The 461,373-nt window shown below is 60.0% G+C and carries 383 protein-coding genes, 5 tRNA genes, 3 rRNA genes, 2 other RNA genes and 7 pseudogenes (2 of these 400 running past the window's edge); 226 read left to right on the top strand and 174 right to left on the bottom strand.

The features are described 5' to 3' along the window. From DOCECA_RS19255 to DOCECA_RS19245, 3 genes are all read left to right on the top strand, one after another. Positions 1–186 carry the 3' portion of a precorrin-2 C(20)-methyltransferase gene (locus DOCECA_RS19255; RefSeq protein WP_445572179.1) on the top strand. It extends 546 nt beyond the left edge of the window, so only the last 186 of its 732 coding nucleotides appear in the window; the start codon falls outside the window, past its left edge; it ends in the stop codon at positions 184–186. Further along, positions 183–1,883 (top strand): precorrin-3B C(17)-methyltransferase, encoded by a 1,701-nt coding sequence (cobJ, locus tag DOCECA_RS19250; RefSeq protein ID WP_445570940.1) that lies wholly within the window; start codon positions 183–185, stop codon positions 1,881–1,883. Before DOCECA_RS19255 ends, cobJ begins: the two co-directional genes overlap by 4 nt. A gap of 337 nt (positions 1,884–2,220) precedes the next feature. Next, a complete protein-coding gene (locus DOCECA_RS19245; protein ID WP_445570939.1) occupies positions 2,221–9,294 on the top strand; it encodes a TcdA/TcdB pore-forming domain-containing protein in 7,074 nt (2,357 codons plus the stop codon). A gap of 100 nt (positions 9,295–9,394) precedes the next feature. Here DOCECA_RS19245 and DOCECA_RS19240 read toward each other — a convergent pair whose 3' ends face one another. Continuing rightward, positions 9,395–10,057 carry a hypothetical protein gene (locus DOCECA_RS19240; RefSeq protein ID WP_445570938.1) on the bottom strand — a complete coding sequence of 221 codons (663 nt, stop codon included), beginning with the start codon at positions 10,055–10,057 and terminating at the stop codon, positions 9,395–9,397. Positions 10,058–10,474: 417 nt separating this feature from the next. Here DOCECA_RS19240 and DOCECA_RS19235 point away from each other — a divergent pair, with 417 nt between their 5' ends. After that, positions 10,475–11,104: a hypothetical protein gene (locus tag DOCECA_RS19235; RefSeq protein ID WP_445570937.1), complete on the top strand. Its 630-nt coding sequence runs from the start codon at positions 10,475–10,477 to the stop codon at positions 11,102–11,104. A gap of 18 nt (positions 11,105–11,122) precedes the next feature. Here the strand turns inward: DOCECA_RS19235 and DOCECA_RS19230 are convergent, their stop codons facing one another. From DOCECA_RS19230 to prmA, 8 genes are all read right to left on the bottom strand, one after another. Next, positions 11,123–11,719, bottom strand: a complete 597-nt coding sequence (locus DOCECA_RS19230) for a MarC family protein (RefSeq protein WP_230148745.1) — start codon at positions 11,717–11,719, stop codon at positions 11,123–11,125. A gap of 62 nt (positions 11,720–11,781) precedes the next feature. After that, positions 11,782–14,556, bottom strand: coding sequence for a response regulator (locus tag DOCECA_RS19225; protein ID WP_434607982.1), 2,775 nt, complete (start codon positions 14,554–14,556; stop codon positions 11,782–11,784). Between the two features lie 99 nt (positions 14,557–14,655). After that, positions 14,656–15,951, bottom strand: a complete 1,296-nt coding sequence (gene purD, locus DOCECA_RS19220; RefSeq protein WP_434560865.1) for a phosphoribosylamine--glycine ligase — start codon at positions 15,949–15,951, stop codon at positions 14,656–14,658. A 156-nt stretch (positions 15,952–16,107) separates the two neighbouring features. Beyond that, entirely contained in the window at positions 16,108–17,715 is a 1,608-nt protein-coding gene (purH, locus tag DOCECA_RS19215; RefSeq protein WP_434675815.1) for a bifunctional phosphoribosylaminoimidazolecarboxamide formyltransferase/IMP cyclohydrolase, read from the bottom strand. 83 nt (positions 17,716–17,798) lie between these two features. After that, a complete protein-coding gene (fis, locus tag DOCECA_RS19210) occupies positions 17,799–18,119 on the bottom strand; it encodes a DNA-binding transcriptional regulator Fis (protein WP_007921650.1) in 321 nt (106 codons plus the stop codon). Then, positions 18,116–19,123 (bottom strand): tRNA dihydrouridine synthase DusB, encoded by a 1,008-nt coding sequence (gene dusB / locus DOCECA_RS19205; protein WP_434560863.1) that lies wholly within the window; start codon positions 19,121–19,123, stop codon positions 18,116–18,118. Before dusB ends, fis begins: the two co-directional genes overlap by 4 nt. A gap of 184 nt (positions 19,124–19,307) precedes the next feature. Then, complete coding sequence (locus tag DOCECA_RS19200) at positions 19,308–20,531, bottom strand: DUF3426 domain-containing protein (RefSeq protein WP_434607976.1); 1,224 nt, start codon at positions 20,529–20,531, stop codon at positions 19,308–19,310. 30 nt (positions 20,532–20,561) lie between these two features. Beyond that, positions 20,562–21,440, bottom strand: a complete 879-nt coding sequence (prmA, locus tag DOCECA_RS19195) for a 50S ribosomal protein L11 methyltransferase (RefSeq protein ID WP_420766273.1) — start codon at positions 21,438–21,440, stop codon at positions 20,562–20,564. Between the two features lie 191 nt (positions 21,441–21,631). On the opposite strand from prmA, the gene DOCECA_RS19190 reads away from it, so the two are divergent. Further along, complete coding sequence (locus DOCECA_RS19190) at positions 21,632–25,609, top strand: dermonecrotic toxin domain-containing protein (protein WP_445570936.1); 3,978 nt, start codon at positions 21,632–21,634, stop codon at positions 25,607–25,609. Positions 25,610–25,688: 79 nt separating this feature from the next. On the opposite strand, the gene accC is transcribed toward DOCECA_RS19190, so the two are convergent. The 5 genes from accC to DOCECA_RS19165 all read right to left on the bottom strand — a co-directional run bounded on the left by accC (position 25,689) and on the right by DOCECA_RS19165 (position 32,045). Further along, positions 25,689–27,044 (bottom strand): acetyl-CoA carboxylase biotin carboxylase subunit, encoded by a 1,356-nt coding sequence (accC, locus tag DOCECA_RS19185; protein WP_420766275.1) that lies wholly within the window; start codon positions 27,042–27,044, stop codon positions 25,689–25,691. A gap of 17 nt (positions 27,045–27,061) precedes the next feature. After that, positions 27,062–27,526: an acetyl-CoA carboxylase biotin carboxyl carrier protein gene (accB, locus tag DOCECA_RS19180; RefSeq protein ID WP_434560857.1), complete on the bottom strand. Its 465-nt coding sequence runs from the start codon at positions 27,524–27,526 to the stop codon at positions 27,062–27,064. 48 nt (positions 27,527–27,574) lie between these two features. Next, a complete protein-coding gene (gene aroQ / locus DOCECA_RS19175; RefSeq protein ID WP_420766277.1) occupies positions 27,575–28,027 on the bottom strand; it encodes a type II 3-dehydroquinate dehydratase in 453 nt (150 codons plus the stop codon). A 349-nt stretch (positions 28,028–28,376) separates the two neighbouring features. Further along, entirely contained in the window at positions 28,377–28,925 is a 549-nt protein-coding gene (locus tag DOCECA_RS19170; RefSeq protein ID WP_420766319.1) for a methyl-accepting chemotaxis protein, read from the bottom strand. 1,449 nt (positions 28,926–30,374) lie between these two features. After that, positions 30,375–32,045, bottom strand: a complete 1,671-nt coding sequence (locus DOCECA_RS19165) for a diguanylate cyclase (RefSeq protein WP_434649062.1) — start codon at positions 32,043–32,045, stop codon at positions 30,375–30,377. A 418-nt stretch (positions 32,046–32,463) separates the two neighbouring features. Here DOCECA_RS19165 and DOCECA_RS19160 point away from each other — a divergent pair, with 418 nt between their 5' ends. From DOCECA_RS19160 to DOCECA_RS19135, 6 genes are all read left to right on the top strand, one after another. Then, positions 32,464–33,531, top strand: a complete 1,068-nt coding sequence (locus tag DOCECA_RS19160; protein ID WP_445570935.1) for a DUF2333 family protein — start codon at positions 32,464–32,466, stop codon at positions 33,529–33,531. 3 nt (positions 33,532–33,534) lie between these two features. Then, positions 33,535–34,092: an NUDIX hydrolase gene (locus DOCECA_RS19155; protein ID WP_434560855.1), complete on the top strand. Its 558-nt coding sequence runs from the start codon at positions 33,535–33,537 to the stop codon at positions 34,090–34,092. A gap of 169 nt (positions 34,093–34,261) precedes the next feature. Then, complete coding sequence (locus DOCECA_RS19150) at positions 34,262–34,633, top strand: translation initiation factor Sui1 (protein WP_420766281.1); 372 nt, start codon at positions 34,262–34,264, stop codon at positions 34,631–34,633. Between the two features lie 209 nt (positions 34,634–34,842). Then, positions 34,843–36,756, top strand: coding sequence for an arginine decarboxylase (speA, locus tag DOCECA_RS19145; RefSeq protein ID WP_039593533.1), 1,914 nt, complete (start codon positions 34,843–34,845; stop codon positions 36,754–36,756). Positions 36,757–37,058: 302 nt separating this feature from the next. After that, a complete protein-coding gene (locus DOCECA_RS19140) occupies positions 37,059–38,369 on the top strand; it encodes a type VI secretion system Vgr family protein (protein ID WP_434649061.1) in 1,311 nt (436 codons plus the stop codon). Continuing rightward, on the top strand, positions 38,366–39,163 hold the full coding sequence (locus DOCECA_RS19135; protein WP_434560851.1) for a DUF4123 domain-containing protein: 798 nt from the start codon (positions 38,366–38,368) through the stop codon (positions 39,161–39,163). Before DOCECA_RS19140 ends, DOCECA_RS19135 begins: the two co-directional genes overlap by 4 nt. A 3-nt stretch (positions 39,164–39,166) precedes the next feature. Here the strand turns inward: DOCECA_RS19135 and DOCECA_RS19130 are convergent, their stop codons facing one another. Together DOCECA_RS19130 and DOCECA_RS19125 are read right to left on the bottom strand one after the other, a co-directional pair. Next, positions 39,167–40,516 carry an MATE family efflux transporter gene (locus DOCECA_RS19130; RefSeq protein WP_420766284.1) on the bottom strand — a complete coding sequence of 450 codons (1,350 nt, stop codon included), beginning with the start codon at positions 40,514–40,516 and terminating at the stop codon, positions 39,167–39,169. A 70-nt stretch (positions 40,517–40,586) separates the two neighbouring features. After that, entirely contained in the window at positions 40,587–40,880 is a 294-nt protein-coding gene (locus DOCECA_RS19125; protein ID WP_420766285.1) for a hypothetical protein, read from the bottom strand. A gap of 164 nt (positions 40,881–41,044) precedes the next feature. Between DOCECA_RS19125 and DOCECA_RS19120 the strand changes: the two genes are divergently transcribed. From DOCECA_RS19120 to DOCECA_RS19105, 4 genes are read left to right on the top strand one after another with little or no spacing between them, the layout of a single operon-like run. Beyond that, positions 41,045–41,350, top strand: a complete 306-nt coding sequence (locus DOCECA_RS19120; protein ID WP_420766286.1) for a MazG-like family protein — start codon at positions 41,045–41,047, stop codon at positions 41,348–41,350. Next, entirely contained in the window at positions 41,347–42,096 is a 750-nt protein-coding gene (locus DOCECA_RS19115; protein WP_434560847.1) for a methyltransferase, read from the top strand. The genes DOCECA_RS19120 and DOCECA_RS19115 overlap by 4 nt, the downstream gene beginning before the upstream one ends. Before the next feature lie 25 nt (positions 42,097–42,121). Further along, positions 42,122–42,730: a DUF4136 domain-containing protein gene (locus tag DOCECA_RS19110; RefSeq protein ID WP_434607954.1), complete on the top strand. Its 609-nt coding sequence runs from the start codon at positions 42,122–42,124 to the stop codon at positions 42,728–42,730. Between the two features lie 22 nt (positions 42,731–42,752). Further along, on the top strand, positions 42,753–43,310 hold the full coding sequence (locus DOCECA_RS19105) for a DUF4136 domain-containing protein (protein WP_434649059.1): 558 nt from the start codon (positions 42,753–42,755) through the stop codon (positions 43,308–43,310). 30 nt (positions 43,311–43,340) lie between these two features. On the opposite strand, the gene DOCECA_RS19100 is transcribed toward DOCECA_RS19105, so the two are convergent. Then, complete coding sequence (locus tag DOCECA_RS19100; RefSeq protein ID WP_434649057.1) at positions 43,341–44,195, bottom strand: MaoC/PaaZ C-terminal domain-containing protein; 855 nt, start codon at positions 44,193–44,195, stop codon at positions 43,341–43,343. A 2-nt stretch (positions 44,196–44,197) separates the two neighbouring features. Then, positions 44,198–45,550: a 3-oxoacyl-ACP reductase gene (locus DOCECA_RS19095; RefSeq protein ID WP_434649055.1), complete on the bottom strand. Its 1,353-nt coding sequence runs from the start codon at positions 45,548–45,550 to the stop codon at positions 44,198–44,200. A 144-nt stretch (positions 45,551–45,694) separates the two neighbouring features. On the opposite strand from DOCECA_RS19095, the gene DOCECA_RS19090 reads away from it, so the two are divergent. Next, complete coding sequence (locus tag DOCECA_RS19090) at positions 45,695–46,972, top strand: acetyl-CoA C-acetyltransferase (RefSeq protein WP_420766292.1); 1,278 nt, start codon at positions 45,695–45,697, stop codon at positions 46,970–46,972. Here DOCECA_RS19090 and DOCECA_RS19085 read toward each other — a convergent pair. Then, positions 46,959–47,987: a bile acid:sodium symporter family protein gene (locus DOCECA_RS19085; RefSeq protein WP_434607947.1), complete on the bottom strand. Its 1,029-nt coding sequence runs from the start codon at positions 47,985–47,987 to the stop codon at positions 46,959–46,961. The genes DOCECA_RS19090 and DOCECA_RS19085 overlap by 14 nt on opposite strands. A gap of 79 nt (positions 47,988–48,066) precedes the next feature. Between DOCECA_RS19085 and DOCECA_RS19080 the strand changes: the two genes are divergently transcribed. Together DOCECA_RS19080 and DOCECA_RS19075 are read left to right on the top strand one after the other, a co-directional pair. Next, the gene (locus DOCECA_RS19080; RefSeq protein ID WP_434607943.1) at positions 48,067–48,858 is read left to right on the top strand and encodes an AraC family transcriptional regulator; all 792 of its coding nucleotides are present in this window, start codon (positions 48,067–48,069) and stop codon (positions 48,856–48,858) included. Positions 48,859–49,067: 209 nt separating this feature from the next. Further along, complete coding sequence (locus DOCECA_RS19075) at positions 49,068–49,961, top strand: PA4780 family RIO1-like protein kinase (protein ID WP_039593547.1); 894 nt, start codon at positions 49,068–49,070, stop codon at positions 49,959–49,961. 59 nt (positions 49,962–50,020) lie between these two features. On the opposite strand, the gene cueR is transcribed toward DOCECA_RS19075, so the two are convergent. The 3 genes from cueR to DOCECA_RS19060 form a co-directional block, all read right to left on the bottom strand. Then, complete coding sequence (gene cueR / locus DOCECA_RS19070; protein WP_445570934.1) at positions 50,021–50,422, bottom strand: Cu(I)-responsive transcriptional regulator; 402 nt, start codon at positions 50,420–50,422, stop codon at positions 50,021–50,023. Beyond that, a complete protein-coding gene (locus DOCECA_RS19065) occupies positions 50,419–52,812 on the bottom strand; it encodes a heavy metal translocating P-type ATPase (RefSeq protein WP_434607937.1) in 2,394 nt (797 codons plus the stop codon). Before DOCECA_RS19065 ends, cueR begins: the two co-directional genes overlap by 4 nt. A gap of 127 nt (positions 52,813–52,939) precedes the next feature. Beyond that, positions 52,940–53,323, bottom strand: a complete 384-nt coding sequence (locus tag DOCECA_RS19060; protein ID WP_434560831.1) for a hypothetical protein — start codon at positions 53,321–53,323, stop codon at positions 52,940–52,942. A 147-nt stretch (positions 53,324–53,470) separates the two neighbouring features. Between DOCECA_RS19060 and DOCECA_RS19055 the strand changes: the two genes are divergently transcribed. Together DOCECA_RS19055 and DOCECA_RS19050 are read left to right on the top strand one after the other, a co-directional pair. Beyond that, the gene (locus DOCECA_RS19055) at positions 53,471–53,668 is read left to right on the top strand and encodes a heavy-metal-associated domain-containing protein (protein ID WP_434649049.1); all 198 of its coding nucleotides are present in this window, start codon (positions 53,471–53,473) and stop codon (positions 53,666–53,668) included. Positions 53,669–53,761: 93 nt separating this feature from the next. Next, entirely contained in the window at positions 53,762–54,964 is a 1,203-nt protein-coding gene (locus tag DOCECA_RS19050; protein WP_420766299.1) for a multidrug effflux MFS transporter, read from the top strand. 1 nt (position 54,965) lies between these two features. On the opposite strand, the gene DOCECA_RS19045 is transcribed toward DOCECA_RS19050, so the two are convergent. Continuing rightward, complete coding sequence (locus tag DOCECA_RS19045) at positions 54,966–55,136, bottom strand: hypothetical protein (RefSeq protein WP_445570933.1); 171 nt, start codon at positions 55,134–55,136, stop codon at positions 54,966–54,968. 153 nt (positions 55,137–55,289) lie between these two features. Then, positions 55,290–56,303: a zinc-binding alcohol dehydrogenase family protein gene (locus DOCECA_RS19040; protein ID WP_445570932.1), complete on the bottom strand. Its 1,014-nt coding sequence runs from the start codon at positions 56,301–56,303 to the stop codon at positions 55,290–55,292. Between the two features lie 357 nt (positions 56,304–56,660). Here DOCECA_RS19040 and DOCECA_RS19035 point away from each other — a divergent pair, with 357 nt between their 5' ends. Both DOCECA_RS19035 and DOCECA_RS19030 read left to right on the top strand, forming a co-directional pair. Then, complete coding sequence (locus DOCECA_RS19035) at positions 56,661–57,395, top strand: ArsR/SmtB family transcription factor (protein ID WP_420766302.1); 735 nt, start codon at positions 56,661–56,663, stop codon at positions 57,393–57,395. Between the two features lie 85 nt (positions 57,396–57,480). Beyond that, entirely contained in the window at positions 57,481–58,863 is a 1,383-nt protein-coding gene (locus DOCECA_RS19030; RefSeq protein WP_434560827.1) for an MFS transporter, read from the top strand. A gap of 116 nt (positions 58,864–58,979) precedes the next feature. Here the strand turns inward: DOCECA_RS19030 and DOCECA_RS19025 are convergent, their stop codons facing one another. Further along, complete coding sequence (locus tag DOCECA_RS19025) at positions 58,980–59,933, bottom strand: adenosine deaminase (protein WP_445570931.1); 954 nt, start codon at positions 59,931–59,933, stop codon at positions 58,980–58,982. Positions 59,934–60,097: 164 nt separating this feature from the next. Between DOCECA_RS19025 and DOCECA_RS19020 the strand changes: the two genes are divergently transcribed. Further along, on the top strand, positions 60,098–61,189 hold the full coding sequence (locus DOCECA_RS19020; protein ID WP_420766305.1) for a calcium:proton antiporter: 1,092 nt from the start codon (positions 60,098–60,100) through the stop codon (positions 61,187–61,189). 59 nt (positions 61,190–61,248) lie between these two features. Here DOCECA_RS19020 and DOCECA_RS19015 read toward each other — a convergent pair whose 3' ends face one another. From DOCECA_RS19015 to DOCECA_RS18995, 5 genes are all read right to left on the bottom strand, one after another. Beyond that, a complete protein-coding gene (locus tag DOCECA_RS19015; RefSeq protein ID WP_434607929.1) occupies positions 61,249–62,607 on the bottom strand; it encodes an 8-oxoguanine deaminase in 1,359 nt (452 codons plus the stop codon). 149 nt (positions 62,608–62,756) lie between these two features. Beyond that, positions 62,757–63,443: an SDR family oxidoreductase gene (locus tag DOCECA_RS19010; protein WP_420766307.1), complete on the bottom strand. Its 687-nt coding sequence runs from the start codon at positions 63,441–63,443 to the stop codon at positions 62,757–62,759. A 422-nt stretch (positions 63,444–63,865) separates the two neighbouring features. Beyond that, a complete protein-coding gene (locus DOCECA_RS19005) occupies positions 63,866–64,459 on the bottom strand; it encodes an IMPACT family protein (RefSeq protein ID WP_420766308.1) in 594 nt (197 codons plus the stop codon). Positions 64,460–64,465: 6 nt separating this feature from the next. Beyond that, complete coding sequence (locus DOCECA_RS19000; RefSeq protein WP_420766309.1) at positions 64,466–65,128, bottom strand: TetR/AcrR family transcriptional regulator; 663 nt, start codon at positions 65,126–65,128, stop codon at positions 64,466–64,468. Between the two features lie 104 nt (positions 65,129–65,232). Beyond that, a complete protein-coding gene (locus DOCECA_RS18995; protein ID WP_434560819.1) occupies positions 65,233–66,153 on the bottom strand; it encodes a LysR family transcriptional regulator in 921 nt (306 codons plus the stop codon). A gap of 122 nt (positions 66,154–66,275) precedes the next feature. Between DOCECA_RS18995 and DOCECA_RS18990 the strand changes: the two genes are divergently transcribed. The 13 genes from DOCECA_RS18990 to DOCECA_RS18930 all read left to right on the top strand — a co-directional run bounded on the left by DOCECA_RS18990 (position 66,276) and on the right by DOCECA_RS18930 (position 86,886). After that, positions 66,276–67,625 (top strand): aspartate aminotransferase family protein, encoded by a 1,350-nt coding sequence (locus DOCECA_RS18990; RefSeq protein ID WP_420766311.1) that lies wholly within the window; start codon positions 66,276–66,278, stop codon positions 67,623–67,625. A 62-nt stretch (positions 67,626–67,687) separates the two neighbouring features. Beyond that, on the top strand, positions 67,688–69,181 hold the full coding sequence (locus tag DOCECA_RS18985; RefSeq protein ID WP_420766312.1) for a CoA-acylating methylmalonate-semialdehyde dehydrogenase: 1,494 nt from the start codon (positions 67,688–67,690) through the stop codon (positions 69,179–69,181). A 636-nt stretch (positions 69,182–69,817) separates the two neighbouring features. Continuing rightward, positions 69,818–71,356 (top strand): 16S ribosomal RNA (locus DOCECA_RS18980). 65 nt (positions 71,357–71,421) lie between these two features. After that, positions 71,422–71,498, top strand: a tRNA-Ile gene (locus tag DOCECA_RS18975). A gap of 27 nt (positions 71,499–71,525) precedes the next feature. Continuing rightward, positions 71,526–71,601, top strand: a tRNA-Ala gene (locus DOCECA_RS18970). A 250-nt stretch (positions 71,602–71,851) separates the two neighbouring features. Further along, a 23S ribosomal RNA gene (locus DOCECA_RS18965) occupies positions 71,852–74,743 on the top strand. Positions 74,744–74,897: 154 nt separating this feature from the next. Next, a 5S ribosomal RNA gene (gene rrf, locus DOCECA_RS18960) occupies positions 74,898–75,013 on the top strand. Together the 16S, 23S and 5S rRNA genes with 2 tRNA genes alongside form the textbook arrangement of a ribosomal RNA operon. A gap of 155 nt (positions 75,014–75,168) precedes the next feature. Then, positions 75,169–78,621 carry an exodeoxyribonuclease V subunit gamma gene (gene recC, locus DOCECA_RS18955; protein WP_445570930.1) on the top strand — a complete coding sequence of 1,151 codons (3,453 nt, stop codon included), beginning with the start codon at positions 75,169–75,171 and terminating at the stop codon, positions 78,619–78,621. Next, entirely contained in the window at positions 78,618–82,307 is a 3,690-nt protein-coding gene (gene recB, locus DOCECA_RS18950) for an exodeoxyribonuclease V subunit beta (RefSeq protein ID WP_445570929.1), read from the top strand. Before recC ends, recB begins: the two co-directional genes overlap by 4 nt. Continuing rightward, complete coding sequence (gene recD / locus DOCECA_RS18945) at positions 82,304–84,391, top strand: exodeoxyribonuclease V subunit alpha (protein ID WP_434649031.1); 2,088 nt, start codon at positions 82,304–82,306, stop codon at positions 84,389–84,391. Before recB ends, recD begins: the two co-directional genes overlap by 4 nt. 146 nt (positions 84,392–84,537) lie before the next feature. After that, entirely contained in the window at positions 84,538–85,113 is a 576-nt protein-coding gene (locus DOCECA_RS18940; protein WP_434560807.1) for a YfiR family protein, read from the top strand. Beyond that, the gene (locus tag DOCECA_RS18935; RefSeq protein ID WP_420765645.1) at positions 85,110–86,378 is read left to right on the top strand and encodes a diguanylate cyclase domain-containing protein; all 1,269 of its coding nucleotides are present in this window, start codon (positions 85,110–85,112) and stop codon (positions 86,376–86,378) included. The genes DOCECA_RS18940 and DOCECA_RS18935 overlap by 4 nt, the downstream gene beginning before the upstream one ends. Positions 86,379–86,382: 4 nt before the next feature. Beyond that, positions 86,383–86,886 (top strand): OmpA family protein, encoded by a 504-nt coding sequence (locus tag DOCECA_RS18930; protein ID WP_445570928.1) that lies wholly within the window; start codon positions 86,383–86,385, stop codon positions 86,884–86,886. Here DOCECA_RS18930 and DOCECA_RS18925 read toward each other — a convergent pair. Beyond that, positions 86,883–87,830, bottom strand: a complete 948-nt coding sequence (locus tag DOCECA_RS18925; RefSeq protein WP_434564152.1) for a LysR family transcriptional regulator — start codon at positions 87,828–87,830, stop codon at positions 86,883–86,885. The genes DOCECA_RS18930 and DOCECA_RS18925 overlap by 4 nt on opposite strands. 140 nt (positions 87,831–87,970) lie before the next feature. Between DOCECA_RS18925 and DOCECA_RS18920 the strand changes: the two genes are divergently transcribed. Together DOCECA_RS18920 and mmsB are read left to right on the top strand one after the other, a co-directional pair. Continuing rightward, entirely contained in the window at positions 87,971–89,497 is a 1,527-nt protein-coding gene (locus DOCECA_RS18920; protein WP_445570927.1) for a CoA-acylating methylmalonate-semialdehyde dehydrogenase, read from the top strand. 10 nt (positions 89,498–89,507) lie between these two features. Then, positions 89,508–90,395 carry a 3-hydroxyisobutyrate dehydrogenase gene (gene mmsB / locus DOCECA_RS18915; RefSeq protein ID WP_445570926.1) on the top strand — a complete coding sequence of 296 codons (888 nt, stop codon included), beginning with the start codon at positions 89,508–89,510 and terminating at the stop codon, positions 90,393–90,395. Between the two features lie 118 nt (positions 90,396–90,513). On the opposite strand, the gene DOCECA_RS18910 is transcribed toward mmsB, so the two are convergent. Then, positions 90,514–90,858, bottom strand: a complete 345-nt coding sequence (locus tag DOCECA_RS18910; protein WP_003177747.1) for a cupin domain-containing protein — start codon at positions 90,856–90,858, stop codon at positions 90,514–90,516. Between the two features lie 98 nt (positions 90,859–90,956). Next, positions 90,957–91,838 carry a LysR family transcriptional regulator gene (locus DOCECA_RS18905; protein ID WP_434649027.1) on the bottom strand — a complete coding sequence of 294 codons (882 nt, stop codon included), beginning with the start codon at positions 91,836–91,838 and terminating at the stop codon, positions 90,957–90,959. A 212-nt stretch (positions 91,839–92,050) separates the two neighbouring features. On the opposite strand from DOCECA_RS18905, the gene DOCECA_RS18900 reads away from it, so the two are divergent. Continuing rightward, complete coding sequence (locus DOCECA_RS18900) at positions 92,051–92,815, top strand: sulfite exporter TauE/SafE family protein (protein ID WP_434560801.1); 765 nt, start codon at positions 92,051–92,053, stop codon at positions 92,813–92,815. Here the strand turns inward: DOCECA_RS18900 and DOCECA_RS18895 are convergent. Beyond that, positions 92,805–93,119 (bottom strand): putative quinol monooxygenase, encoded by a 315-nt coding sequence (locus DOCECA_RS18895; RefSeq protein WP_445570925.1) that lies wholly within the window; start codon positions 93,117–93,119, stop codon positions 92,805–92,807. The two genes, DOCECA_RS18900 and DOCECA_RS18895, sit on opposite strands and share 11 nt — an antisense overlap. Before the next feature lie 198 nt (positions 93,120–93,317). Between DOCECA_RS18895 and DOCECA_RS18890 the strand changes: the two genes are divergently transcribed. Beyond that, entirely contained in the window at positions 93,318–93,908 is a 591-nt protein-coding gene (locus tag DOCECA_RS18890; protein WP_434649025.1) for an NAD(P)H-dependent oxidoreductase, read from the top strand. 42 nt (positions 93,909–93,950) lie between these two features. Next, positions 93,951–94,877 carry a LysR substrate-binding domain-containing protein gene (locus DOCECA_RS18885; RefSeq protein WP_434560799.1) on the top strand — a complete coding sequence of 309 codons (927 nt, stop codon included), beginning with the start codon at positions 93,951–93,953 and terminating at the stop codon, positions 94,875–94,877. Between the two features lie 120 nt (positions 94,878–94,997). On the opposite strand, the gene DOCECA_RS18880 is transcribed toward DOCECA_RS18885, so the two are convergent. Beyond that, the gene (locus DOCECA_RS18880) at positions 94,998–96,443 is read right to left on the bottom strand and encodes a SulP family inorganic anion transporter (RefSeq protein WP_445570924.1); all 1,446 of its coding nucleotides are present in this window, start codon (positions 96,441–96,443) and stop codon (positions 94,998–95,000) included. Positions 96,444–96,716: 273 nt separating this feature from the next. Here DOCECA_RS18880 and DOCECA_RS18875 point away from each other — a divergent pair, with 273 nt between their 5' ends. The 6 genes from DOCECA_RS18875 to DOCECA_RS18850 all read left to right on the top strand — a co-directional run bounded on the left by DOCECA_RS18875 (position 96,717) and on the right by DOCECA_RS18850 (position 101,649). Next, on the top strand, positions 96,717–98,066 hold the full coding sequence (locus DOCECA_RS18875; protein ID WP_420765634.1) for a GntT/GntP/DsdX family permease: 1,350 nt from the start codon (positions 96,717–96,719) through the stop codon (positions 98,064–98,066). 21 nt (positions 98,067–98,087) lie between these two features. Further along, the gene (locus DOCECA_RS18870; RefSeq protein ID WP_434675833.1) at positions 98,088–98,948 is read left to right on the top strand and encodes a MurR/RpiR family transcriptional regulator; all 861 of its coding nucleotides are present in this window, start codon (positions 98,088–98,090) and stop codon (positions 98,946–98,948) included. Between the two features lies 1 nt (position 98,949). Beyond that, entirely contained in the window at positions 98,950–100,416 is a 1,467-nt protein-coding gene (locus DOCECA_RS18865; RefSeq protein ID WP_434649021.1) for an N-acyl-D-amino-acid deacylase family protein, read from the top strand. A 131-nt stretch (positions 100,417–100,547) separates the two neighbouring features. Beyond that, positions 100,548–100,916 (top strand): glyoxalase superfamily protein, encoded by a 369-nt coding sequence (locus tag DOCECA_RS18860; RefSeq protein ID WP_434560793.1) that lies wholly within the window; start codon positions 100,548–100,550, stop codon positions 100,914–100,916. Positions 100,917–100,987: 71 nt separating this feature from the next. Further along, entirely contained in the window at positions 100,988–101,233 is a 246-nt protein-coding gene (locus tag DOCECA_RS18855) for a FitA-like ribbon-helix-helix domain-containing protein (RefSeq protein ID WP_039592371.1), read from the top strand. Beyond that, positions 101,230–101,649 carry a type II toxin-antitoxin system VapC family toxin gene (locus DOCECA_RS18850; protein WP_434560789.1) on the top strand — a complete coding sequence of 140 codons (420 nt, stop codon included), beginning with the start codon at positions 101,230–101,232 and terminating at the stop codon, positions 101,647–101,649. The genes DOCECA_RS18855 and DOCECA_RS18850 overlap by 4 nt, the downstream gene beginning before the upstream one ends. A gap of 53 nt (positions 101,650–101,702) precedes the next feature. On the opposite strand, the gene DOCECA_RS18845 is transcribed toward DOCECA_RS18850, so the two are convergent. From DOCECA_RS18845 to phnD, 14 genes and pseudogenes are all read right to left on the bottom strand, one after another. Then, positions 101,703–102,407 carry a methyl-accepting chemotaxis protein gene (locus DOCECA_RS18845; protein WP_420765661.1) on the bottom strand — a complete coding sequence of 235 codons (705 nt, stop codon included), beginning with the start codon at positions 102,405–102,407 and terminating at the stop codon, positions 101,703–101,705. Positions 102,408–102,608: 201 nt separating this feature from the next. Then, positions 102,609–103,487, bottom strand: a pseudogene (locus DOCECA_RS18840) (methyl-accepting chemotaxis protein); the annotation flags it as partial. A 473-nt stretch (positions 103,488–103,960) separates the two neighbouring features. Next, positions 103,961–104,701, bottom strand: coding sequence for an SDR family oxidoreductase (locus tag DOCECA_RS18835; RefSeq protein ID WP_434649019.1), 741 nt, complete (start codon positions 104,699–104,701; stop codon positions 103,961–103,963). Continuing rightward, positions 104,698–105,855, bottom strand: a complete 1,158-nt coding sequence (locus DOCECA_RS18830) for an alkene reductase (protein WP_445570923.1) — start codon at positions 105,853–105,855, stop codon at positions 104,698–104,700. Before DOCECA_RS18830 ends, DOCECA_RS18835 begins: the two co-directional genes overlap by 4 nt. A gap of 35 nt (positions 105,856–105,890) precedes the next feature. Further along, entirely contained in the window at positions 105,891–107,360 is a 1,470-nt protein-coding gene (locus DOCECA_RS18825) for an NAD-dependent succinate-semialdehyde dehydrogenase (RefSeq protein WP_434560783.1), read from the bottom strand. Between the two features lie 93 nt (positions 107,361–107,453). Continuing rightward, positions 107,454–108,137, bottom strand: a complete 684-nt coding sequence (locus tag DOCECA_RS18820) for a type 1 glutamine amidotransferase domain-containing protein (protein ID WP_420765626.1) — start codon at positions 108,135–108,137, stop codon at positions 107,454–107,456. 317 nt (positions 108,138–108,454) lie between these two features. After that, on the bottom strand, positions 108,455–109,057 hold the full coding sequence (locus DOCECA_RS18815; protein WP_445570922.1) for a TetR/AcrR family transcriptional regulator: 603 nt from the start codon (positions 109,055–109,057) through the stop codon (positions 108,455–108,457). 191 nt (positions 109,058–109,248) lie between these two features. Continuing rightward, the gene (gene phnX, locus DOCECA_RS18810) at positions 109,249–110,076 is read right to left on the bottom strand and encodes a phosphonoacetaldehyde hydrolase (protein WP_434560780.1); all 828 of its coding nucleotides are present in this window, start codon (positions 110,074–110,076) and stop codon (positions 109,249–109,251) included. Between the two features lie 78 nt (positions 110,077–110,154). Next, positions 110,155–111,027: a LysR substrate-binding domain-containing protein gene (locus tag DOCECA_RS18805; RefSeq protein WP_420765623.1), complete on the bottom strand. Its 873-nt coding sequence runs from the start codon at positions 111,025–111,027 to the stop codon at positions 110,155–110,157. 41 nt (positions 111,028–111,068) lie between these two features. Continuing rightward, the gene (locus DOCECA_RS18800; RefSeq protein WP_434560779.1) at positions 111,069–112,364 is read right to left on the bottom strand and encodes an MFS transporter; all 1,296 of its coding nucleotides are present in this window, start codon (positions 112,362–112,364) and stop codon (positions 111,069–111,071) included. A gap of 114 nt (positions 112,365–112,478) precedes the next feature. Continuing rightward, positions 112,479–113,570 (bottom strand): iron-containing alcohol dehydrogenase PsrA, encoded by a 1,092-nt coding sequence (gene psrA / locus DOCECA_RS18795; protein WP_434649015.1) that lies wholly within the window; start codon positions 113,568–113,570, stop codon positions 112,479–112,481. A 204-nt stretch (positions 113,571–113,774) separates the two neighbouring features. Then, complete coding sequence (phnE, locus tag DOCECA_RS18790) at positions 113,775–114,593, bottom strand: phosphonate ABC transporter, permease protein PhnE (RefSeq protein WP_434560777.1); 819 nt, start codon at positions 114,591–114,593, stop codon at positions 113,775–113,777. Between the two features lies 1 nt (position 114,594). Beyond that, positions 114,595–115,392 carry a phosphonate ABC transporter ATP-binding protein gene (phnC, locus tag DOCECA_RS18785; RefSeq protein ID WP_434560775.1) on the bottom strand — a complete coding sequence of 266 codons (798 nt, stop codon included), beginning with the start codon at positions 115,390–115,392 and terminating at the stop codon, positions 114,595–114,597. Then, positions 115,389–116,255 carry a phosphonate ABC transporter substrate-binding protein gene (phnD, locus tag DOCECA_RS18780; RefSeq protein WP_434560773.1) on the bottom strand — a complete coding sequence of 289 codons (867 nt, stop codon included), beginning with the start codon at positions 116,253–116,255 and terminating at the stop codon, positions 115,389–115,391. Before phnD ends, phnC begins: the two co-directional genes overlap by 4 nt. Before the next feature lie 111 nt (positions 116,256–116,366). Between phnD and DOCECA_RS18775 the strand changes: the two genes are divergently transcribed. Next, positions 116,367–117,251, top strand: coding sequence for a LysR substrate-binding domain-containing protein (locus tag DOCECA_RS18775; RefSeq protein ID WP_420765618.1), 885 nt, complete (start codon positions 116,367–116,369; stop codon positions 117,249–117,251). 131 nt (positions 117,252–117,382) lie between these two features. Here the strand turns inward: DOCECA_RS18775 and DOCECA_RS18770 are convergent, their stop codons facing one another. Both DOCECA_RS18770 and DOCECA_RS18765 read right to left on the bottom strand, forming a co-directional pair. After that, positions 117,383–118,264 carry an NmrA family NAD(P)-binding protein gene (locus DOCECA_RS18770; protein ID WP_445570921.1) on the bottom strand — a complete coding sequence of 294 codons (882 nt, stop codon included), beginning with the start codon at positions 118,262–118,264 and terminating at the stop codon, positions 117,383–117,385. 179 nt (positions 118,265–118,443) lie between these two features. Further along, positions 118,444–119,079, bottom strand: coding sequence for a glutathione S-transferase family protein (locus tag DOCECA_RS18765; protein ID WP_434675837.1), 636 nt, complete (start codon positions 119,077–119,079; stop codon positions 118,444–118,446). A 157-nt stretch (positions 119,080–119,236) separates the two neighbouring features. Between DOCECA_RS18765 and DOCECA_RS18760 the strand changes: the two genes are divergently transcribed. Continuing rightward, positions 119,237–119,671, top strand: coding sequence for a MarR family winged helix-turn-helix transcriptional regulator (locus DOCECA_RS18760; protein ID WP_434607886.1), 435 nt, complete (start codon positions 119,237–119,239; stop codon positions 119,669–119,671). A 66-nt stretch (positions 119,672–119,737) separates the two neighbouring features. Beyond that, positions 119,738–120,286, top strand: a complete 549-nt coding sequence (locus DOCECA_RS18755; protein ID WP_434675838.1) for a nuclear transport factor 2 family protein — start codon at positions 119,738–119,740, stop codon at positions 120,284–120,286. A gap of 134 nt (positions 120,287–120,420) precedes the next feature. Here DOCECA_RS18755 and DOCECA_RS18750 read toward each other — a convergent pair whose 3' ends face one another. After that, positions 120,421–120,963 (bottom strand): TetR/AcrR family transcriptional regulator, encoded by a 543-nt coding sequence (locus DOCECA_RS18750; RefSeq protein WP_420765613.1) that lies wholly within the window; start codon positions 120,961–120,963, stop codon positions 120,421–120,423. A gap of 118 nt (positions 120,964–121,081) precedes the next feature. On the opposite strand from DOCECA_RS18750, the gene DOCECA_RS18745 reads away from it, so the two are divergent. From DOCECA_RS18745 to DOCECA_RS18735, 3 genes are all read left to right on the top strand, one after another. Beyond that, complete coding sequence (locus DOCECA_RS18745; RefSeq protein ID WP_445570920.1) at positions 121,082–121,726, top strand: glutathione S-transferase; 645 nt, start codon at positions 121,082–121,084, stop codon at positions 121,724–121,726. Between the two features lie 72 nt (positions 121,727–121,798). Continuing rightward, a complete protein-coding gene (locus DOCECA_RS18740; protein WP_445570919.1) occupies positions 121,799–122,767 on the top strand; it encodes an alpha/beta fold hydrolase in 969 nt (322 codons plus the stop codon). Between the two features lie 110 nt (positions 122,768–122,877). Then, positions 122,878–123,879, top strand: coding sequence for a quinone oxidoreductase family protein (locus tag DOCECA_RS18735; protein WP_434607879.1), 1,002 nt, complete (start codon positions 122,878–122,880; stop codon positions 123,877–123,879). A 613-nt stretch (positions 123,880–124,492) separates the two neighbouring features. Here the strand turns inward: DOCECA_RS18735 and DOCECA_RS18730 are convergent. Both DOCECA_RS18730 and DOCECA_RS18725 read right to left on the bottom strand, forming a co-directional pair. Next, positions 124,493–126,361, bottom strand: a complete 1,869-nt coding sequence (locus DOCECA_RS18730; RefSeq protein WP_445570918.1) for a DNA/RNA helicase domain-containing protein — start codon at positions 126,359–126,361, stop codon at positions 124,493–124,495. Positions 126,362–126,385: 24 nt separating this feature from the next. Further along, positions 126,386–126,769 carry a nucleotide pyrophosphohydrolase gene (locus DOCECA_RS18725; protein ID WP_090281339.1) on the bottom strand — a complete coding sequence of 128 codons (384 nt, stop codon included), beginning with the start codon at positions 126,767–126,769 and terminating at the stop codon, positions 126,386–126,388. Between the two features lie 312 nt (positions 126,770–127,081). Here DOCECA_RS18725 and istA point away from each other — a divergent pair, with 312 nt between their 5' ends. Next, on the top strand, positions 127,082–128,596 hold the full coding sequence (gene istA, locus DOCECA_RS18720) for an IS21 family transposase (RefSeq protein ID WP_445570917.1): 1,515 nt from the start codon (positions 127,082–127,084) through the stop codon (positions 128,594–128,596). Between the two features lie 19 nt (positions 128,597–128,615). Then, the gene (istB, locus tag DOCECA_RS18715) at positions 128,616–129,371 is read left to right on the top strand and encodes an IS21-like element ISPsy14 family helper ATPase IstB (RefSeq protein ID WP_445570916.1); all 756 of its coding nucleotides are present in this window, start codon (positions 128,616–128,618) and stop codon (positions 129,369–129,371) included. 442 nt (positions 129,372–129,813) lie between these two features. On the opposite strand, the gene DOCECA_RS18710 is transcribed toward istB, so the two are convergent. The 11 genes and pseudogenes from DOCECA_RS18710 to DOCECA_RS18660 form a co-directional block, all read right to left on the bottom strand. Continuing rightward, entirely contained in the window at positions 129,814–132,825 is a 3,012-nt protein-coding gene (locus DOCECA_RS18710) for a DEAD/DEAH box helicase (protein WP_445570915.1), read from the bottom strand. A gap of 387 nt (positions 132,826–133,212) precedes the next feature. Next, positions 133,213–133,494, bottom strand: coding sequence for a hypothetical protein (locus DOCECA_RS18705; protein WP_080964338.1), 282 nt, complete (start codon positions 133,492–133,494; stop codon positions 133,213–133,215). After that, entirely contained in the window at positions 133,491–134,471 is a 981-nt protein-coding gene (locus DOCECA_RS18700) for an integrase domain-containing protein (protein WP_047739543.1), read from the bottom strand. Before DOCECA_RS18700 ends, DOCECA_RS18705 begins: the two co-directional genes overlap by 4 nt. Before the next feature lie 952 nt (positions 134,472–135,423). Further along, positions 135,424–136,677, bottom strand: a pseudogene (locus DOCECA_RS18695) (integrase domain-containing protein). A gap of 187 nt (positions 136,678–136,864) precedes the next feature. Continuing rightward, positions 136,865–137,258, bottom strand: a transfer-messenger RNA (tmRNA) gene (gene ssrA, locus DOCECA_RS18690). Between the two features lie 95 nt (positions 137,259–137,353). After that, on the bottom strand, positions 137,354–137,635 hold the full coding sequence (locus DOCECA_RS18685; RefSeq protein ID WP_420765600.1) for a hypothetical protein: 282 nt from the start codon (positions 137,633–137,635) through the stop codon (positions 137,354–137,356). A 128-nt stretch (positions 137,636–137,763) separates the two neighbouring features. Continuing rightward, positions 137,764–140,574 (bottom strand): FAD-binding and (Fe-S)-binding domain-containing protein, encoded by a 2,811-nt coding sequence (locus DOCECA_RS18680; protein WP_445570914.1) that lies wholly within the window; start codon positions 140,572–140,574, stop codon positions 137,764–137,766. Beyond that, the gene (locus DOCECA_RS18675) at positions 140,571–141,242 is read right to left on the bottom strand and encodes a LutC/YkgG family protein (protein ID WP_445570913.1); all 672 of its coding nucleotides are present in this window, start codon (positions 141,240–141,242) and stop codon (positions 140,571–140,573) included. Before DOCECA_RS18675 ends, DOCECA_RS18680 begins: the two co-directional genes overlap by 4 nt. Then, positions 141,239–142,696 carry a LutB/LldF family L-lactate oxidation iron-sulfur protein gene (locus tag DOCECA_RS18670; RefSeq protein WP_445570912.1) on the bottom strand — a complete coding sequence of 486 codons (1,458 nt, stop codon included), beginning with the start codon at positions 142,694–142,696 and terminating at the stop codon, positions 141,239–141,241. Before DOCECA_RS18670 ends, DOCECA_RS18675 begins: the two co-directional genes overlap by 4 nt. After that, positions 142,693–143,517, bottom strand: coding sequence for a (Fe-S)-binding protein (locus tag DOCECA_RS18665; RefSeq protein WP_420765596.1), 825 nt, complete (start codon positions 143,515–143,517; stop codon positions 142,693–142,695). Before DOCECA_RS18665 ends, DOCECA_RS18670 begins: the two co-directional genes overlap by 4 nt. 149 nt (positions 143,518–143,666) lie before the next feature. Beyond that, a pseudogene (locus DOCECA_RS18660) lies at positions 143,667–145,361 on the bottom strand (lactate permease LctP family transporter). Between the two features lie 264 nt (positions 145,362–145,625). Here DOCECA_RS18660 and DOCECA_RS18655 point away from each other — a divergent pair. Beyond that, a complete protein-coding gene (locus tag DOCECA_RS18655) occupies positions 145,626–146,393 on the top strand; it encodes an FCD domain-containing protein (protein WP_420765594.1) in 768 nt (255 codons plus the stop codon). Positions 146,394–146,513: 120 nt separating this feature from the next. Here the strand turns inward: DOCECA_RS18655 and smpB are convergent, their stop codons facing one another. Continuing rightward, positions 146,514–146,996, bottom strand: coding sequence for an SsrA-binding protein SmpB (gene smpB, locus DOCECA_RS18650; protein WP_434560725.1), 483 nt, complete (start codon positions 146,994–146,996; stop codon positions 146,514–146,516). A 118-nt stretch (positions 146,997–147,114) separates the two neighbouring features. Here smpB and DOCECA_RS18645 point away from each other — a divergent pair, with 118 nt between their 5' ends. The 3 genes from DOCECA_RS18645 to DOCECA_RS18635 are packed head-to-tail and all read left to right on the top strand — an operon-like array spanning position 147,115 to position 149,265. Beyond that, a complete protein-coding gene (locus DOCECA_RS18645; protein WP_434627872.1) occupies positions 147,115–148,518 on the top strand; it encodes a sodium-dependent transporter in 1,404 nt (467 codons plus the stop codon). A 7-nt stretch (positions 148,519–148,525) separates the two neighbouring features. Beyond that, positions 148,526–148,969, top strand: a complete 444-nt coding sequence (locus DOCECA_RS18640) for a type II toxin-antitoxin system RatA family toxin (RefSeq protein WP_420765592.1) — start codon at positions 148,526–148,528, stop codon at positions 148,967–148,969. After that, a complete protein-coding gene (locus DOCECA_RS18635; RefSeq protein WP_445570911.1) occupies positions 148,966–149,265 on the top strand; it encodes an RnfH family protein in 300 nt (99 codons plus the stop codon). Before DOCECA_RS18640 ends, DOCECA_RS18635 begins: the two co-directional genes overlap by 4 nt. 62 nt (positions 149,266–149,327) lie before the next feature. Here the strand turns inward: DOCECA_RS18635 and bamE are convergent, their stop codons facing one another. Beyond that, complete coding sequence (gene bamE / locus DOCECA_RS18630; protein WP_445570910.1) at positions 149,328–149,855, bottom strand: outer membrane protein assembly factor BamE domain-containing protein; 528 nt, start codon at positions 149,853–149,855, stop codon at positions 149,328–149,330. Between the two features lie 97 nt (positions 149,856–149,952). Here bamE and fur point away from each other — a divergent pair, with 97 nt between their 5' ends. Beyond that, entirely contained in the window at positions 149,953–150,357 is a 405-nt protein-coding gene (gene fur, locus DOCECA_RS18625) for a ferric iron uptake transcriptional regulator (protein ID WP_420765589.1), read from the top strand. 77 nt (positions 150,358–150,434) lie between these two features. On the opposite strand, the gene recN is transcribed toward fur, so the two are convergent. Further along, a complete protein-coding gene (gene recN / locus DOCECA_RS18620) occupies positions 150,435–152,108 on the bottom strand; it encodes a DNA repair protein RecN (RefSeq protein WP_445570909.1) in 1,674 nt (557 codons plus the stop codon). A 241-nt stretch (positions 152,109–152,349) separates the two neighbouring features. Between recN and grpE the strand changes: the two genes are divergently transcribed. The 8 genes from grpE to DOCECA_RS18580 all read left to right on the top strand — a co-directional run bounded on the left by grpE (position 152,350) and on the right by DOCECA_RS18580 (position 162,796). Next, positions 152,350–152,916, top strand: a complete 567-nt coding sequence (grpE, locus tag DOCECA_RS18615; protein WP_039592327.1) for a nucleotide exchange factor GrpE — start codon at positions 152,350–152,352, stop codon at positions 152,914–152,916. A gap of 101 nt (positions 152,917–153,017) precedes the next feature. Next, on the top strand, positions 153,018–154,934 hold the full coding sequence (gene dnaK / locus DOCECA_RS18610; protein ID WP_420765587.1) for a molecular chaperone DnaK: 1,917 nt from the start codon (positions 153,018–153,020) through the stop codon (positions 154,932–154,934). 290 nt (positions 154,935–155,224) lie between these two features. Then, on the top strand, positions 155,225–156,349 hold the full coding sequence (dnaJ, locus tag DOCECA_RS18605) for a molecular chaperone DnaJ (RefSeq protein ID WP_420765586.1): 1,125 nt from the start codon (positions 155,225–155,227) through the stop codon (positions 156,347–156,349). A 9-nt stretch (positions 156,350–156,358) separates the two neighbouring features. Continuing rightward, on the top strand, positions 156,359–157,165 hold the full coding sequence (gene dapB / locus DOCECA_RS18600) for a 4-hydroxy-tetrahydrodipicolinate reductase (protein ID WP_420765585.1): 807 nt from the start codon (positions 156,359–156,361) through the stop codon (positions 157,163–157,165). Positions 157,166–157,420: 255 nt separating this feature from the next. Further along, the gene (gene carA / locus DOCECA_RS18595; RefSeq protein ID WP_420765584.1) at positions 157,421–158,557 is read left to right on the top strand and encodes a glutamine-hydrolyzing carbamoyl-phosphate synthase small subunit; all 1,137 of its coding nucleotides are present in this window, start codon (positions 157,421–157,423) and stop codon (positions 158,555–158,557) included. Between the two features lie 105 nt (positions 158,558–158,662). After that, complete coding sequence (gene carB, locus DOCECA_RS18590) at positions 158,663–161,884, top strand: carbamoyl-phosphate synthase large subunit (RefSeq protein WP_445570908.1); 3,222 nt, start codon at positions 158,663–158,665, stop codon at positions 161,882–161,884. A 2-nt stretch (positions 161,885–161,886) separates the two neighbouring features. Continuing rightward, a complete protein-coding gene (gene greA, locus DOCECA_RS18585) occupies positions 161,887–162,363 on the top strand; it encodes a transcription elongation factor GreA (protein ID WP_420765659.1) in 477 nt (158 codons plus the stop codon). 28 nt (positions 162,364–162,391) lie between these two features. Continuing rightward, positions 162,392–162,796: an MFS transporter gene (locus DOCECA_RS18580; protein WP_420765582.1), complete on the top strand. Its 405-nt coding sequence runs from the start codon at positions 162,392–162,394 to the stop codon at positions 162,794–162,796. A 10-nt stretch (positions 162,797–162,806) separates the two neighbouring features. Here the strand turns inward: DOCECA_RS18580 and DOCECA_RS18575 are convergent, their stop codons facing one another. Next, positions 162,807–163,115, bottom strand: coding sequence for a YhbY family RNA-binding protein (locus tag DOCECA_RS18575; protein ID WP_181287543.1), 309 nt, complete (start codon positions 163,113–163,115; stop codon positions 162,807–162,809). 107 nt (positions 163,116–163,222) lie between these two features. On the opposite strand from DOCECA_RS18575, the gene rlmE reads away from it, so the two are divergent. The 17 genes from rlmE (at position 163,223) to DOCECA_RS18490 (ending at position 179,199) form a co-directional block, all read left to right on the top strand. Next, positions 163,223–163,873, top strand: a complete 651-nt coding sequence (gene rlmE, locus DOCECA_RS18570) for a 23S rRNA (uridine(2552)-2'-O)-methyltransferase RlmE (RefSeq protein WP_039592319.1) — start codon at positions 163,223–163,225, stop codon at positions 163,871–163,873. 191 nt (positions 163,874–164,064) lie between these two features. Continuing rightward, complete coding sequence (gene ftsH / locus DOCECA_RS18565) at positions 164,065–165,975, top strand: ATP-dependent zinc metalloprotease FtsH (RefSeq protein WP_420765581.1); 1,911 nt, start codon at positions 164,065–164,067, stop codon at positions 165,973–165,975. 8 nt (positions 165,976–165,983) lie between these two features. Further along, positions 165,984–166,835, top strand: coding sequence for a dihydropteroate synthase (folP, locus tag DOCECA_RS18560; protein WP_434607838.1), 852 nt, complete (start codon positions 165,984–165,986; stop codon positions 166,833–166,835). Positions 166,836–166,851: 16 nt separating this feature from the next. After that, positions 166,852–168,189 (top strand): phosphoglucosamine mutase, encoded by a 1,338-nt coding sequence (gene glmM, locus DOCECA_RS18555; protein WP_420765579.1) that lies wholly within the window; start codon positions 166,852–166,854, stop codon positions 168,187–168,189. Positions 168,190–168,255: 66 nt separating this feature from the next. Then, positions 168,256–169,011, top strand: coding sequence for a triose-phosphate isomerase (gene tpiA / locus DOCECA_RS18550; protein WP_420765578.1), 756 nt, complete (start codon positions 168,256–168,258; stop codon positions 169,009–169,011). Positions 169,012–169,015: 4 nt separating this feature from the next. Further along, a complete protein-coding gene (gene secG, locus DOCECA_RS18545; RefSeq protein ID WP_420765658.1) occupies positions 169,016–169,399 on the top strand; it encodes a preprotein translocase subunit SecG in 384 nt (127 codons plus the stop codon). A 21-nt stretch (positions 169,400–169,420) separates the two neighbouring features. Continuing rightward, a tRNA-Leu gene (locus tag DOCECA_RS18540) sits at positions 169,421–169,506 on the top strand. Positions 169,507–169,603: 97 nt separating this feature from the next. Beyond that, positions 169,604–169,680: transfer RNA gene (locus tag DOCECA_RS18535), tRNA-Met, on the top strand. Between the two features lie 136 nt (positions 169,681–169,816). After that, a complete protein-coding gene (rimP, locus tag DOCECA_RS18530) occupies positions 169,817–170,275 on the top strand; it encodes a ribosome maturation factor RimP (protein ID WP_420765577.1) in 459 nt (152 codons plus the stop codon). A gap of 59 nt (positions 170,276–170,334) precedes the next feature. Further along, positions 170,335–171,816, top strand: a complete 1,482-nt coding sequence (nusA, locus tag DOCECA_RS18525) for a transcription termination factor NusA (protein WP_420765576.1) — start codon at positions 170,335–170,337, stop codon at positions 171,814–171,816. Positions 171,817–171,843: 27 nt separating this feature from the next. Then, positions 171,844–174,363, top strand: coding sequence for a translation initiation factor IF-2 (gene infB, locus DOCECA_RS18520; protein ID WP_434560715.1), 2,520 nt, complete (start codon positions 171,844–171,846; stop codon positions 174,361–174,363). A 159-nt stretch (positions 174,364–174,522) separates the two neighbouring features. Beyond that, on the top strand, positions 174,523–174,924 hold the full coding sequence (rbfA, locus tag DOCECA_RS18515) for a 30S ribosome-binding factor RbfA (RefSeq protein WP_181287552.1): 402 nt from the start codon (positions 174,523–174,525) through the stop codon (positions 174,922–174,924). Positions 174,925–174,927: 3 nt separating this feature from the next. Beyond that, the gene (gene truB / locus DOCECA_RS18510; protein ID WP_420765573.1) at positions 174,928–175,845 is read left to right on the top strand and encodes a tRNA pseudouridine(55) synthase TruB; all 918 of its coding nucleotides are present in this window, start codon (positions 174,928–174,930) and stop codon (positions 175,843–175,845) included. A gap of 143 nt (positions 175,846–175,988) precedes the next feature. After that, positions 175,989–176,258 carry a 30S ribosomal protein S15 gene (rpsO, locus tag DOCECA_RS18505; protein WP_011332409.1) on the top strand — a complete coding sequence of 90 codons (270 nt, stop codon included), beginning with the start codon at positions 175,989–175,991 and terminating at the stop codon, positions 176,256–176,258. Positions 176,259–176,452: 194 nt separating this feature from the next. Then, the gene (pnp, locus tag DOCECA_RS18500) at positions 176,453–178,558 is read left to right on the top strand and encodes a polyribonucleotide nucleotidyltransferase (RefSeq protein ID WP_445570907.1); all 2,106 of its coding nucleotides are present in this window, start codon (positions 176,453–176,455) and stop codon (positions 178,556–178,558) included. Between the two features lie 127 nt (positions 178,559–178,685). Further along, positions 178,686–178,758, top strand: a tRNA-Thr gene (locus DOCECA_RS18495). 135 nt (positions 178,759–178,893) lie between these two features. Next, positions 178,894–179,199, top strand: a complete 306-nt coding sequence (locus DOCECA_RS18490; protein ID WP_420765571.1) for a DUF6388 family protein — start codon at positions 178,894–178,896, stop codon at positions 179,197–179,199. Positions 179,200–179,237: 38 nt separating this feature from the next. Here DOCECA_RS18490 and nadC read toward each other — a convergent pair whose 3' ends face one another. Next, positions 179,238–180,086: a carboxylating nicotinate-nucleotide diphosphorylase gene (nadC, locus tag DOCECA_RS18485; protein WP_420765570.1), complete on the bottom strand. Its 849-nt coding sequence runs from the start codon at positions 180,084–180,086 to the stop codon at positions 179,238–179,240. A gap of 233 nt (positions 180,087–180,319) precedes the next feature. On the opposite strand from nadC, the gene DOCECA_RS18480 reads away from it, so the two are divergent. From DOCECA_RS18480 to DOCECA_RS18460, 5 genes and pseudogenes are all read left to right on the top strand, one after another. Then, positions 180,320–182,530: a DUF1631 domain-containing protein gene (locus DOCECA_RS18480; RefSeq protein ID WP_434607829.1), complete on the top strand. Its 2,211-nt coding sequence runs from the start codon at positions 180,320–180,322 to the stop codon at positions 182,528–182,530. Between the two features lie 63 nt (positions 182,531–182,593). Beyond that, entirely contained in the window at positions 182,594–183,154 is a 561-nt protein-coding gene (gene ampD / locus DOCECA_RS18475; protein ID WP_434560713.1) for a 1,6-anhydro-N-acetylmuramyl-L-alanine amidase AmpD, read from the top strand. Further along, positions 183,151–183,987, top strand: coding sequence for a regulatory signaling modulator protein AmpE (ampE, locus tag DOCECA_RS18470; protein ID WP_445570906.1), 837 nt, complete (start codon positions 183,151–183,153; stop codon positions 183,985–183,987). The genes ampD and ampE overlap by 4 nt, the downstream gene beginning before the upstream one ends. A gap of 329 nt (positions 183,988–184,316) precedes the next feature. Further along, a pseudogene (locus DOCECA_RS18465) lies at positions 184,317–185,408 on the top strand (methyl-accepting chemotaxis protein); the annotation flags it as partial. Beyond that, positions 185,385–186,314 carry a methyl-accepting chemotaxis protein gene (locus tag DOCECA_RS18460; protein ID WP_434628602.1) on the top strand — a complete coding sequence of 310 codons (930 nt, stop codon included), beginning with the start codon at positions 185,385–185,387 and terminating at the stop codon, positions 186,312–186,314. The pseudogene DOCECA_RS18465 and the gene DOCECA_RS18460, both read left to right, overlap by 24 nt. Positions 186,315–186,447: 133 nt before the next feature. On the opposite strand, the gene DOCECA_RS18455 is transcribed toward DOCECA_RS18460, so the two are convergent. Next, positions 186,448–187,224, bottom strand: coding sequence for a TatD family hydrolase (locus DOCECA_RS18455; protein WP_434560709.1), 777 nt, complete (start codon positions 187,222–187,224; stop codon positions 186,448–186,450). 16 nt (positions 187,225–187,240) lie between these two features. Further along, complete coding sequence (gene cra / locus DOCECA_RS18450; protein WP_434560707.1) at positions 187,241–188,236, bottom strand: catabolite repressor/activator; 996 nt, start codon at positions 188,234–188,236, stop codon at positions 187,241–187,243. Between the two features lie 286 nt (positions 188,237–188,522). Here cra and ptsP point away from each other — a divergent pair, with 286 nt between their 5' ends. From ptsP to DOCECA_RS18430, 4 genes are all read left to right on the top strand, one after another. Beyond that, positions 188,523–191,387 carry a phosphoenolpyruvate--protein phosphotransferase gene (gene ptsP, locus DOCECA_RS18445; RefSeq protein WP_445570905.1) on the top strand — a complete coding sequence of 955 codons (2,865 nt, stop codon included), beginning with the start codon at positions 188,523–188,525 and terminating at the stop codon, positions 191,385–191,387. After that, complete coding sequence (pfkB, locus tag DOCECA_RS18440; protein ID WP_434560703.1) at positions 191,387–192,328, top strand: 1-phosphofructokinase; 942 nt, start codon at positions 191,387–191,389, stop codon at positions 192,326–192,328. Before ptsP ends, pfkB begins: the two co-directional genes overlap by 1 nt. Before the next feature lie 13 nt (positions 192,329–192,341). Beyond that, positions 192,342–194,087 carry a PTS fructose-like transporter subunit IIB gene (locus DOCECA_RS18435; protein ID WP_445570904.1) on the top strand — a complete coding sequence of 582 codons (1,746 nt, stop codon included), beginning with the start codon at positions 192,342–192,344 and terminating at the stop codon, positions 194,085–194,087. Between the two features lie 190 nt (positions 194,088–194,277). After that, positions 194,278–195,819 carry an alkaline phosphatase D family protein gene (locus tag DOCECA_RS18430; RefSeq protein WP_445570903.1) on the top strand — a complete coding sequence of 514 codons (1,542 nt, stop codon included), beginning with the start codon at positions 194,278–194,280 and terminating at the stop codon, positions 195,817–195,819. A 145-nt stretch (positions 195,820–195,964) separates the two neighbouring features. On the opposite strand, the gene DOCECA_RS18425 is transcribed toward DOCECA_RS18430, so the two are convergent. Both DOCECA_RS18425 and DOCECA_RS18420 read right to left on the bottom strand, forming a co-directional pair. Next, complete coding sequence (locus tag DOCECA_RS18425) at positions 195,965–198,490, bottom strand: PepSY domain-containing protein (RefSeq protein ID WP_445570902.1); 2,526 nt, start codon at positions 198,488–198,490, stop codon at positions 195,965–195,967. Positions 198,491–198,706: 216 nt separating this feature from the next. Further along, positions 198,707–201,025, bottom strand: a complete 2,319-nt coding sequence (locus tag DOCECA_RS18420) for a TonB-dependent receptor (protein ID WP_434560695.1) — start codon at positions 201,023–201,025, stop codon at positions 198,707–198,709. 207 nt (positions 201,026–201,232) lie between these two features. Here DOCECA_RS18420 and DOCECA_RS18415 point away from each other — a divergent pair, with 207 nt between their 5' ends. From DOCECA_RS18415 to DOCECA_RS18400, 4 genes are all read left to right on the top strand, one after another. Further along, positions 201,233–201,913: a Fe2+-dependent dioxygenase gene (locus tag DOCECA_RS18415; RefSeq protein ID WP_445570901.1), complete on the top strand. Its 681-nt coding sequence runs from the start codon at positions 201,233–201,235 to the stop codon at positions 201,911–201,913. 57 nt (positions 201,914–201,970) lie between these two features. Continuing rightward, on the top strand, positions 201,971–202,681 hold the full coding sequence (locus tag DOCECA_RS18410; protein WP_445572178.1) for a tetratricopeptide repeat protein: 711 nt from the start codon (positions 201,971–201,973) through the stop codon (positions 202,679–202,681). A gap of 235 nt (positions 202,682–202,916) precedes the next feature. Further along, positions 202,917–205,154, top strand: coding sequence for an alpha-xenorhabdolysin family binary toxin subunit A (locus DOCECA_RS18405; RefSeq protein ID WP_445570900.1), 2,238 nt, complete (start codon positions 202,917–202,919; stop codon positions 205,152–205,154). Between the two features lie 78 nt (positions 205,155–205,232). Continuing rightward, positions 205,233–206,111 (top strand): hypothetical protein, encoded by an 879-nt coding sequence (locus tag DOCECA_RS18400; RefSeq protein WP_445570899.1) that lies wholly within the window; start codon positions 205,233–205,235, stop codon positions 206,109–206,111. Between the two features lie 44 nt (positions 206,112–206,155). Here DOCECA_RS18400 and DOCECA_RS18395 read toward each other — a convergent pair whose 3' ends face one another. From DOCECA_RS18395 to DOCECA_RS18375, 5 genes and pseudogenes are all read right to left on the bottom strand, one after another. Further along, the gene (locus DOCECA_RS18395; RefSeq protein ID WP_420765555.1) at positions 206,156–207,319 is read right to left on the bottom strand and encodes a type III PLP-dependent enzyme; all 1,164 of its coding nucleotides are present in this window, start codon (positions 207,317–207,319) and stop codon (positions 206,156–206,158) included. Between the two features lie 501 nt (positions 207,320–207,820). Next, positions 207,821–208,978 carry an osmoprotectant ABC transporter ATP-binding protein OsmV gene (locus DOCECA_RS18390; RefSeq protein ID WP_434648964.1) on the bottom strand — a complete coding sequence of 386 codons (1,158 nt, stop codon included), beginning with the start codon at positions 208,976–208,978 and terminating at the stop codon, positions 207,821–207,823. Next, the gene (locus DOCECA_RS18385) at positions 208,975–209,628 is read right to left on the bottom strand and encodes an ABC transporter permease (protein WP_420765553.1); all 654 of its coding nucleotides are present in this window, start codon (positions 209,626–209,628) and stop codon (positions 208,975–208,977) included. The genes DOCECA_RS18390 and DOCECA_RS18385 overlap by 4 nt, the downstream gene beginning before the upstream one ends. Positions 209,629–209,643: 15 nt before the next feature. Continuing rightward, the gene (locus tag DOCECA_RS18380) at positions 209,644–210,546 is read right to left on the bottom strand and encodes a glycine betaine ABC transporter substrate-binding protein (protein WP_434607802.1); all 903 of its coding nucleotides are present in this window, start codon (positions 210,544–210,546) and stop codon (positions 209,644–209,646) included. 24 nt (positions 210,547–210,570) lie between these two features. Further along, positions 210,571–211,286 (bottom strand): annotated as a pseudogene (locus tag DOCECA_RS18375) (ABC transporter permease). A gap of 333 nt (positions 211,287–211,619) precedes the next feature. On the opposite strand from DOCECA_RS18375, the gene DOCECA_RS18370 reads away from it, so the two are divergent. The 3 genes from DOCECA_RS18370 (at position 211,620) to DOCECA_RS18360 (ending at position 215,910) form a co-directional block, all read left to right on the top strand. Beyond that, entirely contained in the window at positions 211,620–213,203 is a 1,584-nt protein-coding gene (locus DOCECA_RS18370; protein ID WP_434560681.1) for a peptide chain release factor 3, read from the top strand. A gap of 425 nt (positions 213,204–213,628) precedes the next feature. Next, on the top strand, positions 213,629–213,877 hold the full coding sequence (locus DOCECA_RS18365) for a hypothetical protein (protein ID WP_445570898.1): 249 nt from the start codon (positions 213,629–213,631) through the stop codon (positions 213,875–213,877). 191 nt (positions 213,878–214,068) lie between these two features. After that, entirely contained in the window at positions 214,069–215,910 is a 1,842-nt protein-coding gene (locus DOCECA_RS18360) for a glycosyltransferase (protein ID WP_445570897.1), read from the top strand. Positions 215,911–216,075: 165 nt separating this feature from the next. On the opposite strand, the gene DOCECA_RS18355 is transcribed toward DOCECA_RS18360, so the two are convergent. Continuing rightward, positions 216,076–216,435: a DUF6124 family protein gene (locus DOCECA_RS18355; RefSeq protein ID WP_434560675.1), complete on the bottom strand. Its 360-nt coding sequence runs from the start codon at positions 216,433–216,435 to the stop codon at positions 216,076–216,078. Between the two features lie 755 nt (positions 216,436–217,190). Here DOCECA_RS18355 and DOCECA_RS18350 point away from each other — a divergent pair. After that, complete coding sequence (locus DOCECA_RS18350) at positions 217,191–217,442, top strand: hypothetical protein (RefSeq protein ID WP_420765549.1); 252 nt, start codon at positions 217,191–217,193, stop codon at positions 217,440–217,442. Positions 217,443–217,650: 208 nt separating this feature from the next. Here the strand turns inward: DOCECA_RS18350 and DOCECA_RS18345 are convergent, their stop codons facing one another. The 9 genes from DOCECA_RS18345 to DOCECA_RS18305 form a co-directional block, all read right to left on the bottom strand. After that, a complete protein-coding gene (locus DOCECA_RS18345) occupies positions 217,651–218,631 on the bottom strand; it encodes a peptide ABC transporter ATP-binding protein (RefSeq protein WP_445570896.1) in 981 nt (326 codons plus the stop codon). Further along, a complete protein-coding gene (locus DOCECA_RS18340) occupies positions 218,631–219,599 on the bottom strand; it encodes an ABC transporter ATP-binding protein (protein WP_420765548.1) in 969 nt (322 codons plus the stop codon). Before DOCECA_RS18340 ends, DOCECA_RS18345 begins: the two co-directional genes overlap by 1 nt. Positions 219,600–219,609: 10 nt before the next feature. Continuing rightward, on the bottom strand, positions 219,610–220,521 hold the full coding sequence (locus DOCECA_RS18335) for an ABC transporter permease subunit (protein ID WP_186706009.1): 912 nt from the start codon (positions 220,519–220,521) through the stop codon (positions 219,610–219,612). A gap of 10 nt (positions 220,522–220,531) precedes the next feature. After that, complete coding sequence (locus DOCECA_RS18330; protein ID WP_063322947.1) at positions 220,532–221,542, bottom strand: ABC transporter permease subunit; 1,011 nt, start codon at positions 221,540–221,542, stop codon at positions 220,532–220,534. Between the two features lie 76 nt (positions 221,543–221,618). Next, positions 221,619–223,214, bottom strand: a complete 1,596-nt coding sequence (locus DOCECA_RS18325) for an ABC transporter substrate-binding protein (protein ID WP_445570895.1) — start codon at positions 223,212–223,214, stop codon at positions 221,619–221,621. A gap of 75 nt (positions 223,215–223,289) precedes the next feature. Then, entirely contained in the window at positions 223,290–224,726 is a 1,437-nt protein-coding gene (locus tag DOCECA_RS18320) for an OprD family porin (protein ID WP_434560673.1), read from the bottom strand. 172 nt (positions 224,727–224,898) lie between these two features. Then, a complete protein-coding gene (locus tag DOCECA_RS18315; protein WP_434560671.1) occupies positions 224,899–226,500 on the bottom strand; it encodes an ABC transporter substrate-binding protein in 1,602 nt (533 codons plus the stop codon). 300 nt (positions 226,501–226,800) lie between these two features. Further along, a complete protein-coding gene (locus DOCECA_RS18310) occupies positions 226,801–228,426 on the bottom strand; it encodes an ABC transporter substrate-binding protein (protein ID WP_420765543.1) in 1,626 nt (541 codons plus the stop codon). A 255-nt stretch (positions 228,427–228,681) separates the two neighbouring features. After that, the gene (locus DOCECA_RS18305; RefSeq protein WP_445570894.1) at positions 228,682–230,283 is read right to left on the bottom strand and encodes an ABC transporter substrate-binding protein; all 1,602 of its coding nucleotides are present in this window, start codon (positions 230,281–230,283) and stop codon (positions 228,682–228,684) included. Between the two features lie 295 nt (positions 230,284–230,578). On the opposite strand from DOCECA_RS18305, the gene DOCECA_RS18300 reads away from it, so the two are divergent. The 7 genes and pseudogenes from DOCECA_RS18300 to DOCECA_RS18270 form a co-directional block, all read left to right on the top strand. Beyond that, the gene (locus tag DOCECA_RS18300; RefSeq protein ID WP_445570893.1) at positions 230,579–233,242 is read left to right on the top strand and encodes a two-partner secretion domain-containing protein; all 2,664 of its coding nucleotides are present in this window, start codon (positions 230,579–230,581) and stop codon (positions 233,240–233,242) included. A gap of 102 nt (positions 233,243–233,344) precedes the next feature. Beyond that, positions 233,345–236,776 (top strand): beta strand repeat-containing protein, encoded by a 3,432-nt coding sequence (locus DOCECA_RS18295; RefSeq protein WP_445570892.1) that lies wholly within the window; start codon positions 233,345–233,347, stop codon positions 236,774–236,776. Positions 236,777–237,096: 320 nt separating this feature from the next. Then, a pseudogene (locus DOCECA_RS18290) lies at positions 237,097–242,514 on the top strand (hemagglutinin repeat-containing protein); the annotation flags it as partial. A gap of 2 nt (positions 242,515–242,516) precedes the next feature. Further along, positions 242,517–242,933 (top strand): hypothetical protein, encoded by a 417-nt coding sequence (locus tag DOCECA_RS18285; RefSeq protein ID WP_445570891.1) that lies wholly within the window; start codon positions 242,517–242,519, stop codon positions 242,931–242,933. Between the two features lie 84 nt (positions 242,934–243,017). Next, on the top strand, positions 243,018–243,632 hold the full coding sequence (locus tag DOCECA_RS18280) for an EndoU domain-containing protein (protein WP_445570890.1): 615 nt from the start codon (positions 243,018–243,020) through the stop codon (positions 243,630–243,632). Positions 243,633–243,649: 17 nt separating this feature from the next. Beyond that, entirely contained in the window at positions 243,650–244,063 is a 414-nt protein-coding gene (locus tag DOCECA_RS18275; RefSeq protein ID WP_445570889.1) for a hypothetical protein, read from the top strand. A gap of 69 nt (positions 244,064–244,132) precedes the next feature. Next, positions 244,133–244,399: pseudogene (locus DOCECA_RS18270) on the top strand (transposase); the annotation flags it as partial. A 94-nt stretch (positions 244,400–244,493) separates the two neighbouring features. Here DOCECA_RS18270 and DOCECA_RS18265 read toward each other — a convergent pair. After that, positions 244,494–245,207 carry an SIMPL domain-containing protein gene (locus DOCECA_RS18265; protein ID WP_445570888.1) on the bottom strand — a complete coding sequence of 238 codons (714 nt, stop codon included), beginning with the start codon at positions 245,205–245,207 and terminating at the stop codon, positions 244,494–244,496. A 240-nt stretch (positions 245,208–245,447) separates the two neighbouring features. Between DOCECA_RS18265 and DOCECA_RS18260 the strand changes: the two genes are divergently transcribed. The 4 genes from DOCECA_RS18260 to DOCECA_RS18245 all read left to right on the top strand — a co-directional run bounded on the left by DOCECA_RS18260 (position 245,448) and on the right by DOCECA_RS18245 (position 250,083). Next, a complete protein-coding gene (locus DOCECA_RS18260; protein WP_420765538.1) occupies positions 245,448–246,710 on the top strand; it encodes an ATP-binding protein in 1,263 nt (420 codons plus the stop codon). Next, positions 246,703–247,263 carry a response regulator transcription factor gene (locus DOCECA_RS18255; protein ID WP_003177957.1) on the top strand — a complete coding sequence of 187 codons (561 nt, stop codon included), beginning with the start codon at positions 246,703–246,705 and terminating at the stop codon, positions 247,261–247,263. Before DOCECA_RS18260 ends, DOCECA_RS18255 begins: the two co-directional genes overlap by 8 nt. 90 nt (positions 247,264–247,353) lie before the next feature. Then, positions 247,354–249,081, top strand: coding sequence for an ABC transporter ATP-binding protein/permease (locus DOCECA_RS18250; RefSeq protein ID WP_420765537.1), 1,728 nt, complete (start codon positions 247,354–247,356; stop codon positions 249,079–249,081). A 255-nt stretch (positions 249,082–249,336) separates the two neighbouring features. Next, on the top strand, positions 249,337–250,083 hold the full coding sequence (locus DOCECA_RS18245; RefSeq protein ID WP_420765536.1) for a FadR/GntR family transcriptional regulator: 747 nt from the start codon (positions 249,337–249,339) through the stop codon (positions 250,081–250,083). 214 nt (positions 250,084–250,297) lie between these two features. Here the strand turns inward: DOCECA_RS18245 and DOCECA_RS18240 are convergent, their stop codons facing one another. Then, the gene (locus DOCECA_RS18240) at positions 250,298–250,639 is read right to left on the bottom strand and encodes a hypothetical protein (protein WP_434648957.1); all 342 of its coding nucleotides are present in this window, start codon (positions 250,637–250,639) and stop codon (positions 250,298–250,300) included. A gap of 367 nt (positions 250,640–251,006) precedes the next feature. Between DOCECA_RS18240 and kdgD the strand changes: the two genes are divergently transcribed. The 4 genes from kdgD (at position 251,007) to garD (ending at position 256,508) form a co-directional block, all read left to right on the top strand. Continuing rightward, positions 251,007–251,918, top strand: coding sequence for a 5-dehydro-4-deoxyglucarate dehydratase (gene kdgD / locus DOCECA_RS18235; protein ID WP_186613371.1), 912 nt, complete (start codon positions 251,007–251,009; stop codon positions 251,916–251,918). A 128-nt stretch (positions 251,919–252,046) separates the two neighbouring features. Then, positions 252,047–253,492, top strand: a complete 1,446-nt coding sequence (locus DOCECA_RS18230; RefSeq protein ID WP_434648955.1) for an aldehyde dehydrogenase family protein — start codon at positions 252,047–252,049, stop codon at positions 253,490–253,492. Positions 253,493–253,577: 85 nt separating this feature from the next. Further along, complete coding sequence (locus DOCECA_RS18225) at positions 253,578–254,942, top strand: MFS transporter (protein WP_434560659.1); 1,365 nt, start codon at positions 253,578–253,580, stop codon at positions 254,940–254,942. A gap of 12 nt (positions 254,943–254,954) precedes the next feature. After that, positions 254,955–256,508, top strand: a complete 1,554-nt coding sequence (garD, locus tag DOCECA_RS18220) for a galactarate dehydratase (RefSeq protein WP_434648953.1) — start codon at positions 254,955–254,957, stop codon at positions 256,506–256,508. A gap of 190 nt (positions 256,509–256,698) precedes the next feature. Here garD and DOCECA_RS18215 read toward each other — a convergent pair whose 3' ends face one another. After that, positions 256,699–257,646: an IS110 family transposase gene (locus DOCECA_RS18215; protein WP_434649985.1), complete on the bottom strand. Its 948-nt coding sequence runs from the start codon at positions 257,644–257,646 to the stop codon at positions 256,699–256,701. Between the two features lie 299 nt (positions 257,647–257,945). Here DOCECA_RS18215 and DOCECA_RS18210 point away from each other — a divergent pair, with 299 nt between their 5' ends. Continuing rightward, a complete protein-coding gene (locus tag DOCECA_RS18210) occupies positions 257,946–258,887 on the top strand; it encodes an AEC family transporter (RefSeq protein ID WP_445570887.1) in 942 nt (313 codons plus the stop codon). A gap of 117 nt (positions 258,888–259,004) precedes the next feature. Here the strand turns inward: DOCECA_RS18210 and DOCECA_RS18205 are convergent, their stop codons facing one another. The 6 genes from DOCECA_RS18205 to gatC form a co-directional block, all read right to left on the bottom strand. Further along, a complete protein-coding gene (locus tag DOCECA_RS18205) occupies positions 259,005–259,385 on the bottom strand; it encodes a carboxymuconolactone decarboxylase family protein (protein WP_445570886.1) in 381 nt (126 codons plus the stop codon). Further along, on the bottom strand, positions 259,382–260,443 hold the full coding sequence (locus DOCECA_RS18200; RefSeq protein ID WP_445572177.1) for a calcium/sodium antiporter: 1,062 nt from the start codon (positions 260,441–260,443) through the stop codon (positions 259,382–259,384). The genes DOCECA_RS18205 and DOCECA_RS18200 overlap by 4 nt, the downstream gene beginning before the upstream one ends. A gap of 49 nt (positions 260,444–260,492) precedes the next feature. Further along, positions 260,493–260,870, bottom strand: coding sequence for a septal ring lytic transglycosylase RlpA family protein (locus DOCECA_RS18195; protein WP_420765529.1), 378 nt, complete (start codon positions 260,868–260,870; stop codon positions 260,493–260,495). 149 nt (positions 260,871–261,019) lie between these two features. Continuing rightward, positions 261,020–262,465: an Asp-tRNA(Asn)/Glu-tRNA(Gln) amidotransferase subunit GatB gene (gene gatB, locus DOCECA_RS18190; RefSeq protein WP_434560651.1), complete on the bottom strand. Its 1,446-nt coding sequence runs from the start codon at positions 262,463–262,465 to the stop codon at positions 261,020–261,022. A gap of 149 nt (positions 262,466–262,614) precedes the next feature. Next, on the bottom strand, positions 262,615–264,066 hold the full coding sequence (gene gatA / locus DOCECA_RS18185; RefSeq protein ID WP_420765528.1) for an Asp-tRNA(Asn)/Glu-tRNA(Gln) amidotransferase subunit GatA: 1,452 nt from the start codon (positions 264,064–264,066) through the stop codon (positions 262,615–262,617). Between the two features lie 16 nt (positions 264,067–264,082). Further along, positions 264,083–264,370 carry an Asp-tRNA(Asn)/Glu-tRNA(Gln) amidotransferase subunit GatC gene (gatC, locus tag DOCECA_RS18180; RefSeq protein ID WP_039592252.1) on the bottom strand — a complete coding sequence of 96 codons (288 nt, stop codon included), beginning with the start codon at positions 264,368–264,370 and terminating at the stop codon, positions 264,083–264,085. A gap of 214 nt (positions 264,371–264,584) precedes the next feature. Between gatC and mreB the strand changes: the two genes are divergently transcribed. The 8 genes from mreB to tldD all read left to right on the top strand — a co-directional run bounded on the left by mreB (position 264,585) and on the right by tldD (position 275,828). After that, complete coding sequence (mreB, locus tag DOCECA_RS18175; protein ID WP_002555108.1) at positions 264,585–265,622, top strand: rod shape-determining protein MreB; 1,038 nt, start codon at positions 264,585–264,587, stop codon at positions 265,620–265,622. A gap of 171 nt (positions 265,623–265,793) precedes the next feature. Then, complete coding sequence (gene mreC / locus DOCECA_RS18170) at positions 265,794–266,882, top strand: rod shape-determining protein MreC (RefSeq protein WP_434560647.1); 1,089 nt, start codon at positions 265,794–265,796, stop codon at positions 266,880–266,882. Then, positions 266,879–267,367: a rod shape-determining protein MreD gene (gene mreD, locus DOCECA_RS18165; RefSeq protein ID WP_249876151.1), complete on the top strand. Its 489-nt coding sequence runs from the start codon at positions 266,879–266,881 to the stop codon at positions 267,365–267,367. Before mreC ends, mreD begins: the two co-directional genes overlap by 4 nt. Before the next feature lie 98 nt (positions 267,368–267,465). Beyond that, the gene (locus tag DOCECA_RS18160; RefSeq protein WP_434607767.1) at positions 267,466–268,062 is read left to right on the top strand and encodes a Maf family protein; all 597 of its coding nucleotides are present in this window, start codon (positions 267,466–267,468) and stop codon (positions 268,060–268,062) included. 56 nt (positions 268,063–268,118) lie between these two features. After that, on the top strand, positions 268,119–269,576 hold the full coding sequence (gene rng, locus DOCECA_RS18155; protein ID WP_420765526.1) for a ribonuclease G: 1,458 nt from the start codon (positions 268,119–268,121) through the stop codon (positions 269,574–269,576). 60 nt (positions 269,577–269,636) lie between these two features. Then, positions 269,637–273,440, top strand: a complete 3,804-nt coding sequence (locus DOCECA_RS18150) for a YhdP family protein (protein ID WP_445570885.1) — start codon at positions 269,637–269,639, stop codon at positions 273,438–273,440. 76 nt (positions 273,441–273,516) lie between these two features. Then, the gene (locus DOCECA_RS18145) at positions 273,517–274,380 is read left to right on the top strand and encodes a carbon-nitrogen hydrolase family protein (RefSeq protein WP_434560641.1); all 864 of its coding nucleotides are present in this window, start codon (positions 273,517–273,519) and stop codon (positions 274,378–274,380) included. Positions 274,381–274,385: 5 nt separating this feature from the next. Continuing rightward, on the top strand, positions 274,386–275,828 hold the full coding sequence (gene tldD, locus DOCECA_RS18140) for a metalloprotease TldD (protein WP_186710681.1): 1,443 nt from the start codon (positions 274,386–274,388) through the stop codon (positions 275,826–275,828). 44 nt (positions 275,829–275,872) lie between these two features. On the opposite strand, the gene yjgA is transcribed toward tldD, so the two are convergent. Beyond that, complete coding sequence (gene yjgA, locus DOCECA_RS18135; protein WP_420765523.1) at positions 275,873–276,397, bottom strand: ribosome biogenesis factor YjgA; 525 nt, start codon at positions 276,395–276,397, stop codon at positions 275,873–275,875. A gap of 153 nt (positions 276,398–276,550) precedes the next feature. On the opposite strand from yjgA, the gene pmbA reads away from it, so the two are divergent. After that, the gene (gene pmbA, locus DOCECA_RS18130) at positions 276,551–277,897 is read left to right on the top strand and encodes a metalloprotease PmbA (RefSeq protein WP_445570884.1); all 1,347 of its coding nucleotides are present in this window, start codon (positions 276,551–276,553) and stop codon (positions 277,895–277,897) included. Positions 277,898–278,115: 218 nt separating this feature from the next. On the opposite strand, the gene DOCECA_RS18125 is transcribed toward pmbA, so the two are convergent. The 10 genes from DOCECA_RS18125 to DOCECA_RS18080 all read right to left on the bottom strand — a co-directional run bounded on the left by DOCECA_RS18125 (position 278,116) and on the right by DOCECA_RS18080 (position 285,157). After that, positions 278,116–278,391, bottom strand: coding sequence for an HPr family phosphocarrier protein (locus DOCECA_RS18125; RefSeq protein WP_420765521.1), 276 nt, complete (start codon positions 278,389–278,391; stop codon positions 278,116–278,118). A gap of 15 nt (positions 278,392–278,406) precedes the next feature. Next, complete coding sequence (gene rapZ, locus DOCECA_RS18120; RefSeq protein WP_420765520.1) at positions 278,407–279,264, bottom strand: RNase adapter RapZ; 858 nt, start codon at positions 279,262–279,264, stop codon at positions 278,407–278,409. 2 nt (positions 279,265–279,266) lie between these two features. After that, the gene (gene ptsN, locus DOCECA_RS18115; protein WP_420765519.1) at positions 279,267–279,731 is read right to left on the bottom strand and encodes a PTS IIA-like nitrogen regulatory protein PtsN; all 465 of its coding nucleotides are present in this window, start codon (positions 279,729–279,731) and stop codon (positions 279,267–279,269) included. A gap of 12 nt (positions 279,732–279,743) precedes the next feature. Then, positions 279,744–280,052 (bottom strand): ribosome hibernation-promoting factor, HPF/YfiA family, encoded by a 309-nt coding sequence (gene hpf / locus DOCECA_RS18110; protein WP_090281780.1) that lies wholly within the window; start codon positions 280,050–280,052, stop codon positions 279,744–279,746. Positions 280,053–280,127: 75 nt separating this feature from the next. Continuing rightward, positions 280,128–281,624 (bottom strand): RNA polymerase factor sigma-54, encoded by a 1,497-nt coding sequence (locus DOCECA_RS18105; RefSeq protein WP_434560635.1) that lies wholly within the window; start codon positions 281,622–281,624, stop codon positions 280,128–280,130. 194 nt (positions 281,625–281,818) lie between these two features. Further along, positions 281,819–282,544 carry an LPS export ABC transporter ATP-binding protein gene (gene lptB, locus DOCECA_RS18100; protein WP_047228667.1) on the bottom strand — a complete coding sequence of 242 codons (726 nt, stop codon included), beginning with the start codon at positions 282,542–282,544 and terminating at the stop codon, positions 281,819–281,821. Next, positions 282,544–283,092, bottom strand: coding sequence for a lipopolysaccharide transport periplasmic protein LptA (lptA, locus tag DOCECA_RS18095; protein ID WP_420765517.1), 549 nt, complete (start codon positions 283,090–283,092; stop codon positions 282,544–282,546). The genes lptB and lptA overlap by 1 nt, the downstream gene beginning before the upstream one ends. After that, positions 283,079–283,651 (bottom strand): LPS export ABC transporter periplasmic protein LptC, encoded by a 573-nt coding sequence (gene lptC / locus DOCECA_RS18090; protein ID WP_420765516.1) that lies wholly within the window; start codon positions 283,649–283,651, stop codon positions 283,079–283,081. Before lptC ends, lptA begins: the two co-directional genes overlap by 14 nt. 7 nt (positions 283,652–283,658) lie before the next feature. Further along, the gene (locus tag DOCECA_RS18085) at positions 283,659–284,183 is read right to left on the bottom strand and encodes a KdsC family phosphatase (protein WP_039592232.1); all 525 of its coding nucleotides are present in this window, start codon (positions 284,181–284,183) and stop codon (positions 283,659–283,661) included. Continuing rightward, on the bottom strand, positions 284,183–285,157 hold the full coding sequence (locus DOCECA_RS18080; protein ID WP_420765515.1) for a KpsF/GutQ family sugar-phosphate isomerase: 975 nt from the start codon (positions 285,155–285,157) through the stop codon (positions 284,183–284,185). The genes DOCECA_RS18085 and DOCECA_RS18080 overlap by 1 nt, the downstream gene beginning before the upstream one ends. Positions 285,158–285,429: 272 nt before the next feature. On the opposite strand from DOCECA_RS18080, the gene DOCECA_RS18075 reads away from it, so the two are divergent. The 10 genes from DOCECA_RS18075 to hisC all read left to right on the top strand — a co-directional run bounded on the left by DOCECA_RS18075 (position 285,430) and on the right by hisC (position 293,389). Then, positions 285,430–286,239: an ATP-binding cassette domain-containing protein gene (locus DOCECA_RS18075; protein ID WP_420765514.1), complete on the top strand. Its 810-nt coding sequence runs from the start codon at positions 285,430–285,432 to the stop codon at positions 286,237–286,239. Beyond that, positions 286,239–287,036 carry a lipid asymmetry maintenance ABC transporter permease subunit MlaE gene (mlaE, locus tag DOCECA_RS18070; protein ID WP_420765513.1) on the top strand — a complete coding sequence of 266 codons (798 nt, stop codon included), beginning with the start codon at positions 286,239–286,241 and terminating at the stop codon, positions 287,034–287,036. Before DOCECA_RS18075 ends, mlaE begins: the two co-directional genes overlap by 1 nt. Continuing rightward, complete coding sequence (mlaD, locus tag DOCECA_RS18065) at positions 287,036–287,503, top strand: outer membrane lipid asymmetry maintenance protein MlaD (RefSeq protein WP_420765512.1); 468 nt, start codon at positions 287,036–287,038, stop codon at positions 287,501–287,503. Before mlaE ends, mlaD begins: the two co-directional genes overlap by 1 nt. 11 nt (positions 287,504–287,514) lie before the next feature. Then, entirely contained in the window at positions 287,515–288,168 is a 654-nt protein-coding gene (locus DOCECA_RS18060; protein ID WP_420765511.1) for an MlaC/ttg2D family ABC transporter substrate-binding protein, read from the top strand. Between the two features lie 8 nt (positions 288,169–288,176). Next, positions 288,177–288,482 carry an STAS domain-containing protein gene (locus tag DOCECA_RS18055; protein ID WP_434702020.1) on the top strand — a complete coding sequence of 102 codons (306 nt, stop codon included), beginning with the start codon at positions 288,177–288,179 and terminating at the stop codon, positions 288,480–288,482. Positions 288,483–288,596: 114 nt separating this feature from the next. After that, a complete protein-coding gene (locus tag DOCECA_RS18050) occupies positions 288,597–288,836 on the top strand; it encodes a BolA family protein (protein ID WP_003221710.1) in 240 nt (79 codons plus the stop codon). Positions 288,837–288,858: 22 nt separating this feature from the next. After that, positions 288,859–290,124: a UDP-N-acetylglucosamine 1-carboxyvinyltransferase gene (murA, locus tag DOCECA_RS18045; protein ID WP_144922830.1), complete on the top strand. Its 1,266-nt coding sequence runs from the start codon at positions 288,859–288,861 to the stop codon at positions 290,122–290,124. Positions 290,125–290,250: 126 nt separating this feature from the next. After that, positions 290,251–290,886: an ATP phosphoribosyltransferase gene (gene hisG, locus DOCECA_RS18040; RefSeq protein ID WP_047699553.1), complete on the top strand. Its 636-nt coding sequence runs from the start codon at positions 290,251–290,253 to the stop codon at positions 290,884–290,886. Positions 290,887–291,009: 123 nt separating this feature from the next. Beyond that, the gene (gene hisD, locus DOCECA_RS18035) at positions 291,010–292,335 is read left to right on the top strand and encodes a histidinol dehydrogenase (RefSeq protein ID WP_434607752.1); all 1,326 of its coding nucleotides are present in this window, start codon (positions 291,010–291,012) and stop codon (positions 292,333–292,335) included. 1 nt (position 292,336) lies between these two features. Next, a complete protein-coding gene (hisC, locus tag DOCECA_RS18030) occupies positions 292,337–293,389 on the top strand; it encodes a histidinol-phosphate transaminase (RefSeq protein WP_420765509.1) in 1,053 nt (350 codons plus the stop codon). A gap of 204 nt (positions 293,390–293,593) precedes the next feature. On the opposite strand, the gene DOCECA_RS18025 is transcribed toward hisC, so the two are convergent. From DOCECA_RS18025 to algW, 3 genes are all read right to left on the bottom strand, one after another. Further along, positions 293,594–294,313 carry a DUF4198 domain-containing protein gene (locus tag DOCECA_RS18025; protein WP_434607748.1) on the bottom strand — a complete coding sequence of 240 codons (720 nt, stop codon included), beginning with the start codon at positions 294,311–294,313 and terminating at the stop codon, positions 293,594–293,596. A gap of 120 nt (positions 294,314–294,433) precedes the next feature. Next, positions 294,434–294,712, bottom strand: coding sequence for a hypothetical protein (locus DOCECA_RS18020; RefSeq protein WP_445572192.1), 279 nt, complete (start codon positions 294,710–294,712; stop codon positions 294,434–294,436). 158 nt (positions 294,713–294,870) lie between these two features. Further along, a complete protein-coding gene (gene algW / locus DOCECA_RS18015; protein ID WP_420765507.1) occupies positions 294,871–296,031 on the bottom strand; it encodes a Do family serine endopeptidase AlgW in 1,161 nt (386 codons plus the stop codon). A 104-nt stretch (positions 296,032–296,135) separates the two neighbouring features. Between algW and DOCECA_RS18010 the strand changes: the two genes are divergently transcribed. From DOCECA_RS18010 to cysN, 3 genes are all read left to right on the top strand, one after another. Beyond that, a complete protein-coding gene (locus DOCECA_RS18010) occupies positions 296,136–296,894 on the top strand; it encodes a Nif3-like dinuclear metal center hexameric protein (protein WP_434560621.1) in 759 nt (252 codons plus the stop codon). Between the two features lie 207 nt (positions 296,895–297,101). Next, entirely contained in the window at positions 297,102–298,019 is a 918-nt protein-coding gene (gene cysD, locus DOCECA_RS18005) for a sulfate adenylyltransferase subunit CysD (protein WP_030139871.1), read from the top strand. A 9-nt stretch (positions 298,020–298,028) separates the two neighbouring features. After that, positions 298,029–299,927, top strand: coding sequence for a sulfate adenylyltransferase subunit CysN (gene cysN / locus DOCECA_RS18000; RefSeq protein WP_420765505.1), 1,899 nt, complete (start codon positions 298,029–298,031; stop codon positions 299,925–299,927). Positions 299,928–300,097: 170 nt separating this feature from the next. Here cysN and DOCECA_RS17995 read toward each other — a convergent pair whose 3' ends face one another. The 3 genes from DOCECA_RS17995 to DOCECA_RS17985 all read right to left on the bottom strand — a co-directional run bounded on the left by DOCECA_RS17995 (position 300,098) and on the right by DOCECA_RS17985 (position 303,534). Next, the gene (locus DOCECA_RS17995) at positions 300,098–301,006 is read right to left on the bottom strand and encodes an acyltransferase (protein ID WP_445570883.1); all 909 of its coding nucleotides are present in this window, start codon (positions 301,004–301,006) and stop codon (positions 300,098–300,100) included. Further along, positions 301,007–303,106, bottom strand: a complete 2,100-nt coding sequence (gene pta / locus DOCECA_RS17990; protein WP_420765503.1) for a phosphate acetyltransferase — start codon at positions 303,104–303,106, stop codon at positions 301,007–301,009. 89 nt (positions 303,107–303,195) lie between these two features. After that, positions 303,196–303,534 carry a DUF3565 domain-containing protein gene (locus DOCECA_RS17985; protein WP_420765502.1) on the bottom strand — a complete coding sequence of 113 codons (339 nt, stop codon included), beginning with the start codon at positions 303,532–303,534 and terminating at the stop codon, positions 303,196–303,198. Here DOCECA_RS17985 and DOCECA_RS17980 point away from each other — a divergent pair. From DOCECA_RS17980 to DOCECA_RS17970, 3 genes are all read left to right on the top strand, one after another. Continuing rightward, positions 303,503–303,988, top strand: coding sequence for an FKBP-type peptidyl-prolyl cis-trans isomerase (locus DOCECA_RS17980; protein ID WP_265066092.1), 486 nt, complete (start codon positions 303,503–303,505; stop codon positions 303,986–303,988). The two genes, DOCECA_RS17985 and DOCECA_RS17980, sit on opposite strands and share 32 nt — an antisense overlap. 122 nt (positions 303,989–304,110) lie before the next feature. Next, entirely contained in the window at positions 304,111–304,593 is a 483-nt protein-coding gene (locus tag DOCECA_RS17975) for a glutathione peroxidase (RefSeq protein WP_445570882.1), read from the top strand. A gap of 189 nt (positions 304,594–304,782) precedes the next feature. Then, positions 304,783–305,886, top strand: coding sequence for an NADH:flavin oxidoreductase (locus DOCECA_RS17970; RefSeq protein ID WP_445570881.1), 1,104 nt, complete (start codon positions 304,783–304,785; stop codon positions 305,884–305,886). A 56-nt stretch (positions 305,887–305,942) separates the two neighbouring features. On the opposite strand, the gene DOCECA_RS17965 is transcribed toward DOCECA_RS17970, so the two are convergent. Next, the gene (locus tag DOCECA_RS17965) at positions 305,943–307,142 is read right to left on the bottom strand and encodes a glycosyltransferase family 4 protein (RefSeq protein ID WP_445570880.1); all 1,200 of its coding nucleotides are present in this window, start codon (positions 307,140–307,142) and stop codon (positions 305,943–305,945) included. Between the two features lie 40 nt (positions 307,143–307,182). Continuing rightward, positions 307,183–307,938, bottom strand: coding sequence for a sulfate transporter CysZ (gene cysZ / locus DOCECA_RS17960; RefSeq protein ID WP_434607736.1), 756 nt, complete (start codon positions 307,936–307,938; stop codon positions 307,183–307,185). A gap of 312 nt (positions 307,939–308,250) precedes the next feature. Between cysZ and trxB the strand changes: the two genes are divergently transcribed. After that, the gene (gene trxB, locus DOCECA_RS17955; RefSeq protein ID WP_420765497.1) at positions 308,251–309,213 is read left to right on the top strand and encodes a thioredoxin-disulfide reductase; all 963 of its coding nucleotides are present in this window, start codon (positions 308,251–308,253) and stop codon (positions 309,211–309,213) included. 195 nt (positions 309,214–309,408) lie between these two features. On the opposite strand, the gene DOCECA_RS17950 is transcribed toward trxB, so the two are convergent. The 6 genes from DOCECA_RS17950 to folM form a co-directional block, all read right to left on the bottom strand. Then, on the bottom strand, positions 309,409–310,659 hold the full coding sequence (locus tag DOCECA_RS17950) for a 2-aminoadipate transaminase (RefSeq protein ID WP_445570879.1): 1,251 nt from the start codon (positions 310,657–310,659) through the stop codon (positions 309,409–309,411). A 180-nt stretch (positions 310,660–310,839) separates the two neighbouring features. Continuing rightward, complete coding sequence (locus DOCECA_RS17945) at positions 310,840–311,178, bottom strand: HopJ type III effector protein (RefSeq protein WP_420765495.1); 339 nt, start codon at positions 311,176–311,178, stop codon at positions 310,840–310,842. After that, positions 311,171–311,467 (bottom strand): DUF1244 domain-containing protein, encoded by a 297-nt coding sequence (locus DOCECA_RS17940; RefSeq protein WP_420765494.1) that lies wholly within the window; start codon positions 311,465–311,467, stop codon positions 311,171–311,173. Before DOCECA_RS17940 ends, DOCECA_RS17945 begins: the two co-directional genes overlap by 8 nt. A gap of 97 nt (positions 311,468–311,564) precedes the next feature. After that, positions 311,565–311,945, bottom strand: coding sequence for a dihydroneopterin triphosphate 2'-epimerase (gene folX, locus DOCECA_RS17935; RefSeq protein WP_420765493.1), 381 nt, complete (start codon positions 311,943–311,945; stop codon positions 311,565–311,567). Continuing rightward, positions 311,946–312,503, bottom strand: coding sequence for a GTP cyclohydrolase I FolE (gene folE, locus DOCECA_RS17930; RefSeq protein ID WP_434560605.1), 558 nt, complete (start codon positions 312,501–312,503; stop codon positions 311,946–311,948). 21 nt (positions 312,504–312,524) lie between these two features. Then, positions 312,525–313,229, bottom strand: a complete 705-nt coding sequence (folM, locus tag DOCECA_RS17925) for a dihydromonapterin reductase (protein ID WP_434648933.1) — start codon at positions 313,227–313,229, stop codon at positions 312,525–312,527. A gap of 345 nt (positions 313,230–313,574) precedes the next feature. Here folM and DOCECA_RS17920 point away from each other — a divergent pair, with 345 nt between their 5' ends. Then, positions 313,575–314,534, top strand: a complete 960-nt coding sequence (locus DOCECA_RS17920) for a MerR family transcriptional regulator (RefSeq protein WP_445570878.1) — start codon at positions 313,575–313,577, stop codon at positions 314,532–314,534. A gap of 7 nt (positions 314,535–314,541) precedes the next feature. Here DOCECA_RS17920 and DOCECA_RS17915 read toward each other — a convergent pair whose 3' ends face one another. After that, entirely contained in the window at positions 314,542–315,147 is a 606-nt protein-coding gene (locus tag DOCECA_RS17915; protein WP_420765489.1) for a hypothetical protein, read from the bottom strand. Positions 315,148–315,196: 49 nt separating this feature from the next. After that, the gene (locus DOCECA_RS17910; protein ID WP_434560601.1) at positions 315,197–315,670 is read right to left on the bottom strand and encodes a PAS domain-containing protein; all 474 of its coding nucleotides are present in this window, start codon (positions 315,668–315,670) and stop codon (positions 315,197–315,199) included. Positions 315,671–315,824: 154 nt separating this feature from the next. On the opposite strand from DOCECA_RS17910, the gene DOCECA_RS17905 reads away from it, so the two are divergent. The 4 genes from DOCECA_RS17905 to DOCECA_RS17890 all read left to right on the top strand — a co-directional run bounded on the left by DOCECA_RS17905 (position 315,825) and on the right by DOCECA_RS17890 (position 319,160). Continuing rightward, positions 315,825–316,283 (top strand): flavodoxin, encoded by a 459-nt coding sequence (locus DOCECA_RS17905; protein ID WP_420765487.1) that lies wholly within the window; start codon positions 315,825–315,827, stop codon positions 316,281–316,283. 132 nt (positions 316,284–316,415) lie between these two features. Next, positions 316,416–317,198 (top strand): class II aldolase/adducin family protein, encoded by a 783-nt coding sequence (locus tag DOCECA_RS17900; RefSeq protein WP_445570877.1) that lies wholly within the window; start codon positions 316,416–316,418, stop codon positions 317,196–317,198. Beyond that, positions 317,198–318,100, top strand: a complete 903-nt coding sequence (locus tag DOCECA_RS17895; RefSeq protein WP_445570876.1) for an alpha/beta fold hydrolase — start codon at positions 317,198–317,200, stop codon at positions 318,098–318,100. Before DOCECA_RS17900 ends, DOCECA_RS17895 begins: the two co-directional genes overlap by 1 nt. Positions 318,101–318,248: 148 nt before the next feature. Further along, complete coding sequence (locus DOCECA_RS17890) at positions 318,249–319,160, top strand: SDR family oxidoreductase (RefSeq protein WP_420765484.1); 912 nt, start codon at positions 318,249–318,251, stop codon at positions 319,158–319,160. 42 nt (positions 319,161–319,202) lie between these two features. On the opposite strand, the gene DOCECA_RS17885 is transcribed toward DOCECA_RS17890, so the two are convergent. Beyond that, on the bottom strand, positions 319,203–319,967 hold the full coding sequence (locus DOCECA_RS17885; RefSeq protein WP_434560595.1) for an N-acetylmuramoyl-L-alanine amidase: 765 nt from the start codon (positions 319,965–319,967) through the stop codon (positions 319,203–319,205). 742 nt (positions 319,968–320,709) lie between these two features. On the opposite strand from DOCECA_RS17885, the gene DOCECA_RS17880 reads away from it, so the two are divergent. The 4 genes from DOCECA_RS17880 (at position 320,710) to DOCECA_RS17865 (ending at position 327,467) form a co-directional block, all read left to right on the top strand. Then, complete coding sequence (locus DOCECA_RS17880) at positions 320,710–322,503, top strand: DUF1302 domain-containing protein (protein ID WP_420765482.1); 1,794 nt, start codon at positions 320,710–320,712, stop codon at positions 322,501–322,503. Positions 322,504–322,525: 22 nt separating this feature from the next. Next, positions 322,526–323,893, top strand: a complete 1,368-nt coding sequence (locus DOCECA_RS17875) for a DUF1329 domain-containing protein (protein ID WP_434607721.1) — start codon at positions 322,526–322,528, stop codon at positions 323,891–323,893. A 145-nt stretch (positions 323,894–324,038) separates the two neighbouring features. Then, positions 324,039–326,591, top strand: coding sequence for a LuxR C-terminal-related transcriptional regulator (locus DOCECA_RS17870; protein ID WP_445570875.1), 2,553 nt, complete (start codon positions 324,039–324,041; stop codon positions 326,589–326,591). Between the two features lie 174 nt (positions 326,592–326,765). Next, positions 326,766–327,467: a hypothetical protein gene (locus DOCECA_RS17865; RefSeq protein WP_445570874.1), complete on the top strand. Its 702-nt coding sequence runs from the start codon at positions 326,766–326,768 to the stop codon at positions 327,465–327,467. On the opposite strand, the gene DOCECA_RS17860 is transcribed toward DOCECA_RS17865, so the two are convergent. Beyond that, the gene (locus DOCECA_RS17860; RefSeq protein WP_434627851.1) at positions 327,432–328,253 is read right to left on the bottom strand and encodes an IclR family transcriptional regulator; all 822 of its coding nucleotides are present in this window, start codon (positions 328,251–328,253) and stop codon (positions 327,432–327,434) included. The genes DOCECA_RS17865 and DOCECA_RS17860 overlap by 36 nt on opposite strands. A gap of 151 nt (positions 328,254–328,404) precedes the next feature. On the opposite strand from DOCECA_RS17860, the gene hmgA reads away from it, so the two are divergent. From hmgA to maiA, 3 genes are read left to right on the top strand one after another with little or no spacing between them, the layout of a single operon-like run. Then, positions 328,405–329,709: a homogentisate 1,2-dioxygenase gene (gene hmgA, locus DOCECA_RS17855; protein ID WP_445570873.1), complete on the top strand. Its 1,305-nt coding sequence runs from the start codon at positions 328,405–328,407 to the stop codon at positions 329,707–329,709. Positions 329,710–329,712: 3 nt separating this feature from the next. Further along, positions 329,713–331,017, top strand: coding sequence for a fumarylacetoacetase (gene fahA, locus DOCECA_RS17850; RefSeq protein WP_445570872.1), 1,305 nt, complete (start codon positions 329,713–329,715; stop codon positions 331,015–331,017). Between the two features lie 9 nt (positions 331,018–331,026). Next, on the top strand, positions 331,027–331,665 hold the full coding sequence (gene maiA, locus DOCECA_RS17845; RefSeq protein WP_445570871.1) for a maleylacetoacetate isomerase: 639 nt from the start codon (positions 331,027–331,029) through the stop codon (positions 331,663–331,665). A 125-nt stretch (positions 331,666–331,790) separates the two neighbouring features. Here the strand turns inward: maiA and DOCECA_RS17840 are convergent, their stop codons facing one another. Beyond that, complete coding sequence (locus tag DOCECA_RS17840) at positions 331,791–332,594, bottom strand: SirB1 family protein (RefSeq protein ID WP_445570870.1); 804 nt, start codon at positions 332,592–332,594, stop codon at positions 331,791–331,793. Between the two features lie 185 nt (positions 332,595–332,779). Here DOCECA_RS17840 and DOCECA_RS17835 point away from each other — a divergent pair, with 185 nt between their 5' ends. Further along, positions 332,780–333,799, top strand: a complete 1,020-nt coding sequence (locus DOCECA_RS17835) for a Glu/Leu/Phe/Val dehydrogenase dimerization domain-containing protein (RefSeq protein ID WP_434560579.1) — start codon at positions 332,780–332,782, stop codon at positions 333,797–333,799. A gap of 76 nt (positions 333,800–333,875) precedes the next feature. Here the strand turns inward: DOCECA_RS17835 and DOCECA_RS17830 are convergent, their stop codons facing one another. Then, the gene (locus tag DOCECA_RS17830) at positions 333,876–334,136 is read right to left on the bottom strand and encodes a YebG family protein (protein ID WP_003205410.1); all 261 of its coding nucleotides are present in this window, start codon (positions 334,134–334,136) and stop codon (positions 333,876–333,878) included. Positions 334,137–334,427: 291 nt separating this feature from the next. Between DOCECA_RS17830 and DOCECA_RS17825 the strand changes: the two genes are divergently transcribed. Continuing rightward, entirely contained in the window at positions 334,428–334,928 is a 501-nt protein-coding gene (locus tag DOCECA_RS17825) for a phosphate-starvation-inducible protein PsiE (RefSeq protein ID WP_434560577.1), read from the top strand. On the opposite strand, the gene DOCECA_RS17820 is transcribed toward DOCECA_RS17825, so the two are convergent. Further along, on the bottom strand, positions 334,925–335,242 hold the full coding sequence (locus tag DOCECA_RS17820) for a DUF3509 domain-containing protein (RefSeq protein ID WP_420765471.1): 318 nt from the start codon (positions 335,240–335,242) through the stop codon (positions 334,925–334,927). The genes DOCECA_RS17825 and DOCECA_RS17820 overlap by 4 nt on opposite strands. A 507-nt stretch (positions 335,243–335,749) precedes the next feature. Between DOCECA_RS17820 and DOCECA_RS17815 the strand changes: the two genes are divergently transcribed. Continuing rightward, positions 335,750–336,160: an HPF/RaiA family ribosome-associated protein gene (locus DOCECA_RS17815; protein WP_039591615.1), complete on the top strand. Its 411-nt coding sequence runs from the start codon at positions 335,750–335,752 to the stop codon at positions 336,158–336,160. 61 nt (positions 336,161–336,221) lie between these two features. Here DOCECA_RS17815 and DOCECA_RS17810 read toward each other — a convergent pair whose 3' ends face one another. After that, positions 336,222–337,097 carry a helix-turn-helix domain-containing protein gene (locus DOCECA_RS17810; protein WP_445570869.1) on the bottom strand — a complete coding sequence of 292 codons (876 nt, stop codon included), beginning with the start codon at positions 337,095–337,097 and terminating at the stop codon, positions 336,222–336,224. A 136-nt stretch (positions 337,098–337,233) separates the two neighbouring features. Here DOCECA_RS17810 and DOCECA_RS17805 point away from each other — a divergent pair, with 136 nt between their 5' ends. Next, positions 337,234–338,136 (top strand): DMT family transporter, encoded by a 903-nt coding sequence (locus DOCECA_RS17805; protein WP_420765469.1) that lies wholly within the window; start codon positions 337,234–337,236, stop codon positions 338,134–338,136. Positions 338,137–338,180: 44 nt separating this feature from the next. Here the strand turns inward: DOCECA_RS17805 and DOCECA_RS17800 are convergent, their stop codons facing one another. The 5 genes from DOCECA_RS17800 to norR all read right to left on the bottom strand — a co-directional run bounded on the left by DOCECA_RS17800 (position 338,181) and on the right by norR (position 343,225). Further along, positions 338,181–339,152 (bottom strand): 2-hydroxyacid dehydrogenase, encoded by a 972-nt coding sequence (locus DOCECA_RS17800; protein ID WP_434607702.1) that lies wholly within the window; start codon positions 339,150–339,152, stop codon positions 338,181–338,183. Between the two features lie 200 nt (positions 339,153–339,352). After that, positions 339,353–340,099: a YkgJ family cysteine cluster protein gene (locus DOCECA_RS17795; RefSeq protein ID WP_445570868.1), complete on the bottom strand. Its 747-nt coding sequence runs from the start codon at positions 340,097–340,099 to the stop codon at positions 339,353–339,355. A 76-nt stretch (positions 340,100–340,175) separates the two neighbouring features. After that, a complete protein-coding gene (locus DOCECA_RS17790) occupies positions 340,176–340,502 on the bottom strand; it encodes a hypothetical protein (protein WP_420765466.1) in 327 nt (108 codons plus the stop codon). A gap of 132 nt (positions 340,503–340,634) precedes the next feature. Next, positions 340,635–341,537 carry a chemotaxis protein CheV gene (locus tag DOCECA_RS17785; protein WP_420765465.1) on the bottom strand — a complete coding sequence of 301 codons (903 nt, stop codon included), beginning with the start codon at positions 341,535–341,537 and terminating at the stop codon, positions 340,635–340,637. A 134-nt stretch (positions 341,538–341,671) separates the two neighbouring features. Then, positions 341,672–343,225 carry a nitric oxide reductase transcriptional regulator NorR gene (gene norR / locus DOCECA_RS17780; RefSeq protein WP_434607694.1) on the bottom strand — a complete coding sequence of 518 codons (1,554 nt, stop codon included), beginning with the start codon at positions 343,223–343,225 and terminating at the stop codon, positions 341,672–341,674. A gap of 150 nt (positions 343,226–343,375) precedes the next feature. On the opposite strand from norR, the gene hmpA reads away from it, so the two are divergent. The 7 genes from hmpA to cyoE all read left to right on the top strand — a co-directional run bounded on the left by hmpA (position 343,376) and on the right by cyoE (position 350,975). Then, positions 343,376–344,557, top strand: a complete 1,182-nt coding sequence (gene hmpA / locus DOCECA_RS17775) for an NO-inducible flavohemoprotein (protein WP_434675878.1) — start codon at positions 343,376–343,378, stop codon at positions 344,555–344,557. Between the two features lie 274 nt (positions 344,558–344,831). After that, the gene (locus DOCECA_RS17770; protein WP_434648906.1) at positions 344,832–345,341 is read left to right on the top strand and encodes a disulfide bond formation protein B; all 510 of its coding nucleotides are present in this window, start codon (positions 344,832–344,834) and stop codon (positions 345,339–345,341) included. A 787-nt stretch (positions 345,342–346,128) separates the two neighbouring features. Next, entirely contained in the window at positions 346,129–347,076 is a 948-nt protein-coding gene (gene cyoA, locus DOCECA_RS17765) for a ubiquinol oxidase subunit II (RefSeq protein ID WP_420765460.1), read from the top strand. Positions 347,077–347,079: 3 nt separating this feature from the next. After that, positions 347,080–349,110 carry a cytochrome o ubiquinol oxidase subunit I gene (cyoB, locus tag DOCECA_RS17760; protein ID WP_420765459.1) on the top strand — a complete coding sequence of 677 codons (2,031 nt, stop codon included), beginning with the start codon at positions 347,080–347,082 and terminating at the stop codon, positions 349,108–349,110. Between the two features lie 3 nt (positions 349,111–349,113). Continuing rightward, positions 349,114–349,740 carry a cytochrome o ubiquinol oxidase subunit III gene (locus tag DOCECA_RS17755; RefSeq protein ID WP_039591598.1) on the top strand — a complete coding sequence of 209 codons (627 nt, stop codon included), beginning with the start codon at positions 349,114–349,116 and terminating at the stop codon, positions 349,738–349,740. After that, positions 349,741–350,076, top strand: coding sequence for a cytochrome o ubiquinol oxidase subunit IV (cyoD, locus tag DOCECA_RS17750; protein ID WP_039591596.1), 336 nt, complete (start codon positions 349,741–349,743; stop codon positions 350,074–350,076). A gap of 11 nt (positions 350,077–350,087) precedes the next feature. Then, on the top strand, positions 350,088–350,975 hold the full coding sequence (gene cyoE, locus DOCECA_RS17745) for a heme o synthase (protein ID WP_434607686.1): 888 nt from the start codon (positions 350,088–350,090) through the stop codon (positions 350,973–350,975). 189 nt (positions 350,976–351,164) lie between these two features. Here the strand turns inward: cyoE and DOCECA_RS17740 are convergent, their stop codons facing one another. From DOCECA_RS17740 to DOCECA_RS17715, 6 genes are all read right to left on the bottom strand, one after another. Further along, on the bottom strand, positions 351,165–351,869 hold the full coding sequence (locus DOCECA_RS17740; protein WP_420765457.1) for a hypothetical protein: 705 nt from the start codon (positions 351,867–351,869) through the stop codon (positions 351,165–351,167). A 121-nt stretch (positions 351,870–351,990) separates the two neighbouring features. Beyond that, the gene (locus DOCECA_RS17735; protein ID WP_420765456.1) at positions 351,991–352,677 is read right to left on the bottom strand and encodes a DUF72 domain-containing protein; all 687 of its coding nucleotides are present in this window, start codon (positions 352,675–352,677) and stop codon (positions 351,991–351,993) included. A 133-nt stretch (positions 352,678–352,810) separates the two neighbouring features. Then, positions 352,811–353,824, bottom strand: coding sequence for a sensor domain-containing diguanylate cyclase (locus DOCECA_RS17730; protein WP_434564149.1), 1,014 nt, complete (start codon positions 353,822–353,824; stop codon positions 352,811–352,813). Positions 353,825–353,965: 141 nt separating this feature from the next. Then, a complete protein-coding gene (locus DOCECA_RS17725) occupies positions 353,966–354,715 on the bottom strand; it encodes a hypothetical protein (protein ID WP_445570867.1) in 750 nt (249 codons plus the stop codon). Further along, positions 354,708–355,325, bottom strand: a complete 618-nt coding sequence (locus tag DOCECA_RS17720) for a hypothetical protein (RefSeq protein WP_420765454.1) — start codon at positions 355,323–355,325, stop codon at positions 354,708–354,710. The genes DOCECA_RS17725 and DOCECA_RS17720 overlap by 8 nt, the downstream gene beginning before the upstream one ends. Positions 355,326–355,410: 85 nt before the next feature. Next, on the bottom strand, positions 355,411–356,319 hold the full coding sequence (locus DOCECA_RS17715; RefSeq protein WP_434560553.1) for a LysR family transcriptional regulator: 909 nt from the start codon (positions 356,317–356,319) through the stop codon (positions 355,411–355,413). A 98-nt stretch (positions 356,320–356,417) separates the two neighbouring features. Between DOCECA_RS17715 and DOCECA_RS17710 the strand changes: the two genes are divergently transcribed. Together DOCECA_RS17710 and DOCECA_RS17705 are read left to right on the top strand one after the other, a co-directional pair. Then, on the top strand, positions 356,418–357,593 hold the full coding sequence (locus DOCECA_RS17710; RefSeq protein ID WP_434560551.1) for an aspartate aminotransferase family protein: 1,176 nt from the start codon (positions 356,418–356,420) through the stop codon (positions 357,591–357,593). Positions 357,594–357,745: 152 nt separating this feature from the next. Beyond that, a complete protein-coding gene (locus DOCECA_RS17705; protein WP_420765451.1) occupies positions 357,746–358,480 on the top strand; it encodes an OmpA family protein in 735 nt (244 codons plus the stop codon). A 129-nt stretch (positions 358,481–358,609) separates the two neighbouring features. Here the strand turns inward: DOCECA_RS17705 and ehuA are convergent, their stop codons facing one another. From ehuA to ehuB, 4 genes are all read right to left on the bottom strand, one after another. Beyond that, positions 358,610–359,479, bottom strand: a complete 870-nt coding sequence (ehuA, locus tag DOCECA_RS17700) for an ectoine/hydroxyectoine ABC transporter ATP-binding protein EhuA (RefSeq protein ID WP_420765450.1) — start codon at positions 359,477–359,479, stop codon at positions 358,610–358,612. Beyond that, a complete protein-coding gene (ehuD, locus tag DOCECA_RS17695) occupies positions 359,479–360,135 on the bottom strand; it encodes an ectoine/hydroxyectoine ABC transporter permease subunit EhuD (protein WP_420765449.1) in 657 nt (218 codons plus the stop codon). Before ehuD ends, ehuA begins: the two co-directional genes overlap by 1 nt. Then, positions 360,132–360,791, bottom strand: coding sequence for an ectoine/hydroxyectoine ABC transporter permease subunit EhuC (gene ehuC / locus DOCECA_RS17690; protein WP_045156852.1), 660 nt, complete (start codon positions 360,789–360,791; stop codon positions 360,132–360,134). Before ehuC ends, ehuD begins: the two co-directional genes overlap by 4 nt. 73 nt (positions 360,792–360,864) lie before the next feature. Further along, positions 360,865–361,722, bottom strand: a complete 858-nt coding sequence (gene ehuB / locus DOCECA_RS17685; RefSeq protein WP_445570866.1) for an ectoine/hydroxyectoine ABC transporter substrate-binding protein EhuB — start codon at positions 361,720–361,722, stop codon at positions 360,865–360,867. Positions 361,723–362,012: 290 nt separating this feature from the next. Here ehuB and ehuR point away from each other — a divergent pair, with 290 nt between their 5' ends. The 8 genes from ehuR to DOCECA_RS17645 all read left to right on the top strand — a co-directional run bounded on the left by ehuR (position 362,013) and on the right by DOCECA_RS17645 (position 371,600). After that, entirely contained in the window at positions 362,013–363,407 is a 1,395-nt protein-coding gene (gene ehuR, locus DOCECA_RS17680) for a MocR-like ectoine utilization transcription factor EhuR (protein ID WP_434607672.1), read from the top strand. 307 nt (positions 363,408–363,714) lie between these two features. After that, positions 363,715–364,686, top strand: a complete 972-nt coding sequence (gene eutB, locus DOCECA_RS17675; RefSeq protein WP_434648894.1) for a hydroxyectoine utilization dehydratase EutB — start codon at positions 363,715–363,717, stop codon at positions 364,684–364,686. Between the two features lie 21 nt (positions 364,687–364,707). Then, on the top strand, positions 364,708–365,700 hold the full coding sequence (eutC, locus tag DOCECA_RS17670) for an ectoine utilization protein EutC (protein WP_445570865.1): 993 nt from the start codon (positions 364,708–364,710) through the stop codon (positions 365,698–365,700). Between the two features lie 39 nt (positions 365,701–365,739). Continuing rightward, a complete protein-coding gene (gene doeA, locus DOCECA_RS17665; RefSeq protein ID WP_434560543.1) occupies positions 365,740–366,930 on the top strand; it encodes an ectoine hydrolase DoeA in 1,191 nt (396 codons plus the stop codon). A gap of 3 nt (positions 366,931–366,933) precedes the next feature. Continuing rightward, positions 366,934–367,935, top strand: coding sequence for a N(2)-acetyl-L-2,4-diaminobutanoate deacetylase DoeB (gene doeB, locus DOCECA_RS17660; protein WP_445570864.1), 1,002 nt, complete (start codon positions 366,934–366,936; stop codon positions 367,933–367,935). Between the two features lie 185 nt (positions 367,936–368,120). Continuing rightward, complete coding sequence (locus DOCECA_RS17655) at positions 368,121–368,600, top strand: Lrp/AsnC family transcriptional regulator (RefSeq protein WP_445570863.1); 480 nt, start codon at positions 368,121–368,123, stop codon at positions 368,598–368,600. Between the two features lie 130 nt (positions 368,601–368,730). After that, entirely contained in the window at positions 368,731–370,218 is a 1,488-nt protein-coding gene (locus DOCECA_RS17650; protein ID WP_445570862.1) for an NAD-dependent succinate-semialdehyde dehydrogenase, read from the top strand. Then, positions 370,215–371,600: an aspartate aminotransferase family protein gene (locus DOCECA_RS17645; RefSeq protein WP_434560537.1), complete on the top strand. Its 1,386-nt coding sequence runs from the start codon at positions 370,215–370,217 to the stop codon at positions 371,598–371,600. Before DOCECA_RS17650 ends, DOCECA_RS17645 begins: the two co-directional genes overlap by 4 nt. Before the next feature lie 243 nt (positions 371,601–371,843). Here the strand turns inward: DOCECA_RS17645 and DOCECA_RS17640 are convergent, their stop codons facing one another. Continuing rightward, on the bottom strand, positions 371,844–372,281 hold the full coding sequence (locus tag DOCECA_RS17640; protein WP_420765439.1) for a YhcB family protein: 438 nt from the start codon (positions 372,279–372,281) through the stop codon (positions 371,844–371,846). Positions 372,282–372,428: 147 nt separating this feature from the next. Between DOCECA_RS17640 and DOCECA_RS17635 the strand changes: the two genes are divergently transcribed. The 3 genes from DOCECA_RS17635 to zapE all read left to right on the top strand — a co-directional run bounded on the left by DOCECA_RS17635 (position 372,429) and on the right by zapE (position 375,634). Further along, complete coding sequence (locus DOCECA_RS17635; protein ID WP_445570861.1) at positions 372,429–373,058, top strand: alpha/beta hydrolase; 630 nt, start codon at positions 372,429–372,431, stop codon at positions 373,056–373,058. Positions 373,059–373,082: 24 nt separating this feature from the next. Further along, positions 373,083–374,438, top strand: coding sequence for a tryptophan--tRNA ligase (locus DOCECA_RS17630; RefSeq protein ID WP_434607659.1), 1,356 nt, complete (start codon positions 373,083–373,085; stop codon positions 374,436–374,438). Between the two features lie 101 nt (positions 374,439–374,539). Further along, positions 374,540–375,634, top strand: coding sequence for a cell division protein ZapE (zapE, locus tag DOCECA_RS17625; protein ID WP_445570860.1), 1,095 nt, complete (start codon positions 374,540–374,542; stop codon positions 375,632–375,634). Positions 375,635–375,815: 181 nt separating this feature from the next. On the opposite strand, the gene DOCECA_RS17620 is transcribed toward zapE, so the two are convergent. Next, positions 375,816–376,712 (bottom strand): GlxA family transcriptional regulator, encoded by an 897-nt coding sequence (locus tag DOCECA_RS17620; RefSeq protein WP_420765651.1) that lies wholly within the window; start codon positions 376,710–376,712, stop codon positions 375,816–375,818. A 243-nt stretch (positions 376,713–376,955) separates the two neighbouring features. On the opposite strand from DOCECA_RS17620, the gene DOCECA_RS17615 reads away from it, so the two are divergent. Then, complete coding sequence (locus DOCECA_RS17615) at positions 376,956–378,092, top strand: acyl-CoA dehydrogenase family protein (protein ID WP_434648883.1); 1,137 nt, start codon at positions 376,956–376,958, stop codon at positions 378,090–378,092. Positions 378,093–378,224: 132 nt separating this feature from the next. On the opposite strand, the gene DOCECA_RS17610 is transcribed toward DOCECA_RS17615, so the two are convergent. Continuing rightward, entirely contained in the window at positions 378,225–379,265 is a 1,041-nt protein-coding gene (locus DOCECA_RS17610; RefSeq protein ID WP_420765434.1) for an NADP(H)-dependent aldo-keto reductase, read from the bottom strand. 245 nt (positions 379,266–379,510) lie between these two features. Between DOCECA_RS17610 and rplM the strand changes: the two genes are divergently transcribed. The 7 genes from rplM to DOCECA_RS17575 all read left to right on the top strand — a co-directional run bounded on the left by rplM (position 379,511) and on the right by DOCECA_RS17575 (position 384,389). Next, positions 379,511–379,939 carry a 50S ribosomal protein L13 gene (gene rplM, locus DOCECA_RS17605; protein WP_003205365.1) on the top strand — a complete coding sequence of 143 codons (429 nt, stop codon included), beginning with the start codon at positions 379,511–379,513 and terminating at the stop codon, positions 379,937–379,939. A 14-nt stretch (positions 379,940–379,953) separates the two neighbouring features. Then, entirely contained in the window at positions 379,954–380,346 is a 393-nt protein-coding gene (rpsI, locus tag DOCECA_RS17600; protein WP_003228056.1) for a 30S ribosomal protein S9, read from the top strand. 256 nt (positions 380,347–380,602) lie between these two features. Then, positions 380,603–381,196 carry a ubiquinol-cytochrome c reductase iron-sulfur subunit gene (gene petA, locus DOCECA_RS17595; protein WP_305496657.1) on the top strand — a complete coding sequence of 198 codons (594 nt, stop codon included), beginning with the start codon at positions 380,603–380,605 and terminating at the stop codon, positions 381,194–381,196. After that, entirely contained in the window at positions 381,196–382,407 is a 1,212-nt protein-coding gene (locus DOCECA_RS17590) for a cytochrome b (RefSeq protein ID WP_305496655.1), read from the top strand. The genes petA and DOCECA_RS17590 overlap by 1 nt, the downstream gene beginning before the upstream one ends. Beyond that, a complete protein-coding gene (locus tag DOCECA_RS17585; RefSeq protein WP_445570859.1) occupies positions 382,407–383,189 on the top strand; it encodes a cytochrome c1 in 783 nt (260 codons plus the stop codon). The genes DOCECA_RS17590 and DOCECA_RS17585 overlap by 1 nt, the downstream gene beginning before the upstream one ends. 152 nt (positions 383,190–383,341) lie before the next feature. Continuing rightward, positions 383,342–383,959 carry a glutathione S-transferase N-terminal domain-containing protein gene (locus DOCECA_RS17580; RefSeq protein ID WP_420765432.1) on the top strand — a complete coding sequence of 206 codons (618 nt, stop codon included), beginning with the start codon at positions 383,342–383,344 and terminating at the stop codon, positions 383,957–383,959. 16 nt (positions 383,960–383,975) lie between these two features. After that, positions 383,976–384,389, top strand: a complete 414-nt coding sequence (locus tag DOCECA_RS17575) for a ClpXP protease specificity-enhancing factor (protein ID WP_434560531.1) — start codon at positions 383,976–383,978, stop codon at positions 384,387–384,389. Positions 384,390–384,576: 187 nt separating this feature from the next. On the opposite strand, the gene DOCECA_RS17570 is transcribed toward DOCECA_RS17575, so the two are convergent. The 4 genes from DOCECA_RS17570 to DOCECA_RS17555 form a co-directional block, all read right to left on the bottom strand. Continuing rightward, positions 384,577–385,155, bottom strand: coding sequence for a BON domain-containing protein (locus DOCECA_RS17570; RefSeq protein ID WP_030139689.1), 579 nt, complete (start codon positions 385,153–385,155; stop codon positions 384,577–384,579). Then, complete coding sequence (locus DOCECA_RS17565) at positions 385,152–385,745, bottom strand: phosphoheptose isomerase (protein ID WP_007928463.1); 594 nt, start codon at positions 385,743–385,745, stop codon at positions 385,152–385,154. The genes DOCECA_RS17570 and DOCECA_RS17565 overlap by 4 nt, the downstream gene beginning before the upstream one ends. Positions 385,746–385,846: 101 nt before the next feature. Beyond that, positions 385,847–386,209 carry a YraN family protein gene (locus DOCECA_RS17560; RefSeq protein WP_420765431.1) on the bottom strand — a complete coding sequence of 121 codons (363 nt, stop codon included), beginning with the start codon at positions 386,207–386,209 and terminating at the stop codon, positions 385,847–385,849. Beyond that, positions 386,209–388,020 (bottom strand): penicillin-binding protein activator, encoded by a 1,812-nt coding sequence (locus tag DOCECA_RS17555; RefSeq protein ID WP_434560529.1) that lies wholly within the window; start codon positions 388,018–388,020, stop codon positions 386,209–386,211. Before DOCECA_RS17555 ends, DOCECA_RS17560 begins: the two co-directional genes overlap by 1 nt. 345 nt (positions 388,021–388,365) lie before the next feature. Between DOCECA_RS17555 and rsmI the strand changes: the two genes are divergently transcribed. From rsmI to DOCECA_RS17420, 27 genes are all read left to right on the top strand, one after another. Next, the gene (rsmI, locus tag DOCECA_RS17550; protein ID WP_420765429.1) at positions 388,366–389,238 is read left to right on the top strand and encodes a 16S rRNA (cytidine(1402)-2'-O)-methyltransferase; all 873 of its coding nucleotides are present in this window, start codon (positions 388,366–388,368) and stop codon (positions 389,236–389,238) included. Positions 389,239–389,312: 74 nt separating this feature from the next. Continuing rightward, positions 389,313–389,666, top strand: an RNA gene (gene rnpB, locus DOCECA_RS17545) — RNase P RNA component class A. 309 nt (positions 389,667–389,975) lie between these two features. Continuing rightward, positions 389,976–390,431, top strand: coding sequence for a division/cell wall cluster transcriptional repressor MraZ (gene mraZ, locus DOCECA_RS17540; RefSeq protein ID WP_003205355.1), 456 nt, complete (start codon positions 389,976–389,978; stop codon positions 390,429–390,431). Next, positions 390,428–391,375: a 16S rRNA (cytosine(1402)-N(4))-methyltransferase RsmH gene (gene rsmH / locus DOCECA_RS17535; protein WP_420765428.1), complete on the top strand. Its 948-nt coding sequence runs from the start codon at positions 390,428–390,430 to the stop codon at positions 391,373–391,375. Before mraZ ends, rsmH begins: the two co-directional genes overlap by 4 nt. Beyond that, positions 391,372–391,665: a cell division protein FtsL gene (gene ftsL / locus DOCECA_RS17530; RefSeq protein WP_003178214.1), complete on the top strand. Its 294-nt coding sequence runs from the start codon at positions 391,372–391,374 to the stop codon at positions 391,663–391,665. The genes rsmH and ftsL overlap by 4 nt, the downstream gene beginning before the upstream one ends. After that, positions 391,665–393,404, top strand: coding sequence for a peptidoglycan D,D-transpeptidase FtsI family protein (locus DOCECA_RS17525; protein WP_420765650.1), 1,740 nt, complete (start codon positions 391,665–391,667; stop codon positions 393,402–393,404). Before ftsL ends, DOCECA_RS17525 begins: the two co-directional genes overlap by 1 nt. Next, on the top strand, positions 393,404–394,867 hold the full coding sequence (locus DOCECA_RS17520) for a UDP-N-acetylmuramoyl-L-alanyl-D-glutamate--2,6-diaminopimelate ligase (protein ID WP_434607651.1): 1,464 nt from the start codon (positions 393,404–393,406) through the stop codon (positions 394,865–394,867). Before DOCECA_RS17525 ends, DOCECA_RS17520 begins: the two co-directional genes overlap by 1 nt. Then, positions 394,860–396,227 carry a UDP-N-acetylmuramoyl-tripeptide--D-alanyl-D-alanine ligase gene (locus tag DOCECA_RS17515; RefSeq protein WP_445570858.1) on the top strand — a complete coding sequence of 456 codons (1,368 nt, stop codon included), beginning with the start codon at positions 394,860–394,862 and terminating at the stop codon, positions 396,225–396,227. Before DOCECA_RS17520 ends, DOCECA_RS17515 begins: the two co-directional genes overlap by 8 nt. After that, on the top strand, positions 396,227–397,309 hold the full coding sequence (mraY, locus tag DOCECA_RS17510) for a phospho-N-acetylmuramoyl-pentapeptide-transferase (RefSeq protein WP_053124966.1): 1,083 nt from the start codon (positions 396,227–396,229) through the stop codon (positions 397,307–397,309). Before DOCECA_RS17515 ends, mraY begins: the two co-directional genes overlap by 1 nt. A gap of 5 nt (positions 397,310–397,314) precedes the next feature. Next, positions 397,315–398,661, top strand: coding sequence for a UDP-N-acetylmuramoyl-L-alanine--D-glutamate ligase (murD, locus tag DOCECA_RS17505; RefSeq protein ID WP_445570857.1), 1,347 nt, complete (start codon positions 397,315–397,317; stop codon positions 398,659–398,661). Continuing rightward, positions 398,658–399,875, top strand: coding sequence for a putative lipid II flippase FtsW (gene ftsW, locus DOCECA_RS17500; protein ID WP_420765424.1), 1,218 nt, complete (start codon positions 398,658–398,660; stop codon positions 399,873–399,875). Before murD ends, ftsW begins: the two co-directional genes overlap by 4 nt. Next, positions 399,865–400,935 carry an undecaprenyldiphospho-muramoylpentapeptide beta-N-acetylglucosaminyltransferase gene (murG, locus tag DOCECA_RS17495; protein ID WP_420765423.1) on the top strand — a complete coding sequence of 357 codons (1,071 nt, stop codon included), beginning with the start codon at positions 399,865–399,867 and terminating at the stop codon, positions 400,933–400,935. The genes ftsW and murG overlap by 11 nt, the downstream gene beginning before the upstream one ends. Continuing rightward, positions 400,928–402,388 carry a UDP-N-acetylmuramate--L-alanine ligase gene (gene murC / locus DOCECA_RS17490; RefSeq protein WP_420765422.1) on the top strand — a complete coding sequence of 487 codons (1,461 nt, stop codon included), beginning with the start codon at positions 400,928–400,930 and terminating at the stop codon, positions 402,386–402,388. Before murG ends, murC begins: the two co-directional genes overlap by 8 nt. Continuing rightward, positions 402,385–403,350, top strand: coding sequence for a D-alanine--D-alanine ligase (locus DOCECA_RS17485; RefSeq protein ID WP_420765421.1), 966 nt, complete (start codon positions 402,385–402,387; stop codon positions 403,348–403,350). Before murC ends, DOCECA_RS17485 begins: the two co-directional genes overlap by 4 nt. A gap of 3 nt (positions 403,351–403,353) precedes the next feature. After that, positions 403,354–404,220 carry a cell division protein FtsQ/DivIB gene (locus DOCECA_RS17480; protein WP_042729561.1) on the top strand — a complete coding sequence of 289 codons (867 nt, stop codon included), beginning with the start codon at positions 403,354–403,356 and terminating at the stop codon, positions 404,218–404,220. Between the two features lie 15 nt (positions 404,221–404,235). Next, entirely contained in the window at positions 404,236–405,495 is a 1,260-nt protein-coding gene (gene ftsA, locus DOCECA_RS17475; protein ID WP_003205342.1) for a cell division protein FtsA, read from the top strand. Between the two features lie 97 nt (positions 405,496–405,592). After that, the gene (ftsZ, locus tag DOCECA_RS17470) at positions 405,593–406,786 is read left to right on the top strand and encodes a cell division protein FtsZ (RefSeq protein WP_420765420.1); all 1,194 of its coding nucleotides are present in this window, start codon (positions 405,593–405,595) and stop codon (positions 406,784–406,786) included. Between the two features lie 112 nt (positions 406,787–406,898). Next, a complete protein-coding gene (lpxC, locus tag DOCECA_RS17465; RefSeq protein ID WP_095106092.1) occupies positions 406,899–407,810 on the top strand; it encodes a UDP-3-O-acyl-N-acetylglucosamine deacetylase in 912 nt (303 codons plus the stop codon). Positions 407,811–408,162: 352 nt separating this feature from the next. After that, positions 408,163–410,553: a type VI secretion system Vgr family protein gene (locus tag DOCECA_RS17460; protein WP_445570856.1), complete on the top strand. Its 2,391-nt coding sequence runs from the start codon at positions 408,163–408,165 to the stop codon at positions 410,551–410,553. A gap of 16 nt (positions 410,554–410,569) precedes the next feature. Next, on the top strand, positions 410,570–411,319 hold the full coding sequence (locus tag DOCECA_RS17455; protein ID WP_445570855.1) for a DUF4123 domain-containing protein: 750 nt from the start codon (positions 410,570–410,572) through the stop codon (positions 411,317–411,319). A 135-nt stretch (positions 411,320–411,454) separates the two neighbouring features. Further along, complete coding sequence (locus DOCECA_RS17450; protein WP_434564145.1) at positions 411,455–411,961, top strand: DUF3304 domain-containing protein; 507 nt, start codon at positions 411,455–411,457, stop codon at positions 411,959–411,961. A gap of 86 nt (positions 411,962–412,047) precedes the next feature. Next, positions 412,048–412,512, top strand: a complete 465-nt coding sequence (locus DOCECA_RS17445) for a DUF3304 domain-containing protein (RefSeq protein ID WP_445572176.1) — start codon at positions 412,048–412,050, stop codon at positions 412,510–412,512. An 86-nt stretch (positions 412,513–412,598) separates the two neighbouring features. Beyond that, complete coding sequence (locus DOCECA_RS17440) at positions 412,599–413,057, top strand: DUF3304 domain-containing protein (RefSeq protein WP_420767941.1); 459 nt, start codon at positions 412,599–412,601, stop codon at positions 413,055–413,057. Beyond that, the gene (locus DOCECA_RS17435; protein ID WP_445570854.1) at positions 413,045–415,423 is read left to right on the top strand and encodes a T6SS phospholipase effector Tle1-like catalytic domain-containing protein; all 2,379 of its coding nucleotides are present in this window, start codon (positions 413,045–413,047) and stop codon (positions 415,421–415,423) included. Before DOCECA_RS17440 ends, DOCECA_RS17435 begins: the two co-directional genes overlap by 13 nt. Beyond that, positions 415,420–415,683 carry a PAAR domain-containing protein gene (locus DOCECA_RS17430; protein WP_445570853.1) on the top strand — a complete coding sequence of 88 codons (264 nt, stop codon included), beginning with the start codon at positions 415,420–415,422 and terminating at the stop codon, positions 415,681–415,683. Before DOCECA_RS17435 ends, DOCECA_RS17430 begins: the two co-directional genes overlap by 4 nt. A gap of 140 nt (positions 415,684–415,823) precedes the next feature. After that, positions 415,824–416,813: a hypothetical protein gene (locus DOCECA_RS17425; protein WP_420767940.1), complete on the top strand. Its 990-nt coding sequence runs from the start codon at positions 415,824–415,826 to the stop codon at positions 416,811–416,813. Continuing rightward, on the top strand, positions 416,800–420,162 hold the full coding sequence (locus tag DOCECA_RS17420) for an ImcF-related family protein (protein WP_445570852.1): 3,363 nt from the start codon (positions 416,800–416,802) through the stop codon (positions 420,160–420,162). Before DOCECA_RS17425 ends, DOCECA_RS17420 begins: the two co-directional genes overlap by 14 nt. Positions 420,163–420,164: 2 nt before the next feature. Here the strand turns inward: DOCECA_RS17420 and DOCECA_RS17415 are convergent, their stop codons facing one another. The 5 genes from DOCECA_RS17415 to DOCECA_RS17395 all read right to left on the bottom strand — a co-directional run bounded on the left by DOCECA_RS17415 (position 420,165) and on the right by DOCECA_RS17395 (position 428,101). Then, on the bottom strand, positions 420,165–421,649 hold the full coding sequence (locus DOCECA_RS17415; protein ID WP_434564144.1) for a GGDEF domain-containing protein: 1,485 nt from the start codon (positions 421,647–421,649) through the stop codon (positions 420,165–420,167). Between the two features lie 146 nt (positions 421,650–421,795). Next, positions 421,796–423,175, bottom strand: a complete 1,380-nt coding sequence (locus DOCECA_RS17410) for a heavy metal sensor histidine kinase (RefSeq protein WP_434648866.1) — start codon at positions 423,173–423,175, stop codon at positions 421,796–421,798. Next, on the bottom strand, positions 423,150–423,824 hold the full coding sequence (locus DOCECA_RS17405) for a heavy metal response regulator transcription factor (protein WP_420765410.1): 675 nt from the start codon (positions 423,822–423,824) through the stop codon (positions 423,150–423,152). Before DOCECA_RS17405 ends, DOCECA_RS17410 begins: the two co-directional genes overlap by 26 nt. Positions 423,825–423,833: 9 nt before the next feature. Continuing rightward, positions 423,834–426,947, bottom strand: coding sequence for a multidrug efflux RND transporter permease subunit (locus tag DOCECA_RS17400; RefSeq protein WP_445570851.1), 3,114 nt, complete (start codon positions 426,945–426,947; stop codon positions 423,834–423,836). Continuing rightward, positions 426,944–428,101 carry an efflux RND transporter periplasmic adaptor subunit gene (locus DOCECA_RS17395; protein ID WP_434560503.1) on the bottom strand — a complete coding sequence of 386 codons (1,158 nt, stop codon included), beginning with the start codon at positions 428,099–428,101 and terminating at the stop codon, positions 426,944–426,946. The genes DOCECA_RS17400 and DOCECA_RS17395 overlap by 4 nt, the downstream gene beginning before the upstream one ends. Positions 428,102–428,331: 230 nt before the next feature. On the opposite strand from DOCECA_RS17395, the gene DOCECA_RS17390 reads away from it, so the two are divergent. Then, entirely contained in the window at positions 428,332–428,586 is a 255-nt protein-coding gene (locus tag DOCECA_RS17390) for a hypothetical protein (protein ID WP_445570850.1), read from the top strand. A gap of 27 nt (positions 428,587–428,613) precedes the next feature. Here DOCECA_RS17390 and DOCECA_RS17385 read toward each other — a convergent pair whose 3' ends face one another. Then, positions 428,614–429,582, bottom strand: coding sequence for a LysR family transcriptional regulator (locus DOCECA_RS17385; protein WP_445570849.1), 969 nt, complete (start codon positions 429,580–429,582; stop codon positions 428,614–428,616). Positions 429,583–429,901: 319 nt separating this feature from the next. Here DOCECA_RS17385 and DOCECA_RS17380 point away from each other — a divergent pair, with 319 nt between their 5' ends. Genes DOCECA_RS17380 through DOCECA_RS17365 form a run of 4 tightly spaced genes read left to right on the top strand, consistent with a single transcriptional unit; the run spans position 429,902 to position 434,729 of the window. Further along, positions 429,902–431,473 carry an efflux transporter outer membrane subunit gene (locus tag DOCECA_RS17380; protein WP_434648860.1) on the top strand — a complete coding sequence of 524 codons (1,572 nt, stop codon included), beginning with the start codon at positions 429,902–429,904 and terminating at the stop codon, positions 431,471–431,473. Positions 431,474–431,499: 26 nt separating this feature from the next. Further along, complete coding sequence (locus DOCECA_RS17375) at positions 431,500–433,665, top strand: FUSC family protein (RefSeq protein ID WP_445572175.1); 2,166 nt, start codon at positions 431,500–431,502, stop codon at positions 433,663–433,665. Further along, the gene (locus DOCECA_RS17370) at positions 433,655–433,855 is read left to right on the top strand and encodes a DUF1656 domain-containing protein (protein WP_003205331.1); all 201 of its coding nucleotides are present in this window, start codon (positions 433,655–433,657) and stop codon (positions 433,853–433,855) included. The genes DOCECA_RS17375 and DOCECA_RS17370 overlap by 11 nt, the downstream gene beginning before the upstream one ends. A 10-nt stretch (positions 433,856–433,865) precedes the next feature. After that, the gene (locus DOCECA_RS17365; protein ID WP_445570848.1) at positions 433,866–434,729 is read left to right on the top strand and encodes an efflux RND transporter periplasmic adaptor subunit; all 864 of its coding nucleotides are present in this window, start codon (positions 433,866–433,868) and stop codon (positions 434,727–434,729) included. 35 nt (positions 434,730–434,764) lie between these two features. Here the strand turns inward: DOCECA_RS17365 and DOCECA_RS17360 are convergent, their stop codons facing one another. Then, positions 434,765–435,589 (bottom strand): SDR family oxidoreductase, encoded by an 825-nt coding sequence (locus DOCECA_RS17360; RefSeq protein WP_434648856.1) that lies wholly within the window; start codon positions 435,587–435,589, stop codon positions 434,765–434,767. A gap of 31 nt (positions 435,590–435,620) precedes the next feature. Further along, entirely contained in the window at positions 435,621–436,085 is a 465-nt protein-coding gene (locus tag DOCECA_RS17355) for a multidrug transporter (protein WP_434560493.1), read from the bottom strand. A gap of 166 nt (positions 436,086–436,251) precedes the next feature. Here DOCECA_RS17355 and DOCECA_RS17350 point away from each other — a divergent pair, with 166 nt between their 5' ends. After that, positions 436,252–439,011, top strand: a complete 2,760-nt coding sequence (locus tag DOCECA_RS17350; RefSeq protein WP_445570847.1) for an RHS repeat domain-containing protein — start codon at positions 436,252–436,254, stop codon at positions 439,009–439,011. 115 nt (positions 439,012–439,126) lie between these two features. On the opposite strand, the gene DOCECA_RS17345 is transcribed toward DOCECA_RS17350, so the two are convergent. The 13 genes from DOCECA_RS17345 to yaaA all read right to left on the bottom strand — a co-directional run bounded on the left by DOCECA_RS17345 (position 439,127) and on the right by yaaA (position 457,318). Continuing rightward, complete coding sequence (locus tag DOCECA_RS17345) at positions 439,127–440,578, bottom strand: mannose-1-phosphate guanylyltransferase/mannose-6-phosphate isomerase (RefSeq protein WP_420765398.1); 1,452 nt, start codon at positions 440,576–440,578, stop codon at positions 439,127–439,129. Between the two features lie 152 nt (positions 440,579–440,730). After that, the gene (locus DOCECA_RS17340; protein ID WP_420765397.1) at positions 440,731–441,396 is read right to left on the bottom strand and encodes an alginate O-acetyltransferase AlgF; all 666 of its coding nucleotides are present in this window, start codon (positions 441,394–441,396) and stop codon (positions 440,731–440,733) included. 14 nt (positions 441,397–441,410) lie between these two features. Further along, on the bottom strand, positions 441,411–442,586 hold the full coding sequence (locus DOCECA_RS17335; protein WP_434560489.1) for an alginate O-acetyltransferase: 1,176 nt from the start codon (positions 442,584–442,586) through the stop codon (positions 441,411–441,413). 11 nt (positions 442,587–442,597) lie between these two features. After that, positions 442,598–444,163, bottom strand: coding sequence for an MBOAT family O-acyltransferase (locus tag DOCECA_RS17330; protein ID WP_420765395.1), 1,566 nt, complete (start codon positions 444,161–444,163; stop codon positions 442,598–442,600). 221 nt (positions 444,164–444,384) lie between these two features. Continuing rightward, entirely contained in the window at positions 444,385–445,509 is a 1,125-nt protein-coding gene (locus DOCECA_RS17325; protein ID WP_420765417.1) for a mannuronate-specific alginate lyase, read from the bottom strand. 23 nt (positions 445,510–445,532) lie between these two features. After that, entirely contained in the window at positions 445,533–446,984 is a 1,452-nt protein-coding gene (locus DOCECA_RS17320; protein WP_445570846.1) for an alginate O-acetyltransferase, read from the bottom strand. Between the two features lie 12 nt (positions 446,985–446,996). After that, complete coding sequence (gene algG, locus DOCECA_RS17315; protein ID WP_434560485.1) at positions 446,997–448,589, bottom strand: mannuronan 5-epimerase AlgG; 1,593 nt, start codon at positions 448,587–448,589, stop codon at positions 446,997–446,999. A gap of 26 nt (positions 448,590–448,615) precedes the next feature. Further along, positions 448,616–450,100, bottom strand: a complete 1,485-nt coding sequence (locus tag DOCECA_RS17310) for an alginate export family protein (protein WP_434564143.1) — start codon at positions 450,098–450,100, stop codon at positions 448,616–448,618. A gap of 5 nt (positions 450,101–450,105) precedes the next feature. Next, positions 450,106–451,611: an alginate biosynthesis TPR repeat lipoprotein AlgK gene (gene algK / locus DOCECA_RS17305; RefSeq protein ID WP_420765392.1), complete on the bottom strand. Its 1,506-nt coding sequence runs from the start codon at positions 451,609–451,611 to the stop codon at positions 450,106–450,108. Between the two features lie 15 nt (positions 451,612–451,626). Next, positions 451,627–452,796, bottom strand: coding sequence for a PilZ domain-containing protein (locus DOCECA_RS17300; RefSeq protein WP_420765391.1), 1,170 nt, complete (start codon positions 452,794–452,796; stop codon positions 451,627–451,629). A 35-nt stretch (positions 452,797–452,831) separates the two neighbouring features. Continuing rightward, entirely contained in the window at positions 452,832–454,313 is a 1,482-nt protein-coding gene (gene alg8 / locus DOCECA_RS17295; protein WP_420765390.1) for a mannuronan synthase, read from the bottom strand. Between the two features lie 100 nt (positions 454,314–454,413). Beyond that, complete coding sequence (locus tag DOCECA_RS17290; RefSeq protein ID WP_434607617.1) at positions 454,414–455,730, bottom strand: nucleotide sugar dehydrogenase; 1,317 nt, start codon at positions 455,728–455,730, stop codon at positions 454,414–454,416. 808 nt (positions 455,731–456,538) lie between these two features. Then, a complete protein-coding gene (yaaA, locus tag DOCECA_RS17285; protein WP_445570845.1) occupies positions 456,539–457,318 on the bottom strand; it encodes a peroxide stress protein YaaA in 780 nt (259 codons plus the stop codon). 190 nt (positions 457,319–457,508) lie between these two features. Between yaaA and DOCECA_RS17280 the strand changes: the two genes are divergently transcribed. The 5 genes from DOCECA_RS17280 to moaE form a co-directional block, all read left to right on the top strand. Next, a complete protein-coding gene (locus DOCECA_RS17280) occupies positions 457,509–458,633 on the top strand; it encodes a polysaccharide deacetylase family protein (RefSeq protein WP_420765415.1) in 1,125 nt (374 codons plus the stop codon). Positions 458,634–458,970: 337 nt separating this feature from the next. Further along, complete coding sequence (locus DOCECA_RS17275) at positions 458,971–460,365, top strand: PhoH family protein (RefSeq protein ID WP_030139644.1); 1,395 nt, start codon at positions 458,971–458,973, stop codon at positions 460,363–460,365. Between the two features lie 246 nt (positions 460,366–460,611). Beyond that, complete coding sequence (moaC, locus tag DOCECA_RS17270; protein WP_434648847.1) at positions 460,612–461,085, top strand: cyclic pyranopterin monophosphate synthase MoaC; 474 nt, start codon at positions 460,612–460,614, stop codon at positions 461,083–461,085. Next, a complete protein-coding gene (locus DOCECA_RS17265) occupies positions 461,082–461,324 on the top strand; it encodes a MoaD/ThiS family protein (protein WP_434607612.1) in 243 nt (80 codons plus the stop codon). Before moaC ends, DOCECA_RS17265 begins: the two co-directional genes overlap by 4 nt. Positions 461,325–461,327: 3 nt before the next feature. Then, positions 461,328–461,373, top strand: partial view of a molybdopterin synthase catalytic subunit MoaE gene (gene moaE, locus DOCECA_RS17260; RefSeq protein ID WP_420765385.1) — the start only. 407 nt of this gene lie beyond the right edge of the window; 46 of the gene's 453 nt are visible here — the first part of the coding sequence; the start codon lies at positions 461,328–461,330; its stop codon lies beyond the right edge, outside the window.

Here is a 461,373-nt window from a genome sequence, read left to right as displayed (position 1 = left end):
AAGCTGGGACGCAACTTCCCCAAGGTTCGACAGGTGTTGCAGGAGCTGGATCTGGATGGGCGGGCGTTGTATGTGGAGCGAGCTACCATGGCCAACCAGAAAATCGTCCCGCTGGATGAAGTCGAGCCGATGTCCTCGCCGTATTTCTCGCTGATCATCGTCCCTGGCGAACGGTGGCAGGGATGACGGCAAAAGCTCCTGCCATTGTCATTCTCGGCACCGGCAGCCTGGCAACGGCCCGGCGAATCCAGCAGCGTTATCCCGAGGCTTTGATCCATGGCCTGGCGGGCCGGGTCGAGGGTAGCGATCGGCCATACGCCGAGTTTGGCGCGACGTTGCGCCAGCTCTATCAGGAGGATTCGCCGATCATCGCGCTATGCGCGGCTGGCATTGTCATCCGCACGCTGGCGCCGCTGTTGCTGGAGAAGGGCGTCGAGCCGCCGGTGCTCGCGGTGGCCGAGGATGGCAGCGCCGTGGTGCCGTTACTGGGCGGCCTGGGTGGCGTGAACGTCATGGCCCGCGAGATTGCCGGGGCGCTCCAAGTCGCGCCGGCCATCACCACCAGCGGCGAATTGCGTTTCGGCACATGCCTGCTTAATCCGCCAGGCGGCTACAGCCTTGGCGACCTGGAGCAAGGCAAGCGCTTCGTGTCCGACCTGTTGGCCGGTGAGCCGGTGCGGATCGAGGGCTCGGCGCCGTGGCTGGACCAGGCGCAGTTGCCACAGAATGCACAGGCGCGGCTGGCGATTCGTGTCGACAGTGCCGCGGGCGTGCCGGCGGCGGATGAGTTGCGCATCTATCCGCGCAACGTCGTGATCGCGGTGAGCGCCGGCGCGTCAGACGATTCCACCGCCATTGTCCAAGCGCTGGCCCAGGCGGGGCTTGCAATGCAGTCACTGGCCTGCCTGTTGGCGGCGGACAGCGACATGGCGCGCCCGCAATTGCAGCAAGCCGCTTCGGCCTTGGGCGTACCGCTGCGATTCGCCGCGCCCGACGGCAGCGTCGCGCAGTGGCTGACCGGTGCCTTGGGGCAGCCGGTATCGATTCAGACCACGGGCAATATCGCCATTGCCGTGGCCGCACAACCCGTCGATCCGCAACGGATCGGCCGCGCGCGCGGACGTCTGGCGGTGATCGGTCTTGGCCCTGGCGCGGCCGAGCTGATGGTGCCGGCCGTGCGCGCCGAACTTGACCGCGCCACCGACGTGCTGGGGTATGAAACCTATGTGCGCATGGCCGGCCCTTTCCGTGCCGACCAGGTGCAGCATTGCACCGACAATCGTGAAGAGATGCAGCGCGCCCGGCACGCCTTTGAACTGGCTGCCCAGGGGCGATCGGTGGTGGTGGTGTCTTCGGGCGACCCTGGCGTATTCGCCATGGCGGCGGCGGTGCTCGAAGCGTTGCATGAATCCAGTGACCCGGGCTGGCATAACGTCGACTTGCAAATCCTGCCGGGCGTGTCGGCCTCCCTGGCCACCGCCGCCCAGGCCGGCGCGCCGCTGGGGCACGATTTCTGCGTGATGTCGCTGTCGGACAACCTCAAGCCCTGGTCAATTATCGAGAAGCGCCTGGCCCTGGCGGCGGAAGCCGACCTGGCCCTGGCGTTCTACAATCCGATTTCCCGTTCTCGCCCATGGCAACTGGGCCGTGCGCTTGAGATCTTGGCAGAACACCGCGCACCGGATACTCCGGTGGTCTTGGGGCGCGACATAGGCCGTCCCGGCCAGACATTGCGTGTTACGACACTGGGGCAGTTGACCCCGGAGCAGGTCGATATGCGCACGATGGTGCTCGTGGGTTCTTCCACGACCTGTGTCTTCCCTCGTGCCGAGGGTGGAAACTGGGTCTACACCCCACGGTGGTACGGCGATAAACCGCTCTGAATAAATCTGGCGGCCCGTTCGGGTCGCTGTCTTTAAGTTACCCTACTTTTTTTGAGTCTCGACCGATTAGTTGAGGCGAGTTAATTCAGGATAGTTGTCAGGTGTTGTTTGACGGTATTCGGCTGCCTCGCGGTGAAGTGTAACTGTTTAATGGTTTTATCTTGAATGATGATTGACGGAGCGATTGGTTGAGGTTCGCCCGGGTGACGGTTATGTTTGTGTCGTCAAATGTGAATTGTTCTATTGTTTATTAAAAGTATGCGCGAGTGCAGGGAAGTGCTCGATTAAAACAATGCCCGCCCCGTCGGGCTGTTATATCAAATGGAATTGCCGTTTTATGAAACGATTCAAGGATTCACCCGTGAGGGATTACGCCACTTTCGACAAGTTGGTGGCGCGCGATGCGCTAGAGCGAATATTGACGCCTTATACAGGTACCGAAGGATACGACGCAGCGCTTAGATACTATGACAGCTGTGTCAAAACGCGAGATACGCCTGAAATGCTAACGCCTTTGGCGTTGCTGAAAAGAACCTTGGAGTCGCTTCAGGGGCAAAGCAGGCGTAGGCGTGCGTCAGAATCGTCTTCGGACCCGGCCAGCGAGGATATGGGCCTGAGGCGTAGTCACCGCAGGGTAGAAAGTTACGAAACGCGCCTGTCCAACCGTATTGAGTTAATGAAACAACCCGTCAGCGAAGTGCCACGAAAACTGCATTTTGTTTGGCTTGGCGGAGGCTTGGGCGACATTCAGCTGGATTACCTTCGCCTGTGGAAACAGGTAATGCCCAAAGATTTCACCGTGAATGTCTGGCATGACCCGGATGGGCTATTGGTACACGAAACTACGCGCATTATCGTTGAGGCGGCGAAGGCTGATACATGGGGTGGCGAAGAGCAGTCGGCGGCGTCTGGCGATGATCTGGCCACTCGCTACGAGATGAGAGTGACGGCGTTGAAGCGCCAGATGTCAATGCACATTGACCGAGCTATCAAACGGGGTAAGCGTGCGGACGAAGCACGCATCGACTTGTTGGTTCGCGGATATGAACGCGATGAAAGTGTTCTGCGCGCACTGAAGAATAAGAACGCTCATGTCATGCACGGTTTGAGCGACGAAGGCATGCAACTGCGCGACGTCCGTGAGCTTCAGGCTTTCCCTCGTCTGAGGGATTTTTATCATCGTGAAATGTCCTTGCGCGGTAACCTCGCGGCAGCCTCGGACATTGTGCGGATGCTGGTTGTGCATGACGAAGGTGGTATCTACAGCGATGTGGACTTCTTGCCGCCCTTTGTCCAAGGCGTGGCGGGCGTTGATATCAACCGTCTGGAGAAGCATCCACGGCTGGGCGCGTTGCAGTTGTTGCTCAACAATAATCCCGATTGGATGCCGGGTCGCCAGGCGCTGGCCGATCGATACAAGGACTACACCGCTGCCATCCCTGAAGAGCATCGCGGGGCGTTGGAACAATTTGCAAAAACTACCCCGTCGTTGAAGCAAGTGTTTGCTCCGTTCACGGATGACCGCGCGCGTGCCGACAGTTTGCGCCTGGCCCAAATCGAAGGGGGGGAATCCAATGCCTTGATTGTCAGCCATCCGGGGTCGGCTGCGGTCAATGCCATTATCGAGCGCTTCGAGATTCATCATCAGGCACTGCTCGCTGTTGAGCGCGAAGCCCGCAAAAATAATATCGATTTCCATGAGGCCAACCGCATCTTGAATCTTGCGGAGCGAGTCCTCAAGGTTGAATTCGATATCGTCGAGGAAAAGGTCAGCACTGAAGATAACCATGCCTTGAGGCTTCGCGTGGCAATAATGGACTATTTCAGTGACGGTTTACGTCCCCAGGCCCAGGGTTCGATATTCCTGACGGGGCCGGGCGCTGTGCGGGCGGGGCTGATGGAGTATGGGAGCAGATTTCTCACGCCACATGGGGCTCAAGCGCTACGCAAATCCATTCGGTTGAAGACGGGTTTCAACAACAATACGGAGGAAGAGCAGGACCATTCATGGAAGGAAAACATCGAAGACATGGACGCCTGGTTCGCAGCCGAAAGAGCTCGCTGGACGGAAGGCCGGATGCAAGCCCGCTACACCGCGAACCTGGCGGAACTGCTCAAGCCATACAGTATCGAGTTCGAGGAAGGCTGGCCGTTGATCGAGGGGCGCCATGTGCTTTCCACCGACGTGCTACAGCCACTCGCCGATGAGTTGGGTGAGCCCTTCATCACCGCGATGAGTCAGGGCCACACCGGTGAGGTGGTATTCGATGAGGTCATTCCCCTGGGGTTCGATGACCGCCAATCCATTCGTGCCCAAAGCAACGGAAAACTCATGCCAGCGCCACCGCGCGAACAGCGGGTGCAACCGTTATCCATTGGGCAACTCTTGAACGAGATGGCTGGCGGGCATCTTGACGTTCTCCAGTTGGGACCGCTGCAACGCGTTCAGGTTGGGGCATTGATCGGTTTGAAGAGGCTGGACAATGCCAGTTTCGACGCGGCTCGCCCGCAGTTGGAAAACCTGCTCAATGATTTCAAGAAACCCGGAACCCTGAACCGTTACACAGCAATCGAGCGCGCGTTATATGCGCATCAGGCCCCGGCGTTCCTGGCAGGGATTGAAAGTGCGGTGAACGGTGCTCCCCGGCATGACGAAACCGCGTTGGGGCTGAGGAGGTCCCTGCTCGAAAAGCCGTTGACGTTACGTCAGTGGGGTCAATACGTAGAGCGCGTCCAGCAGGCGGCGATGCATGAATACCGGAGCCAGATAGTCAGGCGGTTGAACACTGTTCTGTTTGCCGTTGACCCGAACGCTTTCAGGTCCGTACCACAGGACCTACTGTTCCAGGGCCCGGGTGATCGCGTAGCTGGGCGTTGCTACCCATTGTCCCTGGCCATGGCGGCTGCTTTTTCTCAGGGGGCGGATGCCATTCGGACCCTGTGTAATCGATTCGAGCTGGCGATCGCGGCATCTGACGAGGGGGACTCGCCTGATTTCATGAGCAGCCTGGAATCGTTGCGTGAGATGAAAGTGGACAACGTGGGTAATGCCCTCGAACGCGCTGATCTGGGTGAGGTCGTGCATATTCTGCAGAGCAAGACGGCCAGTACATTGATGCTCAATTCAGATAATCACGTCATGCTTGCCGCAAAGACTATCGAAGGCGGACACGAAACCTACCACTTCTACGATCCGAATTTTGGCGTGTTCGATTATCAGGACGCCACGGGTTTTACGAAGGCGCTGGAAGAATTTTTTATCACCCAGGGGATGGCCGCCCAGTACGGCGCATATGGCGAAGAGACTCGTCCTTCGTTTGACTTGATCGAGCTGGATGGCAGCCGGGTGGCAAAGGAGGTATTACCCAATACGGTACGGGTTTCGCAGTTGTTGCAACCCGACGCCTTACGAGGCCAGTCGCAACGCTCTGTCAGGACGCGGATCGCCAGCGCCCGGGGACAATCGCTCCAGGACAATCCGCGACTTGGCAGCTGCTTGCTGGCCTTGGATGGCCATTGGTGGGCGCAACAGATCGCTGACGCGACAACGCGTTTGCAACAGACGAGTGAGTCTGCCTCAAGCCTCGTACCGCTGTTCGACACTCTGGAGGGTGATCCGGACGGGACGTACCGGATAACCATGGTCGATCCGGCCGATCCAGGGCATCCGGTACAGATCAAGACCGATGACCATCGTCTCCTGCGCATAAAAAACCACCTTTCGGAACGTTTCTCGACGTTGGCCAACCAGCCCACCGCCACGGACGATGCCCATGCGGTGGGCGGCGTTCATACGTTGAACGCCGGTTTCGCCATCCAGGCGTTGATGAACGCGCTGAGGGGACGGGAAGGGGCCGACCGTCCCCTCACCCTGGCGGTGCGATTGCATGCCTATGTCAATTACGCGCAAATGGTCCATGGCACTGTGGCCGACGTCGCCGGGCTGGTCGGCCTGGTTCGCAAAGCGTTGGATGAAGAGAAACTGATCGCTAGCACCGTTGCGCCGGTGGTCAAGGCCTCCGTGGGCGCCACTATGAGCGAAGCGACGGGGGGGTTGCTGCAACTGGCGAATGTCGGGTTCGACATCTACCAATTAGCGACCGCGCATAACGATGTTGAACGCGCGCAGTTTGGCACCCAACTGGCTTTCGATTCGGGTGGCCTTGCATTGTCGGCGGGAGCCCTGATGGCTGGCGCCACGACCGGGGCGTTCCTCGGCAGCGCTTCCGTGTTGCTGGCGGGGCTGGGCGTCGGAGTCGCCGCACTAGCCCAAGGGTTTGCCATTATTGCCGAGGAAGCCAAGCAGGTCGGGTTGTTTTTCGATGAGGTGGCAAAAGCCCATTTGAACGCCTATCGGCTCGATGCGGCTCATGGCGCCTGGAAGCCACGCCCGTCGCTGATCATCGACGCCGTGAATCTGGCCGAGGGAACCCTGAACCTGGGCAGTCCCAAGCTGTATCCCTTGAACGATCATTTTGGCGTGCCATCGTTTTCGACCGACCGCGGCCAGCCGATCGATATCCGCGGGGAGCTGGACTTGCCGTCTCGAGTCAGCTTCACGCCGGCCGCCGGCCAAGCCATCGTCTTGCCGTGCATTCCGCAGACCTGTTACCGCTACGAATACAAGGCTCTGCCTTTTGCGAATTGGCGCCATGACACCGGTTTCGACACGGCGCGACGCCTGGAGAAAAGAAAGGCGAACGGCGAATGGCTGTTCCTTTTTTCCTTTTATTCGTTTCCCAGTGACTACATCCTCCATCGTCTTTTCGAGCCGGACTATAGTTCAACCACGATCGATGTAGTGCTGGATGATACCGATCGTTCGCTGGTGATCCCCGAGCTTCCGCCGATCTGGCACAAATTGATCACTTATCGCATCCAGGGCGCCGGCAAGCGGTGTGCGGTGCTGATCAACCCAGGTGTGAAGCTGGCTCTCGGTACAACGCAACCAGGTCATTCGACCTGGATACTGGACGCTCCCTGGGCCGAGGAAAGCGATATCAAGTTTCCATCCACGGAAAGTCTGGCCATTGGTGACGTTGAGGTGACATTCACTGCAACTGGGCGCCATGAGGTTTTGTTGCGGACCGCCCAAGGAAAAGTGTTCCAGGTAGACCGAGGCTCTCGCCAGCTCAATGTTGTCCTGGAAGTGGTGCCGGAGTGCCAGGGTCAGCAGGCACTGCAGGAACATTTCAAGGCCTTGAACCAACAGCACCGGCTGACGGCACCGTACACGCCGGTTCGTCAATACCTGATTCCGTTCGAAGACCCGAAACCCCCGCGACACGTTACGGCTTGGTACGACTCGAAAGAGGACCGTTTCCTCTACATGCGCAATGAAATCATAGGTGACGAACCGACATCGCTTGGGGCGGTGGTAAATGGTTGTGCCTGGTTCTATGACACGAAGGATGTGAGGATCTGGCAAGTCGACGCTAAGACAGGGCTGTTGATCCGACACTATTGGTTGTGGGGTTCAATAAGCGTAAAGGCGGTGATCAAGAGTGTCGAGGCAGACGCACAGGGGATCATCCATATCGTGCAGCAGATTACCCGCAAGGATGGCAGCACCGATGTTCTGGCTTATGTCATCCAGGATGAGAGACTGCTGCTGACTTCGATCACACGAGGTTTGGACCCCAATCTGGAAGCACTTCTGGGGAGCAGCGAAACCCTTCGCGACTGGTCGCAAGTGCTTACGGATGGTTTTGAATATTCGTCGTCGTTCGGAGGGATGCACACCTTCGAAACTGTCACCTGGCAACCGGCTCCCTTTGTATCGATCTGTTGGAAGCTGGACGATGCAGACAGGGATATGGCGTGGGTGCGCTGGAGCGATAACCTGATCATTCGTCCCGTGCCGCCACCCAAGCATTACCGCGGCTGGCGTGACACGATCAAGGACGGGACCGAGCTGACCCTGTTGAGCCTGGCAGACGAAATCGATGCATTCATGATTTTCGACCGCCAATACCAGACGCTGTGTCGTCGCCAGCGCACCCTCGTCGATGGCAAAGCAGTTTGGTCCGATAGATGGCAGCAGAGGGGGAGCGTCGAGGATTTCGTCGCCACGGACAACGGGTACGCGGCCATGAGGACCGACGGCTTGTTCTTCAACCTGACCCGCCAGGGAGACCTTCGGTTTGGGGGCATAAACGAACATTGGTTCAAGGCGCCGCCGCAGAAACAACAGCATTGGTGGCCTGCCCTGGAGTCACTCGCCCGCAAGCAAAACAAAGATCGTTTCGACCTTCTGGGGCTGGTCGCTCCCGACGGCAAGACGAGGTTGTACGCCTGGTACATCGACAACAGGCTGCTGCTGGCTAAACCGGAGCACGCGACCGTCCTTCGTCTTTTGAACGTCACCCCGGATGGCGAGGCGGCCTGGTTGTTCGATATGTCCAATGGCGAGGTCCTTCGCCAGGCCCTGATCGATCATGAACAGGTGGAGCGCGCGTTCGGTCAAGGTTCGCAGTTGCTCCAGGCTGACGTGTTGGCTCCTGCGAAACGTGAGTGGGCGCCCTGGAAGTTCGTCAACCTGACGGTCGACGGACCGGGATTGCGTGGTGTCACCGAGGAGGGCCTGGTGATCATGCTGCGAGATCCTGGACACGCTTTGCTCACCGGAGTCACCCGTGAGTGGGTGGTCACCCAGGGCGGGCGAGAGCAAGAAGCGCTTGAGCGATTGGCGAGGTCCGTCGCCCATAGCGCCCTGTTGACGGTGGAAGTGCCTGATGGCCTGGCGTGGTTCGTCGCCGATACCGGGCGCATGATCCGGGTGCCCAGGGTTACCTTCGCGCAAGGATTCGAGGTGCTTGGAACCCAGCACCAGACCAACGTGTTACTTCGCGAAAACAAGGATGGGAAACTGCTGACATACCCCCGCGAAGGGGATGCGGGACCGCTCAGCTATGTTCAGCGTGAGGGCGAGGTGCTGGTTGTCCAGAGCGCCGAAACGAAGGTTGATGATCTGCCCGCGCTGCTTCCAGACGATGTCACAACCTTGGTCCTGCGCATGGGCGAAGGTGCGGTGACTTACCGACTTCCACCGTCCATCTGGTGGCAAGTCCAGTCGGTCATCCTTGACTGCCGGCCTTCGTTGCCCGACAAGGCAACCGTTCCCGGCACGTTGGTCTGGGACCTCAAGGAGCCTGAGCAACTACAGTTGAGCATTGTCGATGAACACCTGGTGATTTTTGATCCGAACAGCGGACGCAGTGTGATTTGTCGTGAGGTGTTTGCCACCGATGTCAGCTTGCGTGGCAATGTGCGGTTCAGTTTCGACGGGGCTCGTTACTATGCCGTTTCGACATGGGTGACGCAGGTGGGCGCTTTGTCGGGTAGCCAGAGCATCACGCTAAAGGAGTTGCTGGAAACATCGGCGGCGAGGGAAGTCGATTTGGCGGGTTGATCCCTGGCTAAATCGAGCGGTAAGAAGAAGGGCTGCGCATGTGATCCATTAGCAGCCCTTTTTAATGGGCGCTAAACGGATAGCGCCCCCTTGAGTTCCGTTACTGGCCGCTTATGCGGCGATTGCTTCGTAGGGAAAATCGTCTCATGACTTGCTCGTCAAGTTTCTTCCGGATTAATTCCCTTCGTGTGTCCAGCGTGCTTCTGTCAAGTCTCAAGTACGCTTTGCGTTGGATCACTCGGGCAGTGCGGTTTTCCCAGTTCCAGAACAAAAAACTGCTTCTTTTTACATTTACGCTCAGTTCGAGCTTAAACAGAGCGATATGCAGGTTGCCTTGTGAGTCGTACCGGGCCGGGACGATTTGAAATGACTCGCCCTGGAGCGTTTCCGTATCGAACGATAACAGGGCAGGACTGTTGGCCTTGAAGGTGTCCAATGTATCGATCATCGCATTCGCTTGCCGTGAATCACGCATGGCGTCGGCGCTTCGTACCAGGAACTCTGCCACGGAACCGGATAAAGAGTGTTGTGTGCTTTCGATGATAGACCCGTCATAAAGCCCCCAGCCGAGAAAATTCAGTGTGTTGACATATTCGCCAAACCAATCGCGGGGGTTGGCGTGACGGAGATAGCCGAGGTCGGCCGATAGGGTGGCTATATTGGTGCAGTCTGCAATGTCGTCGTGGTCTTGTAGGGAAAGTGCCCCGATATATGAGAACAGATTCGGGCCCGTTACGAGTCCGGTTAATGGTTTGTCGGCCATGACAAAAATTTCCTTCATTAGAGAGGGTGGGTTAGTTGAAGGGCTACTATCGCAGAGTGTTTATAAAGGTAGGAATGATAGTTGTCGTCTAAATATGTTTTTGGCGGTGGTAGGGGTGGTGCGACATATATCGTATTTGCTTTTTGATTGTGAGTTTGGTTGTGCGTGGTTTAGATTGTTTTTTGTCCGCAGGAGCGGTCAGTCATTAAAAAAGGAAAGTAGTATGGAAAAGTTTGATAGTGTCGTTAGCGTTGCGCAAAGTTTGGAGTTGGTGAGTGCTCGCATCAATAGGCGGAAGGCGTTGGTTGATACCGGGCGGCGTACGCGCAGGTCCGTTATGCAGACAGTGCAGGATAATCCCAACAAGGAAATGGATGCCTTGATGCTCGGGATGCACTTTTGGGTTATGGCAATAATATGTCGCTCAATAACATGGCGATCATGGAGAACCTGATCACCATGTCAATCATGGAGGCCAACTATGAGGTGCCTGGCGGCAAGAATACTCATGGCTGGTATGAGGCTTTCATTCGATGCTTGCAGGATCTTGGCTGCTTTGTGGCCGATGACGGCTACTCGCGCTATTCCGAAAATTCGCTACAGGTGGATATGGACAATGTCATCAGCGACATCGTCAAAGGAGTTATCGATGGCGTGAAAGCCAGCCTACCGGCGGCAACGGTACTTGGTGCGGTGGTCAGTACGACAATTGATGGTTTGAAGCAGGACAAGGAGACCATTGACCTATTCAATACCCAAGTCAAGTCCGCCGATGGTGCGCGCCTGTCTGTCCTTCCTTGTGAGCAGTTACCCAACGGTATTCTCATCGCATCCTCCAGTTCGATAAAACAGACCGGCTCCTCAAGTAACGGTGGCGTTCTTTTCGTGAACTGGCGTGCGTCGGCACGGGATATCTTCCGGGGCAAATCGTTCGTGACCTTCAACCCGGAACGTTACGAGGCACTCAGGAACGATATTGAAGGGTATTTGGGCAAGCATCGCAGGGAAGTTCTTAGTAAACGCTTCAGCCGCCGCAAGAGCAGCTAATTCCTTTCTCGGCCAAGGTCACGGCACCAGATAGCCTCTCACCCCGGTAAAAATGATCTGGGCCGCCAGCGCACAGACAAACAACCCCATCAGCCGGCTGACAATCTGCAAGCCCTGGTCGCCGAGGATTCGCTCGATGCGGCTGGACAGGTAGAGCACCACGCCGACGGTGAAGCTGGCCAGGGCGATGCTGATGATCGCCATGAGCTTGTCGTCCCAGTGCGGCTGGCTTACGCCCATCACCAGCAGGGCGCCGATGGTGCCGGGGCCGACGGTCAACGGAATGGTCAGCGGGACGATGGTCACGTCCTGCTGAACATTATCGGTTTGTACCGCCGACTTGCCCTGGGCCATGCCCAAGGCCGAAATGAACAAGACGCTGCCGGCGCCGATACGGAACGCATCCACCGTGATGCCGAACACGCTGAAGATCACCCTGCCAAACAAATACAGCAACACGCTGGAAACCAGCGTTGCGGTCGCGACTTTCCAGGCCAGGCGACGCTGTTCCTTGCGGGAATAGCCGCGTGTCAGGCTGATAAAACACGACAGCACGAAAAAGGGGCTGTAGAGCACCAACATTTTCAGGTAAACGCTGAACAGCACATGGAGCATGGTCAAGGCTCGTGACAGAGGAAGACGACGGGAGTCTATCAGGCGATTTGACGCCTGTCGGCTCAGGACGTATGCGCTGTATTGTTTTGCTGATCGCGCTGTGCCACCCAGTGTTCGATCAGCTCACGCAACTGCGACAGTTCCACCGGCTTGGCCATGTGCCCGTCCATGCCCGCCTGGCGAGCGCGCTCCTTGTGTTCGGCGAGGATATGCGCGGTGAGCGCCACCACTGGCGTGCGGGTGCGCTGGTTTCCGACTTCCCAGGCGCGTAGCTGTTGGGTGGCGGAGAACCCGTCGAGAATGGGCATCTCGCAGTCCATCAGGACCAGGTCGTAGCGTTGCTCTTTCATCGCCTTGAGCGCTTCTTCGCCGTTGCTGGCGGTGTCGGGTTGCAGATTGAGCTTGCCGAGCATGCCGCGAATGACCTTCGTGGAGATGGTGTTGTCTTCCGCCACCAGGATGCGGAAATCGCTGGGGACCTTCACTGGGAGTGGCAGGCCGGCGTTGACCGGGACATTCGGCGCCTGGCCTTTATTACGCTGGTTCAGTTCGTCCGCCAGGGTGGTCTTGAGCGTGTAACCTGCCACGGGTTTGGCGAGGATGCGCTTGACGCCGCTGTTGCGCGCCACGATCTTGCTCGGCGCGTTGCTGATGCCGGTCAGCATGATCAACAGGATATCGTGGTTAAGGCTTGGGTCTTCCTTGATCTTGGCGGCCAGTTGCATGCCGGTCATGCCAGGCATGTTCTGGTCCAGCAGCACCACGTCGAAGTAGTCGCGCAGGTGCGCCTTGGTTCGCAGCAGCGCGAGGGCTTCCTTGCCCGACGGTACGGCGCTGACGTTCAGGCCCCAAGCGCTGCATTGCTGCACGAGCACCTTGCGGCAGGTGTCGTTGTCATCGACCACCAAGACCCGCGCGCCCTGTAGCGGGCCATCGAGGTCGGCGGTCGGATGTTCCAGGCGGTCTGGGTCCAGCGGCAAGGTCAGCCACAAGGTGCTGCCTTGGCTGCTGCCACTCTTGATGCCGAATTCGCCATTCATCAGCATGATCAACTGGCGAGCGATGACCAGCCCCAGGTTGCCGCCCAGGCGCGTGGCCGATAGGACGTTCTTGCTGTGCAGCTCGGCATGCATCAACGTTTCGCGTTCTTCGGCATCCATGGGCGAGCCGCTGTCCTGTACCGCGATTCGCAGGCGCGGTTGACTGCTGCGCTCGTCGAGGGCGACAACGATCAGGACCTCGCCTTCATCGGTTTTCTTCAAGGCATTTTCCAGCAGGCTCAACAGCGCCTGACGCAGCCGCGTCGGATCGCCGCTGATGACCCGAGGCACTTGGGGCTGGATGAAGCTGATCAGCTCGACATTCTGCTGTTCGGCCTTGGCGCGGAAGATGCTCAGGCAGTCCTCGATCAATGCATTGAGATCGAACTGCACGTCATCCAGCTCGATTTGCCCGGATTCGAGACGGGAAATGTCGAGAATCTCGTTGATCAGGGTAAGCAGTTCATTGCCGGCGCTGTGGATCGTCTGCACGTAGTCGCGCTGTTTGACGGAGAGCGGCGTGCCCAGCAACAGCTCGGTCATGCCCAGCACGCCATTCATCGGTGTGCGGATCTCGTGGCTGATCTTGGCCAGGAACTCGGCCTTGGCGTTGATCTCGGCATTGCTCGCCGCCAGGTCGCGGCTCAGGCTGAAACGGTTTTCATTGATCGATCGCTGGCGTTCGCCCAACGCGACGCTCATCAGCAGGCCGCTGACGCAGATAATGACCAGCAAGGTGACGATCAGCCCTTGGGGCGCGACTTCGGTCAGCCCTTGCAGGGCTGGAAGAATGATCAGCGTACCCAGGTTGAACACCACCATGGCGGCGACGAAAAGCCGCGCCGGGCGGTAGCCCTTCTGCCAGTGCCAGGCGCTGACGAACAGCATGCTCAGGCCGGCCAGGGCCACCAGCGCATAAGTCATGATATTGAGGGGCAGCGTGTTGACGAATAACAGCAACAGGCTGCAGAGCATAATGAAGACAATTTCGCCCAGCAGCAGCCGGTCCAATGGATGCGGTCCCAGTGGGGCGAAATAACGATAGGCGAACATCAAGCCGCAGGGCGCGGTCAGCAACAAGGCCAGATAGGCACCCGGCGTCTGGATCGCCGGCCAGTCAGGCAGCCAGGCCCCAGCGAGGTTCAGCAGCAGTACCAGGCTGAGCATCAGCAGCCCTTCGCAGGCGGCCAGCCACAGGCAACTGCGCGACCGGGTATAAGCGTAGCGGGTGAGGTTGTGCAGGATCAGCATGGCGATACAGCCGAACAACAGCCCATAGACCAGCGTCTGGTTCTGGTTGGCCGCCGCCAGGACCGCCGGCTGCAACGTGACATAGGGGCGCAGTTCGTAGCGCGATGCCAGTCTCAGGTAGACGTCCAGCGATTTATCGCTGCGCGGCAAGGGCAGCATGAAATCGCTGCTGGGCACCGTAGGTTCGGTATGCGGCATGGCGTTGCCGGTGACTTGTTGGCTGACCAGAGTGTCGCCATCCAGCACATAAAGATTCAGGCGCGACAGATCGGGCGCGAAGACCCGCAGGATCTGTTCATGCCTGTCGGGGGAAAGCCGGAAGCGCAGCCACAGGGCTCCCCCCGGCTCGGCTGCCTTGAGGTGATCCAGGTCAATGGGGCTGAACTGGTTGGTATAGCGGGCAGAGCGGATGTCGCTCAGCTTCAGGTCGCCCTGTTCGTCGAGCAATACCGCCCAGCCGCTGCCGGGCGCAGCCTGTGCCGGGAACACGCAGAGCAGCGTCAGCAGGGTAACGGTCAAGCTTATGGCAATCCTGAGCCAGCGCACGGCGAAATCCCTTCGTAGGTTGATGCCAGATGATAACTATGCGCGGCGCCCGAGCAGACAGGCAAGAGCTCTGGACCCTTGCCTGTCTGAATGACCGGATTATTCCAGGTTTTCGCCACGCTCGCGTGCAATGGCACGGTAGCCAATGTCCTTGCGGTAGAAACAGCCTTCCCAATCAATCTGCGCGGCAAGCTTGTAGGCTTGCTGCTGAGCGGCATCGACGCTGGCACCCATGGCAGTGGCGCATAACACTCGACCACCAGCCGTCACGACCTGGCCGTCCTTCAATGCCGTACCTGCGTGGAAAACCTTACCTTCCAACTGGGCGGCGGCTTCCAGGCCCTTGATGGCGCTGCCCTTGGCGTAGTCGCCCGGGTAACCACCGGCCGCCAGCACGATGCCAACGCTCGGACGTGGATCCCATTGGGCTTCAACCTTGTCCAGCGCTTGGGCCAGAGCGGCCTCGACCAGCAGCACCAGGCTCGATTGCAGGCGCAGCATGACCGGCTGGGTCTCAGGATCGCCGAAACGGCAGTTGAATTCGATGACTTTTGGGTTACCAGCCTTGTCGATCATCAGGCCAGCATAGAGGAAACCGGTGTAGACGTTGCCTTCCTCGGCCATGCCACGCACGGTTGGCCAGATGACCTGGTCCATCACGCGCTGGTGAACGTCGGCGGTGACCACTGGCGCGGGGGAGTAGGCACCCATGCCGCCGGTGTTCGGGCCGCTGTCGCCATCGCCGACGCGCTTGTGGTCCTGGCTGGTGGCCATGGGCAGGACGTTCTTGCCATCGACCATGACGATGAAGCTGGCTTCCTCGCCGTCGAGGAATTCTTCGATTACCACACGGGAACCGGCGTCACCGAAGGCGTTGCCAGCGAGCATGTCGCGTACGGCTTCTTCGGCCTCGCTCAGGGTCATGGCCACGATCACGCCTTTACCAGCGGCCAGGCCATCGGCCTTGATCACGATCGGTGCGCCTTTTTCGCGCAGGTAAGCCAATGCCGGTTCGATTTCGGTGAAGTTCTGGTAGTCGGCAGTTGGGATCTTGTGGCGCGCCAGGAAATCCTTGGTGAACGCTTTCGAACCTTCCAGCTGCGCGGCGCCGGCAGTCGGGCCGAAGCAGTCCAGGCCACGGGAGCGGAACAGATCGACTACACCGGCAACCAGTGGTACTTCCGGACCGACGATGGTCAGCGAGACATTTTTCTCGGCGAAATCGGCCAGTTGCTCCAGGGCCAGCACGTCGATGGCGACGTTCTCGCACTTGGCTTCGATGGCGGTGCCGGCATTGCCCGGAGCGACAAAGACCTTCTGCACGCGCGGATCCTGAGCCACTTTCCAGGCCAGGGCGTGTTCACGGCCACCGCTGCCAATGATCAAAACATTCATTTCAAAAAACCTCGATGACGCTGATTCTGGATGCAGCGTTAAAGCTGCCTTTCTGTGGGAGCGAGCTTGCTCGCGATGGCGGTGCGTCAGCGGACGCCAATGCTGACTGAACCGGCGCTATCGCGAGCAAGCTCGCTCCCACAGTGGGTCGGTGTATCAGTGACGGAAGTGGCGCATGCCGGTGAACACCATTGCAATCCCTGCCTCGTCGGCGGCAGCAATCACTTCTGCATCACGCATCGAACCACCCGGCTGGATCACCGCGGTGATGCCGACCTTGGCCGCATTGTCGATGCCATCACGGAACGGGAAGAACGCATCGGAGGCCATGACCGCGCCCTGGACCTGCAAACCAGCGTGTTCAGCCTTGATGGCGGCGATGCGAGCCGAGTTCACGCGGCTCATCTGACCGGCGCCGACGCCGATGGTCTGGCGGTTCTTGGCGTAGACGATGGCGTTGGATTTGACGTACTTGGCGACTTTCCAGGCGAAGATCAGGTCGTTGATTTCCTGCTCGCTCGGGGCGCGCTGGGTCACGACCTTCAGGTCTTCACTGCCGATCATGCCGATATCGCGGCTCTGGACCAGCAGGCCGCCGTTGACGCGCTTGTAGTCCCAGGCTGGCGCCCGGTCGGCCGACCATTGGCCGCAGGCCAGCAGGCGCACGTTGGCCTTGGCGGCAACGATAGCGCGGGCTTCTTCGCTGACGGAGGGGGCAATGATCACCTCGACGAACTGGCGCTCGACGATGGCCTTGGCGGTCTCGGCGTCCAGTTCACGGTTGAAGGCGATGATGCCGCCGAAGGCCGACTCGGTGTCGGTGGCGTAGGCCAGCTCGTAGGCCTGGCGGATGCCGCCCTCGGCGTCCGGGCTCACCGCCACGCCGCACGGGTTGGCGTGCTTGACGATTACGCAGGCTGGCTTGACGAAGCTCTTCACGCATTCCAGCGCGGCGTCGGTATCGGCTACGTTGTTGAAGGAAAGTTCCTTGCCTTGCAACTGGGTGGCGGTGGCGATGCCGACTTCGGCAGGCTTGGCTTCCACGTAGAACGCCGCGCTCTGGTGCGGGTTCTCGCCGTAGCGCATTTCCTGGGCCTTGACGAATTGGGTGTTGAAGGTGCGCGGGAATTCGCTGCGGCCTTCGGTGCCCAGGGTTTCGGCCGCCTGGTTCACGGTGCCCATGTAGTTGGCGATCATGCCGTCGTAGGCCGCGGTGTGTTCGAAGGCCTTGAGCATCAGGTCGAAACGCTGGGCGTAGGTCAGGCCACCGGCCTTGAGATTTTCTAGCACGCTGGCGTAGTCGCTGGCGTTGACCACGATCGCCACGTCTTTATGGTTCTTGGCCGCCGAGCGGACCATGGTCGGGCCGCCGATGTCGATGTTCTCGATGGCGGTCGGCAGGTCGCAGCCGGGCTTGTTGATGGTGGCTTCGAACGGGTAGAGGTTGACCGCTACCAGGTCGATCGGCTTGATGCCATGTTCGTTCATGATGGTGTCGTCGATGCCGCGACGGCCCAGTATCCCGCCGTGGATTTTCGGGTGCAGGGTCTTGACGCGACCGTCCATCATTTCCGCGAAACCGGTGTAGTCAGCGACTTCCACCGCGGCGACGCCGTTGTCCTGCAGCAACTTGAAGGTCCCGCCGGTGGAGAGGATCTCGACGCCCAACTGTTGCAGCTCGCGGGCGAATTCAAGGATCCCGGTCTTGTCGGAGACGCTGATCAAGGCGCGGCGGATCGGCAGGCGGGTGGTCTGGTCGGTCATTTCAGGTTCCATCAAAAGCAAGGGAAGTCAGCAAAAAAGGCGACCGTTTTTTACGCGGGCGCCTTTCTGGTTTGATTGAATGCTTAAAGTAGATCGTACTGCTTGAGTTTCTTGCGCAGGGTTCCGCGATTCAAGCCCAGCAGCTCGCTGGCCTTGGTCTGGTTGCCCTTGACGTAGTTCATCACGCTTTCGAGCAGAGGCGCCTCGACTTCGGAGAGCACCAGGTTGTACACATCCGTGACGGCAGCGCCCTCAAGGTGGGCGAAATAATTGTGCAGCGCCTTCTCGACGCTCCCGCGAAGGGTCTGGCCTTCTTCGCTGGGCGTATTGAGGTGCTGTTTCAAATTCACGTTGTCGCTCACGGGTGCTGTTCCACTCACTAAAGTCTCGGTCATCATCGTCATGCGGCCACCCCTTCGTCCCCTGTCAGGCTCTTGTAACGTTCGGCGAAAAACGCCTGAACGTCGGCGCATTGTGCTTGCGTACCATCCAAACGATTGAAACGGGCGCGAAACTCCCTGGCGCCCGGCAGGGTTGCGAGATACCAGCCCACATGCTTGCGAGCGATGCGTACGCCCATGACTTCTCCGTAGAAGGCATGCAGCGCGGCCAGATGCTCTAGCAGAATACGTTCCACCTCGGACAACTGCGGCGCAGCGAGCTTTTCTCCCGTGCGCAGGTAATGTTCGATTTCACGAAAAATCCATGGCCGCCCCTGGGCGGCCCGGCCGATCAACAGGCCGTCGGCACCGGTCGCGTCCAGCACGTACCGGGCCTTCTCGGGCGAGTCGACATCGCCATTGGCGAAGACCGGAATGGACACCGCCTGCTTGATCGCGGCTATGGTGTCGTACTCGGCTTCGCCGGTGTACAGGTCGGCACGGGTGCGGCCATGGACCGCAAGCGCCGTGATACCTGCCTGTTCGGCGATCTTCGCCACCGTCAGGCCGTTCTTGTTCTCCCGGTCCCATCCGGTGCGGATCTTCAGGGTCACCGGCACATCGACCGCGGCGACAACCGCCTGCAGGATCTCGGTGACCAGCGCTTCGTCTTTCAACAGTGCCGAGCCTGCGGCCTTGTTGCAGACCTTCTTCGCCGGGCAGCCCATGTTGATGTCGATAATCTGCGCCCCCAGCTCTACGTTGGCTCGGGCCGCTTCCGCCAACATCTGTGCATCACCACCGGCGATCTGTACCGAGCGCGGCTCGGGATCACCTTCGTGGATCATGCGCAGGCGCGATTTGCGGGTGTTCCACAAACTCATGTCGCTGGTGACCATTTCCGAAACCACGAGTCCTGCGCCCAATCGTTTGCACAACTGACGGAAGGGCTGGTCGGTGACGCCCGCCATAGGGGCCAGGACCAGACCGTTCTGCAATGTATATGGGCCGATGCGTACCGCCGACATAGGAGTTCCCTGAAGTGGGGCCGGATCATGAGACTTCGAAAAAGGGTTGGCATGATACCCGCTCTCGATGACTGGATAAAGGTCGAATTGGATAAAATCTGAACAGCTATTCCGTTATCGCCAGCGGTTTGGTTTGGGTCGGGCGAGTCAGAATGCCGTCGTCAATCGATCGACCCTGCAGCCTTCATTCGGGCGAATGGAAGCTCAGGCTGTAGTTCACCGCCTTCGGTCCCGGATCGAGGATGTCCAGGGCGATATGGATCGGCGTCTGCGGCGGCATTTCCCCCCGGCCTTCGAGATCGCCGCCCAAATACTCACCCGGCTTGAAACGGCGACTGGCGATCAGGTGGCCGTTGAGGTCGGCAAAGCGCAGCTCCAGCAGTGGGAAGGGCTGGGAGAAGGGCGCGCGGTTGTAGATGATCGCATCCACCACCAGGGCTGCGCTGAACTCTGGATGGCTGCGCACCACCAGGTTGCTGCTCTTGATCTTGGCGATGTCGACCTTGGAGGGGACGTCGCAGCCGATGGCCGGGCAGATTTGCAGGAACCACGGGCGGTACTGGTCCTGGCGAGCCAATTCCTCGAAGTGATAGGCGATGTACTGACCGCCCAGGGCGGCGGCGGCGAGCAGCACCAGCAAACCCCAAAGCAAGCGCCGGCCCCAGGGCGAGCGGCGTTTGCGCCAATCCAGTTGCAGCGGGTCGTCGTCCAGGTCCTGGAGGGCTTCGGCGCGTATGCCGGGCTCCTGGCGATCACGTTTCTTGCGCGGTGTCGCCAGCGGCTCCGGCTCGTCGTCCAGGTCGTCCGTGGCGGACAGTCGCTCCAGGTGCTCGTCGGTCTCCTCGTCCGGCGCCAGGCTCAGCGGGGCGACGGGCTCATCGTCCGGTTCCAGCGGCTCGAGGGCCAGGGACAAGGATGGCTCGGTTCGCGGCGGGCGGGCCGGTTCATGGGGCTCGAACGGTTCGAGAGGGGGCTGGATGGCGGTCTCGGCGCGCTCGGCGGTGGATTCGCTGTACAGGCTGTCAGCCCAGGGTTCCTGGTCGCTCGAAGGATGCTCGCGCAGTGCGCTCAGGTTGTCTTCGCGGCGCCGTCCGAAGGTGTCGGGTGCGCGTTTGTCGCGCCGTTCCAGACGAGCCAGTTCCTTGTCCAGGTCATCGAGATCCAGTTCGGCGGCAGTCCATTGTTTCTGGCTGATCGCCCGTGGCGCTTCGACCACGGGTTTTGCCGGGGAAGCTGGAGCAGTAGCGACGTCCTTGGTGGCGCGTTGCTCCAGCAATTGCTTCGCGGCATTGAACACTTGCAGGCACGAGCCGCAACGAACCACCCCGCGTGCGACGCTCAATTGAGCATGGCTGACGCGAAAACTGGTGTGGCAATGCGGGCACTGAGTGACGAAGCTGTCGGTCATGCGGCAATCCGGTCGATACAGGCGGTCATTCTAGCGCCGACGTCCAGTGATGCGCACCCAGCCATCGCGATTGGCGATCGGGTCCAGGTTGAAATCCGCGGCATAAGCGGCAGCGACTTCTTCACCCTGTTCGGCGAGGATGCCCGACAATGCCAGGCGTCCGCCCGGTTTGACCAGGCTCGACAATTGCGGCGCCAGGGACACCAGCGGGCCGGCAAGAATGTTCGCCACCAGCACGTCGGCCTGTACCTTCGGCAGATCCTCGGGCAAGTACAGCGGGAACAGCGCTTCGTCGATGTTGTTGCGCCCGGCGTTGTCGCGGGAGGCTTCCAGGGCCTGGACATCGATATCGGTGCCGACCGCTTCCTTGGCACCCAGCAGCAGGGCGGCGATGGCCAGGATCCCCGAGCCGCAGCCGAAGTCAAGCACATTGCAGCCGTCCAGGTCCTGGCCGTCGAGCCATTCCAGGCACAGCGCGGTGGTGGGATGAGTGCCAGTACCGAAGGCCAGGCCCGGGTCCAGCAGCAGGTTCACCGCGTCCGGTTCGGGCGCTGCATGCCAGCTCGGCACGATCCACAAGCGCTGGCCGAAACGCATGGGTTGGAAATTGTCCATCCAACTACGTTCCCAATCCTGGTCTTCAATCACTTCGCTGTGATGTTCGGGCAACGGGCCGCCGGTCAGCAGCTCCAAATGGGCGAGCACGCTGGCCGCCTCGGTGCCGCCTTCGAACAGCGCCAGCAGGTGGGTGTGGGACCACAGCGGGGTGGTGTTGAGCTCAGGCTCGAAGATCGGCTGGTCTTCGGCGTCCATGAAAGTCACCGATACGGCACCTACTTCAAGAAAGGCGTCTTCGTAGGTTTCGGCTTGTTCCGGGCTGATGGCCAGGCGTACTTGCAGCCAAGGCATGGCGGGCACCTTTGAAAAATCGATAGGGGGCAGCAGGAGGCTGCAAAGGCGCGCAGTGTACGCCAGGTCGCTCCCAAAGTGGATAAGCGAGGCCTGGACTGGCCCGGTTGGTGTTTCGATATATATATGTATGACATTGGCCTGCCGCAGGGCGGATAAGGTGCGCATCCACACAACAGGGAAGGATGTGCATGGACGACATGGCCGAGTGGCAACAAGACAGGGATGGCGCGACGTCGTTATCTGACCGGAAAGAGGCATCTGCCCAGGCGATTCTGGAAAAGCTGACGGGCTGGCAGACTGTTATCGAGGCAAAGATGCAGGCCCAGAATACTTTTCTGGAGGAGCTGGAAGTTTATCTGCTGGTCGGGCTGCGTACCCATTATCGTCATGGCAACATCGATTCAGACTTCATTGGCACGCTGCTCGACGCGGTGTTGCAACGCAAGATCGACCCGTCGCCCGCGGTTTATGACGAGCATCAGGATGCGCCTTATCGCTGGGAAGGGGGGGCTGACCTGGGGTTCTCGGCTGAACGTCGGGATATCCTCGAGCAGGTCCTCGAAGGGACCGCTTCGACCATCCTCAACCATTACGAGGACTATCTTCGGCGCCATTGGAAAATGGCCGGACACGATGCTGCGCTCGAAAGCATCGTCCAGGAAAAACTCAACGAGCATGTGGCGGCAATCGACGCCATCCTTCAACCGCAAAGGTTGGTTGGGTTGGATGTCGAGCAACTGCGCGCAAGGATAGAGGAGCTGCAACAATCCTGGCGCCACATGGGGAAAGCGAATGCGCTGGCGACCCCTCGGGAGCGACGGGCATTGGACGCGATAATGCGTGCGCAATTGCCTGATTGGCTACGGGGGTTGGGTGCAGCCGACCGTAAACGGTTGGAGGCGTTGAGCGAACATGCTGGGCAAACCCAGGCAATGGTCGATGAATTGCTCGACGGCTTGGGCTCCCTGGAAGCGTTCGCTCGGCGCCAGGCCCAAGGCTACATCAGGCGCGAGCTGGACATGGAAGTCGAACCTGACAGGGTTCGCGTGCAGCTGCAGTGGCGAGCGGTCATTGGCCAGCCTGTGCGAACCTATAACCTGAGTGAACTGGTGGCGGCGGGGCCGGTCAGGCCCGATGCGGTGACGGTGCGCCTGGTGGAGAATGGCGGCATGCTGCGCAACGAGCCCCTTGCCTCGGCATTCGTGGGGCAGATGTTGTCGAGCCTGGACGCACCTGCCGGTTACTTTTCTGCATTGTCGAGTCGGTACAACCGCGCGGACCTCAAGGACGCCCTGCTCGATTGGTTCATGGCGCGATTGCGACACAGCGCATTTGTCGCGCGGTGCGCGGGCCTAGTCACGGTGTCCAGCCACGACGAGCTCTACACCTTGCTGAACAGCTCATTTGCTGGACAAGGCGTGGGTGGATTGCAGGTTACCAATGTCGAACTGCCCAATTCGTTCCGATGCGCCGATCTGCTGCTGTTCTACCACGACGATGCACAGGGACAAGTCAGCGCCCCCCTGCTGTATGCCCCTGGTAAGCCCGATGGGCAGGAGTGGATCGCCCTGCCTTCGCTTCGGGCCGTGAGCGCCGAGATCGGTAGCTGGATTGCGAGCGAAACGGGTCGTGAATACCTGGTGCAGCAGATATCCCCGGTTGAACGTGACAGCGCTCGGGAATATTTTGTCGGCGTGAGGCAAAAGCCGACCACATGGGATTTGAGCAGGGACCCCAGAGGGACGCAAAAAGGGCTCAGGCATTGTCTTGAGCAGGCTGTCCTGACAGGGCTGAACCACAATCTGCAGCAGGTGGAATGGCACGACTCGCCTCGCTGGTACTCGGCCTTGCCACTTGAATCGCGGCGAAGCATCAGTGGCTTGAAGCAAGAGTCCCTGGTCCATCAGCAGGTCTTCGATGAGCAGTTGGCGGGTTATGAACTTTTTGTCGACTTTGCCAAGCGTACCGTCACGCAAGCGATTGCTCCGTATATGCGCAGCAAGGGCGTACGAGAACCGGTGGATCCGGAGACGGTTCTTATCGACTACTTCCCGGGGCTGGGAAGTGACAGGAGGGTAACCAGCCTGCTGGAACTCGCGATTTATGGGTACGACGACAACGCTGGGATAGACAACCCAAAACAAGGTGTGCGCTCGTCCGTTGGACAGGATTTGGGCCAGGTCCGCAGCGCCGACCTGGCGCTTTATGTTCGTGGGGCCTACCTGGGCGAAAAATACGCCAAGGAAATCCGTGCCAGGTTTCTCGATGCCAATGACCCGCAATACCAGAAGCGTCGCGATGCCTGTCGCTACATGCTGCTGGCGAAGATGGATCGCGACCTACGTATCGCGTATGGCCGGTCAGTGTTGAGCACCGACGCGTTCAACTGGCTCACGCGGCAAGTCACGTTGCTGAGCGACAGGAGACCGGCTGGCGGCCCCATCTATCCAGCGACGGCGGTCACGCGTGAAGGTGTGTTCAAGTTTACGGTCAACGGTCATGTCGTGTTGGGCGTCTACGTTTTCGCCTACTTCGAACCGAAGGGCTCCTACTGGCTGTACACGCCCGATGCCCCGGACGGCATCCGTTTTCGCAACTACCTGGCCTTCACCGGGCGCACCGCGGCGCAACTGCACGATTATGTCGTGGAGCGGGTGGCATTGATCGCGCGTGGTTCCGTCGAACAATCGTTGCGGGCATTGGGGGCAGGTACCACGCGCGTCGATACCCTGCGTGAATTCAGCCGTGTGGTCGATATCGACGCTGAGTTCGATGCCTGTATCGAGCGGGCTATCGCGGACGTGGAAGATGTCACCACCCGTCGTGCAGAGGCCATCACGCAGCAGATTCAGAAAGGGCTGCTCTTTGCGGCTGCGCCGGTGTGCATGGTCTTCCCGCCGTTTGCCCTGCTGTTGGATATCGTATTTATCGGCCTCAGCTCCAAGCAGGCAATCGAGGCGCATAGGCAGGGCGATACCCAGGAGGCTCTCGAGCATTGGCTGGAGGTTTCCTGGGGCGCGCTGCTGGCGGTGCCAGGGGTGACCGGCATGGCTGCATTGCTGCGCCGTTCGGTGATGAGTCTCAAGCGTGCGGCCAAGCCGTTGTCGTTGTCGGCGCAACGTCTGAAAGGCGCTGCGGTATCCGCTGTGAACAAGGATACCGGGCCGCTGGTCCAGCCCATCCGTTTGAAGCCAAGGCAGGCGGTCGACGCAACGCCTGAAAATCTGCAATGGGTGAGCGAGGAGGGGATTTTCTACGGCACCTACCGCAGTCCGCCCAGCGCATCGCAGCCACGAAGTACCTATTACATACGCAGCCGGGGCCGGTACTTCCAGGTAAAGGAGGACGCTTACTTTGGCGGTCTATGCCTGGTGGATGCCAGTCGTCCCGGCGCGCTATACAACATGCCCATACGCAGGATGACGAATGGCAAGTGGACGCATAACAGCGTTGGCTTGAGAGGGGGTAATGATGGCGTGCGTAACCTGGGGCGAGTCGACGATCTACGGGAGGCGTTCCCGGGGCGCGTCGATCCTGACGTGACAAGAGGCGCGTTGCAGGGCGAGGCCGTAGTAGCACGCTTCAATGAGGCGACGGCTGACGGGTATCTGTTCTCGCTCAACGCCCAGACATGCGTGATCGCTTCGTTATATAACCCCGTTACCCGAGTGGGGGCGGTCATTCATTTCGATCACAATATTGGCAGGCTCATAGAGGAAGGTGTCGAGGCTCTGTTGCGGCGCCTTGGCGGATCCGCAAAGGATATCCGCGTCACGCTTGTAGGTGGGGACTGGTTGACGGGTCTGGACATTGGTGAGCCGGTCAGGACCGTGATGCGGCGCAAAGGCCTTGAGCCAACCTGGGACTTCTGGTCGTATTCTTCCTGCTTCGGTAATACCTATGGTGTATCGCTGAATCTCAAGAGCGGCATCACTTCGGTCTTCAAGATGTCGCAGACCCAAGTCGAGCGTTATTACGTCCCAGTGCTGTCACGGGCCAAGTACAGTACCGATCCGGTATCGATACGTGCGCGTAGATTCATGACGCGCACGCGCAGCGAACCTTTGATGGCAAACGCCAACGGTGCCGTCCGCACCCGCCAGGGCAGGCCGGCGACAACGGCGCAACTTGCGATGAACAGGTTCTCGATGGTGAGCCTGAACTGAGTGGGTCTTCTAGCCCGACGATGGGCAAAAAAAGACCCCGGGCCAAACGGACCGGGGTCTTTTCACATCCCTTGGAGCATCAGTGCTGGTTGCCCAGCTTGTGTTCCAGGTAATGAATGTTGACGCCACCCTCACAGAAACCCTCGTCGCGGACGAGATCGCGGTGCAGCGGGATGTTGGTCTTGATCCCGTCCACCACGATTTCATCCAGCGCATTGCGCATGCGCGCCATGGCTTCTTCACGGGTCGCCCCGTAGGTGATCAGCTTGCCGATCAGCGAGTCGTAGTTCGGCGGAACCGCATAACCGCTGTACAGGTGCGAATCGACGCGAACGCCGTTGCCACCTGGTGCGTGGAAATGCTTGACCGTGCCTGGGCTCGGCATGAAGGTCTTCGGATCTTCAGCGTTGATCCGGCACTCCAGCGAGTGGCCGCGAATAACGACGTCATCTTGAGTGAACGACAGTTTGTTGCCGGCGGCGATGCTGAGCATTTCCTTGACGATGTCGATACCGGTGACCATCTCCGAAACCGGGTGCTCCACCTGAACACGGGTGTTCATTTCGATGAAGTAGAAACGACCGTTTTCGTACAGGAACTCGAAGGTGCCGGCGCCACGGTAGCCGATGTCGATGCAAGCCTTGACGCAGCGAGCCAGGACTTCCTGGCGAGCCTGCTCGTCGATGCCCGGTGCCGGTGCCTCTTCGAGGACCTTTTGGTGACGACGCTGCAGCGAGCAATCGCGGTCGCCCAGATGGATGGCCTGGCCCTGGCCGTCGGACAGAACTTGCACTTCGACGTGGCGTGGGTTGGTCAGGAATTTTTCCAGATAGACCATCGGGTTGCCGAACGCCGCGCCTGCTTCGGAGCGGGTCAGTTTTGCCGAGGAAATCAGGTCTTCTTCCTTGTGAACCACGCGCATGCCGCGACCACCGCCGCCGCCGGCGGCTTTGATGATCACCGGGTAGCCGACTTCGCGGCCGATGCGCAAAGCGGTTTCTTCGTCTTCAGGCAGCGGGCCGTCGGAACCCGGAACGGTGGGTACGCCTGCGGCGATCATGGCGTGCTTGGCGGAAACCTTGTCGCCCATCAGGCGGATGGTCTCGGCTTTCGGGCCGATGAAGGCAAAACCGGAGTTTTCGACCTGTTCGGCGAAGTCGGCGTTTTCCGCCAGGAAGCCGTAGCCAGGGTGAATGGCGGTGGCGCCGGTCACTTCGGCGGCGGCGATAATCGCCGGGATGTGCAGGTAAGAGTGCGCAGCCGACGCGGGACCGATGCAGACGGATTCGTCCGCCAGGCCCAGGTGCATCAGTTCTTTGTCGGCCTTGGAGTAAACGGCGACGGTCTTGATGCCCATCTCTTTGCAGGCACGCAGAATCCGCAGGGCGATCTCACCGCGGTTAGCGATCAGAACTTTTTCCAACTTCGCAGTCATCAAAGGCTCTCCGCGGTTCAAACGATGGTGAACAGCGGTTGGTCGTACTCAACCGGCTGGCCGTCTTCAACGAGGATGGCTTCGATCACACCGCTGGTTTCAGCTTCGATGTGGTTCATCATCTTCATGGCTTCGACGATGCACAGGGTGTCGCCTTTCTTCACGGTCTGGCCAACTTCAACGAAGGAAGGCGAGGTTGGGGAAGACTTGCGATAGAACGTGCCCACCATTGGCGAGCGGGCAACGGTGCCGTTCAGCGCTGGCGCGGCAGGTGCGGCTGGCGCTGCGGCGGCGGCCGGAGCTGCTGCGGGAGCAGGCGCAGCGGCTGGAGCCTGCATCGGTGCAGGTGCGTAGAACTGCTGGGCCGGGGTCTTGCTGTGACGGCTGATGCGTACAGACTCTTCGCCTTCCTTGATCTCGAGCTCGTCGATGCCGGACTCTTCCAGCAACTCGATCAGTTTCTTAACTTTACGGATATCCATGAATCATCAACTCCCAAGGGTCGGTCAGGGGCGTTTAACGCTTGTTGTTCAAGCTGTTGCCTGTTTTTCAAGCTGCTCTAGGGCGGCCTCCAGGGCCAGTCGGTAACCGCTGGCGCCAAGGCCGCAGATCACTCCCACCGCTACATCGGAGAAGTAGGAGTGATGGCGGAAAGGTTCGCGTTTGTGCACGTTGGACAAATGCACTTCGATGAATGGGATGCTCACCGCCAGCAGCGCGTCACGTAATGCGACGCTTGTATGTGTAAAAGCTGCTGGATTGATCAAAATGAAGTCCACGCCTTCGCCACGCGCGGCATGGATGCGGTCGATCAACTCGTATTCGGCATTGCTTTGCAGATAAAGCAAATGATGGCCGGCGTCCCGGGCCCGCTGTTCCAGGTCCTGGTTGATCTGGGCCAGCGTCACGGCGCCATAAACGCCCGGTTCACGGGTGCCAAGCAGGTTCAGGTTGGGTCCGTGCAGGACCAATAGGGTCGCCATCTGCTGTTCCTTGTTATCTGTGAGCAGGTGTCAGAACCCGGAGACTATGCCGCAAAGCCTTTATGACTGTCCAGTTCTCGGCAATAGCCAGCACGTTGACCGATGTTTACGCGAAGTTTGTGACTGAGCTTTATCATCCGGTCATTCGGTTGAACTGACCCACCGCTATCGCGAGCAGGCTCGCTCCCACAGGGGGATGTGCGGTGAGCATCTTCCTTGGGCCATACCCAATAAATGTGGGAGCGAGCCTGCTCGCGATGACGCCGGCACATTCATTACCCATGCAAACTGAGCCACCGCTATTGCGAGCAGGCTCGCTCCCACAATGGGTTTGTAGTGTTTGCTGAGGTCATACCCGAAATGCCTGGACTGCGGTGTGCAACCGCCCGCCGAGCACCAGGAGGTTGTCGCCTTGCTCGCGACCCTGGCCGATGCGCAGCAGGTTATCCCCGCCCAGTTGGTGAATGCGCTCGCTGTGGTCGCGGATTTCGCTGACAGCGCCGCTTTGCTGAGCCGTGACATCGGCGATTCGCACGGCGGTATCGGCGATGGTCTGGATTGCTGCGACGATTTCATCCAAGGCGCCGTCAGCCGCCTGGGCCTGGCTGGCGGTGGCCTCGGCGTGTTCAACCTGGGCGCGCATGCCATCCACTGATTGGCGCGCGGCCAGTTGCAAGCGGGCGATCAGCGCCTGGATTTCCGAGGTGGCGCCAGCGGTGCGTTGGGCCAGGGAACGGACTTCTTCAGCCACCACCGCAAAGCCCCGGCCCATTTCCCCGGCGCGGGCGGCTTCGATGGCGGCGTTGAGGGCAAGCAGGTTGGTCTGGTCGGCAATCGAGCGAATGACCGTCAATACGCCACCAATGGTTGCCGACTCCTCGGCCAGTTGTTCGATCATTTGCGCATTGCCTTGCACTTCGCCCACCAACGCATGGAGGCCGGCGAGACTCAAACCGATGACTTGCTGGCCATGTTCCACGGCGTTACCGGCGCTGCGACTGGCCTGCGCGGCCTGGCTGGCATCGCCAGCCACTTGCTGGATGGTCGCTTCCAGTTCGCCGAGCGAGTCACGGATCAATGCGGTGTCGCCGGCCTGGTCCTCGGCGCCACTGTGCAGTTCGCCGCTCAACTCGGCCAGGGCGCGGCTACTGCCAGCGACCTGTTCGGCGTTCACCCGAATGGTGCCCACCAGGTCCACCAGATAAGCGCGCAGGCGATTGAGGGACGCCTCGATGTCTTGCATTTCACGGTTGCTGGCGCCCATGTGGATGCCCCGGCTGAAGTCGCCTTCGGCCCAGGTGGACAAGGCCGGCGCCAGGTGCGTCAAGGTGCGGGCCAGGCGTCGTTGCAAGGTGTCGATGAGCAGCGCGATCAGCAGGATCAAGCCGATCATCACGCCCTGGATCAAGCGAACCTCCCTCTGAATCTGCCCATGCTGGGCACGTACCGCCGGTTCCAGGGTGTCGATGGCCGTCTGTGCATCAGCGATTTTCAGGTGGGTGGCGCGGCTCAGTTCGGTGCGCTTTTGGATCAGCTCCCGAGTGCGGGTCAATTCCGCAGGGTAGCGGCCGAGCAGGCTGTTGAGCTCACGCTTGAGACCGATGCCGGCGTCCTCGCTGACAGTTTTTTCCTGGGTTTGCAGGCCCATCAGCGCGGCAAAATCATCGCTACCCGATTCGCTGCTGGCGGTTACGCCCAGCAGAGGCAGGCTCTCGAGGCGTTCTGCTTGCACACGGATGCCTGCCAGTTCCCGCTCGACATCGGCGGCCAGTTCGCTGCGACCGCTGCTGACCAATTTGTCACGGGTGAGGGACAACCGACCCAGGTGCTGTGAAGCGGCGAACAATGGAGGCGAGTAGGCCGGGGCGCCACTTGCGTACTGGGCGAGTCGATCGAGACTGGCGCTCAGTTCCCGTTCGGCCTGCAACAGCAGGGCCTGAGGGTCGCCGGCCAGCTTGCCGGCGGCCAGCAGGTCGGTCCTGCTGAAGTTGTCGAGGTTGGACAGGCTTGGGCGCAGGGTCTTGGCCAGGTCCGGTGGGAACTGGTCCAGCTCCTTTTGCAGGCTTTCCAATGCTTGGGTAGCCGCGCTGAGGCGCAGGGCGTCGCCGCTGGCCAGGTAGTCCTCGATGTTGCGCGCCACTTCGCTCTGGAACTGCCGCGACAGGCCGAGGTAGCGTTCCATCAACAGGTAGGGTCGCTCCAAGGCAATCTGCGACCACCAAAGGGTCGCGCCAAGGCCAAGGCATACGGCAACTAAGAGAAGGGTGTTGAGATTGGTCAGCAGCTTCAGGCGCATCAAGGGTCTACCGGGGGCAGAATCGAAGTGCCTGAAGTTATTGCGTTTGCGTTACACGTTTATGACCGAATCAGTGGAATCCGATGAAAAGGTGGCACTTTGCTTTGATTGTGTGGCGCTCTGTACCCGGTTGCGTCCGGCATGCTTGGCGCGGTACAACGCTTCGTCCGCCTGGCTGGCCATCATCAGGCTGTCGGACGCTTCGCTCATTTCCACCACGCCGGCGCTGAAGGTGCACCACAGGTCCTGGGGTTGGGCCGGGTAATGGATTTCGGCGAAGCGTTGGCGGATTTCGTCCAGCACCTGGCAGGCTGCATCAATATCGGTGTCGGGCATGACGATAGCGAACTCTTCGCCGCCATAGCGCCCGATGAAATCGGTCTTGCGCAGGCGCTGCTTGAGAAACAGCGCCAGGCTCTTGATCACTCGGTCCCCCATGGGGTGGCCGTGGCTGTCATTGACCCGCTTGAAATGATCGATGTCCAGCATGGCGAAACTCAAGGGCTTGCCTTCGCGGCGGGCGCGAAAACTGCAATCCTCGAGCAATTGCAGGATATGGGTGTGGTTGTAGAGGCCGGTGAGGCTGTCGCGCACCATTCGCGCCTTGAGATTGCGCGCCCGGGCCGCGCGGTTGCGCACGGTGGTGATCAGGTGCCGGGGTTTGATCGGCTTGGTCAGGAAGTCGTCGCCGCCTTCGCTCATGGCGTCGAGCTGCTTATCCAGGTCGTCTTCGGCGGACAGGTAGATGATCGGCACGCTGACATAACGGTCGTTGTGGCGAATTACCTTGGCCAGTTCCGTGCCGGTGCAAGCGGGCATGTACATATCGAGAATGATCAGGTCGGGCTGGAAGTCCGCCAGTTCGGCCATTGCCTGGATCGGCTCGATCAACGTCCGGGTGATGATGCCGGCGCTGTTCAGCAGCCGTTCGGTGTGCAAGGCCTGGGCGCGGGAGTCATCGATGATCAGCACTTTATAGGGCTCGTACTGGGCGACGCAGGTCAGCACTTCGATTTTTTCCAGCAGGCTCGACGCCTCGAGCGTGCCGGTTAGAAATTCCTGGCCGCCGGCGCGCACCGCCGCCAGGCGGGTGGGCGTATCGGTTTCAAGCAGGCTGAAAAAGAGCAGCGGGATGGCCTGGTCGAGGCCTTCCTGGGCTTGGGCCGCCAACGTCAGGCCCACGCCAGGGCCGCTGAAATCCACGTCCATGACGATCGCCGCGGGCAGGCGCTCGACCATCGCGGAGCGGAACGCGGCGATACTGTTCAACGCATGGGCGCTGAGGCCAAAGAATACCAACTGCTTGGCCAGCCGTTCCGCGCGGTCATGGTCTTGCAGCATCACGTAGATGGGCTTGCGCAGCGGTGGCAGAAAGGTCTGCTCGAGTTGATCGCCGTGGCGCAGGCCGGTGCGGGACAGGCGTTGCATCAAACGGTTGATGTCGCTGATCAACTGGCTGCTCAGGCGGCCGCGATTGGCATCCACCGCTTGCAGCGACTGGCTGATGCCGTGGGCAAGCTGGCAATGCTCGGGCTGTTCGAAACGCTCGGCAAAGCGCAGCAGGCGCAGATTGGCTTCGCTGAGCTCAGACAGGTCGTTACTCGACCACTCGCTGCGTTGCAGGCGCTGCCATATCTCAAGGATCTGGCGAGCCTGATGAATTACCCGCTGGGCAAAGTGGTGCTTGAGGCGCTCACGGCTGGGGTCTTCTGACTCGGTCATATCCTGACTACTAGTTAGGGGGCATGCTGAGGTCGACTGGTGGCTCTATGCTAGCACCTCTTTTCCCTTACATGAGTGTCGTACGTCAATAAACTGCCAAGAGATGCGATTCAGTTTTCGACCGCACGGTCTTCGATTGGCGGCCTGTCATGCACCGGGGGCCGAGAATAGAGGCTTTCGGGGGTTTTTTGGACTGTTTGTCCAGTTGCTTCGTTGGGTGCGCAAGCACGATTCGATTCGCTGATATCGAGTCAGCTCGCTACCAAATCATGACTGGCAGGGTTAAGGGAAACCCTTAGGTGGCTCCTGGTCTGGTGGCGGTAATTGTCCTATAAGCCCAACGACGGATGCCGGCCAAGGCACGTTGATGTAAGGTTGTGGTCGAACCGTGAACTCAAGTGATTGAAGGAACATCGCCATGCTGGACTGGAAAAACCGCGCGGGCAGCGCGCCTGAACGCGCCGCCGAGCCGAAATCGGACACCCGCAGCTACCTGGGCGGGCTGTTTTTCAGCCGGGCACTGGCCACGCTCATTGGTTTGTATCTGCTGGTGACCATTGCGGTGGGTTGGTATTGGAGCCAGGAGCCGGCGCTGTTTCTCGTGCAGCAGAACGCCCAGGCGGCGGCCGAGAAGGACGGCAGGCAAATGGTGGTCGGCTACACCACCGTCGAAACCCTCAAGACCGTGGCCGGAACCTTGCTGACCAAGCAGGGTGGCTACATTTCCAATGACCGCTTCCCGCCGGGCCTGTGGATGGACAACATGCCGAGTTGGGAATACGGCGTGCTGGTGCAGGTGCGCGACCTGAGCCGCGCCTTGCGCAAGGATTTCGCCCGCTCGCAGTCACAGTCCGCCGAAGATGCGGACCTCGCCAAGGCCGAGCCGCGCTTCAACTTCGACAACCGCAGCTGGGTGCTGCCCTCCAGTGAGTCGGAGTACCAAGAAGGCATCAATTCCTTGAGTCGTTACCAGGCGCGCCTCTCCGATCCAGGCCAGAAGAGCGCATTGTTCTATGCCCGCGCCGACAACCTGAACAACTGGCTGGGCGATGTCGGCACTCGCCTGGGGTCGTTGTCCCAGCGGCTGTCCGCCAGCGTCGGCCGGGTCAAGCTCAACACGTCGCTGAAAACCGAAATCCCCGCGCCCGGCCAAGTGCCGCAGGTCGACGAAGAAGTGGTTGAAACCCCATGGCTGCAAATCGACAACGTGTTCTACGAAGCCCGTGGTCAGGCCTGGGCGCTGTCTCATTTGCTGCGCGCCATCGAGGTGGACTTCGCCGACGTGTTGGCCAAGAAGAACGCCACGGTCAGCGTGCGGCAGATCATTCGTGAGCTGGAAGCCTCGCAAGAGCCGGTCTGGAGCCCGATGATCCTCAATGGCAGCGGTTTCGGTGTATTGGCGAACCACTCGCTGGTCATGGCCAACTATATTTCCCGCGCCAATGCGGCGGTCATCGACCTGCGTCAGTTGCTGAACCAAGGCTGATCGATGGACGAAAGCACTCGGGAGGCGGCTCACCGAGCGGCTTCGGATGCCGAGCTCATCGCTTGGGTCGACGAGCATGACAACCTGCTCGGCAGCCTGGTGCGCTCGGATCTGCGCGAGCGCGGCCTGATCGGGCGGGGCACCTACATCATGCTGTTCAATTCGGCCGGGGAGTTGTGTGTCCATCGGCGGACGCTGAGCAAAGCCATCTATCCCGGTTACTGGGATGTCGCGGCCGGCGGCATGGTGCAGGCGCACGAGAGCTACGCCGAGTCGGCGGCCCGCGAGCTTGCCGAAGAGCTCGGTGTCAGCGGCGTGGAGCTGGTCGCCCACGACCATTTCTATTTCGAAGACACCGGCAGCCGCCTGTGGTGCTCGGCGTTCTCGGCCGTGTGGGATGGTCCGTTGGTGCTGCAGCCCGAAGAAGTGCTGGAGGCGCGTTTTCTGCCCGTCGAGCAGGTGCTCGATGAAATCCGCCACAAGCCTTATTGCCCGGACTCCCTGGCGGCTCTTGGGCGCTATTTGCGCGCCTGCGAAGCCGGTGTCGCAAAGAAGCTCTAAATTGGCGCCGATTGGCCCTTAGCAAGTCGCCTTTTTGCCGTTACACTGCGCGACTTTTCAAGCTTGGCCGACATCGTTCGGCCCAGTTGCGCTGCCCCTGCCTGAGTGGGGCTTCGCGGTCGAGGCTTTCGCCCCTTGACCAGTCTTTGTCCTCCGAAGAGGATTGCCGGTGGCCAAAAAAGCCGCATCCTTCGCCGCCCTGGGTGGCCTGGTATTTTCTACCGACGCCGGTCGTCATTGCCCCGATTGCCGCCAACCGGTGGATGCCTGCATCTGCAAACAGACAATCATCCCCGAAGGGGACGGTATCGCTCGCGTGCGCCGCGAAAGCAAAGGTCGCGGCGGCAAGACGGTGACGACCATTACCGGTGTGCCGCTGGCCGAAGACGCCCTCAAAGAACTGGCGACGACGTTGAAAAAACGCTGTGGCACGGGTGGCGCGTTGAAGGACGGCGTCATCGAGATCCAGGGCGATCACGTCGAGCTGCTGTTGGCGGAACTCACCAAACACGGTTTCAAGGCAAAGAAATCCGGCGGCTAGCAGCCTCTGTGAAAACCACCCCGGCTTGATCCGAACCCCGGTTCGGGGTCGCCTACATGGTTTTCACAGAGCCTGTTCTGAACGGGTTCTAAACTCAGCGCTGCGGGCAGGGTCTACCGTGCTTACAGGCAAATCGTCATTTCCATTCTCTACACTGCGCCAGCCTGCGACCGGGTGGGTGCATTTTGACTTCTTTATAGGGGACTTCGATGTCCGTACGACGCACACGCAAAGACGATGGCAGCCAATGGACAGTTGCGGACAGCCGCAGTGTTTACGGGATTCGCCATTGGGGGGCCGGGTATTTCGCGATCAATGAAGCCGGTCGCGTCGAAGTCCGTCCGAACGGCCCCGACAGTTCGCCCATCGATTTGTACGAGCAAGTCGACCAGTTGCGCCAGAGCGGCCTTTCGCTGCCCTTGCTGGTGCGCTTCCCCGACATCCTGCAAGACCGGGTGCGTCAGCTCACCGGCGCGTTCGACAGCAACATCGCGCGCCTGGAATACCAGAGCCAGTACACCGCGCTTTACCCCATCAAGGTGAACCAGCAGGAAGCGGTGATCGAAAACATCATCGCGACACAGAACGTGTCGATCGGCCTGGAAGCCGGCTCCAAGCCCGAGCTGCTGGCGGTGCTGGCCCTGGCGCCGAAGGGCGGGACCATCGTCTGCAACGGCTACAAGGACCGCGAGTTCATCCGCCTGGCGCTGATGGGCCAGAAGCTGGGCCATAACGTTTTCATCGTGATCGAGAAAGAATCCGAAGTCGGCCTGGTGATCGAAGAAGCCGCGTCGCTCAAGGTCAAGCCACAGGTCGGCCTGCGGGTTCGCCTGTCGTCCCTGGCGTCGAGCAAGTGGGCCGACACCGGTGGCGAAAAATCCAAGTTCGGCTTGTCGGCCGCGCAGCTGTTGTCGGTGGTCGAGCGCTTCCGTGGCGCGGGCCTGGACCAGGGCATCCGCCTGCTGCACTTCCACATGGGTTCGCAGATCGCCAACCTGGCGGACTACCAGCATGGCTTCAAGGAAGCGATCCGTTATTACGGCGAGCTGCGCAACCTTGGGCTGCCGGTGGATCACATCGACGTCGGCGGCGGCCTGGGCGTGGACTACGACGGCACGCACTCGCGCAACGCCAGCTCCATCAACTACGACATGGACGATTACGCCGGTGTCGTGGTGGGCATGCTCAAGGAGTTCTGCGATGCCCAGAGCCTGCCGCATCCGCACATCTTTTCCGAAAGCGGTCGTTCGCTGACCGCGCACCACGCCATGTTGGTGGTGCAAGTGACCGACGTCGAGAAACACCACGATGACGTCCCGGTCATCGAGAACAAGGAAAGCCTGCCGGAAACCGTGCAGTGGCTGGTGGACCTGCTGGGCCCGACCGATATCGAGATGGTCACCGAGACTTACTGGCGAGCCACCCATTACATGAGTGACGTGGCAGCCCAATACGCCGATGGCAAGCTGACCCTGGCGGAAAAAGCTTTGGCCGAGCAGTGCTACTTCGCGGTGTGCCGTCGCCTGCACAATTCGCTGAAGGCCCGCCAGCGTTCGCACCGCCAGGTGTTGGACGAGCTCAACGACAAGCTGGCCGACAAGTACATCTGCAACTTCTCTGTCTTCCAGAGCCTGCCGGACACTTGGGCGATCGGCCAGGTATTGCCGATCCTGCCGCTGCATCGCCTCGACGAAGAGCCACTGCGCCGTGCCGTGCTGCAAGACCTGACCTGCGACTCCGATGGCAAGATCAAGCAGTACGTCGACGAGCAGAGCATCGAGACCAGCCTGCCGGTCCACTCGCTCAATCCAGGCGAGGATTATTTGTTGGGTATTTTCCTGGTGGGTGCCTACCAGGAAATCCTGGGTGACATGCACAACCTGTTTGGTGACACCGACTCGGTGAACATCTACCAGAACGCCGATGGCAGCGTGTACCACGCCGGTATCGAAACCCACGACACCATCGAAGACATGTTGCGCTATGTGCACCTGTCGCCGGAGGAGTTGATGACTCACTACCGTGACAAGTGCGCCAGCGCCCGGATCACGGCAGCCGAGCGCACTCAGTTCCTGGATGCGCTGCGACTGGGGCTGACGCGTTCGTCCTACCTTTCTTCCTGACGGCGGCCCCTTGCGGGGCCGCTGTTGCAGGCTAGAGCGATTCATCGTGGCGAGGGTAGCTCGCTCCCGCTGGCGCGCAATGGTCCCGATGGGGCCAGATGCGCCCAGCGGGAGCAAGCTACCCTCGCCACGTTGTATCTGCATTGCAAACCCGTGCGCCGCGTTTATCGGCCTATTGATGCCGTTTAGCTGACGGCGTCCTAATTTCATGTAGTCCCTTTCCTAAATAGTCCTTGAGCCCTCTACTCGTCCTCTGCTGTCGGCGAGAATGCCCGGTCGCCCCTCCTGTAGAGAAAACGCCGATGTCCGATCCAGCCTGCGAGCTACCTTTTCGTCTGGAGATAGCCGGTCTGTCCGAACCTTTCGTCGTCGTAGCCTTAACAGGCAATGAAGCCATCAGCGAACCCTTCGTTTTCGAAGTGGAGCTGTCGGTCAGCGACATGGCCCTGGACATGGCTGGGTTGCTGTACCGCAACGTCTGGCTGAGCTTCGGAACCAAGGATCAAGGCATCCACGGGCGACTTCACGAAATCGTCCACCGCCATGGCGAGAGCTGCCGGGTACGCATCGGGCCGAAGCTGGCGAGCCTTGCGCAGCGTTTCAGTCAACGGGTCTTCAATGCCTGCTCGGTGCCACAGATCATCCGCCAGGTCCTGGGCGGGCATGGTATCAACGGCCGCAGCCTGTGCCTGGATCTGAGCAACGCTTATCCTTCGTTGGATCTGTATACCCAGTACCGCGAATCCGACCTGCATTTCCTACAACGAATGTGCGCCCAGGCGGGTATCCACTTTCATTTCGATCACACCCGGGACGGGAAATGCCTGGTTTTTGCGGATACGGCGGGCAACGTTCCGACGATGGACAAGGCTTTGTACAGTGTTGAAGGGCGGGCCCGCGCAGTGCGTGCGTTCACGGTGAAGGCGGATATCCACGGAGCTTTGGTCGCCCAGGGCCGTAGCGATCTGACGCACTTGCACGCCGGCCAGATCCTGTCGCTGAAGGGCCATCCTCATGGAAAGTGGAACCAGGGCTGGTTATTGACGCAGGTTGAACACCACGGTCATGCGGGCGGTTATGGCAATCTTTTCCAGGCCATTCCCTGGGGGATGCCCTTCTTGGTGGACAGGGCGCCGGACAAGCCTGTCATGGTGAGCAGGCAACGCGGCTGGGTCGTGGAAGTGGATGAGCCGCGAGTGGCCGGGCGAGTGGCGGTGCAGTTCGACTGGGCCTATCAGGGAGAGGGCGCCATCCCCAGCCATTGCTGGCTGCCCTTGGCACCCGAGCTTGCGGCGCGTGGCGTGGGGACGATTGCCGAGGGCACCGAGGTTCTGGTGAGTTTTATCGAGGGCGACCCGGACCGTCCCCTGGTCAGCGCATTCCTGGGTGGCGCCCCCGGCGCGCAGTCAACGCAGGCGCTTCCTCCCACCGCGCCTGCCGGGGAAATTCCCGGGGCTTCGGGAGTCGATTCATCCATGTTGTCCGCAATCAAGGATGGTGAGCCACTGGTCTTGCTGTGCCTTTTGCCAGGCGGGGGGCGTTTCAGCCCTTGTGCGCAGCCGGTGTGTACCTGTCGCATGGTGATGGGACAGGGCGCGGGCGCGGCGCCATGAATGTGGCCACCTTGCCGGGTCCCGCTCCCCAATGGCTGCTGTTAGACGTTCCGGACGCGCCCGAGGCCGCACAGCGCCTGAAGGAACAGTTTGCCGAGGTGCCGCGTTTTGCCCTGTTCGAGGGAACCGAGTTCGACGGAGCGAGATCACACGGCCCGTTGTTGGTGGATCTTAGGCAATCGCCTGCGCTGGCCAGCCTGTGCCATCTGGACGCTCGATCCTGGCCCGGGTTGCTGTTGGTGACCTCGACGCCAGCCGAGTCCTTGCTGGTACATTTGCGGCGCATGCTGACGGTGACGCTGGGCCTGCATTACAAGGCCTTCCTGAGTTATTACAACCCGCACACCGCCAGCTATTTCTTCGATGCCTGCGATCCCCGGGAGCTCAGTTGCTGGCTGGGACCGATCAGCCTGTTGCGCTGGTTCGGTGGCACCTGGTCCGATCGGACGATGGGGTGCCAGGGGTGGCAACAGCTCTCCAATCCCAGGCTTGCGGTGCCTGCGCTGGAAAACGAGCATGGCCTCAGCGACAGGCAACAGGTCAAATTGCAGGAGTGCTTCCTGGAACGTCACGTCTGGCGATGGTCTCGCTCCACTGGCCATGACTATTGGGTGCTCTGGGACTACGTGCAACAGGGGCGCAAGCTGGGGTTCAGCGAGCAGGCCGTTCTCGACGGCTGGTTATGGCTGCGCTTGCAATACCCCGATGCCGAGCCCGTGCCGGGGCTGCCTGGTGGTTCCCAGCGAGAACGTCTCGATCATTTGCGACGCCTCTGGCAAGGCAAACAGGGCTGAACATCATCGAGTTTCGGCATCGACCCAGCCGCCCCGACGGTGCAAGAGCCAGGCGACCGTCCCGAGCGTCAGGCTGCGCACCGTCATGAACAACAGGAAAGTGATCCACAGTCCGTGGTTGCCGAGTCCTTGCAGCGCCCAGGCCAGCGGCAACACCAGCAACAGGGTCAGGAGCATGCCGTTGCGCATTTCCCGGGCGCGGGTGGCGCCGATGAACAGGCCATCGAGCAGATAGCTCCACACGGCAATCAATGGCAGCGTTGCCAGGTAAGGCAGGTAGCGGTAAGCGGTGTCGCGCACGTCGGCAATGTCGGTCTGCATGTCGATGAACAAATGTCCGGCCAGCAGAAACAGCAGTGCGAACCCGACGCTCGCGATCAAGGACCAACCGCAGGCGACTACCAGCGAACGGCGCAGGGCCAGGCGGTCGCGAGCGCCAATGGCGTGGCCGCATAGCGCTTCCACCGCATGGGCCAGGCCATCCAGGGCATGGGCGGTAAGCAGCAGGCCATTGAGCAGCAGCGCATTGGCCGCCACCGTCGCGTCCCCCAGCCGCGCGCCTTGCACGGTGATCAGGAAAAACACCGATTGCAGCACCAGGCTGCGGATGAAAATGTCCCGGTTTACCGCCAGCAGCGGTCGCCAGCTCTGCCACAGGCTCAGGGCGGCCCAGGCGATCCGCCCTGGCCAGGCGCGCAGCGTCCTTCGGGCCAGGGCCAGGCCCACCAGCGCGCCCGCCCACTCGGCGATGACCGAGGCGCGTGCCGAACCCGTCACGCCCCAATCCAGGCCGATCACGAACCACAGGTTCAAGGCGATGTTCACCAGGTTGGTGACCAACAGGATCGTCAACGGTGCGCGGGCGTTCTGGGCGCCAAGGAACCAGCCCACCAGCGCGTAACTGGCCAGCGCCGCCGGCAAGCCGAAAAGCCGGGTGTGGAAGAAATCCCGGGTCAATTGGTCGAGCTCGGCCGAGGGCTGCATGAAGTGCAATGCCACGTCGCTCAACGGAACCCCGACCGCCCCGAGCACCACCGACAGCCCCAACGCCAGCAAGAGTCCTTGCAGCAAGACCTGCCGCAGCGCAGCGCCATCGCCACGCCCGGCTGCCTGGGCGGCGAACCCGGTCGAGCCCATGCGCAAGAACCCCATGGCCCAGGCCAGCACCGTGTACAGACTCGCCCCGACCGCCACCGCGCCCAACTGATGGGCATGGGGCAAGTGGCCGATGACGGTACTGTCCACCAGTGCTACCAGCGGTACGGATATATTCGAGAGAATCATTGGCGCGGCCAGCGCCCATACCCGACGGTGGGTGAGGCGGTCGCGCCAGTCGGCGATCAGGTTGGACATGGTGGCTCCTTGATGGAGCGCGATTGTAGCGTTATCGCAGCGTTCGTTCCTGATGTCGCCCTGTTTGTCTTCAGTGGATGATCCAGCTCAGCAACCACAACCCCAATACCAGCCAGATAATGCCCATGACAATCGAGGCCCGCATAAAGGCGCGGATCGCCGAATACAGCAGCATCAGCCCGAGGATCAGTGCGACGATGCTGATGATCGAGGTGTCCATGCCAAGCGTGCGGGACAGGCCATCGACAAAATTGCCACCGGCATTGGCCAAGGTGTTGAACAGCCCGCTGAGCAGGTCGACGATGAAACGGATCACCGAACCGAGCGCCTGGCCGAGCCATTCGAAGAAACTTTCTACCTGCATGTTTGCATCCTGATGGAGAGGAATCGGAATCGAGCCGTCGGCTCCTGACTGTAGGAGTTGTGGCGGCTGCGATCGTTCGATTATGGAGCAATTCACCGCTTCGTACCGAGACGCTTGCCTTCCCTCGTCATCGCCCCGAAGCTATGCGCATTCAGGAGAACCCGATGAACCTTGTTGAACTGACCGAACGCCTGCATGCCATTCGTGACCGTAACGATTGGCGGCAATTCCACAGCCCGAAGAACCTCGCCATGGCCGCCAGCGTCGAGATGGCCGAGCTGGTCGAGATTTTCCAATGGCTGACCGAGGACCAGTCGCGCCAGCTGCCCGCGGATAAACTGGCCCACGCCGGGCAGGAAGTCGGTGACATTGTGTTGTACCTGTTGCTGCTGTGCAGCGAGTTGGGCTTGGATATGGACGCCGTGGTGCGCGGCAAATTGGCCGACAGCGAGCGGCGGTTCGCCCCATGAGTGACCGTCATTTCGACCAGCTCGCCACGCGTTTCGCGGAAAAAATCTACGGCGGGGCCAAGGGGGCGATCCGCCTGGCGGTGCTCCAGGCCGATTTGCTTGAAGCCTTGCCTGACCGCCCGTTGCGTATTCTGGATGTTGGCGCGGGCCTGGGGCACATGTCACTGTGGCTGGCCGAGCGTGGTCACCAGGTGACCTTGGCTGAACCGGCCGAGCCCATGCTTGAGGGTGCCCGTCAGCGGTTTGCCGAGGCCGGCCAGGACGCAACGTTCATTCAGGCGCCGTGGCAGGACCTGCTCGGCCAGCTCACCGAACCGTACGATCTGGTGCTGTGTCACGCGGTGCTGGAGTGGCTGGCCGAGCCCCACGCGATCCTGCCGGTTCTGCATCAACTGACGGCGTCTGGCGGCTGGTTGTCGTTGGCGTTCTACAACCGCGACGCGCTGGTTTATCGAAACTTGCTCAAAGGGCATTTCCGCAAGTTGCGCAAAAACGACCTGGCCGGTGAAAAACAGAGCCTGACCCCGCAACAACCCCTTGATCCTCGCGAATTGGCGGCGCAACTTGAAGACCTGTGGCAGGTCGAAATTCAAAGTGGCGTGCGGGTTTTTCATGACTACATGCCGGTGCAATTCCAGGGCCGCGTAGAACTCGCGCAATTGCTGGAAATGGAACTGGCCCACCGGCGCCACCCAGCGTTTGCCGGGTTGGGACGCTACCTGCATTGGGTCTGTCGTCCCCTCTGATCCGGAAGAGCAGTCGGAGAGCGAAATGAAAGGTCGTTCAGGATTATTGGTGTTATGCCTCGGGCTGGCAGCCTGCCAGAGCGACAATCCGTATGTCGCGACTTCCAATCCGTTGCCGCCGGCGCCGCCCGAGGCCGCCAAAGTGTTCGATCGCAGCGCCTATCCGGCGCCGCCCCGTGACTATGGCCGCTATCGCAGTTGGGCCTGGCTCAACGGTCGGTTGCCGCCGGGTACTGCCTGGGCGGATTCGGCCCAGGTGGCCGAAGCGGTAAGCGCAGCGTTGGACCAACGCGGGCTGCGTCCGCTGCATGACAATCGCCCGGCGGACCTCTTCGTCAGTGCCGACCTGCGCCTGGAAACCCGGCTGCGGCAGGTCCGGGACGACTATGACGCGGGCTATTACGGCGGCTACAACCGCTACGGGCCGGGTTATGGCATGTACAACACCATTCCCGTGATGCGCACCTATCAGGAGCAGGTCGTGGTGGTTCGGGTCGATCTGTTCGACGCCCGAAATGGCCAGCCCGTGTGGAGCGCCAGCGCCGAGACCAGCCAGCGCGGCAATCAGAGCGAGCGCACCGATGCCATTCGTGACGCGGTGGAAAAGGCCATGTCGGCCTATCCTCCCAGTTGATTCAAACAACGGAGAAAAAACCATGTTTCGCCGTCTTGTCCCGCTTGCCCTTGCCCTGTTGCTCAGCGCCTGCGCTTCCAACCAGGTCAATCATGATTTCGACACCAGCCGCGACTTCGCGGCCTACCGCAGCTGGAGCTGGAAGGAGCCGGCGTTGCAATATCGCCCGGACGATCCGCGCATCAAGAGCGACCTGACCGAACAGCGCATCCGCCAGGCGGTCGCCGATCAACTCGACCAGCGTGGCCTGCGTCCGGCTACGGGCGGCGCGCGGGGCGATGTGCAGGTCCAGGCCTACCTGATCGTCGAGGATCGCCAGCAACAGGTGACGACCAACTATGGCGGCGGTTGGGGCGGCCCATGGAATGGTTATTGGGGCGGACCGATGTACAACGAAACCCGTAACCTCAGCTACAAGGTCGCCACCGTGCAGATCGACCTGCTCGACGGCAAGGATGGCAAGCTTGTCTGGCGTGGCAGCGACGAGCAATTGCTCAGTGATTCACCCAACCCGATGGATCGCAGCGCGAAGGTGCGCGAGACGGTGGGGCGGATCCTGTCCAACTACCCACCGCGTTGATTGGTTGACCTATAGGTTGGGTGGAAATACTCAAGCAACCGGCTGCCAACTTCCCAGCATATGCTCCAGCTCACCAGCCCCCACCAATCGCAATTGCCCGCTAGAACCGGCCGCGCTCGCCAACAATGTCACCTCGCTGGGCAGGCGCACCGGCTTCTTGAACGTTACGTCGATTTCGATATTGGCTTCGGGCAAATGATCATCGAGCGCCGCCAACGTCCTTGCCTTGTTCCACAGACCATGGGCGATGGCAGTGGGGAAGCCGAACAACCGGGCGCTGGCGCCGCTCAGGTGGATCGGGTTGTAGTCGCCTGACACCTTGGCGTATTGCCGGCCAATATCCACGGGTGCGGTCCAGCGTGTCACTTGCGTCAACTCGGGGCTGTCCTCGGATGAGTCCTCGGCCAATGCGCCGTCAAGCTGGACGCCTTTGCAGAGCATCTGGCTTTGTGCCTGCCACAAGGGGCCCAACTGATCTTCGATACGGGTCACCAGATCGAATACCGCCCCCTTGGCATGAGGCTGCAGGTTCTCGACGTTGACGCTCGCCCGCACCTGGCTGACACCGCCCATGGGCCGCAGCACGCGGATGCGGTTGTTCAGGTGGATCAAGCCCAGCAATGGGAACGGGAAATCCCGGGCGGTCAGCAATTGCATCTGTAAGGCGAACGCCAGCACGTGTGGATAGGTCGGCGGCAATAGTCCGCTTTCGCTGAAACCACACACTTTGCGATAGGCCGCCAGGTTCTTTTGGTCGACCTGGATCACTTGGCGCAGCCCGACGTCAGGCAGGACCGTGCCGGTGATCTTGCGGCGAGTCGCGGCCTTGGCGTACAGCCCTGACATCGAAGGGGCGGTGTTTATTTCCTGCCATTGGATCGTCATGGTCACGCCCCCAACAAGCTTTGCCCGCACACGCGCAGCGCCTGCCCGGTTACGGCGCCGGTGCCTGGTTGTGCCAGCCAGGCCACGGCTTCGGCGACGTCCTGGGGCAAGCCGCCCTGGCCCAGCGAACTCATGCGGCGCCCGGCTTCACGCAGGGCGAAGGGAATGTCGGCGGTCATGCGTGTCTCGATAAAGCCCGGTGCCACCGCGTTGATGCTGATTCCCCGCGCCTCCAGGCCAGGCGCCCAGGCTTGGGCGAGGCCGATCAGCCCGGCCTTGCTCGCGGCATAGTTGGTCTGGCCGCGATTGCCGGCGATGCCGCTGATGGAGGCAAGCAACACGATCCGGCCATTGTCCCGCAGGGTGCCGCTGTCGAGCAGGGCCTTGGTCAGCACCTGCGGCGCGTTGAGGTTGACCGCCAGCACCGCGTCCCAGAACTCGGGCGTCATGTTGGCGAGGGTCTTGTCCCGGGTGATGCCGGCGTTGTGCACCACGATGTCGACGCCGTCGGGCAGGTGTTCGATCAACTGCGCGGCGGCATCTTCGGCGCAGATGTCCAGCGTCACGCTGCGCCCACTCAGGCGCGCGGCCAGGGCGTCCAGGTCAGCCTTGGCTTGCGGGACATCGAGCAGGATCACATCGGCGCCGTCACGGGCCAGGGTTTCGGCGATGGACGCGCCGATGCCACGGGCGGCGCCGGTTACCAGCGCCTTGAGCCCGGTGAGCGGTCGCGTCCAATCCTGGACCTGGGTCTGGCAGACCTTGAGGCGGATAACCTGCCCGGAAACGTAGGCACTCTTGGGCGACAGGAAAAACCGCAGGGCCCCCTCCAACTGCGCTTCGGCGCCGTCACCGACATAAAGCAACTGCAGCGTCCCGCCATGGCGCAACTCCTTGGCCAGGGAGCGGCTGAAGCCTTCCAGCGCCCGTTGCGCACTGGCGGCAAACGGGTCATCGAGGCTTTCCGGGGCGCGACCGAGGATGACGACATGGGCGCTGTGGTCGAGGTTTTTCATGAGGGGCTGGAAGAATTCGCGCAACTGCTTGAGCTGCTCGACCTGCACCAGATGGCTGGCGTCGTACACCACCGCCTTGATTTTCGGGCCGTGGCCGGGGATCCATTCGGTCGCCAGCGTCGGTTCGCCACCGTAGATGAAAATCGCGTCGGTCAAGCGCTTGGCGAACGTGGCGACCTGTTCGGTCAGGGGGCCACCGCCCAACAGCAAGGCGCCCTCGATAGGCCGCAGCCGCCCGGCCTGCCAGCGTTCGAGGCGCACCGGGGAGGGCAAGCCCAGAGCGCCAACCAGACGCAGGCCAATGGGCGAGTTGGCGAAGTCTATGTAACGGTCTGACATGGAACACACTCCGGCTGATGAGGTTCCAAGTGTGGACCATGTTTGGCAATTGGTCGTTCGATCGCCCGGATAAAGCCTAAGCTTGTGGCTGGGCACGTTACCGCAGGCCAATTTCACACATTCGCGCATACAGGGGAGTTCTTCATGGCACAGCTACGCCGCGTCGCGATCATCGGTGGTAACCGCATTCCGTTCGCCCGCTCCAACGGGCCCTATGCCACCGCCAGCAACCAGGCGATGCTGACGGCTGCGCTCGAAGGTTTGATCGAGCGCTACAACCTGCACGGTGCTCACATCGGGGAAATGGCCGCGGGGGCGGTGCTCAAGTTTTCCCGGGACATGAACCTGACTCGCGAATGCGTGCTCGGCTCACGGCTGGCACCCAGCACCCCGGCCTATGACGTGCAACAGGCGTGCGGCACGGGGCTAGAAACCGTGCTGCTGGTGGCGAACAAAATCGCCCTGGGCCAGATCGACAGCGCCATCGCCGGCGGCGTGGACACTACCTCCGACGCGCCCATCGGTGTCAATGAGGGGCTGCGCAGGATCCTGCTGCAAGCCAATCGCTCCAAGACCACCGCCGATAAGATCAAGGCTTTTCTGCAACTGCGTCCCCAACACTTGGTTCCCGACCTGCCGCGCATCAACGAACCGCGCACGGGCCTGAGCATGGGCGAGCATTGCGAGTTGATGGCGCAGACCTGGCAGATTCCCCGAGACGAGCAGGACCGTCTGGCCCTGGAAAGTCATCAGAAAATGGCCGCTTCCTATGCCGAAGGCTGGCATAACGATTTGATGACGCCGTTCCTGGGCCTGACCCGCGACAACAACCTGCGCCCGGACCTGACCCTGGACAAGCTCGCGTCCCTCAAGCCGGCCTTTGAAAAAAGCGCCAAGGGCACGCTGACCGCAGGCAATTCCACGCCGCTGACCGATGGTGCCTCCCTGGTATTGTTGGGCAGCGAAGAGTGGGCGAACGCCCGCGGACTGCCAATCCTGGCCTACCTGCGTGACGGTGAAACGGCAGCGGTGGATTTCGTCAACGGCGCTGAAGGCCTGCTGATGGCGCCGGTCTATGCGGTGCCGCGCTTGTTGGCACGCAACGGCCTGACGTTGCAGGATTTCGACTACTACGAAATCCACGAGGCGTTCGCGGCCCAGGTCTTGTGTACATTGAAGGCCTGGGAGGACCCGGATTACTGCAGATCCCGGCTGGGCCTCGACACGCCGCTGGGCGCCCTCGACCGCAGCCGATTGAATGTGAAAGGCAGCTCATTGGCCGCCGGGCATCCATTCGCCGCGACGGGCGGCCGTATCGTCGCCAACCTGGCCAAACTGCTGGACGCGGCCGGGAAGGGCCGGGGCCTGATTTCCATCTGCGCGGCGGCCGGCCAAGGTGTGACGGCGATCATCGAGCGCTGACCATCGCCTCGCGCGTGGGCGCAGCCTGGGCTCGCTGGCGGCTGGCGTAGCGTTCGGCGAGGATCGAACAGACGATCAGTTGCATGGGGTGATAGATCATGATCGGCAGCAGGATCAGCCCCAGGCCGGGATCGGTGCCGAAGATCAACGCCGCCATCGGCACCCCGGCGGCCAGGGATTTTTTGCTCGCGCAGAACACTGCAGCGATTTCATCGGCGTTGCTGAACCGCAGAGCGCGGGCGGTGCGGGTGGTCATCCACAGGATAATGGCCAGCAGTACGGCGCTGCCGAGCACCGCGCTGACAAGCACGCCATTGCCTTGTTGTCGCCAGATCCCGGAAACCATCGAATTGCAGAACGCGGCGTACACCAGCAGCAGGATGACCAATTTGTCGATGATGCTGGTATAGCGCTTGTATCGGGCGAAGAAACCGGCCAGCCAGCGCCGCAGGAATTGCCCAAGCACCAATGGCAGCAGCAACATCAGGCACAGATCGAGAAGGGTCGAGCCCAGGTCGATGCCACCGGCACCGCTGCCGACCACCAGGCTGACCAGCAGTGGCGTCAGGAAAATCCCGAGCACGCTGGACAGGCTGGCGTTGAGAATCGCCGCCGGCACGTTGCCGCCCGCGCTGCCTGTGAGGGCCACCGACGAGGAGATGGTCGAGGGCAGGGCGCACAGGTAAAAGAACCCCAGCATCAATAGCGACGGCACATGGCGGCCCAATGACCAATCACCGATCAGCCAGATCAAGGGAAACACGACGAAGGTAAAACCTTGCACCATCAAATGCAGCCGGACGTTCTTCAAGCCGTGGCGGACCTGCTCCCCGGACAAGTTGATCCCATGGAGGAAAAACACCACGAAGATGCCGATGTTGACCACCCACTCCGCATGCATCGCGCCGCCCGTGGCGCCGAATCCGGGAAAGAAATACGCCAACAAGGTGGCAAGCAACATGCCGCACAGGAACCAGTCGGTCACCAGGCGTTTGAGGTGTCTGAGGATGTGCATAGGGCACCGCAAGTTGTATGAGAAGTCTACTTAGCCTAACGTCGGCCTGAACAGTCGTCTTGCGATATAAGGCCAATCAATGCCGACTAACGGACAGCAGCAGCTTGAACGGCGCATTCCCGATCTGACGGAACTGCCTCGGCCACTTTATGCTCGGGTCGAAAGCCTGGATGCGGGTTCATGGACCCAGGTGCATCGACACGATTGGGTGCAGTTTTCCTATGCCATCAGCGGTGTGCTCGGCGTTCATACCGCCGAGGGCAGTTTCTTCGCGCCGCCGCAACGGGGCATCTGGATCCCGGCCGACCTCGAACATCACGTCGTGACATCCACCCGTGCGGAAATGCGCAGCCTTTATGTGCATCGCCAGGCTTGCCCGTGGGGCGATGGGCGTTGCCGGGTGCTGGAGGTCACGCCCTTGGCGCGAGAGCTGATCAAGGTCTTCTGCCAATTTCCCGCCGCCTACCCGCAAGGCGATACCCAGGAGGCGCGGCTGGTGCAAGTGCTGCTGGACCAGTTGGCGGCATTGCCGGAAGTGGGTTTTTCCCTGCCGCTGCCACGGCATGCCCGCCTGCTGGAGCTGTGCAACGAGTTGATCGAACAGCCCGAATCCTGCGTCACCCTGCAAGCCTGGGCCGAGCGACTGGGCACATCGGAAAAGACCCTGACCCGTTTGTTTCTACGTGAAACCGGCCTCAACTTTCGCGCGTGGCGCCAACGCATGCGGCTGTTGTCCTCCTTGGGATCGCTGGAGAAAGGCGACAGTGTGACCAGCGCGGCGCTGTCTTGCGGGTATGAGTCGACGTCCGCTTTCATCGCGGCATTCAAGGGATTGTTCGGTTTCACCCCGGGCGAACTGTTCACGCATTGAGCCCTTGTCAGTTCTTGTCGCAAATACTTGCTTATCCAATGACCTGCGACGGGCCGGGTCTCGGCTATGATCTTGCGCGGTTGATCTGATCCGGCACAGTGTGTGCATTCAGGGTTCATAGGTCGGAACCCCTCCCCGTGAAGGGAGGATTGCCGTATAACGACCTGTCATTCGCGTGTTTGGTAATAAAGGACCCAGAATAAAAGCTGATGAAGACTCCAAAACGCATTGAACCCCTGATCGAGGACGGTCTGGTCGACGAGGTGCTGCGCCCACTCATGAGTGGCAAAGAAGCAGCTGTTTATGTGGTGCGCTGCGGCAATGAGCTGCGTTGCGCCAAGGTCTACAAGGAGGCGAACAAGCGAAGTTTTCGCCAGGCGGCCGAATACCAGGAAGGTCGCAAGGTCCGTAACAGTCGTCAGGCCCGCGCCATGGCAAAAGGTTCGAAGTTCGGGCGCAAGGAAACTGAAGACGCTTGGCAGAACGCCGAAGTGGCTGCGTTGTTCCGGTTGGCCAACGCCGGTGTGCGAGTGCCCAAGCCGTACGACTTCCTTGAAGGCGTGCTGCTGATGGAACTGGTGGCCGACGAGTATGGCGATGCCGCGCCACGCCTGAACGATGTCGTGCTGGAGCCGGACCAGGCACGCGAATATCACGCCTATCTGATTTCTCAGATCGTACTGATGCTGTGTACCGGCCTGGTGCACGGCGACCTGTCGGAGTTCAACGTGCTGCTCACGCCGACAGGCCCGGTCATCATCGATCTGCCGCAAGCGGTGGACGCCGCTGGCAACAACCACGCCTTCAGCATGTTGGAGCGGGATGTCGGCAACATGGCGTCCTACTTCGGCCGTTTCGCTCCGGAGCTGAAACGCACCCGGTACGCCAAGGAAATGTGGGCGCTTTATGAAGCCGGCACGTTGCACCCGGGCAGTGTGTTGACCGGTGAGTTCGACGAGCCCGAAGAGCTGGCGGATGTTGGCGGGATCATGCGCGAGATCGAGGCCGCGCGCCTGGACGAAGAACGACGCCAGGCTGTGCGCGCCGCCGACGATGCGCCGCCAGGCAAGACCGAGGAGCCGCCTCCGCCTTGGATGCAGTGATCGGTTGTCCCAGAAACCCGGCCCAGGCCGGGTTTTTTATTTGTGTTCGGTATCGGGCATCACTTCTTGCAACACCCCGATTCCAGCTCCTTGAGGATCGGGCAGTCGGGCCGGTGATCGCCCTGGCAGTGCTCCACCAAGTCCTGGAGGGTATCGCGCAGCTCCGCGAGTTCACGGATTTTCTGGTTCAGTTCATCGATGTGTTGCTTGGCCAGGGTCTTCACGTCGGCACTGGCACGTTGGCGGTCCTGCCAAAGCGTCAACAGTTTGCCGACTTCCTCCAGGGAAAACCCCAGGTCTCGGGAGCGCTTGATGAACGCCAGCGTGTGCAAATCATCGGTGCCGTAGATCCGGTAGCCGCTGTCCGTGCGATGGGCCGCCTTGAGCAAGCCGATGGACTCGTAATACCGGATCATCTTCGCGCTAAGGCCACACTGGCGGGCCGCTTGGCCGATGTTCATCGCTTGTCCTCCAGATCTGCGGGTGTCCAGAACTTCAACAGTAATGCATTGCTGACCACGCTGGCGCTCGACAGCGCCATGGCCGCGCCGGCCAGCACCGGGTTGAGCAAGCCGAACGCGGCCAGGGGAATCCCGACCAGGTTATAGACGAAGGCCCAGAACAGGTTCTGGCGGATCTTTGCGTAGGTCTTGCGGCTGATATCCAGCGCCGCCGGCACCAGGCGAGGGTCGCCGCGCATCAGCGTGATGCCGGCGGCGTGCATCGCCACGTCGGTGCCGCCGCCCATGGCGATGCCAATGTCGGCTGCGGCCAGGGCCGGGGCGTCATTGATGCCGTCGCCAACCATCGCCACCACCGAATGGCCCCTCAGTCGCTCGACGATGGCGGATTTGTCGGCCGGCAATACTTCGGCGTGGATGTTGTTGATTCCCAGCGCCTGGGCCACAACCCGAGCGCTGCCTCGGTTATCGCCGGTGAGCAGATGGATGGTGATATGACGCTGGTTCAAGGCCTCCACCGCCGCCAAGGCGCCCGGCTTGAGTGTGTCGCCGAAGGCAAACAGGCCGAGGACGCGAGGTGTCGAGCCTTGATCGATCAGCCAGGACAACGTCCGACCTTCGGTTTCCCAGGCCTGCGCCGCCTCGGCCAGCGAGTCGGGGTCTGGACCGAGCTCTTCCAGCAAACGCCGATTGCCCAGCGCCAGTCGGCGCCCGTCGAGGCTGCCGGCGATGCCGCGCCCGGTAAGCGACTGGCTATCGCTGATGTCCGGTACGTTCAAGCCGCGCTCGGCGCAGGCGTCCAGCACTGCTTTGGCCAGCGGATGCTCGCTGCCCCGTTGCAGGGCGCCGGCCATTGTCAGCAGCGCATTTTCTTCACCTTCGAGCGCCGCCAAGTGATCAATGCGCGGCGCGCCGGATGTCAAGGTTCCGGTTTTGTCGAACACCACTGTGTCCACGTCATGGGCGCGCTCCAGCGCCTCGGCGTCCTTGATCAAGATGCCGTGGCGCGCGGCGACGCCGGTGCCGGCCATGATCGCTGTCGGCGTCGCCAGGCCCAGGGCACAGGGGCAGGCGATCACCAGCACGGCGACGGCGTTGATCAGTGCTGTCTCCAGCGGCGCTCCGTAGAGCCACCAGCCCGCCAATGTCGCAAGGGCCAAAAGCAACACAACCGGCACGAATACCTGGCTGACTCTGTCCACCAGCTTCTGGATGGGGGCCTTGGCCGCCTGGGCGTCTTCCACCAGGCGAATGATGCGCGCCAGGACCGTCTCTGCGCCAAGGGCCTGGGTGCGCACCAGCAAACGACCTTCGCCATTGATCGCGCCACCGGTGACCTTGTCACCGGGTTGCTTGGGCACGGGCAGGCTTTCGCCACTGATCAGTGCCTCGTCGGCATGGCTCTGGCCTTCGATCACTTCGCCGTCCACCGGGAATCGCTCGCCAGGCTTGACCAACACCCAGTCATTCAAGCGCAGCGCGTTGATGGCAACGTCCCGTTCCTCGCCGTCGATCACCTGAACAGCCCGCTCCGGTCGCAGGGCTTCGAGGGCGCGGATGGCGCTGGCGGTTTGTCGTTTGGCACGGCTTTCCAAATATTTGCCGAGCAATACCAGGGCAATCACCACGGCCGAGGCCTCGAAGTACAAGTGCGGCATGCTCCCGGGCTGGGCAATCGCCCATTCGTAGAGACTCAGGCCATAACCGGCGCTGGTGCCCAGGGCGACCAATAGGTCCATATTCCCGGCCCCGGCGCGGACAGCTTTAAAAGCCGCGACGTAGAAACGTGCACCGAAGATGAATTGGACGGGCGTCGCCAACGCGAACTGCAGCCAGGCTGGCAGCATCCAGCTCACGCCGAAGGGCTGCAACATCATCGGCAATACCAAGGGCAGGGACAGCAAAATTGCCAGTATCAGTGCCAGCCGCTCGCGGTTCAGTCGATCGCCCTGGTTTTTTCGCGGTTGTTCCACCTCCCAGACACTGGCGTCATAGCCGGCGCGCTTGACCGCTTCGAGGAGCGTTTGCGGGTCGATCTGGCCCAGCAATTCGAGGTGAGCCCGCTCATTGGCCAAGTTCACGCTGGCGCGATGCACGCCGGCGACTTTGCTCAATGCTCGCTCGACCCGTGCAACGCAAGAGGCGCAGGTCATGCCTTCGATGCTCAATTCCAGGGTCTGCACGGGAACGCCGTAACCTGCTTGTTCGACTGCCTCCATCAAGGCGGGCAGGCTTCCTTCTGGCGCCTGGACCCGCGCCTGTTCCGTCGCCAGGTTGACGCTGACGGCACTGGCACCGGTCACCTTGCGCAACGCTCGCTCGACTCGCCCGGCGCAGCTGGCGCAGGTCATGCCGCAGATCGGCAGATCGAAAATAGTGGGTTCAGGCATGGGGCAGGCTCCCTGTAGTGGACGACCACAGGATCAACCTTGCCATGTTGGCAAGGTCAAGCGCCAATGCAAAAGCTTGCACGTTGCACTGTGGGAGCAAGTTCGCTCCCCCATGTTAGGGGCAACGTCAGTATCCGAGGTCAGCCTGCTTGAGGTACATGCCTTCCCCATTCGCTGCGATTCGGTATTTCAGAATGTCGCCGGCCTTGAGCGTGATGTCCTGCGATCCCGGAGCGAGCATGCCCGGGGCGCAACCCGCGGCCTGGCCAGGCAGCAGTTTCAGGCGCAAGGAAAACCGACCGGGCGGCAGATTGAAGGAGGTGCTTTGCTCTTGGAATAGCCTGGCCGAGAGCTGATCCTCGATGTAGATGCCGATTTCGCAACTGGTCGGCACTTCCAGGCGCTCACGAGAAATGATCAGCACACCATAATCTTCGCCAACAGCCGATGCCTGGGGGGCCACTGCTGAAAGACCGAGCATGCAAAACAGGCTGAACGCTGACCAGCGCATGGCTGAACCTCCGGTATGAAATCCTGATAGGTGCAGCTTGGCCGAGCAGGACGCCGATTGCCAGCCCGGCAGTTTTTGCCAAAACTTGACCTTTCCATGATGGCAAGCTTGAAACTGTGGTCAATTCCAATCCCAAGGAGTCATTTCATGCAAATCTTCAATGTTCGAGGAATGTCTTGCGGTCATTGCGTAAAGGCCGTTACCCAGGCTGTGCAGGCTCAGGATCCAACCGCGCGGGTGCAAGTGGATCTGGGGGCTGGGACCGTCCAGGTCCAAAGCACGTTGCCGCAGAAGACGGTGATCGATGCGATAAGGGAGGAGGGCTACGAAGCCAGTCCCGCCTGAGATTCTTAATCGTTAGCGACCTATCGGAATGTTCAAGAGCGCTCAGCCCGGCTAAACTGTCGGGCTGCCGACTGACGCTGATCTGGACGCCTGATGAACCTCCGTACCATTCTGATTCTTGGCGCCTTGAGCGCTTTCGGTCCCTTGGCGATCGATTTTTATCTGCCGGCGTTCCCGGCGATGGCAATCGCTTTTGGCACCGATGAAAAACATATCCAACTGACCCTGGCGGCTTATTTCCTCGGGCTGTCCCTCGGCCAACTGGCCTACGGGCCGGTGGCGGATCGCTTCGGACGGCGTATCCCGCTGCTGGCGGGGGTCGGCTTGTTCACCGTGGCATCCCTGGCCTGCGCCTACGCGCCAAGCCTCGAATGGCTGATCGGCGCCCGCTTCGTGCAGGCCTTGGGCGGATGCGCGGGAATGGTGATTTCCCGGGCGGTGGTCAGCGACAAATGCGACGCAGTGGGCTCGGCCAAGGTGTTTTCGCAGTTGATGCTGGTAATGGGCCTGGCGCCGATCCTCGCGCCGATGCTTGGCGGCCTGCTGGTGAACGTTTACGGTTGGCAATCCATTTTCATTGGGTTGACGTTGTTCAGTGCGCTTGCGGCGACGGCGGTTGCCTTGTGGTTGCCGGAAAGCCTGCCTGAGCATGTGCCTCGGCAACCGTTGTCCGGGGCATTGCGCCAATACGGTCGCCTTCTCAAGGACTCTGTTTTCCTTGGTCATGCCTTGACAGGCGGCATCGCGATTGCCGGGATGTTTGCCTACATCGCCGGTTCGCCGTTCGTTTTCATCAAGCTCTATGGCGTGCCCGCTGAGCACTTTGGCTGGCTGTTTGGTACCAACGCGGCGGGCTTCATCCTGGTGGCGCAAGTCAATGCCAGGCTGTTGTCCAAACGCGGTCCGGCCTTCCTGCTGGCCCGCGCGGTCTGGGTCTATTGGATTGCCGGGCTGAGTTTGTTGGCCATCAGCGCCTTCCAGCCGGAGCGGTTGTGGCCGTTGTTGATCCCGCTCTTTATTTGCATCGCCAGTCTGGGTTGCATCATCCCCAATGCGTCGGCTTGCGCCATGAACGGGCAGGGTGCCCGGGCGGGGAGCGCCTCGGCCATGTTGGGATGCCTGCAGTTTTCCGTCGCTGCGGGTGCCGCCGCGTTGGTGGCAGCGCTACATGACGGCACGGCGGTGCCGATGGCGATCGTCATCAGCCTTTGTGGATTGTTGGTGGTCGGCGCGGCAATGCTGACCCGTCGTCTGCAAAACGCTTTGGCGCTTGCCCAGGCGAGTCAGCGAAGCTGATTCAACCGGCCGCGCGCTGCTGATGTTCGGGAAAGTGATGGGGCGCTCGAATGCGCGCTTGCAGGGTGTTCGCGAAAGCCTGGGCTTCGGCTTCGGAGCGAAAGGTCACGACATGCTGGTCAAGGCGCACTTGCCATTGAGATTTTGCCCCCTCTTTTATCAGGATCTTCATTGCTGACCTCCTCGTGTAAAAGATTGCGTTGCAAAGGCCTCGAGTGTAGACCCGATTGCGAGCGCAGTTGTGACAACGGTCAATTGTCGGACTGACGGTGCAGGCTTATGTGGCGAGGGAGCAAGCTCCCTCGCCACGGGCGACTGCCCGGCATCAGAATCCTTCAAGCACGATCTTACCCTTGGCCTTCCCACTTTCAAGCAATGCGTGGGCTCGGCGCAGGTTCTCTGCATTGATCACGCCAAAATGTTCGCCCACCGTTGTTTTCAAGGTGCCGGCGTCGATCAATCCCGCCACGCGATTGAGCAGCTTGTGCTGTTCAAGCATGTCGGCTGTCTCGAACAGGGAACGGGTGTACATGAACTCCCAATGCAAGGACAGGCTCTTGCGCTTGAGCTTGGTCACGTCCAGGGATTTCGGGTCGTCGATGAGGGCCAGCTTGCCTTGGGGCGCCAAGGCTTCGACCAATTGATCCAGGTGCTGGTCGGTCTGGGTCAGGCTGGCCACGTGGGTCACTTGAGCCTGGCCTGCCTGCTTGAGGACTTCGCTCAGCGGCTGGCTGTGATCGACCACCAGGTCGGCACCCAGGTCACGCACCCAATCCACTGTCTGCGGTCGGGACGCGGTACCGATGACCTTGAGGCCGGTGAGCTGGCTGGCCAGTTGCGTCAGGATCGAACCCACGCCCCCGGCGGCGCCGACAATCAGCAGGGTCTGGCCCTGGTCATCCTGGCCTTCTTTTATCTGCAGCCGGTCGAACAGTAGTTCCCAGGCGGTGATCGCCGTGAGCGGCAGCGCGGCGGCTTCGGCGAAACCGAGGGTCTTGGGCATGTGGCCGACGATACGCTCATCCACCACATGCATTTCGCTGTTGCCACCGGCCCTGGCGATGGATCCGGCGTAGAACACCTTGTCGCCAGCCTCGAACAGCGTGACTTCGCTGCCCACGGCCTTGACGACTCCAGCCACGTCCCAGCCCAATACCTTGCCGGCACCGCCTTCTGGCTGCACGTTCTGCCGAACCTTGGTATCGACGGGGTTGACCGAGATGGCCTTGACCTCCACCAGCAAGTCTCTCGGGCCGGCAACCGGCTCCGGCAGCTCGACGTCTTGCAGCGCGCGAGGATCGCTGATGGGCAGTGATTGGTAATAGGCGATGGCTTTCATGAAGCGGCTCCGTGAGCAGGGACGATGGCGCCCATGTTTGGCGATTTGGGGGCGGGGTAAAAGCGGCCAAACCAACAGGCTCTTTCAGTGTTTTTTTGATAATGACCATTAGTCGCGGGCAAATAGAGATTTTTCCCTCACGCACAATCGCCTCCAAAGGTTTCTGGAGGACAGGAAACCTTGATCCGCACGCTTATACTAGCGGCCGCCTGTGTCAGCGTTGAAACGGGCACGACGGCAAGCGAAGTCCGCACGGGCATGCCGGTCTTCCAGGCGGTCAGCCGCTTTGGGCGGCACCTTCTTACGGGTCAATATGCCCCAAAGCAGTAGACAGACGATTCAACAGGGAGTGAATACATGGAACATGCACCTTGCATCAGCCAGATTGCCACGCTGCTGGCCGACCCAAAGCGTAGCGCGATGATGTGGGCGTTGATGGATGGTACGGCCCGACAGGCCGATGAATTGGCTTTGCTGGCCGGGCTTTCGCCCTCTTCGGCCAACGCCCACCTGGGGCGGTTATCCACGGGCGGTCTGTTGAAAGTCGAAGTCCGCGGCCGCAAGCGTTTTTTTCGCCTGGCGGCCCCCGAGATCGGTGCCGCCGTCGAGGCGTTGGCGAGTGCAACCCTTGCCAGCACGCCGCGACAGGTTCCAGAAGTTTTCAAACGCGGCCTCATGCCAACCAAGGCACCGACGGCACCGGCTTCGCTGATGCGCGCCAGGCTTTGCGATGATCATCTGGGCGGTACCCTGGCGGCGGATCTGTATCAGCGATTGTTGGATGCCGGATGGCTTGAACAGGTTGAGCAGCGGGTAATCGTCACGCACAAGGGCGCGAACCAGTTGGCCGGGCGTGGCCTGTTCATCCAGGCACTGGCTCATCGCAACGCGCGCATTGCTTGCCCCTGCCCCGATTGGAGTGAGCGGCGCCCGCACTTGGGTGGCGCGCTGGGGGCTGCGTTGCTGCAGTTGTTCATGCAATCGGGTTGGCTGAGCCTTCCAAATGACTCGAGGGCCCTGCAGGTGACCACCCTCGGCCAGCAGGAAATCCATCGGTTCGCCAGGCAGGACACCTTGGAAATGGCGCTCTAGGGCTGTCGGCAGGTCGCTATCAGCAATAGTCGCCTGTGAGGTTCGCGCACACTCGGTCTGGGGTTCTTTCGGATTGGGGAATGCAATGGACACTCACGTTTACAGTGCCGCGGAACGACTGGAGCGATTGCCCATCAGCGGCTATCACCGGGTCATATTCATCATCATCGCCTTGGCGTTTTTCTTCGACTCCATGGACCTGGCCATGATGACGTTCTTGCTGGGGTCGATCAAAACCGAGTTCGGCCTGAGTTCGGCCCAGGCAGGGCTGCTGGCCAGCTCGAGCTTTTTTGGCATGGTGGTGGGCGCCTCGCTGTCGGGCATGTTGGCCGATCGGTTTGGGCGAAAGCCGGTGTTCCAGTGGAGCATCGTACTGTGGGGGGTGGCCAGTTACCTGTGTTCCACCGCCCAGGACATCGAGACATTGACGTTGTTTCGTGTCCTGTTGGGCGTCGGCATGGGCATGGAGTTTCCAATCGCCCAGTCGATGCTTTCGGAGCTTATTCCAGCGAAGCGCCGTGGACGCTACATCGCCTTGATGGACGGCTTCTGGCCGCTGGGCTTTGTGGCGGCGGGCGTGTTGTCGTATTTCCTCCTGCCGGTGATCGGCTGGCGTGACATTTTCCTGGTATTGGCGGTGCCGGCGGTCTTCGTTCTGGTGATTCGTTTTTTCATTCCCGAATCGCCGCGTTGGCTGGAGCAGGCTGGCCGGGGCGATGAAGCGGATGCCGTGCTCAAGCGGATCGAAGACAAAGTCCGCGCCTCGCTGGGCACGCACGATTTGCCCGAGCCCATTCGCCTGCCGAGGCTGGCGACCGTGCCTGGCAACTTTTTCTCGGCCCTGGCGCAGATTTGGTCACCGTTGTATCGCCAACGCACCGTGATGATCTGGAGCGTCTGGTTCTTCGCCCTGCTCGGGTTCTACGGCCTGACGTCCTGGCTCAGCGCCTTGTTGCAGCAATCGGGTTTTGCGGTGACGCAGTCGGTCTACTACACGGTTCTGATTTCCCTGGGCGGGATCCCCGGTTTCCTGATGGCGGCCTGGCTGGTGGAACGTTGGGGGCGCAAGCCGGTGTGCATCATCACGCTGCTGGGCGGCGGGGTCATGGCATTTCTGTATGGCCAGAGCGCGGTGTTTGGCGGCAACGTGGGCCTGCTGATAAGCACCGGACTGTTGATGCAGTTCTTCCTGTTCGGCATGTGGGCGGTGCTTTATACCTATACACCGGAGCTTTACCCCACCTCCGCGAGAGCCACGGGATCGGGCTTTGCCTCGGCGGTCGGACGCATCGGTTCGCTGCTTGGCCCCTTGGTAACAGGGTTGGTATTTCCGATCACCGGGCAAGGCGGTGTGTTTGCCCTGGGCGCGCTGTGCTTTGCGGTGGCGGCGGGTGTGGTCTGGTTGTACGGAATGGAGACGCGGGGCAAAACGCTGGAGGAGTTGAGCGAAGCGAATGTCGCTGACTGAACACAGCCTCCTGTGGGAGCGAGCTTGCTCGCGATAGCGCCGGGTCAGCCAACATCAATGTTGAATGATCGACCGCCATCGCGAGCAAGCTCGCTTCCACAGGCGTTGAGACGGGCTTAAGGTTTTACCAGTCGCGCATCCAGGCTGTTTTGCGCCAAGCGCTTGGCCTGGTCTTGAGTCATGCCCAAATGCGTATGCAGCGCATGGAAGTTTTCGGTGACGTAGCCGCCGAAATACGCCGGGTCATCGGAGTTCACCGTTACCTTCACGCCGCGTTCGAGCATATCGAGGATGTTGTGCTGCGACATGTCGTCGAACACGCAGAGCTTGGTGTTGGACAACGGGCACACCGTCAGCGGGATTTGCTCGTCGATGATTCGCTGCATCAGCCGTTCATCTTCGATTGCCCGAACGCCGTGGTCGATGCGCTGGATCTTCAGCAGGTCCAAGGCTTCCCAGATGTACTCGGGCGGACCTTCCTCGCCAGCGTGGGCGACGGTCAGGAAACCTTCGTTTCGCGCGCGGTCGAACACCCGCTGGAATTTGCTTGGTGGATGGCCCATCTCCGAGCTGTCGAGGCCGACGGCCACGAACGCGTCACGGAACGGCAGCGCCTGGTCGAGGGTCTGCTCGGCCTGTTCTTCGCTCAGGTGGCGCAGGAAACTCAGGATCAGGCCGCTGGTGATGCCCAGTTGCTGTTCGCCGTCCTTGAGGGCGGCGGCGATGCCGTTGAGCACCACTTCGAATGGAATGCCGCGATCGGTGTGGGTCTGGGGATCGAAGAACGGTTCGGTGTGGATCACGTTCTGCGCCTTGCAACGCAGCAGGTAGGCCCAGGTCAGGTCATAGAAATCCTGGGAGGTGCGCAGCACGTCGGCGCCCTGGTAGTACAGGTCGAGAAATTCCTGCAGGTTGTTGAAGGCGTAGGCCTGGCGCAGGGTGTCAACGTCGTTCCATGGCAAGGCGATCTTGTTGCGTTCGGCCAGGGCAAACAGCAACTCGGGCTCCAGCGAGCCTTCCAGGTGCAGGTGCAGTTCAGCCTTGGGCAAGGTGTTCAGCCAGTCGTACATGTCTTTTTCTCATCAGCGAATCGATGGCGGGCATTCTACAGGGGTAGGCGCCGATGTCTGGTAAAACCTGACCGGCTGATCCACTACGCAGGCCGCATCCGCACGAAACGTTCCCGGCCCGTCACAGTCTAGTAGCTCATGACCCGTCCATTGCCAGGCCCACGATGTTCTCGTTGATCAAGCAAGAAAAACTGCTGTTGTTGGCCCTGCTCGCCGCCTTCGTCGCCTACCCGCTTGAACATTGGTTTCTGGGCAGCGGGCAGGCCGTGGCGCTGGCGAGTGGGTTGGTGCTGATCGGTTTTATTGTTTCTGCGTCCATGCGCGTTGCTCATCACGCGGAACTGTTGGCGGAAAAGGTTGGCGATCCCTACGGCACCATGATCCTGACCTTGTCGGCGGTGCTGGTGGAAGTCGTGATCCTGGCGATCATGATGAGTAACGAGGCATCACCCACCCTGGTACGAGACACGATTTATTCTGCGGTCATGCTCGACATCAACGGCATTCTCGGGCTCGCGGCTTTGATGGGGGGGCTCAAGCATGGCGAGCAGGTCTATAACGATGACTCGGCGCGCACCTACAGCGTGATGATTCTCACCGCCATGGGCGTGTCGATGGTGGTGCCGGAGTTCATTCCACAGGAAAACTGGAAACATTATTCGGCGTTCACCATCGGCGCGATGGTCGTGTTGTATACCTTGTTCCTACGGATGCAGGTGGGACCCCACAGCTATTTTTTCAGCTACAGCTACCCGCAAAAGCGCCGCAGGAAAGAGCCCGTGGAAACCGAGCCGAAACCCATCAGCCTGGCATTTTCCATCGGCGCATTGGTGTTTGGCGTAGTGGTAATCGGTGCGCTGGCAGAAGTCATGTCCAAAGCCATCGACCTGGGGCTGGAGGGCTCCGGCGCGCCGCCGGTGGTCACGGCAATCCTGGTGGCGGCCATCTCCGCTGCGCCGGAGATCCTCACGGCCCTGCGCGCAGCCTTGGCCAATCGCATGCAGTCGGTGGTCAACATCGCGCTGGGGGCGTCGTTGTCCACCGTGATCCTGACCGTGCCGGTGATGGAAGCGATGGCGCTCTACACCGGGCAACCTTTTCAGATGGCGATGACGCCGGTGCAGACGGTGATGATTTTCATCACCCTGATCGTCAGCGCCATCAACCTCAACGATGGCGAAACCAACGCCATCGAGGGGATGACCCATTTTGTGTTGTTTGCGACGTTTGTGATGTTGTCGTTGCTGGGCCTTTAGCTTGTCAGAATCCTTGTGGGAGCGAGCAGACTCGCTGCCACATTCGTCCTTTGATTGGGTCACGATGCCGCAATCAACTCCCGCGCGGCCTGGCTGTGATCGGCAATCAACCCTTTCAGGTCGAGGCCTTCGATCTGTCCGTCGATCACACGCCACTCGCCTGCAACCATCACTCGATCCGCCCGATCAGCACCGCACAGCAGCAGTGCCGAGATCGGGTCGTGGCTGCCGGAAAAGCGCAACTCATCAAGTTTGAATAACGCCAGGTCAGCCTGCTTGCCCACCGCCAATTCGCCGATGTCGCTGCGCCCCAGCAATTGCGCCGAACCCCGGGTCGCCCAGCCCAGTACCCGTTCCGGTGTGATTGCTTGTGCGCCGTAGCGCAGGCGCTGGATGTAGAGCGCTTGGCGGGCTTCCAGGATCATGTTCGAGGCATCATTGGAGGCTGAGCCGTCAACCCCCAGGCCCAGCGGGGCGCCGGCGGCAGTGAGTTCAAGCGTCGGACAGATCCCCGAGGCCAGGCGCATGTTCGAGCTGGGGCAATGACAGATACCGGTGCCGGCGGCGCCGAGACGGACGATTTCGTCCGGATTGAAATGAATGCCATGGGCCAGCCAGGTGCGCGGGCCCAGCCAGCCGACGCTGTCCAGGTAATCGACGGTGCGCAGGCCGAAGCGTTGCAGGCAGAAATCTTCTTCGTCGAGGGTCTCGGCCAGGTGCGTGTGCAGGCGTACGTCGAGTTTTTCCGCAAGTTCGGCGCTGGCGCTCATGATCTCGGGCGTGACTGAAAACGGCGAGCACGGCGCCAAGGCAATCTGGATCTGCGCGCCATCGCCTCGTTGGTGATAGCGGGCAATCAATCGCTGGCTGTCGTCGAGAATCACCTGGCCCTGCTGGACGGTCTGTTGCGGCGGCAAGCCACCGTCGGCTTCGCCCAGGCTCATGGAGCCGCGAGTCAGCATTGCGCGCATGCCCAGCTCGCGAACGCTTTGAACCTGCACATCGATCGCATTTTCCAGGCCTTGCGGGAACAGATAATGATGATCGGCCGCCGTCGTGCAGCCTGAGAGCAGCAGTTCAGCCAGCGCCACCTTGCTTGCCAGGGCGAGTTTTTCCGGCGTCAGTCGTGCCCATACGGGATAGAGGGTTTTCAACCAAGGGAATAGCGGCTGGTTGACCACCGGTGCCCAGGCGCGGGTGAGGGTCTGATAGAAGTGGTGATGAGTGTTGATCAGCCCAGGCAGGATTACATGATCGCGGGCGTCAAAGACTAGGTCGCAGGGCTGGCCGGGTTGCTGGCCGAGGCCCAGCAGTTCGACGATCGCACCGTCCTGCAGGACGAGACCGCCACGGGCATCGAGGCCGTTGGCCGTGAAGACGGCGAGGGGATTTTTTAACCAGGTACGGGTCGCAGGCATGATGGCCGGCTCCTCTGAAAGTGGGTTCAGGTTAGCCAGCTCAGTGATGCCCTGTCTGCTGATCCAGGGGCGCCATGGGAGGGCGCGGGTCGGAGTTTACTCAGGTTGTTCGGCACATATCCAGTACCCGGCGACGTAATGGGTGGCGTTTACCAGGGAATCGTCTCGCCCCTGTAATTGACGAAGTGATGCCCGCCCTTGCCGGTGAAGGCATTGACCTGGTCGATCAGCCCACGGGTACTGGTCGGGACGTCTATCTCGGCACCTTCACCGCCCATGTCGGTCTTCACCCAGCCCGGATGCAGGGACAGTACGGTCAGCGACTGCTCGCCCAATTGACTGACGAAACTGTTGGTCATTGAGTTGAGGGCGGCTTTGCTTGCCTTGTACAACGCCAGTTCCGGCGCGTCGGGCATGGTCACGCTGCCCAGTACGGAGCTCATGAAAGCCAGCACGCCGCTACGTTCGCGAATCTGCCCGACGAAGCGCTGGGCCAGATTGATCGGTGCCACTGCGTTGGTGAAGAACAATTGGCCCACCTCCGCCAGCGTTGCGCCGCCAGGGTTCTGATTGGCCGGGCCCTTTACGCCGGCGTTGACGAACAGCAAGTCGAAGATTTCGCCCTTGAGTTGCTGGCTCAAGGCGATGACGGCTTGCTGGTCGTCCATGTCGAGCCTTTCGATTCGCACCGGACCCAGCGCTTTCAAGGCGTCCGCGTGCTGCGGGTTGCGCACGGTAGCAGTGACGTTCCAGCCGTCGCTGAGCAACGTCTTTACCAAACCCAGGCCCAAGCCCCTGGAAGCACCGATGATCAATGCATTTTTCGCCGAATTCATGAAGGCATCCTTGAAAGAAAAGGCCATGGATTTAATGGACAACGTTGCCCGAGCCGTTGTTTCAACTCGTGACGCAACGCGTCGGGTTTGTATCACGTATCGATTGATTAAAAATTGATCAAGCGGCTGCGGTCCATGCCGTTACTGAGGCTGCTGGACCCATGAACGGGTTATCCACAGCTTGTTCCACAGTAATTGTGCGCAAGCTCCAAGGTCGGGAATAAGCCCCGTGCGGCTTTCTTCTAAAGGTGATAAAGCGCCGCAAGTGATTGTTTTGCTGACGGATCTCTGAAGTCTGGATGCCCCTGTACGAAAAATGTACAAATTCCCGAAAGCCGCATGACAGAAGGGTTACAGCGTGGTACGCCCAGGTTATCCACAAGCGGGTGCACAGCGCGTGTGGGCAAATCCGCGTTTTGCCGTCACACGGCGGTCTCACGCTCCAGGCGTATGTGCCCGCGACTCAGGTCGGCCAGCCGTGCCTGCAGCGTTTCAATGTGTTCTTCGCCCACCGCCAATTGAAGCTCTACACCATCGGCGGTGAAATGCTCGGCGTTCACCAAACCCCCGCATTCGGTTGTGCGCAGTTTCACCAGGGCCAGTTCCGCGAACCCGCAAACGCAGCGCAGCCCCACGCGGCTGATCAATTCAATCTTCTCGGCGTTTTGCAGGCATTTGTTTGCACCGCCGCCGTACGCCCGCGCCAACCCACCGGTCCCCAGCTGGATTCCGCCGTACCAGCGGATCACCAGCACCACCACCTGATCGCAGGCTTGGGCCTGGATGGCTGCCAGGATCGGACGTCCGGCGGTACCGCCTGGTTCGCCATCGTCGCTGCTGCGGTACTGGTTGCCGAATTTCCAGGCCCAGCAATTGTGCGTGGCGGCCAGGTCGCTGTGCTGTTCGATAAAGGCCTGGGCCTCGGCAGGGCTGTTGATGGCGGCGGCAAGGGTAATGAAACGGCTTTTGCGGATTTCTTCACGGTACTCACAAAAGCCGGCGAGGGTATAAGGCATGTAGTCCTAGGATCTGTATGAGAGGTCAGGTGTCAGGCCGCAGCCTTTTAGAATGATACGGATCAAGTTGTCGCCAGCGTCGATCATGTCTTGCTTGGTCAGCTTGCTGCGACCGGTCACGCGGCAGATCTGGGTAGCAAAGTCGGCATAATGCTGGGTGCTGCCCCATAGCAGGAAGATGAGATGCACCGGATCGACCGGGTCCATTTTTCCTGCATCGATCCAAGCCTGGAAAACAGCCGCTCGGCCCTTGAACCAGGCCTGATAGTCCTGGTTGAAATATTCGCTCAGGCACTCGCCGCCACTGATCACTTCCATGGCGAAGATCCGCGATGCCTGAGGTTGGCGCCGCGAGAACTCCATCTTGGCGCGGATGTAGCGGGTCAATGCCTGCGCCGGATCGTCTTCGGCCGTCAGGGAATTGAACGTGCTGTCCCATAACTCGATGATGTTGCTCAATACCGCCACGTAGAGCCCGAGCTTATTGGTGAAATAGTAGTGGAGGTTGGCCTTGGGCAATCCAGCCTTCAAGGCAATCGTATTCATGCTGGTGCCCTTGAAACCGTGACGAGCGAACTCATCCTCGGCGGCCCTGAGGATGGTCTCTTCGTTCTGTTGACGAATGCGGCCGGTAGGCTTGCCGCCATGGGCGGGAACTTCAAAAGTCATGGACGTTTCCGGGCTGGGTCTGTGGGTGCGGGCAAATGCGTTCATAGCGCACCGGCGCGGATCAGACAAGTGCTGCGGCTATAAAAGCGGCACGTTGAAGAAATTCAGCGTGTTGCCGCGAGATTTTCGAGGAAGCTTTCCAGCACCAAATGAGGGCGACGTCCCTTGCGCGTGACTGATGCCAGGCTCAGGTCGTAGAAACGCGCGAAGGGTTTGAGCGCGCGTAGGCGACCTTGTTGTACCCAGAGATTGGCGTAGTGATCTGGTAGATAACCGATATAACGACCTGTGAGAATCAGAAACGCCATGCCTTCGCGGTCCGATGCGCTGGCCGTGCAGTTCAGTGCCTGGTAATGGGCCTGGATGTCGGCCGGCAAGCGAAAGGTTGGCGCGATGGCGTCTTGGGTATTGAGGCGAGCGTCTTCGAGTTGCTGGTCGTCCACGTAAAACAGTGGATGACCGACCGCGCAATACAGCAGCGAGCGTTCGCTGTAGAGCGGTTGGTATTCAAGACCTGAAAGGGCGCTGGCCTGGGGGACCACGCCGACGTGAAGGCGACCGTCGAGTACGCCTTGCTCGACTTCGTTGGGTGCGATCATGCGAATCTGGATTTGCACGTCTGGCCCGCGTTCTTTCAACTGGGCCAAGGCGTGGGTGATACGCATATGCGGCAGGGTGACAAGGTTGTCCGTCAGGCCAATGATCAATTCGCCGCGTAAATGTTGATGGAGGCCGTTGACCTCGGTACGGAAACTTTCCAGCGCACTTAATAGTTGCAGCGCCGACTGATAGACCTCGCGGCCTTCTTCAGTCAGGGAAAAGCCCGCGCGGCCACGCTGGCACAAGCGCAGCCCTAGGCGTTGTTCAAGATCATTCATCTGCTGGCTGATAGCCGAGCGGCCGATCCCGAGGACCGTTTCGGCGGCAGAAAAACCACCGCATTCCACCACGCTGCGGAAAATGCGCAGCAAGCGGATATCGAAGTCGCTGACCTGGGCCAGCGGATCGGAACGACGCATGCTCATAGTTTAGTAATCCGCTGACTGAAGGTTAGAAAAGCTGGGTTTCACCGACTTTATCGCCGTGGCAACGTAGTCGCAAGAACGCTCCTGATTTCATACCGTTTATGTCTTGCGAGGTTTTGTCGATGAACATGCCCGAACACGCTGTCGGTTCCCTGGCCAGCCAGCTCAAGCTGGACGCTCATTGGATGCCTTATACGGCCAATCGCAATTTCCAACGCGACCCTCGCCTGATCGTCGCTGCCGAAGGTAGCTGGCTGACCGATGACAAGGGACGCAAGGTCTACGATTCGCTGTCGGGATTGTGGACATGCGGCGCCGGGCACACCCGCAAGGAGATCCAGGAAGCGGTCGCCAAGCAACTGGGCACGCTCGATTACTCGCCGGGATTCCAGTATGGACATCCGTTGTCGTTCCAATTGGCGGAAAAGATCACCAACCTGACCCCGGGCAACCTCAACCATGTGTTCTTCACCGATTCAGGTTCCGAGTGCGCCGATACCGCAGTGAAGATGGTTCGCGCTTATTGGCGCCTCAAGGGGCAGGCCACCAAGACCAAGATGATCGGTCGTGCCCGCGGTTATCACGGTGTGAATATTGCCGGCACCAGCCTGGGCGGGGTCAGCGGCAACCGCAAATTGTTCGGCCAAGCCATGATGGATGTTGATCATTTGCCCCATACCTTGCTGGCCAGTAACGCCTATTCCCGCGGCATGCCCAAGGAGGGCGGGATCGCCTTGGCCGATGAGCTGTTGAAGTTGATCGAGCTGCACGACGCTTCCAATATCGCCGCCGTGTTTGTCGAGCCGATGGCTGGGTCCGCCGGTGTGCTGGTGCCGCCAGAGGGATACCTGAAGCGTCTGCGGGAAATCTGCGACCAGCACAACATTTTGCTGGTGTTTGACGAAGTGATCACCGGGTTCGGTCGTACCGGCGCGATGTTTGGTGCCGACAGCTTTGGCGTGACGCCGGACGTGATGTGCATCGCCAAGCAAGTCACCAACGGTGCAATTCCGATGGGGGCGGTCATTGCCAGCAGCGAAATCTACCAGACGTTCATGAGCCAGCCGACGCCTGAATATGCCGTGGAATTCCCCCATGGCTATACGTACTCGGCGCACCCAGTGGCGTGCGCGGCGGGACTGGCGGCGTTGGACCTGCTGCAAAAAGAGAATCTGGTGCAGGGTGTGGCCGAGGTGGCGCCGCATTTCGAGACCGCATTGCATGGCTTGAAAGGCTCGAAAAACGTTATCGATATTCGCAACTTTGGCTTGGCCGGGGCGATCCAGATCGCCCCCCGTGACGGTGACGCTATCGTGCGTCCTTTCGAGGCGGGAATGGCACTGTGGAAAGCTGGGTTCTATGTGCGCTTTGGCGGCGATACCTTGCAGTTCGGGCCGACGTTCAACAGCAAGCCGCAGGACCTGGATCGCCTGTTCGACGCAGTTGGTGAAGTGCTGAACAAGATCGACTGATTTCTTCTATATAGAGAGACGCTCGTTAATGGGCGTCTGGTGATCAATTTCCTGGAGTCCCCATGAGCCTCATCCCGCATTTGATCAATGGCGAACTGTTGAGCGATAACGCCCGTACAGCCGATGTGTTCAACCCGTCCACCGGCCAGGCAATCCATCAAGTACCGCTGGCGGATCGCGCAACTGTCCAGCAGGCGATCGATGGCGCCAAGGCCGCTTTCCCGGCCTGGCGCAACACGCCGGCGGCGAAGCGCGCCCAAGTAATGTTCCGTTTCAAGCAACTGCTGGAGCAGAACGAGTCGCGCATCGCCCAGTTGATCAGCGAAGAACACGGCAAGACCCTGGAAGACGCGGCGGGGGAACTCAAACGGGGTATCGAAAACGTTGAGTTTGCCTGTGCGGCGCCGGAAATCCTGAAGGGCGAATACAGTCGCAATGTAGGGCCGAATATCGATGCTTGGTCAGATTTCCAGCCTTTAGGTGTCGTGGCGGGTATCACGCCGTTCAATTTCCCGGCAATGGTGCCGTTGTGGATGTACCCGCTGGCTATCGTCTGTGGGAATTGTTTCATTCTCAAGCCGTCGGAGCGCGATCCGAGTTCGACACTGCTGATCGCCCAGCTTTTGCTGGAAGCCGGTTTGCCCAAAGGTGTATTGAGCGTAGTCCATGGCGACAAGGCGGCGGTGGATGCTTTGATCGAGGCGCCGGAGGTAAAAGCGCTGAGTTTTGTCGGGTCGACACCAATCGCTGAATACATCTATGCCGAAGGTACTCGTCGAGGTAAGCGCGTCCAGGCGCTGGGTGGGGCGAAGAACCATGCGGTGCTGATGCCGGATGCAGATCTGGACAACGCAGTCAGCGCCTTGATGGGCGCGGCGTACGGTTCGTGCGGTGAGCGCTGCATGGCGATTTCGGTAGCGGTATGTGTCGGCGATCAAGTAGCGGATGCCCTGGTGGCCAAGTTGGTGCCGCAGGTCAAGGCACTGAAGATCGGTGCGGGGACTTCTTGCGGACTGGACATGGGGCCGCTTGTTACCGGGCAGCACCGCGACAAGGTCAGTGGGTATATAGAGGAGGGCGTGTCGGCGGGGGCATCATTGATTGTCGATGGTCGTGGCTTGAGCGTTGCTGGGCACGAGGAAGGCTTTTTCCTGGGTGGCTGCCTGTTTGACCGCGTGACGCCTGAGATGCGCATCTACAAGGAAGAAATCTTCGGGCCGGTGCTGTGTATCGTCCGGGTCAATAGCTTGGAAGAGGCGATGCAACTGATCAACGATCACGAATATGGCAACGGCACCTGCATCTTTACCCGTGACGGCGAAGCGGCGCGGTTGTTTTGCGATGAGATTGAAGTCGGCATGGTTGGCGTCAATGTTCCATTGCCAGTGCCTGTCGCCTATCACAGCTTCGGTGGCTGGAAGCGTTCACTTTTTGGTGACTTGCATGCCTATGGTCCGGACGGGGTGCGTTTTTATACCCGTCGCAAGGCCATTACCCAACGCTGGCCGCAGCGTGCCAGCCATGAGGCTTCGCAGTTTGCATTTCCCAGTTTGTAACCTGTAAGTGAAGAGGCCGGCGCCCCTGGGCGTCGGCCTCTGTATTTCCGGGGTTTCTGACTGATATGACAGAATTATGAAAATAAAGGGTTGACGGCAAATTCTGGATGTCTATAATTCGCCCCACTTCCGGCGCAGTCGAAACGGAAAACTCCTTGAGTTTCAACGAGTTAGCCAAGTTTCGGTAAGTGCTTCGCTTCAGTTCATCGAAGCACGGAAGGAGTGGGTAGGCCGGTTTGTTGGGCGCTATCGACGGTTCGATCCTCTCGGTCGAAAGCGGTAAAAAAGAGGTGTTGACAGCAGCGAGTAACGCTGTAGAATTCGCCTCCCGCTAACGAGAGATCGAAAGCGCAAGTGGTTGAAGTTGTTAAGGATTTCCAAGCGAAACTTTGAAAACTTCTTAAAATAACCGCTTGACAGATACACGGGGCGCTGTAGAATGCGCGCCTCGGTTGAGACGAAAGGCTCAACCCACCGCTCTTTAACAACTGAATCAAGCAATTCGTGTGGGTGTTTGTGGAGTCAGACTGCTAGTCAACAGATTATCAGCATCACAAGTTACTCCGCGAGAAATCAAAGATGTAACCAACGATTGCTGAGCCAAGTTTAGGGTTTTCTCAAAACCCAAAGATGTTTGAACTGAAGAGTTTGATCATGGCTCAGATTGAACGCTGGCGGCAGGCCTAACACATGCAAGTCGAGCGGCAGCACGGGTACTTGTACCTGGTGGCGAGCGGCGGACGGGTGAGTAATGCCTAGGAATCTGCCTGGTAGTGGGGGATAACGCTCGGAAACGGACGCTAATACCGCATACGTCCTACGGGAGAAAGCAGGGGACCTTCGGGCCTTGCGCTATCAGATGAGCCTAGGTCGGATTAGCTAGTTGGTGAGGTAATGGCTCACCAAGGCGACGATCCGTAACTGGTCTGAGAGGATGATCAGTCACACTGGAACTGAGACACGGTCCAGACTCCTACGGGAGGCAGCAGTGGGGAATATTGGACAATGGGCGAAAGCCTGATCCAGCCATGCCGCGTGTGTGAAGAAGGTCTTCGGATTGTAAAGCACTTTAAGTTGGGAGGAAGGGCATTAACCTAATACGTTAGTGTTTTGACGTTACCGACAGAATAAGCACCGGCTAACTCTGTGCCAGCAGCCGCGGTAATACAGAGGGTGCAAGCGTTAATCGGAATTACTGGGCGTAAAGCGCGCGTAGGTGGTTCGTTAAGTTGGATGTGAAATCCCCGGGCTCAACCTGGGAACTGCATTCAAAACTGTCGAGCTAGAGTATGGTAGAGGGTGGTGGAATTTCCTGTGTAGCGGTGAAATGCGTAGATATAGGAAGGAACACCAGTGGCGAAGGCGACCACCTGGACTGATACTGACACTGAGGTGCGAAAGCGTGGGGAGCAAACAGGATTAGATACCCTGGTAGTCCACGCCGTAAACGATGTCAACTAGCCGTTGGGAGCCTTGAGCTCTTAGTGGCGCAGCTAACGCATTAAGTTGACCGCCTGGGGAGTACGGCCGCAAGGTTAAAACTCAAATGAATTGACGGGGGCCCGCACAAGCGGTGGAGCATGTGGTTTAATTCGAAGCAACGCGAAGAACCTTACCAGGCCTTGACATCCAATGAACTTTCCAGAGATGGATTGGTGCCTTCGGGAGCATTGAGACAGGTGCTGCATGGCTGTCGTCAGCTCGTGTCGTGAGATGTTGGGTTAAGTCCCGTAACGAGCGCAACCCTTGTCCTTAGTTACCAGCACGTTATGGTGGGCACTCTAAGGAGACTGCCGGTGACAAACCGGAGGAAGGTGGGGATGACGTCAAGTCATCATGGCCCTTACGGCCTGGGCTACACACGTGCTACAATGGTCGGTACAGAGGGTTGCCAAGCCGCGAGGTGGAGCTAATCCCACAAAACCGATCGTAGTCCGGATCGCAGTCTGCAACTCGACTGCGTGAAGTCGGAATCGCTAGTAATCGCGAATCAGAATGTCGCGGTGAATACGTTCCCGGGCCTTGTACACACCGCCCGTCACACCATGGGAGTGGGTTGCACCAGAAGTAGCTAGTCTAACCTTCGGGAGGACGGTTACCACGGTGTGATTCATGACTGGGGTGAAGTCGTAACAAGGTAGCCGTAGGGGAACCTGCGGCTGGATCACCTCCTTAATCGACGACAGCAGCGGCTCCATGAGCTCCCACACGAATTGCTTGATTCATTGAAGAAGACGATTGGGTCTGTAGCTCAGTTGGTTAGAGCGCACCCCTGATAAGGGTGAGGTCGGCAGTTCGAATCTGCCCAGACCCACCAATTTCATGGTGTACCCTGTAGCGATACGGGGCCATAGCTCAGCTGGGAGAGCGCCTGCCTTGCACGCAGGAGGTCAGCGGTTCGATCCCGCTTGGCTCCACCATTACAGATTGGTTCCAACGTTTAAAGCTTAGAAATGAGCATTCCATCCGCGGGATGATGAATGTTGATTTCTAGTCTTTTGATTAGATCGTTCTTTAAAAATTTGGGTATGTGATAGAAAGATAGACTGAACGTTACTTTCACTGGTAACGGATCAGGCTAAGGTAAAATTTGTGAGTGGCTCTTAGAGCCAGATCGAATTTTCGGCGAATGTCGTCTTCACAGTATAACCAGATTGCTTGGGGTTATATGGTCAAGTGAAGAAGCGCATACGGTGGATGCCTTGGCAGTCAGAGGCGATGAAAGACGTGGTAGCCTGCGAAAAGCTTCGGGGAGTCGGCAAACAGACTGTGATCCGGAGATGTCTGAATGGGGGAACCCAGCCATCATAAGATGGTTATCTTGTACTGAATACATAGGTGCAAGAAGCGAACCAGGGGAACTGAAACATCTAAGTACCCTGAGGAAAAGAAATCAACCGAGATTCCCTTAGTAGTGGCGAGCGAACGGGGACTAGCCCTTAAGCTTCTTTGATTTTAGCGGAACGCTCTGGAAAGTGCGGCCATAGTGGGTGATAGCCCTGTACGCGAAAGGATCTTAGAAGTGAAATCGAGTAGGACGGAGCACGAGAAACTTTGTCTGAATATGGGGGGACCATCCTCCAAGGCTAAATACTACTGACTGACCGATAGTGAACTAGTACCGTGAGGGAAAGGCGAAAAGAACCCCGGAGAGGGGAGTGAAATAGATCCTGAAACCGTATGCGTACAAGCAGTGGGAGCCCACTTTGTTGGGTGACTGCGTACCTTTTGTATAATGGGTCAGCGACTTATTTTCAGTGGCGAGCTTAACCGAATAGGGGAGGCGTAGCGAAAGCGAGTCTTAATAGGGCGTCTAGTCGCTGGGAATAGACCCGAAACCGGGCGATCTATCCATGGGCAGGTTGAAGGTTAGGTAACACTGACTGGAGGACCGAACCGACTACCGTTGAAAAGTTAGCGGATGACCTGTGGATCGGAGTGAAAGGCTAATCAAGCTCGGAGATAGCTGGTTCTCCTCGAAAGCTATTTAGGTAGCGCCTCATGTATCACTGTAGGGGGTAGAGCACTGTTTCGGCTAGGGGGTCATCCCGACTTACCAAACCGATGCAAACTCCGAATACCTACAAGTGCCGAGCATGGGAGACACACGGCGGGTGCTAACGTCCGTCGTGAAAAGGGAAACAACCCAGACCGTCAGCTAAGGTCCCAAAGTTATGGTTAAGTGGGAAACGATGTGGGAAGGCTTAGACAGCTAGGAGGTTGGCTTAGAAGCAGCCACCCTTTAAAGAAAGCGTAATAGCTCACTAGTCGAGTCGGCCTGCGCGGAAGATGTAACGGGGCTCAAACCATACACCGAAGCTACGGGTATCACGTAAGTGATGCGGTAGAGGAGCGTTCTGTAAGCCTGTGAAGGTGAGTTGAGAAGCTTGCTGGAGGTATCAGAAGTGCGAATGCTGACATGAGTAACGACAATGGGTGTGAAAAACACCCACGCCGAAAGACCAAGGTTTCCTGCGCAACGTTAATCGACGCAGGGTTAGTCGGTCCCTAAGGCGAGGCTGAAAAGCGTAGTCGATGGAAAACAGGTTAATATTCCTGTACTTCTGGTTATTGCGATGGAGGGACGGAGAAGGCTAGGCCAGCTTGGCGTTGGTTGTCCAAGTTTAAGGTGGTAGGCTGAGATCTTAGGTAAATCCGGGATCTCAAGGCCGAGAGCTGATGACGAGTTACCCTTTGGGTGACGAAGTGGTTGATGCCATGCTTCCAAGAAAAGCTTCTAAGCTTCAGGTAACCAGGAACCGTACCCCAAACCGACACAGGTGGTTGGGTAGAGAATACCAAGGCGCTTGAGAGAACTCGGGTGAAGGAACTAGGCAAAATGGCACCGTAACTTCGGGAGAAGGTGCGCCGGTGAGGGTGAAGCACTTGCTGCGTAAGCCCACGCCGGTCGAAGATACCAGGCCGCTGCGACTGTTTATTAAAAACACAGCACTCTGCAAACACGAAAGTGGACGTATAGGGTGTGACGCCTGCCCGGTGCCGGAAGGTTAATTGATGGGGTTAGCTAACGCGAAGCTCTTGATCGAAGCCCCGGTAAACGGCGGCCGTAACTATAACGGTCCTAAGGTAGCGAAATTCCTTGTCGGGTAAGTTCCGACCTGCACGAATGGCGTAACGATGGCGGCGCTGTCTCCACCCGAGACTCAGTGAAATTGAAATCGCTGTGAAGATGCAGTGTATCCGCGGCTAGACGGAAAGACCCCGTGAACCTTTACTATAGCTTTGCACTGGACTTTGAATTTGCTTGTGTAGGATAGGTGGGAGGCTTTGAAGCGTGGACGCCAGTCTGCGTGGAGCCATCCTTGAAATACCACCCTGGCAACTTTGAGGTTCTAACTCAGGTCCGTTATCCGGATCGAGGACAGTGTATGGTGGGTAGTTTGACTGGGGCGGTCTCCTCCTAAAGAGTAACGGAGGAGTACGAAGGTGCGCTCAGACCGGTCGGAAATCGGTCGTAGAGTATAAAGGCAAAAGCGCGCTTGACTGCGAGACAGACACGTCGAGCAGGTACGAAAGTAGGTCTTAGTGATCCGGTGGTTCTGTATGGAAGGGCCATCGCTCAACGGATAAAAGGTACTCCGGGGATAACAGGCTGATACCGCCCAAGAGTTCATATCGACGGCGGTGTTTGGCACCTCGATGTCGGCTCATCACATCCTGGGGCTGAAGCCGGTCCCAAGGGTATGGCTGTTCGCCATTTAAAGTGGTACGCGAGCTGGGTTTAGAACGTCGTGAGACAGTTCGGTCCCTATCTGCCGTGGACGTTTGAGATTTGAGAGGGGCTGCTCCTAGTACGAGAGGACCGGAGTGGACGAACCTCTGGTGTTCCGGTTGTCACGCCAGTGGCATTGCCGGGTAGCTATGTTCGGAAAAGATAACCGCTGAAAGCATCTAAGCGGGAAACTTGCCTCAAGATGAGATCTCACTGGAGCCTTGAGCTCCCTGAAGGGCCGTCGAAGACTACGACGTTGATAGGCAGGGTGTGTAAGCGCTGTGAGGCGTTGAGCTAACCTGTACTAATTGCCCGTGAGGCTTGACCATATAACACCCAAGCAATTTGTAGACTCGAAAGAGGCCAGATTGCGGTGTTGTGAAGACGAAACGAACCGAAAGTTCGAGATACTCACAAGCAACACGCTATCACATACCCATTCGCTGGAACGTGACCGCAAGGCACGCGCTGGCTACCGAATTTCTTGACGACCATAGAGCATTGGAACCACCTGATCCCATCCCGAACTCAGAAGTGAAACGATGCATCGCCGATGGTAGTGTGGGGTTTCCCCATGTGAGAGTAGGTCATCGTCAAGATTAAATTCCGAAACCCCTATCTGCTGATGCAGGTAGGGGTTTTGTTTTGCCCGCAGGAAAGTTCTTACGATAAGCGCGGACAGCTCCCGGCTGCCACAGCCCACCGACAGTGCTAAGGTTCTGCCCTAGCTTTTGCACTTTTCTAGGATGCCTTTATGCCGGACGCGACGTCCCTCAGCCCTGCTTTCATGGTGGTTCATGGGAATCGCCTTGATGAGTTGCGCAGCCTGGTTATCAGCCTGATGCGACGCTATCCGCTAGGCCCGCTTGAAAATGAAATCGCCCTCGTTCAAAGCAACGGCATCGCCCAATGGCTGAAGCTGGCACTGGCTGAAGATCCTGAAGACGATGACAGTGGCGGCTGCGGAATTGCGGCTGCCATCGAGGTGCAGCTGCCCGGCAGTTTCATGTGGCAGCTCTATCGAATGGTGCTTGGCCGTGATGAAATTCCGGCTAAATCCTTACTGGATAAGGCGCCGCTCACATGGAGGCTGATGCGTCTCCTGCCGCAGCTAATTGAACAGCGTCATTTCGAACCGTTGCGACGTTTCCTGTCTGACGACACTGATTTACGTAAGCGCTACCAATTGTCCGAGCGTCTGGCTGATCTTTTCGACCAGTATCAGGTGTACCGAGCCGACTGGCTTGAAGATTGGGCGCAGGGACGGCACCAGACAAGGAGCGTGCGTGGTGAAACAAAGCCGCTCGCGCCGGCAAATTGCTGGCAAGCGGAGCTGTGGCGAGCGCTGCTGTTGGATGTGGGTGAAGAGGGCATGGCTCAAAGCCGTGCCGGCGTTCACCAGCGCTATCTTGAGCGCATCAATCATCTTGAAGCCGCTCCCGAAGGCCTACCGGCTCGCGTAATCGTGTTCGGTATTTCTTCACTGCCAGCCCAAGCGCTTGAGGCCCTGGCCGGTCTTTCACGGTTCAGCCAGGTTTTACTGTGTGTTCACAACCCCTGTCGTTACCATTGGGCGGACATCGTCGCCGACAAGGACCTGCTTCGTCACCAATACAAACGGCAGGCACGAAAAAGCGGCATGCCAAATGTCCTGGATTCGCAGACTTTGCATCAGCATGCACATCCGCTGTTGGCTGCCTGGGGAAAGCAAGGGCGCGACTACATCAACCTTCTCGACAGCTACGATGATCCAAACACCTATCGCTCGGTATTTCGCGAAGGGCGTATCGATCTGTTCAGCGACGGTAATCCCACGACCCTCCTTAGTCAGCTGCAGGACGATATCCTGGAATTGCGCCCCTTGGATGAAACCCGGCAACACTGGCCTTCAGTCGATACGCAACAAGACGAGTCGATCCGTTTCCATGTGGCCCACAGTGCCCAGCGTGAAGTTGAGATCCTTCATGATCAATTGCTTGCGCACTTCAGCAAGGATTCGTCCCTGCGTCCCCGGGATATCATCGTCATGGTCCCGGATATCGACAGTTATGCGCCGCATATCCGCGCCGTGTTTGGCCAGCTTGATCGGGGTGACCCTCGTTTCATCCCCTTCACCCTGACAGATCAGGGCCAGCGTGGCCGTGACCCTTTGCTCATCGCCGTCGAGCATTTGCTCAGGCTCCCGGATAGTCGGTTTCCGGTCAGCGAGATTCTCGATCTGCTGGACGTGCCAGCGTTGCGCGAGCGGTTTGGCATCAATGAGGCCGACTTGCCGATACTGCACCGCTGGATTGAGGGAGCAGGCATTCGCTGGGGGATGAATGCCCGGCATCGCGCCAGTTTGGGTTTGCCCGCAGAGCTTGAGCAGAACAGCTGGCGTTTCGGCCTGCGTCGCATGTTGCTGGGGTATGCGGTTGGCGATTCAGAGGCTTACGAGGGCATCGAGCCCTATGACGAAATCGGTGGCCTCGATGCGGCTTTGATCGGTCCGCTGGTGGCTTTGCTGGATGCGCTGGAAGTCGCTCACCGGGAGCTGAGCCAGCCAACCTCTCCCAAGGAATGGGGGGCGCGTTTGCATAACTTGATGCAATTGTTCTTCCTGGCAAGCAACGAGCACGACGATTATCTGCTGGCCCAACTCGAGGACCTGCGTGAAACCTGGCTGGAAACCTGCGATTCGGTCGGGCTGGAGGATGAGCTTCCTTTGACGGTTGTCAGGGAAGCCTGGCTGACCGGACTGGATCAGGGGAAGTTGTCCCAACGTTTCCTCGCCGGAGCGGTCAACTTTTGTACGTTGATGCCGATGCGAGCGATACCCTTCAAGCTGGTTTGTTTGCTGGGAATGAATGACGGCGACTATCCACGAGCTCAGCCACCGCTGGATTTCGATCTCATGGGCAGCGATTACCGCCCAGGCGATCGTTCCCGGCGCGAGGACGATCGGTACCTACTGTTGGAAGCGCTGCTTTCTGCCCGGGAAAAGCTCTACATCAGTTGGGTCGGTCGCAGTATTCGTGACAACAGCGATCGGCCGGCATCGGTCTTGATCGGCCAGTTGCGTGATCATCTTGCCAGTGGGTGGCGGTTGGCAAATGGTGATGAGGGTCTACTCGAGGCGTTGACTCAGGAGCATCCTTTGCAGCCGTTCAGCGCCCGGTACTTTTATCAGGGTGACGGGCTGTTCAGCTATGCCGGTGAATGGCGTTCGCTTCACGAGGCCCAAGAACACAGCGCGCTGCCTGCAATGTTGGAGCCCTATGCCCAGGAAGAGCCATTGGGGATCGCTCAGTTGCAGGATTTTCTGCGCAATCCTGTTCGTCATTTCTTCAGCCAGCGACTCAAGGTGTTCTTCGAGACTTTCGAAGCCCCCCTGGCCGATGACGAACCTTTCGTTCTCGATGCCCTGCAGCGCTACAGCTTGAGCGACAGCTTGCTCGAGGCCGCCCTTGTTCGCCTCGACCAATCGGACCTGGCGTTGGCGGCGCATGCCAAGCGGTTACAGAACAGTGGCCTGCTGCCCATGGCGGGTTTCGGTGAAAGCCTGCAGCGCGAGTTGATCGAGCCGTTGCCTGACCTGCTCCAGCGCTACCAGCAGCTCCTGTCTTCATGGCCCACTCCACTGACCAGCGCCGTCCCCGTCAGCCTTCGTATACACGATGTCAGCGTAGAAGGATGGCTTAGCGGCCTGCATCAGCGAGGCGATGGCTCGGTCCTCGCCATTACCGCTATCCCCAACAGCATCGGATCTACCAAGACCCGCAAATGGCATCGACTGATACGGGTCTGGGTCAACCATCTTGTAGCCTGCGCCAGTGGGCTTTCGATGACTACGGCGTTGGTCGCCAGTGATGACAGCTTGCTGCTCGCCCCTTTTGACGAAACCGTAGCGCGCCAGGTGCTTGGCGACCTGCTGCAAGCCTGGCGGGCTGGTATGCGCCAACCCTTGCCAATCGCGGTGAAGACCGCGTTCGCCTGGCTCGACCAAAGCGACCCGGAGAAAGCCCTGGCGGCGGCTCGCAAAGCCTACGAAGGTGACGGGCTGACGTTTGAGGGGGAGCGCCGGGAAAGCCCTGCGCTGGCACGGCAATACCCCGACTTCAATGCGCTGGTCGCTGACGAAACATTTCCCGACTGGTGTGATGCGCTTTATCGGCCGCTACTCGAAGCGCCTTGGCGCTCACTGGTGAGCGAGGACGTACATCCATGAGCCGGAAAACTCCCTTGGCCCTGGCCTTCCCGCTACGTGGCAGTCAATTGATCGAGGCCAGTGCCGGTACCGGGAAAACCTTTACCATTTCGGCGTTGTATTTGCGCCTGGTGTTAGGGCATGGCGACCCGCAGACGCGGTTTGAACGCGAGCTGCTTCCTCCGCAGATTCTGGTAGTGACCTTCACCGATGCCGCGACCAAGGAACTGCGGGAGCGTATCCGTACGCGCCTGGCGGAAGCGGCGCGTTTTTTTCGCGATGAGATTCCCGCCCCGGACTCGTTGATTGCCTCGTTGCGTGATGAGTTCGGGGAAGGGCAATGGGCAGCCTGCGCGAACCGGCTCGATATAGCCGCGCAATGGATGGACGAAGCGGCCGTTTCGACTATCCATAGCTGGTGTCAGCGAATGCTTCGCGAGCATGCCTTCGACAGTGGCAGCCTGTTTACGCAAACCCTGGAAACCGATCACAGCGAGTTGCTCGCAGAGGTGCTGCGCGACTACTGGCGGCTGTTCTGCTATTCGATGCAAGGTGAAGCGCTGCACTGGGTGCGGGCTCACTGGGGCGGGCCTGCCGCCCTGCTGCCCCGGGTAAGGGGTTTGTTTTCCAGTTCTCGAGGTGAGGCGCAGGGGATCGAGCCGGCCGAGCTGATCGTCGCATCCCTTCAGGAACGCAGCGCGGCATTGCTCGACCTCAAGGCTCCTTGGCGACAATGGGCCGTGGAGTTGTTGGAAATCTGCCAGCAGGGCGTTGCCAATAAAAGCGTCGACGGACGCAAGATGCAGGCTCGCTATTTCGAACCCTGGTTCCAGAAGATCACGGCCTGGGTCGAGGACGAAAGTCTCGAGCTGCTGGACATTGGCACCGGCTTCACACGGCTGACGCCCGAGGGCATGGCCGAGGCCTGGAAAGGCGATGTGCCCAGTCATCCCGGGCTGGATGCGATGTCGGGCCTCAAGGCCAGCCTGGACGCCCTGCCCACCCCGGACGCGGCGGTGTTGCAGCATGCCGCGCAATGGGTCGGGACACGCTTCGAAGCGGAGAAACGGCGCCGGGCTGAAATGGGTTTCGACGACATGCTGCTGCGCCTGGACGCGGCGTTGCAGGCTGAAGGCGGGGAGCGGCTGGCTAGCCTGATTCGCGAGCAGTTCCCAGTGGCGCTGATCGATGAATTCCAGGACACCGATCCGATCCAGTACCGAATCTTCGAAAGCATCTATTGCATTGAAGACAACAATCCGCAAAGCGGGCTGTTCCTGATCGGTGATCCGAAGCAGGCCATTTATGCGTTTCGCGGCGCCGATATCTATACCTACCTGCGCGCCAGGGAAGCCACCGCTGGCCGGTTGCATACGCTGGGGACAAACTTCCGCTCCAGCCATGCCATGGTCGGCGCGGTGAATCAGGTTTTCCAACATGCCGAGGCGCGTCAGCAGGGGCGAGGGGCTTTCCTGTTCCGCGAGCCATCGGGTGAGAATCCCGTGCCGTTCCTGCCCGTCGAGTCCCAAGGGCGCAAAGAGAGCTTGCGGGTTTCGGGGCAGACTGTCGCTGCCCTGAATGTTTGGCACCTGGTCTCTGACCAGCCAGTTTCCGGAGCGGTGTATCGGCAGCAGATGGCCGCAGCCTGCGCCAGCGAAATCACTGCGCTGCTCAACGGCGGCCAGTCGGGGCGCGATGGCTTTTTCCATGATGGGGAAATGCTTCGTGGTCTTCTGCCGGCCGACATCGCCATTCTCGTGCGCGATGGCAAGGAAGCGCAGGCCGTGCGCGGCGAGTTGTCCGCACGAGGCGTGCGCAGTGTCTATCTATCAGACAAGGACTCGGTATTTGCTTCCCAGGAAGCAAGGGATTTGCTGACCTGGCTCAAGGCATGTGCCGAGCCGGATGTGGAGCGACTGCTGCGCACAGCCCTGGCCAGCACTACGTTGAACCTGCCGCTCACAGAGCTTGAGCGCCTGAACCAGGATGAGTTGGCGTGGGAAAGCCGTGTGATGCAGTTCCGGGGCTATCGGATGGTCTGGCGCGCGCAAGGTGTGCTGCCGATGCTGAGGCGCTTGTTGCACGACTTCAAATTGCCTCAGTCCCTGATGGCACGTGATGACGGCGAGCGGGTGCTGACCAACCTGCTGCACCTTTGTGAGTTGTTGCAGCAGGCCGCCGTCGAGCTGGATGGCGAGCAAGCCATGATTCGTTACCTGGCCGAGCATCTGGCCATGACCGGGCAGGCGGGAGAAGAGCAGATCCTTCGCCTCGAAAGCGACGAGCAGTTGGTCAAGGTAGTGACGATCCATAAGTCCAAGGGACTCGAATACCCCCTGGTGTTCCTCCCGTTCATATGCTCGACGAAGCCGGTGGATGGCAGTCGACTTCCGCTGCATTACCACGATGAGCGCGGCCTGGCGCAGATCAGTCTCGCCCCGACCCCGGAATTGATCGCCAAGGCCGATGACGAGCGTCTGGCAGAGGACCTGCGTCTTTTGTACGTGGCACTTACCCGTGCCCAGCACGCCTGCTGGCTGGGTGTCGCCGATCTCAAGCGCGGCAGTAATAACCGCTCGATTCTACATTTGTCTGCCCTGGGCTATCTGTTGGGTGGTGGTGCGCCGTTGAACGAGTCGGTAGAGCTCAGACGTTGGTTGGAAGACCTGCGGCAAGGCAGCCAGGCGGTGAGCTGCCTGGATATGCCCCAGCCCAGCGACGAGCACTACCGACCCGCACGCAACGACGCGGTATTGCTTGAACCCTTGATTCCGTTGCGCAAAGCCAGCGAGAACTGGTGGATTGCTTCCTACAGTGCGTTGCGTTTCGGCGACAGCCTCAACGTGGGCGGTGACACCGCACCGGAAAATCCCCAAGCCCAGAAACTGTTCGATGATGAGCGACTCGACCCAGACGCCCCGCGGGAAGTTGCGGCTGCGGGCGGTGACATCCACCGTTTTCCCCGTGGCCCCAACCCCGGTACCTTCCTGCATGGGCTCCTGGAGTGGGCTGCCGGCGAAGGATTCCCGACGGCGCCAGCCATCATTGAGGATGCCATTGCCCGACGCTGCAACCGCCGGGGTTGGAATGGCTGGATCAAAACCCTTGGCGACTGGTTGTTGCACCTGATCAAAACGCCTCTGTGTATTGGCGGCGGCCAAGCGCCGGTGGTGCTGGAAGACTTGACCCGGTTCCAAGTGGAAATGGAATTCTGGTTCGCCAGCCACAAGGTCGATGTGCTCAAGCTCGATGATCTGGTTTGCCGATTCACCCATGACGGCGTGGCTCGTGTCGCTGCGGAACCGGTATTGCTCAATGGCATGTTCAAGGGTTTCATAGACCTGACCTTCGAGCACGACGGTCGATATTATGTGGCCGATTACAAGTCCAACTGGCTGGGATTGGACGACGCCGCCTACACCATGCAGGCCATGGAGCAATCGATCCTGGATAACCGCTACGACTTGCAATACGTGCTGTACCTGTTGGCCTTGCACCGCCAGCTCAAGGCGCGCTTGCCCCACTATGACTACGACAAGCATGTTGGCGGCGCGCTGTATATATTCCTTCGTGGCACACGCGCTGCCAGCCAGGGTGTCTACTTCACCAAGCCTGCGCGCGCCTTGATAGAGCAACTGGATCGCCTGTTCCAAGGAATGCCCGAGCCCAAGGCGGAGCCGGCTTGGGTGCAGGGAGAACTGTTATGAGTCGTTCTTTTGCGGACCTGCTTCCCAAGAATTCCGACGACGAGAGCCTGGTGGATTTGGCGCCCTTGAGCGACGTGGACGACCTGTTGCTGTTGCTGACTCGCTGGGTGGAGCGCGGTTGGCTGCGAGCCTTGGACAGGGCATTCGTAGCTTTCCTCCATGAACTGTGCCCAGAAGACGACCCGCTGGTGCTGCTTGCCGCGGCCCTTGCCAGCCATCAATTGGGGCACGGGCATGTCTGCCTGGATCTGTTCGAAACACTCAAGGAGCCGGATTTTGCGTTGTCCTTGCCACCGGAGGGAGACCTGCAGCCCGGCGTGATGCTATTGCCGTCGCAGGTTTTGCAGACACTCGATGGTGCCGACTGGTGCAAAGTACTGGCTTCCAGCCCGCTGGTCGCCCTGGCAGGCGACGAGCGTGAGCAGGCACGACAACGGCCGCTGGTACTCGCCGGAAAACGTCTTTATCTGCGTCGCTACTGGGGCTACGAGCGACGAATCGACGATGCGTTGCGTCAACGGCTGGCCGACCACGGAGCGGTGCCTGATGACTTGGATGAGCGCCTGGCCGGGCTGTTTGGTCCGGCCAGCGCGACGGGGCCGGTCGACTGGCAGAAACTGGCCTGCGCGCTCGCGACCCGAAGCGCGTTCAGTATCGTCACGGGCGGCCCCGGCACCGGCAAGACCACCACGGTCGTGCGTCTGCTCGCCTTGTTGCAGGCACCCGCTGTCGAAGCAGGTAAGCCGCTGCGCATTCGTCTGGCCGCGCCCACCGGCAAGGCGGCGGCACGCCTGACCGAGTCCATCAGCCAACAGGTTCGCACGCTGGACGTCACCGATGCCGTGCGTGAACGCATTCCCTGCGAAGTCACTACGGTCCATCGCCTGCTGGGCAGTCGTCCCGGTACCCGTCATTTTCGTCATCATGCAGGCAATCGCCTGCCACTGGATGTGCTGGTCATCGATGAGGCTTCGATGATTGATCTGGAGATGATGGCCAATCTGTTGGATGCGCTGCCGTCCCATGCGCGTTTGGTATTGCTGGGGGACAAGGACCAGTTGGCTTCGGTCGAAGCCGGCGCGGTGCTTGGCGATTTGTGCCGCGATGCCGAAGAGGGTTGGTATAGCCCACAGACTCTGGCGTGGCTCGAATCCGTCAGCGGCGAAAACCTGATGACCAATGACCTGAAGCAGGACCACGAAGGTACTCACCCCCTCGCCCAGCAAGTGGTCATGCTCAGGCATTCCCGGCGTTTCGGCGAGGGCAGTGGGATTGGCCAGTTGGCCCGCCTGGTCAATGGACAACAGCCGGAGCAGGCGCGGAACCTATTGCGCAAGGGCCAATACCCCGATCTGTCCACGTTGGCGTTGAAAGGCGAACACGATACTGCGCTGGAACGTTTGCTGCTGGATGGCCAAGCCTCCGGGCCGCAGGGATATCGGCATTATCTGAGCGTCTTGCGGCAACGGCGTCCGGCGGCCTCCCGTCCGCTGGAAGACGATTGCTGGAATGATTGGGCTCGGGAGGTCTTGTCGGCGTTTGACGAATTCCAGTTGCTTTGCGCGGTGCGCAGAGGCCCGTGGGGTGTCGAAGGGTTGAACCAACGGATCACTGCCGCGCTGCTCAAGGCGCGGCTGATCGACAATGACCAGCTTTGGTATGAGGGGCGTCCGGTATTGATGACGCGCAATGATTACGGGTTGGGATTGATGAATGGCGATATCGGCATTGCCCTCAGGTTGCCTGAGCGTGACGGACCGGATGCCGGAAAACAGGTGCTGCGGGTTGCATTTCCTCGTAACGACGGCCGAGGTGGCGTGCGTTTTGTGCTGCCCAGCCGATTGAACGATGTGGAAACCGTATACGCCATGACCGTGCATAAATCCCAAGGCTCGGAGTTCACTCACACGGCGTTGATCCTTCCGGATGCACTGAATCCTGTACTGACCAAGGAATTGGTGTACACCGCTATCACCCGGGCCAAACAATGGTTCAGTCTGATAGAGCCACGCGCGGGAATTTTCGAAGAGGCGGTGCAACGCAAGGTCAAGCGCTTGAGCGGCTTGATGTTGGAATGGGAGTAAGGTGACGCAATGATCGGTTTTGGTGTGCCAGTGCGTTGCTTGCGCTAATGCCTGTTTTTTGTCGGAGCTCTTTGTAGGACACTGTCTCGCTGGCTTTTTGACACTGTGCTATCGTTCCGGCTCTTATCTACAACAAGAGATCATTCATGACGGCGGTGGGACGGGAGGCGGTGCGCAGCAAGGATTGCAGGCATTATTTGCTTGCCTTTCTTTTGTGGCTGCTGTCGCCTGCGGTCATTGCCCAGGACCCGCCGGCTGTTACTCGAGCCGACCAGCGAGCCGAGGCGGTCACCCAGGTTGTATTAGGCATTCTCAGTTATGCGCGGTGGCCGGTCGAGCCAACGCAACTGCAACTGTGTATCGTCGGCCCCACCCAATATACCGATGACCTCGTCAAAGGCACCACCCAGGCGACCGGTCGCCCCGTGACCGTGCAGCGTGTGCTGGCTGATTATCCGAGCATCACCGCTGACTGCAACGCCGTCTATATCGGCAATCTGAGCACTGCTGAACGCTCCCGTCTGTTTGCTTCGCTGATTGGCCAACCTGTGTTGAGCATCAGCGAGGGCGGGGATGAATGCACCGTGGGCAGTCTGTTTTGCCTGCGGGTCGGTGATGAGCAAGTGTCGTTCGAGGTCAATCTCGACTCGGTCGCCCGTAGTGGCGTGCGCATCCATCCCAGTGTCCTCCAACTATCACGCCGCAGGCCTGCCGCCCCATGAGTTCGTCAAAACCACGAATTCGTCCCACGTTGGGGTCGGTCATCGGTCGCGGTCATTTGATCGTCGCGCTGGTGGCGATCGCCATGGCCAGTGTTTCCCTTACATTGCTGGGCGTGCTTGCCTTGCGTGTCTACGCCGATCACAACCTGCACCTCATCGCCCGTTCGATCAACTACACCGTGGAAGCGGCAGTGGTGTTCGATGACGAGGCCGCCGCCACCGAAGCGCTGGCCTTGATCGCCACCACCGAAGAGGTGGCCGATGCGCAGGTATTCAATGAGCAGGGCCGCTTGTTAGCGCGCTGGCAGCGGCCGGAGACCGGACTTCTTTCAGAGCTGGAGATGCACATCGCCAAGGCGTTCCTGGAAAAACCCATCAGCCTTCCCATCGTCCACCAAGGGCAAAATATCGGCAGGATCCTGCTGGCGGGGCATGGCGGCAGTCTGTTGCGTTTTCTGCTCAGCGGCCTGGCGGGAATCATCGTGTGTACGGCGGTCAGTGCCTGGGTCGCGCTGTATCTGGCGCGACGTCAGTTGCGGGCGATCACTGGACCGTTGCGCAGCTTGGCTGAGGTCGCCCACGCCGCACGCTGCGAGCGAGCCCTGGACCGAAGGGTTCCGCCGGCCGACATCGCCGAGCTGGATAACCTGGGAAATGACTTCAATGGATTGCTCGCTGAGCTCGAGTCCTGGCAGACCCACCTGCAAAGTGAAAACGAGACCTTGGCTCACCAGGCCAGCCACGACAGCCTGACCGGGTTGCCGAACCGGGCGTTTTTCGAAGGTCGATTGATCCGCGCCTTGCGCAATGCCAGCAAGCTCGACGAGCAAGTGGCCGTCCTGTATCTGGACAGCGATCGCTTCAAAGGCATCAATGACAACTTCGGCCACGCCGCCGGCGACGCGGTGTTGACTGCCGTCGCGACCCGGGTGCGGGCTCAGTTACGAGAAGATGACCTTGTGGCACGCCTGGGCGGCGACGAATTCGCGGTGCTGCTGACGCCGTTGCACAAGATCGAGGATGCCGAGCGAATCGCCGAAAAAATCATCGCCAGCATGGAAATGCCGATCCAGTTGCCAGGTAACGCCTCGGTGTTGACCTCCCTCAGTATCGGCATTGCCGTTTACCCCGAGCATGGGGCAACGCCCGGTGCGCTGCTCAGCGCCGCCGATGCGGCGATGTACCAGGCCAAACGCCTCGCCCGAGGCGGTCAACACACGGCGGGTGCGGAGCACCCGGTCGCGGAACTTCAAACCAGGAGCTGAATGCATGCTTTCGAATGCTCGTTTTTCTCTGCTGCGGTTCGCAGCATTTTTATTGATCACCGTATTTACCCTCGCTGGGTGTCAGACCGCCCCGCAAAAGGGCCTGACCCCAGCGCAAATCGCCGTCCTCAAGGAGCAGGGTTTCAAGTTGACGGAGGAGGGCTGGGCCTTCGGCCTCTCAGGCAAAGTGCTGTTTGGCAGCGATGTGGAAACTCTCAATCCAGCCAGCACCGAAATTGTCGAGCGCATTGGCAAGGCGCTGCTGGGCGCGGGTATCGAGCGAGTTCGCATCGATGGTCACACCGACGCATCAGGCTCCCAAGCCTATAACGAACAACTGTCGATACGTCGGGCCGACAGCGTCGGTAAAGTATTGATCGGCGTGGGCATGCGCGAAGGGAACGTCCAGTCGCGCGGCCTCGGCAGCAGCCAGCCCGTCGCGTCCAATGACACCGCCAGCGGCCGCACCGAAAACCGCCGCGTTGCCATCGTGGTCATCGCCGATTAGTCGGCAAAAACCATCTCCCGGCTGTTGCCCATCAGCAATGGCCGGTTCTGCTCAGTCACATCCCTGATGTAGTCCCACAACAACGTAATCCGCTTGAGCTTCCTCAAGTCCTCCCGGCAGTACATCCAGAACTGCCGCGTAACGGTGATTTCGTCTGGCAGCACCGGCAACAGGCGTGAGTCCTGGGCCGCGAGGAAGCACGGCAGGATTGCCAGCGACCGACCTTGCTGCGCAGCGACGAACTGCGCGATCACGCTGGTGCTGCGCAGATGTGCGTGCGCGCCGGGCAAGACATTGGCCAGGTACAGCAGCTCGGAGCTGAATGCCAGGTCGTCGACATAACTGATGAACGAATGCTTGCCCAGATCCGCCGGATGGTGGATGGGCGGATGGTTGTCCAGGTAGTGCTGGGTTGCGTAGAGCTGCAGCCGGTAATCACACAGCTTGCAGCAGACATACGGGCCATGTTCAGGGCGCTCGAGGGCGATGACAATGTCGGCTTCGCGCTTGGAGAGGCTGATGAAGTGCGGCAGCGGCAGGATGTCCACTGAAATCGCCGGGTACGCATCGACGAAGTGGCTCAATTGCGGCGTGATGAAAAAGCTGCCGAAGCCTTCGGTGCAACCCATGCGCACATGGCCGGACAGCGCGACGCCGGAGCCAGACACCTGTTCGCAAGCCATGTGCAGCGTGCTTTCGATCGATTCGGCGTAGCCCAGCAACCGCTGGCCTTCGGCCGTCAGGACAAAACCGTTGGTCCGGGATTTTTCGAACAGCAGCGTACCCAATGAAGCTTCCAGCGAGCTGATGCGTCGCGACACGGTGGTGTAGTCGACCGCCAGGCGCTTGGCGGCTGTGCTGGCCTTGCGGGTACGGGCCACTTCGAGGAAAAACTTGAGGTCGTCCCAGTTCAGCGAACCGAGGGAGGTGATGTTTTTTTGCATGATGGACCGGTTTTTATGTGCGTTCTTATTAGAAGTTTGCACATCTATACTCCATAAACCGTCTCATCACCAAGCTGCTCGTGCGTCTTGGTCTTAGCTGAACCAGCGCTCTCTATATAAGAACAATCCCGGAGGCCAGCATGAACGTTTCCCTCACGCCCAGCGACACTGCCCTGCATACCGTCAAACTGTTGATCGATGGCGAGTGGGTTGAATCCCGATCCAACGAATGGCACGACATCGTCAACCCGGCTACCCAACAGGTGCTGGCGAAGGTCCCGTTTGCCACGGCCTCGGAAGTCGATGCAGCCATCGCCGCTGCCCAGCGTGCCTTCCAGACCTGGAAACTGACGCCCATCGGTGCGCGGATGCGCATCATGCTCAAGCTCCAGGCCCTGATTCGCGAGCATTCCAAGCGCATCGCCGCGGTGCTGAGCGCCGAACAAGGCAAGACCATCGCGGATGCCGAAGGCGATATTTTCCGTGGCCTTGAAGTGGTCGAGCACGCTTGTTCCATCGGCACCCTGCAGATGGGCGAGTTCGCCGAGAACGTCGCCGGGGGCGTGGACACCTACACACTGCGCCAGCCGATCGGGGTATGCGCGGGAATCACGCCGTTCAACTTTCCGGCGATGATCCCGTTGTGGATGTTCCCGATGGCCATCGCCTGCGGCAATACTTTCGTGCTCAAGCCGTCCGAACAGGATCCGTTGTCGACCATGCTGCTGGTGGAACTGGCCATCGAGGCCGGCGTACCGGCGGGCGTTCTCAATGTGGTGCACGGCGGCAAGGACGTGGTGGATGCGCTTTGTACCCACAAGGACATCAAGGCCGTTTCCTTCGTCGGCTCCACAGCGGTAGGCACCCACGTCTATGACTTGGCGGGCCGCCATGGCAAGCGCGTGCAATCGATGATGGGCGCGAAGAACCATGCGGTGGTGTTGCCCGATGCCAATCGCGAGCAAACCCTCAACGCCCTGGTCGGCGCCGGTTTCGGCGCGGCGGGCCAGCGTTGCATGGCCACCTCCGTCGTGGTGATGGTGGGCGCGGCCAAGCAATGGTTGCCGGAGCTGAAGGCGCTGGCGCAGAAGCTCAAGGTCAACGCAGGCAGCGAGCCGGGCACTGATGTCGGCCCGGTGATTTCCAAGCGAGCCAAGGCGCGGATCCTTGAATTGATCGAAAGCGGCGTGAAGGAAGGCGCGAAGCTGGAGCTCGACGGACGGGAAATCAGCGTGCCGGGTTTCGAGGAAGGTAACTTTGTCGGCCCGACCCTGTTTTCCGGCGTGACCACCGACATGCGCATCTACACCGAAGAAATCTTCGGCCCGGTGCTGGTGGTGCTGGAAGTCGACACCCTGGATCAGGCCATTGCCCTGGTCAACGCCAACCCATTCGGCAACGGCACCGGCCTGTTCACCCAGAGCGGAGCGGCGGCGCGCAAGTTCCTGAGCGAAATCGACGTTGGCCAAGTGGGCATCAACATTCCGATCCCGGTGCCGGTACCGTTCTTCAGCTTCACCGGTTCCCGTGGTTCGAAGCTTGGCGACCTTGGCCCTTACGGCAAACAGGTGGTGCAGTTCTACACTCAGACCAAGACCGTTACCGCGCGTTGGTTCGATGACGACAGCGTCAATGACGGTGTGAACACCACCATCAATCTGCGTTAAGGAGCCGGACATGAACATCGCATTTATCGGCCTGGGTAACATGGGCGCCCCCATGGCGCGCAACCTGCTCAAGGCCGGCCATTCGCTGAACCTGTTCGACCTGAACCAGACGGTGCTGGCCGAACTGGCGGCGTTGGGCGGCACGATCAGCGCCTCGCCCCGCGATGCGGCCCAGGGTGCGGCGCTGGTGATTACCATGCTGCCGGCCGCCGCCCATGTACGCAGTGTCTGGCTGGGTGAGGACGGCGTGCTTGCCGGCATCGCCGCTGGTACGCCGGCCGTTGATTGCAGCACCATCGATCCGCAGACCGCTCGTGACGTGGCGGTCGCCGCTGCGAAGCAAGGAGTGGCGATGGCCGATGCGCCCGTCTCGGGCGGTACTGGCGGCGCGGCGGCGGGCACGTTGACCTTCATGGTTGGCGCTACGGACGAGCTGTTCGCCACCCTGCAACCGGTGCTGGCGCAAATGGGCCGCAACATCGTGCACTGCGGCGAAGTCGGCACCGGGCAGATCGCCAAGATCTGCAACAACCTGCTGCTGGGGATTTCCATGGTGGGTGTCAGCGAGGCCATGGCGCTGGGCGATGCCTTGGGGATCGACACCCAGGTGCTGGCCGACATCATCAACAGCTCGACCGGGCGGTGCTGGAGTTCGGATACCTACAACCCATGGCCGGGCGTGATCGAAACGGCACCAGCGGCGCGCGGTTATACCGGCGGTTTCGGCGCGGACTTGATGCTCAAGGACTTGGGCCTGGCCACCGAAGCCGCGCGCCAAGCCCGTCAGCCGGTGATATTAGGCGCGGTGGCGCAGCAGCTATATCAGGCGATGAGCCAGCGGGGCGAGGGCGGCCAGGATTTCTCGGCGATTGTTAACAGCTATCGCAAGCCGCAGTAAAACTTGAGGCGCTCTGAAGTTTTTGTGGCGAGGGGATAAATCCCCTCGCCACTGGGTAGTGCATTCTGGAAGTTATTTGCCGAGCGACCGCGTCGGGTGGTCTCTCGGCTTTTTTACGTCAGGCAAACACGAAATACTTACGCACGGTCTCGACCACTTCCCAAGTGCCTTTCATGCCCGGCTCGACGACAAAGATGTCACCGGCGCGCAGATGGATCGGCGCCATGCCGTCCGGGGTGATCACGCAATAGCCTTCCTGGAAATGGCAGTACTCCCACTTCACATAGTCCACACGCCATTTGCCGGGCGTGCAAATCCAGGTGCCCATGATCTTGCTGCCGTCTTCGCTGGTGTAAGCATTGAGGTTGACGGTGTGCGGATCGCCTTCGAGTTTTTCCCATTTGCAGGCATCGAGTACGGGCAGCGGATGGGTGTCGCGCAGGACGGTGATGGGGGCGGTCATGTGAGCTCCGAAAAGGGGCAAAAAAGAAGCTGCACCCTAGCGCGGAGCAGGACTGGGCAGATGCCTGTGCTCGACACCGGGCTGTCCAGAAGCGCGCATTATTCGGCCAAATGCTGAGCCAGGGCTTTGGCATAGGGCGGCAAACCTTCGAAGTTACGGGCGCAGAGCAGCAGCGCTCGTCGGGTCCAGGTCTCTTGCAACGGGACGCACCGATACGCGCGCTCGGACGGTCGCCGGTCGATGGCAGCCTTTGGCACGATAGCGATGCCAGCGCCGTGGGCCACCATGCGAATCACCCCATCGAAACTGTCGGCGCGAATGCGGATCTGCATGCGTGAGCCGATGTGCAGGGCCTGTTCTTCCAAGTGGATCGCCAAGGCGCTGGAGGCGTTCAGGCCGATATAGTCGTGATTGAGGGTCTCGCTGAAACGCACGGCTCGGCCGTCAGCCAGCGAATGTCCGGTCGGTAGGATCAATACCAGCGGGTCGTCGCGAAATGGCCAGGCCTGAAGGTCATCGGTGTTCACCGCGTCGGAAACGATACCCAGGTCCGCTGTGCCCTGGCGCAGCGCATGGGTGATCCGGGAGCTGGGCAACTCCTGCAGGTCGATGTCGAGATTGGGATGGGCCTTGAGAAAACCGGCGAGCAATTCGGGCAGGTACTCGGTCATGGCGCTGGTGTTGCAGAGCAGCCGCACCCGGCCTTTCGCGCCTCGGGCGTATTCGGCCAGATCCTGCTGGAGGCGTTCGGCATGTTGCAGCAGGATCCGCGCATGTTCGGCCAGCGCCTTGCCGGCCGGCGTCGGGGTGATGCCGCGTCGCCCGCGTTCAAGCAGGTCGATGCCCAGGGACGCCTCCATGGCACGGATTCGCGCACTGGCCGCAGCCAGGGACAAATGGCTGCGGGCCGCGCCGGCGGTGATGTTGCCAGCGTCGAGGACGTTCAGGTAGAGGCGCAGGTCGGTGAAGTCGAGGTGCATGGCCGGGGATCCTGTCTCAGTGTTGCGGTGCCGGTTTATCGTCATCGCGAGCAAGCTCGCTCCCACAGTTTCGAACGCAATCCCTTAGGGGAGCGAGCTTGCTCGCGATGGCGCCAGTAGCATCGCCAAAATTACCAGCCTCTTGCAGGAAGAGAGGCACCCTCAGTATATGGCACATTTCAAAACCAAGGCCCGGGGCGCACGATAGCCCTATGGACACACTCTTCGCTTTCTACCAGAACCTCGGCCCGGCCCTTTCCCTGCTGGTCATTGGCACCTTCCTGCTGGCCGGTACCGTCAAGGGGGTGATCGGTCTCGGCCTGCCGACCATCGCCATGGGCTTGCTCGGGCTGGCTATGGCCCCGATGCAGGCTGCAGCGCTGTTGATCATTCCGGCGACACTGACCAATGTCTGGCAGTTGACGTTTGGCGGGCATTTGCGCGCGCTCATACGGCGGCTGTGGCCGCTGCTGCTGGCGATTTTCATCGGCACCGGATTCGGTACGTTGTGGATCGGCATGGTGGGCGGGGCATGGGCAATAAAGGGACTGGGCGCCGCGCTGATGGTTTACGCGTTGAGCGGCTTGTTTCTACCGACGTTGCGGGTCGGTGTCGGGCAAGAAGGCTGGCTTGCTCCGCTTTGCGGCTTGCTCACCGGTGTGATCACTTCGGCCACTGGCGTGTTCGTGATTCCAGCGGTGCCTTATCTCCAGGCGTTGGGCTTGAACCGAGATGAGCTGGTCCAGGCCCTGGGCTTGTCATTTACCGTTTCAACATTGGCCTTGGCGGCCGGGCTGTTGTGGCGAGGCGCCTTGGGCGGCGGTGAGTTGAGCGCGTCGCTGCTGGCGCTGATACCGGCGTTGCTGGGGATGTGGCTGGGGCAATGGTTGCGCCAGCGGCTCAGCGCCGTGCTGTTCAAGCGGGTGTTTTTCATCGGCCTCGGTGTGCTCGGCGGCCATCTTTTGATCAGCGGTTAGCCGAAGAGGGGCTGAGCATGCCGACGCGACGAATCTCGAAGTCTCGTTCCAGGTAATCCATACGCTGTTCGAAAAATTGCTTCATATGCGGCAGGTTCGAGTGCACATCCAGATCGGCCTGGGATGCCCAGATTTCATAGAAGATGAATAACGTCGGGTCCTGCTGGTCCCGCAACATGTGGTACTCGATGCAGCCGGGCTCGGCCCGACTCGGTTCGACGTAAGCGCGGAACAAGGCTTCGAAGGCTTCGGCTTTTTCCGGTCGGGTCTTGGCATGCAGGATGAAACCGTGCAATTCACTCATCAGGGCTCGGGCTCCAGGTTTAAAGGACTGTAAGAGTTTAAGGCAACAATCGGGCAGCGATTCGTGCATATGGATCAAAACAGTTTTGCCGTTCGGGTGCTTATTCCACGCGAGTCTCATCGGTACTCTGCCGCCATCTTTTTAATCTTCCAGTGAGCGACGGCCCAGCGGCCACGCCTGGAATCGATGAGGCTTGCAATGAAAAAAGTCCTGTTGCTCAACGGCGGTAAGCAATTCGCCCATTCCGACGGTCGCTACAACGCCACCCTTCACGACACCGCGCTCAGCGTCCTGGACCGCGGCGGCCTTGATGTGAAAACCACCTTCATCGACGGTGGCTACGACATCAAGGAAGAAGTCGCCAAGTTTCTCTGGGCCGACGTAATCATTTATCAGATGCCCGGCTGGTGGATGGGCGCTCCGTGGACCGTGAAGAAATACATCGACGAAGTCTTTACCGAAGGCCACGGTAGCCTCTATGCCAATGACGGCCGGACTCGTTCCGATGCGTCGCAAAAATACGGCAGCGGTGGTTTGGTACAGGGCAAGCAATACATGTTGTCGCTGACCTGGAACGCCCCGCAGCAAGCCTTCGACGACCCGACGGACTTCTTCGAAGCCAAGGGCGTGGACGCGGTGTATTTCCCATTCCACAAGGCCAATCAATTCCTGGGCATGACCGCTCTGCCGACCTTCCTGTGCGTGGACGTGATGAAGCGCCCGAACATCGAAGAAGATGTGGCGCGGTATGAGCGGCATCTGATCGAGGTGTTCGGCCTTTCGCGGTAATCGGGCTACTATCGGGACTTGCCTGAAAGCGAGAGGACACCTGTGAAAGCCAGATCCGACGAGTTGCAGATCTTCGTCTGCGTGATCGAATGCGGGTCGATCTCCGCCGCCGCCGAGCAAGTCGGGCAGACACCCTCGGCGGTCAGTCGCACCTTGTCGCGCCTGGAAGCCAAGCTCGACACCACGTTGATCAACCGCACCACGCGGCGCATGGACCTGACTGAGGAGGGCAAGTACTTCTTCGAGCAGGCCAAGGGCATTCTCGACCAGATGGATGAGCTGGAAGAGCGGTTGTCGTCTCGCCATAAGACCCCCGCCGGGCGCTTGCGGATCAACGCGGCATCGCCGTTCATGCTCCACGCCATCGTCCCCCACATCGAAGAGTTCCGCACGCTGTATCCGGATATCCAGCTGGAGCTCAACAGCAACGACTTGATCATCGATTTGCTCGAACAAAGCACGGACGTCGCCATTCGTATCGGTACGCTCACGGACTCGACGCTCCATGCCCGCTCACTGGGTTGCAGCCCGTTGCACATTCTTGCCAGTCCGGCTTACTTGAAGCGGCGGGGGACGCCCTCAAGCGTTGCCGAACTGGCGGAACATTCGCTTTTGGGGTTTGCCCAGAACGACGGGCTCAACCAGTGGCCACTGCGTCACATCCACGGCGATCGCTGGCCGATCCAGCCGGCCATCAGTGCGTCCAGCGGCGAAACGGTGCGTCACCTGGCGCTGCAAGGGCAGGGCATTGCCTGCCTCTCGGACTTCATGACCCGGGACGACATCCGCGCCGGTCGGCTCAAGGTGTTGCTCGCCGATGCCAACAGCGGTTATCGCCAGCCGATCAATGCGGTGTACTACCGCAACTCCCAACTGGCCCTGCGCATCCAGTGCTTCCTGGACTTCATCCAGGGCAAGCTCGCCGGGTACGCTTCGAGTCCCAAGAGAGCCGACCAGATCGTTAATTAAAGCGTGGAACCTGTGGGAGCGAGCTTGCTCGCGATGGCCCCGGGTCAGTCAGCATTGATATGGCTGGCCCAACGCTGTCGCGAGCAAGCTCGCTCCCACAAATTTTGTGCCGGGGTCCTGTCAATCGTGGTGCACATCCGCGCGCTTGAGCATCTGCTTGCAACGCTCGGACAGATGAAACACCCGCAGGTGCTTGCCGGCCTTGCTGTAGCGCTCGCGCAGGGTCATCAGCGCGGCGATGGCCGAGTAGTCGACGAAGCTCAGGTGACGACAGTCAAGGGTAACGAGATCAGGGTCGTTGGCCGGATCGAACTGGTTGAGAAACGGCGTCGTCGAGGCGAAGAACAAGGTGCCGTGCACGCGATAGAGCTTGCTGCCGTCCGCTTCCAGTTGCGCGTCGGCATACAGCTCCCGGGCTTGTTGCCAGGCGAAGTTGAGCGCCGCGATGATAATCCCGCAGAGCACGGCGACGGCCAGGTCGGTGAATACCGTGATGACAGTCACCGCGATGATCACCAGCACATCGTTCGCCGGTACCTTGTTGACCACTCGCAACGAGGCCCAGGCGAATGTCTGCTGCGACACCACGAACATCACGCCCACCAGCGCCGCCAGCGGAATGCGCTCGATCAGCGGCGACAGGAACAACACGAACAGCAACACCATCACCCCGGCCACGACGCCCGATATCCGCCCGCGGCCGCCCGAGCTGAGGTTGATCATCGTCTGGCCGATCATGGCGCAACCGCCCATGCCACCGAACAACCCGGAGGCCATGTTGGCCGCGCCCAGCGCCACGCATTCACGGTCAGGATAACCGCGGCTCTCGGTGATTTCGTCGGTCAGGTTCAGGGTCAGCAGGGTTTCCAACAAACCGACCATCGCCATGATGACGGCGTAAGGCGCGACGATCAGCAGGGTTTCGAGATTCCAGGGAATGTCCGGCAGGGCGAAAACCGGCAAGCCGCCTGCAATGTGCGCCATGTCGCCCAGCGTCCGGGTAGGCAAGCCAAGCAGATAGACCGCCAGGCCAACGCCGAGGATCGCCACCAGGGCGGGCGGCACGCTGCGGGTCAGGCGCGGCAGCAGGTAGACGATGGCCATCGTCAGCGCCACCAGGCCGACCATCAGGTAGAGCGTGGGGCCACTGAGCCAGGCGCCGTCGCGCTTGAAATGCTCCAGTTGCGCCAAAGCGATGACAATTGCCAGGCCATTGACGAACCCCAGCATCACCGGATGCGGCACCATGCGCACCAGCTTGCCCAGTCGCAGCAGCCCAAACGCCGTCATGATCAACCCGCCCAGCAGCACGGTCGCCAACAGGTATTGCACGCCGTGCTGTACCACCAGCGCGACGATCACCACCGCCATGGACCCCGCCGCGCCCGACACCATCCCGGGCCGACCACCGAACAACGCGGTCAGCGTGCAAATGATGAACGCGCCGTACAGCCCCATCAATGGGTTGAGGTGCGCCACCAGGGCGAAGGCGATGCATTCGGGGAGCAAGGCGAAAGAAGTCGTGAGGCCGGCGAGGGCGTCGGCGCGAAGGCGTGCTGGTTTCATGGTTTACCTGACTGGGCGCCGGTGGACGGTCGGCTGCCGGGGAAGCGGTGTGAAGACAGGTGCGGATGGTACGGAATTGAGTGCAGGGCGGCCAGTCGTCTGTGGGCGATGAAAATCTTGCGCTGAATTTTCATCGTCGCCCTGTCGCGATGTCCATCAGCGACATTTTTTGTCTGTGCGCGAAAATTACTTTCAGTGGGTTTGAAGATTTCCCGTCGAAATGATTTATGACTTTCACAACACATCGACGTGACCCCATTCGAGGAGTAACGCATGGCACCTGCTTTCGGTTATTGGCTATTGGTCTACGCGGCCATTGCCATCATTGCATTGATCGTCCTGATTGCGCGCTACCGGCTCAATCCGTTCATCGTGATTACCCTGGTTTCCATCGGCCTGGCGTTGCTGGCCGGGATGCCGCCCTCGGGTGTGGTGGGGGCGTACGAGGCGGGTGTCGGCAAGACGCTGGGGCACATCGCGTTGGTGGTGGCCTTGGGCACGATGCTTGGCAAGATGATGGCCGAGTCCGGCGGCGCGGAGCGGATGGCGCAGACGTTGATCGAACGATTCGGCGAGCGCAATGCCCATTGGGCAATGGTCTGCATCGCATTCCTGGTCGGTTTGCCGCTGTTTTTCGAAGTCGGTTTTGTGCTGCTGGTGCCTATCGCCTTTACCATCGCCCGACGCGTGGGCGTGTCGATTTTGATGGTGGGGCTGCCAATGGTCGCCGGGCTTTCGGTGGTCCATGCGCTGGTGCCGCCGCACCCGGCCGCGATGCTGGCGGTGCAGGCGTTCCAGGCGTCGGTGGGGCAGACCTTGCTGTACGCGATCCTGGTCGGCATTCCCACTGCGATCATCGCCGGACCTCTGTACGCCAAGTTCATCGTACCGCGCATCCAACTGCCCGCTGAAAACCCGCTGGAGCGCCAATTTCTCGATCGGGAGCCACGGGCCAATCTGCCTGGCTTCGGCATAACGCTGGGGACGATTCTGTTGCCGGTGATCCTGATGCTGATTGGCGGCTGGGCCAACCTGATCTCCACGCCGGGGAGCGGTTTCAATCAGTTCCTGTTGTTTATCGGCAACTCGGTGATCGCCCTGCTGCTGGCGACCATCCTCAGCTTCTGGACCCTCGGCCTCGCCCAAGGCTTCAGCCGCGAGTCGATCCTCAGGTTCACCAACGAATGCCTGGCGCCGACGGCCAGCATCACCTTGCTGGTGGGGGCGGGCGGTGGTTTGAACAGGATTTTGGTGGATGCCGGGGTCACTCAGCAAATCGTCGGCCTGGCCCAGGAGTTTCAATTGTCGCCCCTGGTGATGGGGTGGCTGTTCGCCGCATTGATGCGTGTTGCAACGGGGTCGGCCACGGTGGCGATGACGACGGCGTCGGGCATTGTCGCGCCCGTGGCGATTGGCCTGGGTTATCCCCATCCCGAGTTACTGGTGCTGGCGACCGGAGCTGGGTCGGTTATCTTTTCCCACGTCAATGACGGCGGCTTCTGGCTGATCAAGGAATACTTCAATATGACCGTCACGCAAACGTTCAAGACCTGGACCGTGCTCGAGACATTGATATCCCTGGTCGCGTTCGCCTTGACCCTTGGGCTTGCCCGCGTGCTCTGACCGCCATTGCAAGGAACCGTCATGGACATCCTCTACCAGATCCGCTCCCGTCAGGATTCTTTCAGCGCCGGCGAAGGAAGAATCGCCCGGCTGATGCTCGACGACGTAGGATTTGCCGCCTCCGCCAGCCTGGAAGAGTTGGCCCAGCGCGCGGAAGTCAGCAGCGCCACGCTGTCGCGCTTTGCCCGTACCGTCGGTTGCCGCGATCTGCGAGACCTACGCCTGCAACTGGCCCAGGCCAGTGGCGTCGGCAGCCGCTTCCTCGACCCCGCCGGCGCGCCCGAGCAATCGGCGTTTTATGGACAGATCGTTGGGGACATCGAATCGACGTTGCGTCAGCACTTGGCAGCGTTCGAAGAGCCGCAGTTCGGCGATGCGGTACGGATGATCGGCAAGGCACGAATGGTCCATGCGTTCGGCCTCGGTGGCTGGTCGGCGCTGTGTGGCGAAGAATTACAGGTGCGCCTGGTGCGTTTCGGCTACTCGATCGCCGCCTGCCGCGACCCGGTGATGATGCGCATCACGGCCACTTCGCTGAGCGATCAACACTTGGTGATTGCCTGTTCACTGACTGGTATCACGCCAGAGTTGTTGAGCGCGGTTGAACTGGCCCGCGGCTACGGTGCTCCGATCCTGGCCATCACCCGTGCCGACTCGCCACTGGCCCGCCTGGCCGACGTGGTGCTGCCGCTGCAAGGCGCCGAAACCTCGTTCATCTACAAACCCACGGCGGCGCGCTACGGCATGCTGCTGGCCATCGATGTGCTCGCCACTGAACTGGCGCTGGCTCATCCGCAAGACAATCAAGAGCGCCTGCGGCGGGTCAAGCTTGCCCTGGACGATTACCGTGGCGGCGACGATCGCCTGCCGCTGGGAGACTGACATGCTGTACGACACACTCATCCGCAACGCCTTGGTGATCGATGGTCACGACAAGCCTGGCTATAACGCCGACGTGGCGATTCGCGCGGGTCGCATCGAGCGCATCGGCGATCTGGGCGACACCCGGGCGGTTGACGAAATCGACGCCGCTGGCCGCGTGCTGGCGCCAGGATTCATCGACGTGCACACCCACGACGACACGGTGGTCATCCGCCAACCGCAAATGCTGCCCAAGCTCAGCCAGGGCGTGACCACGGTGATCGTCGGCAACTGCGGCATCAGCGCGTCGCCGGTTCGCCTTCAGGGCGATCCGCCGGACCCGATGAACCTGCTCGGCACCGCCCAGGCGTTTGCCTACCCACGCTTCGCTGATTATCGTTCGGCGGTGGAGGCGGCGACACCAGCGGTCAACGTAGCCGCCTTGGTCGGGCACACGGCGCTGCGCAGCAATCATCTGGACGACTTGTTGCGCACCGCCAGCGCAGGAGAAATCGCCGCCATGCGTCAGCAACTGCGTGAAAGCCTGGAGGACGGTGCGCTGGGCCTGTCCACCGGCCTGGCCTATGCCAACGCGTTCTGCGCATCCACTGACGAGGTCATGCAATTGACCGAAGAGTTGGCGGCGTTCGGCGCGGTCTACACCACCCATCTGCGCAGCGAATTCGAGCCGGTGCTGGAAGCCATGGACGAGGCGTTCCAGATAGGTCGTCATGCCCAGAGCCCGGTCATTATTTCCCACCTCAAATGTGCCGGCGCCGGTAACTGGGGACGTAGTCCACAGGTGCTCGCGGCGTTGGAAAACGCGGCGAAAACCCACCCAGTCGGTTGTGACTGCTATCCCTATGCGGCGAGCTCTTCGACACTGGACCTCAAACAGGTGACCGATGCCCATCGCATCACCATCACCTGGTCGACACCGCATCCGCCCATGGGCGGTCGAGACCTGGCAGACATCGCCGCCGAATGGGACGTGTCGCTTCTGGAAGCGGCGAGTCGCCTACAGCCGGCAGGTGCGGTGTATTACGGCATGGATGAAAGCGATGTAAGACGAATCCTCGCGCACCCTTTGTCCATGGTCGGCTCTGATGGCCTGCCCGAAGACCCCTTTCCGCACCCACGGCTGTGGGGCGCTTTCCCTCGAGTCTTGGGACATTTCAGTCGAGACATCGGGCTTTTTCCGCTGCATACCGCCGTCCACAAGATGACAGGGCTTTCAGCCGCGCGCTTCGGCCTGAAGGAGCGGGGCGAAATACGTGAAGGACATTGGGCGGACCTGGTGTTGTTCAATCCACAGACCATCCGCGACGTCGCGGACTTCAACGAACCGCAACGGGCGGCGGAAGGCATTGACGGCGTGTGGGTCAACGGCATCCTGAGTTATTGCAAAGGGCAAGCGAATGGCAAAAGAGAAGGACGTTTCCTGGCGCGTGAAGGCGACCTGCGCCACGGATTTCACTGCTCCCGATAGCATTCAAAGGCAAGCAGTTGCATTAATTGACGCCACAATAATGGCACTACGACACTAAAGAAGCCCAATCACAGGCCGAAGCATTGGAGTCAACCCATCTAAACTGGGTCTTTTCAGCCAGGGAGCAACCCATGAGCTTCGGTAAAACCACTCCGATCCTGCGGATCTTCGATGAAACCAAGGCGTTGGCGTTCTATGTCGACTTCCTGGGCTTTACCGTCGACTGGCAACACCGCTTCGGTGACGACTTTCCGTTGTACCTGCAAGTCTCCCGTGGTGACTGCGTGCTGCACCTGTCCGAGCACCATGGCGATTGCACGCCGGGCTCGGCGTTGCGAATCGAGACTGATGAACTGGAAGTCTTCCAGCAGCAATTGATCGCCAAGCAATATCGCTACGCCCATCCACAGATCCAGGCCATGCCGTGGGGTAGCCAGGACATGACCGTGATGGATCCGTTTGGGAATCGGTTGGTCTTTACGAACGCGATCAGTGTGTAACGGCGGCTGGACAATTCGACGACTCGTCGACTAATCTTGCAGTCAATGATTTCATTGATTGCGGTGGCGTTATGGCTAGTATCACGATTCGAAATCTAGATGATCAAATAAAAGAGCAACTGCGTATCGCTGCGGCTCACAATGGTCATTCAATGGAGGAAGAGGCTCGTCTTATCCTGGGGCGCGCACTGGCCACGGTTAATTCTGCGGGAGGATTGGGAAGTCGTATTCGAAACAGGTTCCGGGCCCTGGGGGGCGTTGAGCTTGACCTACCGTCCCGTGACGAAAAAGCAAAGGCGGTGGATTTCTCTGAATGATAATCCTCGATACCAATGTGATTTCCGAATTCATGCGCGTTGAGCCGGATACAAAAGTTCTGACTTGGGTCGATTCACAGCCAGCGATGGATCTGGTCATCTGCGCTATCACGGTCGCGGAAATTCTTCATGGTATAGCCAGGCTGCCCTTCGGCAAGCGAAAGCAGAAGCTCGAATCCCATGCGATGGCAATTTTTGAAGAGGATTTTGCAGGCAGGATTTTATCTTTTGATGCCCATGCGGCTGTTGAGTACGCAACGCTTGTTGCGTCGTGTGAGGCCAAGGGTAAGGCGGCGGGTATGGCCGATGCGCAAATTGCGGCTATTTGCCGGTCTCACGGCGCGCCGATTGCCACACGCAACATAAGAGACTTCGAGTTTCCGGGGATTGAGGTGATCAACCCCTGGAACGCTTGAGCTGCATCGGTAGGCAAGACGCCCGTTTCCATTGGAAGCGGGCGTTTGCGTAATCAAACCCTGAAATGACTGACCATCTGCTGCAACTGACCGCCCAACCGCGCCAGTTCAACACTGGACGCTGCGGTCTCTTCGCTGGCGGCGGCGGTTTGTTCGGAGACATCGCGCACGTTGATGATGCTGCGGCTGATCTCTTCGGCCACGGCGCTCTGTTGCTCGGCGGCGGCGGCGATCTGCTGGTTCATCGACTGGATGTTCGACACCGTGCGGGTGATGTTCTCCAGTGACACGCCGGCCTTGCGGGTCAGTGCCACGCTACTGTCGGTGAGGTTGCGGCTGTTGTTCATCACGGCGGCCACTTGCTGGGTGCCGTTCTGCAGGCCGGCCACCAGGCCTTCGATTTCCTCGGTGGATTTCTGCGTGCGTTGGGCCAGGCCACGGACTTCGTCGGCGACGACTGCGAAGCCACGACCGGCTTCACCGGCGCGGGCCGCTTCGATGGCGGCGTTGAGCGCCAGTAAGTTGGTCTGCTCGGCGACGGCCTTGATGACGTCCATCACCGCGCCGATCTTGTCGCTTTCCTGCTGCAGAACGGTCATCGCATCGGTAGAGCGCACCACTTCACTGGCCAGGCGTTCGATCTGAGCGATGGCTTCGTTGACCACCTGGTCGCCATCACGGGCTTCACCGTCGGCGGCGGCCGCGGCTTGGGACGCTTCTTCGGCGTTGCGGGCGACTTCCTGGACCGTGGCGGTCATCTCATGCATGGCGGTCGCGACCTGGTCGGTCTCGACTTTCTGGCTGTTGACCCCGGCGCTGGTCTGCTCGGTGACGGCCGACAGCTCTTCGGCGGCGCTGGCGATCTGCGTCACGCCATCGCGGATGCCGCTGATGAGGTCGCGCAAGGTCACGCCCATGCGGGCGATGCCTTGTTGCAAGACGCCGAGTTCATCGCGACGGGTAACGATAACGTTCTGCGACAGGTCGCCGCCGGCGATGCGCTCTACCACGGCGAGCGTTTCACGCAGCGGGCGAGTGATCTGGCGAGTGATGACCACGGCGGCAATGACGCCCACCAACAAGGCCAGCAAGGTGCTGACCAGTTGCAGCGTGCGGGCTTGGGCGCTTTCGGCGTCGCGACGATCGAGTTGGATCTGGTACAGCTGCTCGCTCAGGGAGACGATGGCCGCGCCTTGGTCAGTCATTTCCTTGCGTGCCTGTACAACATCGGCCGTGGCCAATTTGAAAGCCTGTACGGCGCTGCGGTATTGGACCAGGGTCGACTCAAGCTGGCGCAGCTCACCTTGGCGGGTACTGGCGAAGTATTCATCGAGCGGCTTGAGCGACGCGATGGCGGCATCCAGTTGGGCGAAGGCCTTGCGTTCGGTATCGGCGTTGGGGTTGGCGGTATAGCCGCGCACTTCATAACGAGCCAGCATGAACGCCTGCTTGGTCTGGGTAATGGCCTGGAACTGCTCAAAGCGTTCATCGCTGAGGGCCATTTGCTTGACGTCCGAATCGATTGCTTCGATCAGCTTGTAGGCCGTCTCGGCGTTTGCGCCCATGACCTCACGGGCGGAGTTGCCGGTACGGTAGGCGCTGCGCATTTTGTTCAGCGACACTTGATAGGCGTTGATGGTCGCATTCTGCTCTTTGAGCAGTTTGACGTTTGCAGGGCTTTTGAAACTGTTGAGCAGCGCGTTCTGCTGCGCCAGGAAACCATCAAGGGTGGTCTGTACATTTTGCGCGGCGGTCTCGTCGCCGTTGGTCAGCATGTATTGCAGGCGCGTGACGCGCAGCTTGGTCAGGCCAGCGTTGAGCTGGGTGATGTCGCTCATCCAGTTGCTGCGGTCTATCAAGCCACCCAGGCTGGTCCAACTGGTCAGGGCCAGGAGACAAGTCAGTACCAGCACCAGGCCGAAGCCCAGGCCCAGTTTCATGTTGACGCTAATGTTGCCAAACCAGCTATTCATCAAATTCCTCCAGGAACGTTGCGCTGCTTGATCGTCGGTTGGCTGGAAGATTGTTGTTGTTAAGAGCCAGCAAAAACGTTTAACGGAGCTGTATCGGCGGCTGGTCCTGAATCTGAAAGTTTTTTTGTCGGGATGAGGAATGACAGGCAAAAAAAAGCCCGCGGGAGAGCGGGCTAAAACCTTAGTTTCTTGAATGAGCGAGGGGACTGTAACGGATCACATGAAGACCCGGGGTGAAGAAAAATTCATTCGATGCGGCTACGTATGTCCCGAGTACCGGTGGACGATCCGCACCTGAAGTCCTCTACGGTCAAGTCCCCTTTTGTCTTTCCCTGTTGTCAAAATTCCTGTTGAGTCGGACGGAGCACGATTTCGTTGATGTCCACATCGTTCGGCTGCTCGATCGCGAAAGCGATGGCACGAGCCACCGAGGCAGCCGGGATTGCTTTCTTATAGAAGTCCAGCACGGTGTCTTTGGCTGTGCCGAAGGTGCTGTGCTTGAGGTCGCTGTCCACCGCGCCGGGTGCGATGGACGTCACGCGAACCTTGTCGCCTACTTCCTGGCGCAAGCCTTCGGAAATGGCGCTGACGGCGAACTTCGTTCCCGAGTACACCGTTCCACCGGGTGCAAAGACTTTCACTCCAGCCACGGAGCTCAGGTTGATGATGTGTCCGCTTTCCTGCGCGAGGAAACGTGGCAGCGCCGCTGCGATACCGTAGAGCGTGCCCTTGAGATTGACGTCGATCATGGCGTCCCATTCATCGGTGTTGACCTCCGCCATGGGGCGAATCGGCATCAGTCCGGCGTTGTTGATCAGCACGTCGAGCTTGCCGAAGTCGGTCACGACCGCGGCGACCACGGCCTCGACCTGGCGTTTGTCGGTGACGTCGAGGGTGTAGGCTTTGGCCGCGCCACCCTGGCGAGCGATCCCGGCCACCACTGCCTCCAGTTTGTCAGTCCGCCGTGCGGCCACTGCCACCTTGGCGCCGCGTGCGGCCAGCAGGCGAGCGACTTCGGCGCCGATGCCGGTACTGCCGCCGGTAATCAGGACGACTTTGCCTGCGATTCCTTCGTTCATGCCAATACCTCTTCTTTTACGTCAGATGTGGAGGGGCTGTACCGCGGGTAGTCGGTGAACCCTTGCTCGTTGCCGCCATACAGCCCAGCGGCGTCCAGAGTGTTCAGCGGCCAGCCGTTGGCGATGCGCTCAGGCAAGTCGGGGTTGGCAATGAAGGGACGACCGAACGCAACCAGGTCGGCCAGGCCCGCTTCGACCAGGCGTGCCGCGCGATCCGCAGTGTACAAACCGGCATAGATGATGCGACCGCTGAACGTGCGTCTGACCTCGCGACGAAACGCGTCGGGCAGGTCCGGCGCATTCGGCCAGTCGGCTTCGGCGATCGAGAGGTAGCCTACGCCTGCTTGCTCAAGCACCTTGATGGCCTCGATGTAGGTCTGGTGCGGATCTTCTTCGACAAAGCCGATGTACACCCGGTCTTCGTCGGTGCTGGTGAACAGCGGCGTGAAGCGCACCCCGACGCGTTCGGGCCCGACCACGGCGCTGACGGCTTGCACCACTTCGCGCAAGAAGCGCAGGCGGTTGTGCAGCGAGCCGCCGTATTCATCGGTGCGCTGGTTGGCATGGGTCGAGATGAACTGATTGACCAGATAGCCATTGGCCGAGTGGATTTCAATGCCATCGAAGCCGGCGCTCTGGGCATTGCGTGCGGCCTGGGCATAGAGTTCGACCAGCGTCTTGATCTCGGCGACGCTCAATTCCCGAGGCATGGACGGTTCCACCAGAGTACCGGTGCCAGGGCCGGTTTCGATGAAGGCCTTGGCCTTTTGCGCCTGGATCGGCGACGGCGCGATGGGGGCGGCGTTGTTGGGCTGCAGTGCGTTGTGGGACACCCGGCCAACGTGCCAAAGCTGGGCGAAAATCACCCCGCCCTTGGCATGCACGGCGTCGGTCACGGTGCGCCAGCCATCGATCTGCGCCTGGCTGTAGATGCCTGGCGTCCAGGCATAACCTTTGCCCCGAGGCTCGATCTGGGTGCCTTCGCTGACGATCAGGCCGGCGCTGGCCCGTTGTTGGTAGTAGCGAGCCATCAGGGCCGTGGGAATGTCGCCGGGCTGTCCGCTGCGTTGGCGGGTGAGTGGCGGCATGACGATGCGGTTCTTCAGCGTGATGGAGCCCAACGAGGTGGGCTCGAACAACGAGCGATGTTCCATGATTCGATTCCTTGTCGCGTCAATGTCGGGTTGGCTTACAAACCACCGAGGCTGAGGTATTTGAGGTTGAGGTATTCATCCAGGCCGTGAGTCGAGCCCTCGCGGCCGATACCGCTATCCTTGACCCCGCCGAAGGGCGCTTCGACGGTGGTGATGACCCCGGCGTTGATGCCGATCATGCCGCTCTGCAAGGCGCGGGAGACGCGGAAGGTGCGCGCCAGGTCGCGGGTGAAGAAGTACGCGGCCAGGCCGAACTCGGAGGCGTTGGCGGCGTCGATGCCTTCTTGTTCGGTGCTGAAGCGGAACAGCGCGGCCACGGGGCCGAAGGTCTCTTCCTGGGCGATGAGCATGTCGGCTGTGGCGTCAGCGATCACGGTGGGCTCATAAAACGTCGCGCCGAGCGCATGGCGTTTGCCACCCAGCAATACGCGACCGCCTTTGGCTTGGGCGTCTCGCACGTGCGCATCGACCTTGCTGACGGCGGCCTGGTTGATCAGCGGGCCTTGCTCGACGCCCTCATCGAAGCCGTTGCCGATTTTCAGCTGCCGGACCCGTGCCGTCAGGCGCTTAGCGAACTCGTCATAGATACCGTCCTGGACATAGAAGCGGTTGGTGCATACGCAGGTCTGGCCACTGTTGCGAAATTTTCCGGCGATGGCATTTTCGACGGCCAGGTCGAGGTCGGCGTCGTCGAAAATGATGGTCGGTGCGTTGCCGCCCAACTCCATCGACAATTTCTTCATGCTGTCGGCGGATTGCTTGTACAGCAGCTTGCCGACGCGGGTGGAACCGGTGAAGGTGATCTTGCGCACCAACGGGTTGGCGGACAGTTCGCCGCCCACCGCGGCACCGTCGCCTGTGACGACATTGACCACACCGGCGGGGATGCCTGCTTGCTGCGCCAACACACCATAGAGCAGGCCGGAGAACGGCGTGAATTCGGATGGTTTGATGACGATAGTGCAGCCGGCCGCCAGCGCCGGAGCGACTTTGCGCGAGAGCATGGAGAAGGGGAAGTTCCACGGCGAGATCGCTCCCACCACGCCGACGGGCTCGCGGGTGACCAGGATCTGCCGGTCTTTCCAAGGCGAGGGAATGATCTCGCCATTGATGCGCCGCGCCTCTTCGGCGAACCACTGAATGTAGTCGGCGCCCAGTTTCATTTCGTTGCGCGCTTCGGCCAGCGGCTTGCCTTGTTCGAGCGTCAGCATGCTGGCGAGGATGTCGAGGTTGTCGCGTACCAACTGCGCCATGCGATTGAGCAGGATGGCGCGCTCTGCCGCGGTGGTCAGTGACCAGGATGCGAACGCTGCCTGTGCGGCGTCGATGGCGCGACGTGTTTCAACAGCGCCGCTCCAAGGGATCTGGCCGATCTGGCTCTCGGTGGCTGGGTCGTTTACCGCGAAGTGGCTGGCGTCATCCGCTGCCACCCACAGGCCGTCGATATAGTTGGCTTCTTTCAGCCAGCCAGCGTCTTTGATCTGCTGCAAGTTGAACGCAGTCATGGGTGTCTCCAGGAATGTGAGGGCTTTTGCCGATGGCGTCGGGGGATGTCGTAGAGTGCGGGAGACCTGCGGCGTCTCCCGCCCAAGGCTTGATCAGGCGTTGTTCAGCAGCTCTGTCAGGACCTTCGCGGCTTCGCTGGACGAGCCGGGGTTCTGGCCGGTGATCAGCAGGCCGTCGCGAACCACGTAGGAGGCCCAGTCCGGGCCTTTCGAGTACAGGCCGCCGTTGGCCTTGAGCATGTCCTCGACCAGGAAGGGCACGACGTGGGTCAGGCCGACTGCCTCTTCTTCGGAATTGGTGAAACCGGCAACTTGCTTGCCTTCGACCAAGGGTGTGCCGTCAGCCTTCTTTACATGGCGCAGGACGCCCGGGGCATGGCACACCAAGGCAGCGGGCTTGCCGGCGGCGATGAAGGACTCGATCAACTGGATCGAGACCGGGTCTTCTGCCAGATCCCACAGCGGGCCGTGGCCGCCTGGGTAGAAAACCGCATCGAAATCGGCAGGCGATACGCTGTCCAGGCGCACGGTGTTGGCGAGCAGCGCGGTGGCTACGGCATCGGTTTCGAAGCGGCGGGTCAGGTCAGTCTGGAAGGACGGCTCGTTGCTCTTCGGATCGAGCGGTGGCTGGCCTCCCGCTGGGGACGCCAGGACGATCTCGGCGTTGGCGCCCAGGAAGGTGTAATAAGGCGCCGCCAGCTCTTCGAGCCAAAAACCGGTTTTGCGGCCGGTATCGCCAAGGGTGTCGTGTGAGGTCAGAACCATGAGAATTTTCATTTGTGCTTCCTTTTTTCAGTTGGATCGTGAGGTCACGACAAATCGTTAAATTAGACCGGTCGTCTAGATGGTTGGCGGCGAACGATCATTGGTTGACTGGCTAAGGCTGTAGTTCTTTGTTCCCAGAGGTGAACGTGTTGCTACGGTATTTCAAATTAGACCGGTCGTCTAGTAACTTTTTGAAATTTTTTACGGGTGCTGTTCAGGGGCTGCAAGTGAGCGTGGGAAGAATCGTAGAAACGTCGGGGAAAAAGCGGCGAGGGATGACGCGAGCAGTGCGACGCCGTGACGGGCGCTACACCGCTCATGCCGGTGCATCAGGACAGGTTGAGAAGCTGGCGAGTCGTGGACATCGCCGTCTCGAAGGGTCGGACGCTCTTGGTGATCTTCACCATGACGCTAGCGCCGACCCAAAGTTGATAGAGGCTCTGCGCAACCTCGTGGGGAGTACCGCTGATGGTCAATGAGCCCTCGGCCAAGCCGGACTCGATCCCACTCGCCAGGCGATCGATGATTCCTGACGTACCGCGGTTAAGCACTGCACGCATGGCCTCGGAAAGGTCAGCGACTTCCACGCCCAGCTTCACCGCCAGGCACTTGCCCTGGCAATCATGAAAGGACTGGGTGTCCTGCCAGATGCGGAAATAGTCCAGCAGACGCTGCGCCATCGTCAGGCCCGGCTGGGCGAGGGTCCGGTCGATATCGTCGAGATAAGTCTCGAAATAGTTCTCGAGCAGGGCCTCGCCAAACGCGTCCTTGGAGCCAAAGTAGTGATAGAACGAGCCCTTCGGCACACCGGCAGTCGCCAGGATCTCGTTCAGACCCACCGCGGTATAACCTTTGGCGGCCATGATTCTTTGGCCCACATCAAGGATGCCTTGGCGGACGTCGGATGTTTCGCGGATCTTTAGAGTATTCATGGGGGCGATGCTAATCGTTTCTAGTCGATCGGTCTACTAGTGGGAGATGAATGCCGCTGCTTCGTGGGTTATGAAATGGCAGGCACAAAAAAGACGCCTTTTGGGCGTCTTTTTTGTTGGGCTGCGCCAGGGTCGGCGCGCCTGATAAGGCAAGTGACGATGCCAGCTGCCCGATACCCGGGAACAGGAACTCAGGTGTTTTGAGGCATTTCGCCTCTCGACAGGCGTGCATTGATGTCATCGATCACCGCCGGCAACTCGGCGATGGTGTCGATCAAGTAGTGCGGGCGCGAACCCTCGAACATGCGACCGATGCGGTTGCGCTCCTGATCCAGCTTATCCCCAGGCATGCTCTTGTATTGCTCGTAGGTCATCCCTAGAGCATTGCCCGAGCAGGTCAGTGCGACCGTCCACATGCCGGCGCTGCGACCTTCCAAAATGCCTGGCCAGGTGTCATCGACTTTCACACAGGCCGCGACATCACTGATACCCAGTGCGATGACGTTGGCCAGGGACTGTGCTGGATAAGGGCGGCCATTGGGCACTTCATCGGTGGCCACGACGTGATCAGGCTCATAACCGTTGCGGCGAGCCAACTCCACGACCTTCTCCATCACCACCGCCGGGTAGCCCGAGCAGGTGCCGATCTTCAAACCCTTATCACGCAACACCGTGATGGCCTCCAGCGCGCCCGGAATCAATGCCGAATGAAGGCCGATCTTGTCGATCTGCAGCGGCATGAAGCGCTCATAAATCGCCGTGACGTCCGCATCCGTAGGCGTACGGCCAAATTTTGCGCGGTAGCGCTCGGCAACCGCGGGCATGTCGCACAGGGTTCGGATGTGATCCCACTTGCCCATCCCCATCGGACCGCGTGCCTCTTCAAGGGACACCTCGACCCCGAACTCGCCGAACGCTTCGACAAAGATCTGCGTAGGCGCGAAGGAGCCAAAGTCAACGACGGTACCTGCCCAGTCGAGAATGGCCGCTTGCAGTTGTGTCGGTTGGTTGTAGTTCATGGTGCATCTCCAAATGACGAGTGAAAAAGTCCTGCCCCCCCATTGAATGGTGAGGCTGAGTGATGAAATCGATGGCATTCAGGTCGGTGGCGGTGTGCAGTTTTCGAATAGCTCGACAATCATTGGTCGGTTACGACGAATGCCCAGGCAGCACAGGTGATATTCGATGTGAAACGGATGATCGACAAAGGTGACCGGCCGGGTACCGGGCGTTTCCGCGTATTCCACCGCCGAGACGAAACCGATACCTATGCCCTGAGCGATGGCATGCACGATCGCTTCGCGGCTGTTGAGCTGCATGGCGCAGTCGAGCTCGATGCCGGCTCGATGACAGGCCTCTTCCACCAACTGCCGGGTGCGTGAAGCCTGCTCGCGCAAAACCACCCGCTCGCCGCGAATCTGTTCGATCCGAACCTGTTCCAGTCCTGCCCATGGATGATCCTCGCGGACCACGCCGACAATCGGGTAACGCCGATATAACTGTGTGTGCAGGCGATGATCGAACTCCGAGAGCGCCAGGATCGCCACATCGATGTCGAAGTTGTAAAGCCGATCCAGTGTTTCCCGTTCAGAGGAAAAAGACGTTTCCAACTCCACATCCGGGTACTGCTGCATCAACGCATACGTCAGGCTCATGGCGATGGGCGGCGAAACTGCGCCGAGCCTCAACAAACCTGCCTTTCGTTGGCGGAAGCTCTGCAGCAATTGCACGGCTTCATCCTCCTGACCGAACAGGCCCTGGGTGATCGCATAGAGTTGGCGACCGGCAGCCGTCATCTCGATGGAACGCCCGCGACGATGGAAGAGCTCGACGGAGAACATGTTCTCCAACGCGCTCACCTGCTCGCTGACAGTCGGCTGTCCCACGCTCAGATACTCAGCAGCAAGCGTGAAGCTGCCATTGCGAGCGACTGCGTGAAAGGAGCGAAGCCATTTGTGGTACTGATACATGGCGATTACCGATTTCGTGAGTTCCGCTGGTTAAGCCTAGGTCAGCGCCGTACGAACAATGCGACCATTGCACTGCAGATACAGGCAGAAGCGACGACTACGAATATCAATGACGTGTTGCCCGTGCTGTCCAGCATGCTGCCGATCAATGGCTCAGCCAGGCCGGCGAACAGGTAAGAGGAGAAATTCATGATGCCGGTGGCGGTGCCTGCGCGCTTGGCGCCAACCAGATCGGGGCACAGCGCCCAGAAGCTGGAGGCGGGGCCGTAGACGAAGAAACCGCAGAGGAACAGGGCGATCAAGCCGACGGTGCTATGTGCCGGCAGGCTCCACATCCATAGGCTGGTGGCTGCGCCGAGGAACATGTACAACATGATGGCCAGGTAGCGCTTGGAGCCGAATAACTTGTCGGATACCCAACCGTTGCTGAGCGCACCTACCGCCATGCCAACCGGCAGCGCGACGGTGATCCATTTCGGATCGATCCAGCTGTCGCCGCTTTTCCAGTCGGCACCCAGGAAATGCACCGGCACCCAGACGATCAAGCCATACCGCGCCGCATTCTGAAACCCGAGAGAAACGGCGGCGATGATCAGACGCGTATTCTTCAGGACTGCTTTGTAGCGCTGAGCCGAGGTCTCGACTTCATCCGAGGCTTCTTGTCCCTTGTCATCGGCGTTTGCCACGCCGGTGTCGGTAAGCGGCTCGAACCCCATGTCCTGTGGGCGCTCCCGGGCGATGAAGTAAAACAGGATACCGCCGGCCAGCATGAGCAACACTGGCAGACGGAAAATCCAGCGCCATTCGAGCTCTAACACTTCCAGCACGACCACCGATGTGACATAGGACAGAATCGAGGCACAACCTGCCGCGAACACGTAGAACCCATATACCTTGCCGCGCTCCGACACTCCCCACCAATTGGACAGCAGACGGCTACCTGGCGCCCAGCCAAGCGCCTGAAAGTAGCCATTGACGCCCCACGGTAGGATGAGGCTGACGATGCCGCTGGCGAAGCTGGTCACCCAATTGGCGGCGCAGGAGAGGACAGCCCCCAGCGTCATGATGCGGCGCCCGCCGAACTTGTCCGCCAGGTTTCCATTGATAGCTTGGCCGATGGCGTAAGCCCACAGCATCGCCGCAGAAACCCAGCCCAGGGTCTCCTTGCTCAGGCCGAACTCAGCCTGCATGCCGGGAATTGCGAAGCCGAACGTTTGCCGACCGGTGTAGAAAAACAGGTAGCAGAACATCGCCGCCAGCAGCATTCGCCACTGAGCCAAGCGAAAGGAGGGAGCTGCGGACACAGCGAGACCAGACAGAGCATGCTCACGATTCATCATGTTTTCCTTTTTGTTACGCCTTCAACCAGGTGGTCGAAGAACGGCACTCTTATTCGGTGCAACAGGAAATAGGCGGCCTAATCAGTCGCCCTCGTTTGGGTAAGCGACGTATCAGGCAGCCCGCGAGCCGATGAAATTCTTGCCGCGGGCGCCCTGCATGGCAGAAACGATCATCTCCTGCGCCTCGACCTCCGTCACGCCGTAGTCGGTGAACTCGGTCTTCACGTCCAGGTGATGGAGAAAGCTGCGCAAGCGCTCCTGGGCCTCGGCCAGGTCAGTTCCAAAGACACGCTGTAGCGTCTGGTCCCGAGCGGCGTCGCGGCCCCACGCCAGCCCCAGCACGTGTGGCAGCGTAAAGGAGCAGGCGATGCCGTGCGGCAAGCCATGACGCAGCGTCATCTCGTAGGAAATGGAATGGGCCAGCGCGGTCTTGGTGTTGGAAAATGCCAGGCCCGCTTTCAGGGCTGCCAACGCCATTCGCGAACGAAGCTCGCGGCTGGACAGGTCCTGGCGCAAGCGAGGCAGGCAGTCCAGGATGTCTTCGATGGCAGAGGTCGCAAAAGTGTCGGAGATCGGGTTGGCGTTGACGTTCCAGATCGACTCCAGCGCATGTGACAGGGCATCAAGGCCGGTGGATACCGTCACACCTGCCGGCACAGTGAGCATCAGGTCCGGGTCAATGATTGCCGCTTTGGGCCAGGTACATTCCAGATGCAGCGAGTACTTCTTTTGCTGGCCTGAATCCCAGATCGTTGCCCATGGCGTCACTTCGCTGCCAGTACCGGCTGTTGTAGGTGCTGCAATGAGCGCCTTGCAGCGCGCCGGCGTGAAGGGCTTGCCACTGCCCAGCAAAGTCAGCAGTTCATCGAAACGCCCTGATGCCGTACCGACGATCAGAGCCTTGGCGGTATCGATCGCACTGCCCCCTCCCACCGCCAACACGGTTTCACAACCTCCGGCCTGTGCCCAGAAGCGCTCGTAAGTGGCGCTCAACTGCGAGACATCCGGGTTGGGCTGCACATCTTCCACGATATGAATAAGACGCTCACCCAGCAGCGCCTGGATCTTATCGATCACGCCCAGGCCACGGGCTTCCGGGAAAGTCACCAAGGCGACCGTCTGGCCCTCGGTGAGTGCAGTGATCTGGCTCAAGCTACCGCCGCCAAAATAAGTGGCGACCGGATTATGGAAGTGGGCAGGCATGACGTTCCCCTTGTTATTGGAAGGTGCGGCCATGTTCGCTGGCGCATTACATGAGCTCAAATCGATTGATACGAGTTCTGCATCGGCCAGGCCGATACTGCCAGGCGTTGAATGGGTGTGCGTGACCACTGGGATACTCCGCTGGATCAAGTCGGGTAAAAGGGGCGTGATCGCCGGCTGAAACGCGGCGACGAGCGTGATGGGCTAGTGTCTGCCGCCCTGCTGAATCGAGGCTCGCAAGCGGTTCGAAACCATGTCGGCGGCGATTACCATCACCGTGATCACAATGATGCAGGTGGCAGTCTCCTGGTATTTGAACAGCTTGATGCTGCTCACCAGCTCGAATCCGAGACCACCAGCACCGACCATGCCCAGCACGGTCGCCGAGCGCAGGTTGACCTCGAAGCGATAGAGGATCACGGCGATCCAGGCTGTGATGACCTGCGGTATGACCCCGAACACAATCACCTGCAGCGGTCGCGCGCCCGTGGCTCGAAGTGCTTCCAGAGGGCCCTGATCAATCTCTTCGATGCTCTCGGCGAAAAACTTGCCGAGCATGCCAATGCCATGGACGGCAAGCGCCAGTACGCCGGGAAAGGGTCCCAAGCCCACAGCGGAGACAAAGACCAGCGCGAGGATCAGCTCGTTGATACTGCGAATGACGTTGAGCGCTTGTCGGGTTCCTTGATACAGCCAGCGGTTGCTTTGCAGATTACGTGCAGCGAGAAAGGCCAGCGGCACGGCGAAGAGGATACCCAGGAGCGTGCCCCAGATTGCGATCTGCAAGGTCTCCAGAGCCGGCGCTATCAACTTGGGCAAGATATCCAGGTTGGGTGGCACTGACCGAGACAGGAAGTCGCCGATTTGCGGAAGGCCGGCCGCCAACTCCCCCCAACTGAGCTGAGCGCCATTGGCACTCCAGTGCAAAACGACCATCAATATCAATACCAGCGAGGCTGTTGAAGCCCAGCCGCGAAGGCTGTCCGGCGTTTTAACCATCCAGCGGTAATTTTCAGTGCGCATGTCAACCTCCCAAGCTATTGCTGTAACGCAGCGGCGAGGAGCATTCAATGTCCGTCGCATTGTCATCCGCGCCTGTCGCTGGATAGATACGATTTAGCGTGGGTTGATCGAGACCGCTCGCGTCACCGTCATAAACGAGGCGACCATGGGCAAGGCCGATGATTCGGTCGCCAAACTCTCTTGCGAAATCGACTTGGTGCAGGTTGCACACCACGGTAATGCCGAGCTCGCGACTGGCATCACGCAGGTACTGCATGACCAGCCGCGCCGTCTTTGGATCAAGACTGGCAACGGGCTCGTCAGCGAGAATTACCTTGGGTTGCTGGGCGAGTGCGCGTGCGATCCCGACCCTTTGCATTTGCCCACCCGACAGCGAGTCGGTGCGCGCGTCAGCTTTGTGCAGCAGCTCTACTCGGCGCAGGCATTGTTGCGCTAATTCCACGTCGGCTCGACTGAACAGCTGGAGTACCGAGGCCAGTGTCGACAGCGATCCCAGGCGTCCAGTGAGTACGTTTTTCAACACCGAGAGGCGCGGTACCACGTTGTGATGCTGGAAGATCATCGCCACCTGACGACGCAGGGCGCGCTCGTCACGTGACTGCATCGCGTCGACCCCAGCGATGTGAAGCTCGCCACCATCTGCCTGGGCCAGCCGATTCATGCAACGCAGCAGCGTGGATTTTCCAGCACCTGATTGCCCAAGCACGACGACGAACTCACCGGCTCCGATCTGCAGGTCGATGCCTCTGAGCACGGGGTTGTCCCCGTAGTGCTTGGTGAGTTGATGAACCCTGATCATTTCATTTTGCTCAGGTCGAGATCGAGTACCTTGGCGGTCTCTCGGACCACGTCGTACGCGCCGTCGCGGGTGGGTTGAAAACCGTTGAGCATGCCCTGATCGCCCCAGGGGATATCCTTGACCTCGGCCAGTGCTGCCGCCAGCTTCTGCTTCAGCGCCGGGTCCAGATCCTTGCGCCACACCATCGGTGACTCGGGAATATCCGACGAGCTCCAGACGACGCGCAACTCGTCCGGCTTGACTTCACCCTGCGTCGTGGCGGTCGCCAGAATGCGGTCAGCCACAGCGGCAGCATCCACCTTGCCGTTGGCCACGGCCAGGATGCTCGCATCGTGCGAGCCAGAAAAAATCACGCGGGAAAACAGCTTGTCCGGCTGATAACCAGCCTTCTCGATACCAGCTTTGGGAAAGAGGTGACCGGACGTCGAACTTGGATCGACGAAAGCAAACGTATGCCCCTTCAGGTCGGCCAGCGACTTCAGGCCGCTGTCGGAGCGGGCCACGATCAGGCTGCGATAGGCACTTTTGCCGGTTTTTTTAGTGACTGCCACGGCGAACGCTTCCACGTCGGCCACCTGGCTGGCAAGCACGTAGGAAAATGGCCCAAGGTAAGCAACATCCAGCTTCTTGGAGCGCAACGCCTCGATCACACCGTTGTAGTCGGTGGCCACGAACGGCTTGACGGGCATGCCCAACTTCGCCTGCAACTGGTCGAGCACCTGTTGGCTGCTCTCGATCATCGATTGAGAATCTTCGGATGGAATCAGGCCGATCCTCAGCGCCGTCTCGGCAGATACTTCACTGCTGATCAGCAGCGGTAGGGACACACTGGCAGCGCAAAACAGCTTACGAAGAATTTTCATGGCATATCCGAGTCGTGGTTGGGTATGCCGCTTACCTTATTTTTGTAATGTGACCGTCATGCCATCGATTCAATATTGGTTTACATGAAAAAGTATTGAGGGAGTCTATGGATGTCGAACAGTAAGCTGCGCGCGTTTCTGGCTGTGGCCCGTCAGGGAAGCTTCAGCGCGGGGGCACGATCACTTGGGCTTAGCCAACCGACGGTCACCACGCAGATACAGGCGTTGGAGCGCTTGCATAACCTGGAGTTGTTCCACCGCCGTGGGCGCCGCGCCGAGCTGTCGACGGTTGGCCGTCAACTGCTGCCTATCGCCCAGCAATTGATGGCCCTTGAAGCCGAAGCGCATGGATTATTGCGTGACTCCGGGACAATGGTCAGGGGACAGTTGCGACTGGGGGCGGTTGGCCCGTTTCACGTCATCGAAATGGTCGATGCTTATCGTCGCGAGTTCCCCCAGGTAGAGCTGTCGATCCGGGTGGGCAACTCGGCCTCGGTGTTGGCGGACTTGGAAAACTACGTGACAGACATCGGAGTCCTCGCAGGCCTGCATGAAGATCCGTCGTTCCACTCCACGCTCTATGCCCGGCACCGGGTAATCGTGTTTGCTCATCACCAGCATCCGCTGGCACAGCGCGATGTCGTACGCCTGGAAGAACTACAGGGGCAGCCGATGTTACGCCGCGAGCAAGGCTCGACGACACGCCTGGCATTTGAGCGGGCGCTGGCCGAACGGGACGTGACGCCGCGTATGGTCATGGAGATCGGTAGTCGAGAGGCACTACGGGAAGCAGTCGCCAGGGGCATCGGCCTGGGTGTTGTGTCCGAGGCCGAGTACATCCCAGGTGCAAACCTCAAAGCCATTCGTATCGAAGGGGATCCGGTGCATACAGAGACGTACCTTTACTGCCTCGCCGAACGCCGCAGCCAGGTCATCGAGACGTTCCTGGCCTGTGCAAACCAGGCCCGGCTCAAACGTCCGGACGGAGCTCAGTGACTCGTCACCTGAGGCGGATAGTTGGTGAATGCACATCTGGGGATACTTGCCTTGGGAAATGTGACACCCGGAGGCAGGTTGGCTTCCGGGTGTCTGGCTGCAGCATCGCTTATCGCAATTCGACAAGGGTTTTATCTGCTGAACAGTTCCTTGTGTAAGGTCACGAACGCTTGAACAGCCATCGGTGGCTGTCCCGTGATTTCGCCAATAATGGAATCCTCACCGGCGAACACACCCTGCTGGTAGTCCTTGGCAACTTCCAGCAGATGCTGAATGAGGAAAGGCTGTAAGCCGTCGCTCTGCAACTCCTGGCGGTACTGATCCAGTGTTATCGCCACGTATTTGATGTCACGACCCAATACCCTGCCGACTTCGTCAGCTACGGCCTGTTGGTTCAGTTCCACCGGACCGTACAACGGGTACGTCCTGCCCTTGTGGGGCTGCGGGTCTTCCAAAATGGCAGCGATCAGCCGAGCCTGATCCTCTGCTGCGATCGGCGCGTGACGACCTGAACCAAACGGCAGGCGAATCTCGCTGTGTTCAACAATGTGTTTTCGCCAGTGCGGGTAGATCAGCCATTGTGCAAAGTAAGTGGGCCGCAAGTGGGTCATATCCAGGCCCGACCAGTCAAACACTCGCTCGGCTGTGTAGTGGTTGAGGGCTGCGTGACTCTTGGCCACGCGACGTGCCGAAATTTGAGACATGTTTACAACTGACTCTACCCCGGCTTCTCTAGCAGCGAGAGCGAAGTGGGCAGTCGCTTCAATCAAGCCAGGTGCGATTGGGTAAACGAAATAAGCTCGCTTGATGCCTTCAAGCGCTGCTCGAACTGCGTTCAAGTCCAGCAGGTCTGCGACCACAACATCGGCACCCAGTTGGCGCAATCTGTCCGCTCGTTCATCGTTCGTGCGGACCAGCGCACGTACCGCGTATTTTTTCTCACGCAATATCTCAACGGTTCTCCGGCCGGTAAAACCGCTGGCGCCGGTAATGAGGATAGTGGGGCTTGTCATCGTTTTCTCTCTCTTAGGTTCCAACCGAACACGTCGCTGGGAATTATTATTGCCGTAATATAATTAGATTATGACAATAATCATTGTCAACGAATAATTCAGCTCGGGGAAATCAGCGGTACCTTAGGGGGAGGTGGCGTTGTTGCAGGAGGCGAAAATCAAGACATGGCGCTGAACGATTATTTTCGCAACGACGGCGCAGATTCAAACGCCTGCAAACCCAGCCTCACTGCGGGCCGGGTTTCTATCAACGCCAGCCAGCGTGTCATACGGGGCAGTTTTTCCCAGTCAACTTGGCCGTGCACCGATCTTGCAAACGTAAACGCCGAAATATCGGCCATTGAGAAGAAGTCGCCCGCCATGTACTCACCTTCAAGGAAAGCTTCCGCCATCAGCAGGTGCTCCAGCGCTCTTCGATCCAGTGGCGCAGAGGCGTCTTGTTGCCCTGTCTGGCGCAGGAAAAAAGCGCTGTGGCTAGGAGCGATAACATCCGTAACGAAGAAATAAAACCGGTCATAAACCCTATATCGTTGAGCGCTCGGTCTTTCGGGCGACAGCCGACCAGGCGCCTGCTCGTCAGCGTATTGAATAATTGCGTTCGATTGATTGATGACTAGGGTGGGGGAAACGCTGTGATCGGCAAACGTCGGAACCTTACCTAACGGGTTAAGCGCCAGATATTCCGGGGCACGCTGATCGCCCGAGCGCAGATCAAGGCACCTCGGGGTAAATTCTATGCCCGCTTCAGCAAGGGCGATCGCAGCTCGAATGCTGTTTCCCGTTGACGCGCCGTAGAGTTCTCGTGTTTCGGACATAAATTTCCAGCCTCGTAAATTAGGTTTGCGAATGCCGCGAACACGGGCGATCTGGGGCCGTTGCGACAGTTTTACCGACCTTTATGAGTTTCGTTGGCACCGCGCAAGTCTCGGTGTCTCAATATTTGTACTTGACTGGTGTGTATATGCACATATTATGGGCGTCATGAAAAGCCCCCATGACGCCGACCTTTGTCATTGTCTCGCCGCAAGACGCCATGCGCGTCTGCTCACCCGCCTCTACGACCGGCATCTGGCTGCTGCGAGCCTCACTGTCTCGCAATTTTCCGTTCTTGCACTGATCAATGAACATCCCGGGATCATGATCGCCGAACTGGCGGAGGTGATGGTCATGGAACGAACCACGTTGGTTCGGGCATTGAAGCCGCTGCAGAGCGAAGGTTATGTCGCTAGCCATGCCGAAGGGCCGCGTTCTGCCATCAGACTCTCACTGTCAGCGCAAGGACGAGCGAAGTTCAAGGAGGCTGAACCTCATTGGAAAGCTGCGCAGCTTGAGCGTGAGGATCAAATCGGTGAGGCCGCAGCTGTGCAGATTCGTAACTCGCTTCTTGAGCAAACCGGTGGCAAATGAAATTTTTTTTGCGCGTTAGATGTGCAATTGCACATATAATTTCCTACCTGAAATGAGGAAGTACTCATGAAAGCTTTTCCGAGAATTTCGTCCCAGAGTGGCGTCGATACAGCGGAGCGAATCAGCGCGATCGACTTCGTGAACAGGGTCAATTGGTGGTTTGAGACTTGGGATGTTGAGGCCATGGTCGATGCATTTCTACCGGACGCCGTCGCCTACCACTTCCATGGCACCATTCGTGGGCACGATGAGATCCGACAGTTTTTCGAGAAGGACTACCCATACCTGATCCCAGGGGTCAGCCGACACGCTACCAATCACATCGTTGATGTCGATGAGGATGGAGTAGTGGTGCGATATCAGAATTTGCTTGTGCGCTACGCCACGCCAGCGTTGGCAGCGATGCTGGGAGATGGGCAGGCCATTGATAGTCCCGGTGATTTGCCAGGCATCTGGCTGTACTCGCCCATGATGGATCGCTTGCGTCGAACTGAACACGGCTGGAAAATCTTCGAACGATTCATAGGCGGTTCAACCATCAACACAGAGCTCAACCCACCGACAACTGATCCTGCTGAACTTGCCGCGTATATGCCTCAGCTGAAGCAAGCGTAACAATCATCGTCGAACTGGAGATGATGCCGGCGTCGTTAGTCACTGATCGATTTTCATTGCGGTACCTGCAGCGATTGCTCGCGTCGCTGCAGGTATGGCGCCTCAATCAAGGCGTGTCGACAAAACAGCGAACCTTAAGGCAATAGACCTGCCGAGCGATACGTCTCGATTGTCTTGTCAAAAACGCTAATGTCATCACGCCCCCGAGCGATCAACTGAGCTCCTTCCACCGCCGCATAGATCGCCAGTGCCTGATGTTGTCGTTCCTCGAGGCTCAACTGTGGCCGGCAAACAGACAAGACTTCCGTCAACCAACGCACATTCAGTTCGGTAAAGCCGTCGACCTCTGTCCTCACCTCGGGTGGTAAGTCATCGTATTCGGCAGCCATGATCCCGCACAGGCACATGCGATTGTCATTGACCAGTGCCATGCGAAATACGTCGGTGTAACCCTTCATCCACACATTCAGATCTTCGGAATGGGCGCGTAGACCATCAAGGTACTCAAGACCATCCTCGGTGTAACGTTTGGCCAAAGCCGCACCCAAGTCACCTTTGGTAGGGAAGTGGTAGTGAATGCTCGCGCTCTTGATGCCGACCTCTTTGGCCAGTTCACGAAAGCTCAAGCCGTTGTAGCCTCGGGTCTGCACCATTTTTCGGGCAGCCGCCATGATCATTTCTCGCGTATCCGTCGTCACAACTTTACCTTTCTATCGATAGATAGACGTTGACAGTGAAAATACTCTTGCCGTAGCTTATACCTATCGATAGGTAGATAGATAGTATGGAGCTCGTATGAAGATTTTTGATATTCCTGGTTTTCCTAACCCGCTGCGCATTCGTATCGTTCTGGCCGAAAAAGGCCTGGGCTCGCAAATAGAGTTCATCAAGATCGACCTGCCCGCAGCGGAACACAAGCAACCCGCGTTCCTGGCGATCAACCCTCTGGGGACCGTCCCAGTTCTGCAATTGGATGACGGCACCAACATTTCCGAATGTACCGCAATCACCGAGTATCTGGACAATCTGGACGGCAACCCGATTCTCACCGGCAAGACGCCGAAGGAAAAGGCCATTATCCACATGATGCAAAAGCGCGCGGAGTCCGAGCTGGCGGATCCGGTCGGCTATTACTTCCACCACGCCACGCCGGGGCTCGGTGCCGCACTTCAGCCATACAAGAGTCCTGAATGGGAAGGTCGTATCGAATGGGGTAACCGTCAACGCAACAAAGCGGTGGCTGGGATGGACTACTTCGATCAGGTGTTGCGTAGCCAGCCCTATATCGCTGGCGAGCATTTTTCCATGGCCGACATCACGGTATTTGCCGGGCTTATTTTCGCCGGTTTCGCGAGTATTGCCATTCCCGATCAATGCAGCGCGCTGTTGGCATGGCAGACAAACGTGCAGCAACGTCCAAGTGTAAAAAATCCGGCCTGATCCTGCTCCGTCCCGACCGGCAATCAGTCAGGACGGACCCTAAACCAACTCGTCTTTGTCAGGTATTTCTACATGACCGTTCTCAACACCCGATGGGCGTTGCGCCATACCCTGGCCATCGTCGCGCTGACGGCTACGTGCTCGACACTGACCGTTCAGGCAAGCACCACCCCCGCAGACAAAGCTGCCCAAAGCTACACCCATCAAACCGCTCCTACGCGGTTCATCGATGTCGACGGCGTGCGCCTGGCATATCGTCGCTTCGGCAAACCCAGTGGCGTGCCACTGGTATTTCTCCAGCATTTCGTTGGCAACCTGGACAGCTGGGATCCTAAAGTCATCGACGGTTTTGCCCGTGATCGGGAAATTATCCTCTTCGACAATGCCGGCGTCGCCAGTTCCGGCGGTGAAGTGCCGAACACTATCGAAGGCATGGCCAAATATGCCGCCGGCCTGCTCCAGGCACTGAACGTGAAAAAGGCTGACTTGCTGGGCTTTTCCATGGGCAGTCTGATCGCACAGCAAGTGACGCTTGATCATCCGAACCTCGTACGTCGCCTGATTCTGGTCGGCTCATCACCTCGCGGTGGCGTTGGTATGGAATCGCTGACGCCGGAATTCCAGGGCTATCTGGCAAAAAAACGAGCCGTACCGGATGAACTGCTGCTGGACGTTTTCTTTACCCAGACCGCTGAAAGCCAGGCCGCCGGACATGAGTTCCTTACCCGTCTGCGCTCACGTAAGGTCAATCGCGATGTCGATGTCGATAGCAAGACTGCACCCGCACAAGCAGCCGCCATCGCGGCCTGGGGAGTACCGGCCGACAACGCCGATGATTATCTGAAAGGCATCAAGCAACCGACGTTAATAGTCGCCGGTAGCCATGACATTGTCTTCTATACGGCCAATGACGTGACCTTGCAGCAGACTTTGCCCAACGCCCAACTGGTGATCTACCCGGATTCAAACCATGGCGCGATCTATCAATACCCGGATCTGTTTTTGAGACACGCCACGCTGTTTCTCAATGGGGTGAAATAGCCGAAACAATGCTGTGGCGATTTGCTCGGCAGCACATACCGCGCCTCCGATCAGCCTCCAAGTCAGGCCTGCGTTCACAGATCTGACGTGCTAAGAATCCAGGACCTCAGATGATGAAAGCGATTCAGTTCCGTAGCTTCGGCGGGCCCGAAGTACTCGACTACGTCGACTTGCCAACGCCCACGCCGGGGGCCGGAGAGGTGTTGATAGACACCTCTGCGATCGGGGTGAATTTTCCAGATATTCGTGAGCGGTTGGGCATGTATAACCGGCCCGAAACACGCGTTGGAGGTGTCACGCTGCCGCATGTCGCCGGACTTCAGGTCGTCGGACGCGTTTCGCAAAGAGGGGAGGGCGTTGACCCTGGCATTGTCGGGCGCAAGGTCATGGCCTTGATGCCTAAAGGCGCATACGCACAACAGGCTATTGCTCGTGCTGACATGCTGGTAACGCTGGATGAGTCAGCAAACGACGTCGCCATGGCGGGTTTACCTTGTCAGGGAGTGACTGCGTTTCTAGCTCTACGCACATGCGCGCATTTACAGTCTGGTGAAAGCGTTTTGATTCAGGGCGCCGCCGGGGGGGTTGGCAGTCTGGCTGTGCAGATTGCTAAAGCCATGGGCGCAAAGACGGTTTTCGGTACGGCCAGCACTGAAAGCCGACGCGCATTCGTGCGCGGTCTTGGGGCCGACTATGCCATTAGCTACGACACTCCTCAGTGGCCGGAACGCGTGCTTGAGCTGACCGAGGGGCGTGGAGTTGATGTGATCCTCGAAACCATCGGCAGCGAGGTATTCGATCAGAACTTTGAGTGTCTCGCCATGCTGGGACGTTGTGTGGTGGTGGGCTCCACGCGGGGGCCAGGCAAGGCGTTGCCGCCTCGTCGATTAATGGCCAAAGCGCAAACCTTGGCCGGCATGTACCTGCCGGCATTCTTCCAGCGCCCAACATTGATTCGCGAGGCTTTGCAGTTCCTCGCTGATGGCGTTACAGATGGATTGATCAGACCAGTCATCGGCGCGACGTTACCCTTGAGCGAAACGGGGCTGGCGCACGCGTTATTGGAGCGAAGGGAAGTTCAAGGCGTCATTGTGCTGGACCCGAACCTCTAATATTGGAACGTCGACTCCCCGGAATTTTCCTGCGGGCTGGTGTCGCGAGAACGTCCGGGGCGGCCATGCGATGTCAGCTGATATTTAGTATCGATTCATCACTGTCGCTGGCAACAAATGTTTTATCGGGAGGGCCGGCGTTCCTCATAAACCAACCATTCTGCTACTTCATGGTTTTGCGCCGTCATTGGGGGCACATCCTCTCCGAGCGAGCTGATGAGCGTTTTATGCCCCATAGATGCCCCGTCAACCGTGGGATGTCCTGGGACTAGGTGGGAAAACGCGGGCAATAAAAAAGCCGTAAAGCTTTGATTTATCTAGGCTTTACGGCTTTTTTGGGTCTTCCTGGGAAGACAAAATGGTGGGCCGGGGTAATTTGAAATAAGTCGGTATCTATCTGTTTTTTAAAGTTAATAATCTATTGGCCAACTTGCTTGGAATACCAGCTGGAACGCTGCGTGGTCTGGATTTCGATGGACGGTGCTATTTAAGCTCCGCCCCAAAAACGAATCGGGATCGAGTCTATCAAGCAAATGGTCGCGCTGTTGATTGTTGCCCCTGCGCGTACGATGTCCCCACTCGCAGGTTCAGGGGCTCCTAGCAAACGATACCCTCAATGATTGCTGTGTTGGCTAAGCCGGCCCTCGAAGTACTGCGCAGTCTCTTTGTCGGTGCAGTACAGGTAGCAGCCCTTCATCCCACGTGTCATCAGAGTTCGGTAGGTATTTTTGATGATCAGGTCTGTTTCTTTTTTCGCCAGTGTAGGTTGCTCTTTCATCATTTTTTTCCAGCCGCGAATCGATTTATCGTGCTTGTCGCGCTCGTCTGGGGATGTCACTACCTTACCGTCACGTACGATTAGGTCTGGCCCGATGATCACCCCGATGTAGTCCACTTCCAAACCTTGGCAGGTATGAATACAGCCAACCTGCTCAATGGAGTTTTCAGCGATGATCCATAGGCTGCCATCCTGATCTAGGTTCCATTGGCGTTTGTAGTCACCAATGAAGATATCAGCGGCGGTGGAGTCTTTCTTGCTCAGCCAAGGCCAGCAATAGCCCGCGACCACACGAGCTTTGTTTCCATGGTTTTTCTCGTTGATTGCTTCATGCATCGCCTGAGGTGAGTCGAACACCTTAAACTCGTACTCTTGAGTCTCAAGCGTCGGATTTGCCGTCGTGCGAATGCCTAGCGTGTCATCCAGCCATGCCAGGTAACCGTCAGAACCACTGCAGCGAAACTGCGAAGACAGCACGTGTTCTTCCACCACAGCACCCTTGGCTTTTGCAAAGGCGCGTATCGCCTGCTTGCTGCCGATATCGCTCAAGGTTACACGCTGGTCTTCATCAATGAAGAAAATTGAGCATTTCGCTGAGTCAATCAGCTCTTTGATCTGGTTCTCCCCAAGGTTTCCGTAAAGCCCGCTTTTCTCATTCAGCCGGTGAGCTTCGTCCACGATAAGCGCATCGAATGTGTTGGGCTCAGTGTCGATGAATGCCCCAGAGCCTGAAAAGAAATTCGAGAAATGGCTGCGCTTGATGGTGCCAACCAGTTTGCTTTCGTAGACCTTGCGTGGGGCAGCATTCTTGGAGACGTATTTGCTCATCAGCTTCAATTCGGTGAGTTTCACCAGCAGATTGATAGCGAGAACAGTTTTCCCAGTGCCCGGTCCACCTTCGATGATCATCACCTTGGGTGCTTGGTCCGAGGCCTCGCTTGCCGCCGCCAGCGCCGACTCAAAAATTGCTTTCTGATCGTCAATCAATACGAACTCGGGTTTGCCTTTCATCAACCCCCCGAGCGCTTCGGCTAGCGCCTTGGACGGGCGAATTTTTCCTTCGGACAGCTCGTAAAGAACCTCTTTGTTGTCGCCATGACTTATATGCTTTTTCAGAAAGCTTCTGAGTTTACTGAGCTCTTCCGGGCCTTTCAGAAACAGGGGAGCCTTGCTGATGTGGGGCTCGTAGTGAGCTGAATCTATGATGCCGTCGCTGACGTAGTTATGGAGGTAGGCACACGGGCGGATTTCGATGCTTTTGTCATACACCGCCTCGTTGAAGCCTTCCAACAGCGCTGCATATGACCACACCTGATAGGACGGGTGAATGGTCTCAATGAGGCCGCCACCCAATGCCGTTTTGACGATGGCATCCTTGGTTGTGGCGTTGGCCTTACTCCATTGCTTCAGCTCGATCAGTACGGCCTTTTTTGCCTGGTTTTCGTCGCGACCGGTGAGTAGAAAGTCGATTCGCTTCGACGACTGCGGAATGTGCAATTCAATGGCCAGGCCTGCATCACTCGGCAGGCCCTCATCTCTAAGGACCTTGGCCATATATGTTAGGGACCCTTGCCACGACCTGATTTCCGAGGTGCCAACGTTCTTGCCGGTAGCTTCCTTGTAATGCCTGAGGATCACCTCCTCGATGTCATCGTTATCGTTGTCTTTAAGAAATTGCTGTTTGGTCGCAGCGTAAACGATCACGGGTTGTCCTTAGATACGGGGTGGTCAGAGTCGGTCGTACTTTTTGCTGCTGCTTCTGGCTTTAGCCACGGGGTACTTCTGGCCATTCGAGGCGAGTTTCCGTGTCACCGCCTCGTTGAGGTCAATGCCGAGTACGCTGCTCAGGCGAACCAGGTACATCAGTACGTCCGCCAGTTCGTCCTTGACGGCTTGGCCGATTTCGGGATCTGTTGCGGCAGAGATCGAGTCGGCATCGCTCATCCATTGGAAAATCTCGCACAGCTCGCCGACCTCGCCAGTGAGAGCCAGGATGAGATTTTTGGGAGAGTGGAACTGCTGCCAGTCGCGATCATCTGCGAACCGCTGGAGGGATGCGGCAAGCTTCACTACGTCAACCAGTGGCGCGGATGAGCTGTCTGAGTCACTCACGGGGTTATCTCTTTGGGAATCGGTGGGGAAAATGTGTAGGAAAACTGGCCTTGGATTGTAAGAGTTTTTGCTGTGTTCGCAGATTTTTTTGTGTTTTTTCTCACCTGTTTGCGTATTCCACGCGCATTTGGACACCCATTCCACGAACACTTGGACAGCGATTCCACTCTGACTTGGACACTGATTCCACGAGCACTTGGACAGTGATTTCTCACTGATCCGACCCACGCTCAGGCAGGCGGCAACGCAGGACTATTCACTACCATCGGCCTCTTTTATCGAAGCGAAGAGGTCGTCGTGGAGCGTATATCCATGCGTAAAATCCGAGAGGTACTACGCCTAAAGTTCGACGCCGGCCTGTCTGTGCGCAAGATCGCCGCCAGCTTGCGCATCAGCAGCGGCAGTGCCGGCAATTACCTGCACCGTTTCAACGCTTGCGGGCTGACTTGGCCGACATCATTGTCGGACGCCGAGCTGGAGCGATGCCTGTTTCCGCCAGCACCAACAGTTCTCAGCGATCAAAGGCCGATGCCTGATTGGGCTTGGGCGCATGCCGAGCTGCGCCGCCCCGGCGTGACTCTGGCTTTGCTCTGGCAAGAGTACCGACTCACCCATCCCCAAGGCTTCCAATACAGCTGGTTCTGCGAGCACTACCGCCTCTGGGCGGCCAAGGTCGACGTGGTCATGCGCCAGGAACATCGCGCCGGCGAAAAACTGTTCGTCGATTACGCGGGTCAGACCGTGCCGATCATCGACCGGCGAACCGGAGAGATCCGCCAGGCCCAGATATTCGTCGCCGTCCTCGGCGCCTCCAGCTACACCTTCGCCGAGGCGACCTGGTCGCAGAAACTGCCCGACTGGCTGGGCTCGCACGGCCGCTGTTTTGCTTTTTTCGGCGGCACCGCACAAATCCTGGTGCCCGACAATCTGCGCAGTGGCGTGACCAAGGCGCACCGTTACGAGCCCGATATCAACCCCAGCTACCGCGATCTGGCCGAGCACTACGGCGTCGCCGTATTGCCTGCTCGCTCACGAAAACCCAAGGACAAAGCCAAGGTCGAAGTCGGTGTTCAAGTGGTCGAGCGCTGGATCCTGGCGGTGCTGCGCAATCGGCAGTTCTTTTCGCTGGGTGAACTCAACACTGCCATCGGACTGCTGCTGGATCGCCTCAACCAAAAGCCCTTCAAAAAGCTGCCCGGCTCACGCCGTTCGGCCTTCGAGACCATCGACCAACCGGCGTTGCAACCGCTACCGGAACACCCTTACATCTACGCCGAGTGGAAAAAGGTGCGGGTGCACATCGACTACCACGTCGAGGTCGACGGTCACTTCTACTCGGTGCCATACCAACTGGTGAAGCACCAACTCGAAGTGCGGCTCATGGCCCAGACCGTCGAGTGCTTCCACGCCAACCAGCGTGTGGCCAGCCACCTGCGCTCGCCGCACAAAGGCCGCCACACTACCCACACCGAGCACATGCCCAAAAGTCACCGCGAACACGCCGAGTGGACGCCCCAGCGGCTGATCCGCTGGGCTGAGCAGACGGGCCCGAATACGGCCGGTGTCATCGCCTACATCCTCGAGCGCCGAATCCATCCGCAGCACGGCTTCCGCGCCTGCCTGGGGATCCTGCGCCTGAGCAAACAGCACGGCGAAGCGCGGCTGGAAGCCGCGTGCCAGCGTGCGCTGGCACTGGGCGCATGCAGTTACAAGAGCCTGGAATCGATCCTGCGCCAAGGGCTGGAACGCCTGCCGCTGGCCCAGCAAAACCTGCCGTTACTGCCCGACGAGCACATCAACCTGCGTGGCCCCGGCTACTACCACTGACTGAAAAAGGAGCACGAACATGCTGCCTAACCCGACCCTCGACAAGCTGCAAATCCTACGCCTGCACGGCATGATCAAGGCGCTTGGCGAACAACACGCAACGCCCGACATCAACGATCTCAGCTTCGACGAACGCCTCGGCCTGATGGTCGACCGCGAGCTGACCGAGCGCGAAGACGCCCGCCTGACGACTCGCCTCAAAGCCGCACGACTGCGCCATAACGCCTGCCTGGAAGACATCGATTACCGCAGCCCGCGTGGCCTGGACAAGGCGCTGATCCTGCAACTGGGCAGCGGCCAGTGGCTGCGCGATGGCCTGAACCTGATCATCGGCGGGCCGACGGGCGTAGGCAAAACCTGGCTCGCCTGCGCGCTGGCTCATAAAGCTTGCCGCGACGGTTACAGCGTGCGCTATCTGCGCCTGCCGCGCTTGATGGAAGAACTGGGCCTGGCACACGGCGACGGCCGCTTCGCCAAGCTAATGGCCGGCTACGCCAAGACCGACCTGCTGATCCTGGATGACTGGGGCTTGGCGCCGTTTACCGCTGCTCAGCGGCGCGACATGCTTGAACTGCTGGACGACCGCTACGGCAGCCGCTCGACGCTGGTGACTAGCCAGATGCCGGTGGACAAATGGCACGCACTGATCGGCGATCCGACCTTGGGCGATGCGATCCTCGACCGGCTGGTGCACAACGCTTATCGGATCGAACTGAAGGGCGAATCGATGCGCAGACGCGCAACGAAATTGACGGCGACAGAGACTTCAGACTAACAATGCAAACCTGCGTCGCTGCGCTCCGACTGCCTGTCCAAGTGGATGTGGATCAGGTGTCCAAGTGAACGTGGAACGAGTGTCCAAATGATCGTGGGCTGAGTGTCCAAGTGTCGTGGAATCCGCACACCTGTTGGTTGCCGGCCGGATTGCTTGCCAGTGTTCGCCATCGATGAGTGTGAATCCGCAGAGGGTGACTGCGAATTCACAGCTGGGGTCTGTCGCTTTTTAGTGAACTATTTCTTGGATTGCGGGCTGAATGTGAGTTGCCCAAAATTTCACCAGAGGGCTACAAGTGATGTGAAACATTAGCCAGCATGCGTAGATGACGTACCCCCCGATCACAAGCTGCCCCTGTACTGACTCGGTTATCCAAACGTAGGCAATCCCCCCCCAATACTTTGGGGGGGGTTAATTACTGTTTAACCTTGAAGGAGTGAACCTATGGAGATGTGAAGATCTTGAGATCTACATCAAGTTCATCCGCAGTACTCAACCAGTCCTCAATCAGTTGATACGCCTGAATACTAGTGGCCGGACAAGCTAGTGGGTTTTCCATGCTTTTGATGAAATGTTTAGTGGAGAAGGAGTTGCCAGCGACAATCCAAATCTCCTTCTTACATTTCATCGATACTCTTCGCTTGCAGATAACATCCCAGACTTTGTCAGAAAATGAATCGTCATCCGGGGCAGGATGATTAATAACTCCGTCCACTAACCGATAACGGGTGTCTAGCGGAAACTCTGCATCATCAGAGGGCCAAGATTGCTTCCATGTAAAATAGTTCCCAGGCTTTACGCTCTTACGGCCCGAAACCAACATGTGAATATTTTTTATTGCCTGACTACCCACCTCTGCAATAGCACCAGCTGAAGAGCCTGGATTTAGGGCATCACCGCACTTGACATGAACGAAGCATAACTTATCTGGCGAAGACAAAATAAAATCAGCGGGCTCAACTCCCATGTCGCAGCACAGTACAATATCGCAGCCAGGGATATATGTCGTGAAGGGGCCGAGCGATCCAAGTGGAGTTGCTGGGTCTCCGTAACCCTTCAGTAGGTCGATCAGGTGAAAAATCGAATCCGTATCAAAAAAATCTCGGGTGGTGCGATGATACTTATGATCACGGGTGTGCCCCTTCTCTCTGAGATCGGGAGCTTTCAGTGCATCTAGTGGAAAGAGGGCATTGCCTGCGAAGCTGTCCTCGGCAGAAATTCCACGCTCATAGGGCAAGGCTAATCTGTAAAAAGCCCCTGCCAAATAAGTTACGCCGTCTTCATACAATACTTTCAACTTGTGTCCTGTATTCAGATACTCGACGACCCACTCGATATCAGCTCTGTCTTCGGAAGCCCCAGATAGAGAGACCTCAAAATAACCGTCATTATCCAAATACTCCAGCGAAAGTTCTATCAGATCACCCTGCGCGTCGATAGTTATCCCTTGTTGATAGTCAGCATAAATGAAATCAGGATAGATTACCCCGTTAGCAGTTTGTACCGGGCCCTCAAGATCCGTAAAGTCCAGTAGCACGGACAGGATTTCTGAGGTCGGCTTTTCGGTGATCGGTTGTGCGTAGGACTTTATCAGACGCCCAGCATTACCTCCGGCATTGATACATTCGCCAATCGCGTCGACCCATTGAGAAACATCTTGAAGGGTAAAATTAGATTCTTTTTGATCTACGACCCTTCCTGACCTTGCGCCAATGTAATAGCTGCTGTCTCTTTTGCCATCCAGACCAATGTTATCGACCTTTACCATAGTTAATGCATAACGAGAATTGCTCTGACTGCCGCGTCCGCCATCGAGGTTCTGCCCCTTCAGCGCCACGGACTCCGGGCGGCGTACCGCCTGGCCGATTGCACGCGCGTGGGTTTCTTTGATTTGGTGAATTGCTGTTTTTGCAGCCAACGCAGTCAATTTGTCAATATGAATGGCATCACCGAGCCGATATTGTTCCTGATTGTAATAGCGCCCACCGCCGCTATCGAAGATAGCTACGCCTGAGTCAATTTCCTTTACAACAATGACGTGCAACTTCGGCTCGAAGAAAAGCTTGCCTGTAAAGAATTTTGAGCTATTGAACTCAACATAGATCATGACCCGTAAATCAAGAACCTCGTCATAGGCCTTGACTAGTGAGCCAGAACCATGCAACTCCCAATACAGGCGATCCATCAGTAAAGGCAGAGAAAAATCATTTTCTTTCTGAACAAAGCACACCGACACATAAGGAATCTTGAGATCATCTTCCGGGTCTATGGTGTTGAGATTTACCCTCTCTTTGAATTTTCCGTCAAAATAGCTGTACCTCGGGAAACTTTCGAGAAAAGATTCAATCAGATAACTTGTGCTCAGGGAGCTAACAAATTCTGATGCGCCGCCATTGGCAAGGTAGTCATCGAATTGTTTGTATCCTTCCCACATGCCCTCATTCGCGCCCCGGCTTAAGTCGACCACTAGTGGTTGAACATCCCCATAGCGGCGTACGATCCGACCTACGGCCTGGACCAGTTCGCGCCCACTCCCCAACTCATAGGTGAGGATCAGCAGCTTAGCCTCAGGAATATCAACTCCTTCATCAAGCTTGTGCTGGTGAATGATCACCCGCAGCCCTTCGACTTTAAGCGCTCGGCCAACTCGCTTGAACTTATTTTGCGCCTCGTCGATTTCCAATCGCTCATGCACGCTTGCCGTGGTGAATGATTGAGAAAGGAGGTCATGATATTTTTGTATCTCCTCAAGGCTCTTGCACTTCACGATACACTTCACGTTCTTGTTCGTATCGAGATAGTCTATGATACCTGCAAGTAACTCCGCTTCCCCTTCGATCTGCTTGTACTGGGGCTCCATAATGACCCCATCCTCGATGGCCTCTTTAAACGTAAAAACATAAAAATGATCGGTGCTTAAATTTAGTTCAAATAAGTCATTGCGATAAGGTGTTGCAGTGACCACCACTTTCATTGCTGAGGACTGACGTATTATTTCACGCCAAACTGGAGATGGCTCAGAGTGTCCTTCGTCTACAATGATCAGATCAAAGTCGTCTTGGACGTTTTTTAGTTCATCCTCACCCAACCTCGTCAGTTTCTGGAAGCTGGTGATGTAGACTCCATCACCCTGATCAAAATCAGAGTCACGAAAGGTTTTTTTAAGCTCAAGCTCTTGGTCGCCAATCGTACTCCGGAAAAACTTTCTTGAGATCTCTCGGAAAAGCTGATCTTTCACAGCTTTTCGATGGCATATCACAAGAACTTTCAGCGCATCTGATAGATGCGATATGAGAGAGATAACACCTGTTTTCCCGGCGCCCGTGGGTAAGTTGATCAGGAAGCCCCTCTCAGTGTCGTTTTCTTCGGCATATCTGACAAAGCTGCGAACAGCTTCCAGCTGACATTTTCTTAACTTTTCTTCAGCAGAATCCAAGTATTCCAGGATAGTCACAGCAGTCTTCCATGCAATTGAAAGTGGTCGTCTCGGCTATTAACGCCGCGATGCCAGTAGAGAGTGTCAAAAGGCCACAATGCCACATCCCTCCGGGCCGGTGGCAGTTTTTTTGATACCCTTCATGCAGCAGAGTAGAGTCCCCTCCGTGCTATGCCGCAGGCCCGTGATCGACCATCGCCTCTGTTTTCGGCTAAAAACATTATTTGAAGCCTCTCCGACCAGCTTTCTTTCAGCGCCGCAGCCAGAGGTGGCGCCAATGCCCACAGAATCGGTATTCGCACTGGCCAGGTAACGTATGCTATTGCGTACGTTAGGTGCGTAAACGGCCACCTAGGTATATGAAAATAGACGTTATGCTTATCCGAAGCATGTCCGACTCGGCAATCAGCGAGACCATTGGCCAACCCATGGTTTTTCTAATCGACGAGAAAGCAGTCGTATGGTCAGCAGGTAGTAGTACCGCGTCGCCTCGCTGTGTCGATCTAGGCGATGTTCAAGAAACCAAACCACATGCTTTCTCTGCCAAGCCCAAGGTGTTTCTCGCTGCCAGCGATCTGCAATTTCAGCTTGGATAAGCGTTGCTTGCCGTAAATGGCGCTGCTGCGTCGCGTGCGATCCGGTCAGCACTCCAGCCAAGAACAGCTCCATATCGAATGGCTTGCTCATGTCCGTCCTCCAATGTAGGTAGCGACCACATCGATCCGACCGTGCCCCAGCTCATAGCTGATTTGACTCCGAGCCACACGATCAAGGTGCCTATTTACCTGGCAGCATCGGCCGCCGTTGATAGGCGCGAAGTGTTGGGTGATTTGCTCGTAGCGATCACATGCGTACGCCGCCCGCAGCTCATGAAAACCTTTGAGATTGCCTGCATGTAGGATGTCCCGCGCTGGGCGGACGATTTCCTGCAGAACGTTCAGGTAGCTTTCGTTTGGCGCAATCAGGTTGCGGCTACCTGCAGGCAATACCTGCCGTGCAAACTCAAGTGCATCTCGAACATCGACATCCACCGCAATCCAACGGGGCGCCGAGGCGCCGGCGCGGCCTCCTTTGGTGCCATCCTGAATGTTTATCCTTCCTAGGTCAGTAGCCTCACGGCTTAGCCGTGGCAGGTCACCCAAGATGGCTTCACGCAAGCGCATGCCGGTGGCTCGCGCCAATAGAACGATCGCAGCGGCCCGCAGTTGATGTTGGCTGCAAAGCGCATCGACGATCTGTTTCACCTGTTCGCGATTCTGGCCTTGCGGCACTGATTGTCGAACCCCGTTGCGCTGCATACCTAACGCCTTGCTCGGACTTGGCAGCTTCACGTACTGATCACCGCGAAGCGCGGCCATGGTCCTGTTAACGCTGGATAGCCGGTTTTGTGCAGTGCTGATGGCGAGCTCACCGCGCGCTACAACGTCGCGCAGATACGCCGCATAGTCGGCCAACACCTTCCGATTAATCTGCCGCGCATCATTAATGCCGGGCCCCTGTTCGGAGCGGCACCACTTCACGAATGCCTGCCACCGATCACAGTGCGCCTTGACCGTGCCGTAATGGCCTCCGCCGAACATGCCTTTCAGCGCCTGCGGTCCTGCGTAGCTCAACTGCCTGCCGTAGCCGAAATTGCGGCCATTCCGCCTACCTATCAATGCCATGTCGATCACCTCTTCACCTGGTCTCAGACTTTCGCCCCACGTCATCCCGCCAAGAATGCTGAGTGTTATCAGGGATCAAGGCCCCTGCGGCCTGTGGGGATGTCCTCTAACGCGGGACTGGCGGCTCCTTACGTCCGGGAGCAAGGGCATCTCATGATCTGGCCTCCTGAGCACCGTTACCGGTGGGCGGGTAGAGGCAGCACTGGCTGACGAGACCAGCGCCTGAAGATCCTGAGCCGGGGGAACGCAGCGATGTGATGACCGGGGCATGTCTGACTGTCAGTCAGGTGCAGTCCATTCCTTGGTCTGCGGCACCATCATCTGCAGCGCTGTTGCTGGTGACATCAGCGTTTGTCACGCCGATTGTCACGAGGATGGTTGCGGCAAAGCCCCGTTCTATATGGGCTGCGGCAGTGGTAGGAGCGCCCGTCTCTTTCCAGGAGAAAGAGACGGGCGCAGGTTGGCGCAAAATTCGGCCAAGCGGATAGGTTGCTGCAGGGCAGCGAAGTAGGAAGTGTCGTCTGGCGCACGAGGGCCATGATCTGAAGTAGGCATCCATCACCGGGGAGGTGACCGGGCGAGCTGCCGGACGCGAATCGCCTTTTGGGGGGAACCACCGCGAGAGCGGCGTGACCTTTAAGGTTCGGGCCACCTGGGGTGCTGTCAACGACAGCGCTTGCACGGCCAGTTCTACGCCTGTGGATAAACCCAGTCAAGGGCCGAAATTCAGCGCTCTTGGGGGCGTGAAAAGCGGTTATCCACCGGTGGAATTCCGTGGTAAATCCTGGACAACGTCGTGGCTTTTAGCTCTTCAAAGTAAGGTCCATCCCAACAGGGCGGCTTTGCAGCCCTGTTGGGATGGACCCGCGCTTAGAGGCGGATAAGCGAGGCTGCTTGCCCCGAATCTTGAACGTTCAGTTGTTGTTGCTGGAGTTCTTGCGCCTGTACCGCGCTAGCGAATCGGCACCACGTTCTTGTCTCTGACTTGGCCGTACGCTGAGGCGAGCAGGCTGCCGGTGGCGGCTTTCTGGATGTACTCACTCCACCAAGCCATCATCGGGCGCCGGCGCTCGATGTAGTCGGCTCGGTTGTAGGCGCTGCGCACCTCATCCTTGTCGACATGCGCCAAGGCACCTCAATGAGTTCCGGGTCCCACCCATGTTCATTCAAGATGGTGCTGGCCATAGAGCGCATGCCGAGGCTGACCAAGCCGTCCTGGAAGCCTATGCGTTTCAACGCCATGTTGGCTGTTTGGCTATTGGCGTGGGTACGCGGATTTCTGTCTGCCGGGAAGACGTATTCGCGATGGCCGCTGTGAGTCTTCAGTGACTCCAACAGTGCGACAGCGTGATCACTCAACGGGATGCTGTGAGGGCGGCGCTTCTTCATCCGCTCCGGTGGGATAGTCCAGACACGCCTTTCAAAGTCGATGTCCGCCCAGCGAGTAGTTGCCGCCTCGGCGGGGCGGGTCATCGTGTGCAACTGCCATTCGATCAGGCAGCGGGTCGTGCGTTTGATGCTGGCGTTCGCGATCTCCAGCATGAGCTCGGGGAGCTCCTCAGGTGGGAGCGCAGCCATGTTCTTTTTCTTGGGTTTCTTGAATACTGCCCTGATGCCGCTAAGAGGGTTGGCGAAGATCAGGCCTGAATTCACGCCGTAGGTCATGATCTCGTTTAGCCGCTGGCTAAGACGCTTGACCGTCTCCAGGCTACCTTTCGCTTCGATTGGACGAAGCTATGCGATCATCGTCGGCGCGGTGATTTTCGTAGATGGTGTCGTTCTCAAGTCAGGGAATAAGTGCAGTGTGAGCGACCGCCAGATGTCCTCGGCGTAGGCCGGGGTGACCGAGTCTTTCTTGAGCTCGAACCAGGCGGTGGCCACGTTCTCGAAGGTGTGTTCCGTTTCCGCGCGCTTGGCTTCATTCAACGTATTGCGCTGCACCTTCGGATCGAAACCCTGGGCAAGCAGTTCGCGCGCTTCGACTGCCATCTTTCGTGCGTTGGCGTGACAGTTCGGGGTAGGTCCCGAAACCGATGTTGATGCGCTTCTTGGTCACCGGTTCGCGGTAGTTGAAATTCCACAGCAACGAGCCGTTACTGCGTACCCGGAGCTGCAAACCGTCACCGTCAGTGAGGACATAATCCTTGGACGCGGGTTTGACTCCCTTGAGTTGTCGATCGGAGAGGCGGAGGTTTTGAGCAGGCATGAGATTCTCCTCAGGCACTGATTCGGTATTCCAAAGATTAGCACCGGATGAGGTGGAATACCGCCTGGAATACCCGAACGGTTGGAACTCAAAAACTCTCAAAAGACCGCAAAAGCGCTGGAGGCCGCGTATTTGCTAGATCGCAGGCACAAAAAAAGACGTCCGTGGACGTCTTTAGATGATGAAGTGGTGGAGCCGGGGGGATTTGAACCCCCGTCCGCCAGTACTCCGCTGTCGGTACTACATGCTTAGCCGTGTCTATTGAGTTAACCCGCAGCGACCCGACGGGCAGGGTGCTTTGGGCGAGTTGTGTAAGTTTTAGCCGCTTCGTCCACAACGTACTGCACGGCGATTCCGTTCTATATGACAATCACTTTGGGTTTACGGACATCCCCTGGTGATTGCTGGACCCGAAGGTACCAGAAGGGAAGGGCTAAGGCTGCTTACGCAGCGAGAGCGTATTCCCCGTAGGTTTCGTCATTGGCAACTATAGGAAGTTGCAACAGTGGATTTACGAGTTCTGTTACCAACTCGGCATGCACCTAAAGTTTCGCAACCGGCGTCGAATCCTAAACGGCCCCGAACCTGGCACTCCGTGAATCTCTGGAGCGACAGGCCTGCGTAGTGTACGCCAATCGAGCGAGCAGGCCAACCCGAAGGTTGGCCTGCTCATCGATCACTTGTTGGTGCCGTCAGAGGTTTTTCTGATTTCCAGGATGGTCCGATCGGTTTCGGCGACACAATCGTCAACTTTCCCTTCAGCCTTGAGCGCCTTTGCCTTCGCCACGCTGGTTTCCACACGGCCCTGTAAGTCGGGTGAAGACTGATACTGCGTCTTGGCGTTCTCGATGGTTTGGATATTGGTGTCACACTGGCTGTCCGGCTTACTTGCTGCGAACGAACCGGTTGCCAACATTGAGGCGGTAACGAACAGACCTAACAGTGCAGAACGCTTCATATCTATCTCCTTGAACTGAGGATCCAGACTTGGCTGGCCGTCAGGACGGATGACCGAATGGAGGGAAAGCCCCGATCTTCGGGGCTTGTTCTGTGGACTACCGTCTCGCTCAAGGGTTCTATTTTTCTTCACGTCACCTTGGCACGGGTCACTCGATCAACCAGGTAGACCAGGCCGTGGTAGTCGATTGCGCCATGCTGCGTAAGACCGATCTCACAGGTCCGGCTGGTGGAAATTCCCTCGCTGCAATGTTGTACCGCGTCCTTCAAGGTGCGTAATGAGTGGGCGTTCAGTTCCGGCGTGGTGAAACCTTTGTCACCGGCAAAACCGCAGCAATGGATGCCGTCAGGTATGACCACGTTTTTGCTGCACCTGCGCGCCAGGTCGATCAACGCCTGGCTTTCACCGAGGTGTTGGGTGCTACACGTGACATGCACTGCGATTGGCGCCTCCTGTGGCATGAAGTCGAGGCGATCCATCAAGTGCGTGCGGATGAAGCGCACCGGGTCATAGAGATCCAGGCGTACGTCACTCAAGTCCTGGACCAGGCGCAGGGTGCAGGGGCTGGTGTCGCAGTAGATCGGGTCGAGCCCGCCCCGGCTGGCCTGCAGCAACGCGCCGATCAGTTCCTGGCGTTTCTGCTCGGCTTGGTCGGCGTAACCTTTGGACGCAAAGGGCTGGCCGCAGCAAAGGCTGTCCACATTGTCCGGGACGACAACTTGATAACCGGCCTTTTCCAACAGGCCACGAGTCTTGTCATGCAGCGACATTTGTTCCTTGTCTCCTGCCGCAGGCCCCATGACTCGCGACACGCAGGCCGCCAGATAAACCACTCTGGGTCGTTCATCCGACACGGCGGGACTGAATCGAATGGCCCTTTCCGGCTGCGGCATGGCGTGGGTCCACTGTGGGACCTGGCCTTTGGACAAGCGTGTCAGTCCTGCGGACAAACGCGCCAGCCTCGGCGCCCCCAAGAGCATCCGCGCACCATTGGCAACATGCAGGGTAAAGCGCGCCCCTTGCAGTGCGGTTGTGAAATTACTCGCAAGCCAGTCGGCGGTTTTCGTACGCGTCGCGTCGCGTCCGCGGAGCTTTTTAACCAGTTCGCCGGTATTGATGCCTACAGGGCAGCGTTGGGCGCACAGCCCGGTGGCGGCGCAGGTGTCGATGCCCTGGTATTGATAGGCCGCTTCGAGCTGCGAAGTGTCCATGCCATCGCGTTTTTTCGCCTGTATGTCCCGCCAGATCACGATGCGCTGGCGCGGGCTCAGGGTCAGGTCCTTGGACGGACACACCGGCTCGCAGAAGCCGCATTCGATGCACTTGTCCACAATCTCATCGGCGGCTGGCAAGGGCTTGAGGTGCTTGAGATGAATCTGTGGGTCTTCGCTGAGCACCACATCCGGGTTGAGAATGCCGTTGGGGTCGAGCAGGCGTTTGAGTTGCCACATCAGTTGATAGGCGTCGCTGCCCCATTCCAGCTCGACGAACGGCGCCATGTTGCGGCCGGTGCCGTGCTCGGCTTTCAGTGAGCCGCCAAACTCCACCGCCACCAGGTGCGCCACGTCATCCATGAACGCCTGGTACCGTGCGACTTCTTCGGTATTGTTGAAGCCCTGGGTGAAGACGAAGTGCAGATTGCCCTCCAGCGCGTGGCCGAAATGAATCGCTTCGTCGTAGTGATGTTTGTCGAACAGCGCGATCAGGCGATTCACGCCGATTGCCAGTTGTTCGACCGGGAAGGTCACGTCTTCGATGATCACAGTGGTCCCGGTCTTGCGAACCGCGCCCACGGCGGGGAAGGTGTCCTTGCGGATCGTCCAGAGGCGAGCGTTTTCCCGTGGGTCTTCGGTGAAGTCGACCTGCTTTTCCACCGGGAAGCCGGCCAATGAGGCCATGATCCGTGCCAGCTGTTCTTGCAGCAATGATGACGAAGCCGCGCGGGATTCGATCAGCAGGGCGCAGGCATTGTTCGACAAATGCTGTACGAAATCCGGCATGCCGGGTTTGTCCTGTACCGAGCGCAGGCTGCGGCGGTCCAGCAGCTCGACGGCGGAAACCGGCTGGCTTTTCAAAACGGTGACGGCGTTGCAGCAGGTTTCCACGTTCGGAAATACGATCAGCGCTGACGCTTTGTTCGGGTGATCGATGACGGTGTTGTAGGTCACCGCGCTGATGAAGCCGAGGGTGCCTTCGGAGCCCACCAGCAGGTGGCTCAAGATATCCACAGGCTCGTCGAAATCCACCAAGGCGTTGAGCGACAGGCCGGTGGTATTTTTCAGACGGTATTTGTGGCGAATTCGGGCGGCCAGTTCCGTGTTGGCGCGGGTCTCGCGGCCGAGGGTCGCCAGTCGTTCCAACAGTTCACCGTGGCTCGTCCGGAAGGCCGCCACGCTGGCGGCGTCTTCGGTGTCCAGGCGCGTGCCGTCGGCCAGGACCAGGCGGATGCCGGCCAGGGTGTGATAGGTATTCTGTGCGGTGCCGCAGCACATGCCGCTGGCGTTGTTGGCGACGATGCCGCCAATCTTGCAGGCATTGATCGACGCTGGGTCCGGGCCGATCTTGCGCCCGAACGGGGCGAGCCAGGCGTTGGCCTGGGCGCCGATCACGCCGGGTTGCAAACGAATCTGCGTGCCCTGCTGGCGAATCTCGCGACCGTTCCAGTTATCCCCCAACACAATCAGCACCGAGTCGCTGATGGCCTGGCCGGACAGGCTGGTACCGGCCGCGCGGAAGGTGACGGGAACGCGATCACGCTGGGCCAGTTTCAGCAGGGCAATCACCTCGTCTTCGGATTCGACGCGTACCACCAGTTTCGGAATCAGCCGATAGAAACTGGCGTCGGTGCCGAAGGCCAAGGTCGACAGCGGGTCGTCGAAACGTCGCTGCTGCGGGATCAGCTGTAGGACATCGCGCAGGAAAGGGGCTGGAAGTGTCATTGGTCCTCCAGAATCAGCACCACCAGATCCTTCGGGCCATGGGCGCCATAGGCCAGGACTTGCTCGATGTCGGCGGTTTTCGACGGACCCGATACCAGCAGGGCGTTGGTGGGCATGCCCTGGGCCCACTCGAATTCCTGTTGCACTTCATAGAAGTTGTCGCGGATCTCGCTGGCCTTGAGCAAGGCGAAATGCACCGGTGGGACGAGGCTCATCAGTCGCGGTTCTTCCCGCGTCGGCCACAAAATCAGGCTGCCGGTCGCGGCGATGGCGCCCAGGGTGCCGGTCAGGCTGGCGGGGGTGTCGTTGAACAGTTCGGCTTTCCATTCTTCCACAGGCCGATCGTAGGACTTGAGAGCAGGCAGGTCCGGATTGTTCGCCCAGAACCGTGCGATTTTTTGCCCGTGAGGCGTCGTCGGGGCGATCAGCAGGCTCGGCAGTTGGCGGTCCCGCAGCAGTTGCGCCAGCAACGCCGGCCAGTTGTCACCAGAGGTCAGGTGGATCTCGGTGTGTACCGCCTCCATCAGCTTGCGCAATTGCGGGATGCGTTCTTCGGGTGCGTAGCGGTAGGTCTGCGTCACCAATTCGACGTCATAGTTGTCGGCAACCGGAGTTGTGCCTGTGAGGCTTTTACGCAGTTTGGCGAGGATATTTTCCTTGGCGCTCATCGGCGGTCTCCCTGCGGGTTCAGGTGGTCGCGGGCCAGGTCATGCAGCGAGCGGGCGGCGGGTTTCGGGGCGCTGTGGTTCTGGGTCCAAGGCCCGACGTTCCGCGGTGTCAGGGCGCGCAGGCGCGTGGCGAAGAACGCGAACAACCGGTACAGCCGTGGCGAGCTGTTGAGCCGGGCCCAGGCATTCCAGATGAACCGTTCCTTGGCCGAGTATTTGCTGCCCTGGCCGCGCATCACCGGGTTAGGGCTATCCGGTGCCTTGACGTTTTCCTCTCGCAGCCGCCGCAACAGGGCCGGGATCGGAATCTTCACCGGACACACTTCGCCACAGGCGCCGCACAACGAGGAGGCGCTTGGGTGATCCGGCACCTTCGCCAATCCGATCATGTGCGGCGTGATGATTTTTCCGATAGGCCCCGGGTAGACCTCACCGTAGGCATGCCCGCCAATTCGGGTGTAGACCGGGCAATGATTCATACAGGCGCCGCAGCGGATGCAGTTCAGGGTCTGGCGCAGTTCGCTGTCGGCAAACGCCTGGCTGCGACCGTTATCCAGCAGGACCAGGTGGACTTCCTGAGGCCCGTCCAACTCATCGGCCTTGCGTGGCCCGGAGATCATGTTGACGTAGGTGGTGATCGGCTGGCCCAGGGCCGAGCGGGTCAGCAGCGAAAGCAGCGGAACGACGTCCCGCAGGTTTTCCACGACTTTTTCGATGCCGGTCACGGCAATGTGCACCGGCGGCACCGTAGTGGACATCCGCCCGTTGCCTTCGTTTTCCACCAGCAGCAGCGTGCCGGTTTCGGCGACGGCAAAGTTGACGCCCGAAACGCCGATGTCGGCTTCGAAAAATTTCTGCCGCAAGACCTTGCGACCGATCTGAATGAGTTGGTCAACGTCCTTGGTGTATTCCACGCCAAGTTTGTCGTGGAACAAGGACGCGACCTGACCGGCATTCTTGTGGATCGCCGGCATAATGATGTGGGAAGGCTTCTCGTGGTCGAGCTGGACGATGTATTCCCCCATGTCGGATTCGAGACACTCAATGTCCCGAGCCTCGAGGAAATGGTTCATCTCCATCTCTTCGCTGACCATCGATTTGCCCTTGATCACTTGCCGCGCCTCGTGAGCGCGGATGATCGAAAGAACGATGCCGTTGGCTTCGTCCACCGTTTCCGCCCAGTGCACTTTCACACCGTTGCGGGTCAGGTTGCTTTCAAGTTGCTCGAGCAGGTCGGGCAGCTTGGATAACGCGCGGGCCCGGACAGCGTTGCCGAGCACTCGCAAATGTTCTCTTTCGTGGGCATCGCTGAAAGACGTTGCCCGTTTTGTCATCAGTGAATCCATCGCGCTGCGAAAGTTGTTTCGCAGTTGCGTGTCGTCCAGAGCCTTGTGGGCGCGGGCGCGAAAATCTTCCTGCACCTCAACGGTCGGAATCAGCGTCGGCGTGCTCATGCGGCACCTCCGGTTCGCTGCCAGAGGAAGCTTGCCAAGTGTTGGCCGCGCAACGCTTCCTGCTGTTTTTCCAAGGCGCCGTTGATGTTCATCAAGCACCCGCAGTCGGCGCTGACGACCTGGTGCGCGCCGGATTCCTTCAGCGCTCGGGTCTTGTCGGCCACCATCGCGCCGGAAATATCCGGCATGCGAACGCTGAACGTCCCACCAAAACCACAGCATTCACTCTCATGGCTGTGGTCGACTCGCTCCACATTGCGCAGCTGGGCCAACAACGCACGGCCGTGCAGGTGGGTGTTCATTTCCCGTCGTGCCGAGCAGGACGTATGCAGCGCGACCTTCACTGGCGTGCCACTGTCGTTCAATTGCACCTTGCAAACGAACAGCAGGAACTCCGCCAGTTCATAGGTCCTGGCGGCCAGCGCCTGGACCTGCTTGAGCATTTGCGGCTCGTCCTTGAACAGGTCGGCATAATGCTCGCGGAGCATGCCGGCACATGAGCCCGACGGCACGACCACCGGGTAATCCTCGGCGAATAACGCCAATTGCGCCCGCGCCACTGTCCGCGCCTGTTCGGTGTAACCCGACGTGTAGGCCGGTTGCCCACAACAGGTCTGGCCCTGTGGGTAGTCCACCCGGATTCCTTCGCGCTCGAGGAGATGAATCGCATCCATCCCGGCTTCGGGGTAGAACAGGTCGACCACGCATGTCCCGAAGAGGTAGACCCGAGCAGGTTTCTCGCTGGGGTATTGCCGGGGCTCGGGCAATGGCGGGGCGACACGGGTCGCGTTCGGCACGGCGTTATAAAAAAGCTCGCTCATCAGGCGTGTCTCCGGGTGGTCCCGGTTATCCGTCTGCTGAGGCTGCTGAATATAGAGGGGAAATCTTTCAGCAGCCTTGCAGACCCGGTTGTGAATAGCGGACGACGATTACGGTTCGGCGTCGGTTTTTTCAGTGCTTCGTGTAGTACTCAGTGAACCAGCATGCCGGTGAACCAGTAGGCTTGGGCCAGCGTGATCAGGCCAACGATCGTTGCAAAGAATAGGCTGTGTTTCAGGGTGAAACGGAACAGATCGGATTCTTTGCCAACCAGCCCGGTCGCTGCGCACGCCACGGCGATCGATTGTGGCGAAATCATCTTGCCGGTCACGCCGCCGCTGGTATTGGCCGCCACCAGCAAGGTGTCGTTGACGCCGATCTGGTGCGCGGTGGTCGCTTGCAGCGAACCGAACAGCGCGTTGGACGAGGTATCGGAGCCGGTCAGGAACACGCCCAGCCAACCGAGGAACGGCGAGAAGAACGGGAACGCTGCGCCAGTGCCAGCCAATACCAGGGCCATGGTCGACGACATCCCCGAGAAATTGGTGACGAAGGCGAAGGCCAGCACCATGCCGATGGACAGGATTGGCCAGCGCAACTCAAAAAGCGTCTATTTAAAAGTGGTAAGACCAGTTCTGAAATCGATTTTCAACACCAGCATCGAGATCAACGCGGAAAAGAAAATCGCTGTGCCGGTCGCCGAAATCGGATCGAGCTTGAACACCGCCGGGATGGCGGTCGGGTTGACCACGATTGGCGCGGACTTGATCACCAACTGGTCCAGGTGCGGGATCGCGAAGTTGAACACCCAACCGTACATCGAGCCGCCAGGGGCGAACATTGCCTTGAATGGCTTCAGCGTCCAGATCGTCACCAGCACGGTGAGGATCAGAAAAGGCGACCACGCCTTGATGATTTCTCCCAGGCTGTAGGGCGACACCACGGTGCTGCGAGGCTGGCCGAAACCACCGGCGCTGGCGGTGATGGCTGCGCTGGACGTTGCGCCGGCGATCTGGGCGCCTGCGGTGCGCTTGGGCTGCCAGATTTTCAGGAACAACGTCAGCGAGACCAGGCTGGCCAGGGCCGAGGTGATGTCTGGCAGTTCCGGGCCGATGAAGTTCGAGGTGAGGTACTGAGTGATGGCGAAACTCAAGCCCGCCACCAGTGCCGCCGGCCAGGTTTCTCGCACGCCGCGCAGGCCATCCATCATGAATACCAGCCAGAACGGCACGAACAGCGACAGCAATGGCAGCTGTCGGCCGGTCATGGCGCCGATCTTGAACGCATCGATGCCGGTGACTTGGCCTGCCACGATTATCGGGATGCCCAGCGCGCCGAATGCCACGGGGGCGGTATTGGCGATCAGGCACAGGCCCGCGGCATAGAGCGGGTTGAAGCCCAGGCCCACCAGCAATGCGGCGGTAATCGCGACGGGCGCGCCGAAGCCGGCGGCACCTTCCAGAAAGGCGCCAAAACAGAAGCCGATCAGCAGCACCTGAAGGCGCTGGTCGTCGGTGATCGACAGCACCGAGCTGCGGATCACTTCGAACTGGCCGCTCTTGACGGTCAGCTTGTAGAGAAATACCGCGGCAACGATGATCCAGGCGATAGGCCACAACCCATACGCAAAACCATAACCCGCCGCCGCGAACGCCATGTCCGCCGGCATCTGGAATGCAAAAATCGCGACCGCGATCGCCAGCGCCAGGGTGATGCTGCCGGCCACGTGCCCCTTGAGGCGAAACACCGCCAGGGCGAGGAAGAAAAATACGATGGGAATGACGGCCGCGAGTGCGGACAGGCCTAGGCTGCCGAGCGGACTGTAAAGCTGTTGCCAGGTTTGCATATTGGGTGAGCCCCTAATTGTTTTTGGTCAGGCACTGGTCAGCGGCTTTGGATAATTGGTAATACCAATTTACAAGCGCTGTCGGCTAGGGTAAAAGCCTTGGTTGTCATGTGTCAATTTGTCGCCCGGAAACTTTCGTCGCATAACACGCAGTCGATGGCATCCGCCCCGTCGGCATCCGTGGTTTTTGATAGGTGTGGAAGGGGCTCGGATGGGCCAGAATAGAGAGCCCGGCGAGCTGTCGGGTCCGTGGAGAGTCGAGTTATGGGGTTTGATCAGATTCGTCAGCGCCGTTTGTCTGACGATATTGTCGAGCGGCTTGAAGGCATGATCCTTGAGGGCACGTTGAAATCCGGCGAGCGGTTGCCGGCCGAGCGGACCCTGGCCGAGCAGTTCGGCGTGTCACGTCCTTCGTTGCGTGAAGCGATCCAGAAACTGACGGCCAAGGGCTTGCTGATCAGTCGCCAGGGCGGCGGCAACTATGTTGTGGAGTCGCTGGGCTCGACGTTCAGTGATCCGCTGCTGCACCTCTTGGAAAGCAACCCCGAAGCGCAGCGCGACTTGCTTGAGTTCCGGCATACCCTGGAAGCGTCCTGCGCTTATTACGCAGCACTTCGGGCCACGGAGGTCGATCGGGAGCGGCTGACGACAGCCTTTGAAGCGTTGCAGGATTGTTATTCGCGCCACGAGGACGTGAGCCGGGCAGAGGAGGGCGCGGCAGATGCGCGTTTTCACCTGGCGATCGCCGAGGCCAGCCATAACGCTGTCTTACTGCATACGATCCGAGGATTGTTCGACCTGCTCAAGCGCAATGTGGTGACCAATATCGGCGGCATGTACAAGCAGCGCAGCGAGACGCGCGACATGCTGATCAGCCAGCATCGGGAGCTTTATCAAGCCATCATGGACGGGCACGCCGAGTTGGCGCGGGAAGTCTCCAGCCGACACATCTTGTACGTGCAGGAAGTCTTGGAAGAGGTGCGTCAGGAAGTGCAACGGGTGGCGCGAGCGGAGCGGCGCAAGGGCATCTGATCGAGGCTGCGGACCTTGTGGGAGCGAGCTTGCTCGCGATGGCGGTCGATTTGACACATCTACAGTCGATGTGACGACGCTATCGCAATCAAGCACGCACCCACGGTCGCTCCGGGCTGGCTACTCTTCCTTGCCCTTGTTGCGCACCGCACGTTGCAATTCGCGACCGGCATCGCGCTCGCGTTCGGTATCACGCTTGTCGTATTCCTTCTTGCCCTTGCCCAGCGCGATCTCGCACTTGATCAAGTGCTTGCTCCAGTACAGCGATGTACAGACGCAGGCATAACCCTTCTGCTGCACGGAAGCGAAGAGCTTCTCCAGCTCGCGCTTGTTGAGCAGCAGCTTGCGCGAGCGCACAGGGTCGGCGATGACGTGGGTGCTGGCGGTGGTCAGCGGCGTGATATGACTGCCCAGCAGCCACGCTTCGCCGTCCTTGAGCAAGACATAACTGTCGACCAGTTGCGCCTTGCCGGCACGCAAGCTCTTTACTTCCCAACCGGCCAGGACCATGCCAGCCTCGAAACGTTGTTCGATGAAGTAATCGTGTCGCGCCTTTTTGTTTTGCGCGATGGTCCCTGTGGGGTGTTTCTTCTGTTTAGCCATAGGGGCGGCATTATAGGCAGTTGCGTGCGTGTCGGCTACGGTGAACCTGTGTGCTTGAGCAGGTTGCATGAATCCCGGACAATGCGGCCTCTTTTTTGAACGCTTGGGCGTGATCACGATGTCGACAGACAAGGTTTCTGTCCACGGCAGTTGGGCTAGCCGCTGGGTCTTCATATTCGCCGCGACCGGTTCGGCCGTCGGGCTGGGTAGTATCTGGAAGTTTCCGTACATGGTCGGTGTCTATGGCGGCGGCGCCTTCGTGCTGATGTTCCTGGCGTGCATCGCGCTGATCGGTGCGCCGGTGATGTTAGCTGAGACGCTGATCGGTCGTCGCGCCCGGCAAAGTCCGGCCAATGCCCTGAAAGTGCTGGCGGTGGAGGCGGGGCATTCGTCGAAGTGGTCCTGGGGCGCATTCGCAGGGATGATCACGGCGCTGCTGATCCTGTCTTTCTATAGCGTGGTCGGTGGCTGGTCGCTGGACTACATCATCGACATGGGGCGCGGCGACTTCCAGAACGCAACGCCCGATCAGGTTGGCGCTTACTTTGGGAGCGTGATCGCCGATCCCTGGAGGCTGACGCTCTGGCACACGCTGTTCATGGTGCTTTCCGCCGTCGTGATTGCCCGTGGTGTCGTCGCGGGGCTTGAGCGCAGCCTGCGAATCATGATGCCGCTGCTGTTCGTGATGATCCTGGTGCTGCTGGGCTACAGCATGACCACGGGGCACTTCATGGAGGGCGTGCATTTCATGTTCGATTTCCAGCCGGAAAAAGTCATGGATGGACTGTTACCGGCCATGGGGCACGCTTTTTTCTCTCTGAGCGTGGGGGTCGGTTCGATCATGATCTACGGCGCCTACATGCCCAAGAGCGCCTCCCTCACCAAGACAGTCGTCGGCGTTGCGCTGCTGGACACCTTTGTGTCGTTGTTGGCTGGGGTGGCATTGTTTCCGATTGTCTTCGCTGCCGGCCTGAACCCTAGCGAGGGGCCGGGGCTGATGTTCGTCAGCCTGCCATTTGCCTTCGGCAGCATGGCGTTCGGCCAAGTGATGGGCGTGGTGTTTTTTGTCCTGGTGGCGATTGCCGCCTGGAGTTCGGCCATTTCCTTGCTCGAGCCGATGGTGGCTTATCTGGTTGAGCGGACTCGCCTCAGTCGTGCCTGGGTGACTTTCTGGCTGGCTTTCACTTGCTGGTTCGTGGGGCTGGGTACGGTTTTTTCCTTCAATATATGGAAGCAGGCAAAGTTTTTCGTGAACGAAGGCGACCTGTTCCATCTCTATCAGTGGGGAGCAACCGGAGGGCTGGATTTCTTCGGTGTGATTGATTTCTTCACGTCGCGGATCATGTTGCCCTTGGGCGGTTTGTGTTTCGTGGTGTTTGCAGGGTGGATCATGGGGCGTGAAGCCGTGCGCGATGAGCTGTCGCTACGCAGTCCTGTATTGTTCGCCTTGAGTCTGTTCTTGATGCGCTATGTGGCGCCCATTGGCATTCTTGTAGTGTTTGCCACCCAGCTGTGGAAGTGACGCTTACATGACGACACATATTCAACGCTCGGCCCTTCTGCCCTATCCGGCCCAGGCGCTGTACGACTTGGTCAACGACGTGGCGAGTTACCCGCAATTCCTGCCCTGGTGCTCGTCCGCCGAGGTGCTCGAAAGCTCCGAAACCCATATGCGCGCGAGCCTCAATGTCGCCAAGGGCGGGTTGAGCCAGCACTTTGTCACTCGTAACACCTTGGTGCCGGGCCAGTCCATCGAGATGAACCTTGAGGAAGGGCCTTTCAATCAGCTCCATGGCGTCTGGGTGTTCAAGGCGCTGGGTGAGAAAGCCTGCAAGATCAGCCTGGACCTGTCGTTCGATTACGCCGGGCCGCTGGTGCGGGCGACGTTAGGCCCGTTGTTCAATCAGGCGGCCAACACCCTGGTCGACGCTTTTTGCCAGCGTGCCAAGCAGAATGCCGAGCTCAAGCGTTGATTGAGATAGAAGTGGTGTATGCCGGTGTCGATCGTCAGGTATTGCGACGATTCGCCGTCCAGGAAGGGACATCTCTTCGTGCTGCCCTGATGGCGTCGGGTATCGCTGCGGATTTTCCGGAGCTGGATTTGACGACGAGTCCGATCGGGATTTTTGGTCGGGTGGTTGCTGATCCGGACCGGCAGCTGGTGCAGCCAGCCGACCGGCTTGAGATTTACCGGCCATTGTTGGCTGATCCCAAGGAAATTCGTCGCCTGCGGGCGGCCAAGGCAGCCCAGGCTCGTCGAACTGAGTAAAAAACTGGCTTGTATTGCAGGCAATAAAAAACCCGGCATGCCGGGTTTTTTATTGTCGCGATTTATTGCGGCGAGGTGTCCAGAGGTTCTGGCGTCGGGACAGGTACGGTCTCGACGTTGTCCACGTCCTTCTGGATCTGATCCAGCAGCGAACCTGGCTTGGCCGGTTTCTCCGGTTTCGGCTGTTCGGTGTTCTGGGCCGGGTCGGTGACCGTGGTGCCGCTATCCTTGCCCATGATGGCCTCGTCGCGGCTCACGCCGGGCATGAAATCTCCCGACAAGCTGACGAGTTGATCATTGGCATTGAAAATAACGCTGATGCGTTCCTGCTGCCGCTCGCCGCCGCCTGGCTGCAAGCTGTACAGGTAATCCCAGCGATCGGCATGAAACGTGTCGGTCAACAGAGGGTTGCCCATGATAAACCGTACTTGCCGGCGGGTCATTCCCGGGCGTAACTGGTCTATCATGTCCTGCGTGACGACATTGCCCTGCTGGATGTCGATTTTGTAAACCCCGGGGAATGAACAACCGGCGAGTGCGAGCAGTCCCACGAAGGTGAAACTGGTTAGCAAGAGCTTGGTGTTTTGCATCGGTGGGCGACTTCCACTATCTTGGCTGGGACAACGTAAACACCGATCATACCCGCATTAAGAGAAGCTGCGAAGCAGCATCGCGAGAAAGCTGACCATGGTTGAAAATAGCGAACTACGCAAAGCCGGCCTCAAAGTGACCCTGCCAAGGGTCAAGATTCTGCAAATGCTCGACTCTGCCGAGCAGCGCCACATGAGTGCCGAAGACGTCTATAAGGCGCTCATGGAAGCTGGCGAGGATGTCGGTCTGGCCACGGTCTACCGTGTCCTGACTCAATTCGAAGCTGCCGGGCTGGTCGCTCGTCATAACTTCGATGGCGGTCATGCTGTCTTTGAATTGGCTGACGGGGAGCACCATGACCATATGGTGGATGTTGAGACCCGTGAAGTCATTGAATTCATCAGTCCTGAAATCGAGCAACTGCAAAAGGCTATTGCTGAGGAGTATGGCTTCGAGCTGATCGATCACCATCTCGTCCTGCATGTGCGCAAGCGCAAATAAGCTTGTGACGTGGGCTCAGGCCCTCAGAACAAAAGAAGGCGACCCTCGGGTCGCCTTCTTTCTTTCAACGGCCTCTGTCAGGTTTTTGCCGCAACCACCATTTTTTTAGCGTGGGCCAAGGATTCCTTGGTCAGGTCTATTCCTCCGAGCATCCGAGCGACTTCTTCCACGCGTTCATTTTTGTTGAGTTTGGACACTGCGGTACGAGTGGCGTCTTCGTCGCGCACCTTGTGGACAAATAGATGTTGGTGTCCCTGGGCGGCAACCTGGGGCAGGTGAGTGACCGTCAGGACCTGTCCACGCTCGCCCAACCTGCGCAGCAACTGGCCGACAATTTCCGCCGTAGGGCCGCCAATGCCGACATCCACCTCGTCGAACACCAGCGTTGGCACCCGTGATGTCTGTGCCGTGATGACCTGGATTGCCAGGCTGATACGCGACAGCTCGCCGCCGGAAGCCACTTTTGCCAATGCCTTAAGGGGTTGCCCGGGGTTGGCGCTGACCAGCAGTTCCACTTGCTCCAGCCCGTTAGGCTGAAGATCATCACCGCCGTTAGGGTGCAGTTCGATGGTGAATCGGCCCCCTGGCATGCCCAGGCGCTGGATCTCCTGTTCTACCGCGCTCGCCAAGCCCGTCGCGGCTTGTCGGCGCAATTCGCTGAGCTCCTTGGCCTTTTCCTGGTAATGGCGCGCAAAGGACGCCAGTTCATCCCCGAGCCGCTCGATGGATTCATCATTGGCGTTCAGGCTTTCCAGTTCCTCCAGCAGCCGTTGCTGCAATTCGACGACATCGGTTGGCTGGACGCGATGCTTGCGGGCCAGCGTATAGATAGTGTCCAGGCGCTCTTCCAGAAACTGGAGGCGTGCCGGGTCGGCGTCGAAATGATCAAGGAAGCGGTTCAACTCCCCGACGGCTTCTTCGACCTGGATCTGGGCGCTGGTCAGCAGGTTACTCGCTTCGCCCAGGGCTCCCACGGCATTGCTGACGCTGGAAAGTCGGTTGATGCTTGCGGTCAGCGCACTGAGCACATTGCCGGAATCACTTTCGCTGCATTGCTCGACCACTTGCCGACAGACACCGAGGAGTGCCTCGGCATTGGTCAGGTTCTTGTGCTCCTGCTCAAGTTCCTCCAGCTCGTTTTCGCCCAGGGCCAGGTTTTCCAGCTCTTCAAGCTGGTAGCTCAACAGTTGGTGGCGGGCCCGTTGTTCATCGCCTGAGTTGGAAAGTCGATCCAGTTCCTGCCGGGTCTGTCGCCAGCGTTGGGCGGCCAATTGAACCTGGCGGGCCAGGTCGGTGGCACCCGCGTACTCGTCGAGCAAGCGACGATGGGTGTCGGTCTTGAGCAGCGATTGGTGTTCATGCTGGCTGTGAATATCGATCAGCAGTTCGCCGAGTGCCTTGAGGTCGCCGAGGGGGCAAGGGGTGCCGTTGATATAGCCTCGGGAGCGGCCCTCGGCGGTGATGACCCGGCGCAGGATGCACAGCCCATCGGTGTCCAGGTCGCGCTCGGCCAGCCAGGCGCTGGCTTCGGGGATGTCGACGAGGTCGAATGTCGCCAGGATGTCGGCCTTTTCCGCACCGGGACGTACCACGCCGCTATCAGCGCGGTCGCCAAGTGTCAGTCCCAGGGCGTCGAGCATGATCGATTTGCCGGCACCGGTTTCACCGGTAATCACGCTCATGCCTCGATCGAGTTCGAGGTCGAGATGTTCGACGATGGCGTAGTTGTGTACGGACAGGTGCACCAGCATAAGGCCGCTCCCAGGCATTAGGTCTGGTTATTTATACAGTGTTTTGTTTCGCGCTGACAATGCCTGCGCTTAGCTCGATTTGCTTGGACCAACAGATTCCTTAGTGCTGCGAGGAATGATTATGCTGCTGCCTTTTGTAGGGTTAATTCGTCAGATGGCCCTTGAAGCTGGAAAACCCGGCCCCATATACCGGGGCAGAAGCGCGAGTCGAGCTCGCGGACGAAATTGAAAGGAGAAATCTATGGCTGACGAACAGACGCAGGACACCCAAAATCTAGACGCCAATCAGGCTCCCCAGGATTCGGGTGAAGACCTGGCGGCACGTGTACAAGTGCTCGAAGAGCAACTGGCCGGTGCGCAGGATCAGGCGTTGCGTGTAGCAGCCGATCTGCAGAACGTCCGCCGTCGTGCCGAGCAGGATGTGGAAAAGGCTCATAAATTCGCCTTGGAACGTTTTGCTGGCGACCTGCTGCCGATCATCGACAGCCTGGAGCGGGGTCTGGAGCTGTCCAACCCGGACGACGAGAACATCCGTCCAATGCGTGAAGGCATCGAGCTGACCCTGAAGATGTTCCAGGACACGCTCAAGCGTTACCAGCTTGAAGCGATCGATCCTCACGGTGAACCCTTCAACGCCGAGCACCATCAGGCCATGGCGATGCAGGAAAGTGCAGACGTCGAGCCAAACAGCGTGCTGAAAGTGTTCCAGAAGGGCTATCTGCTCAACGGTCGCCTGCTGCGCCCGGCCATGGTTGTGGTCAGCAAGGCGCCAGCGCCGGTTTCGCCTTCTATTGATGAGCAGGCTTGAAATCGGGCGAAACGGCCCCATTAAGAAGTCAAGCGTTTAAGTGCTACCGCAGTTAACCACCAATGCTGCGGCAACAAAATCCAAGTTCCGGGAGAGTCAAGATGGGCAAAATTATCGGTATCGACCTGGGGACCACCAACTCGTGCGTCTCCGTGCTGGAAAACGGCAAGGCCAAGGTTATTGAAAACGCTGAAGGCGCGCGCACCACGCCGTCGATCATCGCGTACGCCAACGATGGCGAAATCCTGGTGGGTCAGTCCGCCAAGCGCCAGGCTGTGACCAATCCGCATAACACCCTGTACGCGGTGAAGCGTCTGATCGGTCGCAAGTTCGACGAAGAAGTCGTTCAGAAAGACATCAAGATGGTGCCTTACAAGATCGCCAAGGCTGACAACGGCGACGCCTGGGTTGAAGTGAACGGCCAGAAAATGGCGCCGCCACAGATCTCGGCTGAAATCCTGAAGAAAATGAAGAAAACCGCCGAAGATTACCTCGGCGAGGCAGTGACCGAGGCTGTTATCACTGTCCCTGCTTACTTCAACGACAGCCAGCGTCAGGCGACCAAAGACGCCGGCCGCATCGCGGGCCTGGACGTAAAACGCATCATCAACGAACCAACCGCGGCCGCTCTGGCCTACGGCATGGACAAGGCCAAGGGCGATCACACCGTGATCGTTTACGACCTGGGTGGCGGTACCTTCGACGTTTCCGTGATCGAGATCGCTGAAGTCGACGGCGAGCACCAGTTCGAAGTGCTGGCGACCAACGGCGACACGTTCCTCGGTGGTGAAGACTTCGACATCCGCCTGATCGACTACCTCGTCGATGAGTTCAAGAAAGAAAGCGGCATGAACCTCAAGGGTGACCCGCTGGCCATGCAGCGCCTCAAAGAAGCCGCTGAAAAAGCCAAGATCGAACTGTCCTCGAGCCAGTCGACCGACGTGAACCTGCCGTACATCACCGCAGACGCCACCGGTCCGAAGCACCTGAACGTGAAGATTTCCCGCGCCAAGCTCGAAGCGCTGGTTGAAGACCTGGTTCAGCGCACCATCGAGCCTTGCCGCATTGCGATGAAAGACGCCGGTATCGACGTGGGTTCGATCAACGACGTGATCCTGGTCGGCGGCCAGACCCGTATGCCGCTGGTGCAGAAGCTGGTAACCGATTTCTTCGGTAAAGAAGCTCGTAAGGATGTGAACCCTGACGAAGCCGTTGCCATGGGTGCCGCCATCCAGGGCGCCGTTCTGGCCGGTGACGTGAAGGACGTTCTGCTGCTCGACGTCAGCCCGCTGACCCTGGGTATCGAAACCATGGGCGGCGTGATGACTGCGCTGATCGAGAAAAACACCACGATTCCTACCAAGAAATCCCAGGTGTTCTCGACTGCCGATGACAACCAGAGCGCCGTGACCATCCACGTGCTGCAAGGCGAGCGCAAGCAAGCCGCCCAGAACAAGTCGTTGGGCAAGTTCGACCTGGCCGAGATTCCACCGGCTCCACGTGGCGTGCCACAGATCGAAGTGACCTTCGACATCGACGCCAACGGCATCCTGCACGTCGGCGCGAAAGACAAGGCCACCGGCAAGACCCAGTCGATCGTGATCAAGGCCAACTCCGGCCTGTCCGAAGAAGAAATTCAGCAGATGGTTCGCGACGCTGAAGTGAACGCCGAGGAAGACCGCAAGTTCGAAGAGCTGGCAAGCGCGCGTAACCAGGGCGATGCCTTGGTGCACTCGACTCGCAAGATGATCGCCGACGCCGGTGACAAAGTGACCGCCGAAGAAAAAACGGCGATCGAAGCGGCTGTAGTTGCCCTTGAAGCTGCCGTCAAAGGCGACGACAAGGCGGCCATCGAAGCGAAGATCGAAGAGTTGTCGAAAGTCTCCGCGCCAGTGGCTCAGAAGATGTATGCCGAGCAGGCCCAGCCCGCTGAAGGCGCAGCGCCGCAAGGCGAGTCGGCCGAGAAAACCGACGATGTCGTCGACGCTGAGTTCGAAGAAGTGAAAGACAACAAGTAATCGCTTGTTGGTCGGCCGGTTGACTGCTTTTGTGCGGTGGCTGGTAGGATGTCGCCGCGCGGGAGCTTGCTCCCGCGTTGGCGTGTCTGGAGGCAGCGAATTTTTGCAGCATGCGACAAAGCTCGGGTGCTGACGGTGGGTTCGGGAATGCTCCTGCTTTCCGGGCGATATGCACCGAGACCAGGATCGTTGAATCGACGTGAGTTGGGTTCGGGCCTGTATGGAGGCCCAACGAGTTTGGCGAGGTTCAGGAGAGGTTTGCCGAACGTCCTATAAGAGTGCAAAGACTAATGGCAAAACGTGATTTTTACGAAGTATTGGGTGTTGAGCGGGGGGCCAGCGAAGCAGAGCTGAAGAAGGCCTATCGTCGCCTGGCGATGAAACACCACCCGGACCGTAATCCCGGCGACAAGGCTTCGGAAGAGATGTTCAAGGAGGCCAACGAGGCCTATGAAGTCCTGTCCGATTCCAGCAAACGCGCGGCTTACGACCAGTACGGCCATGCCGGCGTCGACCCTAGCATGGGTGGCGGCGGTGCCGGTTTCGGCGGACAGAACTTCTCCGATATTTTCGGCGATGTGTTCAGTGATTTCTTCGGTGGCGGCCGTGGCGGTGCCCGTGGTGGCGCCCAGCGAGGCAGTGACCTGCGCTACACGCTGGAGCTGAGCCTCGAGGAGGCGGTGCGGGGGACCACGGTCAATATCCGTGTTCCGACGCTGGTCAATTGCAAACCATGCGACGGCTCGGGTGCCAAGAAGGGTTCCTCGCCAGTCACTTGCCCTACCTGTGGCGGTATCGGCCAGGTTCGCATGCAGCAAGGCTTCTTCTCGGTCCAGCAGACCTGTCCGCGCTGCCATGGCCAAGGCAAGATCATTTCCGATCCGTGCGATGCCTGCCATGGCGAAGGGCGTGTCGAAGAGTACAAGACGCTGTCGGTGAAAGTGCCGGCCGGTGTCGACACGGGCGACCGTATCCGCCTGTCCGGCGAAGGCGAGGCAGGTGCCCAGGGTGGTCCGACTGGCGACTTGTATGTGGTCATCAACGTGCGCGAACACGCGATCTTCCAGCGTGACGGCAAGCACTTGTTCTGCGAAGTGCCTATCAGCTTCGTCGATGCGGCGCTGGGTGGCGAGCTGGAAATCCCGACCCTCGATGGTCGCGTCAAGCTGAAGATCCCTGAGGGGACGCAAACAGGCAAGCAATTCCGGATTCGCGGCAAGGGCGTGGCGCCGGTGCGTGGCGGTGGTGCGGGTGACCTGATGTGCCGCGTTGCGGTAGAGACACCGGTCAACCTGAGCCGGCGTCAGCGAGAACTGTTGGAAGAGTTCCGCAGCTCGTTGGCGGATGACAATAGCCACTCCCCTAAAACCACTGGCTGGTTCGAAGGCGTGAAGCGCTTCTTCGGCGACCTGTAAGGAGTGGGCATGCGACGTATTGCTGTGATGGGCGCCGCGGGGCGCATGGGCAAGGCGCTGGTCGAAGCGGTGCAGCAACGCTCGCCGCTTTCGGGCCTGACCGCTGCCATCGTGAGGCCCGACAGTACGCTGGTAGGCGCCGATGCTGGCGAGTTGGCCTCGCTTGGGCGTATCGGCGTGCCAATGTCCGGTGGGCTGGAAAAGGTGCTCGACGAGTTTGACGTCCTGATCGATTTCACGCTTCCGGAAGTGATGCTCAAGAACCTTGCCATCTGCCGCAAGGCTGGCAAGGCCATGGTGATCGGCACGACCGGCCTGGATGCCGCGCAAAAGCAATTGCTGGCCGACGCAGGCAAGGACATCCCGATTGTATTTGCGGCGAACTTCAGCGTCGGCGTGAACCTGTCGCTGAAGTTGCTGGACTTGACTGCTCGAGTGTTGGGCGACGATGCGGATATCGAAATCATCGAGGCACATCACCGGCACAAGATCGATGCGCCTTCGGGCACCGCGTTGCGCATGGGTGAAGTGATTGCCGATGCGCTGGGTCGCGATTTGCAGGAAGTGGCCGTGTACGGGCGCCAGGGGCATACCGGTGCTCGGGACAGAGACACCATCGGTTTCGCGACCGTGCGTGGCGGCGATGTGGTGGGTGATCACACCGTGCTGTTCGCGACTGAGGGCGAGCGTTTGGAAATTACCCACAAGGCATCGAGCCGGATGACCTTCGCCAAGGGCGCTGTGCGTGCCGCGCTTTGGTTGGATGGTCGTGAGCCTGGTTTGTACGACATGCAGGATGTTCTCGACCTGCGTTGATGTCTCTGAAGACGGGGTTCAGGTTATACTGAGCCCCGTTTTACGCCGCTTCGCGACGACCTGTCGCATTCCCCTGCCTTTCAGGCTCATTAGCGGTGGACCAAAAAAGCCTTTTTCTGTAAGCTACAGCTTTAGTGTGTCCACTAAAAGCGCGCAGAATAATTCAGTGAACAAGCGGGGTGACGTGTCCATACGTCACTCCGCTTTTTTACAACCTGCGATCGCCCTTTCAGGCTTTATTTACGGGAGGTCTTCTTGACTAAGCCAGCCATACTCGCCCTTGCTGATGGCAGCATTTTTCGCGGCGAAGCCATTGGAGCCGACGGTCAGACCGTTGGTGAGGTGGTGTTCAACACCGCAATGACCGGCTATCAGGAAATTCTTACCGATCCTTCCTACGCCCAACAAATCGTTACCTTGACCTATCCGCACATCGGCAACACTGGCACCACGCCGGAAGACGCTGAGTCCGATCGTGTCTGGTCCGCTGGCCTGGTCATCCGCGACTTGCCGCTGGTAGCGAGCAACTGGCGTAACACGATGTCCCTCTCCGACTACCTGAAAGCCAACAATGTCGTGGCGATTGCTGGTATCGATACCCGCCGCCTGACCCGCATCCTTCGGGAAAAAGGCGCGCAGAACGGCTGCATCATGGCCGGCGACAACATTTCCGAAGAGGCGGCCATCGCCGCCGCCCAGGGGTTTCCAGGCCTCAAGGGCATGGACCTGGCGAAGGTCGTCAGCACCCAGAAGCAGTATGAGTGGCGCTCCTCGGTCTGGGATCTGAAAACCGACAGCCACGCGACGATCGAAGCCTCCGAGCTGCCGTACCACGTGGTCGCGTACGACTACGGCGTCAAGTTGAACATCCTGCGCATGCTGGTCGCACGTGGCTGCCGCGTGACGGTAGTGCCAGCACAAACCCCGGCGGCTGACGTCCTGGCGCTCAAGCCTGATGGCGTGTTCCTGTCCAACGGCCCGGGTGACCCGGAGCCTTGCGACTACGCCATCCAGGCGATCAAGGATGTGCTGGAAACCGAGATACCGGTATTCGGCATCTGCCTCGGTCACCAATTGCTTGCCCTGGCCTCGGGTGCCAAGACCGTCAAAATGGGTCATGGCCATCATGGTGCAAACCACCCGGTCCAGGACCTGGACACCGGCGTCGTCATGATCACCAGCCAGAACCACGGTTTTGCCGTCGACGAAGCGACCCTGCCGGCCAACGTGCGCGCGATTCACAAGTCGCTGTTCGATGGCACGCTGCAAGGTATCGAGCGTACCGACAAGAGCGCGTTCAGCTTCCAGGGCCACCCAGAAGCGAGCCCGGGCCCGAACGACGTGGCGCCGCTGTTCGATCGCTTCATCAACGAGATGGCCAAGCGACGCTGACCGCGTGAAGCCCGAGGGCGGCCCCGAAAACGGCGGCCCCCTCGGGCGCTTCAAAGATTGTTCGACGGCCTAGCCGACTGACCTGCGGATTTGAGTGACAAACCCATGCCAAAACGTACAGACATAAAAAGCATCCTGATTCTCGGCGCTGGCCCGATCGTGATCGGCCAGGCCTGCGAATTCGACTACTCCGGCGCCCAGGCCTGCAAAGCCCTGCGCGAAGAGGGCTATCGCGTCATCCTGGTGAACTCCAACCCGGCCACCATCATGACCGACCCGGCCATGGCCGACGCCACCTACATCGAACCGATCAAGTGGCAAACCGTTGCCAAGATCATCGAGAAGGAGCGCCCGGACGCTCTGCTGCCTACCATGGGCGGCCAGACCGCGCTGAACTGCGCCCTTGAGCTGGAGCGCGAAGGCGTCCTGGAGAAATTCGGTGTGGAAATGATCGGCGCCAACGCCGACACCATCGACAAGGCCGAGGACCGTTCGCGTTTCGACAAGGCGATGAAATCCATCGGCCTGGACTGTCCGCGCTCGGGTATCGCCCACAGCATGGAAGAAGCCAACGCGGTCCTGGAGCGCCTTGGTTTCCCGTGCATCATCCGTCCGTCCTTCACCATGGGCGGCACCGGTGGTGGCATCGCCTACAACCGTGAAGAATTCGAAGAAATCTGCGCCCGTGGTCTTGATTTGTCGCCGACCAAGGAATTGCTGATCGACGAATCCCTGATCGGTTGGAAAGAATACGAAATGGAAGTTGTCCGCGACAAAAAGGACAACTGCATCATCGTCTGCTCCATCGAGAACTTCGACCCGATGGGTGTGCACACCGGTGATTCGATCACCGTTGCGCCGGCCCAGACCCTGACGGACAAGGAATACCAGATCCTGCGTAACGCCTCCCTGGCGGTATTGCGCGAGATCGGCGTGGAAACCGGCGGCTCCAACGTCCAGTTCGGCATCTGCCCGAACACCGGTCGCATGGTGGTCATCGAGATGAACCCGCGGGTGTCCCGTTCCTCGGCGTTGGCCTCCAAGGCCACCGGTTTCCCGATCGCCAAGGTCGCCGCCAAGCTAGCCGTGGGCTACACCCTGGACGAGCTGTCGAACGACATCACCGGCGGCAAGACACCGGCGTCCTTCGAGCCGTCCATCGACTACGTCGTGACCAAGCTGCCACGCTTCGCCTTCGAGAAGTTCGCCAAGGCTGACGCTCGCCTGACCACCCAGATGAAGTCGGTCGGTGAAGTCATGGCCATCGGCCGGACCTTCCAGGAATCCCTGCAGAAAGCCCTTCGCGGCCTGGAAGTGGGTGTTTGCGGCCTCGATCCGAAGCTGGACCTGAGCAACCCGGAAAACATGAGCGAGCTCAAGCGCGAGCTAACCGTGCCGGGCGCCGAGCGTATCTGGTACGTGGCCGATGCCTTCCGCGCCGGCATGACCGTCGAACAGATTTTCGGCATGAACATGATCGATCCTTGGTTCCTGGTGCAGATCGAAGATCTGATCAAGGAAGAAGAGAAGGTCAAGACCCTGGGCATGTCCAGCATTGACCGCGACACGATGCTGCGCCTCAAGCGCAAAGGCTTCTCCGACCAGCGCCTCGCCAAGTTGCTGGGCGTGACCGACAAGAGCCTTCGCGCCCATCGTCACAAGCTGGAGGTTTTCCCGGTCTACAAGCGCGTCGACACCTGCGCCGCTGAGTTCGCCACCGATACCGCCTACCTGTACTCCACGTACGAAGAAGAGTGCGAAGCCGCGCCGTCGAGTCGTGACAAGATCATGATCCTGGGTGGCGGCCCCAACCGGATCGGCCAGGGCATCGAATTCGACTACTGCTGTGTACACGCGGCACTGGCCCTGCGCGACGACGGTTACGAGACCATCATGGTCAACTGCAACCCGGAAACCGTATCCACTGATTACGACACGTCCGATCGTCTGTACTTCGAGCCTGTCACCCTGGAAGACGTGCTGGAAATCGTCCGCGTCGAGAAGCCAAAGGGCGTGATCGTCCAGTACGGCGGCCAGACCCCGCTGAAACTGGCTCGTGCCCTTGAGGCCGCTGGCGTGCCGATCATCGGTACCAGCCCGGATGCCATCGACCGCGCGGAAGACCGCGAGCGCTTCCAGCAGATGGTCGAGCGCCTGAACCTGCGCCAGCCGCCAAACGCCACTGTGCGCAGCGAAGACGAAGCCATTCGCGCCGCCGCGAAGATCGGCTACCCGTTGGTTGTTCGTCCGTCCTATGTACTGGGCGGTCGCGCGATGGAAATCGTCTACCAGGAAGACGAACTCAAGCGTTACCTGCGCGAAGCGGTCCAGGTGTCCAACGACAGCCCGGTATTGCTTGATCACTTCCTCAACTGCGCCATCGAGATGGACGTGGATGCGGTCAGCGACGGCAAGGATGTGGTGATCGGCGCGATCATGCAGCACATCGAACAGGCCGGTGTTCACTCCGGTGACTCCGCTTGCTCGTTGCCGCCTTACTCGCTGCCGGCGCACATCCAGGACGAGATGCGCGAACAGGTCAAGAAAATGGCCTTGGAGCTGGGCGTCATCGGCCTGATGAACGTGCAACTGGCCCTGCAGGGCGAAGACATTTATGTCATCGAAGTCAACCCGCGCGCTTCCCGGACCGTGCCGTTCGTTTCCAAGTGCATCGGTGTTTCCCTGGCAATGATCGCTGCACGGGTCATGGCTGGCAAAACCCTGCAAGAGCTGGGCTTTACCAAGGAAATCATCCCGAACTTCTACAGTGTGAAAGAAGCGGTGTTCCCGTTCGCCAAGTTCCCGGGTGTTGACCCGATCCTCGGCCCGGAAATGAAATCCACCGGTGAAGTCATGGGCGTGGGCGATACTTTCGGTGAGGCTTTCGCCAAGGCCCAGATGGGCGCCAGCGAAGTGTTGCCGACGGGTGGCACGGCGTTCATCAGTGTGCGTGATGACGACAAGCCACTGGTTGCAGGCGTGGCCCGTGATCTGATCAACTTGGGCTTCGAAGTGGTCGCCACTGCCGGTACTGCCAAGCTGATCGAAGCAGCAGGCCTGAAAGTGCGCCGCGTGAACAAGGTGACCGAGGGCCGTCCGCACGTGGTCGACATGATCAAGAATGACGAAGTCACGCTGATCATCAACACCACCGAAGGTCGCCAGTCGATCGCTGATTCCTATTCCATTCGTCGCAATGCGCTGCAGCATAAGATCTACTGCACCACGACCATTGCTGCCGGCGAAGCGATCTGCGAAGCGCTCAAGTTCGGCCCTGAGAAGACCGTACGTCGCTTGCAGGATCTACATGCAGGATTGAAGGCATGAGCATAACCAAGTACCCCATGACCGTTCAGGGCGCTCGCGCCCTGGAAGAAGAGCACGCTCACCTGACCAAGGTCGAGCGTCCTCGCTTGAGCCAGGCCATCGGTGAGGCCCGTGAGCTGGGCGACCTGAAGGAAAACGCCGAATACCACGCTGCCCGTGAAGAGCAGGGCATGGTCGAGGCGCGTATCCGTGACATCGAAGGCCGTATGCAGAACGCGGTGATTATCGATGTCACCACGATCCCGCACACTGGCAAAGTGATTTTCGGCACCACCGTGGAAATCGCCAACGTCGAGACTGATGAAAGCGTCACTTACCAGATCGTTGGTGAGGACGAGGCGGACATCAAGCTCGGCAAGATTTCAGTCGGTTCCCCTATCGCCCGTGCCTTGATTGCCAAGGAAGAGGGTGACGTGGTTGCCGTGAAGACGCCAGGCGGTGTCATCGAGTATGAGATTGTCGAAGTCCGTCATATCTGAACGAAGGCGCCCGCTGCGAGCGGGCGCCATGATCTGGCAGCTCGCCCAGATGTTGTGGGTGGGCGGCGTCTGGTTGCTGCACATCGGTCTGCTGCCGGTACTGGGCAAAATTGGCCTGGCGCCGCTGCTTATCGATGAAATCGCGAGCATGCTGACGGCGCTGCTGGTGGGATTTTCCGCAGCGTGCGTGCTGTTTCAGGCGCTGGTGTTGGTTCAGGCTGAGGGTTTTGTCAGTCTATGGCGCGACATTCGTGGGCAATTGCTGCTCATGTCGTTGTACGCATGCGGAATGTTCCTGGCGGTGCGTCTCGGTTGGCCAAGTGCAACGCAGTGGCAGGTATTCAGTTACCTGATACTGGGCTTTTCCGGATTGGTGCTAGTGTTGCAACCGGTTCCCGGCTGGAGCGGCAGGGTGTGCGAAGCACACCCTTGACCCTTTGGTATCACTTGAAGCGGTGAACGTTCGACAATTGCTTGTTGACGCTGAAGTTCTTGCGGTAAATCAGCGCCATCTTGCCGATGACCTGCACGAGGTCTGCCTTTCCGACTTTACACAGTTCGGCAACGGCAGCCAGGCGGGCTTCGCGGTCGAGGATGTTGAGCTTGATCTTGATCAGCTCGTGATCGCCCAAGGCGCGTTCCAGTTCGGCGAGCACACCCTCAGTCAAACCGTTGTCAGCCACAGTCAAAACCGGTTTCAGATGGTGGCCAATGGATTTGTATTGTTTCTTCTGCTCTTGAGTGAGCGGCATAATCTGACCCCTGCGTCTGATCTTGTAAAAAGCGGCGGCCAGTTTACCCGAGCGAGTCCGGGACCGCCCAGTTAATCACGACGCGATTTATTTTTTAGAGGTGGCCCGTGGCCCGTTCCAAGACTAGCCAGAACTGGCTCAAAGAACATTTCAACGACCCGTACGTCAAAATGGCGCAAAAAGACGGCTATCGTTCGCGCGCCAGCTATAAATTGCTGGAGATCCAGGAAAAAGATCGCCTGATTCGTCCTGGCATGACCGTGATCGATCTCGGCGCAGCGCCGGGAGGCTGGTCGCAAGTAACCAGTCGTCTGATTGGCGGCCAGGGGCGGCTGATCGCGTCCGATATCCTGGAAATGGACGGTATCCCCGATGTCACCTTCATCCAGGGCGACTTCACGGAAGACGCGGTGTTGGCGAAAATCCTGGAGGCCGTCGGAAATACCGAAGTCGACCTTGTGATTTCCGATATGGCCCCCAATATGAGTGGATTAGCGGCTGTCGACATGCCTCGTGCGATGTTTTTGAGCGAGCTGGCCCTGGATCTGGCTGGGCGGGTTCTGCGTCCGGGTGGTGATTTCCTGATCAAGGTTTTCCAGGGTGAGGGCTTCGATGAGTACCATAAGGGTATCCGCAAGCTGTTCGACAAAGTGCAGATGCGCAAGCCGTTGTCGTCCCGTGACCGTTCTCGCGAGCAGTACCTGCTGGCGCGTGGGTTCCGCGGGATTGAAGGCGCTGCCAGTGATGAGCGTCTTTAATCAGGGGCGATAGTTTTTTTGTCTCGCCTTGAAAATGGCAGGTAACGAAAATTACGCGAGTCAAAGTTTCACAAAGGGTTACAGACGGCGCCTGCCAAGTCGCAGGTAATGTAGTAAGTTAGGCCGGTGAATATCATGCGAAGCGCGCGCCAGTAGCGGAGCTTGCTTCAGAGGGTAGTTAATTGAACGATATGGCAAAGAATCTGATCCTGTGGTTGATCATCGCTGCTGTCCTTGTGACCGTGATGAACAACTTCTCCAGCCCTAACGAGCCGCAGACCCTCAACTATTCCGACTTCCTCCAGCAGGTCAAGGAAGGCAAGGTCGAGCGCGTAGCCGTTGATGGCTATGTGATTACCGGCAAGCGCGCCGATGGCGACACTTTCAAGACCATTCGTCCGGCTATCCAGGACAACGGCCTGATCGGCGACCTGGTGGACAATCATGTCGTGATCGAAGGCAAGCAGCCCGAGCAGCAAAGCATCTGGACCCAGCTTCTGGTCGCCAGCTTCCCTATCCTTGTGATCATTGCGGTGTTCATGTTCTTCATGCGCCAGATGCAGGGTGGAGCCGGAGGCAAGGGCGGGCCGATGAGCTTCGGCAAGAGCAAGGCTCGGCTGTTGTCCGAAGATCAGGTCAAGACCACCCTTGCCGACGTCGCGGGTTGCGATGAGGCGAAGGAAGAAGTGGGTGAGCTGGTCGAGTTCCTGCGCGATCCGGGCAAGTTCCAACGCCTGGGTGGCCGCATCCCACGTGGTGTGCTGATGGTTGGCCCGCCGGGTACAGGTAAAACGCTGTTGGCCAAGGCGATTGCCGGCGAAGCGAAAGTGCCGTTCTTCACGATTTCCGGCTCCGACTTTGTCGAAATGTTCGTCGGCGTGGGCGCCAGCCGTGTTCGTGACATGTTCGAGCAAGCCAAGAAACACGCGCCGTGCATCATCTTCATCGACGAAATCGACGCGGTCGGTCGTCACCGTGGTGCTGGTATGGGTGGTGGTCACGACGAACGTGAGCAAACCCTGAACCAGTTGCTGGTGGAGATGGACGGTTTTGAAATGAACGACGGCATCATCGTGATTGCCGCCACCAACCGTCCTGACGTGCTTGACCCCGCGCTGTTGCGTCCAGGTCGTTTCGACCGCCAAGTCGTGGTGGGGCTGCCAGACATCCGCGGTCGCGAGCAGATCCTGAAGGTCCACATGCGCAAGGTGCCAATGGGTGACGATGTCGCTCCAGCGGTCATCGCCCGCGGTACGCCGGGTTTCTCCGGTGCGGATCTGGCGAACCTGGTAAACGAAGCGTCGTTGTTCGCGGCCCGTTCCGGCAAGCGCGTCGTTGAAATGAAAGAGTTCGAATTGGCCAAGGACAAGATCATGATGGGCGCCGAGCGCAAATCGATGGTCATGTCGGAAAAGGAAAAGCAGAACACGGCTTACCACGAGGCGGGTCACGCTATCGTCGGTCGAGTGGTGCCTGAGCATGATCCGGTTTACAAGGTTTCGATCATCCCGCGCGGTCGCGCGCTGGGTGTGACGATGTTCCTACCGGAAGAAGACCGCTACAGTCTCTCCAAGCGTGCCTTGATCAGCCAGATCTGTTCGCTGTACGGCGGTCGTATCGCTGAAGAGATGACGTTGGGTTTCGATGGCGTGACGACTGGTGCGTCAAACGACATCATGCGTGCCAGCCAGATTGCGCGAAACATGGTGACCAAGTGGGGCTTGTCCGAGAAGCTCGGGCCGCTGATGTATGCCGAGGAAGAAGGCGAAGTGTTCCTTGGCCGCGGTGGCGGTGGTCAACATGCAAGCTTCTCCGGTGAGACTGCCAAGCTGATTGACACTGAAGTTCGCAGCATCATCGACCACTGCTACGGCACGGCGAAGCAGATCCTCACGGACAATCGCGACAAGCTGGATGCGATGGCTGATGCCTTGATGAAATATGAAACCATCGATGCCGAGCAGATCGACGACATCATGGCAGGCCGCACGCCACGTGAGCCTCGGGATTGGTCCGGTGGCACGGGTGCCTCAGGTACGCCTCCGGCGGTGCAGGGCGAGCGCCCGGAAACACCCATCGGCGGCCCGGCTGCCGACGTTTAAGGCTTGAAATGACTTCTGTTCAGTCCTCGACCCGGTTGCCTTGCGGCAACCGGGTTCTTGATTTGGCCCGTGTGCATGTCATGGGCATCCTCAATGTCACTCCAGATTCCTTTTCCGATGGTGGGCGCTTCAGTCAGCTCGACGCTGCGTTGCGACATGCGCAAGCCATGGTCTGCGCTGGCGCGACGTTGATCGATGTTGGCGGAGAGTCCACTCGTCCCGGTGCGCGGGCGGTTTCGCCTACGGAAGAGCTGGAGCGAGTGGCGCCGATTGTCGAGCGCATCCATCGCGAGCTCGATGTCGTCATCTCAGTCGATACGTCCACGCCGGCAGTCATGCGGGAGGCGGCGCGCTTGGGGGCGGGGCTTATCAATGATGTTCGCTCCTTGCGTCGAGATGGCGCTCTGGATGCGGCCGCCGCTACGGGCCTGCCGGTTTGCCTGATGCATATGCTGGGCGAGCCTGGAACCATGCAGGACGACCCGCATTATGACGACGTGACCAAGGAGGTGGGCGAGTTCCTGGCGGAGCGCATGAACCAGTGCGCTGCCGTGGGCATTCCCGCCGAGCGCATTATCCTTGACCCTGGATTCGGTTTTGCGAAGACAGTGGCCCACAATCTAAGCCTGTTCAAACATATGGAAGCCTTGCATGCCCTTGGGCGACCCTTGTTGGTTGGGGTTTCGCGAAAGAGCATGATAGGCAACGCCCTGGGGCGTCCGGTAGGAGAGCGCCTCTATGGAGGTCTCGCCCTGGCGGCCCTGGCCATTACGAAAGGCGCGCGTATATTACGGGTGCATGATGTGATCGAAACAATGGATGTCGTGCGGATGATCGCCGCGGTGGATTCAGCCGAATAAGAATGATGGAGCACTTATGAGCAAAAAATACTTTGGCACCGACGGTATCCGTGGTCGGGTCGGCGAATACCCCATTACCCCCGATTTCATGCTCAAGCTTGGCTGGGCTGCCGGCATGGCGTTCCGAAAGATGGGGGCCTGCAAGGTCCTGGTCGGAAAGGACACGCGCATATCCGGCTACATGTTCGAATCGGCCCTTGAGGCCGGCCTGACCTCCGCAGGTGCCGATGTCATGCTGCTCGGACCGATGCCCACACCTGCCATTGCCTACCTGACGCGTACATTCCAGGCGCAGGCTGGCATTGTGATCAGTGCGTCGCATAACCCTCATGACGACAACGGCATCAAGTTCTTCTCCGGCAAGGGCACCAAGCTGCCGGACGAAATCGAACTGATGATTGAAGAGTTGCTGGACGCGCCCATGACGGTCGTCGAGTCGAGCAAGATCGGCAAGGTATCCCGGATCAACGACGCATCGGGTCGCTACATCGAATTCTGCAAAGGCAGTGTTCCAACCGGTACCAGTTTTTCGGGGCTGAAGATCGTTGTCGATTGTGCCCATGGAGCAACCTACAAAGTTGCACCGAGCGTTTTTCGAGAGCTGGGCGCCGAGGTGGTGGTGCTTTCTGCCCAGCCTAACGGGCTGAACATCAACCATAACTGCGGTTCGACCCACACCGAGGCATTGCAGGCGGCTGTACTGGCTGAGCATGCGGATCTCGGTATCGCCTTTGACGGTGATGGCGACCGAGTGCTGATGGTCGATCACACCGGTACGGTTGTCGACGGTGATGAGCTGCTGTTCATTATTGCTCGTGACTTGCACGGTCGGGGCAAGCTGCAAGGTGGGGTTGTCGGGACATTGATGAGCAACCTCGGACTTGAGCTGGCCCTGGCTGACCTGGATATCCCCTTCGTGCGCGCCAATGTGGGCGACCGCTACGTGATTTCCGAGCTGCTGGAGCGCAGTTGGGTGATTGGTGGTGAGAACTCGGGGCACATCGTTTGCTTCGACCATACCACCACCGGTGATGCGATCATTGCCGCGTTGCAGGTGCTGATGGCGCTCAAGGCGCGCAACGAAGGGCTCGCCCAGTCGCGCCAGGCGTTGCGCAAGTGTCCGCAGGTATTGATCAACGTACGTTTCGGTGGCGGTGTGAATCCACTCGAACACACGATGGTCAAGCAAGCCAGCGAGCGAGTGACCCAGGCGATGGCTGGGCGCGGAAGGGTATTGTTGCGCAAGTCAGGGACAGAGCCTTTGGTGCGTGTAATGGTCGAAGGCGAGGATGAAGCACAGGTCCGTGGTTATGCCGAAGAGTTGGCAAAACTCGTTACTGAAGTTTCTGCCTGAATTCGGCTTGCCAGTCATGAAACGGTTGGGTAACATCTGCGCCCACTTTGACCGACGAGGTACAGCATGCGTCGCCCTATGGTAGCTGGTAACTGGAAGATGCACGGTACCCGCGCCAGCGTCGCTGAGCTGATCAAAGGCCTTCGTAGTCTGGCCTTGCCAAGCGGTGTTGATGTCGCGGTATTCCCGCCTTGCCTGTATATCAACCAAGTGGTTGATGGCTTGAAAGGCAAGTCGATTTCGATCGGTGCGCAGAACTCTGCGGTGGAATCCATGCAAGGCGCGTTGACCGGTGAGATTGCACCGAGCCAGCTCGTTGATGCAGGTTGTTCGCTGGTTCTGGTAGGGCACTCCGAGCGCCGCATGATCATGGGCGAGCAGGATAAAGCCCTGATCCGCAAGTTTGCTGCGGCCCAGGCCTGTGGCCTTGTTCCGGTGCTGTGCGTAGGGGAGACCCTGGAACAGCGTGAATCCGGGCAGACGCTTGAAGTGGTAGGGCGCCAACTGGGTAGCATTATCGAGGACCTGGGTGTCGGAGCCTTTGCCAAGGCGGTCATCGCTTACGAGCCTGTCTGGGCCATTGGTACCGGACTGACGGCTTCGCCGCAGCAGGCGCAGGATGTGCACGCCGCCATCCGAGCGCAGCTGGCGGCAGAAAATTCTGAAGTGGCACGAGGTGTGCGGCTTCTATACGGCGGCAGCGTGAAGGCGGCCAATGCGGTCGAACTGTTCGGCATGCCGGATATCGATGGGGGGCTCATTGGTGGAGCGTCCCTGAATGCAGATGAGTTCGGTGCGATCTGTCGCGCCGCGGGAAACTGAAAAAATGCTGGAAACAGTCGTAGTCGTTTTTCATCTGCTGGGCGCGCTGGGTGTTGTCGCTCTCGTATTGCTGCAGCAGGGTAAAGGTGCGGATGCTGGTGCGTCTTTTGGTGCAGGTGCTTCAAATACTGTATTCGGAAGCCAAGGTTCCTCTACCTTTCTTAGTAAGTTTACTGCTATACTCGCCGCCGGTTTCTTCATAACCAGCTTAGGGTTAGGTTACTTTGCTAAAGAGAAGGCTCATGAGCTGACTCAGGTAGGTTTGCCAAACCCAGCGGTGTTGGAAGCGCCAAAGCAACAACCGGTTTCTGATGATGTCCCGGTGCTTCAAGAGCAAAAGTCGGCCAACTCGGCGACTGACGTGCCTCCAGCTCAAGAGCAGAAGTAGGAAAGTTTCAAACGCTGTATTGCCGAGGTGGTGGAATTGGTAGACACGCAACCTTGAGGTGGTTGTGCCCATAGGGTGTAGGGGTTCGAGTCCCCTTCTCGGTACCAATTATCAGGAGAGCCCGCTATTGCGGGCTTTCTTGTAGGTGGAAGGGTTACATTGACCCTATAAGGGATCGGTCGTATACTTCCGCCCCAGCTTTGTCGCGGGATGGAGCAGCCTGGTAGCTCGTCGGGCTCATAACCCGAAGGTCGTCGGTTCAAATCCGGCTCCCGCAACCAGTTTCAGGGCCCCTTCCAAGGGGCTTTTTGTTAGCTGGACACTTTACAACGCCGCTGTTCAACGGCGTTTCAAGGATGGGCGTTTCGCCCATTTTTTATTTTGCACAGCATGCACTACATGCACGAGGGGGTTCAGGTGTCGAGCAAGCTAGAAGAGTTGCAGGCCTTGTTGGCCCCGGTGGTCGTGGCCCTAGGCTATGAATGCTGGGGTATTGAGTTTTCGGCTCAAGGTCGCCACTCAATGTTGCGCGTTTATATTGATAAAGAAGGCGGTGTGCTGGTGGACGATTGCGCCATTGTCAGCCGTCAGATCAGCGGTGTGCTGGATGTTGAAGATCCAATCACATCCGAATACACCCTTGAAGTTTCCTCGCCTGGCATGGAGCGCCCTCTGTTCACCCTTGAGCAGTTCGCTTTGTTTGCCGGTGAACAAGTGAAAATCAGGCTGCGCTCGCCTTTCGAAGGTCGACGCAACTTCCAAGGCCTTCTACGCGGTGTAGAAGAGCAGGACGTCGTGGTTCAAGTAGACGAACACGAATTCCTGTTGCCGATCGATATGATCGACAAGGCCAACATTATTCCCAGTTTTGACTGATACGTGCCAGATACTGCGGATCCCGCGGATCCAATGGCTTGCGAAAGGCGAGGCGTACGATGAGCAAAGAAGTACTGCTGGTTGTTGAGTCGGTATCCAATGAAAAGGGCGTACCGGCTAACGTTATTTTTGAAGCGCTGGAGCTGGCCCTGGCCACTGCTACCAAGAAGCGGTTCGAAGACGAAGTTGATCTGCGTGTGGAAATCAATCGCCACACCGGTGCCTACGAGACTTTCCGTCGCTGGACGGTAGTCGAGGAAGAGGACCTGGACGATCCGGCTATCGAAACCTGGCCGAGCAAGGTCGCGGAAACGCACCCGGGCGCCAAGGTCGGCGATGTCGTCGAAGAAAAAATCGAATCCATCGAGTTCGGTCGCATCGCTGCACAGACTGCCAAGCAGGTCATTGTGCAGAAAGTTCGCGAAGCCGAGCGCGCACAAGTTGTTGACGCTTATCGCGAGCGCCTGGGAGAAATCATCTCCGGCACCGTGAAAAAAGTGACACGCGACAACGTGATCGTCGACTTGGGCAACAACGCCGAAGCGTTGCTGGCCCGTGAAGACATCATTTCTCGCGAAACCTTCCGGGTCGGCGTGCGTTTGCGCGCGCTGCTCAAGGAAATCCGCACCGAGAACCGGGGCCCGCAGCTGATCCTGTCGCGTACCGCGCCGGAAATGCTGATCGAGCTGTTCCGCATCGAAGTGCCGGAAATTGCTGAAGGTCTGATCGAAGTCATGGCCGCGTCCCGTGATCCGGGTTCGCGCGCCAAGATCGCGGTCCGCTCCAAGGACAAGCGCATCGACCCGCAAGGTGCCTGCATCGGCATGCGTGGTTCGCGTGTCCAGGCCGTATCCGGCGAGTTGGGCGGCGAGCGTGTGGACATCGTCCTCTGGGACGACAACCCGGCTCAGTTCGTGATCAATGCCATGTCGCCTGCTGAAGTGGCGGCAATTATCGTCGACGAAGATGCCCACGCCATGGACATCGCCGTTGGCGCAGACAATCTCGCTCAGGCCATCGGTCGCGGTGGTCAGAACGTGCGTCTGGCCAGCCAATTGACTGGCTGGACCCTGAACGTGATGACCGAATCGGACATCCAGGCTAAGCAGCAAGCTGAAACCGGCGACATCCTGCGCAACTTCATCGAAGAGCTTGAAGTCGATGAAGAGCTGGCGCAGGTGCTGGTGGATGAGGGCTTTACCAGCCTGGAAGAGATTGCCTACGTACCGGTGGAAGAAATGCTCAACATCGACGGCTTTGACGAGGAAATCGTCAACGAGCTTCGCGCTCGGGCCAAGGATCGTTTGTTGACCAAAGCCATCGCTACTGAGGAAAAGCTGGCAGACGCCCATCCGGCCGAAGACCTGCTCTCGCTTGAGGGCATGGACAAGGATTTGGCGATGGAACTGGCGGTGCGCGGCGTAATTACCCGCGAAGACCTGGCCGAGCAGTCTATTGACGACCTGCTCGACATCGACGGCATTGACGATGATCGTGCCGGCAAGTTGATCATGGCCGCCCGAGCCCACTGGTTCGAGTAATTAGGCGCGGCCTGAGGAGAGAAGTGCATGACGCAAGTCACGGTGAAACAACTGGCCGATGAGGTCAAAACACCGGTAGAGCGCCTGTTGCAGCAGATGCGTGAGGCAGGTCTGCCGCACACCGCCGCCGAGGAACATGTGACCGACAGTGAGAAGCAGTCCCTGCTGACTCACTTGAAGAGCAGTCACAAGGCGAAAGTGGAAGAACCGCGCAAGATCACACTGCAGCGTAAAACCACCAGCACCCTGCGTGTTGCCGGTAGCAAAAGCATCAGCGTTGAAGTACGCAAGAAGAAAGTCTTCGTACAGCGCAGCCCGGAAGAAATCGAAGCCGAGCGCAAACGCGAACTGGAAGAACGTCGTGCAGTGGAAAATGCTGCTCGCCAGAAGGCTGAAGAAGAAGCCAAGCGTCGCGCTGAAGAAGAAGCGCGTCGCCAGCCTGCTGCTGCGCAACCCGCTCCAGTCGAAGCTGTCGAGGCTGCGGCCCCGGTAGCCGAGCCTGTGCGTGAAGCCGCACCGGTCGCGGCACCAGCGCCGGCTCCGGCCGACACTCGCAAGCGCGATGAGCAGCGTCGTCCCGACAAGCCACGTGCCGACGACAACCGTCGTGGCGGTAACGATGGCGAGCGCAAGAATGCTCCTCATCGTGCTTCGGTCAAGGAAAAGGCGCCGGCTCCACGCGTTGCGCCTCGTACTACCGACGAAGAAAGCGATGGCTTCCGTCGCGGCGGTCGCGGCAAGGCCAAGCTGAAGAAACGCAACGCCCACGGTTTCCAGAGCCCTACCGGCCCTGTCGTGCGCGAAGTGAAGATCGGCGAGACCATCACTGTGGGCGACCTGGCCCAGCAGATGTCGGTCAAGGCTGCTGAAATCATCAAGTTCATGTTCAAGCTGGGTACCCCGGCCACCATCAACCAGGTACTGGATCAGGAAACTGCCCAGCTGGTCGCCGAAGAACTGGGCCACAAAGTGACCCTGGTCAGCGACACCGCCCTGGAAGATTCCCTGGCCGAGTCGCTGAAGTTCGAAGGTGAAGCGGTCGCCCGTGCGCCGGTCGTGACCGTCATGGGTCACGTTGACCATGGTAAGACGTCGCTGCTCGACTACATTCGTCGCGCCAAGGTTGCGGCGGGCGAGGCTGGCGGTATTACCCAGCACATCGGCGCCTACCACGTTGAAACCGACCGCGGCATGGTGACGTTCCTCGACACCCCGGGTCACGCCGCGTTTACCGCGATGCGTGCCCGTGGTGCCAAGGCCACCGACATCGTTATCCTGGTGGTCGCGGCGGACGACGGCGTCATGCCGCAAACCATCGAAGCTGTTCAGCATGCCCAGGCAGCTGGCGTGCCGCTGGTGGTTGCAGTGAACAAGATCGACAAGCCGGGCGCTGATCTCGATCGCATCCGCAGCGAACTGTCGGTTCACGGCGTGACCTCTGAAGAGTGGGGTGGCGACACTCCATTCGTCCCGGTTTCCGCGAAGATGGGTACTGGCGTCGACGAACTGCTCGAAGCCGTCCTGTTGCAGGCCGAGGTTCTGGAATTGACCGCTACGCCTTCGGCTCCAGGCCGTGGCGTGGTGGTTGAATCGCGCCTCGACAAGGGCCGCGGCCCGGTGGCGACCGTACTCGTCCAGGACGGTACCCTGCGCCAAGGCGACATGGTGCTGGTCGGTTCGAACTATGGCCGCGTGCGCGCCATGCTCGACGAGAACGGCAAGCCAATCAAGGAAGCCGGTCCGGCTATCCCGGTCGAGATCCTCGGCCTGGACGGTACTCCGGACGCTGGCGACGAAATGAGCGTTGTGGCTGACGAGAAGAAAGCCCGTGAAGTCGCGCTGTTCCGTCAAGGCAAGTTCCGCGAAGTCAAGCTGGCCCGTGCTCACGCCGGCAAGCTGGAGAACATCTTCGAGAACATGGGCCAGGAAGAGAAGAAGACGCTCAACATCGTCCTCAAATCCGACGTCCGTGGCTCGCTGGAAGCTTTGCAGGGCGCTCTGAACGGCCTGGGTAACGACGAAGTGCAAGTGCGCGTGGTCGGTGGCGGTGTCGGTGGTATCACCGAATCCGACGCCAACCTGGCACTCGCCTCCAACGCTGTACTGTTTGGCTTCAACGTGCGTGCCGATGCCGGTGCTCGCAAGATCGTCGAGCAGGAAGGCCTGGACATGCGTTACTACAACGTGATCTACGACATCATCGAAGACGTCAAGAAAGCGTTGACCGGTATGTTGGGCAGCGACGTGCGGGAGAACATCCTGGGCGTGGCCGAAGTTCGCGATGTGTTCCGTTCGCCGAAGTTCGGTGCGATCGCCGGTTGCATGGTGATCGAAGGTGTCGTTCACCGTAACCGTCCTATCCGTGTATTGCGTGAAGACATCGTTATCTTCGAAGGCGAGCTGGAATCCCTGCGCCGCTTCAAGGATGACGCTTCCGAAGTGCGTGCCGGCATGGAGTGCGGTATTGGCGTCAAGAGCTACAACGACGTCAAGGTTGGCGACAAGATCGAAGTCTTCGAGAAGGTCCAGGTTGCTCGCAGCCTCTGACTCGCGCACTTCAAGAGCCGCATCGGGCAGCCGCATGAACATGCGCTGCCGTGCAGGCGGACTCTAAACGCAACGCCCGGTCTGGCTTTTGCCAGGCCGGGCGTTTGCCGCTTTCAGACCTCGCGGGTTTCACCGTGGGGCAGTAACAGGTAACAAGACATGGCAAAAGAATACAGCCGTACCCAACGAATCGGCGATCAGATGCAGCGCGAGCTGGCCCAACTGATCCGTCGCGAAGTCAAGGACCCGCGCGTTGGCCTGGTCACCATTACCGCAGTGGAAGTCAGCCGTGACGTCGGTCATGCCAAGATTTTCATCACCGTGATGGGCCAGGACAGCGCCGAAGAAATCGCCCAGAGCATCAAGGTGCTCAACTCGGCCGCCGGCTTCCTGCGCATGCAGTTGGCCCGGGAGATGAAGCTGCGCAGCGTTCCGCAGTTGCACTTCCACTACGACGAAAGCGTCGTGCGAGGCGCGCATCTGTCAGCGCTGATCGAGCGCGCCGTGGCTGAAGACAGCCAGCACCCGGCTGCGGCTGAACCCGAAGACACCAAGGAGTAACCGGTGGCTCAGGTCAAACGTATCCGTCGTAACGTCAGCGGTATCATCCTGCTCGACAAACCGTTGGGATTCACCTCCAACGCAGCCCTGCAGAAGGTTCGCTGGTTGCTCAACGCCGAGAAGGCTGGCCACACCGGTAGTCTCGATCCGCTGGCTACTGGCGTGCTGCCCCTGTGTTTCGGCGAGGCGACCAAGTTCTCCCAGTACCTGCTCGATTCCGACAAGGGTTATGAAACCCTGGCGCAGTTAGGCAAGACCACCACCACGGCGGACGCCGAAGGTGAGGTTTTGCTGGAACGCCCGGTGACCGTTGGTCAGACGGATATCGAGGCGGTCTTGCCGAAGTTTCGCGGGCAAATCAGTCAGATACCGCCAATGTACTCTGCCCTCAAGCGCGATGGACAGCCGTTGTACAAACTGGCCCGTGCAGGTGAAGTAGTGGAGCGTGAACCGCGTTCTGTTACTATTGCGCGCTTGGAATTGCTGGCCTTTGACGGTAATACTGCACGGCTAGCCGTGGATTGCAGCAAAGGCACCTATATCCGTACCCTGGTGGAGGATATCGGCGAGCAACTCGGCTGTGGCGCGTACGTGGCAGAATTGCGGCGGACCCAGGCCGGGCCTTTCACGTTAGCCCAGACGGTCACGTTGGAAGAGCTCGAAGCCGTGCATGCCGAAGGCGGGAATGAAGCGGTCGACCGCTTCCTGATGCCGTCGGACAGCGGTTTGCTCGACTGGCCGCTGCTGCAGTTCTCTGAACACAGTGCGTTCTACTGGCTCAACGGCCAGCCGGTACGTGCCCCGGATGCGCCGAAGTTCGGCATGGTTCGGGTACAGGATCACAATGGTCGCTTCATCGGTATCGGTGAAGTGAGCGAAGACGGGCGCATTGCGCCACGTCGATTGATTCGGTCGGAATGACCGGAACCAGCCTGCGTAACAACAGGCTGGCGAGTGTGGCTGTTAACAGGCACGGTCACTACTCATTTATAGATACAGGGATTTGTCCCTGGCCTGTTGAAGCTGTTTCATTGAAACAGTTTCCTGACTAAAAGGATTGCCTCATGGCTCTCGACGTTCAAGAAAAAGCTCAAATCGTAGCTGACTACCAGCAAGCTGTTGGTGACACTGGTTCGCCAGAAGTGCAAGTTGCACTGCTGACCGCCAACATCAACAAACTGCAAGGTCACTTCAAGGCCAACGGTAAAGATCACCACTCCCGTCGTGGTCTGATCCGCATGGTAAACCAGCGCCGTAAACTGCTGGACTACCTGAAAGGCAAGGACGTGAGCCGTTACAGCGCTCTGATCGCTCGCCTGGGTCTGCGTCGCTAATAAGCGATTGCGCTAGAGGTTGGTGGTCTGTCGTACGTCAGGGGTTTCCCGTTGGCGCATGGCAGGCTCCCAGCCTCAAGTTTTATCTGGATGCACGTTTTACCCTGGACAGTTGCCGGGCCGATTCCCGTCATTGCCCAAGAATTTCGCAAGAAGACAAGTTCCCCCAAGAGCCACAAAGAAGGTAGGACACCGTGAACCCGGTAATCAAAAAATTCCAGTTCGGTCAGTCGACCGTTACCCTCGAGACCGGCCGTATCGCCCGTCAGGCCTCCGGCGCAGTGCTGGTCACCGTTGACGACGACGTCAGCGTATTGGTGACCGTTGTCGGCGCCAAGCAAGCCGATCCAGGCAAGGGCTTCTTCCCTCTGTCTGTCCATTACCAGGAAAAGACTTACGCAGCCGGTAAGATCCCTGGCGGTTTCTTCAAGCGCGAAGGCCGTCCTTCCGAGAAAGAAACCCTGACTTCCCGACTGATCGACCGTCCGATCCGTCCGCTTTTCCCAGAAGGCTTCATGAACGAAGTGCAGGTCGTCTGCACCGTCGTGTCCACCAGCAAGAAGACCGATCCGGACATCGCTGCGATGATCGGTACCTCGGCTGCCCTGGCCATCTCCGGCATTCCTTTCGATGGCCCGATCGGCGCTGCCCGCGTCGCCTTCCACGAAAGCACCGGCTACCTGCTGAACCCGACCTACGAGCAGTTGAAGGCATCGAGCCTGGACATGGTCGTGGCCGGTACTTCCGAAGCCGTGCTGATGGTTGAATCCGAAGCCAAAGAGCTGACTGAAGACCAGATGCTGGGCGCCGTGCTGTTCGCCCACGACGAGTTCCAAGTGGTGATCAACGCCATCAAGGAACTGGCCGCCGAAGCCGCCAAGCCAACCTGGACCTGGGCGCCACAGCCAGAAGCCACCGAGCTGCTGGGCGCGATCCGTGCCGAGTTCGGCGACGCGATTTCCCAGGCCTACACCATCACCATCAAGGCCGACCGTTATGCGCGTCTGGGCGAGCTGCGTGACCAGGTCGTCGCCAAGTTCTCCGGCGAAGAAGGCCAGCCATCGGCCAGCGACGTGAAGGCTGCGTTCGGTGAAATCGAATACCGCACCGTTCGCGAAAACATCGTCAACGGCAAGCCGCGTATCGATGGTCGCGACACCCGCACCGTACGTCCGCTGAACATCGAAGTCGGCGTTCTGCCGAAGACCCACGGTTCGGCACTGTTCACCCGTGGCGAGACCCAGGCACTGGTCGTTGCAACACTGGGCACCGCCCGTGACGCGCAACTGCTGGACACCCTGGAAGGCGAAAAGAAAGACCCGTTCATGCTGCACTACAACTTCCCTCCGTTCTCGGTGGGCGAGTGTGGTCGCATGGGTGGCGCCGGTCGTCGCGAAATCGGCCACGGCCGTCTGGCCCGTCGTTCGGTCCAGGCCATGCTACCAGCCGCTGACGTGTTCCCGTACACCATCCGCGTGGTATCGGAAATCACCGAATCCAACGGCTCGAGCTCGATGGCTTCGGTCTGCGGCGCTTCCCTGGCCCTGATGGACGCTGGTGTGCCGATGAAGGCTCCGGTTGCCGGCATCGCCATGGGTCTGGTTAAAGAAGGCGAGAAGTTCGCTGTCCTGACCGACATCCTGGGTGACGAAGACCACCTGGGCGACATGGACTTCAAAGTGGCCGGTACCGCCAAAGGCGTCACCGCACTGCAGATGGACATCAAGATCAAAGGCATCACCGAAGAGATCATGGAAATCGCCCTGGGCCAAGCCCTGGAAGCGCGCCTGAACATCCTCGGCCAGATGAACCAGATCATCGGTCAGTCCCGCACCGAGCTGTCGGAAAACGCTCCGACCATGATCGCGATGAAAATCGACACCGACAAAATCCGTGATGTCATCGGTAAAGGCGGCGCGACCATCCGTGCGATCTGTGAAGAAACCAAGGCCTCGATCGACATCGAAGACGACGGTTCGATCAAGATCTTCGGCGAAACCAAGGAAGCGGCAGAAGCAGCACGCCAGCGCGTCCTGGGCATCACCGCCGAAGCCGAGATCGGCAAGATCTACGTCGGCAAGGTTGAGCGCATCGTCGACTTCGGCGCATTCGTCAACATCCTGCCGGGCAAGGACGGCCTGGTTCACATCTCCATGCTGAGCGATGCTCGTGTCGAGAAAGTGACCGACATCCTGAAAGAAGGCCAGGAAGTGGAAGTGCTGGTACTGGACGTGGACAACCGCGGCCGTATCAAGCTGTCCATCAAGGACGTCGCGGCAGCCAAGGCATCGGGCGTTTAAACACTCCCTCGCTTAGCCGCTGAACAAGCAAACGCCCCGACTGGTTCGGGGCGTTTTGCTGTGCGCGCAAAAATCATTTTTGCCGCGGGTTGCCTGCCCTCTGGCTCAATGCTAGGTTTAGCCCCACGCCCGTGTAGCTCAGTCGGTAGAGCAGCGCACTCGTAACGCGAAGGTCGCAGGTTCGATTCCTGTCTCGGGCAAAGTCACACTTGTTTTCAGATGATCCCCCGAATGGTTCTGAAGGCCAGGTAAACCGGGCTTCCAACGGCTTCCTGCGTCAGAGAGATCCTTGATGATCCAGATCCATCTTCCATTCCCAGATCAGCGAGAACGCCATGACCGTTAAAGAATTGAGTCAAGAAGCCAGACACCAAGAAGCCCTGGAAAAGTACTTGAACGAAACGCCGCAGCTGCGGGATGAGATCAAGGACCTACCCGCCGATGATCAGAAAGACCAGATCCAATGGGCGTTCGAAGACGAGGCCGAAGCCCAGGGGCTGCAGCCTTGGGAGTTGACGCTCAAATACACCAGCACGCCTGAAGAGTTCGAGGCGCAGCGCCTTGCCTTGCACAAGGAGGCTGCCGAGGTGTTGGGTGTGGAATGGGATGAATATTGCGAGATGAACAATCTGGTGGTCTGAAGAAAACGCCAGCCTTTTGAGGCTGGCGTTTTTTGTTGTCAGAGGCTCAAGCGCATCGACAAATCCACGGCCTTCACATCCTTGGTCATCGCACCGATAGAGATGTAATCCACTCCGGTCTCGGCAATCGGGCGCAACGTGCTCTCGTTGATGCCGCCGCTGGCTTCCAGCTTGGCCTTGCCGCCGTTCAGACGTACCGCTTCGCGCATGTCGTCCAGGCTCAGTTCGTCGAGCATGATGATGTCGGCACCTGCCGCCAGCGCTTCTTTCAATTCCGCCAGGCTTTCGACTTCGACTTCCACCGGTTTACCCGGTGCGATCTGCTGGGCGGCGCTGATGGCCTGGGCAATCCCGCCGCAAGCGGCAATGTGGTTTTCCTTGATCAGGAACGCGTCGTACAGGCCGATGCGGTGGTTGTGACAGCCACCGCAGGTCACGGCGTACTTCTGGGCCAGACGTAGCCCAGGCAACGTTTTGCGAGTGTCCAGCAGCTTGACCTGGGTATCGGCGACGAAGTCGGCCAGGTAGCGAGCCCGGGTGGCAACGCCCGATAGCAACTGCAGGAAATTCAGCGCGCTGCGTTCGCCCGTCAGCAGTGAGCGGGCCGGGCCTTCGAGGTGGAACAGGGCTTGGTCAGGGCTCACGCGGTCGCCGTCATGTACTTGCCAATGCACCGCGACACGTGGGTCCAACTGCCGGAACACCGCATCCACCCAGGCCGTGCCGCTGATGATCGCTGCTTCACGGGTGATGATGGTGGCCTTGGCCAGGCGTTCGGCGGGGATCAGTTGCGCGGTGATGTCGCCGCTGCCGATGTCTTCCAACAGCGCGCGGCGCACATTGGCTTCGATTTCGGCGGTCAGGTCGGCGAGATGTAGATTCGGCATAACAGGCTCCACGAACAAAGTGGCCGGATTATATCCGCTTGGCACCTGTTGGCTTGCATTTGGTCGCGTCCACGCAACATTTACCCGAAATGCCGGTCATTTATTGCGATCTCTTTGAGCCTGTTCACAGAGTCCTCTGGTATGGCGGGCTCTTTTTACCGGATAATCCGCCTTTCGTTTGACGTCATGAGTTTGACGTCGCGAGCCGAAGAATGCCGTTTCAGGAGTCCAGGATGCATAACGACGGGAATGTAGTGCCTTTGCATAAAGTGCCTACCGACCAGGCGAATCGTTCGCCGCTCGCCCGGCTGCCGGTCATTCTGCTCCAGGTTCGCGACAAGGCCGCGCAGCAGTTGCGCGTGGGTCTGCAGGGCTTGTTCGATAACGCCGATGACACGTTGTTCGAAATGGCCGACCGGGCGCGCAATGATCTCGAGCAGAACCTCTACTTCGAAGCCATGCGCGACTTGCGTTTGAAACGCAAAAGCATCGAGCGTGAATTCATTGAACAGTTTTTCGAGGCTTTTGTCAGTCTCGCCCAGTACGACCTTACCCAGGCGACCCTGGCACCCGTGGTGGGCGCCATACCGGCCCAGCCAAACCATGACGAGCTGGAGCGCCGCCTGGCGGTGGAAACCATGGTCGCCCGAGTGATCAGCCGCGACGGCGTGTCGCTCGACCAACTCACGGCGCGGCTCAGTGTGTTGCTGGACCGGCCATTGACGAACCAGTTGAACCCGTTAAGCCCAGGTTTATTGTGCGGGCATTTCCTTCAGGCTGGACGCAACCTGGGCGTGGGGATCAAGGTCAAGCTGATCCTGCTCAAGCTGTTCGAGCGTTATGTGCTCAGCGAATGCGACCAGTTCTATGCGCAGGCCAATCAATTGCTCGCCGCGACGGGCGTGTTGCCGGACCTCAAGATCTCACCGTCGCGACGGGCATCGGATCGTGTCGAGGAAGTCGCCCAACCCAACGTCGATGGCGCCGCCAGGCCAAGGGCCGATGACGTCGACGACAGCGTCCAGGAGGTCTTCGCCGCGTTGCAGAAATTGCTGGTGCAGGTACGCGGCAGCGTCGCGCCAACCTTGGAAGCCAGCGCCCCAGCCCAGCCGATTTCGAAACGGGACCTGCTGCGATTGTTGTCTCATTTGCAGCAGTACGTTCCCTCGCTCACGGTGCAGGACGAGTTCGACCTGCGCAGCCAGCTCGAACAGTTGCTGACGCGTGTCAGCGTCAAGAGTGGCAAGTCCCGGGTCGTCGACGGCGCCGACGAAGACGTGATCAACCTGATCGCGATGATGTTCGAGTTCATTCTCGACGACCAGAACCTGCCGGACTCCCTCAAGGCGCTGATCGGTCGACTGCAGATTCCGATGCTCAAGGTCGCGGTACAGGACAAGAGTTTCTTCAGCCGAGGCAATCATCCGGCCCGCCGGCTGCTCAACGAAATTGCTGCCGCTGCGATGGGCTGGGGCGATTGCGATGATCATCAGCGCGACAGTCTTTACCTGCGCATCGAGCAAGTCGTGCAGCGTTTGTTGAACGACTTCGTTGACGACCCGGCGATATTTTCCGAAGTGCTGGCGGACTTCCTGGCGTTCACCAGCGACGAACGTCGTCGCAGCGAACTGCTGGAGCAACGCATTCGCGACGCTGAAGAAGGGCGGGCCAAGGCCGAACTGGCCCGACAGCGGGTCGAAGGGGCGCTGAACCACATCATGCTGGGCAAGGTCTTGCCCCAGGCTGTGGTGGATTTCGTCCAGCAGGCCTGGAGCCAGGTGTTGTTGCTGACCGGCTTCAAACATGGCGAGCAATCAGCTGAATGGCAGGCCGACGTGCTGACCCTCGAGCAGTTGGTGTGGAGCGTCCAGCATCACGAAGAACCCGACGCCGGCCTGCGCTTGCTGGCGATGGTGCCGGAGCTGCTCAAGGCCCTGCGCGACGGCTTGAGCCGTTCGGCGTTCGATCCGTTCGCCACCAGCGAATTCTTCAGCGAACTGGAAGTGCTGCATGTCCAGGCTCTCCAACGGCTGGGCCAGGCAACGGAGCAGGCACAGCCGGCGGATTCGCCGGTGCTGGTCGAGGTGGTGGAACCCATCGTCCTGCGGGCTGCGCCGGTAACCGCGACGGACGAACCGACCGTACGCTTGCCTGCCGATGACGTGGGCCTGCTCCAGGTCGATCAACTGCGCCTGGGAAGTTGGGTCGAGTTCCAGGAAGACGAAGACAACAACCTTCGTTGCAAACTCGCGGCGATTATCCAGGCCACTGGCAAGTATGTCTTCGTCAACCGTACCGGCCTCAAGGTCCTTGAGCACAGCCGCACCAGCCTGGCCTTGGAGTTCCGCCGTGGGGCGGCGCGGTTGCTGGACGATACCCTGTTGTTCGACAGGGCGCTGGAATCCGTGCTGGGCAACCTGCGCCAGCTCAATCGCGGCAAGTGATCGCGCAGCCGGGCCCGATCGCGGCATACTGACGGCCTTCACCGTCTCATCGAAGGAACCTGTATGCAGCTGGACTCCGCGAGCGGTTGGTGCGATGGCGTGCGTCATTGCCCTTCGCCCAACTTCAATGCGCGCCCCGAGGGCGAGATCTCCCTGCTGGTCATCCACAACATCAGCTTGCCACCGGCACAGTTCGCCACGGGCAAAGTGCAGGAATTTTTCCAGAATCGCCTGGATGTCACGGAACATCCCTATTTTGCGGGTATCGCGGACCTGCGCGTGTCCGCGCATTTTCTGATCGAACGTGACGGCACCGTGACCCAGTTTGTCTCTTGTCTTGATCGTGCCTGGCACGCTGGTGTTTCGTGTTTCGAAGGGCGGGAGACGTGTAACGATTTTTCCATAGGCATCGAGCTTGAAGGCACCGATGACCTGCCGTTCACCGACGGGCAATATGTCGCCTTGGTGGACTTGACCCGGCAGCTGCAAAAAGCGTTTTCGGCGATCACGGTGCAGCGCATCTGCGGGCACAGCGACATCGCGCCGGGTCGCAAGACCGATCCGGGGCCGGCATTCGACTGGGCGCGTTACCGCGCGGCCCTGACAGAAGGGGAAGGACAATGAGTTTTCTGGTGTTGCTGCTGGCGGTCTGGATCGAGAAGTTCTCGGCCTTGCGCCAGCGGGTCCAGCGTGACGGCGGCTGGCTGGGCGAGCTGAACAAGCTTGAAGCGAGTCCGCGCTGGGGCAACCGGCCTTGGCTGGTGCTGGTGGTGATGGTTCTGCTGCCGGTTTCGCTGCTGGCGTTGCTACTCTGGGTGTTGGAGCCGGTGGCCTATGGTTTGCTGGCGCTGCCGATTCACCTGTTGGTGGTGATATACAGCCTGGGGCGCGGCGATCTGTTGGCTGATCTCGGGCCTTTTCGCGATGCCTGGCGACGTGAAGACCTGCAAGCGGCCACCCATGTGGCCAAGCGTGACCTGAACATCGATGCCGATGACGGTGAGCAGTTGCTCGAACGGGTCCAGGGGCATTTGCTATGGCAGGCTTACCAGAGTTTTTTCGCGGTGATCTTCTGGTACTTCCTGCTGGGACCCGTGGCCGCCCTGAGTTATCGATTGTTGGCGTTGGCCGCCGAGCACAGCCAGAACCCGGGTGTGGCCGAGCGTGCAGCGCAACTGCGCCACGCCTTCGACTGGGTACCGGTGCGATTGCTGGCGGCGAGCTTCGCCCTGGTGGGCAACTTCGTCGCGGTCAGTCGGGTCATGCTGCATGAACTGTTGAACTGGAACATCAGCGCCGCCGACCTCATCGACAAAGTCGGCTTGGTCGCCGGCGAGATTCCCATGCCGGTCGCCGGGCCGGACGGCATCAACAGCCTGGATCGACTTTGGGAATTGCTGCTGCGCGCTGCGTTGCTCTGGTATGCCGGGTTCGCGTTGTGGACGGTGTTGGCCTGATCGAACCCAGCAAGTTCGTAACGCTAAGTTGTCGTGGCGAGGGAGCTTGCTCCCGGTCGGCTGCGCAGCAGTCGTAAACCAGGATAAAAACGATCCCCTCTGCGCAAACCCCACGGGGCCTACCGCACAGGCCAGCGGGAGCGAGCTCCCTCGCCACTGGATCGTGTGCCCTCGTTAACCTTAAGTTACAAATCTCCCTGCCGAATTAGGCTATACAGGAACAGCGTCCGAATAGTGGCTTTGTGCTGTCTGCGTGCGCAGCTCATAACAATAAAAACTACCGGGAGACTTCCCTTGTGAAGAGTTTGCTCTGGCCCGCCGTCGCCCTGATGAATCGCCTTAGCTTCGGCATGAAGTTCAGCCTGATCAGTGTCCTGTTCCTGCTGCCGATGCTGGTGACCAATTTCTTTCTGGTGCGTGATTCCTACCGCGAGTTCCAGGGCACGCAAGTGGAGCTGCAAAGCCTGGATTTGCTGGGCAGCAGCCTGGCGCTGCGGCGTGACCTGGAGACGCTGAACGACCTGGTGCAGATCAATGCCAGCCTGGGCCAGTCTGGCAAGGCCGGCGACGTGGACGCGAAGATCGCCGCGCTCGAGCACAAGGTGCTCGCCCGGTTGCAAGGCATGACGGCCATGGCGATGGAGCCCGAGCACGTCAGTGCCTTCGATACCAAGCGCGACGAAATGATCGCCGCTTTCAAGGCCCAACAAGCCGAAAGCTCGCTGCAGAGCAAAAGCGCGTTGATCGGCAATCTGCTCAACAATGCACAAATATTCGGCCAGATCATCGCCAGTCAGGCCGGCCTGAGCCGTGACAACCAGGCCGACATCCGCCAGCTCAGCGAGCTGATCGTCGGCCTGACGCCCAGGGTCACTCAGATTTTGGGCGAGGGCCGTGCCTTGGGCGCTTCTTCGTTGGGGTTGGGTTTCCTCAATTCCGCGTCGAGTACCCGGTTCGATGAGTTGCTGGTGCAAATCGAGAAGCTCCAGGGCGAATATGAGCTGAAACTGCAGGACGCGCTGGGCTCGAGCAAGGCCGTCGGACAAGCACTCGCCGATCAGGCCGGTGGCAGCAAGAGCACCCTCAAGCAAGCGGCCGAGCTGATTGAAAACCAGGTCGTCATGGCGGACACCCTCGATGCGCCATGGCCGGCATTCTTCGATCAGGTCAGCGGCCTGATGGAGCAGACCTATCGGTTGAACGAGGCGACGTTGGGCTTTCTCGGTGTGCAATTGCAGCACCGCCTGGAGCAGAACCGCAGCCACATGGTGCTACAGGCGGTGGCGCTCGCAGCGGTGTTCCTGTTGATTTTCTATCTGTACGCCGGTTTCTACGCCTCGACACGCACGACGCTCAAGCACCTGGGGGCGATGATGGACAAAGTCGCGGCGGGGGATATGACAGTCAGTTTCGTCGCCCGCAGCAAGGATGAGCTGGGAGAGTTGGGCGAGGTGTTCAATGGCACCGTGGCGAAGATCCATGACTTGATCGAACAGGTCGGCCACACCGTCGCCGAGGTCGAGCGCCAGGCCGGGCAGGTGGAAACGGTATCGGCCCAGAGCAACCAGGCCGTGGCCGGCCAGCGCAGCCAGATCGAACTGGTCGCCACGGCGATGAACCAGATGTCCGCCACAGCCCAGGAAGTCGCCCGCAGCGCTGCGGCGGCGGTCAGCAGCGCCCATAGCGTGAATGATGAAACCCTCAGTGGACGAGGCTTGGTGGAATCCCAGCAGGGCAGCATCGCCCGGCTCGCCAGCGAAATCGACCAGTCGGTGCAGGTGATCAATCAACTGGCGACCGACAGCCAGGCCATCAGCCGCGTCCTCGATGTGATCAAGAGCATTGCCGAGCAAACCAACCTGCTGGCCCTCAACGCCGCTATCGAAGCCGCCCGGGCTGGCGAGCAAGGGCGCGGATTCGCGGTGGTGGCCGACGAGGTGCGAACCCTGGCCAAGCGGACCCAGCAGTCGACCGAAGAAATCGAAGCGATGATCAGCCGCCTGCACGGCGGCGTCGGCGCCGCCGTCAAGGCGATGGGCACCAGCCATGAAATGGCCAGCGGCACGGTTGGCCAGTCGGAGAAGGTCCAGCAGGCGCTGGAAAACATTCTTGGCGCCGTTGGCATGATCGTCGACCAGAACCAGCAGATCGCCGCTGCGGTGGAGCAGCAGACCGCCGTCGCCCATGACATCGACCAGAACATCGTCGAGATCAACCGCGCCGGCGAACGCACCGCCGAAGGGGCTCACCAGACCGAAGACGCCAGCCGCGAACTGTCCTCCCAGGTGGTGCGGCTCAAGCAACTGATCAATGCGTTTCGGGTGTGATCTCCTGCCTCACCACAGGCCCAATGTGGGAGCGAGCCTGTGTGGGAGCGAGCTTGCTCGCGATGGCGGAGTGTCAGCCAATGAAAGGTTGCCTGGATCACCGCTATCGCGAGCAAGCTCGCTCCCACAAGGATCACCATTGGAATAGCTGCCGGGCGTTTGCCGTGCTGGCCTCGGCCAGTTGTTCAGGCGTCACCGCCATGATGCCCGCCAACGCCTCGCAAATCGCTGGCAAATGCGCCGGGCTGTTGCGTTGCCCGGGAAACATCGACGGCGCCATGTCCGGTGAGTCCGTCTCCAGCACCACCGCATCCAGCGGCAGTTTCGGCAGCACCCGGTGCATGCGCAGGGCCTGGGGCCACGTGGCCGCGCCGCCGAGGCCGAGCTTGAAACCGAGCTTGATGTATTCGCGAGCCTCTTCGAAGCTGCCGGCAAAGGCATGGATGATGCCCGCACGGGCCGGGCAGATGCGTTTGAGCGTCGCGATCACGGCGGCGTGGCTGCGACGTACATGGATCAGCGCCGGCAGTTCGAAATCCCGGGCCAGTTCCAGCTGCGCCTCGAACAGCGTTTGCTGGCGATCGCGGTCCAGGGTCTGGACGTAATAGTCCAGGCCGATTTCCCCCACCGCGCACAACTGCCGATGCCCGGCCAGGCGCTCCAGCCATTCGCGTAACTGCGCCAGGTCTTCGCCGCGATGCTCGTCGAGAAACACCGGGTGCAGGCCCAGCGCGGCATGCAGGTGCGGGTCGCTTTGGACCAGGTCCCAGACGCGCTGCCAGTTGTCCCGATATACGCCCAGCACCACTATTTCCCGGACACCCAAGGCGCGGCTTTCGGCCAGCAGCGCCGGGCGATCCGCGTCGAAATCCGGGAAGTCCAGATGAGTGTGCGTGTCGATCAACTGCATATCCGCACCCTGAACCTCAGCCCTGGTGAATGCGCTGCTTGAACGTGCGCGCAATCGCCTGGACACCGGGTTGATAGACATCGTTTTCGATGGCCGCCAGCGCCAGTTCCAAGGCTTTGTCGGCGATCAGTTGATGCTGCTGGGACATGGCGTTGACCGGCAGCGGCAGGAAATCCAACAGTTGCGTGTCGCCAAAGGTGCCCAGGCGCAGGGGACGCGCCTTGAGCGGAAAATCATGCAGGGCATCGAACACCCCTTGCAGCAGCACATAAGAGGAGGTGATCAGCGCATCGGGGAGATGGCCCAGGCGCGCGAGCATGTCGTCCATCAACTGACGACCGCATTCACGGCTGAACGACTCGCCGTGCTCGATCAGCACCTGGCCTTCGAACCCGGCCAGCGCCTCGCGGAAACCGGCGGTCCGCTCCTGGCTGATGCTCAGTTCGGGGCGGGCGCTGATCAGCGCGATCTGCCGTGGATTCGTTTCCAGCAGGCTTCGTGTCAGTTGCAGGCTGGCCTGGCGGTCGTCGCTGATTACCGAGCAGAACTGCGCCGGTTCCATCACCCGGTCGATGGCGATGATCGGGATGCCCTTGGCCTGCAATTGGCGGTAGCTATCGTCTTCGGCGGGCAGGCAACTGGCAACGATCAGCGCATCGCAGCGTCGGGCGCGGAACAGTTGCAGCAACTGGCGCTCGCTGTCAGGCGCATCATCGGAGCTGGCGATCAGCAACTGGTAACCTCGGGCGCGGGCACCTTGTTCCAGCAGCTTGGCGATACGCGCGTAACTGGGGTTCTCCAGGTCGGGCAGGATGAACCCCAACGTGCGGGTATGCCGGCTGCGCAGTCCGGCGGCCTGTGGGTTGGGCGTGAAGCCATGCTCTTGGACCACCGCCCGCACCCGTTCGACGGTCGCGTTGCTGATGCGTTGTTGTTCGGCCTTGCCGTTGATGACGTAGCTGGCGGTGGTCACGGACACACCGGCGAGCTGGGCGATATCACTGAGTTTCAACCCGGTTTTCCTTGTTTTTTCGAGTTTGCCCCGACAATGAAGGCTCATCCTACCCGATTCGGATCGATGGTCACCCCCGGACGCTTTCGACAAGTTGCACTTCAAGGATGGGAGATTATCGAGTAACGTGCCAATCTTTCTAGATTAAACGTTTCAGCAGGCGTATTTTCAGGGCTTCAGGGTTTTCGGTCGCACTGCCGCGATACCGCCGCAAGCCGTTTGCAACGCTAAGCTGATTCATTCAAAACAATACCTGGCGCCAACCGGACGCCAAAAAGGAGAAAGCATGCTCGAGCTCACTCTAGAGCAGATATCCATGGCCCAGGTGGCTGTGGATAAAGACGCCGCGCTGCAACTGCTCGCTGACAAACTGGTGGCCGATGGCCTGGTAGCCGAGGGTTATCTTGCCGGATTGCAGGCCCGCGAGGCCCAGGGCTCGACCTTTCTTGGCCAAGGTATTGCCATCCCCCACGGTACTCCGCAGACCCGCGACCTGGTGTATTCCACCGGCGTGCGCTTGCTTCAATTTCCCGAAGGCGTGGACTGGGGCGACGGCCAGATCGTTTACCTGGCGATCGGCATCGCCGCCAAGTCCGACGAACACCTGCGCCTGCTGCAACTGCTGACCCGCGCCCACGGCGAGACCGATCTGGGCCAGGCATTGCGTCGCGCCGGCAGCGCCGAAGCCTTGCTGAAACTGCTGCAAGGCGCGCCGCAGGAGCTGGCGCTGGATGCGCAGATGATCGGCCTAGGCGTGTCGGCCGATGATTTCGAAGAACTGGTGTGGCGCGGCGCCCGTTTGTTACGCCAGGCCGATTGCGTGAGCAACGGCTTCGCCGGCGTGCTGCAGCAGGTCGAAGCGTTGCCTCTCGGCGATGGGCTCTGGTGGCTGCACAGCGAACAGACCGTCAAGCGCCCGGGCCTGGCCTTCGTCACGCCCGACAAACCCATTCGTTATCTGGGCCAACCACTGAGCGGGTTGTTCTGCCTGGCCAGCCTCGGCGAGGCCCACCAGGCGTTGCTGGAAAGGCTTTGCGCATTGCTGATCGAAGGTCGCGGCCACGAATTGGGCCGCGCTACCAGCAGCCGCAAGGTCCTGGAAGTGCTGGGGGGCGAACTGCCCGCCGACTGGCCCAGCGCGCGCATCGGCCTGGCGAATGCCCACGGCCTGCACGCGCGCCCAGCGAAAATCCTTGCCCAGCTGGCGAAAAGTTTCGAAGGCGAGATCCGCGTGCGCATCGTCGACGGCCAGGACAGCGCCGTATCGGTGAAGAGTCTGAGCAAACTGCTGAGTCTGGGCGCCCGTCGCGGTCAGGTCCTGGAGTTCATTGCCGAACCCAGCATTGCCGCCGACGCGTTGCCGGCGTTGCTCGCAGCCGTCGAAGAAGGTCTCGGCGAAGAGGTCGAACCGCTGCCGCCACCGAGCGCGCCGCGAGAAACCACCATTGCCGAAGTTGCCACCGTGCTGCTCGCGCCGGAATCCGGCAGCCTGATCCAGGCCGTCGCCGCCGCGCCGGGCATTGCCATCGGTCCGGCGCATATCCAAGTGCAGCAAGACATCGATTATCCACTGCGTGGCGAGTCCCCGGCGATCGAGCGCGAGCGTCTACAAAACGCCCTAGGCCAGGTACGTCGGGACATCGAGGGCTTGATCGAGCGCGCCAAGGCCAAGGCCATCCGCGAGATTTTCATCACCCACCAGGAAATGCTCGACGACCCGGAACTGACCGACGAAGTCGACACCCGCCTGAAGCTGGGCGAGAGCGCGCAAGCGGCGTGGATGGGCGTGATCGAAGCCGCCGCGAAGGAACAGGAAGCCCTGCAGGATGCCTTGCTTGCCGAGCGCGCCGCCGATCTGCGGGATGTTGGCCGTCGGGTGCTGGCGCAGTTGTGCGGCATCGAGACCCCGGCTGAACCGGATCAACCCTACATCCTGGTGATGGACGAAGTCGGCCCCTCCGACGTCGCGCGCCTGGACCCGGCCCGCGTGGCGGGGATCCTCACCGCACGCGGCGGCGCCACCGCCCACAGTGCCATTGTCGCCCGCGCCCTGGGCATTCCGGCCTTGGTGGGCGCAGGCGCGGCGGTGTTGCTGTTGGCGCCGGGCACGTCCTTGCTGCTGGATGGGCAGCGTGGTCGGCTGCATGTCGACCCGGACGCCGCGACCCTGCAACGGGCCGCTGAAGAGCGCGACACCCGTGAGCAGCGCCTGAAAGTCGCCGCCGAACAGCGCCACCAACCGGCGCTGACCCGCGACGGTCATGCCGTTGAAGTATTCGCCAACATCGGCGAAAGCGCCGGCGTCACCAGCGCGGTGGAGCAGGGCGCCGAAGGCATCGGCCTGTTGCGCACCGAGCTTATCTTCATGGCCCACACCGAGGCCCCGGACGAAGCGACCCAGGAAGCCGAATACCGCAAGGTGCTCGATGGCCTGGCCGGTCGGCCGCTGGTGGTGCGCACCCTCGACGTCGGCGGCGATAAGCCGTTGCCTTATTGGCCGATCGCGAAGGAAGAAAACCCCTTCCTCGGCGTGCGCGGCATCCGCCTGACCTTGCAGCGCCCCCACGTCATGGAAGCGCAACTGCGCGCCCTGTTGCGCTCGGCGGACAACCGTCCGCTGCGGATCATGTTCCCCATGGTCGGCAGCATCGACGAGTGGCGCCAGGCACGGGACATGACCGAGCGTCTGCGTCGCGAGATCCCCGTGGCGGATTTGCAATTGGGCATCATGATCGAAGTGCCGTCCGCCGCGCTGCTGGCGCCGGTACTCGCCAAGGAAGTCGATTTCTTCAGCGTCGGCACCAACGACCTGACGCAATACACCCTGGCGATCGACCGTGGTCACCCGACCCTGTCGGCCCAGGCCGATGGCTTGCACCCGGCGGTATTGCAACTGATCGACATCACCGTGCGCGCCGCCCATGCCCATGGCAAATGGGTCGGTGTGTGCGGCGAGCTGGCGGCCGATCCGCTGGCGGTGCCGGTGTTGGTGGGCCTGGGCGTGGACGAGTTGAGTGTCTCGGCCCGCAGCATCGCGGAGGTCAAGGCACGAGTCCGCGAATTGAGCCTGGCACAAGTACAAACCCTGGCCCAAGCGGCATTGGCCGTGGGCAGCGCCGATGACGTGCGCGCATTAGTGGAGGCGCTGTAATGGCGAAGATTCTTACCCTGACCCTTAACCCGGCGCTCGACCTCACGGTGGAGTTGGCGCGCCTGGAACCGGGCCAGGTCAACCGCAGCGACGCCATGCACGCCCACGCCGCCGGCAAGGGCGTGAACGTGGCGCAGGTGCTGGCGGACCTCGGCCACACCCTGACCGTCAGTGGTTTCCTGGGTGAAGACAACGCCCAAGTGTTCGAGACGCTGTTTATCCAGCGTGGCTTCGTCGACGCTTTTATTCGCGTCCCCGGCGAAACCCGCAGCAACATCAAGCTGGCCGAACAGGACGGACGCATCACTGACCTCAACGGTCCTGGCCCGATGGTCGATGAAGCCGCGCAACAAGCGTTGCTGGAACGTCTCGAGCAGATAGCCCCAGGCCACGATGCCGTAGTGGTTGCCGGCAGCATGCCCCGAGGCGTCAGTGCGCAATGGTTGCAGGCGCTGATCATGCGGCTCAAACAGCTCGGCCTGAATGTCGCCCTCGACACCAGCGGCGAAGCGTTGCGCGTCGCCCTGGCGGCGGGGCCATGGCTGATCAAGCCCAATACCGAGGAGCTGGCCGATGCGCTGGGTTGCGACGTGGTGACCGAGGTCGCCCAGGCACAAGCGGCTCAGCGGTTGCATGCCCAAGGCGTGGAACATGTGGTGATTTCCCACGGCGCCGACGGTGTGAATTGGTTCAGCGTTGGTTCGGCCCTGCATGCCTCGCCGCCCAAGGTCACTGTCGCCAGCACCGTGGGCGCCGGCGATTCGCTGCTGGCCGGCATGCTGCATGGATTGCTCGCTGCCCACGCACCGGAGCAGACCCTGCGCACCGCCACGGCCATCGCCGCCATGGCGGTCACCCAGATCGGGTTCGGCATCCACGACACCGCCTTGCTGGCGTCGCTTGAACAGGGCGTGCGCGTGCGCCCCCTGACAGAACAATAAGAGGGTTCGCAAGATGAAATTAGCCATTGTGACGGCTTGCCCGAACGGCATGGTCACCAGCGTGTTGTGCGCCCGCCTGCTGGATGCGGCGGCCCAGCGCCAAGGTTGGAGCACCAGTGTCGAAGTCCATGACGCGGCCCACCCGGAACGCCAGTTGTCGGCGGCGACCCTCGAAGCGGCCGAATGGGTATTGCTGGTTGCCAGCGGCCCGGTGGACCTGTCGCGATTCGTTGGCAAGCGGGTGTTTCGCAGCACCCCGGCCCTCGCCCTGCAGGACGTTGACGCGGTGCTACGTCGCGGCGCCGAAGAGGCCCAAGTGCTGGGCGAGGCCGAGGTGCTCGCCGAAGAACCTGCGCCATCGACCGAACGCGCCCCGCGCCTGGTGGCCATCACCGCGTGCCCGACCGGCGTCGCCCATACCTTCATGGCCGCTGAAGCCTTGCAACAGGCAGCGGCACGCTTGGGTTATGACCTGAAGATCGAAACCCAGGGCTCGGTGGGCGCCCGCAACCCGCTCAGCCCCGAGGCGATTGCCGAGGCCGATGTGGTGTTGCTGGCGACTGATATCGAGGTCGCCACCGAGCGTTTCGCCGGTAAGAAAATCTATCGCTGCGGCACCGGCATTGCGTTGAAACAAGCCGAAGCCACGCTGAAAAAAGCCTTGGCCGAAGGCGTCCAGGAAAGCGCAGCGAGTGGTGCTTCCACGGGCCCGGCGAAGGCGGAAAAAAGCGGCGTCTATAAACACTTGCTGACGGGTGTTTCGTTCATGCTGCCGATGGTGGTAGCGGGTGGCTTGATGATCGCTTTGTCGTTCGTGTTCGGCATCGAGGCCTTCAAGGAACCTGGCACTCTCGCAGCAGCGCTGATGCAGATTGGCGGCGACACCGCATTCAAATTGATGGTGCCGCTGCTGGCGGGCTACATCGCCTATTCGATTGCTGACCGACCTGGCCTGGCGCCAGGGATGATCGGCGGGATGCTGGCCAGCACCCTGGGCGCTGGATTCATCGGCGGGATCATCGCCGGTTTCCTCGCCGGGTATGCGGCCAAGGCGATCAACCGTTACGCGCGCCTGCCCCAGAGCCTTGAAGCGCTCAAGCCGATCCTGATCATTCCGTTGCTGGCGAGCCTGTTCACCGGCCTGGTGATGATCTACATCGTCGGCAAACCGGTGGCGGGCATGCTTGAGGGGCTGACCCATTTCCTCGACAGCATGGGCACCACCAACGCGCTTTTGCTGGGCGTGCTGCTGGGGGCGATGATGTGCGTGGACCTCGGTGGGCCGATCAACAAAGCCGCCTACGCGTTTTCCATGGGACTGCTGGCTTCGCAAAGTTATGCACCCATGGCCGCGACCATGGCCGCCGGCATGGTGCCGCCGATTGGGCTGGGCATCGCCACGTTCATAGCCCGCCGCAAGTTCGCCAAGACCGAGCGTGAGGCCGGTAAGGCAGCGCTGGTGCTGGGGCTGTGCTTCATCTCCGAAGGCGCGATCCCGTTCGCGGCCAAGGATCCACTGCGGGTGATCCCGGCCAGCATTGCCGGCGGCGCGCTGACCGGTGCGCTGTCGATGTACTTCGGCTGCAAACTCATGGCGCCTCACGGCGGGCTGTTCGTGATGCTGATCCCCAACGCCATCAACCACGCGCTTTTGTACCTGCTGGCGATCGTGGCGGGGAGTTTGGTGACGGCAGTGGCGTATGCGCTGCTCAAGCGACCGGAAGTGGTGGAAATGGCGTTGGAGCCGGCGAAGGCCTGAGTCCACTCCGGTTTCCCCTGTGGGAGCGAGCTTGCTCGCGATAGCGGTGTATCAGTCAACAAATAGGTGGCCTGACACTCCGCAATCGCGAGCAAGCTCGCTCCCACAGTGGTTGTGGGGTGATGATGAAATCCCTGTCACACCCACTTCACACAGCCATGCTTAAGTTTTCCCATTTGGGGAGAACACCATGAGCGAATTCGACCTGGGCCGCCGCCGTGTGATGCAAGTCGTTGGCGCGGGCTTGTTGCTGCCCGGGCTGGCCCCGGCCGTGATCGCTTCGGTCAAGGACCGGCCCGTGTTGACCGAAGGTGTGCAGTCGGGCGACTTGCAAGGTGATCGCGCGATGATCTGGAGCCGCAGCGACCGCCCGGCGAGGATGGTGGTGGAGTGGGACACCCGCAGTCAGTTCCCGAACCCCCGGCGCTTCGTCTCGGCGCTGGCCGATAGCCGCAGCGATTTCACCGCTCGGGTCGAACTCACCGGCTTGCCACTCGACCAGGCGATTTTCTACCGCGTGCATTTCCAAGAAGCCCAGAGCGGTGTGGCCAGCGAGCCGTGGCTCGGCCACCTGCGCAGCGTGCCGCAGTTCAAGCGCAACATCCGTTTTGTCTGGAGCGGCGACACCGTCGGCCAGGGCTTTGGTATCAATCCGGACATCGGCGGCATGCGCATCTATGATGCCATGCGCCTGCGCCTGCCGGATTTCTTCATCCACAGCGGCGACACCATCTACGCCGACGGCCCGGTGCCGGCGCAGATCACCACAGAGGGCGGGCGCATCTGGCGCAACCTGACCACCGAAGCCAAGAGCAAGGTCGCCGAGACCCTGGATGAATATCGCGGTAACTACCGCTACAACCTGATGGATGAAAACGTCCGCCGTTTCAACGCCGAAGTGCCGCAGATCTGGCAGTGGGACGATCACGAAGTGGTCAACAACTGGTCGCCGGGCAAGCAATTGGACGAGCGCTACCAGACCAAGGATATCCACAGCCTGGTCGGTCGTGCGCGACAGGCCTGGTTGGAATACGCGCCGATGCGCCTGCAGAAGGCCGATGGGGGAGGGCGCATCTACCGCAAGCTCGGTTACGGGCCGATGCTGGATGTGTTTGTGCTGGACATGCGCAGCTATCGACAAGCCAATGACGCGAACCTCGGTGCGGCCAAACCGTTCCTCGGGCGGGAGCAGTTGGACTGGCTCAAGCGCGAATTGAAGCAATCCGGCGCCCAGTGGAAAGTCATCGCTGCTGACATGCCCATCGGCCTGGGCGTGCCGGATGGCGAGGCCAGCCCCGGCGTTGCGCGTTGGGAAGCGGTCGCCAACGGTGACCCGGGCGAGGCCCAGGGGCGCGAAGTGGAGATCGCCGAATTGCTCGGTTATCTGCGCAAGCATCAGGTGCGCAACTACGTCTGGCTCACCGCCGACGTCCACTATTGCGCCGCCCACCACTACCACCCCGAACACGCCGCGTTCCAGGATTTCGAACCCTTCTGGGAGTTCGTCGCCGGCCCATTGAACGCCGGCAGCTTCGGGCCCAACGCCCTGGACAAGACCTTCGGCGCTGAAGTGGTGTTCCAGAAAGCCCCTCCGGCCCAGAACACCTCGCCGTTTGCCGGCTATCAGTTCTTTGGCGAGGTGAACATCGACGGGCAGAGCGGGGAGATGAGCGTGGTGCTGCGGGACCTGGAAGGCGTGGCGGTGTTCGAGAAGAAGTTGCAGCCGGTGTGAATCAGAGGCCACTACAGACCCCATGTGGGAGCGAGCTCGCTCGCGATGGCGGAGTGTCGATCAAGAAAGTGTTGACTGACCATCCGCTATCGCGAGCAAGCTCGCTCCCACTGGGGATTCGATTCAATTCTGGATAAGCGTTCCGTCAGTACACATCCCGCCGATACCGCCCTTGCTCGATCAGCTTCTCCACTTCCTCACGCCCCAGCACCAGGTTGAGCACGTGATCCACCCCTGACGCCATGCCCTGCAGGCTGCCGCAGACATAGATCACCGCGCCGTCGGCCAGCCATTGCTTGAGCAATGCCGCCGATTCCAGCAGGCGATCCTGGACGTAGATTTTCTTGTCCTGGTCTCGGGAGAAGGCCAGGTCCAGGCGCTCCAGATCGCCGGAGGTGACCCATTCCTGAAGCTCATCGCGACAATGGAAATCGTGTTCGCGGTTGCGTTCGCCAAACAGCAGCCAGTTGCGTTGCATGCCCTCGGCAACACGGGCCTTGAGCAAACTGCGCAGGCCGGCCAGGCCGGTTCCGTTGCCCAGCAGGATCATCGGTACGCCTTGGGGTGGCAGATGAAAGCTGCTGTTGCGTCTTATCCGCAAGCTGATTGGGCTGCCCAGCGGCGCATGTTCGGTCAGCCAGCCGGAGCCGACGCCCAGGCTGCCATCGGCGCGGCGCTCCTGGCGCACGATCAGTTCCAGCACGCCATCGGCGGGGATCGATGCGATGGAGTATTCGCGCATGCCCAGCGGTGCCAACGCCTCCACCAGTGCCTGGGCGTGCAGGCCGACCAGATGGGCGCGGTTTTCCGGCAGCTGGCGTGTCGCCAGGGCTTGTTCGAGTGTCTGCTGCAAGCCGTCGACGTGCACCCGAGCAATACCGGCGATGCCCAGCCCATCGAGGAAATGTTCAATGGCCCATGGATCATTGCGCGGCAGGATTTCCACCAGGTCACCGGCCAGCCAACTGCTCGGCCCCGGTGCGGTGAGGCCCAGCAGGTATACGCCAGACCCGCAGCTGTCGGGGTTGAGCAGGGTGCGTTGGTTCAACGTCCAATGCTCGAAACTCGGCGCCTGCCAGGCGTCCGCCGGGGCCTGGCCGGTGAGTTCCGCCAGCTGTTGTTGCCAGTGGCGCAAGGCGTAAGGATCGCCGCTGTCCACTTCCACCGGCGCGAACAGTGTCTTGCCGCCGTGTTCCGCCAGCCAGGCATGCAGGCGGCGGGCGAAGCCGCAGAAGTTTTCATATTGGCGGTCGCCCAGGCCCAGCACCGAATACTGCAAGCGCTCCAGGCTCAGCGGCTGGCCCAACACCTTGCGCTCGAAACCCCGGACACTGTCGGGGCCTTCGCCATCGCCAAAGGTACTGACCACGAACAAGGCGCGAGTGGAGCTGTTCAAATCCTGCTCGCTGACGCCGGCCAATGGCCGGACCTTCACCGGCAGGCCGGCGGCCTGGAGCTGGCCGGCGGTCTGCCAGGCCAGTTGCTCGGCGAAACCGCTCTGGCTGGCGAAACCGATCAGCCACGCCGGGGCGTCACCAGGGGTTTGGGTCAGCGCCTGGCGGGCCTTTTGGACCTGGCGCTTCTTGCGTCGACGATCGAGATACAACAGCCAGCCAGTGATGAAAAACAGCGGCATGGCCAGCGCGGCGACGGTCACCAGGATCCGGCCGACCAGGCCGAAGTAGCTGCCGACATGGAGGGCGTAGATGCTGGTCAGCAATTGCGCCTTGAAGCTTTTGTCGCTGTAGCGGCTGTGACGGCTGACGACGCCGGTGGCCGGGTCGAGGATAAGCTGGTTCAGCGCCCGGTCATGGGGGGAGTTTTTCAGCAGGTAGAACACGGTCGCCGGTTGTCCCGCTACCGGCGGCATGCGCACGTTATAGGCGGACAGGTCGGGGCCGGCGGCGCTGTAGATGCTGCTCCACATGGCGCGGTAGTCGGCGATCGGCGCCGGGCCACCGGGTGCGGGGCCGCGCTTGCGCACGCGCTCATCCTTGGGCGAATCGGAAAGCAGGCGGGTTACGCCTTTGTTGTACCACTCGTAGGACCAGGTCAGCCCGGTCAAGGCGGCCAGCAGGTAGAACACCAGGCACCAGGTGCCCGCGACGGAGTGCAGGTCCCAATTGAAACTGCGGCCTTTTTTCGCCCAATCGAGGGTCAGCCAGGCGCGCCAGTTTTTCCATTGGCTCGGCCAGCGCAGGTAAAGCCCGGACAGGCAGAAAAACACCAGGATCAGCGTGCACGCGCCGGTGATCTGCCGGCCTACGTCGTCCAGGGTGAGGACGCGGTGCAGACGGAGCATCAGACCAAAGAAGTCCTGCCCCACCACATCCCCCATGAATTGCGCGTTGTAGGGATTGAAGTAGCGCATCGGGCCACGCTTTTCCCCGGGCGAGGCGGTGAAAACCGCCCGTGCGGCGTTGCCGCTGTCGGTCTCTACCCAGAGCATGCTGACGGTCTTGCCGGACGCGGCTTCGATCTGTTCCACCAGTTCGGCAGGCGGCAATACGCCGGCCGGTTGCTTTTCAACCGTCAGCACCTGTGGGTTCAGCGCGCGCAGGATCTCGTCCTGAAACGACACCATCGCACCGGTAATGCCCATCAATGCCAGGACCAGCCCGGCGCTGATGCCAAAGAACCAGTGCAACTGGAACAGGGTTTTCTTCAACACGTCGCCCGCCTTGTTCGTTCAATACTGTTTGTCACGGCGTGCATTATGCCGTGTGTTATCGAGAACCATTCATAAACACACCTGAAAGCCCCGATCATTTGCATGAGCGGGGCTTTTTGCCCGGTGCCGGTCCGTGATGGCCGGGGGCTCAGTCCCGTGGGAGCGAGCTAGCCCCCACAAGTACATTGCCTGACCATCGGCATCGGGTTTTCGCCTTTAGAAGTGGAAGTTGGTACTCAACAACGCGGTACGCCCGGCCGCCTGGTTGGCGAAGTGGGTCGAGAAAGCCTTGTCGTAGTAAGTCTCGTCCGTCAGGTTCTGCACGTTGAGTTGCAGGTCCAGGTTTTTGCTGACCTTGTAGCTGGCCATGGCGTCGTAACGCACGTAGGAATCGACCATCGTAGTGTTCGCCACGCTGCCAAATACATCGTCCACATAGAAGGCACCGCCACCGATGGTCAGCTTTGGCGTGAGGGCATAGGTGGTCCAGACGCTGGCGCTGTTCTTCGGTGTGTTGGGCAATTGATTGCCATCGGTAACACTCAACGGCCCGCCATCGACCTGTTCGCTGTCCAGGTAGCTATAGCCGGCGAATACTTGCCACTTTTCCGTGAGCTTGCCGCTGGCTGACAGTTCGAGGCCGTCGACGCGGGTCTTGCCGGCGTTTTCATAGGTGGTGGTGTCGACCTGGACCCGGGCGTTTTCCTTCTCGGTGCGGAAGATCGCGGCCGTCAGTGACAGGCGACTGTCGAGCAAGTCCCACTTGGTGCCGATTTCGTAGTTCTTGGTGGTTTCCGGCTCCATGTCGCTGGCGAGCAGGTTGCCGCTGCGGTCCGGCGTGCCACCCAGCGGGTTGCCTTCCTGACCTTCACCGACCGTGTTGCCCGGCGGCGTGGCCGAGGTGGCGTAGGACGCATAGATGCTGCCGTTGTCCGCCGGTTTCCAGACCAGGCCGAACTGGCCGGTAACGAACTCGCTGGTGTCATCACCCTTGGAAGTGGTGGTGCCGGCGGCATTGTAGGTTTTGTATTTCGTGTCGAAGTGGTCGTAACGCAAGCCCATGTTCACCAGCCATTGCGGTGACAGCTCCAAAGTGTCGAACACGTAAAGCGCACGGGTGACGCTGGTGGTGTCGGTGCCGGCGTAGTTGCGGGAAATCGCGCCGTTCCAGGGATCGTTCGGGTTTGGATTGGACAGCGACGTGCAGTTGTTCCCGCTTGGCGAGCCGACTGTCGCCGGGGTGCAGTTGGTGTTCGCGGCGGCGGTGCCCGGCACGGTGTCGGTGTTGACGTTGTACGAGGATTTCTCGCCGGTTTCGCGGCTCAGTTCGACGCCTGTGGAGAAGCTGTTCTTGAATCCTGCGACGTAAAAATCGCCAAACAGATCGGTCTGGTTGGTGGTGGTGTCGACATTGCTGACGCGGGTGTTGGCCCGGCGCCAGACCGTACCATTGTTGACGTTGCCCTTGCTGTCGTCGGGCTGGGTCAGGATGTAGTCCTGCATGCTGGAGCCGTGGCGCAGGGTGTTCTTGACCGTCAGTGCATCGCTCAGGTCGTGCTCGATGGCGATGGTCGCCGTGTCGACGCGAGTCTTGCGGAAGTCGCGGTCGGTGAGGCCGTAGAAGTTACTGCTGTCGCCGCCGGCGTAGGGCTTGTCGGGGTTGGCCTTGGTGCGATCGGCCGTACGACCCGAGGCGGGCACGGTGTAGGGAATGCCCGAATCCGGCAGGTCGTTGCTTTCCAGGTGGTAGTAATCGAGGTTGACCCGGGTATCGGTGCCCAGGCCGAACGCCAGCGATGGCGCGACGCCCCAGCGGTCGTAGTTGACCTTGTCACGACCGGCGACGTTGCTTTCATGGCTCATCAGGTTGAGACGGCCGGCGGCGCTGTCGCTGAACTGGTAATTGCCGTCCAGTGTGTAGCGCTGGGTCTGGTCCGAACCCCAGGTGAAACCGCCGTCGAAGGAGTCGCCCAGATGCGCTTTCTTGCTCACCAGGTTGATGGTGCCGCCGGCGGCGCCACGGCCACCGATGGCGGAGTTGGGGCCCTTGCTGACCTCGATGGACTCGACCGCGAAGATCTCCCGGCTCTGGGAACCGGTGTCACGCACGTTATCCAGGTAAGTGTCGCCCTGGGCATCGAAGCCACGGATGAAGGGGCGGTCGCCCTGGGGGTTGCCGCCTTCACCCGCGCCGAAAGTAATGCCGGGCACGGTGCGCAGCGCGTCTTGCATGTTGAGCGCGCCGGTGTCCTTGAGCACTTGCTGGGGGATGACCGTCACCGAGCGTGGCGTGTCGACCAGCGGCGCGGTGTATTTCGAGGACGAGGCTTTCTCGACCTGATAGGACGTCGTGTCCTGGGCTTCGCCGGTGATACTGGTGGCATCCAGGGAAATGGCATTGCGCGGGGCTTTTTCTTCGGTATTTTCTGCCGCCTGGGCCATCTGCGCCACGGAGGTAGCACTGAGCGCGACGCCGATGGCGGAAGCCAGTAAACGAGGTGAATGGGCCGGTGATTGTAGTTGTTGACGCGACATGAACAGTGCCTTCCCCAAGGTTTGAGGCCGCGGAATATAGGGGAAACAGGTATTTGTATCAATTGCGAAATATTGCTATTTGAGAGGAATTTACATTCTTTACAATTTGCCCTTACGGTTTCCGTCGAGTGGTGCGTTGTGCGGGGTTGTGCACAGCCAATAAGAATCACTACCATTGGCGCCCCTCTATCGACAGGTCCGAATGCCATGTTGTTGCACATCCCCGGTGTGTTTAGCGCCGAAGAAGCGCAGCGTATTCGTGAAGCGCTGGAGCAGGCCGAATGGGAGGACGGCAAGGTCACCGCCGGTTATCAATCGGCCAAGGCCAAGCACAACCTGCAACTGCCCGAGGGCCATCCCCTGGCCAAGGAGATCGGCGCGGCCATGCTTGAACGGCTGTGGAAAAACCCGTTGTTCATGTCGGCGGCCCTGCCGCACAAGGTGTTCCCGCCATTGGTGAACTGCTACAGCGCTGGCGGCAGCTTCGATTTCCACATCGACAATGCCGTGCGCCAGCCCAAGGGCAGTGCCGAGCGGGTGCGCACCGACCTGTCGGCGACGCTATTTTTCAGCGACCCGCAGGACTACGACGGCGGTGAGCTGGAAATCCAGGACACCTACGGCACCCAGCGGGTCAAGCTGCCGGCCGGCGACATGGTGTTGTATCCGGGGACCAGCCTGCACAAGGTCAACGCCGTCACCCGGGGCACGCGCTACGCCTCGTTTTTCTGGACACAAAGCCTGGTGCGCGAAGACAGCCAGCGGGCGCTGCTGTTCGAGATGGACGGCGCGATCCAGCAATTGACCCGGGACGTACCCGACCACCCTTCGTTGATCCGCCTGACCGGCACCTATCACAACCTGTTGCGCCGCTGGGTCGAGGTGTAAGTGGCGGATTTTCGTCTGCGCCGAGAAGAGGTGCTCGACGGCGAAAGCCTCAAAGCCATGCTCAAGGACAGCCCGGCGCGCGCGGCCCAGGCGATTCTCATCGCTGCTGGCGCTGGCGTGCTGGAGGCCCAGGCGCTGCTTGGGCAAATTCTGTTGGATGGGCAGGGCATCGAACAGGACAAACCCCTGGCCCTGCGCTGGTTCGACATCGCCGCCCAACGCGGGCACTTGATGGCGCGCAACATGCTGGGCCGTTGCCATGAGCATGGTTGGGGCTGTGTTGCCGATCCTGCAGTCGCTGCCGCCCATTATCGACAGGCCGCCGAGGCAGGGCTGGATTGGGCGATGTACAACTACGCCAACCTGTTGGCGACCGGGCGTGGGGTTACTGAAGATCAGCCGCATGCGTTGGCCCTGTACCGCCGCGCCGCCGAATTGGGCCACGCCAAGTCAATGAACCTGCTGGGGCGTTATCTGGAGGACGGGCGCTGTTGCCCGGCGGATCCAGTTGCGGCGGCCGAGTGGTATCGGCGTTCGGCCGAAGCTGGAGATTTCCGAGGCCAGTTCAGCCATGCGGCGGTGCTGGCGCAAGAAGGTCGCATCGACGAGTCACTGACTTGGCTGCGCGAGGCGCTGGCGGGTGGGAATGTGAGTTTCCTTCGCGTGAGCAGTGAGGCGTTGCGGGATGCTCTGCATCCGGAAGTTCGTGCCATGGCTTGTGCTTATCGGCAGCGGCTTTTTCAAGTGACGGACACCAACAATTCGTAATTGAGCCTGCCGCTAACCCTATGTCTTTCTAAATAGTGTTGTCCATAAACATATTTCGAGTTTTATAACTTCAGGATTTGTCGGGCCGACAGTTTTGCGCTTCGGCGCGCTCGGCTGTCTTGTTTGTTAATACTTGAGGTGTTGTGGCGTGTCGCAGATATATCCTAGAGTCTTTTTGCGCGCTTTTATAAGTGTGCGCAATAACACTGGATAGTCTAATGACAGGAAGTTAAAGATGGAAATCGAGTTGGATGACAGGATAGTCAAGGCGGCCGCGGAGGCGCCTGAGGTGTTTGTGAAAGCGTCTTTCGGTGAGGGCGGAGGAAATAACAGGCAACCGGGAATACAGCTAACCAAGGAACAGATCATTAGCCTGAAAAAATATGAAGTGCTGGGTTTATCGCTTCCTGTTCGTTTACAAGATGTGGAAGTGTATTTGAATTATGGCGCGGGTGACGTGGGCGGACTGGGGCTCAAGGCGGTTGACTTTCAGAGGACATTCGCCATCACGTATGATCATGCCAAACGTTGGTCACCTTTACGTGAGCGTATCATGCAGACGGGAAATCAACTGAGCAACTTCTCGGAAACATTCACCAAATACGGCAAGCGAATAGTTGCAGTCTATGAGTATCTTGACGCTTCGGAGTATTTGAAGAAGCATAAAATCAAAACAGTCGAAGAGTATTTCGAGCTCATGCGCACGCTGCCCGATCTCCCGGACCTGACGGTAGAAAAGGGGGACATTGAGGAGATACAAGATTTTCTTAAGAATATGTTGCTCGAAGTCCAAAAAAATCATAAGAATGCCGAAGAAGTGAGGTTCCAGCTTGATAAGTTTGGCATCGATATGCGCGAGACCGTGCTGCCGGCGGTCAAGTTGCGATTGAAAGCTGTCAGCGACAATACCTATAAGCAGGATATTGAAGTCATTCAGAAAGTAATTGATCAGCGTGCCGCTAGTATTGACGAGCTTAATCAGCAGTATGCCAATATGGTTAAAGAGGCGATTGGCGCCGCCGCGACCTTGAATATTGGCGGATTGATAATGGGTATCTATCAGGGCGTCAAGGCTGAAGAGTTGCGCAAAGAACGAAATCGGTTAAAGAACGAACAGGATGGCGATATTCAGAAGCTGTCGAGTAAAAGTCAGACGCTAGCTTCATTGAATCGTGTGCGAGGGGATCTTCAAAACCTAAGTGCTGTAACGATTGAGGCGGAGGCGGCGACGCGCAACCTCATGTTGGTGTGGAACTCGTTAAGCAACTTTATAGAATCGTCATCGGAACATGTCGAAAAAATAGAAAACGCCGTCAGGCTGAGAATGTTCATTACCCAGATCGAGTTGGTGGTTTCGCCTTGGGAGAATGAGATTCAACACCGTTCCGATGCGCTGCTGGCGATTTTTGATGAGGCCGAGAAGGAATATCAGGCCGGTAACTTAATTAAACCAAGGATGGCGAGAATGTCCTATATGTCGAATGAATCGTATTACCCACAACTGAATGTCAGTGCATTGTTAGGCTCTAACGAGGGCATGCAGAGCTCTAGGACGCAGGCGCAGTTACTTTTAGAGTTTCACAATTATTTGCCCGATGTGGTAGCAACAATGACGGGTTTGGCATCCGTAGCAAATGTCGAGACGGCAGAACTTTGCAAGCGCGCGCAGACGACAATTTTCAATCTGGAGCAAACGGCAAAAAAACTTGAAACCTATAAAGCTAAAATGGACCGATTTGATGAGGAAGATAAGGAGGATTTTCGCTCGGAGATTGAATTTGAAGTTGATAAGTTAAATAAATTGATCAGTCTAGAGGCCAAGGAATTGGGTGGAATCCAGCTGAGCCTGAGCACTCACTATGACAGGTCGGCATCGAAAGAATGGGTGCTTGTACTGGAACAAGATCGAGCCTATGCAGAGGAGCAAAAAGCTAATGCGCAAGCCAAGCGTATCGAGCTAGATGAGCAGGCCAAGTCAGTTTCCGAAGCGATAGAGACGATCAGGAAAAATGGCGTCGAAAAAATTGGCCAGGAGGCGCAGCTGACAGTGGAAAACTTGGCGGCGATGGGAATGGCGCCACCTCAGGTACAAGTCGCACTGCTGGCGATGGACACACTGAAAAAACTGGTCGCTGGTATTGGCGAAACGATTTCCTATCTGAGTATGGTTGCTGGTTACAACACGCTCAAGGAAAGAGTCCGTCAGCTGCGTATCGATATCGACGTGCAGGACAAGGACATCGCCGTCATACGAGGGAAAATAGAGTTGGTCAAAAGCCTGGATAGCTTGGATGGTTTTCGCTTGGACTATGTCAAGGAGTTCGCAAACATCGCTGGCGCCTATGAGAGGTTCGCAAAGGTTTTTGCTCGTGAAGAATCGCCGTCTATTGAAGAAGATATCCAGAAGGTTCTCTCCACTGTTCCCGGCGTCATTCAATATCTGCGCCCCCTTTCCGGCCAAAGGCTGATTTGAGGTGGTTTCGGCGTGAGCCAAGAATGTTAGTTGATAGAACGTTGGCGGCCCGAGAGGCCGCCATCATCAAGGCATATCATGAACTCATTACAAAGTAGTTTTACCGAGACTCAGCGCAGGACTCTAGATCGCCGCATATATTTTCTCGATACGCTGCGCTCGGTCTTTGACAAGATTCCGGTCGTCTTGGAGCGACGTCGCATAGCTGGCCATCAGCCTGCTACGTTGGCTATGGATACACGTTTGAACAATGCGTACTTCCATGCGAAGTATCTTTCGGCATTGGAGCAAGACGTTAATGCAATCAGGGTGTCCTGCGGCGCCCATACGGAGGAACTGAGATCTTTCACCCAGGAGGCGCTGGATATCACGGCGCAGACCTCAAGGCGGCAGCTGCTCGCCGAGCTGGATTTTCGACAGTTCAGTTTTTCCCGTTCCGAGCGCTGGACGATAAGGCCACCGAAGAACATCGGGGACCTGGTCCATGAGTTTTACGCTCGCTTCATTACCGTCAGGAGCTCAATCAGACAGCTGGCGTTCAAGTTCACCGAGCTGAACAATGAGTCGTTTGGTGTGAACGCGGTATTTACCAGCGCCATGGATCAACGGTCCTGCCATTGTCATGCTCAACCGACGCTAGCGCAGGCGTTGTTCCAAGAGGTCGATACCACACCGCCCTGGGACATTGTTTATTCCTCCCCGGATGCCTCGGTCAGGGCTGCGGAGTACAAGGCTGATATCGCATCCTTGTCCGGTGCTTTCGTCAATTTGAATTCACACATGAGCTTGCTGGCCCAAGCGCTGTTCCAGCGGATGCACAGCGTAGTGGAGGAACTCGACCGAGCGATTCCCTCGCGTACCTTGGGAGAGCTGAATTTGAAATTGGATACGGCGATAACGACGCTCGACCATTGCTTGACTGAGTTGAAGGATTTTGAAACCTGGCTGCGAAAATAAAAAAAGGTCCATGATTGCATGGACCTTCTCTTTAGCCGTCGGGGTTACACGTAAAACGACTTCAACGGCGGAAACCCATTGAACTCCACCGCGCTGTAGCTGGTGGTATAGGCCCCGGTCGACAACCAATAGAGGCGATCACCGATTGCCAGGTTCAACGGCAAGCCGTACTTGTAGTTCTCATACATGATGTCGGCGCTGTCGCAGGTCGGGCCGGCGATCACTACTTCTTCCATCTCGCCTTTTTTCTCGGTCCAGATCGGGAACTTGATGGCTTCGTCCATGGTTTCGATCAGGCCGGAGAACTTGCCCACGTCCGTGTACACCCAGCGCTCGACGGCGGTACGGGACTTGCGCGCCACCAGCACCACTTCGCTGACCAGGATACCGGCGTTTGCAATCAACGAACGGCCCGGCTCCAGGATGATTTCCGGCAGGTCGTCACCGAAGTCTTCCTTGAGGAAACGGATGATTTCCTCGGCGTAGGTTTCCAGGCTGTTGGTACGAGTGATGTAGTTGGCCGGGAAGCCGCCGCCCATATTGATCAGCTTCAAGACGATGCCGTCTTCTTCCTTCAGGCGCTCGAAGATCACCTTGACCTTGGCGATAGCCGCGTCCCAGACGCTGATGTCGCGCTGTTGCGAGCCAACGTGGAACGAGATGCCGTACGGCACCAGGCCCAGGTCGCGGGCGAGGATCAGCAGGTCCATGGCCATGTCGGTCTGGCAGCCGAACTTGCGCGACAATGGCCAGTCAGCGGTGGTCGAGCCTTCAGTGAGGATCCGCACATACACCTTGGAGCCCGGCGCGGCCTTGGCGATGTTGCGCAGGTCGGCTTCGGAGTCAGTGGCGTACAGGCGCACGCCCTTGTCATAGAAGTAGCGGATGTCTCGGGATTTCTTGATGGTGTTGCCGTAGCTGATCTGCTCCGGGCCGACGCCACGGCTCAGGACCTTGTCCAGCTCGTAGATCGAAGCGATGTCGAAGTTCGAGCCTTTTTCCTTGAGCAGGTCGATGATTTCCACCGCCGGGTTGGCCTTGACGGCATAGTAGACCTTGGCGAATTCGAAACCGGCGCGCAGGTCGTCATAGGCCTGGGCGATCATCGCGGTGTCGATCACCACGAACGGGGTTTCCTGCTTGTCGGCGAACGCCTTCATTTTCTGAAAGGTTTCGCGCGCGAAATAATCTTCGACCTGGATCGACATACTTGGGACTCCTACTGGCAAACATCAGAATCAATGGGTTTGAGGGCAAGCTGCCCCCGCGAACGTCCTCCGTATCCCCACTTTGGTTCGCCTACTTCCCAAGGCATGTCGCCGAAAGCAAAAAGGCCATGGGACGCTTGATTCCCTTGGCCTTGCTGTCTCGTCGTCAGTACTTGAGCCGGATGGATCGTTTCCAGCATGGACGTTCGGCGCGAACTTTAGGGCGTGAGGGACCTGAGATCAACTAAAAATGTCGCGTTTTTGCACGCATCCGTCGTGCGGTGGTCGACAGCTCATGATGTAACCGACCTGCGTGACAGATTGACGTTCCCCTCGATCGGTTTTCGAGCTTGCTCAATATGGCTTTTGCCTTTGTGGCGAGGGAGCTTGCTCCCGCTGGGGCGCGTAGCGGCCCCAAAAAAGCGATGAGCGCTTCGCACTGGAGCGCCAGCCCGGTCAAGCGGGAGCAAGCTCCCTCGCCACAAAAGCGGTCGTGGTTGGTCAGACTGAGGCAGCCTCCGCCGGCGAAACAATACTGGTCTTGCCGCCACGGGACTTGCCGGAGCTCAGGTACTCGGCAATCGATTCCTGCGTCACTTCGCCGAGGAACACCCGCTCGGCGTCCATCACCGGCAGCCACGAGCGATTGAACTCGTACATGCGTGACAACAGGATCCGCAGATGTTCGTCGTAGGCGGCGGTGGCATTGAATTCCCGCAGGTATTGGCCGCAGGTTCCGGTCTGACGGTACAGGTCGCGGCGTCTTACATACCCCAGGGCCTTATTCTCGGCACAGGTGACCACCACGTAGCGCCGGTCATGTTCGTCCATCAGTTCCAACGCCTCGGTCACCGGGGTTTGGGGGCTGACCGAGGGGGCGTTGTCCGCCGCGTCTTCGGCCTTGACCAATAGCAGGCGCTTGAGCGTGCTGTCCTGACCGACGAAATTGCTGACGAACTCATCGGCGGGATGTGCCAGCAGCGTGTCCGGGTGATCGCACTGGATCAATTTACCGGCGCGGAAGATCGCGATCTTATCCCCCAGCTTGATGGCCTCGTCGATGTCGTGGCTGACCATGATCACGGTCTTGTTCAGCGCCCGCTGCATCTCGAAGAACTCGTTCTGGATCATCTCGCGGTTGATCGGGTCGACCGCGCCGAAGGGCTCGTCCATCAGCAACAGCGGCGCATCGGCCGCCAGGGCGCGGATGACACCGATCCGTTGTTGCTGGCCGCCGGACAATTCGCGCGGGTATCGGTGCAGGTATTGCTTGGGTTCAAGCTTGATCATGCTCATCAATTCGCGGGCGCGGTCGTGGCATTTCTGCTTGTCCCAGCCCAGCAGGCGTGGGACGACGGTGATGTTTTCCTCGATGGTCATGTTCGGGAACAGACCGATCTGCTGGATCACGTAGCCAATATTGCGGCGCAGGGTCACCTCGTCCAGGCCGGTGGTGTCTTCACCATTGATCAAGACCTTGCCCGAGGTCGGCGGGATCAGCCGGTTGATCATTTTCAGCGTGGTGCTCTTGCCACAGCCCGACGGCCCGAGGAACACGCAGATCTCGCCTTCATTGACGGTCAGGTTCACCGAGTCCACGGCTTTCACATCCTTGCCGTTGCTCTTGAAGGTTTTGCTGAGGTTTTGTAATTCGATCATTTCAGTAATCCTTTCGGAGTCAACGAGCGTTGCAGCCATTGCAAAAGCAGGTCGGCGAAGATGGCCAGGAGGCTGACCAGCAAGGCGCCGACGATCAGCATCGACATATCGCTGCGGCTGATGGAAGCGAGGATGAGCACCCCCAGGCCACCGGCGCCGATGGTGGCGGCGATGGTCATGACGCCGATGTTCATGACCACGGCGGTGCGCACGCCGGCCAGGATCACCGGCACGGCGATGGGAAGTTCGACCATGCGCAGGCGCTGGCCGAAGGTCATGCCGATGCCGCGGGCGGCTTCGCGAATACCGGGTTCGACCCCGGTCAGGGCCAGGTAGGTGTTGCGCATGATCGGCAACAGTGAGTAAAGAAACACCGCGGTGATCGCCGGCATCGGCCCCAGGCCTTGGCCGAACTTGGAATAGAACGGCAGCAGCAGCCCGAACAGGGCAATCGACGGAATCGTCAGCAGCACCGTGGCGCTGGCCTGCAACGGGCCGGCGAGCGCCGGGAAGCGGGTCATGAAAATGCCCAGCGGCACGCCGATCACGATTGCCAGGGTCACGGCGATGCCCACCAGGGTGATGTGCTGCCAGGTCAGGTGCAGCACCAGCGGCCAGTCCAGATGGGAAAAGGCGTCAAGAAAATCCATGGCTTTTCCTCCAGGTCATTGGGTTGAGAGCAGCGAATGCTGACGCAGGAAATCGGCGGCAACGGCGGAAGGGCTTTCATGATCCACGTCCACGCGGGCATTGAGCTGGCGCATGGTTTCGTCGTCGAACAGTTCGGCCAGGGGCTTGAGTTGCGCGGCCAGTTGAGGGTGCGCGTCAAGGAATGCCTGGCGTACCACCGGCGCGGCGGTGTAGTCGGGGAAGTAATGCTTGTCGTCTTCCAGCAGCTTCAGTTTGAAGGCATTCAGGCGCCCGTCGGTGGTGTACACCAAACCGGCGAAAACCTGGCTGTTGCGCAGCGCCGTGTAGACCAGGCCCGCGTCCATCTGGCGGATGTTCCTGCGGGTCAGGTTCATACCGTACTGCTTGACCATGCCGGCCAGGCCGTCGGAACGGTTGGCGAACTCGGTGTCCAGGGCAACCAGATGGTTCTCGTCGGCCTCGGCCTGCAACACCGCGTTCAACTGGCTGATGGAATTGATCTGCGGGTACTTCTTCGCGACTTTTTCAGGAAGGGCCAAGGCGTAGGTGTTGCTGAATTTCGACGGAGCAAGCCAGACCAGGCCTTTTTTCGCGTCGAGTTCTTTCACTCGAGCGTAGGATTGGGCGCTGTCGAGTTTTTCGGTGACATGGTTGTAGGCCACCAACGACACGCCGGTGTACTCCCAAAGCAAATCCAATTGCCCGGATTCCTGGGCGCTACGGGCCAGGTTGCTTCCCAGGCCGCCGGTGACTTGCGCGTCGTAACCTTTGTCACGCAGGTATTGCGCGGTGATTTCCGCCAGCAATGTCTGCTCGGTGAATACCCGGGCGCCGAGGCGGATCAGCGGTTTTTCAGCGGCTTGGGCAAACCCTGCGAACAGCAGCAGGCACCCCAGAATCAAGCTCATCTTCTTCATAACGTTTCCTTTATCCAGCCAGGCTCAGGACGGTCGTAGACCGCGTTCCAGCCAGAGGCGGCTGGCCAGTGTCACCAGCCCGTCGAGCAGCAAAGCGAGCAGGGCGGTGCAGGCTGCGCCGAGCAGCAATTGCGGCTGGTTGTTCAAGGCGATGCCGGGGAAGATCAGGCTGCCAAGGCTGTTGGCGCCGATCAGGAACGCCAGGGGCGCGGTGCCGACGTTGATCGCCAGGGCCACGCGCACCCCGCCGACTATGATTGGCACGGCGTTGGGCAATTCGACTTTCCACAACACCTGGCGCGCAGTCATGCCGATGCCGATAGCGGCTTCCTTGAGGGAACCCTGAACGTTTTTCAGGCCTTCATAGGTGTTGCGCACGATGGGCAATAGTGAGGCGAGGAAGAGGGCGAAGATGGCGGGCCCGTTGCCGATGCCCAGGACGCCTAGGGCGATGGCCAATACGGCCAGGGGGGCACGGTGTTGCCGATGTTGAACACTTGCATGAAGCGTTCGGCACGCCCGACCATGCCGGGGCGGCTGAGGAGTATGCCGGCTGGGATGCCGACTATCAGGGCCGCAAACATGGATGCCAATACAAGCATCAGGTGCGCTTGCAGGTAAAACAGCAGATCGTCGCGGTAGCGTTGGATCGTATCGATGCCAATCCAGTGGACCAACAGGGCCAGGAGTGCGACGACGAACGCAGCCCCTGTCAGCCCTTTGCCATAGCGGATAGCCACAGGCGGACTCCTTTTTCTTTTAGTCGGCGCACGCTTTGCTCGGGCGGCAAACCATCATGGGATGCCGGGAAAACGTTCGCGAGAAGCAGCTCTTTTCGAGGCGGGTCAAAGGACCGTCGAAGCGAGCCATGGGCGCAGCCTCGTCAGGCTAACTTGCTGATTTTGCAGGCCCCGACGGTTGCTCATATCAGGGTTGTGGACGGCTCCACGCGGCAAAAGGTTCCCATGCTGGGCAGCATTTGGCCACCCTCGATGTGCTCAACGGTTCGGTTCCTGGCCCAAGTTGAGCTATAATCGCCGCCCTTTTTTGAATCACCTGCCAGGCGATTTCCCATGACCAAACAGGCCGCCGAAGTCGCGAAACGCCGCACTTTCGCCATTATTTCCCACCCCGATGCCGGTAAGACCACCATCACCGAAAAGCTCTTGCTGATGGGCAAGGCGATTGCGGTGGCCGGCACGGTGAAATCCCGCAAGTCCGACCGCCATGCCACCTCTGACTGGATGGAGATGGAAAAGCAGCGGGGTATCTCCATTACCACGTCGGTCATGCAGTTCCCGTATCGCGATCACATGATCAACCTGCTCGACACCCCGGGCCACGAAGACTTCTCGGAAGACACCTACCGCACCCTGACCGCGGTGGACTCGGCCTTGATGGTTCTCGACGGCGGTAAGGGCGTCGAGCCACGGACCATCGCGCTGATGGACGTTTGCCGTCTGCGTGACACGCCGATCGTGAGCTTCATCAACAAACTCGACCGCGACATCCGCGACCCGATCGAATTGCTCGACGAGATCGAAGCCGTCCTCAAGATCAAGGCCGCGCCGATCACCTGGCCGATCGGTTGCTATCGCGACTTCAAGGGCGTGTACCACCTGGCCGACGACTACATCATCGTCTACACCCCAGGCCACGGCCATGAACGCACCGAAACCAAGATCATCCAGAAGCTCGACTCCGACGAAGCCCGCGCGCACCTGGGCGATGAGTACGAGCGTTTCGTCGAGCAACTGGAGCTGGTGCAGGGCGCCTGCCATGAGTTCAACCAACAGGAATTCATCGATGGGCAACTGACCCCGGTGTTCTTCGGGACCGCCCTGGGCAACTTCGGCGTCGACCATGTGCTCGACGCCGTGGTCGACTGGGCCCCGCGCCCGCTGCCGCGCGTTGCCAACGAGCGCACCGTGGAGCCGGTGGAAGAGAAGTTCGCAGGCTTCGTGTTCAAGATCCAGGCGAACATGGACCCCAAGCACCGCGACCGCATTGCCTTCATGCGTATCTGCTCCGGCAAATACGAAAAAGGCATGAAGATGCGCCACGTGCGCACCGGCAAGGACGTGCGTATCGGCGATGCCTTGACCTTCTTCTCCTCGGAACGCGAGCAACTGGAAGAAGCCTTCGCCGGTGACATCATCGGCCTGCACAACCACGGCACCATCCAGATCGGCGACACCTTCACCGAAGGCGAAGCCCTGGGCTTCACCGGTATCCCCCACTTCGCCCCGGAACTGTTCCGCCGCGTGCGCCTGAAGGACCCGCTCAAGTCCAAGCAGTTGCGCCAAGGTTTGCAGCAATTGGCCGAAGAAGGCGCCACCCAGGTGTTCTTCCCGGAGCGCAGCAACGACATCATCCTCGGCGCCGTCGGCGTGCTGCAGTTCGACGTCGTCGCCAGCCGCCTGAAAGAGGAATACAAGGTTGAGTGCTCCTACGAGCCGATCACCGTTTACTCCGCCCGTTGGGTCGAATGTGGCGATAAGAAAAAGCTTGAGGAATTCTCCAACAAGGCCGTGGAAAACCTTGCGCTGGATGGTGGTGGGCATTTGACCTACCTGGCGCCTACCCGGGTGAACCTGGCGCTGATGGAAGAGCGCTGGCCGGATGTGAAATTCCGCGCGACGCGGGAGCATCACTAAGCAGTAAGCGTTTAAAGCCAAAAGCTGTGGGAGCGAGCCTGCTCGCGAAAGCGATAGGTCAGCTTGCCTAGATGTTGGTTGTGCCGGCCTCTTCGCGGGCAAGCCCGCTCCCACAATGGTCTTGTGTCAGATCCTCGATCTCCCGGTCATCCATAGCCCCTGTGGGAGCGAGCCTGCTCGCGAAAGCGGTGGGTCAGGCTGCCTGGATGCTGGATGTGCCGACCTCTTCGCGAGCAGGCTCGCTCCCACACTGGGTTTTGGGTGTTAGTTGGTTTTGAAATAAGGCTTATTCGAAACCATTCTGTCGTGCGGGGGCATTTCTGGCGGTTCGGTGGCGTCTTATCTGGTGAACCGGGCAGTTCAGAACTAGATTTTCTTGAGCGCCGTCGGGCCCCGGCTTTATCCGGAAAAAGAAGGAATTGGTCATGAATAAGCTGCTACGCATGATGTTTTTGCTGAAGGTGTTGGTGATGCTGTCTCTCGGTTCAACGGTTGCCTGGGCTGAGTGCGATGAGCATGAAAAACATGCATCAAGCGGATCGGTGGCGCAGGGTGAGTTGATGCTTGCCGCGACCGATGCGGACGCAGGCGATCCGGACGATGGCGAGGATGATGATGGTTCGCCAATCCATACGCCGGATGATGAGGATCCGGAAGGCGATAGCCAGACGTAGATTTTTGACCTGAAGAAAACCCCTCCAGCCCCAACTGAGACTTAGTTGGGGCTGGAGGGGTTTTTTGTTTACTACTTGCTAATAACTTAGGCTGTCTACTGTCATCTTTGACAGTAGACAGCCCTATCCCGACGCGCATAGATTCGGCTCGACAAACGCTTCACATGTAATGTCAATACAGGGAGACGATCGTGGAGTCGTTATATTTTGCTGCCACACTTAACGTCTTAAGTGCGCTTATTCTTTGGGCCAGATATTCCTATGCCAAGCCGTCGGCATATTTTTGGAGTGGTCTCTGGATAACGAGTTTCATATCGAGTCTCATCTCAGTCGCCGTCGTTACAGGAGAGATGGAGGGGGCATTGTTTTCTTTGCTAGGCGGAGTAGCTTTAGGGTTTTTAGTTCGTTTTTATATTCCGATTATCAGTCTGTTTGGTGTCGGGCTGCTGGTGGCTAGGTTTACTGTGCCTGTGGCTATCCTGATTTTTGTAAATCAAAAAATTCAGCAAGTGGAGTTGGGGATTGTACTTTGGGGTTGTATCTATGTTATTCAGCTTATTTGTCTGCTCATCGCGGTATTTTATATGCTTTGCAGAGTGCTTGAAGACTTGCCGAGATTTACCATCAATTTTCCGAAGCGTGATGCTGCGCTGCAAAAAATAAGTATGGCCGATGGGCGGTGGAATCCGTTGATTTCCATACATGTTCCTTGTTATGCGGAACCTCCGGCTTTGGTTATTGCCACCCTAAGTGCAGTGGCGAACCTTGAGTATAATAATTTTGAGGTGTTGGTTGTTGACAATAACACAAAAGATCCTGAGCTTTGGAAGCCGGTTGAAAAATTCTGTACAAAACTAGGGCAACGATTTTGTTTTTTTCATGTCGATCCTCTCGCTGGTGCAAAGGCGGGCGCCATAAATTTTGCGCTACGTCACTCGAACGTCGACGCAGAAATTGTTTTGATTATCGATGCGGATTATATAGTGGACCCTGCGTTCATAAGGCGATATATCGCACTTTTTGAAGATGAAAAAACGGGGTTCGTGCAGACCAGTCATGACTATCGGGAGTGGCGGGGTAATCCGTTTTTATCTGGCGTTTATCATCACTATTTAATTGGCCATAAAACAGTACATCCTGCCTTGAACGAATACGGTGCCGGTTATTTGGTGGGTACGGTGTGTATGGTTAGGCGTCATTTGATTGAAGAACTCGGCGGGTGGGCAGAATGCGCGCTTACCGAGGATCTGGAGCTGGCCATGAGAATTATGGCTAAGGGATATACAGGGCATGTATTCAGCGACACATGGGGCAAAGGGCTTATACCAGAAACTCTGGACGGGATAAAAAAACAACAGTTTCGTTGGTGGGCGGGAGCCACCCAGGAGTTCAGGGTGAATTGGCGTCGATACCTTGGGCTGACTAACGAAAAAATGACGGTGGCTCAAAGAAGCTTGAGATTGTATACGACCTTTAAAGATTGTATCGGTGCGTGCGCATTTTTGGTGGATATATCATTTTTTCTCGTTTGCGTCTTTCTGGTGTCGAGTTCGCAGGTATTGCAAATACCCCATGGTTTCTTGGGTTTGATTGGGGCGGCAGTGGTTGTAAAATTTCTTGAAATATGGATCGGCGTCAGAGAACTGGGGAGCAACGAAGTGCGTGATTATTTCATGACATTGATGCTCAAAGGTGCCCTGAGATGGGTGGGTGTGAAGGCGTTCATTTTACCTTTATTTAAACTCCAGATTTCGTGGGTTAGAACGAATAAGTTCAAACAATCCGGAAATTTTCTGCGAGGGGTTAAGTCGTCTTCGGTCGAAATTTTGATAGGGCTCATTTATCTCCTGTGTGCTCTGTTTCTCGTGCCTTTTGCACATTTCGTAGAGTTTGACCTCGTGGCGTTGGTGTCCATCTGGTTTTTTATTCAAGGCGGATCGTTCTTCTGTACGCTAGTCATGGCAATCGTTAGTGAGAGCGCATTGGATCAGGAGCGACTGGAATTAGCCAAGGTGACTGATAGCGAGGTGTGAGGATCTAGCGCTTGGCGCTAAGTTGACGCGCGGCTTGTGGGGGCGAGCTTGCTCGCGATGGCGGCGTTTTTCAAGGTAGTGGTTCAGCTTGCATGGACGGGCTGCCGGCCTTGTAGTCGAGGCGCCTACAAATGCCGGCCAGCCCTTTTGATGTGCGGCGAGTTGCTAGCGTGGATCGGCGATATCCAGCGCCCGATTCGCCAGTAGCTCACTCACCTCTGTCACTTGCAGGATCCCCATCGCAACATGCCGGCGAGAACCCTCAAGATCGAACGCCAAGTCGCTGATCATGGCGTTGGCGGAGGCCAGGTTTTCGCTGAGGTTGGCGAGCAGGCTTTCAGTATCGATGCTCTCGACGACAGTGAAGAGCTGCGCTGCTGACGGGGCTTTCTTGGCTTTGGCCTGTTCCGGCTTCAAATAATAATCGAGCGCCCGCTCAGTGGCTTCGTGGAATTTTTCCGGGTCGAGGCTTGAATAGGACGAGGTGGGGTCTGATTCTGGTGGGTTGGGTGTGGCTTTGAACATGATGACGCTCCTATGGGGAATGGGAGCCGCCAAGACCTGTCGCTAAACAGGATGGTGGCGACTGCACGCAGGTTAGCGAACCGGACATAGGCACCCGGTAGACCCGAAGGTCTCCTACATACAGCCGCCATAACATAGTTGCGAGTTTGGACGCCGCAATGATGCATGGTTGCTTATGTGCCTAAGGTTCGGGTCGCTAAACCCGACCGCTGATTTTCAGCGACCCGGTAACCATAAGGTCCCGCCCCAAGGCGCACAAGCGGGCGGATTCTGGCTTAGTTGTAGGCAAAGGCGCAAGGCAACGTAGCCTCGGGACTAGGGCTCCGTGTTACTGGGTATTTGTCTGTAAGGCTCGATGCCTGCCGTTAAAGGGGCCAGGGTCTTAACACCAATCTCGGGCCAACCTGTGGTAGCAAAGCTTGCTCGCGATAGCGGTGGTCAGCCGGCATCTTTTCAGGGTGTGCCGGCGTCATCGCGAGCAGGCTCGCTCCCACATTGGTTTTGTGCCCGCCCTTGATCTCCAAGCCACCCACACTGTTTTTGTGCCACTTCTCCATTCTTGATCACCCAAACCCAGGCAATGGGAAACGGCGATCAGCACCTTTTGTAATAAGGTTTATTCAAAACTTGTCTTTACGATGGCGGCATTTCTAGCTGTTTCGGGGCGTCCTATCTTGTGTGCTACTTTGTTCAAAATTAGCTTCCCTTAAGCGCCATCGGGCTCTGCTGTATCCGGATAAAGAAGGAATTGGGCTATGAATAAGCTGCTGCGCATGATGTTTTTGCTGAAAGTTTTGGTGGTGCTTTCCCTCGGCTCAACGGCTGCGTGGGCCGAGTGCGATGAGCATGAGAAACACGCCTCGAGCGGTTCGGTGGTGCAAGGCGAGATGATGCTGGCCGCGACCGATGCGGACGCAGGCGATCCGGACGATGGCGAGGATGATGATGGTTCGCCAATCGATACACCGGATAGCGATGAAGATGCAGAGGGCGATAGCCAGACGTAGATATCCGACATAAAAAACCTCCAGCCCTGGTCGGACTGGAGGTTTTTTTATTGCCCGTGGCGAGGGAGCTTGCTCCCGCTGGGGCGCGTAGCGGCCCTTTTTGGGACTGCTGCGCAGTCCAGCGGGAGCAAGCTCCCTCGCCACAAGTGCTTTTCTGCCTTAAGTGCTTTGCTGCCTTTTAGCCTTTTAGCCTTTTAGCCTTTTAGTCTCACGCCGCACCGTCGAGGAACCGCTCGGCGTAGTGACACGCCACCAACCGGTTATCCAACGGCCGCAACGCCGGTTCTTCGGTCTTGCAGCGCTCGGTCGCGTACGGGCAGCGCTTGTGGAAGGCGCAGCCGGACGGCGGGTTCAACGGGTTGGGCAGTTCGCCGACGATCTTGATCTTCGGCTTGTTCGGGTCCGGGTGGATGGTCGGGGTGGCCGACAGCAGCGCCTGGGTGTATGGGTGCAGCGGGCGGCTGTAGATCGACTCGTTGGGGCCCATTTCCACTGGGCGGCCGAGGTACATCACCATCACGTCGTCAGCGACGTGCTGGACCACCGCCAGGTTGTGGGAAATGAACACGTAGGCGGTGTTGAATTCCTGTTGCAGGTCCATGAACAGGTTCAGTACCTGGGCCTGGATCGATACGTCCAGCGCCGAGGTCGGTTCGTCCGCCACCAGCACCTTGGGTTGCAGCATCATGGCGCGGGCCAGGGCGATGCGCTGGCGCTGGCCGCCGGAGAACATGTGCGGGTAGCGCTGGTAATGCTCGGGACGCAAGCCCACCTGCTTCATCATCGCCTGGACTTTCGCACGCCGCTCGGTGGCCGACAGGTTGGTGTTGATCAGCAACGGCTCGGCCAGTTGATCACCGATTTTCTGCCGCGGGTTGAGGGACGCATACGGGCTCTGGAACACCATCTGCACGTCTTTACGCAGTTGCTTGCGTTCGGCCTTGTTGGCGCCAGCCACTTCCTGACCGGCGATTTTCAAGGAGCCCGCGGACGGCTCTTCGATCAGCGTCAGAGCCCGGGCGAGGGTGGATTTGCCGCAACCGGATTCGCCCACCACGGCCAGGGTCTTGCCGGCCTCCAGTTCGAACGACACCCCGTTGAGGGCGCGCACAGTCGCATGGCCCTTGAACATGCCACGGGACACTTCGTAATGACGGGTCAGGTCACGGGCGGTAAGTACGACGGCCATCACGCCACCTCCTGGTTCAACGGGTAGAAGCAGCGGGCGAGGCTGTTGGTTTTCGGATCGAGAGCAGGGCGCTCCTGGCGACAGTTGTCGCGCACATACGGGCAGCGCGGCGACAGCAGGCAGCCTTGCGGACGGTCATAGCGACCGGGAACGATACCCGGCAAGGTCGCCAGGCGCTCGGCGCCCATGCTGTGTTCCGGAATCGCCGCCAGCAGCGCTTCGCTGTATGGGTGGGCGGGAATGTCGAACAACTGAGGCACCTTGCCCACTTCCACGGCCTGGCCGGCGTACATCACGCACACGCGCTGGGCGGTTTCAGCCACGACGGCGAGGTCGTGGGTGATCAGCACCAGGCCCATGTTCTGCTCTTTTTGCAGGGCCAGCAGCAGGTCCATGATCTGCGCCTGGATGGTCACGTCCAGGGCGGTGGTCGGTTCATCGGCAATCAACAACTTCGGCTCGCCGGCAATCGCCATGGCAATTGCCACGCGCTGGCTCATGCCGCCGGACAGTTGGTGCGGGTACGCGTCCATGCGGCTCGCGGCGCCGGGAATTTCGACTTTTTCCAGCAGTTCGATGGCGCGCTTGCGGGCGGCTTTGCCGGACATCTTCAGGTGCAGGCGCAGCACTTCTTCGATCTGGAAACCGACGGTGTAGCTGGGATTGAGCGCGGTCATCGGGTCCTGGAACACCATCGCCAGGTCCTTGCCGACGATCTGCCGACGCTGGCGGTTGCTCAGCTTGAGCATGTTCTTGCCGTCGAAGTTCAGCGCGTCGGCGGTGACGATGCCTGGGTGCTCGATCAGGCCCATCAGCGCCATCATGGTCACGGATTTACCCGAACCCGATTCGCCGACGATCGCCAGGACTTCGCCTTTGTCCACGCTCAGGTCCAGGCCGTCGACCACCGGCACGGCGGTGGCGTCGCCGAAGCGGACGTTGAGATTCTTGATTTCTAGCAGTGACATGGGAATCTCCTCAGGCGGCATTTTTGAGTTTAGGGTCCAGCGCATCGCGCAGCCCGTCGCCCATCAGGTTGATTGCCAGCACGCTGAGCAAAATGGTCAAGCCAGGCAGGCTCACGACCCACCAGGCGCGTTCGATGTAGTCGCGGGCCGAAGCCAGCATGGTGCCCCATTCAGGGGTTGGCGGCTGCACGCCGAGGCCGAGGAAGCCCAGGGCGGCGGCGTCGAGGATCGCCGAGGAAAAGCTCAGCGTCGCCTGGACGATCAGCGGTGCCATGCAGTTGGGCAGCACGGTGATGAACATCAGGCGCGGCAGGCCGGCACCGGCCAGGCGGGCGGCGGTCACGTAGTCGCGGTTCAGTTCGCCCATCACGGCGGCGCGGGTCAGGCGCACGTAGGATGGCAGCGAGACGATGGCGATGGCGATCACGGTGTTGATCAGGCCTGGGCCGAGGATGGCGACGATCGCCACGGCCAGCAGCAAGGACGGCAGGGCGAGCATGATGTCCATCAGACGCATGATGGTCGGGCCGAGGATGCGCGGGAAGAACCCGGCGAACAGCCCCAGCAGGATGCCCGGGATCAACGACATCACCACCGACGACAAGCCGATCAGCAGCGACAGGCGCGAGCCCTGGATCAGGCGCGACAGCAGGTCGCGGCCCAGTTCGTCGGTGCCCAGCAGGAATTGCATCTGCCCACCTTCCAGCCAGGCCGGTGGCGTCAGCAGGAAGTCACGGTATTGCTCGCTCGGGTCATGAGGCGCGACCCACGGAGCGAAGATCGCGCAGAACACGATCAGGATCATGAACATCAGCCCGGCGACGGCGCCCTTGTTGCGGGAAAACGCTTGCCAGAATTCTTTGTAAGGGGACGGGTACAGCAGGCTTTGATCGACTGCTACCGCGGTAGTTGGAGTACTCATGGTCTTGATCTCAGCGCTGGTGACGGATACGTGGGTTGGCAAAGCCGTAGAGGATGTCCACGACGAAGTTGACCAGAATCACCAGGCAGGCGATTAACAGGATGCCGTTCTGCACCACCGGATAGTCCCGGGCGCCGATGGCTTCGATCAACCACTTGCCGATGCCCGGCCAGGAGAAGATCGTTTCGGTCAGGACCGCACCGGCCAGCAGCGTGCCCACTTGCAGGCCGACCACGGTCAGCACCGGGATCAGCGCGTTGCGCAGGCCATGCACGAACACCACGCGCGACGGCGACAGGCCCTTGGCCTTGGCGGTGCGGATGTAGTCTTCGCGCAGCACTTCGAGCATCGAAGAGCGGGTCATGCGGGCGATCACCGCCAGCGGAATGGTGCCCAGCACGATCGCCGGCAGGATCAGGTGATGCAGCGCATCGAGGAACGCGCCCGGCTCGTCGGCCAGCAGCGTGTCGATCAGCATGAAGCCGGTTTTCGGCTCGATGTCGTAGAGCAGGTCGATCCGCCCCGACACCGGCGTCCAGCCCAGGGACACCGAGAAGAACATGATCAGGATCAGGCCCCACCAGAAGATCGGCATCGAGTATCCCGCGAGGGAGACGCCCATCACCCCATGGTCGAACAGGGATCCTCGCTTGAGTGCCGCGATCACCCCAGCCAGCAGGCCCAGGATACCGGCGAACAACAGGGCGGCCATGGACAGTTCCAGGGTCGCGGGGAACAGGGAGCTGAACTCGGTCCATACGCTTTCACGGGTACGCAGCGATTCGCCGAGATCGCCCTGGGCCAGTTTGCCGATGTAGTCCAGGTATTGGGCATACAGCGGTTTGTTGAGGCCAAGGCGTTCCATTGCCTGTGCATGCATTTCGGGATCGACCCGACGTTCGCCCATCATCACTTCCACGGGGTCGCCGGGGATCATGCGAATCAACGCGAAGGTCAGCAAGGTGATGCCGAAGAACGTGGGGATCAATAATCCCAGTCGGCGGGCAATAAAACTAAACATCTTCAGGTGTACCTCATCAGCCGGTTAGGCGTGCCCTTCGAGGCATGGGGTCAAGCGTCGAAGGGCGTTTTCTTATCTACTTCACCTGGGTGGTGGCGAAGTTGTTGGTGGTGAGCGGGCTAATCACGTAGCCCTCTACGTTCTTGCGCATTGCCGTGAACATGCGGGTGTGGGCCATGCTGATCCATGGCTGGTCCTGGTTGAAGATCACCTGGGCCTGTTCATAGAGCCTGGCGCGCTCCTCGGGGTTCACTGTGGCGCGTGCCTGGTCGAGCAGCGCCTGGAATTTCTCGTTGCACCAGCGCGCGTAGTTTTCGCCGTTCTTGGCGGCTTCGCAACTGAGCATAGGCGTCAGGAAGTTATCCGGGTCGCCGTTGTCGCCCGCCCATCCGGCGGACACCATGTCGTGCTCGCCGTTTTTCGCGCGCTTGAGCATTTCGCCCCACTCCATCACGCGGATGTCGACCTTGATCCCGACTTTCGCCAGGTCGGCCTGCATCATTTGCGCGCCGAGCATCGGGTTGGGGTTGGTCGGGCCGCCGCCGTTGCGGGTGAACAAGGTAAACACGGTGCCTTCCGGCACGCCGGCTTCCTTGAGCAACTGGCGGGCCTTGTCGAGGTCGCGGGTCGGGTTCTTCAGTTCGTGATTGAAGCCCAGCAGTGTCGGCGGGTACGGGTTAACCGCCACGGTGGCGTTGCCCTTGCCGAACAGGGCGTTGACGTAGGCTTCCTTGTCGAAGGCCAGGTCGATGGCCTTGCGTACACGCACGTCGCTCATGTACTTCTTGCTGGTGTTCAGCGCGGTGTAGGAAACGGTCATCGCGTCCAGCTCGGTGACCTTCAGGTTCGGGTCTTTCTTGATGCTGGGGATGTCATCGGGTTTTGGGTACAGCGCGATCTGACATTCGTTGGTCTTGAGTTTCTGCATGCGCACGTTGTTGTCGGTGGCGATGGCCAATACCAGCGCATCGGCCGGTGGCTTGCCACGGAAGTAGTCCGGGTTGGCCTTGAAGCGAACCTGGGCATCCTTGCTGTAGCGCTGGAACACGAATGGGCCGGTGCCGATCGGCTTGCTGTTGAGGTCGCCGGCCTTGTTGGCCTTGAGCAACTGGTCGGCGTATTCAGCCGGGTAGATCGAAGAGAACGCCATGGCGATGTCGGCCAGGAACGGCGCTTCGCGACGGGTCAAGGTGAACTTGACCGTGCGCTCGTCGACTTTCTCGACGTTTTTAAGCAGTTCCTTGAAGCCCATGCTTTCAAAGTACGGGAAGCCCACGCTCGACAGTTTATGCCACGGATGATTCGGGTCCAGCTGGCGCTGAAAGCTCCAGACCACGTCGTCGGCGTTCATGTCGCGGGTCGGCTTGAAGTAATCGGTGGTGTGGAACTTGACGCCCTTGCGCAGGTGGAAGGTGTACGTCAGGCCATCGTCGCTGATGTCCCAGGACTCGGCCAAGGCCGGAATCACTTCGGTGGTGCCGGGCTTGAAATCAGCCAGGCGATTGAAAATGGTTTCCGCCACGGCATCGGCGGTGACTGCAGTCGTGTACTGGACCATGTCGAAGCCTTCCGGACTGGCTTCTGTGCAAACCACAAGGGGTTTGGCCGTGGCGCCAACGGCGACACTCAGCAGCGCGGCGGCGATGGCGGCGCGTAGGGGGTTCATGTTCATCGTCAATCCTCTGCAATCGGGTAATTGGCAAAAGACCGGGCGGGCGACCTTGTGAGTCGACCGCCCGGTGGCAGTTTAGAGAATGTTGAACGGGATGGTGGTGACCAGACGGAATTCGTTGATGCTGCCGTCGGCCTGGTTCTCGCTGGCGCGGTGAGCGGTGTAGGTCGCACGAATCGCGGTGGCCTTCAACGGACCGCTCTGCACGGCGTAGGAAGCACCGATGCCGTACTCGTAGTGATGTTCACCGTCCATGGCCTGGACGCCGTCGTAACCCTTGCCAACTACGCCTTTGTTACCGGTGTAGTGAGTGCCATCGATACCCCAGCCGCGGGCTTGGTAGACGTTGAACTTCAGGCCCGGCACGCCGTACTCGGCCATGTTCAGGCCATAGGCGATCTGGAAGGATTTCTCGTTCGGGCCGTTGAAGTCCGACAGCAGGGAGTTGGCCAGGTAGATGCCGTTGGTTTCGTGCAGGTAGTCGAAGTACTCGTCGCCATTGATTTCCTGGTACGAGAAGGTCACGGTATGAGCCTGGTGAGTCAGGCCGAACGACAGCGAGTAAGTATCGTTGTCGATATCGCCCAGCAGGGCAGAACCCGAATCGACGGTCTTATAGTAGTTCAGGCCAGTGGTCAGGCTCAGTACCGAGCTGTCGCCAAGCACGTGGCTGGCGCCGAAGTAGTACTGGTTCCACAGGTCTTCGGCCTGGGTGCCCCACAGGCTGGTGGTCAGGCTGGCGAGCGGCTGGTAAGTGATACCAGCGGTATTTACATGGTCGGCTTCAGCCGAGGAGTTACCGTATTCGGAGCGGAACTTGCGCTGGCTCTGTTCGGTACGAGGCGAGTTGCGATCGAAGGTGCCGATATCGAAAGACAGGTTCTCCAGCTCTTCGCTGTGCAGGCTCACACCTTCGAAGCTCGAAGGCAGGGCACGGTTGCCGATCACATCGACCATCGGGCTGCTGAAATTCTGGCGACCTGCAGTCAGGGTAGTGTTCGAGACACGGGCCTTGACGTTGGCCAGGCCCAGCTTGCTCCACTGGTCGACAGCATCGCCGCCACTCTCAGTCAGGGTACGGTTGTTTCCGCGGCCGCCTCGTCCTGGCTCTGGAGCGCCACCATTGGCCGATGCCAGATTCTTGCGGTCGCGCTCCAGCGCGATAGCGTTGTAGGCAGCCACTTCGGTACTGAAGCCAACAGTGCCCTCGGTGAAGCCCGAGTTGTACTTGATGATGGTGCCTTGCATCCAGTTGATGCGGCGATCAGTTGGAGCCAGGGCGCCGTTCTTCTGATACGAGAATTTTGCGCCACGCTTGAGTTGTTCGTTGGAGTACCAGTTACGGGTACTGCCCTCAAGCTTTTGCCCTTCAATAAAGCCCTTGGCTTCGGATTGAGCGCTGCTGGTCTTGACCGTCACCGGCGTAACCGCCTGGCTCTGGGACTCTGCATAGGCCGTCGCGGTGATGCTGCTGATGGCCAAGGCCAGTATCGCGGTGCTGCTCAGTTTCATCGGTAACGCTCCTTTTTCTTTCTTTTTTATGCCGTTCTTTTTTGGTGATACGGCTATTTGGTTTACAGCTCATTTGCAGCGTGCAAACGTTTGCCTGGCGCCGGATCGGCGAATTACGGCAAAACGTCTGCGTGAGGGCTTCCAGGGAAGCCCTCGCTGTGCGGCGATACGGTTATGGGTTCAGGCTGACGCCCGAGAAGACGTTGCGACCGAAGGGGCTGACTTTGAACCCTTCGACTTTGGCGCTCAGCGGCTGGTTGACCGTCGAGTGGGCAACAGGGGTGATCGGCACTTGCTGCTTGAGCAACTGCTGGGCCTGTTTGTAGAGCACGGTGCGCTTTTCGCGGTCGGTGACGATCTTGGCCTGCTTGATCAGCTTGTCGTAATCCTGGTCACACCACATGGAGTAGTTGTTGCCACCAATGGCGTCACAGCTGTATAGCGTGCCCAGCCAGTTGTCCGGGTCACCGTTGTCGCCGGTCCAGCCGATCAGGCTGATGTCGTGCTCGCCGTTCTTGGTGCGCTTGATGTACTCGCCCCATTCATAGCTGACGATCTTCACTTTCAGGCCGATTTTCGCCCAGTCGGCCTGGAGCATCTCGGCCATCAGCTTGGCGTTGGGGTTGTACGGGCGTTGCACGGGCATGGCCCAGAGGGTGATTTCGGTGCCTTCCTTGACTCCGGCGGCCTTGAGCAGCTCTTTGGCTTTTTCCGGGTTGTAAGGCGTGTCCTTGATGGTCTCGTCGTAGGACCATTGGGTCGGTGGCATGGCGTTCTGCGCCAGTTGCCCCGCGCCCTGGTACACCGCGTTGAGAATCCCTTGCTTGTTCACCGCCATGTCCAGCGCACGGCGCACTTCGACCTGGTCGAAGGGTTTGTGGCGAGTGTTATAAGCGATGTAGCCGAGGTTGAAGCCGGGCTTCTCGATCAACTGCAGCTTGGGATCGTTCTTCAAGGCGGGCACGTCGGCCGGGCGCGGATGCAGGGTGACCTGGCATTCGTTGGCCTTGAGTTTCTGCACCCGCACCGACGCATCGGTGTTGATGGAGAAGATCAGGTTTTTCAGCTTCACCCGCTCCGGTGCCCAGTACTTGTCGTTGGCGACGTAGCGAATGTTGGAGTCTTTCTGGTAGCTCTTGAACTCGAACGGCCCGGTGCCGATCGGCTTTTGGTTGATATCGCTCGGCTTGCCGCCCTTGAGCAACTGGTCGGCATATTCAGCCGACAGGATCGAGGCGAAGCTCATAGCGATGTTCTGGATGAACGCGGCGTCGACGCTGTTCAGCGTCATGACTACCGTCAGCGGCCCGGTCTTTTCTACCTTGGCGATGTTCTTGTTCAGGCTCATGCCGTTGAAGTACGGGAACTCAGTGGGGTAGGCCTTGCGGAACGGATGCTGCGGGTCAAGCATGCGGTTGAAGGTGAACAGCACGTCGTCGGCGTTGAAATCCCGGGTCGGCTTGAAGTAATCGGTGGTATGAAACTTCACCCCTTCGCGCAGGTGGAAGGTGTACTTCAAGCCGTCTTCGGAAATGTCCCAGCTTGTTGCCAGGCCCGGGACGACATTGGTCGCGCCTTTTTCAAACTCGGCCAGGCGGTTGTACAGCGGCTCGGCGGCGTCGTTATCAGTGGCGGTGGTGTATTGCGCGGTGTCGAAACCGGCGGGGCTGCCTTCGGAACAGAACACCAGGCTGCCGCCGGCGGCCTGGGCTGCGGATGTGGCGGCCAGCAGGCCGGTGCCCAGCAATGCGGATAAAACCAAGGTATGGCGCATGACGCTCCCTCTCTCGTTCGGGGTGTTTGTCAGCGAACCGGCGTCCTTCTTCGGGGACAGGTCCGGGGCGCTGGGCTCATTCCATTGCGTAAAACAGCGATGCCACAGCATTAGCAAACCGGTAGCCCGACGGTATGAGTCGTGGGCGAGGCGGTAAATGCGTAACGCCTGAAAGACATGTGGGAAAAGGCGATGCCCTCTCGGCTACCGCTGTGTGCGGTGCTTCCAAAGGCAGGCGGTTTCCTTGGGTCTTGGCGGATAGCACAACGGCGACGTTGAAAGCGCCGCCGTTGCCTATCGTTATTTGCTGACGCTGACGCCGTAGAAGGAGTTCAAGCCAAATGGGCTGATCTTGAAGTCCTGCACGTTGGCGCGCATGGGTTGATACACCGTCGAGTGAGCGATAGGTGTCATCGGCACAGCATCCTTGAGGACGTGTTGTGCCTGTTTGTAGAGGTCGGTGCGCTTGGCCTGGTCGGTGGTGCGCTTGGCTTCTTTCACGAGGCCGTCGAACTTCTTGTCACACCATTTGGAAAAGTTGTTGCCTTGCAGCGAGTCGCAGCCGAACAGCACGTTGAGCCAGTTGTCCGGGTCACCGTTGTCACCGCTCCAGCCAATGATCATGGCCTGGTTCTCGCCACCTTTGGAACGCTTGATGTACTCGCCCCATTCGTAGCTGGTGATCTTGACCTTCAGGCCGATCTTGGACCAGTCATTCTGCAGCATTTCCGCCATCAGTTTGGCGTTCGGGTTGTACGGACGCTGAACCGGCATGGCCCACAGAACGATCTCTGTGCCTTCCTTGACGCCGGCTTCCTTGAGCAGCGCCTTGGCTTTCTCTGGGTCGTATTTGGCATCTTTGATGGTGGTGTCGTAGGACCACTGGGTCGGTGGCATGGCGTTGACCGCCAGCTGGCCCGCTCCTTGGTACACAGAGTCGATGATCTGTTGCTTGTTCACGGCCATGTCCAAGGCTTGACGAACTCGCAGGTCAGCCAGTGGGTTGGGCTTGTCGTCGCCTTTGACTTTGTCCATCACGTTGTAAGCTACATAACCCAGGTTGAAACCCGCCTGGTCAGGCATCTTCAGCGCTTTGTCGTCCTTCAGGGCCTGGAGGTCGGCCGGGCGTGGGAAGAGAGTGATCTGGCACTCGTTCTTCTTCAACTTCTGGATACGCACCGACGGGTCGGTGGTGATGGCGAAGATCAGGTTGTCGATCTTCACGTCTTCAGGCTTCCAGTATTCCTTGTTGCCGGTGTAGCGGATGTTGGAATCTTTCTGGTAGCTCTTGAACACGAACGGGCCGGTGCCGACCGGCTTTTGGTTGATGTCCGGGGCCTTGCCTTCCTTGAGCAGTTGGGCGCCATATTCGGCGGACTGGATCGAGGCGAAGCTCATGGCCATGTTCTGGATGAACGCGGCGTCGACATCTTTGAGGGTGAACTTGACGGTGTGGTCGTCGACTTTATCGATCTTGGTGATGTTGGTGTCCATCCCCATGTCGGTGAAGTACGGGAATTCGGTTGGGTACGCCTTACGGAACGGGTCGTCCTTGTTGATCATGCGATTGAACGTGAACAGCACGTCGTCGGCATTGAATTCACGGGTCGGCTTGAAATACGGGGTGGTGTGGAACTTGACGCCTTCACGCAGGTGGAACGTATAGGTGAGGCCGTCTTCGGAGATGTCCCACTTGGTGGCCAGGCCAGGAATCACGGCGGTGCCGCCGCGCTCAAACTGGGTCAGGCGGTTGAACATGGTTTCTGCAGAGGCATCGAAGTCGGTTCCGGTGGTGTACTGACCGGGGTCGAAACCGGCCGGGCTGCCTTCGGAGCAGAACACCAGGTTAGTCGCGGCGGAAGCGAAAGGAGCGCTGGCTAACAAGCCTGCACCGACTAAAAACGGAATGACCGCGTGTTTAAGCATGTTGGCCTCATGATTTGTTGTCATTTTTGGATTTGAGGGCGACCTCGTGAGTCGTCCTGCGGATACTTATGCAGGCCCCATACCCAATGCAAGATCTAGAGCGGTTTCAACTCTGAAACAGTGGCACGAACGTACCTTAATGTCGCATCTTTGTAACTTTTGACGCATTTGATCGTTTGCGCAGGTTTTTTTGGGGCAAAAGGCGCCCGCTGGCGGTGCGGCGCAGGGCTGCTGCGCACCGCCATGGGGCGGGTTTTACTTGTTCAAACCCACGCCGTAGAAAGGTGTCAGGCCAAACGGGCTGAGTTTGAAATCCACCACTTCCTTGCGTATCGGCTGGAACACCGTTGAGTTGGCAATGGGTGTGATGGGCACCTGCTGCTTGAGGATTTTCTGCGCCTGCTGGTACAGCTCGATCCGTTTTTGCCGGTCGGTCGCGACCTTGGCCTGCTGGATCAACCGGTCATAGGCCGGGTCGCACCACTTGGCGTAGTTGCTGCCCTTGACCGCCGCGCAGCTATAAAGCACGCCGAGCCAGTTGTCCGGATCACCGTTGTCGCCGGTCCAGCCATAGATCATTGCGTCATGCTCGCCGTTCTTGGCGCGCTTGATGTATTCGCCCCATTCGTAGCTGACGATGTTCGCCTTGATACCAATCTTGGCCCAATCCTGCTGGATCATTTGCGCCGACATCCGCGCGTTGGGGTTGGAGGCGCGCTGCACCGTCATCGCCCATAAATCAATGGTTGTACCGGGCGCAACCCCGGCTTCCTTGAGGAGCGCCTTGGCCTTGGTCACGTCATGGGGCGCGTCCTGGATCGCAGGGTCGAACGACCATTGGGCCGGTGGCAAGGCGTTTTGCGCCAGTTGCCCAGCGCTCTGGTACACCGCTTTGATGATCGCTGGCTTGTCGATGGCCATGTCCAGCGCCTGACGGACCTTGAGCTGGTCCAGCGGCGGGTGCGTCACGTTGTAGGCCAGGAAGCCCAGGTTGAAGCCGGGCTGCTTGAGCACCTGCAGGTTCGGGTCTTGCTCCATCACTTCGATATCGGCCGGGCGCGGATAACCGCTGACCTGGCATTCGCCACGCTTGAGCTTTTGCAGGCGTACGGCGGCGTCCGGGGTGATGGAAAAAATCAGGTTGTCGAGCTTCACGTCCTCGGGTTTCCAGTACGCGGTGTTGGCGACGTAGCGGATCTGCGAGTCCTTCTGGTAACGCTTGAACACGAACGGCCCGGTGCCGACGGGTTTCTGGTTGAGGTCGCCGGCCTTGCCTTCTTTTAACAATTGCGCGGCGTATTCGGCCGATTGCACCGAGGCAAAACTCATCGCCAAATTTTGCACGAACGCGGCGTCGACGTTATTGAGGTTGAAGCGGACGGTGTGCTCGTCGACCTTCTCGACGCTCTTGATCGTGGTGTTCAGGCCCATGTCGGTGAAATACGGCGACTCGGTGGGGTAGGCCTGGCGGAACGGGTGCTGAGGGTCGAGCAGGCGCTGGAAAGTGAACAGCACGTCGTCGGCGTTGAAGTCGCGGCTCGGGGTGAAGAACTCGGTGGTATGAAATTTCACACCCTCGCGCAGGTGGAAGGTGTAGGCCAGGCCATCGGCGGATACGTCCCAGCTTGACGCCAACCCGGGCTCGACCTCGGTGCCGCCGCGCTTGAACTGGGTGAGGCGGTTGAACACGGTTTCGGCCGAGGCATCGAAGTCGGTGCCGCTGGTGTATTGGCTGGGGTCGAACCCGGCGGGGCTGGCTTCGGAGCAGTAGACCAGGGTGGTGGCGGCTTGGGCCATTGGGGCGCTGCCGATCAGGGCCAGGGCGAGCAGGAGGGGTTTGAAGGTGGTTCTGTCCATGAAATCCCTTAGGGCGTGGCGAAGGTTTTCTGAAGACTAGCGGTTGGGATGGGGGCGTAGGAAATATCCAAAAGTAAGGGCGACCCCTGAGTTTGGGCATAGCGCATTTTTTCGCCAATATTTAATTGACGCCGGAATAATGGCTATCTAGTATCGCGCCACTATTTTGATATTGCTTTCTGGGCAGAGGAGGACAAGCGTCTTCCTTGCCTTGGGGACGAGGTCGTCTCTGGCTTTTCTGCCGATGACCTCGGCACGGATGACCTCCTTAATTGCGCCGCAACGAGACCCGATCATGGACGACCGCCAATACGCCTTCCTGGCCCGCCAACCTTCCGCTGCCATGAAAAACCGCGAGCGGTTCCTCGGCATGCCCAAGCGCGGCCTGGCGTTCCTCTTGGCCAACGTCATGTTCTGGCAGCCGCTGTGGGCCCAGGCCGACGGTATCGTGGTCAGCGCGCCCGGCACCGGCTTGGACCGGGCGGGCAACGGCGTGCCCATCGTCAACATCGCCAAGCCCAATGGCAGCGGCCTGTCACACAATAAATTCAAGGATTACAACGTTGGCGGCAACGGCGTGATCCTCAACAACGCCACGTCCCGCACCCAATCCACGCAGATGGGCGGAATCATCCTCGGCAACCCGAACCTCCAGGGTTCAGCCGCCAAGACGATCCTCAACGAAGTCAACGGCGGCAATCCCAGCCAACTGCGCGGCTACACCGAAGTGGCGGGGCAATCGGCCCACGTCATCGTTGCCAACCCCTACGGCATCACCTGCAACGGCTGCGGCTTCATCAACAGCCCAAAAGTGACCTTAAGCACCGGCAAACCGGTGGTGGAAAACGGTCGGTTGGATCGCTACCAGGTGGACCAGGGCAGCGTCGCCATCGAAGGCGCGGGGCTCAACGCGAACAACGTCGACCATTTCGAAATCATCACTCGCAGCGCCAAGATCAATGCCGAAATCCAGGCCAAGAACCTGACGATCGTGGCCGGTCGCAACGACGTCAACGCCGATACCTTGAATGCCACGGCCCGTGCCGACGATGGCAGCGCCAAGCCGGAACTGGCGATCGACTCCTCGGCCCTCGGCGGGATGTATGCCGGGGCCATCAAGCTGGTCGGCACCGAGGCCGGGGTTGGGGTGAAGCTGGACGGCAAGTTGATTGCCAGTGGCGGGGATATCCAGCTCGATGCCAATGGGCATTTGAGCATGGTCGATACCTCGGCCACGGGGGCGGTTAACGTCAAGGCTACGAGTCTTGATGCGAAGGGACCGGTTTACGCCGGTACGACGTTGAATGCGCAGGCTCAAGGGGATTTGGTCAACCGGCAAACGTTGGCGGCGCGCGATGGGATTGTTTTGAATGCCGGTGGGCAGTTGAGCAACAACGGCATTATTGAAGCCGGGGTGAATGGGGATAACACGCGGAATGCTTCGGGGGATGTGAGCGTCACGGCGCAGGCGCTCAATAACAGCGGCGAGAGCATCGTTGCCAGTCGTAATTTCACGGCCAGCGTTGCGCAAATGCTGAGCAACCAGGGCGGCACCTTGAGCGCCGGGCAAACCGCCACGGTCAAAGCCGGGACGTTGGATAACCAGACCAAGGGCCGCGTGCTGAGCAATGGCGCGTTGAGCGTCAACGCCGACAAGCTGCTGAACACGCAAGGTATCGTCAGCAGCAATGGCAACCTGACGGCTGATGTCGGGCAATTGTCCAACAACGCTGGCGAACTCAGCGGCCTTAGCAACCTCACGTTGCGCGTCGCCTCGCTGGATAACGTCGCGGGCTTGGTGGCGGCGGGTCAGTCCTTGGACATCAGCGCCAGCGGTCAGATAAACAACCAGGGCGGCCTGATCAACGCGTCGGGTGCGATGTTGTTGAACAACCTCAAAGACGTGAACAACCAGAACGGCGAAATTTCCAGCCAGCAAGCGTTCACACTGGCGGCACAGAATCTGGACAACAGCGGCGGCAAGTTGCTGAGCAACCAAGGCCTGGTGCTCAGCATTGCCCAAGTTTTGAATAACGTCCGGGGGGCGATCTCGGCGGCCTCGGTGAACAGTCGCAGCAACAGCCTGGACAACAGCGATGGCCTGATCAGCAGCCGTGGCCGACTCGACCTGACTGCCGACGCCTTGCTCGACAACCAGCGTGGCTCGCTGATCGCCGACGGCGCGCTGCTATTGGCTGCCGATCGCCTGGACAACCGTATCGGGGAAATCGTCGGCAAGACCGGGCTCAATGCCACCGTCAACACTGTGGATAACCGTCAAGGTACGCTTATCAGCACCGATGCCCTGAAGCTCACTGCGACCAGCCTCGACAATCGCCAGGCCGGCTTGATCGGCTCGACCAACGCGCTGGATCTCGATGTCGACGACCTCGACAACCGTGGCGGCGAGCTGTCGAGCAGCGCAGACGTCACGCTGGTTAGCCAGAACCTCGACAACAGCGATGGCGGCCAGGTGTTCGCCGGGCAAACGCTGAAGCTGACGGTCGATAAACTGCTCAACCGCACCAAAGGCCTGCTCAGTGCCAAGGCTGGACTTGATCTGGACGGCGGCTCCCTCGACAGCAGTGGCGGCTACCTGATCAGCCAGCAGAACCAGCGCATCAACCTGAGCCGCGACCTGCTCAACAACCAAGGCCAGCTCAGCAGCGAAGGTTCGCTGGATGTCACCGCCGCCAACCTGACCAACACCGGTGGCAGCCTGTCCAGCGCCAAGGACCTGACCGTGCATAGTCTGGGGGGGCTCGACAACCAGGGCGGCGAACTGGTCACCGACGGCGCTCTGCTGCTCACCAGCGCCGCGCTGGACAATCGCCAGCAGGGCCGCATCAGCGCCAAAGGCGCGGTGGACGTCACCACCGGTGCTTTCGATAACAGCCAGAATGGCCGCCTCAACAGCGCCAGCACGTTGAACCTCGTCGCGGGCCAAGTCACCAACTAGGGCGGCGCAAGCATCGGCAGCCAAGGCGCGCTGACGGCGTCGGTTACCGGTCTGGACCAGCAGGGCGGCACGCTGTTCAGCAATACCACGTTAAGCCTGGACATGAACAACGGCCAGCTCAACAACCAGGGCGGTTTGATCAACGCCCCGGGCTCGCTGTTGCTGAAAAACCTCAACGGCGTGAACAACCTGGGTGGCGAGATCTCCAGCGCCGAAGCCTTCACCCTGGCAGCACAAAACCTCACCAACGACAACGGCAAACTGCTGAGTAGCCAAGGCCTGACCCTGCGCATCGCCCAGGCGCTAAACAACGTCAAAGGCATGATCGGCGCGGCCACCGTCGATACCCAGACGCAAAGCCTGGTCAACAACGGCGGCACAATCACCAGCCGCGGCAACCTCGTCCTGACCGTCGATCAACAACTCGATAACCAGGCCCAAGGCCTGATCAGCGCCGCGCAACTGCTCACCCTCAACAGCGGCAACCTGAACAACCAGGGCGGCAGCGTGTTGGCCGGCGGCGCGTTGGTCCTCAACGCCATGGCCCTGAACAACAGCACCAACGGCCTGATCAACGCCCAAGGCGACCTCACCTTCGACGCCGATTCCCTGGACTCCAGCGATGGTGGTGAAGTATCGGCCAAGGGCGACATCAACCTGACCCTGGCATCGCTCACGCAAGAGGGCGGCCGCCTGCTTGGCGAAAAAGCCGTCACCCTAAACCTGGGCAACGGCGACCTGAACAATCGCAACGGCCTGATCACCGCCAAAGGTCCGCTGACCTTCAACGCCTTGCGCGACTTGAACAACCAGGGCGGCGAAATCTCCAGCAGCCAGAGCTTTGACCTCAAAGGCCGCACGCTGGACAACAGCGGCGGCAAGTTGATCAGCAGCCAGAACCTGGGCCTAGACGGCCAGGCGTTGATCAACCAGAACGGTTTGATTTCCGGCTGGCAGGGGCTGCTGTTCAACGGCACGAGCCTGGACAACCGCAACAACGGCACGCTGTCCAGCCGCAACGGCAACGTGAACCTCAACCTGCTGGGCAACCTGCTCAACGGCAACGGCGGTGCGCTGGTCAGTCAGGGCAGCCTCGGTGTGACAGCCGCTTCGGTGGATAACACCAAAGGCATTCTCAGCAGCAGCGGCGCGCAAAGTCTCATCCTCAGCGGCACGCTCGATAACGGCCAGGGCGGCCTGATCGACAGCGGCGTGGGCCTGACCATCAAGGCCACCTCCGTGGCGAACGTCAGCGGCGCGGTCAACGCGCAGCAAATGCTGACCCTCGATACCAACGATGTAAACAATCGCCAGGGCACGCTGGTGGGTAACGCCGAGGTCAGGCTGAACCTCAATGGCGCACTCGACAACAGCGGCGCCAAACTTGCCAGCGCCGGCCCGCTGACCATAAAAGGCGCGACGGCGATCAACAACCAGGGCGGTCAGATCGCCAGCCAGGATCAAATGACCCTGACCACCGGCTCTCTGGATAACAGCAACACCGGGACCATCGCGGCAAAAAATGCCCTGGCGATCACCGCCACCGGCGCCGTGCAGAACCATAGCAACGGCCTGATCTACAGCCAGACGGCGGGTATCAAACTCGATGCCGCGAGCCTCGCCAATAGCCAAGGTCAGATGCAGAGCCAGACCGGCCTGGATCTCGCACTGAGTGGTGAGCTCGATAACCAGGGCGGCAAGCTCATCGCCCAGACCGGCGACGTTAGCCTGACCGCCGCCAACATCGACAACCGCGGCGGCACCCTTGCTGCCCTTAAGGGCGCCCTTGAAGCGCGCACCGTGGGCGTGCTGCGCAACGGCTTTGATGCGAATAACCAGGGCGGCGTGATCCAGGCGCAGCGCCTGGATATACGCGCCTTGGCCGGGCTGAACAACAACGGCGGGCGGATCGCGGGTCAGGCTGGTGATGTCATCATCAATACGGCTGATTTGAACAACCGCAACGGCGGCATTTACGCCACCGGGCTGGTCAACGTCAGCGGCGCCAACCTGGACAACAGCGCCGGCCAGATCGCCGGCAACCGCATCGAGCTTGGGCTAAGCGGCGTTTTGGCCAACACTGACGGCATCCTGGAAAGCGACAGCACGTTGGCGGTGCGTGCGGCGAGTGTGGATAACCAGGGCGGCAGACTGCGTGCGCTGGGTAATAGCGGAAAAACCGATTTCCAGATTGGTGGCCTCTTCGACAATCGCAGCGGCAGAATCGAAACGGCAAACAGCGAGCTAACTCTTAACTCCAGTGGATTCAAAAACCTGGATGGCCGCTTATTGCACACTGGCAGTGGCACATTCGATATTTCCACCGCGAACCTTACCGATGCGGGCGGCAGCCTTGTCACACGCGGAGCCTTGACCCTTGCGGCGGACAGCTGGACCAACAGCAGCGTAATCCAGGCGGGACGGCTAACCGTCAACGTCAACAACCTGACCCAGACCGGTAGCGGACAGTTACTGGCGTCCACCAACCTTGTGGGCAACGGTGGCAACTGGAGCAACGACGGGCTGATCGCCAGCGACGGCACGGCCAACCTTCTATTGGGCGGCACTTACAGCGGTAACGGTCAATACAGCAGTCTGGGCAATCTGGGATTGACCGCCGCTTCGATGAGCCTCGGCACTGCTGGCAGCGTTGCCAGTGGCGGCACCTCGACCATCAACATCAGCGGCCAGCTCAACAATTCCGGCCGGATGACTTCGGCTTCCGGGGTGACGGTCAACGCGGGCTCAATCAACAACTTCGGGACCTTAGGCAGCAGTGGCGACCTTCGCCTGGCCGCGTCCAGCCTGCTGAATCAGAACGGCCTGATCTTCAGCGGTGGCGACATGGCGCTGCGCGTCAATGACTTCACCAACCGTTTTGCCGATGTTTATGGACTGGGCAATGTCAGCATTGGTCGTGATGACAACAATGGCTGGAGCGCTTCGATTGCCAATATTTCGGCCTCGATTGAAAGCGGCGGAGACTTGACTCTGGCTGCCGACCATATTGAGAACCGTAAGGATGTGTTCGAGGCTACCGGTGGGTTGGTGTCGGGGGCGATTGGGGTTCAGTGTTATTCGTGTTCGTCGTTTGCAGTATTTCAACCTCACTTTGCGGGATATCTGGTTTGGGAGGAAAACTACCAATCCCAGATCGTTAAGGATTCTGCATCAGCCAATCTGACTGCGGGGCGAAACTTTATCGGTAATGGTGGGGAATTGCTGAACAACGCCTCCACCATTAGTGCAGGAAACGACCTGACTCTGAATTTGCAAAACTTCACGAACCAAGGGGCGGGGGCTGGTACTTACAGTGTAAGACGTTCACTTGCAGCGCCGGATGATGAAATGAAATACCTCCCTCTCTGGAGACAGATCATGGATTACAACGCTGCCAATGATCCCTCCTATGATTCGGGAGCAGCGGGCTATCGGGACGGAACTTTTGTCAGTCCGAACTTGCACGTATGGAATAGCCAAGGCGTTGAATCTCTCTTGCGAATAGGGGGCGTCGCGGTGGCGGTGAGGCAATGACTTACCTCAACTTTGGTGGGATATGGGTTGAATACCAAGGCGGAAATTATGGGTTCACGCCACCCCGTTACAACAGTGGCGTGCGGACCGAGGCCCCTGCTTTTGTCAAAAATGCCGCATTCTTCGAAAACACCATCACCTACGACGGCCCGTCGGATTACGCCAACGCAGTCGTACAAGCCGGCGGCGCAGTCCGCATCAATGCTAGCCAGAACCTGGCCAACAGCGTGGTTCGAGAAGGCGTCACGTTAAGCAGCGGAGCTTCAAAAGTAGGCTCGACGCAACTCCGCGGCCAAATGACACCGGCAATCGTAGAGATTCACGGGCAACTACCGCCCAATCTTGCACAGCAGCAACTCAATCCGTTGACCCTGCCCGGCTTCAGCCTGCCTACGGGGCAAAACGGTCTATTTCGCTTAAGTGGACAAAGTGGAGCCACGCAACAGGCGACCCAGGCCAACGCCGGGCCGCAGAGTTGGACACTGGGCGGCGCCTCGATCAGTACCGGCCAGCGTCAACAAGGCTTGGGTGATCTGTTCAGCAACGGTGCAAGCCCACTACCATTGCCCGCCCAAAACGATCCCCTTGCCGCCACCCCAGTGCAGGCTGGCGATGGTTCTTCGGGGAGCGCGTCGGTGGCCGGTCAAACGGTCGCAAGGGTGCAGGGATTGCCAGACACCTCGTTCAAATCCAACCCACAGAAATACCTGATCGAAACCAACCCAGTGCTCACCGACCTCAAGCAGTTCATGAGTTCGGATTACCTGTTGGAAAACCTTGGCTACGACCCGGATCAAAGCGCCAAGCGCCTGGGCGATGGTTTATACGAACAACGGTTGATTCAAGAGGCCGTCGTCGCCCGAACCGGCCAGCGCTTCATTGACGGCCAGACCTCCAATGAGGACATGTTCAAGTACCTGATGAACAACGCCATCGCCAGCAAGCAAGAGCTGGACCTGGCCGTGGGCGTAAGCCTGACCTCGGAACAAGTCGCGGCGCTGACGCACGACATTGTCTGGCTTGAAGAGCATGTGGTGAACGGTGAGAAAGTCTTGGTGCCGGTGTTGTACATGGCCCAGGCCAACAACCGCCTGGCACCGAACGGGGCGTTGATTCAGGGGGCTGATGTCCAATTGATTGCTGGACAGGACCTGAAGAACGCGGGGACGTTGCGAGCGACCAATAGCCTCAGTGCCAAGGCAACTAACGACATTGTCAACAGTGGACTGGTCGAAGCGGATGGGCGATTGGATCTGTTGGCTGACAAGAATATTGTCAACAAGGCCGGCGGTGTCATTGCAGGACGTGATGTGAACCTGACAACGCTTAAAGGCGATGTGATTAATCAGAGAGATGTGACGGGTATCGATATCAGATTCGACAATAATCTGATCCATCGCGATTATCTCGATAGCGCTGCACGGATTGAAGCGGCCAACGATCTCAAGATCGACGCGGGGCGCAACGTCAATAATATTGGTGGGGTATTGCGAAGCGAGGGAGACCTGAAGCTCATCGCAGGCCAGGATGTGAATATCACCTCGGTCCAGGATCGTCGCACGGATTCCCGTGGCAGCAACTTCCTCAATCAGACCATTACCCAACATGCAGCGGAAGTGACCTCCGGGCGGGACCTGTCGATCAGCGCCGACCGTGATGTCGCGGTTGTCGCGAGTCGATTGGATGCCAAGCGTGATCTCATCGTTGATTCCGGCAATGACATTGTTATCACCTCGGCCGCCAACCAGAGCGATTACGTCTCGCGCAGCAAAAGACGGGCGAATGAAACTCACAGTGTCACACAGCAATCATCGGTATTAAACGCAGGCCGCGACATTGCGCTGAATGCGGGCAACGATCTGGGCATCATCGCTAGCCGGATCAAGGCCACGGATGATGTCAGCCTTGATGCGGTACAGGACATCACTGTTGCGTCGGCCAAGGATGAAAGTTCTTCCTATTACTACCGGAAGAAAAAAGGCTCGTTCGGTCGAAGCAAGACGACCCAAAAAGAAAGTTATGAAAGCGAAAACGTCGCTTCGGTCATCGAGGCGGGTCATGACCTGACCGTCAACGCGTCCAAAGATGACGACGGAGCCGTCAGCCTCGACGGAGGACGCAATGTCGCGATCATCGGCAGTCAATTGAATGCCGGCAATGATCTGGTGGTCGGTGCAACTCAAGACGTAGCCGTTCTGTCCGCCACGGAGCAAGCTGGCAGTTACACCAAGAAGACCAAGACGGGTCGGTTTGGCATGTCGAAAAGCGGCAGCAGTCAACTACAGACTTCTGTCACACAGATTGGAAGCGAGTTAAACGGCGGCCACGACGCGGTCGTCATTGCTGGGCGTGACGTGCGCCTGAACGCGAGTGAAATCAACGCGAACCACGACGCCGAGTTGCATGCCGGTCTGGTGGACAAGGAAGGTGATATTACCCTCTCGTCTGCGGATGACCAGGCTTACAGCCGCGCCGAGAAATACAAGAAGAAAGTGGGCATGTCGCTCAAAGACACCATAGGTGCGTTCGCGGGCACGCCAGGATTGGGAGCAGATATCACTGTCGCCGCTTCACAAAAAGGCGGCCGAGAGGTTGTCAGCTCCACAAGTATTGGTAGCCAGGTGAATGCGGGGCACGATGCAATTCTTGATGCGGCCCGTGACATTAACGTTATCGGCAGTGGTATCGGCGCGGATAACAATGCTTCGCTAAAGGCAGGCCGCGATGTCAACGTGGTCGCCTCGATCGATCAGCAGCGTAGCAATACCTGGAAGACGGACAAAAGCGTAGGTCTGAAGCAGACCATAGATAGTAATGCGTTCTCGACATTTGTTGGCAGTGAAACCATCCAACATGGCGTTAATAGCAAGGGGTATACCGCAGCAGGTAGCTCCATCAATGCGGGAATAAACCTTAATGTGGATGCTGGGCGCGATATAAACCAGCAGGGCTCTGATCTGACGGCCGAGAACAATATTCGCTTCAAAGCGGGTCGCGATATCAACGTTGATGCCAAGGAGGAGGCCAGCCAAGTCACTATCATTGACAGCATCAAACGCAACGGTCTTACGGTGACGACCGCCTACAACATTGGCAACACGATTGACGGACTCAAGGGCACCGGCAATGGGGAGGATGGGGTCAGCAAAGGATCGAGTGTACTCAAAGCGGTGGATACCCTTGATCAATTCTTCAGTGGGCCAAAGTTTGATGGGCATCTTGGTGCCTCCAGTGTCAGTTCCAACCACACTCAAAGCTCGGTGACGCAACGGCCGTCGACGCTTTTGGCGGGCGGCGATATTGCGCTGGACGCAGGAAATGACGTCAATGTCAGCGGAAGCCAGTTCAATGCCGGTCGCGACATCAACGTCAATGGCAAGAACATTACGTTGGATGTCGCCCACGGCTCAGACAGCAGCGACGGGCATTCCACCCAGAGTAAAGGTGGCGTCAAGGGCGGCACCACAGGTGGCTTCAAGCTTGGAGTAGGTGTCAGCAACGCAGGCACTAAGGATAAATCATTCCAAGGTTCCTCTTCGCCCACGCAGCTAACTGCCGGCGGCAATATAAATCTCGACGCGAAGAATGACCTGACCCTGATTGGAACCCAGGCGACCGCGGAGCGAGACATCTCCCTCAAAGCCGGTAACGATCTGAACATTCTTTCGGCGCAAAACGCTTATAGCAGTTCTCATGATCGACGCAGCTGGGGGGCAGAGGGCGGCATTATCGCTGGTCAAGATGGCTTCGGGGTTTATGGCTCAGTAAACGTTGGGATCGGTGATCTGAATCGCGAAGGCGTAAGGCAGCAAGAGGCTTATCTGTACGCTGGCAACAAATTGGGCTTCGAGAGTGGACGTGATACCAACATTGCCGGCGCTACTTTGCGCGGTGATGAGGTCGTAGGTGACGTTGGTCGCGACCTCACTGTGACTTCGGTGCCCAACACCGGCAAGGTCGAGGGCAAGGAGTTCGACGCCAGCCTCACCGTTGCGGTCAGTTTCGGTGCAACAGTGAGTGGCTCGTTGGGTTATGGCCAGACCAATGGCAAGACCAATTGGGTTGAAAACCAGACGGTTATTAACGGTAAGAATAAAGTCGACATTCGTACCGAAAACCACACCCAACTCGATGGTTCGGTGATCACCGCCGATAACGGTAACCTGAAGCTGGATACCAACACCCTCGGGCACCGCAATATCACGGGCAAGGACAATGAGCACGGTTACTACCTCAGTGTCAGCGGCAGTTACGGCGGCGGCAATGGTTCTCAGGCAGACAAGCCGAACAAAGGCATGGAAGGCAAGAGCAAAAACAGCTGGGCAATCGAGGGTTACAATTACAAAAAAGATCGGGAGCAGGTTCTCAATGCCACGGTGGGGGCGGGCCAGGTTGTCGTGCGTAACGACAAGACCGCAGCTCAAGACTCTACGGCCGGTCTTAATCGTGATGTGAACCAAGCCTACGTCGTGACCAAGGATAAGGAGCATCGGACTGATCTGTACGTGAGTAGCTCTTCAGTCGATGCGGTCAGCCATCCGATCGAGACGGTGACGAAGTGGGGCGACAATGTTGTCAATTTCAAGGCGAACATGGTCAAAGAGGCCGAGGCCGGCGTCGATTTCCTTACAAATCTGGATCGAGCAATAAGTGCCCAATTGGTCGGGACTGGCGATGTTCCTCAAGCGCTTATTGATAAGTTGGGCAGCGAGCGGGCGCTTGCCGTTACTAAGAACTTCGTTCGACAGGGGCTTGATCCAGAGCAGATCAAAATATTGCCTGCCGCCGTGCTGGATGGATTGGCTGAGTTTGCAAAGCAGGCAGCTGATTACGAAAAATTGGTTGAGAGCTGCACGGCAAACAATACCTGCCCGGGCATGACGACATCGGGTGGGCCTGATAGGCCGGGCTCTATCGAGCTACCGCCTACTCAGGTTCCGGCGGAGCTCGTTACTAACGGGCAGCTTGCTCTGAATCAAGTGTTGGATGTGATTGACCTCGCCCAAGGCATGCCCACGGAGACATTTGAAGCCACCGTTATCGGCATTCAGGCGCTGATGGGGCCCATGAAGTTCCTTTTGAGCATGACCGCCAATGGTTTGCTCAACGCCGCCTATGGCCCTGAAATCGATGAACTGAAAGATCTGGCCGCGATCAAGGTGGCGTCGAAACTGATCGGAGAATCTGAGGAAGAGCTGACCAAGAGGCACCAGGAAGCCAAAGGTGAACATGACAAGGGTAATGATGAATATCAGTACGACGGTGATGGGTACGTCGTTGCGACTCGGTTTTTGATCGATGCGGTGCTGGGAGAGTTTAAGTCTCTTGGTATTAAGGCTAGCGGGAGAGCCATCCAGATCCTGGATAAGCAAAATCCACATGACGTTCTAGGCGGCCCGCATAGAGATACGACGAAGCCGAAAAATGACGGTTTTGACTCCCACCATTGTCCGGCCAAAGGATGCTATGTCGGAGCACCTATCAGCTCAAAAGATGGTCCGGCAATCAAGATGTCCCCGGCCGATCACGCAAGGACAGCGAGTCATGGCAATTCCGATGCAGCTGTGGCATATAGGGCTAAGCAGGAAGAGCTATTAAGTCAAGGGAAATTGATGGAGGCTATCGACATGGATGTAAAGGATATACGGAGCAAGTTTGGTGATAAGTATGACGCGGCGATAGGCCAGATGTTGGATTATGCGTCTAAGTTGAATCCAGATGATTTTAGGAAAAAGTAGTGATGAGCTTCGAACTGTTGGGTTTTGGTGATTTAGGTCCGGTGCATGTCGGTATGACTCGCGATCAATCACGGGCGATATTGGGAGGTGATTTTGACGAGTTCTTCAAAACGACAGACTCTACAGTTCCGACTGACGCCTACGATGATCTAGGAGTGCATGTTTATTTTGATGAGGGTTTCACCGTCATCGGCTTGGAGTTCTTGAAATGGAGCGACCTTAGCTGGCGCGGACAGCGTTTGTCCGGTGCGGATGTACTTGAAGTTCAGCAGCATTTGGTTGCGCAAGGCGAGGTCCTGAACTTTAATAGTTCAGGATTTGATGTGGACGGATTGGGTCTTAGGATTTATGCGCCTGATATCGGGGAGGAGGACGCTGTGATAGAGGCGGTTTATGTCAGCTTTGTAAAAAATAAATAAGTTCGCTTAAAGGGTGGGGCGCATTTTTAAATGCTTTAAAATTGATAAAGAAAAAAGTGAGAGTATATATTTTCTGCGCCTGTGATGATGCGGAGCGATCAGGCCCCGGTTGAAAATCGTATGGGTGCAAAAGCTGATCGAAAAATAAATTTGTCCCCTTTTTTCGCATTTCAGACTGTTAGCTCGGGCGGCTCTATTATCGTCCCGGCATTACCAAGTAGCACTGGGGGTAGCACGATTGAAAATGGCGGTAATTCGAGCACTACGTCCCCCGTGGTGGATCCGGGCGTCGCTTCGCCAGGAGTCATGTATAGCAGTCCGGTAGACTATGATCACATTATCGGCGCGGACTATAAGGCGAACGGTACGCCCACTGGAGCGCACACCTTGCTGAAGGGCGACGTGAGAATTGTGCCGGGAACGGAATCGCCTCCCGACCCGAATGGCGTTTATCAGGCACGCGTAGAGGTCCCGGTTCAAAATGATCCTGATCAGTGGATCCTAAAACCCGGAAGTTCGCATACAATGTTTCCTTCCGCGTGGGACGAGACGCGGCTAAAATCCGAAGTTGATGCCGCTTGGAATAGCCCGACAAAAACAGTTGTTGGTACACAGTGGAGTTCAAGAACACCTTCTGGGGTAAAGGTTAAAGGATACACCTATCCAAGGGTGACGGTTTATCCGGAGTATGAGCCTTAATGTATTTGGGAGATGCAATGGAACTTAAGTTTTATTATGTTGATGGTGGCGTTCACCCGGTTGCTGGGCAGGTTTACGACGCTGTAGCTGAGGTGTCTCCTGGCCAAGAGGATGCGCAACGCTATGAACTTTATGTTTGCAGTGTCTTAAGTGCAATCGCTCAGGTTCCAAGTAACTGTGTTCAATTGCTGGAGGCTGTCACATCAATCGAAGACGGTGTTCAAGTATCAATCATTGAAGGTGGAAATGATGTCCTGTTGAATATGGATGCTTCAGGTGTGCAAGTTGATATCTTGGTCAACGACGACTGGATCGGCCAGCCTGAGGGCAGGTTTACCTTGCAGGAATGGCGCAAGATTTTAGAGAAGTGGAAGTATTTTTTAGAACTGCCCAAAGGTTCTGATGAGGTCGTTATAGTGAAATTGCCGTAGGCGGAGGGCGAGCAGAATGAGTTTCGAGCGGGTGAGTTTTGGTGATTTTGGTTCGGGCATACCCCCCGGGATCGAGTCATTCCCTTTTTCGTTTTCCCGCCCGCGATCCGAAAAGTGATCTACACCACCAACGCAATTGAGAGCATAAACGCTCAGCTACGAAAGATCATCAAGACTCGCGGCCACTTCCCAACCGACGATGCGGCCACCAAACTGATCTGGCTTGGGCTGCGCAATATCACTGCAAACTGGGGCTCTGCGGCCCATGACTGGAAAAGTGCGATGAATCAATTTGCGATTCTGTACGGAGATCGATTTATCAGGCCGACCTGGTAAAAGCACGGCCTGCCTAACGGCAGGCCGTAACCGGCCCGCACACAAAAAATCTGACTGGTTCAGTCAGTGAGACTGGCTGAACCAACCGCCAACGTTACTGCATCAACACCTCAACAACCCCATCCGCGGTCATCGTCACTTTGCTGGTGCCCGCTTCCACTTCCGGCGTCACCGACTCCGCATCCATGGACGCGGCTTTCATCATCTGCGGACGCATGTACGGTTGTGGATAACCGTTGGTGTTGAAGTTCAGGTTGACGATCTTGTAGCCCTTGCCACCCAACGCTTCGGTGGCGAGTTGGGCGCGGGCCTTGAAGGCGTTGACGGCGTCCTTGAGCAGGGCGTCTTCGCTGGTCTGGCGGGTGGCGGTGGCGATGGCGAAGTCCATGCCGGCCATTTTCATGTCGGTGAGCAATTCGCCGGTGAGTTTGGACAGGGCGGCGAAGTCGGCGCTTTCCAGGCGTAGCTCGGCGCGTTCGCGCCAACCGGTGATTTTCCCGCCTTTGTTGTCGTAGATCGGGTAGCTGTTGCGGCTGCCCTGGCTCAGGTTGATGCCCTTGACCTGTTTGGCCTGGCCGATGGCTTTGTTTAGAGTGGTGCTGACGGCCGCGGCGAGCTTGGCCGGGTCGGTGTTCTGCTCCTCGGTGTAGAGGGTGACGATCATCAGGTCGCGGGCCACTTCCTGGCTGGCTTCGGCGCGCAGGGAGATCTGGTTGTAATGAAGTTCATCGGCGGCCAGGGCCGGCAGGCTGGCGACGGTGCCGAGGCTGAGGGCGAGCAGGGCGGCGGGGCGACTGAACGTGTGCATGAAAGCTCCTTGAGGATGATGCGCAGGCGTAGGCTCCGGGCCTGCGTGAACGATAAGACTCTAGCGTTTATGGTGCGGTTCGCACAGTTACAACTATACAGATTGCAGCAAAGTGGCTCCCTCGCCACAGGGGGTATAGGTAGCTTCACGGCTGTGGCGCTTTGCCGCATATCTGCCTTTGCCCATCGTGCCTTGGTTATACTCCGTGCGATCCGCCTGGAGCGCTCATCAGGAGAGCTCATGCTCGCCCCTTTGCAAATGACTTCCGCTTCCCGCCAGAACCTTTGGCGCCTGACATTCATCCGCATTCTGGTCCTCGCGGCCCAGGCCGGCTCCGTGGGGCTTGCCTATTGGTTCGACCTGCTGCCGCTGCCCTGGCTGCAATTGGCGATTACCCTGGTCTTTTCCAGCGTGCTCTGCGCGCTGACGGCGATTCGCCTGCGCACGTCCTGGCCGGTGACCGAGCTTGAATACGCCGTGCAACTGGCCTGCGACCTGTTTATCCACAGTGCGCTGCTGTACTTCTCAGGCGGCTCGACCAACCCCTTCGTCTCCTATTACCTGGTGCCGCTGACCATCGCCGCCGTGACACTGCCGTGGCGTTTTTCGCTGATCCTGTCCGGCATCGCCCTGGCGCTGTACACCTTGTTGCTGGCGCGCTTCTATCCGCTGGAAACCTTCCCCATCGCCCGGGAAAACCTGCAGATCTACGGCATGTGGCTGAGCTTCGCCCTGGCGGCTGCGGTCATCACCTTTTTTGCCGCGCGCATGGCCGAAGAATTGCGTCGCCAGGAAGAGTTGCGGGCGATCCGTCGTGAAGAAGGCCTGCGGGACGAGCAACTGCTGGCCGTGGCGACCCAGGCCGCCGGCGCTGCCCATGAACTGGGCACGCCGCTGGCGACCATGAGCGTGCTGCTCAAGGAAATGCGCCAGGACCATAAAGACCCGGCGTTGCAAGAAGACCTCAGTGTGCTGCAAGACCAGGTCAAGCTCTGCAAGGAAACCCTGCAATACCTGGTGCGCGCCGCCGAGGCCAACCGCCGGCTGGACATCGACATGCAGGCGGTCACCTTCTGGCTCGACGATGCCCTGAACCGTTGGCACCTGATGCGCCCCGAAGCCAGTTATCGCTTCCAGTGCCTGGGCAAGGGCACGGTGCCGCGCATGGCGCCGCCGCCGGACTTGACCCAGGCCTTGCTGAACCTGCTGAACAATGCCGCCGACGCCTGCCCGGAAAACTTGGAAGTGGTGCTGGACTGGGACGCCTATGAACTGACGATCTGTATTCGCGATCACGGCGCCGGTGTGCCGCTGGCGATTGCCGAGCAGATCGGCAAACCGTTTTTCACCACCAAGGGCAAGGGTTTCGGCCTGGGCCTGTTTTTGAGCAAGGCCAGCGTGACACGCGCCGGCGGCTCGGTGAAACTCTACCCCCATGAGGAAGGCGGTACGCTCACCGAGCTGCGCCTGCCCCATGCCGACCGAGGAGACGAATATGAGTGACGAGATCCAAGTCGACGGCGAAGAACTGCCGCACCTGCTGCTGGTGGATGACGACGCCACCTTTACCCGCGTCATGGCCCGGGCCATGTCCCGTCGCGGTTTTCGGGTCAGCACCGCCGGTTCCGCCGAAGAGGGCCTGACCATCGCCCAGGCCGACCTGCCGGACTATGCCGCCCTCGACCTGAAAATGGACGGCGACTCCGGCCTGGTGCTGCTGCCCAAGCTGCTGGAGCTGGACCCGGAGATGCGCGTGGTGATCCTCACCGGTTATTCGAGCATTGCCACCGCGGTCGAGGCCATCAAGCGCGGCGCGTGCAACTACCTGTGCAAACCGGCGGATGCCGACGATGTGCTGGCGGCGCTGCTGTCCGAGCACGCCGACCTCGATACCCTGGTGCCGGAAAACCCCATGTCGGTGGATCGCCTGCAATGGGAACACATCCAGCGGGTGCTGACCGAGCACGAAGGCAATATTTCCGCCACGGCTCGTGCCTTGGGCATGCACCGGCGGACCTTGCAGCGCAAATTGCAGAAGCGTCCGGTGCGTCGCTGAACCTGCGCTGAACGAATGCTGTCCCTCTCGCGACAGATCGGGCCGTTGCTCTATCATCGGCCCGAGTTATTCCTTTATTGAGCCTTAACCATGAATCAGAACGCTGAATATTCCGCGGTCAATGACGCGGTGCGCGGCCATTTTTTGCGCCGTGTCTGGCAGATGACCACGCCATACTGGCGCAGTGAGGAGAAGGGCAAGGCCTGGACGCTATTGATCGCCGTGATCGCGCTGTCGTTGTTCAGCGTGGCGATTTCGGTGTGGGTCAACAGTTGGTACAGGGATTTCTACAACGCCCTGCAAGAAAAGGACACCGTGGCATTCTGGCGGTTGATCCTGTACTTCTGCGGCATCGCGGCGGTAGCGATCCTGGGCGCGGTGTACCGCTTGTACCTGACGCAAATGCTCACCATCCGCTGGCGGGCCTGGCTCACCGAGCAGCATTTCGCCCGCTGGCTCAACAACAAGAACTACTACCGGCTGGAGCAGGGTGGCTACACGGACAACCCCGACCAGCGGATCTCCGAAGACCTCAACAGTTTTACCAGCAACACGCTGGAGCTGGGCCTGGGGCTGCTTCGCACGGTGGTCAGCCTGGTGTCGTTCTCGATTATATTGTGGGGCGTGTCTGGCAGCATCGAGGTGTTCGGCTACACCATCCCTGGCTATATGTTCTGGTGCGCGTTGGTCTATGCGGCGGTGGGCAGTTGGCTGACGCACCTGATCGGCCGTCGCCTGATCGGTCTGAACAACAACCAGCAGCGCTTCGAAGCCGACCTGCGTTTCTCCATGGTGCGGGTGCGCGAGAACGCCGAGAGCATCGCGCTCTATGGCGGCGAGCCTAATGAGAATCGTCGCTTGAGTGGTCGTTTCGGCCTGGTCTGGCACAACTTCTGGGACATCATGCGGGTGTCCAAGCGCCTGACATTCTTTACGTCCGGCTACGGCCAGATCGCAATCATTTTCCCATTCATCGTCGCCGCGCCGCGTTATTTCGCGGGCAAGATCCAACTGGGCGAGCTCATGCAGATCAACTCGGCGTTCGGTAATGTGCAGGAGAATTTCAGTTGGTTCATTACCGCCTACGCCAACCTCGCCGCGTGGCGCGCCACCTGTGACCGTCTGCTGAGTTTCCGCCAGGCGATGAGCGACAACGAAGAGCGCGTGCCGGCCATTGATGTACAGAGCCAGGGCAACGAGCTGAAGGTCCACGATCTCGGGCTGGACCTGAACGATGGTCGGCATCTGCTGACCCATGGCGAACTGAGCGTGGAGCCGGGCGAGCGGGTGATGCTCAGTGGTCGCTCCGGCAGCGGCAAGTCAACGTTGCTGCGGGCGATGGGGCATCTGTGGCCTGCGGGGCATGGCAGCATTCTCCTGCCCTCGGCGCGTTATCTGTTCCTGCCGCAAAAGCCCTACTTGCCGATTGGCAGCCTGCGGGAAGTGCTGAGTTACCCACAGGCCGGCGATGTCTACCCCAACGAACGTTATGCACAGGTGCTCGAAACCTGTCGCCTGCCGCACCTGGTGGCGCGGTTGGATGAAAGCAACCACTGGCAGCGCATGCTCTCGCCCGGCGAGCAACAACGCCTGGCCTTCGCCCGTGCATTGCTTTACGCACCGCTGTGGTTGTACATGGACGAAGCCACGTCGGCGATGGATGAAGAAGACGAGGCGACGCTGTATCAAGCCTTGATCGACCAGTTGCCCGGCCTGAGTATCGTCAGTGTCGGCCACCGAAGCAGCTTGAAACGTTTCCATCCGCGACACGTGCGTATCGAAAATGGCCAACTGGTGGAGCAGGCCGTGACCGCTTGATTGTCATTGTCGAACGCTGTTGTGGCGAGGGGATTTATCCCCGCTGGGCGCGAAGCGCCCCTTTCAAATCAACGGTCTCGATATTGAGTCTGCCAATAGACCAAGGGGCTGCTACGCAGCCCAGCGGGGATAAATCCCCTCGCCACAGCGATGCATGGCAGTAACCTTTGAAAAGGCCCACCAGTGAGCACGGTGATCGTACAACTACGTTGCGCTATGATGCATACTTAGCCGCCTGTCAGATAGAGACACACCATGGAAAACCCGATCAACGTCCCACGCCTTCCCCGCAAGCGCCGCAGCCTGGCGCAGGAGCTGGTGACGGTGCTGACCGAGCAGATTCGCGACGGCCTGCTCAAGCGTGGCGATAAGTTGCCCACCGAGTCGGCGATCATGGAGGCCCATGGCGTCAGCCGCACGGTGGTGCGCGAGGCAATTTCCCGTTTGCAGGCGGCCGGCCAGGTTGAAACCCGCCATGGCATCGGCACCTTCGTGCTGGACACGCCCAGCCCGAGCGGCTTTCGCATCGACCCGGCGACGGTGGTCACGCTGCGCGATGTGCTGGCGATCCTGGAGTTGCGCATCAGCCTGGAAGTGGAGTCCGCCGGGCTCGCGGCGCAGCGCCGCAGCGATGAGCAACTGTCGGCGATGCGGGCGGCGCTCGATGCCTTGAACGAAAGCGCGGCCCACGCCAGCGACGCGGTGGCCTCGGACTTCGCCTTCCATCTGGAAATCGCCCTGTCCACCGGCAACCGTTACTTCACCGACATCATGACCCACTTGGGCACCAGCATCATCCCGCGCACCCGGCTGAACTCGGCGCGCCTGGCCCATGACGACCAACAGCACTACATGGATCGACTGAGTCGCGAGCACGAGGAAATCTACGAGGCCATCGCTCGCCAGGATTCCGATGCGGCCCGTGCGGCCATGCGTTTGCACCTGACCAACAGCCGCGAGCGGCTGCGCCAGGCCCATGAAGAGGCGCAGGCGCAGGGCTGAAAGTCGCTCACTGCTCGGGCGCCGAGGATGCTGTTGTGGCGAGGGAGCTTGCTCCCGCTGGGCTGCGAAGCGGCCCCCTCAGCTCTTTGAGCGATCCGTCCTTCTACAGGTTGGCGACTGCTTCGCAGTCGAACGGAGCAAGCTCCCTCGCCATAGGGTAGTGGTGTCCAGCTTTACGACTTTGCACCGTTCGATAAAGAGTGAATGCGCAGTCCTACGCCTTGATCCGCAACATTAGCGGGTCGGATTTGTCATCCCCGCCGCTCTCATAGGTCACTTCGTAACGAAGCTCAACCGATTCGCCTTTGAAAGCTTCCAAGTCGGCGTGAGTTAGAGCCACTTTCACATTCATGCGTGGCGTACCTTCCTCGCCATCGGTCAAGGGTGTAAACGCGCCTACGGAACGCGTAAGAGTCAGAGTCAGCATGGCGTTCGAGTACTTGTGGAATTCTGCATCCGGAATGTTCACGGTTAACGTCTTTGTCTTTGACAGGTTGATCGTCACTGCGTCTTGGTCTGGAAATTCCTCGAGCGTGGGCTTTGCATACGTCCTCATGATGTCACTCCTGTGAGGCGGCCCTGATCGTCACGTACGGGCGACTCACTTACAGTTTATGAAAAGGATCATGGCCGAGCTTTGCACGGCCATGCCTGGGTTATGCCCCCATGCCGCAACGGCGCCTACTGGCAGAGTTGACAGTGGCGACAAGCGGTTCCGGTTCTCAGTCCACAAGTTTCATCCGTCTCCCATCACACCCAAAGCCCCGTTCTACAAGGCTTCCCGCCAAACACCCGTTGCCCGCTTCGCGACAAAAGACGAAATACAGTTGACGCCCACATTTTAAGTTGTACGATGACCTACAACTTCACATGAAGCTGAACCATTTCCACAACACAACATTTGCGTCCAGGGTGTTCGAATAATGAATCCACAAGAACTGAAGTCCATCCTCTCGTCGGGCCTGCTGTCGTTCCCGGTTACCGATTTCACTGCCAATGGCGATTTCAATCGCGACAGCTACATCAAGCGCCTCGAGTGGCTGGCCCCGTATGGCGCCTCTGCATTGTTCGCGGCGGGCGGCACCGGTGAATTCTTCTCCCTGGCCGCCAGTGAGTATTCGCAAGTCATCAAGACTGCCGTCGATACCTGCGCCACCAGCGTGCCAATCCTCGCCGGCGTCGGCGGTGCCACCCGCCAGGCTATCGAATACGCTCAGGAAGCTGAGCGCCTGGGCGCCAAGGGTCTGTTGCTGCTGCCGCACTACCTGACCGAAGCCAGCCAGGACGGCGTTGCCGCCCACGTTGAAGCCGTGTGCAAATCGGTGAAGATCGGCGTGGTGGTGTACAACCGCAACGTCTGCCGCCTGAACGCGACCCAGCTGGAACAACTGGCCGAGCGCTGCCCGAACCTGATCGGCTACAAGGACGGCCTGGGCGACATCGAACTGATGGTGTCGATCCGTCGTCGCCTCGGCGACCGTTTCAGCTACCTGGGCGGCCTGCCGACCGCTGAAGTCTACGCCGCGGCCTACAAGGCCCTGGGCGTGCCGGTCTACTCCTCGGCGGTGTTCAACTTCATCCCGAAAACCGCGATGGACTTCTACCACGCCATTGCCCGCGAAGATCACGAGACTGTCGGCAAGATCATCGACGACTTCTTCCTGCCATACCTGGACATCCGCAACCGCAAGGCGGGTTACGCGGTGAGCATCGTCAAGGCCGGCGCGAAGATCGTTGGTTATGACGCGGGCCCAGTGCGCACGCCGCTGACCGACCTGCTGCCAGAAGAGTACGAAGCCCTGGCCGCGCTGATCGACAAGCAAGGCAAGCAGTAACAGACCCGACAAGGCCGCTGAGCAATCAGCGGCTTTTTGCGTAAGGCTTGATCGTTTCCACGTGCGCGTGGAAACGCAGCCAGGGACGCCCTGCGTTCCTAGACAGCTTTTGTGAGAGGAGAAGCTCCGTGGCAGATGCAAAGCGTTTCGATAACTACATCAACGGTGAGTGGGTGGCCGGTGCTGACTATTGCACCAACATCAACCCGTCTGACTTGTCCGACGTCATCGGTGAATACGCCAAGGCTGACGCAGCGCAAGTCAACGCCGCCATCGAAGCCGCCCGTGCCGCGTTCCCGGCCTGGTCGACCTCGGGCATCCAGGCCCGTCACGATGCGCTGGACAAAGTCGGCAGCGAAATTCTCGCCCGTCGCGAAGAGCTTGGCCAACTGCTGGCCCGGGAAGAGGGTAAGACCCTGCCCGAAGCCATCGGCGAAGTAACCCGCGCCGGCAACATTTTCAAATTCTTCGCCGGTGAATGCCTGCGCCTGTCGGGCGACTACGTGCCGTCGGTGCGCCCGGGCGTCAACGTCGAAGTGACCCGCGAAGCCCTCGGCGTGGTTGGTCTGATCACTCCGTGGAACTTCCCGATCGCCATCCCTGCGTGGAAAATTGCCCCGGCCCTGGCCTACGGCAACTGCGTGGTGATCAAGCCCGCCGAGCTGGTGCCGGGCTGCGCCTGGGCCCTGGCCGAGATCATTTCCCGTGCCGGTTTCCCGGCCGGTGCGTTCAACCTGGTGATGGGCAGCGGCCGTGTGGTCGGTGACATTCTGGTCAACAGCCCGAAAGTCGATGGCATCAGCTTCACCGGTTCCGTGGGCGTCGGCCGGCAGATCGCGGTCAACTGCGTGGCGCGCCAAGCCAAGGTCCAGCTGGAAATGGGCGGCAAGAACCCGCAGATCATCCTCGACGACGCCGACCTCAAGCAGGCGGTCGAATTGGCGGTGCAGAGCGCGTTCTACTCCACCGGCCAGCGTTGCACGGCATCGAGCCGACTGATCGTCACTGCCGGTATCCACGACAAGTTCGTTGCCGCCATGGCCGAGCGCATGCAATCGATCAAGGTCGGTCACGCGCTGAAGGCTGGCACCGACATCGGCCCGGTCGTTTCCGAAGCCCAGCTCAACCAGGACTTGAAGTACATCGACATCGGCCAGAACGAAGGTGCGCGGCTGGTCAGCGGTGGTGGTGTAGTGACTTGCGACACCGAAGGTTACTTCCTGGCGCCGACCCTGTTCGCCGACAGCGAGGCTTCGATGCGCATCAGCCGCGAAGAGATCTTCGGCCCGGTGGCCAACGTCGTGCGCGTGGCTGACTACGAGGCGGCGCTGGCGATGGCCAACGACACCGAGTTCGGCTTGTCGGCCGGTATCGCCACCACGTCGTTGAAGTATGCCAACCACTTCAAGCGCCACTCCCAAGCAGGCATGGTGATGGTCAACCTGCCAACCGCCGGCGTGGATTACCATGTTCCGTTCGGTGGGCGCAAAGGTTCGTCCTACGGTTCGCGCGAGCAAGGTCGCTACGCGCAAGAGTTCTACACCGTGGTGAAGACCTCCTACATCGGCTCGTAATACGCAGGACCGGCCGGCGCCGGGCTCTGGCGCCGACCGTACAATTTGATTTCCCGCATAAAAATAAATAGTGGAAGTAGATTACATGCAAGAGACCAAGCCGACGCACGTCCGCTATTTGATCCTGCTCATGCTGTTTTTGGTGACGACGATCAACTATGCCGACCGCGCCACCATCGCCATCGCTGGTTCCAGCCTGCAAAAAGACCTCGGCATCGACGCCGTCACCCTCGGTTACATCTTCTCCGCTTTCGGCTGGGCCTACGTGGCCGGGCAGATTCCTGGCGGCTGGCTGCTCGACCGTTTCGGGTCGAAGAAAATCTATGCACTGAGCATTTTCACTTGGTCGCTGTTCACCGTGCTGCAGGGCTACGTCGGTGAGTTCGGCATGTCCACGGCGGTGGTTGCGCTGTTCATGCTGCGCTTTCTGGTCGGGCTGGCCGAAGCGCCTTCTTTCCCCGGCAACGCCCGTATCGTCGCGGCCTGGTTTCCCACCGCCGAACGTGGCACCGCCTCGGCGATCTTCAACTCGGCGCAGTATTTCGCCACCGTATTGTTCGCGCCGCTGATGGGCTGGATCGTCTACCGCTTCGGCTGGCAGCACGTGTTCATCGTCATGGGCGTGATCGGCATCGTGTTCTCGCTCGTCTGGCTGAAGGTCATCTACAGCCCGCGCCAACACCCGATGATCAACGAGGCCGAGTTCAACCACATCGCTTCCAATGGCGCGATGGTCGACATGGACCAGGACAAGGGCAAGGAAAAGAAAGCCGACGGTCCGAAGTGGGATTACATCCGCCAGTTGCTGACCAACCGCATGATGCTCGGTGTGTACCTGGGCCAGTACTGCATCAACGGCATCACCTATTTCTTCCTGACCTGGTTCCCGGTGTACCTGGTGCAGGAGCGCGGCATGACCATACTCAAGGCCGGTTTCATCGCGTCCTTGCCGGCCATTTGCGGTTTCATTGGTGGCGTCCTCGGCGGGGTGATTTCCGACTACCTGCTGCGCAAGGGCCATTCGCTGACCTTCGCCCGCAAGGCGCCAATCATCGCCGGGCTGCTGGTGTCCAGCAGCATCGTGGCGTGCAACTACGTCGATATCGAATGGATGGTGGTGGGCTTCATGGCCCTGGCATTCTTCGGCAAAGGCGTGGGCGCATTGGGTTGGGCCGTGGTGTCCGACACGTCGCCAAAACAGATCGCCGGCTTGAGCGGTGGCCTGTTCAACACCTTCGGCAACCTGGCGTCGATCACCACGCCAATCGTCATCGGCTACATCATCAGCGCCACCGGTTCGTTCAAGTGGGCCCTGGTGTTCGTCGGTTGCAATGCGTTGGTGGCGGTGTTCAGCTATCTGGTCATCGTGGGCCCGATCAAGCGTGTGGTGCTCAAGGAGCCCACGGCCAGGGAAGCCGACCTATCCAGCCTGTCTGAAGCCAAATCCTGAGGAATGGCGTCCATGAATCTGATTGAACATGCCGATTCGCCCCGTTACATCCGCCTGCACGAGCGGGACAACGTGGTGATTGTTGTCAACGACCAGGGCGTACCCGCCGGGACCGAGTTCCCGGACGGCCTGGTCACCGTGGACTTCGTGCCACAGAGCCACAAGGTCACCCTGGTGGACATTCCCGAGGGTGGCGAGGTGATTCGCTACGGCCAGGTCATTGGCTACGCGCTGCAACCGATCCCTCGTGGCAGCTGGGTCAAGGAAGACCAATTGCGCATGCCCACCGCGCCACCCTTGGACAGCCTGCCGCTGTCCACCGATGTGCCGGCGGCGGATGCGCCACTGGAAGGCTACACCTTCGAGGGCTACCGCAACGCCGACGGCACCGTCGGCACGCGCAACATCCTGGGCATCACCACCACGGTGCAGTGCGTCACCGGGGTGCTTGACCATGCGGTCAAGCGCATCAAGGAAGAGCTGCTGCACAAGTACCCGAACGTCGATGACGTGGTGGCGCTGACCCACAGTTATGGCTGCGGCGTGGCGATCACCGCCACCGACGCCTACATCCCGATCCGCACCGTGCGCAACCTGGCGCGCAACCCGAACCTGGGTGGCGAGGCGCTGGTGATCAGCCTGGGCTGTGAGAAATTGCAAGCCGGGCAGGTGATGCACGAAGGCGATAGCTCGGTGGACCTCAGCGAGCCATGGTTGTATCGCTTGCAGGATTCCAGCCACGGCTTTACCGAGATGATCGAGCAGATCATGGAGTTGGCCGAGACGCGCCTGAAGAAACTCGACCAGCGTCGCCGCGAAACCGTGCCCGCCTCGGAGCTGATCCTGGGCATGCAGTGCGGCGGCAGCGATGCGTTCTCCGGCATCACCGCCAACCCGGCCCTGGGCTACGCCTCGGACCTGTTGCTGCGGGCCGGTGCGACGGTGATGTTCTCTGAAGTCACCGAAGTGCGCGATGCGATCTACCTGCTGACCTCCCGGGCGCAAACCCAGGAAGTCGCCCAGGAACTGGTGCGCGAAATGGACTGGTACGACCGTTACCTGGCCAAGGGCGAGGCCGATCGCAGCGCCAACACCACGCCGGGCAACAAGAAGGGTGGGTTGTCGAACATCGTCGAGAAGTCCTTGGGCTCGATCGTCAAATCCGGCAGCAGCGCAATCAGCGGCGTGCTTGGCCCGGGTGAGCGCTTCAAGCAAAAGGGCCTGATCTTCTGCGCCACGCCGGCCAGCGACTTTGTCTGCGGCACGCTGCAACTGGCGGCGGGGATGAACCTGCACGTGTTCACTACCGGTCGGGGCACCCCGTACGGCTTGGCCATGGCGCCGGTGGTGAAGGTCTCGACCCGTACCGAACTGGCCCAGCGCTGGCCGGACCTGATCGACATCGACGCCGGCCGCATCGCCACCGGGCGCGCGACCATCGAAGAGTTGGGCTGGGAGCTGTTCCACTACTACCTGGACGTGGCCAGCGGCAAGAAACAGACCTGGGCCGAGCAGCACAAGTTGTTCAACGACATTACCTTGTTCAACCCGGCGCCGATTACCTGATGATTGCGTGATCGATGGAGATCCAGTGTGGGAGCGAGCTTGCTCGCGATGGGGCGGTACATTCAGCATTGATGCAAGCTGACCCAACGCTATCGCGAGCAAGCTCGCTCCCACAGGGGATGTGGGGTGAATATGGATTTTGTGTTCAGCGCAGAATAAATGTGGGAGATTCTATGGTGCATGGCTAGCCTTAGATGCCTTTTGGTAGGTATTCGCTCTGGTTCTTCAACAGAGCGAATACCACTCGGGCAAGCTTGCGGGCCAGTGCCACTAATGCTTCGGTTGTGCTTAGCCCTCGAGCCCGCAGAGCCCCATAAAAACCCTTCCACGCCGCTGTGCGGCTCGCCGACATCGCGGCGTTGTGCATCAATCGGCGCGCCTCCGGGTCACCTCGCTTAGACAGGCAGCGGCGTCCCTTCTTTTTTCCCGAGTCCGATATGCGCAGGTCCAGCCCTAGAAAAGCGATGAAGGCATCGGCATTTCTGAAATCTCCACGCTGAAACGACGTAAGTAAACGCGCACCGCTCAACAGCCCGATTCCTTCGACTTTCATGCAGCGCTTGAGCTGACTGCCCAGACCGGCTGCATCCAATTGCGTCTGGATTGTTTTCTCAAGCAAGATTTCCAGTCGCTGCATGGCCTTTATCTGGTTCTCAAAGGCCGTTTTGAGCAACGGTTCGTTCGACCAACTTTGCTTGAGGCTGACACGCGCCTGAACCAAGGCTGCCCGGCGCCGGAAAAGGCTTATAAGCCGGCAATACAGGGGCGATGGCGGGGTCCACGGGTGCAACTGGTGGCCTTCGTTGTTCAAGTAGCGAGCCAACAACCGAGCATCCAGCGCATCGGTTTTGGCGCGAACTTTCACACCTTTGCGGTAATGGCTGAGTTCGTAGCCGCCGATCATGTAGATCACACAGCCCTGCGCATAAGCCAGGTCGGCGAAGTCCTGGTGATAGATATTGGTGGCCTCGATGGCGACATCCACTGGCGCAGGCAATTCCTTGAGCCACTTCTGGATCGCAGCTTTGGTGTTGGGGATCGCTTCCAGTCGATCTGTTTCTGCGTGATAAATCACCAACTCATCTTTGGCGACATCAACCCCCACGATCGGCTTTGCGACAGAAACCGGCATTGCCATTGAAAATCCTCCGCGCTAAGGTTTGAACACTTGAAGGGTTCACCCAGAGGCGCAGGCTTGTTCCTATCGTCGGTCTAGGCCAGATGCATTCTTTATCGGCGCTTGGGTGAAAGGAGGAGGGGTGAAATCTCCCACGGTCTGTACTGCGCGAACAGTCAGAATCGAGCCTTGTCCCTCCTCCTCCCTTCAAGTCCTACCATACAAGCGAGCCTGCTCGCGAAAGCGCTTCACCAGACGCCAACGTCGTGAGTGGCTTATCATTAGCCACCTAACGACACCTCCTTCTCAAGGTCCTCGGCATGCTGGCAATTTTCCTCGAAACCCTGAACGTCACCGCGCCGGTGTTCGCCATGCTGTTTCTGGGGACGCTGCTCAAGCGCATCGGCTGGATCAACGACAACTTCATCCACATCGCCTCGTCGCTGGTGTTCAACGTCACCATGCCGGCGCTGTTGTTCCTTGGCATTCTGCACGCTGATTTGCACGCGGCTTTGCAGCCAGACCTGCTGATCTATTTCTCGATTGCCACCCTGGTGAGTTTCGCCATGGCCTGGGGCTGGGCGATCTGGCGTTGCCCGCGGGAGGATCGCGGGATCTACACCCAGGGCGCGTTTCGTGGCAACAACGGCGTGATCGGCCTGGCATTGGCCGCGAGCATGTATGGCGACTATGGGATTTCCCTGGGGGCGATTCTGGCGGCGCTGGTGATCCTGTTCTACAACACCCTGTCGACCATCGTGCTGGCGGTCTACAGCCCGGTGATCAAGTCCGACCCCTGGAGCATCTGCAAGAGCGTGATCAGCAACCCGCTGATCATCAGCGTGCTTGCCGCCGCGCCGTTCGCCTATTGGCGGATCGGCCTGCCGAACTGGTTCGAGACGTCGGCCAAGTATCTGTCCCAAATGACCTTGCCCCTGGCGCTGATCTGCATCGGCGGCACGCTGTCCCTGGCGGCCTTGCGCAAGAGCGGCAAGATGGCCCTGAGTTCGAGCCTGGTGAAGATGGTCGGCTTGCCGTTGGTGACTACTCTGGGCGCATGGTTGTGGGGTTTTCGCGGGGCGGAACTGGGGATCCTGTTCCTGTACTTCGGCAGCCCCACCGCCGCCGCCAGCTACGTCATGGCCCGCGCCGCGAATGGCAACCACGAGCTGGCGGCGGCGATCATCGTCATCACCACCTTGATGGCGGCGATTACCACCAACCTGGGGATCTTTGTGTTGCAGTGGGGTGCGTGGATCTAACCCTCGATTTTGCGCTGTTCTTGAGGGCCAATCGCGAGCAAGCTCGCTCCCACATTGGCTTGTGGTTGTGCCGCGATCCCTGTGGGAGCGAGCTTGCTCGCGATAGCGATCCCAGGGTCACTCAGGCTTGCGATAACTATCGATCACTTCCTGCGCCGCCCGAAACGCATCGATCGCCGCTGGCACGCCCGCGTACACCGCGCAATGCAGCAACGCTTCGCGAATTTCTTCTACCGTGCAGCCATTGTTCAGCGCGCCACGCACGTGGCCCTGGAGTTCCTGCGGGCACTTGAGGGCGGTGAGGGCGGCGAGGGTGATCAGGCTGCGGGTCTTCAGCGGCAGGCCTTCGCGGCTCCAGACGCTGCCCCAGGCATGTTCGTTCACGAAATCCTGCAGCGGCTGGGTGAATTCGGTGGCGTTGCCCAGGGCGCGGTCGACGAACGCATCGCCCATCACTTTGCGACGCATATCGAGGCCGGTCTTTGGATTGTCAGTCATGGCAAATCCCTCTTGTGGTGTTGGCGGCGCCAGGCGCGCAAGGAAGTGAACAGCAGAAACGCGAGCAGGGCCGGCAGCACGTAGAACAACATCAATCGCTCTAGCTGGCCGGCCAATGGCATGCCGGTGGTGAACGACACCACATGCAGCCCGTACGCCGTGTACAAGCCCAGGAACAGCAGCCCTTCGGCACGGGTGACGCGATAGCCGGAATAGAACACCGGCAGGCACAGCACCGCGACGCCAAGCATCACCGGCAGGTCGAAGGCCAGGGCATTGGGCGAGACCGAGAGCGGAGAAGGCGCGGCGAGGGCGGTCACGCCCAATACACCCAGAAGGTTGAACAGGTTGCTGCCGATTACGTTGCCTACCGCGATGTCCCGTTGACCCCGAAGGGCGGCGATCAACGAAGTGGCGAGCTCCGGCAGCGAGGTGCTCACGGCAACGATGGTCAGGCCGATGATGCGCTCGGACAACCCCAGGTCGGTCGCCACTTCCACCGCCGCGCCCAATAACAGGTGCCCGGCGAAGACCAGCATCGCCAGGCCCGAAACGATCATCACCAGGCTCTTGGGCCACGAACCATGGGCAACTGCGCCTCCCAGCGGATGTGGTCGCGCGGAGTGCCGGGACTGGCGCAGCAACAGGCCCAGGTACACCGCCAGGGCTACCAGCAGCAGGACGCCGTCGAGTCGGGTCAGTTCTTCGTTCCAGGCCAGCACGAACACCAGCAGGCTGGCGCCGATCATCAGCGGGATATCCAAGCGCACCAATTGACGCGAGACGCGCAGCGGAATGATCAGCGCCGACAGCCCGAGGGTGACGAGGATGTTGAAGGTACTGCTGCCGATCACACTCCCCACGGCGATGTCAGCGTTCTGTGCCAGGGTCGCTTGCAGGCTGACAGCCATTTGCGGTGCGCTGCTGCCGAATGCGACGACGGTCAGGCCGATAATCAGCGGCCGCACCTGCAAGCGTGCCGCCAGCCCCACGGCGGCACGCACCAGCAACTCGGCGCCGGCGATCAGCAACAGCAGGGCGCCACACAGTTCGATCAGGCTGAGCAGCGGTAAAGCATTGATCAGGGAAATGGCCGGGCTCCGTCTATCAGTCGTCGAGGGCTTGCACACGCACACGCGCGGTACCGCTGCGCAGCATGCCCAATTGTTCGGCCGCGGCGCGGGACACATCGATCAGGCGCCCACGGGTATACGGGCCACGATCGTTGATACGGACCACAACGCTGTCGTTGTTTTTCAGGTTGGTGACTTTCACCCGGGTGCCGAATGGCAACTGGCGATGCGCGGCGGTCAGGCCGTGCTGGTCGAAGCGCTCGCCGCTGGCGGTACGCTTGCCATGGTGCCTGGAGCCGTAATAGGAGGCGACGCCGGTCTGGTCGTAGCCGTGTGGATCGACCGTCCCGCTCTGGCTGGCGCAACCGGCCAGCAGGGACAGCAGGGCGCAGGCGCCGAGGAGACGCTTCATCTGAGAGGTTCCAAATACAAATGTGGGAGCGAGCTTGCTCGCGATGGGGCCATCACATTCAACATCTAGGTTGACTGTCATACCGCTATCGCGAGCAAGCCCGCTCCCACAGGGGGTTGAGCCAGATTCAAAGACTGGCTCCATGGCAATCAGCCCTCGAGCTTGCTTTTCAGCAGTTCGTTGACTTGCTGCGGGTTGGCCTTGCCCTTGGAAGCTTTCATGGCCTGGCCGACGAAGAAGCCGAACATCTTGCCGCGCTTGGCTTCGTCCGCCGCACGGTATTGCTCGACCTGCTCGGCGTTGGCCGCGAGCACTTCATCGAGCACGGCGCTGATCGCACCGGTGTCGGTGACCTGCTTCAAGCCGCGCTTGTCGATGATCTCGTCGGCGCTGCCCTCACCATTGGCCATGGCTTCGAACACCATTTTGGCGATCTTGCCGGAAATGGTGTTGTCCTTGATCCGCAACAGCATGCCGCCCAGTTGCTCGGCCGAAACCGGCGACTCGTCGATTTCCAGGCCCTGCTTGTTCAACAGGCTGCCCAACTCGACCATCACCCAGTTGGCCGCCAGCTTGGCGTCGCCGCCGATGCTCACGACTTTCTCGAAGTAGTCGGCCTGTTCGCGGCTGGTGGCCAGGACGTTGGCGTCATAGCTCGACAGCCCGAACTGCGCCTGGAAGCGCTCGCGTTTCTGTGGCGGCAGTTCCGGCAGGGTGGCGCGTACTTCATCGAGGAACGAATGCTCGATGACCACCGGCAGCAGGTCCGGGTCGGGGAAGTAACGGTAGTCGTTGGCTTCTTCCTTGCTGCGCATCGGACGGGTCTCGTCCTTGTTCGGGTCGTACAGGCGGGTCTGCTGGATGACCTTGCCGCCGTCCTCGATCAGTTCGATCTGGCGTTGGATCTCGCTGTTGATCGCCTTTTCGATGAAGCGGAACGAGTTGACGTTCTTGATCTCGCAGCGGGTGCCGAACTCGGCCTGGCCCTTGGGACGGATCGACACGTTGCAGTCGCAACGCAGTGAGCCCTCGGCCATATTGCCGTCGCAGATGCCCAGGTAGCGCACCAGGGCATGGATCGCCTTGACGTAGGCCACGGCTTCCTTGGCGCTGCGCATGTCCGGCTCTGAGACGATTTCCAGCAGCGGCGTGCCGGCGCGGTTCAGGTCGATGCCGGTAGCACCGTTGAATTCTTCGTGCAGGCTCTTGCCGGCGTCTTCTTCCAGGTGCGCGCGGGTGATGCCGACGCGCTTGACCGTGCCGTCTTCCAGGGCGATGTCCAGGTGGCCCTTGCCGACGATCGGCAGTTCCATCTGGCTGATCTGGTAGCCCTTGGGCAGGTCCGGGTAGAAGTAGTTCTTGCGGGCGAACACGTTGTGCTGGCCGATCTCGGCGTCAATCGCCAGGCCGAACATCACCGCCATGCGCACCGCTTCGGCGTTGAGCACCGGCAGTACGCCGGGCATGCCCAGGTCAACCAGGCTGGCCTGGGTGTTGGGCTCGGAACCGAAGGTGGTCGAGCTACCGGAAAAGATTTTCGACCGGGTGGTGAGCTGGGTATGAATCTCCAGCCCGATCACGACTTCCCATTGCATGTGTTTCTCCTCAGAAGTCTTATCAGGGGATTTTGAAACGTCGCGAGCGAAGGTAAGGCAAGGCGAAAACTGGCGAGAAAGCGGAGTTGACTTTAGTCAATGAGCATTTCGAGCCAGTTTTCAACGCAGCATTACCGAGCGCAGCAGTTTCAAAACCCCTGAGGGGTGCGGGTGTGCCAGTCAGTGTTTAACTGGTACTGGTGCGCCACGTTGAGCAGGCGGCCTTCCTGGAAATACGGCGCGAGCAACTGCACGCCCACCGGCAGGCCATCGACGAAGCCGGCCGGCATGGACAGGCCCGGCAAGCCGGCGAGGTTGGCGGTGATGGTGTAGACGTCTTCCAGGTACTCGGCGACCGGGTCGCTGTTCTTGGCGCCGAGCTTCCAGGCCGGGTTCGGCGTGGTTGGGCCGAGGATGATATCGACCTCGTTGAAGGCGGCCATGAAGTCGTTCTTTACCAGGCGGCGGATTTTCTGCGCCTTTAGGTAGTAGGCATCGTAGTAGCCGGCGGACAGCGCGTAGGCGCCAACCATGATCCGGCGCTGCACTTCGGCGCCGAAGCCTTCGCCACGGGAGCGCTTGTACAGGTCGACCAGGTTTTGCGGGTTCTCGCAGCGATAGCCGAAGCGCACGCCGTCGAAACGCGAGAGGTTAGAGGAGGCTTCCGCCGGGGCGATCACGTAATACGCCGGAATGGCGTGCTGCATGTTCGGCAGGCTGATTTGCTTGATGACCGCGCCGAGCTTTTCCAGCTCCTTGATGCTGTTTTGAATCAGATCGGCGATGCGCGGGTCGAGGCCGGCGCCGAAATATTCCTTCGGCACGCCAATGCGCAGGCCTTGCAGCGAACCGTTGAGGCTGGCGCTGTAGTCCGGCACCGGTTCATCGATGCTGGTGGAATCGTTCGGGTCGAAGCCGGCCATGCCTTGGAGCAGGATCGCGCAGTCTTCGGCGGTGCGGGCCAGCGGGCCACCCTGGTCGAGGCTGGAGGCGTAGGCAATCATGCCCCAGCGCGAGACGCGGCCGTAGGTCGGTTTCAGGCCGGTGAGGTTGGTGAACGCAGCTGGCTGGCGAATCGAGCCACCGGTGTCGGTGGCGGTGGCGGCCGGCAACAGGCGCGCGGCCACGGCGGCGGCGGAACCACCGGACGAGCCGCCCGGTACGTGTTCAAGGTTCCACGGGTTTTTCACCGCGCCGTAATGGCTCGACTCGTTGGCCGAGCCCATGGCGAACTCGTCCATGTTGGTCTTGCCCAGGGTCACGGTGCCGGCGGCGGCCAGCTTGGCGACCACGGTGGCGTCGTACGGGGCCTTGAAATTGTCGAGCATCTTCGAGCCGCAGCTGGTGCGGATGCCCTGTGTGCAAAACAGGTCCTTGTGGGCAATCGGCGCGCCAAGCAGGGCGCCGTTCTCACCCTTGGCGCGACGGGCGTCGGCGGCCTTGGCCTGGCTCAGGGCCAGTTCTTCGGTGAGGCTGATGAAGCTGTTGAGCTGCGGATCGAGCTGGGCGATGCGCGCCAGCAGGGCCTTGGTCAGCTCTTCGGAGGAAAACTTTTTGTCGGCGAGTCCGCGGGCGATCTCGGCCAGGGTCATCTGATGCATGAGAGGCTCTTTCCCTTTAGTCGATGACTTTCGGAACCAGGTACAGGCCGTTTTCGACCGCTGGCGCGATGGACTGGTAGGCCTCGCGGTTATTGGACTCGGTGACGACGTCGGCGCGCAGGCGCTGGCTGGCTTCCAGTGGGTGGGCCAGCGGCTCGATACCGTCGGTATCGACCGCCTGCATTTCGTCGACCAGCCCGAGGATGCTGTTCAGGGCAGAAGTGATGTGTGGAAGATCGGCTTCATTGAGGCCCAGGCAGGCCAGATGAGCGATTTTTTCCACGTCGGAGCGTTCAAGCGCCATGGGATTCTCCAGTGGAAAACAAAACGGACGCAGTCTGTCCGTGTGTTAGATTGTCGGAACACTACCGCATTTCTACGGCGCTACGGCCGCGATTGTAGGGTTTGGTGCACAGAAAAGCGGCCAATTTAACATATTGGCGCCTTGCCCAAAATCCCTGTCGTTGTTAGAGTTTGCCGCACTTTTTTACCCACGCGTTGCCTAGGGTCCCTTTCCCATGTTCAAGAAACTGCGTGGCATGTTTTCCAGCGATCTCTCCATCGACCTGGGCACTGCCAACACCCTTATTTACGTGCGCGAGCGCGGTATCGTCCTGAATGAACCCTCGGTCGTGGCCATCCGCACCCACGGTAACCAGAAAAGTGTCGTGGCTGTCGGTACGGAAGCCAAGCGCATGCTGGGCCGTACACCGGGCAACATTGCAGCCATTCGCCCCATGAAGGACGGCGTGATCGCCGACTTCAGCGTCTGCGAAAAGATGCTGCAGTACTTCATCAACAAGGTTCACGAAAACAGTTTTCTGCAGCCCAGCCCTCGTGTGCTGATCTGCGTGCCCTGCAAGTCCACCCAGGTGGAGCGTCGCGCCATCCGTGAATCGGCCCTGGGTGCCGGTGCTCGCGAAGTATTCCTGATTGAAGAGCCAATGGCCGCAGCCATCGGTGCCGGCCTGCCGGTGGAAGAAGCCCGTGGTTCGATGGTCGTCGATATCGGTGGTGGTACCACTGAAATCGCCTTGATCTCCCTCAACGGTGTGGTCTACGCCGAATCCGTGCGTGTGGGCGGCGACCGTTTCGACGAAGCGATCATCACCTACGTACGTCGCAACTACGGCAGCCTGATCGGCGAATCCACCGCCGAGCGCATCAAGCAGGAAATCGGCACGGCCTACCCGGGCGGTGAAGTGCGCGAAGTCGATGTTCGCGGTCGCAACCTGGCCGAAGGCGTTCCACGCGCGTTCACGCTCAACTCCAACGAAGTGCTCGAAGCGCTGCAAGAGTCGCTGGCAACCATCGTCCAGGCCGTCAAGAGCGCCCTGGAGCAATCGCCGCCGGAGCTGGCCTCGGACATCGCCGAGCGCGGCCTGGTGCTGACCGGTGGTGGCGCGCTGTTGCGTGACCTCGACAAACTGCTGGCCCAGGAAACCGGCCTGCCGGTGATCGTTGCCGAAGACCCGCTGACGTGCGTTGCCCGCGGTGGTGGCCGTGCGCTGGAAATGATGGACAAGCACACCATGGACCTGCTCTCCAGCGAATAAATCTGGCGCAGTGGTCTATGTTGTTTGCGCTCGGGCGGCACTTTGCAGTGCTGCCCGTTGGCGTTTATCTTCTGTCATTCGTATCCAGGCCGGTTCGATACCGTATGAATAAAGACAACGTTTGCCTGGGAGGAGCGGCTTATTAAACCGCTTTTTGCCAAAGGCCCCTCATTGGGTGTACGCCTGCTGGTGTTGACCGTGCTGTCGGTTGCGCTGATGGTGGTGGATGCCCGCTTCACGCTGCTCAAGCCAGTGCGCAGCCAGATGTCGCTGGTGTTGATGGAGTCCTACTGGATCACCGATCTGCCGCAACGGTTGTGGCAGGGTGTGGCCAGCCAGTTTGGCAGCCGGACCGAACTGGTCGCCGAGAACGAAAAACTAAAGACTGAAAACCTGCTGCTGCAGGGACGCATGCAGAAGCTGGCGGCCCTCACCGAACAGAACGTGCGGCTGCGCGAGTTGCTCAACTCCTCGGCGCTGGTCAATGAGAAAGTCGAAGTGGCCGAGCTGATCGGCATGGACCCGAACCCGTTCACCCACCGCATCATCATCAACAAGGGCGAGCGCGACGGCGTGGTCCTCGGCCAGCCGGTGCTCGATGCCCGTGGCCTGATGGGGCAGGTGGTGGAATTAATGCCTTATACGTCTCGTGTGCTGTTGCTGACCGATACCACCCACAGTATCCCGGTGCAGGTCAATCGCAACGGCTTGCGGGCAATCGCAAGCGGCACCGGCAACCCCGAGCGCCTCGAACTTCGCCATGTGGCCGATACCGCCGACATCAAGGAAGGCGACCTGCTGGTCAGTTCCGGCCTCGGCCAGCGGTTTCCGGCTGGTTATCCCGTGGCGACGGTCAAGGAAGTCATTCATGACTCTGGCCAGCCGTTCGCGATCGTGCGGGCGGTGCCAACGGCTGCGTTGAACCGCAGCCGCTACCTGCTGCTGGTATTCAGCGACAACCGCACGCCTGAAGAGCGCGCCAACGATGCCGCCGTGGCCCAGGAGGCCCAGGACCAGCAGAGCGGCGAATCGCCTGCTCCGGCCACACCTGCGCCCGCGCCCGCACCTGTACCAGCCACTGTGCCCAAGCCCCAGGCTGCGACGGCCCCGGCAACAACAGCTCCGGCCGCACACGCCGCGGCTCCCGCCCGACCGGCCGCAGCCCAGCAGCCGGCGGTCCAACCCGCCCGGCCCGCGACCAAGCCACCGGCCCCAGCGCCTGCCGCTACGCCCGCCACCAGGGGAGCACGTGAAGAATGAGCAGTACTCGATCCGGTAATGGCTGGATGGTCTGGTTGACCTTTGCCATCGGCCTGTTGCTCAGCGTTTCCCCGCTGCCGCAGTTCATGGAAATCCTGCGCCCGCTGTGGCTGGCCTTGCTGCTGGCCTTCTGGGCCCTGGCCTTGCCGCACAAGGTCGGCATGGTCACGGCCTGGTGCCTGGGGCTGGCCGAAGACGTGCTCTATGGCACGTTGCTGGGTCAGAACGCGCTGATCCTGACCTTGATCACATTCCTGGTGCTGTCGTTGCAACAACGCCTGCGCATGTTCCCGATGTGGCAACAGTGCTTGGTGATCCTGGTGATCTTCGGGTTGGCGCAACTGGTGCAATTATGGCTCAGCGCCTTGACCGGTAATCGCCAGCCGACCCTGGCGCTGGTCTTGCCGGCCCTGGTCAGCGCATTGCTCTGGCCGTGGATAAGTTTCGGTTTGCGCGGCTTGCGGCTGCGTTTCAAAATCAACTGATTCGGTCAGGATATCTACACTTTTTTGATGACTTACATCCCTGTGGCGAGGGAGCTCCCTCGCCACAAAAGCCGGTCGCCTATAAGGGAGATGTCTTGATGAAACCGCTTTACCTCGCCTCAGGGTCGCCGCGCCGGCGTGAATTGCTCACGCAGATCGGGGTGCCATTTACCGCCATCGGTGCGGACATCGACGAAACTCCCCACGATCACGAAACCCCATCGGCCTATGTAGAGCGCTTGGCGCGTGGCAAGGCCGATGCTGGACGACGTGCCCTATCAAATGACATCGATGGCTGCGTGCTCGGCGCGGACACCGCCGTGGTGCTGGATGGACAAATTCTCGGCAAGCCTCAGGATCAGGCCGACGCCGTGTCGATGCTCCTGGGCCTGTCCGGGCGCGATCATGAGGTACTGACCGCCATTGCCGTGCTGGATGCCGAACGCTGCGAATCCCGGGTGGTTCGCAGCCGCGTGCGCTTTCGCCTGATCACGGAACAGGAAGCGCTCGCCTATTGGGCCAGCGGCGAACCGCGAGACAAGGCCGGCAGCTATGGTATCCAAGGGCTGGGCGCGGTGTTCGTCGCCGGGCTTGAAGGCAGTTATTCGGCCGTGGTCGGCCTGCCGCTCTGCGAAACCGCAGAATTGCTCGGCCATTTCGGCATACCCTGTTGGCAAACCTTGAGCGCGCGTTGAGCGCCGTCTGACTAGATGCGGCCATAATCGTGAATATGCCTGAACGAGACCCTGCCATGAGTGAAGAGATTCTGATCAACATCACGCCGATGGAGTCGCGCGTGGCGGTGGTTGAAAACGGTGTCCTGCAAGAAGTTCACGTCGAGCGCACGCAAAAGCGTGGCATCGTCGGCAATATTTACAAGGGCAAGGTGGTGCGGGTTTTGCCGGGCATGCAGGCAGCCTTCGTCGACATCGGCCTGGACCGCGCGGCGTTCATCCACGCCTCGGAAATTTCCATGCGCGAAGGGCCGGCGGTAGAAAGCATCAGTGCGCTGGTCCATGAGGGCCAGAGCCTGGTGGTGCAGGTCACCAAGGACCCCATCGGCTCCAAGGGCGCGCGCCTGACCACCCAGCTGTCGATTCCGTCGCGCTACCTGGTGTACATGCCGCGCACCGCCCACGTCGGCATATCCCTGAAGATCGAAGACGAAGCCGAGCGTGAGCGCCTCAAAAAAGTGGTCAGTGACTGCGTGGAAAAAGAAGGCATCAAGGAAGCCGGCGGCTTCATCCTGCGTACGGCCGCCGAAGGCGCCGGGGCCGATGAGATCCTCATGGATATCCGCTACCTGCGCAGGCTCTGGGACCAGATCGCCGCGCAGATCAAGACCATCGCCACTCCCAGCGTGATCTACGAAGATCTGGGACTGGCGTTGCGAACCCTGCGTGACCTGGTCAGCCCGAAGATCGAGAAGATCCGCATCGATTCCCGGGAAACCTTCCAGAAAACCACCCAGTTCGTCGCCGAGCTGATGCCGGAAATCGCCGACCGCCTGGAGCACTACCCTGGCGAGCGGCCGATTTTCGACCTGTACGGCGTCGAAGATGAGATCCAGCGCGCCCTTGAACGCAAGGTGCCGCTCAAGTCCGGCGGTTATCTGGTGGTCGATCCGGCCGAGGCGATGAGCACCATCGACGTCAACACCGGTGCCTTTGTCGGCCATCGTAATCTCGAGGAAACCATCTTCAAGACCAATCTTGAAGCGGCCACGGCCATTGCCCGGCAATTGCGCCTGCGCAACCTCGGCGGGATCATCATCATCGATTTCATCGACATGGAAGACGAAGAGCACCAGCGCCAGGTGCTGCGCACCCTGGAAAAACAGCTGGAGCGCGATCACGCCAAGACCAACATCATCGGCATCACCGAACTGGGCCTGGTGCAGATGACCCGCAAGCGCACCCGCGAAAGTCTTGAACAAGTGCTGTGCGAACCATGCAGCAGTTGCCAGGGCCGGGGCAAGCTCAAGACCCCGGAAACCGTGTGTTACGAAATCTTCCGGGAAATCCTCCGGGAAGCGCGCGCCTACCAGGCCACTGGCTATAGAGTGTTGGCGAACCAGAAAGTGGTGGACCGGTTGCTCGATGAAGAGTCGGGCAACGTCGCGGAGCTGGAAACCTTTATCGGCCGCACGATCCGTTTCCAGGTGGAGACCATGTATTCGCAGGAACAATACGACGTGGTGTTGCTCTGACGTGGCATGCGCAGTGGCGAGGCCGCGGCGAGAATGCCTTTGCCAAGGGGGGCTGCTGACATGGAGCGTCTGACACGCCTGTTGGGCACATTGACACGCTGGGGGCTTGGCCTGTGTGCGCTGCTGCTGGTCGTGCTGGCCTTGTACGTGAGCCTCGGCCGGGAGTTGGTCCCGCTGGTGGCTGAATACCGTAGCGAGGTCGAGGCCCGTGCCGGCGAAGCGCTCGGCATGCCGGTGCACGTCGGTAGCCTCGAAGGCGGCTGGAACGCCCTGGCCCCCATCTTCGCCGCGCGCGATGTAGTGGTCGGCGACGGCCCCAATGCCCTGCACCTGGATCATGTGCGCGCCGTGCCCGCGGTGTGGGACAGCCTGGTGGCCCGCCAGGTGCGCATCGCCCATCTGGAAATCAGCGGCCTGAAGATCAGCCTCAAGGAAGGCGCCGACGGGAAATGGGCCCTGGAAGGCCTGCCAGTACGGGACGACCAGCCACTCGATCCGCAGCAACTGTTGAACCGCATGCAAATGGTCTCGAAGCTGTCGGTGCTCGACAGCCAAGTGACGTTGCAGCCACTGGACCATCCGCCCCTGAGCCTCACCTACGTTGGCTTGAGCCTGCGCACCGGTGCCTCCCGCCAGCGCCTGGACGCTCGGCTGACCCTGCCCGACGGCCAGCCCGTGGCGATCAACCTGCGTACCCGCATCCGCGCCAGCGATTGGAAAAATGGCGTGGCCGATGCCTACCTGAGCCTGCCGCAAAGCGATTGGTCCCAATGGCTGCCTAAACGCCTGACCCGGCAATGGAATTTTTCCGAAATCAAGGCGGGGGGCGAGTTCTGGCTCAGCTGGGGCGCGGGCACGGTGCAAAGCGCGGCCGTGCGCTTGAACGCGCCGCAGCTCCAGGGCGCCTATGCCGACCGCAAGCCCGTGCAGATCCATAACCTGGCCCTCAACGGCTATTTCCAGCGCAGCAGCCAAGGATTTATCGCAACCTTCGACACTCTGGCGATGAGCCTGGGTGACACCCGCTGGGAGTCGCGCCTGCAGCTGCAGCAGACCGACGCCTCCGACAAGGCCGAGGAACGCTGGCACGTGCAGGCCGATCGTCTCGACTTGACGCCGCTCACGCCGCTACTCAATGCCCTGGCGCCATTGCCGGAAGGCGTCGCCACCGCCATCGACCGACTCAAGGTGACCGGTGGCTTGCGCAACGTCTTGCTCGACTACCGGCCACACAATACCGGTGATCAAAAAGTCAGCTTCGCCACCAACCTCGACACGGTGGGTTTCAACGCCTATCACGGGGCCCCGGCGGCACGTAATGTTTCGGGCAGCCTGAGCGGCGACCTCGGCGGCGGCGAACTGCGCATGGACAGCAAGGATTTCTCCCTGCACCTGGACCCGATCTTCGCCAAGCCCTGGCAGTACTTGCAGGCCAACGCACGGCTGACCTGGAAGTTGGACAAGCAAGGGTTCACCTTGATCGCGCCTTACCTGAAGGTGCTGGGTGAGGAGGGCCGGATTGCCGGGGATTTCCTGATTCGCCTGCATTTCGATCACAGCCAGGAAGATTACATGGACCTGCGGGTCGGCCTGGTGGACGGTGATGGGCGCTACACCGGCAAGTACCTGCCGGCCGTTCTCAGTCCTGCGCTGGACGAGTGGCTGCGCACCGCAATTGTCAAAGGCGCGGTGGATGAGGGCTTCTTTCAGTATCAAGGCTCGCTGAACAAAGGCGCCGAGGATGCGGCTCGCAGCATCAGCCTGTTTTTCAAGGTGCATGACGCTGAGCTGGCGTTCCAGCCCGGCTGGCCTTCGGTCAGTAAGGTCAGCGGCGATGTGTTTGTCGAGGACAGCGGCGTACGCATCTTCGCCAGCCAGGGGCAACTGCTGGGTACCCAGGTAAAAGACGTTTCGGTGAACATTCCCCACGTGCCGACCGGGCAAAACTCTCATTTGCTGCTCGACGGTGGGTTTGCCGGAGGGCTCGGCGACGGGTTGAAGATCCTCCAGACCGCGCCCATCGGCACGGCCGAAACATTCGCCGGCTGGGAAGGCGAGGGCGACCTGCGCGGCAGCGTAAAGCTCGATATCCCGCTCGTGAAAGGCGAGCAACCGAAGATCCTCGTGGATTTCTCAACGGACAAGGCTCGGCTCAAACTCAGCGAGCCGGCCTTGGAATTGACTCAACTCAAGGGGGATTTCCGCTTCGACAGCAGCAAGGGGCTGAGCGGCAAGAACATTGCGGCCCGGGCATTCGACCGACCCGTGACCGCGCAGATATTCGCCGAGGGCCGCACCGGCGCGCTCAATACGCGTGTCACGGCGTCCGGACGGCTTGAGGTGAAGAAACTCACCGACTGGCTGAGCGTGACCCAGCCGTTGCCCGTCTCCGGCGTGATTCCTTACCAGTTGCAAGTGATCCTCGACGGCGCCGACAGCCAGCTGTCGATCAATTCCAATCTCAAGGGCGTCGCGGTGGATCTGCCGGCGCCCTTCGGCATGGCGGCTGATGCCGGGCGCGACACCGTGTTCCGTATGACATTGCAGGGGCCGGAGCGGCGTTACTGGGCCAATTATGGCGACCTGGCCAGCTTCACTTATGCCGCCCCGAGCGGAAAAACGGCCGATGGCCGTGGCGAATTGCTCCTGGGCGGGGGCGACGCAGTGCTGCCGGGAGCCAAGGGGCTGCGCCTGCGAGGCACGCTATCGGAGCTGGACGTGGGTCCCTGGCAGGATTTGTTGGGCAAATACGCCGGCCAGGACCCGGGCGGCAGCGCCCGGCAAGTGCTCAGCGGTGTCGACCTGAAAGTAGGCAAACTCACGGCGATGGGCACGACGCTGGACCAGGCATCGGTGCAACTGGACCGCAAGCCGGACGCCTGGGCCATGCGGCTCGACAGCCAGCAGGCCAAGGGCAGCGTCAACGTGCCGGACGCAAAGGCCGCCCCCATCGGTATCAAGCTGGACTACGTGCGCCTGCCCGCTGCCGACCCGACGGTGCAGGCCGACGAAAACGCCCCGGATCCGCTGGCTTCGGTTGATCCGAGCAAGATACCGGCCCTGGATATCGCCATCGACCAGTTGTTCCAAGGGCCTGATCTGATCGGCGCCTGGTCGTTGAAGGTGCGTCCAACCGGTAAAGGTATTGCGTTGAACGATCTGGACATGGGCCTCAAGGGCATGGTCCTCAATGGCAATGGCGCTTGGGAAGGTGCGCCGGGCTCGACCAGCAGTTGGTACAAGGGGCGGATCAAGGGCAAGAACCTGGCCGATGTGCTGAAAGGCTGGGGATTCGCCCCCAGCGTGACCAGCCAGGAGTTTCGCCTGGACGTTGACGGCCGTTGGCCTGGTTCGCCCGCCTGGGTGGCCACCAAGCGCTTCTCCGGAAGTCTCGATGCGTCGCTTACCAAGGGGCAGTTCGTCGAGGTCGAAGGCAGCGCCCAGGCGTTGCGGGTATTCGGCCTGTTGAACTTCAACTCCATCGGCCGCCGCCTGCGCCTGGATTTCTCCGACCTGTTTGGCAAGGGGCTGAGCTATGACCGGGTCAAGGGCTTGCTGGTGGCGAGCAATGGCGTCTATGTAACGCGTGAGCCCATCGCCTTGACGGGACCTTCGAGCAATCTGGAACTGAACGGAACGCTGGACATGGTCACTGACCGGGTCGACGCCAAGCTGCTGGTGACGTTGCCGGTGACCAACAACCTGCCCATCGCCGCGCTGATTGTCGGCGCCCCGGCGGTGGGTGGGGCATTGTTTTTGATCGACAAACTGATCGGTGACCGCGTAGCGCGTTTTGCCAGCGTAAGATACGACGTCAAGGGGCCGTGGAAAGAGCCGAAGATCAGCTTCGACAAGCCGTTCTGACGAGTAACGCTAGCCCTTGTGGGAGCGAGCAAGCTCGCTCCCACAAGAGGATGATGCACAAAATGAGGGAGGCAGCATGCCAGTCGCCGTGATTCAAATGGTCAGCCAAAGCGATGTCCTCGCCAACCTGGCCCGCGCCCGTGTGCTGTTGGAACAGGCAGCGGCTGGCGGTGCGAGGCTGGCGGTGCTGCCGGAAAACTTCGCCGCCATGGGGCGGCGGGACGTTGCCGACATCGGTCGCGCCGAAGCCTTTGGTCAGGGACCGATCCTGCCTTGGTTGAAACAGGTCGCTCGCGACCTCAGGTTATGGATTGTCGCCGGCACGCTGCCATTACCGCCGGAGGACGAGCCCGAAGCCAGGGCTCATGCCTGTTCGTTGCTGGTGGACGACCAGGGCCAGATCGTGGCGCGTTACGACAAGCTGCACCTGTTTGACGTGGACGTGGCGGACAATCGTGGGCGCTACCGCGAATCCGATGACTATGCTTATGGTCGCAACGTGGTGGTCGCCGATACTCCCGTGGGCCGGGTGGGCCTGACGGTCTGTTACGACTTGCGTTTCCCGGAGCTCTACAGCGAGTTGCGAGCGGCCGGGGCTGAGTTGATCACCGCGCCTTCGGCCTTTACAGCCGTAACCGGCGCCGCCCATTGGGACGTATTGATTCGCGCCCGAGCCATTGAGACCCAGTGCTACCTGCTGGCGGCAGCCCAAGGCGGGACGCATCCGGGGCCAAGGGAAACCTTCGGCCACGCTGCAATTATCGACCCATGGGGGCGGGTGCTGGCGCAACAGGATCAAGGCGAGGCGGTGCTGCTGGCCGAGCGCGACAGCAGCGAACAGGCGTCCATCCGGGCGCGCATGCCGGTGGCGAGCCATCGGCGCTTTTTCTCGCAGGGCGCCCGACAGCGACCTGCCCAAGACGACGAATTCAAGGCGTAAAACATATGAGCGGGTTGTTGTCCTCAGTCAGTGAACACCTTTTAGCCCCCGGTGGCGTGACCCTCGAAAGCCTGCAAGGCGTGCTGGGTGACCTGGCCGGCCCGGGCATCGATGCCGCCGACCTGTATTTCCAGGGGCAGATTTCCGAGTCCTGGTCGTTGGAAGACGGCATCGTCAAGGAAGGCAGTTTCAACCTTGACCAGGGCGTCGGCGTACGGGCCCAGTCCGGTGAAAAGACCGGTTTTGCCTACAGCAACGCCATCACCCTCGAAGCCCTCGGCGCCGCGGCCCGTGCCGCTCGTTCGATCTCGCGCGCCGGGCAAAACGGCACGGTCCAGGCGTTCAGCAGCCAGGACGTGGCGCAGCTGTATGCGCCGGATAATCCATTGGAGGTCATGAGTCGCGCCGAGAAAGTCGAGCTGCTCAAACGCATCGACGTTGCCACTCGCGCCCTCGATCCACGGATCCAGCAGGTGTCGGTGAGCATGGCGGGCGTCTGGGAGCGAATCCTGGTGGCATCCACCGATGGTGGCCTGGCGGCGGACGTCCGGCCCCTGGTGCGGTTCAATGTCAGCGTGATCGTCGAGCAGAACGGCCGGCGTGAGCGCGGCGGTCATGGCGGCGGCGGGCGCACCGACTATCGTTATTTCCTCAGCGAAGACCGCGCCATGGGCTACGCCCGCGAAGCCCTGCGCCAGGCGCTGGTCAATCTGGAAGCGATTCCGGCCCCGGCCGGCACGTTGCCGGTGGTGCTGGGCTCCGGCTGGTCCGGCGTGCTGCTGCATGAAGCGGTCGGCCACGGCCTGGAAGGCGATTTCAACCGCAAGGGCAGCTCTGCCTACAGTGGTCGCATGGGTGAAATGGTCGCCTCGAAACTCTGCACGATCGTCGACGACGGTACATTGGCCGGGCGTCGGGGCTCCCTGAGCGTTGATGACGAAGGCACCCCGACCGAGTGCACCACCTTGATCGAAAACGGCGTGCTCAAGGGCTACATGCAGGACAAGCTCAATGCTCGCCTGATGGGCGTCGCTCGCACCGGCAACGGTCGTCGCGAATCCTACGCGCACCTTCCGATGCCGCGCATGACCAATACCTACATGCTGGGCGGCCAGAGCGATCCGGCGGAAATCATCGCCTCGGTGAAAAAAGGCATCTATTGCGCCAACCTCGGCGGCGGCCAGGTGGACATCACCAGCGGCAAGTTCGTGTTTTCCACCAGCGAGGCCTACCTCATTGAAGACGGCAAGATCACCGCGCCGGTCAAGGGCGCGACCCTGATCGGCAACGGGCCGGAGGCGATGAGCAAAGTGTCGATGGTCGGTAATGACCTGTCGCTGGACAGTGGCGTGGGCACGTGTGGCAAAGACGGCCAGTCGGTGCCGGTGGGTGTCGGCCAGCCGACCTTGAAGATCGATGCGATCACCGTGGGTGGCACGGGCGCATGACGGAGCCTTGGGTGGAGTGCAAGGCCTCCACCCAAGGACGAGACTCAGCGCAGGCCGCGTTGAGTCTCGTCCAGCTCACGGATGTATTTGAAGATTTTACGGCTCGAGGCCGGCGGCTTGTTGTGCGCCAGTTCGTGCTGGGCCTGACGGATCAGGGAGCGCAATTGCTGGCGATCGGCCTCCGGGTAGTCGATGACGAATTTTTCCAAGGTGCCGTCATCGCCAGCGATCAAGCGATCACGCCAGCGTTCCAGGTTGTGGAAGCGCTCGTTGTACTGCCGGGTGGAGGCATCGAGCTGGTCGAGCAAAACCAGGATCGCGTCAGTGTCCTGGTCGCGCATCAGTTTGCCGATGAACTGCAGGTGCCGTTTACGCGCGATATTCGCGGTGTGCTTGGGCGCATCGGCCAGGGCCCGGCGCAAGGCGTCGGTCAATGGCAGTTTGGCCAGCAAGTCAGGCTTGAGTGTTGTGAGGCGCTCGCCGAGGTCAACCAGAGCATGCAGCTCGCGTTTGACCTGGGATTTGCTTTTTTCACCCTCGTAGAGGGAGTCGTCGTAAGAATCAACCATGGTGGCAGTCCGCAAAGAAACGCCGCCATGATAACCAGTCGGGGGCCGCTTGTCCGGCCCGGTCGCTAGAAGGCCAAGGGTTTGTACGAAAAACAGCGCAGGCAGTTTGCGTGCAAACCCGATACCGAAAGCAGAATTTGAGTGGAGAACACCATGAGTGCAGTTCAGAGCGTCGGTCCGCAGGCATTGCCGGCACTGCAGGAGCAAGTCGAGCAGATTCTCGCCGAGGCCAAGCGACAAGGTGCCAGCGCCTGTGAGGTGGCGGTATCGCTGGAGCAGGGATTGTCGACTTCGGTGCGCCAGCGCGAAGTGGAAACCGTTGAGTTCAATCGGGATCAGGGTTTCGGCATTACCTTGTACGTAGGCCAGCGCAAGGGATCGGCCAGCACTTCGGCCAGCGGGCCCGACGCCATTCGCGAAACGGTGGCCGCGGCGCTGGCGATCGCCAAGCACACGTCCGAGGATGACGCCTCGGGGTTGGCCGATGCCGCCCTTATGTGCAAGGAACTGAAGGATTTCGATCTGTTCCACGCCTGGGACATCACGCCCGAGCAAGCCATCGAACAGGCGCTGCGCTGTGAGGCGGCGGCATTCGATGCCGACCGCCGGATCAAGAATGCCGACGGTACGACGCTCAATACGCACCAGGGTTGCCGGGTTTATGGCAACAGCCATGGCTTTATCGGCGGTTACGCTTCGACCCGTCACAGCCTCAGTTGTGTGATGATCGCCGAGGCGGACGGGCAGATGCAGCGCGACTACTGGTATGACGTCAGTCGCCAGGGCACGTTGCTGGCGGACCCGGTGAGCATCGGCCAGAAAGCCGCACAACGGGTAGCCAGCCGCTTGGGCGCGCGGCCGGTGCCGACCTGTGAGGTGCCGGTGTTGTTTTCTGCCGAGCTGGCCGGTGGTCTGTTTGGCAGCTTCCTGTCGGCGGTGTCTGGCGGCAACTTGTACCGCAAGTCGTCGTTCCTGGAAGGCGCGCTGGGGCAGAAGCTGTTCCCGGAGTGGATGACCATTGACGAGCGTCCGCACCTGATGCAGGCCATGGGCAGCTCGGCATTCGACGGCGATGGCCTGGCCACTTACGCCAAGCCGTTCGTGGAAAACGGCGAGCTGGTGTCCTACATCCTTGGTACCTATTCGGGCCGCAAACTCGGCATGCCGAGCACCGCCAACGCTGGCGGTGTGCATAACCTTTTCGTTACCCATGGCGAAGAAGACCAGGCGGCATTGCTTCGGCGCATGGGCCGGGGGCTGTTGGTAACGGAGTTGATGGGCCATGGGCTGAACATGGTGACCGGGGATTATTCCCGTGGCGCGGCGGGTTTCTGGGTCGAGAATGGCGAGATCCAGTTCCCGGTTCAGGAAGTCACCATCGCCGGAAACATGCGTGACATGTTCAAGCAGATCGTGGCGGTGGGGAATGATTTGGAGCTGCGCAGCAACATCCGCACGGGCTCGGTGTTGATCGAGCGGATGACCGTGGCGGGTAGCTGATACTCAAGGCCACAAAAAAAGGCGCGTCATTCATGTGGATGACGCGCCTTTTTTGTGTCGATTAGAGCTCATGGCAAGTCCGTTTTTGTGGCGAGGGAGCTTGTTCCGCTGAGCCGCGAAGCGGCCCCAACATCTTGCGGCCGCTGCGCACTGGAGCGCCAGCCCGGCCGAGCGGGAGCAAGCTCCCTCGCGACGAAATGGCCTTGGGTCCGGAGGAGTTATTCCCCCTCGTCGAAATAGTTGTTGATCAGCGCCACCAAGGCATCCATCGCCTCCTGGGCCTGTTCGCCCTCGGTGCTCAAGTGGATCTTGGTGCCCTTGCCAGCGGCGAGCATCATCATCGCCATGATGCTTTTACCATCGACGGTACTCTCAGGCGTGCGCCCGACCCGGATCGTGGTCTCAGGAAACTGACCCGCCACACCTACGAATTTCGCCGACGCTCGGGCATGCAAACCCAGCTTGTTGATGATTTCAATTTCACGAGCAGGCATCGCGGTGTGAATCCTTTAGCTGAGGTCGCGGTGGCGAACCTGGACGTTCTTCAGGGATTGTTGCAGGAGCTGACCCAGGCGTTCGGTCAGGTAGACGGAGCGGTGATGGCCACCCGTACAGCCAATGGCGATCGTGACGTAGGCGCGGTTGCTAGCGGCAAAGCGGGGCAGCCATTTGAGCAGGTAGCTGGAAATGTCCTGGTACATCTCTTCGACATCCGGCTGGGCGGCCAAGTAGTCGATTACCGGTTGGTCCAGCCCGGACTGCTCGCGCAGTTCCGGTTTCCAATAAGGGTTGGGTAAACAGCGGACATCGAACACCAGGTCGGCATCTACCGGCATTCCGCGTTTGAAACCGAACGATTCGACGAGAAAGGCCGTACCCGGTTCTGGCTGGTTCAGCAGGCGCAACTTGAGGGTGTCGCGCAGTTGATACAGGTTCAGGTTCGTGGTGTTGAGCTTGAGGTCCGCCAGGTCCGCGATGGGCCCGAGCAGTTGGCTTTCGTCATGGATCGCTTCGGCCAGGGAGCGGCTCGCATTGCTCAGTGGATGGCGCCGGCGAGTTTCGGAGAAACGCTTGAGCAAGGTTTCTTCGTCGGCATCCAGGTAGAGCACATCGCATTGGATATGGCGGCTGCGCACTTCCTCGAGCAGTTCGGGGAAGCGCGACAAGTGGCTGGGCAGGTTACGGGCATCGACCGACACGGCGACCAGCGGTTGCGCCAGTTCGGTGTGGATCAGGGCGCGCTCGGCCAACTCCGGAAGCAGGCCTGCCGGCAAGTTGTCGATGCAGTAGTAGCCGCTGTCCTCAAGCACATTGAGGGCGGTACTTTTACCGGAGCCGGAGCGGCCACTGACGATGATCATGCGCATGTTTAATGACCGTTCTGCTCGTCCAGGACAACCTGATACAAAGCGTCGTTACTCGTTGCGCTGCGCAGTCTTTCGCGCACTTCCTTGCGGTCCAGCATGCTGGCGATCTGGCGCAGCAGCTCAAGGTGCGCATCGGTCGCCGCTTCCGGAACCAGCAATACGAACAGCAGGTCGACCGGGGCGCCGTCGATGGCGTCGAAATCTATGGGCGCTTCAAGGTGCAGTAGCGCGCTGATCGGCGACGTACAGCCTTTGAGGCGGCAATGTGGAATGGCGATGCCGTTGCCAAAACCGGTGGAGCCTAGTTTTTCACGGGCGATAAGGGCCTCGAAGACGTCCTGCATTTCCAGATCCGGCACTTCGCGGTGGATCAGGTTGGCAATTTGTTCGAGGGCTTTCTTCTTACTGCCACCCGGCGCGTTCACCTGGGAACGGCCGGGGGTCAGGATGGTTTCTAGTCGGATCATGGATTGGGGGGGTTAACGACCGGTTGCGCCCTGGAGGAGGCTCTGGGTCTTTTCCTTATGCTTTTTGAGTTGGCGATCCAGCTTGTCGGTCAGCAGGTCAATCGCGGCATACATGTCATCATGCTCCGCATTGGCAACCACTTCTCCGCCGGGAATATGCAGTGTGGCTTCGATCTTCTGCTTCAGCTTTTCGACGTTCAGAATGACTTGCACGTTGGTGATCTTGTCGAAATGCCTCTCCAATCGGTCGAGTTTTTCGCCGATGTAGGTGCGCAGGGGTTCGGTCACTTCCAGTTGGTGTCCACTGATGTTGACTTGCATACAGCTTCTCCTTCGTTGCCAGTGCATAAAGCGGCAGGCTGGGTGCCTGCCACTGGAACGCTGTGGCGTGGCCTGTTACATCAACCGCTTGCGTTCGCTCGAAGGTGCGATCCCCAGGGATTCGCGGTATTTGGCGACGGTACGGCGGGCCACCTGAATGCCTTGTGCCTCCAGTAAACCAGCGATCTTGCTGTCACTCAACGGCTTTTTCTGATTTTCCGCAGCGACCAGTTTTTTGATGATCGCGCGGATGGCCGTGGACGAGCATTCGCCGCCTTCGGAGGTGCTGACGTGGCTGGAGAAAAAGTATTTCAATTCATAGATGCCCCGAGGGGTATGCATGAATTTCTGGGTGGTCACCCGTGAAATCGTCGATTCGTGCATGCCCACCGCCTCGGCAATGTCATGCAGGACCAACGGCTTCATCGCTTCGTCGCCATATTCCAGGAAGCCGCGCTGATGCTCGACGATCTGGGTGGCGACTTTCATCAGGGTTTCGTTGCGGCTCTGCAGGCTCTTGATGAACCAGCGCGCTTCCTGCAACTGGTTGCGCATGAAGGTGTTGTCGGCGCTGGTATCGGCGCGTTTGACGAAACCTGCGTACTGGGCGTTGACGCGCAGCTTGGGCATCGACTCCTGGTTGAGCTCCACCAGCCAGCGATCGTTGTGCTTGCGCACGATTACGTCGGGGACGACGTATTCGGGCTCGGTGGATTCGATCTGTGAGCCAGGACGCGGGTTGAGGCTTTGCACCAGCTCGATGACCTGGCGCAGTTCATCTTCCTTGAGCTTCATGCGACGCATCAGTTGGCTGTAGTCGCGTCCGCCCAAAAGGTCGATGTAATCGGTCACCAGGCGCTTGGCTTCGGCCAGCCACGGGGTTTTGGCGGGCAATTGGCGCAGCTGCAGCAACAGGCATTCGCCCAGGTTGCGAGCACCGATGCCGGCGGGTTCGAACTGCTGGATGCGATGCAAGACGGCTTCGATCTCGTCCAGCTCGATGTCGAGCTCGGGGTCGAAGGCTTCGAGGATTTCTTCCAGCGTCTCGTCCAGGTAACCCTGGTTGTTGATGCAATCGATCAGGGTCACGGCGATCAGGCGATCGGTATCGGACATCGGCGCCAGGTTCAGTTGCCAGAGCAGATGACTCTGCAAGCTCTCGCCGGCGGACGTGCGGGTAGTGAAATCCCATTCGTCGTCATCGCCGCTCGGCAGGCTGCTGGCGCTGGTCTGATAGACGTCTTCCCAAGCCGTGTCCACGGGCAGGTCGTTGGGAATGCGCTCGTTCCATTCGCCATCCTCAAGGTTGTCCACCGTGGGGGCGGCTTCCTGTTGGTAGGTTGGTTCCTGGATTTCCGGGGTGGTTTTCTGCTCGACATTGTCGGCCAGTGGATCGGTGTTGTCGAAGTCGTCGCCCTCTTCCTGGCGTTCGAGCATCGGATTGGATTCCAGGGCCTCTTGGATTTCCTGTTGCAGGTCCAGGGTCGACAATTGGAGCAGGCGGATGGCCTGTTGCAGCTGCGGTGTCATCGTCAGCTGCTGGCCCATTCTCAAGACTAGCGATGGTTTCATGGCAGGGGCTTAACACCTTATTTGCCGGCGCACATGCGCCATCCACTACAGGGCGCCGGAGCGCCAAACTTAAGCAAATTATATGCCTGAAACTGAAGTGTTTGCCTAGGGGGCGTCTTCAATTAATTGAGAGTGCCCACGGGTCGTCATCGGACATTCGGCGCCACCCAGGCCTTCGCCTGAGGCTTCGTGGCTTAAAGGCGGAACTCGTGGCCCAGATACACTTCCTTGACCAGCTCGTTGGCCAGGATGGTGGCCGAGTCGCCCTCGGCGATCAACTGGCCGTCGTTGACGATATAGGCGGTCTCGCAGATGTCCAGTGTCTCGCGCACGTTGTGGTCGGTGATCAGCACGCCGATCCCCTTGGCCTTGAGATGATGGATGATCTGCTTGATGTCGCCCACCGAAATCGGGTCTACGCCGGCGAAGGGTTCGTCGAGCAGAATGAATTTCGGCGCGGTAGCCAGGGCGCGGGCAATTTCCACGCGACGACGTTCGCCGCCGGACAGGCTCATGCCCAGGTTGTCGCGAATGTGGCTGATATGGAATTCCTGCAGCAGGCTCTCCAATTCCTGGCGGCGGCCGGCCTTGTCGAGCTCCTTGCGGGTCTCGAGGATGGCCATGATGTTGTCGGCCACCGACAGTTTGCGGAAGATCGACGCTTCTTGCGGCAGATAACCGATACCGGCCTTCGCCCGGCCGTGCATCGGCTGGTGGCTGACATCCAGGTCGTCGATCAGTACGCGGCCCTGGTCGGCCTGAACCAGCCCGACGATCATGTAGAAACAGGTTGTCTTGCCCGCGCCGTTGGGGCCGAGCAAGCCAACGATCTGGCCGCTGTCGATGGACAGGCTGACATCGCGCACAACCTGGCGGCTCTTGTAGCTCTTGGCCAGGTGCTGGGCTTTCAGAGTTGCCATTACTGCGCCTTCTGCTCGTCGGTTTTCTTTTTCGGCTGGATCACCATGTCGATCCGCGGACGCTGTTCGGTCACCTTGCTGCCAGTGGCACGGCCGGCGCTGGCCAGCTTCTTGACCGTGTCGTAGACGATCTTCTCGCCTTGGGTCACGTTGTTGTCCTTGTCGACGACCTTGGCGCGGTCGATCAATACAACGCGGTCCTGGGCGGCGTGATACTGGATGGTGACCCCGTAACCCTGCACAGGCTTGGTGTCGCCTGCGGTCTGCAACTGTTCGAAGTACGCCAGGTTGCCCACGGATGTCACTACGTCGATGTCGCCGGACTGGGTGCGGGTGATGGTGACGGTATTGCCGGTCACCTTCATCGAGCCCTGGGTAATGATCACGTCACCCTTATAGGTGGCGACACCGTTCTTGTCGTCCAGTTGCGCGTCGTCGGCCTGGATGCGGATAGGCTGGTCGCGGTCGTTGGGAAGGGCCCAGGCGCTCGCGCTTCCCAGTGCAGCGCCCAGACTGAGCAAAATAGGGAGGGTTTTAGCGAGCTTCATACTGTCCTCTTACTTTCGATAGCAGGTGTATCCTGCTTTCCTTCAAATACGCCTTCATTCCCACGCCGGTCGACACGCCGCCAGCGCCGTCGATTCTAACGGGTTGCTCGGTCTGCGCATATTCTCGCTGCGGGAAGACCGTCATGCGACTGCTGGTGATGATGGTCGTACGGTTCTTTTCATCGGTCCGTGCGATGCGCACCGAGTCGATCAGTTCGACTTCGGTGCCGCCGGGATTGACCTCGGCCCGTTCGCTCTGCACGTGCCATGGAAATTCGGTACCCCGGAACATGTTCAGGTCCGGTTTGGTCACCAGCGTGACGTCGCTGGCCTTTACATGATCGACCTTGTCGGCCGTCATCTCGTACTGCACCTTTCCGTCCGGCAGGTATTGCAGGGTATGCGTATTGGTCGCATACCAGTCGATGTCATTTTCCTCGACCTTGGCCGCGGGTTGGTCAAGGAAGCGTTCCGGGCTGATGTTCCAATAGCCCACCGCAGCGAAAATCGCGGCGATGCAGCTGAACACCAGAATGGTGCGAATCTTCTTGCTTAGCATAAATGGCTCACAAGTATGCGGCGTTGGCCGCTTCGAGGTGGCCCTGGGCACGCAGGATCAGTTCACAGAATTCACGGGCTGCACCTTCGCCGCCCCTTGCCGTGGTGACGCCATGGGCGTGCTCGCGCACGAACGCCGCTGCGTTGGCCACTGCCATGCCCAGGCCGACCCGACGGATGACCGGCAGGTCCGGCAGATCGTCGCCCAGGTAGGCGACCTGTTCATAGCTTAGATTGAGTTGGCCAAGGAGCTCGTCCAGAACCACCAGTTTGTCTTCGCGGCCCTGGTAAAGGTGGGGGATGCCCAGGTTCTTCGCCCGCCGTTCGACCACCGGGGTCTTGCGGCCGCTGATAATGGCCGTTTGCACGCCCGAGGCCATCAGCATCTTGATGCCTTGGCCGTCGAGTGTGTTGAAGGTCTTGAATTCGCTGCCGTCTTCGAGGAAATAAAGGCGGCCGTCGGTGAGTACACCGTCGACGTCGAATACGGCGAGCTTGATGGTCTTGCCCCGTTGCAGCAGGTCGGTCGTCATTACATTACTCCAGCACGCAGCAAGTCGGACAGGTTGAAGGCGCCGATCGGGCGGTCTTCGTCATCCACTACCACCAGTGCGTTTATCCTGTGGTCTTCCATGATTTTAAGGGCTTCGGCGGCCAGCATGTCGGCGCGTGCGGTCTTGCCGTGCAGCGTCATGACTTCGTCGATGGTTGCGTTGCGAATGTCGATCGCGCGGTCGAGGGTGCGGCGCAGGTCGCCGTCTGTGAAAATCCCGGCGAGCTTGCCGTCGGCTTCGAGGATCACGGTCATGCCCAGGCCCTTGCGGGTCATTTCCATCAGCGCATCTTTGAGCAGCGTGCCGCGTTGCACCTGCGGCAGCTCTTCTCCGGCGTGCATCACGTTTTCGACTTTCAGCAGCAGGCGACGGCCCAGCGCGCCACCGGGATGGGAAAAGGCGAAATCCTCCGCCGTGAAGCCACGGGCTTCCAGCAGGGCCACGGCCAGGGCATCGCCCATGACCAGTGCCGCGGTGGTGGAGGAGGTCGGGGCCAGGTTCAGCGGGCAGGCTTCGTGCTCGACATGGACATTGAGGTTCACCTCGGCGGCCTTGGCCAACGGGGAGTCCGGGTTGCCGGTGATGCTGATCATCTGGATGCCCAGGCGCTTGATCAGCGGCAGCAACGTGAGGATTTCATTGGTCGAGCCGGAGTTGGACAGGGCCAGGATGACGTCGTCCCGGGTAATCATGCCCATGTCGCCGTGGCTGGCTTCGGCCGGGTGGACAAAAAATGCCGTCGTGCCCGTGCTCGCCAGCGTGGCGGCGATCTTGTTGCCGATGTGGCCGGACTTACCCATGCCGACCACGACCACGCGGCCCTTGCTGGCCAGAATCATCTCGCAGGCACGTACGAAATCAGCGTCGATGTGGGCCAGTAAGCCTTGTACGGCTTCGAGCTCGAGGCGGATGGTACGTTGTGCCGATTGAATCAGGTCGCTGGATTGGCTCATGTCAGATCGTATAGCCCGATGAAAAGGCGGCGATTATAGCGGTAATGAACGATTCCCTCACGTTAGTTCGTCACGCTTTGTTCGAACGGTTGCAAGGCTGGACATAAAATGTGGTGTTTTACCTTAAGCCAGGCTTAACGGGCGGGGGGTTGGCCTTGGGCGCCTGACGCTTGCAGTGATATAGTTCGCCGCCGGTTCGTGTGCCCGGCGGTACCGGCATTTGTCGGTTGGCCTGGGCATTCGGATATGAGGCTGCATCGCAAGGAGTTTAGATGAGTGCCGACAACGCCTACGCGGTCGAGCTGAAGGGACTGTCCTTCAAGCGAGGGACGCGCAGCATTTTCAATGACATCGATATTCGCATCCCGCGCGGCAAGGTGACCGGCATCATGGGGCCTTCCGGGTGCGGAAAGACCACGCTGCTGCGGCTGATGGGGGCACAACTGCGCCCTAGCGCCGGCGAAGTCTGGGTCAATGGCCAGAACCTTCCAAAGTTGTCGCGCAGCGATTTGTTCGATGCGCGCAAGCATATGGGGGTGCTGTTCCAGAGCGGCGCGCTGTTTACCGACCTCGATGTGTTCGAGAACGTGGCGTTTCCCCTGCGGGTCCATACCGAACTGCCGGACGAAATGATCCGCGACATCGTTTTACTCAAGCTGCAGGCCGTCGGGCTGCGCGGGGCCCTGGATTTGATGCCGGATGAACTGTCCGGTGGCATGAAGCGTCGCGTGGCGTTGGCGCGGGCCATCGCCCTCGATCCAAAAATCCTCATGTACGATGAGCCCTTTGTTGGCCAGGACCCCATTGCCATGGGCGTGCTCGTGCGGTTGATCCGCCTGCTCAATGACGCCCTGGGCATCACCAGCATCGTGGTGTCCCACGACCTGGCCGAAACCGCGAGCATCGCCGACTACATCTATGTCGTTGGCGATGGCCAGGTGCTGGGGCAGGGTACGCCCAAGGAATTGAAGGATTCGGACAACCCACGCATTCGCCAATTCATGAAAGGTGACCCGGACGGTCCGGTGGCGTTTCATTTTCCGGCCACGGATTACCGTACCGATCTGCTGGGGAAGCGCTGATGCGCAAGAAATCATTAATAGAAAGAATTCGCCTGTTCGGCCGTTCCGGCATCGACGTGCTGGCCGTGCTGGGGCGTTCCACGCTGTTCCTGATGCACGCACTGCTCGGACGCAATTCGACCGGAGGCGGTTTTGGCCTGCTGGTCAAGCAATTGCATTCGGTGGGGGTGATGTCCCTGGTGATCATCGTCGTCTCGGGCATCTTCATTGGCATGGTACTGGCGCTCCAGGGCTTCAGCATCCTGTCCAGCTATGGATCGGAGCAAGCGGTCGGGCAAATGGTCGCGCTGACCTTGTTGCGCGAGCTCGGGCCCGTGGTGACGGCGCTGCTGTTCGCTGGGCGTGCCGGGTCGGCGTTGACCGCTGAAATCGGCAACATGAAGTCCACCGAGCAGTTGTCCAGCCTGGAAATGATTGGTGTCGATCCGCTCAAGTACATCATTGCCCCGCGCCTGTGGGCCGGCTTCATCTCGCTGCCGGTGCTGGCGATGATCTTCAGTGTCGTGGGGATCTGGGGAGGCTCATGGGTGGCCGTCGATTGGCTGGGGGTCTATGAAGGTTCCTACTGGTCCAACATGCAGAACAGCGTCGACTTTCTCGACGATGTGCTCAACGGTGTGATCAAGAGTGCCGTATTCGCTTTCGTGGTCACCTGGATCGCCGTGTTCCAAGGTTATGACTGTGAGCCCACGTCAGAGGGGATCAGCCGTGCCACAACCAAGACCGTGGTCTATGCCTCGTTGGCCGTCCTGGGCCTTGACTTTATTCTGACCGCCTTGATGTTTGGAGATTTCTGATGCAAAACCGCACCCTGGAAATCGGTGTCGGCCTTTTCTTGCTGGCTGGCATCCTGGCTTTGCTGCTGCTGGCCCTGCGAGTCAGTGGACTGGCGCCGACCGCGAGCACCGATACTTATAAACTTTACGCTTATTTTGACAATATCGCCGGTTTGACGGTCAGAGCCAAGGTAACCATGGCCGGTGTCACCATCGGCAAGGTCACGGCAATCGATCTGGACCGCGACAGTTTCACCGGTCGGGTAACGCTGCAACTGGAAAAGCGGGTGGATAACCTGCCGACTGACTCCACTGCATCGATTCTCACGGCTGGGCTGTTGGGCGAGAAATACATCGGTATCAGCGTGGGTGGGGAAGATGCCTTGCTCAAGGACGGTGGGACCATCCACGATACACAGTCGTCCCTGGTGCTCGAGGACCTGATCGGTAAATTCCTGCTCAATACCGTGAACAAAGACGCCAAATGAGGAGCTATTGAATGATCTCTATCCTGCGACGCAGCCTGCTGGTCTTGCTGGCGGCCCTGCCGCTGATGGGCAATGCCGTGGCGGCGCCTTCGGCGCACGACATCATCAAGACCACCACGGATCAACTTCTGGCGGATCTCTCTGCCAATAAGGAAAAGTACAAGCAGGACCCGGGTGCGTTCTATGAATCCCTGAACCGTATCGTCGGGCCGGTCGTGGATGCCGATGGCATTTCCAAGAGCATCATGACCGTCAAATACTCGCGCAAGGCTACGCCCGAGCAGATGACCCGCTTTCAGGAAAACTTCAAGCGCAGCCTGTTCCAGTTCTATGGCAACGCCTTGCTCGAGTACAACAACCAGGGCATCACGGTCGATCCGGCCAAGGATGAGTCAGGTGATCGCACCAGCGTCGGCATGACGGTCAAGGGCAATAACGGCGCCGTATATCCGGTGTCCTACACGCTCGAGAAAATCAGCGGCGAGTGGAAAGTACGCAACGTGATCATCAACGGCATCAACATCGGCAAGTTGTTCCGCGATCAATTCGCCGATGCGATGCAGCGCAACGGCAACGACCTGAACAAGACCATCGACGGTTGGGCGGGTGAAGTCGCCAAGGCGAAGGAAGTTGCCGAAGATGCCCAAGAGAAGCAGCAACAATGAATGCGTCGGTGAGTGAGTCGGCCATTCGCCTGGGCGAGTCTGGCGAGTTGCTGCTCAGTGGCGTGCTGGATTACCGCACCGGCCCGGGTTTGCGCAAGCAGGGCCAGGCGTTGATCCAATCCGCCAAGGCCGCCGAGTTGGTCATTGACTGCTCGGCGGTGGAGAAGTCCAGCAGCGTCGGTCTGTCCCTCCTGCTGTGCTTCATGCGCGACGCCAAGGCCGCCGGCAAGACGTGGAGCATCCGTGGGATGCCTGAGGACATGCGCGAAATAGCCCAGGTCAGCGAATTGACCGAGCTGTTGGAGCACCCCTGATTCACAACTTCGTAAAAGCCCCCCGTCAGAGTCCTGCTTCGCGGGGTTCGCAGGCGCGGGGCTTTTTTGTATGATGTGCGACCCGTGCGCACAGGGCGCCGATTGAGGTTGAGCATGCAGGCTGTAGAAGTGAAGAGCTTCCTTGAAGGAAAGCTGCCTGGTACGCAGGTGGAAGTTGAAGGCGAAGGCTGCAATTTCCAGCTGAACGTGATCAGCGATGAACTGGCGGCGTTGAGCCCGGTGAAGCGTCAGCAGAGCATCTATGCCCATTTGAACCCATGGATCGCCGATGGCAGTATCCACGCGGTCACTATGAAATTTTTCAGCCGCGCGGCCTGGGCCGAGCGCACCTGAGCCCAAGGGCGTCGAGATTCTTATGGATAAATTGATTATTACCGGCGGCGTTCGCCTCGATGGCGAAATCCGTATTTCCGGAGCAAAGAACTCCGCGCTGCCGATCCTGGCCGCGACGCTGCTGTGCGATGGCCCTGTGACCGTGGCCAACCTGCCGCACCTGCACGACATCACCACGATGATCGAGCTGTTCGGCCGCATGGGCATCGAACCTGTGATCGACGAGAAACTCGCCGTCGAAATCGACCCACGTACCATCAAGACCCTGGTCGCGCCGTACGAACTGGTCAAGACCATGCGTGCCTCGATCCTGGTGCTCGGCCCGATGGTCGCCCGTTTCGGTGAAGCCGAAGTGGCGCTCCCTGGCGGTTGCGCCATCGGTTCGCGTCCAGTGGACCTGCACATCCGTGGCCTGGAGGCCATGGGCGCGGTGATCGATGTCGAGGGCGGCTACATCAAGGCCAAGGCCCCTGAAGGGGGCCTGCGTGGCGCGCATTTCTTCTTCGATACCGTCAGCGTGACCGGGACCGAGAACATCATGATGGCCGCCGCATTGGCCAAGGGCCGCAGCGTGCTGCAAAACGCCGCTCGCGAGCCCGAGGTGGTGGACCTGGCGAACTTCCTGATCGCCATGGGCGCCAAGATCAGCGGCGCTGGCACCGACACCATCACCATCGATGGCGTCGAGCGCCTGCACTCGGCCACTTACAAAGTGATGCCGGACCGTATTGAAACGGGCACCTACCTGGTTGCCGCCGCCGTCACCGGTGGCCGCGTCAAGGTCAAGGACACCGATCCGACCATCCTTGAAGCTGTGCTGGAAAAACTCAAGGAAGCTGGCGCCGAAGTCACCTGCGGCGAAGACTGGATCGAAGTGAACATGCACGGCAAGCGGCCGAAAGCCGTCAACGTGCGGACCGCTCCCTACCCAGCGTTCCCGACCGACATGCAGGCGCAGTTCATCTCCCTCAACGCCATTGCCGAAGGCACGGGCGCGGTGATCGAGACGATCTTCGAAAACCGCTTCATGCACGTCTATGAGCTGCACCGCATGGGCGCCAAGATCCAGGTCGAAGGCAACACCGCCATCGTCACCGGCGCCGAGAAACTCAAGGGCGCGCCGGTCATGGCAACCGACCTGCGGGCCTCGGCCAGCCTGGTGATCTCGGCCCTGATCGCCGAGGGCGATACCTTGATCGACCGCATCTACCACATCGACCGCGGCTACGAGTGCATCGAAGAGAAACTGCAGATGCTCGGCGCCAAGATCCGCCGCGTGCCGGGCTAGTTCCGGCTGCATGGCACAAGGATGTGCCAGGATTTCGTTTCAAATCGAGGGTGGTTGCGCCCTCGATGTATGTCCGGCGCCGCTTGCGACCGGGCATGAGTACCTTGATTAGGACTGACGTTTCCCATGTTGACCATCGCACTGTCCAAGGGCCGCATCCTTGACGACACCCTGCCGCTTCTGGCTGAAGCGGGCATTGTGCCGACCGAGAATCCGGACAAGAGCCGCAAGCTGATCATCCCCACGACCCAGGCCGACGTGCGCTTGTTGATCGTGCGCGCCACCGATGTGCCGACGTACGTGGAGCATGGCGCCGCCGACCTGGGCGTTGCCGGCAAGGACGTACTGATGGAATACGGCGGCCAGGGTTTGTACGAGCCGCTGGACCTGCGCATCGCTCGCTGCAAGCTGATGACCGCTGGCAAGGTCGGCGCGCCCGAGCCCAAAGGGCGCCTGCGGGTCGCGACCAAGTTCGTCAACGTTGCCAAGCGCTACTACGCCGAACAAGGCCGCCAGGTCGACATCATCAAGCTCTACGGCTCGATGGAGCTGGCGCCGTTGATCGGCCTGGCGGACAAGATCATCGACGTGGTCGACACGGGCAACACCCTGCGCGCCAACGGCCTGGAACCCCAGGATTTCATCGCCGACATCACCTCCCGGCTGATCGTCAACAAGGCTTCGATGAAAATGCAGCACGCCCGTATCCAGGCTTTGATCGATACCCTGCGCAAGGCAGTGGAATCGCGACACCGCGGCTGATTCACCTGCGCGACCTTGAGTCGCGCCCGTCTATCCGCGTCATAGCCAATTTTCTCAGGTGCCCCCGCGAATGGACTGGTAGCTTAGGGCGCCTGAGCATTTGCCATTAATGAGGCCCTCGCTATGACCGCTCCCACCTCGATTCGCCGACTCAATGCTGCCGACCCGGATTTCGCACATCATCTGGATCATCTGCTGAGCTGGGAGAGTGTGTCCGACGACTCGGTCAACCAGCGGGTGCTGGACATCATCAAGGCCGTGCGCGAGCGTGGCGACGATGCCTTGGTGGAATTCACACAGAAGTTCGACGGCCTGCACGTGGCGTCGATGGCCGACCTGATCCTGCCGCGCGAGCGTCTGGAACTGGCCTTGACCCGAATCACCGTGGCCCAGCGCGAAGCCTTGGAAAAAGCCGCGTCCCGGGTACGCAGTTATCACGAGCGGCAGAAACAGGATTCGTGGAGTTACACCGAGGCCGACGGCACGGTGCTGGGCCAGAAGGTTACGCCGCTGGACCGCGCCGGCTTGTACGTGCCGGGTGGCAAAGCGTCCTATCCGTCCTCGGTGCTGATGAACGCGATCCCGGCCAAGGTCGCCGGCGTGACTGAAGTGGTCATGGTTGTCCCGACCCCGCGCGGCGAAATCAACGAACTGGTGCTGGCTGCCGCCTGCATTGCCGGCGTGGACCGGGTGTTCACCATCGGCGGTGCCCAGGCCGTGGCCGCGTTGGCCTATGGCACGCAAAGCGTGCCGCGGGTCGACAAGGTAGTCGGTCCGGGCAACATCTATGTCGCCACTGCCAAGCGCCACGTGTTTGGTCAGGTCGGCATCGACATGATTGCTGGCCCTTCGGAAATCCTCGTGGTGTGCGACGGTCAGACCGATCCGGACTGGATCGCCATGGACCTGTTTTCCCAGGCCGAGCATGACGAAGATGCCCAGGCCATCCTGGTCAGCCCGGACGCCGAATTTCTCGACAAAGTGGCCGCCAGCATCGACAAGTTGCTGCCGACCATGGACCGCGCCGAGATCATCAACACCTCCATCAATGGCCGTGGTGCCCTGATCAAGGTCGATGACATGGAACAGGCCATCGAAGTCGCCAACCGCATCGCGCCGGAGCACTTGGAACTGTCGGTTGCCGATCCCCAGGCTTGGCTGCCGAAGATCCGCCATGCCGGCGCGATCTTCATGGGCCGTCACACCTCCGAGGCGCTGGGCGACTATTGCGCCGGACCGAACCATGTACTGCCGACCTCCGGCACCGCGCGCTTCTCGTCGCCGCTGGGGGTTTATGACTTCCAGAAACGCTCCTCGATCATTTTCTGCTCGGAGCAGGGCGCGTCCGAACTGGGCAAGACCGCGTCGGTGCTGGCCCGTGGCGAATCGCTGAGCGCCCACGCCCGCAGCGCCGAATACCGCATCAAAGACGAACGGAAGGGGAACTGAAATGAGTAGATTCTGGAGCCCGTTCGTCAAGGACCTGGTGCCGTATGTGCCAGGCGAACAGCCGAAGCTGACCCGCCTGGTCAAGCTCAACACCAACGAGAATCCCTATGGCCCATCGCCCAAGGCCCTCGCGGCGATGCAGACCGAACTCAATGACAACCTGCGCCTGTATCCGGACCCCAATAGCGATTTGCTGAAAAGCGCCGTCGCCCGGTATTACGGTGTGCAAACCAACCAAGTGTTCCTGGGCAACGGTTCGGATGAGGTGCTGGCGCACATCTTCCACGGTCTGCTTCAGCACAACCAACCGGTGTTGTTCCCGGACATCAGCTACAGCTTCTACCCGGTCTATTGCGGGCTGTACGGCATCGAGTTCGACGCGGTGCCGCTGGATGAACAGTTCCGGATCGACCCGACGGATTACGCCAAGCCGAACGGCGGGATCATCTTCCCCAACCCGAACGCGCCGACCGGCTGCCTGCTGGCGCTTGACGCGGTCGAGCAGATCCTCAAGGGCAGCCCGGATTCGGTGGTGGTCGTCGACGAGGCTTACATCGACTTTGGTGGCGAAACGGCCATCAGCCTGGTGGATCGGTATCCGAACCTGCTGGTCACGCAGACGCTGTCCAAGTCTCGCTCGTTGGCGGGATTGCGAGTGGGCCTGGCGGTGGGGCATCCGGATCTGATCGAAGCGTTGGAGCGGATCAAGAACAGCTTCAACTCCTATCCGTTGGATCGTCTGGCAAATGTCGGTGGCGCGGCGGCGTTCGACGATCGCGAGTATTTCGACCGAACCTGCCGGTTGGTGATCGAGCACCGCGAGTGGGTGGTGGCCAAACTGGAGGCCAGGGGCTTTGAAGTGCTGCCATCTGCGGCCAACTTCATTTTCGCTCGTCACCCCCGGTACGACGCAGCGGGGTTGGCGGCGAAACTGCGTGAGCAGGGCGTGATCGTGCGGCACTTCAAGCAGGAGCGCATCGCGCAGTTCCTGCGGATCAGCATCGGTACGCCGGAGCAGAACCAGGCGCTGATCGACGGCCTAGGCGAGCTCTAAAGCGCTGCATGGATCCTGTGGGAGCGGGCTTGCTCGCGAAGGCTGTGTGTCAGTTAACGCCTGGATGACTGACCCAACGCCATCGCGAGCAAGCTCGCTCCCACATTGATTTCAGGGCGTCCTAACGATCAGCGACACTGAAATCCTTTGTGGGAGCGAGCTTGCTCGCGATAGTGGCCAGATCAGCTCCCACAATTTCAGCGCTTACTCGTGATGCGGCTCGCCAAGGAACGTCAGCGACGTAAACACCCCGCGCGTCGCGACATCCTTATTGTCCTTGAGCGGGATTTCCATCTGCGCGGCAATGACATTCAACCCTTCATTACGTACCGGTACCTTGGCCCGTCCCTCGGCGTCGGTTTGCGTGGTGACAGTACCTGGCGCGCTGCGATAGTCGCCCACCAGTTTCACGCCAGCGGCAGGTTTGCCATCGATCAGCACTCGCACCGGCAAAGGCTGGCCGGGGCCGACGGTCAGTGGGTCGACTTCCGGTACGATGACGAACTTGATCTGATCCAGTTTCGGCAGCTTCGCTCCCGGCTCATAGATCGCCAGGCTGTACTTGAAGGTCTGGGTCGATTCGATCGCCCCGGGTACCTTGCTGCGGCCTTCGTTGATCCACTTCTTGTCGGCGGTCTGTGACCACATGCCGTTGTCCAGGGCGACGGCCAGCACGGCCGGCGGCTTGAGGGGTTGCAGGCGAGCGTGGTCCGGCAGACGCTCCACGGTGACGGGGATCATGTTGCCGCCCAGGTCGTAGGCCCAGGCGCCACTGATTTTCTTCGCCTTGAAGGCGTTGTCCTCGGCGCCGTGACCGTAGATCACTTCGATGTTGCCGCGTCGCTGTTCTGTCCACAGGCCATGGGCCGAAGCCTGGGTGGCCAGGAGCAGGGCGAGCAGGGTGAAGGTCTTGGGGTATTTCATGCTGACTTCCTTATAGATTGGGGGTGAGGCTGACAGTGAAGTTGCGTGGATCACCGGGCGTGACCCAGTAATTGCTGTAGGAGCGTTCGTAGTATTTTTCGTCGAAAATGTTGTTCAGGTTCAGGCCCCGAGGTCGACCATCCCCCGTACTTCAAGTTGAGTAATGCTGTCGTGCCAATTGTTGTCTCGCTCAGGGTAACGCCGGTTCACCGTGTGGCCGTCGGCATTCAACGGGCGCGCTTCGGAAGCGAATCCCCAGAGTTCACCCTGCTTGTAATGGCTGGCCAGATGCACATTGATGGCGTCCAGTTCCAGGGGCTGGATTTCTTCGGCAAAAGCCGGATCGCCGAGCAACCCCAGGGTGAGGCTGGCAATGGAAATCCGTTTCAGAGATGACATGTTATGTTGTTCCAATTTTTAGCATTGAAACAATATAACACTACTAATGAGAATTTATGCTATCTGTAATTTCAGGTGTGGTTGTGGTCGCTGGATATCGAGAAGATGTGGCGAGGGGATAAATCCCCTCGCCAAGTAATCTCGCCAAAGTGGCGTGCTTACTGTTCTTCTTTAAGCACCACCGGCGCGGGTGGCGGGCGCAGGCCAATCTCAGCCGTGAGCTTGAGTTCCTTGCCGTTGCGCATGACCTGAATCGTGACCTTGTCGGTGGGTTTGATCCGCGCCACCTGGTTCATCGAGCGCCGGCCATCGCCGGCCGGTTCGCCGTCGATGCTCAGGATGACATCACCCAATTGCAGGCCTGCCTTCTGCGCCGGACCGTCGCGGAAGATGCCCGCCACCACGATGCCGGGTCGCCCGGACAAGCCGAACGACTCCGCCAGTTCCTGGGTCAGCGGTTGGACCTCGATGCCCAGCCAGCCACGAATCACCTGGCCGTGTTCGATGATGGACTTCATTACCTCCATGGCCAGCTTCACCGGAATGGCAAAACCGATGCCCTGGCTGCCACCGGATTTGGAAAAGATCGCCGTGTTGATCCCGGTGAGATTGCCGTTGGCATCCACCAGGGCGCCACCGGAGTTGCCAGGGTTGATGGCAGCGTCGGTCTGGATGAAGTCTTCGTAGTTGTTCAGGCCCAGTTGGTTTCGGCCGGTGGCGCTGATGATGCCCATGGTCACGGTCTGGCCAACGCCGAACGGGTTGCCGATTGCCAGGGTCACGTCGCCGATGCGGATGCTGTCGGAACGGCCGATGGTGATCGCGGGGAGGTTCTTCAGATCGATCTTCAGTACCGCGAGGTCGGTTTCCGGATCGCTGCCGATCACCCGGGCCAGGGTTTCACGGCCGTCCTTGAGTGCTACCACGATCTGGTCGGCACCGCTGGTGACGTGGTTGTTGGTCAGGATATAACCTTCCGGGCTCATGATCACACCCGAGCCCAGGCTCGACTCCATGCGCTTCTGCTTGGGCGAGTTGTCGCCGAAAAAACGCCGGAATTGCGGGTCTTCAAACAGCGGGTGGTTGGGCTTGTTGATGACTTTGGTGGTGTACAGGTTCACGACCGCCGGCGCCGCCAGGGTGACCGCGTCGGCATAGGACACCGGCCCCTGCTGCGGCGCCTTGGCTTGGGGCGCTTGTTGCAGGTTGACGTCGAGGCTTGGCAGCCCGACCCATTCCGGGTAGCGCTGGATAATCAATAAAGCGACAAGCACGCCGGCCAACAGCGGCCAGCCGGAAAAACGCAGCGCCTTGAACATTAAGCACGTCCTACAAAGGTTGCAGGCGGGATGGGACCGCCCATAATGTCGCGCATTATACGAGGCCGCGCGCGCCTCTGGACGGGATATTTAGGAGTCTTTTCATGGCCGTCGCCCTGAACACCCTGGTAGAAGAAGCGGACCGTTACCTGGCAAGCAGCCGGATCGCCGATTATTGCCCCAACGGCTTGCAGGTCGAAGGCGCCCCGCAGGTGATGCGTATCGTCAGCGGCGTGACGGCCAGCCAGGCGTTGCTCGATGCTGCCGTGGAGGCCGAGGCCGACCTGGTCCTGGTGCATCACGGCTATTTCTGGAAGGGCGAGAATCCCTGCATCACCGGGATGAAGCAGCGGCGCCTGAGAACCTTGCTCAAGCACGATATCAGCCTGCTGGCCTATCACTTGCCCCTGGACTTGCATGCCGAAGTCGGCAACAACGTACAACTTGCCCGACAACTGGACATCACCGTCGAAGGGCCGCTGGATCCGGATAATCCAAAGATCGTCGGCCTCGTGGGTTCTCTGTCCGAACCGATGACGCCTCGGGATTTCGCCCGCAAGGTCCAGGAAGTCATGGGCCGCGAGCCGTTGCTGATAGAAGGGGAACAGATGATCCGCCGAGTCGGCTGGTGTACCGGTGGCGGCCAGGGATACATCGACCAGGCGGTACTGGCCGGCGTCGATCTGTACCTCAGTGGCGAGGCGTCCGAGCAGACCTTCCACAGCGCGCGGGAAAACGGCATCAGCTTCATCGCCGCCGGGCATCATGCGACCGAGCGCTACGGCGTCCAGGCGCTGGGCGACTACCTGGCGCGGCGTTTTGCGCTGGAACACATCTTCATCGACTGCCCGAATCCGATCTGACTGCCTATAAACGCTGTGGGCGCTTATCCCTGTGGGAGCGAGCTTGCTCGCCCCTACAGAAAAGCAAATGCGAGGCCCGAACCACCGGGCATATCCATATGCTGTTTCGATCTAGTTGGCGCCCTGATTAGAAGAGGTCGCTGTGCTAGGATTCCCCGCTCGAACACGGCCCGCTGGCCGTTCATAAGAAAGCTTTCGTGAGTAGCCATGGTCGACAAACTGACGCATCTGAAACAGCTGGAGGCGGAAAGCATCCACATCATCCGCGAGGTGGCCGCCGAGTTCGATAACCCGGTGATGCTGTACTCCATCGGTAAAGACTCCGCCGTGATGCTGCACCTGGCACGCAAGGCGTTCTTCCCCGGCAAGCTGCCGTTTCCGGTGATGCACGTCGACACCCGGTGGAAATTCCAGGAAATGTACAAGTTCCGCGACCGCATGGTCGAAGAGCTCGGCTTGGACCTGATCACCCATATCAACCCGGACGGCGTGGCGCAGAACATCAACCCGTTTACCCACGGCAGCGCCAAGCACACCGACATCATGAAGACCGAGGGCCTGAAACAGGCGCTCGACAAGCATGGTTTCGACGCAGCCTTCGGTGGCGCCCGTCGTGATGAAGAGAAGTCCCGCGCCAAGGAGCGCGTCTACTCGTTCCGCGACAGCAAGCACCGCTGGGACCCGAAGAACCAGCGCCCGGAGCTGTGGAACGTCTACAACGGCAAGGTCAACAAAGGCGAGTCGATCCGCGTCTTCCCATTGTCGAACTGGACCGAGCTGGACATCTGGCAGTACATCTACCTCGAAGGCATCCCGATCGTGCCGCTGTACTTCGCCGCCGAGCGTGAAGTGATCGAGAAGAACGGCACGCTGATCATGATCGATGACGAGCGCATCCTCGAGCACCTGTCCGACGAAGACAAAGCCCGAATCGTCAAGAAGAAAGTACGTTTCCGTACCCTTGGCTGCTACCCGTTGACGGGCGCGGTGGAGTCCGAGGCCGAGAGCCTGACGGACATCATCCAGGAAATGCTCCTGACGCGAACTTCCGAGCGCCAGGGCCGGGTCATCGACCACGATGGCGCAGGCTCGATGGAAGATAAAAAACGTCAGGGTTATTTCTAAGGGGTTGTCATGTCGCACGCATCTGATTTGATCAGCGAGGACATCCTCGCCTACCTGGGCCAGCACGAGCGTAAAGAGCTGCTGCGCTTTTTGACCTGCGGTAACGTCGATGACGGCAAGAGCACCCTGATCGGGCGCCTGCTGCACGACTCCAAGATGATCTATGAAGATCACCTGGAAGCCATTACCCGTGATTCGAAGAAAGTCGGCACCACCGGTGACGATATCGACCTGGCGTTGCTGGTCGATGGTCTGCAGGCCGAGCGCGAGCAAGGCATCACCATTGATGTCGCCTACCGCTATTTCTCCACCGCCAAGCGCAAATTCATCATCGCCGACACCCCCGGCCATGAGCAGTACACCCGCAACATGGCCACCGGTGCTTCCACCTGTGACCTGGCGATCATCCTGGTGGATGCCCGCTACGGCGTGCAGACCCAGACCCGTCGCCACAGCTTCATCGCCTCGTTGCTAGGCATCAAGCACATCGTCGTGGCCATCAACAAGATGGACCTCAAGGACTTCGACCAGGGCGTGTTCGAGTCGATCAAGGCCGACTACCTCAAGTTCGCCGAAGGCTTGAAGATGAAGCCCACCAGCATGCACTTCGTGCCGATGTCGGCCCTCAAGGGCGACAACGTGGTGAACAAGTCCGAGCGCTCGCCGTGGTACACCGGCCAGTCGCTGATGGAAATCCTCGAGACCGTGGAAGTGGCGGGCGATCGCAACTTCACCGACCTGCGTTTCCCGGTGCAGTACGTCAACCGTCCGAACCTGAACTTCCGCGGTTTCGCCGGCACCCTCGCCAGCGGCATCGTGCACAAGGGCGACGAAGTGGTGGTGCTGCCTTCCGGCAAGAGCAGCCGCGTGAAATCCATCGTCACCTTCGAAGGCGAGCTGGAGCACGCCGGCCCGGGTCAGGCTGTCACGCTGACCATGGAAGACGAGATTGATATCTCCCGTGGCGACCTGCTGGTGCATGCCGACAATGTCCCGCCGGTCACCGACAGCTTCGAAGCGATGCTGGTGTGGATGGCCGAGGAGCCGATGCTGCCGGGCAAGAAATATGACATCAAGCGCGCCACGAGCTACGTGCCCGGTTCGATTGCCAGCATCGTCAACAAAGTCGATGTGAACACCCTCGAGGAAGGTCCGGCCAGCGCGTTGCAACTCAACGAAATCGGCAAGGTGAAGATCGCCCTGGATGCGCCGATCGCCTTGGACGGTTACGAGAGCAACCGCACCACTGGCGCGTTCATCGTCATCGACCGTCTGACCAACGGCACCGTGGGCGCGGGCATGATCGTGGCCCAGCCGCTGGCCCACGGCAGCAGCACGCACCACGGCAAACTGGCCCATGTGTCGGTGGAAGAACGTACCCAGCGCTTCGGCCAGCAGCCGGCCACGGTGCTGTTCAGCGGCCTGTCGGGCGCGGGCAAGAGCACGTTGGCCTATGCGGTGGAGCGCAAGCTGTTCGACATGGGCCGTGCGGTGTTTGTACTCGATGGCCAGAACCTGCGCCACGACCTGAACAAGGGGCTGCCGCAAGACCGTGCCGGACGTACCGAGAACTGGCGTCGCGCGGCTCACGTCGCCCGTCAGTTCAACGAAGCCGGCCTGCTGACCCTGGCTGCGTTCGTCGCGCCGAGTGCCGAAGGCCGTGAACAGGCCAAGGACTTGATCGGCCGCGAGCGCCTGGTGACCGTCTACGTCCAGGCCTCGCCAACGGTATGTGCCCAGCGTGATCCACAAGGGCTGTACGCGGCTGCCGGCGATAACATTCCGGGCGAGTCGTTCCCATACGACGTGCCGCTGGATGCCGACCTGGTGATCGACACCCAGTCGCTGACGTTGGAAGAAAGCGTCAAGCAAGTGCTGGATCTGCTGCGCAAGCGTGGCGCGATCTAAGGGAAACAGCTGCAAGCGGCAAGTAAAAGCCCGCCGATGAGTGATCATCGGCGGGCTTTTTTGTTGTCTGGAGGGACGCCATCGCGAGCAAGCTCGCTCCCACAGGTATTTGCCTCAGCAGTGACCATTGTGGGAGCGAGCTTGCTCGCGATGAGGCCGGTGCAGCCAGCTCAAGACTTGTCGGGATATTCCCGATGCATCTGCTCAAGCAATGCATCCTTGTCCTGCCACAGCTGGTTGATCCAACCCTGGAACTCCAGGCGATATTCCCCGTCCTGGTCGTAGCTTTTGCCAATGAACTGCGGCGGTATCTTCAGCTCCTGGAAGTGCACCACCACCTCGCCAACGTTGCCGCAGAGCAAATCCCAATACCCCGGGCGGCCGCCCGGATAATGAATCGTCACGTTGATGATCGACTCCAATTGTTCGCCCATCGCATCGAGCACAAACGCGATGCCGCCGGCCTTGGGCTTGAGTAGGTAGCGAAACGGTGATTGCTGCTGGGCATGCTTGCTTTCGGTGAAGCGCGTGCCCTCAACGAAATTGAAAATACCCACCGGGTTGTTGCGGAATTTCGCACAGGTCCTGCGGGTGGTTTCCAGGTCCTTGCCTTTCTTTTCCGGATGTTTTTCCAGGTAAGCCTTTGAGTAACGCTTCATGAACGGGAAGCCCAGTGCCCACCAGGCCAGGCCAATCACCGGCACCCAGATCAGCTCTTGCTTGAGGAAAAACTTCAACGGTCGGATGCGTCGGTTCAGCACGTACTGCAACACCATGATGTCGACCCAGCTTTGATGATTGCTGGTGACCAGATATGAGTGTTGGTAGTCCAGGCCTTCTAGCCCGCTGATATGCCAGCGGGTACGGCGCAACAGGTTCATCCAGGCCTTGTTGTTGCTGATCCAGGCTTCGTGGATATGGCTCATCAGCCAGTCGGTAATACGCTGGGCAGCGGGGAAGGGCAGCAACAGTTTGAAGATCGCCACGATGAACAGCGGCGTGCAGCAGGCGATGGTGTTCAACGCCAACAGCAGCGAGGCGATCACGCCCCGTACAGGGGGAGGCAGGAAATCCAGCATTTAAATATCCAGAGGTCGGTTGGCGGCTTGAATCGCGGTCAAGGCGATGGTGTAGACGATGTCATCGACCTGGGCGCCACGCGGCAAGTCATTCACGGGCTTGCGCAGACCTTGCAGCATTGGCCCGAGGCTGACGCAATCGGCGCTGCGCTGCACGGCCTTGTGGGTGGTATTGCCGGTATTGAGGTCCGGGAAAATGAACACGGTGGCCCGACCTGCGACCTGGCTGTTGGGCGCCAGTTGCCGTGCCACGGCTTCGTTGGCGGCGGCATCGTATTGCAGCGGGCCGTCGATCAACAGCCCCTGTTGCGCCTCATGGGCCAGCAGCGTTGCTTCGCGGACCTTTTCCACTTCTTCGCCGCTGGCCGACTCACCGCTGGAATAGCTGAGCATCGCGACCCGTGGCGTGATGCCGAACGCCGCGGCGGAGTCGGCGCTTTGCAAGGCGATCTCGGCCAGTTCCGCAGCGCTTGGGTGCGGGTTCATCACGCAATCGCCGTACACCAGCACTTCCTCGGGAAACAGCATGAAGAATACCGACGACACGAGCGAACAGCCCGGCGCGGTCTTGATCAATTGCAACGCCGGGCGGATGGTATTGGCGGTGGAGTGGATGACGCCGGAGACGAGCCCGTCCACTTCATCCAGCGCCAGCATCATGGTGCCGATGACCACGGTGTCTTCCAGTTGCTGCTCGGCCATGGGAGCGTTCAGGCTTTTGCTCTTGCGCAGCCGCACCATGGGCTCGACGTAACGCTCGCGAATCACATCCGGGTCGAGAATCTCTAGCCCCGGCGGCAGTTCGATACCCTGGGCGCGGGCCACGGCCTCGACGTCGGCCGGTTTTGCCAGCAACACGCAGCGGGCGATGCCCCGCGCCTGGCAAATGGCGGCGGCTTGCACTGTCAGCGGTTCGCTGCCTTCCGGCAATACGATGCGTTTGTTGGCAGCCTGGGCGCGCTGGATCAGTTGATAGCGGAACACCGCCGGTGACAGGCGCATCTCCCGTGGCGTGCCGCAGCGCTGGTGCAGCCATCGGGCGTCCAGGTGGCTGGCGACAAAATCGGTGATTATTTCCGCGCGTTCGCGGTCATCGATGGGGATTTCCTTGTTCAAGCCGTTGAGCAGATTGGCGGTGTCGTACGAGCCGGTGCTCACCGACAGCACTGGCAACCCGGCCTGCAACGCACCGCGGCAAAGGTCCATGATGCGTGGGTCGGGCAGGGTGTCGCTGGTCAGCAGCAGGCCGGCCAGCGGTACGCCATTGATCGCCGCCAGGCTCACGGCGAGGATGATGTCGTCGCGATCGCCAGGGGTCACCACCAGTACGCCGGGCTTGAGCAGTTCCACGGTGTTGCGCATGGTGCGGGCGCAAATGATGATGTTGCTCATGCGCCGCGTTTCGTAGTCGCCGGCATTGAGCACCTGCGCGCCCATCAGGTCGGCCACGTCGCGGGTACGCGGGGCGTTGAGCTCGGGGCGAAACGGGATGCAGCCGAGCAGGCGGAAGTCGCCGCTGCGCAGCAACGGCGAATGTTCCTTCAGGCGCGCGGTGAACGCCTCCATGCTTTCGTCGGTGCGAACCTTGTTCAAGATCACGCCGAGGACTTTCGGGTCCTTGGGGCCGCCAAACAGTTGTGCCTGCAACTCGACGCGACCGGAAAGCTCCGTCAGCACTTCGTTTTCCGGCGCCGACACCAGGATCACTTCGGCGTCCAGGCTCTTGGCCAGGTGCAGGTTGACCCGGGCGGCGTAGCTGGCGCTGCGGGTCGGGACCATGCCCTCGACGACCAGTACGTCCTTGCCGACGGCGGCCTGCTGATAGAGGGTGATGATTTCTTCCAGCAGCTCATCGAGCTGGCCATCGCCGAGCATGCGCTCCACATGAGCCAGGCCCAGCGGTTGCGGCGGTTTGAGGCCGTGGGTGCGGGCCACCAGTTCGGTGGAGCGTTCCGGGCCGGTATCGCCAGGATGAGGCTGGGCAATGGGTTTGAAAAAGCCGACTTTGAGCCCGGCCCGTTCCAGGGTACGCACCAGCCCGAGGCTGATGGAGGTCAGGCCCACGCCAAAATCGGTGGGTGCGATAAAAAAAGTTTGCATGCGGATTCTCTAAGGGTGCATGGCCAGTGCCCTGTATTTGCGAAACAGGGCACCAGGGCGCGACCTATGACTGGTCATCTACCCACAATTCAGTCGCCAAGGTTATCGCTAACCGGGCCTTGAGCGCACCAGCCGCAAGCAAAGGGCTGGCCGATTTTTTCAATACGTTGCGCCGGGTCCAGTACCCAGGCCCGGGATTGCCACGGTGGCTGGTGGCGCAGGTGCTGGGTGTGGCCGCAAGACAGCTCGACGACCCAGTGTCCGTCCTCATCCTGGCGGAAACCCGTGACCGTTGGTCTGTTCGAGCTAGCCCGTTTGTCCGGGTTCCGTTCGCTTTCGGGCAAATCCTTGTTTAGACTTGTCCGTTCTTCATTCTTATGCAAAAGGTCTCGCCCCATGCTGATCGCCGCCAATAAGGCTGTCTCCATCGACTATACCCTGACCAACGACGCTGGTGAGGTCATCGACAGCTCTGCCGGCGGCGCTCCGCTGGTCTACCTGCATGGTGCAGGCAACATCATCCAGGGCCTGGAAAAAGCCCTCGAAGGCAAAACCACCGGCGACGAGCTGAACGTGACCGTCGAGCCGGAAGACGCCTACGGCGAGTACTCCGCCGAACTGGTCAGCACCCTGAGCCGCAGCATGTTCGAAGGTGTGGATGAGCTGGAAGTCGGCATGCAGTTCCACGCTTCGGCGCCGGATGGCCAGATGCAGATCGTCACCATTCGCGACCTGGACGGCGATGACGTCACCGTTGACGGCAACCACCCGTTGGCCGGCCAGCGCTTGAACTTCCAAGTCAAGATCGTCGATATCCGTGACGCCAGCCAGGAAGAAGTTGCTCATGGCCACGTCCATGGCGAAGGCGGCCATCACCACTGATTCCTGCGCTACGTTCAAGGAAACAGTGAACTGGAAAGGCGCCATACGGCGCCTTTTTAGTCGCTTGCTGTTAGCATCACCCATGGCTGTATCGAAAAGATCTGCAAACCTGGAGTTTCGTCATGAGTGCTTTCCACGACCTTAAACTGACAACCCTGGATGGTCAGGAGCTTCCTCTGGCACCGTTCAAAGGGCAAGTCGTGCTGGTGGTCAACGTTGCCTCCAAATGTGGCCTGACGCCTCAATACGCGGCGCTGGAAAATCTCTACCAGCAGTACAAGGACAAGGGCTTCAGTGTGCTGGGCCTGCCCTGCAACCAGTTCGCCGGACAGGAGCCTGGAACCGATCAGCAAATCCAGGAATTCTGCAGCCTCAACTATGGCGTGACGTTCCCGCTGTCCAGCAAGCTGGAAGTGAACGGTCAAGAACGTCATCAGCTCTATCGTCTGCTGGCGGGCGAGGGCGCCGAGTTCCCTGGAGACATTACCTGGAACTTCGAAAAATTCCTGCTCGGCAAGGACGGTCGGGTGCTGGCGCGTTTCTCGCCGCGCACGCCGCCCGATGATCCTGCGGTGATCCAGGCGATCGAAAAAGCCCTGAGCTAAACCGTCAGGCGAACCTTTGTGGCGAGAGGATACATTCCCTCGCCACGTATTGCGGGCCTCAAAACAAAAGCGTTCTCTCGGCTCCCTTCTGATCCTTAATCACTCCAATCAATAGTGCTACCCAGCTCTGCTTCAGCTTCATATTATCGTCGTCATATATGAACCGTGACCGATCCCGTGGAGTGCCCCATGCCTGTACAAGCCCTGTTCAAACCCTTTCAGCTCGGCACGTTCCAGCTGCCGACCCGGGTCGTGATGGCGCCGATGACCCGTTCCTTTTCGCCGGGCGGCGTACCGAACAGCAAGGTGATCGAGTACTACCGTCGTCGCGCGGCGGCCGGGGTTGGCCTGATCATCACCGAGGGCACGACGGTCGGTCACAAGGCGTCCAATGGCTACCCGAACGTACCGCATTTCTACGGTGACGCCGCGCTGGCGGGTTGGAAGAAAGTAGTCGATGCGGTGCACGCCGAAGGCGGCAAGATCGTTCCGCAACTGTGGCACGTAGGCAATGTCCGACGCCTCGGTACCGAGCCGGACGGCGCCGTACCAGGCTATGGCCCGACTGAAAAGCTCAAGGATGGCCAGGTCGTGGTTCACGGCATGAGCCAGGCAGACATCGACGAAGTCATCGCCGCCTTCGCCCAAGCGGCAAAAGATGCCAAGGGTATCGGCATGGACGGCGTCGAGATCCACGGCGCCCACGGCTATCTGGTGGATCAGTTTTTCTGGGAAGGTAGCAACCAGCGCACGGACGGTTACGGCGGCGACCTGGCCAACCGTTCGCGCTTCGCCATCGAGCTGATCCGCGCCGTGCGCGCTGCGGTGGGCGAAGGTTTTCCGATCATTTTCCGATTTTCTCAATGGAAGCAGCAGGACTACACAGCGCGCCTGGTGCAGACGCCTGAGGCGCTGGAAGCGTTCCTCAAGCCGTTGGCCGATGCCGGCGTGGATATTTTCCATTGCTCCACGCGTCGGTTCTGGGAGCCTGAGTTCGACGGTTCGGACCTGAACCTGGCCGGCTGGACCCGCAAGCTCACCGGCAAGCCAACGATTACCGTCGGCAGCGTCGGCCTGGACGGCGAGTTCCTGCAGTTCATGGTCAATACCGACAAGGTTGCCCAACCGGCCAGCCTGGAAAACCTGCTGGAGCGCCTGAACAAGGAAGAGTTCGACCTGGTGGCGGTGGGCCGTGCTCTGCTGGTGGATCCCGACTGGGCGCAGAAAGTGCGTGACGGGCGTGAGCAGGACATCCTGCCGTTCAGTCGCGAGGCGTTGATGACCTTGATGTAAGCGGCGTCTGCCTTCGCGAGCAGGCTCGCGATGGCTGCCTCGGCATCATCGGATAATCAACGCACAGTCGGCGCAGCAGGCAGCACCTGCTCGCCGACACAAGCGCTTCGCAATAACGCCTCGAACTGCTCGATCACCGCCCCCCAGCCCTGGCGGCTGGCATGCTGGCGCGCGTTGAGCCTCACGCAACGCAAGGCCTCTGGCTCTTCCAGCAGCCAACGGGCCGCGTCGCAAAATGCTTCTTCATCCCCAGGCATCGCCAATACGCCGTTATAGCCATGACGGATGTGCTGCGCCGCCGCGGCCTGGTCGTAGGCCACCACGCCGAGCCCGGATGCCAGTGCTTCCAGCACAACGTTGCCGAAGGTTTCGGTCAGGCTCGGAAAGACAAACACATCCCCGGACGCGTAATGGGCGGCCAGCGCTTCGCCACGTTGCGCCCCGCAGAATATCGCCTCGGGCAGTTGTTGCTCGAGAGCGAGCCGCTGTGGGCCGTCTCCAACGATCACCAGTTTGATTTGCCGTGTCGCAAAAGCACTGCGCAGGGTGTCGAAACTGCGTTTGAGCAGCGCCAGGTTTTTCTCCGGCGCCAGGCGTCCCACATGAAGCACCGCGATAGCGTCATCATCCAGGCCCCAGCTTTTGCGCAAGGCGGCTGAGCGTTTGGCCGGATGAAACAAATGGCTATCCACGCCACGGGACAACAATGCCACGCGTTCGAAATGCCGGCGTTCCAGTTCCAGGCGCTGGCTGACGCTGGGCACCAGCGTCAGGCTCGAGCGGTTATGGAACCAGCGCAAGTAATGCGTGAGCCCACGGCTCAGCAGGCCGAGGCCGTATTGCTGGGTGTATTGCTGGAAGTTGGTATGGAAGCCACTGACCACCGAAATACCCAGGCGCCGCGCGGCACGCAACGCAGACAAGCCCAGCGGCCCTTCGGTGGCGATATACAACACGTCCGGGCGATGACGCTTCCAGCGCCGCAACAGCTTGTGCATCGAAGCCTGTCCCCACTGCAAACCCGGATACCCCGGCAATGGCCAGCCCCGGCACAGCAGCAATTGGTCATCACTGGTCAGACCCTGGTCTCCCGCCTGGCGAGGGCGAATCAGTTCTACCCGATGCCCGCGGGCGCGCAAACCGTCATGAAGACGACCCAGGGTATTGGCTACGCCATTGATTTCCGGCGCAAAGGTTTCGGTGACGAGCGTAACGTGCAGGAGTGTGGTCATGGCCCCAGTGTCGACCGGGGCCATTTCGCCAGTGTGACGTCAGGATGACGGATTTGTGACCGGGTCAGCCCTGTCGCGCCAGCGCCGTCTCGGCGCCTTGCTCCCGCACCCAGAACAACGTCGCCCCGGCCACCGCCGCCGGCATCATCAGAATGTTCACGAAGGGAATCAGCAGCACCAGGTACACGCTGCCGCCAAAACCCAGGCTCTGCCAGCGCTTTTCCCGCAGCCAGGCGAGCATTTCGTTCCAGCCCAGCTTGTGGTTGTCCGCCGGGTAGTCGATGTACTGGATCGCCATCATCCAGATCCCGAACAGCAACCACAGTGGCGCGGCCACCAGATTGACCACCGGGATGAACGACAGCACGAACAGCCCCAGGGCCCGGGGCAGAAAATAACCGAGCTTGCGCGCCTCTCGAGCCAGGGTGCGCGGGACCATGGCGACCAACTCGCCCCAACTGAACGCTGGGAAATCATCCGTGCCGCGTACTACCACTTCGACCTTCTCGGCGAGAAAACCGTTGAAAGGCGCCGCGATGATGTTGGCAAGCATCGTGAAAGTGAAAAATACCATCAGCACCACAAGGACGACGAACAGAGGCCACAGGACATAGCTCAGGAAACTCAGCCAATCCGGCAGCGACGGCATCAGCGTGTCGACCCACAAGCTGAACTGGTGGCCGGCGAGGTAGATCAGCCCGACGAACAACACCAGGTTGACAGCCAGCGGCAGCAGAACAAAGAGGCGCAGGCTGGGGCTCAGGACCAATTTGAGCCCTTCGCGCAAATATTGCGGGCCGGACAGGACGGGGGCGGGCATAGGTGGCTCCAAGGGTAGTGGACGCGCCCGACCTTACCGACTTTGCCTTGTGCGGGAAAGTCGCGACACGGCGTGTAACAAAGGTTTAGCGCAGGTTTGTCGCTATCGGCGGCGTCGCGGCGGATAGAGCTCACCTATGAGCTGGATTGTTAAACCGTATTTCCTTAATCTTCGGTCCCTCGATACGCTGCACCCATTCTTTTTACAGGACTGTCGAACCCAAGCCTTCCCCAAGTGCATCAACAGTCTTTTTTTATTCCCGCCGCTCAGCCGGCGTTCCGGGCCGCAGGGTCCGGTCAACAGGAGCAGGTCATGTCTGAAGTCCGTCATTCGCGTGTGATTATTCTCGGTTCCGGCCCTGCCGGTTACAGCGCCGCGGTTTATGCGGCACGTGCCAACCTCAAGCCGTTGTTGATCACCGGCATGCAAGCCGGCGGTCAATTGACCACCACTACCGAAGTCGACAACTGGCCAGGCGACGTCCACGGCCTGACCGGCCCGGCCTTGATGGAGCGCATGAAAGAACACGCCGAGCGCTTCGAGACCGAGATCGTCTTCGACCACATCAATGCCGTGGATTTCGCCGCCAAGCCATACACCTTGACCGGCGACAGCGCGACCTACACTTGCGATGCCCTGATCATCGCCACCGGCGCCAGCGCTCGTTACCTGGGCCTGCCGTCGGAAGAAACGTTCATGGGCAAAGGCGTTTCGGCCTGCGCTACCTGCGACGGTTTCTTCTACCGCAACAAACCCGTGGCGGTGGTCGGCGGCGGCAACACCGCGGTCGAGGAAGCGCTGTACTTGGCCAACATCGCCAGCACGGTCACCCTGGTTCACCGTCGCGAAACATTCCGCGCCGAGAAGATTTTGATCGACAAGCTCAACGCCCGCGTCGCCGAAGGCAAGATCATCCTCAAGCTCAACGCGACCCTGGACGAAGTGTTGGGTGACAACATGGGCGTGACCGGCGCGCGCTTGAAGAACAACGATGGCAGCTTCGAAGAAATCAAGGTTGACGGCGTATTCATCGCCATCGGCCACACGCCGAATACTTCGTTGTTCGAAGGCCAGCTGGAGCTCAAGGACGGCTACCTGGTCGTCAAGGGTGGCCGCGACGGCAACGCTACCGCCACCAGCGTCGAAGGTATCTTCGCCGCCGGCGACGTGGCCGACCACGTCTACCGCCAGGCCATCACCTCGGCTGGCGCTGGTTGCATGGCGGCTCTGGACACCGAACGTTACCTGGACGGCCTGCAGAACGTTTCGTTCTGATTCATCAGGCATTAAAAAAACCGGCTTCGGCCGGTTTTTTTGTGCTTGGTGTTTAACGCAACTTCATGGGCGGTTTCTGTGGGAGCGAGCTTGCTCGCGATGGCGTCAGACCAGTCAATGTCGGTGCTGGCTGATATACCGCGATCGCGAGCAGGCTCGCTCCCACAAGGTTATGTGTGGTCAGGAAAACCTAGATCAGGCCAGTTCCGCCAGGCACGCCTCCAGGATGTCCAAGCCCTCTTCCAGCATCGCCGCTTCGGTCGTCAACGGCGCCAGCAGCCGGATGATGTGCCGCGATTTACCACTGGGCATCAGCAGCAGGCCCGACTCACGTGCCAGGGCCAGCAGTTGTGTCAGTTGTGCCGGGGCCGGGGTGCCATCGGCGTGGGCCAGTTCGATCCCGCGCATGGCGCCGACGCCGGTCAGGCGGCCCAGGTACGGCGACAGCCCACGGCGGCGCCACGACTCGTAGCGGCTGACGATCGCTTCTTCCTGTTGTGCGCCCCACGCGTGGAGATTGGCGTCAGTCATTTCATCCAGCGTTGCCAGCGCGGCGGCGCAGGCGATGGGGTTGCCGGAATAGGTGCCACCGAGCCCACCCTTTGGCAGGTTATCCATCAGCGACTTGCGCCCTACCACCGCCCCCAGAGGGACACCGCCAGCGATGCTTTTGCCCAGCAGGATCAGGTCCGGGTCGATCCCCAGTCGCGAGAACGCGAAGCGCTGGCCGGTGCGGCCGAAACCGGACTGGATCTCATCGACGATCAGCACGATGCCCTTGTCGTCGCAGAACTGCCGCAACGCCTGGGCGAACGCCACGTCCATCGCCAGGAAACCGGCTTCGCCCTGCACCGGCTCGACGATGAAACAGGCCACGTCGTTTACATCGATCTCGACGCTGAACAGCCTGTCCATGGCTTTCAGCGCTTCGGCGCACGTCACGCCATTGTCGTGGCTGGGGTAGGGCAGGTGATAGACCGGTCCGGGCAGTACGCCGACTTTCTGTTTGTACGGCGCGACCTTGCCGTTGAGATTGAGGGTGGCGAGGGTTCGCCCATGGAAGCCGCCGTCGAAAGCAATCACGGCAGTGCGTCCCGTGGCGCCGCGCACGATCTTCAAGGCATTTTCAGCCGCTTCGGCGCCGCTGTTGGTCAGCATGCCGCTCACCGGATAACCGACCGGGATGAATGCGGCCAGGCGCTCCATCAATTGGAGGTAAGGCGCGTGGGGCGCGGCATTGAAGGCGTAGTGCGTCAGGCGGGTGGCTTGCTCGCGGATCGCCTCGACGATGCGAGGATGACAATGGCCCAGATTCAACACGCCAATGCCACCCACGAAATCAATATAGCGCTTGGCGTCGCAATCCCAGACCTCGGCATTTTTCCCGTGGCTGAGACTGACGGGGTGAACGAAGGAAATCGATTGGCTGATGCTGTCGCGGCTCATGGATGACGGCTCGGAAGAAGAAAGGATTTGCCTTATCTAAGCCGCGAGAAGCAGTGCCCGGCAAACGAAATAAAGTCGCCGGGTCAATCATAAAAGTCGGGATGTGGTGAGGTGCCATTTAACTTGAGACGTATTCCCCGTAGCGAGGGAACAAGCTCCCTCGCTACGGCAGCGGGTGAATCAGCGGCGTTGCAATGGCTGGGCTTCGAACTTCACGCCCGCCAACCCATGGGCTATCAACGCGCGGATATTGCCGTGGTCGCTTCCTTCGGGCGTGTTCAGTACCGAACGGTAATGCTCGCCGAATGCCAGGAGCGCCTCTTTGTCGCTCAAGCCCTCAAGCAGTGCCAGGCCCAACGTCTTGCAGGAGCCTTCGTTCTGCCCGGCCGCGTTCTTCACGCCACCGTTGTCGAAGGCCTGGGGCTGGTAGTCGTAGCCTTCGGCAATGAACGCCAGGGTGTCGGCAAAGACATGCTCACCGCTCTCGAGGCTGGCGCGGAAAGTGTTCAGGTCAAGCATCGGGGTTTCCTTTGGCAAACGCCGCTTGCTGCTCGGCATTGGCTTCTTTCTGGTATTGGGCTTTCCATTCGGCATAGGGCATGCCGTAGACTACTTCGCGCGCATCATCGAGGCTGACCTCGACCTGACGCTCATCGGCGGCGGCCTTGTACCACTTGGACAGGCAGTTGCGGCAGAAACCGGCGAGGTTCATCAGGTCGATGTTCTGCACATCCTTGCGGCTGTCGAGGTGGGCAACCAGCCGGCGGAAAGCGGCGGCTTCAAGTTCGAGGCGTTGTTGGTCGTTCATGAGGGTCTCTGCGAGACAGCTTCAAGCGGCGAGCTTCAAGCTGCTAGTTGGTTTGCGGCGTTCAGGCTTGAAGGTTACAGCTTGAGACTGTTGGCGGCTACGGAGTAGCCCTGCTTGCTGCGAGCGTGATCGATACGGACTCGGCGAAGCGCAACGCGTGTGGCTTGTCGACTTCGACCTCGGCGTACAGCACCGACTCGTTCGCCATGACCAGGTCCAGCAACTCCTGGGTGAGGCGTTCGAGCAGGGCGAAGCGATTGCCTTCCACATGGGCAATGACTGCCTTGGTAATGGTGCGGTAGTTCAGGGCGTGGTCGATGTCGTTGTCGCGCACGGCCTCTTGAGCCGCGTAGAGGATGGTCAGGTTGATCAGCACATCCTGCTTGTTGAGGATTTCATCCTCATTGATGCCGATGAACGTACGCAGGCGCAGGTCCTTGACCTTGATACGCGCCATGGCGGGTTGAAGTTGAGGCATTTATTGGCTCCGTCGAATCAATTGCAGAAACTCCTGACGCGTGGTGCTGGATTCGCGAAAGGCACCGAGCATCACCGAGGTGTTCATGGTCGAGTTCTGTTTTTCCACACCGCGCATCATCATGCACATGTGTTGGGCTTCGATCACCACCGCAACGCCCGCAGCCTGGGTGACCTCCTGCACGGCGTCGGCAATTTGCCGGGTGAGATTCTCCTGGATTTGCAGGCGGCGGGCGAACATGTCCACCAGCCGGGCGACCTTCGACAGCCCCAGGACCTTGCCCGTTGGAATATAAGCCACATGGGCCTTGCCGATGAAGGGCAGCAGGTGATGTTCGCACAGTGAATAAAGCTCGATGTCGGCGACGATCACCATTTCATCGCTGTCGGAAGCAAACAGAGCGCCGTTGACGATCTGCTCGACGCTTTGCTCGTAGCCATGACACAGGTACTGCATGGCCTTGGCCGCGCGCACCGGAGTATCCAGCAGGCCTTCGCGCTCCGGGTCTTCGCCCAGGCCGATCAGGATCTCACGGTAATGCTGGGGCGAAAGCGCCATGGATACTTCCTCGAACCGTGACTATTTGATGTGCCGCCCGCCATTTACCGTCAGGGTCGTGCCGGTGACATATGAGTTATCCAGCAGATAACGCAAGCTCTGGTACATGACTTCGCTGCCGGGCTCGATACCCAGCGCGGACTTGGCCAGGGCCTTGGCACGATAGGTTGGGTCGTCGCCGGGATTGAACAGTAGCAGGGCCGGGGCGATACCGTTGACTTTGATGGCCGGTGCATACTTCGCCGCAAATGACAGCGTCAGACTTTCCAGGCCGGCCTTGGTGGCGCAATAGGCGATGTGCTTGCTGCTGCCTTTGCGTGTCACGTCATCGCTGATGTGCACGATATCCGCTGGGACCGAACGACGCAGAAGCTCGGCGCAATGCAGGTTGATCAGGTAAGGCGCGAGCATATGGACGCCAAACATGGCGTTGAACGCGGTGGTTTCGCTATCCGGCGTTTCTGCCAGCCAGGCCGAGGCGTTGTGCACGACGGCTCGCAACTGGTCGGTGTGCTGCTTGAGCAGATCGATGAACGCCAGGATTCCCGGTTCGCTGGCAAGGTCGGCAAACAGCACCGTGGCCCCCAGGTCCCGCAGCGTCTGCACGCCCGGGCGTTCGGTGCGGTAAGTGGCTATGACCGGCTGCCCGTCCTCCAATAAACGTCGGGCGCAGTGCAGGCCGACGCGTTGGGCTGCGCCGGTGATCAGGATCGGGGCGGTGGACATGGGACGGTTCGGCTCGGTTCGCGGCACAAGCAAAAACTATAACAGCGACGGCCGGCGCCTCCTATGCGTAAAGACGAGTACAGCGCTGGGGCGCTGTCAGGGGTTAACGATTTCGAGACCGGTTCCCTTGACCGGGGACCCAGACATTTTGTTTCGCTTTGTAACGAGCGCTATGGGAAAAACGCCCCGTGGGCGTTGGGCTGCGCCTGGCAGCAGGGTGCGCGAGCATTGTTGCTTTCGAGCAATAAACAACGAATCCGCAGGGCGGGCGTGTTTATCCTTGTCAGCCCATGGCGGGAAAGGGGTAAACTGGGATCCAATTTTCCAGCTGGGAAATCCAGGCAAATGAGCGCGATAGTCGAGGAAAACCACCCTTCTCAGGCATCTGTCGCTTCGACCCGCGAGGATTTGCTTCCGATTCGGGAAGTCGCCCGGTTGACGGGGGTCAACCCGGTGACCTTGCGTGCATGGGAGCGTCGCTACGGCCTGATCCAGCCCACACGCACCGAAAGCGGGCATCGCTTGTATTCTTTGATCGATATCGAAAAGGTGCGGAGCATTCTCGCCTGGATCGAGCGCGGGGTCGCCGTGAGCAAGGTGGGTAAGATCCTTGCGAAAACCGAATCGGTACGGCCAGTCTCCAAGTTTATTTCACCCGATCTGGTTCGTGCCGATTACAGCGATTGGCAGCAGCAGGTGTCGGATGCGGTCGGCAATTTTGACGACATCGAACTGGATCGTGTCTACGGAAAGATTTTCTCGAGTTACGCCGAGCCCGTGGTATTCCAGGACATTCTGATGCCGCTCTGGCGAGACCTGCTGCATCGCCAGCATGAGTTCGGGCATACCAGCGAATGGCTGTTCTTCGACGGTTTCTTGCGTTCGCGGGTCATGCACCGTCTCCTGCTCAAGCGTGAGGCAACCTCGCGGCGAGTGCTGGTCAGTGCCGTTGCTGGTCAATGCCGGGAGTTGGAGTTGCTGGTAACAGCGCTGTTCGTTTCCAAGGCAGAGGTGGGCGTGCGGGTCATGACCGTCGGGCAGCCCTTTGATGAACTGACGCTGGTTTGCCAGAAGATCCGGCCGTTGGCGTTGGTGCTGGTCTCCAATCATGCACCGGCCGCCGAATTGCCCAGGCGGCTGACCAAATTGGCGATGGGCCTGGATTGTCCCCTGTTGCTGGCCGGCGAAGCCTCCGACCTGGCACAGGAAAGCCTGGCGGGATCGCCGATCGCTTGTCTGGGAAATGAGGGTTCGGTGATGGGGCAGCGCTTGCATCAGTTCCTGGCGGGTAACCTGGATACGTGAACCGCGTTTAGAAGTGCATCGCCGGATGGGTCAGGCGGTGCTGTTGCAGGATGTATTGGCGCAGGCGCTCGGTTTCGTCCTGGTCATGCTGGGCCAGGTGATAGGCATACATGCCTTGCTCTGTTTCCCGTTCGAAAGTCCCGCGAAGAGAAATCCTTTCATAGCCAGACGGGCTGAACCACAGGGCGAATTGCTTGGGCGGCTTGGTGCGATTGCGTATTTCCAGCAATACGCCTTTGCAAGAGACCTCGTGCACCCATAAGGGCCCTGGCTGGCCCTTGGCGTTCTCCAGGGCGACCGGCTCATCAAGCGTCAGGCGCCACGGGCGCACCTTCGGCCCCTCTTCATAGATGCTCGGCACACCCAGGCGAAGGTGCATCGCGTGGAATTCATCTTCGACGAGTTGTAACGGAAAGGTCATCTGTTGATTTTCGAAATTGGCCTGCAGCGTGACCTGTTCATTCGCCGCCAGGCGTGTCAGCAGATCACGGATCTGCGACCCACCGTTTACCAGCAAGCTCGACGTGACATCCCGCTCGTTCAACTGCGGGTTGTGCTGCATGGTCCGGATGAAATCCAGCTCATCCTGGGTGAGAAGGGCGTCGCGCTGCATAAGGTGCTCGAAAAAAATTACTTTCACCGGTGATTGTAGTGACTGACCGCTAATTCGCGGTTTTGTTTTCGCCATTCGTCGCATGGAGGCGCGCGACGGTTTCCCGGGCTTCAGCCAACTCCGCTTCCAGTTGGGTAATGCGCTGTTGAGCCTTCACTTGGGCCGTTACGTCTTTTTGCACACCGACGAAATAGGTGTGGCCGTCAGCCTCGTTTTTCACCGTGGACAGCGACAACTCGTTCCAGAAAGGTGTGCCGTCCTTGCGGTAGTTGCGCAGGATTTGCCGGCAGGAGCCGCCTTGCTTCAACGTCGTGCGAATGAATTCGAGGGAAGGCTGGTCGCGATCACCCGACTGCAAAAAACGGCAGTCCTGGTAGAGGATTTCGTCACTGCTATAGCCAGTCAGCCGCTCGAATGCAGGGTTCACGTAGATCAGTATGTTGTCTTCGCCTTCCTTCTCGGCGATGACGATCCCGTCGTTCGAAGCGTTGATCACCAATTGCATCAGATGAGCGTTGATCATGAAACCTTCCCTGTTGAGCAGCCGAATAAATGCTTTATAAAAAAGAACGTCCAGCGATGTCTATTTGCCATTATCTGGTGTTGAGAGTCAATCGCAGCTTTCACCCGCAGCCTGTTACTATTCCGGTCTTCTATTCAGCTTCAGGATCAGATTGATGAAAGTCGCGATTCTTTCCGGCTCCGTATACGGCACGGCCGAAGAAGTTGCCCGCCACGCCGAAACAATGTTGCGTGATGCCGATTTCGAAACCTTCCTTAATCCGCGGGCAACCTTGGCGGATATCCTGTCCTTCGGACCACAAGCGTTGCTGGCCGTAACGTCGACAACGGGCATGGGTGAGCTGCCGGACAACCTCATGCCGCTGTACTCAATGATTCGCGACCAGTTGCCCGCATCGTTCCGCGGCTTGCCTGGCGCTGTCATCGGCCTGGGTGATGCCAGTTATGGCGACACGTTCTGCGGCGGCGGCGAGCAGATGTGTGAATTGTTCGCCGAGCTGGGCGTGCAGCAAGTACTGCCTATGTTGCGCTTGGATGCCAGTGAAAGCGTTACGCCTGAGTCGGATGCCGAACCCTGGCTGAAGGAGTTGATCGGCAAATTGAAGCCGGCCTGATGTGACCCGCTCGGCCAGTAAGCTGGCTGCCAATGCAACTACCGCCCTCGCTGGAGCTGACTAGACTGGTTTTCTTGTTCACGAAGAAGTGGACGTTTTCTTATAACAAGAAGCCAGAGAGAGGTCATAGCCGTGAGCGTAGCGTCCCTTCAATCGGCAGCCGGCATCAAGGATCAGGTCAGTGCAGCCGAATGGCAAACCCGAGTCGATCTGGCGGCCTGTTATCGGCTGATCGCGCTGCATGGCTGGGACGACCTGATCTTCACCCATATCTCTGCGAAGGTGCCTGGCACGGAAGAGTTTCTGATCAATCCGTACGGCTTGATGTTCCAGGAAATCACCGCCTCGAACCTGGTCAAGATCGATCAGGCTGGCAACAAGCTGATGGACAGCTCCTACGAGATCAACCCCGCGGGCTATACCATCCACAGCGCGATTCACGAGGTGCGGCACGACGTGGCGTGTGTGCTGCACACCCACACCGCCGCCGGCGTCGCGGTGTCGGCGCAGAAGCAAGGAGTGCTCCCGATCAGCCAGCAGTCGTTGTTCGTATTGTCGAGCCTGGCGTACCACCCTTATGAAGGGGTGGCTTTGAATCCTGAGGAAAAAGTCCGCCTGCAAGCTGACCTCGGTGAGAACAACTTCCTGATGTTGCATAACCATGGCCTGCTGACCTGCGGCGGGACGATTGCCGATACGTTCCTGATGATGTTCATTTTCCAGCGAGCCTGCGAAATCCAGGTCCTTGCCCAGACCGGCGGCGCCGAGCTGATTGCCATCGAGCCGCAGGTGTTGGCCGGTGCCCGTGCGATGGTGGCCGGCGTGACCAAGAGCGCCCAGGGCATGGGAGGCGCGTTGGCCTGGCCGGCGCTCCTGCGCAAACTCGACCTGCAAGATCCGAGTTATAAGAGCTGATGCCCATGGTCCAGATCCCCTTGCGTATCTGGCGCCAGCGCGGCCAGACATTCATGTTTCGTGGCCACGCTATCCGTTACTGGACTGCGGGGCACGGCGAGCCATTGCTGCTAATCCACGGGTTCCCTACCGCAAGCTGGGATTGGCACTACCTTTGGCAGCCGCTGGCACAACGTTATCGGGTGATTGCCTGCGACATGCTCGGTTTTGGTGACTCCGCCAAGCCAGTGGACCATGTCTACAGCCTGCTCGAACAGGCCGACCTGCAACAGGCATTGCTGGCCCACCTGAATGTGACGCAAGCGATCCATATACTGGCCCATGACTACGGCGACAGTGTGGCGCAGGAGCTCATCGCCCGGCATGGCGAGGCACGCGCCAATGTCGCCAGTTGCACCTTTCTCAATGGCGGTTTATTCCCGGAAACCCATCGTCCGGTGCTGATGCAAAAACTGTTGCTCAGCCCTCTGGGTTGGCTGATCGGCCGGGCGTTTTCCAGGGATGGCCTGGTCAAGAGTTTCCGACGGATCTTCGGCCCTTGGACTGCTCCCACCGAGAGTGAACTGGATGATTACTGGAGCCTGGTCGAAACCCATCGCGGGCCACGGATCATGCATAAACTCATTGCCTATATCCCGGAGCGGCGCGTGCAGCGTGATCGCTGGGTCAAGGCGATGCAGCGCGGCGAGGTGCCCATGCGGGTGATCGATGGGACGTTCGATCCCATTTCCGGCGCGCATATGGTGGCGCGCTACCAAGCCCTGGTTCCCAATCCCGACACAGTGTTGTTGCCCGATATTGGTCACTACCCCCACACCGAGGCGCCTGTACAGGTGCTCAAGCATTACCTCGCGTTTCGTGAAGCCATCGCTGCGCCTTCCCGGCAACTGGCGTGTTCCTGACGCTTGCTTTCAGGGCGACGTAGCGCAACCGGGGCATCATCCCTGCACCTTATCGGCTGCTATTCACTTTCTCCCTTGTTGATTGTGACTGGTCGGCTTGTACAGGAGACTCGTGGCAATGTCCTATCGGCCTGTTGGAGTTCTGCCCATGAATGATTCTGTGCGCTTCGAAGATAAAGTGGTGATCGTCACCGGAGCCGGTGGCGGCCTGGGTCGCGCCCATGCGCTGTTGTTCGCCAGGCATGGCGCAAAAGTGCTGGTCAACGATCTTGGCGGTTCGGCGCAGGGGGAGGGAGCCAACGCTTCGGCGGCGGATCGGGTGGTCAGTGAAATTCGCGAAGCCGGCGGCGTTGCCGAAGCCAATCACGATTCGGTTACCGATGGCGACAAGCTAGTACAGAATGCCCTCGACGTGTTCGGCAGGGTTGATGTTGTCGTCAACAACGCCGGTATCCTGCGAGACAAGACTTTTCACAAAATGGACGATGCCGATTGGGACCTGGTGTATCGCGTTCATGTCGAAGGCGCTTACAAAGTTACTCGTGCGGCCTGGCCGCATTTGCGCGAGCAGAATTATGGCCGGGTAATCTTCACGGCTTCCACGTCCGGCATCTACGGCAACTTTGGCCAGTCCAATTACGGCATGGCCAAGCTTGGTCTCTATGGCCTGACTCGCACCCTGGCCATCGAAGGTCGCAAGAACAATATCCTGGTCAATGCCATCGCTCCCACCGGCGGCACCCGCATGACCGAAGGCCTGATCCCGCCGCAAGTGTTCGAGCAACTCAAGCCTGAACTGGTCAGCCCACTGGTGGTGTACCTGGCCAGTGAAGCCTGTCAGGAAACCTCCGGATTGTTCGAAGTGGGCGGCGGCTGGATGGGCAAGGTGCGCTGGGAGCGCAGCCTCGGCGCGGGGTTCGACCCGCGCGAAGGTTTCTCGCCGCAAGACGTCGCCGCCCACTGGCAGCAGATCTGCGACTTCCAGGATGCTGTTCACCCGAATGACAACCTCGAAGCCTTGAAAGAGATGATGGCTAACCTGCAGCGTTACGCCGTTTAAACCCATCGCCCGGACCGGTTGCCGTCAGCAGCGGTGACCGGTTCAGGGGAAGTATTTCTTCACCAGGGCAGCCAGGTTCGCGGCGGTCTCGATGTCCATCACACCGTCATACTTGGCCGGGCGGAAGTGCAGTTGGAAGGCGCGTACGAGTCGTTGAAAGCCTACGGTTGTGGTGGCCGCCGACGTGTCATAGCCATACCTCCTGAATAATCCCAGCAATTGTTCGCGAAGCGGGATTCCCTGGGTTTGGTATGCCTGCATGTAAGTTTTCTGGGTGCAATCGTCAAACCAAGCCCCAATTCCCTTGAGATACAGCGCGCGCCAAGGAAACATCGGGCCCGGGTCGCTTTTTCGCCCCGCAGCGATGTCCGAATGCGCCACCACGTTGACCGGGCTGATGTCCGGATATCGCTTGAGAATGTCGGATGCCAAATACTCGATGGCCTCGATTTGCTGGGCCTTATAGGGCGGAAAGGTAAATTGGCCTTGGTTGTCGGTGGCCAGGTTGACAATTTCAACGCCAATCGAAGTGTCATTCAAATTGCTGCGGTTGCCCCAACTGCTCACACCGGCATGCCAGGCCCGCTGGTTTTCGTCTACAAGGTTGAAGATCTGTGGCTCTTTAAAGCCAGCCTTCAAGTAAGTGGGGTCGGCAAAGTCGGGGATAAGGTAATGAGCACTGACCGAAGGACCGGTCAGTGCGGTGATGGAAGAGGCGAAGTTGCCGGCTGTGTAATGGAAGACCAGAAAGCGAATGCGGCTATTAAAACCTTTTCTAGAGCGATAACTTGTATTATTTATCTGCATATCAATAATCCACTGATGAAAATCGAAGCGAAGTGCTGCGATTGACTTCAGCGTAACAGTGAAATTTTTATGTGCGCGTAGTTGGGTTCTCGGTTTGTTGTAGGAACTGGCGCTAGGTGGTTGAGGATTTTTTAATGGCAGTGAGGGTTAGATAGATAGGAAGAGTTTGAATGGCCGAAATAGCTATTCCTGGCGTCCCGTCGCGAAAATAGATAATGGTTAATTAAATAAACTCGGCAGCTGAGGGATTACCTAGGTGTTGTAGGAATCGAGAAGTTTTTATCGAGAAAAATAACCTACAAATAAAAAAGGCCGCTGCAAAAGCAGCGGCCTAAGCATGACGTTGGAAAGGAGCTACAAATCAACGTCAGTTGTACACGGGGACGATGGATTGATGCGCAATCCATCCGAATGACGGTGCGTCAGGCGCGGGGGACGCCAGGCGACTTGTGCTTGCGGGCCCGTTGTCCTGCAAGCCCGGCCAGCATAGTAGGCGCAGGCTGTAGGAAACAGTCCGGTTACGGACATGCACTGTTGCAGTGCGCGCAACAGTTGCGAGCACCATGTTGGTCATGCGCGGCATTGATGACCCATCATCCAGTCCGTTCATGCTTGCCGCATAAGCCGTTCCAGCACGGGCAGTAATCCTTTTGGGGTACAGCGCGAATACCCCCTTGGTGCGCTTATCGCCCAATGCCGGCGGCAGTAGGGTGAAGGCTCTGTCACTCACCGGGGAAGACGCATGACAACAATAACAATGCGCGCCATCTTCAAGCCGCAGGCGCTGGCCGTCGCGGTGGCCTTGGGTTGCTGTGCCCAGGCGCAGGCCGTTTCTTTCAACATTGGCGAGATCGAGGGGCAGTTCGACTCCTCTCTGTCCGTCGGCGCGAGCTGGGGCATGCGCGATGCCGACAAGGATCTGGTCGGTACGGTCAACGGGGGGAGGGGGCAATCCTCCACCGGTGACGATGGGCGACTTAACTTCAAGAAAGGCGAGACCTTCTCGAAAATCTTCAAGGGCTTGCACGACCTGGAACTCAAGTACGGCGACACCGGTGTGTTCGTGCGCGGCAAGTACTGGTACGACTTCGAACTCAAGGACGAAAACCGGGAGTTCAAGGACATCAGCGACAGCAATCGCAAAGAAGGCGCCAAGTCATCGGGCGCGCAGATTCTCGATGCCTTTGTCTATCACAACTATTCCATCGCCGATTTGCCCGGCACCGTGCGCGCCGGCAGGCAGGTGGTCAGTTGGGGTGAAAGTACCTTCATCGGTAACTCCATCAACAGCATCAACCCGGTGGACGTGTCTGCGTTCCGTCGTCCGGGCGCGGAGATCAAGGAAGGCTTGATCCCGGTGAACATGCTGTTTGCTTCCCAGGGCTTGACGGACAAGCTCACTGTCGAAGGTTTCTACCAGATAGAGTGGGACCAGACGGTCGTCGATAACTGCGGTACGTTCTTCGGCAACGATGTGGTGGCGGATGGATGCACCACTGGTTACACCGTAGGCAGCCCGGCGATTGCGCCGTTCGTACCGCTGACCGAGGCATTTGGCCAGGGCATCCAGGTGACCAGCGAAGGGGTTGTGATTCCCCGCGGCGGTGACCGCGATGCGCGGGATTCCGGCCAGTGGGGGACGGCGTTGCGCTGGCTCGGCGATGACACCGAGTACGGCCTGTATTTCATGAATTACCACAGTCGTACGCCTACCGTGGGCACCACTACGGCCGGACTGTCCACGTTGTCCGCGCTGCCCGGCATGATTGCGATAGCCGAGGGGATTGCTCCGGGCAGCGGCGCGGGACTGGCACAAAGCGTAATGCTGGGTCGCGGTGGGTATTATCTTGAATACCCTGAAGACATCCGCCTGTACGGCGCGAGCTTCTCCACCACGCTGCCGACAGGCACTGCGTGGACCGGCGAGATCAGCTATCGCCCCAATGCACCGGTGCAGGTCAACACCAATGACCTGACGCTCGCCTTGGTGAACCCGATCGCCGGTGGCGCCGCGTCCCCCATCGCCACCTCGCCGGGCGCCGACAACACCGGCTACCGCCGCAAGGAAGTCACCCAGCTCCAGAGCACCCTGACCCACTTCTTCGACCAGGTATTGGGCGCCGATCGCCTGACCGTGGTAGGCGAGGCGGCGGTCGTGCATGTCGGTGGTCTCGAGTCGAAAGACGAGCTGCGTTACGGCCGCGACTCGGTCTATGGCCAGTACGGCTTCAACGGTGACACCGATGGATTCGTCACGTCGACGTCCTGGGGCTACCGCGCTCGGGCGATTCTCGACTACTCCAACGTCATCGGCGGGGTCAACTTCAAGCCCAACGTGTCCTGGTCCCACGATGTGGCCGGCTATGGGCCCAACGGCCTGTTCAACGAAGGCGCCAAGGCCGTCAGCGTCGGCGTCGATGCCGATTACCGCAATACCTACACCGCCAGTCTGAGCTACACCGACTTCTTCGGCGGCGATTACAACGTTCTCGAAGACCGCGACTTCCTCGCGCTGAGCTTCGGCGTGAACTTCTGATCTGGCTGACAAGGAAAACCCAATGCGCAAGACGATCCTGCAATGCGGTGCCCTGGCCCTGAGCCTGCTGGCCGTGAACGTGATGGCGGCGGTCTCGCCGGAGGAAGCGAACAAGCTGGGCACCAGCCTTACGCCTCTGGGCGCGGAAAAGGCCGGCAACGCTGACGGCTCGATCCCGGCCTGGACCGGCGGCATTCCGAAAAACGCTGGCGCCGTGGACAGCAAAGGCTTCCTGGCCGATCCGTTCGGCAATGAAAAACCACTGTTCACCATCACCGCCGCGACCGTGGACAAATACAAGGACAAGCTGTCCGACGGCCAGGTCGCGATGTTCAAGCGCTACCCGGAAACCTACAAGATCCCGGTCTACCCGACACATCGCAGTGTCGGCCTGCCGCCGGAGATCTATGAGGCGGCCAAGCGCAGCGCGCTCAATGTGAACGCCATCAACGACGGCAACGGCCTGGCCAACTTCACCGGCAACCGGTATTACGCGTTTCCGATCCCGAAAAACGGCGTGGAAGTGCTGTGGAACCACATCACCCGGTACCACGGCGGTAACCTGCGGCGCGTCATCACCCAGGCCACGCCACAGACCAATGGCAGCTTCACGCCGATCCGCTTCGAAGAAGAGATCGCCGTGCCGTTCCTGATCAAGGACGCCGACCCGGAAAAAGCCAGCAACGTGTTGACCTACTTCAAGCAGGAGGTCACGGCGCCGGCGCGCCTGGCCGGTAACGTGCTGCTGGTACACGAGACGCTCGACCAGGTGAAGGAACCGCGCCTGGCGTGGATCTACAACGCCGGCCAGCGCCGGGTGCGACGTGCCCCGCAGGTGGCCTATGACGGCCCGGGGACGGCCGCCGACGGCTTGCGTACCTCCGACAACTTCGACCTGTTCTCCGGCGCGCCGGACCGCTACGACTGGAAGCTGATCGGCAAGAAGGAAATGTACATCCCGTACAACAGCTACAAGCTCGATTCGCCAAGCCTCAAGTACGATGACGTGATCAAGGCCGGCCACATCAACCAGGACCTGACCCGCTACGAATTGCACCGGGTGTGGGAAGTGGTCGGGACGGTCAAGCCCAGCGAGCGGCATATCTACGCCAAGCGTCACATGTACATCGACGAGGACAGCTGGCAAGCGGCGCTGGTGGACCATTACGACGGTCGCGGCCAGTTGTGGCGCGTGGCAGAGGGGCATGCCCAGTTCTACTACGACCATCAGAACCCGGGCTACACCCTCGAGGCGCTCTACGACATCATCGCCGGCCGCTACATCGCGCTGGGCATGAAGAACGAAGAGAAACACGCCTACGTATATGGGTTCGAGGCTCGGGCGGCTGACTATACCCCGGCGGCGTTGCGTTCGAGTGGGGTCCGGTAAGCCTACTGGCGGGACAGCGAAAGGAAGACCGGCAACCGAGTTGCCGGTCTTTTTTTTATGGCCGCCAATCAGCGCGCTGAATACTTCTCCTAAGGTGGTCGACACCGGTCTAGGGTGAAGGAACAACAATAAAAGGGACCTCGCAATGACCGCCATGACCCCGTGTCCGGACCGTCCAGGGCTGCTGCCTCGCCTGTCTTCGACACACGTGCCGCGCAGGTCGTTGAGCGAGCCCCTGTTGGCTTCCGAGGCGCGGGTAAAACTGCTTTGCGCACCGGCGGGAAGTGGCAAGAGCGCATTGTTCGCCGAGTGTTTCCTGCAAGCGCCCGCGGGGTGCCGCTTGCATTGGCTACCCTTGGCGGGCGCGGTGATGGACGCCGCGCAACTGTGCGAATGCCTGGCGCAAGCCCTCGGGCTGCCGGTGACGGATGAGGCGAGCCTGTTGGCTCATCTGGCGCGTTTACAAATCCCGACGTGGCTGTTCCTGGACGATTATTGCCGCACGCCCAATCCTGAGCTGGACCTGTTGCTTGACCGTTTGTTGAGCACCAGCAGCCCGGCATTGCACCTGTGGTTGAATGGACGCCGTCGTCCCCATTGCAACTGGCCACGCTTGTTGCTCGATGACGAATTGTATGAAGTCGACGCCCCGGCCCTTGCGTTTTCTTGCGACGATGTCCAGCAACTGCTGGTGCATCTGCCCGGCCCGCTGGCAGCGCGCACGGCCCGGGAAGTGATACAGCGTAGCGGCGGCTGGTGTGCCGGCGTGCGCATCACTTTGCTCGAACGCTGTGAATGGGCACGCCGGCACGCAACGCCGGGGCGGCCCGGCACTTTGCTGGATTACCTTGAATACGAACTGTTCGGTACGTTGACCCCGGAGTTGGCCCAGGCCTGGCGCGTGCTGGCGCACCTGCCGCGCTTCAACGGGCAGCTTTGCGCCCATCTTTTCGGCGATACGGTGGGCGCCGAATGCCTTCCGTTGCTGCTGGACCTGGGATGCTTTATCGAACCCTGGGAGCAGTCATCGGACTGGCTGCGGATTTTCCCGCCCCTGGCGCGATTGGTGCGTGAGGAGCCCTGGCCACAAGGCCGCTCCTGGCATCGACGAGCCTGCCAGTGGTTTGCGGCCGAGCAGGACTGGCCGATGGCATTCGAACAGGCCATGCAAGCCGGGGAATTCGAGACCGCCGTCAGTCTCCTGCAACACTTGCATTTCGAACATGTCCTGCAAGGCAGCAATGCCCAATTGCTGCTAGCCCTGCATGACCAGCAGGGCGAAGCGCTGTCGCTCGGAACCGCGCAATCGGTCGGGGTGATCACGACCGCCTTGCTCTTCGCCGGACGCTTCGACCAGGCTGAAGGCTGTATCGAACAGCTGACCAGGTTCCTGCCCCAACCCCTGGCTTGTCAGCAGCGAGAGCTGATTGCCCGCTGGCAGGTCTTGCGTGGTTGGTTGTTGCACTTGCGCGGAGACGGCGAACAGGCGCGCGAACATTTTTTCCAGGCCCAGGCCGGCCTGGACCCGGAGGCTTGGGCCCTCAAGGTGCTGTGCCTGATTGGCCAGACACAACAGGCGCTGCTTCAAGGTGAATTGGCGCTGGCGCAGGCGATCAATCGCCAAGCGCTATGTGTCGCGCGCGCCGGGGGCTCGCTGGTGTTCGAAGGGCTATTGGAGTTGGACCACGCGCAAATCCTGGAGCAGCGCGGCGCGCCTCACCGGGCCGACCATTTGTTGGGCGCTGTTCAGGCGTTGCTCGATAAACCAGGGCAGGATTTCTCTGCGTTGCTGGGACGTATCGCCTTGCGGCGGGGACGCCTGGCGTTGCGCATGGGGCTTGAGGAGCAGGCTGGCGAGCATTTTCAGGCAGGGCTCGAAGCCGGCTTGCGCAGCCAGGACAAGCAAGTGCTCTATGGCTTTCTCGGCAAGGCAAGCCTGGCCGCCAACCAGGGCGACTATGGCGAAGCCTTCATGCAGCTTCGCGACGCCGAACGGATCATGCAACAGCGGCACATTCCCGAGACGGTATACCGTGGCGTACTGCTGCAAGTCAGCTGTCAATTCTGGCTGCAGCAGGGGCGCCCGGAACTGGCCCATGAAGTCTTGACCCGAGTGTTGCGGCATTTTCGCGGACCGCAGGCCAAGCACGCGCCGCCAGCGACCCTGGAGTTGATTCCGCGCCTCGAATACTTGCTGGTGCTGACCGAAGTCTATCTGCACCGGGCGCAGGAACCACAGGCCCGGCTCCGGGAAATGATCGCCCAGGCGCAACGTTGCGAAATGCATGGGTTGGAGACCGAACTGGTACTGGTATTGGCGGAAGTCGTCTGGCTGTCGGCCGATCGCTCCCAGGCGCGTGCTCTCATGCAAGAAGGGCTTGAGCGGGTTGCCTGCTGGCGGGCGCAACAAGCCTTGCGCGAGCTGTGCCTGCGTCAACCGGATCTGGTGCGCGCCGCCCAATCCGGTGAACAACTCGAACCGCCACCCACGGTGCCCGAGGAAACCGTGCTCAGCCACCGTGAGTTGGAAGTGCTCGAGTTGATTGCACAGGGTTATTCTAACCAACAGATCGCCGAACAACTGTTCATCTCATTGCACACAGTAAAAACCCATTCGCGTCGCATCCACAGCAAGTTGGGCGTGCAACGACGTACACAAGCTGTCGCCAAAGCCAAGGTCTTGGGCGTGATGAGTTGAATAAAGAACTTACGCCCGCTTACATATCATCGGGGAAAGGTCGAAGCGTGTTGGTGTATAAGTTCCGGGCTGAAGTTGGTTCGACTGAAGTTCAGCTGCCCCGGCACCGTAACGAGTGCCGTCAATTCAAGAATCGAACGGGAAGTTTGATTCGATACAGAACAAGGAAGTTTTATGTACGCTCCATTGTTTGCTTCACATTCGCAAAGGCTCGTCGCCCTCAAGAAAACGCGAGTGGACTTCGCTGTGCTGGTGTTATTGGGAGAGGCCCTGGAAGGGCTGGAAGTCAATCCCCACAACAATTATTTGAACACTCTGACTGATGTTTCTGGCGCCGAGGTGGTTTCTTCCGTCACCATGTTTGATGAAGCGCTGGCTTGCGTTGAAAAACAACTTGCCCCTCACTACACCCAAGGTGTTAGTGAAGTCTTCAGCAAGCGTTATTCTTTCGCCGCTGAGGATCGGATCAAGGGATTGGACGTGATCGGCTTTGAGAGGATCGTCATCGATATCGTCTCCAGCCTGACTGACGGTCCCTCGATGGATCTATCCCGGCCTGGCCTGAAGTCACTCGCCGTTGCGGACTTTGAGTCGATCCTGAAGGACCACCTGCCAGGCATCGACCTGAATGAAACCTATGTCACCGGTTTTGCGCCCGACGGTCTGGGCGGCCGGGTGATAACCTCATCGCAGAAGTTGGCGGACTATCTCTTGGCTCACTTCGATGATGACAATATTCCCTTTCATGCCAAGGGCGACCATCAGGCCGTGTACACGGTGGCCTTCAGCGGGGAAGCCAGGCATGCTCATCCGCAGCTGACCACTGGCCACCTCAACGACCTACTGATCCGGATCGTGCCGCACTTGCTGGGCTGATCCCGGGGCGCCCTCGTAGCCCATGCGCCAGCTCACGGCCCGGGTCGCCGCCAACAGGCGCTGCGCCGCCGGGCCGTTCTCATCGGCGTGGAACAGCGATGTCGGGCCGACAATCGTGATCACCGCCGCGACGTCGCCCATGGCGTTGAACACGGGTGCGGACAACGCATCCACTCCGGGCATCAGCAAACCATGCACATGATGCAGGCCACGATTGCGGATGTGTTCGCACAGCGTTGCATAGGCCTGCTCGTCGGCCAGGGCATGGCCGTCGGTGGCGCGTACTTCCTGGTCGCGCAACTCGATGGTCTCGCGCTCCGGCAGATAGGCACTGAAAACCAGCCCGGTGGATGAGCTGAGCAAAGGGAGTACCGAGCCCAGTTGCGTCACCACGGTCACGGCCCGCACGGCGGGCTCGATTCGCACCACCGTTGCACCGTGGTTACCCCATACCGCCAGGAAACAGGTTTCGTTCAAGTCATCGCGCAACTCGGCCAAGGGCAGGGCTGCCACCTGCAATACATCCATGCCATTCAACGCCGCCAAGCCCACGCGCAAGGCCTCGCGACCCAGGCCGTAGTGATTGGTGGCTGTGTTCTGTTCGGCAAATCCGCTGGCGATCAACGCCTGAAGATAACGATGGACCTTGCTGGCGGGCATTTGCACGTGTTCGGCCAGGCGCGACAGCGACGTGGACGGCGACAGCTCGGCCAAGGCCTTGAGGATATCGGTGCCGACCTCAGCGGAGCGGACTTTCTGTTTACCGTTGCCGGGCGGGTTTTCCATGGAGGTTCGGGTCCGTAGGGCGAATGGGCGTCTTTATAGCTTGACGGTCGTCGCCGAGCAAATTACGTTGTGCGTAATTTGATTACGATAAAAACAACCCGGTACGCCTCAAGTTTTTCATTGAGTGACGGGCCGCATCTCAGGAGGCTCCATGAACCTCGATTCCACGCCGTCGGACGTGCTTTATCAGTCTGGCTTCGGTAACGAATTTTCCAGCGAAGCGCTGCCTGGCGCCTTGCCGGTTGGCCAGAACTCGCCGCAAAAAGCGCCGTACGGGCTGTATGCCGAACTGTTTTCCGGTACCGCCTTCACCATGGCCCGCAGCGAAGCGCGGCGAACCTGGATGTACCGCATCCGGCCATCGGCCAACCATCCGGCCTTTACCAGGTTGGAACATCAGCTGGCCGGCGGCCCGCTGGGCGAGGTCACGCCGAATCGCCTGCGGTGGAGCCCCCTCGAAATTCCCGGCGAACCGACCGATTTCATCGACGGCCTGGTGCGCATGGCCGCCAACGCTGGCGCGGACAAACCGGCTGGCATCAGTATTTATCACTACCGGGCCAACCGTTCCATGGAGCGGGTTTTCTTCAATGCCGACGGCGAATGGCTGGTCGTGCCGCAATCAGGGCGGTTGCGGATTGCCACCGAGTTGGGCGTGCTGGAACTGGCGCCCTTGGAAATCGCCGTGTTGCCCCGTGGCTTGAAATTCCGCATCGAATTGCTCGACGCCCAGGCTCGCGGTTATATCGCCGAAAACCATGGTGCGCCGTTGCGCCTGCCGGACCTGGGGCCCATCGGCAGCAATGGCCTGGCTAACCCGAGGGATTTCCTGTCGCCGGTCGCTCAATACGAAAATCTCGCCCAACCCACTACGTTGATCCAGAAATTTCTCGGGGAGCTGTGGACCTGCGAACTGGACCATTCGCCGTTTGACGTGGTGGCCTGGCATGGCAACAACGTTCCATATAAATATGACCTGCGCCGTTTCAACACTATCGGTACGGTCAGCTTCGACCATCCGGACCCGTCGATTTTTACCGTGCTGACGTCGCCCACCAGCGTCCATGGCTTGGCAAATCTCGATTTCGTGATTTTCCCGCCGCGCTGGATGGTGGCCGAGAATACCTTCCGTCCACCTTGGTTCCACCGCAACCTCATGAATGAATTCATGGGGCTGATCCAGGGCGCCTACGATGCCAAGGCTGAAGGTTTCCTGCCGGGAGGCGCGTCGCTGCACAGCTGCATGAGCGCCCATGGTCCCGACGGCGAAACTTGCACCAAGGCCATCAATGCCGAACTCAAACCGGCAAAAATCGACAACACCATGGCGTTCATGTTCGAGACCAGCCAAGTGCTGCGCCCGAGCCGTTTCGCCTTGGACTGCCCACAATTGCAAACGGACTACGATGCCTGCTGGGCCTCGTTGCCGGTCACCTTTGACCCGACCCGGAGATAATCCATGACTCAAGTTTCATCCACCCGTAGCTGGGTCGACTCCGCCAACGGCCATGCCGACTTTCCCTTGCAGAACTTGCCGCTGGGTATTTTCAGTCCGGCTGGCGAATCCCCGCGCAGCGGCGTTGCCATCGGCGATCGGATTTTCGACTTGCAGGCGGCTCTGCAAGCGGGCCTGTTCGACGGCGCTGCGGGCGAAGCCATCCGGGCGATGGAAGACGGCCAGTTGAATGCGTTCTTCGACCTCGGCCGTGGCGCCCGCGTTGCCTTGCGTGAACAGTTGCTGGAGTTGCTGCGCGAGGGCAGCCCTCGGCGGGACGAGATCGTGGCCCTGGGTGAAAAGCTGCTGCCACTGGCAGCGAACTGCCAGATGCACCTGCCGGCGAAAATCAACGACTACACGGATTTCTACGTCGGCATTGAGCACGCGCAAAATGTCGGCAAGCTATTCCGGCCGGACAATCCGCTGCTGCCTAACTACAAATACGTTCCCATCGGTTACCACGGACGTGCCTCGACGGTCCGGCCGTCGGGCACCGATGTACGCCGCCCGAAGGGCCAGACCTTGCCGGCTGGGCAGGCCGAGCCAACGTTCGGCCCCTGCGCGCGGTTGGACTACGAGCTGGAACTGGGGATCTGGATCGGCAAAGGCAACGCCCTTGGCGAGCCGATCGCCATCGGCGACGCGGCCGAGCACATTGCCGGTTTCTGCCTGCTCAACGATTGGTCGGCCCGGGATATCCAGGCCTGGGAATACCAACCGCTGGGGCCGTTCCTGTCGAAGAGTTTCCTGACCAGTATCTCGCCATGGGTCGTGACCGCCGAAGCCCTCGAACCGTTCCGCCGTCCGCAGCCAACGCGTCCCGAGGGCGATCCGCAACCGTTGCCGTACTTGCTGGACAAACGTGACCAGGCCGAAGGGGCGTTCGACATCGAGTTGGAAGTGCTGCTGCTGACCGAAGCCATGCGTGAGCAGAACCTGCCGGCTCATCGACTGACCCTGAGCAATACCCAATACATGTACTGGACGGTGGCGCAAATGGTTGCGCACCACAGCGTCAACGGCTGCCAGTTGCAAGCGGGCGATCTGTTTGGCTCGGGTACGCTGTCGGGACCGCAAAGCGGTCAGTTTGGCAGCCTGCTGGAAATCACCGAGGGCGGGAAGAAGCCGATCGAACTGGCATCTGGCGAAGTCCGCAAGTTCCTGGAGGATGGCGATGAAATCATCCTGCGCGCCCGTTGCAGCCGCGAGGGCGTCGCGTCCATCGGCTTCGGCGAGTGCCGCGGCAAGATCCTGTCGGCACGGTGAGGCATGGGAATGGAACTCTATACGTATTACCGTTCCACTTCGTCCTACCGGGTGCGTATTGCCTTGGCGCTCAAGGGCCTGGATTACCAGGCCCTGCCCGTCAACCTGATCGCCACGCCGGGGGGCGAGCATCGCCAGCCGGCGTACCTGGCAATCAATCCACAGGGACGGGTACCGGCGCTGCGCACCGATGAGGGGGCGCTGCTGGTGCAATCGCCGGCCATCATCGAATACCTGGAGGAACGTTATCCACAGGTGCCGCTGTTCAGCGGCGACCTTGCGACCCGCGCCCATGAACGTGGGGTCGCGGCGCTGATCGGTTGCGATATCCATCCCCTGCACAACGTCAGCGTGCTCAACAAGCTGCGCAAATGGGGACACGATGAAACGCAGGTGACTGAGTGGATCGCGGACTGGATCAGCCAGGGGCTGACGGCGGTGGAGCAATTGATTGGTGACAACGGCTACTGTTTCGGCGAATTGCCTGGCGTGGCGGATGTGTACCTGATCCCGCAGCTGTACGCCGCCGAGCGGTTCAATGTTTCATTGCAAGCCTACCCGCGAATCCGCCGTGTCGCGGCGTTGGCGGCTGGGCATGAGGCCTTTAAGCGGGCGCATCCGGCGAACCAGCCCGATACCCCTGCCTGATTTGGCATAAGGCGGCCTATCGCCGTTGCGAGCAAGCTCGCTCCCACATAGGGCACGCCAGACCCAAGCCCTTCGTGGGAGCTGGCGATGGCGATACAACAATCATCAAGATTCAAAAAGCCCGTTCAATGCACAATCGAATTGGGCGGCAGATGCCCCAGTCGCTCGGTCAAGCGCAGCCGTTGAATTGGATCTTCACTGAGCATCAAGGCATGCTCAAGGTCAAAACGTTCGGCGTTGGGGCAGTCGAGCCGTTGATAGAGGCTGGCGCGCGCCAGGTAGTCGGCGGCGTTGGCGTTGCCCATTTCCAAGACGCGTTCGGCGTCGATCAGTGCCGCAATGTAATCATCATTGGCCAGATGCAATTGCCGCAGGTTGCGCGACAACCGTTGCAGCATTTGCACCGGCTCGGCATTGATCAGATGTTCAGCCTTGAGCTGCAGGTTCGGGCCATATTGGCGTTGCAGTAATTCCCGGCAATCGTTGGGGTACAACCGACGGCCACCGCATGGGTCGAGCAGATGATCGGCGCCGGGCACCCGCAACAGGAAATGGCCGGGAAAGTTGACGCCCGCCAGCGGGATTTCCAAGCCGCGAGCCAGTTCCAAGGCTATCAGGCCCAGGGCTAGCGGCTGGCCGTGCTTGCGCGCCAGGACCTTGTCCAGCAACGCCGCGCGAGGGCGTAGCGGGGCGGAGTCGTCCTGTGCGAAACCCAGGTCATTGAGGCGTCGAAGCAACGGTTGGCCCAGTTCGCTGGCCGGCAGCATGGGCAGGCCATGGCTGACGTGCCGTTGCAGCTCCTGAAACACCTGCAGCAACGCCGGTACGTCCACTTCTCGATCGTGTTCGGCGGCAATCCATAGCGCGGCTTCGAACAACGCCGGTGGGGAACGGTGCAGACAGTCAAAAAAGGCTTGGCGCGGCTTCATCACAGTCTCCGGACTGTGCCTCGTTTTAGCTCTGCCGTGGCTTTTCGTCCAGTCTCGCAAATACGCAGTAACAGGTTATGCCTAAAAAGCTGCGCGACACTTGGGCTTATTCCGGCGTGCTCCAGCAAATTTCGACCGCGCGCCTATACTGGCGAAACAGACAAAAGTGATTCGGGAGCCTGTCGATGTTTGCTCTCATGCAAAGCTCCCGCCTTGAATCGCTGCACTTGAGCGTAGACCCGGCAACCGGGTTGAAGGCGGTGATTGCCATTCATTGCAGCCGTCCGGGGCCTGCCCTGGGTGGCTGTCGTTATCTTTCCTACCCCGACGACGAAAGTGCCGTGGCGGATGCGGTGCGCCTGGCCCAAGGCATGAGCTATAAAGCCGCCTTGGCTGGTTTGCCCGTGGGTGGGGGAGTGGCGGTCATCATGCGTCCGGCGCATGTCGACAGCCGGGCCGCACTGTTCGAAGCCTTCGGGCGCTGCATCGAGCAGTTGGACGGACGCTACATCACCGCCATCGACAGCGGCACGTCCGTGGCCGACATGGATTGTATTGCCCAGCAGACCCGTCATGTCACTAGCACCACCGCCGCGGGAGACCCGGCGCCCCACGCGGCGATGGGCGTTTTCGCCGGCATCCGTGCCACGGCCATGGCCCGCCTGGGCAGCGATAACCTGGAGAGCCTGCGGGTTGCCATCCAGGGCCTGGGCAATGTCGGTTATGCCCTGGCCGAACAACTGCACGCAGCGGGCGCGGAATTGCTGGTCAGCGACATCGATCCCGGCAAGGTCCAATTGGCAATGGAACAATTGGGCGCCCATCCCATTGCCAACGATGCCTTGCTCAGTACCCCTTGCGACATCCTGGCGCCGTGCGGTCTCGGCGGCGTGTTGAACAGCCACAGCGTGGCGCAACTGCGCTGCTCGGCGGTGGCGGGCTCGGCTCATAATCAATTGAGCAATCTGCAAGTCGCTGATCAGCTGGAAAGGCGCGGGATCCTTTATGCCCCGGACTACGTCATCAACTCAGGCGGCCTGATCTACGTCGCCCTGAAGCACCGCGGTGAAGAATTGCCAACCATCACCGCGCACCTGTCGAAGATCGGTGCGCGGCTCACGGAAGTCTACGCCCACGCCCAGGCGGAAAAACGCTCGCCGGCCCGAGTGGCCGACGAATTGGCGGAGCGTTTGTTGTACCGATAAAAAAAGATCGCAGCCTTCGACAGCGTGTGCATGGAATATCTAATGCACGCGCTGCCGAAGGCTGCGATCTGTTGGTTCATTCGTCCGACGGATTGAGCAATTCGGACAGGGCGTCCGGCTGGCTCTTGAATGCCTTGGCGAATACATCGCGATTCTTCGCCATGTAGATTCCTGCTTCCTCCACCTGTTGCTCGCTCAGCGATGGAACGGCTTTTTGCAACACCTCGGCCAGCAATTCGGCGAGCTCCAGCATTTTGTCATGACGGTCAGCTTCGGCTTTATCCATGAACAAGCGCTCCAGATCTCGGCTGCTGCGGTATACCACTTCGACGGCCATTCACCACCTCACATGCCTTCACATTGGTTTGTCTGTGTGACTACTGTATTTATATACAGGGCAAAGAATAAGCGAATCCTTTCCCTTTGGGTAGTGGCTTTTTAATGTAGACCGGTTTCCAGACTTGTCGCGCACGCCATGTTGGTGCTCGGCGTGGCCGATTCAGGTCGGCACGTGTCGAATACCAGCCCATCGCCATCTCATCTCTGACAATGGCCTTTTTTCTGCATGCAGAAAACCGTCACGTCCATCCCGCATCATCCGGTCGAGTCGACCTAAGGAAACTACATCGTGAAAATCAACTGGGCCGAGAACCTGCGCCAGAACGTGCATCAACTGGCCGAATCCCTGGGCAACCTGTTCGTCGAGACGTTCCATTACCTGGCGTTGTTCGCCATCGGTGCGGTGACCGCCTGGGCGGCGGTGATGGAGTTTATGCAGATGATCGAGGTGGGGCACATCAAGATCGACGATATCTTGCTGTTGTTCATCTATCTGGAACTGGGGGCAATGGTCGGGATTTACTTCAAGACCAACCACATGCCGGTGCGTTTCCTGATCTACGTGGCGATTACCGCGCTGACGCGGCTGTTGATTTCCAACGTCTCCCACCACAGCCCGCCGGACCTGGGAATCATCTACCTGTGCGGCGGCATTTTGTTGCTGGCGTTTGCGATTCTGGTGGTGCGCTACGCCTCGTCGCAGTTTCCGTCGGTAAAGATCGAACATCCGCACCGCAAGATCGGTGCGGGTTCCAGCGAGCATTCGGAGGTTGAGAAAGGCGAGATCTAAACGCCGACAGCGGAGGGTGCCGGGCCTTGTGATTGCGGTGGTGGCACCTTGATGTTGTCGCCGCCGGTCATGGCCTCGAGAATCGCTACGGCGCTATGGCCCTGTTCGATGGCAATGCCGAACTGGATGCTTTGCACCAGGCGTCGAAGCCGTTCCGGATCGTTGCGTTGCTGGGCGCTGATCATGCGCTTGGCGACGATGCGCCCGCCCTTGGACAGGGTCAGCATGATGCTGCCATCCAGGCCCTGGATGCTCAAGTTGATTTGGTATTGCGGCGCGAAGGCGTCCGTAATGATCTGAAAAGGATTGTCCATGATGCGTCACCGCCTGATTGAACGTGCAGTTGTTGACCGGCCTTGATCGGGATTAGTTCGCAACACCGGACCGTCGGCCATTCCATGTTCGTGTTCATCCAGCAATCGAGGGGCCGGGCAGGCGATGGATCGGTAGATCCCTGCCTGCGGCAGCTCCGCCATGAAGTTTGCAAGGCGCATGCCGGAATAACTTCGGACCAATGAGCCGGGGGGCGGGCTGGCGAATGCTCTGCGATGCAGGTCTGGGCGTAGCCCTTTTCAGGGCAACGAGGGGCGGATGTTCCCTTGCGGTGCAGGCTAAAGAGAGGATTGTCGGGAGGGATGCGTGGCGAGGCAACTCCCGACATTAACAGCGCTTCTGGCGATTGTCCGGCTTTATTTGCAAATGAATATTTATCTTTTTTTGGGGCTTGAATTGTTCCGCTGCCAGCCCGACTCTGTATTCAAGGGGCCGTTGCGCTAACGTCGATGGGCCCCTGGCGAGCTAGCCGAAATAAGGGATGAACTATGCAAATCCAAGTCAACAGCGATAACCATATTCAAAGCAGCATCCGACTGGAGGAGTGGGTACGTACTACCATTGAAAGCACGCTCGAACGTTACGAAGAAGACCTGACACGGGTCGAGGTTCATTTGGGGGATGAGAACGGCGACAAGCCTGGTCCCCACGATTTGCGATGCCAGCTTGAAGCCCGGCCAAAAGGCCATCAGCCAATTTCGGTGACACACAAGGCTGAATCGCTGGAACTTGCCATCGAAGGTGCTGCCACCAAGCTGGAACATAAGCTGGAGCATCTGTTCGGAAAATTACGCGGCAAGCGTGGCGCCAGCAATGGCCAGACAGAATCGATTGCCCTGGCCGATGCAATGCTGGAGGAAGAATTCCTGGAAAACGAACGAGCCGCGCTCAACGGCTGATCCTTCCGTCTATCGAGACGTCTGACTGAAAACGGGCCTGCAATCGCAGGCCCGTTTACGTTCAGCGCAAAAATGCCTGCCGATATTCTCCGGGCGTCGCGCCCAGGGACTGGCGAAAGCGATTGGCGAAATGACTCGCGCTGGCGAATCCGCAGGCCAGCGCCACGTCGCCCAACGGCTGTGGGGTGGTGCGCAGCAGGTATCGCGCCCGTGAAAGGCGCCGCGCCAGCAGATACTGATGGGGCGGGAGCCAGAAGCTCTCGCGAAACATCCTGGCGAAATGGTATTCGGACAAGGCACACAGGGCTGCCAGTTGCCCAAGGCTGACGGCCTCGCCCAGATGACTGTCGATGTAGTCCACTAGCAGACGCCGTTGATGAGGCGCCAACCCTCCCTTCAAGCGCAGCCCCTGGCGCGGGCTCACCTGACTGAGCAGCAGATGACCGAGCAGGTCGTGGGCCAGGCTGGTGCAGAGCAGGCGTTCGGCGGGCTCTTCCCAGTTCAGTCTGATCAACTGATGAAAGCGCCGCGCTTGCTGTGGGTCGTCAAGGAAGGTCGCCTCGTGCAACTGCACCTGCCGGGGTTCGCGGTCGAGCAAAGTGACGCAACCGACGGCAAATTGTTCGGAACTGAAATACAGATGGGCAAGACGGATATCGCCATTGATGACCCACGCCGACTCATGGCCGGCCGGCAAGACGCAGAGCTTGCCCGGCGCCCCGGTGGTATCGGGCCGCTCGCGACGAAACGTACCGGTGCCACCGGCGATGTAGCATGACAGCGTATGGTGAGTCGGCGCCTCGTAATCCCGGGCGTCGTGATGATTGCTCCACAAGGCAGCCGCCATGCCGTCACCGAGCTCGGCGCTGTGCTCGAGGCGAGCATTGGGCGAGCTGTTGAGGGCTTGGAAGACTTGTAGGGTTTGCAGCGTGGCCATGATCGGTTCTCCAACGCTTGCATCCTACTCTGTCGAAAGCCCGGTGCCAGCCCGTCACCGGTAAAAACCGCAAGTTTGCGCAAGCGCGGGGCAGGTGTCGGCATGACACTGGAGGCCAATGCCAGGAGTTACCGTCATGAACCTTTCGTTGTATCTGCTCACCGTGCTCATATGGGGCACTACCTGGATCGCCCTGAAGTTGCAGCTAGGCGTCGTTGCCATCCCTGTGTCGATTGTCTACCGCTTCGGTCTTGCAGCGCTGATCCTGTTTGTAATGCTGTTGCTCAGCCGGCGCCTGCAAGTGATGAACCGGCGCGGCCACCTGATTTGCGTTGCGCAGGGGCTGTGCCTGTTCTGCGTCAACTTCATGTGTTTCCTCACCGCGAGCCAGTGGATTCCCAGTGGGCTGATCGCCGTGGTGTTCTCCACCGCAACCCTCTGGAACGCTCTGAATGCCCGGGTGTTCTTCGGCCAGCGGATCGCCCGTAATGTCTTGCTGGGCGGAGCCTTGGGATTGTTGGGATTGGGGCTGCTGTTCTGGCCGGAACTGGCTGGCCACAGCGCAAGCCCGCAGACGTTGCTAGGGTTGGGGTTGGCGCTGCTGGGCACCTTGTGTTTCTCGGCGGGCAACATGCTTTCGAGCCTGCAACAGAAGGCCGGCCTCAAGCCGTTGACCACCAATGCATGGGGCATGGCGTATGGGGCGACGATGCTGGCGGTATGGTGCCTGTTCAACGGCATACCATTCGACATGGAATGGAACGTGCGATATGTCGGCTCGCTGCTGTACCTGGTGATCCCGGGCTCGGTCATCGGTTTTACCGCCTACCTGACCTTGGTCGGCCGCATGGGGCCAGAGCGAGCAGCGTATTGCACGGTCCTGTTCCCGGTGGTGGCGCTGAACGTCTCGGCATTCGCCGAAGGCTATCAATGGACGGCGCCAGCGCTGGTTGGGCTGCTGTTCGTGATGCTGGGCAATGTGCTGGTGTTTCGCAAAGTGCGCCCGGTCGCTATGAAGGTTGCCTTGGGTGCCCGCTGAGCGGGCAAGGATGCAGGCCCGCTGGGGCGGGCCTGGGAGTGTGTTTATTTCCAGCTTTGCGGGTTGACCAGGTTCGCCGGTCGATCGCCCATCAAGGCGCTGCGCAAGTTTTCCACAGCGAGATTGGCCATGGCCTCACGGGTTTCGTGAGTAGCCGAGCCGATATGGGGCAAAGTCACCGCATTCTTCAACTGGAACAGCGGCGAAGCGGCCAGTGGCTCTTTTTCATAGACATCCAGCCCGGCGCCGCGAATGCGGTTGTTCTGCAAGGCTTCGATCAACGCCGGCTCGTCCACCACGGGGCCCCGGGAGATGTTGACCAGGATAGCGCTCGGTTTCATCAGGGCCAGCTCGCGTTGGCCTATCAGGTGACGGGTCTTCTCGCTCAAGGGCACCACGAGGCAGACGAAGTCCGCTTCGGCCAGCAACTGGTCCAGGGAGCGGAATTGTGCGCCCAGCTGATTTTCCAGATCAACCTTGCGGCTGTTCCCGCTGTACAGGATTGGCATGTTGAAGCCCAGTCGACCACGCCGGGCGATGGCCGCGCCAATGTTGCCCATGCCGACGATGCCCAGAGTCTTGCCGTGCACGTCGCTGCCGAACAGCTGCGGCCCGACTGACGCCTGCCACTGTCCGGCCTTGGTCCAGGCGTCCAGTTCAGCGACGCGGCGGGCGCTGCTCATCAGCAGGGCGAAGGCCAGGTCGGCCGTGCTTTCAGTGAGCACGTCGGGGGTATTGGTGAGCATGATCCCGCGTTCGTTGAAATACGCCAGGTCATAATTGTCGTAACCCACCGACACGCTGGAAACCACTTCCAGTTTCGTCGCGTTCTGCAGTTGCTCGCGGCCAAGCTTGCGACCGACACCGATCAGTCCATGGACGTGGGGCAGGGCTTCGTTGAACTGCGCGTTGATGTCGCCGTTCGCTGGGTTGGGCACGATCACGTCGAAGTCCTGTCGCAGGCGCTCGATCATGGGAGGCGTGATACGGCTGAAGGCAAGTACGGTTTTTTTCATCGTGCAAGGCTCTCTGCATGGGATACCAAGCACGCTAACATTCTTGGCGCGGGTTAGGCGAGAGGCGGGGAGTAATCGCAGCAGCGCAAGTCCTTTATGGGGGCGAGCTTGCTCGCGATAGCGGTGCATCAGGCACCGGGAGCTTGGCAAAGATATCGCCATCGCGAGCAAGCTCGCTCCCACTGGTAGTCTCTACGAAATCAGGCGGCCCGCAGGGAAATGAAGGCGTAATTGGCCGGTGCCTCGGTGACCACGCTTGCGCCACTGGCCGTGACCTGGCTGGCGATATCATCTCCCGACAAGTGGAACTGCCACTCGGCTTGCTGCTCCAGTGGCTGCAAACGGGCCTGGTCGATAGCCGCGGCAAAGGCCGCCATGTCCGGCAGATACGCGGTAAACCCGTCGCCTTTCAGCGCAGTGGTGTGGATGCCCAGGGACGCGCATATGCGCGCCTTGGTGCCGATTTCGTCACGATCGGCCTGGCGTGAACGAGCGATCAGCCCGGCCAGTTCCGGGTCAACCAGCTCCCCACCGATGATTAACTTCGGGCCCGTTTCCCACGACTCCGGCGGGCAATCCTTGGCGGCGGGATTGAGCGGGATATGCGGGTTGATTTCCATGGGATAGATACGACACACCAGGGGGCGGCGTTCGTAGATACGGCAAAGATTGTCGGCGTCCAGGTTATGGCAGGGGCCGGCGTTATAAGCGGCGAAGGTGATCGCCACCAGGGCTTCGCTCGTGCCACTGCGCACGACGGTGGAACGGCGTTCGGCATGTTCGCGTTGAGCCACCGGCAAGCCGAGGCCATTGGGCAGGAAGGCCTCGGCCAGGACGATCACCTGGCCGCCATCATTGGCCCACATCCGCGCCTCGTCGAGGGTCAGGGGGACGTGGTGACCGGTGCAGCATTTACCGCACCCTACACAGGAAAACGTTGTGTTCATTGACTGACCGAATGGGAAAGGCTGGAAGGCGTCGGAAAAACGCCGGCTGAGCCCTGCGTAGCAAATTATGCGCCAGTCACCGGGCAGGACCGGCCGGACGGATCGAGTCCCATTCGGTCACGACCGCGGTCTTGGTTTTCTTGCGGTAAAGGCACAGCTCGGTGCCGGTGGCGCCGTTCATGTGTTTTTGAGGGTACTGGCCTTGCAGCAACAGCGCGGTGTAGCCGACCCGGTCGTCGAATTGAGCGGCGGTGCCGACCGGTTCGGCGTTCTTCAATCCACTGGCCTTGACGCAGCTGGCGAGCACTTTTTTGTCGTAGGCGGCCCAGGCATCGGAGCTCGATGCATGAACCTGCGAAGACACCGCGGCCAGGGCGAGAAGAATCAGGGTAGGGGCTTTCATCAGGAAAATCCTTGTACTGGGATGCCAAAACAAGAGTATGCCTGAGGTTGCAGGAGAGGGCTGTTATCGAGGCTGATCGCGGTCTCGTTGTGCCTAAAAGCGACAACGAACCTGCGATCGGCTTCGGTGAAATCAACGACCTTGTTCGGCAACGGCCTTGGCCGCCGTGATCAGGCATTTGGTCAGTTCGGGCGAAGAGAACTTGGTGAGTACGCCGTTGGCGCCGGCCAGCCGGGCTTTTTCGCTGTTCATCGCGCTGTCGAGCGACGTGTGCAGCAGCACGTAGATATGCGCGAAATCGGGCGTTTCGCGCAGGGTCCGGGTGAGGGCGTAGCCATCCATCTCCGACATCTCGATGTCCGAAACGATCAGGTTGATCTCCTGCGCGGTGCCTTGCAGTTCCAGCAGGCAGTCAATAGCTTCCTTGGCGCTGCGTGCGGTGTGGCATTGCAGGCCCAGGTTGCGCAGGGTATGCACCGATTGTTGCAACGCGACCTGGCTGTCGTCGACCACCAGAATTCGAGCATCGCCGAGCACTTCGGCGTCTTCCATGCTCAGCTCGGTCGGCGCTGTCTCGATTTGCGCCGGGGCGATGCCGTGGATGACTTTTTCGATATCCAACACCTGCACCAAGGTGCCATCCACCGAGGTCACGCCGGTAATGAACGCCCGTACGCCGCCAGAGCCGTAGGGCGGTGGCTTGATGTCTGTCGTCAGGCAATGGACGATCTTGCTCACCGCCTGTACGTGCAGCCCTTGTTTGGAGCGGCTGACGTCCGTCACGATCAGGCAGCCGCCGTCCGGGTCTTCGAGCGGCCGCTCGCCAATGGCACGGCTCAGGTCGATCACCGACAACGATGCCCCGCGCAGCGTGGCGATGCCTTTGACGTGCGGATGCGACTCCGGCAGCTTGGTCAGGGGCGGACAGGGAATGATTTCACTGACCTTGAGCAGGTTGATCGCCATCAGCTTGCCGCTGCGCAAGGTAAAGAGCAGAAGCGAAAGAGAATCTGCGCGGGCTTTGTTGGAGGACATAAAAACCTTCTGTTGAAAAGGTGGGGCGAGCGCGAACATCGCCAAGACAGCTTTTGATAACGGGTTATCGACGTGTTGAGGGCAGGCTTTAGGGCGAAAGCCATAGATGGCCGATTACCAGGGCGGGCGTGTCGCTACTTCAAGCCCAGCCGCTTCGCCATTCGTCCCAGATTGGCCCGGTCCAGGCCCAGCTCACGGGCCGCGCTGGCCCAGTTATGCTGATGGCGTTCCAGGCAGGCGTTGATCATCTGCCGCTGGTAGTTCTCCGTAGCCTGGCGTAAATCCCCTGTCACCGGCACCGTGCAAGTGGATGCCGGGCGGGCGGTAGGAAGGTCTTCCGGCGCGGCATGGGGCAAGTCAAGGTCATTGGCGCTCAAGCTGAGGATTCTCGGTCGTACCGGATGGTTGCCTAATGCTTTCAACGCGCTGCGACCGATCAGGTGTTCCAGCTCGCGCACGTTGCCAGGCCAATCGTAGGCCAGGAGTGCGGCTTGGGCATCGCTGGTCAAGCGCAGGCTGCCCAGGCCCATGCGTGAACGGTTCTGCTCGAGGAAAAAACCGGCAAGAAGCAGCACGTCGCGTCCGCGGTCGCGCAGCGCGGGCACCTGTAGCGGGTACACACTCAGTCGATGATAGAAATCGGCCCGGTAACGGCCGTTGCGCACTTCTTCGGCGAGGTCGCGATTGGTGGCCGCGATCAGACGCACGTCGACGCGGTGTTCCTTGTCCGAGCCCAGGCGCTGCAACTGCCCACTTTGCAGGACGCGCAATAATTTTGCCTGGACAGTCAAGGACAGCTCGCCCACCTCATCGAGGAACAACGTGCCGCCATCGGCCAGTTCGAACTTGCCCCGACGGTCGTTGGTGGCACCGGTGAAAGCACCGCGTACATGGCCAAACAGCTCGCTCTCCACCAAGGTATCCGGAAGGGCGGCGCAATTGAGGCTGATCATCGGCTGGTCGGCACGGTTGGAGGCGGCGTGAATGGCTTGGGCGACCAATTCCTTGCCGACCCCGGTTTCGCCGGTGATCAGCACCGTCAGGTCGCTGCCACCCACGAGCTTGATTTCCTCCACCAGGCGTTTGTGGGCCTTGCTTTGGCCGACCATGTCGCGATGCTGCTGGCCGCTCGCCTGACGATAGACCTCGGCGCGGTGATGCTCGTCTTCAGCCTTCAAGGCCAGCCGCTCGATACGTTCGGCAGCGCTGACCGTGGCCGCGGCGAGGCTGGCGAAGGCTTGCAAGGCGCTCAGGTCGATAGGCTCAAAGCGTTCCGGGTCCAGCGAGTCCAGCGTCAGCAAGCCCCACGGCTGCTCATCGACGAACAGCGGGCAACCCATGCAGTCATGCACTTCCAGATGCTCGTCCAAGCCTTCGACCAGCCCATCGTAAGGGTCGGGCAGGTCGCTGTCGGTTGCAAAGCGAGTGGGTAGCGGATTGCCGAGCAATGCCTCGAAGCGGGGGTGTTCGCTGATGCGGAACCGGCGCCCCAGCGTATCGGTACTCAAGCCATCCACCGCCAGCGGCACGAGGCAATCCCCATCCAGGCGCAACAGCGCGGCGGCATCGCACGGCAGCAGGGCGCGCAGGGCGCCGAGCAAGCGGCGGTAGCGCTCGCCCTCCGGCAGCTCGCGGGAGAGGTCTGCCACCAGTGGCAGCAGTGACGTTAGCAGGGAGGTCGCGGTCATAATGACTCCATCTGGTCGTAATGACTATAAACGCTGCCGTGTCTTTATGACTATGTTGTTTTCAACTTACTGAAAAACAAGCATAAATTTTCTGGCATGGAATGTGATAAGCAAGATATCAGTTATCTATGTCACGTGAGGGGTTTACCCATGCTGAGTCAAGAACAGCGCGCCATCATTCGTTCCACCGTTCCGTTGCTCGAGAGCGGCGGGGAAGCGCTCATCACTCATTTCTACCGCATGATGTTGTCCGAATATCCACAAGTGCGCCCACTGTTCAATCAGGCTCACCAAGCCAGCGGCGACCAGCCTCGGGCGCTGGCCAATGGCGTGCTGATGTACGCCCGGCATATCGATCAGCTCGACCAACTGGGCGACCTGGTGGCGAAAATCGTCAATAAGCATGTCGCCTTGCAGATTCAACCCGAGCATTACCCGATTGTCGGCGCCTGCCTGCTGCGGGCGATTGCCGAGGTGCTGGGCGAAGAAATCGCCACGCCTGAAGTGATTTCGGCATGGGGCGCCGCCTATAACCAATTGGCCGATATCCTGATCGGTTCCGAAGCTGGCCTGTATGACCAGAAGGCCGCGGCACCGGGTGGCTGGCGCGGTGAGCGGGCGTTTATCCTGGTCGACAAGGTACAGGAGAGCGCGGAAATCACTTCGTTCTACTTCGAGCCGGCAGACAAGGGGCCCATCCTGCAAGCGGAGCCAGGCCAGTACATCGGCATGAAGCTGCTCCTGGATGGCGAGGAAGTACGCCGCAACTATTCCTTGTCGGCGCTTGCTGACAATGGTCGGTACCGCATCAGCGTCAAGCGCGAGGCGGGTGGCCGGGTGTCCAACTACCTGCACGACCATTTCCCGATCGGCAGCGGCATCCAGCTGTTTCCGCCGTCCGGAGACTTCTACCTCACCGACAGCGACAAGCCTTTGGTGCTGATCAGCGGGGGCGTTGGCATCACTCCGACCCTGGCGATGTTGCAGGCGGCATTGCAAACCGAACGCCCGGTGCATTTCATCCACTGCGCGCGCAACGGCCGTGTACATGCCTTCCGCGACTGGATCGACGACCTGGCCGGGCGGCATCCGCAACTCAAGCGCTTCTATTGCTACGACGAGCATGACGGCACGAGCCCTGCGGCTGACAAGGTGGGGCTGTTGAGCCAGGATCAACTGGCGCAATGGCTGCCGGAACAGCGTGACCTGGACGTCTATTTCCTTGGACCGAAAGGTTTCATGGCGGCGATCAAGCGCCATCTCAAGGCCTTGGGCGTGCCGGCGGAGCAAAGCCGCTACGAGTTCTTCGGGCCGGCGGCGGCTTTGGAATAGCCTTTATCGCGAGCAAGCTCGCTCCCACAGGGAATTGTGGCGCGCACAAAACTGTGTCGCTGCGATGAACATTGTGGGAGCGAGCCTGCTCGCGATAGCGGTAGCTCTGCCGACGCGCCATTGGAATTAATCCGCGCTTAACCCCCTTCCTGTTTATTCCCTCGATGCTGCCGGCTGCCGCTCGTTCACTATCTGCGTGTAGACTTCGGCCATCCGACAACGCGCCGAGCACAGTCATGCGGCGCGTCGATCCATGCAGATGAAGGGAAACGCAATGAGTGAACAAATAATGCGCCTGGGCCGTGAGCGGCGCTACCTGGTGTTGCTGGGGGTGATCTGCCTCGCACTGATCGGCGGCGCGCTGTATATGCAGGTCGTGCTGGGTGAGGCGCCATGCCCACTGTGCATCCTGCAACGCTATGCGTTGTTGCTGATCGCCCTCTTTGCCTTCATCGGTGCGGCCATGCGCACCCGCCGCAGCCTGACGATTTTCGAAGGGTTGGTCGTGCTGTGTGCGTTGGCCGGCGCGGGCGTGGCGGGGCATCACGTCTACACGCAGTTCTTTCCGGCGGTCAGTTGTGGCGTCGACGTCTTGCAGCCGATTGTCGATGACCTGCCACTGGCGAAGATCTTCCCGCTGGGTTTTCAGGTTGATGGTTTCTGCTCCACGCCGTATCCCCCTGTCCTGGGATTGTCGCTGGCGCAGTGGGCGTTGGTGGCATTCGTGTTGACCGCCGTGCTGGTGCCCTTGTTGGTGTCCCGTAATCGCAAAGCCCTACGCTAGAGTCGATCTGCACAGACGCCCCGGTTTTTTCACCAAGACCCGGGGCGTTTTTTATTTCGGCGCCGTTTGGGACCCGCCTTGATCCGAAGCAGGAATGCCCTGCGACGATGTGCGACACGTTGTCACACATCGTGCCTCTGCGTTCCTTTCAAGCGGTGAATTGACGCTGCAACCTGTAATAAAAAAACGGCCTGATATCCTCCCCGACCGCAATATTGTCATCTTCCATGCAGGCATTTTTAACAGCGAAGCGCCGTGACGCCTAGGCCCCGTAAAACGGGCGCTGACGGGTCATGCAAGCCCGGCGAAAACGTACGCAGCTGTCTAAATCGGGCGTAGTAGCCTTACGTTTTTTGGGGTTCTTGTTGAGAATGTATTTCGATAACATGCTGGCCCGTTGCAATATCGGCGATAGATTGTTGCCGGATCGGATAAAAATTATTTCGGGTTAAGACATGGTCTCCAACGCCGCAGCTCACTACAATCGCCCGCACCGATTTTCCGACCCGGCTCAGGCTTGAGCACGAGAGTGGTCGAAGGGCGCCAGCGCCCCATGCGACCCCAGGTGTCGGTGCCTCCAACTACCCGCACCAAATGGAATTGGGCTTGAGAACTAGGCCTTTGACCAACGAATAAGAACTCACTGCTGGCCCGGGATGTGTCGAACAGCCGCTGACGTTCGACGGGCAGCCCTTATTCAATCCAAGAAAATGCCAACCCTTGGCAGGGTGAAGTGTTGGCGATCAAAACCCAACTGCATTGCGCAAGCTGCTTTAGAGGTCGTGAGATGAGTAAAAACAGGTACCCCCGATTACTAGGCTTGTTGCCGCTGCTCGGCACGTTGCTGCTGGGAGGCTGCAACATGACCCTGCTCGATCCCAAGGGCCAGGTCGGCCTGGATGAACGAAACCTGATCATCACCGCCACGCTGCTGATGTTGCTGGTCGTTGTGCCGGTTATCGTCATGACGTTCTTGTTCGCCTGGAAATACCGCGCGTCCAACACCAGTGCCACCTACACCCCGAAATGGTCCCACTCGACCAAGATCGAAGTCGCGGTGTGGACCATTCCGGTATTGATCATCATTGCCCTGGGTTACATCACCTACAAGTCGACCCACGCACTGGACCCGTACCGTCCGCTGGATTCCGACGTCAAGCCAATCACCATTGAAGTGGTCTCGATGGACTGGAAGTGGCTGTTCATCTATCCGGAACAAGGTATCGCCACGGTCAACAAGATCGTGTTCCCGGCCCACACGCCGATCAACTTCAAGGTCACCTCCGACACCGTGATGAACTCGTTCTTCATCCCGGGCCTGGGCGGCCAGATCTACGCGATGGCGGGCATGCAGACCAAGCTGCACCTGATCGCCAACCAGAACACCGAACTTGAAGGTATCTCCGCCAACTACAGCGGCGCGGGTTTCACCGGCATGAAGTTCAAGGCGACCGCCACCACCCAGGAAGAATTCGACGCCTGGGTAAACGAAGTGAAGAAGGCACCTAAACAGCTTGAAAAAGCTGAATACGAAGCCCTTTCCAAGCCGAGCCAGAACAACCCAGTCGAACTCTACTCGTCGGTCACGCCGAACCTGTTCCAGACCATCATCGATAAGTATGAAGGGATGAATCCGGGCAAGCCGATGCATCACGAGAAGAAAGAGAAGGAAGTGGCCCACAACATGGAAGGGATGGACATGAGCTCGCATTCAGCTGCCGGGGCAGAGGAGTAAACGATGTTTGGTAAATTAAGTTGGGAAGCGATCCCGTTCCACGAGCCGATTGTCATGGTGACCCTCGCCATCATCGGGCTCGGTGGCCTGGCGCTGTTTGCGGGTATTACTTATTTCAAGAAGTGGACGTACCTGTGGACTGAATGGTTGACCTCGGTCGACCACAAGAAGATCGGCGTGATGTACATCATCGTCGCCATGGTCATGTTGCTGCGCGGTTTTGCCGACGCGATCATGATGCGTACCCAGTTGGCCATGGCCACCGAGGGCTCGCCCGGCTACCTGCCGCCTGAACACTATGACCAGATCTTCACCGCCCACGGTGTGATCATGATCATTTTCATGGCGATGCCATTCTTCACCGGCCTGATGAACCTCGCAGTGCCGCTGCAGATCGGCGCCCGTGACGTTGCCTATCCGTTCCTGAACTCCTTGAGCTTCTGGCTGCTGGTTTCCGGCGTCGTGCTGATCAACGTTTCCCTGGGTGTCGGCGAATTCGCCAAGACCGGTTGGGTTGCCTATCCGCCGTTGTCGGGGCTGCAATACAGTCCGGGCGTGGGGGTGGACTACTACATCTGGGCGCTACAGCTATCCGGGTTGGGGACAACGCTGACAGGGGTCAACTTCCTGGCCACCGTGCTGAAGATGCGTACCCCTGGCATGAAGCTGATGGACATGCCGATCTTCACCTGGACCTGCACCTGGGCCAACGTGCTGATCGTCGCTTCGTTCCCGATCCTCACCGCTACACTGGCTCTGCTGACGCTTGACCGCTACATGGATTTCCACATTTTCACCAATGAACTGGGTGGAAATCCGATGATGTACGTCAACCTGTTCTGGGCTTGGGGTCACCCTGAGGTGTACATCCTGATCCTGCCGGCGTTCGGTATCTTCTCCGAAGTCATCTCGACCTTCTCCGGCAAGAAACTGTTTGGCCACCACTCGATGATCTACGCTTCGGGCGCGATCTCGGTACTGGGCTTCATGGTCTGGCTGCACCACTTCTTCACCATGGGTTCGGGTGCAAGCGTCAACGCCTTCTTCGGCCTGGCGACCATGCTGATCTCGATCCCGACGGGTGTGAAGCTGTTCAACTGGCTGTTCACCATCTACCAGGGCCGCCTGCGTTTCACCAGCCATGTGCTGTGGACTCTGGGCTTCATGGTGACCTTCGCCATCGGCGGTATGACCGGCGTACTGCTGGCCATTCCGGGTGCTGACTTTGTGCTGCACAACAGCCTGTTCGTGATCGCGCACTTCCATAACGTGATCATCGGCGGCGCCGTGTTCGGCTACATCGCGGGCTTTGCGTTCTATTTCCCGAAAGCGTTCGGCTTCAAGCTGCACGAAGGCTGGGGCAAGGCAGCGTTCTGGTTCTGGATCTCGGGCTTCTTCGTCGCGTTCATGCCGCTCTATGCATTGGGCTTCATGGGCATGACCCGTCGCCTGAACGCCACTACCAACCCTGAGTGGGTGCCGTACCTGTACGTCGCCATGTTCGGCGCGGTGATGATTGCCGTGGGTATCGCCTGCCAGCTGATCCAGTTGTACGTCAGCGTGCGTGACCGCAAGAAGCCGGAAAACATGTGCGAACACGGTGACCCGTGGAATGCCCATACCCTGGAATGGTCGACTTCTTCGCCACCGCCGTTCTACAACTTTGCCGTGCTGCCGAAAGCGGACGTCATCGACCCGTTCACCGAAGCCAAGGAAAACGGCACCGCGTACCAGGCTCCGGCCAAGTACTCGCCGATCCACATGCCCAACAACACCGCCACCGGTGTGGTCATGGGCGGGCTGTTGACCGTGTTCGGTTTCGCGATGATCTGGCACATCTGGTGGCTGGCCATCGCCAGCCTGGTCGGCACCGTGGTGTATTTCGCCATCCATGCCGCCCGTGACGATCAGGGCTACATGGTGCCGGTGGATGTCATCGAACGCATCGAAGCCGAGCAGCACAAGCGTCTGGTCGCGGCCGGGAAAGTCCCTGCCACCGCCACCCGTGTTGAAACCTCGTTGGAACAGGCTTAAACCATGTCGAACTTAGTGACCAATGTTGGACACGCCCATGGTCATGACCATGGGCACGATGACCATCACCACGACTCGGGCGAGATGACCGTATTCGGTTTCTGGCTCTACCTGATGACCGACTGCATTCTGTTTGCGTCGATCTTCGCGGTGTACGCGGTGCTGGTTAACAACGTCGCCGGTGGCCCGTCGGGCCACGACATCTTCGAACTGCCTTATGTACTGGGCGAAACCGCGCTGCTGCTGTTCAGTTCGATCACCTACGGCTTCGCCATGCTGGCGTTGTACAAGGGCAAGAAAACCCAGGTCCTGGGCTGGTTGGCGATGACCTTCCTGCTGGGCGCCGGCTTTATCGCCATGGAGATCAATGAGTTCCATATCCTGATCGCCGAAGGCTACGGCCCGAGCCGCAGCGGTTTCCTGTCCGGGTTCTTCACCCTGGTCGGCACCCACGGTCTGCACGTGACCAGCGGTCTGATCTGGATGGCGATCATGATGTACCAAGTCCAGAAAAACGGCCTGACCGCCACCAACAAGACGCGCCTGAGCTGCCTGAGCCTGTTCTGGCACTTCCTGGACGTGGTGTGGATCTGCGTATTCACCGTTGTTTATCTGATGGGGACCCTGTAAATGGCTAACGCTCATTCCCATGATGGCCACGACGCCGGCCACGGCAGCGTCAAGTCCTACGCCATCGGTTTCATCCTGTCGGTGATCCTGACCGTCATTCCGTTCGGCCTGGTGATGTACCCATCGCTGCCCAAGAGCCTGACGCTTTGGATCATTCTGATCTTCGCCGTGGTCCAAGTATTGGTCCACCTGGTGTACTTCCTGCACCTGGACCGTTCGGCCGCCCAGCGTAACAACGTGATTGCGTTTGTCTTCGCTGCGCTGGTGATCGTACTGCTGGTCGGCTTGTCGCTGTGGATCATGTTCAGCATCCACACCAACATGATGGCGCACTGAGGAAAGTCCGGATGTCACTGAAGCACTTTATCCAAATCACCAAGCCGGGGATCATTTTCGGTAACGTGCTTTCTGTGGCGGGCGGGTTTTTCCTGGCCTCGAAGGGGCATGTCGATCTGGCCATCTTCCTGGCGGCGATGATCGGCACTTCCCTGGTGGTGGCGTCCGGTTGCGTGTTCAACAACTGCATCGACCGTGATATCGACATCAAGATGGAACGCACCAAGAACCGGGCGCTGGTCCAAGGCCTGATTCCGGTGCAACTGGCTCTGGCGTTTGCCACGGTGCTGGGTGTGGCCGGCGTGGCGCTGCTGTACTGGGTCGCCAACCCGCTGGCGGCGTTGTTCGCGGTGATCGGCTTTGTCATCTACGTCGGCCTCTACAGCCTGTACCTCAAGCGCAAGTCGGTTCACGGCACGCTGGTGGGCAGTCTGTCGGGGGCGATGCCGCCGGTGATCGGTTATGTCGCGGTCAGCAACAGCTTCGACATGGCGGCGGTGACGCTGCTGGTGATGTTCAGCCTGTGGCAGATGCCGCATTCCTATGCCATCGCGATCTTCCGCTTCAATGATTACCTGGCGGCCTCGATCCCGGTATTGCCGGTCAAGCGCGGTATCCAGGTAGCCAAGAAACACATCCTGCTCTACATCCTGGCCTTCCTCGTGGCGACCTTGATGCTGACCTTCAGCGGCTACGCCGGCATGAGCTACCTCGCCGTCGCCGCTGCCATGGGCATGTACTGGCTGTACATGGCCTGGACCGGCTACAAGGCGGTGGATGACACGGTCTGGGCACGCAAGCTGTTCGTGTTCTCGATCTTCACCATCACTGCCCTGAGCGTGATGATGTCCCTGGATTTCAAGGTGCCGAGTGAGTTGTTGCTGACTTACGCGCCTTAAGCGACAGAGGCAGTAAAAAAGCCCCGCCTTCGAGAGAAGTGCGGGGCTTTTTCTTGGGTGTTACTTGGGACTTCTGTGGGAGCGAGCCTGCTCGCGAATGCGCCCGTTCAGCCACATCACCTCAAATGATCCACCGCATTCGCGAGCAGGCTCGCTCCCACAAGGGACTCGACTCGACGCGGGCTTATTTTATTGCTGGGCGATGCTGTAGCCGTCGAACGCTTTCTGCTGTTGCAGGGCAGTGACGATGCTTTTACGTGTAACTGGTTGTTCGGTGCCGTCATTGTCCAGGAAGGTCTCGCTTTCCAGTTCGGCTTCGTCGCCTTCACCAACAAAGTTGAAACCCAGGAACTCGAAGGCCTCGCGGTCGACGTTCGGCTTGGAGCGCGGGGTGCGCAGGGGCAGGGTGACGCTGATGCCGTCCTTGCTGATGACGAACACCTCGGCTTCCTTCTTGGGCCGCGAGGCCTTGCCTTTGCTACCGCTTGGGTTGCTGATCGCCTGGTGGGTCTGGTTCAGCACTTTCAAGGCCAGGCCGTAGACCAGTTCCTGGAAATCCGCATCATCCTTGTAGCTGGAGAGAATGCGGCTGATGGGGAAGCGGCTGCTCAGGTCTTCCAAAGCAGCAAAATCCGCAGCTTCGGCGTCCTTGAGTTGCTTGAGCTGGCCCATCAGTTCGTAGGCCTTGTCGTCATCGAACGCGTCGTGAGCCTGGCGGATGGCGGTGCGCAGTTCGCGGATCTGGTCGCTTTCGCGGTTCGACTGGAACGCATCCAGGACCATCTCGCTGATGGTCTTGGCCTGGGGCAGATGCTGTGAAAGATTGATGGAGTTTTCGTATTCCGCTTTGGACGACAGGGTGATTACGGATTCAGCGGTATTGGAATCGGACATTGAAATTTCACTACTTCTGTTAGCGGGATATGGCGAGAAAGGGGTTGAGCTTTTTTCCGGCCGCCTAATCTATTGGACGCGGGCGGTGTTGTCACGGTCGGACCGGTCGCCGGTACGCATTTCATCCGCGCAACAGCGCCATCAACCGCAACGCGTCCGGGGTCGCTGCGCCGCTGGCCGTGTTATCGAATATGCACCAGGTCGGTGTGTCCGGGGCGGCTTTCAAGGCTTGGGCGATTTGCTTGAGCCGGACATCATCGTAAGGGGTGTAATAAATCTTCGGCGAGCCGTGCATACGGTAATAACGAATGCCGGGCCACCCCGCCGGTTGGTCGCCCCCCGGCAGCGGCGAGGGATCGGCGGCCACGCGACCGATTCGCTGGGTCTGCAGCATCGCCATGGCGGGTGGTGCGAGCCAGCTCGGGTGTCGAGGTTCAAGCACCGCATCGCCTTGGTAACGATCACGCAAAACCTTGAAGAAGGTCTCGGCCTGGGCGTCGTCAAAGGCCAGCGAAGGTGGCAGTTGAATCAGCAGGCAGCCGAGTTTTTCCCCCAGTTGCGAGCACTGCCCGAGGAATTCTTCCACAAGCCCCTCGCAATCAACCAAGCGTCGTTCGTGAGTGATCTGCTTTGGCATTTTCACCGAGAAGCGAAATTCTGCGGCCACGCTGTCCGCCCATTTTGCATACGTGGCGGGGCGGTGCGGGCGATAGAACGAACTGTTGATCTCCACGGCTGGAAAGCGTGCGCTGTAGCGCTGCAGATGGGTGCCTTCATCGGGAAAGGACGGCCATTGCGCCCTGGGCAATGACCAGCCCGCGCAGCCCAGGAAAAGGATTGAAGAGCGTGAGAGTCGAGTTGCCAATGTGGGAGGCCTGATTGCGGGGACAAAGCTATGACCGCAACAAACGCCTCATGGATTCATCCTTCGCAAGCAGAGGTCAGTCGCATATCACGTTCTTGCCGGCCATCTTCGAGCGATACAGCGCCTGGTCCGCCCGATCCATCAATACCTCTTGGGTTTCGTCTTCGATCCGCTGCACCACACCAAAACTCATGGTGATCTGGAAATCCCCTACCGGGAGCAGGTCGGACAGGCCGCGGCGTATGGTTTCGGCCATCAAGACCGCATCGGCCAATGATGTATTTGGCAAAATCATGATGAATTCATCGCCACCCCAACGCACCAACAGGTCGCTGTCGCGCTCACAACGCTTGACCGCCTGCACCACTTGCACCAGCGCCGCATCACCGAATGCATGGCCGTATCGATCGTTGATGTCCTTGAAATCGTCGATGTCCATGGCGATCAGCGACAACGGTTCGCGAAAGCGCTGGGCGCGTTCGCAAGCCTGAGGCAGCGTCTGCTCCAGGCGATACCGATTAGCGACCAGGGTCAATGCGTCGGTTTCGGCGAGCCTGCGGTTTTCGTCGAGTTGGATCTGCAATTGATGGTTGACCCGCGACAACTCACGCGTGCGCTCTTCGATGACCGCTTCCAGGGATTTGTTGCGCCGTTCAAGTTGCTCGAACAGACGCTTCTTGTCGTCGATGCTGCGATGGGCGCCGATCATTCGGGCCACGCTGCCGTCGGGGTTGCGAGCGATGACGTAGCCGCGGTCTTCGATCCAGATATACGAGCCGTCATGCGTGCGACAGCGGTATTCGGCTTGGTATTTTGCCGAGCGTTGTTGAAGGTAGTCATCGAACAGTGACATCACCTGGGGGTAATCCTGCGGATGGATCACGCTCTCCCAAGTCAACACGGTGTTGCTCAGCGAATGAGGCGAGTAGCCGAGCATGGTGTACCAACCGGGGTTGCGATAAACGAACCCGGTATTGGCGTTCCAGTCCCAGATGCCATCGCTGACCAGTTCCATGATGGTGTGCAGCACGCTTTCGTCCAGATCGGACAAATCGAACCGCAGCAAATCGATCTTCGAGGCGTCGTCCATCATTGTTCCCTCAATCAGCCCTGATATCAAAATGCTCTCCGAGGGTGAAGAGTAGCCGATGGGCTTAGGGGTCACTAGGGGTGACATGGTGCATCTGAAGTAGCGCCTTAAGGCTACAAATCAAGAAGTAGCCTTTTCAGGCTACTGGTCGGCGATCAACTTTAATGCATTCATGACGAGCAGCCCTGTTCCTATGCTCAAGGTAAAGCTGAGTAGGGTGCCTAATAATACGTATTCGCTGATGGACCGTACTTTGGCATTCTGGATTTCATTGAAGCGAAGGATGCTTTTTGCGGTGAGAAGAAAACCGACGGCCTCCCATTGCTCCAGCAAGACAAATGTCAATATGAGTAATCGCTCCAGATAGCCGATCAATGTCCCTGCGTTGGTCAAGGAGCCTACAGTGTCGATTTCTTTAATCCATGGACTGAGTACTGTGCCAATCAATGCTGAAGCGGGTCGTAGCATCGCGAGATAGGCGAGGCCAACCGTAAGATTTGTCGTGGTCATTAGTTTTGCCAGAGCGCCTTGAACACTCGCAGCACTGCTGTCAGAGAGCAGGCAGATCGTGGCCAGGCTGGCAACTAGAACAGTTTGTCGGGCAAGCAGAGCCCATAGCGGTGATTTGGTAGGGTCATGAATAAAGATGAGGGTAATCAGTTTGGCGGCTGCCATCAACAATCCGGCTTTAGTGGCTAAAGCACCGGTTTGCCCCGCCAGTATCAGCAGCAGGGAAAAAACTGCGAAATAGATACCTAGCATGATCAGGTTGCAGGCGATTTGTCGGGTACGGCTGGCGGAGGTTTTTGATGTGAAATAACCGGATATCCAGAAGTCCAGAAGCACATGCGCGAATAACAGGATTACGAGCAATCTTGACGATTCAATCACTGCCCAGCTCCTTGATCCACCGGCTGGTGCTTGCCAGGTATTTGTCCAGTAAACGCGCTTGGGCGCGCTGCAGAGCTTTGTTGATGGTGACCCGGGACTTGCCTAGGCTGTGGGCGATGGTTTGTTGGTTGGTTTCCTCTATCAGGTGCAGCGCATAGGTCTGGGCTTCGACCACTGTCCATTCCTCCAGTACGGCTGCAACGAACTCTGTTACCAATCCTGCGCGCTCTTGGAATTCCTGGTGATTGCAGAACACGGCCAGCGTATTTTTTTTCATGCTATCGAGCCCTTGGCCGGAAAGGACGAAAGCTTCACCATAGGTTTGCGATTTGCGTGCCGAGCCAATGCCCACGGCGATGCGCGCATCCCAACGCTCGCCTTCGGGGCTGGCCTCGATCAAGGCGGCTCGCAAGGCGATGGCACAGTGGAAAGCTTGTTCGGGCTGGCTCATCAAAAGTTGAAAACCGTCACCTCTAAAAATGTCCGCTTTCGCTTGGTAGCGTTTTTCCTGCTGTCCCAACACCTTTTCCAGGCGTGCGATGTACGCAAGGGTATTCCCTGCGCTCTGCGAGTGAATCAGGTCACCGGTCAATACCGCTTCTGGCTTCATTGATTGAATGTGCTCAGTCGTTAGAATCTAAAAAGTAGCCTTTAAAAGCTACTTCTACAATAGTAGCCTTAAAAGGCAAATTTCTCTATCCGACGGGCCTCGCCCAGTACTCCAGGGCAAACTCGACAAAACTGCGCAGCTTCGGCAAACGGTAGCGATCCTGGGCGTACATCAGGCTCATCGGGCGATGAGGCAGTTGATAGTCCTGGAGCAGCGCCACCAGATGCCCTTCCTGCAGATCCTTTGCCACCAGCGCGTCGGGCAGCATTACCACGCCCATGCCGGCGAGCGCGGCACGGTGCAGGCCCGAAGAGCTATTGATCAGCATCGGGCCGGTCACCGGGATTTTGATTTCGCCTTCCGGGCCGTTGATTGGCCAGTGTTCCTGGGCGAAGCGCCATTCATCGCCGGCGGAATAGGCAAACGACAGGCAATCATGGTGTCGCAAATCGTCGGGCTTGCGCGGTGTGCCTCGCCGAGCAAGGTAAACGGGAGACGCGCAGATGGTCAGGGTGTAGTCCACCAAGGGGCGGGCGATCAGCTTCGGATCGGGGAGCCCCAGTCGGATGGCGACATCGAAGCCATGGTCGAGCAGGTCGAGGCGCTGGTTGGTCAGTACCACATCGAGCTTGACCTGTGGGTAGCGCTGGCTGAACTCGGCCAGTGCTGGCGCCAGACGCTCCGTGCCGAAGGTCAGCGGCGCGGTGATGCGCAAGGTGCCGGTGGGGTCGCCTTGGGTCTGTTCCGCCAGGCGCTCTGAGTCGGCGACCAGCCCGAGCACCTCCAGGCAACGTTGGTAATAGGCTGAGCCGAATTCCGTCAAGCGTTGACGACGAGTCGTACGATTGATCAGGCGCACGCCGAGGCGTTGTTCCAGCGCACGAAGATGATTGCCTACCATGGTGGTGGACATTTCGCACGCCAGGGCTGCCGCTGTCAGGCTGCCCGTCTCCACGACTTTTACGTAAACAGTCATTGCCTGGAACAAGTCCATTATCAAGCTCGGCTTATAAATGATTGAAGTGAAGCAGCGTTTATCCATCGAGGGTGGCTAACCATACTGGAAAAAACCACCCGATGGAGCTAGATGTCATGACCGCCGCTTGCCTGATGAGCACTTACCAACCTCTGGCATTGAGTTTCACCCATGGCCTGGGGACCCGCCTGTGGGACCAGGACGGCCGCGAGTACCTCGATGCGGTGGCGGGTGTGGCGGTGACCAACGTCGGGCACTCCCATCCCCGGCTGGTGGCGGCCATCAGTGAGCAGGCCGGCCTGTTGCTGCACACCTCCAACCTGTACAGCATCGACTGGCAACAACGGTTGGCCGGCAAACTCACGCAGTTGTCGGGAATGGACCGGGCATTTTTCAACAACTCCGGAGCCGAGGCCAACGAAACCGCACTGAAACTGGCGCGTCTGCACGGCTGGCACAAAGGCGTCGAGCAGCCGCTGGTGGTGGTCATGGACAACGCCTTCCATGGGCGCACGCTGGGCACGATGTCCGCCAGCGACGGCCCATCGGTGCGGCTGGGATTCAATCGGTTGCCGGGGGATTTCATCAAGGTGCCGTTTGGCGATCTCGCGGCGTTGGAAAAAATCCAGCAGACCCATGGCGAGCGTATCGTCGCGATTCTGGTGGAGCCGATCCAAGGGGAAAGTGGCGTGCAAGTCGCGCCGCCGGGTTACCTGCGGGCGCTGCGGGACCTGTGCAGCCGGCGCGCCTGGTTGCTGATGCTCGACGAGATCCAGACCGGCATCGGCCGCACCGGCCAATGGTTTGCGTTCCAGCACGAAGGCATCGTGCCGGACGTCATGACTCTTGCCAAAGGCTTGGGCAATGGCGTCCCCATCGGTGCCTGCCTGGCCCGGGGCAAAGCCGCCGAGCTGTTCACGCCCGGCAGTCATGGGAGTACGTTTGGCGGCAATCCCCTGGCCTGCCGTGTGGGTTGCACGGTGCTTGACATCATTGAGGAGCAAGGCCTGGTGGTGAACGCCGGGCGTCAGGGCGCACAGTTGCTCAGCCGGCTGCGGGCTGAGTTGGCGGATAACCCGAACGTGTTGGAGGTCCGAGGCCAAGGGTTGATGATTGGCATCGAACTCAAGCAACCGGTCCGTGACCTGACCCTTCGTGCTGCCCGGGACCATGGCCTGCTGATCAACGTCACCCGGGGCAAGACCATCCGCCTGTTGCCGCCGCTGACGATTGACGGGCGGGAAGTGGAGATGATCGCCAGGGGTGTGAGCCGCAGCCTTGCGCAGGAGTGAATGCTCAAGGTCTGGCGACGGCGGGTGTTGTTCAGTCAGGGCGAAACGCAGCGCAACGGGACGGAATTTTTAACGATTGCCGCGTTCCAACGCCCGCCAGAGTCGATTGCCTACACTTTGGCAACCAGACTGAAAATCCCAGGAGCATCTTCATGTTCACCTCGCGTCGCTTGATCGTTGTCGCTACCGCCGTGGCCCTGTTGTCCGGCTGTGCGTCGCCCAACCCCTATGACAATCAGGGCCAGGCCTCTACCGACTCGTCGGGCATGAGCAAAACCGCCAAGTACGGTGGCCTCGGTGCGCTGGCCGGGGCACTGGCCGGTGCGGCCATCGGTCACGATAACCGGGGCAAGGGTGCGTTGATCGGCGCTGCGGTGGTTGGCGCCTCGGCGGCCGGCTACGGCTACTACGCCGACCAGCAGGAAAAGAAGCTGCGTGCGAGCATGGCCAATACCGGCGTTGAGGTGCAGCGCCAGGGCGACCAGATCAAGCTGATCATGCCGGGCAACATCACCTTCGCCACCGACTCGGCGAACATCGCCTCCAGTTTCTACCAGCCGCTGAACAACCTGGCCAACTCCCTCAAGGAATTCAACCAGAACCAGATCGAAATCGTCGGCTACACCGACAGTACTGGCAGCCGTCAGCACAACATGGACCTGTCCCAGCGCCGCGCCCAGAGCGTGGCGACCTACCTGACGTCCCAGGGCGTGAGCGGTGCCAACCTCTCGGCCCGTGGCGCCGGCCCGGACAACCCGGTGGCGAGCAACAGCGACGTCAACGGCCGTGCGCAGAACCGTCGCGTCGAGGTCAACCTCAAGGCTATTCCGGGGCAGCAGTACCAGGCGCCGGAGCAGCAGGGGCAGACTTACCAGCAGTATCCTTGATCGCTGGGCTGTAAACGAAAGGGGGACCCCGAAAATGGGGTCCCTCTTTTTTTGCGACTGGCGTTTGGGCTTTTGTGGCGAGGGAGCAAGCTCCCTCGCCACGGAGGTGTTCACTTGAGTAATTAGGGGTCAATTCGCCTCTTTCACCGCACTCAAGAACGCACACGTACGCTCCTGCTGCGGGTTTTCGAAAATCTGTGCCGGGGTGCCCTGTTCGTGAATCTGGCCCTTGTAGAAGAAGCACACCCGGTCTGCGAACTCCCGGGCAAAGCCCATCTGGTGAGTCACCATCAGCATCGTCAGGTTGTGTTCGGCGCCGAGTTTGCGGATAACGTTCAAGACTTCGCCGCACAGCTCCGGATCCAGCGCAGAGGTCACTTCGTCAAACAGCATCACCTTGGGCCGCATCGCCAGCGCCCGGGCAATCGCTACCCGCTGTTGCTGGCCGCCAGACAGCTGCGACGGGTAATGGTCTAGCTTGTTGCCCAGGCCCACCAGCTCCAGCAGGTCGGCGGCACGCTCGCGGGCTTCTTTCGGGTTCATGCCCAGCACTTGCACGGGCGCCTCGATGACGTTCTGCAGCGCGGTCATGTGGGGAAACAGGTTGAAGCTCTGGAATACCATGCCGATCTTGCCGCGCACCCGGCGGATGTGTCGGTCGTTCGCGGGCACCAGCACGCCGTTGCGGTTGGGCATGTGAGTCAGCGAATCATCCTCGATGCGGATCTGGCCCTGGTCGATACCCTCCAGGGTCATCAACACCCGCAACAGCGTCGATTTGCCGGAACCACTGGGGCCGATGATCGCGACTTTTTCACCGGGCGCGACATCCAGGTTCAAATGGTCGAGCACTGTGAAGCTGCCGTAGCTTTTGGTCACGTCCTGGAAACTCACAATTGGCCGGGACGGTGTCGGGACGTTCATGGCCGGGGCCTCCTGCTGCGATGCCAGCGTGCTGCGCCGGGACAGATCGGTGGGCGTGGACAGAGGTAAAGTCATTAGCGTAGCTCCATGCGCGTTTCAAGGCGCCGTACCAGATAAGCCAAGGCGAGGCTCAGGGCGAGGAAGAACAGGCCGACCAGGGTGATCGGTTCCAGGTAGCGGAAGTGCTCGGAGCCGATATTCTTGGCCTGCTGCATGATTTCCACCACGGTGATCGCCGACAGCACCGGCGTGTCCTTGAGCATTGCCACCAGGTAGTTGCCCAGCGGCGGCACGATGGGGCGCAATGCCTGGGGCAGGATGATGTTGCGGTACGCGTCGTATGGCGCGATGTTCAATGCTGTCACCGCTTCCCACTGCGCCCGAGGCACCGCGTCGAGGCCGCTGCGATAGACCTCGGCAATGTAGCAGGCGTAGTGCAGGCCGATGCCCACGATGCCAACCTGCATGGCCGTCAGGCTCAGGCCGTAGTTGGGCAGCACGTAGTAGAGGAAGTACACCTGGATCAGCAACGGCGTGCTGCGGATGAATTCGATCACCGCCGTGGCCGGCCACGACAGCCAGAATCGGCGGCTGCGCCGGCCAATCGCAAGGAACAGCCCCAGCACGATTGCAATCACAAAGCCGATCAAGGTGATGCCCACGGTGTTGAGGGAGGCGCGCAGCAGGTCCGGGAGGATTTGCGCGGCGTAAGACCAGTCGAACAGTGTCATGACAGACCTCCACGCATCCGGCCCCGGCTCAGCCGCCGCTCGATGTTGCGCATGCCGAAGTTGATGGCCTGGGCGAGGATGAAATACATCACCAGCGCCAGGCTGAAGATCTCCAGGGTCTGGAACGTTGCCTGATCCAACTGGCGCGCCCGGAAACTCAGGTCCGACAAGGTGATCAGCGATACCAGCGACGTGTTCTTCAGCAACTCGATCAACAAATTGGTGCCGGGTGGAATGGCCGCCAGCAACGCCTGGGGCAGGATGATTCGCTTGAAGCGCGTGAAACCGCTGAAGTTCAGCGCCGTGCAGGCCTCGTATTGGCCCTTGGCGACTGAGCTGATGGCGCCGCGCATCACCTCGGCCCCGTACGCGCCAATGTGCAGGCCCAGGCCGACAATCGCCACGGCGTAGGGGCTCAGCTCGATGTTGAACGGCGGCAGCGGCAGCACGAAGAACAGCCAGAACAATTGCACCAGCAGCGACGTGCCTCGGAACACTTCGATGTAGGTGATGGAAAACCAGCGCAACGCGCGCCACGGCGACAGCCGTCCGAGGGCTGCGAGTACCGCCGCGACAATCGCCAGCAGCGAGCCGAAGAAAGTCACCTGGAGTGTGACCCAGGCCCCTTGAATCAATAACGGAAGTAATTCGCCCATGGTTCAACCCGATGTCCGATGAAGCAGGGAACGGGCATCACGCACCGCGCGTCATGCCCGTTTCGGCGTGCCATTAGGGCTGAGCGCAGAGCTCGGCCGCGGTCTTGCTGGTGACGTTGGATTTGTCGAAACCGAACGGCGCGACGGCCTTGAGGTGTTCTTCCGACCCGAGCCATTTTTTCAGCTCGGCGTTGACCGCGTCGCGCAGGTCCTTGTCTTCGGGACGGAAGCCCAGGGCGCCATAGCCGATGTGTGACGGGTCGTCCTTGAATTCAGTCATCGCCTCGACCTTGTCACCGCCCTTGGCGGCCAGGCCTTTCATGGTCAGTTGGGTGCCGACAGCGGCGTCGGCGCGACCGGCGCGTACGGCTTGCAATTGCGCGGTGGTGTCGGGCACCTGGAGAATCTGTTCATCCTTGACCCCGGAATCACGAGCGTACGCCAGGTTCACCGTGCCGGCCATGATTGCCAGCTTCACATCCGGTTGCTTGGCGATGTCTTCATAACTGTGAAGTTTTTTCGGGTTGCCCTTGGCCACCAGCAAGGCATCGGGCAGCTGGTATTGCGGATCGGTGAACAACACTTGCTTGCAGCGTGCCGGGGTGATGTACATGCCGGCGGCAATCACATCGAAGCGACCCGCGCGCAGCCCAGGGATCAGCGAGCCCCATTCGGTGAGCACGCCGTTGACCTGCTTGATGCCCATTTTGGCGAAGATGATCTTGGCAATCTCCGGCGATTCACCCGTGACGGTGCCGTCGGTTTCGGTGAAGGCAAACGGGGTTTCGTTGGCGTAGCCGATGCGGATGCTGCTGTCGCTTTTGATGGTGTCCAGCGTGGCGGCCTGGACGCTGCCGGCCAGGCCCAGTGCGGCACAGGTCAACAACATCCGACGCAAGGGTGCGCAGGTGCCGGGAAGAAAATTGCTCATCGATAAAATCTCCTGTTTCTTGTGGATCCGTCAGCGGACGGTTCTGTGTTAGGAGGCAGTGTGACAAGAGCAAAGCGTACGGCGGCGGATCCGGGCGAGGCCTGGAATCGGTAGCGGCGCCGGTACAGGTCGATCCGGCTTTTTGTCGGGGTAATGAACCCGCCTGGACGATGACCTTGGACCGAGCATACAAAAGCCCCGGCGCGGATTGTATTGCACTAGGACAATTGCTTTGGCGCGATGGCCGCGCAATGCTGTGTGCACCCGTTCTCACGCCGGTCGCAGCCGTTATGGATAAATGGAAGTCAGCCCTGGACCTCGCCCGCAGCGGTGAATCCAAATACAAGATCCTGGTGCAGGCGATCGCCGATGACATCGAACAGGGCGCCTTGGCCAACGACCAGCGCCTGCCGCCGCAACGGCAGGTAGCCGACGCCATGGGCATCAGCGTGCAGACCGTCACCAATGCCTACAAAGAATTGGAGCGCCAAGGGCTGGTACGTTGCGAAGTAGGGCGCGGCAGTTTCGTCTCGCGGCGCATGAGCGACCGGGTCGCCACTTACATACTCGACAGCCCCGAGCGGGCGCTGGTGGATTTTTCCATCACGCGCATTCTCCACACCCGCGAGCACGACCAGTTATGGCGCGACACCTGCGCCGAGCTGAGCACTGAAGAAGACCAGCCCTGGATCCATGCGTTTCGTCCGATAGCCGGTTTTGAATCCCATCGCGAAGCGGCGGTGCAATGGATCGGGCGCCAAGGCCTGAAGGTCGATCGCAACGATGTGCTGATCACCAATGGCGCCGCCCATGGCATTTTTCTCGCCCTGGCATCCCTCGCCGGGCCCGACGATGTGGTGCTCTGCGAAGGGCTGACCGACCACGGCGTGATCGGCAACTCCCAGGTGCTGGGCTTTACCCTCAAGGGTCTGGACACTGACCGCCATGGCATCGATCCCGAACACTTCGAGGACATGTGCAGCAACGAGCGCATCACCGCCCTGGTGTGCACGCCAAACTTGAACAACCCCACCACCAGCCTGATGCCCGACGCCCGCCGCCGGGAAATCGCCGAGATCGCCCGACGGTTTGGCGTGCATATCATCGAAGACGATGTGTACGGTCCGCTGCTGGACGAACGCCGCGCGCCGCCCATCAGCCACTACCTGCCGGAGCTGTCGTTCTATTGCACGAGCATGACCAAGTCCGTGCTCACGGGGTTGCGGATCGGTTATCTGGTGGTGCCCAAGCGCCTGGCGCTGCGCACCGAAAGCATTCTGCGCGTCAACAGTTGGATGGCCACGCCGATGGTCTCGGAAATCGCCGCCCGCTGGATCCGCGACGGCCGCGCCGATTCGCTGCTGCATCTTCAACGGCGCCTGTTGGCCGGACGCCAGGCGATGGTCACCGAATACATGGGTGAGCATGTATTGGCCCAGCATCCTCATGCCTTGAATGCCTGGATCGGCATCCCGCCGCACTGGGAAGTGGACAGCCTGGTGCGGGCGTTGCGCCACAAGCACATCGCCGTCACGTCCCCCGATCCGTTCACCGTACGCGGCACCCCCAGGCCGCGCGCGGTGCGGGTGTGCGTCGGTGCCGAATGCAGCGATGAAGAAATGCGCCATGCGTTGATCGGCATGCGGGAGATCTTCAACCAGTATCCGCAGATTCATGATTTCTGATGGGCAAGCGGTGGGCTTACTCCAAAGTTGCAGGTGCTTTTGTGGCGAGGGAGCTTGCTCCCGCTCGGCTGCGAAGCAGTCGTAAAAACAGTTAAACGTCTGCAGGTGCGTCTGGTTGAAAGGAGTTGGGTCTGCTGCGCAGACCAGCGGGAGCAAGCTCCCTCGCCACAGGGAGCGAGGTGTTCTTTGAGGATTGTGGTCATCTCTTTTGGTCGATAGTGAATGCAAACTAAATTGCCCTAGTACATTCATCACCACAATCCGGCCCTCTTAGACTGCGCCCAACACATCTGCTCGGGACGCGGTCATGACAGGGTTGCAGCTTCAGGACATTTACCTCGCTCGCCAGCGCATCGAGTCGCAGGTCAGGCGCACGCCCATGGAGCATTCCCCTAGCCTGTCGCGACTAATGGGCGTGCCCGTATACCTCAAGCTGGAATCCCTGCAGATCACCGGCAGCTTCAAGCTGCGTGGCGCGAGCAATGCGGTGGCGCAGCTCAGCGTCGAGCAGAAGGCGCGCGGCGTGGTCACGGCGTCGACTGGCAATCACGGCCGGGCGCTGGCGCACGCCGCGTCGCAACAAGGCGTGCGGGCGATTGTCTGCCTGTCTCACCTAGTGCCATCCAACAAGGTGCAGGCGATTCGCGATTTGGGCGCCGAGGTGTGCATCGTCGGCCAGTCCCAGGACGATGCCCAGCGCGAAGCCGAGCGCATCGCGAACGAGCAGGGCGCGACCTTTCTGCCGCCCTTCGATCACCCGGCGATCATCGCCGGCCAGGGCACCCTCGGCCTGGAAATCCTGGAACAGCAACCGGACGTGGCCCAGGTCCTCGTTCCATTGTCCGGCGGCGGTCTGTTCGCCGGCGTTGCCCTGGCCCTCAAAAGCGCCAATCCAGCGACCCAGGTCCACGGCATCAGCATGGCCCGAGGCGCGGCGATGCACGCCAGCCTTGCCGCTGGGCAGCCCGTGGATGTCGAAGAACTGTCGACCCTGGCCGATTCCCTCGGCGGCGGTATCGGGCTGGACAACCGCTACACCTTCGCCATGACCCGGCAGTTGATCGATGACCTGCACCTGCTCTCGGAAGCGTCCATCGCCCATGCCATCCGCCACGCCTATCACCATGAACGCCTGGTGCTCGAAGGCGCCGCGGTGGTGGGCATCGCGGCGCTGCTCGACGGCCTGGTCGAGCCGCGTGGACCCATTGTCCTGGTGGTCAGCGGGCGCAACGTCGACACCGAACAACATGCCCGCGTCATCGCTGGCGCCAACGCCTGATCCCCTTTAACGGAGCCTGCCATGAGTGAAGTCACCCTATTGAGCGAAGCTGACCTGCGCAGCTGCGTGGCCCTCGACCTGGCCAGCGTCGACGCCGTCGAGCAGGCTTTTGTGCTGCTGGCCACCGCCGCCGTGGCGATGCCGCCGATCCTGCGGCTGGACATTCCCGAGCACAACGGCGAGGTGGATGTGAAGACCGCTTACCTGCCAGGCCTTGAACGCTTCGCCATCAAGGTCAGCCCGGGCTTTTTCGACAACCCCAAGCTCGGCCTGCCCAGCCTGAACGGCATGATGATGTTGCTTTCGGCGCGCACCGGCCTGCTGGAAGCGCTGCTGTTGGACAACGGTTACCTCACCGCCGTCCGTACGGCGGCGGCTGGGGCGGTGGCGGCGCGTTGTCTGTCCCGCGAGGACAGCCGCAGCGTGGCGTTGATCGGTGTGGGTGAACAGGCGGCGTTGCAGCTTCAGGCGTTGCGGCTGGTGAGGCCCATCGACGAGGTGCGGATCTGGGCGCGTGATGCACAAAAAGCCCAGGCGTTCGGCCTTGCGCTGGCGCGTGACACCGGGCTTGCCGTCACGCCGTGCGACGCCATTGACGCCGCCCTGGAAGGCGTGGACATCGCCATCACCTGCACCCCCAGTCGCGAGCCGTTGATCGAAGCCCGTCATTTGCATCCCGGCCTGCACATCACAGCGATGGGCTCGGACGCCGAACACAAAAACGAAATCTCCCCGCAAGCCTTGGCGGCCGTCGATTGCTATGTCGCCGATCGCCTGAGCCAGACCCGCGTGCTCGGCGAGCTGCACCACGCCTTGGCCGCCGGCACCGTTCGCGATGAGCTGGCGTTGACGGAGCTGGGACAAGTGCTGGCGGGGCAACGGCTGGGGCGCTCCGATGCCGCGCAAGTGACGCTGTGCGATCTCACCGGCACCGGCGCCCAGGACACCGCCATCGCCAACCTGGCGTTCGAGCGGGCGCGGGTGGCGGGCAAGGGCTTTGCGTTCGGTCGCTAGATCATTTTGTTCATGAGTCATTCAACAGAGGGCAGGTGGATGTCAGAGATAGTCGTCAATCTTCCGTTCCAGCGGGAGGAATACGCCCAGCGCCTGGCAAAGGTTCGCGCGGCCATGCAGGCCCAAGGTCTGGAGCTGTTGCTGGTCACCGATCCGTCGAACATGGCCTGGCTCACCGGCTATGACGGTTGGTCGTTCTATGTGCATCAGTGCGTGCTGCTGGCGCTGGACGGCGAGCCCGTGTGGTTCGGTCGCGGCCAGGATGCCAACGGTGCCAGGCGCACGGTGTTCATGCAGGCCGACAACATCGTCGGCTACCCGGACATCTACGTGCAGTCCCGCGAGCGCCACCCCATGGACTATCTGTCCCGCGAGGTGATCATCGCCCGTGGCTGGGGCGCCCTGAACATCGGCGTGGAGATGGACAACTACTACTTCAGCGCCGCCGCCTACCTGTCCCTGCAAAAACATCTGCCCGACGCGACGCTGGTGGATGCGGCGGGGTTGGTGAACTGGCAGCGCGCCGTCAAGTCGCCTCAGGAAATCGCCTACATGCGCATCGCCGCGCGCATCGTCGAGAACATGCATGGGCGGATCCTGGAACGGATCGAGCCGGGCATGCGCAAGAACGAACTGGTGGCCGAGATCTACAGCAGCGGCATCCTCGGTGCCGACGGCCATGGCGGCGACTACCCGGCCATCGTGCCGCTGCTGCCCACCGGCGCCGACGCCAGCGCGCCGCACCTGACCTGGGACGATTCGCCGTTCGAAAAGGGCGCCGGCACCTTCTTTGAAATCGCCGGTTGCTACAAGCGTTACCACTGCCCGCTGTCGCGCACCATTTACCTGGGCAAGCCGCCGCAACATTTCCTCGACGGTGAAAAAGCCGTGGTCGAGGGCATCGCCGCCGGCCTGGACGCAGCCAAGCCGGGCAATACCACGGGCGACATCGCCGTGGCGTTTTTCAAGGTGCTGGAGAAGTTTGGCATCCACAAGGACAGCCGTTGCGGCTACCCCATCGGCATCAGTTATCCGCCGGATTGGGGCGAGCGCACCATGAGCCTGCGTCCCGGCGACAACAGCGTGTTGCAACCGGGCATGACGTTTCACTTCATGCCCGGGCTGTGGATGGATGATTGGGGCCTGGAGATCACCGAGAGCATCCTGATCACCGAGACTGGCGTCGAGACGCTGTGCAATGTGCCTCGTCAATTGTTCGTGAAGGATTGACCCATGACTGAATTGCCGATCAACCCCATTAGCGCCACGGTGGATTTCACCCGCGAAGGCGTGCAACACGGCTTCCTCAAGCTGCCGTATTCCCGGGACGATTCGGCCTGGGGCACGGTGATGATTCCCATCACCGTGATCCAGCGCGGCAGCGGCCCGACCGCGCTGCTCAGTGGTGGCAACCACGGCGATGAATACGAAGGCCCGGTGGCCCTGAGCAAACTGGCCCAGCAATTGACCGCCGATGAAATCAGCGGACGCGTGATCATCGTGCCGTTCATGAACACCCCGGCGTTCCATGCCGGGCGCCGGACTTCGCCCATCGACAAGGGCAACCTCAACCGCAGCTTTCCCGGTAGGCCAGACGGCACCGTCACGGAAAAAATCGCCGACTACTTCAACCGCACCTTGCTGCCCCTGGCCGACATTGTCCTGGACATTCATTCCGGTGGCCGGACCCTGGATTTCCTGCCATTCGCCGCCTGCCACGTCTTGCCGGACAAACAGCAACAGGCCCGCTGCGAGGCCGGGATGCTGGCCTTCAACGCGCCGTATTGCATGCGCATGCTGGAGCTGGACGCAGGGTCGATGTACGACACCGCCGCCGAGTCTCAGGGCAAGGTGTTCGTCACCACCGAGCTGGGCGGCGGCGGTTCGTCCACCGCCCGCAGCGTGGCGATTGCCGAGCGTGGGGTGCGCAACGTGCTGATCCACGCCGGCATCCTGCGGGGCTCTATCGAGTTACAGCCGTCGTTGGTGCTCGACATGCCGGACGCCAGTTGTTTCATCGCCAGCGAGCACAACGGTTTGCTGGAGATGTGCCGCGACCTCGGTGAAAACGTGAGCAGAGGCGAGGTGGTGGCGCGCATCCATGACACCACCCGCAGCGGCGTCGCCCCGGTCGAGTACCGCGCCGCCCGCAGCGGCCTGCTCGCGGCCCGGCATTTTCCCGGGCTGGTGCAGTGTGGCGATACGTTGGTGGTGATTGCGGATGTATTGGCGTAATGCACCTCAACTGACACACACACTGTGGCGAGGGAGCTTGCTCCCGCTCGGCTGCGAAGCAGTCGTCGCTTTTTGATCTGAGCGATTACGAAGCTGCTATTGGGGCCGCTGCGCGGCCCAGCGGGAGCAAGCTCCCTCGCCACAGGGACGGTGTGAAATTTGAATTGTCTGGAGAGCCCTGCCCCATGCACAAGCTCGATCGCTACGACTTGAAGATCCTGCAAATCCTCGCCGACGACGGACGGATCACCAAGTCGAGCCTGGCCGAAGCCATCAACCTGTCGGTGACGCCGGCCTGGGAGCGGGTGCGCAAGTTGGAAGCGGCGGGCCTGATCGTTGGCTATCGGGCGCAGATCGATTGGGGCGCGGTGTTCAAGCGTCAACAAGTGTTGGTGGAAATTTCCCTGGCCCGGCACACCGCTCAGGACATGCGTCGTTTCGAACAGCGCATGGTCGCCGCGCCCGAAGTTGCGTTCTGTTATGCCACCGGCGGCGGGGTGGATTACCTGGCAATGATCCAGGCGCGCGACGTCGATGCCTATCAACGTTTCGTCGACCAATTGCTGCTCGAAGACCTTGGCATCGAACGCTACTTCACCTACATCGTCACCAAGACCATCAAGACCGCCGGTGCGTTGCCGGCGGAGCTGGCATCGTCCTCCTGAGCACCGCAGAAACTACTTTACGCCCTGTTCTTTCCAGAAAAAAACCAAGGTCTGACGCTGCTCAAACACCCGAAAACCCAAGCGTCGCTGCCCTAGCATGGGTTCACGCACACGCTCTGGAGTGAACGCCATGCCTTACCAACATCCGCTGTTGTTCAAAGCGCTTTGCTACGTCGACGGCCATTGGGTCCACAGCGACAGCGGCCACAGCGTCGCCGTCCACAACCCGGCCAACCGCACGGTCGTCGGCCATGTGCCGATGCTCGACCCGCCGCAGATCGTCGCGGCGGTGGACGCGGCGCATCGCGCATTCCCAGCGTGGCGCGAACAGGGCCTGGATAGCCGTGGCGCGTTGCTGCGGCGCTGGGCGCAGTTGATCACCGAGCACCGCGAGGATCTGGCGCGCATCCTGAGTCTGGAGCAGGGCAAGCCGTTGGCCGAGTCCCGTGGCGAAATCGCCTATGCCGCCAGCTTTATCCCTTGGTTCGCCGAAGAAGCCCGACGCCTCTACGGCCAGAACATCCCCAGCCATATCCACAACGCGCACCTGGGCACGATCAAGGAACCGGTGGGCGTCTGCGCGCTGCTCACGCCGTGGAACTTCCCCTCGGCAATGATCACCCGCAAGGCCGCCGCCGCGCTGGCTGCCGGTTGCACCGTGGTGATCAAACCGGCCCACGAAACCCCGTATTCAGCCCTGGCCCTGGCCCAACTGGCCGAAGAGGCCGGCTTTCCCGCCGGAGTTTTCAACGTGGTGTTGGGCGAGCCGCAAATGGTCATGGAGACCTTGGTCAAGGACCGCCGCGTACGCTCGGTGAGTTTTACCGGCTCGACCCGGGTCGGCAAACTGGTGCTGCAAGCGGCGGCCCATGATGTGAAGAAAGTCGCGTTGGAGCTGGGCGGCAACGCGCCGTTCATTGTCTGCGCCGATGCCGACCTGACGCTGGCGGTGAAAGTTGCCGTCGAGGCGAAATTCCAGACGTCGGGCCAGGATTGTTGCGCGGCCAACCGGATCATGGTGCAGCGCCCGGTCTACCAGGCATTTCTCACTCGCTTCGCCGCAGCGGTGCGCGCCTTGCGGGTCGGGCCGGCCATGGTCGATCAGCAGGAACAGGAAGTGGACGTCGGTCCGCTGATGCATCAGGCCGCGTTCGATGCGACCTCCGATCGTGTGGCCGACGCCCTGGCGTTGGGCGCTCAACGCCTGGTGGGTGGCGAGGCCCATGCCTTGGGCGGGTTGTTCTACCAACCCACCGTGCTGGCCGATGTCACGCCGCAGATGCGCATCTACCGTGAAGAAAACTTCGCGCCGATCGCCGGGGTGCTGCCGTTCGACACCTTGGACGAAGCCATCGAAATGGCCAACGACACCGAGTACGGACTGGCCGCCTATATTTGCTCCAACCGCCTGGATGTCATTTACCCACTGATCCGCCGTCTCGACCACGCCATGGTTGCGGTCAACGGCGTCAAGTTCACCGGCCACCCGATCCCCTTCGGTGGCATGAAAGCCTCGGGCCTCGGTCGCGAGGGTGGCAGCGAGGGCTTCGAGCCCTTTGTCGAAACCAAATACTTTTGCCTGCACCATCAAGGCCAGTTCCCAGGAGAGTCCGCATGAGCCAAGAACTCAACACGCTGTTCGAACAAGACCGTGCGCATTTCATGCACCCGTCAACCCACGCCCATGACCATGCCAGCGGCGCGCTCAAGGGGCGGATCATCAAGAGCGCGTCGGGCATCCGCATTCGCGATCATGAAGGCCGCGAGTTCATCGATGCCTTTGCCGGCCTCTACTGCGTGAATATCGGCTACGGGCGTACCGAAGTGGCCGATGCCATCTACAAGCAGGCCAAGGAACTGGCCTATTACCACACCTATGTCGGCCATTCGAGCGAGGCGATCATCGAGCTGTCCAGCCGCATCATGGACTGGGCGCCGGAGGGGATGAAGAAGGTTTATTACGGCTTGTCCGGCTCCGATGCCAATGAAACCCAGATCAAACTGGTGCGTTACTACAACAACGTGCTGGGCCGGCCCCAAAAGAAGAAAATCATTTCCCGCGACCGTGGCTACCATGGCTCGGGCATCATGACCGGCAGCCTGACCGGGTTGCCCGCCTTTCACCAACATTTCGACCTGCCGGCGGAGGGGATCAAGCACACAGTTTGCCCGCATTGGTATCGCAAGGCACCGGCGGGGATGGACGAAGCGACGTTCGTGCGTTATTGCGCCGATGAACTGGAAAAAATGATCCTCGCCGAAGGCCCGGACACCGTGGCGGCACTCATCGGCGAACCGCTGATGGGCACTGGCGGCATCATTGTCCCGCCCGCCGGTTACTGGGAGGCGATCCAGGCCGTACTGAAAAAATACGACGTGCTGTTGATTGCCGACGAGGTGGTTTGCGCGTTCGGTCGCCTGGGTTCGAAGATGGGCAGCCAGCGCTACGGCATGAAGCCGGACCTGATCACCACCGCCAAAGGGCTGACCAGTGCTTATGCACCGTTGTCGGCGGTGATCATCGGCGATAAGGTCTGGAGCGTGATTGAAAAAGCCTCCCAGGCCGAAGGCGCCATGGGCCATGGCTGGACGTACTCCGGGCATCCGATCTGCGCGGCGGCGGCGTTGGCCAACCTCGACATCCTCGAGCGGGAAAACCTCACGGCCAACGCCGAGAATGTTGGCGGCTACTTGAACCGTCGGTTGCGTGAAACGCTGGAAGGTCATCCGCTGGTGGGGGAGGTTCGCGGCGACGGCATGCTGGCCGCAGTGGAGTTCATGGCCGACCGCGAACAGCGCACGGCGTTCGACCCGGCCCTCAAGGTTGGCCCGAAGGTCTCGGCGGCCTGCCTGGAGCGCGGCATGATCGCCCGCGCCATGCCCCACGGCGACATCCTGGGTTTCGCCCCGCCATTGATCCTGACTCGCGAGGATGCGGACCTGATCGTCGACATCACCAAAGCGGCTATCGACCAGGTGGCGGAAGAAGTGTTGCCTTAACTGAGATGCCTCAGGGCACCAATCCCCGTGGCGAGGGAGCTTGCTCCCGCTGGGCTGCGAAGCGGCCCTATAGCAGCGAACTCGATTTTCCTGGCACACCGAGTTGCCTGGTTTGGGGCCGCTTCGCGACCCAGCGGGAGCAAGCTCCCTCGCCACAGGGGAATCAAATGGCAGTGAGGAGATAGAACCCAAAAAAAGCCCGCCCGATCTGGGATCGGGCGGGCTTTTTGGTGTCGCTTGGGCTTACTTCTTCAAACCGTAATGCTCATCGAGCATCCCGGGCGAATTCGGGGCCTTTGGGGCGTAGTCCCGTGGCGGTTCCTGGATCCCTTTCGGTGGGGTCAGGCGTTCCCGTGGGCTCTGCGTCGCATCGGCTTGCAGGGCGGCGAGCAGGCGCTGGCGGGTCTGTTCGTCAAGGGCCAGGCGGTTGGCGCCCTCGGACAGATGATCCTGGACTTCCTGGTAGCTCTGGGTGAGTTTTTTCACCAGGGAGGCGGTGCTGTTGAAGTGAGTGACCACTTCATTCTGATAACTGTCGAAACGTTCCTGGATGTCGTCCAGCTGACGTTGGGTGCTGTTGGGCACCGCGTTGGGCAGCAGGCGGGCAATCAGGAAACCAATGGCGACACCGGCAACCAGGGCAAGAGTCGGCAACAGCCAAACTAAGAGCGAGTGTTCCACGAGTCCTTCCTCTATAAACGGCTTTGCTTTACGTTAACGGCTCGGACCTGCGCTGTATACCGCGAAGAACATCGCAATCATGCCAGGCACAGACTTTTAGCTAGACGAGTCGACCCTATTCGGGGTCACGGAGTTCTTTCCTTGCTTATGCGCGAAACCCCTGTAGTCATCGATGGCCCGGTGGGCCAACTGGAAGCCTTGTACCTGGACAGCGAGGCTCCCCGCGGCCTGGCGCTGATCTGCCACCCGAACCCGGTACAGGGTGGGACCATGCTCAACAAAGTGGTGTCGACCCTGCAACGCACCGCTCGGGATGCCGGCCTGGTTACGTTGCGTTTCAATTATCGTGGCGTCGGCGCCAGTGCCGGCAGTCATGACATGGGTACCGGCGAAGTGGATGACGCCCAGGCCGCAGCCGCCTGGCTGCTGGAAAAACACCCCGGCCTGCCGCTGACCCTGTTCGGTTTCTCTTTCGGCGGCTTCGTTGCCGCGACCCTCGGCGGGCGCCTGGAAGCCCAGGGTCAACCCCTCAAGCACCTGTTCATGGTTGCCCCGGCGGTGATGCGCCTGGACGAGCAATCGCCTTTGCCGAAGGGGGGAGAGTTGACCGTGATCCAGCCGGAAACCGACGAAGTGGTGGATCCGCAACTGGTTTACACCTGGTCCGAGGCGCTCGAACGCCCCCATGAGCTGCTGAAAGTGGCAGAATGCGGACACTTTTTCCATGGCAAGCTGACCGATCTCAAGGATCTGCTCTTGCCGCGCCTCTCGAATTGACAGCAGTCTGACAAGCGATAATCCATGACGACGCGTACCCGTATCCTGACTGGCATCACCACTACTGGCACCCCGCACCTGGGCAACTATGCCGGCGCCATCCGTCCGGCGATCCTCGCCAGCCGCGACAGCAATGCCGATTCGTTCTATTTCCTGGCTGACTATCACGCCCTGATCAAGTGCGATGACCCGATGCGCATCCAGCGCTCGCGCCTGGAAATCGCCGCCACCTGGCTGGCCGGTGGCCTGGATGTGGACCGCGTGACGTTTTATCGCCAGTCTGACATTCCCGAAATTCCGGAGCTGACCTGGCTGCTGACCTGCGTCGCCGCCAAGGGCCTGCTTAACCGTGCCCACGCCTATAAGGCGTCGGTGGACAAGAACGTCGAGGCCGGCGAAGACCCGGACGCCGGCATCACCATGGGGCTGTACAGCTACCCGGTGTTGATGGCGGCTGACATCCTGATGTTCAACGCTCACAAGGTGCCGGTCGGTCGCGACCAGATCCAGCACGTGGAAATGGCCCGCGACATCGGCCAGCGCTTCAACCACCTGTTCGGCAAGGGCAGGGAGTTCTTCACCATGCCCGAGGCACTGATCGAGGAAAGCGTCGCCACGTTGCCGGGGCTCGATGGCCGCAAGATGTCCAAGAGCTATGACAACACCATCCCGTTGTTCAGCAGCGCCAAGGACATGAAGGATGCGATCTCGCGGATCGTCACTGACTCCCGCGCGCCAGGCGAAGCCAAGGATCCGGACAACTCGCATTTGTTCACCTTGTTCCAAGCGTTCGCCACTGCCGAACAGTCCGCCGAGTTTCGTAGCGAACTGCTGCAGGGCCTGGGTTGGGGCGAAGCCAAGAATCGTCTGTTCCAGTTGCTCGACAGCGAGCTGGGCGAAGCGCGCGAGCGTTATCACCAGTTCATCGAGCGCCCATCGGACCTCGAAGACATCCTGCAACTGGGCGCGAGCAAGGCCCGGGCCGTGGCGACACCGTTCCTCAACGAGCTGCGGGAGGCCGTCGGCCTGCGTTCCTTCGTCAGCCAGGTCCAAGTGGCGACCCAGACCAAAAAGAAAGCAGCCAAGGCAGCGCGCTTCGTCAGCTTCCGCGACGAGGACGGGAGTTTCCGCTTCCGCCTGCTTTCCGCCGATGGCGAGCAACTCTTGCTCTCCAACAACTTTGCCGACGGCAAGACAGCGGGGCAGGTGACCAAGCAGTTGCAGTCCGGCCAACCCTTGGACGTACGCAGTGACGACTTGGGTTTCGGTGTCTGGCTCGACGGTGCATGCGTGGCCCAGAGCCCGGCGTTCGCCGACAGCGCCGCTCGGGATGCGGCCATCGACGCGTTGCGCGTGGCACTGACGCCTGCCCAGGACTAAGCGAAGACGTCACCCGACCATCGGCCCGAATAAGGGCCGATTGCCATTCTTCTGGGCCATCGCTACAGTGACGGCCCGTTTTTGTTGCCTTGCTAACGAATATGACGCCCCTAGAACGATATCAAGCTGATCTGAAACGCCCGGAATTCTTTCACGACGCAGCCCAGGAAACGGCCGTGCGGCACTTGCAGCGCCTGTACGACGATCTGGTCGCCGCGTCGAACAACAAGCCGGGCTTGTTGGGCAAACTGTTCGGCAAGAAAGACCAGGCGCCGGTCAAGGGCCTGTATTTCTGGGGCGGCGTCGGCCGTGGCAAGACTTACCTGGTGGACACCTTCTTCGAAGCGCTGCCATTCAAGGAAAAGACGCGGACGCACTTCCACCGCTTCATGAAGCGCGTGCACGAAGAAATGAAAACCCTGGGCGGCGAAAAGAACCCGCTGACCATCATCGCCAAGCGCTTCGCCGCCGAAACCCGGGTGATCTGCTTCGATGAATTCTTCGTCTCCGACATCACCGATGCCATGATCCTGGGCACGCTGATGGAAGAGCTGTTCAAGAACGGCGTGACCCTGGTCGCCACCTCGAACATCGTGCCCGATGGCCTCTACAAGGACGGCCTGCAACGGGCGCGTTTCCTGCCGGCCATCAAGCTGATCAAAGAACACACCGAAGTCGTCAACGTCGACAGCGGCGTGGACTATCGCCTGCGTCACCTCGAGCAAGCGGAGCTGTTCCATTTCCCGCTGGATGCCGCCGCCGAAGAGAGCCTGCGCAAGAGCTTCCGCGCCCTCACGCCGGAATGCACCCAGGCGGTCGAGAACGATGTGCTGATCATCGAGAATCGCGAAATCCGCGCCATCCGCACCTGTGACGACGTGGCCTGGTTCGACTTCCGCGAATTGTGCGACGGCCCTCGCAGCCAGAACGATTACATCGAGCTGGGCAAGATCTTCCACGCTGTGTTGCTCAGCGGCGTCGAGCAGATGAGCGTCACCACTGATGACATCGCTCGGCGTTTCATCAACATGGTTGACGAGTTCTACGACCGCAACGTGAAGCTGATCATCTCGGCCGAAGTCGAACTCAAGGACCTGTACACGGGCGGGCGCCTGACGTTCGAGTTCCAGCGGACCCTGAGTCGCTTGCTGGAGATGCAGTCCCACGAATTCCTGTCGCGGGCGCATAAGCCTTAAGAGATCGGAAAATCAAAAAAGGCCTGCGATTGCAGGCCTTTTTATTTGCTGATTCCCCACTTAACCCCTGTGGGAGCGAGCTTGCTCGCGATGGCGATGTGTGAGTCAACATCCATGCTGCTGATCCACCGCCATCGCGAGCAAGCTCGCTCCCACAATGGATTTTTGCCCGGTACTTGGGCTACGCCGCCTGCTGGAACTGTTGCCGATACTGGTTCGGCGACAGGTCGGTGTGTTGCCGGAACAGTCGCGCAAAAAAGCTCGCGTCGTCGTAACCCACTTCATAACTGATGGTCTTGATGCTCTTTCGACTGCCGGACAGCAGGCCCTTGGCGGTTTCGATCCGCAACCGTTGCAGGTAATGCAGGGGCTTGTCGCCCGTGGCGGTCTGGAAGCGACGCATGAAATTGCGGATGCTCATGCCGTGCTCGCGGGCGACGTCCTCGAAGCGGAACTTGTCGGCGAAGTGCTCTTCGAGCCACTGCTGGATCTGCAGGATGATCACATCCTGATGCAGCTTCTGCCCGCCGAAGCCGATCCGTCCTGGTGAATAGCTTCGTTGCACTTCATAGAGAATGTCCCGCGCCACGGCTTGGGCGACGTTGGCGCCGCAGAAGCGCTCAATCAAATAGATATACAGATCACATGCCGACGTGGTGCCACCTGCGCAGAACAAGTTGTCCGCGTCGGTCAAATGCTTGTCCTGGTTCAAGTGGACCTGGGGGAAACGTTCCTTGAAGGCATTGAAAAAGCGCCAATAAGTGGTGGCCTCCTTACCGTCGAGAAGCCCAGCCTCGGCCAGCCAGAAGACCCCGGTGGCTTCGCCGCAGAGCACCGCGCCGCGCGCGTGTTGTTCGCGCAGCCACGGCAGGACTTGTGGGTAACGTTGGCTGAGGGTTGCGAAATCATCCCAGAAGGCCGGCAGGATGATGACGTCGGTGTTTTCCAGGCCGCCGTCCACCGGCATGATCACATCGCTGAAGCTGTTCACCGGTTGGCCATCGGGGCTGACCAGGCGGGTTTCAAACGCCGGCGTCAGGCCGTGGCCCAATTGTTTGCCATAGCGCAGGCTGGCCAGGTGGAAAAAATCCTTGGCTTGCATGAGGGTGGAAGCGAAAACCCGGTCGATGGCCAGGATGCTGACGCGCCGCAAGGGCGTGGAGACGTGCATGGACATAATTCATCTTTATTTTTATAGGGGATAGTGGTCATCAAACGGCTGGATCGTCTTATTTTTTGGCGCAAGTGTCCAGTGTCCCGTTGTGCACCGCAGGCTTAGGCTCTGTCGGATAAGCCATCCAACAATAACCAAAGGTGCGCCATGATCCCCAGAACCCTGTTCAGTCCCGAGCACGAATTGTTTCGCGACAGCGTACGAACTTTCCTAGAAAAAGAAGCCGTGCCGTACCACAGCCAGTGGGAAAAACAGGGGCATATCGATCGTGAACTCTGGAACAAGGCAGGGGAGGCGGGGATGTTGTGCTCGCACCTTCCGGAGGCCTACGGTGGGCTGGAAGCGGATTTTCTCTACAGCGCGGTGGTGATCGAGGAAATCGGTCGCCTGGGGCTGACCGGGATCGGTTTCTCGTTGCACTCCGATATCGTTGCGCCGTACATCCTTCATTACGGCAGCGAGGCGTTGAAGCATAAATATCTGCCGAAACTGGTATCCGGCGAAATGGTGACCGCCATTGCCATGACCGAGCCGGGCGCGGGCTCCGACTTGCAAGGGGTGAAGACCACCGCGGTGTTGGACGGCGATGAATACGTCATCAACGGCTCCAAGACATTCATCACCAACGGCTTCCTTGCGGACCTGGTCATCGTTGTCGCCAAGACCGACCCGAAGGCTGGCGCCAAGGGCACCAGCCTGTTCCTGGTGGAAGCGGGGACGCCCGGCTTCGAGAAAGGCAAGCGCCTGGAAAAAGTCGGAATGAAAGCCCAGGACACGTCCGAATTATTCTTCCAGGACGTGCGGGTGCCGAAGGAGAACCTGTTGGGGCAGGCGGGTATGGGGTTCGCCTACCTGATGCAGGAACTGCCGCAGGAGCGCCTGACCGTCGCCATTGGTGGCCTCGCCTCGGCCGAAGCGGCGCTGCAATGGACACTGGACTACACCCGCGACCGCAAGGCATTCGGCAAGTCCATTGCCGAGTTTCAGAACACCCGCTTCAAACTCGCCGAAATGGCCACCGAAATCCAGATTGGCCGGGTCTTTGTCGACCGTTGCCTGGAGCTTCACCTGCAAGGCAAGCTCGACGTGCCGACGGCGGCGATGGCCAAGTACTGGGGCACCGATCTGCAATGCAAAGTGCTGGACGAATGCGTACAGCTGCATGGCGGTTACGGTTTCATGTGGGAATACCCGGTTGCCCGGGCATGGGCGGATGCGCGAGTGCAGCGGATCTATGCCGGGACCAATGAAATCATGAAGGAGATCATTGCGCGGTCGCTTTGATAAGAGGGTGGCTTTAAGTCCGCTATCGCGAGCAGGCTCGCTCCCACAGGTGTTTGTGTCGCTCGCGATCTAGCGGTCGAACATAAAGCCAGTGTGGGAGCGAGCCTGCTCGCGATTGGGCCTATGAGTCAATCAAGGCGCCGGGTTCGGCTGATCCTTGTGAATCGCCTCGATCCCCGCCAGCACTTCATCCGACAGCTTCAAGTCGAAGCTGGCGATGTTGCTGTCCAGTTGCTCCAGCGTGGTGGCGCCGATGATGTTGCTGGTGACGAATGGCTGTTGGGTGACGAACGCCAGCGCCATCTGCGCTGGGTCCAGGCCGTGCTCACGGGCCAGGGCCACATAGCGGCTGCACGCGGCTTCCGACTGCGGATTGAAGTAGCGCATGAAGCGGCTGTACAGCGTCAGGCGGCCTTTGGCGGGGCGCGCGCCGTTTTCATATTTCCCCGACAGGAAGCCGAACGCCAGCGGTGAATAAGCAAGCAAGCCGCACTGTTCGCGGATGGCAACCTCGGCCAGGCCGATTTCAAAGCTGCGGTTGAGCAGGTTGTACGGGTTCTGGATCGACACGGCGCGCGGCCAGCCACGGGCCTCGGCCAAAGCGAGGAATTTCATGGTGCCCCACGGCGTCTCGTTGGACAGGCCGATGTGGCGGATCTTGCCGGCCCGGACCTGCTCGTCGAGGGCTTCGAGGGTTTCCTCCAGGGGCGTGAAGTCTTCGTCGGCCTTGTGGGTGTAGCCCAGTTGGCCAAAGAAATTGGTGCTGCGTTCCGGCCAGTGGAGTTGGTAAAGGTCGATCCAGTCGGTCTGCAGGCGCTTGAGGCTGGCGTCCAGTGCTTCGACGATGTGGCGGCGGTTGTGCTTGAGGTTCTTGTCGCGAATGTAGTCGATGGTGTTGCCTGGGCCGGCGATCTTGCTCGCCAGGATCCAGTCGGCGCGGTCGCCACGGCTCTTGAAGTAGTTGCCGATGTAGCGCTCGGTAGTCGCGTAGGTGTCGGCCTTGGGCGGCACGGGGTACATTTCGGCAGTGTCGATGAAATTGATGCCGGCACCCTTGGCGCGTTCAATTTGGGCGAATGCCTCGGCCTCGCTGTTCTGCTCACCCCAGGTCATGGTGCCGAGGCACAGGGCGCTGACATTCAGATCGGTACGGCCTAGCTTGCGATAGTCCATCGGGGACTCCTTGGGCAAAACAATCATAAAAGCAGGTTGAAATATTTTTCGCAATCTGCATAATTGCGCACCTCTTTCTGCAGTGGAAGTGATGCGCCGCCGCCGAAGAATCTTGCCGTTGAACGGACGCGCCGACCCGAGCCCCCGAAAGCGTCTGTATCCGGCTGCCTTTGACTTGTCAAAGTACGCACTATTCAGTAAGATCCGCCGTCTAATTTACAGGGCGGCCCCTGAGGCTATAAAGAATGAAAACTTTTACTGCTAAACCGGAAACAGTAAAGCGCGACTGGTTTGTCGTCGACGCTGCTGGTCAGACCCTGGGTCGTCTGGCCACCGAAATCGCGAGCCGTCTGCGTGGCAAGCACAAGCCTGAGTACACCCCTCACGTTGACACCGGCGACTACATCGTCGTAATCAACGCCGAGCAAGTACGTGTTACTGGCGCTAAAACCACTGACAAAATGTACTACTCCCACTCCGGTTTTCCTGGCGGCATCAAGTCGATCAACTTTGAAAAGCTGATCGCCAAAGCCCCTGAGCGCGTGATCGAGACCGCGGTTAAAGGCATGCTGCCTAAGAACCCGCTGGGTCGCGACATGTATCGTAAGCTGAAGGTTTATGCGGGCGCTGCTCACCCTCATACTGCTCAGCAGCCCCAAGAACTGAAGTTTTAACGGAATAGTTCATTATGTCGGCGACTCAAAATTACGGCACTGGCCGTCGCAAGACTGCAACCGCACGCGTTTTCCTGCGTCCGGGCACTGGTAACATCTCCATCAACAACCGCTCCCTGGATAACTTCTTCGGCCGCGAAACTGCCCGCATGGTAGTTCGTCAGCCGCTGGAACTGACCGAGACCGTCGAAAAATTCGACATCTACGTCACCGTTATCGGTGGTGGTGTAAGTGGCCAGGCTGGCGCAATCCGCCACGGCATCACTCGCGCCCTGATGGATTACGACGAAACTCTGCGCAGCGCCCTGCGTAAAGCTGGCTTCGTAACTCGCGATGCTCGCGAAGTTGAACGTAAGAAAGTCGGTCTGCGTAAAGCGCGTAAGCGTCCGCAGTACTCGAAGCGTTAATTTCGCTTCCGCGTTCAAAAGGCGCCCAGTTCCTCACGGAGCTGGGCGTTTTTTTATGTGCGAAATAAATGCTCTGTGACAACTTGCCACATTCGTAGAGCCCCTATACTACAAGGCTTGGCGGTTTAGCCGCTTGGTAATTACCTTGTCAGAATTGGGGGTTTTCATTACCATTCGGCAAAATTTTTATAAGTTCAGATTTTTACTTAGTAGACGCCTGATTTAACAGGCCACAAAGCTGATGGGAGAGGACTGAATGAGCAATGACGGCGTGAATGCAGGCCGGCGTCGCTTCCTGGTAGCAGCCACATCCGTGGTGGGTGCTGCAGGAGCGGTGGGGGCTGCGGTCCCGTTCGTGGGGTCATGGTTTCCCAGCGCCAAGGCGAAAGCCGCAGGTGCACCGGTGAAAGTGAATGTCAGCAAGATCGAGCCAGGCCAGCAGATGATTGCTGAATGGCGCGGTCAGCCGGTGTTCATCGTCCGCCGTACAGAGGAAATCCTGGGGAATCTGAAAAAGATCGAGGGCCAGCTCTCCGATCCCTCCTCCAAGAACTCGGTCCAACCGGAATACGTCAACCCTGAAACGCGCTCGATCAAGCCGGAAGTCCTGCTGCTGATCGGGATCTGCACGCACCTGGGTTGCTCGCCAACGTTCCGTCCCGAAGTGGCCCCTGCCGACCTGGGTAAAGACTGGGTCGGTGGTTATTTCTGCCCATGCCACGGCTCCCACTATGACCTGGCCGGTCGCGTCTACAAATCGCAGCCCGCACCCCTGAACCTGCCAGTTCCCCCGCATTCCTATGAGTCGGACGACATCATTGTCGTTGGCGTCGATACGGAGAAAGCGTGATGAGCAAATTAATGGACTGGTTTGATGCGCGCTTTCCCGCGACCAAAATGTGGGAAGACCATCTCAGCAAGTATTACGCTCCGAAGAACTTCAACTTCTTCTACTTCTTTGGCTCCTTGGCGTTGCTCGTCCTGGTCAACCAGATCGTCACCGGCGTCTGGCTGACGATGAGCTACACCCCCTCGGCAGAAGAGGCGTTCGCCTCCGTTGAATACATCATGCGCGACGTCGAGTACGGCTCGATCCTGCGCCTGCTGCACTCCACCGGCGCTTCGGCGTTCTTTATCGTCGTCTACCTGCATATGTTCCGTGGCCTGCTTTACGGTTCATACCAGAAGCCGCGCGAACTGGTGTGGGTCTTCGGCATGCTGATCTACCTGGCGCTGATGGCTGAAGCCTTCATGGGCTACCTGCTGCCGTGGGGCCAGATGTCCTACTGGGGTGCCCAGGTGATCATCTCGCTGTTCGGTGCGATCCCGGTCATCGGCGATGACCTGACCCAGTGGATCCGCGGTGACTACCTGATCTCGGGCATCACCTTGAACCGCTTCTTCGCTTTGCATGTGGTTGCCCTGCCGATCGTGATCCTCGGCCTGGTAGTGCTGCACATCCTGGCGCTGCACGAAGTGGGCTCGAACAACCCGGACGGCGTGGACATCAAGAAGCACAAGGACGAAAACGGCGTACCGCTGGATGGCATCGCCTTCCACCCGTACTACACCGTGAAAGACATCGTCGGCGTGGTGGTCTTCCTGTTCATCTTCTGCTCCATCGTGTTCTTCTTCCCGGAAATGGGCGGTTACTTCCTCGAGAAGCCGAACTTCGAACAGGCCAACGCCTTCAAGACCCCCGAGCACATTGCTCCGGTCTGGTACTTCACGCCGTTCTACGCAATTTTGCGGGCTGTTCCTGACAAGCTGCTGGGCGTCATCGCCATGGGCGCCGCCATTGCCGTGCTGTTCGTCCTGCCGTGGCTGGACCGCAGCCCCGTCAAGTCGATGCGTTACAAAGGCTGGCTGAGCAAGATCTGGCTCTGGGTGTTCTGCATTTCGTTCGTGATCCTGGGCGTGCTGGGCGTACTGGCGCCGACACCGGGCCGGACGCTGTTGTCGCAGGTCTGCACATTCCTGTACTTCGCCTACTTCATTCTGATGCCTTTCTACACCAGGCTCGAGAAGACCAAACCGGTTCCGGAAAGGGTGACTGGCTGATGAAAAAACTATTTGCTGTACTGATTCTTGCTGCCATGCCAGCACTGTCCTTTGCGGCTGAACACGGTGGTCCGGAACTGGAAAAAGTCGACATCGACGTTTCCGACAAGGCGGCCATGCAGGACGGCGCTCGTACGTTCGCCAACTATTGCATGGGCTGCCACAGCGCCAAATTCCAGCGTTACGAGCGCGTGGCCGATGACTTGGGCATCCCCCACGAGCTGATGCTCGAAAAGCTTGTGTTCACTGGCGCCAAGCTGGGCGATCACATGAATATCGGCATGCAGCCTGCGGACGCCAAGTCATGGTTTGGCGCCGCGCCGCCGGACTTGACCCTGGTGGCCCGCGTGCGGGGTACCGATTGGCTCTACGGCTACCTGCGCTCGTTCTACGAAGATCCTGCGCGCCCATTGGGTTGGAACAACAAGGTCTTCCCGAACGTCGGGATGCCGAACGTACTGGTCGGCTTGCAAGGTCGCCAAGTGGTAGGCTGCAAGCAGGTCCAGATCGTCGAGGACGGCAAGAAGCAATATGATCCGCTGACCGGCACGGCTTTGACTCATGAGGCCTGCGACCAGCTGACCACCGTGCCAAACTCTGGCACTCTGACGCCTGAGCAGTTTGATGAGAAGGTCAAGAACCTGGTGACCTTCCTGGCCTACTCGGCCAACCCGGTGAAGCTGGAGCATCAGCGCATCGGTACGTATGTATTGCTGTACCTGGCGTTCTTCTTCGTATTCGCTTATCTGCTCAAGCGTGAATACTGGAAAGACGTGCATTGATAAAGCTGTAAGCCGTTGCTGTTAATCGTGCGCGCCCAAGGGCGTCTCTGAAGGTGTAACGAGCCTGGTCGGCCAGGTGGTTACGGGAGACGTCCTCTGGGCGCGCTCGTTTTTCCGTTTTTCGATAATTTCAACAAGCGAGGAGGATCGCCATGGGCGTGACCAATCGGTTGGCCTGTTACTCCGACCCCGCCGACCACTATTCCCACCGGGTACGCATCGTACTGGCCGAGAAGGGTGTCAGCGCCGAGATCATTTACGTTGAAGCGGGCCGTCAGCCGCCGAAGCTGATCGAGGTAAACCCTTACGGCAGCCTGCCAACGCTGGTCGATCGTGACCTGGCCTTGTGGGAGTCGACCGTGGTGATGGAGTACCTGGATGAGCGTTATCCGCATCCGCCTTTACTGCCGGTATACCCCGTCGCGCGTGCCAACAGTCGCTTGCTCATCCATCGCATCCAGCGTGACTGGTGCGGGTTGGTGGATCTGATCCTGGATCAGCGAACCAAGGAACCGGCACGGGTCGTGGCGCGTAAAGAACTGCGCGAAAGCCTGACGGGCGTGTCGCCGCTGTTTGTCGACAAGCCGTTTTTCCTCAGTGAGGAACAAAGTCTGGTGGATTGCTGCCTATTGCCCATACTCTGGCGTTTGCCGATCCTGGGTATCGAACTGCCGCGGCCCGCCAAGCCGCTGCTTGATTATATGGAGCGCCAATTTGCGCGTGAGGCTTTCCAGGCGAGTCTGTCTGCTGCCGAACGTGACATGCGCTAAGGCTTAGGGAGCCGCTATGAACTCCAGTCGACCTTATTTGGTCCGCGCGCTCTATGAGTGGATTGTGGACAACGATTGCACCCCGCACATGCTGGTCAATGCCGAGTATCCCTCGGTCCAGGTGCCGCAGGGTTTTGCCAATGACGGGCAGATTGTATTGAACGTATCGCCGGCCGCTGTGCGTCATCTGCACATGGATAATGATGCGGTCAGCTTCGAAGGGCGTTTTGGCGGCGTGCCGCACACGCTGTACGTGCCGATTGCCTCGATACTGGGGATTTATGCCCGGGAAAATGGCCAGGGCATGGTATTCGAGCTGGAAGTGCCGCTGGAGGGCGAAGAAGAATTCGAGGCGGACGATGATATGCCGCCACCGGATGACGAACCGCCGCGGCCTAGCGGGCGGCCGAGCTTGAAGGTGGTGAAATAACTGGCGGAAGCTGTCTGCCGGTTGTTTGAACGAATGCCTGTATCGCTGGATACGGGCATTTTTTTTGGTTTTGGTGCCTATCCGTTTTTGCGTTGAGGTCATCCACGCTGAAGATTGTCCTCGAACGATGCACAAAAAAACGGCGCTTTCCCTCCAAGGAAAAGCGCCGCTCTTGTAACTTACTTGTTCAGTCGATGTACTCGAACAACTTAACGATCTTCTGCACCCCAGACACACCCTGTACAAGGTTGGTCGCCTGCGCAGCCTCCTGCTTGGTCAGCAGCCCCAGCAGATAGACAATCCCGTTCTCGGTCACGACCTTGATACGCGACCCTGGAATGCTGGCGTCGGTCAGCATCTGCGTCTTGATCTTGGTCGTCAGCCAGGCATCGTTCTGGCGCGCCAGCAGGGAAGAGGGCTGCAAGACCTGCAATTCGTTATGCACGGTCTTGACCCGCTGCACGGCGCTGGCCTCCTGCTCGGCCTTGGCCTTGAGGTCGGCCCGTGGCGTCTGGCCGGCCAGCAGCACGACGCCGTTGAAGCTGGTGACGACGATGTGCGAATTGTTGTCCAGGTCCGGGTCGGCCTTGGCGATGTTCACGCCGACTTTGGTTTCGATCAGGGAGTCATCGATCTTGCTGCCGAAGGTGCGGGTGCCGCGGTCATCTTCGATCGGCTTTTCCCGGCTGGCGTTAACCACCGATGTGCAGCCGCTGATGCCGAGGCACAGGGTCAGGGCCAGAAGGCCTAGGCGATTAGGGGTCATTCTTCACTCCCGAACAGTTGGCTGTCGATCAAGTCGCAAAGGCAATGGATCGCCAGCAGGTGGACTTCCTGAATACGTGCGGTGACATTGGCCGGTACGCGAATCTCGACGTCTTCGGGCAAGAGCAAGGATGCCATGCCGCCGCCGTCGCGACCGGTCAATGCTACGACAATCATTTCGCGATCATGTGCGGCCTGGATCGCTTGAATAATATTGGCCGAGTTGCCGCTGGTGGAGATCGCCAGAAGCACATCGCCGGGTTGGCCGAGGGCGCGGATCTGCTTGGAGAACACTTCGTTGTAGCTGTAATCGTTGGCGATCGAGGTGATCGTCGAGCTGTCGGTCGTTAATGCGATGGCCGGCAGGCTCGGGCGTTCGCGTTCGAAGCGGTTGAGCAGCTCCGATGAGAAGTGCTGGGCATCGCCGGCCGAACCGCCGTTGCCACACGAGAGCATCTTGCCTTCGTTGAGCAAGGCGTTGACCATCACTTGGCTGGCTTGCTCGATGTGCGGTGCAAGTACGTCCATCGCCTGTTGCTTGGTGTCGATACTGGCCTGAAAAAGCTGGCGGATTCGCGATTGCATGTCCATCTGTGTGACCTTAAGTAGCGCGACTTATCGGCACAAGCATGTGCGGCGCGCAAAGCAAAGAGCAAAAAAGTTGAATGAAGGTGTCCGGCCAGGCTGGGCGTTCAACTGTCGAAGGCGTTCTGCAGCCAGTTCAACTGGTCGGCGTTGCTGTCGATGGCGACCACGTCGAAGCGGCAGGGGTAATCGGCCCAGCGAGACTCGCGTTGCAGAAAGTACTGCGCGGCGAAAATCAGTTTCTGGCGCTTGCGCTCGTCGATGCTCTCGATCGCGCCGCCCCATTGGGTATTTTTTCTGTAGCGGACTTCGACGAATACTACTGTATCGCCGTCAAGCATGACCAGATCCAGCTCGCCGCGTTTACACAACCAGTTCTGTGCCAGCAGGCGCAGACCTTGTTGTTGCAGATGCGCGAGGGCTTGGCCCTCGGCATCCTTTCCGCTTTGCAAGTGTGATCGGTCAAGCATCAGCGCTGGGTGTCCGGCAGGCGCTGCACCTGGCCATTGATGAACTGGGCCCACGGCAATTGACGTTGCACGCGTTGGGTTGGCGAGATCGCCAGGCTGCCTGACAGGCCTTCGATGCGGCTGTCCGGAAGTGCCTTGAGCTGGCCCAGGCGTGGAGCGAGGCGATAGGCGTCGGCACCCATCGCATACAGTCGGCCCAGGCTGCCACCGGCCTGTGGCCATTGTGCAGTGACCTGTTGACGCAGTGGGTCGTTAGCGTCGAGCAGCCATGGCGTTTCACAGAAACGCACGCCATTCATGTCGTTGTACTGGTTCTGGTCGCCGCTGACGCTGAACACCGAAGACGTCGCATAGACCGGCACGTCGCCGGCGTACTGGAAGTTCAGGGTCGGCTTGATCTGCTGGGCCTGCTGCGGAGTGGATGCCAGGAAAATGAACTCGATGTCCTGGCGACGCGAAGGCTGGGCCGCTACTGCGGTGCCCACCGTGCTTTGCAGGCTCTTGGCGCGACCTTCGCTCTGGCGCAACTGGAACATGTCGGCGATCTGCTGGGCCAGTTGCACAGGCTGGTCGACACGCTCGATCGCAACGATGGTGCCGCCATTGGCCTGCCAGTCCTGGCTGAAGGCTTTCAATACACGATCGCCCCATTCGCCTTTCGGTACCATGGCGGCGGCGCGATGCAGGCCGTCGGCGCGAGCACGACGGGATACTTCGCGGGCTTCATCTTCCGGGGCCAAGCCGAACTGGAAGAGTTGGGGTGGGCCCTGTTCGCCCTCGCTGTAGTTCAATGCCAGGGTGGTAATCGGCAATTGCGGGCGAAGGCTGATCTGCTTGACCAGTGGTTTTTCCAGCGGGCCGACCACCAGTTGTACCCCGTCGGCCTGGGCCTTGCGGTAGAACTCGTCCATGGAAGTCAGGCTGGCGCTGTCATAGACCTGAATGCTTGGCGGCTTCTGTCCAGCCTGTTGGGCCTGGTAGTGCGCAGCCATGAACCCTTCGCGCAGGGCTTTGGCAACCGAGGCCAGCGGGCCGTTCTGCGGCAGCAGCAAGGCGATCTTGCTCAGCGGCTGGCTTGCCAGCTCCTTGAGCTTGACCAGTGGCGTCGGCAGTTGAAGCGCGGCTGGGTGTTTCGGGTTTTGTTCGCGCCAGCTGTCGATGGCGGCCTGTTGTTGCTCCAGGGTGCCGGCGGTTTTCACCGCCTTGGCCAGGCTCAACCAGCCACCGAGGTCGTCGGTGGTGGTCGGTTGCAGTTGATCGGTAGGCAGCGAAGCGATCAGCGACCAGATCGCCTCGTGGTTTTTCGCCGCGGCTTCGCCTTCCAGCAACGGCGCGATAAAGATCCGCTCCTTGGCGGCCGCCAGGGTCTGGCCATCGGCTTCTAGGGCGCGAGCACGCACGGTGCCGGTGCGCACTTGCTGTTCCACCGGCATTTCGCCCAGGTGCTGCAGGCTTGGATGGCCCAGGGACGTCAGCGCTGCCTTGGGCTGGTTGCGGGTCATCGCCAGTTCGGCTGACAGCGTGCTGGCGAAAATCTGCTGGCCGGGCTTGAGTTGCTCCAGCGGCACTTGTTGCAGGATCTGTGCGGACTGGCCGGCATTGCCCTGGCGGTAGGCCAGGTCCGCGGCGCTCAGGCGCAGCAGGGCGGCTTTTTCCGGGTTTTTGCTTTGGGTGGCCTGTTCGAGCAATTGCTCGATACTGGCATCCGGGGTCCGTGGGAGTTCGCCAAGGCTGGACGAAGGCGAACTGGCGCAAGCCGCCAGGAGGGCAGCGAGGCAGAGGGCGGAGAGCAGCCGCAGGCAAGCGATCATGTAAGTGTTCCTGATACGAGATCAAATTAGCGTCGAATTGTACCCAAGCAGCGGCTGGGGCGCGATGTTAGTGGTGTGAATCGATCAATTTAGGTATTTCAAAGAGTGCGGCGCAGCATAAATCCGAGGGTGTCGATTCCCCGTGGCGAGGGAGCTTGCTCCCGCTGGGCCGCGCAGTGGCCCCAAAACCATTCAACACGGTACATCAGAATGTGGCTGTCAGATTTTTACGGCTGCTGCGCAGCCGAGCGGGAGCAAGCTCCCTCGCCACAAGTGCTAATGTGACCGGCCGAGAATGGCGGCACACGCTACAATGGCGGTTTTTACCCTCATGAGGTGTCCGTTTTGACTGCTCCAGGTGCTTCGAATTCCGCTGCTGGCTCGCTTTTCGTGGTGGCGACGCCTATTGGCAACCTGGACGATATCAGCGCCCGTGCGCTGAAGATCCTGAAGGACGTCGCCCTTATCGCCGCTGAAGATACCCGTCACTCCCAGCGCTTGCTGCAGCATTTCGGCATTTCCACGCCGCTGGCGGCGTGTCATGAACATAACGAGCGGGACGAGGGCAGTCGTTTTATCACCCGGCTGCTGGCGGGCGATAACGTGGCGCTGATTTCCGATGCCGGCACGCCGCTGATTTCCGATCCGGGTTATCACCTGGTGCGCCAGGCTCGTGCTGCTGGCATCAATGTGGTGCCTGTACCCGGGGCGTGTGCGTTGATCGCGGCGCTGTCGGCGGCCGGCTTGCCGTCGGATCGATTTATCTTCGAGGGTTTTCTGCCAGCCAAGGCGGTGGGACGACGAGCGCGCCTGGAAGCTATAAAGGAAGAGCCGCGCACATTGATCTTTTATGAAGCGCCGCACCGTATCCTTGAATGCCTCCAGGATATGGAGCTGGTGTTTGGTCCCGAGCGCCAGGCGTTGCTGGCGCGGGAGCTGACGAAAACCTTCGAGACGCTCAAGGGGCTGCCCTTGGCGCAATTGCGAGGTTTCGTCGAAAGCGACAGCAACCAACAGCGCGGTGAATGCGTTGTACTGGTGGCCGGTTGGACGCCGCCGGAAAGCGAAGACGCCGTAAGTGGCGAAGCGATGCGCGTCCTGGACTTGCTGCTGGAGGAAATGCCACTGAAACGTGCGGCGGCCCTCGCCGCGCAGATCACCGGCGAACGCAAGAATGTGCTGTATCAGGTCGCGCTGCAAAAGCAGAAGGACCAATGAAACCGCCATGCCCGGCTGGCTGCGGGCTTTTAGCGCTTGTTCTTGAGGCGCTGTACCGTTAACCTTCGCGGCGGAGAGTCGATCGGACAGTCGCTGCCCTCTATGAAAATTAGGGGGGGGAGGAAAGTCCGGGCTCCATAGGGCGAAGTGCCAGGTAATGCCTGGGAGGCGTGAGCCTACGGAAAGTGCCACAGAAAATAACCGCCTAAGCGTTTCGGCGCCGGTAAGGGTGAAAAGGTGCGGTAAGAGCGCACCGCACGGCTGGCAACAGTTCGTGGCTAGGTAAACCCCACTTGGAGCAAGACCAAATAGGGTCCCAAGGCGTGGCCCGCGCTGGGACCGGGTAGGTTGCTAAAGATGTCCAGTGATGGCCATCGTAGACGAATGACTGTTCAAGACAGAACCCGGCTTACAGATCGACTCTCCACCTTTTTCCCTCCCTGCCGGAATCGCTGGCAGACGCAGTTCCTAATACCAAAAAAATCTTACTCTTAACAAATCACTTTAACTTGTGCGCGCAGTCCCCTGTACTGCCTCAGGTTGGAGCGAAATTTCCTACGTCAGTTTCTTGTTGCCCCTCCTGAAACGCTCCTAAATCTCCGATCTATAAGGCTTTTCCTTCATTCCGCGCCTTGACGGTGCGGTGGGCGCATTCCTATAGTGTGCGCAAGTGGCGGAAAGTGGCATGAAGTGGGTTTTTTTGAAGGTAAAACGCCAAAAAGTGGAGAAACGCTGACGTGTTTCGCGGAGCTAACGCAATCAGTCTCGATGCAAAAGGCCGGCTCGCCATGCCCAGCCGGTATCGTGACGAGCTCGTTTCGCGAAGTTCGGGGCAGTTGATCGTCACGATCGACGCCGTTGACCCATGTTTGTGCGTCTACCCGCTGGATGAGTGGGAAATCATCGAAACCAAACTGCGCGCACTGCCTTCGCTACGTGAAGAAAACCGTCGTTTGCAGCGCTTGTTGATCGGTAATGCCGTTGATCTTGAGCTCGACGGCAGTGGTCGTTTCCTGGTCCCGCCGCGCCTGCGCGAATACGCCAAGCTGGACAAGCGCGCGATGCTGGTGGGCCAGCTGAACAAGTTCCAACTGTGGGACGAAGATGCCTGGAATGCGGTTTCTGCCGCCGACCTTGCTGCTATTCAACAACCGGGCGCCATGCCTGATGAACTGCGTGATTTGATCCTGTGACTATTGATAGCGGCTTTAACCACATCACCGTACTGCTTGACGAAGCCGTCGAGGCTCTCGCCGTACGTCCTGATGGGTGCTATCTGGATGGCACGTTCGGGCGTGGCGGGCACAGCCGATTGATCCTCAGCCAGTTGGGGCCTGATGGCCGGTTGCTGGGGTTCGACAAGGATCCTCAAGCGATTGCCACCGGGCAAGCGCTGGCGGCCGAAGACGGCCGCTTTGTCGTTGTGCAGCGCAGCTTTGCCGAGTTGGGTTCGGAAGTTGCCCAGCGTGGTTTGGCTGGCAAGATCAGCGGCGTGCTGCTGGACCTCGGCGTGTCCTCGCCGCAACTGGACGACCCGGAACGTGGCTTCAGTTTCCTCAATGACGGCCCGCTGGACATGCGCATGGATCCGTCCCGCGGCATCAGTGCCGCTGAGTTCGTCAACACCGCGCCCGTCGAAGAAATCGCCCGTGTCTTCAAGGAATACGGCGAGGAACGCTTTTCCGGCCGCATGGCGCGAGCCGTGGTCGAGCGTCGCGAGACCAAGCCATTCGAGCGCACCGGTGACCTGGCCGAAGTGCTGAAGGTTGCCAACCCTGCGTGGGAGAAGGGCAAGAATCCAGCGACTCGCGCCTTCCAGGGCCTGCGTATCCATGTCAATAATGAGTTGGGTGATCTTGAGGCTGGCCTCGAGGCCGCCCTTGAGGCGCTGGAGATCGGTGGCCGGTTGGTGGTGATCAGCTTCCACTCCCTGGAAGACCGCATCGTCAAGCTGTTCATGCGCAAACTCACCAAAGGCGAAGCCGACAACCTGCCGCGCAACCTCCCGGTGCGTTTCGAGGCTTTCGTACCGAAAATCAAGATCCATGGCAAAGCGCAGTTCGCCTCCGAGGCCGAACTCAAGGCCAACCCGCGTGCCCGTAGTGCTGTCATGCGTGTCGCGGAGAAGCTGCGGTGAGCAAGCTCTTCGCCAAGCCCCTGCCGGGCGGCAGCTTTTTCATGCTGCTGCTGTTCATCGGCGTGCTCGTCTCGGCCATCGCCGTGTCTTACAGCGCGCACTGGAACCGCCAGTTGCTCAACACCCTTTATAACGAACTGAGCGTGCGCGACAAGGCGCAGGCTGAGTGGGGCCGGCTGATCCTGGAGCAGAGCACCTGGACCGCCCATAGTCGTATTGAGGTATTGGCCACCGAACAACTGAAGATGCGCATCCCCGGCGCCGCCGAAGTGCAGATGGTGGCGCCATGATGAAGCTCGAAGGGGCACTGTTCCCGTGGCGGTTCCGTCTGGTCCTGGGCTTGCTCGGGATCATGGTCGCAGCGATCGCGTGGCGCATCATCGACCTGCAAGTCGTCGACCGCGACTTCCTCAAGGAGCAGGGCGATGCCCGCAGCGTGCGTCATATTCCGATCCCGGCCCACCGTGGCCTGATCACTGACCGCAACGGTGAACCCCTGGCCGTGAGCACCCCGGTGACCACTCTGTGGGCCAACGCCAAGGAAATGCAGCAGGCCAAGGAAAAGTGGCCGGCGTTGGCCGCCGCCCTCGGCCAGGATCCCAAGGCTTTGGCCGAGCGCCTTGAAGCCCAGGCCAATAAAGAATTCATCTACCTGGTGCGCGGGTTGACGCCCGAGCAAGGCCAGAGTGTGCTCGATTTGAAAGTACCTGGTGTCTATGGCATCGAAGAGTTCCGGCGTTTCTACCCGGCCGGAGAAGTCACCGCCCACATGGTCGGGTTTACCGACATCGATGACCGGGGCCGAGAAGGTGTCGAACTGGCCTATGACGAATGGCTGGCCGGGGTTGCCGGCAAGCGCCAGGTCATCAAGGATCGGCGCGGCAGGCTGATCAAGGATGTCCAAGTCACTAAAAACGCCAAGGCCGGTAAGCCCTTGGCGTTGTCCATTGACCTGCGCCTGCAATACCTGGCCAACCGCGAGCTGCGCAATGCCATCGTCGAGAACGGCGCCAAGGCCGGCAGCCTGGTGATCATGGACGTCAAGACCGGCGAGATCCTCGCCATGGTCAACCAGCCGACCTACAACCCGAACAACCGCCGTAACCTGCAACCGGCGATGATGCGTAACCGCGCAATGATCGACGTCTTCGAGCCGGGTTCGACCATGAAGGCCGTGTCCATGGCCGCCGCCCTGGAAACCGGGCGCTGGAAACCGGGTGACACCGTCGAGGTGTATCCGGGGACGTTGCAGATCGGCAAATACACCATTCGCGACGTGTCCAAGACTGAAGGCCCTGTGCTCGACCTGACCGGCATCCTGATCAATTCCAGTAACGTGGGCATGAGCAAGATCGCCTTCGATATCGGTGGCGAGGCGATCTATCGCCTGGCCCAGAAAATCGGCCTCGGCCAGGACACCGGCCTGGGCTTCCCGGGCGAGCGCGTCGGCAACCTGCCCAACTACCGTGAATGGCGCAAGGCCGAAACCGCCACGTTGTCCTATGGCTATGGTGTTTCGGTGACGGCGATCCAGCTTGTCCACGCCTTCTCGGCGCTGGCCAACAATGGGCGGATCGCACCGCTGACCCTGGTCAAGACCGACAAGGCGCCGCAAACCACCCAAGTGATTCCGGAAGACGTCGCCAAGACGATGCAAGGCATGCTGCAACAGGTGATCGAGGCGCCGCGTGGTGTCTATCGTGCCCAAGTGCCCGCCTACCATGTTGCCGGCAAGTCGGGTACGGCGCGCAAGACGTCCGTGGGTACCAAGGGCTATGCCGAGAATTCCTACCGTTCGCTGTTCGCCGGCTTCGGTCCGATGAGCGACCCGCGCTACGCCATCGTGGTGGTTATCGACGAACCGAGCAAGGCAGGCTACTTCGGTGGCCTGGTCTCTGCGCCGGTGTTCAGCAAAGTGATGTCCGGCACCCTGCGCCTGATGAACATTACTCCGGATAATCTGCCGCCGACCCAGCAGGCGAGTACCGCCCCGGTCGTTCCCTTGAAAGCCGACGGAGGGCGTGGCTGATGTCCCTGAGCCTGAACAAGATTTTTGCCCATGCCGGTCATGACCTGCTGATTCGTGAGCTGGCGCTGGACAGTCGCGACGTGCGCGCCGGGGACCTGTTCCTGGCGGTGCCGGGCGCCCGTGTTGATGGCCGCGACCATATCGCTGATGCCTTGAAACGCGGTGCGGCTGCCGTGGCCTATGAAGTGAACGGCGCGACCGTGCTGCCGATCACCGATGTCCCGCTGATTCCGGTCAAGGGCCTGGTGGCGCAGTTGTCGGATATCGCCGGGCGTTTTTATGGCGAGCCGAGCCGTCACCTGAACCTGATCGGCGTGACCGGTACCAACGGCAAGACCAGCGTGACGCAACTGGTGGCACAGGCGCTCGACTTGCTCGGGCAGCATTGTGGCATCGTGGGGACGCTGGGCAATGGTTTCCACGGGGCGCTGAAAAGCGGGCTGCACACCACGCCAAACCCGATCGCCGTGCAGGCGACCCTGGCCGACCTGAAGAAGGCTGGCGCCAAGGCCGTCGCGATGGAGGTTTCCTCCCATGGCCTCGATCAAGGTCGCGTCACCGCGTTGGCCTTCGACGTTGCCGTGCTCACCAACCTGTCCCGCGATCACCTGGACTACCACGGCACGATGCAGGCCTACGGCGAGGCCAAGGCCAAGCTGTTTGCCTGGAACAACCTGAAATGCCGGGTTATCAATGTCGATGACGAATTCGGCCGCCAGCTGGCCGCCGAGAGTCGCGAGTCGCGGTTGATCACCTACAGCCTCGAAGATGCCGGTGCCTACCTTTATGTACGCCAGGCACAGTTCGACGACGAAGGCGTTCGTGCCACGTTGGTCACGCCCCAGGGCGAACACCATCTGCGCAGCACGTTGCTGGGCCGCTTCAACCTGAGCAATGTATTGGCCGCCATCGGGGCCTTGCTCGGGCTGGACTACGCGCTGGATGAAATTCTCAAGGTATTGCCAAAACTCGAGGGCCCGGCCGGGCGCATGCAGCGCTTGGGCGGAGGCACCCAGCCACTGGTGGTGGTCGATTACGCCCATACGCCAGACGCGCTGGAGAAAGTCCTCACGGCGCTGCGTCCTCACGCCAAGGGTCGGCTGCTGTGCCTGTTCGGCTGTGGCGGCGACCGTGACCGTGGCAAACGTCCGCTGATGGCGCAAGTCGTGGAGCGGCTGGCCGATGGAGTACTCGTCACTGACGATAACCCGCGCAGCGAAGACCCCTCGCGGATCTTCGACGATATTCGCGCCGGTTTCTCGGGGCAGGATAACGTCACTTTCGTGGCCGGACGCGGCCAGGCCATTGCGCAATTGATTGCCAGTGCTTCGGCGGATGACGTCATCGTCCTGGCCGGCAAGGGCCACGAGGACTATCAGGAAATCAACGGCGAACGCCATGCGTTCTCCGACTTGGTGGAAGCCGATCACGCCCTGACCGCATGGGAGGTGGCCCATGCTTAAGGCCTTGAAACTCAGCGAGCTGACCAACGCCCTGAATGCGCGCCTGATCGCGGCGGACGCCACGTTCAACGGCGTCAGCATCGACAGCCGGGCGATTGCGCCGGGCCAATTGTTTGTCGCCCTGGCCGGGCCGCGTTTCGACGGCCACGATTATCTGAACGAAGTGGCTGGCAAAGGCGCGGTCGCGGCGTTGGTCGAGCGCGAAGTCACCAACAGCACGCTGCCGCAACTGCTGGTCAGCGACACCCGCCAGGCCCTGGGCCAGCTCGGCGCGTTGAATCGCGCGGCGTTCACCAACCCGGTCGCAGCCATCACCGGCTCCAGCGGCAAGACCACGGTCAAGGAAATGCTCGCCAGCATCCTGCGCACGCGCGGCCCGGTATTGGCGACCCGTGGCAACCTGAACAACGACCTCGGTGTACCGCTGACGCTGCTTGAGCTGGCGCCGGAGCACAGCGCCGCCGTCATTGAACTCGGTGCTTCGCGGCTCGGCGAGATTGCCTACACCGTCGGCATGACCAAGCCCCACGTGGCGGTGCTCAACAACGCCGGGACCGCCCACGTGGGTGAGTTCGGCGGCCCGGAAAAGATCGTCGAGGCCAAGGGCGAGATCATCGAGGGGTTGGCTGCCGATGGCGTCGCCGTGCTGAATCTCGACGACAAGGCCTTCGAAATCTGGAAAACCCGGGCGGGCGAGCGCAAGGTGCTGACCTTTGCCTTGAGCAACCTTGCCGCGAACTTCTACGCCAGCGACCTGGACCGCGATGCTCGCGGATGCCCGGCCTTCAACCTCCACAGCCCCGACGGGGCCGAGCGCGTGCAGTTGAACCTGCTCGGCACCCATAACGTTGCCAACGCCCTGGCCGCCGCCGCCGCCGCCCATGCCCTGGGTGTTTCGTTGCCAGGCATCGCCGCGGGATTGAACGCGGTGCAACCGGTCAAGGGACGCACCGTCGCCCAACTGGCGAGCAACGGCATGCGCGTCATCGATGACACCTACAACGCTAACCCGACGTCGATGTGCGCGGCCGTGGACATCCTTGCCGGTTTCTCCGGCCGCACCGTGCTGGTGCTCGGCGATATCGGCGAATTGGGTGAGTGGGCGCAGCAAGGCCACCATGATGTCGGCGCGTATGCCCGCGGCAAGGTCGATGCGTTGTACGCCGTTGGCCCGATGATGGCCCATGCGGTATCGGCGTTTGGCGAGCATGCACAGCATTTCACCACCCAGGCCGAGTTGATCCAGGCCCTGGATGCCGAGCAAGACCCGAACACCACCTTATTGATCAAGGGCTCACGCAGTGCGGCGATGGAAAACATCGTTGCGGCTTTGTGCGGCACCCGTATGGAGAAACATTAATGCTGCTGCTGCTAGCGGAGTACCTGCAACAGTTCCACAAAGGCTTCGCGGTCTTCCAGTACCTGACCCTGCGCGGGATCCTGGGTGTGCTGACCGCGCTGTCGTTGTCGCTGTTCCTGGGCCCGTGGATGATCCGCACCTTGCAGAACCTGCAGATCGGCCAGTCGGTCCGCAACGACGGTCCGCAATCGCACCTGTCCAAGTCCGGTACCCCGACCATGGGCGGCGCGTTGATTCTCTCGTCCATCGGCATCAGCACCTTGCTCTGGGCTGACCTTGCGAACCGCTATGTCTGGGTCGTGTTGCTGGTGACCCTGTTCTTCGGCGCCATCGGCTGGGTAGACGACTACCGCAAGGTCATCGAGAAGAATTCCCGTGGGCTGCCCAGCCGATGGAAATATTTCTGGCAGTCGGTGTTCGGCCTCGGCGCGGCGATCTTCCTTTATATGACTGCCGCTTCGCCGGTGGAAACCACCCTGATCCTGCCAATGCTCAAGGACTACAGCATTCCGCTGGGCGCTGGCTTCATCGTGCTGACCTACCTGGTCATCGTTGGATCGAGCAACGCGGTCAACCTCACCGATGGCCTCGACGGCCTGGCGATCATGCCGACGGTCATGGTTGGCGGCGCGCTGGGGATCTTCTGCTACCTGTCGGGCAACGTGAAATTCGCCGAATACCTGCTGATCCCTTATGTACCGGGCGCGGGCGAGCTGATCGTGTTCTGCGGCGCGCTGATCGGTGCCGGCCTCGGTTTCCTTTGGTTCAACACCTACCCGGCGCAAGTCTTCATGGGTGACGTCGGCGCGTTGGCGCTGGGCGCGGCCCTGGGCACCATTGCCGTCATCGTTCGCCAGGAAATCGTCCTGTTCATCATGGGCGGTGTGTTCGTGATGGAGACCCTGTCAGTCGTCATTCAGGTTGCTTCCTTTAAATTGACCGGCCGCCGCGTATTCCGCATGGCGCCGATCCACCACCACTTTGAACTCAAGGGCTGGCCCGAGCCGCGCGTGATCGTCCGTTTCTGGATCATCACCGTGATTCTGGTGCTGATCGGCCTTGCCACCCTGAAGCTGAGGTAGAACGAGTGTCCCTGATCGCTTCTGACCACTTCCGCATCGTTGTCGGCCTCGGCAAGAGCGGCATGTCCCTGGTTCGCTTCCTGGCGAACCGGGGCGTGTCGTTTGCCGTGGCCGATACGCGGGAAAATCCGCCTGAGCTGGCCACGCTGCGCCGTGACTATCCGCAGGTGGACGTGCGTTGTGGCGAGCTGGACGTCGAGTTCCTGTGCCGCGCCGATGAGCTCTACGTGAGCCCCGGCCTGGCCCTGGCGACTCCGGCGCTGCAGGCTGCGGCTGCCCGAGGCGTGAAACTGTCCGGCGACATCGAGCTGTTCGCCCGCAACGCGAAGGCGCCGATTGTCGCCATCACCGGCTCCAACGCGAAAAGCACCGTGACCACTCTGGTCGGTGAAATGGCCGCGGCGGCCGGCAAGCGCGTCGCCGTGGGCGGCAACCTGGGGACCCCGGCCCTGGACCTGCTCGGCGATGACATCGAGCTGTATGTCATGGAACTGTCGAGCTTCCAGCTTGAGACCACCGACCATCTCGGCGCCGAAGTGGCGACGGTGCTCAACATCAGCGAAGACCACATGGACCGCTACAGCGGCCTGCCGGCGTATCACCTGGCCAAGCACCGGGTTTTCCGTGGCGCCCGCCAGGTCGTGTTCAACCGCCAGGACGCGTTGACCCGTCCGCTGATGGGTGAAGGGCTGCCTTGCTGGACCTTCGGCTTGGGGGTTCCGGATTTCAAAGGCTTCGGCTTGCGTGAAGAGAACGGCGAAAAATACCTCGCTTTCCAATTCCAGAACCTGATGCCAGTGCGTGAGTTGAAAATCCGCGGCGCCCACAACCAGGCCAATGCCCTTGCGGCGTTGGCCCTGGGCCACGCGGTCGGTCTGCCGTTCGACGCCATGCTCTCGGCCTTGCGCCAGTTCGCAGGGCTGGAACACCGCTGCCAATGGGTGCGCGATCTGGATGGCGTGGCCTGGTACAACGATTCCAAGGCCACCAATGTCGGTGCCGCGCTGGCGGCCATCGAAGGCCTGGGCGCGGACATCGACGGCAAGCTCGTGCTGGTCGCCGGCGGTGACGGCAAGGGCGCCGACTTCAAGGACCTGCGCGGCCCCGTGGCCGCCAATTGCCGTGCCGTGGTGCTGATGGGCCGCGACCGCGAACTGATCGCCCAGGCGTTGGGCGATGCGGTGCCGCTGGTTCGTGTCGCTTCGCTGGATGAGGCGGTGCAGCAATGCCGCGCCCTCGCGCAAGCGGGCGATGCCGTCCTGTTGTCGCCGGCCTGCGCCAGTTTCGACATGTTCAAGAACTACGAAGAGCGCGGGCGCCTGTTCGCCCAGGCCGTGGAGGACTTGGCATGAGCTTGCTGAACATCATCAAGCCGTACCCGTCGCCGCTGATCACCGGCCGTGGCATCGACCTCGATTTCCCGATGCTCGCCGGTTGCCTGGCATTGCTCGGCCTGGGCCTGGTGATGATCACCTCTGCGTCGTCGGAAGTGGCTGCCGTTCAGTCGGGCAACACGCTTTACCACATGATCCGCCATCTGATTTACCTGGTGATCGGCCTGGGTGCCTGCATCGTGACCATGATGGTGCCGATCGCCACTTGGCAACGCCTGGGCTGGATGATGCTGTTGGGGGCCTTCGGCCTGCTGGTCATGGTGTTGGTGCCGGGCATCGGCCGCGAGGTCAACGGCTCGATGCGCTGGATCGGCTTCAGTTTTTTCAACGTCCAGCCTTCGGAAATCGCCAAGGTCTTCGTGGTGATTTTCCTTGCCGGTTACCTGGTGCGTCGCCAGAAGGAAGTGCGCGAAAGCTGGATGGGCTTCTTCAAGCCATTCATCGTGTTGCTGCCCATGGCGGGCCTGTTGCTGATGGAGCCGGACTTCGGCGCCACGGTAGTGATGATGGGCGCGGCTGCGGCGATGCTGTTTCTCGGTGGGGTCGGGCTGTTCCGCTTCATCCTGATGGTTGCGCTGGCCGTGGCGGCGGTGACCGTGCTGGTGCAGGCACAACCGTATCGAATGGCGCGCCTGATCACGTTTACCGATCCGTGGGCCGACCAGTTCGGTTCCGGCTATCAATTGACCCAGGCCTTGATCGCCTTCGGCCGTGGCGAGTGGCTGGGCGTGGGCTTGGGCAACAGTGTGCAGAAGCAGTTCTATCTGCCGGAAGCGCATACCGACTTCGTGTTTTCGGTACTGGCCGAAGAACTCGGCGTCGTGGGCTCCTTGTGCACCGTTGCCCTGTTCGTGTTCGTCTGCGTGCGCGGCATGTACATCGGCTTGTGGGCCGAGAAGGCCAAGCAGTTCTTCGCCGCGTATGTGGCGTATGGCCTGTCGTTCCTGTGGATCGGCCAGTTCCTGATCAACATCGGCGTGAACGTCGGCCTGTTGCCGACCAAGGGCCTGACGCTGCCGTTCCTCAGTTATGGCGGCAGCTCCCTGGTGATCTGCTGTGCCTGTCTTGGCCTGTTGCTGCGCATCGAATGGGAGAGCCGAACCCACTTGGGCAGCGAAGAGATGGAATTCCAGGAGAGCGACTTCGCCGAGGAGCCGACTCATGGGCGCTAACGTGCTGATCATGGCGGGCGGTACCGGCGGGCATGTGTTCCCGGCGCTGGCCTGTGCCCGGGAGTTCCAGGCGCGCGGCTACACCGTGCATTGGCTGGGTACGCCACGGGGCATCGAGAATGAGTTGGTGCCCGCCGCCGGCCTGGAGCTGCACCGGATCAATGCCAGCGGCCTGCGGGGCAAAGGCAAGCTGTCGCTGCTCAAGGCGCCGCTGATGCTGCTCAAGTCGGTCTGGCAGGCGCGGGCGATCATTCGTCGGCTGCGGCCGGTGTGCGTGGTCGGTTTCGGTGGCTATGTGACCGGTCCCGGCGGTGTTGCGGCAAAACTGGCCGGTGTGCCGGTGATCGTCCACGAGCAGAACGCCGTGGCCGGTACCGCCAATCGGTTATTGGTGCCGTTGGCCGCCCGGGTGTGTGAAGCCTTCCCGGACACCTTTACCCTGTCGGGCAGCCGTCGCACCACGGGTAATCCCGTGCGTACGGAGCTGTTCCTCGCTGCACCGCGCCCGGCCCTGGCCGGACGCAAGGCGCGTTTGCTGGTCCTGGGCGGAAGCCTGGGGGCCGAACCGTTGAACAAGCTGCTACCCGAAGCCCTGTCGCAGGTTGCCCCCGAACTGCGGCCGGAAGTGTTTCACCAGGCCGGCAAAAACCACGATGAAGTGACTGCCGAACGCTATCGCGCCGCTGGCGTCGAGGCGCAAGTGCAGCCCTTCATCAAAGACATGGCCCAGGCCTATGGCTGGGCCGACCTGGTGGTCTGTCGCGCAGGCGCGCTGACCATCAGTGAACTGGCTGCCGCCGGTCTGCCCTCGATGCTGGTGCCTTTGCCCCATGCCATCGACGATCACCAGACTCGCAACGCCGATTATTTGGCCCGTGAAGGCGCTGCCTTCCTGATGCCGCAAAGAACGACTGGCGCCGCGGATCTTGCCGCGCGCCTGACAGAGGTCTTGATGCAGCCGCAAACACTCGAAGACATGGCTCGCGCCGCGCGCCGCCTGGCCAAACCCGATGCCACGGCCCAAGTGGTCGACACCTGCCTGGAGGTGGCCCATGGTTGAGAATCGCAAAGCCATGCCACAACCGGAAATGCGCCGCATCCGTCGCATCCACTTCGTCGGTATCGGCGGCGTGGGCATGTGCGGGATCGCCGAGGTGTTGCTGAACCTGGGTTACCAGGTCTCGGGTTCCGACCTGAAGGCTTCCCCGGTCACCGAACGCCTGGAATCGTTCGGTGCGCAGATCTTTATCGGCCACCGTGCCGAGAACGCCGCCAATGCCGACGTGCTGGTGGTGTCCAGCGCCGTGAACACCTCCAACCCGGAGGTTGCCACCGCCCTGGAACGTCGTATTCCCGTGGTGCCACGGGCCGAGATGCTGGCCGAGCTGATGCGTTATCGCCACGGCATCGCCGTCGCCGGCACCCACGGCAAGACCACCACCACCAGCCTGATCGCCTCGGTGTTCGCCGCCGGTGGCCTGGACCCGACCTTTGTGATCGGTGGTCGCCTGAATGCCGCGGGCACCAATGCCCAGCTGGGCACCAGCCGCTACCTGATCGCCGAAGCCGACGAGAGCGATGCGAGTTTCCTGCACCTGCAACCGCTGGTGGCCGTGGTGACCAACATCGACGCCGACCACATGGCGACCTACGACGGCGACTTCAACAAGCTGAAGAAAACCTTCGTCGAGTTCCTCCACAACCTGCCGTTCTATGGTTTGGCCGTGGTGTGCCTGGACGACCCGGTGGTTCGTGAAATCCTGCCACTGATCAAGCGCCCAACCGTGACCTACGGCTTTGGGGAAGAAGCCGATGTGCGCGCCATCAATGTGCGCCAGAAGGGCATGCAGACCTTCTTCACCGTGTTGCGTCCCGACCGCGAGCCGTTGGACGTCTCGGTGAACATGCCCGGCAACCACAACGTGCTCAATGCCTTGGCCACCATCTGCATAGCCACCGACGAAGGCGTCAGCGACGAAGCCATCGTCCAGGGCTTGTCGGGCTTCCAGGGCGTGGGCCGACGTTTTCAGGTCTACGGCGAGCTGCCGGTGGACGGCGGTAACGTGATGCTGGTGGACGATTACGGCCACCACCCGACCGAAGTCGCGGCGGTGATCAAGGCCGTGCGCGGTGGCTGGCCGGAGCGGCGTCTGGTGATGGTCTATCAACCGCACCGGTACAGCCGCACCCGCGACCTGTACGACGATTTTGTCCAGGTCCTGGCCGATGCCAACGTGCTGCTGTTGATGGAAGTCTATCCGGCGGGCGAAGAGCCGATCCCCGGCGCCGACAGCCGCCAGCTGTGCCACAGCATCCGCCAGCGTGGCCAGTTGGACCCGATCTACATCGACCGTGGCGTCGACCTCGCGCCGCTGGTCAAGCCATTGCTGCGCGCTGGGGACATCCTGCTGTGCCAGGGCGCGGGTGACATCGGTGGCCTGGCCCCGAAATTGTTGAATAGTCCGTTATTCGCCGGAGCCATCGTGGCCTCCAGCGAGGGGAAACTGAAATGACTGCTGCATACGCCAACCTGGCCTCGACCCTTGACCCGAAAGCCTTCGGCCGCGTCGCCGTGCTGTTCGGCGGCAAGAGTGCCGAGCGCGAGGTGTCCCTCAAGTCCGGTAATGCCGTGTTGCAAGCCTTGCAGAGCGCTGGCGTCGACGCCTTCGGCATCGACGTGGGCGACGATTTCCTGCAGCGCCTGCTGAGCGAAAAAATCGACCGTGCGTTCATCATTCTCCACGGTCGCGGCGGCGAAGACGGCAGCATGCAAGGGCTGCTCGAATGCCTGGGCATTCCCTACACCGGCAGCGGCATCCTCGCGTCGGCCCTGGCGATGGACAAGCTGCGCACCAAGCAGGTCTGGCACAGCCTCGGCATTCCGACGCCGCGTCACGCCGTGCTCGCCAGCGAGGCCGATTGTATTTCGGCGGCCACGGAACTGGGCTTTCCTTTGATCGTCAAACCGGCCCATGAAGGTTCCAGTATTGGCATGGCGAAAGTGAATTCGCTGCCTGAGTTGACCGCAGCCTGGAAGGACGCCAGTTCCTACGATTCGCAAGTGTTGGTCGAGCAATGGATCACCGGTCCGGAGTTCACCATCGCCACCCTGCGTGATCAGGTGTTGCCCCCGATTGCCCTGGGCACGCCCCACACGTTCTACGACTACGACGCCAAATACATCGCCAATGACACCCAGTACCGCATTCCCTGCGGGCTGGATGCCGCCAAGGAAAAAGAACTGATGGACCTCACGGCCAAGGCCTGTGAGGCGCTGGGCATCGCCGGTTGGGGCCGGGCGGACGTGATGCAGGACGCCGATGGGCAGTTCTGGTTCCTGGAAGTCAACACCGCCCCCGGCATGACCGATCACAGCCTGGTGCCGATGGCGGCGCGTGCCGCCGGCCTGGATTTCCAGCAACTGGTGCTGGCGATCCTGGCTGCCAGTGTCGGCCATCAAGAGCCAAGAGGTTAAGCCATGCAAGGCGCATCGCTTCGTCATCAGCCATCCGCACCCGGTCGCAAGCCGGTGCCGCGGGGTGCCAGCCGAATGGTGGCCAAAGAGCCGATGTCGGCGCGCTTGCCGAAAGCCAATTTTGGTTTTCTCAAGAGCCTGTTCTGGCCGGTGCTGCTGGTGGCGTTGGGGTTCGGCACGTATGAAGGCGCGCAACGGTTGCTGCCTTATGCCGACCGGCCGATTGCCCGGATCAATGTCCAGGGCGACCTGAGCTACATCAGCCAGCAGGCGGTGCAGCAGCGGATTGCCCCGTTCGTCGCGTCGAGCTTCTTCACCATCGACCTGGCGGGGATGCGCACGGAACTGGAGCAGATGCCCTGGATCGCCCACGCCGAAGTCCGGCGAGTGTGGCCGGACCAGGTGTCGATCCGCCTGGAAGAGCAATTGCCGGTGGCCCGTTGGGGCGACGAGTCTCTGTTGAACAACCAGGGCCAGGCGTTTACGCCACGGGAACTGGCCAATTATGAACATTTGCCCCAACTGTTCGGTCCACAGCGGGCCCAGCAACAAGTGATGCAGCAATACCAGGTGTTGAGCCAGATGTTGCGGCCATTGGGCTTCTCCATCGCGCGCCTGGAATTGCGTGAACGCGGCAGCTGGTTCCTGACCACTGGCGCGGGCAGCTCGGGACCGGGCATCGAGCTGCTGCTCGGGCGCGGCAACCTGGTGGAAAAGATGCGCCGCTTCATCGCCATCTATGACAAGACGCTCAAAGAACAGATTACGAACATTGCGCGCATCGATCTGCGCTACGCCAACGGCCTCGCTGTTGGCTGGCGGGAACCTGTAGCGCCGACGACGGCCGAACCCGCCGTCGCGAAGAATTAAGAAGAGGCAGGACCCATGGCAAACGTGCAAAGCGGGAAAATGATCGTCGGTCTGGATATCGGCACTTCCAAGGTGGTTGCGCTGGTAGGCGAGGTCGCGGACGACGGCACGCTGGTCATCGTCGGAATCGGTACACACCCGTCCCGCGGCTTGAAAAAAGGCGTGGTGGTGAACATCGAGTCCACCGTGCAATCGATCCAGCGCGCCATCGAAGAAGCGCAGCTGATGGCCGGTTGCCGGATCCACTCGGCGTTCGTCGGCGTGGCGGGCAATCACATCCGCAGCCTGAACTCCCACGGCATCGTGGCGATTCGTGATCGCGAAGTCAGCTCCGCCGACCTCGAGCGCGTACTCGACGCGGCCCAGGCCGTAGCGATTCCGGCCGACCAGCGCGTGCTGCACACCCTGCCGCAGGACTACGTGATCGATAACCAGGAAGGCGTGCGCGAGCCCCTGGGCATGTCGGGCGTGCGCCTGGAAGCCAAGGTCCACGTGGTGACCTGTGCGGTGAACGCCGCGCAGAACATCGAGAAATGCGTGCGCCGCTGCGGCCTGGAAATCGACGACATCATCCTCGAGCAGCTGGCCTCGGCGTACTCGGTGCTGACCGACGACGAGAAAGAGCTGGGCGTATGCCTGGTGGACATCGGCGGCGGCACCACCGACATCGCGATCTTCACCGAAGGCGCGATTCGCCACACGGCCGTGATCCCGATTGCAGGCGATCAGGTGACCAACGACATCGCGATGGCGCTGCGCACCCCGACCCAGTACGCCGAGGAAATCAAGATCCGCTACGCCTGCGCCCTGGCGAAACTGGCCGGTGCCGGTGAAACCATCAAGGTGCCGAGCGTCGGCGACCGTCCGCCGCGCGAACTGTCGCGCCAGGCCCTGGCCGAAGTGGTCGAGCCGCGTTACGACGAGTTGTTCACGCTGATCCAGGCCGAACTGCGTCGCAGTGGCTACGAAGACCTGATCCCGGCCGGCATCGTGCTGACCGGCGGTACGTCGAAGATGGAAGGCGCGGTCGAGCTGGCCGAAGAGATTTTCCACATGCCGGTGCGCCTGGGCGTGCCGCATGGCGTCAAGGGGCTGGACGACGTGGTCCGCAACCCGATCTATTCCACCGGCGTGGGCCTGTTGATGTACGGCCTGCAGAAGCAATCCGACGGGATCTCGTTCTCAGGGATTGGCAGCCGCGATAGCTACAGCAGCGACGAGCCCAAGGCTCCGCTGTTCGAGCGGCTCCAGGCCTGGGTGAAAGGCAATTTCTAAAGATTCAAGCTTCAGGCGCCGGGTTTCAGGCTCGGCGTTGCAAGACGGCAACAAAACGCAGTAGGCGAAAAAACTAGAGAATGAAAGGAGAGGGAACATGTTCGAACTCGTAGACAACATCCCCGCTAGCCCGGTTATCAAAGTAATCGGTGTCGGCGGTGGCGGCGGCAACGCTGTCAACCACATGGTCAAGAGCAACATCGAAGGCGTCGAATTCATCTGCGCCAACACCGATGCTCAAGCGCTGAAAAACATCGGCGCGCGGACCATCCTTCAACTGGGCACCGGCGTGACCAAGGGCCTGGGTGCCGGCGCGAATCCCGAGGTTGGCCGTCAGGCTGCCCTGGAAGACCGCGAGCGCATCGCTGAAGTCCTGGCCGGCACCAACATGGTGTTCATCACCACGGGCATGGGCGGTGGTACCGGTACCGGTGCAGCGCCGATCATTGCCGAAGTGGCCAAGGAAATGGGCATCCTCACCGTTGCGGTGGTGACCCGTCCGTTCCCGTTCGAAGGCCGCAAGCGCATGCAGATCGCCGATGAAGGCATCCGCGCGCTGAGCGAAAGCGTCGACTCGTTGATCACCATCCCCAACGAGAAGCTGCTGACCATCCTGGGTAAAGACGCAAGCCTGCTGTCGGCTTTCGCCAAGGCTGACGATGTACTGGCCGGTGCCGTTCGCGGTATCTCCGACATCATCAAGCGTCCAGGCATGATCAACGTCGACTTTGCCGACGTGCGCACCGTGATGTCCGAAATGGGCATGGCAATGATGGGCACTGGCTGCGCCAGCGGTCCGAACCGTGCTCGCGAAGCCACCGAAGCGGCCATCCGCAACCCGCTGTTGGAAGATGTAAACCTGCAGGGCGCCCGCGGCATCTTGGTGAACATCACCGCCGGTCCGGACTTGTCTTTGGGCGAGTACTCCGACGTGGGTAGCATCATCGAAGCATTCGCTTCCGACCACGCGATGGTCAAAGTCGGCACCGTGATCGATCCGGACATGCGTGACGAGCTGCACGTGACCGTGGTTGCCACTGGCCTGGGCGCGAAAATCGAGAAGCCGATGAAGGTGATCGACAACACCGTGCAGACTGCCATGGCTTCGCAGCCACAGCAGCCAGCTGCCGCTCGTCAGGAAACGCCTGCGGTGAACTACCGTGACCTGGACCGTCCGACCGTCATGCGCAACCAGGCCCAGGCCGGTGCTGCGACTGCCGCGAAGATGAATCCGCAAGATGATCTGGATTACCTGGACATCCCGGCTTTCCTGCGTCGTCAGGCCGATTGATGGAATGTATCAGGGGTATACGGGTGATTGGTGTTCAGCAAAGGTCTGGTCTGCTATCATCGCCAGCCTTTGTTGATACCAGTTCGCAATTTGCGCTGAAGCGGCCCATGCCATGATTAAACAACGCACCCTGAAGAATATTATCCGTGCCACAGGTGTCGGCCTGCACTCCGGCGAGAAGGTCTACCTGACCCTCAAGCCCGCGCCTGTCGACACCGGCATCGTGTTTTGTCGTGCCGACCTCGACCCTGTGGTGCAGATTCCTGCTCGCGCGGAAAACGTCGGTGAAACCACTATGTCGACCACACTGGTCAACGGTGACGTCAAAGTGGACACGGTGGAGCATTTGCTCTCGGCCATGGCTGGCCTGGGCATCGATAACGCCTACGTCGAGCTCTCCGCGTCCGAAGTCCCGATCATGGATGGCAGTGCCGGACCCTTCGTATTCCTGATTCAATCGGCTGGCCTGGAAGAGCAGGACGCGGCCAAGAAATTCATCCGCATCCTGCGGGAAGTGACAGTGGAAGACGGCGACAAGCGCGCCACTTTCGTCCCTTTCGAAGGGTTCAAGGTGAGCTTCGAGATCGATTTCGATCACCCGGTTTTCCGTGACCGCACCCAGAGTGCAAGCGTGGATTTTTCCAGCACTTCGTTCGTAAAAGAAGTCAGCCGCGCCCGTACCTTCGGTTTCATGAGTGACATCGAGTACCTGCGCAAGCACAACCTCGCACTCGGCGGCAGCGTTGAAAATGCGATCGTGGTCGACTCCGATGGCGTGTTGAACGAAGACGGCCTTCGTTATGAAGACGAATTCGTCAAGCACAAGATCCTCGATGCAATCGGCGACCTCTACCTGCTGGGCAATAGCCTGATTGGTGAGTTCAAGGGCTTCAAGTCCGGCCACGCACTGAACAACCAGCTGCTGCGCAAGTTGATTGAGCAGAAAGATGCTTGGGAAGTCGTGACGTTCGAAGACGCCAGCACCGCACCCATCTCTTACATGCGTCCTGTCGCGGCTGTGTAAGCAAAAAACCTCTCTAGTTTTTTAAGGGCTGCCTTCGGGTGGCCCTTTTTTATGGCGGCAATGAACCCCGTGTGGGTCATTTCCTAAGGGATTGCGATATTCCCCTATAGGACGCTTCCCAAACGTCGCCGAACCCGCTGTTACTCGATGGAACAACCCTCTGAAGTAAGTCACGCTGAATGCCCTTGAAAACCAATCCCGCGCAAGACGCGGGCACCAAGGGAAGTCATGCCAGCAGACCGATCTGAACAGCACCAACTCGATTTCAATCAAAGCGACGCCGACACGGTTTTTGCCCCGTCACGTTCCCTCCTGGAACAAGCGGCGGCAAACGCCTGGGGGGATCGGCAACATGCTTGATCAACGGCCCACCTTCTTCGACCACAGCCGCCACACCCTGAGCGTCTGCGACCTCACAGCCCATCTCGACGTCCTGGCCTTCACCGGCGAGGAGCACCTGAGCCGGCCCTACCACTACCGCATCGAATTCACCTGCACCGAGCGCGACCTGGTGGCCACCGACCTGCTCAACCGGGATGCTTACTTCAGTCTTTACCCGCTGCCGCCACCGCCGACGCCCAGGGGCTTCGCGCCGCCGGAGATCAAGCCGCTGCGCACGTTCAATGGCGCGATCACAGCGTTCAAGCGCCTGTCCGGCTCCAACGACGAAGCCCGCTACGAAATCACGTTGCAACCGCGTTTCGCGCTGCTGGCGCGGGGCAAGCAGTTTCGGATCTACCAGCACCAGTCGGTGCCGCAGATCGTCGAACACATCCTGCGCACGCGCCATGATTTCCGGGGCCAGCATTTCTATTTCAATGTGGTGCGCGACTACCCCCGGCGTGAACAGGTCATGCAATACGACGAAAGCGATCTGGCCTTCATCGAGCGCCTGCTGGCTGATGTCGGCATCTGGTACCGCGTCGTCAGCGATGACCGCCTGAGCATCGACGTGGTGGAGTTTCACGACGATCAGCGGCACTACCAGCGCGGCGTCAAGTTGCCGTGTCGCCCGCCGTCCGGCTTGTGCGCCAACGAGCAGGACGCGGTCTGGCACCTGCAAACCGCCCACCAGGTGGTGGAAAAAAACATCAACTTTCGCGCCTACCACCATCGCGAGGCCTACGCGTTCCTCGACGGCGAGGTCGACCATACCCGCCGCGCCAAGGGCACCTACGGCGAGGCCTATCACTACGGCGAACCCTACACGGTGCTGGGCGAGCGCTACGCCCTGGACGAGGACCTGCAAAGCGAAAGTGGTTTTTTCTACGCGCGCCTGCGCCATGAACTCTACCTCAACGACCAGACCCGCCTCAGCGGCACCACCAGCAGCGCCACCCTGGCCCCGGCCCAGATGCTCGAAATCACTGGCGGCGCGCCCCAGGCCTTCGAGTTCGGCGCGGTGATCGTCAGCCTGCGCACCGAAGCGGCCCGGGACCGCAGCTTCATCGCCACCTTCCAAGCGATTCCTTACTCGGAAACCGTGTGCTTTCGCCCACCGCTGCCGCCCAAGCCGCGCATCAGCGGCACCATTCCCGCCCGCGTCAGTCACCCGGAAGTCAACCCGCCGTACGCTGACCTCGACTTCGAGGGCCGCTACAAGGTGCGCTTCCTGTTCGACCGCGACACCTGGCAAGCCGGCCGCGAAAGCGCCTGGCTGCGCCTAGCCCGACCCTACGGCGGCGACACCCACGGCCTGCATTTCCCGCTGCAGGCCGGCACCGAAGTGGCGGTGGCCTTCGAGCACGGCGACCCCGACCGCCCCTACATCGCCCACGCCCTGCACGACGACCGGCACCCGGACCCCGTCACCGCCCGCAACGAGCGCCGCAACGTGCTGCGCACTCCGACCAACAACAAACTACGCATGGACGACACCCGCGGGCAGGAGCACATCAAGCTCAGCACCGAGCACAGCGGCAAGAGCCAGTTGAACCTGGGGCATCTGGTGGATGCCGAGCAGACGAAGCGGGGGGAAGGGTTTGAGTTGCGCACCGATGGACATGGCGCCCTTCGTGCGGGCAAGGGGGTGTTTATCAGTGCTGATGAGCAAACCCAGGCCAAGGGCGACGTCCTCACCATGGACCCGGCCACCGCCCAGGTCGAAGGTGCCAGACAGCAGATGGCCCAATGGCAGGACATCGCCCAGGCCCACCACAGCCGCAAACCCGACCTGCGCGGCTTGGAACAACTCCAGGCCGACGCAAAAGACCTTTCGGCTGCCGCCATCCTGCTCAGCGCCCCCCAGGGCATCGGTGCCGTCACCCCGGCCAGCCTGCTGCTCAAGAGCGGCGACGCGCTGTACCTGCAAAGCCACAACGAAATCAACCTCGCCGCCGCCAAACGGCTATCGGCCCACGCCAACCAGGGCATCTCGCTGCTGGCCCAACAGGAAGGCCTGCGCCTGGTCTCCGGCAAAGGACCCCTGGACATCGAATCCCACGGCGATGGGATGGGCATGAAAGCCCAGCAGGACATCACCGTGCAGTCGGTGCAGGGGCATGTGCAGGTGACGGCGAAGAATGGCCTCACCCTGGCGTGTGGGGGTGGGTTCATTCGGATTACCCCGACCGGCGCAATCGATATCCATAGCCCCGGCAAGCTGAACCTCAAGGGGCAGCACGTCTGGGAACTGCCTGCCGGGCAATCTTTTGCGCTGGCGGATTTGCCGCAATCGGTGTGCAAGGAATGCCTGGAGATGGCCCGCGAAAACGCCGTGGGAATTCTTCCGCGTGAAAGCTGAAATAAGGAATACATACATGGCAGCGCCAAGCGAATGGCAACAGCAGATAGAACACGTCTGCGTGACTGCGGACATACAGCGAGTGGACCTTTTGCTGGACCAGTCCGACTGGGACAGCTGCGCTATCCCGGCCCTGAAACAAATAACGCCAGAGATAGCATGGCATTCGTTGTTTACCGGCACACCGGAGGAAAACCTGCTGGAGCAAGCGCCGCTGTTGATGCGGCTGGATCTGGTGCATTGGCAACATCGAGCCTGGCTGGAAGAACTCATGACTCACTGTGCAGCCGATGCCCGGCTGTTGGTCGCGATCTCCCCGTTGCCCTTCGACGCGCTCAGCCTGGCCCTGCAAACCTTGTCCCAAATGAACTGGGGTGGGCAGCCAGGCTTGTTGCGGTACTACGACCCGCGAATCTTCCCTCTGTTGATCTCCTCCATCTTGAGCGACCAACAGCGCCTCCAGTTCCTGCTCCCTGTCAGTTACTGGAGCTGGCTGGATCGGGACGGCCAGCCGCAATGGCGACGGGGCGCCAGCCAGACACGGGGGCGCATCGACATACCGCCCACCGTCGAACTGAGTGATGAGCAATGCGACCTGATCGGATGCATCTCCGATGCGCAGCAGCTTTTTGATAGCGGCCAATTTGATCAGCTTGAGGAAAGTCAGGAGCAGCGTTTCGCGTTGTTATATCGGCTGGTCGTAAAGGCGAACAAAGAGAATTACTTCAACGATCTCAGCGAGTATGTGCGCAACTGCGCTTTTTAGCTCCAGGGAGGACCGGCAATGGTCGCGGTGGCTATTGCTGCATAACGGATCGCATGCAAAAAAAAGATTCCGGACGAAGCGGTTTTTTGCGTGATTTAGGAAGTTGATAAAAAGGACTTTTCCATGAAGCAGTTGATGTTCCGCAAATCGATAGTGCGAGGTTCTTGTGCCTTGCTGGGGTTGATGTTGCATGGGTGTTCTTCACCTGACAACAAGATGGCGGGAGGGAACTTGGCTGCCGTCAATCACACCTTGGGCGCGATTAATTGGTTTTCCGTCAACGGTTACAGGGCTCATGGAGGAGGAGGCAGTTCATGCTGCATTGTTATGCCGATCAAATGGCGCCCGGGCTTGATGGCTTATATTGAATGGGAGGTGGATCCTAATCGACACGCAAAATTACCTTCGGTCACCTCAATTGAGTTTCGCGAAGCATATGCCAAGCATTCGGCTAACTACCAGCGACATAGCGCTACGGTAGAAATCCCGGAATGGCCAGGAACGGAATCCTGTGATTTGAAAGTGCATTTTCTGACTTGCAATCAAATCAAGGTTACTACCGCGTGTGCGGTGTACGGCCAGCCGAACTATCCCATCAAAGAAAAAAAACAGATGAAGGAGCCTGCCGTATGCCCGAAATAGAAACTAATTCGAAGGCATACAGAGTGCTGCCGTTGTCGGTGCTCAGAAGGTGGGCGTCGCAGGGGCTCTATGCCTCGCTTGGATTGATGCTGCATGGGTGTTCTTCACCGGACAACGAGATGGCGGGAGGGAATATAGAAGCCGTTAACCATACGTTGAATGCGATCAATTGGTTGTCGGTTAACGGATATAGGGCGGACGGGGGAGGAGGCAGTTCGTGTTGCATCATTATGCCGACCAAATGGCGTCCAGGGTTGAAGGCTTATATCGAGTGGGAAGTAGATCCTAATCGTTTTGCAAGAATTAAGCGAAAGACCGCTGGTTTCGGTTTCGATGAAGAAGCTTGGGCTGCCCATGAGGCAAAATTTCAGCGCCATAGCGCCATGGTGGAGATGCCGGAATGGCCAGGAACGGAGTCTTGCGATCTGAAAGTCCATTTCCTGACTTGCAATCAAATCAAGGTCACTACCGCGTGTGCGGTGTACGGTCAGCCGAACTATCCCATCAAAGAAAAAAAACAGATGAAGGAGCCTGCCGTATGCCCGAAATAGAAACTAATTCGAAGGCATACAGAGTGCTGCCGTTGTCGGTGCTCAGAAGGTGGGCGTCGCAGGGGCTCTATGCCTCGCTGGGATTGATGCTACATGGGTGTTCTTCAGCGGACAACGAGATGGCGGGAGGGAATATAGAAGCCGTTAACCATACGTTGAATGCGATCAATTGGTTATCGGTTAACGGATATAGGGCGGACGGGGGAGGAGGCAGTTCGTGTTGCATCATTATGCCGACCAAATGGCGTCCAGGGTTGAAGGCTTATATTGAATGGGAGGTGGATCCTAATCGACACGCAAAATTACCTTCGGTCACCTCAATTGAGTTTCGCGAAGCATATGCCAAGCATTCGGCTAACTACCGGCGGCATAGCGCTACGGTAGAAATTCCGGAATGGCTGGGGACGGAGTCCTGTGATCTGAAAGTGCATTTCCTGACTTGTAATCGACTCAAGGTTACTACCGCGTGTGCGGTATACGGTCAACCCAATTATCCTATTAAAGAACTGTTGGAAATAAAGGAGCCCTCCACATGCCCGAAGTAAAAGTCAATAACTCGAAGGCTAAGGCTTGGGCGCCGCCGATTTTTCCCGTCGGGGGACGTCTGCCCGTAGAGATGCGAAAGGTGACAGAGAACTACAATAAACAAACTGCAGAGAAAAATGCTTTTCGTCGAACGACCAATGCCCGAGGGCAAAAGCGGCACTCCGCGTGCTGCTACAGCTTGCATATCAGTTTGTTTTTTGACGGGACCAACAATAACGAGGACAACGATACGAAGAAGGAGCATCCCAGTAATATTGCGAAGCTGTTCCATGCGTCGCTCAGAGGTACGCCGGCAAAAGAACGTGGCTATTTTTCCTACTACATGCCCGGAGTCGGAACCCCTTTTCCGGAGATTGGCGAACTGGATTACAGCGAGGAGGGGTTGAAGTTCGCCAAAGGTGGCGAAAACCGTATCAATTGGGCCCTGGTTTCTTTGGCTGATGCCTTGCATGCAGCCCTGATCAAAACGCCATTGTCCCAAGATCGTCGAGCAAAAGCCGTCGAGTCCATGGACACGTACATAGCTCCTATGATGAGCATCTTCGGCGCTGGTCGGCGGCGCCAAGTCATGCAGGGCCTGCTGGAACCCCTGAAAACCCATGTCCGTCAAGCCAGGCCTGAAGTTCTGGGCGTCAAGCTCTTCGTCTATGGTTTTTCCCGCGGCGCGGCGCAAGCGCGCACTTTCGTGAGCTGGCTGAGCCAGCTGTTCGACACGCCGGATGGGGCCGAGAAACCGGAACAGACTTTACTGGGCCTGCCGGTGAGCATCGAGTTCCTCGGCCTGCTGGATACCGTGGCGTCGGTGGGTATCGCCCATGTCACGCCGTTTTTTGCCGGGCACATGGACTGGGCCGATGACACCCAGCTCCTGCCGGACGCGAAGACATTTCCCGATTTCGTCAAATGCTGCCGGCACTTTGTGGCGGCCTTCGAACAACGTGCCTGTTTCCCACTGGACTCGGTTCGTAACGAGGATGGCAATTACCCATCCAATACCTATGAAGTGGTGTACCCCGGCGTGCACTCCGATGTGGGCGGTGGGTACCCGAAAAACGACCAGGGCAAGGCGCGTGGCGGTACGGATGAGCTAGTGTCGCAGATCGTTTTGCACGATCTGTACGCAGCAGCATTTGCCGCCGGAGCTCCGTTACAGGTGCCGGAAGCGGCATTGCCGAAGAACCTTGAGACACAAAAATCATGGCGTGAGATGGGGCCACAAACATTGGGAGAGTTTGTGGTCAATCAGCAAGTCATCGAACGCTTCAACGCCTGGCACCACCAGACCCTGCAAACGACCTCGCCCGAGGACCAGGGCAGCATTTCCACTGACGGCTACCACCCCTTGCTGCTCACGACCACCGTCGAAGACACCCTGGCCGAGCAACTGGGCTGGATCACCGGCTGGCGCATCGGCCGCTATGCCAATGACCGCGAGCAGGTTGAAGATCACTATCGATACGACGACAGCTACAAGCATCAACCTTTCTTCACCGAGGCCCAGGAAGCCACGGCCTACGATACGGACCAACAGCGTAGCGAGTATGAAGACAAGAAACGGACCGTGCTGAAGAACCGCCAGAAAGAACCCGTGGCGGCGATGAATCATCCCGGCCCGCCGATCTACGAACCGCAGATCGACCAGACCCAACTGAGCCAGGCCGCCACTGAGTTCAAGCACGACTATCTGGATATCGAACGCAAACAAACCAGCAAGTACGGTACGGTCCTGGACGTGGTCATGCGCGACACGATCTATTTGCTCAACGAGAACGATGAGGTGCGCGACCACGCCAGCATCAAGGCGGCGGGCGAGCTGCGTTACGAGCAACTGTTCGATGACAGGTTCGGCAGGCCCAGCCGGGACCCTGGCCTGGCGCTGCTGGTGGCGTTGTTCGATGACCACATCCACGATTCACGGGCCTGGTTCATGCACGACAAGTTGGCATCCCGTGAGCTATGGGCCGGCTACTTCTTTTATCGCATGACCTATTTCGGCAATGAGAACAGTCGTGATCTGTCTCCGGTGGTGGTGGCCGGGCGGATGCTGGGGGTGGCGGTGCTGGCGGGCGCCACGGTGTATGGCATCAAGCGCAGCGGCACGCTGGGCGGGGTGGGTGGCGTGGCGGCCGGTATGGGCGCGGCGACCATTGGTTATCAGGTGATCGACCAGGTCAGCGGGGCGGTAGTGCCGTTTCTGCCGGGGGCGGAAAAGATTTTGCAGCCGACGCGCCATATCGGTGAAGTGGTTATCGAGCAGAAGAAACAGATCGCCCAGGACGACTATCTGCAGCGCCTCGATCGGACCGACGAGATGCTGCGGCTCGCCGGCGTGCTGGTGGAGTTTGATGGGGAGGTGGCGCCATGATGCCCGTGATCCGCTTAGGTGACTCTCTACACCCCTTCGGCGGCAAAGTGCTCGAAGGTCGTTTCCTGGCGATCGGCCGGCCGCTGTCCTGCATGGGGGACAAGGTCCGCTGCGAAAAGCACGGCGAGAATCGCATCGCCCAAGGCGCGGGAGGGTTCAGCTTCAACGGGCAGTTGTTGGCCTTGGACGGGTACCGCTGCGATTGCGGTTGTACGTTGGTCAGCTCCTTGGCGCTGTCGTTTATATCGGTGAAGCCATGAATCGCCCGCCGCGTTACCCGCCGTTCGCCCAGCCAAGGGAACCGCGCTGGGGCCGCTGGTGGCTGGCGTTGCCGCTACTGTGGATTGTCCAGCTGGCAATCCTGGTGCCGTTCTGGCCCGAAGATCAGCCACGCCTGGCATTGTGGTTGTGGAGCGCTGTGTTGCCCTTGAGCTGGGCGCTGGCGTTGTCGTTGCGGGTGTTGCCATGGCAGATCGGCTTGTTCAGGCGCGACGTATTTCGCCGCACCCAGGACGACGACACACAGCGCTGGTGGCGCTGGCGAAGCCTGGGGTTGCCGGTGGAAGAGGTGCTGGTGTTGGGGCCGGCCGGTGATGATCAAATCCACTATCGGGGCCTGATGAACGACACGCCGCTGCCGACGCCCATGGCGCGATCCAAGGCTGCGGTGCCGTCATTGAATTGCCCGGTGATACTCAGCCAGTCCGCCGAGCGTGCTCCGGCGCTGGCGCAACACCTGGCTCGGTTGGTTTTTGAGCAAACCGGAATATTGGAGCGGTGGCCGAGGTTGCGGGCGATTGTCTGGGCGGGCGACGAAATCGAACTGGCTGCCTTCGAGAAGGTGCTGGGCAGCCACGGCACCGAGCTGCCAAAGGTGTGCTTGCCGTTGCAAGACCTGGCGGACCTGGACGAGCTGATCGACATATTCAATCAAGAATGCCGTCACGCCGAGGACTGGCTGCTGTGCGCCGGGGTGGTTTCGGTGCAGGGCGCCGAAGCAGCAACGCCACCTGGCGAAGGTGGTTTTTTGTGGGTGGTGAGTCGTCAAGGGCGGCAGCTGTTGCATCGTGGTGAATACCTGTCGGGCGAGACTGACGACCCCCCCGCTGAGCTCAGCGCACAGATGCAGCGTTATGCCGGGCTGCAAGCCCCGCCGACCTGTCTGGCCATGGACCAGGCCAGTCAGCAAGCCTTCATGGCCGGCGGCTGGTCGGCGATCGAGCATCAATTGGAAGCGCACTGGGGTGAATTGGCGCATCTGGCGCCGTTTATCGGCATGTCGTTGGCGTTGTTGCATGCAAAGGAGGCCGGACAGCCCTGTGGCTGGCTGAGCCAGGATGCGGACAAACGATTGGCAATTGGAGTGGCAAAACCTCATGGCAAGGGATAACGGCGAGCCCAAGGGCTCATTGATAGGGTTGGGGTCAGGCTACCTGCTGGTCATGACATTCATGGTGCTGCTCGGTTGCCTGCTGTATCGCTTGGCGGGCCATCACCTGGAATTGCCGCCAGTCGCGTTCCAGCAATTGATGTTGTGGGGGCTGGGGACATGGGTTGCGCTCTTTTGGTTCTGCCCGATGATTTTATTGGCCTGGGATCGTTTGACGGTACGCCAGGCGCAGCGGACCACGCCGGGAGGCATTGGCAGCGTCGCTGCGTCCCGATTGAATCCACAGCCGGATTTGAAAGACGACGAAGAGAAGCTGGCCAGGCTACGCGAAAACCTCCGCTTCCAATACGGCCCCCTCTGGCGCCACAAGGTCCGTCTGCTGCTCATCGTCGGCGAGCCCACCCAGATCGCCGCCATCGCCCCGGAGCTGGCGAAAAAGAAATGGCTCGAAGGCGAACGCACCGTGCTGCTATGGGGCGGCAGCGTCCAGGAAGAATTGCAAACCCCGCTGTTGAACCCATGGCTCACCCTACGCCGTTGGCGGGCGCTGGACGGGGTGGTCTGGGCGCTGGACAAACCGCAAAGCACCGATGCGGTGGCGCTGGCCAAGGGCATGCGGCAGTTGCAGGGGCTGGCTCGGCGGCTAGGCCGACGGTTGCCGTTGCACTTGTGGCAGGTGTGCGAGAGCGGCTGGTCCCAGGACGGGCGCGAGAGCCAGCCGGTGGGTTGTCTGTTGCCGGCCAAGGTGACGCCGTCTCTGTTGGAGGCGTGCCTGGAGGATCTGGTCGAGCCGTTGCGTTGCCAGGGCTTTGCCCAGATGAAGATCAAGAAGCGGATGCACCACGATTTCCTGCTGCGCCTGTCCCGGGATTTGCAGGCCGAGGGCATTGCCCGTTGGCGGCAGGCGCTGGCGCCGTCGTTGAGTGGGTTCAACCCGGGGGTGATGCTGCGAGGGTTGTGGTTCAGCCTGCCACTGCGCGTGACGCAAAGCGCTGACGGCGAGCATTTCTGGTGGCCGGACCCGGCGTGGCACGGCGTGCAGCGCGACAAGGCCGTCGGCGCGCGGTTGGGGTGGGGCGCGCCGCGAGTCGTCTATGGACTGTTCATGGGCCTGGCGCTGGTGTGGGGCGCGGGGATGGCGCTGTCCTTTGTGAGCAATCGGGCGCAGATCGTCGAGGCGCAGGCCTTGTCGACGGCGTTGCAACAGTCATCCACCCAAGAGGAGCAACTGTTGGCGCTCGAAGCGCTCGTCCACGTGCTGGCTCGCCTGGATCACCGTGTCGTGTCCGGTGCGCCGTGGTACCAGCGCTTTGGCTTGAACCGCAATGAAACTTTGCTCGAACTGTTGTGGCCCCGGTATGTCGAGGCCAATAACCGCCTGGTGCGAGACCCGGCGGCGGCGAGGTTGCGCGGGCAACTGGAGGCGCTGGTCAAGCTGGCGCCGGGCAGCCCCGAGCGCGTTGAGCGCACGCGTATGGCCTACGATCAGCTCAAGACTTACCTGATGATGGCGCGCCCGGACAAAGCCGTGGCGCCCCTGTTGGTCAAGACCCTGGGCCACGCCGAACCCACGCGTGACGGAATTTCGCCAGGGCTCTGGCAGATCCTCGCACCGAACCTGTGGCAGTTCTACGCCGAGCAACTGGCCGCGCACCCGGACTGGCGCATCGAGGCCGACCCGCGGTTGGTGGCGCAGGTGCGCCAGGTGCTGCTCGACCAATTGGGCCAACGCAACGCCGAGGCCAGCCTGTATCAACGGGTGCTGGACGACGCCACCCCGCACTATCCAGCCCTGGGCCTGCAACAGATGGTGGGCGACACCGAAGCCGCCGGGTTGTTTTCCAGCAAGGCCAGCGTGCCGGGAGTGTTCACGCGCCAGGCCTGGGAGGGCCAGGTGCGCCAGGCCATCGATGACATCACCCAGGCGCGCCGCGAAGAAATCGATTGGGTGCTCAGTGATCGCCCCGGTGACATCGATGTGCGCTTGACGCCCGGCGAGCTCAAGGCGCGCCTGACCGAACGCTATTTCAAGGACTACGCGGGCGCCTGGCTGGTGTTTCTCAACAGCCTGCGGGGCAATCAACCCAAAAGCCTGGAACAGGTCATCGACCAGTTGACGCTGATGAGCGACGTGCGCCAATCGCCGTTGCTCGCGTTGATCAATACCCTGGCCTATCAAGGGCAAGCGGGCACCCGCGCCCCGGCCCTGGGCGACTCGCTGATGAGGTCCGCGCACAAGCTCATCGGCCCGGACAAGGCCCCGCCCATAGACCCGCTGGCCGACCTGCCGAGCGGCCCGCTGGATCCGACGTTCGGCCCGTTGTTGGCCTTGCTGGGCAAGGGTGGCGCTGACCATTTGAGCCTCCAGGCCTACCTCACCCAAGTGACCCGCGTGCGCCTGAAACTGCAACAGATCAACACAGACAGCGACCCCATGGAAATGACCCAGGCCCTGGCGCAGACGGTGTTCCAGGGCCGGGGCATCGACCTCACCGATACCCAGTCCTATGGCCGTCTGATGGCCGCCAGCCTCGGTGCGCAATGGGCCGGCGTGGGCGAAACGCTGTTCGTGCAACCGCTGGAACAGGCCTGGCAGCGAGTGCTGCAACCGTCGGCGGCGGGCCTCAACAGCCAATGGCGGCGTTCGATCGTCGAGCATTGGAACGCGGCCTTTACCGGGCGTTATCCCTTCGCCGCGACGGCCAGCGACGCTTCGTTGCCGATGCTGGGGCAAATGATCCGCGCCGACACGGGGCGCATCGAACGTTTTCTCCACAGCCAGTTGAGCGGCGTGTTGCGCAAGGAAGGCAACCGCTGGGTGGCCGATCCCCGCCACGGTCGCGGTTTGCGCGTCAATCCCCAATTCCTGGAGGCGGTCAATCAACTGAGCGATCTGGCCGACGTGCTCTACACCGACGGCGGCCTGGGCTTGAGTTTTGAACTGAGCGGCAAAGGCGTGCGCGATGTGGTGCAAACCACCTTCATCCTCAACGGAGAGAAACACCACTACTTCAACCAGAAGGAGCGCTGGCAGCGCTTCGGCTGGCCGGGACGCAGCGACTACCCCGGCGTCAGCCTGACGTGGACCAGCGTCCACACCGGCGAACGGTTGTTCGCCGACTACGCCGGCGCCTGGGGGCTGATCCGCTTGCTGGAACAGGCCACGTTCACCGCGCTGGACGATGGCGACAGCCGCTACCGCATGGTGCTCAAGGCGCCCGATGGTCTGGGCCTGACGTGGCACCTGCGCACCGAACTGGATGCCGGGCCGATGGCGCTTTTGAAGTTGCGAGGGTTTACGTTGCCGGGGCGGATATTTTTGGCTGAGGGCGGGCCAGCGGAAGGATAGATCTACATCGCGCAGACGACCCGATTGCGTCCGCTGGCCTTGGCCTGGTAAAGCGCCTTGTCGGCGGCGAACAGCAATTCTTCCAACTCGCTGTAAGGCCCCTGGACCCAGGTGGCGATGCCGATACTGACAGTCATGGGCATCTCGCCAGGCATCTGTTCCACGGCCTCGCGAATGTTCTGCGCCGTCGTGAATGCCCCGGCCGTCGTGGTTTCCGGCAGTACCACCGAGAATTCCTCGCCACCGTAACGCGCCGCCAGGTCGGCGGGGCGACGGACATGCTCGCCAATCAACTGAGCCAGGCTTCGCAACGCCTCGTCACCGCGTTGATGGCCGAGGCGATCGTTGAATGTCTTGAAGTGATCCGCGTCGATCATCAGGACTGACAACGGCTGGCCGGAGCGTTGGGCGCGCAGCCATTCCAGTTGCAGCATGTGGTCCAGGGTTCGACGATTGGCCAGGCCGGTCAGCGGATCGACAGACGCCAACTGGGCCAACTCCCATTCGGCGTTGCGGCGGCGTTTCAATTCCCGGCGCAGCAGCCAGGTGAGCCAGAGCAGGCTGATGCACAGCGCGCCAGTGGCGCCACTGACCAGAAGCGCCGTGCGTTGCCACGAGGCGAAGACTTCTTGGGAAGAGAGCGCGACCACCACGATCAGCGGCAAGTCACCCACCTGGGAAAAGGTATACAGACGCTGGGTCTGGTCAACGCTGGATAGGCCTGTGAAGCTGCCGTCGCCTTCGCGCAGGATGCGTACGAAGTTTGGCCGTTTGCTGAAATCCTTGCCGATGACGTCTTCGGCCAACTGCGGTTCTTGTGCCAGCAGGATACCGTCGCGGCTGACCAGGTTGACCGTCCCGCCGTGACCGATGTTCAGGCTCTTGAACAGTTGGTTGAAGTAATTCAAGCGCATCGCGGCTTCGGCCACGCCCATGAACTCGCCACGTTCGTCGTTCAAGCGATAACTGAAGCTGATGCGCCAGTCGTGGGGTTCGCTACGGGCGCGGAAGGGCCGGCTGATCATCATGCCCGGGCGTGGATCCTGGAGATGAGACTGGAAATACTCCCGGTCGGCGTAATTACCTTTGCGTGGCTGGATCGAGGCGGAATCGGCGATCACATCACCACGCTTGTCGAGCAGCAATATGTCGCCTTTATAAGGCGCGGCGGTGGCGCGGTCGAAGAGGGCGAGATGACGAATCGTGGGTGATACTTCATTCAGGTCGTCGCGCTTTGCGGCAGCGACAAGACCTTGCAATGACAAGTCATAGAGTTCGACATTGCGCAGCACGTCGGCGTCGATCAGTTGCACGATGTTGCTCGCCGCACGGATCGCGGCCTGCTGGGCGCTGGCGTGTTCACGGATCAGCAGGAACGTCACGATACTCAGGATGGCAATCACAGCCAGCGAGCTGGCCAAGACGAGTACCCGTTCCGAACGTATTGGAAGTGGGATATTGGCGGGTGTTGCAGTGCTCGCGCTCATGATTCCGATCTGCATTGTCATATGGCTGGGATCCTTCCCATAGGCTGCTCATCCACAGCTGCGGATGACTGGCATCAAACAATGCTGGCCTTTTGCAAGATTGTGCTTGTGACACCGGAATTGAGCAATCCACATCGTGGCTTATTTCAAGCCGGCAAACGGATCCCGAAGGTGTTTGCGCCCCGCTCGCTGTGTACGAAAACGTCGCCGCCATGCATCAGCGCAATGGCCTTGACGATGGCCAGGCCCAAACCATGGTTGGCGCCGCTGTTGCTGCGGGAGGCGTCGACGCGATAGAAGCGCTCGAACAGGCGCGGCAAGTGCTCTCCATCGATGGGCGCGCCGGGGTTGGTGACGGCGAGGGTGATCTGATCGCCGATGGCTTCGATGCGCACGGCGATCACCTGGCCGGGCGCGGTGTGCTGGACGGCGTTGCTGAGCAGGTTGATCAAGGCCCTTCGCAGGTGGGCGATTTCGATGGTGGCCTGGGCGTCGCCACTGACGTGAACCTCGACCTGGGCGTCTTCCAGGATGAAGTCCAGGTAGTCGAGGGTGGTTGCCACTTCGTCGGCCAGGGAGGTCGTGATCAGCTTGGTGGCCTTGCTGCCCTGGTCAGCACTGGCCAGGAACAGCATGTCGTTGATGATGGAGCGCAAGCGTTCCAGCTCTTCGAGGTTCGATTGCAGCACTTCGAAGTAATGCTCCGCCGAGCGCCCCCGGGTCAGCGCCACTTGCGTCTGGCCGATCAGGTTGGTCAACGGCGAACGCAGTTCATGGGCAACGTCGGCGTTGAATGATTCCAGCCGGGAGTAAGCCTGCTCGACCCGGTCGAGAGTGGCGTTGAACGAGCTGACGAACTGGCCGAGCTCCGGTGGCAATGGAGACAATCGCAGCCGCCCGCAAAGGCGCGGTGGCGCCAGGCGTTGGGCTTCGTCCGATAACTTGATGAGCGGCTTGAGCCCGATGCGCGCCACCCAATAACCCAGCAACGAGGCCAGCAGCACACCGATACAGGCCAGGCTCACCAGGGCCACCAGCAGGTGGTGTTGGGTCTGGTAGAACGTCTCGGTATCGATGCCGATCATGAATCGCAGGGGAGGGCGCTGGTCCTTGGCGGGGAACTGACTCACCAGGACTTTCATTGGATAGTGCCGGTCGGGCAACATCAGGTCATGCTTGCCCAAGGGGCCCTGGGCGACGGCGCGAATCCGAGGATCGGGGTTGCCATATTCAAAGCGCGGGTCGCCGCTGACGATCCAGAAATGGATGCGCTTGTCTTCCTCCCCCAGTAACCGCAGCTTGTTGTTGATCTTCACCCAATGCTCGGGCGTGCCATAACGACCCACGGTGGATTCAAGCACGCTGTAGCGGGCGTCGAGCTCCGCTTCCGGCAGCAGGCCCAGGCCTTTGTCGACCTGCTGGTACAGTGCACCGCCAATCAACAGGAACACCAGCGCCGCCACCAGCGTGAAGAGCCCGCTCAGGCGCAGCGCGATGCTGTTACTCACCTCGATTCTCCAGCACATACCCCATCCCACGGATGGTGTGCAGAAGCTTGTGCTCGAAAGGACCGTCCAGCTTGGCCCGCAGGCGCTTGATCGCAACTTCCACGACGTTGGCGTCGCTGTCGAAGTTGATGTCCCAGACCATCTCGGCAATGGCGGTCTTCGAAAGGATTTCGCCCTGGCGACGGGCGAGGACGCTGAGCAGCGAAAACTCCTTGGCGGTGAGGTCCAGGCGCTGCCCGGCCCGGGTAGCCTTGCGGCTGATCAGGTCGATCCACAAATCGGCGATGCTCACCTGCACCGGCTCGTGGGCGCTGCTGCGGCGGGTCAGCGCTTGCAGGCGCGCCACCAGTTCGAGGAAGGAAAACGGTTTGCCCAAGTAATCGTCGGCCCCGTCGCGCAGGCCCTTGATACGGTCCTCGACCCGTTCGCGGGCGGTGAGCATGATGACCGGTGTCTGCTTGCGGGCGCGCAACGCACGCAGCACGCCAAAACCGTCCAGGCCAGGCAGCATGACGTCGAGCACGATCACTGCGTAATCGCTTTCCAGGGCCAGGTGCAGCCCTTCGACGCCATCGCGCGCCACGTCCACGATGTAGCCTTGTTCGGTCAGGCCGCGGTGCAGGTAGTCGGCGGTTTTTTCTTCGTCTTCGATGATCAGAACGCGCATGGCCCGGCCTCAGTCTGTATTCGCCAGCGCCGCCGTCGGCGCAGGGCCGTTTCGAGGGGCGGGTCGATGTAACAGTCGTTCAAGCCACAAGTATATGACCGGTGTGGTGAACAACGTCAGCGCCTGGCTCACCAGCAAGCCACCGACCACGGCAATGCCCAACGGCTGGCGCAGCTCTGCGCCGGCGCCATAGCCGAGCATCAGCGGCAGCGCACCGAGCAGCGCGGCGAGGGTGGTCATGATGATGGGGCGGAACCGTGTCATACAGGCCTGGAAGATCGCATCCTGGGGCGTCATCCCGCCGTTTCGCTGGGCGTCGATGGCGAAGTCGATCATCAGGATCCCGTTCTTCTTGACGATCCCGATCAGCAGCACCAGCCCAATCAACGCCATGATCGAGAAATCCTGACCCAGCAGCCACAGCATGATCAGCGCGCCAAGGCCGGCCGAGGGCAGCGTGGAGATAATGGTCAACGGATGCACGAAACTCTCGTAGAGCACGCCGAGGATGATATAGACGGCCACCAGGGCGGCGAGGATCAGCCATGGCTGGCTTTTCAGCGAACTCTGGAAGGCTTGGGCCGCACCCTGGAAATTGCCGGTGATGGCCGCAGGCATGCCGATTTCGTTCTTGGCCTGGTCGAGCAGCCGCACCGCATCCCCCAATGCCACGCCTGATGCCAGGTTGAACGACAGGTTGGCGGCCGGGAACATGCCATCGTGGGCAATCGACAACGGGCCGTTGGTGGGAGCGTCGAAGCGGGCGAGGGCGGAGAGCGGCACCATCTCCCCGGTCAGGGGCGAGCGCAGGTAGAAATACGCCAGGCTTTCGGCCTTGCCACGCTGTTGTGTGTCGAGTTCGAGAATCACGTTGTACTGGTTGGTCTCGGTCTGGAACTCGTTGATCTGCCGCTGGCCGAACGCGTCATACAGCGCCTGGTCGACATCCGTGGCGGTGAGGCCGAAGCGCGCCGCTGCACTGCGGTCGATGTTGATGTGGGTGATGCTGCCGCCCAGTTGCAGGTCATTGGAGATGTCGCGGAACGCCGGAATGCTGCGTAGCTTGTCGGTGAGTTTCTGCGTCCAGGCGTTGAGGGTCGGCCCGTCGTTGCTCTTGAGCACGTACTGATACTGGGCGCGACTGGGGCCGGAACTGAGGTTGATGTCCTGCCCGGCCCGCAGGTACAGCACCACGCCGGGAATCTTCAGCAACTTGGGTCGGATACGATCGATGAAGCCGCTGGCTGATACATCGCGCTCGCCCCGAGGCTTCAGGGCGATCCAGAAACGGCCGTTGGCGATGGTCTGGTTGTTGCCCGAGACACCGACGGAGTGAGAGAAGGTCTGCACCGCCGGGTCGGCGGCAACGATCTCGGCCAGGGCCTTGTGCTTGGCCACCATGTCCGGGAATGAGATGTCGGCGGCGGCTTCGCTGGTGCCGAGCACCAGGCCCGTGTCCTGTACCGGAAAGAAGCCCTTGGGGATGAACACGTAGCCCACCACCGCCAGCGCCAGGGTCAGGCCGAACACACCGATCATCAGCTTCTGGTGAGCCAGGGCCCGGCGCAGGCCTCGTTCATACCAGCCCAGCAGGCGTTCGCCGAAGCCCGGTTGGGCGTGAGCGGGGTGCTTTGGCGCGCGCATGAACAAGGCGGCCAGGGTCGGCGCCAGGGTCAAGGACACCACCACCGAAATCAGGATGGTCGAGGTAGCCGTCAAGGCAAACTCTTTGAACAGGCGCCCGACCACGCCGCCCATGAACAAGAGCGGAATGAATGCCGCCACCAGCGAGAAGCTGATGGACACCACGGTGAAGCCGATTTCCCCGGCGCCCTTGATGGCCGCCTCGCGCATGCCCTCGCCGGCTTCCAGGTGCCGGTGGATGTTCTCCACCACCACGATGGCATCGTCCACCACGAATCCCACCGAGATGACAATCGCCACCAGGGTCAGGTTGTTCAGGCTGAAGCCCATCACGTACATCAGGGCGAAACTGGCGATCAACGACACCCCGAGCACCGCCGAGACGATCAGGGTCGCCGAGAGCTGGCGCAGGAACAGCGCCATCACCGCCACCACCAGCAGCACCGCGATCAGCAGGGTGATTTCCACTTCATGCAACGAGGCGCGGATGGTCTGGGTGCGATCGATCATGACCTTGACCTGCACTGCGGCGGGGAGCATGGCCTCCAGGGTGGGTAGCGCCGCCTGGATGCGGTCGACGGTCTCGACGATGTTCGCCCCCGGTTGGCGGAAGATGACCAGGTTGACCCCGGGCTGATCCTCGGACCAGGCCTGGACGTAGGCATTTTCCGAACCGTTGACGACTTTGGCGATGTCGTTGAGATGAACCGGCGCCCCGTCCCGGTAGGCCACGATCAGCTCACCGTATTCCTCGGGCTTGAACAACTGATCGTTCGTGGACAGCGTAGAGATGCTCGACTCGCCGTACAGCGCACCCTTGGCCAGGTTGAGGCTGGCCTGCTGGAGGGATAGGCGAACGTCGGCCAAGGTCAGGCCGATGGCCGCGAGTCGGTCGGCCGAGGCCTGGACCCGGATCGCCGGGCGCTGCTGGCCGGTGATGTAGATTTGCCCGACGCCATCGATCTGGCTGATCTGGCGGGCGAGCAGGGTCTCGACGTAGTCACTCAGTTCGGTGCCGGGCATCAGGTTGGAGCTGATGCTGTAAATCAGCACCGGGCTGTCCGCCGGGTTGACCTTGCGCCAGGTCGGCAGGTTCGGCATGTCGTTGGGCAGCTTGCCAGCGGCGGTGTTGATGGCGGCCTGGACTTCCTGGGCGGCGGTGTCGATGCTCTTGTCGAGACTGAATTGCAGGGTCAGGTTGGTCGAGCCCAACGCGCTGCTGGAGGTCATTTGGGTAATGCCGGGGATGGCGCTGAATTGCACCTCCAGCGGGGTCGCCACCGACGAAGCCATGGTCTCGGGGCTGGCACCGGGCAGTTGCGCATTGACCTGGATGGTCGGGAATTCCGCTTCGGGCAAGGGCGCGACAGGCAAGCGAGGAAAGGCGATGAGCCCCAGCAGCACCAGGGCGAACGTCAACAGCACCGTGGCGATGGGATGGTCGATGCACCACGCCGATACCGAACCACGCCCCTTCATGGTTGCGCCTGCCCGGTCTTCGCCACGGCGGGCGGGTCCCCGATCACCTGGACGCTGGCGCCTGGCTTGAGCCGTGACTGGCCGTCGCTCACCAGTTGGTCACCCGCGTTCACGCCGTTGATGATGTGCATGTCGCTGTCCTGGTAAACCATTTCAACCGGCACGCTCTCCACCTTGTCGCCGTTGACCCGGTAGACGAAAGGTTGCTCCAGCCCACGCTGGACGACGGTCGGCGGCACCACCAGCGCACCCTTGTCGACGGCGGTCTGGATTTTCAGCGTGACCAACTGCCCCGGCCACAACCGTTGTGCGGCGTTATTGAATTCGGCCTTGGCCCGCAGGGTTCCGGTGCTGGTATTGACCTGGTTGTCGATGAGGCTGAGTCGTCCTTCGCCGAGCAATTGCCCGGTGGCCCCGTCGGCGCCGATGTAGGCCTTGACCAGTGCCTGGTCCGGGGCAGCGATCAGTCGCTGCAGCGTCGGGAGCATCTGTTGCGGGAGGGAAAACTCCACGGCGATCGGGTCGATCTGGGTCACGGTGAACAACCCTTCGGTGTCGCTGGTGCGCAGGAAATTGCCTTCATCCACATTGCGAATGCCGACACGGCCAGTCACCGGCGAGCGGATTTGGGTGTAGGACAGTTGCACCTGCGCCGAGTCGATGGCCGCCTGGTTACCCTGGGCGGTGGCCTTGAGTTGGTTGACCAGCGCCTGTTGCTGGTCGTAGGTCTGCCTGGATACGCCATCATCGACACTCAGCACTTTGTAGCGCTTGAGGTTGACCTGGGCCACCGCCAGTTGTGCCTGGCTTTCGCCGAGTTGGGCGCGGGCCTGGTCGAGGCTGGCGCGGATGGAGCGGTCGTCGATGGTTGCCAGCAGATCGCCTTTCTTGACCAATTGTCCTTCCTTGACCAGCAGCTTGGTAAGGATGCCGTCGACCTGCGGACGGATCACCACGCTGTGCAGCGACAACACCGTGCCGATCCCACTGGCAAAGCGCGGCACGTCCTTTTCCACCACGCTCACGACCTTTACCGGTACGGCGCTGGCAGCACTAGGTTTGGTGGCGGCGGGTTTCATCGAGAACCACAGGACCAGTGCGCCCAAGGCGACCAACAGCGCGACGAGCAGGACGGTTTTTTTCTGAATGTGCATGGATGCGAAGAGCCGGTTCGGGACGGTGGGATTTCTATCTGTCTTATATAGCGTTGCGAGGCGGTCAGGAAGGTGACGGCTAGCTGTCAGGGCTGTCAGTTTCGTCCCGGTTTTCCGTCGGACGGAGCGCCGCCATGGAATCTGTTTCGTGGCACCGCGATTCCGGGCGGGTATACTGCTGCGTTTCGCGGCTCACCTAGCGAGCCCGGCATACCCGCCCGGAGCCTTACATGACTTCCCCGACACCATCGTCCGCGGACGAACGCTTGCAAGGCGAACCGTCTGCCCAGACGGACAGCGATGTTTCCAGCGCTGGAGAAAAACCGGCGATCCCGGCGTTCAAGTTTCCCTTCAAGCCCGGCGAACTGGCGGCCGCCAAGGGGGCCGGGCAACAGCCTTGGTACAAGAATGGCGCAAAGAACGGCCATACCAAGACCCCCGGCGCCGCGCCTCCCGGTACGCGTCGCTCGATGGGCAAACGCTGATATTGTCCCCCGGCGCCGGTCGCGGATTCAGTTCGCGACCCGTGGCCCCGTCAGGCTTCCACTCAATTCATAAGCCGTCAATTCGGCCTGGTGCGCCGCCAGAATCTCCGGCAACGATCCCCTCAGGTACTCGACCCACGTCTTGATCTTCGCATCCAGGTACTGGCGCGATGGGTAGATGGCGTAGAGGTTCAGTTCCTGGGAACGGTAGTTGGGCATGACCCGCACCAGCGTGCCGTTGCGCAGACCCTCGATGGCGGCGTACACCGGCAGTACACCCACGCCCATGCCGCTGGTGATGGCGGTTTTCATGGCATCGGCGGAATTCACCAGGAACGGTGAATTGTTGACGGTGACCATTTCCTGGCCTTCCGGGCCGTCGAACACCCATTTCTCCAGCGGAATGACCGGACTGACCAGGCGCAGGCAGGCATGGTTGAGCAGGTCGGCGGGTTTCTGCGGGCAGCCGCTGGCCTTCACGTAGGCGGGCGACGCGCAGACGATGCTGTAGGTGATTCCCAGGCGCTGGGAGACGAAGCCTGAATCGGGCAGTTCGCTGGCGAGCACGATCGAGACGTCGTAACCCTCGTCGAGGATGTCCGGCACGCGGTTGGCCAGGGTCAGGTCGAAGGTGACATCCGGATGGGTCTTGCGATACCGGGCGATGGCGTCGATCACGAAATGCTGGCCGATGCCGGTCATGGTGTGCACTTTCAATTGCCCGGCCGGACGCGCATGGGCGTCGCTGGCCTCCGCTTCCGCTTCTTCGATGTACGCCAGGATCTGCTCGCAACGCAGCAAGTAGCGCTTGCCGGCCTCGGTCAGGGCGATGCGTCGGGTGGTGCGATTGAGCAGGCGGGTTTGCAGATGGGCTTCCAGGTTGGAAACCGCACGCGAGACATTGGCCGTGGTGGTGTCGAGCTGCGCGGCGGCGGCGGTGAAGCTGCCGGCTTCGGCAACACAGCTGAACGCACGCATGTTTTGCAAGGTGTCCATGGAGGGCTCTCTTGGGAGGTGTCAAATTGTGACATGAAGTTACAGCGTGACGGGACCCGACTTATTGATTATCGCGTTTACGGTAACAAAGATTCACAGAAAGGTCGGCTTATCGCTATCGGGGGCGGTCCCTAGAATTGCTGCCAATGCAGAGCGATCTGGTGTCAAGGACCTGTGGGAGCGAGCTTGCTCGCGATGGCGTCTGGGCATTCACTTCAGTGTTGTATGCGAGGACCCCATCGCGAGCAAGCTCGCTCCCACAGGCCTTGCAGTCATCCGCAGACCGTCGTCAGCCCCTTCTTTTAGGAATATTGCGCCCGTGCCGCGTTGCATCAGCAGAGAGCTGAAGACTCTCAGTGTTTGGGTTTTGACGTTAACCATCAGTGGTTGCATCGGCACGGGAGCAATTGCGCCGCAAGGCAAGGCGTTGTCGCCCGACCAATTGGCGACCGACGAGGCGATTCGCGAGGCTGCCCACGACGCTCATTGGCCCAACCGCCAGTGGTGGAAAGCCTATGGCGACCCGCAACTCGACCGTTGGATCGATTTGGCCGTGCCAGACAACCCGAGCCTGGCCATGGCCGCCGCGCGGGTCCGCCAGGCCAGGGCCATGGCCGGAATCGCCGAGGCCGCCGAGTCACTGCAGATCAATGGCGAGTCCACACTCAAGCGCCACAACTGGCCCACCGACCAGTTCTACGGCCCTGGCGAACTGGCCGATACCACTACTTGGGACAATAACGCCGCCCTGGGGTTGAGCTACGCCCTGGACTTGTGGGGTCGCGAGCGCAATGCCAGCGAGCGGGCCGTCGACCTGGCCCATGTCAGCGTCGCCGAGGCACGCCAGGCGCAGTTGGAATTGCAGAACAACATCGTGCGCGCCTATATCCAGTTATCGCTGCACTATGCCCAGCGCGACATCGTCGCTGCGACCCTAGGTCAGCAAGAGCAGATCCTCGAACTCGCACAGAAACGCCTGGATGGTGGCATCGGCACGCACTTCGAAGTCAGCCAAGCCCAAGGGCCATTGCCCGAAACCCATCGTCAACTCGACGCCCTCGACGAAGCCATCGCCTTGAGCCGCAATCAACTGGCCGCGCTGGCGGGAAAGGGACCGGGAGACGGTGCGCGCTTGCACCGTCCGACCCTGGCCTTGGGTGCTGCCTTGAAGCTGCCGTCCACGTTGCCCGCCGAACTGCTCGGCCAACGCCCGGATGTGGTTGCCGGACGCTGGCAAGTGGCAGCCCAGGCACGGGGTATCGATGTGGCCCGGGCCGGCTTTTACCCCAACGTCGATCTGGTAGGCAGCCTGGGCTACATGGCCACCGGCGGCGGGGCGCTGGAGTTCCTGACCGGCAAGAAACTCACCTACAACGTCGGCCCGGCGATCTCGTTGCCGATCTTCGACGGCGGTCGCCTGCGTTCGCAATTGGGCGAGGCGACCGCCGGCTACGATATTGCCGTGGCGCACTACAACCAGACGTTGGTTAACGCACTCAAGAGCATTTCCGACCAGTTGATCCGCCGCGAGTCGATGGACAAACAACAGGCTTTCGCCGCCGAGTCCGTTGCCGCGGCACAGCGCACCTATGACATTGCGCTGGTCGCGTTCCAGCGTGGGCTCACCGATTACCTCAACGTGCTCAATGCCCAAAGCCTGTTGTTCAAGCGACAACAGGTGCAACAACGGGTGGAGGCGGCGCGCCTGAGTGCCCATGCCGATCTGGTCACCGCGTTGGGCGGCGGGCTGGAGGCTGGCAGTGACATGCCTGTTGCAAGCAATGGCCCATGGCGAGGGAGCTTGCTCCCGCTGGGCTGCGAAGCGGCCCCGGTTTCCGCCCATGGATGTTGCACACCCAAGCGCGAGCAAGCTCCCTCGCCAAGATGCTGAGTGCTCCTTCCGTGACGTATTTACTCATGCTGTATCGCCTCGAATGGCGCCGTGGTTTCTTCGACTGGGCCCGCAGCGACGGCGTGACCTGGGTCTACATCTTCAAGGTCTTGCTGGCCGCGTTCCTCACGTTGTGGCTGGCGATGCGCCTGGAGCTGCCGCAGCCGCGCACGGCGATGATCACGGTGTTCATCGTCATGCAACCGCAGAGCGGGCAGGTGTTCGCCAAAAGTTTCTATCGCTTGCTCGGCACGTTGGCCGGCTCGGCGGTGATGGTTGCGTTGATCGCCTTGTTCGCCCAGGACACCGAGCTGTTCCTCGGGTGCCTGGCGATCTGGGTGGGCATCTGTTCGGCGGGGGCGGCGCGTTATCGCAACTTTCGCGCCTATGGTTTCGTGCTGGCCGGCTACACCGCGGCGATGATCGGCCTGCCGGCCCTGGCCCATCCCGAGGGTGCCTTCATGGCGGCGGTCTGGCGGGTGTTGGAAATTTCCCTGGGGATCCTCTGTTCCACCGCGGTCAGCGCCGCGATCCTGCCGCAAACCGCCAGTGCCGCCATGCGCAACGCGCTTTACCAGCGCTTTGGTGTGTTCGCCCTGTTCGTCACCGACGGCTTGCGCGGGCGCAGCCAACCCGAGGCATTCGAGGCGCGTAACGTCGGTTTCATCGCCGAAGCGGTGGGCCTGGAGGGCCTGCGCAGCGTGACGGTGTTCGAAGACCCGCACATGCGCCGGCGCAACGGCCGGCTCAGTCGCTTGAACAGCGAATTCATGGGCATCACTACCCGATTCAACGCCTTGCACCAATTGCTCGAAAGATTGCGCACTGGCACGGCGGACTCGGTGGCGAGCGCCATCGAGCCTGGATTGCAAACCCTCGCCGAACTGCTCGACGGTTTCAGCGCACGGCCCTTGATTGATGCTGATGCGGCGCGCTTGGCGGCCGCGTTGGCAGACTACAAGGCCGACTTGCCGGCCCAGGTCCGTCGATTGCGCGCGCAGTTTTTGGAGACGGATCCCAGTGACGCGCAGCAGTTGGATTTTCATACCGCCTACGAGCTGTTATATCGGTTTGTCGAAGACCTGCACGGCTACGCCCAGACCCACGCATCCCTGGCCGACCACCGCCACGAACGCGAACGCTGGGACGAGCCCTTCGTGTCGCAGACCAACGGGTTGGCGGCAGCCGCTTCCGGTTTTCGCGCTGCGTTCATCCTCTTGGTGCTGGGCAGCTATTGGGTCGCCACCGCCTGGCCGAGCGGCGCGACCATGACGATGATTGCCGCTGCCACCGTCGGGCTGTCCGCCGCCACGCCGAACCCCAAGCGCATGGCGTTCCAGATGGCCTGCGGCACGTTGTTAGGGGCGCTGATCGGCTTCGTCGAAATGTTTTTCGTCTTTCCATTGATCGACGGTTTCCCCTTGCTCTGCGTGATGCTGACGCCGGTGATTGTCGTGGGCTCATTCCTCAGTTCCCGCCCGCAATACGCCGGAGTCGGGCTGGGGTTGCTGATCTTTTTCTGCACCGGCTCGGTGCCGGACAACCTGACGGTCTACAACCCGTACACCTTCATCAACGATTACATTGCGATGATCCTCGGCATGCTCGTATGTGCCGCCGCCGGCGCGATTATCCTGCCGCCCAACAGCCGCTGGCTGTGGCGTCGGCTTGAACAGGACCTGCGCGAACAGGTGGTGTTCGCCATCAGCGGCAAGCTCAAGGGCTTGGCCTCGGGTTTCGAGAGCCGCAGCCGGGACTTGCTGCACCAAGCCTACGGACTGGCGGCGGGGCAACCCCGAGTGCAAAGGGATTTGCTGCGCTGGATGTTCGTAGTGCTGGAAATCGGCCACGCCATCATCGAGTTGCGCAAGGAGCAGGCGACGCTACCGGTGCATCCGGCCTACGCCGAGAGCCAGCCATGGCGCCAGGCGATTCGGGGGATGGGGCGTGCGCTGGTGCGGCTGTTCCGCCAGCCCGGCCAGAACAATCTGGAGCGTGCGCTGGTGGCGGTGGACCACGCCATCAGCCGCGTGCAGGCCACCGACGAACCTTTCGCCCCGCATTTCGACACCTCGGCCCTGCGCCGGGTGAAAAGCTACCTGCACTTCATCCGTACCTCTTTGCTAGACCCGCAATCGCCATTGGCCGGCCATGCCATGCCGCTTTCCCAGGAACCTGAACATGCCCCGTGAAATCGCCTTCCACGGCGTCTACATGCCCACCATGACCTTGATGTTCTTTATCGCCGCCGGCCTGGCCTGGGCGTTGGATCGGTTCCTGTCGGGGTTGGACCTGTACCGTTTTTTCTGGCACCCGGCGCTGCTGCGCCTGAGCCTGTTTACTTGTCTGTTCGGCGCGCTGGCGCTGACGGTCTACCGTTGAGATCGATGCGATGAAAAAATTTTTCAGCCTGCTGGCGACGTTGTTGATCGTGGCCCTGGCGCTGTGGATCGGCCGGACATTGTGGGTGCATTACATGAACACGCCCTGGACCCGCGACGGCCGGGTACGGGCCGACATCATCAATGTCGCTGCCGATGTCAGCGGGGAGGTGGTCGAGGTGCCGGTGCGCGACAATCAGTTGGTGAAAAAAGGCGACCTGTTGATGCGCATCGACCCCGAGCACTACCGCATCGCGGTGAAGCAGGCGCGCTCCCTGGTGGCGTCACGCAAGGCCACCTGGGAGATGCGCAAGGTCAATGCCCATCGGCGCGCCGATCTGGACAGCCTGGTGATCTCAAGGGAGAACCGTGACGACGCCAGCAACATCGCCGATTCAGCCCAGGCTGACTACCAGCACGCCCAGGCGCAGCTGGAGGCGGCCGAGCTGAACCTGGCCCGCACCGAGGTTCGGGCGGCGGTGGACGGATACGTCACCAACCTCAACGTGCACCGTGGCGACTACGCGCGCATCGGCGAGGCAAAAATGGCCGTGGTGGAAATGAATTCGTTCTGGGTCTATGGCTTTTTCGAAGAGACCAAGCTGCCCAAGGTGCGGGTCGGGGATTCCGCGCAATTGCAGTTGATGAGTGGCGAGGTGCTCAAGGGCCACGTGGAAAGTATTTCCCGGGGGATCTACGACCGTGACAATCCCCAGAGCCGTGAATTGATCGCCGACGTGAACCCCACGTTCAACTGGGTACGCCTGGCCCAACGGGTGCCGGTGCGCATTCATCTGGACGAAGTGCCGGATGACGTGCTGCTGGCGGCGGGGATGACCTGCACCGTGGTGGTGGAGCCATACAGTCACCGCTAATTCCCTCGCCACAACGGCAAATAAGACCGGAACGATTACAGTAGCCGACCCAAACCGAACCGCTTCATCAAGCCTTTCTCCAGCAACCCCTTGGGCAGCAGGCCGGCCATCAGCGGCAATGCACGACTGCCATTGCCCAGGCGCAGCAGGCGGGGTGGCTTGGGCTGTTGGATAGCCTTGAGCAGCGCGGCGGCGAATTCGCTGGCCGGGGTCGGGTTGTCCTGGGATGCCTTGGCGCGGGCACGAATGCCGTCGCGCAGCGGCCACCAGGGCGATTGCTCACTGATCAACTGTTCGGCCTCGTGCCCGGCGTTCTTGGCGAAGCTGGATGCGATGGCGCCGGGCTGGACTTCCATCACGCGGATGCCGAACGGCGCCAGTTCCATGCGCAACGCATCGCTCAGGGCGTGTACCGCTGCCTTGGAGGCGCAGTAGGCGCCGGCGAATGGAGTGACCAGCACACCGGACACGCTGCCGATATTGACCACCAACCCCTTGGCCTGGCGCAGCACGGGGAACAATGCGCGGGTCACGCCGACGATGGCGAACACGTTGGTTTCGAACTGGCGCTGCATGGCCGGCACGCCGCCGTCCAGCAGCGGGCCCATGGCGCCATAGCCGGCATTGTTCACCAGCACGTCGAGGCCGCCGTGTTGCTGGTTGATCCGCTCGCTCAACTGCTCCAATGCCTGGCCGTCGTTGACGTCCAGTTGCACCGCTGTGAAGCCGGCAGCGCTTAGCTGCGCCACGTCTTCGGTCTTGCGCGCGCTGGCCCAGACCTGGTAACCGCCGGCCTTGAACGCGTCGGCGAGGGCGCGGCCGATGCCGCTGGAACATCCGGTGATCAACGCAACGGGCATGGCGCTTTCCTTGGGTAACGTTGTGATGGAATCAGTTGGAAAAACTACCCTGCAACCGCTCGGCACGAAACTCCAAGGTTTGCGGGCGATAGCCGGGGCGCAACGGCGGCAACGGCAGGCAGTCTTGCCAGTCGGCGCCTGGTTGCAGTTCGCCAGGGCCGCGATAGCGGGGTGAGCTGTAGACGTTTTCGGCCAGGTTGATGGTGTCGCCGGGCGCGTAGGCCGCTATACGCCAGTGCAGCTCGGTCAACGGCACGTCGTTGCCATTTTTCAGGCTCAACGACAGCGGACGATCAGCAGGGCAGCGCTCAGGCGCATAGGCAATGCGCACATCCAGGCGATCCAGTTGCCGGGTTTCGCGGTTTTCCTGCCAAAGCACCCACGCCGCGACCAGCCCCAGCCCGACGAACGCCGCCAGGGAAACCGGCAAGGCCTTGGCCGGGTAGCGCAATAGCAGGATGAGCCAGGTGATGACCAGCGCGACGCCGATAAGCATGTTGAAGCCTCCGTTCCTATCGCCACATCCTACCGAAGGGCGCGGGCGATGGATATTCATCTGCCCTGCACCGTCCGTCGTCACTGTCATACATGACAGTAGGCAGCCTTGCGCGACCGTTGGTTAGATGTGCCGGGTTACCTGGCACTTTACGGAGCTGCTGCTGATGGGCATGGATTATCGAACGCCGACGTTAATCGCTGTCGACCCGCGAAGCTTGCCGGTTCGCTCGGTGGGCTACTGCCGCAGCCAGGAGATTGCTCCCGCGCAGCGGCGCATCAACCGCAGCCTCTTTGACGTGGCTGGGCACGCGGTGAAACAGTGGGATCCGCGTTTATGGATCTTGCAGGAAAACGACGAATCGACGCCCGCCAATCTCTCAATGCTTTATTCACTGTCCGGCACGACGCTGCGGGCAGACAGCGTTGATGCCGGTCGGCAGACCGATCTGCCGGGTTTCGCCGGTGAAGTTCTGCTGGGTTGGGACAGCCGAGGGACGCAGCGCGACCTGCTCCATGACGAACTGCTTCGCCCCGTGGCGGTGTTCGAACAAGGCAGCGGGCAGCCGCGCCGGTGTACCGAACGCCTGACGTATGGCTATCCGGGCCAGGGCGATCAAGCCCACAACCAGTATGGGCAATTGATCCGCCACGACGACACGGCGGGCACCTTGTCACTGGCATCCTTTGCCTTGACCGGGCATAACCTCCTGCAGGAGCGCCGCTTCATCCTCGATGCGGCTCTGCCCGATTGGCCGGAAGCCGAGGGCGATCGCGAGCACCTGCTGGAGCCTGGAGACGGCGCCGTTTCGACGTGGCGCGTTGGGCCGTTGGGTGATGTGCTGGAGCGGGTCGACGCCAGGGGCAATCGACAACGGCAAGGCCTTACGCTCGATGGCCGGCTGTCCGGCAGTCAATTGCTATTGGAGGGGCAAGACGATTGGCAGGCGTTGGTGAGCGACATTCGCTACGACGCCCAAGGACAAATCGAGCAGGAAACAGCCGGCAACGGCGTGCTGACTTCACTCACGTATGACCCAGAGGACGGACGCTTGTCCGAACGCCAAGCCATGCGTGCCGACCATGTGCTGCAACATTTGCGCTACGACTACGACCCGATGGGCAATGTGCTGAGCATCGAAGACCAAATCCTGCCGATCCGCTACTTCGCCAACCAACGCATCGATCCGATCAGCCACTTCACGTACGACAGTCTTTATCAACTGATCGAAGCCACGGGGTGGGAGGCGGGAACGGTCAACCAAGGCCCCAACTCGCTAGGACGCAGCGACCCGGCGGCGGTCAGCAATTACCGACAGGCCTACCGCTACGACGAGGCCGGCAACCTGTTGGAGCTGACTCACGTCGGCGCCCAAAGCCATGGCCGGGAAATCAAAGCGGCTCGCCACAGCAATCGCTGCCTGCCTTACCGCAACGGCGTGCCGCCCACCGAGGATGAAATCGCCGCCGCGTTCGATGCACAGGGCAATTGCCTGGAGCTGGACGCCGGTCGGTTCCTGGCCTGGGATCTGCGCAACCAGTTGAGGTCGGTCACGCCCATCGAGCGCGACTCGGGGCTCAACGACAGCGAAGCGTATGTCTACGACGGCGGCGGACAACGGGCGCGCAAACTTCGCACCTTGCAGACCGGCACCCGCACGCTGGCTGCCGAGGTGCGATATCTGCCGGGGCTGGAGTTGCGTGCCGAGAGCGGCACGGGCGAGGCATTGCAAGTGATCGTCGCCCAGGGCGGGCTCAGCGAGGTTCGGGTGTTGCATTGGGAAAGCACGCCGCCCACCGGGAAGAATGATTGCTACCGATACAGCGTCGCCGATCATCTGGGTTCGGTGAGCCTGGAGCTGGCCGAGGACGGGCGGATCATCAGCCAGGAGCATTTTTATCCGTTTGGCGAAACCGCGTATCTGGTTGGGGAAAATGCAATCGAGGTGGGTTACAAGACGGTGCGTTATTCGGGCAAGGAACGGGATGCAACGGGGCTTTATTACTATGGCTTTCGTTATTACATCCCATGGTTGCAGCGCTGGCTGAATCCGGACCCGGCTGGCGCGGTCGATGGTTTGAATATGTATCGTATGGTCAAAAACACTCCCGTGACTTTCGTTGACGGTGACGGGCTCATGCCTGAGAAGCAGAACAGAGGAGATGTCAGTAAAATAAGAAGTCTGTTTGAACCTGCCCGCACGACTCGAGACGCTCCAACGACCCTTGCCAAGGGAGGGACCGAGAACCGCGCATTTACGGCGAAACAAAATCCGCCTCCCTTTACGCTGGGGCTAGTGTCTGAGCGGTCGGTGAGACCGCCACTAGAAAGCACCAGTTCGGCAGAGATGTATGAGGCTGCGCAAACTCCCTCGATTGAGGGAGGAAAGATGCTGGTCGGCCCGCATACCCTAACACTTACCCCGTCCGGCAAAGTTTTGGCAATGAGAGGCGATGACCGTTCTCCTGAACAAATATTGAAAGCCGGCGGCTTTTATCCCAGAGATAACCGAGGCCTGGAAATCAAGAAGGATTTTCGGAACGCAGTGGTGAGCAAAGGTTTCAATACGCTCGCCAGTGAACATGTAAGAAGTCCGGTCCCAGGTTATGTGTCTTTGGGAATGGACGAGGATTCTGGCGGGTATGGCGACACCAGAAATTATCTGTATCGAATGGAAATTCCTGGGCTAAAAGAGCGCGAGATCAACAATCGGACCTTAGGTCTTCAACAACCGTTTGAGTTCAAACCGAAAGGACGGCTGAGTGCTCGCCTTCTGATGAGCGATGACTCGCTTGAGAACGCCGACTTTGTTGCGATGATTCCGCCTGTAACAGTAGAACTCACTTTCATCACGCCAATTCCGGCCGCTTATATAGTTTCTTACCGGAAAAGAGGCACTAAAGAATGGATTCCCTTCCCTGGATGATATTGGGGTTCGTCTTGATTGACAGGAACATAAAAAAGCCCCCACCCAGCCCGCTGCGGATAGGGGACGCAGTGGGCTGGATGAGGGCTTCTTGTCTGGCTGATCGTTGCTGATCTTATTGGGCGATAGTCTTCACCGACACGCCGCGCTCCAGTGGGGTGGAACGACCGTAGATATCTTCGAAGCGCTCGATGTCGTCTTCGCCCAGGTAGCTACCGGACTGCACTTCGATGATTTCCAGCGGGATCTTGCCCGGGTTGCGCAGGCGGTGAACCGACGCGATCGGGATGTAGGTCGACTGGTTTTCGGTCAGCAGGAACACGTTCTCGTCGCAGGTCACTTCAGCGGTGCCGCTGACCACGATCCAGTGTTCGGCGCGATGGTGGTGCATCTGCAGCGACAGGCACGCGCCCGGCTTGACCGAGATGTGCTTGACCTGGAAGCGACCGCCCATGTCCACCGAGTCATAGGAACCCCACGGACGATAGACCTCGCAGTGGTTCTGGGTTTCGGTGCGGCCCTGGGCATTGAGGGTGTTGACCAGCTGCTTGACGCCTTGGACCTTGTCCTTGTGGGCGATCATCATGGCGTCCTTGGTCTCGACCACGACGATGTTGTCCAGCCCGATCACCGACACCAGCTTGCCGTTCCCGTGGATCATGCAGTTGCGGCTGTCCTGGACCACGACGTCGCCCTTGGTGACGTTGCCGTTGGTGTCTTTGGCATTGACTTCCCACAGCGATGCCCAGCAACCGACGTCGCTCCAGCCCGCCGACAGCGGCACCACGCAGGCGCGCTGGGTTTTTTCCATCACCGCGTAGTCGATGGAGTTGTCCGGGCAGCAGGCGAAGGTGGCGTCGTCGAAGGTGATGGTGTCGGCGGTCTGCTCGCTGCGCTCAAGGGTCAGCAGGCAGGTGTCGTAGATGTCCGGATCGTGTTTTTTCAGCTCTTCGAGGAAGCGACTGGCGCGGAACAGGAACATGCCGCTGTTCCAGAAGTAACCGCCGGCTTGGACGAACTCGGTAGCGCGCTTGACGTCGGGTTTTTCGACGAAGTGGGACACGCGGCTCACGCCTTCAGGCAGCAAGGCGTCGTTGGTCGACTTGATGTAGCCGTAGCCGGTTTCCGGCTTGGTGGCCGGGACGCCGAACAGCACCATTTCGCCACGCTCGGCCGCCACGGTGGCCAGGGCCAATGCGCGTTGCAGGGCTTTCTGATCCTCGATGACGTGGTCCGCCGGCAGTACCAGCATCAGTTCGTCGCGGCCTTCGTTGACCAGCATCATCGCGGTCAGGGCCACGGCCGGCGCGGTGTTGCGACCGAACGGTTCCATCAGGATGCGCTGGGCTTCCAGATTCTGGGCGGACAGCTGCTCGTTGACGATGAAACGGTGCTCTTTGTTGCAGACCACGATCGGCGTGTCCATGCCTTCGAACACCAGGCGTTCGAGGGTCTGTTGGAACAGGGTGTGTTCGCCGGTCAGGGCCAGGAACTGTTTAGGGAATTGCTTGCGCGAAAGCGGCCAAAGACGTGAGCCACTACCACCTGACAAGATCACCGGAATCATGTTTGTTACTCCTTTGAAGCAAAAATGGTTTTAGAGCTACTGCGTTCTGTCGTTTCACTCTCTTGTTTTTGTTCCGTATCCGAATGACACCTGTGTCCTGTGGGAGCGAGCTTGCTCGTTCCCACAGGTGAAGCGTCAGTCAGAAAAACTCATCAGCGGGTGGACACCGGGCGCTTGACCCAGACAGGCGACAGGCTGCTGCCAGAACCAGTCACGTACAGTACGGCCGCTTCGCCGCGCTCAAGGGCTACTGGCTTCACATCGCCGACTTTCTTGTCGCCTTCGTACAGAGCCAGGGACACTTTCACCGGGTTGATTTCACGTTCGCCACGGCCCTTGGCCGCTACCTCCTTAACCACGTCGGTCTTGCCGTCGGCGGTCTTGAGGGTCAGCTTCTTGTCGCTGAGGTTCTGTACGCGGACCAGGGATTTCTGCTTGTTCTTGAACGGTGGTTCTTCGATCAGTTGTGGCTGGCCGCTGGCGTTGTTGACCAGGGTGTAATAGTGATCGGAGGCCAGTTTAACCGGTACGGTCTGGCTGCCTACCTTGGCGCTGTAGTCGCCGCCAGGCATGAAGCTGAAGTCACTGCTGGCCAAGGGGGCGACGTCGCTGATGTTGGTGCTGCCGACGGTGGCGCTGACTTCGGCGTTGCTGGCGTTGTAGACCCGCACGAAGCTCGAGCCTTTCGGCGCGACAGGGCCATACAGGGCCGAGTCACCGGCGAAGGCTGAGAAGGAAAGGGCGCTCATGCTGGCGACCAGGGCAACGGCCTTGAAGGAGCGAGCAGCGAGACGACGAGGAGTAGTGTTGAAAGTCATGATGGACCTCTCTTTCAGTTTTGCGCCCGGTCGGGCGTCTCGGATTGTGTGTTAGCAGCTACGTTCTGTTGGCGGGTGCCGGCTTGCTTGAGTTCGGCGACCCATTGCGGATCGGCGTCGCCGATCTCGTTGTTCACGGGCAGATAACGTTCAGGAAACTCCCAGATCAGCACCTGTGGCGGGCTGTTCTTGAAGGCGTCGCTCTTGAGGTAGCTGAGCATCGGCAGAATCGGGCCATGGCCGTCTTCGGCGTAGTTGACGACGTCGCTGTGCAGCGCTTGCTTGAGAGCACCGACGAAGTTCCAGTTGGGGTTGGCGCTGTAGCTGGTGCCGATCAGGGCCACGGGCACCTGGGCATCGGCGAACAACGCGTCATCGCTGGCCGGCTGGTCGTCGGCTTCGCGGGTGTTGCGCTTGACTAGCGGCTCCTGGGCCGGCATCAGGTTTTCGAACAGGGGATCGAGCGGCAGGAACTGACGCAGGTCGCCCTTGTGGATGATCTTCTCCGCAGGCTCGGTGACAAAACGCTGTGGTTCGCCATTCAGTGGTGTGCGTTCGGCAATGGCTTTGGCCAGATGTTCCGCGGCAATTTGCGCGCCTTCCGGCGTCCAGTGAGTGTCGGTGCGCAGGAACACTTGCTGGCCGCTCTGCTTGGCCTGTTGCAGCGGGCCGAGCAGATCAGGAGCGAGGATCTTGTCCGTCGCCACGCGGGCGTGGAAGTCCTGGTACAGGTTGGCGTGGATGCTCGACGGCTTCACTTCACCCAGGTGCTCGGGATACAGCCGCGCCTTGGCGGGCACGATCGCCATGACCAGGGTGATGCCTTGTTCCTTGAGCTTCTGGCGCACGCCTTCGATCAGCGCGTAGTTGCCTTGCAGGTTCTGCTCTTCGTTGACGATCGGGTTGAACTCTTCGTCGCTGAACAGCCACTGGTCGCGGCCCAGGACCACGCCCTTGCGGCCTTCGTTGAACAGTTTGTAGTCCAGCGCGGCCCAGATGTTGGTGCCCAGGCGCTTGATCGGGAATTCATCGTCGTAGTGCGTTTCCACGGCCTTGGCCCAGCGACCGTTGAGCACGGTCGCATCGGGGTTGGTGCTGAAGCCTAGGAAGCTGCGCATCGACCAGATACCCAGCGCCGTCAGGATCAACATAAACAGCGCGACGTAGAAGATGCGTAATGAGCGGGTCATGTCCGGATCCCTCAGAACTGGAAGTAAAGGAACGGCGAGAAGCTTTGCGCCGACAGTTTGAGAATCGAGGCGATGAACAACAGCAGTACCAGGGCGCGCATCACATAGCGTGACCAGTCCACGGTCCAGTAGGCCGGTTGCACCTGGGCTTCGACGCCCACGGTGTAGCCGGGTTCATGGATGGTCGACGGGTTGTCGCCCGGTACGGCTTTGATCAGCCCCGGTTGCGCGGTGGCCGGGCCATTGGCTTCGGCGCTCACCTCAGGCTTGGCCTTGACCGGCGGACGGTTGGTGTAGAAGTCCCGCAGGCCGAAGAAGGCGAGGGTGATGTAGGCCACCGCCAGCGTGGCGATCTGCAAACCGGTGAGGTTGGCGCGGGTCAGTTCCGACAGCGACCAGTCGTTGAAGCTGAACATCGCGCCGTACATGCGGCCGGCGACGTGCAGGTTCTCGGCGCGGAAGATCACCCAGCCCATCACCACCAGCAGGAACGTCAGTGCCCAGCGGATCGGGTTGATGCTGCGCGGGTTGGTGTCGATGCCCACGGCTTTTTCGATCGCCAGCCAGATCCCGTGCCACGCGCCCCAGATCACGTAGGTGATGTTCGCGCCGTGCCACAGACCACCGAGCAGCATGGTCAGGAACAGGTTGCGATAGGTCATCAGCGTGCCTTTGCGGTTACCGCCCAGGGTGATGTAGAGGTAATCGCGCAGCCAGGTCGAAAGGCTGATGTGCCAGCGACGCCAGAACTCGGTGATCGATTGGCTGATGTAGGGCTGCTTGAAGTTTTCCATGAAGCGGAAACCCATCATCAGGCCCAGGCCGATGGCCATGTCGCTGTAGCCGGAGAAGTCGAAGTACAGCTGCGCCGTGTACGCCAGGGCGCCAAGCCAGGCATCGCCCGTGGTCGGGTTCTGCAGAGCGAAGCAGTGGTCCGCCACCACCGCCAGGGTATCGGCGATGAAGACTTTCTTGATGAAGCCCTGCATGAAGCGCGTGCAGCCTTCGGAGAATTTGTCCAGCGTATGGGTGCGGTTGTTGAACTGATCGGCCAGGTCACGGAAACGCAGCACGGGGCCTGCGATCAAGTGCGGGAAGATCGCCACGAATGCCGCGAAGTCGATCAGGTTGCGCGTGGCCGGCGTATCACCGCGATACACGTCGATGATGTAGCTGATGGACTCGAAAATGTAGAACGAGATGCCGATCGGCAGCAGCACGTGGGTCAGGATGAACGGGTTGAGCCCGAAGCTGGTGATGATCGCGTTGAGGCTGTCCACGCCGAAGTTGGCGTACTTGAAGTAGCCCAGGATGGCCAAGTCCACGCCCACGCCGAGCAGCAGCCAGCGCTGGGCCGGCTTGGTGCGCACGCCGGCGGCACCGACTTTCAGGCCGATCCAGTAATTCCACAGGGTGACACCGGCGAAAAGGGCCAGGAAGTCCACGCGCCACCAGGCATAGAACACATAGCTGGCGATGAGCAGCAGCAGGTTGCGATAGCGTTGCCCGCTCAGGTAGTACAAGCCGAGAAAGATCGGCAGGAACAGGAACAGGAACACATTGGATGAAAATACCATCCCGATCTCTCCTTGTTGAATCAACAGTCAAGGGCCAGAGCCCCCCCAAACCCCCCCATGAAAACCGGGGGGTTATTGCATTTGAAACAGACCACTTTCCCTTGTGGGAGCGAGCTTGCTCGCGATAGCAGTGGTTCAGCTTGCATCGCAGTCGCATGTGCCGCCGTCATCGCGAGCAAGCTCGCTCCCACAGGATTCCCTTTCAGGCAGGGAGACCGGTGTCAGCTTCCTTTCTCGCCTTTCTCCCGCGAAGGGTCATACACCCGGGTCAGGTCCCCGCCGAGGCGGAAGGTCTTGAACGGTTGCATTTCGTGCTTGCGTTCCAGCACGTCCTCGGAGCAGGTGTAGAGGCTGCAGAACGGTTCGAGCCAGGCGAATTTCGAATCGATCTTCAGATCCTTCATGTCCTGTTCTTCGCCGTTTTTCTCTTCGAAGATGTCCGGGTCTTTCACCCCGGCGAGCACTCGTTCACCCAGTCGCTTGAGGGCACCGTTGTTTTCCTGGCGCAGGTCCACGCCGTTGACCTGGGCGAAGCTGGCGATCATCGCCAGCGGTGGCAGGGCGTAGTTGTGGTAGGACAGGGCGCGTTGCTTGCGCTTGAGTTCGTTGGGCAGATAGCCCTCGGCATCAACCTGGTTGGCGCCGACCTTGTATTCCTTGACGGCCCAGTCGAACAGGTCGCGACGGTTGGTCGCCACGGACGTGGCCATGACCGACCAGGCGGCCCAGTACGAATGGTTGTTGATTTTCTCCAGCGGCAGGTTGTCCCAATCGCTGACCACCTGGTCGGCCATCTTGCTGAACCAGGCTTCGATCAGTTGCGCCTGTTCTTGATGGTTCGCCAGCGGGCGCGACTCGGAGAACTTCAGGCGCACATAGGCCGAAGCCATGCTGCCCAAGGCCCATTTGCGCATGGACTTGCCGGTGTGGTTGAAGTCCTTGGACATCAGCGCATCGGCCTTGGCCCAGGCGGTCAGCCAGTTCAGCGTGCATTCAAGCTGCTCGGGACGACCGTCGCGCATGAACTGCATGACTTGTTTGCTCACGCCGCGCTCGATCCTGGTGATGTCGGCGGTGCTGTCGCGGAAGGCTTTTTCCGATTGCAGGTTCAGCGTTGCGCGAGCTTTGTCGGAGCCCTCGTATTTGCTGCGAAACTGCAGCGAGCCCGTGTATGGCGTCGGCACTGCCTCGCAGCCCTTGCCGCCGTCGCCTTCCTTGACCTTTTCAATCGGTGCGAAGTAGCCCTGTGGCGGGCGCAGTGGCGCCGCGGCCTGCGTGGCCCCGGCGAACATCGCCAGGGTCAGCAGGGACGGAGCCAACAGCGTTTTCAACGTTCGGGTGCGCATGGTTCTGGTCATGAGACGAGACCTCATTGTCCGATTTGAGCCGTTTGTTGCTCGGCTTGCGGAGATGCATTGCGTTTGCAGACTTTCGCTTCGATTTGCAGTGGTTCTTTACCGGCTTCGGGTCCCTGGACTTCGACAGCCAGCAGGTTCTGCGAGGCCCAGTCTTCGTCGGTGCGCAATTGGAAGGCGAAACGTCCGTCGGTTTCGGAGGTGTTCGGTTTTTCGATCTTGATGTCCTCGTGGCGCCCATTCATGTACCAGAGGGTGGCTTGCAAGGTTTTCACCGAGGTGTCGGCGAAGCGGATGTCGATCTGGTGACTGCCGTTACGCAGGTCCATATTCTTGCTGTTGACCATCAATTCGTTCTTGCCCGGCTTGAGCTTGGCTTTGCTGCTCATCAATGCCGGCTTGCCTTCGCAACCGTTGTTGTCCAGCAGCGCCATCATCTGGCGGTAGATGGTTTCCTGGTCCAGGCGATACAGCGGCGAGAATTCCCAGATGAGGATCTTCGGTGGGTTCTTCTGGAACTCTTCGCTGCCCAGGTACTGGATCATCGCACCCTCGAAACCGCCGCCCGGGAAGGCTACGTTGAGGATGTCGGCGCCGATGGCTTCTTGCAGGAACCCGGCGAAGTTGTAGTTCTTGCCGCTGTGACTGGTGCCCACCAGCGTGATTTGCGGGTCGCCCGCATCGCCGAACAGGTCGCCATCGCCCGCCTCGCCCTTGGGCTCGGTGGTGAACTGGTCCATGTACTGGATCGCATAGCTGGTGCCACACAGTTGCCCGGCCATGTTGTGCAGGGTGCCGGTCTTGCCCATGCGGCCGGACTTCTTGGTCTCGAATTCACGCTTGGGAATGTCGGCGAATGCCGGGATCTGCTTGACCTTCTCGGCCACGATCTTCGCCGTGCGCTGGGCGCCGTACGGGGTCCAGTGCTGGTCGCCACGGAAGTAGAAATCATGGGCCGGCAGGGTTTCGGGCAGGTTTTCGTTGGTCAGCGGCGACAGGTCCGGCACCACGTAACCCATCTGGGCGAAACGGCCGAGCATGGTTTTGTAGTTGGTCAGCGCCTTCTCGTAGTCGAAGGCGGCCTTTTCCTGCGGGTTGAGCTTGTTGCGGTTCACCAGGCCCCGGGTCGGCTGGTAGACAAGCACCAGTTCGACGCCTTTTTTCTTGAACGCATCGTGCAACTGCTGCATGCGTTTGTAGCCGGCCGGCGTGGTGTTGAACTCCGTGCGCAGGTCTTCCTGGGTACGGAACAGCCAATCGCCCTGGGCCTGGACCAGCGTGGTGAAGTTCTGCTGGTAGCGCGTGGTGTAGTTCTTCGCGTCATGGGCGGCCGGGCACAGGTTGCAGCAAGGTTCGGCGGTAAAGGTCGGTGCTTTGACTTCATCGGCGCGCGCGCCGCTTGCGGCGGCGAGAATGCCGGCGGTCAGGGCGGACAGGCCCAGGAGTTTGATCATCTGTGGGTTCATAAAGGTCATTCCTCAGTCCCGCATTTCGGTCTGGCGTTCGACAGGGTCGATCAGCACGGCTTTTTGCTGGCGCACCAGCAGGTCGAGGATTTCGTCCTGGCGTTCGCCCAGGATCCCCGTGAAGCTGATGCCGCTGGATTTGGTCGGCGCAAGCATGGACACGCGGTACAGCTCGACGCTCAACGGCGAGTCGATGGACAGCGGGCCGCTGCCGTTGCCGGCCAGTTCGCCGCCGACCACGATAAGCGACACCTCGGTGTCGAACGGGTCGAGCTTGATGTCCCGGTCGGTGTCGGACAGGTCTTTGATGTGGCCATACAGACCCGTCAGGCCGTTGGCCATGGACAGGTTTTCGTACAGTCGGATGTTTACGCTGTTACGAATCCGGATGCCGTGGCGCTGGTTGCTGATCACCTTGTTGCCCCACAACAGGTTGTCACCACTCTCATAAAGCGTGATGCCGTCGGTGTGGTTCTTGTAGATCTCGTTGTAGGCGATCACGTTGTTCACACTGTTGCGGTCGATCACCACGCCCGAGAGCTTGTTGTCGTAGCTGCGGTTGTTGAAGATGAAGCTGTCATTGACCTCACGGGAAATAATGATCCCGTGCTTCTTCTTGGTTCCGTAAACGGTGTTGTCGGCAATGATCAGCCGATGGGAACGGTCGTGGGGGTCGATGCCGTAGACGATGTTGTCTTTGTAGGTGTTGCCCTTGATCACAAAGTCTTCCGTTTCGTAGCAGTAGAAGCCGTACCACATGTCCGAGAACTCGGAACCGATGATCCAGCCGGTCGGTTCCGGGCGCTTGAGGACCTTGGCCATGTTCGGCGTGTACTGGGAAATACTCACGCCGTACGACTTACTGTTGGCGTAGCCGAAGCTGGCCATCTTGGTATTGACGATGTAGGTCTCGGTACCACCCCAGGACAGCAGGAACGGACGGAACTCGTTGGGCGAACGGAACGTGGCGGGGCCGTTGTCCTTTTCGCGCCAGCCGGTGACCTTGGTGTCGCGGATGAACATGTGTCCATCGTTGACCAGGAACGAGCCTCCCTCCTGGGACAGGCGCAGTTCCTGGGTCTGCTTGTCGATTTCCAGGATGCCTTTTTCGCCCACGACAATCGGGATCCGCGCCAGGAACACCCCTGGCGACGTTTCCTTGAGGTACTGCTTGGGCACTTTCTTGACCAGGTCCTTGAGGTTCATGTAACCGTCGTCGATGAAGATGGCCTGCGGGATGCCGTGCTGACGCACCACCCACTCGGCCATCTTGTTGTCGCCGCCGATGAAGTCCTTCAAGGCGTTTTCCTGCATCATCCGGCGCACGCTGACTTTGCCGGGCTTGCTGCGCACGATCTTCGCCGCGACCGCTTCGGCGGTATAACCCTTGAGGTCGGGCAGGGTTGGCGCGGCCAGTTCCAGCGGCGCGGTCGGCGCGCTGCTGACGGTGTAGGTCTTGGCTCGTTGCAGCTCCTTGACCACGTTGCCCGGCTTGACCGCCGGTTCAACGTTGGCGAACGCCGATGAGCCGGCCAGCAGCATCGCTGCGGCCAACAGGCTGATCGAACCCTTCATCGCCTGGCTGTTCCTGAGGTAGCGGTTCATATCGGGCACTCCCATGGCCGTTCGCATCAGAAGCGCCAGATCACGTCGACAAAGGCACGATGCATGTACGAATCGACCTCTTTGCCGTAGGCGTCGCCTGGCTTGAACACGCCGCCACGCAAGCGCACCAGCGCCGACGGCTCATCTATGGATTGACTCAGCGCAGCCGGCAACAGGCCTTGCTTGAAGTACTTGGTGACCACCAGATCGACTTCCTGGCCCAGGTCCTTCTCGCCGTCGCGCAGCGGCAGGGTCGAGGTGGACAAGATGGCGCCGGTCACGTCGTCAGTGTTGTTTTGCACGGCATTGATGCCGTTGCTGCCCACCGCCTTGTTGCCGTCCACGCGCCAGAACTTGTGGTACACGAGGCTGGCGTCGTATTCGTCGCGCAGTTGCCAGGAGCCGAACAGGCTGGCGCTCTGGGTGTTGGCCATTTCGCCACGGAAGGCCTCGCCGAAACGGTGGACGCGCGAGCGGGTGCCGGTGAAGTTCGAGCGGTTACTCTGCAGGCCGTTCTGCTCGTAGTCCTCGCTGGCGCGGGCGTAGGCCGCACCGACTTGCCATTGCGGATCCAGACGCAGGCGGATACCCAGGTCGGTGGCCCAGCCGTCAACGTCGTCGCTGCGCTTGAGCTGCGCGGGGCGGGTGCCGTCGGCGTCGAGCGGGTTGACGGTGTCGCGGTCGCCGGTCATGCCGGTGATGCTTGCCCAGTAATTGACGGTGTTGGTGTTGCGCCAGTTGTAGGCATCGCTGTTGGCTTCCAGGCCGAGCCAGGTCAGGTCACCGTTCTGGGTCTTGTCCAGGGTGTCGGTGGCTTCGCCCGGGGTCGGGTAGTCCAGGCTGCCGTTGTCATGGGTGTGGTGCGCGCGGATCCCGGCCCATTGGCCTGGCATCCATTGGTACGCCACGTCACCGTAGACGTGCAGGCGATCCTCGTCCTGGGGCGACAGTTCCTTGAGGTCGGTGCGGTATTCGCTGAAACGCTCGGCCACGCCCAGGTTGGCGCGCAGCAGGGTGGTGTCGAAGGTCCAGTTCAGGGCTTCGATGTTGGTGTCGCGCCATTGCCCGTCGTCGTTGCGCAGGCGCTGGCGACCGAACTTCAACAGTTCGCCCGGATAAGGCGTGAGGCCGCTGTAGCCAATCCAGAATTCGCGCATTGCCAGGTAGCTTTTTTTGGCTTCGCGATCACCGCTGTCGGTTTGCTGGGTCGCGTCATCCGACTGCTGCAGCGTGTCGGTCTCAATGATGTCGGTGGATGTCACGGCCTGGGCCATGGCGTAGCCGCTCCAGTTACCGCTTTCGCCATAGATCCAAGGGCGCAGGTCCAGGCCGATACCGTTGACGTCGCCACCGCTCTGGGTGCCGAGGTCGCGGTCATCTTCGGACTGGCCGGTGATCTTCACTTCCAGGCCGAAATTCTTGCTTTCGGTCAGCGCCGCCAGGGTCGGGCAGGACCACAGCAGGGCAAACGACAGGCCAATACCAGCCTGTACAAAAGGGTTGAGCTTCAAAAGCTTCATAGAGGTTCCTCGCCGTCATCTTCTTTTAGGGCTTGCAGTTCCAGCGTATCGGGGCTCATGGCGCCGCGAATGGCCTGCTCTTGTTGTAGCAGGCGTTGCGCTTGTGCAAGTTGTTCCGGCGGTAATTGTGCTTCGAGGGTCTGGGCAAGCTCGGTGGCCTGCGGGGTGTTTTGTGCCTTGGCCAACTGGCTGAACACGTAAGCGTTGACCGGGTTGGGCTTGGTGCCCTTGCCTTGGGAGAACAGCTGGGCAATGGCGTAGTCGGCGCTGTTCTGGCCGTTGCGGGCGGCCTTGAGCAGGTGATCCAGAGCCTTTTGCGAGTACACCTGGCCCAGATAACCACGGCGATAGATCTGGCCGAGGTAATAATCGGCCGCCACTTCACGGCCCACGGCTTTCTGGAAGTGCGCCTCGGCGACCTTGGCGTCGGCGGGCACCCACTTGCCTTCGTAATACAGCTTGCCCAGCAACAGCTCGGCGCGCGGCTGGTCGGCGGCGCGGCCGTTTTCCAGGTACTGCATCATCTTGTCGACGTCACCCAACTCGGGGAAATCGTAAAGCAGCTGCGCCAGGCTGACCCAGGAAGCGGGGTAGCCGGGGGCGATGCCTTCGAGCAACGACTGGGCGGTTTTCTCGTCGGTCTTGCCCAGGCTCTGATCGGCCAGGACGCGGGCGACGCTGTCTACACGCTGGGCCGAGACCACACCGCGGGCGTGACCGGCTTGCATCTGCTTGATCAGCTCGGCCTGTTGTTCCGGCTGGCCGCGTTTCTGGTAGACCGTGGCCAATTCGACGTAGCAGATGTCGGTGGTCGCCAGGGCGGCCTTGCAGACCTTTTCCACTTCGTCCAGGTGCTGGTCGTACGTGCCCTGGGTGCGGTAGAGCAGGATCTGCGCCAGGCCGGCTTCCGGGTAGCCGGCGCTGCGCCATTGGCTGATCTGCTGCTGGGCGTTGACGTTCGGGAAGCTGTGGGGGTATTGCAGGTACAGCATCGCCAGCGGGATCAAGGTATTGCCTTCACCGTTGGCGAAGGCTTTTTTCAATAGGCCTTCGGCTTCGTGTCTTTCAGCCTCGGTGGATCCGGGCTTGGCCACCAGCAGGCGACCCAGGCGAGCCTGGGCGCGCGGCGAGATATCGGCGGCGGCGCGGTAGGTCGCCTCGGCTTTTCTCATCTGCTCGGGGTCGCGGCTGTCCACCTGGATATCGGCCAGGCCCACCTGTGCCTCGCTGTAGCCCAGGTCTGCCAGTTGCTGATAGTTCTGCTGCGCCAACGCCGTGTCGCCGCGCTTGAGGGCTTCGTTGGCCAAGCGCTGGTCGGGCAGGCCGGCGCAACCGGCCAGGCTGACGGCCAGTGCCAAGGCACACAACGCATAGCCTGTGTGGGAGCGAGCCTGCTCGCGATGCAGGCTGCTCGGAGTCTCAGACAGACCGCGTCGATCCCATCGCGAGCAAGCTCGCTCCCACAGGGAACGCGGCGCATTGTTGTTTTGTGGAGTGATCACGGGCATATCCTCGACTTAAAGACCAACGGCCATGGCTTTGTCGATCAGCCAGTTCAGGCTTGGGCCACGATCGCTGACGACTTCTACCGGACGGCCGGCCAGCGCGCTGTCGAGGGCTTCGTCGGGCTGGATCAGCACGCGGATATCGGAAGACAGGTCGGCGCTTTTCAGGCTGGTGCTGCTGACGATCTTGCCGGTACGGGTGGTGTCTTCGCCGGCCACCTGGAAGCTGACCGGTGTACCTGGGCGCACGTCGCCGAACTGGCGATAGGAGAAACGCGCTTCAACGTTGGCTTCGGCGCCACGTGGAACCAGTTGGAAGATCACGTCGCCCTTGCTGGCGTACTGGCCGTTGGAAACCAGTTGCTGGGCCACGATGCAGTCGCATGGCGAGGTGAGGGTGCCGGTCATTTGCTTGCCGAACAGCTCTTCAACCTTGGCCGGCTGCAGCTGGTTGTCGTCCAGGTGACCCTTGAGTACGTCCAGCATGCTGGTGCTGAAAGTCGCCAGCGGAGCGCCTTTGGCGGCCAGGCCGTCGGCCTTGACCAGGCTCTGCACGGTGCCGTCGCGCGGCATGGTGATGGCCATGCCCGGTACGTTGACGATGCCGGCCTGGGCGTGGCTGACGAAGTACATGCCGTATACCGACTTGAAGATGAAACCGAACGCCGCCAGGCCGACAATGAAGATGCCCAGGCTGAAGGTCACGGCGCGCAGGCGGCCGAAGGCGCTCATGCCACCGTTGTCATCTTTCTGTTTGCGGGCCTTGGTGAAGTTGTCGCGTTGCAACGTCGCCAGCACGTCGCCGACGCCCACGATGTCGCCGGCCAGGTGCGAGGTGATGATATGGCGCAGTGTCGAGATGTCACGCGGCTCCAGGTTCTGGAACTGGCAACCGGTGCGGCCGGTCTGGCGGTCGTGGGAACGGATTTGCAGCTCCACGTCCATGGCCAGGCCAAGGTTGTCGATCACGAACTGCAGGCGGGCCTTGTACGTCTCGCCAACCTTGAGCGGCATCTGGCCGGCGTTGAAGCACAGCCCACCGGCCGACAGGTCCAGGACCTTGACTTCCATGGGCGTACGGTCTGGGCCGAAGAAGCGCAACTTGGCCGGGATTTTGACCCGGGCGTGTTGGCGTTGGGCTTCGGATTCATGCACTACGTTGACATTCACGGCGGTGTTCATAGGGGCGATTTCCTAGTTAATTCAGGCAAGTTCGGTCAGACCATCGTCAGCAGCACGGCGACAAAGATGCTGCCGGCGGAGAAGGTCATGGTCCGAGACGACCAGGTGTTGAACCAACGTTGAAAGCTGGCGAGATCACGGGTCAGGTGGGTGGGCTGGCGGGTCCAGGACTGTTGATCGAGGCGGAAGAACACATAGATCTTCACCATCGCGCCGACGATCTGGTTGTAATAGAGAATCGCCGGGTAGGCCGGGCCGATCCGGTGTCCGGAGCACGACAGCAACAGGGTCAGTAGCAGCCGCGTGATGCCGATCCACAGCAGGTACACCAGGATGAACGCGGTGCCGTACTTGATGCTGGCGATGATCGCCACGGTCAAGCCCAGCAGCGAAGTCCACATCGAGACGCGCTGGTCGAACAGCACCACCGACGTGAACAGGCCCAGACGCCGCAGACCCAGGCCCAGGGCCCGGGAGTTCTGCCGCAGGTTGTTGCCGTACCAACGGAACATCAACTTGCGACTCGCCTTGATGAAGCTTTTTTCCGGCGGATGCTCAACCGTGTTGATGGCCGCGTCTGGCACGTAGAACGTGTCGTAGCCCAGGCGCATCAGGCTGAACCAACTCGATTTGTCATCGCCGGTGAGGAACTTGAAGCGGCCCAGGCGCCAGTGTTGCAGCGAGTCGCTTTCCACGTCGGCGATGAAGTCCGGGTTGGTGACCACGGTCGCGCGGAATACGGACATGCGTCCGGTCATGGTCAACACGCGCTTGGACAGGGCCATGGAGCACATGTTGATGTGACGCTGGGCGAAACGCAGCTTGTGCCACTCGCTCATGATGTAGCCGCCGCGTACTTCGCAATATTCGTTGGTGGTCAGGCCGCCGACATTGCCGAACAGTTGGAACCACGGCACGGTCTTGCGCACCACGCCCTCGGCGAGGACGGTGTCGCCATCGATCACCGCGACCACCGCGCGATCGTCTGGCAGGTGGCGGGAGATGGCGCGAAAGCCGTAGGCCAGGCCGTCACGCTTGCCGGTGCCAGGGATGCGCACGAAGTCCAGCTTGACGTGCTCGGGCGGGTTCATGCGGGCCCAGAGGCTCTTGACCAGCAACTCGTCGGACATTTCCACGATGGAGCAGACCACGGTGGTGGGCAGCCCGCACTCGATGGCTTCGCGAATTACCGAGCCATAGACCTGGGCGGTGGTCAGCGCATCGATGCGAAAGCTGGTCACCATCAGGTACACATGGGACGGGTCCGCCGCCTTGCCCAACTTGCGAACCTTGCGGCGCAGGTGTGGGTAGACGATGTACAGGAAGATCATGCCGCGCACGAAATGCGTTGCTCCCATGGAGTAACGCCAAATGCCCACGGCGCCGATCAGGAAGATGAAGTCCTTGGATTCGGCGTCGAACGTGGACGTGGGCAACGCCGTGGCGATGCCCATCAGTAAACTCAAGTAAAACAGCCAACCGGCGGCCTGAAGCAGGCCGTGCTTTAGCCTGTGCATAATCTGCATCCGTCTCTATCTCGGGCGGGCCCTGGGGGCGGCCCGATGGGTTAAGGCAGGCGAAAGGCCGGCCGGGGCGAGCCCCGGCCGGCTAACAGACTTACCAGCAGATGCCTTCGGTCCGGCCATTCGCAGAGGTGGCCTTGGACATGAACCCAACCAGGTCGATGACCTGCTTGCCTTCCGGTACGTTCTCGGTCAGCGCGCGGAACTTCTCGTCGCGGTTGCCGAGGATGATGATGTCGGAGCTGTCGATCACCGCGTCGAAGTCGGAGTTGAGCAAGGACGAGACGTGAGGGATCTTCGACTCGATGTAATCCTTGTTCGCACCGTGGACACGGGCGTATTCGACGTTGCTGTCGTAGATGCGCAGGTCGTAGCCCTTGCCGATCAGCATTTCCGCCAGCTCTACCAGCGGGCTCTCACGCAGGTCATCGGTGCCGGCCTTGAAGCTCAGGCCCAGCAGGGCGACTTTGCGCTTGTCATGGCTGGATACGATGTTGAATGCGTTCTGAACCTGGGATTCGTTGCTGCGCATCAGCGAGTTCAGCAGCGGTGCTTCCACGTCCAGGGAGCCTGCACGGTAGGTCAGGGCGCGCACGTCCTTGGGCAGGCACGAGCCGCCGAAGGCGAAGCCTGGGCGCATGTAGTACTGGGACAGGTTCAGGGCCTTGTCCTGGCAGACCACGTCCATTACTTCACGGCCATCGACGCCGACAGCCTTGGCGATGTTGCCGATCTCGTTGGCGAAGGTGACCTTGGTGGCGTGCCACACGTTGCAGGTGTACTTGATCATCTCGGCGACGGCGATGTCCTTGCGGATGATCGGCGCATCGAGTTCTTCGTACAGCGATTGCAGGACGTCGCCCGAGGCTTTGTCGAACTCGCCGATGACGGTCATTGGCGGCTGGTCGTAATCCTTGATCGCGGTGCTTTCGCGCAGGAACTCAGGGTTTACCGCAACGCCGAAATCAACGCCGGCTTTCTTGCCGGAGCAATCTTCGAGGATCGGGATAACGACGTTGGCCACGGTGCCTGGCAGTACGGTACTGCGGACCACGATGGTATGGCGGGTGGTCTTCTCGCGCAGTACAAAACCGATTTCACGGCACACTGCTTCGATGTAGTTCAGTTCCAGGTCGCCATTCTTCTTACTTGGCGTGCCGACGCAAATCATCGACAGATCGGTATCACGAATTGCTTCGGCGAAGTTGGTAGTACCACGCAACCGACCTGTTTGAATGCCTTGCGCCAACAGCTCGCCAAGACCCGGTTCAACGATCGGGGATTTACCCGCGTTGATCATGTCGATTTTGTCTTTGGCGACATCTACGCCAACTACGTCATGGCCCCGTGCAGACAGGCAACCGGCACATACTGCACCGACGTAACCCAAACCAAATATGCTAATGCGCATCGCATTTACCTCTGTTTTCACGCCATTAAATGGCCGGAGTTAATAGTGTTCAGCGGTCATCGTGCACTCGGAAGTGTGGAATGCAGGCGCCACAGTGCCGTGTGCAGGCATACAAAGTTCCGAGTGTCTAAATAATTGCACTCAAGTTGTGCGCAAAGCGGCCTAGTTGTTATGACCTGCCCTGTTATGCAGCCAGTCCTCGTTGGCGGGACGTCGGTGCAAAAGATCCTTCACTTCAGACTCCTGGCAAAAAGCCCACAAAATCAGAAGCTTGTGTGCTCGGGGGAGCACGTTAATAGGGGCGCAGCCTTGGCCTTGTAGGGGATACTAATGGTGCATTATCTCCCGTCCTTCAGGGTGGATCCAATTAGACGACCGTTTCGCTAAGTTGTCGTTACAACTCTGTTACTCCGGACGACGTGCCACGTAAGTTATCTCGTACATCCTCGGCGAGAATCGTTACGGGTGGTATGAGCCGTGCGTTTTGACATAGTTCCGATCCGCTCATCGCCATTTTCGAAATTTTTCGAAATATCTGCCTAGATGGCACTGCCCTCATAGTGATAGCACTCGCGTTTTTAGCCTTTAGTTTCGGGGAGTTGAGGGGGGTAGATAGTTTTGTGCCACTACTGATGAAAAATTTCCGTGCCACTACGGAAAAATCTGACATTTGTCGAGTGAAAGAAAAGTTAGCGCGGTGTGTGTTTGTTTTATTGGCGCCAAGAAAGTGGCAAGTAGGGAGGGGAATCGGGATGACATCTAGCGAAGTGATCGAGGCCCCTTATCGGGGCCTGAAAGAGGTATTGCGTTATTGCGGGGCGTGGTCGCGCAAGAAGACCAGTTTTTCCGGGGTGGATTGTTCGGGGTTGTAGCGATAACCCTGCACATCAAACTCCCTTAGTGCAGTGGGATTATTAATGCGTTGTTCGATGACAAATCGGCTCATCAGGCCCCGGGCTTTTTTCGCGTAGAAGCTGATGATCTTGTACTGGCCGTTCTTGAGTTCCTTGAATTCGGTATCGATCACCCGTGCCTTCAGGGCACTGCGTTTAACCGCCGAGAAGTATTCATTGGAGGCGAGGTTCAACAACACGTCGTCACCCTGTTCGGCCAAGGCTTCGTTCAACCATTCGCTGATGCGGGTGCCCCAGAAGGCGTAAAGATCCTTGCCCCGGGCATTGGCCAGTTTCGTGCCCATCTCCAGGCGATAAGGTTGCATCAGGTCCAGGGGACGCAGCAGGCCATATAAACCGGACAGCATGCGCAGGTGCTGTTGGGCGAAATCGAAATCGGCGTCACCGAGGCTTTGCGCATCGAGGCCGGTATAGACGTCGCCTTTGAAGGCCAGCAATGCCTGTTTGGCGTTGGCGGGGGTGAACGCCGGGTTCCAACTGCCGAATCGTGCTGCGTTGAGGCCGCCGATCTTGTCGGAAACGTGCATCAGTTCGCTGATCTGGGCCGGCGAAAGTTCGCGTAGTTGCTCGACCAGCTCCTGGGAGTGGTCAAGGTATTGCGGCAGGGTGAAGCGCTCGATGGCCGGCGGTGTTTCGAAATCGAGGGTCTTGGCGGGGGAAATCACCATCAGCATGCAGACGTCTCCTTTGAGGGTGCGGCGATTCTAGGGGGTTGTCCGGGTGGACTCCAGCTATTGGGGTGATAGGGGATGGATGGTGGTGGTGCCTTTGTGGCGAGCAAGCAAGCTCCCTCGCCACAAAGGCAGGTTCTCCAAGAAGGATCAGCTATCATGCCGCGCGGGTTTCGTTATGGAGACATCCCCTTTGCGTATCGCCCTTCTATTGTCGGCCTGGCTGTTGAGTTTCGCTGCGATCGCCGCACCCAACGACGTCGCCACCTTGGACCGCAGCACCTGGCCTGAGCAACTCACCAATCCGACGCTGTTCGATGTTGCCTCGCGCGCCGAGATCCTGATGTTCGCCCGGGTATTGCTGGACGTCGATGCCATGGATGAAGTGGCGCTAAAGCAGTACCTTGGGCTGCGCTCGGTCAATATGGCGGCGGTCGACGCGTTGCGCACACGGCTGTGGCAGCGTCTGCTATCGAGTTACAACTTTGCCCAGCGAAGCTGTGAATTGGATGCCTCCTTCTGCTATCTGGTGGAAAACATGGCGACCCTGCGAGAAGAAGCGGGCAGGTTCCAACTCGATGATAATTCCTACTACATCAAGTGGGCCGAGCCGAGCCGGATCTTCCACACCCACTATCGGGACGAGTTGTTGCGCAAGGCGGCGCTGTTTCCCCAGGTCAGCAGTGAAATCGAGCGTTTCGGCGATTACGAGCGCAACGGCGAGCAGATGAACGACCGGCTGTTCTTGCTGACCTTCGACAGCGGCGCCAACATCGCGCCGGATAACACCCCGTGGCTGACCGAATACCTGCGAAAATCGAACATGAACGGTACGTTCTTCGTTCTCGGCAAGGATATCCAGGCGCGGCTGGCGGATCGCTCGGTCAATGATCTGCAGAGCCTCTATTCCAGGCAATGCGTCGGTGTGCAGGGCTGGGAGTTTCGCTCTCACAGCTATTGGCAGGATTGGCAAGACTCGGTGCGGCGCAGTGTCGACCTGGTCAAGGGCAAGCTGCCGGAGAATTTCGTGCCGCTGTTCCGCCCGCCCCAAGGCCAACGCCGGGGCGATGCGCAATCATTCTTCCAGGCACAGGGCCTGCAAGTGGCGCTGTGGGATATCGATCCTCAGGACAGCACCAACCGCCTCAAGCCCGAACAGAGTGCCCAGCGGGCGCTGACCTTGATGCTGTTGTGGCGCCATGGCGTGATCAACTTCAACGCCAAGCAGGATGCGGTGAAAATCGCACTGCCCTGGCTCGTAGCGCAAACGGCGCAGAGCGGGATCGGCTGGGAGGAATGTCAGGACGCGTTTCGCTGAAAGATGGGAAAGGCCCGGAAACATTGGGCGGGGTGGGTTTTTTGGCACGCATTCGGTGCGACCCGACTTCCGACTTTAACGGTGCGACAGCGGTACGCCAAGGGTTATTCGTCACTCTGAAAAATAAACTTCAAAAAAGCGTCAAAGTGCTTTTTCCTGTCATGTGTTTTGGAGTATCAAGAAGTCAGACCGCCGAAACCTGCAACACAGGTGGCGTCTTCCAAGACCCAGATTGTGTGCAGTTCACCTGAATCCTCGCGGGTGAATTCGGTGGCTACCTCGAGGCGCAGCACTGTCACGGTATTGCGTCGAATGGCCCCCACATAGGTGACCGAGTATGGATGACCACGGACGTAGCCCTTCCTCCAACCAGCCAATCCTCTATGTACTCGATACCAACGTATTGATCCACGATCCAAACGCGCTCCTGAACTTCGAAGAACACCACGTAGCCCTCCCGATGACCGTCCTTGAAGAGCTGGACAAGCTCAAGAGTGGGCATCACAGCGTGGCGGCCGAATGTCGCCAGGCGATCCGCCTGATCGACAAGACCCTGGGGGACGCCTCTCCCGAGGACGTCGAACTCGGCGTACCGATCCAACGTGGCAAAAGCGGCCCCAAGGGCCTGCTCTCGATCCTGATGAGCAAGCGCACCGAACCCAACCTGGTGCTGCCTGAACATCTTAACGACAACATCATCATCAACCAATTGATCGACCTGCACGCGCGCAACAAGGATCAGGCCGTGGTGCTGGTGACCAAAGACATCAACATGCGCCTCAAGGCCCGCGCCTGCGGGATTGCGGCCGAGGACTACAGCACCGACCAGCTGGTCGACGACGTGTCGCTGCTGCCCAACGGCTACCACACGATGACCGGCTCTTTCTGGGACCGCGTGAGCAAGGTCGAAACCCGCCAGGACCATGGCCGCACGTGGCACCAGGTGCAACTGATCGACAATCTGCCGGCGGTGCACATCAACGAATTCATCATCGACGAACAAGGCTTTGTCGGCTGGATCAAGGAAATCCAGGTCGACAAACTGCTGATCCTCGACTTGCATCAGGAACCCTTGTTGCATCAGGAGGCGTGGGGCCTCAAGCCTCGTGACATCTACCAGAGCCTGGCGCTGTTCGCCTTGCTCGATCCGGATATCCACCTGGTCAACCTGTCCGGTGCGGCTGGTTCCGGCAAGACCATCCTGGCCCTGGCCGCTGCTATCGAGCAGACCATGGTCAGCAAGCGTTACCGGCGCATCATCGCCACCCGCAGCGTGCAGGGCCTGGACCAGGAGATTGGCTTTTTGCCCGGCACCGAAGCGGAAAAAATGGAGCCGTGGCTGGGCGCGATTACCGACAACCTCGAAGCCTTGCACATGGATGACGAAAGCACCCATGGCAGCGTCGACTACATTCTCAGCAAAGTGCCGTTGCAGTTCAAATCCCTCAACTACATCCGAGGCCGCAGCTTCCAGCAAAGCCTGATCTTGATCGACGAATGCCAGAACCTGACGCCGCACCAGATGAAAACCATCATCACCCGTGCCGGCGCCGGTTCCAAAGTGGTGTGCCTGGGTAACCTGGCACAGATCGACACCCCATACCTGTCCGCGACCAGCTCCGGGCTGACCTACCTGACCGAACGCTTCAAGGACTTCCCCAACGGGGTCCACATCACCCTGCAAGGCGTACCGCGCTCGATCCTGGCCGAATACGCTGAGTCTCATCTGTAACACCAGCCGAACCGGGCGACCTCACCGTCGCCCGGTTCTTCCATGCACCACATAACCCTGTGGGAGCGAGCCTGCTCGCGAATGCGGTGTGCCAGCCAAATATTTTTATCTGAAGCACCGCTTTCGCGAGCAGGCTCGCTCCCACCAAGGATCTTCAGTGGTCTGCTAATTACGGGCACGACAATCAGCCCTGCCAGAATCTGACCCACGGGTTTACAATCGACGCTCCTGATCAGGAGTAACCCTGTGCTGACTCATCTCGATTCCCAAGGTCGCGCCAATATGGTCGACGTGACCGACAAGGCCGTGACGTTCCGTGAAGCCACGGCTGAAGCCTTTGTGCGAATGCTGCCCGATACCCTGCGGATGATCGTCAGCGGCGGCCATCCCAAGGGCGACGTGTTTGCCGTTGCCCGCATCGCCGGCATCCAGGCTGCGAAGAAAACCAGCGACCTGATTCCGCTCTGCCACCCGCTGATGCTCACCGGCGTCAAGGTCGAGCTCAATGCCGAAGGCGAGGACCGGGTACGTATCGTTGCCCGTTGCAAACTGTCGGGGCAGACCGGCGTGGAAATGGAAGCGCTCACCGCCGCCAGCGTCGCCGCGCTGACTATTTATGACATGTGCAAGGCCGTGGACCGGGGCATGACCATCGAAGGCGTGCGGGTGCTGGAAAAGCTTGGCGGCAAGAGTGGTCATTTCCAGGCGGATGCATCATGAAAATCACTGTGAAGTTTTTTGCTCGCTACCGCGAAGCGCTCGGCGTGGACTCGGTTAAGGTGGAAGGCGGTTTCGCCACGATTGACGACGTGCGCGCCTTGCTCGCGCAGCGTGACGGCGCCGAAGTGCTGAGAGAGCAAAACCTGATGTGTGCCCGCAACGAGGATCTCTGTCAACTCGACGAGCCAGTGGCGGACGGCGATGAGGTGGCGTTCTTTCCCACCGTGACCGGAGGCTGAGCTATGGCGATTCGGGTACAGGTGGAACCGTTCGACCCGGGCAGCGAAG

This window comes from Pseudomonas sp. E102 (assembly GCF_052660185.1).
Note: the sequence above shows the minus strand (reverse complement) of the source record. Positions and strands in the feature narration are given on the sequence as shown.

What these genes read in the sequence shown, in the direction of transcription:
- cobJ (WP_445570940.1), top strand. Translation starts at nt 183, where the DNA reads ATGACGGCAAAAGCTCCTGCCATTGTCATTCTCGGCACCGGCAGCCTG.
- DOCECA_RS19245 (WP_445570939.1), top strand. Translation starts at nt 2,221, where the DNA reads ATGAAACGATTCAAGGATTCACCCGTGAGGGATTACGCCACTTTCGAC.
- DOCECA_RS19240 (WP_445570938.1), bottom strand. Translation starts at nt 10,057, where the DNA reads ATGGCCGACAAACCATTAACCGGACTCGTAACGGGCCCGAATCTGTTC.
- DOCECA_RS19235 (WP_445570937.1), top strand. Translation starts at nt 10,475, where the DNA reads ATGTCGCTCAATAACATGGCGATCATGGAGAACCTGATCACCATGTCA.
- DOCECA_RS19230 (WP_230148745.1), bottom strand. Translation starts at nt 11,719, where the DNA reads ATGCTCCATGTGCTGTTCAGCGTTTACCTGAAAATGTTGGTGCTCTAC.
- purD (WP_434560865.1), bottom strand. Translation starts at nt 15,951, where the DNA reads ATGAATGTTTTGATCATTGGCAGCGGTGGCCGTGAACACGCCCTGGCC.
- purH (WP_434675815.1), bottom strand. Translation starts at nt 17,715, where the DNA reads ATGACCGACCAGACCACCCGCCTGCCGATCCGCCGCGCCTTGATCAGC.
- fis (WP_007921650.1), bottom strand. Translation starts at nt 18,119, where the DNA reads ATGACGATGATGACCGAGACTTTAGTGAGTGGAACAGCACCCGTGAGC.
- dusB (WP_434560863.1), bottom strand. Translation starts at nt 19,123, where the DNA reads ATGTCGGCGGTACGCATCGGCCCATATACATTGCAGAACGGTCTGGTC.
- DOCECA_RS19200 (WP_434607976.1), bottom strand. Translation starts at nt 20,531, where the DNA reads ATGACCGACAGCTTCGTCACTCAGTGCCCGCATTGCCACACCAGTTTT.
- prmA (WP_420766273.1), bottom strand. Translation starts at nt 21,440, where the DNA reads ATGCCTTGGCTGCAAGTACGCCTGGCCATCAGCCCGGAACAAGCCGAA.
- DOCECA_RS19190 (WP_445570936.1), top strand. Translation starts at nt 21,632, where the DNA reads ATGGACGACATGGCCGAGTGGCAACAAGACAGGGATGGCGCGACGTCG.
- accC (WP_420766275.1), bottom strand. Translation starts at nt 27,044, where the DNA reads ATGACTGCGAAGTTGGAAAAAGTTCTGATCGCTAACCGCGGTGAGATC.
- accB (WP_434560857.1), bottom strand. Translation starts at nt 27,526, where the DNA reads ATGGATATCCGTAAAGTTAAGAAACTGATCGAGTTGCTGGAAGAGTCC.
- aroQ (WP_420766277.1), bottom strand. Translation starts at nt 28,027, where the DNA reads ATGGCGACCCTATTGGTCCTGCACGGACCCAACCTGAACCTGCTTGGC.
- DOCECA_RS19170 (WP_420766319.1), bottom strand. Translation starts at nt 28,925, where the DNA reads ATGATCGAACAACTGGCCGAGGAGTCGGCAACCATTGGTGGCGTATTG.
- DOCECA_RS19165 (WP_434649062.1), bottom strand. Translation starts at nt 32,045, where the DNA reads ATGACCGAGTCAGAAGACCCCAGCCGTGAGCGCCTCAAGCACCACTTT.
- DOCECA_RS19160 (WP_445570935.1), top strand. Translation starts at nt 32,464, where the DNA reads ATGCTGGACTGGAAAAACCGCGCGGGCAGCGCGCCTGAACGCGCCGCC.
- DOCECA_RS19155 (WP_434560855.1), top strand. Translation starts at nt 33,535, where the DNA reads ATGGACGAAAGCACTCGGGAGGCGGCTCACCGAGCGGCTTCGGATGCC.
- speA (WP_039593533.1), top strand. Translation starts at nt 34,843, where the DNA reads ATGTCCGTACGACGCACACGCAAAGACGATGGCAGCCAATGGACAGTT.
- DOCECA_RS19140 (WP_434649061.1), top strand. Translation starts at nt 37,059, where the DNA reads ATGTCCGATCCAGCCTGCGAGCTACCTTTTCGTCTGGAGATAGCCGGT.
- DOCECA_RS19135 (WP_434560851.1), top strand. Translation starts at nt 38,366, where the DNA reads ATGAATGTGGCCACCTTGCCGGGTCCCGCTCCCCAATGGCTGCTGTTA.
- DOCECA_RS19130 (WP_420766284.1), bottom strand. Translation starts at nt 40,516, where the DNA reads ATGTCCAACCTGATCGCCGACTGGCGCGACCGCCTCACCCACCGTCGG.
- DOCECA_RS19125 (WP_420766285.1), bottom strand. Translation starts at nt 40,880, where the DNA reads ATGCAGGTAGAAAGTTTCTTCGAATGGCTCGGCCAGGCGCTCGGTTCG.
- DOCECA_RS19120 (WP_420766286.1), top strand. Translation starts at nt 41,045, where the DNA reads ATGAACCTTGTTGAACTGACCGAACGCCTGCATGCCATTCGTGACCGT.
- DOCECA_RS19115 (WP_434560847.1), top strand. Translation starts at nt 41,347, where the DNA reads ATGAGTGACCGTCATTTCGACCAGCTCGCCACGCGTTTCGCGGAAAAA.
- DOCECA_RS19110 (WP_434607954.1), top strand. Translation starts at nt 42,122, where the DNA reads ATGAAAGGTCGTTCAGGATTATTGGTGTTATGCCTCGGGCTGGCAGCC.
- DOCECA_RS19105 (WP_434649059.1), top strand. Translation starts at nt 42,753, where the DNA reads ATGTTTCGCCGTCTTGTCCCGCTTGCCCTTGCCCTGTTGCTCAGCGCC.
- DOCECA_RS19100 (WP_434649057.1), bottom strand. Translation starts at nt 44,195, where the DNA reads ATGACGATCCAATGGCAGGAAATAAACACCGCCCCTTCGATGTCAGGG.
- DOCECA_RS19095 (WP_434649055.1), bottom strand. Translation starts at nt 45,550, where the DNA reads ATGTCAGACCGTTACATAGACTTCGCCAACTCGCCCATTGGCCTGCGT.
- DOCECA_RS19090 (WP_420766292.1), top strand. Translation starts at nt 45,695, where the DNA reads ATGGCACAGCTACGCCGCGTCGCGATCATCGGTGGTAACCGCATTCCG.
- DOCECA_RS19085 (WP_434607947.1), bottom strand. Translation starts at nt 47,987, where the DNA reads ATGCACATCCTCAGACACCTCAAACGCCTGGTGACCGACTGGTTCCTG.
- DOCECA_RS19080 (WP_434607943.1), top strand. Translation starts at nt 48,067, where the DNA reads ATGCCGACTAACGGACAGCAGCAGCTTGAACGGCGCATTCCCGATCTG.
- DOCECA_RS19075 (WP_039593547.1), top strand. Translation starts at nt 49,068, where the DNA reads ATGAAGACTCCAAAACGCATTGAACCCCTGATCGAGGACGGTCTGGTC.
- cueR (WP_445570934.1), bottom strand. Translation starts at nt 50,422, where the DNA reads ATGAACATCGGCCAAGCGGCCCGCCAGTGTGGCCTTAGCGCGAAGATG.
- DOCECA_RS19065 (WP_434607937.1), bottom strand. Translation starts at nt 52,812, where the DNA reads ATGCCTGAACCCACTATTTTCGATCTGCCGATCTGCGGCATGACCTGC.
- DOCECA_RS19060 (WP_434560831.1), bottom strand. Translation starts at nt 53,323, where the DNA reads ATGCGCTGGTCAGCGTTCAGCCTGTTTTGCATGCTCGGTCTTTCAGCA.
- DOCECA_RS19055 (WP_434649049.1), top strand. Translation starts at nt 53,471, where the DNA reads ATGCAAATCTTCAATGTTCGAGGAATGTCTTGCGGTCATTGCGTAAAG.
- DOCECA_RS19050 (WP_420766299.1), top strand. Translation starts at nt 53,762, where the DNA reads ATGAACCTCCGTACCATTCTGATTCTTGGCGCCTTGAGCGCTTTCGGT.
- DOCECA_RS19045 (WP_445570933.1), bottom strand. Translation starts at nt 55,136, where the DNA reads ATGAAGATCCTGATAAAAGAGGGGGCAAAATCTCAATGGCAAGTGCGC.
- DOCECA_RS19040 (WP_445570932.1), bottom strand. Translation starts at nt 56,303, where the DNA reads ATGAAAGCCATCGCCTATTACCAATCACTGCCCATCAGCGATCCTCGC.
- DOCECA_RS19035 (WP_420766302.1), top strand. Translation starts at nt 56,661, where the DNA reads ATGGAACATGCACCTTGCATCAGCCAGATTGCCACGCTGCTGGCCGAC.
- DOCECA_RS19030 (WP_434560827.1), top strand. Translation starts at nt 57,481, where the DNA reads ATGGACACTCACGTTTACAGTGCCGCGGAACGACTGGAGCGATTGCCC.
- DOCECA_RS19025 (WP_445570931.1), bottom strand. Translation starts at nt 59,933, where the DNA reads ATGTACGACTGGCTGAACACCTTGCCCAAGGCTGAACTGCACCTGCAC.
- DOCECA_RS19020 (WP_420766305.1), top strand. Translation starts at nt 60,098, where the DNA reads ATGTTCTCGTTGATCAAGCAAGAAAAACTGCTGTTGTTGGCCCTGCTC.
- DOCECA_RS19015 (WP_434607929.1), bottom strand. Translation starts at nt 62,607, where the DNA reads ATGCCTGCGACCCGTACCTGGTTAAAAAATCCCCTCGCCGTCTTCACG.
- DOCECA_RS19010 (WP_420766307.1), bottom strand. Translation starts at nt 63,443, where the DNA reads ATGAATTCGGCGAAAAATGCATTGATCATCGGTGCTTCCAGGGGCTTG.
- DOCECA_RS19005 (WP_420766308.1), bottom strand. Translation starts at nt 64,459, where the DNA reads ATGCCTTATACCCTCGCCGGCTTTTGTGAGTACCGTGAAGAAATCCGC.
- DOCECA_RS19000 (WP_420766309.1), bottom strand. Translation starts at nt 65,128, where the DNA reads ATGACTTTTGAAGTTCCCGCCCATGGCGGCAAGCCTACCGGCCGCATT.
- DOCECA_RS18995 (WP_434560819.1), bottom strand. Translation starts at nt 66,153, where the DNA reads ATGAGCATGCGTCGTTCCGATCCGCTGGCCCAGGTCAGCGACTTCGAT.
- DOCECA_RS18990 (WP_420766311.1), top strand. Translation starts at nt 66,276, where the DNA reads ATGAACATGCCCGAACACGCTGTCGGTTCCCTGGCCAGCCAGCTCAAG.
- DOCECA_RS18985 (WP_420766312.1), top strand. Translation starts at nt 67,688, where the DNA reads ATGAGCCTCATCCCGCATTTGATCAATGGCGAACTGTTGAGCGATAAC.
- recC (WP_445570930.1), top strand. Translation starts at nt 75,169, where the DNA reads ATGCCGGACGCGACGTCCCTCAGCCCTGCTTTCATGGTGGTTCATGGG.
- recB (WP_445570929.1), top strand. Translation starts at nt 78,618, where the DNA reads ATGAGCCGGAAAACTCCCTTGGCCCTGGCCTTCCCGCTACGTGGCAGT.
- recD (WP_434649031.1), top strand. Translation starts at nt 82,304, where the DNA reads ATGAGTCGTTCTTTTGCGGACCTGCTTCCCAAGAATTCCGACGACGAG.
- DOCECA_RS18940 (WP_434560807.1), top strand. Translation starts at nt 84,538, where the DNA reads ATGACGGCGGTGGGACGGGAGGCGGTGCGCAGCAAGGATTGCAGGCAT.
- DOCECA_RS18935 (WP_420765645.1), top strand. Translation starts at nt 85,110, where the DNA reads ATGAGTTCGTCAAAACCACGAATTCGTCCCACGTTGGGGTCGGTCATC.
- DOCECA_RS18930 (WP_445570928.1), top strand. Translation starts at nt 86,383, where the DNA reads ATGCTTTCGAATGCTCGTTTTTCTCTGCTGCGGTTCGCAGCATTTTTA.
- DOCECA_RS18925 (WP_434564152.1), bottom strand. Translation starts at nt 87,830, where the DNA reads ATGCAAAAAAACATCACCTCCCTCGGTTCGCTGAACTGGGACGACCTC.
- DOCECA_RS18920 (WP_445570927.1), top strand. Translation starts at nt 87,971, where the DNA reads ATGAACGTTTCCCTCACGCCCAGCGACACTGCCCTGCATACCGTCAAA.
- mmsB (WP_445570926.1), top strand. Translation starts at nt 89,508, where the DNA reads ATGAACATCGCATTTATCGGCCTGGGTAACATGGGCGCCCCCATGGCG.
- DOCECA_RS18910 (WP_003177747.1), bottom strand. Translation starts at nt 90,858, where the DNA reads ATGACCGCCCCCATCACCGTCCTGCGCGACACCCATCCGCTGCCCGTA.
- DOCECA_RS18905 (WP_434649027.1), bottom strand. Translation starts at nt 91,838, where the DNA reads ATGCACCTCGACTTCACCGACCTGCGCCTCTACCTGAACGTCCTCGAC.
- DOCECA_RS18900 (WP_434560801.1), top strand. Translation starts at nt 92,051, where the DNA reads ATGGACACACTCTTCGCTTTCTACCAGAACCTCGGCCCGGCCCTTTCC.
- DOCECA_RS18895 (WP_445570925.1), bottom strand. Translation starts at nt 93,119, where the DNA reads ATGAGTGAATTGCACGGTTTCATCCTGCATGCCAAGACCCGACCGGAA.
- DOCECA_RS18890 (WP_434649025.1), top strand. Translation starts at nt 93,318, where the DNA reads ATGAAAAAAGTCCTGTTGCTCAACGGCGGTAAGCAATTCGCCCATTCC.
- DOCECA_RS18880 (WP_445570924.1), bottom strand. Translation starts at nt 96,443, where the DNA reads ATGAAACCAGCACGCCTTCGCGCCGACGCCCTCGCCGGCCTCACGACT.
- DOCECA_RS18875 (WP_420765634.1), top strand. Translation starts at nt 96,717, where the DNA reads ATGGCACCTGCTTTCGGTTATTGGCTATTGGTCTACGCGGCCATTGCC.
- DOCECA_RS18870 (WP_434675833.1), top strand. Translation starts at nt 98,088, where the DNA reads ATGGACATCCTCTACCAGATCCGCTCCCGTCAGGATTCTTTCAGCGCC.
- DOCECA_RS18865 (WP_434649021.1), top strand. Translation starts at nt 98,950, where the DNA reads ATGCTGTACGACACACTCATCCGCAACGCCTTGGTGATCGATGGTCAC.
- DOCECA_RS18860 (WP_434560793.1), top strand. Translation starts at nt 100,548, where the DNA reads ATGAGCTTCGGTAAAACCACTCCGATCCTGCGGATCTTCGATGAAACC.
- DOCECA_RS18855 (WP_039592371.1), top strand. Translation starts at nt 100,988, where the DNA reads ATGGCTAGTATCACGATTCGAAATCTAGATGATCAAATAAAAGAGCAA.
- DOCECA_RS18850 (WP_434560789.1), top strand. Translation starts at nt 101,230, where the DNA reads ATGATAATCCTCGATACCAATGTGATTTCCGAATTCATGCGCGTTGAG.
- DOCECA_RS18845 (WP_420765661.1), bottom strand. Translation starts at nt 102,407, where the DNA reads ATGACCGCCACGGTCCAGGAAGTCGCCCGCAACGCCGAAGAAGCGTCC.
- DOCECA_RS18835 (WP_434649019.1), bottom strand. Translation starts at nt 104,701, where the DNA reads ATGAACGAAGGAATCGCAGGCAAAGTCGTCCTGATTACCGGCGGCAGT.
- DOCECA_RS18830 (WP_445570923.1), bottom strand. Translation starts at nt 105,855, where the DNA reads ATGGAACATCGCTCGTTGTTCGAGCCCACCTCGTTGGGCTCCATCACG.
- DOCECA_RS18825 (WP_434560783.1), bottom strand. Translation starts at nt 107,360, where the DNA reads ATGACTGCGTTCAACTTGCAGCAGATCAAAGACGCTGGCTGGCTGAAA.
- DOCECA_RS18820 (WP_420765626.1), bottom strand. Translation starts at nt 108,137, where the DNA reads ATGAAAATTCTCATGGTTCTGACCTCACACGACACCCTTGGCGATACC.
- DOCECA_RS18815 (WP_445570922.1), bottom strand. Translation starts at nt 109,057, where the DNA reads ATGAATACTCTAAAGATCCGCGAAACATCCGACGTCCGCCAAGGCATC.
- phnX (WP_434560780.1), bottom strand. Translation starts at nt 110,076, where the DNA reads ATGAACTACAACCAACCGACACAACTGCAAGCGGCCATTCTCGACTGG.
- DOCECA_RS18805 (WP_420765623.1), bottom strand. Translation starts at nt 111,027, where the DNA reads ATGTATCAGTACCACAAATGGCTTCGCTCCTTTCACGCAGTCGCTCGC.
- DOCECA_RS18800 (WP_434560779.1), bottom strand. Translation starts at nt 112,364, where the DNA reads ATGAATCGTGAGCATGCTCTGTCTGGTCTCGCTGTGTCCGCAGCTCCC.
- psrA (WP_434649015.1), bottom strand. Translation starts at nt 113,570, where the DNA reads ATGCCTGCCCACTTCCATAATCCGGTCGCCACTTATTTTGGCGGCGGT.
- phnE (WP_434560777.1), bottom strand. Translation starts at nt 114,593, where the DNA reads ATGCGCACTGAAAATTACCGCTGGATGGTTAAAACGCCGGACAGCCTT.
- phnC (WP_434560775.1), bottom strand. Translation starts at nt 115,392, where the DNA reads ATGATCAGGGTTCATCAACTCACCAAGCACTACGGGGACAACCCCGTG.
- phnD (WP_434560773.1), bottom strand. Translation starts at nt 116,255, where the DNA reads ATGAAAATTCTTCGTAAGCTGTTTTGCGCTGCCAGTGTGTCCCTACCG.
- DOCECA_RS18775 (WP_420765618.1), top strand. Translation starts at nt 116,367, where the DNA reads ATGTCGAACAGTAAGCTGCGCGCGTTTCTGGCTGTGGCCCGTCAGGGA.
- DOCECA_RS18770 (WP_445570921.1), bottom strand. Translation starts at nt 118,264, where the DNA reads ATGACAAGCCCCACTATCCTCATTACCGGCGCCAGCGGTTTTACCGGC.
- DOCECA_RS18765 (WP_434675837.1), bottom strand. Translation starts at nt 119,079, where the DNA reads ATGTCCGAAACACGAGAACTCTACGGCGCGTCAACGGGAAACAGCATT.
- DOCECA_RS18760 (WP_434607886.1), top strand. Translation starts at nt 119,237, where the DNA reads ATGGGCGTCATGAAAAGCCCCCATGACGCCGACCTTTGTCATTGTCTC.
- DOCECA_RS18755 (WP_434675838.1), top strand. Translation starts at nt 119,738, where the DNA reads ATGAAAGCTTTTCCGAGAATTTCGTCCCAGAGTGGCGTCGATACAGCG.
- DOCECA_RS18750 (WP_420765613.1), bottom strand. Translation starts at nt 120,963, where the DNA reads ATGATCATGGCGGCTGCCCGAAAAATGGTGCAGACCCGAGGCTACAAC.
- DOCECA_RS18745 (WP_445570920.1), top strand. Translation starts at nt 121,082, where the DNA reads ATGAAGATTTTTGATATTCCTGGTTTTCCTAACCCGCTGCGCATTCGT.
- DOCECA_RS18740 (WP_445570919.1), top strand. Translation starts at nt 121,799, where the DNA reads ATGACCGTTCTCAACACCCGATGGGCGTTGCGCCATACCCTGGCCATC.
- DOCECA_RS18735 (WP_434607879.1), top strand. Translation starts at nt 122,878, where the DNA reads ATGATGAAAGCGATTCAGTTCCGTAGCTTCGGCGGGCCCGAAGTACTC.
- istA (WP_445570917.1), top strand. Translation starts at nt 127,082, where the DNA reads ATGCGTAAAATCCGAGAGGTACTACGCCTAAAGTTCGACGCCGGCCTG.
- istB (WP_445570916.1), top strand. Translation starts at nt 128,616, where the DNA reads ATGCTGCCTAACCCGACCCTCGACAAGCTGCAAATCCTACGCCTGCAC.
- DOCECA_RS18705 (WP_080964338.1), bottom strand. Translation starts at nt 133,494, where the DNA reads ATGAGCAAGCCATTCGATATGGAGCTGTTCTTGGCTGGAGTGCTGACC.
- DOCECA_RS18700 (WP_047739543.1), bottom strand. Translation starts at nt 134,471, where the DNA reads ATGGCATTGATAGGTAGGCGGAATGGCCGCAATTTCGGCTACGGCAGG.
- DOCECA_RS18685 (WP_420765600.1), bottom strand. Translation starts at nt 137,635, where the DNA reads ATGAAGCGTTCTGCACTGTTAGGTCTGTTCGTTACCGCCTCAATGTTG.
- DOCECA_RS18680 (WP_445570914.1), bottom strand. Translation starts at nt 140,574, where the DNA reads ATGACACTTCCAGCCCCTTTCCTGCGCGATGTCCTACAGCTGATCCCG.
- DOCECA_RS18675 (WP_445570913.1), bottom strand. Translation starts at nt 141,242, where the DNA reads ATGAGCGCCAAGGAAAATATCCTCGCCAAACTGCGTAAAAGCCTCACA.
- DOCECA_RS18670 (WP_445570912.1), bottom strand. Translation starts at nt 142,696, where the DNA reads ATGAGCACGCCGACGCTGATTCCGACCGTTGAGGTGCAGGAAGATTTT.
- DOCECA_RS18665 (WP_420765596.1), bottom strand. Translation starts at nt 143,517, where the DNA reads ATGAGCGAGCTTTTTTATAACGCCGTGCCGAACGCGACCCGTGTCGCC.
- DOCECA_RS18655 (WP_420765594.1), top strand. Translation starts at nt 145,626, where the DNA reads ATGGGGTTTGATCAGATTCGTCAGCGCCGTTTGTCTGACGATATTGTC.
- smpB (WP_434560725.1), bottom strand. Translation starts at nt 146,996, where the DNA reads ATGGCTAAACAGAAGAAACACCCCACAGGGACCATCGCGCAAAACAAA.
- DOCECA_RS18645 (WP_434627872.1), top strand. Translation starts at nt 147,115, where the DNA reads ATGTCGACAGACAAGGTTTCTGTCCACGGCAGTTGGGCTAGCCGCTGG.
- DOCECA_RS18640 (WP_420765592.1), top strand. Translation starts at nt 148,526, where the DNA reads ATGACGACACATATTCAACGCTCGGCCCTTCTGCCCTATCCGGCCCAG.
- bamE (WP_445570910.1), bottom strand. Translation starts at nt 149,855, where the DNA reads ATGCAAAACACCAAGCTCTTGCTAACCAGTTTCACCTTCGTGGGACTG.
- fur (WP_420765589.1), top strand. Translation starts at nt 149,953, where the DNA reads ATGGTTGAAAATAGCGAACTACGCAAAGCCGGCCTCAAAGTGACCCTG.
- recN (WP_445570909.1), bottom strand. Translation starts at nt 152,108, where the DNA reads ATGCTGGTGCACCTGTCCGTACACAACTACGCCATCGTCGAACATCTC.
- grpE (WP_039592327.1), top strand. Translation starts at nt 152,350, where the DNA reads ATGGCTGACGAACAGACGCAGGACACCCAAAATCTAGACGCCAATCAG.
- dnaK (WP_420765587.1), top strand. Translation starts at nt 153,018, where the DNA reads ATGGGCAAAATTATCGGTATCGACCTGGGGACCACCAACTCGTGCGTC.
- dnaJ (WP_420765586.1), top strand. Translation starts at nt 155,225, where the DNA reads ATGGCAAAACGTGATTTTTACGAAGTATTGGGTGTTGAGCGGGGGGCC.
- dapB (WP_420765585.1), top strand. Translation starts at nt 156,359, where the DNA reads ATGCGACGTATTGCTGTGATGGGCGCCGCGGGGCGCATGGGCAAGGCG.
- carB (WP_445570908.1), top strand. Translation starts at nt 158,663, where the DNA reads ATGCCAAAACGTACAGACATAAAAAGCATCCTGATTCTCGGCGCTGGC.
- DOCECA_RS18580 (WP_420765582.1), top strand. Translation starts at nt 162,392, where the DNA reads ATGATCTGGCAGCTCGCCCAGATGTTGTGGGTGGGCGGCGTCTGGTTG.
- DOCECA_RS18575 (WP_181287543.1), bottom strand. Translation starts at nt 163,115, where the DNA reads ATGCCGCTCACTCAAGAGCAGAAGAAACAATACAAATCCATTGGCCAC.
- ftsH (WP_420765581.1), top strand. Translation starts at nt 164,065, where the DNA reads ATGGCAAAGAATCTGATCCTGTGGTTGATCATCGCTGCTGTCCTTGTG.
- folP (WP_434607838.1), top strand. Translation starts at nt 165,984, where the DNA reads ATGACTTCTGTTCAGTCCTCGACCCGGTTGCCTTGCGGCAACCGGGTT.
- glmM (WP_420765579.1), top strand. Translation starts at nt 166,852, where the DNA reads ATGAGCAAAAAATACTTTGGCACCGACGGTATCCGTGGTCGGGTCGGC.
- tpiA (WP_420765578.1), top strand. Translation starts at nt 168,256, where the DNA reads ATGCGTCGCCCTATGGTAGCTGGTAACTGGAAGATGCACGGTACCCGC.
- secG (WP_420765658.1), top strand. Translation starts at nt 169,016, where the DNA reads ATGCTGGAAACAGTCGTAGTCGTTTTTCATCTGCTGGGCGCGCTGGGT.
- nusA (WP_420765576.1), top strand. Translation starts at nt 170,335, where the DNA reads ATGAGCAAAGAAGTACTGCTGGTTGTTGAGTCGGTATCCAATGAAAAG.
- infB (WP_434560715.1), top strand. Translation starts at nt 171,844, where the DNA reads ATGACGCAAGTCACGGTGAAACAACTGGCCGATGAGGTCAAAACACCG.
- rbfA (WP_181287552.1), top strand. Translation starts at nt 174,523, where the DNA reads ATGGCAAAAGAATACAGCCGTACCCAACGAATCGGCGATCAGATGCAG.
- rpsO (WP_011332409.1), top strand. Translation starts at nt 175,989, where the DNA reads ATGGCTCTCGACGTTCAAGAAAAAGCTCAAATCGTAGCTGACTACCAG.
- DOCECA_RS18490 (WP_420765571.1), top strand. Translation starts at nt 178,894, where the DNA reads ATGACCGTTAAAGAATTGAGTCAAGAAGCCAGACACCAAGAAGCCCTG.
- nadC (WP_420765570.1), bottom strand. Translation starts at nt 180,086, where the DNA reads ATGCCGAATCTACATCTCGCCGACCTGACCGCCGAAATCGAAGCCAAT.
- DOCECA_RS18480 (WP_434607829.1), top strand. Translation starts at nt 180,320, where the DNA reads ATGCATAACGACGGGAATGTAGTGCCTTTGCATAAAGTGCCTACCGAC.
- ampD (WP_434560713.1), top strand. Translation starts at nt 182,594, where the DNA reads ATGCAGCTGGACTCCGCGAGCGGTTGGTGCGATGGCGTGCGTCATTGC.
- ampE (WP_445570906.1), top strand. Translation starts at nt 183,151, where the DNA reads ATGAGTTTTCTGGTGTTGCTGCTGGCGGTCTGGATCGAGAAGTTCTCG.
- DOCECA_RS18460 (WP_434628602.1), top strand. Translation starts at nt 185,385, where the DNA reads ATGACAGTCAGTTTCGTCGCCCGCAGCAAGGATGAGCTGGGAGAGTTG.
- DOCECA_RS18455 (WP_434560709.1), bottom strand. Translation starts at nt 187,224, where the DNA reads ATGCAGTTGATCGACACGCACACTCATCTGGACTTCCCGGATTTCGAC.
- ptsP (WP_445570905.1), top strand. Translation starts at nt 188,523, where the DNA reads ATGCTCGAGCTCACTCTAGAGCAGATATCCATGGCCCAGGTGGCTGTG.
- pfkB (WP_434560703.1), top strand. Translation starts at nt 191,387, where the DNA reads ATGGCGAAGATTCTTACCCTGACCCTTAACCCGGCGCTCGACCTCACG.
- DOCECA_RS18435 (WP_445570904.1), top strand. Translation starts at nt 192,342, where the DNA reads ATGAAATTAGCCATTGTGACGGCTTGCCCGAACGGCATGGTCACCAGC.
- DOCECA_RS18430 (WP_445570903.1), top strand. Translation starts at nt 194,278, where the DNA reads ATGAGCGAATTCGACCTGGGCCGCCGCCGTGTGATGCAAGTCGTTGGC.
- DOCECA_RS18420 (WP_434560695.1), bottom strand. Translation starts at nt 201,025, where the DNA reads ATGTCGCGTCAACAACTACAATCACCGGCCCATTCACCTCGTTTACTG.
- DOCECA_RS18415 (WP_445570901.1), top strand. Translation starts at nt 201,233, where the DNA reads ATGTTGTTGCACATCCCCGGTGTGTTTAGCGCCGAAGAAGCGCAGCGT.
- DOCECA_RS18410 (WP_445572178.1), top strand. Translation starts at nt 201,971, where the DNA reads ATGCTCAAGGACAGCCCGGCGCGCGCGGCCCAGGCGATTCTCATCGCT.
- DOCECA_RS18405 (WP_445570900.1), top strand. Translation starts at nt 202,917, where the DNA reads ATGGAAATCGAGTTGGATGACAGGATAGTCAAGGCGGCCGCGGAGGCG.
- DOCECA_RS18400 (WP_445570899.1), top strand. Translation starts at nt 205,233, where the DNA reads ATGAACTCATTACAAAGTAGTTTTACCGAGACTCAGCGCAGGACTCTA.
- DOCECA_RS18395 (WP_420765555.1), bottom strand. Translation starts at nt 207,319, where the DNA reads ATGTCGATCCAGGTCGAAGATTATTTCGCGCGCGAAACCTTTCAGAAA.
- DOCECA_RS18390 (WP_434648964.1), bottom strand. Translation starts at nt 208,978, where the DNA reads ATGATCGAATTACAAAACCTCAGCAAAACCTTCAAGAGCAACGGCAAG.
- DOCECA_RS18385 (WP_420765553.1), bottom strand. Translation starts at nt 209,628, where the DNA reads ATGGATTTTCTTGACGCCTTTTCCCATCTGGACTGGCCGCTGGTGCTG.
- DOCECA_RS18380 (WP_434607802.1), bottom strand. Translation starts at nt 210,546, where the DNA reads ATGAAGAAGATGAGCTTGATTCTGGGGTGCCTGCTGCTGTTCGCAGGG.
- DOCECA_RS18370 (WP_434560681.1), top strand. Translation starts at nt 211,620, where the DNA reads ATGACCAAACAGGCCGCCGAAGTCGCGAAACGCCGCACTTTCGCCATT.
- DOCECA_RS18365 (WP_445570898.1), top strand. Translation starts at nt 213,629, where the DNA reads ATGAATAAGCTGCTACGCATGATGTTTTTGCTGAAGGTGTTGGTGATG.
- DOCECA_RS18355 (WP_434560675.1), bottom strand. Translation starts at nt 216,435, where the DNA reads ATGTTCAAAGCCACACCCAACCCACCAGAATCAGACCCCACCTCGTCC.
- DOCECA_RS18350 (WP_420765549.1), top strand. Translation starts at nt 217,191, where the DNA reads ATGAATAAGCTGCTGCGCATGATGTTTTTGCTGAAAGTTTTGGTGGTG.
- DOCECA_RS18345 (WP_445570896.1), bottom strand. Translation starts at nt 218,631, where the DNA reads ATGGCCGTCGTACTTACCGCCCGTGACCTGACCCGTCATTACGAAGTG.
- DOCECA_RS18340 (WP_420765548.1), bottom strand. Translation starts at nt 219,599, where the DNA reads ATGTCACTGCTAGAAATCAAGAATCTCAACGTCCGCTTCGGCGACGCC.
- DOCECA_RS18335 (WP_186706009.1), bottom strand. Translation starts at nt 220,521, where the DNA reads ATGAGTACTCCAACTACCGCGGTAGCAGTCGATCAAAGCCTGCTGTAC.
- DOCECA_RS18330 (WP_063322947.1), bottom strand. Translation starts at nt 221,542, where the DNA reads ATGTTTAGTTTTATTGCCCGCCGACTGGGATTATTGATCCCCACGTTC.
- DOCECA_RS18325 (WP_445570895.1), bottom strand. Translation starts at nt 223,214, where the DNA reads ATGAACATGAACCCCCTACGCGCCGCCATCGCCGCCGCGCTGCTGAGT.
- DOCECA_RS18320 (WP_434560673.1), bottom strand. Translation starts at nt 224,726, where the DNA reads ATGAAACTGAGCAGCACCGCGATACTGGCCTTGGCCATCAGCAGCATC.
- DOCECA_RS18315 (WP_434560671.1), bottom strand. Translation starts at nt 226,500, where the DNA reads ATGCGCCATACCTTGGTTTTATCCGCATTGCTGGGCACCGGCCTGCTG.
- DOCECA_RS18310 (WP_420765543.1), bottom strand. Translation starts at nt 228,426, where the DNA reads ATGCTTAAACACGCGGTCATTCCGTTTTTAGTCGGTGCAGGCTTGTTA.
- DOCECA_RS18305 (WP_445570894.1), bottom strand. Translation starts at nt 230,283, where the DNA reads ATGGACAGAACCACCTTCAAACCCCTCCTGCTCGCCCTGGCCCTGATC.
- DOCECA_RS18300 (WP_445570893.1), top strand. Translation starts at nt 230,579, where the DNA reads ATGGACGACCGCCAATACGCCTTCCTGGCCCGCCAACCTTCCGCTGCC.
- DOCECA_RS18295 (WP_445570892.1), top strand. Translation starts at nt 233,345, where the DNA reads ATGAACAACGGCCAGCTCAACAACCAGGGCGGTTTGATCAACGCCCCG.
- DOCECA_RS18285 (WP_445570891.1), top strand. Translation starts at nt 242,517, where the DNA reads ATGAGCTTCGAACTGTTGGGTTTTGGTGATTTAGGTCCGGTGCATGTC.
- DOCECA_RS18280 (WP_445570890.1), top strand. Translation starts at nt 243,018, where the DNA reads ATGATGCGGAGCGATCAGGCCCCGGTTGAAAATCGTATGGGTGCAAAA.
- DOCECA_RS18275 (WP_445570889.1), top strand. Translation starts at nt 243,650, where the DNA reads ATGGAACTTAAGTTTTATTATGTTGATGGTGGCGTTCACCCGGTTGCT.
- DOCECA_RS18265 (WP_445570888.1), bottom strand. Translation starts at nt 245,207, where the DNA reads ATGCACACGTTCAGTCGCCCCGCCGCCCTGCTCGCCCTCAGCCTCGGC.
- DOCECA_RS18260 (WP_420765538.1), top strand. Translation starts at nt 245,448, where the DNA reads ATGCTCGCCCCTTTGCAAATGACTTCCGCTTCCCGCCAGAACCTTTGG.
- DOCECA_RS18255 (WP_003177957.1), top strand. Translation starts at nt 246,703, where the DNA reads ATGAGTGACGAGATCCAAGTCGACGGCGAAGAACTGCCGCACCTGCTG.
- DOCECA_RS18250 (WP_420765537.1), top strand. Translation starts at nt 247,354, where the DNA reads ATGAATCAGAACGCTGAATATTCCGCGGTCAATGACGCGGTGCGCGGC.
- DOCECA_RS18245 (WP_420765536.1), top strand. Translation starts at nt 249,337, where the DNA reads ATGGAAAACCCGATCAACGTCCCACGCCTTCCCCGCAAGCGCCGCAGC.
- DOCECA_RS18240 (WP_434648957.1), bottom strand. Translation starts at nt 250,639, where the DNA reads ATGAGGACGTATGCAAAGCCCACGCTCGAGGAATTTCCAGACCAAGAC.
- kdgD (WP_186613371.1), top strand. Translation starts at nt 251,007, where the DNA reads ATGAATCCACAAGAACTGAAGTCCATCCTCTCGTCGGGCCTGCTGTCG.
- DOCECA_RS18225 (WP_434560659.1), top strand. Translation starts at nt 253,578, where the DNA reads ATGCAAGAGACCAAGCCGACGCACGTCCGCTATTTGATCCTGCTCATG.
- garD (WP_434648953.1), top strand. Translation starts at nt 254,955, where the DNA reads ATGAATCTGATTGAACATGCCGATTCGCCCCGTTACATCCGCCTGCAC.
- DOCECA_RS18215 (WP_434649985.1), bottom strand. Translation starts at nt 257,646, where the DNA reads ATGGCAATGCCGGTTTCTGTCGCAAAGCCGATCGTGGGGGTTGATGTC.
- DOCECA_RS18210 (WP_445570887.1), top strand. Translation starts at nt 257,946, where the DNA reads ATGCTGGCAATTTTCCTCGAAACCCTGAACGTCACCGCGCCGGTGTTC.
- DOCECA_RS18205 (WP_445570886.1), bottom strand. Translation starts at nt 259,385, where the DNA reads ATGACTGACAATCCAAAGACCGGCCTCGATATGCGTCGCAAAGTGATG.
- DOCECA_RS18195 (WP_420765529.1), bottom strand. Translation starts at nt 260,870, where the DNA reads ATGAAGCGTCTCCTCGGCGCCTGCGCCCTGCTGTCCCTGCTGGCCGGT.
- gatB (WP_434560651.1), bottom strand. Translation starts at nt 262,465, where the DNA reads ATGCAATGGGAAGTCGTGATCGGGCTGGAGATTCATACCCAGCTCACC.
- gatA (WP_420765528.1), bottom strand. Translation starts at nt 264,066, where the DNA reads ATGCATCAGATGACCCTGGCCGAGATCGCCCGCGGACTCGCCGACAAA.
- gatC (WP_039592252.1), bottom strand. Translation starts at nt 264,370, where the DNA reads ATGGCGCTTGAACGCTCCGACGTGGAAAAAATCGCTCATCTGGCCTGC.
- mreB (WP_002555108.1), top strand. Translation starts at nt 264,585, where the DNA reads ATGTTCAAGAAACTGCGTGGCATGTTTTCCAGCGATCTCTCCATCGAC.
- mreD (WP_249876151.1), top strand. Translation starts at nt 266,879, where the DNA reads ATGAGCAGTACTCGATCCGGTAATGGCTGGATGGTCTGGTTGACCTTT.
- DOCECA_RS18160 (WP_434607767.1), top strand. Translation starts at nt 267,466, where the DNA reads ATGAAACCGCTTTACCTCGCCTCAGGGTCGCCGCGCCGGCGTGAATTG.
- rng (WP_420765526.1), top strand. Translation starts at nt 268,119, where the DNA reads ATGAGTGAAGAGATTCTGATCAACATCACGCCGATGGAGTCGCGCGTG.
- DOCECA_RS18150 (WP_445570885.1), top strand. Translation starts at nt 269,637, where the DNA reads ATGGAGCGTCTGACACGCCTGTTGGGCACATTGACACGCTGGGGGCTT.
- DOCECA_RS18145 (WP_434560641.1), top strand. Translation starts at nt 273,517, where the DNA reads ATGCCAGTCGCCGTGATTCAAATGGTCAGCCAAAGCGATGTCCTCGCC.
- tldD (WP_186710681.1), top strand. Translation starts at nt 274,386, where the DNA reads ATGAGCGGGTTGTTGTCCTCAGTCAGTGAACACCTTTTAGCCCCCGGT.
- yjgA (WP_420765523.1), bottom strand. Translation starts at nt 276,397, where the DNA reads ATGGTTGATTCTTACGACGACTCCCTCTACGAGGGTGAAAAAAGCAAA.
- pmbA (WP_445570884.1), top strand. Translation starts at nt 276,551, where the DNA reads ATGAGTGCAGTTCAGAGCGTCGGTCCGCAGGCATTGCCGGCACTGCAG.
- DOCECA_RS18125 (WP_420765521.1), bottom strand. Translation starts at nt 278,391, where the DNA reads ATGCCTGCTCGTGAAATTGAAATCATCAACAAGCTGGGTTTGCATGCC.
- rapZ (WP_420765520.1), bottom strand. Translation starts at nt 279,264, where the DNA reads ATGCGCATGATCATCGTCAGTGGCCGCTCCGGCTCCGGTAAAAGTACC.
- ptsN (WP_420765519.1), bottom strand. Translation starts at nt 279,731, where the DNA reads ATGATCCGACTAGAAACCATCCTGACCCCCGGCCGTTCCCAGGTGAAC.
- hpf (WP_090281780.1), bottom strand. Translation starts at nt 280,052, where the DNA reads ATGCAAGTCAACATCAGTGGACACCAACTGGAAGTGACCGAACCCCTG.
- DOCECA_RS18105 (WP_434560635.1), bottom strand. Translation starts at nt 281,624, where the DNA reads ATGAAACCATCGCTAGTCTTGAGAATGGGCCAGCAGCTGACGATGACA.
- lptB (WP_047228667.1), bottom strand. Translation starts at nt 282,544, where the DNA reads ATGGCAACTCTGAAAGCCCAGCACCTGGCCAAGAGCTACAAGAGCCGC.
- lptA (WP_420765517.1), bottom strand. Translation starts at nt 283,092, where the DNA reads ATGAAGCTCGCTAAAACCCTCCCTATTTTGCTCAGTCTGGGCGCTGCA.
- lptC (WP_420765516.1), bottom strand. Translation starts at nt 283,651, where the DNA reads ATGCTAAGCAAGAAGATTCGCACCATTCTGGTGTTCAGCTGCATCGCC.
- DOCECA_RS18085 (WP_039592232.1), bottom strand. Translation starts at nt 284,183, where the DNA reads ATGACGACCGACCTGCTGCAACGGGGCAAGACCATCAAGCTCGCCGTA.
- DOCECA_RS18080 (WP_420765515.1), bottom strand. Translation starts at nt 285,157, where the DNA reads ATGAGCCAATCCAGCGACCTGATTCAATCGGCACAACGTACCATCCGC.
- DOCECA_RS18075 (WP_420765514.1), top strand. Translation starts at nt 285,430, where the DNA reads ATGAGTGCCGACAACGCCTACGCGGTCGAGCTGAAGGGACTGTCCTTC.
- mlaE (WP_420765513.1), top strand. Translation starts at nt 286,239, where the DNA reads ATGCGCAAGAAATCATTAATAGAAAGAATTCGCCTGTTCGGCCGTTCC.
- mlaD (WP_420765512.1), top strand. Translation starts at nt 287,036, where the DNA reads ATGCAAAACCGCACCCTGGAAATCGGTGTCGGCCTTTTCTTGCTGGCT.
- DOCECA_RS18060 (WP_420765511.1), top strand. Translation starts at nt 287,515, where the DNA reads ATGATCTCTATCCTGCGACGCAGCCTGCTGGTCTTGCTGGCGGCCCTG.
- DOCECA_RS18050 (WP_003221710.1), top strand. Translation starts at nt 288,597, where the DNA reads ATGCAGGCTGTAGAAGTGAAGAGCTTCCTTGAAGGAAAGCTGCCTGGT.
- murA (WP_144922830.1), top strand. Translation starts at nt 288,859, where the DNA reads ATGGATAAATTGATTATTACCGGCGGCGTTCGCCTCGATGGCGAAATC.
- hisG (WP_047699553.1), top strand. Translation starts at nt 290,251, where the DNA reads ATGTTGACCATCGCACTGTCCAAGGGCCGCATCCTTGACGACACCCTG.
- hisD (WP_434607752.1), top strand. Translation starts at nt 291,010, where the DNA reads ATGACCGCTCCCACCTCGATTCGCCGACTCAATGCTGCCGACCCGGAT.
- hisC (WP_420765509.1), top strand. Translation starts at nt 292,337, where the DNA reads ATGAGTAGATTCTGGAGCCCGTTCGTCAAGGACCTGGTGCCGTATGTG.
- DOCECA_RS18025 (WP_434607748.1), bottom strand. Translation starts at nt 294,313, where the DNA reads ATGAAATACCCCAAGACCTTCACCCTGCTCGCCCTGCTCCTGGCCACC.
- DOCECA_RS18020 (WP_445572192.1), bottom strand. Translation starts at nt 294,712, where the DNA reads ATGTCATCTCTGAAACGGATTTCCATTGCCAGCCTCACCCTGGGGTTG.
- algW (WP_420765507.1), bottom strand. Translation starts at nt 296,031, where the DNA reads ATGTTCAAGGCGCTGCGTTTTTCCGGCTGGCCGCTGTTGGCCGGCGTG.
- DOCECA_RS18010 (WP_434560621.1), top strand. Translation starts at nt 296,136, where the DNA reads ATGGCCGTCGCCCTGAACACCCTGGTAGAAGAAGCGGACCGTTACCTG.
- cysD (WP_030139871.1), top strand. Translation starts at nt 297,102, where the DNA reads ATGGTCGACAAACTGACGCATCTGAAACAGCTGGAGGCGGAAAGCATC.
- cysN (WP_420765505.1), top strand. Translation starts at nt 298,029, where the DNA reads ATGTCGCACGCATCTGATTTGATCAGCGAGGACATCCTCGCCTACCTG.
- DOCECA_RS17995 (WP_445570883.1), bottom strand. Translation starts at nt 301,006, where the DNA reads ATGCTGGATTTCCTGCCTCCCCCTGTACGGGGCGTGATCGCCTCGCTG.
- pta (WP_420765503.1), bottom strand. Translation starts at nt 303,106, where the DNA reads ATGCAAACTTTTTTTATCGCACCCACCGATTTTGGCGTGGGCCTGACC.
- DOCECA_RS17980 (WP_265066092.1), top strand. Translation starts at nt 303,503, where the DNA reads ATGCTGATCGCCGCCAATAAGGCTGTCTCCATCGACTATACCCTGACC.
- DOCECA_RS17985 (WP_420765502.1), bottom strand. Translation starts at nt 303,534, where the DNA reads ATGGAGACAGCCTTATTGGCGGCGATCAGCATGGGGCGAGACCTTTTG.
- DOCECA_RS17975 (WP_445570882.1), top strand. Translation starts at nt 304,111, where the DNA reads ATGAGTGCTTTCCACGACCTTAAACTGACAACCCTGGATGGTCAGGAG.
- DOCECA_RS17970 (WP_445570881.1), top strand. Translation starts at nt 304,783, where the DNA reads ATGCCTGTACAAGCCCTGTTCAAACCCTTTCAGCTCGGCACGTTCCAG.
- DOCECA_RS17965 (WP_445570880.1), bottom strand. Translation starts at nt 307,142, where the DNA reads ATGGCCCCGGTCGACACTGGGGCCATGACCACACTCCTGCACGTTACG.
- cysZ (WP_434607736.1), bottom strand. Translation starts at nt 307,938, where the DNA reads ATGCCCGCCCCCGTCCTGTCCGGCCCGCAATATTTGCGCGAAGGGCTC.
- trxB (WP_420765497.1), top strand. Translation starts at nt 308,251, where the DNA reads ATGTCTGAAGTCCGTCATTCGCGTGTGATTATTCTCGGTTCCGGCCCT.
- DOCECA_RS17950 (WP_445570879.1), bottom strand. Translation starts at nt 310,659, where the DNA reads ATGAGCCGCGACAGCATCAGCCAATCGATTTCCTTCGTTCACCCCGTC.
- DOCECA_RS17945 (WP_420765495.1), bottom strand. Translation starts at nt 311,178, where the DNA reads ATGCTTGACCTGAACACTTTCCGCGCCAGCCTCGAGAGCGGTGAGCAT.
- DOCECA_RS17940 (WP_420765494.1), bottom strand. Translation starts at nt 311,467, where the DNA reads ATGAACGACCAACAACGCCTCGAACTTGAAGCCGCCGCTTTCCGCCGG.
- folX (WP_420765493.1), bottom strand. Translation starts at nt 311,945, where the DNA reads ATGCCTCAACTTCAACCCGCCATGGCGCGTATCAAGGTCAAGGACCTG.
- folE (WP_434560605.1), bottom strand. Translation starts at nt 312,503, where the DNA reads ATGGCGCTTTCGCCCCAGCATTACCGTGAGATCCTGATCGGCCTGGGC.
- folM (WP_434648933.1), bottom strand. Translation starts at nt 313,229, where the DNA reads ATGTCCACCGCCCCGATCCTGATCACCGGCGCAGCCCAACGCGTCGGC.
- DOCECA_RS17920 (WP_445570878.1), top strand. Translation starts at nt 313,575, where the DNA reads ATGAGCGCGATAGTCGAGGAAAACCACCCTTCTCAGGCATCTGTCGCT.
- DOCECA_RS17915 (WP_420765489.1), bottom strand. Translation starts at nt 315,147, where the DNA reads ATGCAGCGCGACGCCCTTCTCACCCAGGATGAGCTGGATTTCATCCGG.
- DOCECA_RS17910 (WP_434560601.1), bottom strand. Translation starts at nt 315,670, where the DNA reads ATGATCAACGCTCATCTGATGCAATTGGTGATCAACGCTTCGAACGAC.
- DOCECA_RS17905 (WP_420765487.1), top strand. Translation starts at nt 315,825, where the DNA reads ATGAAAGTCGCGATTCTTTCCGGCTCCGTATACGGCACGGCCGAAGAA.
- DOCECA_RS17895 (WP_445570876.1), top strand. Translation starts at nt 317,198, where the DNA reads ATGCCCATGGTCCAGATCCCCTTGCGTATCTGGCGCCAGCGCGGCCAG.
- DOCECA_RS17890 (WP_420765484.1), top strand. Translation starts at nt 318,249, where the DNA reads ATGAATGATTCTGTGCGCTTCGAAGATAAAGTGGTGATCGTCACCGGA.
- DOCECA_RS17885 (WP_434560595.1), bottom strand. Translation starts at nt 319,967, where the DNA reads ATGCAGATAAATAATACAAGTTATCGCTCTAGAAAAGGTTTTAATAGC.
- DOCECA_RS17880 (WP_420765482.1), top strand. Translation starts at nt 320,710, where the DNA reads ATGACAACAATAACAATGCGCGCCATCTTCAAGCCGCAGGCGCTGGCC.
- DOCECA_RS17875 (WP_434607721.1), top strand. Translation starts at nt 322,526, where the DNA reads ATGCGCAAGACGATCCTGCAATGCGGTGCCCTGGCCCTGAGCCTGCTG.
- DOCECA_RS17870 (WP_445570875.1), top strand. Translation starts at nt 324,039, where the DNA reads ATGACCGCCATGACCCCGTGTCCGGACCGTCCAGGGCTGCTGCCTCGC.
- DOCECA_RS17865 (WP_445570874.1), top strand. Translation starts at nt 326,766, where the DNA reads ATGTACGCTCCATTGTTTGCTTCACATTCGCAAAGGCTCGTCGCCCTC.
- DOCECA_RS17860 (WP_434627851.1), bottom strand. Translation starts at nt 328,253, where the DNA reads ATGGAAAACCCGCCCGGCAACGGTAAACAGAAAGTCCGCTCCGCTGAG.
- hmgA (WP_445570873.1), top strand. Translation starts at nt 328,405, where the DNA reads ATGAACCTCGATTCCACGCCGTCGGACGTGCTTTATCAGTCTGGCTTC.
- fahA (WP_445570872.1), top strand. Translation starts at nt 329,713, where the DNA reads ATGACTCAAGTTTCATCCACCCGTAGCTGGGTCGACTCCGCCAACGGC.
- maiA (WP_445570871.1), top strand. Translation starts at nt 331,027, where the DNA reads ATGGAACTCTATACGTATTACCGTTCCACTTCGTCCTACCGGGTGCGT.
- DOCECA_RS17840 (WP_445570870.1), bottom strand. Translation starts at nt 332,594, where the DNA reads ATGAAGCCGCGCCAAGCCTTTTTTGACTGTCTGCACCGTTCCCCACCG.
- DOCECA_RS17835 (WP_434560579.1), top strand. Translation starts at nt 332,780, where the DNA reads ATGTTTGCTCTCATGCAAAGCTCCCGCCTTGAATCGCTGCACTTGAGC.
- DOCECA_RS17830 (WP_003205410.1), bottom strand. Translation starts at nt 334,136, where the DNA reads ATGGCCGTCGAAGTGGTATACCGCAGCAGCCGAGATCTGGAGCGCTTG.
- DOCECA_RS17820 (WP_420765471.1), bottom strand. Translation starts at nt 335,242, where the DNA reads ATGGACAATCCTTTTCAGATCATTACGGACGCCTTCGCGCCGCAATAC.
- DOCECA_RS17815 (WP_039591615.1), top strand. Translation starts at nt 335,750, where the DNA reads ATGCAAATCCAAGTCAACAGCGATAACCATATTCAAAGCAGCATCCGA.
- DOCECA_RS17810 (WP_445570869.1), bottom strand. Translation starts at nt 337,097, where the DNA reads ATGGCCACGCTGCAAACCCTACAAGTCTTCCAAGCCCTCAACAGCTCG.
- DOCECA_RS17805 (WP_420765469.1), top strand. Translation starts at nt 337,234, where the DNA reads ATGAACCTTTCGTTGTATCTGCTCACCGTGCTCATATGGGGCACTACC.
- DOCECA_RS17800 (WP_434607702.1), bottom strand. Translation starts at nt 339,152, where the DNA reads ATGAAAAAAACCGTACTTGCCTTCAGCCGTATCACGCCTCCCATGATC.
- DOCECA_RS17795 (WP_445570868.1), bottom strand. Translation starts at nt 340,099, where the DNA reads ATGAACACAACGTTTTCCTGTGTAGGGTGCGGTAAATGCTGCACCGGT.
- DOCECA_RS17790 (WP_420765466.1), bottom strand. Translation starts at nt 340,502, where the DNA reads ATGAAAGCCCCTACCCTGATTCTTCTCGCCCTGGCCGCGGTGTCTTCG.
- DOCECA_RS17785 (WP_420765465.1), bottom strand. Translation starts at nt 341,537, where the DNA reads ATGTCCTCCAACAAAGCCCGCGCAGATTCTCTTTCGCTTCTGCTCTTT.
- norR (WP_434607694.1), bottom strand. Translation starts at nt 343,225, where the DNA reads ATGACCGCGACCTCCCTGCTAACGTCACTGCTGCCACTGGTGGCAGAC.
- hmpA (WP_434675878.1), top strand. Translation starts at nt 343,376, where the DNA reads ATGCTGAGTCAAGAACAGCGCGCCATCATTCGTTCCACCGTTCCGTTG.
- DOCECA_RS17770 (WP_434648906.1), top strand. Translation starts at nt 344,832, where the DNA reads ATGAGTGAACAAATAATGCGCCTGGGCCGTGAGCGGCGCTACCTGGTG.
- cyoA (WP_420765460.1), top strand. Translation starts at nt 346,129, where the DNA reads ATGAGTAAAAACAGGTACCCCCGATTACTAGGCTTGTTGCCGCTGCTC.
- cyoB (WP_420765459.1), top strand. Translation starts at nt 347,080, where the DNA reads ATGTTTGGTAAATTAAGTTGGGAAGCGATCCCGTTCCACGAGCCGATT.
- DOCECA_RS17755 (WP_039591598.1), top strand. Translation starts at nt 349,114, where the DNA reads ATGTCGAACTTAGTGACCAATGTTGGACACGCCCATGGTCATGACCAT.
- cyoD (WP_039591596.1), top strand. Translation starts at nt 349,741, where the DNA reads ATGGCTAACGCTCATTCCCATGATGGCCACGACGCCGGCCACGGCAGC.
- cyoE (WP_434607686.1), top strand. Translation starts at nt 350,088, where the DNA reads ATGTCACTGAAGCACTTTATCCAAATCACCAAGCCGGGGATCATTTTC.
- DOCECA_RS17740 (WP_420765457.1), bottom strand. Translation starts at nt 351,869, where the DNA reads ATGTCCGATTCCAATACCGCTGAATCCGTAATCACCCTGTCGTCCAAA.
- DOCECA_RS17730 (WP_434564149.1), bottom strand. Translation starts at nt 353,824, where the DNA reads ATGGACGACGCCTCGAAGATCGATTTGCTGCGGTTCGATTTGTCCGAT.
- DOCECA_RS17720 (WP_420765454.1), bottom strand. Translation starts at nt 355,325, where the DNA reads ATGAAGCCAGAAGCGGTATTGACCGGTGACCTGATTCACTCGCAGAGC.
- DOCECA_RS17715 (WP_434560553.1), bottom strand. Translation starts at nt 356,319, where the DNA reads ATGGACTTGTTCCAGGCAATGACTGTTTACGTAAAAGTCGTGGAGACG.
- DOCECA_RS17710 (WP_434560551.1), top strand. Translation starts at nt 356,418, where the DNA reads ATGACCGCCGCTTGCCTGATGAGCACTTACCAACCTCTGGCATTGAGT.
- DOCECA_RS17705 (WP_420765451.1), top strand. Translation starts at nt 357,746, where the DNA reads ATGTTCACCTCGCGTCGCTTGATCGTTGTCGCTACCGCCGTGGCCCTG.
- ehuA (WP_420765450.1), bottom strand. Translation starts at nt 359,479, where the DNA reads ATGACTTTACCTCTGTCCACGCCCACCGATCTGTCCCGGCGCAGCACG.
- ehuD (WP_420765449.1), bottom strand. Translation starts at nt 360,135, where the DNA reads ATGACACTGTTCGACTGGTCTTACGCCGCGCAAATCCTCCCGGACCTG.
- ehuC (WP_045156852.1), bottom strand. Translation starts at nt 360,791, where the DNA reads ATGGGCGAATTACTTCCGTTATTGATTCAAGGGGCCTGGGTCACACTC.
- ehuB (WP_445570866.1), bottom strand. Translation starts at nt 361,722, where the DNA reads ATGAGCAATTTTCTTCCCGGCACCTGCGCACCCTTGCGTCGGATGTTG.
- ehuR (WP_434607672.1), top strand. Translation starts at nt 362,013, where the DNA reads ATGGATAAATGGAAGTCAGCCCTGGACCTCGCCCGCAGCGGTGAATCC.
- eutB (WP_434648894.1), top strand. Translation starts at nt 363,715, where the DNA reads ATGACAGGGTTGCAGCTTCAGGACATTTACCTCGCTCGCCAGCGCATC.
- eutC (WP_445570865.1), top strand. Translation starts at nt 364,708, where the DNA reads ATGAGTGAAGTCACCCTATTGAGCGAAGCTGACCTGCGCAGCTGCGTG.
- doeA (WP_434560543.1), top strand. Translation starts at nt 365,740, where the DNA reads ATGTCAGAGATAGTCGTCAATCTTCCGTTCCAGCGGGAGGAATACGCC.
- doeB (WP_445570864.1), top strand. Translation starts at nt 366,934, where the DNA reads ATGACTGAATTGCCGATCAACCCCATTAGCGCCACGGTGGATTTCACC.
- DOCECA_RS17655 (WP_445570863.1), top strand. Translation starts at nt 368,121, where the DNA reads ATGCACAAGCTCGATCGCTACGACTTGAAGATCCTGCAAATCCTCGCC.
- DOCECA_RS17650 (WP_445570862.1), top strand. Translation starts at nt 368,731, where the DNA reads ATGCCTTACCAACATCCGCTGTTGTTCAAAGCGCTTTGCTACGTCGAC.
- DOCECA_RS17645 (WP_434560537.1), top strand. Translation starts at nt 370,215, where the DNA reads ATGAGCCAAGAACTCAACACGCTGTTCGAACAAGACCGTGCGCATTTC.
- DOCECA_RS17635 (WP_445570861.1), top strand. Translation starts at nt 372,429, where the DNA reads ATGCGCGAAACCCCTGTAGTCATCGATGGCCCGGTGGGCCAACTGGAA.
- DOCECA_RS17630 (WP_434607659.1), top strand. Translation starts at nt 373,083, where the DNA reads ATGACGACGCGTACCCGTATCCTGACTGGCATCACCACTACTGGCACC.
- zapE (WP_445570860.1), top strand. Translation starts at nt 374,540, where the DNA reads ATGACGCCCCTAGAACGATATCAAGCTGATCTGAAACGCCCGGAATTC.
- DOCECA_RS17615 (WP_434648883.1), top strand. Translation starts at nt 376,956, where the DNA reads ATGATCCCCAGAACCCTGTTCAGTCCCGAGCACGAATTGTTTCGCGAC.
- DOCECA_RS17610 (WP_420765434.1), bottom strand. Translation starts at nt 379,265, where the DNA reads ATGGACTATCGCAAGCTAGGCCGTACCGATCTGAATGTCAGCGCCCTG.
- rplM (WP_003205365.1), top strand. Translation starts at nt 379,511, where the DNA reads ATGAAAACTTTTACTGCTAAACCGGAAACAGTAAAGCGCGACTGGTTT.
- rpsI (WP_003228056.1), top strand. Translation starts at nt 379,954, where the DNA reads ATGTCGGCGACTCAAAATTACGGCACTGGCCGTCGCAAGACTGCAACC.
- petA (WP_305496657.1), top strand. Translation starts at nt 380,603, where the DNA reads ATGAGCAATGACGGCGTGAATGCAGGCCGGCGTCGCTTCCTGGTAGCA.
- DOCECA_RS17590 (WP_305496655.1), top strand. Translation starts at nt 381,196, where the DNA reads ATGAGCAAATTAATGGACTGGTTTGATGCGCGCTTTCCCGCGACCAAA.
- DOCECA_RS17585 (WP_445570859.1), top strand. Translation starts at nt 382,407, where the DNA reads ATGAAAAAACTATTTGCTGTACTGATTCTTGCTGCCATGCCAGCACTG.
- DOCECA_RS17580 (WP_420765432.1), top strand. Translation starts at nt 383,342, where the DNA reads ATGGGCGTGACCAATCGGTTGGCCTGTTACTCCGACCCCGCCGACCAC.
- DOCECA_RS17575 (WP_434560531.1), top strand. Translation starts at nt 383,976, where the DNA reads ATGAACTCCAGTCGACCTTATTTGGTCCGCGCGCTCTATGAGTGGATT.
- DOCECA_RS17570 (WP_030139689.1), bottom strand. Translation starts at nt 385,155, where the DNA reads ATGACCCCTAATCGCCTAGGCCTTCTGGCCCTGACCCTGTGCCTCGGC.
- DOCECA_RS17565 (WP_007928463.1), bottom strand. Translation starts at nt 385,745, where the DNA reads ATGGACATGCAATCGCGAATCCGCCAGCTTTTTCAGGCCAGTATCGAC.
- DOCECA_RS17560 (WP_420765431.1), bottom strand. Translation starts at nt 386,209, where the DNA reads ATGCTTGACCGATCACACTTGCAAAGCGGAAAGGATGCCGAGGGCCAA.
- DOCECA_RS17555 (WP_434560529.1), bottom strand. Translation starts at nt 388,020, where the DNA reads ATGATCGCTTGCCTGCGGCTGCTCTCCGCCCTCTGCCTCGCTGCCCTC.
- DOCECA_RS17525 (WP_420765650.1), top strand. Translation starts at nt 391,665, where the DNA reads ATGAAGCTCGAAGGGGCACTGTTCCCGTGGCGGTTCCGTCTGGTCCTG.
- DOCECA_RS17520 (WP_434607651.1), top strand. Translation starts at nt 393,404, where the DNA reads ATGTCCCTGAGCCTGAACAAGATTTTTGCCCATGCCGGTCATGACCTG.
- DOCECA_RS17515 (WP_445570858.1), top strand. Translation starts at nt 394,860, where the DNA reads ATGCTTAAGGCCTTGAAACTCAGCGAGCTGACCAACGCCCTGAATGCG.
- mraY (WP_053124966.1), top strand. Translation starts at nt 396,227, where the DNA reads ATGCTGCTGCTGCTAGCGGAGTACCTGCAACAGTTCCACAAAGGCTTC.
- ftsW (WP_420765424.1), top strand. Translation starts at nt 398,658, where the DNA reads ATGAGCTTGCTGAACATCATCAAGCCGTACCCGTCGCCGCTGATCACC.
- murG (WP_420765423.1), top strand. Translation starts at nt 399,865, where the DNA reads ATGGGCGCTAACGTGCTGATCATGGCGGGCGGTACCGGCGGGCATGTG.
- murC (WP_420765422.1), top strand. Translation starts at nt 400,928, where the DNA reads ATGGTTGAGAATCGCAAAGCCATGCCACAACCGGAAATGCGCCGCATC.
- DOCECA_RS17485 (WP_420765421.1), top strand. Translation starts at nt 402,385, where the DNA reads ATGACTGCTGCATACGCCAACCTGGCCTCGACCCTTGACCCGAAAGCC.
- DOCECA_RS17480 (WP_042729561.1), top strand. Translation starts at nt 403,354, where the DNA reads ATGCAAGGCGCATCGCTTCGTCATCAGCCATCCGCACCCGGTCGCAAG.
- ftsA (WP_003205342.1), top strand. Translation starts at nt 404,236, where the DNA reads ATGGCAAACGTGCAAAGCGGGAAAATGATCGTCGGTCTGGATATCGGC.
- ftsZ (WP_420765420.1), top strand. Translation starts at nt 405,593, where the DNA reads ATGTTCGAACTCGTAGACAACATCCCCGCTAGCCCGGTTATCAAAGTA.
- lpxC (WP_095106092.1), top strand. Translation starts at nt 406,899, where the DNA reads ATGATTAAACAACGCACCCTGAAGAATATTATCCGTGCCACAGGTGTC.
- DOCECA_RS17460 (WP_445570856.1), top strand. Translation starts at nt 408,163, where the DNA reads ATGCTTGATCAACGGCCCACCTTCTTCGACCACAGCCGCCACACCCTG.
- DOCECA_RS17455 (WP_445570855.1), top strand. Translation starts at nt 410,570, where the DNA reads ATGGCAGCGCCAAGCGAATGGCAACAGCAGATAGAACACGTCTGCGTG.
- DOCECA_RS17450 (WP_434564145.1), top strand. Translation starts at nt 411,455, where the DNA reads ATGTTCCGCAAATCGATAGTGCGAGGTTCTTGTGCCTTGCTGGGGTTG.
- DOCECA_RS17445 (WP_445572176.1), top strand. Translation starts at nt 412,048, where the DNA reads ATGCTGCATGGGTGTTCTTCACCGGACAACGAGATGGCGGGAGGGAAT.
- DOCECA_RS17440 (WP_420767941.1), top strand. Translation starts at nt 412,599, where the DNA reads ATGCTACATGGGTGTTCTTCAGCGGACAACGAGATGGCGGGAGGGAAT.
- DOCECA_RS17435 (WP_445570854.1), top strand. Translation starts at nt 413,045, where the DNA reads ATGCCCGAAGTAAAAGTCAATAACTCGAAGGCTAAGGCTTGGGCGCCG.
- DOCECA_RS17430 (WP_445570853.1), top strand. Translation starts at nt 415,420, where the DNA reads ATGATGCCCGTGATCCGCTTAGGTGACTCTCTACACCCCTTCGGCGGC.
- DOCECA_RS17420 (WP_445570852.1), top strand. Translation starts at nt 416,800, where the DNA reads ATGGCAAGGGATAACGGCGAGCCCAAGGGCTCATTGATAGGGTTGGGG.
- DOCECA_RS17415 (WP_434564144.1), bottom strand. Translation starts at nt 421,649, where the DNA reads ATGAGCGCGAGCACTGCAACACCCGCCAATATCCCACTTCCAATACGT.
- DOCECA_RS17410 (WP_434648866.1), bottom strand. Translation starts at nt 423,175, where the DNA reads ATGTGCTGGAGAATCGAGGTGAGTAACAGCATCGCGCTGCGCCTGAGC.
- DOCECA_RS17405 (WP_420765410.1), bottom strand. Translation starts at nt 423,824, where the DNA reads ATGCGCGTTCTGATCATCGAAGACGAAGAAAAAACCGCCGACTACCTG.
- DOCECA_RS17400 (WP_445570851.1), bottom strand. Translation starts at nt 426,947, where the DNA reads ATGAAGGGGCGTGGTTCGGTATCGGCGTGGTGCATCGACCATCCCATC.
- DOCECA_RS17395 (WP_434560503.1), bottom strand. Translation starts at nt 428,101, where the DNA reads ATGCACATTCAGAAAAAAACCGTCCTGCTCGTCGCGCTGTTGGTCGCC.
- DOCECA_RS17390 (WP_445570850.1), top strand. Translation starts at nt 428,332, where the DNA reads ATGACTTCCCCGACACCATCGTCCGCGGACGAACGCTTGCAAGGCGAA.
- DOCECA_RS17385 (WP_445570849.1), bottom strand. Translation starts at nt 429,582, where the DNA reads ATGGACACCTTGCAAAACATGCGTGCGTTCAGCTGTGTTGCCGAAGCC.
- DOCECA_RS17375 (WP_445572175.1), top strand. Translation starts at nt 431,500, where the DNA reads ATGCTGTATCGCCTCGAATGGCGCCGTGGTTTCTTCGACTGGGCCCGC.
- DOCECA_RS17370 (WP_003205331.1), top strand. Translation starts at nt 433,655, where the DNA reads ATGCCCCGTGAAATCGCCTTCCACGGCGTCTACATGCCCACCATGACC.
- DOCECA_RS17365 (WP_445570848.1), top strand. Translation starts at nt 433,866, where the DNA reads ATGAAAAAATTTTTCAGCCTGCTGGCGACGTTGTTGATCGTGGCCCTG.
- DOCECA_RS17360 (WP_434648856.1), bottom strand. Translation starts at nt 435,589, where the DNA reads ATGCCCGTTGCGTTGATCACCGGATGTTCCAGCGGCATCGGCCGCGCC.
- DOCECA_RS17355 (WP_434560493.1), bottom strand. Translation starts at nt 436,085, where the DNA reads ATGCTTATCGGCGTCGCGCTGGTCATCACCTGGCTCATCCTGCTATTG.
- DOCECA_RS17350 (WP_445570847.1), top strand. Translation starts at nt 436,252, where the DNA reads ATGGGCATGGATTATCGAACGCCGACGTTAATCGCTGTCGACCCGCGA.
- DOCECA_RS17345 (WP_420765398.1), bottom strand. Translation starts at nt 440,578, where the DNA reads ATGATTCCGGTGATCTTGTCAGGTGGTAGTGGCTCACGTCTTTGGCCG.
- DOCECA_RS17340 (WP_420765397.1), bottom strand. Translation starts at nt 441,396, where the DNA reads ATGACTTTCAACACTACTCCTCGTCGTCTCGCTGCTCGCTCCTTCAAG.
- DOCECA_RS17335 (WP_434560489.1), bottom strand. Translation starts at nt 442,586, where the DNA reads ATGACCCGCTCATTACGCATCTTCTACGTCGCGCTGTTTATGTTGATC.
- DOCECA_RS17330 (WP_420765395.1), bottom strand. Translation starts at nt 444,163, where the DNA reads ATGGTATTTTCATCCAATGTGTTCCTGTTCCTGTTCCTGCCGATCTTT.
- DOCECA_RS17325 (WP_420765417.1), bottom strand. Translation starts at nt 445,509, where the DNA reads ATGCGCACCCGAACGTTGAAAACGCTGTTGGCTCCGTCCCTGCTGACC.
- DOCECA_RS17320 (WP_445570846.1), bottom strand. Translation starts at nt 446,984, where the DNA reads ATGAACCCACAGATGATCAAACTCCTGGGCCTGTCCGCCCTGACCGCC.
- algG (WP_434560485.1), bottom strand. Translation starts at nt 448,589, where the DNA reads ATGAACCGCTACCTCAGGAACAGCCAGGCGATGAAGGGTTCGATCAGC.
- DOCECA_RS17300 (WP_420765391.1), bottom strand. Translation starts at nt 452,796, where the DNA reads ATGAACACCGCCGTGAATGTCAACGTAGTGCATGAATCCGAAGCCCAA.
- alg8 (WP_420765390.1), bottom strand. Translation starts at nt 454,313, where the DNA reads ATGCACAGGCTAAAGCACGGCCTGCTTCAGGCCGCCGGTTGGCTGTTT.
- DOCECA_RS17290 (WP_434607617.1), bottom strand. Translation starts at nt 455,730, where the DNA reads ATGCGCATTAGCATATTTGGTTTGGGTTACGTCGGTGCAGTATGTGCC.
- yaaA (WP_445570845.1), bottom strand. Translation starts at nt 457,318, where the DNA reads ATGCTGATGGTGATTTCCCCCGCCAAGACCCTCGATTTCGAAACACCG.
- DOCECA_RS17275 (WP_030139644.1), top strand. Translation starts at nt 458,971, where the DNA reads ATGGATGACCACGGACGTAGCCCTTCCTCCAACCAGCCAATCCTCTAT.
- DOCECA_RS17265 (WP_434607612.1), top strand. Translation starts at nt 461,082, where the DNA reads ATGAAAATCACTGTGAAGTTTTTTGCTCGCTACCGCGAAGCGCTCGGC.